Source organism: Echinicola marina (assembly GCF_020463795.1).
In the GTDB taxonomy this organism is placed as follows: domain Bacteria; phylum Bacteroidota; class Bacteroidia; order Cytophagales; family Cyclobacteriaceae; genus Echinicola; species Echinicola marina.
The window spans coordinates 930,074-1,391,446 of record NZ_CP080025.1 but is presented as its reverse complement, the minus strand read 5'-3'; the positions used below and the strand labels follow the sequence as shown (position 1 = coordinate 1,391,446).

The following is a 461,373-nucleotide window of genomic DNA, read 5'->3' as shown; positions in this document are numbered from 1 at the left end:
TTTGAAGAAGGTGAGAACTCCGAAGGAAGAGTTTTTACTTGAAACCGTATAAGTGATGAAAAAGGACAATATTATTTATTGGGTGAGCACGGCCATAGTGGCTTTGATGATGCTTTTCAGCGCATATAATTATTTTGCAGATCCCAATATGAAAGCAGGTTTTGAGGCCATGGGCTTTCCTGATTTCTTTAGGATAGAATTGGGAACGGCCAAGATCATTGGTGCTTTGGTACTGTTGATTCCAGGTATCCCCCAATTGTTCAAAACTGGTGCATATGTGGGCTTTGTCATTGTGTTTGTATCTGCATTTATCACACACTTGGCTTTGGGCGATGCTGTTTCTGCTTTGGTAATGCCATTGGTGTTTTTAGCCATCTTGTTGGTTTCTTTTCGCTTTCAACAAAAGCGCTTGGCCACAGCAAAAGCATAAAAACTTAGCGCAACTGTCTCATATTTTGATCAACTGTTTTGCTGGTATGCAAGCCAATCAAATGATCAATTTATGAGACAGTTTTTATTTTTATATATTGGGACATAATAGATGTTCACTACGTTTTGGTGAAAAGCACTATTTTTAGTTATGACAAAACGGTTTTTCTTTTTACTGCTAGTTGTTTATTCCATGTCTTGGCTGAAATCAACAGCGCAGGAGATCCCTCAAAGGTTCTATTATTTTTCTGAGGATATACTTGTCGGGTCTGGATTAGGACTGGATGTTGGTCTTCATTATGTTGGGGCATCTGAGCTCACACTGGAATTGGGGTATACTACTTATATTCTTCCGAGTAACAAGCCTGAGGACTTCCGGATTCATCCAATTATTGCTATAATTAGCTTTGGTCTAGGTAATCCTACTGATTGGATAAGGACTTACCGCGCAAGTATAGGGAAAATCATTAACCTAAATTCTGCCAAAACTATTCGGGCAAATTTATCAGCTGGCTTGAGCTATAATGATCACCGAATGGTAGCCAATTGGTCTGCGGTACCTTTGGGTGAGGGTACAAATGGAGCCAATTACATATATGAGAATGTGGATGAGTCAAGTATTGGTTTGGTATTGCTTCCAAAAGTGGAATTTGCTTTCTCAAAATATGTCGGCGCCTCGGTGGCAGTGAACAGTATGCTGTCATCAAAAAAATCAACTATTGGGCTATCTATAGGCTTAATGATTGGCTTGGTACGATCGAAAAAATTATAGATGGCCTATTTGCTTTAAGGAATGTGGATAAGTTTTTGTCATGCTTATTAAAAGATGCCATTGCCTAAATAAATAAGAATTAATTATATTCAGAGTGAAATTTTTCTTTTAACCTTTCAATATTTCCATTGATGAATGACAGCAATATTTTAGACTTGCCGGAGATTTATCCACAAATTGAAGCAAAATGTAAGGAAATAGGCTTTACCATGCCTTCTGATAAATATATAGGCACCTTGCTCAAAAGCCTCATGATCTCCAAGCCCAAAGGTCGTTTTTTAGAACTGGGTACAGGAATTGGACTTTCTCTATCATGGATGGTGGATGGCTTAAGCGAGGATGCTACTCTTATTACTGTGGATAATGATTTTTCATTAAGTGAAATTGCCCATGGGTATTTTGGTGCAGATGGGCGTGTGGATATTGTCTGCATGGATGGTTCTAAATGGATCAGAGAATATAAAGGCGCTCCCTTTGATTTGATTTTTGCAGATGCTTGGCCTGGAAAATACAGTGAATTGGAAGAAACCTTGGCTTTGGTAAGCACGGGTGGATTTTATGTGATTGATGACATGAATGTCCAGCCTAATTGGCCAGATGGCCATCAGGATAATGTGGATAAGTTGCTTGCTTATTTGGAGTCACGACAAGACTTTTCTATTTGTAAAATGAATTGGTCCACAGGTGTGGTGGTGGCGACTAAAAAATAGAACATAAAGGGTCAATATTCCATTGGCCCTTTTGTTTATAATGTTTTTCCATTAATGAGCCTATTCCTTATTTGCGGGGATTTCACTATTTCCACTTCCTTCTCTTCCTCCCACTTCAATCACCTCGTATACCACAAATCTACTGGCACCTCTCCAAGGCAGTTTTCCTAGGTATTCTTTATAGCGGAGTTCGACGAATTTACCACTGGCCCTTTCCAGTTTTTCAGAGACCTCTGTACCCATTCCGCTGAATCGAAATTCATTACTTTGAAGAGCGCCTGCAGTAGGACTTTGGAAGCCTTCCTGTACCAGTCTCCCCTCCCATGTTTTAAAAACAAAGCCTTTTTTCTCGTAATAATTGAGTGTGCCGCCTTTTACCCCTTCAGCAAAAACAAAGAAGAATCTCCAATACACAAATGCTGCGAAAATCAGTATGAGTGAAAAAATGGCAATTTTAACGTATTTGTTCATAATTCAAGGGCTTTTAAAATAGCTTAGCACAAACTGTAAAATAATGGCTTTTAATTTCTGATTATTCACTGAATAAAACAATAAATATTTTCTGTTTTGGACTAAGCAGGACTTTGATGGATTTGCAGTTTTAGTAAATGGTATTTTAAATAAGCTTTTTACCAATTATCCCCTCCTATTCAGGAACAGTGGATTTTGGAGTCCATTTCAATGAAAAATTATTAATTTGTTGTCCTTTAACATTATCAACCTATTCAATAAGCTCAAAATAGTATGAAAAACAGAAGAGAATTTCTTGTTAAATCGGCTTTAGGCGTAGCTGGTTTGGTTACGGCACCTAGCTGGTTACAAGGTGCACCTTCCATCATTAAGTCATATAATAAACCGAACTCTTTGATCAATGGCGTACAGATTGGCTGTATCACCTACTCTTTTCGCTCCATGCCTGACCAAAGTGCAGAAGCTACCCTGAAATATGTGACCGATTCCGGTATTAGCGCTATAGAATTAATGGGAGATCCTGCGGAGCATTTTGCAGGTAAGCCAGTATCCAGTATTGACAGAGGGAAAATCTATCGCCTTTCCAGAAAAGGAGAAGATCTGACCGCCAATGAAATAGCTGAGCTCAAAGAATTGAAAGCCGAAAATACTGCATATGAAAAGGCAGTGGCTGCATGGAAAGCTGGAGTGGATATGAGGAAGTTTGAGGACTTGCGAAAAATGTACAAAGCAGCAGGTGTCAGCATTTATGCATTCAAGCCCAATGCATTTGGCAAAAACAATACGGATGCGGATATTGCCTATGGCATGAAAGCAGCAAAAGCTTTGGGAGCAAGTCATGTAACCTTGGAACACCCTTCAGATGATGCCCATACCATGAGGTTAGGTAAATTGGGAGAAAAGTATAAGATGACTGTTGCATATCATGGCCATACCCAGGAAACGTTTAATTTTTGGGATACTGCTCTCGCCCAAAGCCCTAGAAATGGAATGAACCTAGATGCAGGGCATTATATTGCCGCAGGACATACTGATCTAGTTGCATTGATCAATAAACAGCATAAGCGGATCATGAGCATGCATACCAAAGACAGAAAGACAAAGGCAAATGGGCAGGATAACCTTATTTGGGGTCAAGGAGATACACCAATTCCGGAATTGCTCAATATGATGAGGGAAAATAAGTACAAGTTCCCTGCAACCATAGAATTGGAATATAAGATTCCTGAAGGATCTGATGCCGTGAAAGAGGTTCAGCGGTGCTTGGTATTTTGCGAGAAGGCACTTTCTTAATTGAACCCGAAATATGCATTAGCTTATCTATTACGGACTGAAAATGCTTTAAAATCAGACGCTTTGCTGCTGTTTTCGACTTCACCATAGCGGTGCTATGCCTCAGTCTCCAAACAGCCTGATTTTCTTGCATTTTCAGCCCTCATTACGATTGCTAATGCATAATCCGGGTTGAATGGATTTAACATTTAATTATATCCCAACCATCTCGGTTGGGATTTTTTTCTCACGGGGTTTGCCAAGGATCATTTTTTAATGTGGTATAAATGGCTCATCGATTTTTACTCCACCTTTGTGCGCTTTGTGTGGACGATTATTATTCTCGCAAAGTCCGCTAAGAATACGTGGTGCTCGCTAGAGAGACTTTTTGTTGCTAGAAATATTGACCACAGATGAAGAGGATTAACACAGATATTGGAATAAAACACCTCAGTCAAACATTTCATCTGTGTTAATCTGTGTGTATCGGTGGACGCTTATTTATTAACCACAGATAAAAAGGATAAATACAGATGGTTGTTTTAAAAGGTTAAAATTATGGGAGATTATTTTTACCTGATCATTCTTTTTACTTCTTGGTGCCTGAAGCATTGCAATAAATGGTCATTTACCAATCCTGTGGCCTGCATATGGGCATAGACGGTGGTACTGCCCAGAAATTTAAAGCCCCTTGCTTTTAAATCTTTGGATAGCTTGTCTGATTCTGTTGTGGTAGCTTTTGCCTCACCTATGCTTTTTAGTTGCCCATCTATAGGTTTTCCATTGACGAAATCCCAAATATAACTGGTAAAACTGCCCACTTTGGCTTGTATTTCCATGAATTGACGGGCATTGTTGATGGCTGCTTCAATTTTCATTTTGTTCCTGATGATACCCTTGTCCTGAAGCAGTTCCTGTACCATGCTTTCTGGAAAATCGGCAACTTTTTTATAATCAAAATCAGCAAAGGCCTTTTGGTAGCCTTCTCTCCTCTTGAGAATGGTGGCCCAGCTTAAGCCAGCTTGAGCACTTTCAAGTACCAAAAACTCGAAATGAACCTTGTCGCTATACACTGGAACTCCCCATTCCTCGTCATGATATTTGATATAATCCTCAAATCCCAAACACCATGGGCATCGGAATTTTTCTGTTTGGTTGATTTGGTATTGTGGCATTGGGTTTCAACTTAATATTTCCTACAATTAAAAATACAGAAAGATTAAGTTGATTGTATTCAAATGAAGGTAAATTTCTCATTTTCCAATAATATTGAAATAATGGTAACAGTGATCATGGCTGGGGGCAGTCCTCTTAAGATTTTTATGCAGGTACTGTGAATTGGTAACTTATTGGCCAAGTCCTAAAATTAAAATAAGCCCCAGCAGAATGCCGAGGCTTAAATCAGTCAACAATCATTCCGTCGTTAAACCAAAATAAGGGAATGATGGCTGTACATTATGAGTTTATTGAAAATCAGTCTTTTAGAAAGCAGGTAGGGCTCAGGGAATCCTACCTGCTTATTATATAAACTGTATGAATTGTCATTTAATCATTTACATGGCTATGCTCGTTCAGCCTGCGATAGATATGGCTGTATATACTTGTTACAGGCTCAAAAAACTGTTGATAAAGTTCATCTTTTTTCTTTTTTTCCAAGCCTTCTTCCAGGTTTTTCCACACACCATTAATTTGATCTAAACTGGCAAAGTCACTGAAAGCTTGCGTGACAAAGAAATGTGGATAACTCTCCCCTCCTCCTTGATATTGATACCAGTAAACTCTTTTATCACCCTCGACCTCAGCGATATGGTCGGAAAGGGTATTTATGTTTTCCAGAAAATGTGCATAACCGCTAGGTTTGACTTTGAAAAAGGTAGCCCAAATGACCGATATATCCCCGGTGGATGGTGCTTTACTTACCTCGGGCATGAACTTCGCCATATGGGTTCTGGATGTTTTAACATCGGGAGAGACCATCAGTTCTGCCAAATTGAAACATTCACCAGCAGCCTCATCTTTTTCATCAAAGGCAGCCCAGTTGGGTTTGATATAAGTAAAGACATAATTATCACCTTCACCATTCATGCGATAAAATACGCTCCACTCGATTTGTCCACCATTGGAGAGATAACATTCCTTCCAGGCCAATAGATGATCCTCAAATTTTTTTGCATGACCTTCCTTAATATCAAATTCTAAAATGACACGGATAAATTCCATGTTTTCTAGTTGTCTGGCCTGAGAGTGATTTGGTAGCAGACCAACCAAAAGAAAAATGCTCAATAAATATCTAAAATGCTTCATTTTGCTTTGGGTTTATCGGAAAGAATAATTGAAGCTGTGGCCGTTGGCTATAATCTTAAATTTACACCAATTGCTTTATCTGATGTTTGTAAATTTCTCTCAAATGCTTGTAAAATAGTCCCAAAACTCACTTCAATGGCTTTCCATATAAGTACTTGGGCTTATTCCGAAACTAGCGGTAAATACTTTGGAAAAATAGGATAGGCTACTAAAACCCGACGAATAGGCAATTTCACTAACGGTGCCGGATTTTGCCGCCAATAGGTGGGCACTCTTGGTAATTCTAGCAAGTCTGATGAGATTGTTTGGGGTTCTTCCTGTTTGTTCTTTGACTTTTCTGTAAAGATTGGATCGACTTTGGTTCACTAGGGCGGCCAATTCATCAATGTTAAAGTTTTCATCTTCATAGTGCTCCAGAATGGCATGGAAGACCTTTTCTACAAAACAGTCCTCTTCGGAGTCTGGAAATTGCTTTAGACTTATTTGTTTTTTTAGATGGACGTATTTTTGAACTGGAAGGGAATCTTCCAAAAATCCTAGATGGTGCCAACTGGTAAATAAATGGTTTTCGAGAATTTGAGGGTTAATGGAGCCAAATATGTATTCATCTGCCCCGTGAAACAAAGCCCATAATTTTTGACTGAAAAGGGCTGAACCACCATATGCAACGATTTTGATTTGGTGTCTGATGTCCATGGACCTGATGGTGCTCAAGATCAATTTGCTTTTCTCTGGACTCATATTAAGATCCAGTAGGATATAGTTTGGACGGCTTTTGTTTAATCTCTCTGGGATATTGTCATTTTCGGAAGCATAGCTGGCGCTATATCCGCTGTTCTTCAAGACTAAATATGGCTGTTGATTTGTCCCAATGATCAATAATGCTTTTTCTTTAAGCTTAAGGTGAGATGACGATTTCCATTTTTTGCCACCTTTCAAATGATGTATTTCAGTAGAATGGTTTTGACGGTTCTTTCCCAAAGCCCAAGCCAAACCGGCCATAATGAGCAAAATCAGAGCTGTTTTGCTCCAGGTTTTTTTAAGAAGAGACTGTTTGATGGAGAGGTCCCGAATAAGTTGGTAGGTTTCAGGTGAATTTGAGTAATACGCAAACTCAAAATTTGGATAAAAGGCATTGGGGAAACCGTCAAAATGTTGTGTTTCTTGGGATACGATTAGCAGCGGACTGCTGTCCCAGCCGAAATCAGTATGAAACTTTTTGTCATGTGCATGGGATTGCAATATGCCCATAAACATGAGCAAAAAGGCTAATAGTAAATGGGGAACATTGCCTACCTGCATTAATCTGTGTAAAAATAGACGTCTCAAAATTAGTTTGTGTGTGGATGTCGGTGTTTCATAAATATAAGCTATTATTACGAAATTATTATACGAAATGCGTTTTAAATATTGTGTAAATATTAAAAATATATTTATAATGCATTTTTAAAGTTTTTTAAATTTTATTGTTCTGAAAGTGTAAATGATTAAATCAATAATATATGAGCAAGAGGAACTTGTTCATTCTGTTTCCTTATGTTTAGATTTCTCTCCTATATTTGGGCATGAATAAGAATTTTCAAACTGAAAACCCCCAGTCAGAGCTTAGCACTTGCAAAAAGACCATAGCAAGTTTGGCCTTGGGAAGATTAATTTTGTTTTTTAGTATTGGGGCCGTAATGATCATTGGCTTGAGCGAAATACGCCTATTACTGCTGGCATTTTTTCCTTTGGCAGCGCTGTTTATTTATTTGATCAAATTATTTAATGACCAAAAGGACCGTCAAAGTTTTTTGAAGGCAGTCATAAAAATGAAGCGAGACCAAGTATTAAGGTGTAAGAGGGAATTGTCCACTTTTGATGCGGGGGAGCAGTTCAAAGATAAAAACCATGCTTTTTGTAATGACCTTGATCTTTTTGGACAGCACTCTTTATTTCAACTGTTAAACCACACAGTGGCGGACGGAGGAAAGGCTCTATTGGCAGGATGGTTGAAAGCTGAGGTGAATCCTGAGCAGGCAAAAGAAAGGTTTGGTGGTATAAAAGAGTTAAGCACCCACCAAAACTTTGTGAGGAATTTTGAAGCTATCGGCAAAGCCTTTATCAAGGAAGAAAAAAACAAGAAACCATTTTATAAATGGTTGAAAACGCCCAATGCTTGGAAACAGCTGTATTGGCTGCCTCTCATAGCAGGTCCGTTTATCGGTTTGTTTTTATTGATGGCTTGGCTGTTTTTTGACTTGCCCATGGCATATTTCAGTGGATGGATATTAATAGGCATGACATTTTTGGCGATGATTTTTAAGCCATTAATGGAAGCATATAAGATTATGCCTGATGAAGGAGACCTGAAGACCTTACGTTCATGGTCAGGTGAGTTGGAGCGACTTGACTTTGTGGATCCGTATTTGAAAAGACTTCAAGCACCTATTTTAGATCAACAATACCGCGCATCTGAAGCATTGAAGTCTCTGGAGCAGCAGAGCTTTGCTGTTCAGAACCGTACCAACCTGATGTATTTGATATTTAATTTATTTTTCTGGACGGACTTTTGGGTGCTTTGGAGACTGGAAAGGTGGAAAAAGAATTATGCCGGTCATATGCAGGAGTGGGAGGAGATTTTTGAGGAATGGCAAGTGGTGGTGTCCTTAGCGGCCTTTACCAATGAGGAGAAGATTACTTGTGAAGTGGATTGGTCAGAAAAACTGGAGATTGATGTAAAATCACTGGGCCACCCACTCTTGCCACAGGATGTCTGTGTTACCAATGATTTTAGTATGATGGAGGAGGAAAAGACGGTCTTGCTGACAGGATCCAATATGTCAGGGAAAACCACTTTTATGAGGACTTTGGGCACCAATATGGTCTTGGTCAACCTGGGCTTGAGTCCATTTGCAGCTTATTACCGCTCTGGACCTTTCCAACTGTTTACCAGTATGAGGAATACCGATAGTTTGGGAGAAAGTGTAAGTTCTTTTTATGCGGAATTGGCAAGAATAAAGGGCTTATTGGAGCAGGCAGAACAGCAGCAGCCGGTATTTTTCTTATTGGATGAAATATTGAAGGGAACCAATACCATTGATCGTGTCATGGGCAGTGAGGCTTTGATCAGGCAGTTGATGGAAAGTAAGAGCAAGGGAATCATTTCCACACATGATATAGAGCTTAGCAAATTGGAGGATAGTTTCGGGACATTGGTCAATTATAGTTTTCAAAGCGATATCAAAGACAATGAAATTTTATTTGATTATAAAATCAAAAAAGGGCCTTGTCCAAGCTTTAATGCCCATAAATTAATGGAATTAATGGGCATTAAGTTTAATTAAATAAGCAGAAAAAATAATTGTGGCATTAAGATTGGTTGTAATTGGTTATAAATCAATTGTTTCACTAAACACCATAGTTATGAGTTCTCTATTATATTTAATTGCGATCATATTAGTAATTGGGTGGATATTTGGCGCCTTCGTATATAGTGTCGGAGGATTGATACATATTTTGTTAGTATTGGCTATTATCGCCATCCTTTTCAGGTTAATTGGTGGGCGTGCTGTCTGACAAGTAAGTAAATATGAAAAAAACGCTATTCTTCACTAAGGATAGCGTTTTTTTGTTTTAATTTTGTCCGATCATTGTATAAAACCAAAGAAAAAGTGCAAGATAATTATCAGCAGAAAACACTGGGAATATTAGGTGGGGGGCAATTAGGCCGAATGGTCATCCAATCTGCCATCAATTATAACATAGACATTCATATTTTGGATCCGGATGCCAATGCACCTTGTAAGGATATTTGTCATGATTTTACCCAAGGAAAGCTGACGGATTATGATACCGTATATCGTTTTGGGCAGAAATGTGATATCCTGACCATTGAGATAGAAAATGTGAATACGGATGCTTTGGAGCAGCTGGCCAAGGAAGGTAAGAAGGTCTTCCCACAGCCACATATCATCAAGCTCATCCAAGATAAAAGGGAGCAAAAGCAATTTTATAAGGAAAAAAATATTCCAACAGCTGATTTTATCTTAACGGACAATAAAGAAGCTGTACTGGCCAATGCAGATTTTCTGCCAGCGGTGAATAAACTCGGCAAGGAAGGATATGATGGTCGAGGGGTTCAGGTGCTGAAGTCTGAAGCTGATTTAGAAAAGGCCTTTGAAGCACCTAGTCTCATGGAGAAGTTGGTGGATTTTGATAAGGAAATTGCCGTGATCGTTTCCAGGAATGAACATGGGGAGCTGGATGCTTTTCCTCCGGTGGAATGTGCCTTCCATCCTACCGCCAACTTGGTGGAGTTTCTTTTTGCTCCAGCGCAGATTTCAGAGGAGATCAGTAAAGCGTCTATCGAGATAGCCAAGGATGTCATTACCCAACTGGATATGATTGGAATTTTGGCTGTGGAGATGTTTGTGACCAAGGATGGAGAGATTTTGGTCAATGAAGTGGCTCCTAGACCACATAATTCAGGACACCATACCATAGAAGCCAATTTTACTTCGCAGTTTGAGCAGCATTTGCGCTCGGTGATGGGCATGCCATTGGGCAATTCCGAATTGAGGATGCCTGCGGCCATGGTGAACCTTCTAGGCGAAGATGGTTTTACGGGCGATGCTGTATTGGAGGGAATGGATGAAGCGATGAAAGAAAAAGGGGTGTATATTCACTTATATGGAAAGAAAATCACCAAACCTTTCCGAAAAATGGGACATGTGACTATTTTGGAAGAAAATGTAGCTGCTTTGAAGGCCAAAGCACTGAAAGTAAAAGATATCATTAAGATAAAAGCATAAATCATGAGCAAACAGGTAGGAATCATCATGGGGAGTAAATCTGACCTTCCCATCATGTCTGAAGCAGCTAAGGCATTGGAAGATTTGGGTGTGGGGTATGAGATCACCATTGTATCGGCCCACAGGACCCCACGCAGGATGATCGAATATGCAGAAGGCGCGCGCCAAAGAGGAATCAAAGTCATTATTGCAGGCGCTGGTGGAGCGGCTCATTTGCCGGGAATGGTTGCTTCATTGACTTCACTTCCAGTGGTGGGGGTGCCTATCAAGTCATCCAATAGTATCGATGGTTGGGACAGTATTTTGTCTATTTTGCAAATGCCAGGTGGAATTCCTGTGGCCACAGTGGCCTTGAATGGAGCAAAAAATGCCGGTATTTTAGCAGCTTCTATGGTAGGTGCATTTGACGCCAAGGTGGCTGAAACCTTGGATAATTACAAAAAAGAGCTGAAAGAAAAGGTGGAGGAAACTGCCCGTGAGGTGGAGCTGAAGGGTTGGAAGGATACATTCGAGGAATAGGCAGTACCAAAATCCATAAAATATATTGACGTCAGAAAGAGCTAATTGTCTTCCTTCTGGCGTCATTTTTCTTTAATCACAGCTATGATAGATTTTAAAAAGAATATCAAATTCAAAATCGGCTCAGAGGATTGGGAAATGCCTTTGGGAGTGCTTCTGTTATTATTAGGCATCACCCTGATTATGGTGATTGGAGGAGCTTATCTGGGATTTAAGTTTGGGAAAAATATCAATTAAGTATTAGCCAAAAAGGAAGGCGGTAGCCTCAGCTGTAAGGTTTTTGCCGGGAAATACGAAGAAATGTAGGGATGTTTTGTGATACTGTATTATTGATATTACCTGCTTTTTGGGAATCGATCATGTTCGTGTAAGAATAAATTTGCTCGTAGGATTGCATCTTTAATCCAAAAACAGTCCCCAGCCATCGTCATATTTATTGCTAGGGTCAAAACCTTTTACCCATTCAATAAAAAGCTGCTGGAAATCATTGATGGCATCCCGGAGTAATTGTAAATGTTCTTCCGGATGGGTGTCCACCATGGCCACTGAATAGGTCATGGAATTGAGGTGGCGTGCATGAACTTTCATAAAGACAGCATTTTCCATCTTTAGGATATAATCGTCCACTCCTTCCGCACCGGCAAATTTTCCACAGATTACGGAGGCATCTTCCAGCATAAAAGTGCCATACATTTCTTTGGACATTTCATCCAATGCACCCACCAGGGCTTCAGTAAGATGAAGGATATCATTGGCTTTTTGCATCAACGGATGTTTCTGGATGCGTTCCTGTTCTTTTCTGAAATCCTCCTCATCATCACTGTCCCAGTGCTCTTCATCATCAAAGTCATCCCACATGGTTATTCTATTAGGGTAATAAAAAAGCGATCATTTGATCGCTTAAATATAATCTTTTTGAAATATCCTTCCCTATTAGAATGGCAAAATATCTTCCCCGCTATCGTCATTGAAGGTACTTACTTCAGGAGCACCGGCATTGGCTGTGTCAGAGGTGGCTCCAGCAACTACCTTGTCTACTCTCCAAACTTTTACATCTGTATACCAGCGGCTATTGTACTCACGGCTTTCGATTTCAATGCCTGCCTTTACGGAATCGCCCTGTTGCATTCCAAATTGGTCAATTTTGTCTCCCCAAACGGTCAAACATACTTTCTTTGGATATTGTCCTTCTGTTTCAAGGATAAAATCCTGTTTTCTCCAGGTCCCGTTTCTTCCATTACCAGATTGCTCCGGCATGATTTGAATGATTTTTCCAGTAATTTCCATATCGTTATATTTATTTTATTTTTTTCCGAACCACGAAGGTACTCAATCACCACATCTATTAAAAAAGTCTACCTTTAATTTATCAAAGTTTTTTGGAAATAGCCAATCGGAATAAAAGAGCCTGATTTTGATGATAAAGGCCTTTTATACAGTTATGAATGCTTATAATTCCTTAGTTTAAAGCTGGTTTTTGGAATCTTATCTCTTGACGGTATCAGTTTATATCTTCCTAAAGAGGGAAGGAAATAAATCTTCATCAAGGGTATATTCTTAGTGATTGGTTATCTTTGGGCAATTGATTTTTATGCGGCCACCTAAGGAGAAAAAATACACGGAAGGAAAGATCCTCACTGCGCTTACACAGCTTGCCATTCCCATCATCTTGGCCAATGTGCTCCAAACTGCCTACCAGTTGATCGACACATTTTGGCTGGGACGTTTGGGGGCCAATGCCGTGGCGGCGGTGAGTTTGAGCTTTCCCATTCTCTTTCTGATCCTTTCGCTTGGTGGAGGTTTAACCTTGGCGGGTACGGTCTTGGTCTCTCAATATAAGGGGGCCAACGATCAGAAAATGGTGAATTTTGTCTCTTCACAAACCGTTCTGGTGGTCTTTATAGTGTCTTTATTATTGGCCGTTATAGGATTTACCATGGCGGGGCCTTTGATGAAGTTGATTGGAGCAGGGCCTGAAGTGCAAGCAGAGTCTGTGGCTTATTTCAAGGTTTCAGCCTTGGGTTTTGTGTTCCTCTTTATATTTTTTGTGTTTCAGTCGCTGATGCGGGGAATCGGCAATGTGCTTCTGCCAGTTTATGTCATTTTGGTTACTGTTTTGCTCAATTTGGTTTTGGATCCCTTATTCATTTATGGATATGGTCCATTGCCCGGCTATGGTGTGGCAGGTGCGGCAGTGGCCAGTGTATTTACCCAGGGGATTTCAGCTGCGGTGGGACTCTATATACTTTTGAAAGGAAACCACGGAATCAAGATCCATTTGTCAGAAATGAAATTCCACCTTTCTTGGACCAAGAAGTTGTTTGAGTTGGGTTTGCCATCCAGTATGGAGCAGTCTGCCCGGGCTTTGGGGATGGCCATGATGGTGGTATTGGTGACCAGCTTTGGTTCTGAGGTGGTAGCTGCTTATGGTATTGGTGCCAGGATCTTGAGTTTTGTGATTATTCCTGCTCTTGGCCTGGCCATTGCCACGACTACCTTGGTAGGGCAAAATATAGGCGCGAATAAGCTTCACCGCTCAGAAAAAACTGGTATTTTATCTGTGAAAATTGCTTTTTTTGGGTTGACGGGCATCGGTGCATTATTATTTATCTTTGCTGAAGACTTGGTGCGGTTTTTTGTGCCAAATGAACCTCAGGTCATCCAAGATGGAGCCATGTTTATAAAAATCATGGGACCGAGCTTTGGTTTTTTGGGTGTTCAGCAAGTGGTCAACGGCACCTTTAATGGAGCTGGATTTACCAAGGCCTCTATGTTTATATCCTTTCTGAACCTATGGATAATTCGTTTTCCAGTAGGCTATTTTTTGGCATACCATACAGACTTAAAACACGAGGGGATTTATTGGGCTTTTCCGATTTCCAACTGGATTTCTGCCATCGTGGCCTTTGTGTATTTCCGCATGGGGTATTGGAAAAAGCGACTGGGAAATAAATAATTGGGTTTTGTACAGAATAACCTTGCTGAGCAGCAGTTTAGCTTGATGCTTTTTCTGTAGTTGGGGACATTGACATAGCTGCTTAAAAAATAGTACATTTGTCCATGGCATTTTCCATCAAGGACTTTCTTTATCATGAGTTTCAATCGCAGGGATTGGATACCAGCAATGAGGCATTTATCCACGCCTTGGAAGTGGCATTGTTTTCAAAAAGGTCCTTGTTTTTGACAGGTAAAGCGGGTACGGGGAAAACCACTTTTTTACATACCCTTAGGAAGCTCAATCGCGAAAAAAACATGGCAGTAGTCGCCCCAACGGGCGTAGCCGCTATCAATGCGAAAGGCAAAACCATTCACTCATTCTTTAAGATTGATCCAAGGCAGATGTTCTTACCAGGAGATCCCAGGCTATCTCCAAAGGCCAAGGAAAAGGGCATGTCTATCTTTGAGCAATTTCAGTATCGCAAGAAGCACCGGGACCTGATCAATAGGCTGGATATTTTGGTTATCGATGAGGTTTCCATGGTGCGTGTGGAGATTTTGGATGTGATAGATCAGCTTTTGCGTGTGTATAGAAAGAAGATGCATTTGCCCTTTGGGGGTGTGCAGATGATATTTATCGGTGATCCTTTTCAGCTTCCACCAGTGGTGAGAAATGCTGATTGGGAGCATTTGGCACCATATTATTCTTCCCGCTTTTTCTTTAGTGCCCATGCTTTTCAGGAGCTTAATCCTATTCATATTGAGTTGGATAAAATATACAGGCAAAAAGATGAAGCCTTCAAGGAAATCCTCAATAGGGTTCGTGAAAGTGATCATACACAGGAAGACCTGAAGGTATTAAATGCTACTGCGAGCAAATACCGTTTTGACCTTTTGGACCAAGAGTATATCCTTATCGGCACGCATAATGCCACCATTGCGGAAATCAATACCAAGAAACTGGCTGAGCTTAAAAAGGAGCCAAGGAAATATCCTGCTGAATTAAAGGATGATTTTCCGATGAACATGGCCCCTTTTGATCCTGTGGATTTGACCTTGAAGATTGGTGCGCAAGTGATATTTATGCGTAATAATGCTGAGGCGAAATATTATAATGGGATGATAGGCAAGGTTTCTAAAATGGAGAAGGATGTGATCGAAGTGGAAGACCATAGGGGCTTTATCTATGAAGTCCGTAGGGAAACCTGGGAAAATGTGGAGTTTATCTATAATGAAAAAGAAGAGCATTTGGAGGCGAAGGTCATAGGAACCTTTACACAGTTTCCATTAAAGTTGGCCTGGGCGATTACTGTTCATAAAAGCCAAGGCCTGACCTTTGAAAGGGCCATTTTGGATATCAGCAGGTCTTTTGAAGCAGGTCAAGCCTATGTGGCACTTAGCAGGTGCACCAATTTGGAGGGGCTAGTACTTAAATCTCCGATAGGAGTCCAAAGTGTGAAGGTGAGCCCAGATAGTTTGGTTTTCAGTCGGCAGCGATTGGAAGCGGCCCAAGTAGAAAAAGAATTGGAACTGGCTAGGGCCCTACAACTTTTGAAACATGCCTTTAGGGCTTTCAGGCAAGGTGAATATGAACTGGCCCAAGAAATGTTTGATGAGGTACAGGCGGTACACGATGTGACTATTTATCCAAAATGGCAGCAGTTTTTAAAACTGAAAGAAGACTTAGAAAATCGTTATTATTGCAGAGAGTGATAGCGTAAAATTATTTTACCATTTCTAATTTATACGAATGAACAAGATCAGCATGACCAAATCCATTTTTATGGTTTTTTTATTAATGGGAATGATATTAGTGTCCTGTAATAAGGAAGATGAGCCTCCTGAAGCTCCATTGTCAAAGGTATTGGTCATTGGAAACAGTATCACTTACCATCCACCGGCACCAGATATTGGCTGGGATAATGGCAGCAAGTGCTGCTGATAAGGATTATTTTAGTGTTTTAAGTGATTCGCTAAATACCCTTAACCCTGACATAGAAGTTATGAGGGAAAATGTTTATCCATTTGAAAGGAATGATAGAAATAGCCAATTTAATTTGGAATCAAATAAGGAAATAATTTTAATTCAAAATGGAGTTGTTAGGAGTTGATTTTAAGTTTGTTTGAAATTTTTATGGTAAATTGATAGGGGACATTTTTGATAAATAGATTTCTATATGAAAGCTCTCGAGCGGTTTACCTTCATGCTTTTCCTGTTGACCATGTTCAACTATTCTGCTTATGCCCAAGAAGAAGCTGAAAAAGAAGACCTGTTAAAAAATAGGGTAGTTTTCTCTTTAGGCTATACCTGGATTCCCAAAGGGGCAAGTTTGGGTGAATCAGAAAGTGAAAGTGGTTTTTTTGTTCCCGCTGTGGGTTTTGACTATTTCAGGAAGATCCAAGAAAATTTTGAAATTGGACTAATGTGGGACTGGGAGTTGGACCATTATATTGTGACAGGCAGAGAGCTGGAAAGGGAAAGGGCCATGATCTTTGCATTTGTCCTTACTTATGGCATAACAGAGAGGTGGAAGGTCCTTACTGGAGGAGGTATAGAGCTGGAAAAGAGCGAAAACCTGGGGATATATCGACTGGGGACAGAGTATGCGTTTGAGATGCAGCGGAACTGGGAGTTTACCCCTACTCTTTTGTTTGATATGAAGAAAGGGTATGATACTTGGGCTATATCGCTTGGTTTTTGCAAGAAATTTTGAAAGAAACTGTTTTGACTAAGACAATTTGTGTTCAACAAGTAGATCTTTATTGTTTGATCATTAGTGAATATAGAGAAATCAAAAAGGTTATTTTATGAAACTGGCCGGTACTTTAGTCGGATGATATTGAACTTTTTAGGTTTTGATCTATTTTAATGAGTAGGAATAATTGAGATAACAAATACTATAAGCGAGTAAAACAATGGATAACAACCCTATAGGGCAAGAGTTGATAAAACATGCCATATTTAGATTAAATGAGAATAAAGCTAAAATTATCAGTTGCTTGGATTGGTTAACTGAAGAGGAAATCTGGCAGCGCCCCAATGAGGTTTCTAACAGCATTGGGAACTTAGTGCTTCATTTGGCAGGGAATTTAGGTCAATATATTGTTTCTTCCTTGGGCGGCCATGAAGACAAAAGAGATAGGGATGCCGAATTTTCAGCTTGTGGAGGAATGTCCAAAAGTGCCTTGATTCATCTTATGAATAAAGAAATTAAGGTGGCCTGTGAAACTTTAGAGACGATATCAGAAAAGGACTTAATAAGCAAATACAATGTTCAGGGATTCAGGTATACTGGTGTAGGCAATGTATTGCATGCCGTGGAGCATTTTTCATATCATACCGGACAAATTGCTTTTTGGACCAAGATAGTACGAGAGCAGGATTTGGGCTTTTATGCAGGAATAGACCTGAATAAAAAGAATGAAGGTAAGGAGTGATGTTCTTGTATTAAGATAACGCTTATTTATTCAAGATTCCACCGTTGTTGAGTAGATAGGCTATCCATCTGTGGTTGATAAATAGCGCATATCAAAGCTAAAATAGACTGTTTTTCCCCAGTTTTTCGGCTTGGTCCATTTTATATCTATGGCATTGAGAGACTAACTAGGCTGTGATTTTTAGTTTAAAGCTGAAAGAGTTTATTCCAGTTTAGTTATTGAGGAGGAATAATGAATTTTTGATAGTTTAAGATTCAATGTTGAACTTCAATTTTTTATAAGGTGGGATATGTTTTCATTTTACTAAAAACTAAATTATTATTACGTTGAATTAAACGTTTAGTAGAATTTATGAAAAGAATTTTCCCCATTGCCTTAGTTGCAATTTTTTTAGTTTCGTGCGCTACAGCCCCAATTATGGTAAAAGTACAAAGCTCTAAAAGCTCGACAATTGCTTTGGAGCAACTTAATTTAGCTTCGACAATGATTGGCCCACTCTTTCAACCCGATCTTCCATTGATTGATGCAGCATCATTTAATGGTAAAACCAATAAAATTGCGGATGTCATTATGGATGAAGAGGAAAGAATGATTGAAGAATTTAAGTACATTCTAACGAGTACCTTAAAAGGCCATCTTAGTTCTTCGGTCAAAACTATAGGGGAATTTGATGGAGCATCAATTGAACCATATCAAGTGGAAAAAGGATTGAAAGTAGATAATAAGAATTTTCCAGTTGTTTTTTTTAGTGAGGGTGATTTGAACATTGCGGATCTTGGTAAAGGAAAGAATGTGAATAAAATTTTTAAGAATGATGAAGGTATTAAAGATAGAGTAAGGGAGATAGCCCAAGCACTAGATATTAGTAATGTTGCCGTATCCTATAATAGGCTTGGAATAGTAGGGGTAGGAGCTTTTGGTTCATTTGGAATGATCAGTTTGGAATCTTATTTGTTTATATATGATTCTCAGGGAGACTTATTGATCAATATAAAAGGGTGGACCAAACCAGAGCAAATTAGTGGAAAAAACTCCAATGAATATGTCATTCAGTTGCATAAGTTTGAAGGTTTGGCAGATGAAATCTCTAGAAAATTGAATGAATATATTCAAAATAGCTAGGTCAGATAATGCGGTTTTTTATATTATGTTTAGCATTTGTTTTCATCATCACTATAGAAACTTCTGCTCAAATATCTCTTAATCTTCCTCCCAAGATAAAGTATTCCAAAGCTAAGTTAGGCTTGAAAAATTCGGGAAAATTATCTGTGAGCAATCTTATCATAGAGAAAGACAGTATCAGTTTTATTTCAGAAGACATGACCCGTTCACTATCTTTTTCAGAAGTTAATTATATAAGAGTTAAGGAAGGAAATAGTGTAGGAAAAGGAGCCTTGATAGGTGGGGGAACAATGTTGCTATTTTCACTTGCTTCTTTACCTAGAGATCATGGAGATCTGAATCAGGAGTCGAAAAGTGAGGTACTGTCCTTAACTTTATTTTCGGTTTGTGGGGCAGGAATAGGAGCGCTTGTTGGTTTGGCATTTCCCAAGGAGCGTAGTTATTATATACATATCCAGGAATAGGAAATCAGATTTTATAGCATTGAACGAGGAGAGGTGTTTAGGCTTCTCCTTTTTTTTGTTATTTTCATTCATAAAACTACCCAATCAATAATTATGACTGGAAAGACCCAATTTCACCCTTCTCATGATAAGCGAATTGATGCTTATATTAATAAGTTGCAGGATTTTGCTGAACCTATTCTTAGACATCTGAGGGCTTTGGTCCATCAGGCTTGTCCAGAGGTGGAGGAAACCATCAAATGGGGCATGCCTCATTTTACCTATAAAGGGGAGATTTTGTGCAGCATGGCCGGCTTTAAGGAACATTGTGTTTTTCTTTTTTGGAAGGGCGCATTGATGCAGGATCCAGTATTAAGGGAAAATGCTACTGGAGAAACAGCTATGGGCCATTTGGGTAAAATTACAGCGATGGAAGACTTACCAGAGGATGATCAAATGTTGGCCTATCTCTATGAGGCTGTTGAGCTCAATGAAAAAGGAATAAAGCTTCCCAAAAAAATATCCAAGAAGAAAGCTGACCTTGTCATGCCAGCGGATTTAAAATTGGCCTTGGAAGCCAATTCCAGAGCATTGGACACTTTTGAGAATTTTAGTTATTCTAACCAAAAAGATTATATCGAATGGTTGAACGAGGCCAAAACTGAAGCTACCCGTAAGCGCCGTTTGATGACTGCCATAATTTATATGGAAGAGGGAAAGCCAAGGAACTGGAAATACATGAAAAAGTGGAAGGAAAGCTAATCTTTTTAATAGGGCGGAAAAGGTGCTCTTTTACATCCTAAAGGTGATTTTTAGTAACTCCTTTAGCCTGACATTATCGGATTTTTTTGATTAATAACAATTAATTAATGGTTTTGGATAGTAGTAAGTCCCCTTAAAACACACTATTTAAATAGAAATAGATTTATAGTATGAATGGATTTTGTCACCAAGTGAACCAAGCATTTAATATAAGTGTGGCAAGAAGCTTTAAATAAATTTGAATTTTATCATTAATCTCTAAAACCTAAAAATGAAAAAATTGATTTTATCAGGTTGTCTATTGGCTTTTTCCTTGTCCGTGACGGCACAGGAAACCGCCAAAGGAATCATTTATGAGGACCTGAATGGAAACGGAAAGAAAGAGTCCCGGGAAAAGGGCCTAGCTAATGTAGCGATCTCAAACGGCGTGGAAGTAACACAAACAGATGAAAAAGGGCGGTATGAATTGCCCTTGGCCAATGACCAAATCGTATTTGTAATCAAGCCCGCGGGATATCTAGCACCTGTCAATGACAAAAATCTTCCCCAGTATTTTTATATTCACAAGCCTTCTGGTTCCCCAGAAACCAAATTTCCTGGGGTGCAGCCTACAGGAAAACTTCCAAGGAAACTTAATTTTGGTTTGATCCCAACTGAAGACAAAGCTGATTTTACCGCTTTAATCTTTGGGGATCCCCAGCCTTATACCATTGAAGAAGTCAACCATTTTGAAAATGGAGTGGTTTCAGAGGTAGAAGGAATCGAAGGAATCGATTTTGGACTGTCATTGGGAGATTTGGTTGGGAATGATTTGGACCTTTTTGATCCTTATATCGAGGCTACTTCCAAGGTAGGCGTCCCTTGGTACAATGTATTGGGAAATCATGACTTGAACTTCGATGTAAAGGAAGACCATCTTTCCGATGAAACTTTTGAAGCTCATTTTGGTCCGGCCAATTATGCTTTTAACCATGGCAAGGTACACTTTATTGTGCTGGATGATATACTTTACCCAGACCCTAGAGATGGCAAGAGCTATTGGGGAGGTTTCCGAAAAGACCAACTGGAATTTGTAAAGAATGACCTAAAGTATGTGCCGAAAGATCATTTGATTGTTTTGGCTTTTCACATTCCTTTGAGCGAGCCATCTGGGGACCCATTTAAGGATGAGGACAGACAGCAGCTGTTTGATTTGTTGAAAGATTATCCGCATACTCTTTCTCTATCTGCCCACACCCACTTGCAGCGGCAAGACTTCTTTTTCGAAAAAGATGGCTGGAACCAAAAAAATCCACATCACCACTATAATGTAGGGACTACTTCCGGGGATTGGTATTCAGGTACATTGAATGAAAAAGGCGTTCCAAAGTCCACCATGAGAGATGGTACGCCTAAAGGCTATGCTTTTATAGAGTTTACAGGTAATCAATATGATATCAGGTACAAGGTCGTGGATCAGGAAAAAGATTACCAAATGGCGATTTTTGCTCCTAAGGTATTAGAAAAAGACAAGCGGACTTCTTCAGGGATTTTTGTTAACTTCTTTATGGGTACAGCTGATGACCGAGTACGTTATCGCATAGACAATGGGGAGTGGAAAAAGATGCAATATTTGGAAGAATATGATCCTACTTATATGTTGGAGGTCTATCAATGGGACACCACGGAAGAGCTTTTGGATGGTAGAAGACCTTCCAATCCAGTGAAAAGTACCCATCTTTGGAAGGGTGGAATAGATCCAAAACTGGAAAAAGGTCCGCACACTATAGAGGTGGAAGCTACGGATATGTTTGGTAAAAAACATTATGGTAAAAAGGTTTACCATATTCGATAATTATTCTTGATTTCCTTTGGAGTCGAGGGGTGTATACCTCTCGGCTTTTTTAATTAATTGTTTATAATAATTGAAAATTTCACTAAACCGTTTTAACTTTTGAAAAAAATAGGCATTCCTGAATAGCTTTTAACGATACCAAAATGATGAACAGAAGATTAGCCTTAAAGCAGTTGGCTTTGGTGACAGGGGGACTTGCCCTGATTCCAGGTTGTGATTTCAGCGAAGAAAAGATACTGGCCACCTATGATGAGCTGCAAATTACCGAAGGACAGCAGCAGGTGTTAAAATCTCTAGTAAATACAATTATCCCAAAGACAGATTTAAAAGGCGCAGTGGAATTAGGCGTGCATGATTTTGTCCTGGTGATGGCCAATGATTGTCTGGGTCAAGAAGATCAGGAGCGCTTTGTTAAGGGATTAAAGGGCTTTGATGACCATATCAAAAGTAGTTATGGTACTCAGTTTTTAAAGATGGATCAAGGTAAAGCGGAAGCGGCTGTAGAGGAATTATTGAATGGAGAGCAGGGTGCTGATGCAGAAGCCTATCAATATTTTGTGAAGATGACCAAGAAATATACGATCCAAGGTTATATGGCTTCGGAGTATGTGATGACCGAATTGATGCCCTATACATTGGTTCCCGGTCCAAATTTTAATGGAAGTAAGAAAATAGTACCTGGCGAAAAAGTGAATATTAATGGCTAATCTGAATATAAAAAGTAAAGAAGAGAACACATACGGGGCTATAGTTATTGGTTCTGGAATGAGTGGAGGTTTTGCAGCGAAGGAATTATGCGATAAGGGTGTGAAGACTTTGGTCTTGGAAAGGGGCAGAAAAGTGGAACATAATAAAGATTATCCTACTACCCATATGATGCCTTGGGAGTTTGAACATAGAGGCCAGATTCCAGAGGATATTCAAAGAGAAAACCCCTCTATCAGTAGGTGCTATGCCTATCGGGAAGATGCGGCTCACTTTTTCGTAAAAGATACAGATCATCCCTATATTCAAGAAAAGCCCTTTGACTGGATTCGTGGTTACCAGACTGGCGGTAAATCCTTGCTTTGGGCGAGACAGGTACAGCGATGGAGTGATTTTGATTTTGAAGGACCGGCTAGGGATGGCTTTGCGGTGGATTGGCCGATCAGATATAAGGAATTGGAGCCATGGTACAGCTATGTGGAGAAGTTTGTTGGAGTTGCCGGTTTCCATGATGGAATTGCCCATTTACCAGATGGGGAGTTTTTGCCGGGAATAGAACTAACCGCGGGAGAAGAATATTTCAAGGCTCAAATGGCCGAGAAATATCCTGATCGTCATGTAATCAGTGGCCGCTGTGCCCATATTACCGGAAATGCCGAATATTATGCCAAACAAGGACGTGGTATCTGCCAGCACAGGGTACTGTGTCAAAGAGGCTGTCCATTTGGGGGCTATTTTAGCAGTAACTCGGCTACGTTGCCTTGGGCTGCCAGAACGGGGAATTTGACACTTCAGAATGACGCGGTGGTGCATTCCATTATTTATGATGAAGCTAAGCAAAAGGCCACAGGTGTGAGGGTGATAGATGCCAATACCAAAGAAATGAAGGAGTATTATGCTCCCATCATTTTTGTCAATGCCAGTGCATTGAATACAAATTTGATTTTGCTTAATTCCACTTCCAATCGTTTTCCTAATGGATTGGGCAATGATAATGGCCTGATGGGGAAATATATTGCTTTCCATAATTATAGAGGAGGAATTTCTGCTGAATATAATGGTTTACAAGAATATACTACAGAAGGCAAGCGTCCAACCAGCGGTTATATGCCAAGGTTTCGTAATGTGCATAAGCAAGAAACCAATTTCTTGAGGGGCTATGCAGCAGGACTTCATGGCAGTAGGTCCAAGGAAGTCAATTATGATGGGGCTGGAAGTAATTTGGTTTCCAATATGATGAACCCAAGTTATGGTCCATGGAAAATCGGCTCTCATATGATGGGGGAAACTATTCCCAAGGAAAGCAATTATGTGGCTTTGGATAGTGAACAGAAAGATGAGTGGGGTATGCCGATCATCAAGGTAAATGTGGATTATGACCAGAATGATGAGGATATGCTAAAGGATTACCGGGAGCAAATGGCGGAAATGTTTGATGCAGCGGGATTCAAGAATATCCGTACTTGGGATGATGGAAGAAGACCAGGGCTGGATATCCACGAAATGGGTGGTGTAAGAATGGGTAAGGACCCTAAGACTTCATTGGTGAACAAGCATAATCAGCTACATGCCTGTACCAATGTATATGTTACAGACGGAGCTTGTATGACTTCTACCAGTACCCAAAACCCTTCATTGACCTATATGGTGTTTGCGGCAAGGGCGGTAGACCATGCATTGAAAAATAAGGGATAAAATCCTTTCACAGAGAATTTTACCAAGGCTGTTCTATTTTGGACAGCCTTTTCTTATGTGAATTACTTAATTAATGTTAAGTCGAGTGTTAAAGAGTTTTAAATCCAAAAAATCCTGAAACTAAAGGTCTAGATTGTATCCATGTTGTTTTTACAAGGATGATCAGGACCATTTTACTTTTGCTCTTTTTTATTGCCAAGCCTTTATTGTTACAGGCTCAGGAGACTGTTGTGATTGAAGGGAAGGTAATTGATGCAAAGACAGGACAAGGTATTCCGGTAGTAAGGATCAGCAGCTCTTTGGAGCGGGTTTCTTCAGATGAAACTGGAAACTTTGTGATTAAAGCCAATGTTGGAGATCAATTATCTTTTGTTCATTTGACTTTCGAAACGGTTTATTATCCTGTTTCAGGAGATGATGTAGGTCTGGAGATTTCACTAACAGAGCGCATATTGGAACTTAGGGAATTTGAGGTCACTGATTTTCCCAGTGAGCAAGCTTTTAAGGAGGCGATGATGAATACAACTATTGATTATGCCTCCAAAAGAAAAATCATGGGGAATAATCTTCAGACCATCATGAAGATAAAAGATTTAGGGTATCAATATGACTTTTCAAGTTATAATACCTTGCTCAACAATGTTAATACTGGAGGAGGAATTACATTGTTTTCCAGCAATCCCTCTCATGGATTGTTGGGCGCTTTCAAGAAATTAATTAACGGAAAACCTAGAAGTCAGACTTTGGGAAGCGGACCAATAGAAGCGCTTGACACCAGGCCATTATGGAAGAACCCTTTAGAGGTGGACACCTTAAAATACAAGGAATGATCTGTCATCAAATAAATTAGCTTTCAAAAGTCCTTAAAATATCAGTGGAATAAGTTAAATTGCTGATTGTCAGTGTTTATTTGTGTTTTGGTGATTCATGACAATAAATTATGTCTACTAGCTATTTGATGATGAAAGATCCTGCTCACGATTTGTCCAATACTTTTGTAAGTCTCCTTCAGATTTTATCTGCTATGTTTGGAGGTTTATTTCTCTGGTTGAGCATTATGGTGTTTAACGGGCAGGAATTAATGAATTCCATGTTAGAAATGATTGATGAGCCCCATCATGTCAGCTCAGAGGAAGCATTTGTTATAGGGACGGTGTTTTTTGGATTGTTTTTGGCCTGTTTGGCAGCATTTTTTGTATTGAGGTATCTTAGAAAAGTGGTCAAAAAGGAGACTGGTAGCACAAACGGTGTTGGTATTTAAAAAACAAGCCCTTCTAATTGGAAGGGCTTAAAATAGTTAATGGTGATGATGTCCACCTGGGCCATGAACGTGACCGTGTTCGATCTCTTCGGGGTCAGCATCCCTTATTTCAACGATTTCTCCTTTAAAAAAAAGATCATAACCAGCCAATGGAGAGTTGAAATCCATGTGTACGCCTTTATAATCCACTTTTAGGATCTCACCTCTGAGTTGGTTGCCTTGATCATCCTGCATAGGGATCACTCGGCCGACTTTCAGCATGTCTTTGTTTTTCTTACCGTTTTCCTTGAAGTTGGCTTTGGGAATGATGGTTACCTTGCTCTCATCATAATCTCCATAGGCATTTTCAAAGTCAATAAATACTTCAAAGGTGTCCCCAATACTTTTGCCAGCAATAGCTTCTTCCAATGCTGGAAGGGTGTTCCCTGCTCCAAAAAGGAAAGGAAATGCTTGGTCTTTGGTGACCTTTTCTTTGAATTCCTTGCCATTTTCTCCATCGTCTATATGGAGTTCATAAGCCACACTGACTACTTTGTTCTTTTCTGCTATCATGGTTTTATTTATCTAAACCCTTGGGGGGTATTTATCTAAATTCGTTCTCAAAAATAAATAATTATTTCTACTGTGAAGGAGTTCAAAAAAGCTTTGTTAAATTCAAGGCTTAATTTAACCTTTTATAAGATGGAAATATTTCTTCAGAGTGAAACCTGGATCGCACTTTTGACATTGACTTTTCTGGAAATCGTATTGGGGGTGGATAATATTATTTTTATCTCCATAGTTTCCAATAAACTTCCTGAGGACCAACAACCAAAAGCCAGAAATATAGGTCTGCTATTGGCCATGTTTTTTAGGATTGGCCTGCTATTGGGAATATCCTTTATTATCCAGTTTACCGAGCCGTTATTTACCGTATTTGGCCATGGTTTTAGTGGTAGGGATTTGATCCTGGCCGGTGGAGGGATGTTCTTACTCTTCAAATCCACTATTGAGATTCACCATAAGATGGAAGGTGAAACCGAGGAAGTGAAAACAAAGACCGGAGCGAGTTTTGGGAGTGTTTTATTCCAAATCATATTGTTGGATATGATATTCTCCTTTGATAGTATTTTGACAGCTGTGGGCTTGGTGGACCATGTCAGCATTATGATTATTGCTGTAGTCATCTCCTTATTGATCATGATGGTGTTTGCAGGAAAAATCAGTGAGTTTATCAACAAACATCCGACTTTGCAGATATTGGCCTTGAGCTTTTTGATATTAATTGGGGTAATGCTGTTTGTGGAGGGATTCCATGTGGAAGTACCGAAGGGCTACATCTATTTTGCGGTATTTTTCTCCTTGGCAGTAGAGCTAGTCAATATGCGTATGCGTAAGAAAACGGCCAAGAAACCAGTAGAGCTGCATTCGAGGATGAAGGAAGCAGATGAAAAGTAAGTATTTAGCAAATAATAAAAGCCCTAGGAAATGTAATCCTAGGGCTTTTTAATGGAGTGATTGAATATTATTCTTTATTCAATTTATCCAAATATGCTTTACGGTAATTTGACCAAATTTCATAGATGGGATCACCTTTGGAGCTTAGCCCGCTGTGATGCCATGCTCCATTTTTAACAGCATAATCAAAACCTAAGGAAGCTCCTACCCTGCTATCATCCCTGCTAAAAAACTCGATGTTTTCCGTGTACTTGCCTTTTTCCGCATTATAAGTTCCACCGCCAGTACCGCTGAATTCTTTGGTTTCCGAATTGAAAGCTATCCACTGGAATCTTCCCCCGCCCAGTATTTTGATGGTTCTTCTGGCTCCAGGGGTCATGGTGTTGATTTCTCCATCCCTCTTTCTCCCAGTGATCACCCATGTACCATTAAGGTCATCATCTCTGTCAGATATTTTCTCCCAAATTTCAATCATGTTTTTGCCCTTTTTGGTGTAATAAAGCACCATTTTTTTATCCACAAAACTCTGGGTGTATTGGGTACTCGTGCCGATCTTTTTGGGATCAAGGGTGTTAAAATCAAAAGTTTCAACATAACTGTCCTCTCCTTCCGTCATATAGGTTCCACCGCCAGCTCCTAAAAAGTGGTTGTTGCTGATTTCCTTATTACCATAGGCGAAGTATCCATCTTGGTAGATTTTAATGCATTCCTTGTCTTTCACTGGATCTCCATTGATATGGGTGAGCTTCCAAGCACCTTCCAAGTCCTGGGCAAATACACAGATTGAAAAAAATAAAAGCGGGATAATCAATAGGGTTTTCATGGTATTTTGGTTTTAAACTAAGCTAATTTACAAAAATCAATAAGTCCGAGTAAAATCTTCCTTAATCTTTAATGTAATTTATTTAAACGGTGATTAATCAATGGTTTTCCATTTTAACTAAGTGGGAAATCATTTATCTTCGAATCTATGGGGAAATTTAGATTGGGGCAATCAAAAGAAGATGTAAAGGGCATGCTGCCTGAGGGAAATATAAAGGTGACCCAATTAGGGGCCAAGAAGCTTTGCGTGGTGAGATTGGGGGAAAAGGTATATGCATTTGAGCAGCTTTGTCCACATCGAGGAGCTGCGCTAAAGGATGGACATATTAATCGATTTGAAGAGGTTATTTGTCCTTTGCATTCCTATCGCTTTAATATGAACACAGGCCAGCTGACTTCTGGTGGCGGTTGCGGGGATTTGGAGGTTTATAAAACCAATTTGACGGAAGAGGGCCTGGAGATATTTGTTTGATGATCTTCCAAATGAGGAAGAAAGTGTTTTCACGCAAATCTCTCGAAGGTAGCGCGGATCCCGCAGATTGATTTATTGAAGGATCAGGCTTAGCGAACTTTTCGTTTTCTTTGTGCTTTTAGCGAGAAAAAAGTGTTTTCACGCAGAGCCCGCAAAGGTTACACGAAGCTCGCAGAGGGATTATTTCTTAGCGTACTTTGCGTTTCCTTTGAGCTCTTAGCGAGAAAAAAAGTATTTCACGTAAGACTAGCGAAAGTTGTGCGAAGTTAGCAGAGGGAATTTGTAAAACAGGACTTAGCGTTCTTTGCGTCCTCTTTGCGCTCTTAGCGAGAAAGGGAGGTTGTTTTCACGCAGAGCCCGCGAAGGAAGCGCGAAGTTCTCTAAGTGATTTTTAAAACAATGACTTGGTGTCCTTTGCGTCCTCTTTGCGCTCTTGGCGAGAAAGGGAGGTTGTTTTCACGCAAAGCCCGCAAAGGTTACACGAAGCTCGCAGAGGGATTATTTCTTAGCGTACTTTGCGTTTCCTTTGAGCTCTTAGCGAGAAAAAAAGTATTTCACGTAAGACTAGCGAAAGTTGCGTGAAGTTAGCAGAGGGATTTTGTAAAACAGGACTTAGCGTTCTTTGCGTGAGCCTAAAATCTATTGCTTCTCAAAGACTACAGCAGCCCAGTTGTCTTTTTCCTTTTGGCCCTTGAGTTTTAAGCCCAGAGATTCTGCTCTGTATTGAATATCGGGTACATCATTTTCATAAAAACCACTGAGCAATAGTTTGGCAGACGGTTTCATCAAGGAAACATAAACCTCCATTTCATCCAGAAGCACATTCTTGTTGATATTGGCCAATACAATGTCAAAAGGTCCAGAAGGGTTTACTTCACGAATAGTGCCATGTCCCATTTTTACATCATTAATACCATTGAGCTCGAAATTCTCATTGCCATTATCCACACACCAATTATCGATATCAAAGGCTTCTATATGGGAAGCTCCCAGCTTATGTGCCATGATGGCCAAGATGCCTGTTCCAGAACCAATATCAATGATACTTTTGCCCTCATGAGGAATCTCCAGCTGATGGGAAAGCATTAGGTAAGTAGTGGCATGATGTCCAGTGCCAAAGGACATTTTTGGATTGATGAGGATATCATGTTTTACCCCTTCCAATGGCGCATGAAAGGAAGCACGAACATAAACTTCCTTGCCAATGGAAATCGGGTCATAATGTTTTTCCCATTCTTCGTTCCAATTGACCTTGGGCATTTTTCCCTCTTCAACGATTATTTCTGCAGCCTCACGGTACTTTTCGATGACTTCATCATAGGCTGCTCGGTCAAAAAGATCTTCCTGAATATAAGCTTCAATGCCTTGGTCGGTCTCCAAAAATGAATCAAAGCCCACTTCTGCCAATTCTGCGATAAGAATTTCATTGTACTCCTCGGTACAGTTGATTTTAAACTCCAGGTAATCCATGATTTGAAAAGGGAAAAGTAAAAATTTGTCTAAAAAGGGAATAAAAGAGGCTGTCTCATAAGTCGAAAATACGTCATCACGAGTGAAGCGAAGTGATCTCGAAGTACTTACATTGTACATATAGGGAGATTGCTTCTCTTCGCTATCTCTACAATCGCAATGACGTGGATTTATGAGACAACCTGTTAGGTATATTTAGAATGACTTGATGATATCTACGAAGTCTCTTGATTTAAGAGAAGCACCACCGATCAAACCACCGTCTACATCAGCTTTAGAGAAGATCTCCACAGCATTATCAGGCTTACAGCTTCCTCCATAAAGGATAGAAGTCTCATCAGCGATTGCTTGGCCATATTTAGAGGCAAGGTGAGCTCTGATAGCTGCATGCATGTCCTGAGCCTGGTCAGAAGAGGCTGTTTTACCCGTTCCGATTGCCCAGATTGGTTCGTAAGCAATAACGATTTTTGAGAATTCCTCTTCAGTCAAACCGAAAAGACTGGCCGTAAGCTGCTCTTTTACATAATCCTCGTGGCTACCAGCTTCTCTGATCTCAAGCGGCTCTCCACAGCAGAAGATTGGCGTCAAATCATTGGCAAGGGCTTGCTTAACTTTAGCAGTAAGCTCTTCATTGCTTTCGTTGAAATATTCTCTACGCTCACTGTGACCGATGATCACATATTTAGCACCGAAAGAAGCTAAGATTTTAGCGGAAGTTTCACCAGTGTAAGCACCAGATTCCTTATCTGAGCAGTTTTGTCCACCTAGGAAGATGTTAGGAACTCCACCGATCAATTTTTTTACATTTGAAGCATGGACAAATGGAGGGTTCAAGACTACAGTCACATCGCTGATGCGTTCGTCCTGTACCATATTGACAATTTCAGAAGTTAGCTTTTGGCCTTCTTCCTGCGTTCCGTTCATTTTCCAGTTACCGGCGACGATTTTTTTGCGCATGATAATTTTGGTTAGGTTTGATATATTTGATGAGTAAATAACTTTTCCTGATTTTTGTAAGGCAGGAAAAGCAATTTCGATGCTAAAATTACATAAAATGTCCTTCCAAAGAAAAGATTATTCAAATGAGCAACAGAAAAAATCACTAAGCCCTTCGGAGGCCAAGGTAAAGATCGCTGCTTTTTGTGCTTATCAGGAAAGAAGCCAACAGGAAGTAAGGGATAAACTGTACAGCTATGGGCTCTTCAGTGAGGAAGTGGAGGACTTGATTTCTTTAATGATCACTGAGAATTTTTTGAATGAAGAGCGATTTGCCCAATCCTATGTCAGGGGAAAGTTCAACCTAAAAAAGTGGGGGAAAATTAAGATTGAGCAGGGCCTGAAGCAGCATCGAATCACTGTTAATTGCATAAAGTCAGGAATGAGGGAGATTGAACAAGACCAGTACTGGGAGACATTGTTGGGGCTTGCCCAAAAGAAATGGGAGACTACCCATGATACTGATTTGTTTAAGAAGAAGGTGAAAGTTCATCGGTATTTGTTGAGCCGGGGATTTGAGAATGACTTGGTTCAGGCAGCCTTGGAGGAGATTAGGAGCGGGAAATGAAATGATAGTTATAAACCAAAAGAGGACCACCATTTTAGCGGTGGCCCTTTATTTTTTAGTTGTCGACTAGTTTAAAGCAACGATCCCTAAATTTGAATATCCTTTTCAGAAGGAGTAGCCCAATCCTATCCGAAGCCAGTTACTTTTGTATCTCGAAAGTTGGAAACCATGTGCTGCTGCGGGGATCAGTTGGAGATTTTTTGTGATAAATATCCTGGCCTTAAGCTGAACTCGGGCAGTCTGGTCCACTATCATTCCTGTTTCCCTTATGGTTATACCTCCTGATTCCAGCTGGCTGATCAATTCGTGGGTGCTTTGTCGCAGATAGGACAACTCTCCCGATAAAATAAACCGCTTTGACTGAAAAATGTCGTAACCCAAGCCAAGGGTAAATACCTTCATATTATAATGATCCATTTCTTCAGGCTCCAAATAGAAAATACTGTTTCTGCCCTCAAAGTTATATAGCCCGTAGCTTATATCAGCATATAGGCGTTTCTTAAGGTATCTGGAATAACCGATATCAAAACCTTTGGCTGAAATATCTCCACCTGAATAATGACTTGATTCATATACAGAATAACCCAAATAAATCGTGTTATCATAGTTGGATTGGGCTTGAGTAGAGAAACCAATGATTAAGGTTAGAATTGTTAACAAATATTTTTTCATGGATTTTATAAGGTTTCCAGAGTGAAATAGGTTCTTACTTTTCCAAAAGCATAAATGGGATATTTGGTATTTCCATAATATCCATATCCCTGATTGGTTTCATTTACATTGTTGGCTATGGTAAAACACTTGTCAAAAGACAGGGCAGAAACCAGTTCTACACTGTTTCTTATGGCGACTTTTGCCTTTGCTTCTCCAGAAATTCCTTCTTTGGACGCCTTGACAGTTCCTTCTACATCAATATTTACAGAAGTTCTTGTACAGCCCCAAACTAAATACATATTATCTGCTTCTGGTTTCCAGGAAGAAATAATAAATGAGGTATTGGAGTTTTTCCACCTTTTGATCCTTGCTTGCTTTCTGGTTATTTTTAGTCGTGATACAGGCTAATTCAGCACAGGAAGATAAAATTGACCAAAATGATAAGAATAATACCCAACAGTAGGATTTTAGAGAACTGTTAGTAAATATTTTTGAAAAAACAAAAGTGTAATTTTTCATTAAATAAAAGATTAGGTTTTATATGATAAAATTTAAACTGCAAATATAGTTGGGTTGTGGTTGATAGAAAAAATAAATATTGGAATTATTCAATTTTTGTCTGTAATAGCTTGATAAAGAAATAGGTAGAATGCTTTAATTTTATTTTGTGTAAAAAAGGAACAGACTTATTTAATCGCGCTAGGCGTGAGGTCTCTTAATTTTTTAGCCTAAATAAATCCTCCTGTTCCTGAGGAACCACCTGCAGGACATTGGCTAGGACCAATCTCACCAAGGTCTTTGAGGCAATAAATCTTGGTAATCTGGCGATTTTGGAATATTCCTTTAGGGTAATGGACTCATGTTCATTGAGCGCCTGCATGAGTTTGGTTTCCTTATCTCCATAATTGAAGATAATATTCTTTTCATTTTTGCCCCTGCGAAGGATTTCCCACACTTCCCTGCTTGCTTGCACCGTGCGGTCTTCCACTCTTACATAGGATTTCTTTCGGCCGTCTTCATATAAAAAATGCGGCCTTTTGGGGCTTTTTTCAAACTGGTAAACCGCTACTCCCTTTTTTTCATTGATAGGAATGATCGATAGTTTATAATTTACCGTGGGTCGGATTTTTTCTTTAATGGCTTTTTCCAGCACATAAACATCTTCCTCAATATACCTTTGGCCACTTACGGTTTTATCATCATCCACTCCTATCATAAGGTAGCCACCATCGGTATTGGACAAAGCGATAATTTCTCTGACAATTTTCTCAGGGTGTGACGCCTTTTTTTTGAATTCAATATGTAAGCCTTCACCCTTTTGGGCCAGTCTTGTCACTTCCTGAAGTGTCATTTCTTTATTCTTTTAGTTGATCAAAAAGCTCAATCCAGCTCTTAAACCTGCTACATTGCTTACCGCATAATAATCCACCATGCCCTCCAAACGCAACCTGTATGAAAGGTTGAAGGTATACCCTGCACCAAAAGCAATATCGCTATCCTTGCCAATCAAGCCCCTCATTCTGATAAAGGCTGGTTCCAATGGGTAAAACCTACCACCTAAGCTGACTTGGTTAGGTCTATTATAGTTAAACTCATATCCACCGGAAAAGGATATATTATGCCAGTGAAAATAATTGGCTTCCACACCAATTTGGTACCTTCTGATGACTCCTGGTACATCTGTTTTGACCAGGTCCAATGCGCCAGATATCAAATAACTGCCTGCTGCTTGCTGTGCATGGGCTTCCTTGCCTGTCCACATAAATAGCGGGAAAGCCAATAGCATTAAAATCTTTTTCATGTGTAATAATCTGTCAATTGATGGTGGAAAAATAAGCTCCTGATTTTCAAATATCAGTTTTATCAGTCCATGCGTTTGAGCTCTTCCAGTCTTTTCTTTAATCCCTGCCATTCGTCCCTTAGTCGGGCTGCTTCCATGAAGTTGAGTTCTTTGGCTGCTTTTTCCATTTGTTTTTGGGTTTGTGGGATCAATTTTTCCAGCTTGTCCTTGCTCAAATATTGTACCACAGGATCTGCGGCATAGGCTTGGTCATCCGTAAAGTGATCATCATAGAACTTGGCATTCTTTTTACTGTCTGCCACTTTGGTTTGCCCCATGATTTTTTCTTTGGACTTGATGACTGTTTTTGGAGTGATGCCATGCTCCTCATTATATGCAATCTGAATTCCTCTCCTTCTTTTCGTCTCGTCTATGGCCCGCTGCATGGAGGCGGTAACCTTATCTGCATACATGATTACCCGACCATTTTCATTTCTGGCTGCTCTACCGATAGTCTGCACCAAACTCCTTTCATTTCTCAGGAACCCTTCCTTATCTGCATCCAAAATGGCCACGAGGGAAACTTCAGGTAAGTCCAACCCTTCTCTTAGTAGGTTAACCCCTACCAAAACATCAAAAATCCCCAAACGTAATTCCCTAAGGATTTCTACCCTGTCCAGAGATTTTACTTCGGAGTGTATATAACGACATTTGATGCCAGCTCTTTCCAAGAATTTATTGAGCTCCTCTGCCATTCTTTTGGTCAAGGTGGTCACCAAGACCCTGTCGCCCTGCTTAATGGTTTGGTCGATTTCCTCCAATAAGTCGTCAATCTGATTACCACTTGGCCTCACATCTATTAGAGGATCCAAAAGTCCCGTTGGACGGATAATCTGCTCCACTACTACCCCATCAGTTTGGTTCAGTTCATAATCTGCTGGAGTGGCACTGACATAGATGAGTTGATTGGTTAGGGATTCAAATTCATCAAATTTTAGGGGACGGTTATCCAATGCAGAAGGCAGTCTAAACCCAAAGTCCACCAAATTGACCTTTCTGGAGCGATCACCGCCCCACATGGCCCTGATCTGTGGGATGGTCACATGACTTTCATCTATGACCATCAAGAAGTCATCTGGGAAATAGTCCAAGAGGCAGAAAGGTCTTGCTCCTGCTGCTCTCCTATCAAAGTACCTGGAATAGTTTTCCACACCTGAACAATAGCCCAATTCCCTGATCATTTCCAGGTCAAATTCTGTTCTTTCTCTTAACCTGGTGGCTTCTTCCAGCCGCATATCCTTTTCAAAAAAGGAAATCTGGGCCATCAAATCATCTTGGATTTCTTTGATGGCGACATCTATGACATCCCTGCCTGTTACAAACAGGTTGGCAGGGAAAATCGTGATCAGCTTTTCGCTGGATAGTTTTTTGCCTGTAGCAGGATCAATCCGCTGAATGGCTTCTATTTCATCACCCCAGAAATAAATTCTGTAGGCAAAGTCTGCATAGGCCACAAAGATATCCACAGTATCACCCTTTACCCTGAAGGTACCATGTTTGAAGTCTGCATTGGCACGGCTGTAGAGGATGTCCACTAGCTTGAAAAGTAATTGGTTTCTTGGGATTCGGTCTCCTTCCTGAAGTTTAACTACATTCTTTCCAAATTCTTCTGGATTACCAATACCATAGATACAGGAAACAGATGCCACTACGATAACATCCCTACGCCCTGATAGCAGGGCTGAAGTGGCGCTAAGTCTTAATTTTTCTATTTCCTCATTGATCGAAAGATCCTTTTCGATATATACTCCACTGGTGGGTATAAATGCTTCTGGTTGATAATAATCATAGTAGGAAATAAAATACTCTACTGAATTTTCAGGAAAAAACTGCTTGAACTCGCCGTAAAGCTGTGCTGCCAAGGTTTTGTTGTGACAGAGTACTAAAGTAGGTTTTTGGACTTCCTGAATTACATTGGCAACTGTAAAGGTTTTTCCAGAGCCGGTCACCCCTAAAAGCACTTGAGAAGGTTCTCCCGCATTGATCCCCTCAGAGAGGTTTTTGATAGCGGCAGGTTGATCGCCTGTAGGACTGTAATCAGATATTATTTTGAAATCCATGGTTTTTCTTTAGTGTCCTTAACTAACGTTTTTTTGGAGGTTAAAAGTTTATTGAACTTTCATATTCCTTTTATATGCTTTCAACCTATCTAGGTTATAGTAAAGGTAATTTGTCCTCAAAATGATTACCAAAATGAATGGCAATACGCTTGGGTGGAAAGATTGCCAGCCTAATATCCAAAAGACGATGGCCGCATCTGCCATTATTAAGGCGAATAGCAAATATTTCTTTACCCATTCTGCTGGATGTTTTTGGCTAAGTCCATATACTAAAATCCCATGTAATGGAAATGCCCATAAAAGGTTCCAATTATACTTGGTAGCAGTGTGTTCCGTAAAGAACCAAAGGGATATTACTACTAATCCTAAAAAGCTGAGTACAAGAAACAGTCCCTGGTCCAGACCGATAAAGAGTCTTTTCTTTTTGAAACCAATATAGGTGAATACTATAAATACGATGGCTATCAGCCAAAAGAGAAAGTAGGGATTGAAGATACTGGCCTCCATATTTACTGGTGGCAGGTCCAAAACGGTTGATTGGCTTTTTACTAATGGTCTGGTAGGTCCATCACCTACAATTTCTGCCCGGCCAAATGCTGCTTCCATATAATCCGGCAAAAATTGCTTTTCCCTTTCACTGGTCGAAACATCTATTACACTCCCTAGGGCAAGGTCAATGCCCAAATCTCCCCAAGGTAATGGTAGGACATATTCATCTATCAGGTTCCTAAAAGTTTTTTCATCAGCATCAATAGGATCTTTCCATTCCAGTTGATCGCCCAGAACTACTTCCAGCATATCTCTGATCCTAGTAGCACAATTGTCATAGAAGAAATCATAGCGGTAGTAGCGGTTGTCAGGCTGGTAGTTGATTTGCAGGAATTCTACTGCTTTGGCAGCCTGCTGTGGATTGAGATCCAAAACTTGTTCTCTTACTGCTCTTCCTGAATAGGTGTAATGTTCAATAAATGACTGGTAAGTGCTTATACTAAGTTTATAGTCCAATTTTCCTTGAGCAAACTTCAAATAGAAATTCGGGGTGTCAAAGTCAAAGGTTCCATAGTTAAAAACCAGATCTCTGCCGTTTTTTTGATCCACAACCCTCACTGCACTGTGTCCAAAAATGCTGTAAAGTTCAGTTCCCGGATCACAGGTTAAAAGGCTGACTTGGTATTTCTGAGCTTTTAAAATGTTGGTAGTCAGTAGAATAATAGAAAAAAGTAGTCCTATTTTTTTCATTTTTTTTGATATATTATTAAATTAAAATGCATCGAATTTTTTGAAAGATGAACTTTTTAATTACACTTCATTTTTTTGGAGGCTTGACTTCGAAACGAAATTACAAGATAATATCCATAATTTTTATGTGTATGAGGATATTATCCCTAAATACCTATGCCCAGTCTGCAGGGGATTATAGAACGATTTCAAGTGGGGATTTTGATAATGTGTTGATATGGGAAGTTTATGATGGTAGTCAATGGGTATCAGCCATAACCAAGCCGGGTATAAATGCTGCTGTATATATCGAGGATGGTCATGAAGTTGTCTTGACACAAAATGAGGAAATCAGGTCTCTTTATCTTAATGCACAAACAGGAACAGGGAAAAAACTGAATCTTAATGATTTTGAATTAGATCTTTATGGAAGTTTAAATGCCTATTCAGGATTAGCCCCTGGAAGTTCCGGAGGGGCATGGAATACCATTGATTGGATTGGGAGTAGTGAGGATAGTAAATTGGTATTTAAGGGGGATTCAAGAGTAATCATTCCCAGTGGTGCTTGGAGTGCTTTTACGACCAGGAGTCGTTATACGGTTGTTTTTAATGCCAATCCTGGCGAAGTTCTGAGGGTGCAGGAATCAATAAAAGCGAATAGATTTGTGCTTAAATCCGGAAAGGTTCTTCAAGAGGGGATACCAGGCCTGGATTGTGCCAGTTTTTCTTTCAATAATGATCCAGCGCTGATAGGTCCTTATGGTGATTTGGTTATTGAAGATGGTGCAAGTTTGGAGTCTGACTGTTCTGAAGGCATTCTTTTCCGATCAGCAAGCGGATTGGTACCCGCATCATTATTGGACCTTGAAGAGGGTGGAAACTTGATTTTTAATGCAAATGATCCGGAGATAAATGCTGCTACTGTACATTTTGATGGAACCGTTTATTATGCCTCCAATTCGGGGATCCAGAATTTTGTCAGTACGAGTATGGTTGGAGCTATTTTACCTGAAACATATAATCATCTTGTTTTTCAAGGTAATGCCCAAAAAAACTTACCTACTATATTAGAAGTCGCCGGAAATGTGGAAAAAGTAGATGGCGGTAATATTGTGGATAACAATACGGATCTATTGATTAGCGGATCCGCTGATCAGGCAGTTACTGGTTTTGCACTTTCTGTATCAAATTTGGAAGTGAACAAATCTGCAGGAATGCTCTTATTGGATAATGACCTTGAAATCACTAACGATTTCAAAATGATTCAAGGAGCGATTGATTTTGATAATCATGATTTATATATCAATAGTAGTGGCTTAGGTTCCTACCAGTATTCTGATGGGAGTTGGCATAATCTTATTCGGCTCCACTATAGTCAAATTCCAATTATCTTAAATAGCACAAATGCTACTTTCCCTTTTGTGGATAAGTATGAGGGTGGCATAAGAAAAGTCCAATTGGAGGGTGTTCATACTGCTTTAAATTCAGTGCTTTCCATTACTTATCAACAGATTCCAGGAGTGGACCATCATGCAAACTTCTTGGATAATGATGGAACGAATATCCTTTATCAGCTGAATAGCTATTTTACTTTGAACACTGGGTCTAGCGATAATGTCGATTTGATTCTTAGGATTTCTGCTGACGACCTTATTGTGGATAATGTCAATGACATTCGGGTAGTCGGGGACCATATTGCTGCTGAAGGGGATCACTTGGCAGCAGAAGATGATGCGGGAGAATTCTTTGCCAGGCGGGAGGTGTCACTGAGCGAAATGGACGGGGGAAAATTCACTGTTGGAAGTTATGTCTCCGCCTCCATTCTTCCTTTAAATTGGCTGTCTTATTATGCCAGGAAAGATGGTGAAGATAATCTGCTTATTTGGACCGTAGATGAAGGGCAAGATATTGATAGCTATCGGATTTATCGTTCTATAATGGATGTGGATAAGTTTGAATTGATTGGAAAAATAGCCTTAGAAAACAGCCATGGGAATTTCAGTGCTTATACTTTTAGAGATCGTGTTTCGTCAGTTTATCCACAAGTGTACTATCAAATTGGTGCTGTGGATAAGTATGGTGAAATAAAGTTTTCTCCCGTATTTGGCCTTATTCGAGAAAGGGAATATATTCATCAGATCAAGATTTTTCCAAATCCCTATCGGTATGGAACTTTGCATATTGGAGTACCGGAAAATTTCTATTCAAAAAGGGTAAGAATACAAATTAAGGATATTCAAGGAATAAATGTTGGATCCTTTGAAGGTGAATATGGTAATATTCAATTATCTCTTAAGAGGAAATTACAGCAGCTTTTTCCTGGGATTTATATTTTATCCTTTTTTACAAAGGACGAAGTTTATACCAGCAAATGGATGAAAAAATAAAAGGCTGTGAATTCATGAATTCACAGCCTTTATGGTTTGTTTTAGATGTTGCTTTTTACTCTACAGTAACTGACTTAGCCAGGTTTCTAGGTTGGTCTACATTACAGCCCCGCATCACTGCAATATGGTAAGAAAGCTGCTGCAAAGGAATCACAGAAATCAAGGGGACAAAGGCTTCGTGAGCTCTAGGGATTTCAATGACATGATCGGCCATTTTTCTCACAGTTTCATCGCCTTCTGTCACTACGGCAATGATCTTCCCTTTCCTCGCTTTAACCTCTTGGATATTGCTGACCACTTTCTCATATGAGCTATCCTGTGTAGCAATGAAAACAACCGGCATTTCCTCATCGATCAGTGCAATGGGGCCATGCTTCATTTCAGCGGCAGGATAGCCTTCAGCGTGTATATAAGAGATCTCCTTAAGCTTCAATGCACCTTCTAAAGCAACAGGGAAATTATATCCCCTGCCTAAATAGAGGAAGTTACTGGCGTCCTTATACTGAGCAGATATTTTTTCAATTTGCTCATTAAGTTTCAAGGCCTTTTCTACTTTTGCTGGAATGGCTTCCAACTCACTTAAAAGCTGCATGTATTTGCTCTCGGGTAATGTACCCCTTTGGTAGCCGAGCATTAGGGCCATCATGGAAAGCACAGAGATCTGGGCCGTAAAAGCTTTTGTGGAGGCAACACCGATTTCTGGTCCCGCATGGGTATAAGACCCAGCGTGTGTTGCTCGTGCGATGGAAGATCCCACCACATTGCATACGCCAAAGATGGTTGCTCCCTTAGATTTGGCTAGCTCAATGGCCGCCAAGGTATCCGCTGTTTCACCAGACTGGGAAATGGCAATGACAAAATCCTTGCTGTTGATAACCGGGTTTCTGTACCTGAATTCCGAGGCATATTCTACCTCAACAGGTACCCTGGCGAATTCCTCAAAGAGGTATTCTGCCACCAAGCCTGCATGCCAGCTGGTCCCGCAAGCAGTGATGATGATCCGGTCGGCATTTTGGAACTTGTTCATATAGTCCCTTAATCCGCCTAAGACCAATCGGCCACCTTTGGCATCTAACCTTCCGCGCATACAATCCGCAATGGACCTGGGTTGTTCGCTGATCTCTTTAAGCATAAAGTGATCAAATCCACCTTTTTCGATAGACTCCAATTCCATCTCCAATTGGTTGATATAAGGGTGGGTCTCTACATTCTCAATGGTCTTGATCTGTAGTTTGGCATCCCGGATCACAGCGATTTCATAGTCGTCCAAGTAGACCACTTGGTTGGTGTATTCCACTATCGGGGTAGCATCAGAAGCTAAGAAGAATTCATCCTCTCCTACTCCAATGACCAATGGAGACCCCTTTCTGGCAGCTATGAGCGTATCAGGTTCATCCTTGTGAATCAAAACAATGGCATAGGCCCCTACGATTTTATGCAGGGCCAAGCGTACAGCCTCTTCAATGCTGCAGTTGTTGTTTTGATAAATGTCTTCAATAAAGTTGATGAAGACTTCTGAATCCGTTTCACTATGAAAGGTGTACCCCTTATTGATCAGGTCAGTTTTCAGCACATCATAGTTTTCGATGATTCCGTTATGGATCATGGCGAAATTTTCTGATGAGGAATAGTGAGGGTGAGCATTGGCATCGTTGGGTTCACCATGCGTTGCCCATCTCGTGTGACCTATCCCAATATGGGAATGGAGGTTGGTATTGTCCAAAAGGGAGTTTTCCAGTTCGGAAACTTTTCCCTTTTTTTTGTAGACATTCAGGCCGGCTTCGTTTAGTAAGGCCACACCGGCACTGTCATAGCCTCGATATTCGAGTCTTTTTAGGCCTTTTATGATGACAGGCAGGGCTTCCTGCTTGCCAACATAGGCTACAATTCCACACATAAAAGTTTTTGTTTATTAGGGTCGGAAATTTATTTTAAGCTATCTCATTTTGGTATAGAAAATTTTAAGTTTGATAGAGTTTTGGTTCAGTACATATTCTCTTAGAGAACGGATTTCATCTGGTTGATAGTATGGAGAACTTTGCGTACTGGGAGTTCTTGGATATAATAAAATATCGGTTCTTTCTAAGTCAGTTCTGAAAAGAGAATTTACATATGAGCTAATGCTGATTTCGTAATTGAACTTTTCAGAATTGAAGAGTAATGGATTGGCTCCTGCTGGTGTAAATGCAGGGATTACATTTCCATCTTCATCAGTGACGGTTTGATTGTATCCATCTGATTGAATGGATAAAAGCATTCCATCTACTTCCCTAGTTAGGATTTTGTTGGTCTCATCCGTGAAATAAGGGATGAAACTTGCAGGAGGAAGTTTGCCATCAGGGAAATTCTCAACTGGTCCTAATTCCAAAAGTGCCTGATTAAAAGTAACATTTTCCAAGGTATCAAGGAAATTTGAAAGCGGTTCCATGTCCAATTTCACCATTAATCCGAGAAGGTTTTTTCCACCAACTAGATTACCTACATCATAGGCCTTGTTTTTTTCTATAAGGGCTTCTGTAGGGGTTCCTGTTTTATCTGTCAGGATGCCATTAAAATGCCTGGATGCAGAAGTGTGGATTGTATATGAAGTGGAAACAGTATCCTCTTCATCCTCATGGTAATAGATTTTGATCCCAGTAGCTTCTCCAGCGGATACATTAATAGCAGTTTCCTCATCAGGATTTCCCTTTAGTGCAAAGCCTGGGAAGTAATTTCTAAATGAAAAAATATCATTAAAGATAGGATCATCATTTTGTAACTTAGTGAAAAGATCCATCGCAAAGGTTTCATCCATATTCATGGCTACCAATGTGTCGGAATTTTCCTTGAGCATAAAAGATCCAGAAGCAAAGGGACTTTCCTCGTAGGCTAAATGATTGAAATTATAATAGGAGGTATCCAGTATAGGCTCAGTGAGTTTATGGGCAGAAAAGCTTTTAAGGTTGTCCAGGTCCTCTGCGGTCAAAGAGGTAATATTTAAATTGAATCTGGCAGAATCAAAAATGGCATCCTCACTAGGCTTTGTAGCTGCTGCGCTGAATGTCATCCTACTGTAGCCAATGGATTCGGTTCGACCGAAATATTCACTATTATCACCCCCTGCTACTAATCGAAGTGGATTGGTGGTATTGATAGAATCCACATCCACCAAATAAGCAGAAAGGGGTATTTCTGCGTAGAAAACCCCTATCTGATTTATATCTGGGTCCAATATCAATCCAGCATCAGATGGATCGGTACAGGAACTATTTATCGTGGTAGAAACTAATAGGAAAGCAGCAAGCTTAGCCTGCCAAGTCCGTATAGATGTTGTAGTAACTTTCAAAAAGTTGTTCTTCTTCTTCTTCGTTGTTAATCTCACACTTTTTATCTTTAGAGCACTCTTCAATGATTTGATTCAGATTGTCAGAGATTTCATCGCCTTTGATCACAACATCAGCATATTCCATACCTATTTTAAGGAATCCTTCGTAGTCTTTAGACTTCAAAGGTGCCAAGATGCTGTCGTCAATGTCAACCATTTTTACTTTCTCCAACAAATCATCGCCAAATTTATGATTAAATCCGTTATTATAAATAGTAAAGACTGATTTTGTGTCTTTGAATAACGGTTCGTTTTTATACGTTGTTTTTAGGTAAAGGGGAATCAAACTGGTCATCCAGTCATTACAGTGAACGACGTCCGGCGCCCAACCTAATTTTTTAACGGTTTCAATTACTCCTTTACAGAAGAAAATGGCTCGTTCGTCATTGTCTTCATAGAATTTTTCTTGTTTGTCAAAGAAAACGCTTTTCCTCTGGAAATAGTCTTCATTGTCAATAAAATAAACTTGAAGCTTTGCGTTTGGAATGGAAGCCACCTTGATAATCAAGGGTTTTTCCTCCTCACCGACAGAAATGTTGATTCCTGAAAGCCTTACCACTTCATGCAACCTGTTCTTTCTTTCATTGATCAAACCAAATCTAGGAACAAGAATACGGATTTCCATTCCTTTCTCTTGCATGGCCTGTGGTAAAGCCCTGACAAAGTTGGCAACCTCAGAGGTTTGAAGAAATGGATTGATTTCACTTGCTACGTAGAGAATACGAAGTTTAGACATATCTTGTTTTTTTTATTGAGGGATAATACGGGACTACAAAGATACAAAAAAAATTACAAAAACCCATTGATATTGTCCAGAATAATTTACTTTTGCTCCTATTTTGCAAAGCAAAATCCAATGACAAGTGAAAATCATTAATACAAAATATCAGGCTCTAGATCAGCTGTTTAAGAGCAGGATTGAAGGAAAGACCATAGGCTTGATACCTACTATGGGGGCCTTGCATGAGGGACATCTGAATTTAGTGGAAAAGTCCAAATATCATTCGGATGTGACGGTGGTTTCGATTTTTGTCAACCCTACACAATTCAATAATCCGGAGGACCTTGAGAAATATCCAAGGACAGTGGAAGAGGATCTTAAGCTGCTGGAAGGCAAAGGGGTGGACTATGTGTTCCTTCCTGAAGTAAATGAAATGTATCCTCAGCCAGCCAAATTGAAAATGGACTTTGGTGCTTTGGAGACTATCCTAGAGGGGGCCTCAAGGCCAGGGCATTTCAATGGCGTAGGGATAGTCGTTTCGAAACTGTTCCACATCATCAATCCAGATTATGCCTATTTTGGACAAAAGGACTTGCAGCAGGTGGCCATAATCCGTCAAATGGTCAATGATCTGTCTTTTTCGGTGAATTTGGTGGTGGTGCCCACAGTAAGAGAAGAGGATGGTCTGGCCATGTCTTCCAGAAATAGAAGGTTGAATATAACGGAAAGAAAGAAGGCTTTAGTGCTCTATGAATCAATGGTTTTGGCTAAAAATGAACTTTTAGCAGGCAGGTCTTGGTTTGAGCTTAAAGACAAAATACAACATAAATTTAATCAGGTAGATGGGGTGAAGCTGGAATATTTTGAGCTAGTTGAGACGGAAACGCTCAATATGGTGGCTAATCAAGGTATTAAAGACTTTGGCCAGGAACAGAAATATTCGCTTTGCACCGCGGCTTTTGTTGGAGATGTAAGGTTAATCGACAACTTACCGATTTAATGTTTAAATTTGTGGCAAATTTATAGAATGATGCAAATTCAGTTATTGAAATCTAAGATTCACAGGGTTAAGATTACACAGGCAGAGCTCCATTATGTAGGGAGTATTACGATTGATGAGGATTTGATGGATGCGGCCAATATGATTGAGAATGAGAAGGTGCAGATCGTCAATATCAATAATGGTGAGCGCTTAGAAACTTATGTGATCAAAGGAGAAAGAGGCAGTGGCATGGTTTGTCTGAATGGACCAGCTGCCAGAAAAGCGCAGGTGGGAGATGTGGTGATTATTATTTCTTATGCGAGTATGGATTTTGAAGAAGCCAAAAAGTATAAGCCAATAGTGATATTTCCGGATGATGCTAACAAATTGATATAAGCTTGAAACTATCTCTAAAGCAGTGGATCCAAGTATTGGTCTCACTTTCAGTGGCGGTTTGGATCTTTTGGTTCTTGTATAAGGATATTAAAATGGAAAGCCTGTTGGATGCACTTCAGCAGGCTTCACTTTTTTGGATAGGGCTGTCTATCCTTGTGTCCACACTCGGTTTTTGGATCAGGGCTTGGCGTTGGAAGCTGTTGATCAATGCCGATTTGGATGAGAAAATACCTACATCGAGGAGCTTTTGGGCTTTGATGGTAGGGTATTTGGTCAATATGCTGATACCAAGGGCTGGAGAAGTGGCCAGGTGTGGGGTGCTGAAGAATACCAATGGCCTTCAAGTGAGCAAATTGCTGGGCACCGTGATATTGGAACGCTCAGTGGATTTGTTATTTATGATTTTGGTGATTGTCCTTGCTTTCAGTTTGGAGCGAGATGTATTTTTGGATTTAACAGCTGATTTGATTTCAGTTGATAACCTGAAAGGGATTTTATTGGATTACCTGCCATTACTGATTGGAGGAATTTTATTGCTGCTTATCATAATCTACTGGGTAAAGAGAAGGTACCGTGACCATGGCTTGGTGCAGAAGTTCCAGCATTTTATGCGGGAGTTTATTTCCGGCCTCAAAAGCGTTTCCAGAATGGAGCATAGAATGGGATTTTGGCTATCTTCAGTTATTATTTGGGTAATATACTTTCTGATGATGTATTTTATATCCTTGGGAATACCTTCAACTGCCAATTTGTCCCCCTCATCTGTTTTAGTGGTGATGGTGATGGGCAGTATTGGCATGATTGCTCCTGTTCAAGGTGGGATAGGTACTTTTCATGCACTTGTCGCCTTTATTTTGATGACATATGGTCTTAGTGAAGAAGAGGGCAAAATTTTTGCAGTTATTGTTCATAGTTCTCAGGTTTTGATAGTGGTAGTGGTAGGTGTCATCAGTTTATTGGCAGTGGCAAAAATTTCTTTGATATCAAAACCAGCAACAGATGAGTTGCGTATTAAATAGGTGTTTAAACAAACAAGAATATGTTATTAATCTTAATTGTAGTTGTATTTGGGATTTTAGGCTTTGTGGTAAGCAGTAAGCTTAAGAGTAAGTTTAAAAAATATTCCCAAACGGCCCTTCAATCGAACTTGTCGGGGAAGGAAATCGCTGAGCTGATGCTAGCAGACCACGGTATTCATAATGTATCTGTAAACTGTGTGGATGGGCAATTGACCGATCACTATAATCCACAGAATAGAACGGTGAATCTTAGCCCAGATGTATATTATGGTAGAAATGCTGCCGCTACTGCTGTAGCAGCCCATGAGTGTGGGCACGCAGTGCAGCATGCTCAGGCCTATGCTTGGTTAAACCTTAGGTCTGCCATGGTGCCTATGCAAAATGCTAGTGGCAAAATTTTGAATATTGTATTGATTGCTTCATTGTTTGGAGGGTTCTTGATTGGGTTACCGTATGAATTCATTGGAGTAATCGTGGTCGGAGCTTATGGTATTATGACCTTATTTACCTTTGTGACTTTACCGGTGGAATTTGATGCGAGTAAAAGGGCATTGGCTTGGGTACAGGAAAGGAATATCGTGACAAGCGCTGAATATAGCATGTCCAAAGATGCCCTGAAGTGGGCCGCGATGACTTATGTGGTAGCTGCTCTGGCTTCACTGGCCACGCTAGCTTATTATGCTTCTGTCTTTTTTGGGGGCAGGGATTAAACGAAAAATTATTCAATATTAGATATTTGAAAAGGGGGGCAAGCAATTGCCCCTTTTGTTTTTTTAGGCTATATTCCTCTATTCTATAAATAAACCCAAAACAAATGAATTTTACCCTCACAGAAGAACAAATAGCCGTTAGAGATGCTGCCAGGGATTTTGCCCGATCGGAACTTTTACCTGGAGTAATAGACCGTGATACCCATGCGACTTTTCCCAAAGAGCAAATCAAACAAATGGGACAATTGGGCTTTTTAGGGATGATGGTGGATCCCAAATACAATGGTGGAGGCATGGATAGCATTTCCTATGTCCTTGCCATGGAAGAAATATCAAAAATCGACGCTTCTGCTTCAGTAGCCATGTCCGTAAACAACAGTTTAGTTTGCTGGGGACTGGAGCACTATGGCAGTGAAGTCCAAAAAGAGAAATACCTTAAACCATTGGCCGCAGGGGAAAAACTGGGGGCTTTTTGCCTTTCGGAGCCAGAGGCAGGCTCGGATGCCACTTCCCAAAAGACCATAGCCGAGGAAAAAGGAGATCATTACCTGATCAATGGTACTAAAAATTGGATTACCAATGGAAGTACGGCAAGTATTTACTTGGTCATTGCACAAACAGATCCCGAGAAGAAACATAAGGGTATTTCCGCTTTTATAGTAGAGCAGGATATGGCGGGTTTTGAGGTGGGAAAAAAGGAAGATAAACTGGGTATTAGAGGTTCAGATACGCATTCTCTAATGTTCAATGATGTGAAGGTTCCCAAGGAAAACCGTATCGGTGAGGACGGTTTTGGTTTTTCCTTTGCGATGAAAACCTTGGATGGTGGACGGATAGGTATTGCTGCGCAGGCATTGGGAATTGCATCAGGGGCTTATGAGTTGGCACTTGCTTACGCCAAGGAGAGAAAAACCTTTGGCAAGCCTATAAGTCAGCACCAAGCGATCCAGTTTAAATTGGCAGACATGGCGACGGAGATTGAAGCAGCCAGACTTCTGGTGATGAAGGCTGCTTGGCTGAAGGACCAAGGACGAGACTATGGGCAGGCCAGTGCTATGGCCAAGCTGTATGCTTCAAAAGTGGCCATGGATGTGACAGTAGAAGCTGTTCAAATCCATGGCGGATATGGATTTGTCAAGGAATATCATGTAGAAAGGCTTATGAGGGATGCAAAAATTACTCAGATTTATGAAGGAACCAGTGAGATTCAAAAAATAGTTATATCCCGATCCTTATTAAGATAATAGGTGTTTAGTTAATAAAGTACAATGTTTGGCAAGAAAATGAGCGAAAATTTTATTGTTGTCAAATAATGTATTATTTTTATTATATAAATGTTAAAAAAATCATAATTTTACGCGTTACTCAAAAAATGCGTTTATCATGGAATATTACAATAAAGTCATAGAATCCGTTGGAGTACGGTATATGAGGGGAAATAATTTTAAGGTGGAAAGACCAGTTACGGTCACTGACTATATTGAACCTGATAATACTGTTATACTTTTACACCAAGGAGTATTAAAATTCGGAGAGGAACAGGAAGTAGTGAATGAAGGAGAAATCCTATTTATTCCTGCTGGAAGGGCCTCTAAGGTGACCTTTGGTGCGGCCACCAAAAGAGGTGAGACCAATAATGATAACTTTATAGAGAACAAGAAGAAACACCTTCAGAGTATTAGCTTTAAGGATATCAAGAAGATTGAAGAGGACTGTGTTACCCTTGTGACTTTTGAAGCCAAGGTTTTTGATGTAGTAAATTTCTTCAATTCATTGGGCATACCCCCTTTTATTATTCGCTTTAATGACCGTTTGGCATCTATCATAGAAGATGTGGTCAAGGAATCAGAGCAAAATACACCTGGTAAGGAGCGAGTGATCAAATTGCACACTGAGCTTTTGGTAGTGGAATTGGTCAGACATATTCTGAAGAATCGTCTATTTGTGGAGGAAATGTCTACCAACAGTACATATTTTAAAGATCCTCGATTGATCGATATGTTCAACTATATCAAGAAAAATATCGGTGGAGATCTTTCCAATAAGGTATTGGCGAAAGTGGCCAATGTATCAGAGGATTATGTAGGCCAATATTTCAAAATGCTTACCGGAATCAATCCTCAAGATTATATCGAATACCAAAGAATGGAAGCAGCTGTGGACCTATTGCGTACTACTAAGAAAAGTATCCGTGATATTGGTAAAGAAGTGGGTTATAAGGATACAGCCTATTTCTGTAGAAGATTTAAGATGATGTATGGTTTGCCTGCAGGCAAGATGAGAAGAAGAGAATCCCTAATTAACGTTCAGGGATAAATTATAGACATGAACATAATCAAGCACCTCGGTCAGCAGACCGGGGTTTTTTTCTATCCCATTACCTAGTACAATCAAATCGGCTCCCGCATTCCAGGCATTTTTGGCTTTTTCCACTGAATTGATTCCCCCTCCTACTATCAAAGGACAAGCTGTATGCTCCTTTACTTGTGCAATAATAGTTTTGTTTACCGGGCTGTTGGCCCCACTACCTGCGTCTAAAAAAAGGTATTTTAATCCTAAAAATTTACCTGCCAGGGCTGTGGCCACTGCCAAAGCCGGTTTGTTATTGGGGATAGGAATGGTCTGACTGATATAATTGACACTGGTGATTTCACCATTATTGACCAGCATATAGCCTGTTGGTAGAATTTCCAAATTGCTTTTGGCCAAAATAGGTGCAGCGGTTACCTGTTGACCAATTAAAAGTTCAGGGTTTCTTCCAGAAATAAGCGATAAGAACAGAATGCCATCCGCATCCTCATTAATCTGGATGACATTTCCAGGAAAGAGCACTACGGGTATTTCCGGGCAGGTGCTTTTTATGAAAGCAATGAGTTGGTGGATATTTTGTGCTGTAAGCAAGCTGCCTCCTACAAAGAAGAAATCGACAGCTTTACCGGCGGCCATATTGATCAATGCTTCAAAGGACCGTTTGTCCGCTATCTTTTCTGGATCTATCAGTAGGGCCACTGCTTTTTGGCCAGTCAGATGCAGTGCATTTAGTTTTGAGCTAATTTGATCAGGCTTTTTTCTTGGCATTAGCTGCTTTTTTTGATAATTCGTCCATCAATTTAGCCTGGCCAACAGAGAGCAATACCATAAAGAGCCTTTTGCCCATTGAGCTCATCACTGAGGATCTTTTCCTAGTGGCTTTTTTAAGGGTGTTTTTATCGATATTACCTTCACTATCCAGTTCTTTGATGAGCTTTTTAAGCTTTTTGTCCTTTTTTTTACTGAACATTCTGGAAACACCATAAGAAAGGACGCCTCCAGCCAGTATAGCACCTCCCAGCTTTACCCAAGTTTCTGACTCTTTTTTCAAGGTGCCGATTTGCTGTTCCAATTGCTTCTCTAGATCCGCAGCTTCTTGCTTAAGGTCTTTATTCGTCATGATCTTTTTTCTGGTTTTTGGTATAAACAAAAAATTTGTGCAAGCCTTCAAGTATGGAGTTCTGTATGGTTTTGGAGTCTTTTATTACATAAAGGACAATGAAGAGTCCCACATAAATAAGTCCCACATAGAAAAAACCAAGGGCATTGGAATAAGTGATCTCGGCAAAATAAAATGCTAAGGAAATGCTGGAGAATAGCAGGATGAGCACAGCTAAAATCACCATCATGCTCAATAGGGCAATTTTTGTGATCAATTGCGCTATATGTTCCTCAAAATCCTTTTTGACCATTTCTATCCTGACCTCAATTAACTTTTTGACGGTCTTGATAATCTCAGCGGCGTTTAGCATCATTTTAGATTTATAATTAAAAATTTGTTCTAGCGACTAATACACTACAATATACGTCAAAAACCTTGCACCGAAAACTAATATGTAGGGTCCTTTGCGGGAAAATCAACATAAAAGAAAGCCTTTTTATGTTATTTGATGTACAGTTTTTAAAGGGTTCTACTCATTATTGCCATAATATTCAATGATATAACTGATAGTCTTCTTGGTTTGAAATCATATGAATACGATAGTTTTCTAATTTATGAAAGTTTGGATTTTTTTCTGGATAGAAAGTGATGGCTCCTTTGGTTGTATGGGATTTAAAGAGAATAAGGATTTTTTGGGTTGTATAGTGTTGTATAGCAGTGGTTTAGTTGGGTTGTGGGTAAGTTGTGATCCATTGCGCCAAGAATTTTGAGCTAATATTCTTTCCAAAAAGAATGTCTCCAAAGGTCCTAAATGAGAGTAGATATTTAACTAATGGTGCATTTTTCCGTTTTATTATTAATGAAAAAGATTAATTTGGATTACTAAAAGTACCCACTTTTGGAAATGTCTCGATAGAAGTTTTTTAAACCTAAATGATTATGATGAACGGAGAAGCCAAAAAAAAAGAGATGACAGAAGAAGAAAGAATACGCCGAGCTTTTAAGGAGAAAGATTGGAGTGAAATAAAAAGCGCAAATTCATGGGTGATTTTTAAAGTCATGTCAGAGTTTGTGGAGGGTTTTGAAAAGTTAGCAAAGATAGGCCCTTGTGTGTCCATATTTGGTTCTGCGCGTACCCCCCAGGAAAATAAATATTATAAAATAGCCGAAGAGTTGGCGTCAAAATTGGTCAGACATGGCTATGGGGTAATTACTGGAGGTGGTCCTGGTATCATGGAAGCTGGAAATAAGGGAGCCCATGCGGAGAATGGTAAATCTGTGGGATTGAACATACAATTGCCTTTTGAGCAGTTCAACAATATTTATATTGACCAGGATAAATTGATCACATTTGATTATTTCTTTGTCAGAAAGGTTATGTTTGTAAAATACGCACAGGGATTTATCGTGCTTCCAGGAGGTTTTGGAACCATGGATGAACTATTTGAGGCGATGACATTGATCCAGACCAAAAAAACCGGCCGTTTTCCGATCATATTGGTCGGGAAGGAGTTCTGGGAGGGCTTGATAGATTGGATCAGAGGTGTGATGTTGGAAAAACACAAAAATATAAGTCCAGAAGATATGGATTTGTTCTCAGTGGTGGATACTGCTGAGGAAGCGGTCAAGTTGATCGACGAATTTTATAATAAATACCTATTATCTCCGAATTTCTAATTTTGAAAAATTATCATATTTACGTTTTGTACGGCCTTGTGGCCGTACTTTTTGGTTTAGTAGTTTTTTATAGGAACAAGCCTACAGAGCATGTTCCTTACCAGAAAAGTGCTGAAGCACAGATAGGTCCACAGCCCAGTTCTGCGGGACCTAGGGTAAAGATTTTTGATCTGCCAGAGAAACTGGATTTTGCGGGTGAAATGGTGCCATTAAAAGAAATGGATATCAAGGAGCGCCTGGAAAGGGAGATTTATGTCAATGTCTATTGGGAGTCCAATATGCTCTTGATGATGAAGCGGGCAGGAAAATTCTTGCCTACCATTGAAAAGATACTGGTGGAACATGGCATACCTGATGATTTCAAATATGTGGCCATGATAGAGTCAGGTCTGATGAATGTGGTTTCACCAGCGGGGGCAAGAGGGTTTTGGCAGTTTATGGAAGGAACAGCAAAGGACTATGGCCTTGAAGTGAACAAAGAAGTAGATGAGCGTTACCATTTTGAGAAGGCTACCGTAGCTGCCTGCAAATACCTTAAAAAGTCATATGCGAGATTTGGTAAATGGACCAATGTGGCGGCCAGCTATAATATGGGTCAGGCCGGGCTGAGCAGAAGAATTAATGACCAGCACCAACCCAACTACTATGACCTGTTGCTCAATGAAGAAACCAGTAGGTATATGTTTAGGATTTTGGCTTTTAAGATAGTGTTTGAAAATCCCAAGAAATACGGTTTTGAACTTAGTAAGGATGACTTGTATCGTCTTCCAGAACTGAGGACATTAGGAATAAAAAATAGCGTCAAAGATTTGGCGGACTGGGCCATCAAACATGGTAGCAATTATAAGGAGTTAAAAACCTATAACCCATGGTTAAGAAGAAGCGAATTGACTGTAAGAAAGGGGAATGAATATTTTGTGCAGCTTCCGGTAGAGTGATTTATAAATAATATAATCCCTATTTTTCATCATTGATTAGACTTGGATCCCAATGAAGTTCAAAAGCATATTAATTTTTCTGGGTATGGCCATAGTGGCGGTGGTTTTTGTTCTTCGGGGCATTCCCTATTTTGTAAACCTCTATTTGAATAGCCATGCCGATGAAATCGTGGGTGATCTGATCACGAGAACCAATGACTTTAGTGGGCATAAAGTTCAGTTTGGTAAAGTAAAGCTGGATTATGATTATCGGGGGACTTACTTGGAGTTGGATTCCGTAGCGATTTTTCCTGATGAGGATTTTCCAGAAAGCAGGGTCAAGATCCAATTATTAGCTGATAGGATCTTGTTATCGGGCTTCAGGTGGAGGGCGCTGTTATTGAACAATACGATCATATTGGATTCTGCTGAGCTAAGTAAGGTGAAGATTGAATCGCTTTCTCCTTCTTTGGATTCTTTGAACCTTAGAAAAAAGGCTAAAACTCAGCGAAAAAAAGGGAAAGACTACCAAGCCATTAAGATCAGCAATGTGCATTTGAGTGATTTTTCTATAGTAAACAAAGATGTGGATAGTGATTCCACCAGGTTTGAGATAGAAGGCTTAACAGTGACTGCGCAAAAATTCACCCTGACCAGTAAGGATCTGGAGGAAGCCAATGCCCTTTTTGACGTAGAGGGTATCGAAGGGAAGATTGCTCATTCTTCTATTCATTTTAATGAATATAGAAATGAGTTGAATGCGGAGAATTTAGTGTTTAGCAAAGAAAAGCGAAGCCTTTCCATTGAAAATGTTAACCTGGACAATAAGCTGTCGAAATATGAATACATACAGGGATTTACTAAGGAAACGGATTGGGTAGAAATCGAACAGGCAAGTCTGGAGCTGAACAATATGAACTACGATGCTTTTTTTAGAGAAGGCATTATAGAATCCGAAAAATTACTTGCAAAGGATTCAAAGATCGTGGTGTTCAGGGACAAGAGAATGCCTGATAATACTTTGCAGCGGCCTAAGATGATCCATAAAATCATAGGAGGCATTCCGAAGCCCATTCATGTGGATATGGTTCGTCTGGAAAACGGTTATGTGAAATATATAGAGCGTCCTGATAATGAATCACCCATAGCTGGGGAGATATTTTTTAACCAGATCAATGCAGAAATCATCAATATCACCAATATTCCTGATATGCTGGATATGCATAATGAGATGACACTTAAGGCCAATGCCAAAATTATGGACAAAGGGCTAGTAGATCTCAATGTGGTGTATTATTTGCAGGACAGTACGGGTGGATTTGCCATGGAGGGAAATGTTCAGGATCTGGAAGTCGCTGCTATCAATACCATGTTGCGGCCTGCTACACAGGTAGAAGTGAGAACTGGGAAAATTGATGATTTGGCTTTTAATATCAAAGGAGATGATATTGAAGGGTCTGGTGAGTTGGTCATGAAGTACCATGATCTGGCCATTGATATTCGTGGTAAATCATTTGGTAAGCCCCAGAATATTTTTCAAAAAATCGGTTCTTTTCTTACCAACAAATTGGTTATTCCCTCGGATAACCCCAATAAAAAAGGCGAGTTAAAGAAGGGGGATGTATATTTCAAGCGGGACCAGAGCAAATTTATTTTTAATTATTGGTGGAAGCTTGTTTTGAGTGGTATGCGCTCAACCTTGACAGGTGAGGATGAAGAAAAAATGAGAGAAAAGTCAAGTCAAAAAGAATAGTTTTTATTCTTGAAAACTAAATGTGTTTTATGAGGGTTTAAAAAAGATGGCAAGGGTATTCCGTTAATAATCCATATTTTTGTCAAATTGTAATTAAACCAAAAAGTCCTGATCCATTCATGGCCAATACAGTAGCAGCAGTAGAAGAGAAAATAGAGATTTATGGTGCAAGGGAGCATAATCTCAAAAACATAGATTTGTCCATTCCAAGGAACCAGTTGGTGGTCATTACTGGCCTAAGTGGTAGTGGTAAGAGTTCCTTGGCTTTTGATACCATATATGCAGAAGGCCAGAGGAGGTATATGGAAAGCTTTTCGGCATATGCTCGTTCTTTTTTGGGAGGCATGGAGCGGCCTGATGTGGATAAGATCAATGGACTCTCCCCGGTCATATCCATTGAGCAAAAGACTACTAGTAAAAACCCGAGGTCCACGGTGGGCACGGTAACGGAGATTTATGACTTTATGCGTCTGCTGTATGCCCGTTCAGGGGAAGCATATTCTTACCTTTCTGGAAAGAAGATGATCAGACAGACTGAAGATCAGATCATCGAGCAGATTCTGACGCATTTTGAAGGCAAGAAGCTTTATATTCTGGCACCTGTTGTAAAAGGGCGAAAAGGTCATTATAGGGAGCTTTTTGAGCAGATCCGTAAGATGGGCTTTTCTAAAGTCCGGGTAGATGGTGTGGTGATGGAAATGGTACCTAAGATGCAGGTAGACCGCTACAAAATCCATGATATTGAAATTGTGGTGGACAGGATTGTGGCCGAAGAAGACGATCGGTACCGAATTACCCAGTCGCTCAAGACCGCCCTTCAACATGGAAAAGGCATCATCATGTTGCGTGATGAATCAGGAGAAATACACCACTTTTCCAAGTACCTGATGGATCCGACTACAGGTCTTTCTTATGACGAACCTGCTCCCAACTCTTTTTCATTTAATAGTCCCTATGGAGCATGTCCAACTTGTAACGGATTAGGGAAAATCGATGAAATCACAGCTGAAAATATTATTCCAGACCCTAATTTAAGTATTTCCCGAGGTGGGATTGCTCCCTTGGGAGAGTACAGGGATATTTGGATTTTCAAAAAAATTGATGCTATTCTCAAGCATTACAAAGCCAGTCTTTCTACCCCTATTAAAGATTTAAAAGAAGAGGTGGTTCAGGTACTTCTTTATGGGGACAAGATGGAAGTAGAGGTAGATTCCGTAAAATATCCCGGTACAAAATGGAATACCACCTTTGAAGGGATAGTGAACTTTCTTGAAAAGCAGCAAGAAGGGGGCTCAGATAAAATCCAAAAATGGGTCAGTGATTTTACTACTACTAGGGTTTGTCCCGATTGTGAGGGCTACAGACTGAAAAAGGAGGCTTTGCACTTTATTATCGCAGGCAAGCATATCGGAGAGTTGGCCATGATGGATATCCGGCAGCTTGGAGAGTGGTTTGAAAATATTGATGATAAGCTGACTGAAAAGCAGCAGCTAATAGGTGCGGAAGTACTCAAAGAAATCCGCAAGCGGATAGGCTTTCTGTTGGATATTGGCTTGGATTATCTTTCCCTTAACAGACCGTTGAGGACACTTTCTGGTGGTGAAGCGCAGCGGATTCGCCTAGCTACCCAAATTGGTACGCAGCTGGTCGGCGTATTGTATATTTTGGACGAACCCAGTATTGGCCTGCACCAGAGGGACAATGTTAAACTCATCAAGGCCCTTCAAGACCTTAGGGACTTGGGAAACTCTGTATTGGTGGTGGAGCATGATAAAGACATGATGATGGATGCCGATTATGTGGTGGATATCGGTCCTGGTGCTGGTAGACATGGTGGGCATATAGTGGCAGAGGGTAAGCCTTGTGATTTTTTGAAGCAAAAAAGCCTTACAGCGAAGTATTTGAATGGTGAGATGGCCATAGAGGTTCCTAGGGAGCGAAGAAAAGGAAATGGCAAGACACTTAAGTTAAGTAAAGCGACCGGAAACAACTTGAAGAACGTGGACCTTAGCTTGCCATTGGGCAGCATGGTTTGTGTGACCGGTGTTTCTGGGAGTGGAAAAAGCTCCCTGATCCATGAGACCCTTTTTCCACTTTTGAACCAACACTTTTACCGTTCTAGAAAAGAGCCGCTGTCTTATGGAAGCATTGATGGTCTGGAGCATTTGGATAAGGTAATCGAGGTGGACCAATCCCCTATTGGCCGTACACCTAGGTCCAATCCGGCCACTTATACGGGGGTATTTACAGATATCAGGGCCTTGTTTACTGAACTCCCAGAAGCCAAGATCAGGGGCTATAAGCCGGGAAGGTTCAGCTTCAATGTAAAAGGCGGCCGCTGTGAGGACTGCGAAGGAGCGGGTATGAAACTGATAGAAATGGATTTCTTGCCGGATGTCCATATTCCATGTGAAACCTGTAAGGGCAAGCGTTATAACAGGGAAACCCTAGAAGTGAGGTTTAAGGGTAAATCTATTTCAGATGTTTTGGACATGACGGTGGAACAGGCCGTGGAGTTTTTTGATAAGCAGCCTAAGATCCTTCGAAAAATCCAAACCTTGAATGATGTGGGATTGGGATATATTACCCTTGGCCAGCATGCCACTACTCTGTCTGGAGGAGAGGCCCAAAGGGTGAAATTGGCCACTGAACTTTCAAAGAAAGATACCGGTAAGACATTTTATATTTTGGATGAGCCGACTACTGGGCTGCATTTCCAGGATATAGAGCATCTTTTGGAGGTGTTGAACAGATTGGTAGATAAGGGAAATACTGTTTTGATCATTGAGCATAATTTGGATGTAATCAAGGTTGCTGATCATATCATTGACCTTGGCCCTGAAGGTGGCAATAAGGGAGGTGAGATAGTCGTGCAGGGTACTCCTGAGCAGGTCGCAGTACATCCATCCAGCTATACCGCAAAATTCCTCAAGATGGAATTATAGTGAAGCTTGGGCTGGTAAGGCAAAACGGGGGAATCCCCTTTTAGCCTATGCTTGCTCCATTGATAAAAAATAGCTTCTGACATTCCAAGACTTCCTTATATTTGGGAAAGCATGGATAGAAGTCGTTTATATTGGATATTACAAATATTGGGTTGGTCATGCTTTGCAGTGATCAACCTCTTTTTTGTCTCTTTGATTAGGGGGATTACCTCTGTGCAGATCGGTGCTTACCTTTCTTTGGGTGCTTTTTATTTGGTTTCTACCCACTATTTTCGGCACATCATCATCACCAAGAAGTGGTTTGACTTTAGCTTCAGTAAGTTGATGTCCAATGCTTTGGTGTTTTTACTAGCCCTGAGTTTTGCCAATGTCATTGCCACCATTCTGATCAACTGGATCTTTGGGATTTTAAGGGTCCATGAGGATCTTAAGCCTATCGTGCTTTTGGTGAATATGTTCATAAGCTTCCTTTATTATATGCTGTGGACCATGATGTATTTCCTCTATCACTTTTTGGAGAACTATAATACCACCCTGAAATACCAAGCGAAAATCAATGAAATAAAGCTCAATCAACTGAGAAGTCAGCTGAACCCGCACTTTATCTTTAATGCTTTGAACAGTGTGAGGGCCTTGGTAGATGAAAATCCACCGAAATCCAAGGAGGCCATTACCCAGCTCAGTAATATTCTGCGTTATTCCTTGATAATGGATAAGAAAAGGATCATTGATTTTGGGGATGAGATCAAGATCGTTCGGGATTATCTGGATTTGGAAACTATCCGATTTGAAGAGCGGCTAAAGGTGAATTTTGATATTGAAGAGGAGGCCTATCACTATAAGATTCCTCCGATGATGCTGCAGACCATAGTTGAAAATGCCATTAAGCATGGTATTTCAAACCGGATGAAAGGTGGGCTGATTGAAATCAAATGTTCTATTGGTCTAGCAGGGGACCTTTATCTATTGGTCAAAAACAGTGGGCAGTTAAAGGGCGGTGTTGGCAGGAAAAATGATGGCAGTGGCCATGGGATTTCCAATACCATGCAGCGTCTTAGATTGATATATGGCAGCAAGGCCAGCTTTAAAATGAAAAACTTAGATGCTGAGTTTGTGCTGACAGAAATTAAAATTCCGAAACAAAGTATTAAATTAGATTAAACTTTTAAAACCATGCGTGCATTAGTAATCGATGATGAAAGACTGGCTAGGAAAGAGCTGATCAATTTGCTTTCTGGAATAAGTGATGTGGAGGTAATTGGAGAAGCCATGAATGTAGATGATGCCAAAGAGAAAATTGCTGAGTTAAATCCTGATGTGATTTTTTTGGATATTCAAATGCCCGAAAAGACTGGATTCGATTTATTGGCCGAACTGGAGGCTGTTCCCAAGGTGGTATTTACCACGGCATATGACGAGTTTGCGTTGAAGGCTTTTGAAGTGAATGCTTTGGATTATCTCTTGAAGCCTATAGATCCGGAAAGATTAACCGAAGCCATAGCCAAATTAAAAAGTCAGATAGACGCAGGAAATGGACATTCCGGTGAAAGGGCTGTGGAAAATGAAGATCCTAAATTGAGCCTTAAGGACCAGGTCTTCGTAAAGGATGGCGATAGGTGCTGGTTTGTCAAATTGGAAAATGTTCGTTTGTTTGAGTCTGACGGCAATTATATCAAGGTGTATTTTGATAATAATAAGCCAATGATTCACAAATCTTTGAATGCCTTGGATGAAAGGTTGGATGAGAAATCCTTTTTTAGGGCAAGCAGAAAACATATCATTAATTTAAGTTGGGTGGATGGTATAGAGCCATGGTTCAATGGAGGCTTAGTGGTGACCCTGAAAGGGGGAGATCGAATAGAAGTCAGCAGGCGTCAAGCTGCCCGATTCAAGGATATGATGAGCTTATGATTCAAAAATGCAGTTATTGAATTGTATTTGTGGATTAATATTTACATTTTCATTGTATAAGAATATTTTTGGGAGGATTTGTGGTAGATAATAAGGTAGCGAAAGGAATAAACATAACACATACAGGTAAGGAACCGCTAATAAAATATGAAAGAAGAAAGAATTTTGGTTGTTGAGGATGATCCGGATATTGCAGAAAATATTGAGGAGATTCTCGAACTTTTAGGATATGTAAATATCGACATTGCTAATTCTGCCAATCAAGCTATTAAGGTAATCAAGAAATACAGGCCTGATTTGGTATTTATGGATATCAAATTGAAGGGGGATAAAGATGGGATAGAATTGGGTGAGATTGTTCAGCAAATGGTTGATGCGCCCATTATCTATGTGACTTCTTACAGTGATCCTTCAATAATAGAAAGGGCGAAGCGTATACATCCTGCTGGGTTTATCGTTAAGCCGTTCAATACCAATGATATCCATGCGATAGTGGAGATTGTTTTATATAACCGAAGAACCAATGCTTTACATTCTGATGCCCCTAAGGCTAAGGCAGAAAGCCCATATTTGGTTACAGATGCGGTTTACATTAAGTCTGACAATGCCTACGAAAGAGTCAATTACGAAGACATTTATTACGTGGAGGCAAATGGGAATATGGTTTCGATCTTTACCAAAGATAAAAACTACACTATTAGAAAGTCCATGAAGGATATGGAAGACAAGCTGCCAAGTGAATTGTTCCTGAGGGTGCAGAAGTCTTATATTGTTCAGTTGGGACAAATAGAAAGTTTCAGCACCAAGGAAATCAACCTTAAGAGTGGGGCTATCGTGCAAGTAGGCCGGCAGTATTATAATAGCTTCTTAGCTAAGTTGAATACAATTACAGAAAGTTAATAAAGAACCCAAATCGAAATAATAATAAAGCCTCCAGACGGAGGCTTTATTATTATGATTAAATTATAATAATTCGTTGGCCAAGTTGGCCAATTCGGATCTTTCGCCTTTTTCCAGCTTAATATGTGCATATAAGGGATGGTCCTTTACCCTGTCGATCAGGTAGGTAAGGCCGTTACTTTGGCTGTCCAGGTAAGGGGTGTCGATTTGGTGTACATCGCCGGTAAATACAATTTTTGTATTTTCCCCAGCTCTGCTGATAATGGTCTTTACTTCGTGAGGAGTGAGGTTTTGTGCCTCGTCGACGATAAAGAAGATATTCGAAAGGGAACGCCCCCTGATATAGGCCAAGGGCTGAATCACCAGTTTTTCTTGATTGACCATTTCAGTTATTTTTTGAAATTCCTTGTCAGATTCCTTAAACTGGTTCTGTATGAATTTCAAATTATCCCAAAGCGGTTCCATGTATGGATTGAGTTTTGATTTGATATCCCCGGGTAGATAGCCGATGTCCTTATTACTTAGGGGAACAATGGGTCTTGCCAGAAAGATCTGTTTGAAGTCCCTACGTTGTTCCAGGGCTCCGGCAAGTGCCAATAAGGTTTTCCCCGTACCTGCTACTCCTTGTACCGATACCAGTTTAATATTAGGATTGGTTATGGCGTGGAGAGCAAAAGTCTGCTCAGCATTTCTGGGCTTTACATTATAGGCCATTTTTTTATCCACCCGCTCCATGGTATTGGACCCCCCATTATAATAGGCCAGAACGGAATTCTTGTCGCTGCGCAAGATGTAATAGGTATTGGTTTTTCTTTTTCGTGTGCCCAGTACATGTTTGGCCTCTACTGTATGGTTATCATATAATTGATTGATCACATCAGGGTCAATACCTTCAATGATAGCTTTTCCAGTATTTTCCAGTTCGGTGACATTTTTTATCTTGCCTGTTTCATAATCTTCAGCGTGGATATCGAGTGATTTGGCCTTTAATCTCAAATTGATATCCTTACTTACCAAAATGACTTTCCTACCATCTTCTTCTCGTTTAAGCACGAGAGCTGCATTGAGGATTTTATGGTCATTTTTTTCCTCACCAAAGACCTTATTGGCATTGATAGGCTCCCCTTTTAGTTTGTCAGAGGTCATCATTACCTTAAAGAACCCTTTGGTTTTTCCGTTGAGTGGGGTCCAGTGATGGATCATCTTGTCTTTAGACAATTTGTCCAACAATCTAATAAACTCTCTCGCCTCAAAATTTTTAGAATCATTGCCCTTTTTGAACTGATCCAATTCCTCCAAAACGGTGATGGGAATAACCACATCGTGTTCTGCAAAATTCATGATTGAATTGTGGGCATAGAGTATGACCGAAGTGTCCAAAACAAAGATTTTTCGGTTGTTCTCGGTTTTTTTAGCTCTTGGCATAGGCGAAGAAGGTTTGTGATTTATAGTCTCTAATAAGATAGATAATAATCTCTGGGATTGCCATTTTTATTAGTCAAAATTGATGGGAGATTATTGGTGTGATGTATAAGTTATTGTAGTTCAAAGGAATAAAAAGTAAAATGAGTGTTGGTGGACCAAAAAAAGGCTGAAACTCAAGTTTCAGCCTTTTTTTGGTTTTCAGTACTATCAAGAGAAGGCAAAAAAGACTAGCCAAACGATAATTAATACTGGAAGTAATATCGGTATGGAAAAGCGGATAATATAGCCAAAGAAGGAAGGCATTTTGATACCGCTTTGTTCTGCAATTGATTTTACCATAAAGTTGGGTCCATTACCAATATAAGTCATGGCACCAAAGAATACAGCAGCCAAAGATATTGCCATCAATTCAAAGGCTGAATCATGATAGCCGTCCATGGCGAATTGTCTGACCATTTCCACATTAGAAATGGAGGCTCCTTTTGAGGCCATGGCGGCAGCTAAGAAGTTTAAGTAAGTAGGTGCATTGTCCAAAAATCCTGAAAGCAGACCTGTTCCCCAATAGAGTGTATTGTGGGTAATCAATTCAGATCCTTCTGGAGATTTGGCAAAGTTGCCTACCAATTGCAGGGCAGGCATCATGGTACCAAAGATACCGATAAAAATATAAGCCACTTCCCTGATGGGCTCGAAATTGAATTCATTTCCTTTAATGGCCCTTTCGTCTGCAAATTTATAGGAAAAGAAGGCGACAGAGAACATGATGATTTCCCTGATAAAGGAGAATTTCATTCCATCGTAATGTATTGCCGGCACCCAATCCAATACATTTGGATCCAAGAAAACAGAGATGATGATGATCAAAAGCCATAAGAAGTTTTTGGAACCTATCAAGGACATTTTATTAGTATAGGCTACTTCTTCTATACTTTCGTTGTCATTGGCCCTGCCAAATTTACGGTCGATGAAGTAAAATGCCACTGAAAGGATCGTCAAAGCCAAGGCCCAAGCTGGCCAGTTATGTTCCAATGTCCAGAAGAATGGAATGCCTTTTAAGAAACCCAAGAAAAGAGGCGGGTCGCCAATAGGTGTCAGTGAGCCACCCACATTACTCACCATAAAAATAAAGAAGATAATATGGTAAGCTTGGATATTATGCTTGTTTAACCTGATAAAAGGTCTGATTAAAAGCATCGATGCACCAGTGGTACCGATCAGATTGGAGATAATGGCACCTATGATCAAGAGGGTCACATTGGCAAGCGGTGTAGACTTTTTATCCACTTTGATCAGAATTCCACCTGATGCTATATATAATGAGGCCAGTAATGCAATAAACTGCAAGTACTCGGCCAGGGCATGTATGGGCTGATGAACATCATGTAGCACAAAGAGATAATAGGCCACTACCAGTGTGGCCAGACCAATGGCCACCTTTGGATAGTTATGATGCCAAAAGTGCTCATAGAATAGCGGTCCAGTGGCGATCATCAATAATAAAACTACAAATGGAATTACTAACCAAATAGGAGCTTGTCCATGTCCTCCTTCTTCCTCCCCATGTTCTCCTGGTGTATCAGAGGCGTGCATGGAATCCGATGAATGGTCTTGATCTACTTGTTCATGGTCTTGCGCAACTTCTGTTTTATGGTTATTTTCAAGTGCCAAAACTGAGGGTATCCCCGTGTAAAATATGGCTCCCCAAATAATACCAAATGCAATAATAATATTCTTCATTAAAATGAAATTAAATTTTTTTCGTCTTTGTTTACGCTGATTTGTTTATCTATAGTTCAAAGAGTGGTTTGAAGGATTTTGTTATGATTCCCCTAAACTACTCATTTTGCCTAATTCCCACCAAACAAAAATAGTATGGTCGGGATAAATTAATTTTGTGTTAATATTTTTGATAGTGAAAAGATATCGACACTAAATCAGTTGATTAATAGCTATTTCAAAAGATTTTCTTGCGATGCCCGTCTTTTCGGGCTGCATTTTATGCGTTTTTTTTAAAGCCTTTAGAATTGTTTGGCTTACATCCTCAAAAATTGCCTTGTCGGTCACTTCAGCATGATCTGACATCAAATAGGCAAAAACCCTGGCCATTCCACAATTGGCAATGAAGTCAGGAATAACCGATACTTCTTGGTCCGTTGCCAAGCCTATGGGACCGAAAAAGATCTCTTTATCCGCAAAGGGAACATTGGCTCCGCAAGAAATCACTTCCAGTCCGGCTTTTGTCAAACGCCTCACTTGGTCAATATTAATTAATCTTGAAGCAGCCGCAGGAATAAATATTTCATGGGGGATATCCCAAATGTTTTTATTTATTTCCTTGAAAGGTATCAACCTCTCCGCTACCAATTTATTGCCTGACCTATGGGTGAATAATTTTCGGATTTCATCAAGGCTATAACCGGTTTCATTGATCAGGCCTCCTTCTTTGTCCATGATGCCCACTACTTTAACTCCTTCTACGGCTAGAAAACAGGCTGCTGCTGCTCCCACATTGCCCCAGCCTTGGATGATGGCTCTCTTACCTTTAATCTTTCCGCCCCAAAGTCGATAATAATGCTTGACGGCTTCAGCTACCCCAAAACCGGTGATCATGTCTGCTACCTTGTACTTTTTTGGACTGTCAGGTGTATAATGTGGGTCTTCCAGAATTTTGGAAACTCCTTGTCGCAATTGGCCAATTTTCTTGATCTTTTGGGGTTCAGTAGCATGAAAATGGCCATGAACTATACCTTCCTGGGGATGCCAAAGTCCGAAAGATTCGGTGATGGGAATGACCTCTTCGATTTCATCTATATTGAGATCTCCACCAGTGCCGTAATAGCTTTTGAGTATGGGCATTACTGCTTTATACCATCTGTTGAGCACCTCTCCCTTTCTTGGGTCGTTTGGATCAAAATTTATTCCCGATTTGGCCCCTCCTATGGGTGGTCCCGAAACCGTGAATTTTATTTCCATGGTTTTTGCCAAAGCTTCCACTTCCCTTCTGTCCAAGCCTTTTCTCATACGGGTCCCGCCCCCTGCCGCGCCTCCTCTCAGAGAGTTGATCACAGCCCATCCTTTAGCTTCTGTTTCACTATCATTCCATTCAAAAACTATTTCAGGCGGTTTATCCTCAAATTTTTTGAGCGGTTCAATCATACTCGGAATTTTAAGGTGGTACAAAAATATAAAAAAAACTTATTTATGCTATTTAACGACCCTATGTTTGACTGAAGTTTGGTATATGTAAGAAATCTGCTTGTTCTTTAGGCCTTGTTTTGATTTTTTGTAGATAAAAGTTGCTGTTCATGGTTGTTTTTTGGGTTGTATTGTTTCCTGATCAGACTGCGTCATATGTCCTATCCATTCAATTTAATGATTTTGCACAATGGATAAGCCCAAATTGGTGAAAAACTGATTTTAACTTTTGGAGAGCTCATTCCAAAACATTGGTGTTCATGAAGGGGATACAGTGGCTAGGTCAAGCTGTTAAGTCTGGAAGATAGAGGGTGCCCCCGCAGCTGTTTCTGCTGGCGCCTGTTACAGAAGCAAGGGAATTGGCTTCTTTTCTTAGTTTTAGGACGCCCAAGAAGGCAAAAATCAGCGCTTCCTTAAAATCTACGATTTCTCGATCCGGTACGATGGCTATTGCTTTGTCTCCTAATTTTTCTGATAGCACTTCAATGAAAAAGTGGTTATAGGCCCCTCCTCCTGTAATAAGTAATTTGCTCGGAGATTTTATTGAATGTTCCAACACTACTTTGCTGATCTGTTCTGCATAGTGTCTTACTAAGGTGGCCAGGGTATCTTCTACTTCCGCGTTTCTGTTTTCCAATAAAGGTAAAAAGCTGTTTTCTATATTTTCTCTTCCTAGAGATTTAGCGCCAATATTTTCATAATAAGGTAGGGAATTAAGTTGTTCCAGAAGTTCGGGGATTACTTTTCCTTTCTTTGCCAGTTTCCCTTTATCATCATAAGGGAGCCCCTTTTTTGCGGCAAAATGGTTCAGTAAGAGGTTGAACGGAGAGGTGTCAAAAGCCTTTCTCTGTCCTTTGCTTATCATGGAGATATTAGCAATTCCTCCTAGATTTAAGCAGAAGTCATATGCTTCGAAAAGGTAATGATCCCCTACTGGTGCCAATGGAGCGCCTTGGCCGCCTAGTAAAACATCCAAGGTTCTAAAATCATTGATCACGGGCAAACCGCATGTTTGCATTAAACTCCATCCGCAACCGATCTGTGTGGTCAATCTTTTTTGTGGTTGGTGAAAAACGGTATGCCCATGAGAGGCTACGGCGTCCGGCCTTAGCTGATAGCTTTTACAGAATTCTTTTATCTTTTCTCCCATCCATGTTCCAAATTCCCTGTCTAAAAGGCAGAGTTCCTCCCCGGAAAGCTGGTGTGCTTGATTAAGTTTTTTGCCTAAGTTCTCAGGGAATGGGACAGTAGTCGCTTCAATGATACTGAAGGACCATTTTTGCTCATAAACAAACCTACAATGAGCCATGTCGAGTCCATCGCCGGAGGTGCCGGACATCAGGCCGATTATATGGTAGATATTGGAAGTATCCATGGGAGGGTTAAAGTTTGTTAAAATCAGATATGTAAAGATAAATTTATACACTTGATTTCAAACTCGGATATTAAAATCATTAATTTAGGCGAAAATTTGGCCTGCTGTTTTTAAAATCAAAAGGTCACAAAAGATTGGTAGAACGGTTCGGTTCAAAATGGATTTTGATTGAGGAATTTAGTCATAGATATAGGGAATACCAGGATAAAAAGTGCCCTGTTTGATGGTCTGGAGATGATTGAGGAGCAAAGCCTGAATTATATAGATGAGCTGCTCCGATATACCGACGCTTGGGATTTTGACCATGTCATTGTCAGTTCGGTGCGTTGGTCCAGCCAAGAACTTGAATTGATGTTGCCCTTTGGCTTTTTGTTTTTGGACCAAGGGACGCTTTTGCCGGTGAAAAACCAATATCAAACCCCACATACTTTGGGGCTTGATAGGCTGGCAGCGGCTATTGGTGCTTACAGTAAAACAGGTAAAGGCCCGGTTTTGAGCATTGATTTGGGAACTTGTATTACTTATGATTTCATCGATGCGTATAAGGCCTATTTGGGCGGGGCAATATCCCCGGGGCTTCAGATGAGATTCAGGGCCATGCATGAACAAACGGCACGATTGCCGCTGGTTGATTATGATTTCGAGGAAGTTAAGCCTGGATTGATCGGGGGCAATACCCTAGATGGAATGAAAAGTGGTGTTTATTTTGGAATTAAACATGAAATAGAAGGTATCATCAAGCAATACCTTGGCAATCATCAGGATTTAAAGGTCTTTATTTGTGGTGGTGATGCAAAATTCTTTGAAAGCTTAACAAAAGACCACATATTTGTAATCCCCAATTTAGTCCTTCATGGTCTGAATAGAATATTAATTTACAATGTCAATAAAAACTAGACTGCATCTGTTAGGCGTCTTTTGCGCCTTTTTTATATTTAATCAAGCAAAAGGACAAATTGGTTCTTCTACCTACAGTTCCATTGGAGTTGGGGATATGAACAATTCTGGTCTTACCCAAAACCAAGCAATGGGCGGTTTGGGTATAAGTTATGGAGATGCTTGGTCTGTGAATCAAGTGAATCCTGCATTGTCTGTAAAGAACAATGTTTTCAACTTTCAAGCTGCATTTAACTATAAACGCTATCAAGCTAAAACTGAAGAAAGTAGTGCCACACTTGATGGAGGAGGTTTAAGTTATGTGGCTGTATCTTTACCCATCAGTCCCAGAAAATGGACTGTTGGGCTCGGATTGAACCAGGTGAGTGCCGTGGATTATGAGCACATTATCCAAAGTGATGTGGTTAATTCGGATTTTACGGCCCTAAATAGGATTAGAGGACGTGGAGGAATCAGTGAGGTGTATTTGAATACCGGTTTTGAATTAGTAAAAAACTTTAATGTTGGCTTTCAGGGGAGTTATGTTTTTGGTTCTACCATCGCCAGGGAGCAATTATCACTGGTGGATGATGAAGGTAGCTTGACTGGTTTGGTTACAGAACTTTATGATAGACAGACGATCAATGATTTTGCTCTCAAAGGCGGCTTGCATTATATGGCTCGCACAGGTGACCGCAGCAGGCTGAATTTTGGCGCGATCTATCAGTTGTATGGTGATCTAAAGACAAAACGCTATGCAAAAGTTGCTGAGGATGGTGAAGGCACTGATCCTGATGCAGACGGTGTACTGATTTACAATGATGAAATTGGAAGTATTTATTTACCTAATAAATTAGGTTATGGTATATCTTTCGAAAAAATTAATAAATTTGTCATTGGACTTGAAGCTCAACATCAGGATTTTAGGGATTATAGGTCCTTTGCCGATGACAATTCAGGTCTAGGAAAGTCTTTTAAAGTTGGTTTAGGCGGACAATTTGTTCCTGATATTTATTCTTTGGAGAGCGTGTTTATGCGTTCTACTTTCCGGGCAGGAATTGAGTTTGAGCAAACCCCATATCTTATTAACCAAAATAAGGTCAATGATATTGGCATCAATTTTGGAGCTTCTGTTCCTATGAGCAGCTTATCACTATTGAATATAGCTGTGAAAGTAGGACAGAGAGGTACAACAAGTAATGGATTGGTTCAAGAGAATTATTATAAATTCACCCTGGGCTTCTCCATCAATGATAATAGTTGGTTCTACAAAAAAGTATTTGAATAAACACAACGAGTATGAAAGCTAAATTTGCATTATTAGGGTTATTATCTTTTGTTGTGGTGGGCTTGGCCCATGCACAGGATGGTTGGAATTGGCCTTCAGATCCTCAAAAGGAGGCTAAAGCTAGGGAGTATAATGCTGCCTACAATGATTATTTGAAATCAGATCAATTTATTCAGGCGACCAAACCATTGCATTGGTTATTGGTAAATGCTCCAGACCTAAACGAAGCCATATATATCAATGGGGTGAAAGTTTATGATGGTGCTGCTGAAGCGGCTACAGATGAGGCTCAAAAAGCGATTTATCAAGATTCTGTCATGGCAATTTATGACATCAGAGCTGAAAAATACAATAATGAGGCTGAATGGATAGAAAATAAGGCTTATTACGGTTATAGATATTATAGAGGAAATAAGGATAAAGTAGCTGATGCGGCGTCTTATTTTGCCAAAGATATTGAACTTAATGGGGAGATCAACACCGTAGGGTTGGTGCCGGCTTATTTCGACCTTGTGTACAGAAACTATGCCTATAACCAAGCTTATACAGATGAGCAGGTCCTTGATATCTATGATAATCTCTATGCTCGTTTAGATAAAGCTGAAGCTGAAGGTGCTGATGCTTCTGGAGAGAAATCTACATTGGATCAAATTCTTGTGGCCATGGAAATCATCGATTGTGATTTTATCCAAGAGAAATTAGGTCCACAGTTGGAAGCAGATCCAAGCAATGTGGCATTGGCAAAAAGAATCTTCCAGTATTCTGTACAGTATAAGTGTACTTCTTCAGAGACTTTCTCTAAAGCCCTTGAAGTGGTGGATAATGACAGCCCTACATTCTCTACTTCCCAAGTAAGAGGTCTGAGATATATGCAGGATGGAAATTATGCCAAGGCAGAAGAAATGTTTACCAGAGCATTGGAGTTGGCTGAAAATAACAAGCAAAAAGCTGAGGTTACTTATGACTTGGCCAAGGCGCAAGCTCAATTGGGTAAAAAATCTGCTGCCAGACAGTCTGCAATGAGTGTGGCCGAACTTGATCCAGAAAAAACTTCTGATGCATGGTCATTTATCGGTAGCTTGTACATGGGTTCTTCCAATGACTGTAGAGGTGGTCAAAGTAGAGTAAAAGATTATTCGATCTTTATTGCTGCTTATGACGCTTTTGCTAAAGCAGGTGATAATAAAGGAATGGCCAATGCCAAGGCAAGATTCCCTTCTAAAGAGGAGTTGTTTACTGAAGGCTACCAAGTGGGCCAAACTTTGAATACCGGCTGCTGGATAGGTCAAACTGTATCCTTGAAAACCAGAGATTAATTCAAGAAATCATACTTCTTTTGTAAAATATAAAAAGGCGGTTTAAACAACCGCCTTTTTTCTTTCGTACCAAAAAGAATTAAAACAAGATTAATTTGATAAATTTGTGCCATGAGACGGAGTGTTTTGTTTCTTTTGATATCATTGCTTGGTTTTTCCTGCAGGGAAAGTGTAGACCTTAGGCAGCTCCAAAACTATGATGGACCGGTAAGGGTGACGACTGGAATGGAAGTTTATCGCAGTGATTCTGCCCGGGTAAAGGTCAAGGTGAATGCTGAGCAGCAGTTGGTTTTTGATAATGGAGATTCTGAATTCCCCAAGGGGATTTTAATCCATTTCTTTGATGATGAAGGGAAGCTTACTTCCACCATTCAGGCAGATAAAGGCTTCCAAAATCAAAGGGATAAAATTTACCGTGGTGAAGGAGATGTACGGGTGCATAATCTGGAAAATGGCACCAAGTTAAATTCAGAGGAACTCTTCTGGGATGAAAGAAATGGGAAGATTTATACTGAGAAGTTTGTAACAGTAACTAAGGAGGATGGTACGGTTATTCCGGCCAAAGGAATGGAGTCAGATGAAGCCTTGACTGATATTACTTTCTATGAAGTGACGGATGGTAGCATTCCGATTCCAGAAGAAAATACCGGGGGCAGGCCTTGATCAGGGGCTGTTCCTGAATGTGAGCAATTATCTATGAAATTAAAAGGGATTATTTTACTATCATTGTCGGCAGCATTGGTGATTATAGGGACTCATGTAACCATGACCCAAGGGATTACTTTTAGCTATCCTATTTTTATGTTTGCTGTGGCCATGTTATTTTGGTATAAATATATGAAGACCAAGATGGCTGAAAATGAGGGCCAAGAGGCTCATCATCAGCAAAAAAGAAAGAAAAAACGCCCATAATGGAATATCAATATTTGGCCTATGTCCTGATCACACTTTTGTTTTCAGCCTTGTTTTCAGGATTGGAAATCGCTTTTGTATCAGCCAATAAACTTCAGATAGAACTACAAAACAAACAAGGTGGTTTTACTGGGAAGGTGTTGGCTGGTTTTGTGAAAAACCCGGGGCAGTTTATTGGGACTACCCTACTAGGAAACACAGTCTCTTTGGTAGTCTACGGGATCTTTATGGCCTATCTCTTGGAGCCGAGCATTGAAAGGGCCTTACCTGAGGGCTTGAATCATGAGGCGTCTGTTTTGATCATACAGACTGTTATTTCTACGATCATTGTACTGATCACAGCGGAGTTTATTCCCAAGAGCATTTTTATGCTTAACCCTAATAATTTGTTGGGCTTTTTTGCATTGCCTTTTTTGGTAATTTATTATTTGCTATATCCGGTGGTTTGGCTGGTAGTTGGAATGTCCAGGTTTTTCATTACTAAGATTCTAAAATTAGAATACAGTGAGGATAAACCTGTGTTTAAGATCACTGATCTGAATACTTTTATCCAGAATAATCTGGAAACAGAGGGTGATGATGGTATGGATATAGATACCAAGATCTTTGACAATGCCGTGGAGTTCAAGACGGTAAAGGCGAGGGATTGTATGGTGCCGAGGACAGATATTGTGGCCGTGGATGTAGAGGACGATATCCAAGACCTTAAAAGCATCTTTATGAGCAGTGGTCATTCCAAAATCATAGTGTATAAGGAAAATATTGATGATGTGATCGGATATTGCCATCATTTGGAGCTGTTCAAAAAACCCAAAAGTATAGAAGACATCCTTACGCCTATCATTATTGTGCCAGAGACCGCTTTGGTGAATGAGCTATTGGTGCAGTTTATCTCAGAAAGGAAGAGTTTGGCTTTGGTTGTAGATGAATTTGGAGGTACGAGTGGAATTGTGAGTATGGAGGACATCATAGAGGAGATATTTGGAGAAATAGAGGATGAATATGACAATGATGACCTGATAGAGCAACAGGTGGGTGACTATGAGTATCTTTTGAGTGCCCGGCATGAGATAGATTATCTTAATGAAAAATACGATTGGAATTTGCCAGAAGGGGATTACGACACCTTATCGGGTTTTATACTTTCCATCACAGAAAATATCCCTAAAAAGGGCGAATCAGTGGTTTATGGGCCATTTACTTTTACGGTTGTTTCCAAGCAAGAACACCGAATCGATACGGTAAAATTAAAGATAAATGCATAAGAGAATTTAATAAGTAATTTATTGACAGCGATAATATTTTGAATTTACCGTTAGATGTAATTATTTTGCGACACTTCAAAAACTAGAAGAATGGCTTTAATAAAAGAAATTAGACAGAGAACAGGTCTTGCAATAGGTGTTATTGCATTTGGATTGATACTTTTCCTCGTGGGAGGAGACTTATTGGGTCCGAATTCCATGCTCCTCGGAGGTAGGGATACCACAGTGGGAGAAATCAACGGAGAGGAAATTTCCTATGATGAGTATTTGAATCAAGTGGAGCTATTTAAGCAAAACTATGTTCAAAACACGGGGAGAAATCCATCCGAGAATGAAATGTATAGTATCCGTGAGCAGGCATGGCAGGGAATGGTAGTGAAGAAAGTGTTTTCTGAGCAATACGAAGCCCTAGGAATGACCATTTCCGACGAGGAATTGGTGGACATGGTTCAAGGTAAGAACATTGTAGCTGAACTTCGTCAGCAATTGACCAATCCAGAGACAGGAGAGTTTGATAGACAACAATTGATCTCGTTCTTGCAATCATTGGAATCAGCTCCGGCTCAACAACGTGCCATGTGGGCGCAACAAGAGCAGACCTTTGCTGACTCTAGATTGCGTATCAAGTATGATAACCTTTTGGCCGCTTCATCTTATGCCAATAAGGAAGAAGGAGCCTTACAATACAAAATGCAATCAAGCATTGCTGATGTGGAGCATTTGTTTATTCCTTATTATGCGGTATCCGATTCTGCGATTACCATCAATGAATCTGATTTGAAGGCTTATTTGGAGGAAAACAAGGACAGGTTCCAGGCGGAGAAAACCAGAGATATTTCTTACGTTACTTTTAACCTTTACCCTAGCGGTGAGGATTCTGCAGCAGTAATTCAGGAAATCGACCAGTTGACTGCCGAATTAAGAGCGAGTGAAGATGACTCTGTTTTTGTGTTGAGAAATTCAGAGTTCAGTAATCCATTTAGAACTTTCCTACCTGGCCAGCCACTTCCTACTGATTTGACCTCAAATACTGAAGAGATTGAAGAAGGTGGAGTGTATGGTCCCTTCATTACCAACAGAAGTACTTATGTAACTTATAAAGTTTCTGATAAATTTGAGGGTACTCCTAGAATGAGGGCCAGTCATATTTTGCTGGGGACACAAGGTATGGATGATGCGGCAAAAGCTGAAGTGAAGGCACAAGCTGAGGAAGTGCTTGCTGAAGTAAAGGAATCAGGTAACTTCTTCGCAGCAGCACAGCAATACGGTCAAGACGCTACTGCCCAAAGAGGTGGTGACCTTGGTTGGTTTGCCAAAGCAGACTTCGTAGAGCCATTTGCTGAAGCTGTGTTTGATGCCAAGTCTACTGGCTTGATCAATGAAGTGGTAGAGACAGAATATGGTTATCATATTATCAGTGTTACGGAATTGCCTAAAACCGAGACGGTGAAATTAGCTGTTCTTGAGTTGGAATTAGGACCAAGTGATGCCACTAGAAATGAAATTTTCAGAGATGCAGATTACTTCGCGGCCAATACCGGTAATGCTGATGAGTTTAAAACCAATGCAGAGGAAGAAGGATATAGAGTGATGTCTGCAGGTGAACTGACCACCAATGCAAGAACGATCAATAACCTTACCGGAGCAAGAGAAGTGGTAAGATGGGCGTTTAATGATGCTTCTATCGGAAGTGTTTCCCAAGTGTTCGAATTGGAGAATGCTTATATAGTGGCTACCTTGAATGGTAAGACTGATGGAGAAGAGGTGACTTTGGCGCAAGTAAGGGCTGAAGTAACTGCTCAGGTTAGAAATGATAAGAAAGCTAAAGTGATCATGGATAAATTGGCAGGAAAAGAGAGCCTTGCTGCGATGAAGGAAGCCTTTCCTGAGTTTGCATCATTGGGTACTGCAGCTGATTTGAACCTAATGGACAATACCATTCCTGGAATTGGCTATGCACCAAAGGCAGTTGGAGCTATCTTCGGTTTGGAAGAAGGTGGTATTACCAAGCCTATCAAGGAAGATATTGGCGTGATTGTCGCTAAGCTGAACAGCAAAACTCCAGCGGGTGAAATTGCCGATTACAGCATGTACAAAAACCAATTGGAGGCAAGTGCTAAGCAAAGAACAACTTATATGATTATGATGGCTGCCCAAGAGTTGGCTGATGTGAAGGACTACAGGTACAAATTCTTTTAATTAGGATTTGCCTTTAATATCGAATCCCATTCTCTTTAAGAGGATGGGATTTTCTTGTTTAGGGGATTTAATTTTTCATCTATCATGTTAAAAGACTAAATTCGGGGTAATTATGAGAAAAGAATTTGATAAAAAGGCATTTAAGACGAAGCTGGAAGAGCAGAATTCCTTTCCAGCATTGTACATGTTTAAATTTATTGTGCCGAAGGGTAAGGAAGCTGAGGTGGCCAGTTTGTTGCCCAATAATGAAATCAGTTTAAAGGAATCTGCAAAGGGTACCTATGTCAGTGTAACCATAAAGGCGATGATGCCTGACAGTGATTCCATTTTGGGCATTTATGAAAAGGCTGCCAAAATTGAAGGAATAATATCACTTTAAAAAATATTTGTATGTGGGCAGAAGAAGACGATAAACTTAAAAAGACATTTGAATTTGGTGATTTTACAGAGGCCTTTGCATTTATGTGCAGGGTGGCATTTTTAGCAGAAGCTCATGGTCACCATCCCAATTGGAGCAATGTGTATAATAAAGTAGTCATTGAGTTGTGCACACATGATCAAGGAAATATTGTGACAGAAAAGGATAGAAAGCTGGCTGATGCCATCGATAATCTTCAAAAATGACAGAGACGAATAGACCTGACCTATATGTGGTTCCCACGCCTATAGGAAACTTGGAAGATATTACTTTGCGTGCCATCCAGGTGCTGAAAACTGCAGATGTCATCCTTGCAGAGGATACGCGTACTACAGGGAAATTATTGAAACACCTTGAGATCAAGAGGCCCTTGCAGAGCTACCATATTTTTAATGAACATAAGGCCGTGGAGAAGCTCATTGAGCGGATGGAAGCAGGGGAACAATTTGCCTTGGTCAGTGATGCGGGAACGCCGGCTATCAGTGATCCTGGGTTTTTATTGGTCAGGGCTGCCAGAGAAGCTGGGCTCTTGGTGAATTGTTTGCCCGGTCCTACTGCATTTGTTCCCGCCCTAGTCAATTCAGCCTTGCCTAATGACCGATTTGTTTTTGAAGGTTTTTTGCCGCATAAGAAAGGGCGTAAAACACGTATCGAGAATTTGTTAGAAGAACCAAGGACCATGATTTTCTATGAGTCACCACATCGGCTTTTGAAAACCCTTGGTCAGTTTAAAGAGGCCTTTGGTGAGGATAGGTTGGCCTGTGTCTCCAGAGAGCTTACCAAGGTGTTTGAAGAGAATATACGTGGTAGTTTGTCAGAGTTAATAACATATTATGAAAATAACCCCGTCAAAGGGGAAATTGTGATTACTGTTTCAGGTAAAAATTAGATGATGGAATTGAAAGAGCTTTTGGATAAAACCATTTTGATAGCCAAAGAGGCTGGAGCATTTATTAGAAAAGAAAGACAAAGTTTTGATTTAAATGAGGTGGAGCATAAGGGCTTCAATGACCTTGTTTCCTATGTAGACAAAGAGGCTGAAAAAATAGTGGTAAAAGGGCTTAAGGAGGCCTTGCCTGCTGCAGGTTTTATCACAGAAGAGGGTACGGTCAATAAGCAGGAAGAAGAGTATAACTGGATCGTGGACCCTTTGGATGGCACCACTAATTTTGTACATGGAATACCGGTCTTTTCGGTGAGTATCGCATTGATGCAAAAGGATGAAATCATTTTGGGTGTAGTATATGAAGTGAATAATAATGAATGTTTTTATGCTACTAAAGGAGGCGGTGCATTTTGTAATGATACCAAGATTCAGGTAAGTTCTGCTCCTACCCTAGCTGATAGTTTAATTGCTACTGGTTTTCCCTATTATCAGTTTGATAAGCTAGATGATTACCTGATGATTTTAAAAAGTATTATGCAGAAGTCCCATGGAATTAGGAGGCTGGGAAGTGCGGCAGTGGATTTATGTTATGTGGCATCAGGAAGAGTGGAAGGATTCTTTGAATATAACCTCAATTCTTATGATGTGGCTGGTGGTCTGATCATTGTGCAAGAGGCTGGCGGTAAGGTAAGTGATTTTGGAAATGGTATGAACTTTGTATTTGGAAGGGAGATTGTGGCCAGTAATGGGAATATTCATGATGAGTTACTTGAACAGGTAAATAAGTCCTGGTAAGTCTGTCTGATTCATTTGAATGATAATTTCGGGTTTTCGTCATTTCAAAAACGCATTGCATGTGTTTGGGGTGATTATTGCAGTAATAAATTTGGTAAATCGCTTGAAATTTTATAGTTTTCAGATGATTATACAAGTAGTAAATTCGACCAGTACAATCACCCATTGATTACCCGTTCTCTCACCAAGAAGGGTAATATTTCCACAGTCGTTAATATTTAATACTATACTTTATAATTATACTATTTGCATGACTTTAGGAATAATAGGCGGAACGAAACTTTCTATCAGCCTGGGAAACAAATACATTTCCAGGGGCTTGAATGTTGTGTTTGGCGTAAGGGAGGAATTTGAAGCGAATCAGATTGAATGGAAAATTCTTAAAATGCAAAAGGACAAGGTTTTTGGATATTGCGAGGCCATGCGAAAAGCCGATGTCATCCTGATATGTTGTGAAAATGAGTTTTTGCCTTTGGTGTGCCAGTGTTTAAATCAATTTGACAATACGGACAAGATCGTTTTGGATTGCACTAATGGGAATTATAATCCCCATTTTGCCTGCAATACCCGTTATATTCAGGAGAATTCCGGTTATGATCGGGTACTGAAAGGCTTTAATAATCTAGGCTTAGACTATCCGAAGTCAGACCCTTTAGAGCTGGTAAAGGAAACGTATTTCTGTGGGGATAATGAAAGTGATAAGTTTAAGGTGAAGAGGCTTATCGAATTGATAGGGTTCAAAGCTGTGGATGCAGGGAATCTTAATAATGCCCCTCTCCTAGAGGCTTTTTATCACCTTAGGAAGCAGATCAGTCATCAAAAAAATGAGAATATTGATTACCACTTTAAGTTAATGTCTGTCTAGTAACCTGCATTTTTTATTCTTTCCTTAGACAAAAGTCTTCAAGGCATTAAATTTGATGTAATTTTAGGTGAATTTTTAATATGCTGGGATCAGCATACATTACAGGATAAATCAAATATTAAATTTTGCCATGAAGAAGACCCTGATAGTAGTATTAGTCGTTTTTGCGCTCCTATTAGTGAGCTTAATCGCGCTCCCTATTGTTTTCAAGGATAAAATTGTGCAACGTATTGATCAAGAAATAGCCAATACGTTGGATGCAGATGTTTTTTATGACGCTGATCACTTTAGCCTAAGTGTTTTGAAACGATTCCCCAATATTTCGGCCACCATTGAAGAGTTTGGCATCGTTGGTCGTACGCCATTTGAAGGAGACACCTTGGCCCATGTCAAGAGCTTTCAGGTGGATCTGAATTTGTTTTCTGTGATTTTTGGTGATTATCCGGAACTCACCGGGATTCATTTGGATGGAGGACAGGTCTATGTGAAGGTTTTGGAAGATGGAAAGGCCAATTATGATATCATGAAAGAGAGTGAGGAGCCTGCTGCGCCTGAGGAACCTTCCAATTTCAAATTTGGAATTGACCTGATGAAGGTCAATGATCTCAACTTTGTGTATGATGACAGACAGCTCAAGTACTTTATGGCTTTGCAGGATTTTCAATTGGAAGGTGCAGGTGATTTCAGTGCTGATATTTACGGGATAGATGGTCGTATTGATACCAAAGTCTTACGAATAGACTACGAAGATGTCAATTATATCAGTGACAAGGTATTTACGGCTGATACAGAAATCCAAGTGGATATGACCCAAATGAAGTTTTCCTTTGGAGAAGGACAGTTTGGTTTAAATGACTTTTTGTTTGGGGTGAGTGGTTTTGTGGCCATGCCAGAAGATGATATTGATATGGATTTGACCTTTGAGGGAAAAGAAAACACTTTTAAGAGTGTGCTTTCCCTAGTGCCAGGGATATATACAGCATCATTCTCGGGATTGAACACCAGTGGGACCATGGATTTTGGAGGTTTTCTGAAAGGCACTTATAATGAAAATGAGTTTCCAAAGTTTAATATTGGCCTGAAGGTAAAGGAAGGTATGTTCCAGTATCCTGACCTGCCAAGACCAGTGAAGGATGTCAATATAGACCTGACTGTCAAAAATGAATCTGGAAAGCTGGATTATACCACGGTGGATATTCCCGCCTTTAACCTGACTTTCGGGTCCAATCCAATATCGGGAAGGTTATTATTGGAAAACTTGGTTACATATGATGTGGACGGTCAGTTAAAGGGCAAGCTTAACTTGGCAGAACTGACTTCTATCTTTCCAATAGAAGGAATGGAACTAAAGGGTATTATGGATGTAGATGCCACTGCAAAGGGACGATATGATAGTGTAGCCAATATCATTCCAGCGATTAATGCCAAAATGAACTTGAGTGATGGTTATGTGAAAAGTGAAGAGTATCCTGCTCCCATTGAGGATTTAAATATTAAAACCTCTATCGTCAATAATTCAGGGAAAATGGCTGACTTTTTAGTAGATATGTCCAATATTGGTTTTAAGTTAGAAGGAGAAGAGGTAAGCGGAAATATGAAAATCAGTGATTTGGACCAGCTTAATTGGGATGGTGCTGTTCATGGTGCTGTTGATTTGGGTAAGATCAGTAAGATTTTCCCTATGGAAGGGGTTATTATGGAAGGAAAAATCAAAGCTAATATTGATACCAAAGGAAGCTATGCGGATGTTGAAGCTGAACGGTACAATAACTTGGACACTAGAGGGAAGGTGGAGCTAAGTGACTTTTATTATACCGATAGTGATTTGCCGCAGGGGATTCGTATCCATCAGGCTATGGGAGATTTTAGTCCTCAGGCTGTTAATCTAAGCGACTTTGATGCAAGGCTGGGAGAAAGTCCAGTAAAAGCAACAGGCAGCCTTTCGAACTATATGGCTTATTTGTTTGAGGAGAATGAAGTGTTGAAGGGTAAGCTGGATATCAGCTCCAGTAAGTTCAATATCAACGAATGGATGACAGAGGGTGAAAGCACAACAGCCGACACTACTGAGTTGACCTTGATTGAACTGCCCAAGAACATCGATTTCAACATGACTGTGCAGGCGGATGAGGTCTTATATGATAATTTGGTATTTAATGATGCCAAAGGACAAATGACCTTAAAAGATGGTGTTTTGACCTTTAAGGATGCCGGTATGAAAACCCTAGGGGGGCAAATGACCCTTAACGGAGCTTATAATACCCAGAATATCAAAGACCCTAAGTTCAATATGGATTTTAAAGTGCTAGGCATCAGTATTCAGGAGGCTTTCAATGCTTTCAATACAGTCAAGGCCTTTGCACCAATTGCCCAGCACCTGACGGGTGATTTTACCAGTGGTTTTTCCCTTTCGGGTAATTTGGGCCAAGATATGATGCCAGTTCTTTCTTCTCTGGATGGGAATGGTTTGATCGAAGTGGCCCAAGCGGTTTTGGAAAACAGTAAGATCATTAGCGGCATTACTTCCTTGACCAAATTAAAGGATGGCAATACCATTCAGATCAAAGACCTGAAATTAAAAGCGGAGATCAAGGATGGAATGCTGGAAGTCAGCCCATTTGATATTAAGTTGTGGGATTATACTGCCAAGGTTCAGGGGAGTACTGGTTTTGATGGCAGTATTAATTACTTGGTAAATATGGAAATTCCAGCAGGGAAGTTGGGTAGTCAAGCGAACAATTTGCTGGCTTCAATTGCTGGAACAGAAGCAACTGGAGAGACCAAGATTCCTTTGGCCATCAATTTGGGAGGAAGCTATCAGCAGCCTAAGATCGGTTTGGCAGGAGGGGAAAGCATGGAAGCCATGATCACCAATGCCTTAAAGGCCAGGGCTTCTTCAGAAGGTAAAAAATTGCAGGAACAGTTGACAGAGCAGTTCAAGGCCCAAGAGGACAGTGCCAAGCAAGAGATGAAGCTAAAAGCGGATGCGGCACAAGACAGTGCCAAAAATGAGCTTAATAAAAAGGTAGAAGAGGCACAGGATAAAGCGGCAGATGAAGTGAAGGATTTGGTGAAGGGTTTATTTGGTAGATCGAAGAGCTCCAAGGACACCACCAAATCCAATTGACCATATTCAAGCCGGACTAAGGGAACTTGGTCCGGCTTTTTTCCGAAATAGGCATGGTTTGCATGTTGAAGGGAATAATTGATTCTGATGTTCACCTAAAAGTAGATGTTTGTTTTTTATTGAGTAAATACCCGGAAATCCCCCAATTATTTAGTATAAGAGTATAATCAATTCCAATATTGTATTTGTGGCATGTGCTTTGTGTTGTTATTGAATTACTAAACCAACGTCTAAACATTATGAAATCTTTACAAATGAAAAATTGGATTTTAGGATTAGCGGGGCTTTTGGCCTTCGCATCATGTGATTCAGAAGATGACCCAGCTATGGAAGGCAATGCAAAAGTAAGTGTATCCTTGATAGATGCACCAGCTGATTATGATGCCGTAATGATTGAGGTTTTGGGCGTAGAAATACTCACCAACGATGATGATGAAAATGATGAATCTGCTTGGATTACTTTCGATAATGAAATTTCGGAAGACCATCTTAACTTATTGTCATTAGTTGGTGGAAATGAAGCAGATTTGGGTACAGAGGAAATTCCTGCCGGTGAGATTACCCAGATAAGGTTACTTTTGGGAGATGATAACTATTTGGTAATTGACGAAGAAGAGTTTGAACTGACTACTCCAAGTGCCCAACAAAGTGGTCTTAAGTTACAGTTAAATCAAGAATTGCTGGCTGGTATCCAATACAAAATCGTAATCGATTTTGATGCCGCCAAGTCGATTGTAGAAGCAGGGAATTCTGGACAATATATCCTTAAACCTGTGTTAAGGGTGGTAGCCGAAGAATCTGCTAGTATTGAAGGTCAAGTGCTGCCTTTAGAGGCTGATCCTTTGGTGATCGGTATCCAAGGTGAAGATACGGTAAGGACCTATACTGATGATTTAGGTGCTTTTGCTCTGAGAGGATTGCAAGGAGGTGAGTACAAAGTTATCTTCCAACCTGTGGAGGGTTATGAAGCAGATACTCTTTATAATGTTCCAACTGTAGAGGGAGAGGTTACTATTCTAGATCCAGTAGAATTAGAATTAACACCTGTAGAAGAAGAAACTCCAACTGAAGGAGAAGAAGGTGGAGAATAAGCACAAATTTAATCGTGAAAATTAAAAGGGGCCCTTGGGCTCCTTTTTTTATGCCATTAAAATTTTGCGAAATTTCAGGGACAAATTGCCCTTTGAAATGGTTACTTTTGTGGAGAGACTGAATGGTAGGGCTATGTGTCTTACGTTTGCACCTTCAAATCACAAATCTTGGCCATGAGAAAAATCAGGTACATTTTTATTTTATTGCTCCCCTTTTTGCTGTTCACCAGTTCATGTTTGGAAGATGAGGCAAATAAGAAGAGATCCTTGGTAAATATCTATTTGATAGATGCTCCAGGCGATTTTGATCAGGTTTGGTTGGAAATTTTAAGAGTAGAAGTCTTTTTAGAAGAAGGGAATAATGAAGGGCAAGAAGGATGGGTTCCTTTTGACTATATTCCTTTAAGCAATATGGTTAATGTCAGTGCTTTGGTCGCTGAAAGCCAGCTTATACTTGGAAGAGGGGAGTTGCCATTTGGTAGGATTGGCCAGATTAAAATGGTTTTGGGTGATGAACATTATCTGATAAAAGAGGAGGAGCGGATTCCTCTGGCTTTGGCAGCAGATCTTGATTCGGAGATTATTTTGGATACACAATATGATTTAAGAGGGGGAAATTCTTATGATATTTACCTGGATATGGATTTAAGCAGGTCTATTAGAGCAGCCCCTAATGTGGAGGGAAATTATCTATTGAATCCTGTAATAAGAACTTTTGCGACAGGTAATGAAGCTTCAATCAGTGGCCGAGTCACCCCAATAGAGGCAAGGCCATTTGTGCATGCTATATTGGGCGAGGACACTTTGACTACCTTGACCAATGAGAGTGGGGATTTCTTTTTCAGGGGTTTGCAGACAGGAGATTATAAAATATACTTTAGACCGATAAGTCCTTACTTGGATAGCACTACCATTGTGCGTACCAAAATAGATTCCCTATCGGAAATGGAAACCATTTTGCTAAGGCAACCTTAATCAATCCTTTTACCAGTAACTGTTTTATTAGCATGGAGGAGAATGCAGGCTATATGCTTAGAGCCCTTGAACTGGCCGAATTAGGCAGGGGAAAAGTGAGTCCCAATCCCATGGTGGGCTGTGTAATTGTGCATAATAATAAAATCATTGGAGAGGGCTATCACCAGGAATATGGGGGGCCTCATGCTGAGCCCAATGCTATTAAAAGTGTGGATGATAAGGAGCTGCTGAAGGAATCAACTGTTTATGTCAGTCTGGAGCCCTGTGCACATTTTGGAAAAACACCGCCATGTGCCCATCTCCTAGTTGATAAACAAGTCAAAAAGGTAGTCATCGCTGCCTATGACTCTAATCCACTTGTGGGAGGAAAAGGTATCAAAGTTCTTGAAGAAGCAGGGATTGAAGTGGTCACGGGGGTTTTGGAGAAAGAAGCCAGGATACAGAATAAACGTTTTTTTACGGCTATAGAAAAAGAAAGGCCTTACGTCATTCTTAAATGGGCGCAGACCTTGGATGGCTTTATTGCCAGGAAAGACTACGACAGCAAGTGGATATCCAATGCCTATAGTCGACAGTTGGTGCATAAATGGAGGTCCGAAGAAGATGCCATCATGGTAGGCACTAAAACGGCGCAATATGACAATCCCAAGCTCAATGTCAGGGATTGGACAGGACGAGACCCATTGCGGATTGTACTGGATAAGCAACTTAGCCTAGATAGTAACCTTGCCCTTTTTGACCAAAGTATACCGACGATCTGCTATAATTTATTGAAAGATGAGGAGCAGGAAAACTTAAAGTATGTAAAGCTTGAGCGTGACTTTGAAATAAAAGACATTCTTGCAGACCTGCACCAAAGGAAAGTGCAAAGCATTATCATTGAAGGAGGTTCTCACCTTTTACAAAAATTCATTGAAAGTGAACTTTGGGACGAGGCTAGGGTGTTTACTGGCCAAAGTCAGTTTGAAACTGGCATTGCCGCACCAAAAATTTCCTTTCCTCCTCTAGCATCAGAGGATATCATGGGGGACCGATTGGAGATATTTAGGTCCAATAAATAATTATAAAATAAATATCAAGCGATAGAACAATGGCCGAATCCATCTTCCTTCCAGAAAACGCGAACAAAATTGAAAAATATGAGGCGATACTTCCTCAAATAGAAGCTTTGGTCAGTGGTGAAGAAGACCTTATTGCCAACTTGGCCAATATAAGTGCTGTACTAAAAGAAGTTTTTGGCTTTTTTTGGGTAGGTTTTTATTTGGTTAAAGGAGAACACTTGGTGTTGGGGCCATTCCAAGGACCAATTGCCTGTACCCGTATCGCCAAAGGAAAAGGGGTCTGCGGTACTGCTTGGACAGAAGGCAAAACCCAATTGGTGCCAGATGTAGATGCATTTCCGGGCCATATTGCCTGTAGTTCTGCTTCTAAGTCTGAGATTGTTTTGCCAGCTTTTAAGGATGGGGATGTGGCTTTGGTTTTGGATATTGACAGTGACCAATTGAATGATTTTGATGAAACAGATGCAGCGGAATTGGGGAAATTGATGAAGATCATCGAGCAGTGCTTATAGCTAATGCTCAACTTGACTTAGGAGCTTCCCACTTTGGGATAAACTTGGGCTTATATGCCGCCATTTTATCAAGAATTTCTTCAGGATCATCGCTGATGATCAACAAGTCCATTTGCTCCTGCTTAAGAAAACCTTCTTTAGCGGAAAAATCCAAAAAGTTGATCAATCGGTCATAATAACCTTGCACATTATAAAGGGCCAATGGCTTTTGTATATAACCAAGTTGGTTTAGAGTCATGATCTCAAAAAGTTCTTCCAAGGTACCTATTCCACCGGGCATGGCAATAAATCCATCTCCCCTTTCAGCCATCAGCCATTTTCTGTCCCGCATGGTTTCTACTATGGTCAATTCCGTTAAACCTTGATGCGCTACTTCCACATCCACCAATTTTTGGGGAATAATTCCATAAACATTCCTGCCCACGCTCAACATCTGATTCGCAATTATCCCCATTAGCCCCACTTTACCTGCCCCGTAAACCAAGTCTAATTTCCTATGGACCATTGCTTGTATGAGTGCAATTGCTCCCTGCTTATAAGCTGGGTTTTTGCCAGTATTTGAACCGCAATAAATTGTTATTTTTTTCATTCGAAATTATCAAATGGGTAAAACAATCTCTCTAATTACTGGAATTTTGCCCCCTTTCGCAAAGACCTAGGGTTAATTGGGTGCTAAGTTTTATATATGGCTTTAGCTTATGCCCTCATACTGCTTTAGGAGCAGGAAAAAATTCTTATTTTTGGGATATGAAAATCTGCTTTGCTACTAATAATCCAAAAAAAATTGAAGAGGTAAAAGCTGCCTTGGGAAATGATTTTACTGTAGTCTCCTTAAAAGAAATTGGCTGTCATGAGGAGCTGCCTGAGACCGGTGACACCCTGGATTACAATGCTTTTCAAAAAGCCCGTCATGTATTTGAGAACTACCAAGTGAGTTGCTTTGCAGATGACACAGGATTGGAGGTGGCAGCCTTAGATGATGCGCCGGGAGTTTATTCTGGCAGGTATGCAGGGGAGCCAAGAAGTGATGAAAGGAATGTGGACCTTCTTATGGAAAATATGAAAGGTCTAACCAATAGAAATGCCCAATTCAGAACAGTTATCGCTTTAATATTGGATGGTAAAGAATACAGTTTTGAGGGTGTGGCTAAGGGTGAGATTACTACAGAAAGATCTGGAGATCGAGGATTTGGCTATGATCCGGTATTTCGGCCTGAGGGGCATGAGCAGACATTTGCTGAACTCAGCATGCAAGAAAAGAATGCGATCAGTCATCGGGGAAGGGCAGTAAGGAAGCTGATTGACTTTTTAAATGGACTTAAATAATGCAATCAAATAAGTGAGATTTTGCTAATTTAAGATAATGAGAAAGCCCTATATAGTTGGTATTACAGGAGGAAGTGCTTCCGGAAAGACACTTTTTTTGAAGCAATTGCTGGCGACTTTTGAGCCGGAAGAAATCTGTCTTATTTCACAGGACAATTACTACAAACCCAAAAATGAGCAGCCAAAGGACGATCTTGGTGTGGAAAATTATGATTCTCCCCATTCCTTTGACTTTGTTCAGTATGCGGCAGACATAAGGGATATACAACAAGGCAAAAAGGTGTTCAAACAGGAATATACTTTCAACAATCCAAACGTTATTCCCAAAATGTTGACATTTAATCCAGCACCAGTGGTGGTAGTGGAAGGGATTTTTGTGTTGTATTCCCCGGAATTATCCAACTTATTGGACTTGAAAATCTTCATTGATGCCAAGGACTATATTAAACTCAAAAGAAGAATTGTTCGGGATAAAGTAGAGAGGGGCTGTGACTTGGATGATGTGCTATACCGCTATGAGAAGCATGTTATGCCCACTTATGAGAAATACATTGCTCCTTTTAAGCATGATGCAGACCTGATTATTCCAAATAACAATGATTTCGAAAGGGGGCTTGAAATGGTCAAGGTATTTTTAAAAGAGAAGATAGTACATCAACCTGATCTTTGATTTTTAGCATAAGTGCTTGGTAATAATTTCCTTTCTTTCGGCTAATAATGTGGTCCAATGCCAGTTTCGGAGGTTTGTTTTTTTGTTAATTGGCTGCCAAGTGGTTTTGCAGTGTGAGGAATATTTCTTTTCATTTGTGGTGATGCAGGATTGCTGTTTTGCAAATAGCAGTTTTTCTCCTTTATAAATTTTTGGCAAAGAGTTTGTGATAATGCTGGTGAAAACTAAACCAACTATTTATTACCATGAAGAAGTTTTTGATATTATCCTTAACTGCTTTTCTAATTTTGCAAAACAAGACCATGGCACAAGTCAGTGCTGGAGTTTACCAGCTTAGCTCCAATACTTTCATGGCCATAGGAACTGATCCAGAAAATAAGATCTTTGGTGAAGCAAGATTAGGCGTAGGGCATGATGTGGATATTGAAGGTACTTTTGGGTATAATTTTATCCAAAAGGATGAGGTGAACCTTTATAGTGGCTTTCACTTGGGAGCCGACGGTCACCATGATCATGACCATGATCACAACCATCTTTATTTGGGGATCCCTTTAGGTGTTTTGGTAAAACCCTTTCCTTCAACAAGGAATTTTGGGTTCTTGCTTGAGGCAAGTCCGATTTTTGCCAACCATTCAGAAAATTATCTGAGAGCAGGTATAGGGATGAAATATACCTTTAGGTAAAAAATAAATCCAAAAAGAAAGGCTTGGTAGAGAAATCCGCCAAGCCTTTTTGTTTAGATCAGGCCACTGAAACAGCCTTATCTAATTTATTTACTGACAAGCTATTTTATTTACTCTATTGGCATGTCTTCCTCCTTCAAAATCTGTGCTTAGGAAGGTTTCTACCATTTCTTGGGCCAGTTCATAAGCTACGAATCGGGCAGGAATGGAAATAACATTGGCATCATTATGTTGTCTGGAAAGAGCGGCAAGATCCTTGTTCCAACAAATAGCAGCACGAATGCCTTGGTGTTTGTTGGCAGTAATGGCTACACCATTTCCACTTCCGCAGACCACTATTCCCTGTACAAACTCCCCTCCTTCTATGGCATCACAAAGCGGATGAACATAGTCAGGATAATCTACAGAGGCATCTGAAAATGGGCCGAAGTCTTTTACTTCGTATCCTGCTTGTATCATATATTCCACCAGCTTTTGTTTATAGTCAAAGCCGGCATGATCTCCACCAATTGCTATTTTTTTGGACATGATTTTACTATTAATCGTTTTCTATTAATGCTTCTTCCTCTCTTTTTCTCTTTTCCAGTCGCTTGGCAATCATGATTCCAGCTTCATACAGCACCAAAATGGGCATGGCAATCAATAGCTGGCTGATCACATCCGGAGGAGTAATAACGGCTGAGAGAACCAATATAATTACTACGGCATGTCTCCTGTAAGATTTTAACATTCCTGAAGTAACCAATCCAGACATCGATAAGAAATAAATTACCACAGGCAGTTGGAACATCACCGCAGAAGCCAATACCAACATGACCAAAGTAGAGATATACGAGGTAATGTCGAATTCATTGGCAATGGAAGGATCCAGTCTATAGTTGGATAGGAAATTGATGGACAATGGGGACAATATATAATACCCAAAAGCCGCTCCCATAAAGAATAACAAGCTAACAAAGAAAACCGCTCCACGAGCTGCCTTTCTTTCCTTATCATAAAGCCCAGGGCTGATAAATCTCCAAATCTCCCAAAACACATAAGGGAAGGCCACTATAAGTCCCACGACCAAACTCGAAGTCATGTGCATGGAGAATTGGCCAGTCATCTGCCGGCTCTGCAAAATAAATGGGAGTTCGTCTATACATAATGCTGAAATCCCTAAGGCTTCAGACACTTTGCACAGCATTCTATAGGTAAAGAAATCTACCTTAGAAGGGCCTAGTATAATTTGCCCAAATACGATACTCTTGGAAAGGAAAGCAAGTACGGAGAAAATAAGTACTGCAGCTATGGATCGGACCAAATGCCAGCGCAATTGCTCCAAATGATCCAGAAACGACATTCCTTCTTCTTCTTCCTCTTCTTCTCTGTATTGATCTAATGCCACTTAATTCTAACTTTTCTTAGTACAATGGAAACTGAACCATCCAATCATTTACCTCTTTCTTGATCTCAGCAAGAACAGCTTCATCTTCATGGTTCATCAAAGCTTTATCGATAAGGTTGACTATTTTTACCATATCAGCTTCTTTGAGTCCTCGGGTTGTGATAGCGGCTGTACCTACCCTCATTCCTGATGTTACAAAAGGCGAACGGGTATCGAATGGCACCATGTTTTTGTTGATGGTGATATCCACCTTGCCTAAGGTCTCCTCAGCGATTTTACCAGAAAGATCTTTGTTTCTGAGGTCAATTAACATTAAGTGGTTATCTGTACCGCCAGAAATCAGTTTATAACCTTTTTCCACAAAAGCATCTGCCATCACGGAAGCATTTTTCTTCACCTGAAGTACATACTCCATGTATTCGTCAGAAAGCGCCTCTTGGAAAGCAACGGCTTTGGCAGCGATGATGTGTTCCAATGGACCACCTTGCATACCAGGGAATACAGCAGAATCCAATAATTGAGTCATTTTTCTCAATTCTCCTTTAGGATTCTTCAATCCGAATGGATTATCGAAATCTTCACGCATCATGATCAAACCACCTCTAGTACCTCTAAGGGTCTTGTGAGTGGTAGTGGTCACAATATGACAATGCTCCAATGGATCATTCAAAAGGCCTCTGGCTATCAAACCAGCAGGGTGAGAGATATCAGCCAATAATAAAGCACCAACCTCATCGGCAATTTCTCTGAATCGGGCATAATCCCAGTCACGGCTATAGGCGGAAGCACCGCAGATGATCAATTTTGGCTGAACTTCTCTGGCTTTTTCAGCTACTTTGTCCATATCGATCACACCAGTCTCTTCTTCTACGCCATAGAAGTTAGGCTTATAGTTTTTACCGGAGAAATTCACTGGAGAACCATGGGTAAGGTGACCACCATGAGAAAGATCAAAACCTAGAATACTATCACCAGGATTCAGGCAAGCCAAAAATACGGCTGCATTGGCTTGTGCACCAGAGTGAGGCTGGACATTGGCCCAAGTGGCGCCGAAAAGCTCCTTGGCACGGTCGATAGCAATCTGCTCGATATCATCCACCACTTCACAACCTCCATAGTAACGCTTCTTCGGAAGCCCTTCAGCATATTTGTTGGTCAATACACTTCCGGCAGCTTCCATCACCTGCTTGCTGGTGAAGTTTTCTGAGGCGATTAACTCAATGCCTCTTTTCTGACGATCTTCTTCTTTTTGGATTAGGTCAAATATTACCTGGTCTCTTTTCATGAGTATGCGCTTATTTTTACAGTCTTTTTCTGTCCAAAATAATTTGGGGTTTTCCATCAAATCCAATGGTTAAGCCGGAAATGGATGGATATATTTTTGGCTGCCCAAAATTAGTTCGAAACAATGTATTATCCAATTGATTAAGAAATTGCTTGTGCATAAATTATTAATGCCTAAAATTACTTTTCCCGAAATTTTGATTTTGCTTTTATTGAAGACGATGCTTATTTGTTTTTAAAAAGCACAAAGATGAAATAATTATGATTTTTGCGACCTTTAAAATGGCACTATATATTTGGCTTTTTGCAAAAGGAATATTGGCCTTTTCTGCTGACCAATAGAGTTTTATGTGTGTCTGAAATGTTGTCCGTATCCAAAAATTAAATATATTTCTTTAGGTTTCCTGTTCTTTTCCATTGATTAAAAGAACAGGAAACCTAGGCCATGTAGCCTTCTTCAAATTGTGCAAATTTCGTTATTGATTATAAGTGTTTATCTCAATTTGATTTTGTGTCCAGGGGAAAAGTGTTTAGAGGAAGGAACATGCGGAAGTTCTTCTTATTTTTGTATCTGTGGTTCAGATTGTTATTTCTGCGTAGGTACAGATTGTAAATGTTAATTTGCAATACGATGGTTATTAAAAATAATTTCATAAATCAACTTTCAATATTCATTCACTTAGACTTGTTCTTTCACTTATAGCTGGACTTTTAGCTGCTGCTTCTATTGGATTAATTAGTGGAAGTGTCTTGAATACAGAGGTAAAGTTTAATGTGTTTGGCATTAAATTTATAAGTCAACCTAATGAAATTGCTTATAATTTTATGTTTTTCTTTGTTCCCCTACTGCTTACTTTATTCCTTTTTATATTCTTTTCGGCATTAGAAACGGTCATAATGAAAGAGGCAAGATAAAACCAATCATAAACGCAAAGGCCAGTTTGAATAAACTTTGCATTTATCCTAACTTTGGGTTCAACAAGAGATTGCTATGATTGATTTTGAATTTGCCCCTAAGAGCTATTTCGACGGCACAGGCCCTTCAGCCTTGCTGGCCAAACTCTCCTATCCGGAAAGTCATTGGGGAGAAGAAATAAGTATTTATGCAGCGCCTTTGGATGGCAAAATTTATTATGAAGTCGTGGACTTTTATGGCAATGAGTTTGATCTCAGTCCAGAAAAATCCCAAAAGCCATTGACCTTGCAGGAATTTATTTTTCTGATAGAGACCTTGGAAGTGGTAGACAATAGTACAAAAGGGGATATGAACCTTACCCTGTCTGGTATTCCTGAAGCAAAAAGCAATGTATACCCTCAGCTAGAGGAATATTTTACGGAGAAGAGAAAGAATTTTGGAATGCTTTGATTATAGGTCCCAGATGGTATAAGCGCTGTTTTGATCTAGCTGGGCAATGTTTAGCCAATATTCATAAGTTTCAAATTCTATACAGTCAGTTAATTCAATGCCCTGAAAATTGATTTTCTTCACACTGTTCTGTGGCAAAAAACTTCGGAGGTCGTTTTGCTGATCTATTGATAACTGGGACAATTGAATGATACATTGATCTTCAATCAGCATGGGTACTACTTTTGTCATTATCTTGGCTTTTTATTATTTCAAATAAAGTGAATATTAAATAAAGTATTGATCAGTAATAAGTTATGTTTCTGTTAATAATCGGCCTCACTTCTTTAATTTTTAATTCATGACCAACATTCTCCTTGTTATTCTTTGTCTCATCATTGGCATACTACTTCAACAGCTAAAGGAACTACCGAAAGATGCTCCCAAGACACTGAATACTTACTTAATTTATATTGTTTTGCCGGCATTGGCTTTATTGCATATACCGGATACTGTACTGTCAGTTCGCTTATTATTGCCTGTGCTTACAGCATGGGTCAGTTTTGGGCTGTCCTGGCTGCTTTTTGGTAGTCTAGGAAAAAAGTTGGGTTGGAGCAAAGCCACTACAGGCTGCCTGATCATCGTTCCGGGGCTGGCCAATACCTCCTTTATAGGTTTTCCGATCATTGAAGCATTATATGGGAGTGAAGGACTCAAGATCGCCTTAATGGTCGATCAAGCGGGATCCTTTATCATTGTTAGTAGCATTGCGATTATTGTAGCTTCTATCTATGGTCACGAAAAGAAGCGCAAAAGAGATGTGACCAAAAAGATCCTGACATTTCCCCCTTTTATCTTTTTCCTAATTGCATTGGGAATGAATATATTCGACTTGCAGTTCTCCGGAACCATGCATGAGATTCTTCAGGCCTTTGCAGGGACCTTGACCCCGATAGCCTTGATTTCGGTGGGGCTTCAGGTTAAGATCAATGCCGAAACCCTTTCCCTAAAACCACTTTGGTATGGGTTGGGCTATAAACTATTGTTGATTCCCTGCCTGATTTTTTTTGTTTATCAGCTTGTGCTGCCCACCTATGGCATACTCTATAAGGTCAGTGTAATGGAAACCGCCATGGCTCCCATGATCACTGGTTCGATCATTGCCATCAACCATGAGCTCAATCCCAAACTGGCATCTCTATTGGTAGGGATAGGCATTCCTCTTTCTTTCATTACCCTATTGGGTTGGTACTATTTGGTGGGATAGAGAGAATAGATAAAAAGCATCCCACACAAAGGACGGTAAAGGTTATGCGAAGTTTGCAGAGGGATTTTTTAAAAACATGACTAGTTGTATTTAAACCTTAGCGAGAGAAAAGTATTTAGCGCCAAGAGTGTGGAGGGGTTTTTTATTAATTACTGTTTTGGGAGGTGCGCTCGTACAGACAGTCCTGTCAGTGAACTGTTTAAATTATCTACTAAGCTAAATATCTTCGATTTTATTACCAGCTTTGGAACCAAAGTCTAGGAAAATACATGCTTACCTCAAGCATAGATTATCATGGCTCTTAGATAAGCAAAACACGGGTTAAATACGGGTTTGCCCTGGGTTAAATATGGGTTAAATTGAAGCCGTTAAAAATGTTACATCAGTTAGATCTCCATAATCATTTGGCCCAGGGCAAGGATGGGTTTTTTAGCTATTCAATAAATAAGCCGCACCATCAAAACATGATGCGGCCCTGCTTATTTTCAAAACTCATTGAGTTGCCTTTAGGCTTTCCCAAGTACCCTTAGGTGTTTCACGTGAGAGACAAAAGCCAATCTCATTTTGGGATGTTCCAGATAAGGGATGTTATATTCCAAACAAGCTTGTTTGATGATCTTGCTTATCGCAGGATAATGGATATGGGAAATTTTAGGAAACAGATGGTGCTCTACTTGAAAGTTCAAGCCTCCCAATACCCAGGAAATCACCTTGTTATTGGTCGCAAAGTTGGCTGTGGTCTTCAACTGGTGAACGGCCCATTCATCTTCCAGTTTATTGGTCTGAATATTTGGTATGGGAAAAGAGGTTTCCTCTAAGCTATGTGCTAATTGAAAAACGACGGTCAACATCAGTCCCGCAAATAGGCCGTATACCGTAAAACCAACCAGCCAGGGTAAAAAGCCAAGTAAATAAATTGGTAATGCGATAAACAAAGCAGCATGCACCAGTTTAAATCCCCAAAAGGAGACATGGTCCATGATTTTCATTTTTTGAATGGGTATCGGCCCTACTTTTTTGGTCACATACTTCTTATAATCCGTAAAAAACACCCAGTATAAATACAGTAGGGAATAGGTCAGGATAAAATAATAATGCTGAAAACGGTGGATTTTATACCTTTTCTGTGCTGGACAAAGTCTCAAAAACGGCCTTGCATTCATATCGTCATCCACCCCTTCCACATTGGTATAGGAGTGATGCACTATATTATGTTTGGTCTTCCACATATAGACGTTGGCGCCGAGAAAATTGATGGACATGCCTGCTGCCTTATTTAGCCAAGCATATTTACTGAAACTTCCATGAGCCCCATCATGCATGACATTAAAACCTATAGAAGCTGTCAAAGCGCCTAATATTACACACTCGATCAATGCAATGGCCCAATGAGGTGTAAAGAAGAGTACGTGTACATAAAGCAGGATAAAGGCCAGTACAAGAATACTTGCTTTGATAAATAATTGAGAATTGCCTGTTTGGGAACAACCTATTTCTTTAAAGTAGGTGCTGATTCTTTTTTTCAATTCTAGGTGAAATGAAATATCTGGTCTTGAGAATTTTGGCGTAGCCATCATATAATAGTTGATATAGTAAAGAGGGGAAATTGAGCGGGACCTCAGGAGGGACAAGTCAAGACACCTTTTGTCAAAGATACCATAATTACAACGGATAAATAGGAATCAGATTGCCTTGTTACCAGTAATTGCTGGGGTTATCATCTTAGTCGAGAGATAAAACCTGTTTAGTTGCGTTAATTTCTGCTTTTAAAAGTAGTAATGCCGAGAGTAAGCCTAAAAGTTTTAACGAACTTTAAGAAAATTTTCCTCAATCGCAGCTATGGATTTGGCCAATCTTTGCTGCAAATTGCCTGAAATCTTCGCCACTGGCACGCCGGTACCCGACAACAAACGTTCATACCAATCATAGAAAAACTGCCTCATATCTGGTTCAGGGTGTTCACGCTGTGGGTCTGCTTCCCAGGGAATATCAATATCGGTCAAAAGGTATAAATCATAAGCCCTCTTTTTGATTTCTTCCAAAACCCAAGAGGCGGTCTTTCTATATTTGTGTTCACTCCAAACCTGAATTACATGAAGATCTGTATCACAAAAAAGCAAATCTTTTGCTTCTTGGGCTTTGGCATCTTCCATTTTCATCTGGCCTTGGGCGATCTCCAACAAATCTGCATACTGGTATTCTCTATTCAAGCTTTCTATATATCCCCTTGCAAATTCCTCCACCCAAGGCTCCTTATAGTGCTGCGCCAATGCATGGGATAGCGTACTCTTACCAGTGGATTCTGGGCCAATGATGACCACCTTTTTAGGCTTCCCTTGCATAGTTTTTTGCTGATTTGATCCAGGCAATCAGGCCGATAATTGCCAAAACTGTGAAAAACAAAAATTGAAATGAGGTTAAAATTAATCCTTTATAGAAGTATAATGGCACAGAAACCAAATCGGTGATGATCCATGCTATCCAGTTTTCCACTTTTTTCTTAGCCATCAAATACATTCCCACAAAGGCAGAAGAAGTGGTAAAAGCATCCCAATAAGGTACATCGCTATCCGTTAAATTGGAAAGCACATAATACAATATGCCATAGGACACCAATAATAGCAAAACAGAAAACACCCATCCTTTCCATTTTAGCCAAGTAACAGGAAGCACTTCCTTGCCTGCTTTGGGATGCGTCCAGACGTACCAGCCAAATATGGACATGGAAAAGTAATAGGCATTGATCCCCATATCTGCATATAGTTTCACTTGGAGACAAATCCACACATAGATCAAAGTACTGATGATGCCAGTGGGATAGACCCAGATATTTTCGCGCATGGAGAAATACACACTAGCAATACCAAAAAACACTGCGACACCTTCCAGCCAGGTCATTTGTTGCAAGCCAGCTACAAATCCATCTATGATCCATTGCCAATCCATGCCCGAAATAAGGGAAAAAATATTCAAAAGGAACAGGATTGCTGATTTATTGGCGAGAATCCTACCATATTTAAATAAAATAGGGCAAAACTTTAGCCCAATACCTCGCTTATTGTTTTTTGGAGGGCTGGGAGTACCTGCTCACCAAACCAAGGGTTTTTTGCCTGCCAGATATTGTTCCTTGGAGAGGGATGCGGTAGAGGAAAATAATCAGGCAAATACTTTTTATAATCCTTCACAATATCCGTTAAGTTCCGCTTTTCTTGTAAGTAATGGCCTTGGGCATAAGCTCCCACCAATATGGTCAAAGCCACATGTTTCATTTCACGTAAAAGCTTAGGATGCCAAAGAGGCGCGCATTCTGGCCTAGGCGGCAAATCTCCAGACCTACCCCTTCCTGGATAGCAAAACCCCATGGGTACCAAGGCGATCTTATCTGCATCATAAAAAACATCCCTTTCTACCCCCAGCCATTTCCTAAGATTGTCACCACTTTTATCATTCCAGGGAATGCCCGTTTCATGAACTATCTTTCCAGGTGCCTGACCAATGATCACTATTTTACTCTCGGGGCTTCCACTTAAAATCGGATTAGGCCCCAATGGCAAGGATTCCTTGCATAGTTCACAGGCTTTGATATCACAAATCAGGTCATCCATAAATATTCCAATTTTTCAAATCAATATTAATACCAAATAAAATATCACACTATAATTTCCACAAATTGACCATTAATATCACAAGTAAAAGCCTTCCAACCCTTGCTAAAGCGGCTTTTAAGGCCTTTTCTGTATTGGCATAATTGCTGAACAATAAAAGACAAGAGATTACAAAAAGATAATCCAAAACAAACTAATTAACCAATTTAAAATTTAACAACCATGAAAAGATTAGCTTTAGTATTAGCCCTAGGAACTTTCGCATTTGCAGGTGTTCAAGCTTCCACTATCAAAACGGACAATGAGTTTAATTTAGTGCAAATTGTCCAAGATAAGGAAGAAATCAAGGCTGAAGACCTTCCACAAGCTGTAAAGGATACCATTACAGAAAGTGAAGAAACTCAGGCATTGACCATCTCCAAAGCCTATAAAATGCTGAATGCAGATGGTACGGTAACCTATGAAGTTCAATTTGGAATGGAAGAGGACGCTGTAACCAAAAAATATGATGCAGAAGGCAATGAAATAATTGAAGAATAATCATTAACCACTAACAGCCAATTAAAAAGCAGCTACAATTTTAGCTGCTTTTTTTATACCCAACCGTTTAGTCCTGCCAAACCCTGCCGTCCTCTGTGATGTGCCAGGATTTATCGGATACCAAGGAAGGACTGGAAATCTTGAACCTAGTTTTACTGACCTCAAAATCAAAATGACGGTCTCGCAGCTCTCTTGGAAGGGATAATTTTTTCTCAGACTTGGCATAAGTTCCAGTGTTCTTATGAAAAGCCTTTTGAAGAAAATAGATTTTTCTCAGGTCATCCTTCACCTTTTCATCCTCGTTCAATTTGAATTCAGCTGTACCTTCACCTACTGTATTTTCGGAAAATTGTAAGTAAGCCCATTCTTCAGGCATATGCATGCTGATTTTTCCCTGTGGAGACCAGACCCAGTTGTATTCAGGAAAAGGTTTGCCTGTTTCAGGGTTGATTCTTTTAGTGTATACGCCGTCTTTTACCTCTAGCTGCCATTGTACTCTGGAAAAGTTGATGCGCATTTGTTGCCCGTCTTTAGGTGCAGAATAGCTAGGGCCTGCTTGAGAGAGTGCTTTCCATGGAATGGCGAGTTCTACGGTCCAGGATTCATCTTCATCTTCGGGATTGTTGAGGGTACCGTTCAGTAGAATTCCTTTTTCAAGTCCATTGATATTCCAGCCATTGATAGCCAAGGCTCCATCCCGATAAGGTTTGGTAAGCATCAAATCCCACTCTGTACCTAGGGCGTTGATCTCCAATTCGTAATAATTATGGGTATCTCCATTGATATCGATAAATAGTTCAATGTCATTTTCACTGAATATAACCGATTCCCTTTCTGTATAGGTCGCCCACAGGTGGGGTTCTTCCATCCAAAAAGCGATATATAAATGTTCATCATCCCAAAGCATTTTCATCTTGCTATCATATAATGGAGCTGGTTTATGCTCCCCTTCTATGTCAACAAATAATTCAGACCAGGCCGCGGCTTGCCAATCATCTTCATCCAAGTGACCATCCATCATCAACTTTTCAGCAGATCGGTAGGCGACATAATGTCTTCTGTCAGCTGCTTCCTGGGCAAAAAGAGGTATGCTTGACACGAAAGTCAATAGAAGGGGTAAAAGCTGCTTCATTGGTTAAATATTTTATAAATCGTTAAGTTCTTTGCTAAGATATTTAATTATGTTTTGCCGCCCACAGGTTTTGTCCAAATTGTGATGAGTGGGTAATGCTACTTTAGTTTTTTGGTTCATGTGATTTTATACTTAAATATCGCAAGATTTTTATTAGGGATCATTAATTTTGGACATGATGAACTGGGAACAGCTGCTCCGCGCTGGCAGGTCAGACCTAAAAAAGAAGACTGAGGCCAGCCCCGACCAATATAGAAGCGAATTTGAGAAGGATTATGATCGAATCATTTTTTCTGCCCCTTTTAGGAATTTGCAGGATAAGACACAAGTATTTCCATTGCCAGAGCTTGACTTTGTCCATACCCGACTTACGCATAGTTTGGAAGTATCTAGCGTGGGAAGGTCTTTGGGAAAATCTGTTGGTGAATACTTATTACAAAAATATCCTGAACTTGGATCAAAGGGGATAGCATCCAGTGATATTGGGGCCATTGTGGCTGCTGCAGCATTGACACATGATATTGGCAACCCTCCTTTTGGTCATTCTGGAGAGGATGCCATTTCTGATTTCTTCAAGTTTCATCCATGTGGCCAAATGTGGAGAACTCATTTGTATGAGGAGGAATGGGCCGATATGGTAAGTTTTGAAGGAAATGCGCAGGGCTTTAGGATGCTTTTGGAGAAAGATAATGGCTTTCAGCTTTCCTTTGCCACTTTGGCAGCATTTACAAAATATCCCAGGCCCGCAATGATCGAGCAGAAGGATGTAAGTAGAAGAAGCCAAAAGAAATATGGTTTCTTCGCGGACCAAATCAGTCAATACCATAATCTTGCAAAACTGTTAGGCATACCTGCTTCGGGCAAGGACACATGGTACAGGCACCCGCTGGCATTTTTGGTGGAGGCTGCGGATGATATCTGTTATAGCATTATCGACTTGGAAGATGGCTGTACCCTGGGCCTGGTGCAGCTAGATGAGGTGGTGACCTTATTGGCAGAGATCATTGGCGAGCGTTTCAATGAGGAAAAATTCAATGCTCTAAATTCCAAGTCTCAGAAATTGGCCATTTTGAGGGCCATGGCCATTGGTAGGCTGATAGAGGAATCGGTGGACTGCTTTAAAAAACATGAAGAGCAAATGCTCTCTGGTGAGTTTGACAGCGCATTAACAGATATGATCGATTCTGCGCATATCTTGGAAAAGATTAGCAGGCTCTCTATTAATAAAATTTACAGGTCACAACCTGTTTTGGAGAAAGAAGCGGCAGGTTTCCAGGTATTGGAAGGTTTGCTGGAAGTTTTCTCAAAAGCCCTGTACCATAAATATTACGATAGTGATAGGTTCTCTGGACAGGACAGAAGTATTTTGAGACTGTTGCCGGAAGAATTCAGGACTGACAAAGAGGCACTCATGCCCTATTTACTTTTGAGAAATCTGATTGATTTTATTTCTGGGATGACTGATAAATATGCCCTTTCACTTTACAGAAAAGTAAAAGGTATCTCATTACCAGGAGCTTAAAAAATAAGCCAGGGGATTGACTGCTGTCAATACACCCTGGCTATCTGCGGTTGATTTAACTCTAATTCTTTTTATAGCTATTTACGTGCCAAACTGTTTTATCTCCAAATAAAATATGATTTATGTGTTTATAACAGGCTAGTATTGGAATAAAGTTTAAAATTTTAGTGATTTTTTAAAATATATTATTCTGATCGCGGGGCTGTTATGAAAAGATAAGCCTAATTACAGTTGCCATAGTTCCATTTGATCTTTTTTAATCTTAAAAAAACATTTGCTCGAAGTTATTGGTCAAATCTCATTCCTCATACTCCATCGAAACTCTGCCACAAAGTCTTCTATAATTATTCTGATGAAATTAGAAAAAATTGAACTGGCTGTAGATTTCGCCTTCATAAATTGCGTATAATTTTGTCTCTTTTAATAGAAGATGGGGCTCAAATATCACGTGAGTTTAGCAGGAAGAATATGTCATGGATGGGCTATTGGGTAATTTTTGGACTTACTTGTCTCTTCAAAATACTAAAGCCTAATAATTGGTCCAAAGACTTATTTGTTATTTAAATGCTTCTTAAATCTACGACACAAAAACGGTCCAATTACGTATTGGATAATGGGAATGGGAAGGCTGCTCATCAAGCCAATGAAGCTGTTGTGCTCTTTTGTCAAATGCTGCAAGCTTAAGGGAAGGACCTTGGCTTTTCGTCAAAAAGCGAGTTTTTCTATTTTCTACATACATAAACCCTACTTTTCTATTAACTTTGTGCCTGCTTTTGAAAGGATTACAGGAATGCTGAATTGTTTCAGTCTACCGAAGTCCTTTGCAGCCAAATAATTGAATAAGAAGTAATCATAGAGATATCGTGAAAAAATATCAGGAGTTCAAACAAGTAGATTATCCAGGAATAGGAGAAAGTGTACTGAGTTACTGGCAGGAGAACAAGATTTTTGAAAAGTCTGTTGAGAACCGTGAAGGTGCCGAGACTTTTACATTCTTCGAAGGACCACCATCGGCAAATGGTACTCCGGGCATTCACCATGTAATGGCCAGAACTCTGAAAGATATTTTTTGTAGGTATAAAACCTTAAAGGGTTTTCAGGTAAAAAGAAAAGGTGGTTGGGATACCCATGGATTGCCTGTAGAGCTTCAGGTGGAGAAGGAACTGGGAATTACCAAAGAAGATATCGGTAAGAAAATCACGGTAGAGGAATACAATAAAAAATGCCGTGAGACGGTCATGCGCTTTAAAAATGAGTGGGATGATCTTACTGAAAAAATTGGCTACTGGGTAGATTTGGATGATCCATATATCACCTTTGACCCTAAATATATTGAATCACTATGGAGCTTGCTCAAGCGTCTATATGAGAAAGACCTTTTATACAAAGGTTATACTATTCAACCTTATTCACCAGCTGCAGGGACTGGACTTTCTTCGCACGAACTCAACCAGCCGGGTTGTTACAGGGATGTAAAAGACACTTCCATTACTGCCCAGTTTAAAGTGAAAGGCAGAGAAAATGAGTATATCATTGCTTGGACCACTACCCCTTGGACCTTGCCTTCCAACTCAGCATTGGCCATAGGTGAAAAACTGGACTATGTAAAAGTTAAGACCTTTAACCCTTATACCTATCAAGAGCAAACGGTAATCCTAGCTAAAGCCAGGGTGGGAGCCTTCTTCAATAAGAAAGCTGAAGGCTTAAAAATAGAAGACTATAAGCCAGGAGATAAATTGATTCCTTTTGAAATCATTGAAGAGTTCAAAGGGAAAGACATGTTGGGAATGGAATATGAGCCATTATTCCCAATTGAAGGGATAGCGCTTCCAAGTCCTGCATTTACCGTTATCTCTGCTGATTATGTGACCACAGAAGATGGTACTGGTATTGTACACCTTGCCAAAGCTTTTGGCGCGGATGACTTTAGAGCATTGGTTCAGGCTGGTGTTCCTGGTGTGTTTGTAAAAGATGAGCAGGGAAATGAGGTTCCTGTGGTAGATAAGCGCGGTAGATTCCTTCCTGTGATTGGAGAGTATTTACAAGCTAAAATGAAAGAGCATGAAATCACTGCCCATAAAGAGTATGGTGTGGATGATTTCTATGTGAAGAATTACCTTAAGGAAGATGAGGATGCAGCGGATTATAAAAACACCGATGTGATTATTTCCATCATCCTGAAAAATGAGAATAAGGCCTTTAAGGTAGAAAAATACGAGCACAGTTATCCACATTGTTGGAGAACTGATATGCCAGTGCTTTACTATCCTTTGGAAAGCTGGTTTATCAAAACCACTGCTTGCAAGGATCGTTTGGTAGAATTAAACAAAACCATCAACTGGAAGCCAGAAGCAACCGGTACAGGTCGTTTTGGCAACTGGTTGGAAAACTTGGTAGACTGGAACCTGAGCCGTTCCCGTTTCTGGGGTACCCCACTTCCAGTTTGGAGAAATGAGGATGCTACCGAAACCAAATGCATCGGTTCTATAGCAGAGTTGAATGAAGAAATCGAAAAGTCCATCGAAAAAGGCTTTATGACCGAATCACCTTTCAAGGGTGAAGAGGTGGACCTGCACAGACCTTATGTGGATGATGTCATCTTGGTAGATTCCAAGGGACAGAAAATGTTCCGTGAGCCAGATCTTATCGATGTTTGGTTTGACTCCGGAGCTATGCCTTATGCACAATGGCATTATCCATTTGAGAATGAAGAGATCTTCAAGGCCAATTATCCAGCTGATTATATTGCTGAGGGAGTGGACCAAACCAGAGGTTGGTTCTTTACGCTTCATGCCATTGCAGTGATGTTATTTGACAGCGTTGCTTTCAAAAATGTGATTGCCAATGGTCTTGTGCTGGACAAAAACGGCAACAAAATGTCCAAGCGATTGGGCAATGCTGTCGATCCATTTAAGACCTTAAAAGAATATGGACCAGATGCCTTGCGTTGGTATATGCTCTCCAATGCCAATCCTTGGGACAATTTGAAGTTTAATCTAGAAGGTGTTGCAGAAGTACAACGCAGGTTCTTCGGTACCCTTCAAAATACTTATAACTTTTTTGCGTTATATGCCAACCTTGATCACTTCACCTATGATGCCAGCAAGATGGTGCCTGTAAGTGAAAGACCTGAGTTGGATCGCTGGATCATTTCAAAGCTGCAGTCCCTAATTGGAGAAGTGGAAAACTCCATGGACAGTTACGATGCCACCAGAGCTACCAGGGCCATTATGAACTTTACCGTGGACCAATTGTCCAACTGGTATGTGAGATTGGCCAGAAAACGTTTCTGGAGGGGTGATATGAATGAGGACAAGCAGGCTGCTTATGAGACATTGTATGAATGCCTTACCACCATTTGTCAGTTGATGTCTTCTTTTGCTCCTTTCTACTCAGACTGGATGTATAAGAATTTGACAGATGGAGCCAAGGAAGCAGGCCAAGAAATAGCCGAGTCTGTTCACTTGACTGACTGGAATGCTGCTGATGAGGCTTTGATCAATAAGGACTTGGAGACCAGTATGCAGTTGGCACAGGACATTTCTTCTTTAGTGCACAGCTTGAGGAAAAAGGACAAACTGAAAGTGCGTCAGCCACTGCAGAAGATTTTGATCCCTATCCTCAGTGAAAAGACCAGAGAGCAAATCCAACACGTGGAGGAATTGATCAAATCCGAAGTGAATATCAAAGGAGTAGAATATATTGATGATGCTTCAGGTATTTTGGTAAAAAATGCAAAACCGAACTTCCCGCTATTAGGTAAGCGCTTTGGACCAAAAATGAAATTGGTAGCAGCAGCTATTAACCAGTGGGGTCAGGAAGAAATTGCCAATATCGAAAGAAACGGATCAGTTGAAATTGACCTGGATGGGGAGAAGGCAGTCCTTTCATTGGAGGAAGTACTGATTACTTCACAGGATATTCCAGGATGGTCAGTGGCCAGTGACAATGGAATCACTGTGGCCTTGGATGTTACTTTAACGGATGAGTTGAAGCAAGAGGGCATTGCCCGTGATTTGGTTAACAGGATCCAGAACCTTAGAAAAGATATGGGACTGGAGGTTCAGGACAAGATCACCATTAAAGTCGCCAAGTTGAATGAACAAGTAGATCAAGCATTGGTTAATTTCTCTGAATATATCCAATCCGAAACACAAGCCTTATCACTATCCGTGAATGGTGATGTGGCAGAGGGAACCGTATTGGATATGGATGATTTTGAACTTAAAGTAAAGGTGGAAAAAGTTTAAATGGCGCTCTTAGCACCATGCTTCTGCTGAAAATATAGCTATGAAATATTTAAAGTATTTTGGTATTACCTTACTGGTCATCATTATCGACCAAATAGTCAAGTTGGTCGTAGATGCCAATATGCAGATGGGATCGGTTGGTCAGATCAAAATTATTGGTGACTGGTTTAAGTTGCACTATACCACCAACCCAGGCATGGCCTTTGGAATGGAACTGGGCTCAGAGTATGGAAAACTGATCCTGACCAGTTTCCGCTTGGTAGCCATGGTAGGTATAGGCTATTATCTTTACCATCTTATCGAAAAGAAAGTACATACAGGCTATATTGTCTGCATTGCCATGATCTTGGGAGGAGCCATCGGAAACTTGGTGGATAGTGTGTTTTATGGTGTTTGGTTGAACAACGCCCCTGCCAATGCAAGTACACCATGGTTTCATGGTCAAGTGGTAGACATGTTCTATTTTGACATTTGGGAGGGATGGATCCCTGAATGGGTGCCGCTTTGGGGAGGAAATTATACTGCACTATGGCCAATATTCAATGTAGCAGATGCGTCCATCTTTATAGGCGTAGTTATCATTTTACTTTTCCAAAAGAAATTCTTTGCTGAACCGGATGAGGAAAAAAAGAAGGAAATCGAAGAGGATGAAATCCAGAAGCAGTTTATAGAAGAGAAATAATTGAAAGGCCCTGATCAATATCGGGGCCTTTTTTATGTGATATATTTCCCCTTACGTCATTTAATCCCATTTCATTTTGTAGAACATGCATTTTAGCAGTATTATTGTTTGAGATTAACCCTACCTGCCTTTTTACTATTTAATTCTTTAGTAATGCGTTACACCTTTCTAATCAGTCTGGCAATTATTGCATTTGGTTTGTTTTCATGTGAGCAGGAAGAACAACAAGCACCCAATATTGTATTTATTCTAGTGGATGATCTCGGCTGGGCCGATCTGGCCTGTTATGGCAGCGAATTTTACGAGACCCCAAACATTGATAAACTGGCTAGCCAAGGCATGAGATTTACATCAGCTTATGCTGCTTCACCAGTCTGCTCTCCTACAAGAGCCTCTATCATGACTGGAAAGTATCCAAGCAGGATTGATATTACTGATTGGATTCCAGGACAAGATCCTAAGGGACGAAAATTGTTGGGACCTCAGGACAGGAATGAATTGCCTTTGGAGGAGCTGACCATAGCAGAGCTTTTGAAAGCTGAAGGCTACAGGACATTCTTTGCGGGCAAGTGGCATTTGGGAGATAAAGGCTTCTTTCCGGAAGATCAGGGTTTTGATGTCAATATTGGCGGAAATCATAAGGGAAGTCCAGCGAGCTATTACTCTCCATACCATAATCCCCAATTGGAGGACGGTCCCGAGGGAGAGTACTTGACTGATAGGCTGGTAGATGAGTCCATTGCCTTTTTGAATGCTGCGAAGGAAGACCCTTTCTTGCTTTATTTATCATTTTATAATGTGCACACCCCAATTCAGGCCAACAAAAAACATGTGGATCATTTTAGGGAGAAAGCTATAAAAATGGAAGAAATAGGCGATCAAGGATATAGAAATGAGCATGATGGCCTCACCAAGCTTAGACAGGACAACTTCGAATATGCTTCTATGATTGCGGCGATGGATGAAAATGTGGGCAGGTTGATGAGTAAATTAGAAGAACTTGGGTTGGATGAAAACACCTTGGTGGTATTTACTTCTGACAATGGCGGACTATCCACCTTGCAAAATAACCGAAAAGCCCCTACCTCCAATGAACCATTGAGAGCGGGGAAGGGCTGGTGTTACGAGGGAGGAATTAGGGTTCCCTTGATCATAAAAGGCCCAGGCATACATGCAAACACTGAATCTGACGAACCTGTGATCAGTGTGGACTTTTATAGCACCATCGCTGAGGCTGTGAAAGTATCCAAAAACAAAATACCTGAAAATGATGGGACTTCCTTGATGCCACTGTTGAAAGGTGGTACATCACTTGATCGTGCAGCACTTTATTTCCATTATCCCCATTATCATGGAAGTGCATGGGAGCCGGGCGCAGCAGTTAGGAAAGGGGAATATGTGTATATAGAGTTTTATGATGATGAAAAAGAAGAGCTATATAATATTAAGGAAGATATAAGTGAAACTAATGACTTGTCTTCCAAAATGCCTGATAAAGTTAGAGAGCTGAAGGCCATATTGAATGCGTTTCATGCCAATACTGGGGCGCAGTTACCGAGTGATAATCCAGATTTTGATAAATCTATCCCCAGTCTTTGATGCTATTTCAATATAAAGCCCCTTGAAAACATGTTTTTGCTGTATTCTAGGGGCTTTATGTTGAAGGATTTAAGTTAAAATTTGCTTGACAGTTCTCCTTCGAGGTCCATTAGAAAGCTATCCAAGGCTCCTTGTCTCACATGGTGCATAACCACTATTTTGTACCATTTTGCCCCATATTCATAACTATCAGCCACTAGGTTATATTTTTTGGCGAGACGGTCAGAAATATAGCTTGCTTTCATGGTGATGATGTTCAGGTAAGGGTTCCTAAAATACTCCACTCCCATTCTTTCCAGCTTTTTGCAGATTCTTTCAGTACGGTCGCATAGGGAGGCCATTTTGTATTTGAGGCCTTCTGAGCCGTGGATTTTGAGGATCATCCACATGGATACAGCATTTGCGCCAGACCTAGAGCCACTGAGGGTATAGTCCTTACCAGGGATATATTGTGCCTCTTGGGTACAGACATGGTGTATGTAGCCTTTCCTGATCAAGAAAAGGCCTGTGCCATATGGCGTTTGCAGCATTTTATGTCCATCACTGGTAATGGAAGTAATATAAGGATTTTTGAAGGTGAAGGCGCTGTTTTCATTGGTAAAGGGATAAATAAAGCCTCCATAAGCTGCGTCCACATGGATTCTGAACTGTAGGTTAGTTGTGGTAAAGAAATCGCCCAATAGATCCACATCATCTACCGAGCCAAACATGGTGGTAGAAAGATTGGCTACAATAATGAAATATTTATACCCTGCAGCTTTAGCCTCTTCAATTTTTTGCTCAAGGGACTCTTGCTTGATTTGTCTTGTCTCCTCGTCCACTTCCAAGATGATATTATGAAGGTTCAATAAGTTAGCACCTTTAGGCATGGAATAATGGGAGTCTTGTGAATAGACAACGGCTATTTCCTCTGTTTTGGCGTCGAATTCATTTCGAAAGTAGTTTCTATAAACCCACATGGCCTGAATATTGGCCTCAGTCCCTCCAGTGGCGACATAACCATCTTGTTGACCTTTTTCGCCTGCAAAGATTTCTTCCGCCACCAAATTGATCAAGTCCCTTTCGATTCTTTGGGTGCCTTTAAAGAGGTCCAATACAGATTCTTCCTTCAAAGTATGAATGCCGATATGATTTGGATTATTGACCATGACGGACATAAATGGGGCATCCTTTAGAAAAGGAGCGTCGTGATAGAATTCTGTGGTGTCCAAATAGGTCCCTGGTACACCTAGAGCTGGGGTTTGTCCCCTATAGTCATGGTTTTCTGCCAAAGCATCAAATACGGCTTTTTTTACTTCCTCGTGCGATAGTTTTTTCCAATACATAATTATTATGTTTTGATTTGTCCTACTGCTTTTCTTTGGTAGAGGGCAGCATCTCAAATCCTGACTTTTTGGACCAAAAAAAGCCTAGCCGCTATTTCATAAGCAACTCAGTTCCTTCTATGCCAAACGCAGGAGTAGAGGTTAGAACAGTAAGATAAATAAAATGTGAAATAGGTGAAATCTGTCAATTCCAGATTTTCCAGGCAGCTTCTGCCTGAAGGTGGAGCATTTCCAGTCCATTTTTCACTGCTGCACTGCGGGCTTCGGTGGACCGCATTAGGAAGGTTTTTTCTGGATTGTATACCAGATCATATATTTTATGCTCTCTGCCTATTTGGCTAAGAGGGATATCAGGCATCTCCTCTGTATTGGGAAAAGTACCCAATGGTGTGGTATTGATGATGAGATGATATTCCTGAAGAAGTTTTTCATTCTTGATCAGGTCCTCATAAGAAATGGTGCCATTTTCTGCATTGGCAGTTCTTGAGACCATTTTGTATGGAATATTTAGGTTTTTTAGGGCTTGTTTTACTGCTTTGGAAGCTCCTCCTGTTCCCAGAACCAAGCCTTGAATACCCTTGCTATCTCCAAGCCAAATCTCAAGTGATTCCTTAAAACCGATATAATCTGTATTATAACCGATAAGCTTGCCATCCTTGATTTTGATACAGTTCACTGCCCCAATAGCTTTACAGCTTGGGTCTAGCTCATCCAAAAAAGGAATAACCTGTTCTTTGTAAGGGATGGTTACATTCAGCCCTTCCAAGTCAGGGTTGTTTTTGATCAAATCAGGAACTTTATCAATACTGTCCAATTCGTATAATTCGTACTGACAAGCACTGATGTTTTCCTTTTCAAATTTTTCAGTAAAATATTTCTTCGAAAAAGAATGCTTTAATGGATAACCGATAAGTCCGAATTTTCTCATTTTCCTTTTAAGTAATATGCTGTTCTTTCTAACCCTATCACTAAGATAATCCCGAAAAGAAACGCTAACAAACCGATAAAGAACTTGGGTTCATCCCCAGTTACAGCGAGGTAATGATGCGGCCAAATATTTTCGGTAATAAAGGGTTTCTGTTCCCCACTACTAGATATTCTATAGCTCAGGACTTCTTTCCAAGGCCAGATTTTATTGATCGACCCCAGCATAAAGCCAGAAAGTGCTGCAATGGTCAGTGAATGATAATTATTCAGTAACCATGAGATCAGCCTTGAGAAAGACAAGAGTCCTACAATGCATCCAGCGGAAAATATAGCCAAAGTAAGTACATCTTTCTGGTTTACAGCTTCTAAAATCACTTCGTATTTTCCGAGAATCAATAATAGAAAGCTTCCGGAGATACCGGGAAGGATCATGGCACAAATGGCAATGGCTCCTGCGATGAAAGTGAAATAAATGGCATCTGGTGAGCTCACCGGATTTAGCCCTGTGATCCAATAAGCCAGTCCTGCTCCTAATGGAATGGCCAAAAAGACGATAAAGTTCCATCGCTTGATATCCCTTAGAATCATAATGGAGCTGATGATGATCAATCCACAGAAAAAAGACCATAATGGAATGGGGTGCTCATCCATGAGGAAGGTGATCAGCTTGGAAAGCGTGAAGATACTGGTGAATATTCCCAGCAAGAGAGCTCCCAGGAAGGAGCCATTGATATGTTTCCAAAGCGCTTTGATCTGGAATTTGGATAAGAGCCGTAGGGCTTCCATGTCCACTGATTTAATGCTGTCCAGCAGGGTTTCATAGATGCCCGTAATCAAGGCTATGGTACCACCGGACACACCAGGGACAATATCTGCTGCTCCCATTCCCATTCCTTTGAGAAAAGTGAGAATATGATTTTTCAAATGCTTCATGGAGAACAAGGGGAAATAAAAACCAAAGCGACCGAGTTGCTGATCAGTCGCTTATGTTTTTTATATGTTTGCTAGGTCTAGAAAGTGGTCAAAAGTATCACCTCTTAATCCTAGCCTAATTGTTTCCAAAGGAATTACCTCATTAGGGGCAATATTTCCAAGGTTCACATTGCTGCCCAATAATTTGATAAACCAAACTTGTTGCGCTTTCTGAGGAGCTTCCCAAAGGATTTTTTCCTCAGGAATTTTAGTCAGGATCTCTTCTACCAAACCTTGTCTTACCTCTCCTGAATCACGGAACAGTCCCACATTACCTGCTTCTCTGGATTCACCGATGACTTTCCAAGCACCAGCATCCAGCTCTTTTTGCATCTGTTCGATCCATTTATAAGGAGGGATGATTTTTGCGGCATCTTTGGAACCTACTTCTGAAAGAACGGTAACATCCTTAGAAAGAATATTGATATATTCACATTTTTTCTGGTGGTCCAAAGTGATGGATCCATCAGAAACCTCCGCGTATGCCAAGTCAAACTTGTCCAAAACCTTTCGATAATCCTCAAACTGATCTCTGATCACAAAGGCTTCAAAAAGCGTACCTCCAAAATAAACTGGGATACCGGCGTCTTTGTATATCTGAAGTTTTTGTGTGAGGTTTTTAGTAACATAAGAAGTTGCCCAACCAAGCTTCACAATATCTACATAATCTCCACAGGAATCTATAAAATCTTCTACTTCTCTTAGGCTAAGACCTTTGTCCATGGCCATGGTGTATCCTGTCGTTCGTGGTTTTTCTGTACGTACGGGCACATTCTTCAGCACGTAATTCATTCTCTAATTTTTAAGGTAAATAGTATTCGGCTTATAATCCTTCTTTGTATTGAGCGATGATCTTATATATGGCTTTCTGATGTTTTACTTCTGGCATCAGTTCATATAACAGCTCATGTCGTTCAAAATCCAAAGTTAATGCATTTTCTAAATATGAAAAGGCTTCTTTGTATTTACCTGTTTTTATTAGATAAACTACTAGTCGATAATAGAGCTCTGATTCTTCCGGAAGCTCGTCCATTCCTTCTTTTAGGACATCAATGGCTTCTTCAAATCGATTTTGATCAAAATATATTATGGAGAGGTTAACGTAGGTCTCCATTAGCCCAGGTTCTAGGTTAATGGCTTCTTCATAAGCTTCTGAACTGGACTGTAGGTTGCCCAAGTGGTACTCAGCATCTGCCAGTCCTACCCAATAGTTGGCATTTACAGCTGATATTTTCAGGGCCTTTTTGAAATAATGGATGGCCTCGAAATATTTGTCTTTTTTGAGCATGCACATTCCTAGACCGAACCAGGCATCATCATATTCCGGATCCAATTTGGCGGATTTCTTGAAATATTTGAAAGCTTGGTCTACCTGATCCAGCTTTTCATAGGCAGCTGCCAAATAGCAGCAGTTTTCTGAATTGGCTCCCTCACAGTTGATGGTGTTCTGATAAGCCTCCAGCGCTTTTTCATATTGCTTGGTGTTCATCAGGGCATTGCCCATATTGAAATAGGCTGAGGCAAAGGACTCATCAATGATCAAAGCATAATCATAGGCTTCAATGGCTTCCTCAAAGCGGCCAAGACGGTTATATACGACCCCCAGATTGTACCATGCACCTGCACTGTAAGGATCCTGATCAATAAACTCTTGATAAAACTGTAGGATTTCATCAAATGAACCTTCTTCCTCAGTAATCATGGCCAGTTGGAATAAGGCATCCTCATGGTTGATTTTGAGTTTTACTGCTTCTTTATAATTGTAGATGGCCTTTTCGTTATTGTTTTCTGCACGGTAAAAATTGCCCAATGAATAATGGACTTCTGCTTTGTCTTCAGCCATTGGAAGAAAGTCTTCTAACAGCTGTATGGCCTCTTTGATACTTCCGTTAAGCAAAAGACCATTGGAAAGTGCCAAAATGACTTCCTCATTATTGGGAGAGAGGTTGTTAAGGTTTTCCAACATCTCCAAACCTTCTTCCAATTCATCGTTGAAGATCAGGCATTGTCCATGAAGCAACTTGATTTCCAAAGAAAAGGGAAATCGCTCCAGGGCTATCTGACTGGCTTTTAGGGCTCTTTTGAATTTTTGTGTATCAAAATAAAAACGGATGATGTCTTCCAGTTCCTCTTCATCAAAGAAGAGGTCCAAGTTGGCTTTTAGGGAGTTCTCAAACCGCTCTACCAATGCCCTTTCTTCTTCCCTATCGTGTTCAAAATCTCCAGTCATGTGCGTCGTTTTGAATTTAAATTTAAGATACCAATTTAATTGGTAGCACAAATAGCCAATGAAAATATTTTTTGACTTTTTAATACTTTGGCTTTATAATATTCGATCTAACGAATTTGAATTATTTTTCGTTCAATGCCCATTTAAAGGTTTCCTTTAGTTCGGAAAACTGAGGGTTTAGGACTGATTTGATTTTAGTGTTGTCAAATCTTATTTGTTGCTGCGCCAGTCGACTGGTTTGCTTGTTGACGATGCCCTTTTTGCCAAACAAGCCAGCAATTTTGCTCAATAGGCTGGCTAGGGGAATCATTGAATCCTTGATTGGAATATTGGGTGCTTTTTTTTCCATTACCGCGGCCATTTCTTTGAAAAACATTTGATAGGTCGTGGATTTGTTATTGAGGATGAAACGCTCTCCCCAATGTCCCTTTTGGAACAATTCCAAGCTGATTTTGGCTGCATCTCTGACATCGATATAATTGATGTCGCCCAAGGGGTAAAATGAGTTTTCCTTTTGGACATATTCGTATAGCCCAGTGCTGCTGCTTCTTTCGTTCATTTTGGCCAATAGGATGGAAGGATTGAGCACTATGGCCTCCAGCCCTTCCTGCACGCCACGCCAAACTTCCAATTCCGAATAATACTTGGAAATGGAATAAGGTGTGTTCCAGGGAGAGTCCACCCATTTATGGTCTTCACCGATGAGTCTTTGCTCTGGATCTCTCCCAATAGCCGCCACAGAACTGACATGGATGATCTTTTTAATACCTTGGTCCAGCATCACATTGACTACATTGGTCGTACCCTCATGATTGACTTTCAACAAGCTCTCTCTATCTTTATTGTCAAATGACACCAGGCCTGCTGAATGGATAATGAGGTCCATCCCTTCGAATGCTTCCTCTAGCGATTGAAAATCATTGATATCTCCATTATGCCAAATGATCTTTTCTGCAAGTGCTCCCAATTGATCCGTGTTGCTTTTCGGCCTTTTTAATCCATGGATTTCACCTTCTTCAAAGAATTCTTTGGCAAGGTAACTGCCAAATAGACCTGTGATGCCTGTGATTAATATTTTCATAATTGGTTATTGGCTATTTTAGAAGCACTTAGTTTTTCATAATACTTACTTGAGGGCAACTTTTCCAAACTGTCCAAGTAGCGGTGATTATGACAGTCAGTGCCTACAAATTTAACAGCATTTCGATCTATAAGTTTTTCTGCAAGAGTTTTGACCGGTTTGGAGTAATAACCGGTAAGTGAAAGAAGATTGATCTGGAAGGTCACCGCTTTGTCAATCAGGGAATCCAGTAATTGAGGGTCTTGGTGAAGGTAAAGGTAGCGTTCGGGATGGGCAAATATAGGTTTATATCCTTTCGTTTCTAGGGCAAATAAGGTCTCTTGGAGCATTCTGGGTTTATTGATAAATCCTGTTTCAATCAGGACATGGTTGTCACCGAAAGTAAGAAGGGGCTCCCCATTATTGATTTTTTCCATAAACACCTCGTCCAGATAATATTCAGCTGCAGCTTCAATTTCAATGTCTATAGCTTCCTTAATTAAGGCTTTCTGTAGTTTTTCAAGCCCTTCCGAGATGATTTCAGGCGTGTTTTTGTAAAATTCAGTCATCACGTGAGGTGTGGTGATGAGCTTTCTCAAACCAAAATTTTTGAGTCTTTTGACCATGGCTACTGATTCATCCAAAGTTTTGGCTCCATCATCTATTCCTGGGATAAGATGGGAGTGCATGTCCACTGCCATCCAGTCTAAAGATAAAGGTTCCATTTTTTTGTTTTTGAATAAATCGAGTAATCCCATATGCTTACAAACCTCCTCCAGTTTGTTGTTTAAATTTTTCTAATGTGGGTAACAACAAATCCTTTTCAGAAATTATCGGAGAGCCCACCATCCAGTCAATATCCAAAGATTCATCATTCCAGATAATGCCTCCTTCACTTTTCTTGCTGTAAAAACTGGAGCATTTATAGGAAAACACAGCATCTTCCAAAACCGAAAAGCCATGGGCAAAACCTTCTGGCACATATAATAAATTGTGCTGGGCACTGTCGAGAATTACGCCATGGTATTGGCCAAATGTAGGTGAATCTTTTCTGAGGTCCACGGCAACATCATAAACTTTCCCTGTGATGACCCTTACCAGCTTAGCTTGCGCAAATGGCGCATGCTGAAAATGTAGCCCCCTGACCGTTCCTGCAACTGAAAAAGATTGGTTGTCTTGTACCCAGCGGGTATTGATGCCTTTTTCGGCCAATAAATCTTCCCGGTAAGTCTCCAAGAAATACCCTCTGGCATCATTAAAGACCTTGGGATAAATTTCATATACATCCTGAATGGGTGTACTTCTAATTTCCATGTTTAAAATCGTCAATTAACTATAGCAAGTTGTAAATTTCCATTCTTTCTATTTAGTAGACTAATTTTATACAAAATAATTTAGAGATTTGCTGTGAATGGAAATGTGTTTTTCGTTGTTATATATCCCCTAAGTACGTAATGCGGAACTATTTTAAAGCCTATTTCTTTTAAATGGTTCGTGTAAATGTTAAATTATTATAGCTAAAATTGCAGCACAGAAATAAGCATTCTGAATGAGTAAATATACAAGAAAATTAAAAAAACTGATTGAAACCGCTCCCGTGGAGGAAACGGCCGTATTGGTGGCCTTGATCAGGCAAAATCAATCAGAACATGAGGTAGAAGAACATTTGGATGAGTTGGCCTTTTTGACAGAGACATTGGGTGCCAAGGAGGTTTATCGCTTTACACAGCGATTGGAGAAGCCAGATGTCAGGAGTTTTGTGGGATCGGGCAAGCTGGAGGAAATACAGGCTTATATTAAGCACTTCGAGGTGGACATGGTGATTTTTGATGATGACCTTTCTCCATCCCAAATGAGAAACCTGGAAAATGAGCTTAAGGTAAAGGTGTATGACCGTTCCTTGTTGATCTTGGATATATTCCTTAATAGGGCCCAAACTGCCCAAGCGAAAACCCAAGTGGAATTGGCAAGGTTCCAGTACTTATTGCCGAGACTGACCAGGATGTGGACACACTTGGAACGTCAGCGAGGGGGGACTGCTACTCGTGGCGGTGCCGGTGAGAAAGAGATCGAGACCGATAAGAGGATGATACGTAACCAGATTACACAACTCAAAGAAAAGTTGAAGAAAATCGAGAAACAAGGAGAGACCCAGCGAAAAGGCAGAAAGGGAATCGTTCGTGTAGCTTTGGTAGGATATACTAACGTGGGAAAAAGTACCCTGATGAACTTGGTCACGAAGTCTGAGGTTTTGGCGGAAAATAAACTCTTTGCCACAGTGGATTCCACTGTAAGAAAAGTCGTTTTGGATCAAATTCCATTTTTGCTTTCAGATACAGTAGGTTTTATCCGTAAGCTTCCTACTCACCTTATTGAATCCTTTAAATCTACCTTGATGGAAATCAAAGAGGCGGATGTATTGGTGCATGTAGTAGATATTTCCCATCCGAGTTTTGAAGATCATATTGCAGTGGTCAATCAAACGCTTAATGAACTGGGAGCTGGTGACAAGCCCGTTTTGCTGGTTTTCAACAAAGTGGATTTAGTTCCGAAAATGCCTTCAGAGGAAGAGTTGATGCATATGACTGAGCTGGAAGTGGAGGAAGCCAATTTCCTTGATCTGGACAAACTCAAGAAAGTTTATATGAAAAAGACGGGTATTGAACCGGTATTTATGGCAGCCCAAGACGGAAGTAATATTGAAGGATTCAGAAAGGCGCTGACCGAAGAGGTAAAACAACAACATTTGAGAATTTACCCTCACTATTTAGCTGCGGAGACCTACGATCTTTCGCAGTTTGAAAACCTTGAGGAAGAAGATGAGAACTAATGCCCTTGGGCATTAGTCTTTTCGTTTTTGGGCCAATAACTTTTTTGGAAATTTGACTTTTGGCTTAAATTCGTTTGGATTGTTCAAAATGGTATGAGAAAATTATTTCGATTTTTAGCTAAGATCATTATTTGGTTCTTTGTCCTGTCCATAGGTCTTACCGTGGTATATCGCTTTGTCCCGATTTATATTACTCCCCTGATGCTTATCAGGGTGTTTGAGCAGTCCCAAGATGAAAAAAGGGAAGTTAAGCTTGAGAAGACTTGGGTGCCCATGGAGGTGATTTCCAGGCATATGCCCCAAGCGGTAGTGGCTTCAGAAGATCAGAAGTTTTTAGAACATCATGGTTTTGATATGGAGGCCATAAAAGAAGCTTTGGAGGAAAATGAAGCCGGGAAGCGCCTTCGCGGAGGAAGCACCATTTCTAATCAAACGGCAAAAAATGTGTTTTTATGGCCTGGAAGAAATTACCTGAGAAAGGGCTTAGAGGCTTATTTTACGGTATTGATAGAATTGATTTGGTCCAAAGAGAGAATCCTGGAAGTCTACCTAAATGTCATAGAAATGGGAGATGGGATTTATGGTGTAGAAGCTGCCGCCCAAGCCTATTACCAGAAATCAGCAGCCGATCTCAGCAGAAATGAGGCTGCGATGATCGCAGCCGTTTTGCCCAATCCCTTACGTTGGTCCCCCGCTAGACCTACTGCCTATAACTATAAGCGACAAGCATGGATTTTAAGAAACATGAATAATTTGAATCCGGTTGGTTTTGGTAAATAGCAGGTTAGATTTAGACGCTAGAAGTAAGACATAAGATAGGTCTAAGGTCTTTATTCTTGAGTTTTACCCCTTATTTCATAGGGCTGTTGTGCTGTGGATAGACTGAGAAAAGAGCTAAAAGCTCAGATTTTACCGTCGCACAGCAAAGCTGTCGCGACAACCTAGATATAGGGCGTAAAATGTTGGATACAAAGTGAAGGTTAAAAGTCTTTTGTCTTATTTTCGATGTTTCCCTTTTCAATATCAAAATAGGCAACGTTAGCATCGATATTCTTGAGGATATTTTTGGTTCTTTCTGGTCTGGCGTCAGTAATAAAGAGTTGGCCAAATTCATGATTGGCGACTAGTTCCATCATTTTGGCAATTCGATAATCATCAAGTTTGTCAAAAATATCGTCCAGAAGAAGGATTGGTTTGGTTTCTGTTTCTTCCTTGAATACCTGAAACTGTGCTAATTTAAGTGCTATCAGAAAGGATTTTTGCTGTCCTTGTGAGCCGAATTTTTTTAAGGGATAGCTATCGATTTCAAACACAAAATCATCTTTGTGAACTCCAACATTCGTTCGTCTTAAGATCAAATCCTTTTGGAGACTATTATAATAATGACCCTCAAAATCGTCTTTAGCACATTGGCTTTCATAGCGAATCTCCACTGCTTCACGTTGGCCTGAAATTTCTGCATAATGATGCAGCAATAGGGGTTTGAAGCGCCGGATAAAGGCTTTGCGCTCCTCGTAAATCCGTTGGGATAAATTGATCAGTTCTAAATCATAAGGCTCCAGGATGTTCTTGTCCCAGCTGCTCTGCTCTGACAGCTGTTTGATCAGGGCATTTCTTTGCCTTAAAAAATGCTGGTAGCGAACCAATTTGACAAGGTAGTTTCTGTCCAGTTGGGAAAGCATGCTGTCAAAGAATTTTCTCCTTTCCTCACTCCCCTCCTTGATCAATGCCGTATCATCAGGAGCAATCAAGACCACTGGTAGCAATCCTATGTGCTCACTCATTTTGTCATAAGCCTTGCCATTATTAAGGATTTGCTTTTTCTTTTTTGCTTCCAATATACACTGGATTTCTATGGGTTTTCCGGCTTTTTCGAATGCCCCTTTCATGGAGAAAAAGCCTTGCTCATGCTGGATGTTTTGGGCGTCCACGGCATTGAAGGCGCTTTTTGTCAGGCAGAGGTAATGGATAGCGTCCAGTAGGTTGGTTTTGCCACTGCCATTGATACCCAGAAAACAATTGATTTCCTCAGAAAAAGTCACTTTCGCCTTTTGGTAGTTCTTGAACTGAATCAACTGAAGGCTTTTGAGGTGCATATATAGAGATGACTTGATTTGGTTGAATATACAAATGTAAGGAGAAGGCGGTTTTTTTAAAGGGAAACTTATGAATTGTATTTTTTATGTCCTGAAGATGAAAATAAGTTTGTGTCGTCTGGCACTTTTAGAGGAGGATTTGTATTGAAAAGCTTTTTAAATGTCAAAAATACACTAAATTTACATCTGATCTTACAGATCGTTAGATTTACATTGATAAACAAAATAACCCCATGAAGTATTTACAGAAGATATGCTTGAGCATTTTACTGACTTTGGTAATTTCCATTCCTCTATTCTCTCAGGAAGTAAGCTTTAACAATCCCATTGCTGAGCAACGTGCCGATCCTTGGGTATATAAAACAGGTGATGGTACTTATTTTTTGATTGCGACTGTACCTGAGTATGACCGCATTGTCATTCGAAAGGCCAAAACCATCAATGGCTTAAAAGATGCAGAAGAAAAAGTAGTTTGGCGGAAGCATGAAAAAGGTGTTATGGGCCATCATATTTGGGCGCCAGAATTGCACAAGATAGATGGCAAATGGTATATCTATTTTGCCGCAGGAGAAGCCGAGAATATCTGGAATATCAGGATGTGGGCCCTGTCCAATTCTTCTGAGGATCCTACAAAGGGTGAGTGGAAAGAAGAAGGAAAGATCATGACTGATATAGATTCATTTTCACTGGACGCTACCAGCTTTGAGCATAAAGGCAAACGCTATATGATTTGGGCACAAAATGTTCGTGGCGGTCAACATGGTACGGGCTTGGTGATGTCCGAAATGCAGGATCCTACTACTTTAAAAGGCCCTGAGGTGGTTTTGACTGAACCGGAGTTTGATTGGGAAAGAGTGAAATATAATGTCAATGAAGGCCCTGCAGTCATTAAAAGAAACGGAAAAATCTTTGTGACATATTCGGCAAGTGCCACCAATGATAATTATTGCATGGGGCTGCTATGGATTGACGAGGATGCCGATCTATTGAATATCAATAACTGGCACAAATCTCCCGGACCGGTATTTTATTCAAATGAAGATGTAGACAGGTATGGCCCGGGGCATAATTCCTTTACCACAGCGGAAGATGGAGAATCTGTAGTCATGATATACCATGCACGGGATTATAAAGAGATTCAGGGGCAGGAATTGCAAGACCCTAATAGGGCCACCAGAGCCAGGGTTATTGGCTGGACAGAAAGTGGTTTTCCCGATTTTATGCAAAAGAAGGGGGACTAGCCTGAATCTTAGGACACTTATAGGACTCATGTGATCAACACTTATATGCCTTTCAAGGGAGTGATATTGAAAACAGGCCCTAAATTCCCTATTTCCTTTTTCAGAATCGTAAAAGACTTTGCTAATCAATGAATACTTATTTATATTTGAGCCCCGAAAAATGCATATTTTATAAATAACGATATGGCGAAAAAGAGTTCGACAACCACTAAATCCAAAGTAAAATACTCCAAAGATACCTATGCTTATTGGTATGAGAGCATGTTGCTCATGAGGAGGTTTGAAGAAAAGGCTGGTCAATTGTACGGCCAACAAAAAATCAGAGGTTTTTGTCACTTATATATAGGACAGGAAGCTTGTGCTGCCGGTGCGATCACAGCCCTAGAAAAAGACGATAAGTGGATTACTGCTTACCGTGATCATGCTCATCCACTAGGATTGGGTACTGACCCAGGAGCAGTAATGGCCGAGCTATTTGGTAAGGCTACTGGTACTACCAAAGGTAAGGGCGGTTCTATGCACATCTTCGATAAAGAAAGAAACTTTATGGGAGGTCATGGTATCGTGGGTGCCCAAGTGCCTATGGGACTTGGAATCGGATTTGCCGAAAAATACAAAGGAACCAAGAACCTATGTATTTGTCATATGGGGGATGGTGCCGTTAGACAAGGTGCCGTTCATGAGGCTTTTAACTTGGCCATGCTTTATAAGACTCCGGTGATCTTTGTAATTGAAAACAATGGTTATGCCATGGGGACTTCTGTGAAGCGTTCTTCAAACGTAGATGATCTTTCTACCATTGGTGAATCTTATGATATGCCTTCTTTTGCTGTTGATGGCATGAATGTAGAAGCTGTCCATGAGGCCGTTTCTGAGGCAGCTGAAAGAGCAAGAAAAGGAGATGGCCCTACCCTATTGGAATTTAGAACTTATAGATATAAGGGGCATTCAATGTCCGATCCGCAGAAATACAGAACCCGTGAAGAAGTGGAATCATATAAGGCAAAGGATCCAGTTGAACAGGTTAAAAAGACCATCATTGATAATTCCATTTTGTCTGATGAGGAAATCAAAGAAATAGATGCAAGGGTGAAGAAGCAAGTGGCTGATGCTGTTAAATTTGCTGAAGAGTCGCCATGGCCTGACGGACAAAAAGCATTCGAAGATGTTTATATGCAAGAGGACTATCCTTTTGTAATGGAATAAACTATGGTATAAATAAAAAGTCAGCCTTCAGTATGAATTATTTGATTCATTTGGCTGACTTTTTTTATGATAGTTTGCGAATAAACTAAAACCGTTATATTTGCGACTGAAATTTTATAATAATGGTTAAGAAAGAGATAAAAAAGGGGGCAGCTCAAGAAGAACATAATGAGCTACTTGAAAACCCAGAAGCGATTGCTGAAAGTTTAGGTAGGGGAGAGGTTTTCTTGAAAAAGAATTCCCGATTGGTAGGAGGAATACTTATCGTAGGGATCATCGCGATCGCAGGCATTTTGTATTTCCAGTTTAACACTGCCAATAAAGACAAGAAAGCTCAAGGAGAGATGTTCCAGGCAGTTTATTATTTTGAGCAGGACAGCTTGGACTACGCACTTAACGGTGACGGGGTGAATGATGGTTTCTTGAAAATCATAGATGAGTACAGTGGTACCAATGCTGCTAATTTGGCACATTTCTATACCGGCTCTATCTACCTTCAAAATGGAGAGTTCCAAAAGGCCGTTGATCATTTGGAAGATTTTTCATCTGAAGATTTCTTTGTGCAGGCGAAAGCTTATGCACTATTGGGAGATGCTTATATCGAGTTGGACAATATTAACAGTGCGATCACTGCATACGAAAAAGCTGCTGCTTACAAAGAAAATAAGTTCTTTACACCTATTTACTTGAACAAATTGGCCATTGCTTACGAAGCAGCAGGCCAGCTTGAAAAGGCAATAAGTGCTTATGGGAAAATTGAAAACAATTACCCGGATTCATACGAATACACATTGGCACGAAAGCACAAGGCTCGTTTAGAGGGTCTTGCTTCGAATTAATGCCTATAGAATTACAGCATATTGAAGAGTAAGGCCCAAAAGGTCTTACTTTTTTTGTGTTTATACCAAAAGAAAACAGCTTAATAAAATAAAGATGGCAACTTCACTTAAAAACTTAAGCCAACATTCAGGCAAAAATATTCAAGACATCAGCGATAAAAGATTTGGGATCGTCGTTTCTGAATGGAACGAGGAGGTAACCGAGTCACTATACGAAGGCGCAATAGAGACTTTGAGATCTCATGGTGCCAAAAAAGAAAATATCTATAGAAAGAATGTTCCTGGTTCTTTTGAGCTGACACTGGGCGCACAGTGGTTGGCAGAGGTGGAGGAAATTGATGCGGTGATCTGCTTGGGCTGTGTGATCCAAGGAGAAACCAAGCATTTTGATTTCATCTGTGATGCGGTGGCCCATGGAATCACTAATGTTGGATTGAAGTTTAATAAACCCGTGATCTTTGGGGTCTTGACACCGAATACCCACCAGCAAGCCTTGGACAGGGCTGGCGGAAAGCATGGAAACAAAGGTGATGAGGCCGCTATTACGGCCATTAAAATGCTAGGTTTCTAAATTTACAAGAACAAAACAAACCATTAACATACATCAACAGATCCTATGAGAATCATGAAGTTTGGGGGGACCTCTGTAGGTAAACCCGAAAGAATGCATCAGGTAAAAGACCTGATTACCAGAACCAATGAAAGGAAAATTGTCGTTTTGTCAGCCCTTTCAGGTACAACTAATGCCTTGGTGGGTATTGGTGATGCACTGGCAGAGGGAAATAAGGATTTAGCAAAGGAGCGTATAGACGCTTTGCATGCACATTACTTGGAGTTTTATAAACAGCTCCTAGAAACGGAAGCTGGACAGAAAAAAGCAGAGAAAATCATTAAAGAGCATTTTGAGTTTTTAAATATTATCCTCAAAATTTCTTTTAATGAAGCCATCAACAGGGATATACTGGCCCAAGGTGAGCTTTTGTCCACCAAGCTATTCTACACCCTTTTAGAAGAGAAAGATATTCCGGCGATCTTCTTGCCTGCACTGGAGTTTATGAGTATAGATGAAAACCATGAACCTGAGCTCGGTAAGATCAGTGATAGGTTGAAAAGCATTCTTAAAAACTATGAAAAGGATGCAATTTTTGTGACGCAAGGATATATCTGTAAAAACCATAGAAATGAGGTGGACAACCTCAAAAGAGGAGGAAGTGATTATACGGCTTCTCTAATCGGTGCAGCTATTAAAGCTGATGTGGTAGAGATCTGGACAGATATCGATGGGATGCACAATAATGATCCTAGAGTGGTGGACAAAACTCGTCCTATTGCGCAACTATCATTTGATGAAGCTGCTGAATTGGCTTATTTCGGAGCTAAGATCCTTCATCCCGCTTCCATCTGGCCAGCTCAAAATTACAATATCCCAGTCAAATTATTGAATACCATGCAGCCTGAGGCAGCAGGTACCACGATTACTGCGGAAGAAACAGGAAAAGGTGTGAAGGCCATTGCAGCAAAAGATGGCATCATTGCAGTGAAAATCAAATCCAGCCGTATGCTGTTGGCCTATGGCTTTTTGAGAAAGGTGTTTGAAATTTTTGAAAAGTACAAAACGCCAATCGATATGATCACCACTTCGGAGGTAGCCGTATCTGTGACCATTGATGATGATAGCCACTTGAAGGATATTATCATGGAATTGGAGAAATTTGGAAATACGGAAGTAGACTATGGACAAACCATTATCTGTGTAGCGGGAAATATGATTGCTGAAAACACCGGCATGGTCAAAGAAGTAATGGATGCTTTGGTGGATTTTCCATTAAGAATGGTTTCCTATGGAGGTAGCAGAAACAATGTTTCTATCCTGATAGATACCAAATTCAAAAATGAAGCTTTGCAGCGACTCAATGATGAGTTGTTTCAGTGGTAAAATGAAAGCCATCCGCCCAAGCGGATGGCTTTTTTTGTACACTATTCGGACCCAGGGTTTTTTAGAGAACATGAAACCTTTGTACTTACCCAAATGACCAATTAGGACTACCGCTTCATTCCAGATTGTTTATCTTGCGACCAAATTGAAAAATCAAATCAACCCGTATGAACAAATTTAGCCTATTGCTATCTATAGTAGCCTTGGTATCTCCTGCCTTTGGCCAGGATAAGTACATTACTCAATTTGAAAGATCCAAGGGCACCCAAACGCCAGAATATGCTCAAATCATCGAATATTATCAGTTGCTTGCTGAAGATTTTGAGGACGTGCAGATCAAAACCATGGGGCCGACTGATTCGGGAAAGCCTTTGCATTTGGTGATTTATGATCCCAAGAAAGACTTTAGCCCTGAAAGGTGGAAGGCTGAAAACCGCTTGGTCATTTTTGTTAATAATGGCATTCATCCTGGTGAGCCAATGGGGATAGATGCTTCGATGATGTATTTGAGGGATATTTTACTAAAAAAGGAAAAATGGTCCAATAATATGGTGTTGGCCTTGGTTCCAGTTTATAATATTGGCGGCCATCTCAATAGAAATTCCACTACCCGCGTCAATCAGGAAGGTCCTGAAGAACATGGTTTTAGAGGGAATGCCCAAAACTATGATTTGAATAGGGATTTTATTAAAACGGATACAAAAAATTCAGCGAGTTTTCAGGAGATTTTTCATTGGCTTTCTCCTCATGTGTTTTTGGATAACCATACCAGTAATGGGGCGGACTACCAGCATGTGATGACCCTGATTGAGACACAACACAATATGTTGGGCGGTGAAGCAGGAAAATATATGCATGAAGTCCTCAGTCCCGGTTTGTATAAGGAGATGAAGCAAAGAGGTTTTCCATTGGTGCCCTATGTGAATGTCTGGGGAGATGTTCCTGAAAAAGGTTGGGACCAATTTAAGGATTCACCAAGATACAGTAGTGGCTATACCTCTCTTTTCCATACGATCAGCTATGTACCTGAGGCGCATATGCTCAAGACTTATAAGCAAAGAGTAGAAAGCATGTGCGCTCTTTTCCAATCCTATTTTACTATATTAGAAAAGGATGCTAAAAAAATAGTACAGGCAGTCGAGGCGGATAGAATGGCCGAAATGGAGCAAGACACTTTTGATTTTAACTATCAATTGCTGAAGGAAAACCCCAGAAAGATTGAATTTTTGGGATTCAAGTCGGGCTATAGAGCCAGTGAAATATCAGGTCAGGCCAGGTTGTACTATGATAGAAGCCAGCCATTTGAGACGGAAGTGGAGTATTATGACACTTTTGTACCAAGCAAAAAGATCCAAAAGCCAAAAGCTTATATTGTGCCTCAGGGATGGCAGAAAGTGATTGCAAACCTGAAACGTAATCAGGTGAACATGGAGGCATTGGAGTCAGACACTACCATGGCTGTCCAAGTGTATATGATAGAAGATTTTGGAACGCTCTCGAGTCCTTATGAAGGGCATTACCTGCATTCCAATATTAAGGTGAAGAAAGTAGAGAAAACCGTTAAACTAAGGGCAGGTGATTTGATTGTACCTATGGATCAGAAGGCCAACGGTTATATCATGGAGGTTTTAGAGCCAGAAGCAGAAGATAGCTTTTTTGCTTGGAACTATTTTGATACCATTATCCAGTCCAAGGAAGGTTACTCTGCCTATGTTTTTGAAGATTTAGCGGCTAAATTCTTAAAGGAAAACCCAGCGATTAGGGCTGCTTTGGAAAAGAAAAAATCCGAGGATGCCGCATTCGCCAATAATGGAGCGGCCCAATTAAGGTGGGTTTATGAACATTCTCCATGGAAAGAAGCAGCACATATGCAATACCCAATATTTCGATGGGAATAATATAATTATGAGTCAGCAAAGCTATTTAAGACGACTACAAGAAAAATGGCAATTGAAAAGCCTATGGCAAGTACTGCTAGTCCTGTTGGTATTTGCTTGTACCGGTTTTTCAGTAGTACTCATAAAGCGACCGATATTTGACTTGCTTGGATTGGATACTGAGTCAGGTGGAGTCTGGAAAACCATTTTGTATTTGCTTTTGGTTTTGCCGCTTTATCAAATCATGTTGTTGTTTTATGGCTTTCTGTTTGGCCAGTTTAATTTCTTTTGGGAAAAGGAGAAAAAAATATTCAAAAGAATAAGGAAGTTGTTCATCCAGAATAAACCTTAGAGCGTAGGTTAATGAGGAAATCGTCCTATGGATACTATTTTCTTTTGATCTACTGAACTTTATCAATTGTAAACCAAATCATGTACATTTGTAGCCGCAAATGTATAAGCACCCGACCAAATTATGGCAAAGAAGAAAAAAGCGCTGGAAGAACACGAAAAAAGAAAGCTCAATAAGAAGAACCTACGCAAACTGATAGGGATATTCAACTTTGTATTGCCTTATAAAGGCGTATTTATTACAGGCTTGTTTTTCCTATTGTTCTCCAGTTTGACCTTATTGGCATTTCCTTATGTTGCGGGTAAGTTGATTGATACGGCCCAAGGTAAGGAATGGATTTTTAATGATATCAATATCATTGCTTTGGTATTGATAGGGATTTTATTTGTGCAAAGTGTTTTTTCCTTTTTTAGGGTATGGTTATTTGCCCAGGTAAGTGAAAAATCAATGCGTGATATTCGTTTATCGCTGTATAGTAGATTGGTGAATTTGCCCATGAGTTTCTTTGATAAGCGAAGGACTGGGGAGCTGATCAGTAGGATTACTTCTGATGTAAGTTTATTACAAGACACTTTTTCCACTACCCTTGCAGAATTGTTCCGTCAGATAGTGACGCTGTTGGCAGGTACGGTTTTTCTTTTTATCACCACGCCAAGGTTGACTTTGTTTATGTTGGCCACTTTTCCTATTTTGGTCATTATAGCTATGGTCTTCGGGAAGTTTATCCGTAAGTTATCTAAAGAAACCCAGGATCAATTGGCCAATGCCAATGTGATTGTAGAAGAAACCTTACAGTCGATTACTACGGTAAAGTCCTTTGCAGGGGAGTCTTATGAGTCTGCCAGGTATGAAAAGGGATTGAACAAGGTGGTGAAGGTTGCCTTAAAAGCTGCAGGATTTAGAGGGGCGTTTATCTCTTTTATCATCTTTGCTTTGTTTGGAGGTATCGTGGCGGTAATGTGGTATGGTGCGATGATGGTAAGCACAGGAGCCATGAGTATCGGAGATCTGGTTTCATTTGTACTTTATACGACTTTCATTGGAGGTTCTATTGCAGGGCTTGGAGATATTTATGGTCAGGTTCAAAAGGCTATTGGGTCATCTGAGCGAGTGCTTGAAATCTTGGAGGAAGCCCCTGAGGAGTCTTTGGCAGATTATCAGGATGCTCGTATTACTGGGGATGTGGAATTCAATAATGTAAGTTTCAATTATCCTACCCGTCCAGACGCAGCGGTATTGAAAGACATTCAATTCTCGATCAGGTCAGGAGAAAAAATTGCCTTGGCAGGCCATTCAGGTGCGGGTAAGTCGACCATTATTCAGTTGTTGATGAAGTTTTATTCCATTCGTTTTGGAGAGATCAAAATTGATGGAAAATCCATAAAGGATTGGAACTTGAAACAATTGCGTTCAAATATTGGGATTGTACCCCAGGAGGTTCTGTTATTTGGTGGGAGTATTAGAGAGAATATTGCCTATGCAAAGCCAAATGCAAGTGAAGAAGAAATCATTAACGCTGCTAAAAAGGCAAATGCATGGCAGTTTATAGGAAAGTTTCCAGAGGGACTGGATACCCTTGTGGGTGAACGGGGAGTGAAGCTTTCAGGAGGCCAAAGGCAGAGGATAGCCATAGCAAGAGCCATATTAAAAGACCCATCTATTTTGATTTTGGATGAGGCGACCTCTTCATTGGATGCAGAGTCTGAGGCTTTGGTTCAGGCAGCTTTGGATGAACTGATGAAGAACAGGACGACCATTGTTATTGCGCATAGGTTGGCCACCATTAGGAAGGTGGACAGGATTTATGTGTTGAAGGATGGTGAAATAGTAGAGGAAGGAAACCATGAGGTCTTGGCTACTCAAGAGGGTGGTTTCTATGCCAATCTGGTCAAATTACAATTTGCAGATCAATAATATGAATTGTGGAAAATACAAAAGCCAGTAAGTAGGATGCTTACTGGCTTACCCATTTTTTAAATTTGCTTACTTTTTCCCGGCTGACGATTAGTTCGTCTTCAAAAGGTACTTTAGGGATGATTTTTAGTCTGCTGTTCAAATGTTTTTTTATGGTGCCTATCGCTTCTATACTTAAAATGATCCCTCTGTTGATCCTAAAAAACTGCTCAGGGTCAAGTTGGTCTTCCAGGTCCATCAATTTATAATTGATCAGGTATTGATTTCCGGAGCCCATTTCTATCAGATAGGTTTGGCCTTTGTCTGCAAGAAAGAATGCTACGTCGTTTTGGTTTTTATAAAAAAGTTGTTCGCCAGATTTCACCAAAAACCTTGATTTCTGGTGGTTAGCTCCTGTGGCACCCAATATTTGTTTACTAAAGTGCAGTTTGTTATCTGCCCGGTAAAGTGATTTGAATTTTTCAAAGGACTTTGCAAGGCGCTCATCAGAGGGGTTGTCATTGATAAAGTCCAGGCAATTCAAGGAGAAAGCTTTTTCAGTGACAAAAGGTTTGGAAGAAGTAAAAATCACTGGGATAAATTTATTCATCTTCTCAAATGCGTAGGGATGCAAATCGATCAATTCATAGCTACCCAAGATCAAGTCCACCCTATTTCCGGCCTCCAAATAATGGATAGCCTCTTCCCATGAAGGCAGTACCTCCATGGTTTTGGCTTCTACACATGACTGATGGATATGGTGGCTAAGCCTGTAGCCCTCTTCAGGTTTATGAATGACCAAACAATGGATGAAGTGATTTTTTGCTTCCATATATCGATTATGCCGATAAGTTTTTCGTTATAAAAAAGGAATCAATAGGCTTTTAGGCTGATGTCTAAGCTTTTTACATGATGTGTAAGGGCTCCAACAGAAATAAAATCCACGCCACACTCAGCGACTCCTTTTAGCGATTCTTCGGTAATTCCTCCAGAGGCTTCGGTGGCCATCTTGCCATCAATAAGGCTTACTGCTTCTTTCATGGCTTCATTGCTCATATTATCGAGCATGATGACATCCACCCCTCCTACTGCTAAAACCTCTTTTACTTCCTTAAGATTCCTAGTTTCCACTTCAATTTTCAGATCAAGCAGGTTTTCTTTTAAGTATTTTTGGGTAGCCTGTATAGCAGCAGCAATGCCTCCTGCAAAATCAATATGGTTATCCTTGAGCATGACCATATCGTAAAGAGCAAAACGATGGTTTTCTCCTCCCCCAATAGCTACGGCCCACTTTTCTAACATCCTGAAGTTAGGCGTTGTTTTCCTTGTGTCCAATAATTTGGCCTTTGTATGAGAAATTAATTGGGTGAGCTGATGGGTTTTGGTGGCAATACCGCTCATGCGTTGCATGCAGTTCAGTACAAGGCGTTCTGTGGTGAGGATGGAGGCTGCTTTTCCGGCCACTGTTAGGCCTATGTCTCCTTTATTGGCTATTTGGCCATCTTCCATCAAAAGTTTTACCTCCAGGTCAGTGTCATAAGAGTGAAAGATCATTTCAGCCAGTTTTAATCCGGCGATAATCCCATCTTCTTTGATGATTAACTGTGCCTTTCCCATTTGACCTTTGGGGATAGAGGCCAAGGTGGAGTGATCCCCCTCTCCAACATCTTCTTTAAAAGCGGATTGGATGAATGCCTCTAAATTTTCCTGAGTTAAGTAATTTTCTTTCACGGTGTAAAAATAAGAAAATTAAGGAAAGCAGCCTTTTTTAGCCCCAATCTTGATGATAAAAAGAAGCTCAGGATGGTTGGAGGAAATGTTTATTCCCTATTAAAGTCCATGGAATAAATCGAGATATTGTCATTTTTTTCCTTGCACTTGATCAAGACCCTGAAGTTGCCATGTGCACTTTGGTAGCTTCCTATATAGTATAGGATTTGTGAGCCTGATTTTCCTCTATGTACGATGGAGAAATCTTCAGCGGGAAATTTTTTAAAAAAGTCTTTAAGGATCAGTTCTGCTTGGTTTTTGGAATAGTCCCCTTCATTTCCATTAATATTGAGTTCAACACTATTCTCAAACATGTCAGACAAATCCCTGCTTGAACCTGCTTTTAAGGAAATGCTAATCGTCTTTTCATAGTCACTACTTTGCGCCCAGCTCAATTGGGTGCCGGCCAATATGACGATTATAAAAATACAAAAGGTATGCGTAATCAGATTTTTCATTATTGATCTTAGCTCAAATTCTAAGCCAAAATTTATGATTGGTTGGTGAACTGTTTGAAGTGAACAAAAAAAGGTAATTTTTGATAAAAATAGAAGAAAATGCTGTTTAAATCCTTTTAAAATCAGCGAATAGAAAAATGGCTTAAGCCAGAGGAATTTCCTATCATTGCATTTAAATCTTTATATTTGCCTTATGGATAAAAAAGTTTTATTAATGATTTTAGATGGTTGGGGCTTGGCTACCAACCCTGAAGTATCAGCTATAGACAAAGCGAATACACCGTTTATTGACAGCCTTTTTGAAAAGTACCCACATTCCAAATTAGAAGCTTCTGGTTTAGCTGTTGGTTTGCCTGAGGGGCAAATGGGAAATTCTGAAGTAGGCCATATGAATATCGGTGCGGGTAGAGTTGTCTATCAAGATCTGGTAAAAATCAATAAGGCAGTAGAAGAAGGTGATTTGAATGAAAATCCAGTGTTGAAAGAAGCTTTTGCTGTTGCAAAAGAAACGGGTAAAAAAGTTCACTTTATTGGCTTGGTTTCAGATGGAGGAGTTCATGCGCATGTAAAACACCTTTTGGGACTTTGTGATGCTGCCAAAGCCAATGGCGTTGAAGCTGCTTATATCCATGCTTTTACGGATGGTAGAGATACTGACCCGAAGAGTGGCCTAGGCTTTTTGGAGCAAGTACAGAATCACTGTGAAAATTCAGCCGGTAAGATTGCTTCAGTGATAGGGCGTTATTATGCCATGGACCGTGATAAGAGATGGGAAAGAGTGAAGTTGGCCTATGATGCCATGGTATTGGGCGAAGGAGAAAAGTCCAAGGATATTCTTTCATCCATCAGAAAATCCTATGCCAATGGGGTAACAGATGAGTTTATCCGGCCAATAGTTCATGTAAATGAAAAAGGAGAACCTATAGCGAGGATTGAAGAAGGAGATGTGGTGATCTGCTTTAATTTCCGTACAGACAGAGGTAGAGAAATCACGCAGGTGTTGACCCAGGAGAACTTTGAAGATTATAAAATGAAGAAATTGAATCTTCACTATGTAACCTTCACCAATTATGACGAGACCTTTAAAGGGGTCAATGTTATTTTTGAGAAGGACAACCTGAAAAATACCTTGGGAGAAGTGCTGGCAGCAAATGGAAAGAAACAAATCCGTATTGCTGAAACGGAAAAATATCCTCACGTAACTTTCTTTTTCTCTGGAGGTCGAGAGACTGAGTTTGATGGTGAATCGAGGATCCTTTGTAGCTCTCCAAAAGTAGCCACTTATGATCTGCAACCAGAGATGAGCGCACATGAAATTGCTAAGAAGATAAATACTGAGTTGGATAAGAAAGAGGCTGATTTTGTCTGTTTGAACTTTGCCAATGCAGATATGGTGGGGCATACTGGTGTATTTGATGCTGCTGTCAAGGCCTGTGAAGCCGTTGATGAGTGCACCAATTCCGTGATTAGTACTGCGCTTAAAAATGACTATTCGGTCATTGTGATTGCTGATCACGGTAACAGTGATCTGATGATCAATGAAGATGGTTCACCAAATACTGCACATACAACGAACTTAGTGCCTTGTATCATGGTTGATAAGAAAGATCGCCTGGAAGTAAAGGATGGTAAACTAGGGGATTTGGCTCCTACTATCCTAAAAATGATAGGTGTGGACATTCCTTCAGATATGACAGGAGATGTTTTGCTAAAATAATTGACCTTGAAAAAACGATTTTCTATACTATTGCTAAGTGGGCTGCTGCTCTCCTGTTCTGAAGGGGAAAAGCAGCCCTTGGCAAATCCTACCCAAATTGATAAATACTTTCCGCTTAAAGATTTTGTAGAGGAGCAGATTGATAGGCTTGACGGCCAGAAAATAGATAAAGTCAGCATGATCAATGGTGAGGAACAATTATCAGAAGTGGTGCTGGACAAAGAGGCTTGGCGTAAGGAATTGGATATTTTCATCCAATCTGACATCAATAAAGCGGCTAATGCGGCAGCCTATGAAACGGCGGAAGAAGGAAATATACTTGTGCATCGATTAAAAGATGGGGCCGAAGGTTCCATTAAGTTGATCGAGGTAAGTTATGTAGAAGGTACGGAGAGGGTAAGCAAGATCCATTTTGAGTCAGCAGAAGACAATTTCTTTTATCAATCTTCTGCAGAAGGTGTTTTGGAAATGAATGAGCTGGGTGAATTGGACCAATATGAAGTTGCTGGCACCCAAAAGGTCTGGTTTTTAAATCCCAATAAAATAAAGGTTAAAGGGGTAGTGAAAGATTAACCTCCTATAGAAGATCTGTTTGGTGTAGATATCTCGCTTATTACCCCCCATCATTAATTTTTTTTAGCTTTCATATAGTCCAACTAGATAATCGAAAGAAAGCGGAAGACTAACTCCTGCTAGCTAGTGGATACCATCAGGGATCGCCACTATTGTTAATGGTAACAGTAAACATAGACATATTATCGAAAACTTGTTTTTCTTACAATGATTCGATCTTAGATGTTATAAATCAGTGCTAGTAGAATTAAAACTGATTGATAATATTAAGTCTTTTCAGAAAGAAATCTTTAAATATTGAGTTTTGTCTATTAGAATAAATAGGGGTTTGGCATTTCAATGGAGCAATTTTAAATTTTGTTAAAATGTTATTGGCAGTTTAAACCTTAGATGGGTTAAATGGTCAAAGGGGTATAAACAAAACTTAATAACATGAAAAGAATAATGTTTTTATTGGCGATTTTGGTTGCCACAGTTTTACAATCAGAGGCGCAACAAAGGAGAGAGCGCGGTGACATGGATCCAGAAAAAATGGCAGAGAGAGTGGCTGGTCATATGGAAAAGGAACTAGAACTCAGTGAGGAGCAAAAGAAGGAAGTTTATGCACTTTTCTTGGAGTCTTCCAAAAAAAGAATGGAAATGAGGAATCAAGAAAAGGAAGAAAGAGAAGCAGCCCGCGAGCAAATGATAGCAGACAGGAAAGCTCAACAAGCAAAATTGAAGGAAATTTTATCTGAAGAGCAATTTGCCAAGTGGGAAGAGATGCAAAGGAAGATGCAAGAGCGGATGCGTGAGCGAGGAGGGGACAGACCTAAGCGCGGAGATGGTGCTTGATAAATAAAAAAATAATTTCTTGCGTCTATTGACAAATTTTGGTTCATTTATCAAAGAAGATCTTTTTAGATCTTCTTTTTTTATGTTTTGGCAAATGATTTGAGTAGATAAAGTTAAATTAGAAAGTGTACCCAAGTATAACATGAACGATCATGAATGAACATGCAATTATTATTTTTCAGGAAAATCCTGTGCCCGGAAAAGTAAAGACCCGACTGGGCGAGGTCATTGGTAGTGAAAAAGCGGTGGAAGTGTATGAATATTTGCTCCATCATACCCACGAATTGGTAAGGGATTATCCAGCGGATGTGTTTGTCTATTTTCTTGACAATGTAGATGAAGGCTATCTCTTGAATGACCAATATCACCTTGGTTTGCAAGGAAAAGGGCTTTTGGGAGAGCGGATGCAACGGGCATTTGTCGATGTCCTGAGCAAGGGATATGAGAAGGTACTGTTTATACGGGTGGCTGGCACCATGGAGCTTTCCAATGATATTTTGGATGAGGCTTTTGAGGCATTGAGCTATCAGGATTTGGTAGTTGGGCCGGCGCATGACGGGACTATTTATCTATTGGGGATGACAAAAGTACATGATAAGGTGTTTGATCACAACGATTGGAAATCAGATAGTCTTATTGTTGAACTGACTCAGGAAGCCAAAGATATGGGGCTGGAAATGCACAAACTTCCACAGCTCTATGAGGTAGAGCAATACGAAGACTTGAAAAGTTTGAAGGGGCTTTTGAATATTCATTAAGGATATAGCTTGGAGACAAAAGGTTCAAGGTGTGGTCTAAGGCTACACCTTTTTTGTTTGCCAAGGGTTTTGAGGTTTTAATTAGGTTTGCTTTAGCGGTGGCCACCTAATTTCCGCCAAATCCATGTTCTATAGGATGGGGTAGTATTCCAAAAAGAAAAAAAACTCCCTGCCGAGACAGGGAGTTTTCATCGAATTAACAAACTTGTTAAATAAAACTAAACTACTGCTATTCGCAGAATTCAGCGTCTTCTACGTTCTCAAAGAAAGAACGATCTTTTCTTGGTAAGTTAGATTTACCCATTAAGAATTCATCCACTTTTACAGCTGATTCTCTACCTTCAGAAATAGCCCATACTACTAGAGATTGTCCTCTACGCATATCACCTGCTAAGAAAACTTTCTGGTTGGTACTTTGATATTCTTTTGATTTAGGAAGTGAATTCTCCATTGCTTCTACACCGAATGCATCAAGTAGACCATTTTGTTTAGGGCCGGTGTAACCTATGGCCAACAAAGCTAGGTCACAAGGAACGGTTCTCTCAGTACCTTCAATTTCAAAGAACTGCATTCTACCGTTTTCCTCTTTCCATTCAATGTCCACCAAGGTAAGACCGGTAACTTGGCCTTGCTCGTCTTTCGTGAACTCTTTGGTCAATACCGACCAAACCCTATCAGCGCCTTCTTCATGAGAACTTGAAGTTTTAAGGGTCATTGGCCATTCTGGCCAAGGGTTCAAGTGAGCACGTTGCTTTGGTGGTTTAGGCAGCAATTCCAGCTGGGTAACGGAAGCAGCACCGTGACGGTTAGAAGTACCGATGCAGTCACTTCCTGTATCACCGCCACCTATGACGATGACATGCTTGCCCTTAGCAGAAATTGGGTTTGGAGTATCCCTTTCTCCACTAACTACTTTATTTTGTTCTCCAAGGAATTCCATGGCGAAGTGAACTCCCTTGGCTTCTCTACCTTTGATCTTAAGGTCTCTAGGTTCTTGAGCTCCAGTGGAAAGTACTACTGCATCAAAGTCCTTGAGGATACTTTCTGCTTTTGTAGTATCGATTTCAGTTCCGGTAGCAAAAATAACCCCTTCGTCTTCCATCAATTTGACACGGCGATCAATTACCCATTTCTCCATTTTGAAATCAGGGATACCATATCTAAGTAGACCACCTACTTTTTGGTCTTTTTCGAATAAGGTAACCTCATGACCTGCTTGGTTCAATTGGTCAGTAGCGGCAAGTCCCGCAGGACCGGCACCGATAACGGCTACTTTTTTACCAGTTCTGGTTTCTGGCGCTTTTGGAATCGCTAGGCCCAGTTCATAGGCTTTCTCTGCTATATTTTTCTCAATCAATTCAATGGCCACAGGGTCCTTGTTGATACCTAGCACACAGCTGGCCTCACAAGGAGCAGGGCAGATTCTACCCGTAAATTCAGGGAAGTTGTTGGTACCTCTAAGGATATCAAAAGCTTCTCCCCACTCTTTACGGTAAACTGCATCATTGAATTCAGGGATTACATTACCTAGTGGGCATCCTTGATGACAAAAAGGAATACCACAATCCATGCATCTTGCAGCTTGGTTGTTCAGTTTTTCAGGGGCAATCGGATGATGGATATCATTATAATCGCCAACCCTTTCTTTAGGGTCTCTATTATCTTCTAACTCTCTTTTATATTTAAGGAATCCGTCTTTCGCTCCCATCTTACACTAAAGTTTTTGATTGTTCTTCTTGTTTTAACGCTCTTTGCTTAAGTACAGCTTTGTAATCTCTAGGCATCACCTTGATGAATTGCTCCTTCTCGGTATCCCAGTTTTCAAGGAATTTAGCCGCCAAGCTACTGTTGGTGTACTTAAGGTGAAGTTCGAGTTCTTTTTTGATGATATCGAAATCTTCTTTTTCCAATGGATCCAGATCTACCATTTCCTGGTTGATATGTTTTACATTGTCCTTGAGTAAGTAGGCGATACCACCGCTCATACCTGCTGCAAAGTTTCTTCCGATTTCACCTAGGTTGATCACTTGTCCACCGGTCATGTATTCACAACCATGATCTCCGATACCTTCTACTACTGTTTTCACGCCTGAGTTTCTTACGCAGAAACGTTCTCCACCCTTACCGTTGATGTAAGCGTGTCCAGAGGTAGCTCCATAGAAGGCTACGTTACCGATGATGATGTTTTCTTCAGCTTTGAAGTTTGCATTTCTGCTTGGATAGATCACCAACTGACCACCTGAAAGACCTTTGCCAAAATAATCATTGGCTTCACCTTCCAACTCGAATGTTACTCCTTTGGTCAGGAATAAGCCGAAGCTTTGTCCTGCCGAACCCATAAACTTATAGTGGATAGTATCATCCGGTAAACCTGGACTTCCATAAATCTTGGAGATTTCATTGGAAAGCATGGCACCTACCGAACGGTCTATATTTTTAATCTGAAAATTCTCCTTAACGGAATTGGCTTGCTCAAGAGCAGGAAGGGCCGCCTTGATCAGCTTTCTGTCCAATACTTTCTTCAATTTGAAATCCTGGTCGATTTGTTTGTAGATACCTACGTGCTCAGGTACTTCTACCATGTGGAAGATTGGGCTTAGGTCTAGCTTATCCCACTTCCAATGGTTCAAGTGACCAGTAGATTTCAGTACATTAGACTGACCTACCATTTCGTTAACAGTTCTGAAACCTAGGGAAGCCATGATCTCTCTCAAGTCTTCAGCAAGGAATTTGAAGAAGTTAACCACATGGTCAGGGTTACCTGTAAATAGTTTTCTCAACTCAGGATTTTGAGTGGCAATACCTACTGGGCAGGTGTTTAAGTGACATTTTCTCATCATGATACATCCTTCCACAACCAAGGCTGCAGTAGAAATACCCCATTCTTCAGCACCTAATAGGGCCGCGATGGCCAAATCCTTACCAGTTCTTACCTGACCGTCAGTTTGAAGGGTTACTCGGCTTCTAAGGTTGTTTTTCACCAAAGTCTGATGAGCTTCAGCCAAACCAAGTTCCCAAGGTAAACCAGCGTGTCTGATGGAACTCAACGGAGAGGCTCCTGTACCACCATCAGCACCAGAAATTAAAATAACATCTGACTGTGCTTTGGCTACCCCGGCGGCTACTGTACCTACACCAGCTTGAGAAACCAGTTTTACATTAATACGGGCTTTTCTGTTGGCATTTTTAAGGTCATAGATCAGCTGAGCCAAATCCTCAATAGAGTAAATATCGTGATGAGGAGGAGGGGAGATCAAGCCTACTCCAGGAGTGGAGTGTCTTACACGACCGATCCAATCATCCACCTTATGACCTGGAAGCTGTCCACCTTCACCAGGTTTGGCTCCCTGTGCCATTTTAATTTGTAATTCTTCAGCATTGGTAAGGTAGTTACTGGTCACACCAAATCTACCAGAAGCAACCTGCTTAATAGCGGATCTTTCCCAATCTCCATTTTCTTTTCTTTCGAAACGGATTTCATCTTCTCCACCCTCACCACTATTGGATTTTGCACCAATACGGTTCATGGCAATGGCTAAGGTGGAGTGGGCTTCATGAGAAATAGAGCCAAAGGACATGGCGCCAGTAGCGAAACGCTTCATGATTGCCTCAGCGGGTTCTACTTCCTCCAATGGAATAGAAATTCTCTTTTTAAACTCAAATAATCCCCTGATGGTAAGAGCGTCTTTGGTTTGGTTATTTATCTTTTCAGCAAACTTTTTGTACAGCGAATAGTCATTGTTTGCGGTAGATTTTTGTAATAAATGGATAGTTTCTGGGTTGAAAAGGTGTTTTTCACCTCTTCTTTTCCACTGATAAACTCCACCTGTTTCCAATCTTGGACTTTCAGATCCATAAGCTGCATTATGTCTGGTAAGTACTTCCTCTGCCAGTTCGTCAAAGGAAACACCACTGATTCTACTGATGGTGCCTTTGAAACATCTTTCGATTACCTCTGGTCCTAAGCCAACAGCCTCGAAAATCTGGGCACTTTGGTAAGACTGCAAGGTACTGATACCCATTTTTGAAAGGACTTTTAACAAGCCTTTTCCAATGGCCTCTTGATAGTTTTCGAATAGTTCTTTCTCTTCAAACTTCTTGGAAAGTTGCTCGGTTTCATTGAGGTGAACAAGCGTTTCAAGGGCAAGATATGGATTGATCGCACTGGCACCATAACCCACTGCTGTGGCAAAGTGGTGGGTCTCTCTGATATCACCGGCTTCAGCGATTATACCTGCTTTGGTTCTCAGTTTCTTGTTTACCAAGTGGTGGTGAACACCACCAATGGCCAATAATGAAGGGATTGGAGCAACACCTTCATAAGTATTCCTATCAGAAATGATCAGGACATTATAACCATCGTTGATGGCATCAACGGCTTCTTGACAAAGTGTGTCCAAAGCCTCAAGCATTCTTCCAGGCTTATGGTCTGCTTTGAAATGGGCATATAGTGTCTTAGATCTGTATCCTTTACTTTCCAGGTTCTTGATTTTTTCCAAGTCCTCGTTCAACAGTACTGGCTGAGAGATATGAATCTGTCTGGTATGTTGCGGACTTTCTTCAAGGATATTATAGCCTTCACCGATCCTGGTGAATAGTGACATTACTAATCTTTCCCTGATTGGGTCGATTGGTGGGTTACTTACCTGGGCAAATAACTGCTTGAAATAATTGGAAATATGTTGGCTTTGCTTGGAAAGCACAGCAGGAGGCGTATCCGCACCCATTGAACCTAATGGTTCATAAGCTGTATCTCCCATTGGCGCCAAAATGGTATTGACATCTTCGGTGGTGTAACCGAAGACAGTTTGTCTTTCTTTGATGTTCTGGGTGTTATAGGGCTGAGAGAGCACCTTTGGAGCAGGCATCAGTCTTAGTTTCAGCCTTTCTTTTCTTACCCAAGTATCGTAAGGCTTGTTTTCGCAAACTTCAGCTTTAACCTCCTCATCAAACATTACTTTACCTTTTTCAAGGTCTGCCATGATCATTCTTCCTGGACTGATTCTACCTTTTTCGGTAACGGTAGCTTCTCTGATTGGCAAAGCTCCGGCTTCAGAAGAAAGTATCAATCTATCATCAGAAGTGGTGAAATAACGAAGTGGTCTCAAGCCGTTCCTATCCAAGGTCGCCCCTAGTGACTTACCGTCTGTGAACAGTAAAGCTGCAGGGCCGTCCCAGGGCTCCATCAATGCTGCATGGAACTTGTAAAATGCCTTTTTGGCTTTATCCATGGATTTATTGTCCTGCCAAGCTTCGGGTACCAACATCATCATTACGTGTGGTAAGGATCTTCCACTTAGGGTCAATAATTCTACCATCGCATCTAGGTTAGCTGAATCCGAATAAGTAGAATTGGTAATAGGCATTAATTTGTTTAATTCCTCCTCAGTGAACAGTTCAGACTTCATCAAGGATTCCTTCGAGCGCATTTTGTTCAGGTTACCTCTGATGGTGTTGATTTCACCATTGTGGGATAGGTATCTGAAAGGCTGCGCCAATCTCCAATTAGGGAAGGTATTGGTAGAGAACCTTGAGTGAACTAATGCAAGCGCAGAAGTTATTTTATTGTTTTGGAGATCTTTGTAGAAAGCCAGTACTTGATCTGTTCTCAACTGCCCTTTATAGATAAGGGTGTTTGAACTGAAACTGGCAAAATAAAATGATCTATTAACTCCTGGGACGGTTGAGTTGATCACTTTTGTGGCGTAGTTTCTAAGCACATAGAGCTTTCTCTCTAATTCCTTGCCAACTAGACCTTCTTTATGCTTGACAAAAAGCTGCTCAATATTTGGCATTACTTCCAAGGCGCCAGAGCCTGGTACAGTTTCATCTACAGGGACTTCTCTGTATCCAATAAGCTCAAAATCCATTTCCTCCAGGATTTTATTGAGCAGTATTTTTGATTTTTTATGTAGTTGCTTGTTCTTAGGAAAAAATGTCATGCCGACCCCATAGCTACCTTCTTCAGGTAGTTCAAAGCCTGCACGGTGAGTCACCTCCTTCATAAAATCATGTGGTACCTGAATCAAAATACCCGCTCCATCACCTGTTTTAGGATCACTGCCTCTTCCTCCTCTATGCTCCATATTGCTCAGCATAAAGAGCGCATCACTTATCGTCTCGTGGCTTTTGTTGCCCTTCACATTGACCACAGCGCCAATCCCACAGGCGTCATGCTCAAACTGTGAATGGTATAATCCTTCATTCATAGTTAGTGTTATTTAAATAGGTTTGTAAATTCGATTGAATAAATTACAAAGAATTTTTCTTTTTTTAAAATCTCGGCAACAAAAGAACGAAAAAAATACATTAATAACCAAATTTGCCTATGATTTTTACAATTATTAAAATAGAAATTTGAATACAGATATCGCTTACTATTTATAATTTCATGTAAGATTGTCTGAAATGGGTTAAAAATAATGTCGCTTTTATTGAAAATTACGTAAAATTACTCAAAGTAGGTTTGAAAAAATGAGTTTCTAATTGTTTTCTGATAAAAGGAAAATAATTGTGCTAATCCAATAAGAATTCAAGTTTATTGGCAAATTTTTGAAAAAATGTGAATAACATGGAAATATTATCTCCTACGTCATTTGTTTAAATTCTTGTCGACTAATAGTTTGGTTTCGTTATGGGTGGTCAATCCTCATTATGGGGTAAGTCTCCTGCTTCTTGAGGGTTCATGTAGACCTTTATTTTTTTTATTCTTTTGGCATCTACGGCCAGGATGGTAAACGTGAATTTATCAAATTGGATTTTAGATCCGTTCTTAGGTAATTTCCTGTTGAGTTCCAGTAATAAACCTCCAAGGGATTCACTGTCTCCTTTTACTTCGTCAAAGGATTGTGGGTCTAGTTCTAGTCTTTTGCAGAAATCATTTAAGGATACCTTGCCTTCAAAAACATGGGTATTGTCATCGATTTGTTTATAAAGTAGATTGTCAGCATCATCAAATTCGTCATTGATTTCTCCGATGATTTCTTCGATAAGGTCTTCAAGGGTGACAAGTCCCGATGTTCCGCCATATTCGTCCACAACAATTGCCATGTGGACCCTTTTGTTTTGGAAGTCTTTAAGCAGGGCGTCTACTTTTTTGTTTTCCGGCACAAATAGCCCTTTTCTGGTAAGTGTCTGCCACTGGAAATCGTCTTCTTTTTCTATATGGGCCAATAGGTCTTTGATATATAGTATACCTTCTATATTGTCTATGGTCTCTTTGTAAACGGGGATTCTGGAATAGCCGCTTTTATTGATTTTGTCCATAAGCTCATGGAAGTCCATTTCCACATCCACGGCAGTGATATCCATTCTGGAGCACATAACCTGTTTTACCGACAGGGTGCCAAAGTTAACAATGCCTTTGAAAATGTCTTTTTCGCCTTCAGTGGTATGTTCGGAGGTGATTTCCAGTGCTTGGTGCAATTCGTTTACAGAGAGGGTATAGCCTTTCTTTTCAATTCTTCTCTCAATGACATTACTTATGGTCATCAGAAAGGAAGATAGTGGGGCTAGGGCAATGGAAAAGAAATTTAGTGACTTGGCCATGAGCTTGGAAAAGCTCACCCGGGCATTGTTGGCATATACTTTTGGGACGATCTCACCAAAAAAGACAATGGCAAAGGTTACGCCTACTGTTTGTATAAGGATAATGACAATCCCGGTGGCGTCAGTGCCGAATAAGTTTAATGTGAAAAATGTCGTCAAAGTAACAATTCCTATATTAATGAGGTTGTTCAGTATCAATATAGTGCTTAGGAGCTTTTGTGGGGCTTCTATTAATTTGATGACTAAAGCTGAATTTTCTTCTGATTCATTGCTTAACTCACCCAGGTCATCATGGGACAAAGAAAAATAAGCTACTTCAGAGCCAGATACCAGTGCGGAAGCCATTAGCAGAAGTAGAAAAATGAGGCTGTTTATGATAATATAGCCAGCCGAAATCTGGTTAATTTCAGCCAGCATTGACAAACTCGGGTATGGATCGTCCATTAAATGATTCAAATATTGTTATGCAAAATTAATGATTTATCCATTAGGATTCTAATTTGATCTTAATTAGAAAGGAAGATCATCGTCTCCTTCATCTATATTGGCATTGGATGAGGGCATTGACGCAGTTTGTGGACTGTTGGAGCTGGCTTGGCTCATGGTGTTGGGGTTTGAGCTTGGCTGCCCACCGCTTCCTTCTGAATTTCTGGAGCCGAGCATAGTGAAGCTCAGTACCCTGATTTTTGTCCTTTTTCTGTTATTGCCTTGTTCATCCTGCCAAGTGTCGGATTTGATTTTTCCTTCTACGAAGATCTGACTACCTTTTCTTAAGTATTGCTCGGCAATTTTTGCCTGTCCATCCCAAAGTTCAAGATCATGCCATTCGGTGTTTTCCACCCGATTGCCATTTCTGTCCTTATAGGCTTCGGTTGTCGCTAGGGTCAGGTTGGCTACCACACTGCCGCTTTCCAAGTGTCTTACTTCTGGATCTTTTCCTAGGTTGCCTACTAAAATTACTTTGTTTACACCTGCCATAGTTCAGTTGATAATTAATAGTTGCTTAAATGTGTATAGTTAAAATTAAGGATTATTTTTTATCGTTCAAATATCGGACAATCAGTTTTGGCTTGCCCAAAGCTTCCAGCTCGTCTGGATCGTTGAGTAGAAAGCCATTGTCTTTTACCCATTTTTCCAAAGCTTTTTGATGGTTGTCTGGGATTTTGAATGAGACAAAGTTTGAAAAAATTTTTTGATGAGTCAGTATATGTTTATAAGTCTTTTCGCCTTCAAAATGTATGGTGGGGTTAAATGCTTGAAGTTCATGAAACAATTTTGAGGCTTCAGGGTCTATTTTTTCAGGTGATTGGAATTCTACCAAGGGGAAGTCCGTCAGGCCTTCCCAAATGTCTCTTGGCCCTCTGGTCTTGGTGACAATTTTTCCATTGCACTGTATATCATGGTATAAAAATGCCCTGGTGCTGACCTTTATCTTTTTGTTTTTTACCGGTAATTTTTCGACCAGGTTATTATTATAAGCGTAACATCCGGGCTGTAAGGGGCAACTATTGCAGTCGGCCTTTTTCGGTGTGCACTGTAATGCGCCAAATTCCATTATAGCTTGGTTGTATTCATCGGGCTGATTTGGGGAGATGGCTTTGTTGGCCAAAGACTGGAACTCCTTTTTCCCTTCTGTGCTACTGATGTCCGTGCTTATACCAAAATACCTGCTGAGTACGCGGAATACATTTCCGTCCAGCACCGCCACTTTTTCCCGATAAGCGAAGGAAGCGATGGCAGCAGCGGTGTATTGACCTATACCCTGCAATTTAAGTAAGCCTTTATAGCTGTCGGGGAAGCTGCCCTGATGATCTTCCACAACTTGTTTGGCGCATTTATGTAGGTTTCTCGCCCTGCTATAATAACCAAGGCCCTGCCAGAGCCTTAAAATTTCTTCCTGTGGACTGGCGGCCAAATCCTCGACAGTTGGATAATTTTCGATGAATTTTTGGAAATATGGCAAGCCCTGTGCTACCCTTGTTTGTTGAAGGATAATTTCTGAAAGCCAAATGATATATGGGTTTTGGGTGTTTCTCCAAGGAAGATCCCTTTTATTTTCTGGGTACCACTGGAGTAGTTTTTGGGCAAAATGGTTGAAATTCAAAACTTTTGAAATTTTTTATGGAATCTTTTCGTTGAACAAAAGACGCTAATTTTCTTCATTTTGTTTTTATATTGAAAAGCATCATTTAAATTTGCAGTCCCAAAATTAGTTGGTTAATAGATTGTTAAGCAATTTAATCAAATTAAAATTTAAATACAGTGACTAAAGCAGAGGTAATTACCAAGATTTCGGACAAGACAGGAATTCAGAAGGACGATGTGACTCAGACCATTGAAGCATTTTTCAAGGTGGTGAAGGATTCCATGTCTGAGGGAGAGAATATTTATGTGAGGGGATTCGGTAGCTTCATCAATAAGAAGCGCGCCAAGAAGATCGCCAGAAACATTTCTAAAAACACTGCTATCGTGATCGATGAGCACTATGTTCCGGCTTTCAAGCCATCAAAGGTCTTCATTGACAAAATCAAAAACAGCAAAAAAGTTAAGGAAGTAGCTTTCCAAGATTAATGTTTAGAAGTTTCTGATTTATGAAAAAGTCGCAAATCATTCTTGTCGTCGCTGTAATTGTCGCTGTTGGTGTCTTGTACTCCCTTCCCAGGGTAGTGGTGGACAGCTCAGAGGAAGGTCAAAATATGGCGCAGCAAGGTGATGCGACTTCTGAACCGGTTACCGAAGCCCATAATGCTAGCGTGGCCGATTCAGATAAATCAACAGTTAGTGGCCTGGCTGCCAAATTGAAAAAAGAAGAGAATAAAGAAAATTTTGTTATCTTTGCAGATTCAATCGCCACTATCTATGCTAATGCTGGGATGTATGACAGTGCAGCTTACTATTTGGGGCTTAGTGCTGAGAAATATCCGGATAGCAAATCTTTAGAGAAGGCGGGGGATGCTTATTATGAGGCCTTTGGCTTTGCGATGGACCAAGATAAAATGGTTTATCTTGCCGAACAGACCAGGTCATATCTCAATCAGGTTTTGGAAAAAAGCCCTGAGAGACTTGATCTAAAAACCAAAGTGGCCATGACACATGTGTCGTCCACTAACCCTATGCAGGGAATTATGATGCTTAGAGAGGTGCTTGAACAAGATCCTCAAAATGAAGAAGCCCTATTTAATATGGGGGTTTTATCCATGCAGTCTGGACAGTATAAGAAGGCAGTGGAGCGTTTTGAAGAGCTTATCAGTCACCATCCAGATAATGTACAAGGCCAGTTTTACCTTGGTGTGAGTTATTTCGAAGCTAAGCAGAAAAATAAAGCAAAAAAACAGTTTCAGCTGGTAAAAGACATGACAGAAGATCCTATGATCATCTCCAGTGTAGATAACTATCTGGGACAACTATAAAAGTATTGTTAAACTTAAATCCATAAGATTATGCCTTGCGGTAAAAAAAGAAAAAGACATAAGATCGCTACGCACAAGCGTAAGAAAAGACTTAGAAAAAACAGACATAAGAAGAAGTAATACACTTCTTCTTTTATAGTTTTTACACAAAAACGTTCATTAACATAAAGGAGACACGATTTGAGTACGGAATTAGTAATTGATTCTGCTCAAAACAGTAGTCGAATAGCCCTTTTGAAAAATAAAGGACTGGTAGAGCTTCACGCTGATGAGGAAAATAACCAGTTCAAAGTGGGGGATATGTACCTGGGCACGGTCCGCAAAATCGTCAATGGGCTCAATGCAGCTTTTATCGATGTGGGCTATGAAAAAGATGCATTTTTGCATTATCAGGACCTCGGACCAAAGGTGAAGAGTCTGATCAAATATACCAAACAGATCAGAAACAATCATTCCGAGCATCCCACGCTTAAAGGGTTTGAGCTAGAACCTGAGATAGAAAAGCTTGGAAAAATTTCCCAGGTCCTTTCTAAAAGCAATCAAATTTTAGTTCAGGTTGTAAAGGAGCCTATCTCTACGAAAGGCCCACGACTATCCTGTGAGCTCTCCTTAGCCGGTCGTTATTTGGTACTGGTTCCTTTTTCCAATTCAGTCAATGTGTCTAAAAAGATCCGTAAGGCTGAGGAAAGAAGAAGACTAGCCAGACTAATCACTTCCATCAAACCTGCCAATTTCGGTGTCATCATTAGAACAGTTGCCGAAGGACAGTCCGTTACAGAACTGGACAAGGACCTTAGGAACTTGGTGAACAGTTGGGAGGATGGGATGAAGAAGTTGATGAAAGCCAAAAGTAAAGACAAGGTGATAGGAGAAATGAGTATGGCCAGCTCTATAATAAGAGACCTGCTCAACGAATCATTCGATGCAATCACGGTAGAGGATGAATTAGTCTATGATCAGATTCGGTCTTATATCAGATCGATCGCCCCTGAAAAGGAAAAAATTGTTAAGCTTTACAACGGTAAAGCCAAGCTATTTGAAAGTTTTGGAATTGAAAAGCAGATCAAGAGTCTGTTTGGACAATCGGTAAGTCTTCCGCATGGCGGATATTTAATTATTGAACATACCGAGGCGCTTCATGTCATTGATGTGAACAGCGGTAATAAGTCCAACCAAGAAAGCGACCAGGAAACAACAGCATTAAAAACCAACCTGGTGGCTGTCAAAGAAATTGCCAGACAGCTTCGCCTCCGAGATATGGGAGGGATTATCGTCATTGACTTCATTGATATGAAGAAGGCCGAGAACAAGAGGGCCGTCTATGACGCGATGAAAGCTGAGATGAAGGATGATAGGTCCAAGAATACAGTATTGCCATTGACTAAGTTTGGGTTAATGCAGATAACCAGGCAAAGAGTAAGACCTGAAGTAAATATTGTGACCAAAGAGACCTGTCCTGCTTGTAATGGGACAGGAAAAATCCAAGCCTCTATTTTGGTGGCTGATAAGCTGGAAAGAGATCTTGAGTACACTGCTGTACATCAAAACTTGGCCAATATTAAAATTGGCTTGCACCCATACCTTCATGCTTATTTTACCCAAGGGATGATTTCCAGAAGGGTAAAGTGGTTTTTTAAATATTTCAAATGGGTAAAACTGATCAAAGATTCTTCATTACCGGTGACGGAGTATAAATTCCTGGATGAAACAGGAGAAGAAATTGAACTTACTATTAAAGAAGGGGCTGAATAGTCCCTTCTTTTTTTATGTCGCCATATTTTTTTCTGTAATTAATTTGATTCCCTTAAGGGTCAGTTCCCTGTCTACTTTATCAAATTCTCCCTTCAAAGTGCTTAGGATTTCGGAAAGTCCTCCTGTGGCAATTGTTTTTATTTCTAGATTTACCTCCTTTTTGATAGCCTCCAACATACCTTTTACAAGACCTGTGTAGCCAAATAGAATACCTGCTTGTATGGAATGGATGGTGTCTTTTCCAATGGCTGATTGAGGCACTTCTAATTTTACTTCTGGAAGTTTTGAAGTGTTTCTGAAAAGGGACTTAAGGGCTGTTTTTAGCCCCGGAACAATATTGACTCCCATGATTTTGCCATCCTTATCGATAACCGTAAAGGTGAGTGCCGTGCCAAAGTCGATGATTACACAGGTGGTTTGGAAATATTCATAGGCAGCGGCAGCATTGGCCATCAGGTCAGTGCCCATCTCTTGGGGTCTTGCAGTGGAAATTTTCAGTTTTGTATAACTTCTTTCGTTGATTAAATGTGGCGTTTTGTGGAAAAATGTTTCCGAAAACTGTACGAGTAAATCGCTTATTTCAGGCACTACGGAGCTGATACCCACAGCTTTCACGGAAGGAGCTCTCAAGCCGTTTTCGAGGAAATAAAACCGAATATTTTTTTCTAAATAACTTAATGTAAGGTCCCTCCTGGTTTCAAGGCGATATTCATGTGTCCATTTTTCTGTTTCCGGATCATAAAAGCCAAAAACTATATTGGAATTTCCAGCATCTATAGATAAGAACATTTTAATTGATGTGTCTAGGTTTGGCTAAGTTAATTATTTGCAGTTTGTTCAAGTTACTTAAAGCTAGCATGTCTCTTGACCAAATGGAAGGAAGTTCTTAGTTCTTTTTCTAATTTTTTCTATTTTCGAGACATGTATACGATCAGAGAAGGAAAAAAAGAAGATTTGCCAAGGATTTTTGAATTAATAGAAGAATTGGCATTGTATGAAAAAGCGCCAGAGGAAGTAACCAATACGGTAAAGATGATGGAGGAGGATGGTTTTGGGGCCAATCCTGTATATGGATTTTTTGTATTGGTCAAAAACAGTACGCAGGAAATAATAGGAACGGCTATTTATTATTATAGGTATAGTACTTGGAAAGGTAAGCGTTTGTATTTGGAAGATTATATTGTCACAGAAAGGGAGAGAGGGAAGGGAGCAGGAAAGTTGCTTTTCGAAAGGGTGATGAAAAAGTCGCTGGAGGAGAAATGTACGGGGATGATGTGGCAGGTGCTAGACTGGAATGATCCTGCCATTAATTTCTATAAAAAATATAAGGCGGATATTGAAGGTGGTTGGTTCAATTGCCATTTACAGTCGGAAGACATTGAGGAGATGTTAAGTTCTAAGTAAAGTAAAAAGCCCCAATTGGGGCTTTTTACTTTACTTCTTGTAGCAAGGAGCGGAATATGGCATACTTGTCTTTAAAGGATTTTTGGAAATCTTCCTGGTGTGCTTGTAGGAATTTAGTTTGGTATTCATAAACCTTTTCCAGGCTATCTGTAAAGTACTGCACTGAATAGTTTACTCCTCCATCATGCGGCTCATGCATCAGCTTGAAGAATTTGTTGTCATTAAAAATCCCGGTGGCCATAACAGATGGGATGTGTTCTTCCTTCATCCATTTTATCCACTGCTCTTCAACTTCTAGGTCGATATTTACAGTAATATTGTATAAAATCATATTTTTGCATTTTGTTTAAATTCAGGTCGTAAAGAGTAAACAATTTTATTTATGTTTACTTTGGTACAAAAATAGGAATAATCCCTAGAAAGCACTTTGAACTTAGTGTCAATTAAGAAAAAGTGCACATGATTGGTCGTCCGGTAAACATTTCAAATCAAAACTGGTTATTCTTGTAATGATGGTTAATGCAATTTTATTTGTGGTAATAGGCTTCTTGTTGATGGAGTTTTTCGGTTGGTTTATACACAAATACCTGATGCATGGTATTTTGTGGGAAATCCATCGAACCCACCATGAGCCCAGTAAAGGCCCCTTAGAGCTGAATGATATATTTTCTATATTGTTTGGTGGGGTTTCAATATTGTTGATGTGGAAAGGCTATGAATACCTAGACTATCGATTTTGGATAGGGGTGGGTATTAGTGTATATGGCTTTTGTTATTTTCTGTTGCATGATGTGTTGATTCATAGGAGGAACAAGTGGTTTAAAAGACCCGATAATGGTTTTTTTGCTGGCATCTTCAAAGCGCACCAGGCTCACCATGCAAACAATCAAAAAAGAGGGGCTGAAGCATTTGGTTTGTTTATTGTTCCGAAAAAGTATTTTAAAGTAGGGAAGAAATGAGTAGTTATTCTATTAAGGATCTGGAACATCTTTCGGGGATAAAAGCACATACCCTGAGGATCTGGGAGCAGCGTTATGATTTGTTGCACCCAAAGCGTACTGAGACCAATATTCGGTATTATGATGATGATGACTTAAAGCTTATTTTGAATGTAGCTTTATTGAATAATAATGGCCTGAAAATATCTAAAATAGCTAAAATGACTTCTGATGAAGTTCGTTTGAAGGTGGTGGAGCTAACCGAGGGAGTCTTGGCCCATGAGGATCAGATTTATGCCTTGACAGTAGCGATGATAGAGATAGATGAGGAGCGATTTGATAAGGTATTGTCGGTGAATAACAGGAGTATTGGTTTTGATGAAACCATGTTGAAAGTTATTTATCCATTTTTGGCTAAGATTGGTATATTATGGCAGGTGGGGTCCATTACACCGGCCCAAGAACATTTTATAAGCAATTTGATCAGGCAAAAATTAATTGTAGCCATTGACAGGTATGTATATCAGGGAGGAGGAAAGAAGTTCATGTTGTTTTTGCCAGAAGGAGAGTTACATGAAATCTCACTATTATTTGCAAGTTACCTGATCAAAAGAGAAGGTCATAAGGTGATTTACCTCGGGCAAAGCACGCCACAAGATGATCTTGCTGAAGTATACCGTTTTCATCAGCCTGATTATTTGATCACAGTTATTACGACATCTCCTGATATCCATAATTTACAGGATTATTTAGAGGCTTTGTCTAAGCAGTTTTCCGAGAGTAAGATTATTATATCTGGTTATCAGGCTTTGAGAGCCGAGTTTAAGTTTCCAAAGAATATATCCATAATGGAAAAAATTGAAGATATAAAAGTCTTTGTAGAAGAACTGAACAATATCCCTCAGGAGAAGTAAAAAGGAAGGTATATTCAAAAATGATTTAGCAGGCAATAGTCTGCTATTTTTTTGTCTTTTGAAACAAAATGTTTAATAAAAATGTAAAAATAATAAACAAAAGTTTGTAATTTGTTTAATGATAATTATATTTACTTAAACAAAAATACAAAGGCATGACAACTTTAGAATTCAGTTACTCGCTTAACCAATATTCCAAGACATTGAAGCCTTTTGCTCTTAGGCTGACCAAGGATTTGGATGATGCAAATGATTTGTTGCAGGACACAGTTCTGAAAGCATATACGAACAGGGATAAGTTTTCGGATGGTACCAATTTGAAAGCATGGCTTTATACCATTATGAAAAACACCTTTATCACCAATTATCAGAAAATGCTAAGAAGGGCGACTTTTGTAGATACTACTGATAATTTACACTATATTAATTCAGGAGATGTTTGCATAGAGAACAGGGCACAAGGTGGTTTTGCGCTGGAAGATATACATGCATGTATAGAAAACCTCGATGATGTTTATAAAGTGCCCTTTATGATGTATTTCAATGGCTATAAATATCAGGAAATAGCTGAGCAGTTAGGTTTACCCATAGGCACAGTTAAAAACAGGATTCATATCGCCAGAAAAATTCTAAAGGAGAATTTAAAGGTTTATAAACTTGACTAAGATGACAAATGATCAGGTAGTGGTCATAGGTGCGGGTTTTGCAGGGATAGCTGCTGCTACCAGACTGGCCAATCAGGGATATAGGGTTAGGCTCCTTGAAAAACATGATAGCCCGGGGGGAAGGGCGAGGAAGTTTGTGGCTGAAGGCTTTACTTTTGATATGGGGCCAAGTTGGTATTGGATGCCCGATGTATTTGAAAACTATTTTTCCCAATTTGGAAAGAAAGTATCCGATTACTATAAATTGGTAAGGCTGGATCCTTCGTATAAGGTGGTCTATGCTGAAAATGATGAGTTGAACATTCCTGCTAATTTTGAAGACTTAAAACTCCTTTTTGAGCGGGTAGAATCAGGAAGTGCCAGGAAGTTAGAGGAGTTTTTGTCTCAAGCGGCGCAGAAATACAAAGTTGGTATTCAAGAATGGGTATATAAGCCTGGTCAGTCTATATGGGAATTTGCCCAGCCAGGAATAATTAATGACTTGATAAAGTTGGATATATTCCATTCCATGAAAAAGCATGTTGCCAAGTTTTTTAAAACTGAAAAGCTGGTGAGACTAATGGAGTTCCCTGTTTTGTTTTTAGGGCAGACAGCCGAAAAAATTCCAGCCTTGTATAGTCTGATGAACTATGCAGATTTGGTTTTGGGAACTTGGTATCCAATGGGAGGTATGCATGAAATAGTGAAGGGTATGGTTGCCCTTGCAGAAGAAAAAGGAGTTGAATTCGTGTACGATGCTGATGTTTCCCATTTTCAAGTAGAGGACAATACCGTAACTTCAGTTTTTTTAAAGAATGGAAAGACCATCGCTGCAGATATCGTTATTGCCGGTGCCGATTATCATCATGTGGATTCGACATTTCTGCCACCAAAATATCGCAATTATTCTGAAAAATATTGGGACAAGCGTGTCTTGGCACCTTCCAGCCTGATTTTTTATTTGGGCATAGATAAAAAATTGTCAGGATTGAATCATCATAATTTGTTTTTTGACGAGGCATTGGAGCCCCACGCAAAGGCTATATACGAAAATCCTGATTGGCCGGAAAAACCATTGTTTTATGTTTGCGTGCCATCGGTTACAGATCCATCCGTAGCTCCTGAAGGGAAAGAAAATTTATTTGTATTAATTCCTCTGGCCCCAGGATTGGAAGATACAGAGGAGCATAAAGAGAAATACTATCACTTGATCATGGAGAGGCTGGAGAAGCTGACCAATCAATCTATCCGGGAATATGTGGTCTATAAGAGAGCCTACGCCCAGAGTAATTTCATTCAAGACTATAATGCTTTTAAAGGAAACGCCTATGGTCTGGCCAATACCTTAGGACAGACTGCTTTGCTAAAGCCCAGAATAAAAAACAAAAAACTGAATAACCTGTATTATACCGGACAGCTTACAGTGCCTGGGCCTGGAGTTCCTCCATCTCTCATATCCGGGCAGGTAGTGGCCCATGAGATTATCAAAAATCATTTTTCAAAAGCTCATCAAAATTAGACGTATGGATGCATTAAAATTATATCACGACACGACATTGGAGTGCAGTAAGTTGGTGACCAGTCGTTATAGCAGCTCTTTTAGTTTGGGGATTAGGGTGATGGATAAAAAGTTTCATATGCCTGTTTATGGGATCTACGGTTTTGTAAGGTTTGCAGATGAGATAGTGGATACTTTTCATCATAAAGACAAAGAATATCTTTTGGAAGAATTCAGGAAAGATACCTATGAGGCGATAGATCAACAGATCAGCTTAAACCCCATATTGCATGCCTTTCAGATGATTGTACATCAATATGGTATAGAGAAGGAGCTGATAGATGCTTTTTTGAACAGTATGGCCATGGATTTGGATTTCAGTACTTATAGTGACGATAGGTACAAGGAATATATTTACGGCTCAGCAGAGGTAGTTGGTTTAATGTGTTTGAAAGTATTTTGTGAAGGAAATGGATCCCTTTATGAAGAGTTGAGGTCTCCCGCCTGTAAATTAGGTTCTGCTTTTCAAAAGGTAAATTTCCTAAGGGATATCAAGAGTGATTATGAGGAGCGTGGAAGAGTGTATTTTCCAGGGGTTGATTATGGTTCTTTTGATAGTTCAATGAAAAAGCTGATTGAAGCGGATATAGAAAAGGATTTTGAGGAAGCTTATGAAGGGATAAAAGGATTACCGGTGGGGGCCAAAATCGGTGTGAAGATTGCCTATTTGTACTATCTTAATTTATTCAGGAAAATCAAAAAGTTAGAACCCAAAACCATTACGCTAAATAGAGTCAGGGTTCCCAATATAAAAAAGCTATCTCTTCTGATGAGCATTTATTTTGGTTCAAAATTAGGTTTCGAATAAGCGTTTTATGGAAAACTATCTCTATTTGATATTAGATATAGCCACTTTGCTGTTTCCTTTGCTTTGGAGTTTTGAATCCAAAGTGAGCTATTACAAAAAGTGGTTTGCGCTTTTTCCTGCAATTTTAATTACAAGTTTCGTGTTCCTACTCTGGGATGAATGGTTTACAGGTTTGGGAGTTTGGGGGTTCAATCCCAGGTATTTGACCGGTATATACCTAGGGAGTTTGCCTTTGGAGGAATGTCTGTTTTTCCTAATAGTGCCTTTTTCTACCATTTTTATATACGAGATACTGCAGTATTATCTGAAAAAGGACTATTTGGTATATCAGTCGAAGTTTCTAACAATTACTTTAATTGCAATTTTGGTGAATATTGGTCTATTCAATATTGATAAATGGTATACCAGTGTTAATTTTCTATTTGTAGCCAGTGTTCTGGTTTTGCATTATTATATTTTTGGCACAAGGATTTTAGGTAGGTTTTATCTTTTTTATTTGGTTCACCTTATCCCTTTTATACTTTTCAATGGCGCCTTGACAGGGGCTTTTACGCCAGAACCTGTGGTTTTTTATGACAATGCTGAAAACCTTAGTTTGAGGATTTTTACTATTCCTGTTGAGGACTTTGTGTATTCAATGGGGCTCATGTTAATGAATATCAGTATATACGAAAAAATAAAGATCCGTAAAACAATCGCCAGCTCTGCTGGTTAATATGATATGTTGGATTTAAAGGTTCATATTGATACAAATTCGGGCTTTTGCTTCGGTGTGGTATATGCCATCGAGATGGCAGAGGATATTCTTAATGAGGATGGGCATTTGTATTGCCTAGGAGATATCGTCCATAATGACGAAGAGGTAAAGCGTTTGGTCAATAAGGGGCTTAAGATTATTGATCATCGGCAACTTAAAAATTTAGAAGGTGAAAAAGTCTTGATTCGAGCTCACGGCGAGCCTCCTTCGACTTATGAATTGGCCATTAAGAACAATTTGACCCTGGTGGATGCAAGTTGTCCTGTTGTGCTAAAGCTACAAAACCGCATAAAGAATTCTTTTGATAAAAAGGACAAGATATATATTTATGGTAAGCATGGCCATGCAGAGGTGGAAGGCTTGCTTGGACAAACGGCCAATGAGGCCATTGTTTTTCAGGATATTGCTGAGTTGGATTTGGAAAATATGCCTGAGCGCATTACTCTCTTTAGTCAGACCACAAAGAATACTGATAAATTTTATGAGATAAACCGGATTCTAATGGATAGAGGGATTACAGTGCAAACCAATGATACTATTTGCAGGCAGGTATCCAATAGGGACAAGGAGTTGAGGATATTTGCAGCATCCTATGATAAAATCGTGTTTGTGAGCGGAAGCAAATCCAGTAATGGCAAGGCCCTGTATGAGGTATGTCGGCAGAAAAATCCCAATACCCATTTTGTGTCGCATCCTGATCAAATTGAAAAGAATTGGTTTTCCAAGGGGGATGCTGTGGGTGTATGTGGAGCTACTTCTACCCCGATGTGGTTGATGGAAGATGTGAGGAATACTTTACTTCGTTATTGAGTTTCCTTTTTTGTAGACAGTAGAGTACCTTAGTGATATGTCCAAGTCCGTTTCATCAAATCGTCCAGTAGTAGGCTCTTATGGTATTTTGATTGCCTTAGTTATCATTATCAGTTGGACTGTGTCTATTTATTTGTTGTTAAACTGGCAGCTTGATTATCAAAATCCGTTTACTTATCTGGCCGTTTTAATTCAAATGCATCTCTATACTGGCCTTTTTATCACCGCTCACGATGCGATGCATGGGAGCGTAGCTGCAGACAGAAAAATCAATGATGCGATAGGCTGGCTGGCTGCCATTTTGTTTTCATTTAATTTTTATTTTAGGCTGTTTCCCAAACACCATGAACATCATCGTTTTGTGGCCACAGAAGAGGATCCAGATTACCATTCTTCTCAGCAGTTTTGGAAGTGGTATTGGAGTTTTATCAAAACGTATCTGAGCATTAGTCAATTGGTTCTGATGGGAGTAGCTTTTCAGTTGTTGAAGGTCTATTTTCCTGTAGAAAATTTAGTTCTTTATTGGATGCTGCCGGCTATTTTTTCCACTTTTCAGTTGTTTTATTTTGGGACTTATTTGCCTCACAGGGGAGAGCATTATAATAAACATAGGTCTGGAACATTGCCTAAAAACCATTTATGGGCGTTTTTATCCTGTTATTTTTTTGGATATCATTACGAACATCATGATTCACCGGGTACACCTTGGTGGAGACTATGGAGAATGAAATAAGTAACCAATATGATTATTTGAGGTGGCAAAAGTCATCTTCCCACATTTTGAGTTATTTTTGGAAGATATATTATTTAAAGTTTTTCTTCAGATGTCGATTTTATTAAACAGGTTATTTGTCGTTGGGTGCTTTTTGATGGTGACAGGAGTGATAGATGTCCAAGCACAAAATGATTCAAGTTCCTTTTCAACGGAGAAGAGAGAAAGTAAATTTTTTAATACAGTAGACCATGTGCTAAACAGGCTGAGTACTGATACATGGTCTTTTATTCCCGCAGTGACTTATTCTCCTGAGACTAGCCTAGGGATTGGGGCAGGTGCGATAAAAGTTTTTAAGTCGAAGAAAATGGAAGAGCAAGGGTTAAGACCTTCTTCGATGCCCATTACTTTTATCTATACATTGAAGCAACAGGCCATTTTGGAATTGGACTTGGATTTATGGAAAAATTATAACAAAGATTATATCAATGCAAGATTAGAACTGACGGATTATCCCTTTAAGTTTTATGGTATAGGAAATGATATGTCGATAGATCATCAGGAAGATTATGCCACCAAATATGCCTATTTCCACTTGAACTATATGCGCAGAATCATGCCGAAAGTTTATGTCGGGCCCAGGCTGGAATTTCGGACAGACAATATATATGAAAAGCAGGAAAACGGGATGCTGGAAAGCGGAGAAGTACTGGGATCAGATGATCCTCGGGTTTCTGGTATGGGCTTGAAGTTGAATTATGATTCTAGAGATGATATTTTTCAGCCCAAGGGAGGTGCTTACCATCAATTTACCTGGATGACTTTTCAGCCTTTTTTGGGAAGTAAGTTCACTTATAACCGCTATGAATTAGATCTAAGAAAGTATATGCCAGTATGGGAAAACAAAATACTGGCTATGCAAGCTTGGTGGAGTTTTATTGACGGAGAAGCACCTTTTCAACAGATGTCCTTAATTGGAGGAAGCAAGCGGATGAGGGGCTATTTTGACGGCAGGTATAGGGAAAAAATGGCCATGGTATATCAGGCAGAGTTAAGGTTACCTGTATATGGTAACTTAGGACTGGTGCTTTTTGGTAATACGGGACAAGTAGCGAACAAGGTTGCCCAATATGCATTTGACCGTTTCCACTATGGAGCTGGATTTGGTGTCCGTTATAGAATGAATGATGAAGGAATAAATATTAGGATTGATTTTGCTTTTGGCGACCAAACGGCCTTTTATTTTGGATTAAATGAAGTGATTTGATGACGTTTGATTGGAGCTAAAAGTAAAAAAGACAGGATGATTCATCGTCCTGTCTTTTGCATTTTTTTCAGATTGTATCAGTCGAAAACATAAGTTAAGCTTAGGTGAGCCACAAAGTTTGTTTTGTCCAGCCCAGCCACAAAGTATTGATTAGGGTTGTTTTCCAAGTACCATTTATAATTTAGGGTGTTGACATATTGGAATTTACTGGAAAGGATAAAATTGTCTATTTTCCAGTCAGCCAATAATGATGGCACCAAGTCTATGTATTTCCTTCTCCAATCTTTGATTTCTTCAAAGCGCTTGTAATAAAAGTCGTTATTATAGACAACACGCTCCATTTGGAAACCTATTTTATTATAGTCTTTAACCCAGCTAAAGTCCAGGAAGATGACATTACTACCTGGCCCATATCCTGCCCCCATTACTTCTCCACGATTTGTATAACCATGTTTTACATAAGGATGTGTGTACCAGCTATTATGGGCTATGATGGCATCTCGGACTGTTTGCCCGGTTTGTGTCATTTCCGAGCTGATTTGAAAATAGGCCCCCTCCTGTTTTAGGGGAATCAAATTAGTGAAACCAAAGGTAAAGGCTCGGTTCAGATCTGGATTTACCAGAAAGTTTCTAAACTGGCTGCTATTTCCATTGGACCCATATTCGCCATAAAATTCAAATAGGCCACCATGGCTCATCCAGCGGAAAAAGCCTGAGCTTAATTGATTTCTCCTATCTCTATCTAGATTAACAATATTTTTAGGGCCTTTTTCCCCATTGAAAATTGGTAAGTAATCATCAAAGCTTCCCATGTCATTGTGATACATTTGAGAAACACTGCTATATCCTACTGATAGACCAGGTACCCATTTTGGTTGATAGGAGATGATAATTCCAGAGAGATATCTCCAGTCCTCGTCTCTTTTGGGGATATATAATGGGGTTTGCTGATTGATATAACCTGATTCGGGAGGTAAATACCCTGAATTTTCTAGTTTTCCAGAAAGTATTTGCCCCTCAAAATATCCAATTTGGGTGGGGATTGGTTTTTCAGTTTTGATAGAGGCATGTAAGAACCCGGTGGCATTATTACTCATGAGTAAGGCATTTCGCTTACTGGGGCCCCACCAAAGGTTTTCTGAGGAAATGCCAACAGAAAATCCTTTATAGGTGTATTTGATATTTGATTGTCCCAAAAATAATTTGGTATAACTTGCTGTCCCAAACCGTTCAGGGATGTCTGCAGTGTTAAGCCATTCATAATATACTCTCCAAGTGCTGCCCCAATGTTCAATAGGGAATCCTTGAAAATCAAGGTTCTGGGCTGTAATGAGCTCTGGTTGGAATTGGATACTAAGGCCTCCATATTCTGCATATACTCCAGCACTTAGTAGCATTTGGAGCCCTTTGTTTGGAATCAATGAACCATTGTTAGCGCCAAAGGAATAATTAGAATTGTATTGACTTTTAATGAGTACCGGCAATGCTTTGATCAATCCTTTACCATTAGCAAAGAGCTGATGATCATTAAAGCCGTAAAGGCTATTATTAAGGTTGCTTGAATTATTGGAGCCACCTTTTAAATCATCAATCTCCGGTTTTATAGGCCGCACACTGAATGAGTAGTTCTCATCAAAGCTTCCCATTAATTGCTGTCTTCTCAGGTAATCTTCCAGAAATGGAACATTGAGATTGGCCGTCTGGGCAAATATGAGCAAAGGGTTAGCTATCAATATGAATAAAATGATAGCCTTAATATTTGTATACAATATGGTTTTCGAAAAAGCGAACATATTATTTGATTGAAAGAGTACTTACTTCAATTTTAGAAATTGACCAACTTTCATCGCAGATATGTGAAGGGACATTGTCCTGTACAAGCTGGTCCCCACAAATAATAGAAAGACTTGGACCTACATGGCTGATTAATTTGCTGATTCTATATTTTGAGGTCCAGCCAGGGGTGTCTTTGTATTGACACAGACCAGGAAGGTCTGTGTCAATAGCCCCCGTTTTAGGATCGTAGTGTCTACCATATTGATCAGGATAGGACTGATATAGGCAATAGGTAGAAACACAAGGAGTATTAGAAAATGTTGTGTTTAAAATTTGTTTTCCGTCCACATTAAGGTACCAATAATCAGGGCCACCAACTCCTCCTGAATTACCATCCCAGCTATCATGAATCATAAGTTCAATTACGACACGAACAGTATTGTGCCCTGGTAAATTGCCTAGTTTTATGATGGTCTCTTCGTTGTTATAGTTTCCAAGAATACTATCATTTTCGAAAACGTGTATTCGTCCATTTTCAATATTTGTTAAACTTCCTACTTCTGAGAAATCATTGTCGTAAACCAATACCTCCCCAATTAACTGATCTTCCTGGCAGGAGTTCAGGAAGAATGATAGGAGGAGTAGCCCAAAAAGTAAATACCTGGACTTTAAACAAGCTTGTTGCATGTGGTAATTTAGATGGTTTTTTAAACTTATATACTTAATAAATACCTGATATAGTTAAAATTATATTTTGGTATTTAGTAGTGCCACAAATATAAGATAAAATAAAGGAAATTAAGGTTTTGCTCAATCTATGGAGAGGAGAAGATTGATATAATGTTCGTTTTTTAGTGAAGGCAAAGAATGTGTATATTCGCTTTCATAACATCAAGCATTGCCTTGTGTGCAAATAAATTCTGAAATATTATCATGCTGAATATAACCTTAGTGGCTGGGGCAAGGCCAAATTTTATGAAAGTTGCTCCTATAATCCATGCTATACGACATAGAAAGGAAGCGGGAGAGCCCATAGACTATAGGCTTGTCCATACCGGACAGCATTATGACCGTAAAATGTCTGGAGATTTTTTTGAGCAATTGGAGATTCCTAATCCAGATTCCAATTTAGGTGCAGGAGGCGGTTCGCAAGCAGAGCAGACTGCAGCAATTATGATTGGATTTGAAAAGGAATTGGGGGCAAACCGACCGGATGTGGTTTTGGTGGTAGGAGATGTAACCTCTACTTTGGCCTGCTCCATTACTTCAAAAAAGCTTCTCATACCGGTAGTACATGTTGAAGGAGGGATTAGGTCTGGAGATATGAGCATGCCAGAGGAGATCAATAGGATTGTAACAGATAGTATTACTGATCATTTTTTCACCACTTCTGAATTGGCAAATGAAAACCTACAAAAATCAGGAGTGGGGGAGGATAGGATCCATTTTGTGGGTAATACGATGATAGATACATTACTACATAAAATGGATCAGTTAACACCGCCTTCTGAAGCATATTTAAGGAATTTAGCTCCCAAGTCTTATTTTGTCTTGACCATGCACAGGCCTGCAAATGTGGATGAGGAGGGTAAACTGAAAGCGATGATGGAAGCATTAATTGCTGGAGCAGGAGACTATCCGATCATATTTCCTGTCCATCCAAGAACGGCTAAAGTGCTTCAAAAATTGGGGATAAAGCATGAAAGGCTTCATTACGCGGATCCGCTTTCCTATCTGGAGTTTAACTATCTTGTCAAAAATGCCAAAGCTGTTATTACTGATTCTGGAGGGATCACAGAGGAAGCTTCTGTAATGAATGTGCCTTGTTTGACTCTAAGGGACAATACCGAAAGACCTGAGACAATAGCATTGGGCACCAATGAACTGGTGGGAACAGATCCTTCCAATCTTCAGCCTTATTTAGATAGATTGAAGACAGGTGCTTGGAAGGAATATCAAGGAATCCCGCTTTGGGATGGTAAGACAGCTGTAAGAATCGTGGAAAAACTCCAGGAAATCTATGGCTAGTCGAGAAAATAGGTGCGTTTGACCCGGTCACTTATATTGGTAAGTAGTTCATAGGGGATGGTGCCTATGGCATTTGCTTGTTCTTTTAGAGATAGGCCATTTCCATAAATAATGACTTCATCCCCCTCTGCTGCATCAATATCCGTGATATCTACCATAGACATGTCCATACAGATATTGCCTATTATCGGAGCCATTTGTCCATTGATCATGACCTTGCCTACACCATTGCTAAACCGACGGTCATAACCATCTGCATAGCCAATGGCTATGGTGGCAATTTTACCATCTCTTTGCATCAAACCTTTTCTGCTATAGCCCACAGTTTGACCCTTTTTGAGGTGTTTTATTTGCGAGATGGTAGTTTTTAGAATGCTTACAGGCTGTAAGGCTGTTTCATGCAGACCATTTACTTCCACACCATATAGCCCTATTCCCAACCGTACCATATCAAATTGATGAGTCGGGTAGCGAAGTATACCTGCTGAGTTGAGTGCATGCATCATTGGTTTATAGCCTAAGTCTTCTTTTAGTGCCTCTCCCATAAGTTTGAAACGGTGAATTTGTTCCAGTGAAAAATCTTCATGGATACTTTCGTCCGCACCTACAAGATGGGTGTAAAGGCTTGCGATTCTCAACTCTGGATATGCGCTGATCAGATCTTTTAATGTTTCGAGGTCTTCTTGGTCAAAACCTAAACGGTGCATGCCAGTGTCCAAGTCCAAGTGGATGTTTAAAACAGCAGACTGGTTTTGGCAGAATCTTCCCAGTTGTTCAAAGAAAGAAAGGCTATATACAACGGGTTCCAGATTGTACTTAATCAGATTGCCAAATGATTCTGGGGCAGGATTGAGGACCATTATCGGTAATTTGATTTTGTCTTCTTTTAGAGAAACACCTTCGTCCGTATAGGCTACTGCTAAATAGTCTGCTTTGAGTTGTTCCAAATGATGGGCGATTTCAGTGGCTCCACCACCATAGGCAAAAGCTTTCACCATGACCATTATTTTAGTGGCCGGTTTGATCTGTTCCTTATAGAATGTAAAGTTCCTTCTCAAGGCATTCAGGTTAATTTCCAGGACAGTTCCATGAAGCTTGGCCTGTAGGGCGTTTACTACCTGTTCAAAAGCAAATGCCCGGGCTCCTTTGATAAGGATGAGGTCATTGTTGAATGCTATACTGGGTAAAGCAGAAAGTAATTCTGCGGTGTTCCCAAAAAACAGGCTTTCACATGGGGGATTGTGCTCTAGTTCTTTTATTTCCTTACCGACAGCAATAAGGAGGTCCAGCTTATTGTGTTGGATTAGCTCCCTGACTTTTTTGTAAACACTTGCTGACTTTCCGGCCTGTAATAGGTCTGATAGGATCAGTATTTTTCTTTTTTTTGGCCTTTGATTTTGTAAAAACTCCAAAGCAATATCCAATCCGGCCAAATCATTATTATAAGTATCATCTATCAATAAACATTGATGAAGTCCGGATTTTAGCGTAAGCCTCATTTCCACAGTGTTCAGTTGGGGCAGGCATGCTTGAATGTCTTTTTCTGTCATGCCTAATACAAGACCTGCAACTATGGCATGGCGCAGGTTCTCCAACGAGGCCTCATCAGTAAAACTAGTTTCAAAGGTATACAGGCCCATGTCAGGCTTGATCAACGTGATCTTACTAGTGGAATGATTTCTTTTCGTCGAAAGTGTATAGTCTGCTCCAGGTATTTCGGACCATGATATGAGTCTGTCCATGTCAAAGTGTTCAAGCATAGCATTGTGAACTGTTTTTTGGTCCTTTCGGTAAATGATATACTGAGCATCTTTGAAAAGCAATAACTTTTCCTTTAATTTTTCTCTTTGGTTCTGAAAACCCTCCGCATGGGCAGTGCCAATATTTGTGAAAATGCCCATACTTGGTTTGATCATTTTTTCCAGTTTGCTCATTTCACCTGGCCTGGAAATACCCGCTTCCAGGATTGCAGCTTGATGTTGCTGCTCAATCATAAAAATAGATAGAGGTACGCCAATTTGGCTGTTATAGCTTTTGGGGCTTTTGGCCACATGGAATTTTTGGGATAGCAGCTGTCCCAGCCATTCCTTAACAATGGTTTTGCCATTGCTTCCAGTAATTCCGATCACTGGCCTAGAGAATTGCACGCGATTATACTGGGCCAGTGCCTGCAGGGCTTCGGCGGTATTGGGGACCAAAAGGATATTGGCATGTTCTAGTTTGGAGAAGCTTGTTTTTTCTTGAACGACAAAATTGCGTACTCCTAGCCTATAGGCATCTTCAAGATAGTCTTGTCCGTTTACCTTGAAGCCTTTCAAGGCCACAAAGACAGTTTCTTTGCCACTAATGATCTTTCTAGAATCTGTCAATACCTCCTTGATGGTCAAGTCGTTTTTTTCTTGGATAAATTGACCATTAATAATAGAGGGAAGCGTTTGAGCTGTTATAGCTTTGATCATTTTGTTTGATGATTGAAGATGCCAAATATTTAGAAAAACCTATCTTAAAGTTAATAGAGCTTTGCTCCGTTTGGAACATTTAAATCGGAGGTGGCCAAGGTTATATATCCGTTTTCATCATGAAACCCTGTCACCAGTACTTCAGACATGATATTGGCTATTTGCTTTGGAGGGAAATTGCAAATACATATGACTTGCTTCCCAACTAAGCTTTCAGGATTATAATTTTCTGTAATTTGTGCAGAGGATTTTTTGATTCCAAGCTCTCCCAGGTCCACCATCAGCTTGTAGGCGGGTCTTTTTGCTTCTTGGAAAACTTCTGCTTTTGTAATGGTGCCAATTCTTATATCAACCTTTTGGAAATCAGAAAACTGAATCGTTTGCATCTTTTTGAATAATTTGTATATTTGAAAATCTTAAACCAATTAAGGGCAAGATAAAAATTATTAAAAGAAAATTTTATAATGTTTAATATAAGCCAAATTCTACCACAATCGTATAAGTCTGTAATAGCAGGTATAGCTGTTGCTGCTCTATATAATGTGGAGGTTGGTGCTCAAGAACTTAGGGATTGTGACAGAAGACCTGGTAGGTCAAGTGATGAATCGCTAAATTCGGTAGAAAGTGTAGAAAATTTTTCTTCTGAAGAGTATAAGCCTGAAAGGGTTTCCATTTCGAATAAGGCCAAGTCTTCTTCGGTAAAAGAAGTGAAAGAAAACCCCATATATAAAGCCTCAGGTGAAAAAGAGGTAGATCAGGAAGAAATGTCCACATTGTCTTTTAATTTGTTCATATATATTATGGATAGGTTTAAGGAGGATTAAAATTTGAACCCAATTAGTTTTACAATTAACAATAACCCAAGATAAGGAGGCAAATTTTGTCTCCTTATTTTTTTGTAGGTAATGGAAATTGGATGGTTAGACGGTAATAACAAACTCTTTTAGGTCTTCAAGCTTGATTTTTCCTTCATAAAATGCAGAACCGATTACGGCACCACGAAGACCAAGGTCTCTTAATCTTCTGAGGTCGGCTATATTTCGGACTCCACCGCTAGCGACTACATGAAGATCAGGGAATCTTTTTACCATTTCCTCATATAAGCTTAAGTTTGGTCCTTCCAAGACACCATCTCGGGTGATATCAGAACATTTGAGGTATTTAAGTCCCCTGTCATAAAAATATTGTACCTGATCGAAAAGGTCAATATTAGTGTTTTTTTGCCATCCAGCGATTTTGATTTTATAGTCTTTTGGGTCAGTATCAGCAGCCATATTGATTTTTTCCCTTCCGTATGACATCAGCCATTGGGCAAATTTTTCAGGGCTTTTTACTGCAGCAGTAGAGGCGGTGATGGTTTTTGCTCCATTTTCAAAAACCTTGATTACATCCCCATCTGTATATAAGCCACCAGTATAGTCAATTTTTAGGTTCGTATATCCAGCTATGATATTAAGTATGTGGTAATTTTTTGGTTCTCCTCTTCTGGCCCCATCTAGATCAACCAAGTGCAATCTTTCCAGCCCACTATTCTCAAATTTCTGAGCAATTTCAAGTGGATTATGAGAAATAACCTTCTCCGTGGTAAAGTCTCCTCTTTTCAAGCGGATACACTTCCCATTTATGATATAGATAGATGGAATGATCTCGAACATTTTGGGTTATTTAGGTCTTTTCGTTTACTGTAGACTCCTAGAGGATTAGGATACTGTTTCATGCCTTAAGCTACCTAATATAATAAAAAAACTGCTGTACTCAACAGTAATTGAACCTATTTTAATGTTCCGGGAGAGAAAAAATAGCCTAGTATTTTATTTTTCCTATCATTCCATCAGCTCCAGATATCCATATAGTTCCTTCATTTTTTGAAAGTTTAACGGCATGGGGTCCTTGGTCAGAAAATTTGGCCCAGTTATTTCCGCCGTCGGTGGAGTAATCACTTCCATTGGTGCCTACTGCGATCAACCATCCTTCTTTTGGGAAATAAGCTACTCCGGAACGGTAGCCAGATGGTCCCTTCCCGGTAGGTGATTTCCAAGTTTTACCATGGTCTATTGATAGTGCAATGTTTTTATTGCGATCGTCTGGTTTTTTGTAATCTCCTCCAACGGCTACTAAGGTCCCTTCTTTGATGAAGGACATGGAAAATATTCCTTGCGAAGCTTCTCCCTGTATGATAGGAACTGGGAAGTTTGTCCAGTCTACACCTGCATTTTCTGAATAATAAACTTGGCTTTTGGTTCCTCCAGAGGCAATCCAGATTTTATCATTGTCCGTTAGGATTCCTGAACCGCTTGCGGCAAAGCCGGCTTCACCTTTTGCTAGTTCAGGGGTGGTACTTAGCGTTATCCAGGACTTTCCGCCATTAAAGGTTTGCAGTACCATTAGTTTACCATTTACTGGGTCGCCATAAACAAAGCCTTTCTTGTCGTCATCAAAGGATAAGCCGTCCAAGAAAGCTTCTTTTGGACCTTCATAAGTTTTCTTCCAAGTTTTCCCAGCATTGCTGGTTCTGTAGATGACTGCAGGTTGTCCTGCGGATATTGCAATGGCTGTCTTTGCATTAAATGCTTCAATATCCCTGAAATCCACCGTGTCAAGTCCGTCTATTACACCATGTTCCCATGTTTTGCCGCCGTCAACAGTCAGCATCCATAGGCCATTGGATCCGGTCGCCCAAGCAATGTCTTCAGTAAGTGGGCATAAACCCCTGATTGAGCTTTTGGTTGGGGTATCGACTATTTCCCAGCCCAAAGGAGTGGTGATTTCATGGGCTTTAGGTGATTGGCATGAGCTGATAAGTGTACTGGCGATAATGCTTAAAAATAGGAGATAGAAAATATTTCTCATTTTTCTTGTAAAGAATGCGGTTTTGATTGTAATGAATAGCTATAATAACTCCAATGCCCATAGAAAAGTTTCTATGGGCATTGGTTTTTGGAGCTAGGATGGAAATTCAATCCATAAAGGATTCCCTAAGGTATTTGGCGGTGTAGTTGTCTTTCAATTCTTTGAGTACCTCAGGGGTTCCCTCAAAAGTGATATGTCCACCTCTTTTACCACCTTCTGGTCCCAGGTCGATCACCCAGTCTGCAGATTTAATCACTTCGGTATTATGTTCGATGATGATTACTGAGTGGCCTTCTTCGATCAGGGCATTGATGGAATGGAGCAACTTTTTGATATCATGGAAGTGGAGCCCTGTAGTAGGTTCATCAAAGATAAAAAGGATATGATCTTTGCTCTTACCTTGGCTTTTTCCAAGGAATGAGGCCAATTTTACCCGCTGTGCTTCTCCACCACTAAGGGTGTTAGAGGACTGTCCAAGGCCAATATAGCCCAATCCTACTTCTTGAAGAGGTTGGAGTCTGTTGATAATGGCGTTTTTCCCTTCGAAGAAAGTCATTGCCTCGTCAATGGTCATATCCAGGACATCGGCAATGTTCTTGTCCTTATAGGTGACATCCAGTATTTCATTTTTGAAACGCTTGCCCTTACAGGATTCGCAGGTCAGGAAGATATCTGCCATAAACTGCATTTCGATCTTTTGGGTTCCTTCTCCCTGGCAGGCTTCACATCTGCCGCCATCTACATTGAAGCTAAAAAAAGCAGGTTTATAGCCGCGCTGTTTGGAGATGCCCATTTCGGCAAAGAGGCTTCTTATGGCATCATATGCTTTGACATAGGTGACAGGATTGGAGCGAGAGGATTTTCCAATTGGATTTTGGTCCACAAATTCCACTTGGCCAATGGATTTATAGTCGCCACTTAGTTTATCAAATTTTCCTGTTTCATCGATGACTGTTCCCAAAGTCTTTCCCAGTGCAGGATAAAGGACTTTTTTGATCAAGGTGGATTTTCCTGAGCCGCTGACCCCTGTGATACAGGTAAGGGTGTTTAGTGGGATGGATACATTGATGTTTTTTAAGTTGTTTTCTCTGGCGCCATTGATGACGATTTTATCCTTCCACTTTCTGTTGCCAGTTTTGATATTGATTTTTTCTTCTCCCTTGAGGTATTTGGCTGTGTAAGTCTTTCCATGGACCAATAATTCCTGTAAGTCGCCTTGGAATACCAATTCTCCACCATTAACACCTGCATCTGGGCCAATGTCGATGATTTCATCAGCTGCTTTCATGATTTTTTCTTCATGCTCCACTACGATGACGGTATTGCCCAAGTCCCTCAAGGATTTTAGTACAGAGATGAGTCGATCAGTATCTCTAGGGTGCAAACCTATACTAGGTTCATCCAATATATACATGGATCCCACTAAGGCACTTCCGAGGGATGTGGCCAATTTGATTCTTTGGTATTCGCCCCCAGATAAGGTGGAAGTGAGTCGGTTTAAGGTGAGGTAACCCAATCCGACTTTGTCAATATACTCCAGTCGGTTCAAGATCTCTTTCAAAAGCCTGTTGGCGGTTTTTGTCTCAGAATCACTTAATTGGAGGTTTTGGAAAAAGTCCAATGCTTTTTCTATAGGCATTAAAACGATATCAGTGATAGAATGATCGTTGATTTTTACATAGGATGCATCCTTTCTGAGCCTAGTGCCTTTACAGTCAGGGCAGGTCGTGCGTCCTCTAAACCTGGACAGCATTACCCTATATTGGATTTTATGTGTTTTGCTTTGCAGGTGTTCGAAAAATGCATCAAGGCCTTTGAAATAACTGTTCCCTTTCCACAGAAGTGCTTTATGCTCTTTGTCTAATTCCTCATAAGGCCTGTGGATGGGGAAGTCGAATTGGATTCCATTTTTGATCAGGGGTTCTGCCCATTTTTTAGTGGTTTCTCCTCTCCATGGTGCAATGGCTCCCTCATAGATGGAAAGGGATTTGTCAGGAATGACCAAGTCCGGGTCTATGCCAAGTACAGAACCGAATCCCTCGCACTTTTTGCAGGCGCCATAAGGGTTGTTAAAGCTAAAGAAATTGACTGTGGGTAATTCGAATGACATGCCGTCCATTTCAAATTTATCACTGAATTTTTTCTTTGTTTTATGAGGGACTACCACAATACATTCACCATGACCTTCAAAGAACGCTGTCTGAACGCTATCTGCTATCCTGAATTGGTTATCCTCGTCTTCTTTTTGGATCATGGCCCGGTCGATGAGAATTTCAATCTGGCCATTGGGAGTTTTATCTTCTTCTAAAAGGTCTTCCACAAAATGAGCATCTCCATCTATCAAGATTCTGGTAAACCCCTTTTGTAATAGTACTTCCAACTCTTTCTTGATGCTTCTCCCCTCGCTGATCTGAAGTGGACAGCTGATCATCACCTTATCTCCTTCCTCAAAGCTGTGAATATAGTCCACCACATCAGTTACCGTATTGTGCTTGACTTCCTCTCCGCTGATAGGGGAAAAGGTTTTGCCAATTCGGCTGAATAATAATTTCAGGTAATCATAGATTTCCGTGGTAGTTCCTACTGTGGAGCGAGGGTTTTTGGTGGTGACTTTTTGCTGTATGGCAATGGCCGGAGAAACTCCTTTGATGTATTCCACATCTGGTTTTTCCATCCTGCCTAAAAATTGTCTAGCATAGGAACTAAGACTTTCCACATACATTCTTTGGCCTTCAGCAAATAGGGTATCAAATGCCAAGGAGGATTTTCCAGATCCAGAAAGGCCTGTGACTACCACCAATTTATTTCTGGGAATAGCCACACTTAAACTTTTAAGGTTGTTAACCTTAGCATTCTTAATAATTATATATTCTTTGGGGTCAAGATCTTCTATGGAAGTCTTATTCAAAGCAGTAGTCTCATTCATAGTTTACAAAGATACCAAGTGAACAGGTGAAATGGTAATTTGTTTAAAGTTGAATTAAGATGAAAAGTTCCTTAATGCATTTCATATACTTTATTTCAATTTAATAGGGCCTTAACTTTAACCTTTTTGATGAGGCTGGTATTGTAAATGATACCGTCAATGGGTAACTGCTGAAAATCATCGATCTCTTCTATGGATAGTATTTCATAATTTTTCTCCATTGCACTGGCATGTTTCTCGATTCTTGATTTTGCATTTTCGATTGCCTGGTTGAATCCTAGTTCATTTTTGGATTGGATTTCAGCGATATTGATAAAATATCCTCCGCTGCTTAGGTTGGCACCAATATTATTTTCCCGGAGTAGGCTACTGATTAAGTCCCTATCTGTTGCTTTGTTGAGTATTAGGCGATAACTTATTCCGTATTCAAAATCCACACCTTTGGTGTTATTGGATTTGTAATAGCTCTCGTTTATTTTTTTGACTTGAAAGTTTTCCATTTGCTTTCCAGACATCAGCTTTTCCAGGCTTTCTTGGCCTTCTTTGGAACCATTATAATTGATGTTCAAACAAGCTTTTGTAGCATCAAAATTGACTTCAGCAGCACCTATGACCTCAATGGTTTGATGTTGTTGGATTACTTCGGTAGTGCAGGAAAATATTGAGGTGCAGGTGATGATGAACAGGAGGGTGTTGATGAAGATGATTTTCATAATTACAAAGTGGTTAGATGAAAAATTATTGATTTTAAAAATATACTTATCAAGAAATGAGCCAGTTAGGTAGTTGTCTCGAAAATATTGATAGAACTGGCTTATTCTGATCACTTATGGTAATGATAATGGCAATTCAGGTGTCAAGCATTGATATTTCTAGGGAAATTCACCAACTTTAAGAAATATTTATCCATTGAAAGTTTTGCATTTCTTAACTTATTCAGATGAATATTTTGAAACGGGTGGCTATTTGAGTTTTGACAACATAAAAAAATCATTTATTTCATTGCTTTGTGTTTTTCATTTTGATACATTTGATAATAATAATTTCAAGTTTCCCACCTAAAATCCGCAATATGAAATAAACCTCTACGTTATTTAAACGTCAGAATTTATGAGTAAAAGGTTAGGACCTAAAGACAGTGAGTTAATCGCTCAGTATAGAAATGGAAGCGAAGCAGCTTTCGAAATGTTGGTAGATAAATATAAATCGCGCGTTTTTACCACGATTTATATGATAGTAAAGGATCAAGGATTAGCGGAGGATTTGTTACAGGATGTTTTTGTAAAAGTAATCCAGACCCTAAACTCAGACAGGTATAACGAAGAGGGGAAATTTCAGCCGTGGCTGATGCGCATCGCGCATAATTTAGCGATAGACTATTTCAGAAAGATGAAGCGGTATCCTTCCATTGTAATGGAAGATGGTTCCAGTTTATTCAATACATTAAAATTTGCCGAGGATAATGTCGAAGACCAGAAGGTCAAAGATGAGACCCATGAATTGGTAAGGGATTTAATCAACGAGTTGCCTGAAGCACAGAAACAAGTCTTGATCATGAGGCATTATATGGACTTGAGTTTTCAGGAAATTGCCGACCAAACAGGAGTGAGCATTAATACCGCTCTTGGGAGGATGAGGTATGCATTGATCAATATTAGGAAGAAACTAAAACAAATAAATGTTGCCTATGACAATATATTTTACCCCAAATGATCAGCTGATAAGGTATGTCTATCAGGAAATGAGTGAAGAAGAAAGTATAGCATTTGAGCAGCTTTTGCGTGAAGATGATGATCTCATGCAAGATTATCTAGGCTTTTTGAGTACCGTTGACCAGATCAATGGTTTGGTACTGGAGCCATCCGATAAGGTGGTGGCTTCCATTAAAGAAAAGGCCAGGACTTCTGGACTCCAAAAGGTTTGACAGTAAGAAATATCGGTAGAAGCCCTCTGGATAAACTTATCCAGAGGGCTTTTTTCTGGGAAGGAGATTCTTTAATGGCCTAGATTTCTATTATATTTGGAGGGATAAAGGAGATAAAAATATGTTGAAGAAAGAGCGATATAAGGCATTTACGGACCATTTTTCTACCCATATGCCAGTGGCGGAGACGGAGTTGGAATATGAAACTCCCTTCCAGCTTTTGATAGCGGTGGTGCTTAGTGCGCAGTGTACTGATAAACGTATCAATATGGTGACACCGGCGCTTTTTAGAGATTTCCCGACTCCTGAGCACTTGGCTTCTTCCACTTTCGATGAATTATTTCCTTATATCAAGTCTGTATCCTACCCGAACAATAAAACCAAGCATTTGCTGGGTTTGGGCAAAATGCTGGTGGAAGATTTCAACAGCGAAATTCCTTCAACTGTAAAAGAGTTGGTGAAACTTCCAGGGGTAGGAAGGAAGACCGCCAATGTAATCACTTCCGTTGTTTGGAATCAACCCAATATGGCAGTGGATACCCATGTTTTTAGGGTTTCCAAAAGATTGGGCTTGGTGCCCCAAAATGCCAAAACTCCCTTGGAAGTAGAAAAGCAATTGATCAAGCATATTCCAAAAGAACATATTCATATTGCCCATCATTGGTTGATCTTGCATGGCCGTTATGTGTGTTTGGCAAGGAAACCTAAATGTGAAGCGTGCGATATTACCCATTTCTGTAGGTATTACGAAAAGAACAAGGCCAAAATGGAAATGGAAAAAGAATTGCTGTCTGGGACCAAGAAATAGCTAATGTGCGGAATTAATCTAGCGCTAAATTTTCCTCTTAGAGGTCAGGAAGCCATACGGTTAATGATGGAGTCCACACGGCACCGTGGTCCTGATCAATCCTCCTGGAAGTCTATTAATGAGCAGTTGTTTATTGCAGGTAATAGATTAAAAACCGTTGATCTTGGCGATTGGGCCAATCAACCTATCAGTATTGCTGACCAGTATTTTTTGGTATGGAATGGCGCACTTTATAATGCTGAAGAGCTCAGGAATCACTTGCTTCAATCAGGAGCTACTTTTGAAAGCAGGTCGGACAGTGAGGTATTGCTGCGCTGGTTGATGCAAAAAGGGGAGCAGGGACTAGGAGATCTTGAGGGGATGTTTGCCTTGGTTTTTGTGGATAGCCGGAGGGAGCAAATAATTGTTGCTCGGGATAGTTATGGAAAAAAGCCACTTTATTATTATCACCATGGAAGCCAATGGCTCTTTTCTTCAGAAGCTGGGGCCCTGGTTTCCTCAGGTTTGATAGAATGCAGTATCGATGTAGAACAGTATTTACCTTATTTTTATTCCAGGCATGCTTTTCCGGGTAAGAGTTTTTATGAATCCGTGAAGCAACTTGAGCCTGGTGAGATGCTAAAATTGGATTTTGAGGGCAAAATTTTATCCTCCTATAAACGAAAGGAAAAGGTAAAAAAAATAGGAGTAGCCGATAAGGGCCAGTTTAAGAATTTGTTGACCGAGGCAGTTTTAAGGCATTTTCAGGCAGATGTCCCTGTAGGCGTATTGTTGAGCGGGGGGGCAGATAGCAGTTTGCTGCTCCATACCTGGGTGGAGGAAACTGGAATTCCACTGCATACTTTTACGCTTACATTTGAAGACCGGTACTTAAGGGCCTATCCTGATCCAAAATATGCAAAAAAGGTGGCGAAAAAATACAATGCTGCCCATCATGAAGTGGTGATTACCCCAGATTTAGTTTTGGAAAACTGGGGAAATTATTTGGGGGATCTGGATCAGCCAATCGGTGATAGTGCCAGTTTCATCAGCTGGATGATAGCCAAGGAAGCTAAAAAGTATGTGAAGATCTTGGTCAGCGGAGCTGGGGCCGATGAGCTGTTCAGCGGATACAGCAGACATGCTGCATTTAGGTATTTCCTTAAAAATAAAGCGACAATGCTTAAAGTAGCAAAGATGGGAAAGGTTTTGCCTCTTTTGGGCAGGAAGGGTCGTAAGATGGCCCATGCAGTGGATGCATCAGATGATGTGACTTTTTTGAATTTTAGTTCTTTGCAAAGGATACCTAAAAAACATATCGCAGCATTCTTAAAATATTATCCAGAGGATTTGCCCCCCTATAAGGCAGCACTTACCTGGGATAGGCAATATTATTTGGTCAATGATATCTTAAAGATTCATGATAATGCATTGATGTGTCATGGGATTGAAGGAAGGGCCCCTTATTTGGATAAGGGGCTAGTGGATTTGAGTTTATCCCTTGATGAAGAAGTGCATCTCCAATTGAGCAATAAGGAATGGATCAAAGGGCTTCTTGAGGATGCAGGGCTTAAGGAATTGGCCGTAAGGAAAAAGTTAGGATTAGGCTTGCCCATAAAAGAATGGCTGAAGTCCCATGAAGGTTTTCGCGAGAAAGTTTTTAAGGAAATCAGGGAATTTGAGGTTAAGGAAGGGCGAAACTTTCCTGAGGAAATGCTTAACTTAGCTAAGCAGCCAAGTTTATACATTAATGATAGCTTCCTTCAAATCTGGAACCTTTTTGTGCTTGCAGGTTGGTATAGGAAAAAAATAAAATGAGAATCATTTATATTCACCAGTATTTCGTAACTCCCGAAGAAGGTGGCGCAGTAAGATCATACCATCTTGCCAAAGGACTTGTGGAGACTGGTGTGGAAGTAGAAATGATCACAGCCCATTCATCGGGAGAATATGATTTCAAAATGGTGGAAGGGATCAAGGTCCATTATCTTCCGGTAGCCTATGACAATACCTTTGGCTTTGCTAAACGCTCAGTGGCCTTTTTTAGCTTTGTGAGGTTGGCCAAGCAGTTGTTGAAAAAGCTAAATAGACCAGATTTGCTGTACATTACCTCAACTCCTTTGACCACTGGACTGATTGGTTTGTGGGCAAAGCGCAGGCTGGCATTACCTTATATTTTTGAGGTTAGGGACCTTTGGCCGGAGGCACCTGTTCAGGTAGGAGCGGTGAAAAATCCCGTATTGAAAAAGGCTTTGTATAAACTGGAGAAGCGGATTTACCAGCATGCTTTAAAGATTGTTGCCCTTTCTCCCGGTATAAGAAATTATATTGAAAACATTGTTCCTGCTGGTGATATTAGTTTGATCCCCAATTTTTCGGATGTGAAGTTTTTTAAGCCCAGTTTCCAAAAAGATGAGGAATATCTTAAGGAATTGGACTGGAAAAAGGAAGCTTTGAGTTTTGCTTACACGGGAGCTATTGGGGATGTCAATGCGGTGGGTGAATTGTTGGATTTTGCTGAAGAGGCACAACTAAGAAATAAAAATTGGCAATTTGCCATAATGGGTAAAGGAAAAAGATTGGCAGCGCTTAAGATCATAGCAAAGGAGAAAAAGCTGAACAATCTTAAGTTTTTACCCTTTGGGGACAAGGTGGCCGTAAGAAAATTACTATCGGTTACGGATGTGTCCTTTATTTCCTTTGACCATCTTCCGGTGCTTAAAACTAACAGCCCCAATAAGTTTTTTGATGCCATAGCCATGGGAAATGCTATTATGGTGAATCATAAGGGATGGGTTTATAATTTGGTCAAGCGAAATAAGATAGGGGTAGTGTACGATTCCCAAAAAATGGATTTGGGAATCGCAAAAATGGAAGCTTTGGATGCAGACAGGAAGCGGCTCAAAGGAATGAAACACAGGGCAAGTGATCTGGCTGTGTTACACTTTTCGAAAGAGAAAGCCCTCAGCAGACTTCTATTTACACTTGATCCCAAGAAATACCCTTTACCCACTATTGACGAGGTTTATATGCTGATTGCATAAAGATTTTCTTAGCGTCCTTTTCAGTCATTAAGTCTTTAAGACCAATATTATTTTTTTCACTATAGGCATCGACTATATTCCAGCCTACCCACCGTCCGACCCTTCCGGGAGCGTCAGGACTGATCACATCGGTAGCAGGGGCTTCCCCAGTGTATTTTCTGATATTGAAAGGGTTGGTTTCATATATTGCCTCTTCTTCTATTAAGTGTGTCCAAATAAAATCTTCATTGGAATAGCAAGCTGCCAGTTCTGCAGGAGTATAGCCAATAATAAATTTTTCTGGTGTACATGGAAGCATGGATTTGGTAAAATGGTAGGCCTTTCCATAATAGATCATTTCTGCCAAGAGGGTGTTGTCTTGCAGATCTGTTTCATTGAATACAGAAGAAATGGCGGTGATGATCATGGGAACAAGGTGATCCTTATCATATCTTTTGGCAATATATTCAGGCATTTCTGGCGGTTGAAACCGATGGTCATTGGGCAAGAAGTAATCTAATCCTATCACCAGCATATCTTCATCCAGGTAAATGTCGGAAGTAAAGCCACTGACAAAGGTGTAGACTTTGGGAACTTTGAAGGATGGATAAAAGTATTTGATATGTTTGAAGGCAGTTTCCAAGTCTTGTTCTACCTGTCTGATACTGGGGAATTCTGCCGTTACTTCCTCATAAAGTTCTTGCATTAAGGTGTCATTGGGGATTTCGATAAGGGTGGAAATCAGTGCCTCTTTGCTTGGGTACAGGTCTTCTTGTAAGTATTTGGCAGAGAAATCAGGATGGGATTCCAAAAAATAGGAGATGTCTCCTTGACCCTTGGCTTCAAAAAGCAGGTCCTCTAATCGCTCTATTTTTAGGTCTACCTGAACAGCTTGAACTTCCTCGGAAATTTCGCAATTTTGACTTTCCTTTTTGCAAGAGAATAGGACAATTAGTAAAGCAAGAAATAGCAGAGGATTTTTTTTCATGGGAGGGATATTTTCTGGTATTTGAATAAAAGGTCGGGATTTTTTTTAATAGCGCTATATTTGTAAAGGTAAACTTAAGCACGGTATTTGTAGTTTTACAAAAATTCTGTTTAATAAATCACTCAGCTATGCATTTTGGAAAGCCCAAACATTTAAGTGTATCATATGGCCTGTTTTTATTTACAATGGCCATAGGCTTATTGTTGGGCTGTCGGGAGGAGCAAACTATTCCGCCAGATTTTAAACAATTTACCATTACCGAATTTATAAACCAAGACCCTAACTTTCGAATATTGTCGGAAGTATTGGAACAGACAGGTATGAAAGAGGAGCTGGATGGCGACAGGGAGTTTACTTTGTTGGCACCTACGAATAAAGCATTTGAAGAGATCGGGATTCAATCTGTAGATGACAGGACATCAGAAGAGTGGGAGCAAATTGTTCGTTATCATTTGGCCGAAGCATCAAAGAGCAGCGATTCGCTATTGAATAAGATACAGGAGACGATACTTCCAGGATATTTTTGGTTTGTTTCAGAAGAAGAGGGGCAGTTGATGGTGAATTCTGAAGTGAAGATATTGGTCAAGGATATTACTACCTCAAATGGTGCAATCCATGGCCTGGGGCAAGTTTTGGAACCAGTGACTTTGAATATAATGGAGGTTTCCAAAAGTTTGGGATTTACTGTTTTTGTGGAGGGACTTAGGAAAACTGGCTTTGATGAACTGTTGTCTGGAGAAGGGCAATATACCGTATTCATTCCAAGTGATGAAGCTTTTGCGACTTATTTTGAAAAACAGGGTGTTTCGCAAGAAGACTGGCTGTCTTCTACTAATTTGAAGGACTTTATGTCTCTGTTTGTTTTGGAGGGGAAGGTGGAATCGACTGATTTGGTTCCAGGTCCTTTGGAGACAATTGAAGGAGCTTTGATGTATTTTGGCAGGGACTTAGAAGATGGATTATGGATAAATGGCCAGGCGGCCATTATGAATAGGGATATCAATGCCGGAAACGGATTGATCAATCGCCTTGATATGGTTTATACCGCACCTAATAAGTCACTTTTGTTTTTACTATCAGAGAGTAGTACTTCCGCAGATTATTCAGAGTTTGAGGCCGCCATGATCTATTCAGGGCTTATTAATGATCTTGAGGGAGAGGATATTGGCCCACTTACTATTTTTGCACCCAATAATCAGGCCTTCAATGCTTGGTACCAAGAATTAGGTGTGTCAGGTTATTATCAAATAGATGAGACACTTTTAAAAACTACCTTGCAGTACCATGTGGCTTTGGGAAGGGTATTTACCCAGGACTTTAGGGATGGAGACCGGTTGTTTACCTGGCTTGAGGGCCATGAGTTGGAATTGAGCGCTGAAGGCCCTAGGGTAAATCAAGCGGCTTTGGTCAGTGATTATATAAATAAACATGCATTGAATGGGGTGTTTCATGGGGTATCAGTGGTTTTGGATCCAGAGGAGAATTAACCATGTTTTTTAAATGATGAAATACACTGTTTATTTTTATGGTATAATGGAAAATTTAGGAGTTAGATGAACTGGAAAAGTAAATGGAAATTGGGCAAGGCTTATTTGGGCTATCTAACATGGGCAAAGCTGACCAATATTTGTTTACTTTATGTGTCATTTTATTGGTCAAAGATCACCAGAAGTCCGAAGATTAAAGGTTTGCCAACAGCTATGTCCATAGAGCCCACTACAGGATGTAATCTTCGCTGTCCGGAATGTCCTTCAGGCTTGAGGAGTTTTACCAGGCCAAGGGGTATGTTGGAAAAAACTGCTTATCATAAAATCATTCAGGAGTCAGCTAGCCACCTAAGCTATTTGCATTTGTATTTTCAGGGAGAACCTTTTCTTCATCCTGATTTTTTGGATTTGGTGACTTATGCTGATAGGAAAAAGATATTTACGGCCACTTCCACCAATGCCCATTATTTAAATGAAAAAACGGTGGCTAAAGTGGTCCGTTCTGGATTAAAGCAGCTGATTGTTTCTGTAGATGGAGCTACACAATCTGTGTATGAGCGATACAGGATAGGAGGTGACCTGTCCAGGGTCAAGTCGGGTATTGAACTATTGATCCAAGAAAGAAAAGCGCAACAATCAAGTTATCCACAGGTGATTTTTCAGTTTTTGGTAACCGGAAAAAATGAACATGAGATTCCCCAGATACGGCAATTGGCCAAAGAACTAGAAGTGGATGAGCTACAGCTGAAAACAGCACAAATTTATGATTATGAAAATGGTTCTGAATTGATCCCATCAGCACTCAAGTTTTCCAGGTATCTTCCACTCAAAAACGGCAAGTGGAAGCTCAAGAAGGAGATTAAGAACAAATGCTGGAGAATGTGGCAAGGAGCTGTAGTGACTTGGGATGGGGACATTGTTCCTTGTTGTTTTGATAAGGATGCCAGCCATGTCATGGGGAATTTAATACGAGAAAGTCTAAGCCAAGTATGGAAGAACGCCCGCTATAAGGGATTTAGGCAACAGCTTCTTCAGGATAGAAGTCAAATAGAAATTTGTAAGAATTGCTCAGAATAGTAGGGGGGGTATTTTTGTAAAAATTGATTTTTTAGGATTTGTTTAATTAATGAGCATAATAGTTGATAGCGAAATCCACTTCATAATATTCCTAGATTGCTTCCTTATGGCCAGTAGCAGATATTATGGCCGATGTGGATTCATTTGTCAGGATAGTAATGGCCTAATTACTTCTTAAGAATAGGGCTCAATCGTTCGGAATAATTATCTTTACGATGGTTTTCAGTATTCTGCATAAAAGCTTTTGAAAACTATGGATAGCACTCAACTGTGAGTGAGGTGGCGAAGCTGTGTTTTGAGCACAGTAAACTTAAAGTAAACATGAGAATAGATAAGATGATAAAACTTTTAAAGTCAATTCCTCTGGGCTTGATGATGGCACTGGCCCTGCTTTTTGCCAGTGAATCAATGCTCCAAGCCCAGTCTGTTTCAGATATAGCCAATATTAAGGTGGATGAACTTTCGGATGACCAAATCAGGGAAATGGTAAAAAAGGCAGCTGATGCAGGGATCAGTCAAGCGGAGCTTTTGCAAATGGCCAAAGCCAGGGGAATGTCCACCATGGAATTAGAGAAGCTGGCCAAGAGAGTGGAGAAACTTGATGGGCCGAGCACCACTATGAAGTCCAGTTCAAGTACTGCCAGTAGGGAACCTAGGCGACAGATGGACTTAAATGAAATCTTGCAAGGGGTCCTAAGCAATCAAGAGGAAATAGAAGAGCTAGAAGAAATTCAGCCCTATTTTGGACTGGATTTATTTTATCAAAAAGAAAGGAAATTGACTTTTGAGCCCAGCCTAAATCAGGCGACACCAAAAAGTTATGTTTTGGGACCAGGAGATTTACTTTATGTGGATGTATATGGGGCTTCAGAACAGTATTATGAAGCCATCATCACTCCAGAAGGCAGTTTGATATTGGATAATGTTGGGCCAATAAGTGTGGCAGGTTTGTCTGTAGATGCCGCCAGCAAGGTGATTAAAAATCGGTTGTCCCAATATTATTCGGAAATGCAAGGTGAAAGCCCAAGTACCTTTGTTCAGGTTTCATTGGGCAATATCAGGAGCATAAAAGTTCATTTGGTAGGAGAACTAAGGTTGCCAGGGACTTTTAACCTGAGTGCTTTCAGTACGGTTTTTAATGCCCTTTATGCAGCTGGAGGTCCCAATATTAATGGCACCATGAGAAATATCAAGCTGATCAGGAATAATAAACAAATTGCGGTTATTGATGCCTATGATTTTTTGGTGGATGGAAAGGCCAATATGGGATTTCAGCTACAAGACCAAGATGTGATTTTGGTAGAACCCTATGAGTCCAGGGTGAAATTAGAAGGTGCGGTAAAGCGTCCCTTGATTTTCGAAGCGAAAGCAGGAGAAACCCTTGGTGATATTTTGAGGTATGCTGGAGGTTTTACCGATAATGCTTATACGGAGAGAGTAAGTGTGACGCGTTACACCGATAAGGAAAAAGCCGTTTCGGATGTATTTGCTGGACAATATGATATTTTTACAGTAAAAGGAGGAGATCAATATAAAGTAGGTGATGTCCTCGATCGGTATAAAAATCGCGTTCAAATAAAAGGAGCAGTATATCGACCGGGGAATTATGCCTTAACAGATGGCCTGAGCCTATCAAAGTTGATTGATCAGGCCGAAGGGCTAAAAGGAGAGGCTTATTTGAAACGGGCCAGCATTATCAGGACAGCCGATGACCTCAGTACCTCGGTCATCCAAGTGGACCTGAATCAGGTCACCAGCGGATCAGCTGATTTTCAGCTTGAACCTGATGATATCGTCAAGATAGCTTCCATTTATGACTTGAAAGATGAGTATTATTTGAAAGTTTCCGGAGAGGTAAGGAACCCGGGGATTTATCCTTTTTCTGAAGGTATGACAGTGGAGGATTTGATCATTAGTGCTGGTGGCTTTAATGAAGCGGCGTCTTTGGACGATCTGGAGATCGCCCGTAGATTACAGGGTGAGAATGAGGGTGAAATTGCTGAATTGATTTCTGCCAATGTGAATCAAGACCTAAGTATTAATGCTAATTCAACTGTGTTGAAGCCTTTTGATAATGTGATTGTAAGAAGGAAGCCCAATTTTGCCTTAGAAAAAGTAGTTATGGTGGATGGACAGGTCAATGCACCTGGTGAATTTGCACTTCGTGGGGCTGAGGAAAGAATTTCTGATGTTATAGAACGAGCTGGAGGTTTGACCCGCTTTGCTTATCCAAAGGGAGCCACATTAATCCGAAGAACTGAATTCTATAATACCGAGTCAGAAAGACTTAGGAAAGTAAAAAATATGGAAAAGCTTCTTGAAAGGTTAGATGCGGAAGCTACCGACCCTTCAGAGGCGCAATCCAACCAAAAACAAAGACTGGAACAGGAAACCGGAAAAGACAATCAACAGAATTCAAAGCGTGATTTGATCATCAAAACAAAAGAAGAAACCTTAAAAGATATCAGTCAGGTAGAAGGGCCTCAGACAGCCATCAAGATCAAAGAGACAGAAGCTATTGCCATTGATTTGGTCGCTATCATGGAAAATCCGGGCTCAAAGTATGATCTTATTTTGGAGGAAGGGGACATTATTAGCGTTCCAAAGCAACTCCAAACGGTGAGGATGCGGGGAGATGTGATCTATCCGACCACAGTGCGGTATGAAAACAACCGGAGCATGAAATATTATATTGATCGAGCAGGTGGCTTCGAAACCCGGGCTAAAAAGAAGAGAACCTATGTGGTATATGCTAATGGAGAAGTGGCTAGAACAAAAAGCTTTTTGTTTATGAAATCCTTTCCAAAGGTAGAGCCAGGGTCTGAGGTGATCGTTCCTTCTAAAGGGCCACGGGCGCCAATTCGACTGGGAGAAATTATTGGCTTGACATCCGGTTTAGCGACTTTGGTATTGGTGATCACTCAAATAAATCAATAATAAGTAAACTAATGGCAGACCAGCAACATATTATTGACGACAAAATTACTTTTGGAGAACTGGTTCAGAGAGGCAGGGATTGGTTGAAATTCTTTAAAAGCAAAGGAAGGTTTTTATTGATAGCTTTGGTGATTGGTGGTATACTTGGTCTTTTGGCTTCTTGGCTAAAGAAACCAAAATACACGGCCGAGACCACTTTTGTATTAGAGGAGTCTGATGGTGGAGGAATGGGAGGATTATCTGGTTTGGCCAGTTTGGCCGGGATAAATTTAGGTTCTTTAGGTTCAAGTAGTGGCTTGTTCCAAGGGGATAATATCATGGAGCTTTACCGATCAGATCATATGTTGATCAAGACCTTGCTCACCCCTGCTGGGGACATCGATGGACAGCCGTTGGTAGAGCGATACATTAGGTTTCACGAGTTGGATCATAAATGGGCGGATAAGGTGGATTTTGAGCAATTGGATTTTACGGTGGACAGGGAGCATTTTACTGTTCAGCAGGATAGTGTGATGAAGGCCATCGCCAAGATCATCAGGGAGCAGGAACTTAATGTGTCCAAGCCAGACAGGAAGCTGAGCATCATTAAGGTAACCCAGACTTCAAAAGATGAGCTGTTTGCCAAAGCCTATAATGACAAACTGGTGGAGAATGTCAATGAGTTTTATTTTGAAACCAAAACCAAAAAGACAGCTGAAAATGTGGCCATTCTCCAAAATCAGGCAGACAGTCTTAGGCGTGTCCTGGATGAGGGGCTATTGGAATTAGCAGGGATGAGGGATGACCGTCCTAATCCCAATCCGCTTATGCAGCGAGCTAGCGTTGAGGAAAAAAGCAAGCAGGTGGACGTACAAGTGGCTAGTAGTGCCTATACAGAAATTGTAAAAAACCTCGAGATTGCCAAGATCAATCATAGAAATAGTTCTCCATTAATTCAGATTATTGATAAACCGAGATTTCCACTTACAGAAACAAAACTTAAATGGTACATAGGGATATTCCTAGGAGGTATAGTTGCATTTTTTATAGCCCTTCTATACCTCTATATTTCTAGGCTCTATCAGGCCAATATTAAGGAATCAAAGGACTAAGTAGGAATTCATGCTAGAGCGGTTTACATCCCTTAGTTTTTCTCAACTGATAAGGCACAAGTCTATTCAGAACTTTATTTTTTTATTGTTCATCCAATCTTCCAATATCCTTATTTCATTGATGGTCATGCCACTGTTGATCCAGTCCATTGGGGTAGATCAATTTGGTTTGGTGAGTTTGGCCATTTCTGTAATATTAATAGCCAATGTTTTTGTAGGTTTTGGATATAATTTGAGTGGTCCTCGAGAAGTAGCCCTCAACCAAAAAGACCAGCAGGCTTTGTCGGATATTTTATCCAATGTGATCTTTAGCAAGTTGTTGTTAGCCACTGTGGCCACGCTATGTTTGGCTGTAGCTATATTGGGCTTTGATCTGTTTCCGGAATATCAGGTCATTTTGATTTATTCGTTGCTGATGCTTTTTTCGGAGGCCACCTTGCCGGTCTGGTTTTTTCAGGGTTTGGAAAAGATGAAGTTGGTTTCTGTGGCCAATGTTTTCAGTAAACTTCTTTATCTACTAGGAATTGTACTGTTCGTTCAAGCCCCTGAAGATGCTAAATGGGTGAATTTCTTTTTTGGAGGATCGGCACTATTGATTAATTTTTTTTTACTTGCCTATGTCCATATCGAGCTTGGGATAAGGCTTTATCATCCAAGCTTGGGAAGGATATTCAGGTCATATCGCAATAATATTTATCTCTTCCTATCAGCCTTGACATCTCATATTTCAACCAATGGAGGTATTGTGATTTTAAGTTTTTTTGCTTCAGCTCCCGTCTTGGGGATGTATAGTTTGGCAGAAAGGGTCAGCATGGTTTTACGGATGTTTCCCACCATAATCATCCAGGCCGTATTTCCTAATGCAAGTAAACTCTATCAGAATGATAGGGAATCATTTTATCGCTTTCTTAAAAAAATTTATAGGACAGCTCTTTTTTTGGCAATATTGATTACCATTTCCACTTATGTGATGGCTCCTGTTATCGTTAAAGTGCTTGCGAAGAGTCAAATGCAAGAATCTATTGCGTTCCTGAGGATATTGGCTTTTGTACCGCTTTTTGGCACCATTAATATCGCCAATATGGTGTTGATTTTGGTTATGGATCAAAAAAAGATCCTGTTCAATTCCTCTTGGATATTCTGTTTTTATATGATAATAACAGCATCAGTTCTTTCATATTTATTTAATGGAATAGGATTGGCATATTCCTTGTTATCAACCGAATTGGTTATATTTGCCGTTTGTTCAGTACTCATACATAAAAAGAAACCGGATATTTTTAATGAATTTTACAGGAGAGCCTTCGGTAGCCATTATTCTGGTTAATTGGAATAGCTATACCCACACAAGGAATTGTCTTATATCACTTAGGAAAGTCTCCTATGGTAATTATAAAATTATAGTGGTGGATAATGCATCATCTGATAAATCAGGGGATAGGCTAGAAAGTAAATTTGAGGAAATAGTACTGCTAAGGAATGAAAAAAATCTCGGGTTTACTGGTGGAAACAATACTGGGATTAATTTTGCACTGGAAAATGGCTTTGAGTACCTGATGCTCTTAAATAATGATACGGAAGTTTTGCCTGATTTTTTGAGCTTAATGATGGAAAGAATGAAAGCTGATAAAGAAATTGGTGCCATTCAGCCTAAATTTTATTTTCTAAATCAGAAAGAGCGAATATGGAATGCTGGGGGACGTTTTCACCCTTTTTTGGGGTTAACTCAAACGATAGGAAAGGATGAACCCAATAAGGCAAAATATGATCAATACAAAGAAGTAGATTGGATCACAGGTTGTTGTTTTCTTGTGCGGTCAGAGATTATTGAGAAAATTGGGGGGTTGACAGATAAGCTGTTTATCTATTATGAGGATGTGGATTGGTCATTTAAAATCAGGGAGTTGGGTTATAAACTGTACATAGAACCTTCTTCTATTGTTTATCATGAAGCAGGCATGTCCCATAAGAAGAAAGAAAAGGGTAAAGAAGGGTATTTAAACCCTATTGTCCATTATTTAAATGCAAGAAACCATATTTGGTTTTTGAGGAAATATATACCGTGGTATTATTCAGTTCCGGTAGGTCTTTATAGTTTGTTCAAGTATGCAGGATATTTTGCTTATTTTCTAGTGAGGGGAAGGTTTATAAAAATCAAATTTATGTTTCGAGGGCTTAAGGAAGGCCTCTTTTTAAAAGGTATATAACAAATGAAATCTATTGTAATTACAGGTGTCGCTGGATTGTTGGGGTCAAGACTAGCTGATTGGCTAATTGAGCATAAAACTGAGTACAAAGTAATAGGAATTGATAATTTAATGGGAGGATATCTCTCTAATGTCAATCCAAAAGTTGATTTTCACCAACTTGACTTAGCTACGGACGACTTGGAAAGTATTTTTTCCGAAAATGAAATAGAATATGTTTATCATTTTGCCGCCTATGCGGCCGAAGGCTTGAGTCCCTTTATTCGTAAATTTAACTATCAGAATAATTTAATTGCAACTGCCAATATTATCAACAATTGTATCAAATACAATGTGGGTAGGCTGGTATTTACCTCAAGTATGGCCACTTATGGAGTAGGGAATCCTCCTTTTGATGAGGATGACCAGCCAGCTCCTATAGATCCATACGGTATTGCAAAATATGCCTGCGAAATGGATATAAAGGTGGCAGGAGAGCAACATGGATTGGATTGGTGTATTATCCGGCCCCATAATGTATATGGAATCAACCAAAATATATGGGACCGATATAGAAACGTTTTGGGAATTTGGATGTATCAGAAGTTGAATAATGAACCGTTTTCGCTTTTTGGCACCGGAGAACAAAAAAGGGCTTTTTCATATATTGATGACATTCTACAGCCCTTGTGGATTGCAGCTAGCTCAACTGAAACATCAAAACAGATTATCAACTTAGGAGGAACGAAGGAATATTCTCTAAAAGAAGCTGCAGAAACCTTGGCTGAGGTGGTAGGAGGGCACTCCATAAAGCATTTTGAGGCCAGACATGAAGTGAAATTTGCATTTGCAACCTATAAAAAATCTCAGGATCTTTTAAATTATAGTGATCATATTCCCTTGAAAGATGGCTTATCTAGAATGTGGGACTGGGCACAAAAACAACCCCATAGAGATCGTTTTACATGGGAAAAGTATGAGTTGGATGAGGGAATGTATTCTTTCTGGAAGAAATAGGTCATTGATGTCTATAGGAAATATTAGTCGGAATGCTTGGATGGATTTGATCAGGTGCCCCAAACAGCTGGGAAGCTGATGTTAACTGGGCAATATTTGGTTTCTGAAAGCGGGAAAAATATCCCATAGTGAATCTATTCCTATTCTGGTCAGTAAAGAGAAAAGCCTATTCTTCATAATTTGGAGATTTGAAGAAATAGCAATAGGGAATTCCTTAGAAGCTGGGACTGTATTTGCTTGGGCTTTGGTGTATTTTTTATGGGTTTTTTAAATATTTTTTATGTTCGGATTTTCCTTAGGTTAATTAGAACCTATGCTTTGTTCTGGATGAAGTACTTTGATTACTTTACAAAGTGCAGGCAAAGTACTTTGGAGGGAGCATCATGGATTTACCTTATAGGCAGAAAGTCAAATGAGCGAGTGTTTTCTGATGATGAATTGGTAAAGGAATATAGATATAGACGAGGGTTTACAACGTACTTTATGTCAAAGAATTAATATAATCCCGTTTGAGAATAATAATTAATTAAGTGCTTTTTTTAGCGGTCATATTATATGTCGTTCCTTTAATGTCAATTACGATTGATAGGATTGTTTTTAAAGGGAAATGGGAGTGGGCTATTTTCTTTTTCATACTTTATTTGCCCTTTTATATATCTATATTAAGCATCGTCTATCAGGCAACTGGATCTGTCTTTCTTGTCAATTTATTTCAATATTTGAAGGAAGCAGTGCTGTTGCTCACATTGGGATCTTATGTTCTTTACCAGCGAAACGTCTTCGAGTATAGATTCAGGATCCAATTGATCGACAAGTTGTTTTTGAGCTTTTACGGTTTATGTTTTCTGTTTTTGATTTTGCCTGTAGGTGAAGCTGATTTCATTACAAAAGCCAAATACTTCAAAAATGTCCTGATTATGGGCCTTATGTTTTTCCTCGGGAGAAATACCTCGCTTGCTGACCGGGAATACCGTTCGGTATTTGTGATGTTAATGGGCATATTTATTTTGGCCTTTGGACTGAATATTTTCGAAAAAGTCGCCCATATCCATTTCCAAAACATTAGTGGCTATGCTCTTTATAATCAGGCCATCAATAATGTTGAACCTTCTGGAAATTATGGGCTTACTTGGACATTTGAGACTCAAACGACGGGGATGCGCTTGGCATCATTTTTCTCAGATCCATTGGATTTGGCCAGTTCTTGTTTATTAGGATTTTCAGTGGCTCTTATTGGATTTCTCACCTCAAAGAGAGAACAATCATGGTTTTTTATTTTAGTGATGCTATGTGCGATGGGAAGTTTGATGTTCACAGCTTCCAGATCTTCTTTCGCTTCCTTCTTTATCATGCTGTGTTTTATAGCTGTTATTTTCAGGCTTTACAATCTTATTAAGTTTGGGATAGGGCTTTTTGTCATTTTTGTAATTTATGTGATAGGTTACGCTTCAGATGAGTTTTACTATTTTGTATTGGATACTATTACGTTTGAAAATGCCTCTAGTGTAGGACACCTTCTTGCGTGGATAGAGGCCTTTAACCAAATGGTTATCGCCCCATTTGGATCAGGACTGGCCACAAGTGGAAATGCTACAGGCGTTACAGATGACTTAAGAATTGGCGGGGAAAACCAGTATTTGATATTTGGGGTTCAATTAGGCGTGTTGGGAATGTTACTGTACATAGCTATTCTGGTTGTTGGAATATGGGTATCCGTACGAGCATTTAGAAAAACAGATAATATTCATTTAGCACGAATTGCCTTTGTAGCGGCTACGGTAAAGGTAGGACTACTTTTACCGCTTTTTACAGCCAATGCTGAGCTATTTGCGTTCGTGTCTTGGGTGAGTTGGTGGATGGTGGGACTGAGTGTAAAAACTTATGGCAAATGTATATCCGATGGTAATCTACCCGTACTGACAAGTCAATAGTCAATATACCAAACAACAAAGTAAAACTTTGTATTATTAATCATTTAAACCCGGATTATGCATTAGCAATCGTAGTGAGGGCTGAAAATGCAAGAAAATCAGACTGTTTGGAGACTGAGGCATAGCACCGCTATGGTGAAGTCGAAAACAGCAGCAAAGCGACTGATTTTAAAGTATTTTCAGTCCGTAATAGATAAGCTAATGCATATTTCGGGTTAAATGGCGATTAGTTTAGAGGATAAGGGCTAATGAAAGGTCAGTTTGGATCGGAAGGAAGTTAGTCGTTATTGAAGAGAATAACATGTAATTTTATGTGTGGAATTTATATGACTAATATTCCCTATGAAAAAGAAAAAATTAGGGATAAGTTAGAAAAAATTAATTTTAGAGGTCCAGATAATTTAGGGATAGAAAAAATCAATAATATTTCTTTAGGACATCTTCGTCTTTCTATTATTGACCTGAATGTAAGATCGAACCAACCATATAATTTCAAAAATTATTATATAACCTACAATGGTGAAATTTATAATTTCAAATCTATTCGTGATGAGTTGATTACATTAGGATTTTCATTTGAAACATCAAGCGATACAGAGGTACTGATAAAAGGATACTCCGTTTGGGGGAAAGATTTATTAGACAAGTTGAATGGGATGTTTGCTTTTGCAATTTATGACATTGAAAGGGAAGAAATTTTTTGTGCTAGAGACAGATTGGGCGTTAAGCCATTTTATTACTATTGGGAAAATGGTGTTTTTGAAATATGTAGCCAATTGAGCCCTTTAATAGAAAAGAAGGCCAAAATTTCAGAAGAAGCCATTAGCATATATTTAGATTATGGGTACGTTCCAAGTCCATATTCTATTTTAGAAAACACCTATAAGCTTTCTCCGGGAAATTATATGATTATTGATCTGAAAAAGAAAACAAAAACTATTTCAAAATATTGGGACCTTAAATCAATAGAAACACGAGACATTTCTTATGAGCAGGCAAAGGAAGAGCTTCATGAACTTCTCAAAGATGCGATAAAAATTCGAATGCAGTCAGATGTCCCTCTTGGAGTGTTTTTATCCGGGGGAATAGATTCATCATTGGTTGCTGCAATTGCCTCTAAATTATCAGAAAAGCCTATTAATACTTTTACCATTGGATTTGAAGATCCTAAATACGATGAAAGTAAGATTGCCCAACAATTTGCTGAAATAATTGGTTCTGATCATAGAAATTCCATATGTAGAGTAGAAGATGTTTTAAATATGCTTCCGACCTTGATAAAGGCTTATGACGAACCTTTTTCGGATAATTCAGCATTACCTTCTTTATTGTTAAGTTCCGAAACGAAGCGATATGCAACCGTGGCACTTTCAGGAGATGGAGGGGATGAAAGTTTTTTAGGATACACACATTTTGATTTATTATATAAATTCAACCAAATTAAGATCATACCATTATTTGTCAGAAAAATATTAGGCAGATTTCCATGGCATAGGTTGTTTAAAAGAAGACCCGAAACCATTAAGGGAATGTTAGGAGCAAAAAGTTCTGATGATTTTTCATGGAATCTCTTTATGAGGAATGATTCCTTACAGAAAGAAAGAAAATTTCTTTGGGAAAAATATTATAACGGCTACAAAGTATGGGCAAAAAGTTCTATTCAAAGAATGGCAGATTTGAATATAAAACTATGGTTAGAAAATGATAGTAATGTAAAAGTGGACAGGGCAAGTATGGCATTTTCTCTGGAAGTGAGAAGTCCTTTTTTAGATTATCGTATTGTAGAATTTGCGAGAACTTTGCCGGTGAAATATAGGTATGATGGAAAAATAAGAAAGAAAATCATTAGAGATATATTGTCTAACTATATACCGGAAGAAGTGTTTGATCAACCTAAAAGAGGATTTATAGTCCCCATGGATAAATGGCTGACAAGCGAGTTAAGACAAGATGTCGTAGAGAAATTAAATGATGATTTTTTAAAAAAGATACCTAATTTGAATGTTGCGAAATTTAAAAATAAAATGAATTTACTTTTAGATGGAAAGTATGATTATTCACATCTTGTGTGGAGACTGTATGTTTTGGCGCTGTGGTATAAAGAATACGATTCCAGATCATAAATGGTACCAATTGTACAATCAGAAAGGTGATCCAGCGTGGATCTTGCCAAGAGAAGTTGATAAGATTTCTCGCAAAAATCGTCTCATTTGATAAAGGTTTCCATTAGACTTGTCCATAGAGAACTTGACTTAAGACAGACAAAGGTGATTAAATTAGGGTTATTCAGTAACTAATCGCCTATTTAGATTCAAGTACTATAGATGGTCAAGATGGATAAACAGACACAAGTTGAAAAGAAGTTTAAAATCAAAGGATAGGAAAAAAAGAATCCTTGTTGACATCTATTACCTCCATGTTGCACAGACAGGAATCCGAACATATACTGAGGCGCTGATCGAGAGTGTGCAAAGTGCTGTGGATCCACAGTTTGAGTACATAATAAGTCCCTCTTATGCTTCCATAAAATCAAGTACCTTCTTTAAAGGCAAAACCCCCAAATGGAAAAACCTGCTGTATCAGCTACTCTATTTTTTGCGAAAAGCAGTTGTGCTGCCGATTTTGACGCATTGGCACAGAAGTGATCTGGTATTTTCGCCCGATATACTTTCGCCTCTTTGGTCTAGGGGAGTGAAAGTATCTGTTATTCACGATGCGGCTTTTTGGGAAAATCCTGACCACTATAATTCCTACTGGCGCAGGTACTTCTTGGCATTGCTTGATTTTTCCCTTCATAGAAATGCCCAAGCGGTGACCATTACCGAATACTCCAAAAAACAGCTTCAAAAATACCTAGGTATCCCTAGACTGCCAGTCCACGTGGTCTATCCCGCTACCAATGTGGTCGCCAAACCGACCCTTACATCCGAAAGACCGCTTTCATCTCCTTACTTCCTCCATGTCGGGGTCATGGAAAAGCGAAAGAACCTGGTAACATTGGTCAGGGCGTATGGACATTTCCTAAAAGAAACCGACAAGACGGATATAAAGCTAGTATTGGTAGGGCAGCGGGGGCCCAGGAAGGAATTGGATGACTATGACAATGTCATTCAGGAAGTGGATCAGTTAGGGTTAGGGGATCAAGTGGTTTTTCCGGGTTTTGTAAGCAGGGAAGTATTGGAAAGCTATTATCAGCACGCCTTTGTCTATATTTTCCCATCTTTGAATGAAGGATTTGGGATGCCCGTGCTAGAGGCATTTTCTTACCAGCTACCTGTGATTATCTCCCAGCAGGGTGCCCTGATGGAGGTGGGGGGGGATGCAGTGATCTACCCTAAAGATCACACGATGGAGGCTTTTGCAGAGGTGATGGGGCGCGTGGTGGAAGACGTTCCGCTAAGGAAATCACTGATCGAAAAAGGGAATAAACGACTTATCCGATTTGGAGGCCAGCGGTTTTTAGATGATTTGGAGGAGTGTTTTTTAAGGATGCTGTAGCGTTGTCCCTTTGATAGAATGAGGAACAGTTACTTACATCTGTTACCAGGCTTTCAACCGAAGTTTTTCGCACTTAAATTGAATAAATAGTAGATAATGTTCGCTTCATCAGGTAGCATATAGAATGACAGAATTTCCATGAAACCTCAGGGGAAAAGCGTTACAATTAAGAAATTGTCTTAAGACTTGATACTATATAGTTATTTTCAGTCTCAATATAAATAGTAGAATATTATTTTCTCCACCACAACCATTCAACGTATTTCAGATGGCAAATTTTATCCAGCAATCCATTACAAAAATAACCGGACTGGACTTATCTGACCGGTTTAATAGAGACTGGGACAGCCTTTCCACCTTAGCCGTATTGCTGCGCATGACTGTGTGGTTTGTCCGTGGGAGTTTCCGCAGAATGTGGTTCAGGTCTTCCAAAGGAATGTTGCTGATCGGAAAGCGAGTTACCATCCGTCAAGCCCGATACCTTTCCGTTGGCAAGAATTTTATCGCTCAGGATAACTGCGAGATCAATTGTCTTTCCCAAAAAGGCATCATATTTGGAGATAAAGTTACAGTAGGTAACTATGCCATTATCCGTCCTACCAACCTCTATGGGGGAGAACCTGGTATCGGACTAAAAGTAGGGAATAACTCCAGTATAGGCCATTATGCATATATCGGCTGTTCTGGATATATTGAAATTGGTGATAACGTGATGATGTCACCCAGGGTAAGCATTTATTCCGAAAATCATAATTTTGACGACACCGAAAGCCCGATGATGGAACAGGGGGTGACCAGGTCCTTTGCCAAGATAGAAGATGATTGCTGGATTGCCAGTAATTCCATAATTTTGGCCGGAGTGACGGTGGGCAAAGGGTCAGTGGTAGCTGCCGGAAGTGTGGTGACCAAAGACGTACCGCCTTACTCTATTGTAGGTGGAAACCCTGCCCGCATCATCAAAAGTCGGAAAATAAATCCAACATCAACCAGCCAAGTCTAAAGCAAACGAAAAGAAAAATGATCAATTTTGAGCAACTGGAGAATAACTTAGAGGGACTAAGGGTCAGCTATTTGGCAGCCCATCCCTATCCACATCTGGTCATAGATGATTTTTGTGACAAAGCCCAGTTGGAAGCCGCTTATCAAGCCATTCCAGAACTGGACAATAAAAGTAGGGACTATGTTTTTGCAAATAATAAGTTTGAGAAGTCCAATTATAAGGAAATATGCCCCGAGTTGAGAGCCTTATATGAGGATCTAAGTTCCGAAAGGTTTAATAAGATTTTATCTTTTATTACGGCAAAAGAGGTGTTTGTCGATCCCAAAAATCACGGAGGAGGACTCCATCAGGGTAAAAAGAACAGCTTTTTGGACATGCACTTGGACTTTAACTACCATCCTATCCACAAAAATTGGTACCGGGAATTAAACCTGCTTCTTTACCTCAATAAAGACTGGAAGCCGGAATACAAAGGAGGGCTCAAAATCCGAGACCTTAGGACCGATGAGGAGAAGGAATTGGGTGTGCCTTTTAATCGGTTGATCATTCAACAGTGTGGACCTTATACCCTGCATGGTTACGATATGACCAATTTTCCCGATGGAAAATACCGAACGTCCATCGCTACCTATGCTTACCAAGAACACAAGATGTTTATAGAAAAACCAAGAACAACTGATTGGTTTCCCAAAGAAGATAGCTCCTATTTCAAAAAGCTATTTGCTCAAAATTACAATGCCCTCGTGCAGATAAAAAATAAACTTTTTGGAAGTGGCACCGCCAAAAATCAATAACAAAGCTTTGCATAAAATATTAATAATTCACAGTGCTGCCGATTTATACGGGGCAAGTAAAAGTCTTGTCAGATCTACGATGGCGGCTATGGAAGCAGGAATGCAGCCCATAGTAGTTTTGCCTTACGAGGGACCTTTAAAAGATTTAATCGAACAATTAAACGTGACAGTAATTATACTGGATCATGGAGTTCTAAGAAGGAAAAACCTTTCCCCTTCAGGTTTAGTTGCATTGACCGCACAACTCATTAGAGCTGGACGTAAGCTTCTTAAGTTGATTAAGGAGGAAAACATTAAGCTTATTTACACTAACTCCAACGCTAATGTTATTGGAGGTATTATCAGTAGGGTGTCTGGAGTAAAACACGTATGGCATATACGTGAAATCATTGAAAATCCTAAATGGTTTAAGTACATGCTCCATTATTTTATTAATTATACTGGTGATTTAATCATTGGAGTTTCGGGCCCTGTTTTGGAAAATATGAAGCCTAATGTTCAAGAAAATAAGCTGAAATTGGTTTACAATGGTATTGACTACCAGCCTTTCAAGGAAATTCATTCTGATCTTAAAGCTGAAATAGGTATTTCCCAAGACACCATTTTGATTGGAATGATTGCTAGGGTACATTTTTGGAAAGGACAGACCTACTTTTTGGATGTGGCAAAGCAGCTTGCTGATAAATATGATCATATTCATTTTGTGATGGTGGGAGATGCCTTTACGGGATATGAATATCTATACGATGAAATAAAATCCAAAATCAAAGTAAATGGACTCGAAGGTAAGGTAACGGATTTGGGTTACCGCATAGATATTCCAAATATCATGAGTGGCTTGGATATCTTTATGCTTCCTTCCATTCTTCCAGATCCCTTGCCAACCACTGTATTGGAAGCCATGGCTGCTGGAAAGCCAGTGGTGGCCACCAATCATGGTGGGGCAATGGAAATGGTATTGGATAGTGAAACCGGTTATTTGGTGCCTTGGGACAATGCTCCTAAAGCGGCAACAGCCTTTGAGCAATTAATCGAAGATGAAAACTTAAGAATCACTATGGGAAATGCTGGTCAACAAAGGGTGATCAAGGATTTTTCTATTGAAGCTTATATTCAAAATATGGGGAAAGTGTTTGAGGGTGTACTGGGCAGGAAGTCTTGAATAATAAATGGTAAGCTAAAAGCTGTTTAACTGCTATTTGCTTAGCGGATGATTTCGTATGACTAAACCGGGGTCATTAGTTACAAGCTAAGAAATAAGCAGCCTGAGCAGTTAAACAATCCCAAATCTTTATTGCTGAGAAGGAGGTTACTTTGCATTTGGCCTTTCGACCAGCGAGGAGACCTCAAAGATCAAGTGATCTTCACGGAAAGTTCCTATTACACGAATCTCAAATCCCAGTTTATCAGGTTTTCAGTCCAACAATTCAACAACGATCATACATGAGTAATAAACCTCTTAGAGTAGCCATTTTTGGTGCCAAAGGATATCCCTATGTTTATGGGGGCTATGATACCATGGTCAAGGAGTTAGGAGAACGTTTGGTGAAAAAGGGCGTAAAAGTAACGGTTTACTGTCATCGTTCTTTGTTTAAGGAGAGACCGAAGCAGGTCAATGGCATAGATTTGGTCTATATGCCGGCCATTGAGTCCAAGTCCTTTACCCAATTGACCCATTCCTTTTTCTCCATGATCCACGCCTGCTTTTCGAGTGCTGATGTGATTTTTGTGGTGAATAGTGGAAACGGGCCATTTGGCTTGATCTCAAAACTATTCAGAAAACCTACCGCCATCAATGTGGATGGTCTTGAGTGGCTTCGTCCCAAATGGAAGGGTTTAGGAGCCAAGTATTTTTACTGGGCTTCAAAAATGGCTACCAAATTCTATGATCAGATCATCAATGATTCTGATGAAATGCAAAAGGTCTATGAGGAGCTTTTTCAGGCTTCCTCTAAGGTGATAGCTTATGGTTCCAATCCAGGCTTAAAAGCAGATTCAAAATTAATTGAAAAATGGAATTTGGAGAAAGAGGATTACTACCTGATTGTAGGAAGACTGGTGCCTGATAATAATGCAGATTTGATCATTGAAGGTTTTATCCGATCCAATACTAGAAGAAGATTAGTCGTAGTGGGAGATGTTCCTTATCAGGACAGCTATGCAGAAAGGCTAAAGGATATTCCAGATGAGCGTTTGCTTTTCACGGGGTATGTGAAAGATCCACATGAGTTGGCAGCCTTGTATCAAAACTGTTATGGCTATTTTCATGGACATGAATATGGTGGAACCAATCCAGCAATGTTAAAGGCCCTAGGTTATGGTTGCGCAATTCTTGCCCTAGATACTAGGTTTAATCAGGAAATGCTCCAGAATGGAAAATTTGGCTGGTATTTCGAGAAGGATAAAACTGATGTAGGAAAAATTGTGGAAAGCGCAGAGGCCAATCCTGAAATGATGAAAAAATTAAGGGAAAATTCTCAGCAGGGATTAACCAAAAAATACAATTGGGATCATGTAACTGATCAATATATTGCAGTATTTCAGGACTTGGTTTACAAAAAGGGTAAATTCAGATTAAAACATTAGCCGTTACTTTACGTAGTTTTGATTAGAGGGTAATAGATTTAATCTTAATATCCGAAATTGCATCAGGAAAGGTTAAAAGTGAATTGAAATAATTGTTTTGACTAATGTAAATTACTTTAGTTTTTAGATTTCATATTCCGACCACTTGGGAAAAGGATTTAAGATTATTGGCATTATAGCGGATAATCAGATAAATTAAATAGATTACTTGGGAATACATTTAGAACTATTATATTTAAGTTATGTCATGGTCCAAAAGAAATATTTCCGTAAAGCATTCTGACTCTCCTTTAACAAGTAAGAGGGTAAAGGTAATGCTAAGCAATCCAGCAGATGCCTCAAAATTGGCTAGAGCAATTCGGGCAAAAAGGCATAATAAGAGTGAACCATTTACATTAAGCCAGCAATCTGAAACTCTCCTGAAAAAGTAGTTATACATTTAATGTTTTAAATGAATTTAGCCCTTTCAACTTTTGTACTTTTTATACTTCTTTTACCAGGGATCATTTTTAGAAGATTCTATTATTCTGAGGAGTTTTCTAAGGAGAATTTCAAGCAAAATTTTTTCGAAGTATTTGTTTCTGCCGAGTTTAATATTTCATTCAGCATGGTATTTTGGGGTAAAAGAATTTGGGTTTTATGTTGATTTGAATATTCTTACGAATCTTTTATCAAACTCACCAAACCCCAGCTCAATTGAAAATATAGAACAGCATGCGGTCAAGGTTTTTTTCTATAACTTTTCAATGCTCTTAATGGCAGCTGCCAGTGGACATTATTTTCAAAAATTAGTTAGGGTAAGAAAATGGGATAGAAAGTTTAAGCAATTAAGATTTCAAAATTCATGGCATTATATTTTAAAAGGGGAGTTTTTCGATTTTCCTAGGTCAGCATTTGATTTGGAGGTTGATACTGTTGAGAGGATAGAAATTGTTTATGTAGATGCAGTTGTAAAAATAGAAGAGGGATCTATCATTTATGATGGTATTCTGGTTGACTATGAATTGTCGAAGGATGGAGGTTTAGAGACTATTAGCCTAAAGGAGGTTCATCGAAGGTATTTGAAAGATGATAAAACTCAAGCTAGTTTTGACCATAAATATTATGAAATTCCTGGACACATTTTAATACTGAAATACTCAGAAATTATTAACCTTAATTTTTCCTATTATAAAGTTATTGAGGAAAATGGAAGCTATAATATAGAATTGGTCAAATAATGTGATAGTAAATGGCTTCTTAATTAATAGAAAATCAAGGAGAGAAGTTTCTTCTAACTCTTTAACTCTCCCTTGATTACATCACATTTCCCACAGCCACAGTCTAAGGCATTAGATTTTTTTGGTATGGCATATTGATAAATTTTCCAGCCAATGATACCAATAAACAATGCAAATACGATAATTTCCTGCCACATTTTTTTCTGCTGTTTACGGCTGAAGGCTAATTGCCTAAAGCCAGAAATTTATTAATCCACAACTTTTTCTTTATGATCAACTCAGAAATTGGTAAACAGCCCAAGCAGATACATAAGCCAGTGCAGTCATATAAACTGTCTGGATAATAGGCCATTTCCAGCCTTTTGTTTCTCTATAAACTACTGCCAAGGTACTCATACATTGCATGGCAAAGGCATAGAATACGATAAGGGAAAAGGCAGTGGCCAAGTTAAATACTTTCTCACCCGTTTGAGGATTGACTTCTGATTCCAATTTTTGCTGTATGGTCAATTCATCTTCCACATCAGTTCCTACGCTATATAGGGTGGCAATGGTAGAGACAAATACCTCTCTTGCTGCAAATGAAGTGATTAGGGCTATTCCAATTTTCCAATCATAACCCAATGGTTTAATGGTAGGTTCTATGAACTTGCCCATTATTCCTATATACGAGGATTCCAATTCTGCCGATGCCAATTGACTTTGGTAATCATCTTGAACTTCTTGGGGAGCAGTGTTTGCAGGTACCTCAATATTTGCAATGGCTTCTTCCCGTGCACTAGAGGGGCCATAGGAGGCAAGTACCCAAAGTATGACCGAAATGGTCAAAATAACTTTTCCGGCGGCAAAGACAAAAGTCTTGGATTTGGAATACATTGTAATCAGCACATCCTTCCATCTTGGCAGTCTATATAAAGGCATTTCTACCATTAAATAGCTTTTCTCTTTAAAGTTCAGAATGAGTTTTAGAATCCATGAAGTAAAGAGTACAGCCACAATTCCCAATAAATACATGCCCAATAAGGCAAGGGCCTGCATATTAAATGGGCCTATATATGATTCTGGCACTGCAATTCCTATCAGAATAACATAAACAGGTAGTCTTGCAGAGCAACTCATCAATGGCGTAACCATAATGGTAATCAGACGATCTTTCCAGTTGCCGATATTTCTGGTGGCCATGATTCCTGGGATGGCACAGGCGATGCCAGATATCAAAGGCACCACGCTTTTTCCGTTCAGACCAAAAGGACGCATGATCCTGTCCATCAGAAAAACTACCCTGGACATATATCCGGTGTCTTCTAAAATGCCCAAGAAGGCAAATAGCAGTGCGATTTGTGGTATAAATATGACCACTCCACCAATTCCTGGAATAATTCCTTCCGTAATCAGGTCGGTCAATACCCCGGCAGGAAGAAGTTTGGCAACGGCAGCGCTGAGTGAAGCAAAAAAGCCATCAATCAAATCCATGGGGACTGCTGACCAGGCAAATACTGCTTGAAATATGACTAATAGGATTCCTGTAAAAATGGCGTAACCTCCTATTTTGTGTAGGAATATACTGTCAAGTTTATCTGTTAATCGTTTTCTTCCCAAGTCAGTTTTCTGCAAAGCGGTTTCCAGAATGGACTGAATACCTTTGTAGCGCTGCTGGGTTTCTTCTAGCTGAGTCTTTTTGATATCAAATCCAGATAACTCTAATTGGTTTGTCAACCATTCTCTCTGTGTTTCATCCAAGAGTGGTTCATTTTCATGGAAACGAATCAGCTGATAGGCTTGGTAAGTGTTGTCCAGTTGGAATTTCTCTTGAATAGCTAAAGAAAGCTCTTTTGGTAATAGCTCTTGGATGTTTAAAAAAGGGCTGGGTTTTTCAAACATCTTTTGTTCAATCAAGTCAGAAATACCCTTGATCCCCTTATTGCTTCTGGCATTTGACTGGATGATAGGAACTCCTAAAGCCTGATAAAGGGCATGTGTTTTCACTTTTATACCTTGTTCCTCTGCCGCATCTTCCATGTTGAGAACGACCGCCATAGGCAGGCCGAGATCCATGATTTGGGTAACCAAGAAGAGCCCTCTTTCCATACTGGACATGTCCACTACTGCCAGGACAAAGTCAGGTTTGTTCTCTTTATCCAAGCCATTCAAGACCCTATGGACAATTACTTCATCCTCTGAATTGGGATAAATGCTGTAAGTTCCTGGGAGATCCAAAATGGTGGCCTCTCTTTGACCAAGTTTTATATGAGCAAATCGCTTGTCTACGGTCACACCAGGGTAATTGCCGACTTTTTGACGTAGTCCGGTTAGCCTATTGAAAATGGTGGTCTTGCCCACATTTGGGTTTCCTATAAGTGCAACCGTAAAGGTCGATTGCTGGGTAGAGGGGGCGGGTGTTAGTACTTCAGGCATAAAAGATCAATTTTCTAATTTCACATTGATAAGGCTTGCCTCGGATTTTCTAAGGGCAATGACTGTGTTTTCCAATTTGAAAGCCAAAGGGTCCTTAAGAGGTGCTTTTTGTAAAAGGGAAATACGTTTTCCTGGTAAAAACCCCATTTCCATTAAATGTAAGGTCAATTCACTAGGGGTGATACTATCGATCACAGCCATTTTTCCTTGCTCTATTTTATCCGCCGTACTCATATTGATGAAATTAGATTAAATCTAAATTGTTGCAAAATTAACGGAAAAAGATCAGAATTCGTTCTTATTTTACTGAAAACTTCCCCCTTTTTTGTTGAGTGGTTAATTAAAAAAGACTTCAGATTTATAAGGCTTTAGCTGAAAGGGGATTTATAGATTATGGGCGTAAAAGGATTTATTTAGTCCAATGAACTTTTCGTGATGAATAGTACTGGTAGGAAACAATTGTCTCATCTCATTTTCAGAAATTAGTCTGATTTCATCTATGTATTGTTGTGCTTGTTTTGAGTCCCACTTTTTAAAGCGACTTAATTTGGTTTTGGTGAGAATGACAAAGCCCAAGGATTTTGGGTAGAATTGAAAATAAGGGAGGGCATAATGAGGTTCCAAAAAGAAATACTTATTGGGTGTTTGCACAAAATGTTTCTTTCCAACTCGTCTTATTTCTTTGGCCATTAAAACTTGGTTGTCCCAAGTATAAAGATGTTCTATTACAGAGTTAGAAAAGACCAAATCGATAGAATTATCTTCAAATTCAGACAAGTTGGTCGCATCACCAGCCATGCTTTGGATATGGGGAGTCGAAACGGGTTCCTTGGACAAATTGAGGATAATGACATCAACATTTCCCGATTGGAGGATTTTTTGGTCTTTCCAAAAGTTTTCTGTGCCTCCTAAATCCAATATTTTTATTTTCTCGTAATTCTTAAAAGTGTCCCAAAAAAGCTGATTAAATAATTCAAACCTTGCTTTACGAAATTTCATTCCTAAGGATTCAGGGTGATTTGAGGATGCAAGTAAGGATTTTATTTTGGTTATCATGTTTGTGGGATGTTAAGCTGACAATGTAAAATTATTTTAACAGATATTTAATGCTGATTAAAAAAGATTTTTTTATAATTTTACAAGACTTTAATGAAAAATAAGACTATTTGATCAATAAAGAGCATAGGCAATTTTTTACAACGAGAAGAAATGGTATTTAAATTGCTTTAGCCTTGCGGAATTTATAAGTAGGAAAAATTTTTATGGCAAGACGGTTTTACAAATATTTCCCTTGGTTATTTGTTTTGGGTGATGGATTAGTGGTGGTGTTATCATTGATATTGACTCACTTGGTCGTTTCAAGTTACGTTTTTGTAGATAATATGAATACCGGACTTTATGGTGTTTATATATTGATTTGGTTGTTATTGATTATATATAGAAAAGACTATAAAGTAGGGAGGACCACAGATTATATTTTTACATTACAGAAATTATTTGGCTCTTTATTGTGGTTTTTTTCGATAATTTCCGTGTTATGGATTGCTTTTCAGGCTTATCATTTGAGCAGGCTGTTTCTGCTTGTTAATGCAGGTGCAATGCTGTCTCTTTTGAGTGTTTACAGGGTTTCAGTTCATATAGTACTTAAGCAGTATCGTTCCAGGGGTGGGAACTATAGAAATGCGGTGATTATAGGAAAGGGAGGTACAAGTTACAAACTGGCGAAAGTATTTCAGCATAGAAAAGATTTTGGTATCAATTTTCTGGGCTATTATGACGATATAAGCTCTTGTATGGAAACTAGGGGTAGCTTGGCTGATTTTTTCAGGGATGTAAAAGAAATGGATTTGGATTTGATTTATATCAATGAAAAACTAGAGATGTCCACTATGAAAAAGATCATCAACTATGCTGATGAACATTATATAAAGGTCAAGGTAATTCCTGGGGGGAATCTACAGTTGGAAAAGAAACTCTCTTTTTCCAAGTATGGTGATTTTTTTGTCATCAATATCAATGCTATACCGTTGGACAGTGCCTTGAATAGGGTAAGCAAAAGAGCTTTTGATATTCTTTTTTCATTATTTGTAACCGTTTTTATCCTTAGTTGGATGATTCCTTTAGTAGGTTTGTTGATAAAACTGGAGTCTAAAGGTCCCATCTTCTTTATACAGAAAAGAAATGGGGAGAATAATAGGGTTTTTAAATGTTTGAAATTTAGGTCGATGACCCCTAATGATTATGCAGATACTCATCAGGCTGTTAAGAATGACCCAAGGATTACTCGAATAGGCACTTTCTTAAGAAGTTCATCATTGGACGAAATGCCCCAATTCCTGAATGTGCTTATTGGCGATATGTCGATAGTAGGTCCAAGGCCACATACTGTTCCAATGAATGAAAATTTCCGTACTCAAATAGAAAAGTATAATGCCCGTCATAAGATAAAGCCGGGGATAACAGGTCTTGCGCAAGTAAAAGGGTATAGAGGAGAAATTATTAAGCCATACCAAATTAGATCGAGGGTTCGTCTGGATTATTTTTATATCCAAAATTGGACACTTTGGATGGACCTTGAAATCGTTTTTAAGACTATTCGTGAGCTTGGCTTTAACAGAGAGGATGTCTATTAGTATGGCAGAAGTTAAAGAGGCTACCTGCAGGCTTTGTGGAAATAAGGATGGCAATACAATATTTCCTGTGAAGGAGATGATGTTTGGCTGTCAGGAAATTTTTGATTACGTAGAATGTGGTAGGTGTAAATCAATTCAGATTGTTACTATTCCAGAAGATTTAGCTAGATATTATCCTGATAATTATTATTCATTGGGTGAAATTAACTATTCGAATAGCATTAAGAAGATTTTAAGACCATTAGGGGAACATTGTTTAAATGGACAAAACTAAACTTTCTTAAACATTATCATTATGGAGATTGGCTTGAAGAGCTTAATCTTCCTTTTAATAGTAAAATTGGAGATATTGGTTGTGGTAATGGACAACTGTTATATGAATGGTCTATGTCAGGGTACACTTCCTTAATAGGAATTGATCCATTTATTGCAAACAGTAAGCGGATAAATAGCCAATTAAGATTACTGAAAAAATCAATTTTCGATATCGATGAAAAGTTTGATTGTCTTATGATGCATCATTCCTTTGAACATATGGAGGATCCTGAGAAGGTGCTTGATAAGGCTTTTGAATTGTTGAATTCAGGAGGTCAACTGCTAATAAGAATTCCTTTGGCCGATAAGGAGGCTTGGAGAAAGTTTGGTGCAGATTGGGTTCAATTGGATGCGCCAAGACATATTTATCTCCATAGTGAATCATCAGTAAGGGATCTGGCAGAAAGCGCTGGATTTATTTTGAGAAAAACTGTATTTGATAGTACTCCTTTTCAATTTTGGGGTAGTGAATTAAGTAAAAAGGGTATTTCGTATCATAAGGCTAAATTGGATAAACTTTTTTCAAAAGGGCAATTGGATGAGTATAAAAAAATATCCCTCCAGTTAAACAAAGAGGGACAAGGAGATCAGGCCTGTTTTTATTTTGTAAAGGCTTAGATATTCAGTAGTGCCTCGATAAAGCTCATGTTTTCACCTTTCTTTTTGATTACCAGCATGGGGATCTTATAATTGATATGGACCAGTTTTTCCGTTACACTGCCGAGTAAAATTGCAGCCGAGTCACTTCTCCCTCTACTGCCAATTACCACCATGTCTGCTTCATGCCTTAATGCAGCGTCCATAATATGGTCAGCACTGGACTGATTCCCTTTTAAAATAAAATCGCATGGATGCTTTTCTATTTTATGTTTTTCCACCATTGCATTAAATTCCTTTTGGGCATTTTTGAGCATTATCTCGGCAAATTCCTCATATGTCTTACCAGTTTTGTGATAGCCAATGGGCACTTCATAAACGTGCAAGTACTGGATTGCGGCATTGTTATTTGATTTGATGAATTTTTCCACCTTCTCAAGTACTACCTCGGTATGCTTCGAGAAATCAATGGGAACGATGAACTTTTTGAATTCATTGTCTGACATGTCTTCGGTAAGGAATAGTACGGAATTAGGGGCCTTTTGCGCTATTCTTTTGGGTAATGCTCCACTTCCCTTGAGTTCCTTTTTGCGACCCATTATGATATAATCAATATTTTTGATTTTGGACCACCTCAGTAATTTTTCTATGGGATGGCCTTCTTCTGCGGTCACTTCTATTTTTACCTCAGTAGGTAAATTTAAGGATTTGACTTTGTTCAGGATCTCTTTCTCTATGCTCTCATCGATTGGAGCCAATAAATTAGGATAAGTGCTAGCGATATCTTCGGGAAGTGCTAAGTCTTCCGCTATATGCATAAAATAGATTTTTTCCAGATTTAAAAGTTGAATGACTTTATGGGTGTTTTCAAGTATAACTTGGTCCATCTGGGTAAGATCCAAGCCTATTAAAGCGGTATTTCGTTTTTCCATGAGTAAGGATTAATGGATTTGTAACAATTTAATAGATAGAATTCAGCTTAGAAAGCAATTGGGGATAATTGTAAGGATTAATATTCTGAGCGGATTAAATGTTAAATTTGAAAGATGATTTTAATCATTGATTAGGTGTAGTTGCCAATATGAACACTAATAAATTGCTTATGTGATGGCTAAATCAATGCAGAAATATTTCCTTGCCCTAGTTCCTGATGAAGGGATTCAGGAAGAGGCGGTACAGATTAAAGAAAAGGTCAAGGAAATGTATAATGCCAAACATGCCTTAAAGTCTCCAGCCCATGTGACTTTGAAAATGCCTTTTGTTTGGAATGAGCGAAAAGAGGAGAAGTTGTCGATGCTGCTTTCTGGCTTTTTTAGCGGCTATCAGTCATTTCCAATTGTATTTAAGGGCATAGGTAGGTTTGGGAGGAGGATCATGTATGCCAGGGTGAGTCATGGGCCTGAATTGCCTGTTTTGCAGGAAGAACTTAAGCGGTTTTGCAGGAGGGATTTAAAATTGAATGAAGAATTGAGTGATAAGGCTTATACACCGCATATGACTTTGGTGTATAGTGATCTAAAGGACAGGTTTTTTGATGAATGTTGGGGGTGGATTAAAGAGAAAGGTTTTTATGGAGAAATGCAGGTCAAGAAGGTCGCACTGCTTAAAAAGAAGGATTACCGCTGGACGGTGCTTAGGGAGTTTGAATTGAGCGGAGAGTCTAAAAGTGAGCGTTAAAACAAAAAGGGATCCCTGTATGGATCCCTTTTGTTATTCAAATGAAGGATTATTTCTTCACGTGGATTTTTTCTTTTACTCTTGCAGCCTTTCCTTGACGACCTCTTAGGTAGTAAAGTCTAGCTCTTCTTACTTTACCAGATCTCAATAGTTCGATTTTTTCGATGCTTGGACCTAGGATAGGGAAGATTCTTTCAACACCGATACCGCTAGAGATTTTTCTTACAGTGAAAGTTTCACCGTTGGAGTTTACATTCTTTCTCTGAATTACGGTACCTTGGAACTGCTGGATACGCTCTTTGTTACCCTCTTTAATTCTAACGTGAACGTTGATCGTATCTCCTGCCTTGAAAGAAGGGAACTTAGCTCTTACGTCTTTGTATTCCTCTTCTACAATTTTAAGTAGTTCGCTCATATCTTTATATTTATGTGCTTATCGCAAATTCGAATTGCAAAGGTATGCAATTATCTTTTTTATTCAATTAATTATCAATTATTTACGTTAATCGCCTTATTCGAAGTCTGTACCTTTCAGTAAGTCAGGCCTTCTTTCTTTAGTACGGCGAACCGATTCTTCAAACCTCCAGTTAGCGATCTTTTCATTATGTCCAGAGAGAAGAATCTCAGGTACTTTCATACCATCATATTCTGCTGGTCTGGTGTAGATCGGTGGGGCTAGCAGTCCATCCTGAAATGAATCTGAAAGGGCAGAGGTCTCATCATTGAGTACTCCAGGGATCAGGCGGATCACAGCATCTGCTACTATTGCAGCAGCTAGTTCTCCTCCTGAAAGGACAAAATCTCCAACACTAATTTCTTTGGTGATGTATTTTTGTCTGATCCTTTCATCCACCCCCTTATAATGACCGCAGAGGATCAAAAGGTTTCCTTTCAAGGATAGGGAGTTGGCCATTTGCTGATCAAGTGTTTCACCGTCAGGGGTCATATAGATGATTTCATCGTAGTCTGTTTGGCTTTTGAGTGTTTCTATGCACTTGGCCACTGGTTCTACCATCATCACCATTCCGGCACCACCGCCAAAAGCATAATCATCAACCTGTTTATGTTTATCAGTGGCATAATCCCTAAGGTTGTGGACATTGACTTTTGCCAGTCCCTTTTCTTCCGCTCTTTTTAAGATAGAATGGGAAAAAGGACCTTCTAAAAGCCCAGGGACCACTGTGATAATATCGATCTGCATGGACTAATCCTCCAAATATATTTCAAGTAAGCCTTCCGGCAAACGGCAGAAAACTTTTTTTGCTGCCTTGTCTACCTTGAGAATGACATCATCCTGAATGGGAATCAGTACTTCTTTCCCTTGGTAGTCTAACCCGATCAAATACTGGGTTTGAAGGTCATATATAACTTGCACATTTCCGATTACTCCTCGGGTCTCATCTTCTATTTCAAATCCTACCAGTTCGTGATAATAATATTGATCATCATTAAGCTTTGGTAGGTCTTTGAGCGGAAGGTAGAGTACAGAACCCACAAGGGTTTCTGCAGCATTTTTGTCGTCGTAGCCTTCAAATTTAGCTAAGACTCTGCCGTTTGGCTGAGAGACAAAATGCTCTAAGAAGTATGGTGCCAATCTGTTGTTTTTATCCAAAAAGACATGTTCGATGTCTTCGTAATCTTCAGGATAATCTACATCAAGGACTGCCGTTACTTCTCCTTGGAGTCCATGAACTTTCGCAATGTAACCGATTTGGAAACAGTTTTCTTTGTTCATGGAGAAATGCCTAATTAACCTTGAGTTTCTTCTTCGCTAGATTCAGAAGCATCTCCTTCAGCAGGAGCCTCTTCAGAAGCTTCAGCTTCTTCCGCTGCAGCAGCTGCTTTAGCTTCTTCTTCTCTTTTCTTGATCGCCTCTAGACGAGCTGTGTTTTTAGCTGTTTCAGCATCAAGGGCTTTTTGACGCGCATCAGCTTTTGCTTTAGCCAATTGGTCCATTTTGCCAGTGATAGCTGATTCTTTTTGCTCTTTCCAAGCGTCAAATTTCTTGTCAGCTTCTTCTTGGGAAATAGCACCTTTCAAAACACCAATCTGAAGGTGTTTTTTCAATAATACACCTCTGTAAGAAAGCATAGCTTTTACGGTGTCTGTAGGTTGTGCACCATTCAACAACCATTGTAGAGCGCGCTCATTGTTGATGTTGATAGAAGCAGGGTCAGTGTTCGGGTTATAAGATCCGATTTTTTCGATAAAGCGTCCATCACGTGGAGCTCTTGCATCAGCTACAACTACATCGTAGATGGCCATTCTTTTTCTACCTCTACGTGCTAATCTGATTTTTACTGCCATAGTATATTGATATTTAGTTAATTGATGGATCCCGTCCATCGTAAATTTGGAATGCAAAGATAGCGGATTTATCTTGAAAAGAACAAGTTAGGCTAGGAATATTTGCGGAATAGAAAAAATATGTTTTAAATTGCGGCTCGAAATAAAAGGGAGCTTTCTCCTTGATTTATTGCTTTGGTGGAAAATTCATCTATACAAAGCTGCAAACGTATTGTAAAATGGCCTCGTAGTTCAATGGATAGAATACCTGCCTGCCGGTAGGCAGGGAAGTTTCAAAGACTGTGATAATTTATGTATACAGTTTATGCAATTAAAAGCTTGGTCGATGGAAGGGTTTAATTGGCTTTACAGGAGATCTTGGAAGGAGATTGAGGGAGCATAATGCAGGTAGAACGAAATCAACAAAAGGGTATGTGCCCTGGAAGTTAATTTATAAAGAAGCAGCAGAATCCAGAGTGATTGCAAGAGAAAGGGAGAAATACTGGAAGTCTGGAATTGGCAAAGAAAAATTAAAAAATTTGTAATATCTATATGGCCTCGTAGTTCAATGGATAGAATAGAAGTTTCCTAAACTTTAGATCTAGGTTCGATTCCTAGCGAGGCTACTTCATTGAAAAACCGAGAAAAATCAATTTTTTTTCGGTTTTTATTTTTTGTAACTGACTGATTTACAGTGTAGATATAAAGGGCAATCTGGTTAACATACGGGGTTCGACATTTTTGGCCGTCAAACACCAGTTTTTGGGGAAATATCGAACCCACTACCTGTCTCTTCTCTTTTACCTCCAAAGTATCATATATGTTAACTAACTGACATACAGACTGTAAGGTCTGTTTTAACTTGGGTAAATGGTTCGACTTTTGTTCATTGAGGGTTGTCAGCTTATTTTCCAGCTTTTTGATCTTTTCCTGTGACTCTCTCTTTACTGCGGCAAAGTCATCGGCTTCCATACTTCCTTCGATAAGCAGGTTCCTGGCCTTGGATATCATCTTCTCGAGTCTTTCAATCTCCTCTATATACTGTTTTTTGGTTTTATGACTACTGGAAGTTAATTCACAGTAAACATCCCGAATACAGTCTTTATAGATATCGAGTATATTTTCCTGGGCTTTATATTTGAATAGTTCTTTCCTTACTGCTTTATTTGCGACTTCCGTTCGGAACCTTACGCCACAGGAAGACAAGCAATGGTAGTAATGATAATACCCGCCCTTCGAGCTTTTGGAGGCACTTCCGGTGAGAGGTCTGCCGCATTTATGGCAAACCAGAAATCCCCGGAGGGGGAACTTCTCGTGGGAAATGACCTTTACAGTCCGTTTGCGTTTTTTGCGTTTTCGTCCTTCCAGGACGTCTTGCACATCATTGAACAAGACTTCAGAAATTATACCTTCGTGCTTACCTTCCACCAGGTGCTCTTCTTCCTCTTTGAATGCCTTTATTTTGATCTTTCCGTAATAGATTGGATTTCTGATCATATACCAGAATTGTCCCCTGCTGATGGACAGTCCTTTTTTGTTGACCAGCTTACGGATCTGGTCAGCGGCCAGCTGATCTTCGGCTATTTTTTCAAAGGCCCATTTCACCAGGGACGCCTGGGGTTCTTTTTGAGCAATGATCTTATTGCCATATTCATCCCGGGTATTGATATATCCAATTGGTGCTGTCCCCATATATCGCCCTTCCTTTTTTGCCCGCCGCATTCCCTGTAAGGTGTTGAGCGCCCGTCGGTCATTCTCAACTTCCGGGGCAGCCAGATAAAAGGCCAGCATCATTTTTTGTTCCGGTATGCTCAGGTCGAGGGGCTGTTCGATGGCCTGGATGTCGATCCCCAGTTTGGTAAGTGTAGAAATCATCAGGTAAGCATCGCCGGTATTCCGGCTAAAGCGGTCCCACTTGGTAAAGAGGATCATGTTGGTACTGGTGCGCCGTTTTCTAATTTGGGCAAGAAGCTTTTGCCACTCGGGACGATCAAACGTCCGGGCTGAATAGTCTTCAAAGATGACACGTCCCACCTGAATATTTTGAAATTCGCAATACTTCCGCAACACCTCTTCCTGGTACCTTTGGGAGTATCCTTTGTCGGCCTGTTCATCTGTACTTACCCTAATATAAAGGTCTGCGATCTTCATCTACTTTAAATATCTGATAAACAACTAATTTAGTAATTTTATACATAAAATCCAAAGTTTTCTTTGATTCGTCTAAGTTGATTTTATGGCCATTTTCTTGCAATACTTTTTGTAGTTTTTCGGGTGTTACAGACCTGTTCATGACGGCTATTGTTTTGAATGAGGCTTCAAAATGCCATTATCCTCTGCGATTTATTCACACTGCCACCCGAAGGTATATGCCAAGCTCAGCATAAAAAAGGGGGCTTTACAGCTCCCCGTTATCGGCAAAGGAATAATATCCTTCCCGGGTTATGATCAGGTGGTCCAGTACGGATATATCCAAAAAACTTCCGGCTGCAGCCAGCTTATCGGTCAGGCTTTTATCCGGTTTGCTTTTCTTCAGGGAACCACTGGGGTGATTATGCGCTAAAATTATGGCGTTTGCAGCTGTTTTCAGGGCCACGGCAAAGATCACCCTTGGATCGGCCATTGTCCCGCTTCTTCCACCAACGCTCGCATTAAATATTCCCAGGACCTGGTTAGCGGAATTCAACAGGATCACTTTAAACTCTTCCACAAATTCAATTTGGTCTTTATCCCAGTTTTTCAACAGGAGCTTATAGGCATCTTTACTCGATCCTATTTTAGACCGTTCACTGGCTTTGACCTTATTGCGGTAGGTCAGTTTGACTTCGGCGGCTTTCCATTGATTTTTTGACGTTTCCATAATCTTCTTGATTTAAGTTAAACATGAATTATGGTGCCGCCACAGGCCCTTTGCGAGTAAGGCCATGAGGAAACGGAATAAATGCAGGGCGGAGCCGCCGGGCAAGTGTTTATGCCGTAGTCTCATGTGCCGCCTCCGAGCAAACGGGCCTAACTTTGTACCGTAATTGATGATGAGATTGGAAAGGATGCCCTTTAGCCTTATTGAGGATCGCGTTCTTTTATTTGACATCGCTTTTTCCCGATCAAAAAATGAGTCTTTTCTTTGCTTCTTTCCTGAGATTAAAATAGAAGGTCATCTTCATTAAAAGAGAAGAAAAGCCGGGGCAGGTTACGCCCCGGCCGGGCTTCAGTTTAACGCTTCCTCCCCATGTTTTACGAACTCCCCGCACAGGTTAAATGCCCGTTGTCCTTTGATCTGTGCGGTACCGCCCAGTAGAATGGATTTGGTTTTATCCTCCTCCGATTTAAAGGACCGCACATTTTGAAAATACCCGGTGACGGCGTTGTAAGCCCCAAACACGGTTCCCTTAGTAGTTGGCATTTGTTGAGCTTCGCTCATAAGGGCATAGGCAAAAGCGTCTTCACATTGATTTTTAAAGTTTGTTGAAAGGTCTTCTACCTCACCCCTGTGCAACTTGCCCAGTGTTTCCTTATTGGGTGCCAATGCCTGTTGAATGAGGCGTTTTACCTGTCTGTCGGTGATTTTCACTTTAGCCCACCGGTCAAAGGTTTGCTGCATGGCCTGTGCTGATTGGGTTACGATACCCATGAGCTTGTGTGCCTGCGCCAGTCGTTCTTTCGCCCCGGAAGTGTGCCGAATCCTGACCACCCGGGACAGTTTGCCCATGGCCGCATTCAGCGTGTTTTGACAAACGATCCGCACGGGCGTAAAGGCAGCCGTGATGCTGCCCGTTCCATCGTGGGAGGTGGTCAAAAAGATGTACTGGTCGATAAGGTCGTCCTTTCCTACCCTGATATTGCCGGGCAGTTTGGCGGTGATAAAGATCCGCTCCCCATTCCCGAGGGCTCCGGCGGTTTCATATTTTATCCCTTTGCCTTCCTTGACGATGGCATCGAAAAAGGCGAAGGCATCGGCATTCTGTACCACCTTGTAATCTTTGCCCACTACACCCAATACGGTATGGTTATCTTCCCGCATGGTGGCAAAGTGGGAATGAACGGGCAATGAAAGGTCCTGATGATTCAGACCCTCTTCTCCCACAGCCATTTGGGAGGTGGTGGTAAATAAGGGTGTTTTGATCACCTTATAATCCAGCCCGGCAAATTGGATGGCCTCTTTACTGGTGGGGTAATCTTCCACCACCTGTCCGAGCTTGTGCCATGCGGGCTTCTTCACGGAGAAAAAGCTGTGGCGTCCTGTGCTTTCGTTGAAATGAATGTTGTGTCCCATGATTTTTACATTTTAAGGGTTAAACTTGAATTCATTTCTCTCTGCCTGCTCAAAGAAAAAACTGCTGCAAAACACATTTTTTCAAAAGAAAACCGGCAAAAAGAAAGCACGATAAAAGGGGCGGGATCATGGGCCAAAGGAAACGGAATAAATGAGGGCCATGCGGGCAGGAAGGTGTTTATGCCGTCCCTTTTGCCCCCATTTGCAGCAATCCAGCAGTGCCGCCCCTATCTTCGCTGCGCTTTTTGCCGGTTTTTTGAAAAAAATTGGATGAAAGGTATTCGCTTTACCGATGGAATTTTGCCCCCTTAAGGAAGAAGACAATCCTGCAGCAAGGATAGCAGCGGCATCCCCCGGAGATCCGGGGATATAGCGGATAGCCTGACCCGTAGGGGCTGCCCTCTTAATCTCCCAATTTTGCAATACCGTGATCCAACTCTTCTATCAATTCATTCAGATTAAATTTTCTCAAGGGTTTGATCTCTTTGTCCATTGAAACTTTTAGAAAATCCTTCAACTCGGTCAAAAATGATTGTTCTTCCGACAAGAAGTCTTTTATGGCACCCGGGGAATATCTTTTTTTCATAAGCTGACGCAAGACCCTTATGGTACTCCCCGATGCTTTGAGTATAGCTTCTCCAAATTCTGTGGGGTTGGTGAAGCGAAAAATAAAAGGATCGAATCGGTATTTCTCAAAATAAGTGTTGAGCTCGTTTTCATCCATATTTAAAAGTTTATTTCCCCATGTCTTTGATTTCTCTACCATTTCATTTCCAAAAATCTTATTGTGCATTTTTTCTACCTCCTTTTTCATTTCCTCTACTCGCGTATCCTCATTGGTGAAGTGCAAAAGATTTTCCAACAAGTAGTCATTAGTTTTGGAATGATCAGCTGCCAATTCCAACCCTTTTATTAGACCTATTTTTATCTCTTCTTCAGAATGGCCCACCAGTCCATTATCACTAAAAAAATGGAAAAACAGCGTGATTTGGGGATATTGATAAATCGTGTATTTTCCTTTTAAAGCATTTTCCCAAAGTACCTTAACCCATTTTTGAAATTCCTTGTCATCCAGATCCCTGAATTGAAAACGCAGTAACTTTTCAAACCCTATTTCATGGGGCTTCTTTTTCGGGGGAATTCTTCCTTTAATTTCTTTTATAAGATCTTCTTTATCAAAGTACCCCGTCAGGATAAACTTAAAAATAGACGGATAGAAGTGATACCACCTGGCGTTTTGATGAATATATTTTTCGTAAAATTCAAAACTATAGTCTTTTTTCTCCTGTTCCCCCCCATTACTTTTATCATAGGCCTGTTTTCGAAAGCCATATTCAAAGCTGATTTTATCCAAGCCCCTTGTTTCTTTAAAGTCCTTTAACCCACCGTTTTTAAACTCAAATACAATTAAAGCGGCAAACAGCAAGATTTCCTGTTGGTAGTCTTTTTCCTGTATGGAAAGTACTTCCGGGGCTATTCTATCGAGAATATAGGTCCAGAACATCAATACCCTTAAGTTTTTTTCCTGGTATTCCTGCAAAAAATCCGTGATAAAGTTTTTATGCTCGTTAAGTAGTTTTTCAGAAGGGGTGTGGCCTTTTCTTGTTTGAGAAAGGATAGTAATTATTTCAGGTATATCCACTTCAAATCCCAACACCCTGGAAATTACCTTTTCTTTCTTCTTGTTGTATTCTTCTACCTCCGTTTGAGGTATTTCCGACTCATCGGCCATTATAATGGTTTTTAGATATTGGTGTTCCAAAAAGCGATTAATAAAGCCCAGGGATTCTGCGATGGGCAGTTTACACCGTTCCAGATCATCAAAGCAGATTACACATTTTTCCATAGGCATATGGTGTAATCCTAGCCCTTTAATGACTTCTCCCAAGCTTCGGCCAATATACTTTTCAGAGGCAACATCCAGACTATTCAAAATGGGATTAAACAATTTCTTTAAAAATTTTCCCGGCAGGCAATCCACAAAGGCAATAATAGTCTGTTGCTCCAGGTCTTTTATCGAATTGATACCGTTCAGGGAAACATATACAGGGATCAATTTATTTTTCTTCACCAAATCTGAGAGGTGATTTTTCCAAAAATGGGTTTTTCCACTTCCCCATTTGCCATTGATCAAAATTGCTCCGACCGGTCGTTCTTTTAAATATTCTGCGACAACATTACTTACGTTGCCAATTTCCAATTGATTATCCATAGTGTATGCAGGTATGCGGATCTTCTTTAAATTTTAATATTCAACCCTATCAATAATCTCCCGGAATCTGTAAAAGAATTGGTTGGATCATTCCCATGGGAATATTCCAGCCCAATACCAAGGTTACTTTTTCCGGTGGGATAGACGTTTATCCCAACCGACATCCAGTCCACGTCTCCCAGTTCGTATAGATCGTCCTTTAGTGAGAGGCGATAATTGTATTCAAAAGTGAGTTGAAGGTATTCTTTAGTTATAGCGGGGATAGGCCATAGTTCCATAAACAGGCGGTTGGACCAATAAGAGGATTCCCCTAAGGATTCCTTTGTTTCCGAATACCGTTCATATCCTGAATAAACAAAGTATCGGAATACCAGGCTACCGTTTTTTGCCCGCGCATTTCCCCCCGGCAAAAATGGCTGAGCACTGAAAAGGCTTAAATAAAGTTGGTAATTCATGGTATTTAAGTCATTGACCTTATCCCTTTTGTAATCCACTGATCCCTGGAACCAGGGGGCAAGATTCCACCCATCCGTCACAGGTGTTTTGTAAGGTACGGGGAAGAACTCCATGTTCACCCCGGCTGACAGGGCGTCCTTTTGGTTTTCCTCGCCAGTATTTTTGTGGTATTCCATTTTGGGATAAAACACAAGGGAGGTTTTATCGCTGAAGGAGGCATTTTTAAACACATCCCATTCGGAAACTTTAAGCCCCATATCAACGGTCCAAAAATTGACGTTGTTTTTGGTGTCCCGGTTAAAAAAGACACTCGCCGGCTTTTGCTCTTCTTTCGATGATCCGGAGTAGGTCTTACGAAGTCCAATATTGGCTTTTTCCAGCCACTCGATAGGACCTGTTTTATCCTCTTGCTGTTGTCCCATTACCGTAAAGGGCAACAGGAAAAAAAATAGATAAAGTCTTTTCATTTCTAAATTTTTGATTCTACCAGTTTGACAAGTTGATGCACCGTGAGACCCGACTTGGTCAATTCGGGTTTAGTTATGGTCTGTTGACTGTTATGGGATTTGATCACTCCCCGCAAGGCCATGGCCAGGTAGGTCATCGCCGCTCCCTGAATCTTCAGGGGTGGTCCTGAAAGAGTATAATCCCTTTGGATTAAAACGACGTCTATTCCAGCAATAGCCCCAATAATGGTGACGACGGTATTTTTAATATCGGCTGCCATATCATTCGAGTTTAATGTTTGTGTAAATTAAAAGTAATTAAAGCCAAATAAAATACCTTTTTTAAGGTATTTTATGGTTGTATTGGAATTAATAGATTTATGGATTGATACTCTTCATAAACGCTTGAAAATAAGCGAGGATAATTGCTTACTAAGGTGATTTTGAAAAAGAGATATTTAAATTAGAAAAAATAATGAATAAAACCAATACAAGTATGTATGAAAGTCTAGCTGCGCAATGCAGGCGAAGAGCCAATATTAAAAGTGATTTGTGAGGTCATGACTTTTTTATGCATTCGAGCTATCATGTTAAACTACGAATGAAACAGAAAAGAAAGTCATATTATAATCCCGATTGGCATAAGTTTGCTAAAACAGTTCGAATTCGGGATGGAAATAAATGTTTAAAATGTCACCGGCAAGAACCTATTGTATCGCTTCAGGTTCATCATAAAATATATAAACCAGGACTTAAGCCATGGGAATATCCCCTAAGCGACTGTATAACCTTATGTAAGGGATGCCATGCCAGAGAGCATGGTATTGTCGAACCAGATAGTGGCTGGATTCTTGTTTCCATTGAAGATTTAGGAGATCTTATTGGAACCTGTGAAAGAAAAGGATGTGGTAATGATATTAGATATGAACATGTTACTTACCATCCTAAATGTGGCTACAGGTCAGTAGGAAGTACATGTGTGGAACATTTAACCAGGGAAGATCAATTCAAAAGTAAAGAAGTAATTAAACTTTTTAATAAAATCAGCGACTTTCTTTCAAAAGCCTTTTGGGAAAGACGTTTAACAAGAAAAGAGAAAGGGTATATATGTACGACTCATGCCCATCATCAGATACGAATTTACGGGAAGCGCAATTACTATTCTTTCCAAATTGTTTTAAAACGGAAAGGAGAGAAATGGTTTGATTTCCAGAATATTATAAATACAAGAAACACGAACTTAGAAAGAGTCAAAGAACTTGGGTATATAGCACTTAAGGGACTGATATCTAGTGATAAGGAAGAAAAAGACTTACTAAGGGAAGTATATAGGCGCATTAAATAAAAAAAAGCAACATTGCTGGAGCAAACACACACTCCAATGACCTGAGGCCTTACTCACTACATTACAGCTTATTGCTTGTTATCATACGTTTTTGTTTTCATCGATATAATATCTATATGTTTTTTCAATTTTAACAGTTCTAAAAGGATAATTTGCCCTTAGTAATTTTTCAAATTCCTCATTGTGTTCCCATTCAGATTCTGAATAATACCAATTTACGTCAAAATATTTTTCTGTTGGATGCTGATAAACAATCATACCGATACACTTATTTATTTTTTGGTCATATTTATTAGCTTCAGTAAAATTGATAATTACATTTTGCCAATATTCACTACGCTCGTATTCCAATGGAATGAAAACAAATCCACATTGACTATTCAAACTTGTAATACGATATGGTAATGTAAACTCCTGTGTTTTTGATTTTTCAATTGCAAGTAAATAACGTTTCTTGAATTCTCGCAAGTCGGTCCTAGTAAGTTTAGCTAACTCCCTAATTATTGCATAATAATCTAGACTATCTGGCTCAATTCTTATCTTTTCTTTAAAATTATCAATGATAAATGAAATATCAAACTCATCTTTATCATGTACTAAATTTTTCAAATTTCCCACATATTTGGGATTTAACATTGAAGTATCTAATGTTTCTAGATAATGTCCCAAAACATATTGTTCAGGAAGATTATTTAGTTCCTTTTCATTATTTAAAAAAAGTAATTCCCTAAAATCTAGATATTCCTTAATCTCAAAAGGAGTTATTAAATATTTGCAAATCCAAAGATAATCTTCAATATGGAAAAGGTGAACATTTCCGATTTCTTTGCTTTTATAAAATTTTTGAAACCTAAGTGTTTCTGGGAATTGATGGTTTGGTGCATAAATAATTAGTTTAATGGGCTCTAATTTTCTTGCTTCACTTACATTCAAAATATGTCCCTTTTCATTTGGGATAGAAATTTCCTTATATATTTCGAAATATGAAATTGTATCTTTAATCTGCTTTACAGCTTTTCGAAGCACTTTGTTTTTAAACCAATTTTCAATATTTGAATTACCAGAATCATTTCTTTCTTTTATTTGAGAAATCAAAAGTAGGTTATCTAACCAAACCACATTATCAGCTAATTCAAGTTCTTGTCCTTTTTCGTCAAATTTAAACTTAGTTGAACTGTAAGTAAATTCCTTAAAAAAGAAACTAGAATTTAGTTCTGCTATATATTTCTCTGATTCTGTCATTTTTCAAATGTGTGGTAGCGGTTTGGAGTTAAGAAAGGTGAGGCTTTTCGAAGCTTAGTTTATATCCGGCCTTTGCAAAAAGCTACGAAGAACGAAGCTTGCAAAAAACCACTCTCCGCCTTATGTTTTCTTAGGTGCTATTGGTAAATCATTTTTCTTTTTAAAAAGCCGCCCGGAACCGCCCCGGGACCTTCCACTTAGTCATGGATGTGCTATCTAATTACACCACAGTTGACTTTTCAATACCCTGAAGGTAGTCGTTAAACTACCCGCCACCTCGACCTCCCCAAATTGTTGATAATGTGAAATTTGTGGAGAGCCAGGGAGTTGCTTCGTTATGAAGGTTGTCTTTGAGCCCCTTCAAGTATTTTTAGTGTCTCTGGGTTCATCCGTTCAAAATATTCATTTCTCCATTCGATACTTTTTGAATTAATATCCTCAGAACTTTCCTTCCCGTAAATATACTTTTTCGCATTTTCTACAATTCCAAAAAGTCTCATGTTTTCTATTCTGTAGAGTCCAACTATTTGAGGTAAACCACCTGTTCTTGGGTCTTTTATGTCTTTTAAAGTTTTTGATAAACAGTGGTATACTGCTCTACTTGTTCTATAGTTGTTGTGTTTTGGATTTTCCCACTTTTCCCAAATCTTATCGAACTCTGCCTTTCCTGAACCTCCACTATACACCTTCGTTGAAATCTTCGGCAATTCTACCTCCTTGTTTTTTAAGATTTTGTCCTTTCCAAAGGTTGTCCTAAAGAGTTTGAATTCTTTTTTGAATCGTGTTGCATGAAGAATTGTAAAAGTATTATTGGCCAAAAAGTCTTTTGGATAAGTGTCTAACGAAGATTTCATGAACTCAAACACTCTTTTATTTTTCGTTTCAACTCCATCATTTGGTCCAATTAAAATTTCATTGTCAATTTGTGGTATTATTTGTCCGAGAATAGTCGAAGGAAATAGCACATCACCACAAAATCCAAAGATTTCAGGATGTTTTGATGAACCAAAAACTTTTATTCCATAGTCAAACTTTTTTGCATTCCCCCAGGTATATCTGCTATCTGAAGCGATGTAGATAGATGAAGTCTCTTTTCCATCCTTTTTGTCATCAACACCTATCCATGAAATTATTAGGGTCATTTCGTTTGTTTTTAATGTTTGCCAACTCCCAATACCAAAACAAAAATGCACATTATCAACTACAAATTCCGGGATAACGACACTTTTACTCTAAAATAAACTGTTTTCATGGCTTTTAACCAGTTTTTCGATAATAATTCAAAAAAAGCCCCCGAAGGGACTTCTTATAGCCAAAAGTCAAAACACTTACATCCTGATTTTCCTTTTAGAGGGAGGTAAATTCTCCCCTCTCCGCCGCACCCCTTTAAACAGGGCCTCTGCAAAATCCTCCTCTCTAGCAGTACCGGAAAGCAGGGGATTGGCATCGGGATCGATCTTTAGACTTTGATCCCCTTTTTCCGGACCGTCTTTTTTTTTGGACTTTGGGCCTTTTTGTTTTCCACTCCTTTTTTCTTGCCTATATCCTGGTTCTTTTCCAGTTCTTCCCGGAGGTCTTTCAGGTTGATCCGTTTGCCACTGGGCTCATACAGGCTGACGGTCTTGTACTTCGGGTTGGCGGCCACCAGGAACTTCCCTTCTTTTCCGGCGATGCTGACCTGGTGGAGGTTTCCTTTTTTTAAGGAATAAAGCAGGCGGTCTTTTGGGTCCATGCCTTCCATTTCCACGATGGGTAGTTTCCCGAGAGCCTTTTCCAGCTCAAAGCCGTACTTGTCATGGTACTGCTGCATGGGGTGCAGCCCTTTGTCATTTTTTTCGGCAAGGTCCAGTTGCAACCAGGCATTGTAGCGCTCCCCGTCTTTGTTGAAAAGGGTTTTATAAACTGAGCGCCACTCCAACAGGTTAAAAGCTTCCTTTGCGGAGATGTTCTGGTTTTGATAGAAGGTCTGGGACTGGGTTTTCCCGTCGGGTTTGGTAAGCGTGGCATCAAAGGAATTGAAATAATACTGCCCGTTCTTTTCCGATTTGCGAAAGTTCAGGCTGTAGTCCATTTTCTTTTCCCCGATGGATGCGGAATGCTGCAGTTGAAAGGCTTCCTTTCCTTCCTTGATTTGGGTTTCCAGTTCTTTACCAAGTTCTTCGCCGAACCCGGCATACTTGATCCGGTCTTTTAATTCATTGATGTGTTTTTGCTCCATAGTTATTGATTTTTAAGGATTGATAATGGGTCTTGCCTTCAACAGGTGCTTCCCCTTGATGGACAGCACCGGGCTTCGGTCACCGTTTTCTTCAAATAGGCGTACCACCATTTTCTTGGCATCGGCAATGGTAAATTGGGTGAAGGCCACGACCATGCGATTTTCGCCTTTTCCGTCCATTCCTTTTGCCTTTTCATAATGCATGCATAAAGGTGTAAGGCCCACGTGGCGCTCGGCGGTCCGCTTGACCTGCTTGCGATCCTGGACAGTAAAGCGCCATTGCTGTATGGGATAGGCTATGCGGCTGCGGTTTTTCAATTCAAGCAGGAAAAACAATACCTCCTTATGGGAGTAGATCCCCGCAAGGCGCAACTTTATTTTCCCGTTTTTATCCGAGCGGTACAGAAAGCCTTTTTCCTGAAATACCTTCCCGCTCAACCTTTCCAGCTGTTCCGGGCTGATGTCCGTATTTTCGAACACAGCCACCGCCGCTTCCACCTGCTGTTGTTTTCCGATGTCAATGGTGAGCTTGTCCGGTTTGGGATTGTAGCGCACGGTAAAAGGATAGACCTTCCCCCGGTCGGTGACCACGTGAAGGTTACTTTCAGAAAATTCCCGTTTCCCGGCCTTTAGCTTCAATACATTGGCGGCATAGGCGTCTTTTTGTGCGAGGACATTCCCGTTCCCGCGATCGGCACTTTTTATCTTTCCCGGAAAGATCAGTACGGTAGTCTGGTCCCATCCTACTTCTACCGGGTAAGGGGCAAGCACCGCTTTGGGGTGGATCTGGGCGAAGGCCAGGCTGACAAAGCACAAGGCTATTAGCGATAATAAACACAGCTTTTTCATAATGATGTTTTTTAGGGTTGAGAAGTATTCTGATCGACTAAAAGAAGAGGGTGGCCGGCTTTCACTTTGACCTTAACGAGCTTGGCCTTTTTGGAAAACAGACCTTTGACGGTCTCCATTCCTGCGGAGGCCGCCTGCGCCTGCCAGGAAGGGTCATAGCTCATGGTCTGCATACCCTGCAGGGCATCGCCGGCCCCTTCTTTGGCGGACTTTCGGGCAATGGCTCCCGGTACCCGTATTCCGGGCAGGGCATCCATGTCGTAGACTTTGAGCTTTACCGGAAGGATGGTGTGCCCGTTGCGTATGGCTTCAACTTCCACGTTAAGTCGCTCCCCGTTGACCTTGCAGGTGCCGAATACCAGGGTACCTTCCGGGATGGTAATCCCATCAATAAAGACTTTTTCGGTAAGTTCCATTTTAAGGCTTGCCCCGGATACCAGTTCCTGGTCTTCATGGACAATGGCAGGGATAGCGGGCTTTACCGTCCCGACAGCACTTGCGGGAGATTCTTCGAGTCCATAGAAGCGGTTGTTTTCCGAAGGGGTCCTTTTTCTTTCCGAAAGGGGGATTTCGTTTTCCGAAACGGTATTTTTTGTCCTATTGACCGCAAAGGTTTTTCCCTGTCTTTGGTCGCGGTAGGCTTCCAGCTTTTGGCGTACCCTTTCGGGGTGTTGCACATCAAGGATCTTTTCGAGCATTCCGTCTATTTGCTGCAGTTCCGGGTCCTGGGCTGCAGGAGCGGACATACTTTGCATCATTTGCTCCAGGCGGTCCAGGTCGGCATCCAAAGAGGGGCGCTCCGGCCGGGATATCGGAACAGCCGATGCCCTTTGCACGGGTGGTGCCGGGTGGTCCACCACTTTTTGCAGGGAGGTTAACTTCTGCTGCACTTCGGCTTCCATGACCTCCAGGGAGAGATGGTCTTGCTGAGCAGCTTCTTCTTTGGGAAGATTTTCCTGTTGCTTTTCCCGGGGTTCAATTTCTTCCGCAAAGGGGTCCAGGCGCATTTGTTCCTTGCGCAGGGCCGCTTTCTTGTCCGCCTTTTGGTACATGCTCATCTTGTCGCCCAGGGCGGTATCCTCGCTGAGCTCCGCTTCGGGAAGGGTTATGTTCAGTCCCGGGCTGCTGCTTTCTTCGACGGGACGGTCGGGATTTCCGCCGCCCAGCGCCCAAAAGGCCAGGGTGACAAAGGGCAGGGTCAGTAGTGGCAGCACCAGCATAAAGCGGCGCTTTTTCCTGAATTTTTCATCGTTCATGGTGTATGATGGTTTTGGGGTTATACTTCGGTAAACTGTCGATCAGTAGGGGGTACTCTTTGACGGGAAAGTCCACGGTATCCTTTGGGGCTTTCCATGCCTTGTACAATAGGAAAAGAATGGCCATGATTCCCACAAGGCAAAAGATGCCCAGGTACCGCTTCAGGCGCTCCGGATCGCAACGGTTCAGGCGTTTCCCCAGGTACAGGGCGAGGTACCTGCTCCATACTTTCCATTTTAGGGTATTCATCGCTTCTCCACGTTCAGGTTTTCATTGCTAAGGGTTTCCCAGCGTTCGATCAAAAAGCCGTGGGGATTTCGGTCGCTGCGGTCCACGTGGCGCAGCCGCCCTTCCGTGACCAGTCTTCGGGTAACCACCGATGTGGGGCGTATGATGCGCTGCGTGCCGTAATAAGTAAAGCGGTAGGGATGAAAATCCGTGTCTATGGCAATGCTGTCCATGTGTATGGTCTGGTTGATGTTGGCCGATACCATACGAGTGTAGTACCCGCTTTCGCGTAAGTTATCGTAAGCAGCCTTTGCCGATCCGTCGGCCATATAAAGGCTTTTGCCTACCTGCTCTTTGATATGCCGGTCGTCGGGGGATAAGGTGAAGAAGTAATGGTGGAACATCTTTACATGGTCCCGGGCTTCCACGGGGATGTTGTCCCGCCGCTGTGCGGCGAAGGCTTCTAGTGCTTTTCCCTCAGCCAGGATATATATCCTTTGCTGTGTGGATTGCACCATCCGGAAGGCCTCAAAGCTGATAAGCCCGGCAATCAGGATCGAACCGGCCATAATGCCAAAGGCAAACAGGCGGATATGCTTAAAGGCGGTGTCTATGTTCTGAAGGTTTTTAAACATAAGCTAAAGGGTGGATTTGGCGATGGTGGCAGCTACTTTGGCAGAGGCCTGTGCTCCCTGCTTCGCTATAGAGCTGGACTTTCCGAGCAGGGCATCCCTTCCTCCGGGCTGCACGATAAAGGAAGCGACATTGGGCACGGTAAAGTAGCCAATAATGGCAATGACCATAAAGACCAGGTAGCCGATGGAAGACATAAAATCGGCGTCCATCTGCATCATGTTGAGCTGTATACGGGCGATGATGGCCCCAAAGATATTGGCGACGGGCAGCCAGAGGCTCACGTTGATATAGCGGGCGAACCACGCTTTTAAGGTGTGGTGAAAGCCATCGAATACCGACAGTCCAAAGACAATGGGCCCCAAAATGGACAGGACAATAAGCTGGAATGTCCTGAGCGTATTGATACAGAGGGCGGCGGCATAGAAGAGGATCTGCAAAAGCCAGGCAACCACCTGATGGACGATATTTCCGAGGTTGAGGGTAAAGATGGAAGTGGCCAGCCGTTCCATGGCACTGACATCTTCACTGTCTTCCGGGTAGGTGTACTCGTCCTGGGTGTGGCTTCCCGGCGGGCGGATGTTCATATCATGGGCATTGGTCTGGTCGATGTGGCGTTCAATGGCCTCATAGGTACTTCCTGTCATCTCTGCGGTAGCCTCCACGACGGGGTCCATCAGCCCGTTGACCAGGGCGAGCACCATGGGGAAAAGCATAATGGCCAGTCCGATGGCAAAGGGGCGCAATAATGGGTAAACATCGATGGGCTCTGCCCGGGCGATGTGCCCCCAGATGCGGGAGGCGATGTACCACATGGCGGCAAATCCCGCCAGGGCACGGGCCATGGTGATAAGGCGTGAGGCCAGGGGCACCATCTCATCATACATCCTGTCGAGCACCCGGCGCATGCTTTCAATATCCTGCGCCTGGGAAATGGCCGGGAGTGCCCCTAATACGAAAATCAAAAGAACGGTTTTTTTCATGGCGATACCATCTCTTTAAATCGTTGGGCCTGTTGTTCCCATTGGCGGCGTTGCTTTTCCAGGGTCTCTACCCGGGTATTGATGTCGCGGACGATCCCCAATACCTCCTTCATATTGTCATATACCCTGTCAATGGCTTCGATGCGCTCGTAGTCCGACATCCTGAGCTTTCCGGAACTAATGATCATGGCCAGTTCATCGAGGTTTTGCAGGCTTTGCTTAAAGAGTCGCTGATATACCCCGGAGAGGTACAGCAGCTCATCGGCAGAAAATTCCCCGCCTGCCGCAATGGATCTGTAGGTGCTTTGGTATTCCTGAAGGATATGCTGCTGGTAGCGGATAATATCGGCAATGCGATAGTATTTCCGCACTCCGGGGCTGGCGAGCCACAGCCCATCCAAAAAAGCTTCATGGAGCTTATAGTTTCCCTCGGCAATGCCTTTGACGGCGTTGTACCCGGTGGAGAGAATTCGGTATCCCTCATACATGTCGTTGAGGATGCTTTTCAGCTGCAGGAGCTTTTCAAAGTTCAGGGCCAGTTGGACGGCTTCCTGTGCCTGTGCCCGGGAGGCCCGGGGGATAAGCAAGGCCAGGGCCAGCGCAAGGGCTAACGTCCAGTGTTTAAGGTGTTTCATGGTAGAGGGATTTTATGGTGCTTGACGATCGTTGGCTATCGTCATCCTGCCGGGACAGGAAGGCGAGCTTTAAAGTATGGCGCTTCACCTGCAGGTACAGCCGGCGGATATCCTTATGCATTTGGTTTATAATTCGAAGCCTTTCGGCGTCTTCCATCCGGTAGAAAAAAGGCTTTACGGTATTTTCTGTTTGCGTCAGTATTTTAAGGGACTGCCTCAATACCTCCCGGTAATAGGTTTCCAGTGCCTGCCTTTGACCGGGCTTAAGGGATATCCCCCGAAAGAGTGTCCTTCCCCTTTCCACTTCATAGAGGATGTATTGCTGGTATTCCAGCACTTGTGACAATCCATGGTAGCGGGATACGACAGGGCTGATCCCGTCGAGGCGGGCGAAGAAATCCCGGTGCAGGGAAAACTCCCCATCAGTAATATCTTCAACCGTCTGCCATCCGGTTTTCACAATTTGGTAGCCTTCTTTAGCTACTTCCATATAGGACTGAAGGGCAATGACCTGCTGTATCAGGTATTCCTTTTGTGTCTTTTTTTGTTTGAACCACTCTTTCCAGTTCTGGCCATACGACGGCACAGCAAGGATCAGAAGGCCTAAGGCGAGGATGTAGTGTTTACTTTTCATAGAGCTTTTTTAGGGGTTGGACCTGCGTGCGGGAGCGGTTTTCGGCTATGGAGAGGTTGCCGCGGTTAAAGCTACGCAGGGCATTGAGGTTTTCCGTTACCCTTTGGTCGGTATCGTGGATGATACGCAGGCGCTCGGCATCGTTCATCTGCACGGTAAAGGCCGTCATTACATCCAGGAGGTAATCGAGGTTTTCCAGGCTTTGCTGAAGTATTTCCGAATAGGTTGCCGCCATGGCCTGCTTTTCTTCCGGGCTGAAGGCCTCATGGGCAGAGAGCACCGGCCATACCCTGTGGTATTCCTCCACCAGTTGGGCCTGTTTTTCGGCAATGTCTTTCACACGGCGGTATTGATCCAGGGCACTCTTTACTTTCCAGAGCTCTTCGAACAGCGCATCGTATTGCTGCCGTTGTTTGTCATTCCAGCCGGAGATCTCCTTCAGGGAGAGTTTGGAAAGGGTATTTTCCAACACCTTCTGTACATTTTGCAGCCATATCGTTTTGTTCTGCAGGCGCTGCACTTTCAGGTCGATGGCTTTGATGACTTTTTTGACCCCGGCTTTGATCACTTTGATGATCACCGCCAGAGGAATGGCCTCTGCCTGTTGGTGGGGCGCCACCGAAAACAGTAACGTCAGGGAAAGGGTCAGGATGGAGATGTATTTTTTGAGTTTCATATGCTAGTTGCTTTCCTGTGCCAGGGCCGCGATGGCTTTTTTACGGTCCCCGTATTTTCGGGTCAGCCGGTCGATCTGTATTTTTTCCTTCTCTTCGGTGGTATAGGCCAGGTATTCGGCTTTACTGACCTCGGTGCGGTACACCTTGGAGAGCTGCCCGCCCAGGGAGATAAAGACTTCCTTGTACAGCCTTCCCGGTTCATTGGCCTTGTTTATACTCAATGCCAGGGCCTTTTCCTTTTCGGTCAGGCCCAATAACTCCTGGATGCGGTCGAATTTGTTCTGGTACTTGGACTGATCCAAAAGGATCTTGCAGTCCGAGTTGTTGATGATCGCCTCTTTGACGACCGGTGAGGAAATAATGTCCTCCACCTCCTGGGTGACGACGATGGCCTCCCCATAGAATTTCCGGACGGTCTTAAACAAATATTTCAGGTACTCGGCCATCCCTTCCTTGGCGATGGCCTTCCAGGCCTCTTCCACGAGGATCATCTTGCGAACACCTTTGAGCTTTCGCATCTTGGCGATGAAGATCTCCATGATAATGATGGTCACCACCGGGAACAGGATGGGATGGTCCTTGATGTTGTCCAGCTCAAAGACAATAAAGCGCTGGTTTAAGAGGTCCAGGTTCTCTGTGGCATTCAAAAGGTAATCGAACTCACCGCCTTCATAGTAGGGCCGTAGTACATACATGAAATTCTCGATGTCAAAATCCCTGTCTTTCACCCCGTCGCGTTTTAAGACATCCCGGAATTCCAGTTCGAGGTATTCATAAAAGGAATTAAAGCCCGGCGTCACTTCCCTGGAATGCGACAGATACCCGTAATATCCCGTGATCGCATTGGAAAGAGCTACATATTCGGAGCGTTTGAAAGGCTCGTCATCCTTTTTCCAAAGGGCCAAAAGGAGGGTTTTCAGGCTTTCCTTTTTCTCGGTATCGGGCATTTTGCCGTCGGGCGTCACAAAGGGGTTAAAGCGGATGGGACTATCTTCCTCATAGGTAAAATAGTATCCGTCCACCAGGTCACACAGCCCCCGGTAGGAATGGCCGACATCCACCAGCACCACATGGGTGCCCTGCTCGTAATAGTGGCGCACCATGTGGTTGGTAAAGAAGGATTTTCCGCTGCCCGAAGGCCCGAGGATAAATTTGTTGCGGTTGGTGATGTACCCCTTTTTCATGGGCTCGTCGGAGATGTCCACATTGACCGGGTTTCCGGTGATGCGGTCCCCCAGCCGTATGCCCACGGGGCTTACCGATGAACGGTAGTTGGTTTCCAGGTTCAGAAAGCAGCTGGCCGGGCCGATGAAGGTATCGAAGGTCTCATTGACGGGGAAAGCGCCCTGGTTGCCGGGAAGGCCTGCCCAAAACAGCTGCGGGGCGCCTACGGTTTCCTGTCGTGGGGTCACATCCATTTTGGAGAGGGCCGCCGAAGCTTTGTTGCGTAGTTCGGCGAGCTCTTCCCTTTTAGCGGTCCACAACATTAGGTTAAAATGCGCTTTAACCGCTTTGCGCCCCTCGGATATCGCTTCATTTAAAAAGGCAGCCGTGGCATCTTTGGCGATGGCATTTTCCCGTGAATAGGCCGCCAGGCTTTCCAGCCTAAGGCGTTTGGCTTCCAGTTTTTTTATGGTTTTTTGGTGGTCCTCGATAAAGAGGTACTGGTTATAGATATGGTTACAGGGAAGCATGGCTCCTACGGGCACGGCATAGCCACAACGAAAGTCCGTTTTGTCGGTGGCGTATTTTTCCAGTCTTCCGTCGGGCAGGACACTTCCCGGCAAATCTTCCACATCCGCCAGGGAATACAGCTGGACATATTTATCCCCGATCTGCCACTCCGGTTTAAAGCGGATGTCCATCAGTCGGGGTTTTCCGGCGTTTTTCAGGAAAAGGTAGTTTTCCAATACCCCCGAACGGTGGGAGGTGCCGCATATATCCTCAGCGGAAAGAGGTATTAAGGACATCCCGCCGTCTTCAAGGATCTGGCGAAACTGCCCTAAGGTATCCTCAAAGTCCTCGCGGGCCTTTTCCGATACCGCTTCGGGCGGCACCAGGGAAGACCGCAAGAGGTTGGACACTGCCGAGGTGCCCATAGGTTTGTCCAGGGGGCGCTGGGTAATGAAGATATGGCAGCGGTGATCCAAAAAGGGACGTTCGTGGAAAAAGCGCTCACTGCTTTGCGAGAGAAAGGACTGGTCCAAAGTAAAGGTTGCCTGGTGCCCTTCCCGGGTAAACCGGTCCTGCTTATGAAAGATGCTGTTTACCGGCAAAATGCGGATGGCCTTTACCCAGGTGTGGTGCAGGGCCAGGTAATCTTCACCGGAAAGGGTAAAGATTTCCGGGAGGGTGATGGAAAAGCCCGCCGTGATGTCCCCCTGCCGGGAGATGATGCGATCCTTTTCCACTTTAAACAGGGGAAAGTTGTCCTTCAGGTCGATATGGCGGTCGCTAAAGATCATGTATGGTCTTTAAGGGTTAGGAAAGGTTTTCTGCTGCGGCAACGGACACTTTGGGGCACCTGCCGGTAGGCGGTGGCCTTCATCAGCCCGTGCTGCCCGTATTTACCGGAATAGTGAAAGACCCCGTAAAAGAGGGCCCCGCCCAAAACAAGGGCGCCCCCCAGGCAAAGGTATTTGGAGAGGCCCAGCATGTAGGCCACGGCAAAAAGGACCAGCAGTACCACCAGCCCCACGGCGAGGTAGGCGATATACTGGGCTTTGAGCCCTTTAAACACCAGGGGCGCATTGATCCCTTTGTTGATCGTGTAGGGATTCATAGTTTCTGTCCTTTGGCGTTTTGGGTTTTCTGCTGCCGCCGGTTTTGGGCGACGTGTTCCAGAAGACCGGTCTTCTCCAAGGGAGTGATGTTGGCTATCCTTTTTTCCTGCATGGGGTACCCCTTTTGGAAGTAATCGTCGGCCATCCCGTATTTACGGGCCATGCCCACCGGGTCCAGGTGCAGCTCGTGGGGGATCTCCACCATGACCACATCTTTGGGGACGTGGATCATCTCCTGTGAAGCGTAGAAGAGCTCCTGTCTTCGGGAACGGAAGAAAAACAAATAATTCTCCCCGTTTTCACTCATGACCATCTGGTCAAACTTCAGATTTTTCCACGGTTCCTTTTTATTGCGGAGCTCCTGGAGCTTTATGTCGATGGTATAGGTGTGCCCGGCGATGTCTATTTCGGGCAAGATTCCGGCTATGCGTTTTTCCAATGCATTCATACAAGAAAGGGTTATACTCCGAAGAAACTTTGCAGTACCGTGGCTACCACCACCAGGAATACACAACTGCCGAACCATGCGGCGGCGACCTTGCCGGTATCCGGCTCCCCGTTGTTCCATTTGTTAAAGACTTTCACCGCACCGATCAACCCGACTATCGCACCAATGGCATACATCAGGTTGGTACCGCTCTGGAAATAGCTGCGCACCTTGTTGGTCGCTTCATTGATCCCGGCATTGCCGTCCTGTCCGAATACGGAAAAGGCCAATAGCAGCAGTGCCAGGGTGGGCAGGAATTTGAGATACTTGTGTTTCATGATAAGAGGTTTAGGCGTTTTCGATGGTGTGGGAGAGAGCTTCCTCAGAGAGCGATATCCCGTTGGAGCGGGCCATCTGTAGGGTATGGTTCAGGATGGTCTTTTGAAAGGCCGGGACATGGCGTCCTTTAAAGTGTGCCAGCCGCTGGCGCAATTCTTCCAGCAGCTGCTCGGAGGACCGGCAGCGGGGCACTATGGCGGAGATGTCCAGGGTGAGCTTGCTGAGCTCGGTAAAGGCCCGGTCAAACTCTTCTTCGCTTAGCTGGATGACCGTAGATCTTTTTTTCTTTGGTTTTACGGTCCGCTTTGAAAAGCCCCCGGCCAGCTCACGGCGGTAATAGCGCAGGCCGACATAGGTGTAATACAGGGCAGCCATTGCGGCCAGGGCAAAGAGGAACTGTTCCCACGAAATGTGCTCGATCATAGTATTTTGGTAAAATGTTCGGGGACAAAAGTGTGGGAGACGGGCCACAATTGTTCACACTGCGACCCGAAGGTGGGTCCCGGTAAGGGTGTTTTTAGTCGAATTTTTCCCCTTTGCCGTCCAGATCGGTGTTGTCCATCCACTTTTCCAGGGCATGGGTAAGGCGCTTTAGAAAATGGGTGCGCCCGGATTTGCGGATGCGGATTTCCTGGAAGGTGCGGTAGTATTGCGACATGTCCTGCTGGAAGACTTTTTCCACGACCGTGGCAATATCCCGGATGGTCGCCTGGCCGTTGTTGAATACACCCGCCGCTTTCAAGGCATAGGTAAGCTCGATTAAGGCCACCTTGGGAGCCGTCCACTTCAGTCGGGCTTTTCCTGTGGCGGACTCCGGGTTTTTTAAGGTGCGGATTTGCTGGTGGAGATGTTCTTTCAGGCGGGTATAGGCCTTAAATCGGGAGAAGCGATAGCTTCCCAGGGTGGAAAACGGGGCATCCCGCTGGATGAAGGGTTTATCGGGAAGGAAAGGCACCTTCGGGGCATTGCGCCGGAAGAGGTATTCATCCAGGTCATTGCGGTCCAGCCTGAAGTAGGTGTACAAAAAGTGGTGGCGCTGAAAATAACTGCGGATAAAGGCGAGCTGCCTTTTAAAGTGCTGGGCGATCTCCTTGGGTTCTATCGGAATGGTGGAATGCATGTAATAGAGCTCCCCGTAATAGATCTGCTCCGATACAAATTGCGGTTTTACCTGCTTGAAAAAGTAAATTTCCTCGGGCGGGGTAAAATCATAGCCTGTAAACTTCTCTTTTAATTGATCCAGGGCTGTGTGCACACAGGAAAAACATTCCTGCGCTTCCCGCAAAGGCGGGTGCTGTGCCAGATGGACCTCGTGCAATTGGGATTTTAACCCCTGGTAGAGTTCATGACAAAGGTGTCTCATGACAAATAGTTGGTTTTGGAATGGCCGGGATATTCCGGTAGGTCACCGTTGTTTGCTTCATCCCGGGCCATGCCCGTGAAACATACGTTGAAGTGGAGCAAAACTACCTTTTCCGGGAGAAAGAACGGGGAATTGGGCGATGGGGGAATGTTCCAGTTACTAAAAATCGGTACTGAAATACCGTGTTCCCTGCCCGAAATAAAAGGGCGAAATGAAAAGTACCCGCGGTAAAACACCTGCGGGTACCTTGGCTCAGGGCTGGATAAATTCAATGGAAGCGGACATCTCCACCTGTGGCGGCTGGCCGGGAATATGCCGTATCTTACTCTGGCTTTCCATATCGGTTTGCTTGGTTCTGAAAGTCTGCGGGGGACCGAAAATCTCGATCTGTGTTCGCGCCACCAGCAATGCCGCCAGCTGGGCACCCCACATAAACAGGACCTTTTCCGGTACACCATCGAGGTATTCCATCTGCTGGTCGGTGACGGTAAACTTATTGGTCAGCCAGCTTTTGAAATCGCTGCACACCTGTTGGGCCTCTTCCAATAGCAGTTCGTCATTGAGGGCATAAAGCTCACCCATCACCTGGTTCATTCCTTCCGGATTCAGTTCACTCATAATGTCAAAAGTTTGGTTAACAATGCATTTAAAATCAACTATTTAACGATAAAACCTACGATGTTTTATATTTGTAGTTATATTCTTACATTAATGTGTGTCTCGGAAGGGTGTAAAAGGAGGATGGAAGAAAAGCAATCTTTTTTATCAGCGGCAAGGCCTGCCCATAGTGCTGTAGGCTATAATGATTTGTATTTCCGGCTGATCATCGGGGTGATGGGTGCCCTGTTTATCAGCCTCTATGGCACCATGGAGGGCTTTTGGGAACATTTTCTTATGCCCGCATTTTACGTGGAGTTCTTCTCTTCCCTTTTGATCACCTTGCTCATTATCGAGCTTATTTACCGCACCACCGTTTACCTGGACAAATACTACGACTGGCAACAACGGCCTATTATCCGTTTATGCCTGCAATTTTTCCTGGGGGTGATGGTGCCCGGGGTTATCGACTTTGCCCTTGCTGCCCTGTATTTTAAGGTTTACGGGTTGAACATTATTGAAGACACTTATTACGTGGCCTATGCCCTGCCGCTGATCATGGCAATGATCTTTATTTTCAACCTGTATTACGTCTGCCATTATTTCTTTTTAAGACTACGATCCGTTCAACGGGCGGGGAATGGGAAAAAGCAAACCATCCTGGTACAAAAAGGGACTAAAAACATTCCTTTGCCCGTAGCACAGATCAGTTACATAGAAAGGTCCAACCGTCATAACTTTTTAACGACCCTCAGCGGGGAGAGTTATTTGATTTCCTATTCGTTGGAAGAGTTGGAGGAACTGTTGGACCCACGGCTCTTTTTCAGGGTGAACCGGCAGGTTCTGGTGAATTTTTCCTCGTGCCGCCATTTTGAACTGGGTGAGCACGGCAAATTGCTCCTGTATATGAAACCCGCCACGGATACGCCCATCGTGGTGAGCCAAAAAAGAGCCAAACGGTTTAAGGAATGGATGGACAGATAAAAAGAAGGTCGCTCAATTGAGCAACCTTCTCCTGTTGAACCAAATGTTCAAGTAAAACCACCTTACCTGTTTTACTTAGCTATGATCCATTTGATTACTTCATTTTTACCTCTGTATGATATATGAACATGATAAACGCCCGGTTTAACATCCAGGTTTAAGAGATACTCTTTTTGATTCTCTTCGATCATGCCACGATGAACAAGAGCCCCTGTATTAGAGTAGACCTGAATAGTCATTTCAGGATGACTTCCATGTACCGACAATGTCGATAAACTTCGGGTTGGATTAGGTTGGAGCGTTAAGGTTATTTCATCCTTATCATCACCTTCACTATAGATAATATCTCCTACATCAACACCTGTGGAACCATGCGGAGACGGGGACTTCTTATAAGCAGGAGCGGTCAAACGACAGTTCATTATCATGTCGAGGAACTGTTCCGCATCAATATTCTCCAGTATGAGATCGGCTTCTGCTTCATAAACGCACTGCCAGTACTCGGCAATTTCCAGTTCTCTCCCTTCCGCCCACTGTTGCGCATCAATAAGCTTATTCAGCGCATAGTCATAATACTCACCAATACGGAAGGCATGGGACTGGGCAAGGTTATAATGGAATTCCATCAGGTAAGGATCAGATGCATCGGGAGCCTGATATTCCAACCGGAATTCCGCTTCATCAATGATATAATCAATTTCCATAGGAACAGACTGCTCGGATTCCGCCCTGTTCGGTTCTAGTACTTCAAATCTATAAGCATTGGAAAGCGCCAACATATAAAAGTCAAACGCCAAATCCATAACACGCTGTTCCTGGGTAGTTAGCAGTGGTAATTGAATGTTGTTGGGCTCGGAAGAACCGTATCGAGCCACTTCCTTCACATGGTTCATGGTGGTTCTCAGTATCTGCATAGCCGTCAGGTTGTCATCAGCATTCTCTATATCCTGGGATTCGATGAATCCGACTGCATAGATCAATGCCTCGTTAAGAATACGGTTTCCTCCTTCATCCGGTATGATAATCTCTGTTTCCAGTTCATCCGGAATTGTTGAGGGTGTCTCAATTTCCATATTCTCACAAGCAGTTGGATATGCAGCCGGTGTTCCCCAATCTCTGAGTCCAACAGGATTCCCATCTATTGTAATATCTACCGGCACTATGGTGCCTCCAGCCGGCATCAGATTATTTTTTACTTCAAGGTAATACTTGTCATTCTGTGCGTCATAATACAGTGAAGAAGCGGCATTTGAGGAAAAATCACCTTCTATGTAAGAGGTTCCTTCAAAAGTATTGTAGCCGTAATTAACGTTAAGACCTTCGGCACCTGCTAAAAATATATCAAGGGTATTGTCAAAGTTATTTTGCGAATGATTATTTAACCAACCAAAGGAATTGTTAAGATATAATCCCGTTCCGTTATCTGTATAGCTGCAACAGAATGACCAAAGATTAGTACCACTTGCTCTTGCACCGTCATTTGAATTATTATCAAAGGTAGAGTGCGATAGCTTTAATCCAGAGCCTTCCTGCCCTATAAAATCTATACCATTAGTGTTGTATTCAAAATTATTCTTGAACGAGATACACATACCATCTTTATCAAGAGCTAACCAGCCAGTACTATTATTTAGGAATGAACTATGGCGAATTTCTGTCCTTTTCCCTTGTGTCTTAAGTCCATAACTACAATTACTAAAAGTGCACCACCAAATGTTCAGGGGATTGCCGTATGTTGAAAGTATGGCAGATAAACCATTCTCTCCATATTCAAAATCACAATAACGTATATCCATCAAACTTTGGCCATAAATCCGAAGGCCATTGTGATAGCTATTATTCCCCACCCTTGTATATTTGGAATACCAGGTTTTAAAGGGAGCATGAACTCCAAGAAATTTACTTGGATTCAATTCTACTTTTACATTTTCAATCTTGACATAGTCCAGTGCAGAGGTGAAAAATGTATTGGAAGCAATTTCAAGCCTTTTATTATTTTTTCCATTACCGGTAAAGTGCATTTCATTATTTCCTTCACACACTATAAACTGATTGGCTGTGCCCATTGTCATACCTTGGTTAAACCGCACAAAACCATTACCGGATGGTGAGAAAACGGTATTTTGTTTCAAAATAAGTTTCCCTTGTATTTCCAAAATTGAATTACTTCGGTCAAGTATTATGTTTGCGCCAGGATGAAGAATTATATCCGCACCATTTTCTATTACTAAAATAGAATTGTCATGGATACGAAGCGTTCCCCCATTCTCCACAATTAACTTACTCCCTGATCTGAAATACATTTCCGCTGAATTTGACGCGCCCGAAGTACTATAGTTATTGTCACCTATATTGAACTCCCCTCCATTTTTTATTCTAACAACAATTGAGTCACAGAAGGCTTCATCTGTTTTTAAAACAAAATGTGAGTATTGTGACGGCAATACATTACTACCTTGATAACTAATGTCTCCATAGTTGTTGACATTTAAGCTGCCATTTGAGACAATATGAACATTTTTGATAAACTTTTCAAAAGGAAGCTTCAAATCATTTGGTCGTGCGAAATTGTAATACTCGCTTAATTGTTTGAATTTGGGATTTCCAGGATCATTCAGACCATATTGACTTGACTTTAACTCACTAAGGGTCCACGCAATATTTGCATCTGTAATTTCCACATGCATTTCATTTGGAGATACCTCGGGATTCAGAGTATCAATAGGCGCATAATATGAGTCAAAAGTTGTTAATCCCGTTGCAAGAGGACTAAGGTCAGAGATATTAATAAATAACTCATTGGTATCAATATCCAACGCTGATACACTTGCCATGAATGAATGGTGTGGAAAGTAGGCATTGGCAAGCCCGTCGCTTAATTCAGCAATATCTTTAGGTGTTGAAGTGTTACTGCCCGGAGCATTATCATATGGAAGGGTATGATGATCAGAAAAGACGGTATAATCAGAATTAGGATTTTGGTCTTGATGAATTTGAAGTAAAGTTACAAGAATCGCAGTCCATGTTCCAGCAATAATAGCACTCGTTTTTATTTTTGACCATGCTATAAAAGGACAAACAATACAAGCACCTAAAGCAGCCGCAAGTGCTGCTATGAAGGCTACGCCATGGGCAATTAAATTAAGAATAAATGCGGTGGTTCCTATCAACCATTGAGTAAATTGTAATCCAAAGGCAAGCAAATTCGCATTAAAATCTCGGCCACGTTCTAATTCAACCTGGTTTAAGGTTGTGCCTGTGGTATTCCCTATAGTGTATGCTTTAGCATATAATAAAGGAAATATTCCTCCTGAGGAAGGTGTTCCCAATACCGAGGCTATTGATAATACAGGTTTTACAACATCCGGAACAGCTACAGGCGCTTCTGCACTGATAACAAGCTCTAAAATGGGTTCGTTTTCATGTAGGAAGTGATTGTTGCCTAATGGATCATAAACTCCTTCGTACTGTCCCAATCCTCTTTCGCTACCATTAATAACAGCAACTCTCCTGCAATTTTGGGGCATTCCCATTGAGCTTAACAGGTTCTTAAAATTTTGCCTTTCGGCTGCTGCTGTAGGGTCTCTGTGATAGACCAGCATTTGTCTTGCCGCATCGCTGTTCAATACCCTATCATAGGTTTCTTTAGCTGGATCTCCCTTTCCCAAAGCATTCAGATCATCTCCCAAGGCATAAACGAATTCTTGCAAGCCTAGTGGAATATTGGCTCCTCTATGTGGGCCGTCAAAAGATAAATAGGTTCTTACATTGTGGCAGCAATTAAACATTTCTATTTTGCGGATTGCATATCTCCCAATCAATGATCCCATGCTTGCTGCTACAACAACAATCTCTTCCTGTGAACTATTTTGTTTTAATTCTTGATTAACCTTCTGAATGAGATTTATAAGAAGGTTGCCGTTTTTCTCGATCTGCCTTCGGTTGGACTTAATATCAAAGTAAATTACATCATACCCATTGGCAAGTAAGGAATCAATCATGACTGGAGCCTTTGCCAATTGTGGCAGATCTCCATATTTAAACTCACCTGTAGTAAAGCTTTGCCAATTATTTCCTCCACATCCACCTCCATCGCACTTATCATTATCTCTGCTTTCCGTTCTGGCTGATTCAAATCCTTCTACCAGTATTAATGGTTTCCTTAAGTATTCCTCAGATCCAGCTCCATCCCTGTAAAAGATATCCGCCCTACCTATTCCAATTCCTTCTTCTATGGATACATGACATTCGGGATAAAGATCCTGGGGCAGAAACCAGGTATCATCAGGTTCCCCTTGTTTAAGTTCTACCAAGGTAATTTTGGTTTTGGCTGAAAGACATTCCACAGGAATGCAGTTGTCATGGAGAATCATTTTCACTGTGTATGTACCAAAGTCCGGGTAGGTAATTGTGACAGTTTGACTGGGTAAGGATCTATAGCCATTCCCGTCTCCAAAGTCAATCTTAAAATTTGAAAGAGACGCTTGATTGGATATAAATAATTCCGGAGGAAAACTGAAGGTAACTTGGGTAGTGGACACATAGGACAAGTCGTTCAAGGCGCCTAAAACAAATAAAAAACGATTTTGAAAAGAACGATCTATTGTCTCTTGGACACTTCTATATGCAGTTGTGTCCATCACCATGTATTGATCCAGATCCGTAGAGTCTGTGTACACGGTATCTGAGAGATGTAATTCTGTATTTAAAAAATACTTTTCTGACACTGTGTCGAAGGCAATATAACTACTGTCCCAAGCCATTGAAGTAATTTCTTCATAATTTATCAGTAATGAACCCATTACAAAATCAGAAATGGGATTTAGATTGTTAGACTGCTCAAAAGAGACATCACTTAATTTAGTTCCATACATGGCGAGCTCCAGTCTATCTTTATATTCGTCAGGATGGAAATTAAATAGCCCAATGGAATTATATGAAGCATAATAGAATAGCTCATATAAATCTTCAAATTTCTTGTTATTCGCTTCGTAGCTGCCTGGACTTCCATCAAACTTCAAAGGGCTATAATTAGAGGGACCTGCAAGAAGTGATTGAGGATTTCTGTCTATCAAAATTCCGGAATCCACATAAGGCTCCAAATTGTCGTACCTGGAAATTAAATCTTCCATAAACTGGGTTTGTCCGAAAAGGGATGTTCCCAGCAGTAAACTAAAAAGTACATAGATGATTTTCATAGGTATGATTTAAGGTTAAAAAAATAATTGATTACTGAATTCGAATATTTAAAAGATAATAAGTTGTGTCAAATGCCTTTAAGTAAACAGAATCTTTGAAGTCATACTTCATGTTGTTTCTAAAAAAGGATGAGTGAATTGTGTAGTGGATATTCCCAGTCCTTTCTTTAATAACAGTATCATTAAATGGACCAAAAAAACTATTACTTTCCCCCCCGCCCCATGAAATATATAATTGATCTCTATTCTCAGGAAATTGATTTATTACATGCAACTTTACCCAGGCAAGGGGAGCATATTCAAGGTTTAAAATATGGGTTCTCCCTGCTAAAAATGTTATGTATGGACTGATGTGAAGTGGGTATTTTTTTGAGGCAAGTATCCTATATCTATCACAAGGATCTTCTGCTTCAAATGAAACAGAGAAATGTCCATTATTATCACTGTACATTGTATCTACAGAAACATATCCCCCACCACCAAGGATAACACCACTACTTATTTGTCGCTGTAATATAAGTTTTGTTGCTTCTCCACTACCAGGGTAACTATCAGTCCCTCTAGTCACGATTTTACCAGACACCTCAGTATATGTCCTATTTCCATTTGCCCACTTGCAGTTTGGTTCCTTTTCCTTTTTACATGAAATTCCAATCCAAATAAAGGATAATACATATATTAGATTTATCCATTTCATATTGAAAAAATTTAATTTAAAAATATTATTAAGTTAAATATTTGTATTAATTGAATGATAAGTCGTATCAAAACCAGGCAGATAAAACGAATCCCTTATATCTCTTTTGTTTTCATTTCTATAAAAGCTAATTGAGGGACTTGTAAATAGATTTCCCCCTCTGAGTTTTAGAATGGTATCATTGAAAGGTCCGTACAGTCTAGAAATATCTCCTCCCCCCCAATTAATATAGAGCTCATCTCCGAGAGACGGGTTTTGATTCACTACATGTAATTTGATCCATGCATATGGGACGTATTTAATTATTAAATTATTCTTTTTTCCTGTATTAATTAGCAATGGTTCAGGTGTAAAATGGAAATCATATTCGGAGAATAATTCAATTCTGTGTTGGGAGTAGTCATTTTTTGCTTTAAACTCAAACGAAAATTGGCCATTTTTGTCTGTAGATATAGTATCTATAGTCTTAAACCCTCCAACTAATATACCCGAGCTTTCGTACCTTTGAAGTAAGAGTTTTGATTTGAAATCGTTTCCAGGATAGTTATTTGTTCCTAAAGTAATTATCTTGCCTGATACTGAAGTATTAAGAATTTTTGAGTCATCTTTTTTGCAGGCTATTAAACTAAATATCAGGATACCGATGATAATATATTGTTTTGTTTTCATAGGTTTCTGTTTTATATTTCAATTTTACAGCAACTCCTTTTTTCTAAAAAACTAATTTTCGCAACAAAAAATTATCAGTTGCGATTTTTGCAAAAATCCATTTACTCCTATTAATTAAGTTTCCATACCATAACCCGGAATGGTCCTTAACTATTATCCAAAATTTTTCCTTTCTTGATGTGTTGAGCGAAGAAACTTTAAAGTCAGCAGAATTACTTCCCCCTATTTTCCTTACTAAATCATTTCTTTCATCCGATCTTAGTGGGGAGCTTTATAAAAATATTCTTACTAACTTACAGGCTAAAGTAAAACAATACTTTGTATTTGCAAAATTTTATTCTGATTTTTCTTTCAAAATCGACCGATCTCCCTTTGTTACTAGACGATTTGGTTATATGAACATTTAGCACCTTTGGCTGGACACTAAACAAAATGTTTAGCAAACATAAGGGCTATATGTTATTTGTGAAATAAAGCTTCACCTTAAGTCATATGGCTAAGCCATGTAAATTCACATTAATTCCAGAAATTCTTTTAAGTGCTCCCTGTTCATTTTGCCAAAGCCAAGCCGAAGGGTATTGCCAGGGTATCCACTTGCGTAAAACACAGAAGGGTTCTGAAGAAAAAAGCCCTTGGTGCTGATACTCCCCATAAGCTTTTCCAGGTCCAGGAAACGGGAGAACTCCAACCAAAAAGCCAGGCCTGATTCGGGCAAGTGATAGTACATGCCCTCTTTGGCTGATAAAACACCATGCAGCTCATCTCTCCTTTTCCGGTATCTTCTTTTGAGCTTCTCGGCATACAACCGAATGACTCCGGTTTTTACCAGTTCATTGACCGATTGCTCCAATATCACATTCCTTTGATTTTGTAGAATACTGCGGACCTTTGAGATTACCGGCTTTGGAGCAACCAAAATATCCATCAGGTACAGGGAGGGCATCATTTTACTTAGTGAGGTCATATAAATTAACTTCCCGGAAGGATATTCTGCCCTTAATGGAATAGGAACTTCCCTGCTATAGATAAACTCATGGTCGTAATCGCATTCGAGGATATAAAAACCTTCTATATAGGATAGTGATGTTAGGGTCTTTCTCCGGTCATGTGAAAGAAACGTGGTAGTGGGGTACTGGCAGCGGGAGTTTATCAGTACCGCATCAACCCTCCTTTGGGAGCATAGCTGTTCCAGATGTTCGGTTTTCATGCCTTTCCCATCTACTTTAACAAAAAGGCAATTCATTCCGGCTTGTCTTAAAATTTCCAATGCTCTCGGATCTCCCGGCTCTTCCAGCACTATGGTGCCACCATTGGGAAAGAGGGAATAGATTATCAAAAACAAAAGTGTATAGTGACCATGGGAGAAGTAGAATTCCTCCCTTGTACAGCTGATACCCCTTTCTTGTACCAGGAATTGATGAAGGGTACTTTCAAATGGGGGATATCCCTGCGACTGGATTAGATGTTTATCGTGTTTGCGGCCTGTCCAAAAATACCTGCGGTAGGACTGCGCAAGGTCTCTTACCGGACTAAGAGAAATATCCGGGAAGTCCTCGCTTAAGCTCACAGCCTTGCTGGGCTTCTCAAAGTGGCCCGGGCCGCTGCTTTTGCTGCCTACATAGAAGCCCACTCTTTCTACTACATAGAGGTAGCCTTGTGCCGTAAGCCGTTCATAGGCTTTCATAACGGTCTTTCGGTGAACCGATAGAAATATAGCCAACTCCCTGCCCGAGGGCATAGGAAAATCTTCCTTTAATATTCCCTTTTGTATCTGACGCTTTATAAATTCCTCAATCTGCAGGGAATATTTTTCGTGGTCATGTAATCTGAGCTGATGGAAAAGTTTGGGTACCATACTACGGATGTTTTTCAAGCATCCTGGCGAATGGTTTAAACTAAGATGTGTGAGGAAGAGTTGCCGGAGCTTGAGTTTTCTGTTTTATGAAACTGCAAATGTAGTAGAATATGCACTTTCCCTGATCCAAACGATTTTCTGGCCTACCAGAAAAAGTGATAACTGGCCTACTGTGATTTTTAATCACACTTGAAAATCAGGATTTTATAAATTTTCACCATGCCGTTTTATCATGGTTTTAAGAAAAACCTAAAAATCTGATTTTGAAACCACCAGTCTTTACAGGCAATCTCTGCTGGCCTACCGGAAAAAGTGCAAACTGGCTCCCTCCCGGTATTATTTTTCTTACGAAATTAGCTCTAAAGTTTTTAAAAAGGTCATTTAAAAATATTGTTGCGCGACGATCAGGAGATGCTGAAAACCTGTGAATAGAGTAGGCGTAATTTTTTAAATTTTAGGATTATGAAACGATTGAAATTTGTTTTAACAGCCCTGATCTTAGTTATGGGTTTGGGGCTTACTGTGGCTTTAACTGTTCCTCATAATGAAAAAGCAGTTGAAGTGCAACAGGATCTTTATTGGTACGAGTGGAATGGTACTACCCTGGGAAACCAAATAGGCACAAGTGCTGTGTCTAAGAATTTCGCTATGAGCGAAACGGGGTGTCCAACAATCACTGAGCCTGATTGTGCCAGGGGATATACTGAACCCCAAACTCCCAATGCTCCTCCTATTGATACACATCAGGATTTCCTGAGTGAAGAGTAAAATTATCATAGGTGAATAGGGAGTTACAAAAGGTTAACTCCCTATCTTTTTACATATATTAAATATCTATATTTCAGAAATTACCAGGCAATCTATCATTCGCTCTTCCTTGACGATATCCAGTCCATACGACCTGAGTTCTTTTCGTAATTTCTCCAAGTCAAGTGAATTCTTCACCTTTGGCAGTATACTATCTATTAGTTCTGCGCTGAATTTTATAGTAATATTCCCGTTAAATTCTACTTCATTTACTACCGCTATGCCGGATGTACTTCTTACCCAATATGCAATCCTATCGGCAAAACGTTCAAAGGGCATATTTTGCATGTAGCGGTAATCCGATGGTAATTTTTTATCGGAAGTGCCTTGGATAAACAGGCTGTCCACCGATGGCATTTCCTCACTGCTTCGCAACTTCTGAATATCCCCGGTGTTGACCAATACATAACAGTCTATTAGTCGTTTTTCTCTGCTGGCTTCTACATTGAAGTACCGCATTAAATCCTGTTGCATAAAGCTATTCAAATCCTCCGCCCTGGATTCGGGGATGGCGAGGTCGTAAGAATACATATTCTTACTGATCCATTGATCCAGTAAACTCTTATCCTCTGGAGGCCGGTACTTAAATTCATCTTCAACGTTTAACACATAGGCATTCTTAGGGAACCTGTCAATTTCCTGTGGCGTAAAGAAAGCATCCCTAAAAAAACTTGCTATGGAGCCGGATTCCCTTGATATTCTGATTTTTCCATTTTGCCTGTTCCTGGTCCAGTTATTTTTAGGGCCTTTAATAAAATCGTACTTTGCCAGGTAAGAGTAGTACTCTGCTGATTTTACCGTATTTTCATAATCTTCCCGGGTCGTTGTATATAGGGAGTCGGATTTTGATATGTACGAGAGTTGACTAAAATCGAGTTCTTCCCCCTCTAAAAACTTTTGGATGTTTTTCCTGCTTGCATTTGAGCCCCCCGTAATGAAGCGGACAATCCGGTTTTCATCGATCCATACATGCCAGGGATAAAAATTCTGAGGAAAGGCCTTTGATAATTTACCTCCCCCAGTTACCATGGGAACATCAGGTATTCTGAAATTACTTCTTTTAGCAATCCATTTTTCAGATTTCTCTTTATCCTCATTGTTTACCATAATAAACTGTAACTGGTCAGAGAATTCCTTTTGCAATGAATCTATTTTGGGAAACGCCCGGATGCAGGCTTTACATCCATGATTCCAAAAATCCAATATGACTAGTTTTCCCTCAAAGTCAGATATTTTAAATGAAGGTGCATCATAATTGATTACATTTTCAATAGTAAAGTCGGGTACTTTATCTCCGACACGAAGTTGTTGGCCTATATTTGTCTGAACCCAACAAAATAGTATTGCTAGGGTAATTAGTATTTTCTTCATTTTTATTTCCTTTTAATAGCCAGTGTTTTGGATAAGGTTAGGATTCTGCTCTAATTCATCCTGCGGAATGGGGAACAAGGTTTTATACGGTTCCCAATTCGGTTTTAAAGGACCCAATACCTCACCGGCCTTCCCCAGTCTCTTTAAATCAAACCACCTGTGTCCCCATTCCGCAAAAAACTCCAACTGCTTTTCCCTTTCAATCAGGTCGGCGAGTTCTTCACGGTCAGTAGTCGTAGCAGGTATAAGATCCGCACGCTCCCGGATAGCATTCAAATCTTCCCTGGATAGAGCTATTTGATCCAGTCTAAGCAGCGCTTCTGACCGGATGAGATAAATTTCTGCTAATCGTAAAAGGGTATTTCTTTCCGAAATCGGCGAGGATGATGATTGAACCTTATATTTATAGGGAAAATAAAAATCTGTTCCATCAACAGTATTGAATGATAGCCAGCTGTCTCTTCTCAAATCACCAGGGGCAAAACCATTGAGCAATGTCTCCGTAATCACGTACCGGGGAACCATAGTCGGTGAAGAAGGAACAAAAGCCCCTCCTTCAGGGATATTTTGTCCAAAATCATCGGAGGAAGGAATTTGCCAAATTGCTTCTCTACTCTCCACTATAAAAACATCATCCAGATCTGGTTCCAGTAAAAACTTCCCGGATTCGATCACTTCTGTAGCTTCTGTCGCTGCCTCTGTCCATTTTTCAGTATACAAATATGCCCGGGCTAAAAGTGAGGATACCACATATCGATCAGGCCTCATCTTTTCTGCCTCGCCTCTATCCTTTGGTAGCATATCCTTAGATGTAAGGAGATCTGAAACAATCAGGTCATATATTTCTCCTACCGAAGATGTGTTAGGTTGTAAGGCGTTTGCCTCGTAATTCGTTTGAATAACTAAAGGAGCCGGTCCAAATATATTAGCCAAATAAAAGTAATAAAACGCCCGTATTACTTTCATCTCTGCAATTAATGGATTTTTGAATTCTGTCGTTAGTTCCTTCGAGTTCTCCAAGCCTTCTATGACTGCATTGATATGATAAATGATCCGGTATGATGAATTCCAGAAGTTATTTCTAACCGTGGTATTCTCTGCGTCCAGGTTGTTTTCATAAAAAGGTTCGGCAGTGGTGTTTGGGCTGGCAATCGCCAGTTCGTCTGAGGTTAATCCTATATAAACACTCATTCCTCCCCTTGCCAGGTGTAAATTCCCCTGGCTTATGGTATTATATACTCCATATACCGCAGAAAGGGCCGTCAATTCATTTTCAAATACTTCCATGGCCTGTATCTGATTTTCGGGAAGGGGGACATCGATAAACTCTTTGCATGCTCCCAACAATAAAAATGGAAACAGCGATATTATTATGGTACTTTTTATATATGGTTTCATAATATTTTACTTTAGGCTATCCATGGATACATTAAATTGAATTCCCAGGGTGATCATTCGCATAGGAGGCATTCTCTGTATATCCTGGGTCTCAGGGTCTCCATAGTAGTTAGTGAAGGTCAACAGGTTTTGGGCCTGGGCATATACCCGGGCATTCGAAAACGGAGTTTCCCGGAAATATTTTTGCGGAAACAAGTAGGAAAGCGATACGTTCTTCAGCCGGATAAAGGAAGCATCGCTATAGATCTTATCTGAACGTACCATGTAAGAGCTCGCGTTATTGGCATCACTTGCTCCTGCACCTCTGGTTAACTTTTGTATTTCTGTAATATCCCCTGGCTGCTTCCACCGTTCATTGATAATCGTAGGTTGATTGATAGCCGACCCGGGTCTGTAAGTATTAAAATACCGGAAATAATTCACTCCCGTTTGTTTTCGGAATTCCAACAAGAAATCGATTTGCAGGTTTCTAAAATGTAAACTGTTGGAGATCCCCCCGTAAAATTTGGGATCAGTATTTCCCAAAGGTTGGTAATCCCCTGTACTTAAGCTCCCGTCATTGTTTACATCGACAAATTCATATACTCCTGTTTCAGGATTCACTCCAATGTATTGATATCCTTTTATCAAGTTTAAGGAATGGCCTATCTCAAACCGGCTGGAATAGGGAGAAGTTTCCAAGTTCGGAAACGCTAAAAGCTTATTTTTCGGTGCCGTAAGATTAAGGGACGTAGACCAGCTAAAACCTGGGGTTTCTATATTTTTGCTCTCCACTATAAATTCAAAACCCCTGTTTTCGATAAGGGCATTGAGGTTGTCCACCAATCGGTTAAATCCCGTGATATAGGGCAAAGGATAATTAACCAATTGGTTACTGCTCCTGTTGCGATACCATGTTGCGGAGAAGAATACCTGGTCACTAAATAATCCCAACTCCAATGTAGCTTCAATTTTGCTATTCTTTTCCCATTGATAATCAGGATTAAATAATTTTGTAGGATAAAGACCTGCATTCCCATTAACCGTATTATAGGTTGAGCCCCACGTATCTAAGTATAAGTAATCCCCGATCTGATCATTCCCGGTGATCCCGTAACTTCCTCTGATCTTACCAAAGCTTACCACGGGACTGAGTTTTTTACCAAAAGGCTCATTCGAAAATAACCAGGCTCCGCCTACGGCTCCAAAATTGGAAAAGCGGTTGTTGGGTCCAAAGCGACTGCTGCCGTCACGCCTGCCGGTCAGGTTCAATATATATTTATTTTCCCAGTTGTAGTTTATCCGTGCAAAAGCAGCAGTGTATTTGTATTGAGAATTGCTATTCTGGGCACTAACGGTACCGGCCGCTTGAATGGAATGCAATAATAAATCACTATTGTAATTCCTTCCGGTAAGCGAGGTGGCATCGGAATCATTGGATTGCCAGGTAGCTCCCAATAAGACATTTAATTCTCCATGTGAAATGGATTTATATAGTTCAACCTGGGGTTCAGCAATCCAACTACGGAGAGCATTATTGGCAAAAGAAGCGGAAGGAAGCAACCCTCTGGACGGGTCTAAAGAAGTGGATGGCCTGGTTGTTATTTCGTCAACATAGGTAGTGTTATAGCCTAAACTGGTCCGAAAGGACAAAAAGGGAGCTATTTTATATTCTAAATTGAGATTACTTATTAAGTTTTCTGTTTTCCCTTCATAAGTCTGGAACAGGTAGGACAATGGATTAACAATTCCCATATTGGCAAAGGGAACTCCCTTTTCACTCCAATTTAGATCACCGTTATCATCCAGTAAGGCAGGGAAGTTAGGGGGAAGGTTTAGGTACCGGGTAAGATCACTCTGCACAATATTATTGATCAGTGAGGCGTAATTCACTGATAACCGGGCATTAAGCCTGTCATCCGATGACCGGTGCGTCAAAGAGAAGTTGGCTGCAGCCCTTTTATTGGAAAAATCCCCCGGGTAAACGGTTGTCTCCTTTCGATAGGTTCCTCCCAAAAGAAATTGGGTTCTATCACTTCCCCCTGAAATACTTGCTTGTATATTGTTTACTCTTGCTGTACCGCCAATAAGCTCCTTTCTCCAATCTGTAAAACGGGTCGTATCCCAAATAAGCAGGTCGGGGGCTGTAGAATTCGTAGGCTCAACCCCGTCATTAGCAAATGCCTCTTTTCGCATTTCGATGTATTGAGAAGTATTAAGCATATTTACTGTTCTCCCTGCCCGGGCAGCACCGGTATACACATTAATATTTACATTGGTTGCTCCACTTTTCCCTTTTTTTGTGGTAATGAGTATAACTCCATTGGCTCCCCTGCTTCCATAAATAGCTGTGGCATCGGCATCTTTTAATACTTCTATGCTCTCTATATATGAAGGGTTGATCAAGCTTAACGGGCTAAATCCTCCTGAAGAAATCTGGCTCGGGTTATTGGCTGCTGATGCCAGTTGATTGAAGTTATCATTGCCCGGGCCAAAGGGTACACCGTCCACAATAAAAAGAGGTGAATTATTTGAAATCCCGTCATCTATGGTATTTCTGCCTCTTATTTCTACATTGAATTGAGCTCCCGAAACACCACTGGACTCACTAATGACTAACCCAGGTATTCTTCCCTGCAGGGTTCCTAACGGATTCAAAACAGGTTGCTTTTCTATTTCCCTGGCAGTAATTCTCCCTATTGAGCCGGTATTTAATCTCCGGGTGGTCGTACCATAAGCTATGACCACCGCTTCGTCCAATTCAGAGACTTTTTCCTTAAGGGGCACTACCATATTTTCCGAAAAGTTTCTGACCTCTATTTCTATCTTCTCAAAACCAATCATGGAAATAATAAGGATGTCTCCCTTTTGGACATTATTTAATATAAACTCTCCATTTTCATCAGTAACGGTTCCCCAGTTAGAACCTTTAACCTGGATCGTGGCCCCGGGAAGGGGGTATCCATCTGGGTCAAGAACAACCCCTCTTACCTGCTCCATCGATATTTCCAGTTGGGTGGGGACGGGTCTTTTTCCTGGGGAAAAGTCTTTTTTGGGATCGTGTTTGATAACAATTTCGTTTCCCAGGGACTGGTACCCAAATGGGAGATTAAGAAAAACATCGTCCAGTACCTTTCGTAATGCCCGGTTAGTGGCTATAACATTCACTTTTTCCCGGCTAGCGGCCACCTTATCGCTGTACACGAAAGTCACCTCTGCCCTGGTAGAAATCTCATCCAGGGCATCTTTCAGCAATTGGTTTTTGATCTCAATAGAAACCTCCTTATCGAGGGCAGACTGTCCCTTTACCTCCCCGGCCAACAGTGTGGCCGCAGTACAACAAATTATTCCGGTGATAAAAAGGGACCATTTCATAATGTAAAGGAGCCTTGGCCCCAACCTGGGGACCTTCGATTGGATAGATAGCAGAAAGCAGGGGGCATCACCCGAAAACAGGTGGGTACTCCCCATACTGCCTGCATGGAGAAGTAGAGTTTTTTTCATATTTTTAATACCGTTAAGTGTCAGGGCTTAAAGCGAAGTTTTCCAGACGCCCGCTTTTAGGCCCGCATTTGATTATGCACTCTCGCTTTTGCTTACCGGCCAAGGTTTTCAAAAGCGGGAGTTGTTTTTTAGAAAATGGCCCCGCCCACCAACTGCCTGAAATAGATTGTTTGATTTGGATTTAGATGAAACATAGATTTAGCGGCAGGCAGGAGCCACTTCTTTTAGAGAATCTAACCACGGCAAAGCCACGGCCTTTTCTTGATTATACAGATCTGTGGTTTGTTAAACCGATATGAAGAAAGTTACCGTTAACCTCCTTAGTCTATTTGGGTTTTATTCGATATGTATTTTCACCGGCTCCATACCATCCGGCATTCATAACCAGACTTATTTTTTCCAGCATGACAAGAAGTTCATCTTCGGTATTCATGGTGCCATAATACTCCCGGTTGACCATGCTTGAGTCCAACTGAATTTTTACACCGTACTGACGCTCCATATCCTGAACTACTTCTTCCAGTCTGGCCGCCTCGTACCGGAAGATACCGTTGCGCCGGGAGAGGTACTTACGGGCATCCGTAACCATTTCTTTTCGAATGGACCGGTTTTCTTTTTCGAAAACTGCCTGTTCATTGGGATGAAGGATGGTCGGCGATTTGTTCTTTTCCCCGGCAGGTTTTAACGACACAGCCCCTTCCAGAAGGGTGACCGTCACATCTTCATCCCCTTCATAAGCTGTCAGGTTAAAGGACGTGCCGAGGACTTTGGTTTCTAGCTGCCCTGAGAGGATAATAAAGGGATGCTGCTTATCAGGTTGCACCTCGAAAAAGGCTTCTCCTTTTAGATTCACCTCCCTTACCGGCCCTCTGAACTCCATAGGGTACTCCAAAACACTTCCTGGGCTTAGCCATACTTGGGTGCCATCCGGTAGGGCTATCGTTTTTCGCTCTGCTTTACTTGTAAGCATTGTTTCCATTTTAACCGGTGCCAGGATATTCAGAAGTTCATAGCGGAAGAAATACCCGATGCCCAGCAACAGTACCAGGGAGGCAGCGATGGATAGTATCGTTTTTCTCAAAACTCCGTTTTTAGATGCAGGAGTTTTTTCCCTTGTAAATGATGGACGACTAATCCGGTTATGCACACGCTCCAGGGCCTGGGAAGTATTGTACCCCCTTATTTGGTCCAGCCATTGGTCCCGTAGCGTTGAATCCTGTAGCTGCTCAAATAATTCCTTGTTCTGCGGGGATCGGTCTATCCAATCCCTAAGTTCTACTTGCTCGGATAATTCAAGTCTTTGGTTCCCGGCTTGTTTTTTAAGCAGGTAGATTACCCTTGCGATATGGGCAGGATCGTTTTCCATATTCTTCCGTTGCGCGATTTTTCCTTGCTTTTACTTCTATCACGACACGGAAAGAGAATAGTACCTATTGGGGCTATAAAAATTTTAAAAAAATTACTCGAAGGTTTGAGTCAGCAAATGGGCATAAGGGTAGATCATCAGCAGCATGAACTGATCCTGGGATATTTTTTTGCGCAAGATGGCCAATCCCCTGAGCTTATGATTTTTTACCGTTTGTACAGACAGCGACATTTCCTGGGCGATCTCCGGTAGGGAAAGCCCTTCTATATAGGATTTGCGGATAACCGTTCCACATTGGGTAGGAAGGGACTCAATGGCCTGATGGATCTCACGGATCACTTCAGCCCGGATCATGTTGGTCAGGTGGCTTTTTGTATAACCCTCAGCGGTATCTAAAAAGTGGGTGTTCCGCTCTGCAGAACGTGCCGTAGTCTTGATAAAATCCAAACAGGCATTCTTGGTGGACTTGTATAAAAAAGAGCGAAGATGATCCCTGGAAGAAAATTCCATCTTCTTTTGCCAGAGCTTTACAAACAGGTTTTCCACTACATCCTCAGCATCGGTCTTGCTTTGCAATATCCTTTCAGCATAGAAGCACAATCCGGGATAAAACTCTTCAAACACCAGGTCAAATGATTGCCGATAGGCAAATGAATATTTTGAGGCATTATGGTTAGTTTTATCCAGAGGCATGTAGTATTAAGCAACTTTCTACTGTATTGAAACAGCTATGTATAAGAGAGTTAGTTTCCTAAATATAATGATATTTTTAAAAATATAGTAATACTCCTGGAAGAGCTCTTAAGAAATGCCTGAAACTGCATATCTCACCTTCCTTATGACAGGATCGGTATGGTTTTCAGCTTTATTTACCGGATTCTTTAGCGAAGAGCAGTTTGTTTAAGCCGGGAGTATTGTGGATTCTTTCTATTTCCAGATCAATGATCTCCTGAACATCCAGTTTAATGTCCTTATAGTTATCCACTATCTCCGGCGTTGACACATCCCGCACCTTGGGGAGGGGCTGGTAATTCCCTGCTTCCAGGGCCAGGGATTCATGATCGTTGATGATCTCATTGTGAAAGGCTTTCAGTTCCATTTTTTGATCCGGGGTATCGGCCACCATACCGACAAACTCCCCGGAGGAAAGGGATGAGATCGTAGAGGGAGGTACCGCCTGGTCCAGCTGCCTGGATTTCGTGATGGACGTATCGCTTCTGTTAATGGAGATTGTTTTCCGGTCCTGCAGTATCTTCCCGAACCTCTCGGAGAGTTGTTTGGCTGTTTCTCCCAAAACCTGGCCACTGATAAAATTCCCTACCGTGTTCATGATCACTTCTGCCTGTTCCCGCCCATAGTCTTTTCTAAGCTGACTGTAATCCTGAACGCCCAGACAGGTGGCTACCTTATTGCTTCGGGCCGTGGCAATAAGATTATCCATCCCGTTGAAATAAATGGTGGGAAATTCATCAAATATTAAACTGGATTTTAATTTGTCCTTTTGGTTGACCAGTTTGGTGATCCTTGATATATAAAGAGAAAGTACAGCTCCATAGACCTGCTGCTTTTGCGGGTTGTTACCCATGCATACGATCTTTGGTTCCCCGGGATCATTGATATCCAGGGTAAAATCGCTTTCAGAGAGCACATAGTAAAGCTGTGGTGAGGATAGGCGGGCCATGGTGATTTTGGCACTGGCAATCTGGCCTTCCAATTGGTCGGTAGCTCCTTTTTGATATGCCGAAACAAAAGGGTTGATCAGCACCTCGATCTCCGGCTCGGTCCGGAGTACGGGAAAAAGTTGATCGTATTCCACTTGCATCAATTCGATGACATGAGGAAGTGTACAGTATTTCCCGTGCCTGTGTTTTTTCAAAAACCAGATTACTGCCGTTAGAAAGTTGATCGGGGATTCTACAAAAAAGTCCCCCTGCTTTTTTATCCAGTCACGGTTCAGTCCCATCATTATAGTACGGGCGGCTTCGCTGGCATCGGTGATGTCCAGCATGGTTTCCGGTTCTAAAGGATTACAGCGATGGGTATGGGAAAGGCTGTCAAAATTGATGGTATAAAAGGATGGTTTTACGTTATAGGCATGCTGGTTCTTCAGTAAGGTATTGTAAGCGATAATCGACAGGTCATCATACTTAAAATCATATACAAACATGGAGAATCCCTTGGCAATATGTTGGGTGATCACGTGACGGATCACAAAATAACTTTTCCCGGAACCCGGTGTACCGGCAACCAATAAGGCCCTGAAGGGATTAATGATATTGACCCAGGATTTGCGGATCTTTCCTTTCAGGTTATAGCGGGCAGGCAGGTTTACCGAGTATTCGTTTTCTAAAAGCCGCTCTTCCTGCGGGAATGTTTCATTCAAATGATTGAATACGCTCTTTGCCATCTTTACCTTCAGCAGTCTGCTCAGCAATGCTCCCCCTGATAGCACCAGTAAGAACCCAACAGAAGTAACCCCAATGTAGAGCACCGCAACTTCTTCTCCTTCAAAATTCAGATAGAATATGCCATCACTCGCCCAGTACATCATCAATCCAAAGGTCAATGGCCATAATGCCTGGGATAATTTGAGGCCTTCGCTTTTCTTTCCTTTTGCACCGACCAGGGAAATCAGCAATAGTCCCAGGGCAAACCCCTTGGATATAAAGCCATGATCAAAAAGGCCTGTTTTGCGTAAACCCTTAATCAACCGAAAGGTAATTTCATGGGTTAGTCCCCAGGCTTCAAAAGCCGAAAAGCAATAGTAATAGAAATGGAGACATAACATTCCTATGCTAAGCTTGCGGGTAAGGTCAATAATTTTCCTTAGACCTTCGGTACTTTCACCGGTCTGCATGTTTTACAACTGTTTCTTTTTCCGTTTTTTCTTCTTTTTCTTTTGGCTCAACTCATACGGGGTGGGTTCGTAACCCGAAGTTTGCGAGCCGGTTGAAGGTGATAAGCTTCGTATCTCCCGTGATTGCTGCTTTTCAGCTTGAGTTTCATTCGTAGATTTAACCATCAGGGCATTTAGGATGCCGTTGGCAGAAAATTCCTTGCCCAGGCTGCTTCCATTAAAGACACAGCGATGAATATGGTCGGTAAATGTGATCCCATATATTCTTCCTTCGCCATTTTTGCGAACAGTAAGTTGGACTCCCTTTTTTCGAAGTTCTGCCTGTAAATTTTCGAGGGAAGAAGATCTTGTTAAGGCATGGCTGACGGTTGATTGCAGCTGGCCCCTGTACGGTTTTCTTGTCGTCCTGTTTAGTTCGAATTTCTTTTCCAGTTTCTTATAGGTAGGTTTGGAATAAATGGAGCTGGCTTTGATAGGAACTCCTTTTCGGTTACCGTCAGCATCTGAAATGCAGTAGATCAATCCTTTCTTTTGGTACATTTTGCTGTCTTCTTCTCCCCGGTAGGCAGTTACATTGAATTGTCGCAATATGGCGTTCAACTCTGCAAGGGATGTGAACTTATAGTGGCGAACCACTTCTCCCACGATATTGGATATCGCCGCCTTCGTTTCGGTTTTACCGTATTCAGCTTTATCCAGGGGCTGCAGAAGGTTGACACGCTTTCGCTGTTGTTCTTCAGCTTTGACCAGCCCATACCTTTGTTCAATATCTTTTCTGGCCTTCTCGGATTGGATGCGCCCCAAATTGTGCGTCTCGATCCTTTGCCCGTTCTCCCGGATATTAGTAGTTACCAGATGAATATGTGGGTGGGCTGCATCGAAATGCCGGTACACCAGATAGGGCTGCTCTCCAAATCCAATACCTTTCATGTAGTCCTCTGCGATCTTCCAAAGTAGGGTTTCATCCATTTTGTCCCTGGGAGAGAAGTTCAGGGAGATATGAAGTGCATTTGTTTTGGTTCTGGTATTTGCTTCTATGATTTCCTGAAACCTCATCAGCTTTTTTTGGAAATCAAGCTCTTTATCCTGGCTGAGATACCCCCGTGCTCCGAGGAATTTGGCCTGCCCCTTCTCTACCTTGCTTTCATTATAGTGAAGCACTCCCCGGATCGTTTTCCCTGTGGTGATCCTGGCAACCATATTACAGCTTGGACAGTTGGGAGACCATCACCATCAGTTGCTCCGTTTTCTGGCCGACCTTTTTATATAGAGGCAAGATCTTCCGGGCAAAATACCTTTTCTCTGTCGGGTCGGGATGACCGTTGAAATAATGCGTGATCTGGTTGATGTTGACCCCTATGGAGCGGAGCTCTCCCTTTACCTTTACAATTTCAGATTTCAGTTCGTCCAGGGAAGCATTCCTTTTTTTTATGGTCAACTCTTGTTTGAAAAGAATGGTCCTCACCAGCTCACTGAGGTTCCGGCAATGGGCCGATTGGGCCAGGAGTTTTTTCAGCTTCTGGACTTCTCCCGGCAATAACCTTACTGTCAGCCAATAGGGTTTTTCCGGGGACTGATTTTTTTCCATACATCCGGGGATTTAAAATTCGACTTCGGAGAATTTTACCCCTTTCGCCACTCCGGCAGCGAAAGGGCAAGATGGGATTGTGGCACAATCCTACATCTTGCTCATTGCCAAAACGCAATGCCATCCTTTGGAAAAGCGGGTGCTTCGCCTTTCCAAAAGGAGATAATAATGTTGGAATGCGAAGGCTAATTTTCCAGGTTCCACACCCATTCGTCTGCGGCCATTACCCAATCTCTTATCGGTGCTCCGGTTTCGTTTTTCCAGTCCATGCCCTGGTAATAAAAATAGAATACCTCGGCTTCGGCCTCAGGGATATGAAGGTAGTTGAAATAGGATTTTACTTCTTCTAATTTCGGCGGTACTTGTCTTGAAAATGATAAATTGTGAGCATCTTGTGTCATGTCGGATTTCATTTTGATGATGCTCAAAATTGTGGAAGTGACCGTTGGAATAGTCACACTGAAACCCGAAGGGGGATGAGTTTTTTTTAGAAATTTTCTTTAAATGTGGTGGGTAAAAAAGCAAGAGTGTTTCGCTATGGAGCTAAGAGAAATAGTGGAATATTCTTGCTGCGCGTCCCTAAAATCGGGTGAAAGGAATGAGGAACTTGAGTTTTTTATTAGATTTTCCAAAAAAACTATATTGAATACGTTTGATCATAAATTAATTTGTCATGATGAGCTCAGCAGAAAGAATCTATCAAGAATTGATTAGGGAACCAGCTTCTATATGGTATATATCCGATGAATTTGGTTCAAAAATAATGGTCAAGACCTATGAGACAAGCATAAAATAAATATTGTAATAGAGAGACTAAGTTAAAGACATCTCTAACCTCTCTTTCCATTTCTTCCAATCAGGCATTATTTTCTCCTGTAAATCGTAGAAAGCTTTGGTGTGGTTGTGGTGTACGATATGGCAGAGTTCATGAATAATGACATATTCAATACTTCCTTTAGGTGCTTTGATTAATTCCGGGTTTAAGATCACTTTGCCTTTGGGAGTACAGCTTCCCCATCTTGTCGGCATATGGAGGATTTGCAAGGTAGGCTCCTCAATTTTATACTTTTTGAAAAGGGGTAATAAAGATCGTAGTGTGGCCTTGAAATGGCTGGTTGCTTTCTCTCTATACCACTCCTTTAATAGTTTTTCAGGGCTTTGGCTTTCTCTTTTGAAAACGATTAAACGCCCTCTGTATAGCTTCACTTCATTGGTTTGAGCCGGTTCTATTCTCAATCGGTACTGTCTGCCTAAGTAAAGATGTGTTTCCCCGTTTACATATTGCCGGGGTGGAGTTAAGGGATGATAGGATAAAAACTCATTTTGCTGTTTGAGTATCCAGGGAGCTTTCTTTTTAAGCTTTTCTTTCAGGTTGTCTTCAGATGTCTCTACAGGAGCAATTACTTTCACTGAGCAATCAGGGTAAACACGAATGCCCAGGGTCTTTCTTTCCTGATAAGTCAACTCATAGCTTATTTCTTTGGAGCCAAAAGAGAGTTTTTTGTACAGTATATCCTTAGACATATTTCAGTTTTGCTACTTTTAATCCTTCTTCTACAAGTTGATCAATCAAATCTAGGGGCAGGCTCAAGCCTTCCTTGCCTTTCAGGTCAAATAGGTAATCATCAATATCAATTCGGATTTTTCCTTCTATATCTGATTTATTGGGCCAGTCGATAATTAGCCTCCCATTTTCAAATACGCTATCTCTTATGACATCATCGATACCCTCAGCAACATGTGCAGCTTGCTCTTTATCGGATATATGTTCCTTGAAAATTTCACCGATGAGGTTATAAATGGCAATGGCGTTGTCTTTGCCTACAAGGTTCTCCGGTACATTTGTTTTTTGTCCATTGTGAAATGTCTCTTCATATTCCTGAGCTTTTCTGAGATATTCTACTTCCGAGATCCTCTGTTGGTGATAGTCTTCTATCGTATCCCGGATCAACCTTGAAAGCTTCTTATAGTAGACCGGATCTTCGTTCATTTTTACATTGATCGCCTTAATTGTCCGGCTGGCAATATGATCCGCCTTGGCTGCTTTGCTGGTAAGTTTTTCTACTTCTTGTTCCCGTTGTTCTTTGTCAAAAATATTAACCAGTTCCGTAATTTTCAGTACTTCTCCTTCGGTAGTGATGTGCTTGTCAATTAATTTCTGTACCTGTGGTTCGTACTCTTTGTATTCCAGGTCATCAAAATACCTTCGCTTAACAGATATTCTCAAGGCAAGGAAGAACTTGGCGTCTTGCTTGTATTTGTTGATCTGCTTTTCAGGAGTTTGAGTAACAAACTCAAAACTCGATAAAGCTAATTTTAATAAGCGGGCAAAGACAGAAACCTTTTCATAGAATTGGTGTCTAATGGCTTCATCCTGCAATAGTTCTTCGTAAGCCGGTTCATCGTATTTGTTCTTGATTTCCTTAAAGATGTCCCATACTTCTGAATGTGCCTGTGGAAGTTTTTTTATTTCCTCACTAATGTTGGTAAATGTTCCTTCCAGGTCGGCACTTTCAAAATCCATATCACCTGAATAGGTTTTTAATGCTTCATCGAGGTTGGCCAGGTTGCCATAATAGTCAACGATCAATCCATGTTCTTTTCCGGGAGCCAAGCGATTAACACGAGCAATGGCCTGTAAAAGGGTATGCTCTTTCAATTGGCGTGTGAGATATAGGACGTAGTTATTAGGAGCATCAAACCCGGTTAATAATTTGTCTACCACGATAATGATTTCAGGATGGTTTTGTTTTTTAAAAGCATTGATCAGTGATTTTTCATAGTTTTCTGCCTTACCATATTTATCCAACATGGCTTTCCAGAATTTTAAAACTACGTCTTCACTTTCCTCAAATGCATCGTCATGATTTTCCCGAACATCAGGAGGGGAGATCAATACTTCACAACTGACCTTGCCGATTTCCTTTAAGTATTCCCTGTAGCGAATGGCTGTAGTTTTATTTGGAGCTACCAATTGCCCTTTGGCTTTTAGTGTGCCAAATGAAATGCCCTGGACATGTTGCTCATAGTGATCGGATATGTCCCAGGCACGGGCATAGATGATTTGATCTGCTTTGTTGAGTTGATTGGTGGAACTGAATTTGCGTTTCAGGGCTGCTTTACCATAAGGTGTTAGTGGCTCGGAAACCCTGTCAAAGTAGTTATCTAAAGGCTTTTCATTGACTTCAATCAGGTTGTGACGACCTTCATATAACAGTGGGACCACTGCACCGTCTTCCACTGCATCAGTAATGGAATATACATCGATCAAGCCTCCAAACTTATTGGCTGTACTCTTTTCCTTTTTCATCAGTGGAGTACCTGTGAATGCAATGAAGCAGGCATTTGGGAATACCTTTTGCATTTTGATGTTGAAGTTTCCGTATTGGCTTCTGTGGCCTTCATCCACCAATACAAATATGTCTGGTGAGTCAAAAGACTCTTTACTGCGGTTAACGGCTGCCTCAAACTTGTGAATGAGAGTAGTAATCACGGAATCGGCTGAACTGGATAACAACTCCACGAGGTGTTTTCCGGTTTGTGCATTATCAACGGGGAGTTGACATTTTTTGAAAGTTTCCGTGATTTGATCGTCCAGGTCGATTCGGTCGGTTACCAATACGATTTTTGGGTTCTTAATATCCTGGTGTGTGGCGATAAGCTGAGCTAACATCACCATTGTGAGGGATTTTCCACTTCCTTGTGTATGCCAGATAACACCCCCTTCTCTTCGTCCTGATGTATCTTTTCGAGATACCTTTTGCAGGGTGTTTTTTACAGCAAAGTATTGCTGATAGCGTGTTACTTTCTTGATGCCATCATCATACAACGTAAAGTTGTACATAATATCCAGCAGCCTTTGAGGCTGGCAAAGGCTGTATAGCAACCTGTCTTGTTCGGTAGTGGTTTGGTTTTCTTTTTCTAGGTTCTCAAAGAAGTCCCACACGTTCTTAAATCGTTCTTTGAAGAGTACTGTTCGCTCATTCTCCGATAAAGGTCTGTTTTTGAGCTCCTGAAGTTTGTCCTGCCAGGCTGTTTCTTCCGCTTTTTTATGGAACAATTCTTTCCAGATGCTCCAAAACTCTTTTCCCGTAGCTGTAGTAGCATAGCGAGCTTCATTGCAGGCCAATCCCATGACCAGGTTGGAATACTGGTATAATACACGAATACCATCTTCCTGTTGATTGCGAAGGTGTTGTTCGATGGCCTTATCTACAGGTTCCTTGATTTTCGGACTTTTACATTCTATCACCACCACTGGAATGCCATTGATAAAAAGTACAATGTCCGGGCGGTAATGGCTATCCGTTGCACTTTCATTTCGTCCTGAACGTGTTACACTGTATTCTTCGGTGATATGGTAGGTATTATTCTCCGGGTTTCTCCAGTCAATGTAGTGGAAGGAAAAACTCTTCTTATCTCCTAATACTGATTGCTCAAAGCTTTTACCCAACGTGGTGAGTTCATAAAAAGTTTTGTTGGCTGCCATAAATCCGTCTTGTACAGGAAGATCCCGCAAAGCCAGTATGGCACTGTTTACATTGACTTCTGAGAAGGTAAATTCTTTTTGTTTGTATTCTATTTTATTTATGGATTGCAACTGCTCTTTGAGGATCGTTTCCAACAACACGTTAGATGTTCTTCCTCCTCTGGCCTCCAATGCCTGCTCAGGGGAGAGGTATTTCCATCCCAAATTCATGAGCAGCTTCAGTGCCGGAAGCTGTGAGATATGATCTTCTTTGAATGAGGGTATATTCATAACTTTTTCAATATTATTTGACTATTCCAATTCCCTAAGTTTATTTCTGAGTCCTTCAGAAACTTTATGGTTCTCCTTTCTTGCTTTGATATTGCCCTCATTCCATAACCTATTTTGTATTAGATATAGAAAAATTAGAATAACAGGAACCATTATTGCACTTGCTGTATTATAGCGATTTGCTTGATTGGTAATTGGGTTTTGTTCTAATGGAAGCACAAAGAATAATGCGGCAAAAACACATGGAATTACCCAAAGCAAATGCCACCACGTCTTCCTTTGCCATTTTCTCACATCAGCATCCTTTTCTTTTTCAATTTGGTCTTCGATTTCAACTCGTAGTTTCTTTTTTAGGATCTCTGCTTTCTCTTTTTCCCTTTGGGCTTTTGCATTTGCTTCCCCCGCCTCAAAATTAATTTTCTCTTGACTGCTTGCTGCATCTACTGTTTTTTCCAGACTATTCACCCTCTTACTCACCTTTTCAAGTGCCTTTTCGTACTGCTGGACATCAGATTCTAAAATTGATTTTATAGCTTCTAATTTTTGGTTTTCCTTTGCCCTCGTATTCGCGGTTTCTGTTGTCAAAGCCAATTCCTTCTGGGTATTCTCCAGTTGTTCTTGAAAGAATCTAAATTCCCTGTTGAGCTCAGATTCAATAAATTCACCTTGATTAAAATCTTCTTTCTGAGACTCTTTATGATACTTTTCAAGGAAAATATCTTGAGAGATTATATTGTAGACTACTCTTTCATCGTCAATACCTTGCGATTTAAGGTAGTTTACAATTTTTAGGACATCTCTTGATTTTGAAGAATCCTTATGAAATCCTTTTGAAGTAACCGCCTTTATGAAGGCTTTCTTATAATCTTTGGTTTGGATCGGTAAAATCCTTACCAGCTTGTTAAGGAGAAAAGAAGGTTTGAAAAAGACGGGGAAACTTTTGACATCATTATCATCCTTTATCTGGGACTTATCAAACTGGATTAGCAGGTCGTCTAAGGTCACGCCAAAGTATTTGATAGAATTGAGTGACACTTCTTCACCTTTCATTTCCTTGAGGCGGCTTTCCAATAGTAATTCGCGAAGAGTTATATCGTGCAGTGCCTGCTTCTCGCTTTTTTCTATTGGATGAAAAGGAATTTTTTTTGAATCATAGAATTCTTTTTTGATTTCATTTTTGCGGTTAATGTATTTGTAGAATTCTTGAACTTTCGCATTGATGTAGTCCTCACCGAGATGTTCAATTCTTTTGGCATTCCGTGCTATTTCGATGGTTTTATATTTGAGCGTTGTTTGGGATAAGCCAATGGCTTCAGACGGATGAATCGTACCCTCTCTGTTTTCCAAAAGACCTTCGTAGAACTTTTTCGAAAACCCATCAAGGTTTTCGCTTTTCAACATTGCTTTGATGGAGCTATCGGTTAGCTTATCATCTAAGAGATCGAAATCAGCCTTCTTTTTCCCAAGTTCTTTATAGGTAATATCTGAATAGCGCAGTTTGACCTTAATATGCTCTTTATTTTCTCTTACCAACTGGATAAGTGCTTTGCAAGCTTCATTTTCCGGGTGGGAGTGGAGGTCTAGCAATGAGTACAAAACATTCGTATCGAGGTAGAGTGTCCAATCTACAATTTCGTGGTTGATAGTATCTTGAGCTACATCCGCTTGAAAACCAAGTGAAGAAAATGAAAGGGTCTTCTGTGCCAAGTCGTTAAGAAAATTTAGGTCTTCCGTTGAGGCAAAATCAGGGAATCTTTCAATTACATATTTGAATAGGGTTTGAAGTTCTGGGGCATCAATATTCTTCATTGTAATTGAAAGAACGCTTTCGTAGTAGCTGTTCCCATCTCCATTTTTTATATGAGGATGTAACGTTTTGATGGCATCCTCTCCATATTCATAAAAAGAGTTATACAGATACTCTAAAAAGGTGTCCCATAGTAATTTTACTTGATCACCTTTTAAATCATGACCAAGATCATCTTTTATAAAGTTCTTGAAATTTTGATATCGACTTTTCTCCTGATCTCTTGCTTCTACGTCTTGAGTATCAATTGTCTCTTTCTCTTCTGCTGATAAGGAAAGTATCTTCTTCTCTTCAACGATTCGTTCTTCCTTTAGAAGGAAATTGACTACTTCATCCAATTCAGGTTGGTATGGCTCAAAGCTGAATTGCTCATTAATATATCCAGCTAAGTCTTTACGTTCACAGGAAGATATCTCATTAAGAGTTCTAATGACTACGGAAATAAATGTGTCCCTTCTGGTATCGGAAGCAGCAACCGACAAAGCGGAGAGTATTTTTATATGGTTTTTAAAATCTTTCATAACTTATCAGTTCAAAGTTTTAACTCGAATCACCCCTGTTAAAAGCTTTTGCATTAAGCCCTTTTTCTGCTCCTTGAGGATCTTTTCCAACAACACGTTAGATGTTCTTCCTCCTCTGTCCTCCAATGCCTGCTCAGGGGAGAGGTATTTTCATCCCAAATTCATGAGTAGCTTTAGTGCCGGAAGCTGTGAGATATGATCTTCTTTGAATAAGGGTATATTCATAATTACTTTGTATTTTGATAGCCAAAGGCTCTTAATATCAATTTTTGAAACTTGGTTTTCAGTTTAGGAATAAAGTTGCCTGACAAACCAATAATCGCTCCTAACCCTATAATCAGACTCAGGTCGTTTACAACCAGTTTTTTATCTTCAGGTAGTAGTTGAAGAACTTTATATGCTCCGTAAAGAACACCAACAATAAAAAGGTTGTAGGCCACTATTGAAAAAACATTAATTCGCTTCTTAAAGCGAGATTCGAACTCTAATAAACGAGAGACTTCGTCTGTATCTCTTGGTAGTTTAAACTGGATAATAATATCAAATGCTCGGTAATAAACGATGCGTATAAAATCGTTGTTGAATGATTCTTTTGTATCACTCATAGCATTGTACGCTTCATTTAATTGGTCATTGGAGATTTTAGATTTATCCAGTAAAAACAGGAATGCCAAAACCAAGGACTGATTATTGGCTTTGCTTTGATAATTTCCAGTCAATAAATTTTCAAAAGTGGTAGTGGTTTTACCCTTTGCTCTGTTACGGATAACACCTAAAAGCCAGTCTTTATCACAATCAAATTTTAACACCCCAATTACCAATGTGAAAATCAGGAAGTCGTCATGTACAAATGGTGCAGCAGAGTTCTCGGAAACTTTCCGCTTTGAGATTTTGGTGTACTGTGTATTAAAATCTGCCTTTGCATTCTTTTTTATTGCTTGTATAGAAGAGTAGTAGATAGCATCCGTTTCAGAAACCTCATTGGGCTGAGTTGTCAAGGTTTCATCAGATACCAAAGCAAACAGAGCCTTTTGCTTTGGCTGATCCGATAGGCTGCTTAAATAACTATGTTTCTCTTCTATAAAAACCATTTTTTTCTCTTTAAGGTGTAGTTCAGTTTATCAGCATCCCATTCCGGTATGTTTCTCATTTTTCCCAGGAGCCTGGAAATAAGATTAGAATACAACATGGTTGCTGGTTCTTCTCTTGGCAAAAAGCTTCTCCAGGACAAGTATGTGAATGAGTAAATCTGCTGTGTGATATAGTTCAAATCATAGAACATTAAGTCCTTTAATTCCGAATCGTCATGATTCCCTTGGGGTGTTCTAAGTTTAATTTGTATAGGAGTGCTCATACCGTGCTTGGCTGTTTTCAGCTCTCTTGCACCAAGCATCTGAACCAAGCTTGTTTCATCATCAATAAATACGTTGCTTCCTCGTTGAGGAATGAATTTTCCAATTAACTGATTAGAACCATACTTTTTTTCTCCCTGCTGATTCGTATCAAATAATATGCTCGGATGGCTTTTGCTAATTGTTACAAATGCAAACTTGATGTTGAATTGACTAATGTCTTTTACCAATTGACTAATAACATCAAACTCAACATTCTTTATGGGTTTGAAAATGTGAAAAATCAAACGTACCGTATCACCCTCTTGCCAAGCGTATTCGTCAGAAAGTCGGGTAATGGAACTCTTCAAACTTTTAAGTAATTCTTCAAAATAGCTTTCATACGGCACATCTTTCACCTTATCACCTAAAAGGTATTGACCATCGCTAGACATGAAGGTTGTAATACCCACAACACGGCTGCTCTCAGCTCCTTTATACATTCCGCTTCTCAACCAACTGTGCCCAATGCCAATTACTATCTCTCTATCAACTGAGCGTTGAGCAGGCAACACCCAAGGCGTACCACCAAGCTTTGCATAAATTTGTAATGCCAATGGATTAAGAATGTACTCGGAATAACTTGAAAGCGTTGTTGAACGAACAAATTGCACCGGTATTTCTAGCGAAAGTAATTTTGCTTTTATTTTATAATAAGGATTATCCCGATCTGATAAATTTCTGAACCTATCAGGAATTTCAATAATAGCCAAATGAGGCTTTTCATCATCATAATTGCTTATCACTCCCAAGTAATCTTCCAGTTGATAATCTGAGGTTTCCTGAATGATATAATTGACCTCTTGTAACTCATATTTCTTTAAAAGTCCTTTTTGGAAATATCTTGAATCAGGCAACCCGTCTTTTAAATGAGAAAGGAACTTAGTGAAATCCCCTCTTTTTGCTCGATGACAAATACTTAATACGAGAGGGTTTTTAATGTCAAAACTAATGCTGTCGTATGGGCCATAATTGGATAAGCCCATATCAGCATTCATATTATTTTTCTTAGTGCCGGCATGATCGTAAATAAACGTAGGCGTTTGCAAGTTCATGCTCTTTTGCACCTGCATAGGTATACTATCTACTTTGAAGCAGAAGCCATCCTTATTTTGAAATAGAATCGGATTGCCTTTATCAGAGAATAGATGTTTGGCAATATTGCTTATTTCACTGAACTGATTGACCGGGTTCTGTTTCTTGATACGTTCTTGACTAACGGCTGCCAAAATTTGATCGCACTTTTGCTCACCGGTAGCAAAATTCAAATAAGTCTGAATGTTACGTTTGGTTTTTCGTATAAAAAGCTCTTGTAAAGGAAAGCTCTTTTCACCCTCACTGGTAGATACACTTGCGGTATCTCCATTGATGGATTGCAGCGTTCCTACAAAGTCTTCATTGGGAGCCAGTACATTATCTAATCCTGGAAGTGTTTCGGCATGCAGCACTTCAAAGTCTGTTAAGTCAAACCCTTCTTGATTGAGCTCCTGACATGAAATGTTAAACACCCAGTTTCTTCGGATATTAACCACAAAGGCAAATCCTTTGGCATTGTTGATATTCGTTTCTCGAAGCTGAACTTCAATAAGCTTTTTGAAAGCAATTTTATGTTTAAGTTTTTCGGGCAGATAGCTTAAAATTAAATCATCCTTTTCTTGTCGAGAGTAAAAACGGAAAGGATAAAAATCTACCGGAATAAACCCTTGAAAACGGTCTTTAAAGGTTCTGAAAAAGATGTGTTTTGCCAATGATGCGGTAACCTTGGCATCATCATATACCGAACGTCTTTCAACTTTTCCGGTAAGTTGGTTTTCTTCATCTTCCTTATTGGATATAACAATTAAATTACCATCCCTAAAAAACGAATATGAAGCATTATACACCTGCCTCAACTCTTGCAAACGTTCATCAGAATAGGGTTCTGTGATTACCTGGTAATCTGTAAAATCAAATTGTAGGGGAAAGTAATTTAACTGCATATTATTTGTCTTTATGTTTTTGGCTGATCTTAATAAACTCATCTCTCGGAATACAGCAATCAATTACTTGCTTACCACTTCCGCAAAAGCATGGGTCAGTCATGCTCAAATACGATTTCTTGACTATAAACTCTTCGGCCTCACCTTCATCAAAATCCACAGCTTCACCTTCTGAGGCTCTGAATATCTTATCCATAGTAGCCTTCATTTTAGAAAGTGTTTCTTCCGATATGTTCCTGTTCATATTGCTGCTATTTGGATAATCGAAATACTCTTTCCATAATCCATAAGTCAGGGAATCTTCAATAATTGGAGGTTCATTGACATACTTCTTTTTGGCTTCTTCACCTTCTTTTTCCAGATACTCCACTATTTGCTTGAAGTCCTTTTTTAGCTCTGTGCCTATAATGAATTGCTGATCTTCTCTGATAAGAAGAGGAGCTAGCTGTTTGTGTATTTTATCATTGGAGGTAAATACATTGCAAAAAGGCAGGTAGTACAGGTATTCCAAATCGACACGATTAGTAGGGCGTGTACCTATAAGTTCACTTTGTAGCCCAAGGTGAAAAAGGAGGTCCACTTTGAGGCAATGAGCTGTGTAGGGTGCAAAGGCCGTAATCAGTGGACGATTTGCTGCTATCCATCGTGAAAATATGCTCATGCCATCAATTTCTCCTTCTCCATAATTGTCAATCATGTAGGCAAGGAGGCGGTCTTGTAAACTGTGGTCGGACAAGACGGAGTTTACTTTCTCATGTAGCTGATCAAATGATTTTAACCTTTCATGCTCAGTGGCCTGGAGAATTTTCTGTAGGTTTTTGAGAAGGTTTTCATGTGTGGTTAAGGTTCTCCATAACTGGGAAAGGTCATGATCAGCATCTGTGAACTTCCCATCCTTCCACTTATAAATAGCTTTTTCTTCTGCCGTTTCCCTGACTACCATTCCTTTTCTATGGGCGTCAGGTTGTACAACCTTTTCTATGTCCAGGGTGGGTCTTCCATCCATTTCCACCGGTTCACCGGATAATTCCCCCTTTACCAATGTCCTGTAGTAAGCATTGACTACACTGTACATTGGGAACAACTTGGTTGCAAAGTCTTTAACCCTAATATCAGATGGTGTTTTGCCTTCTTGCGTTTCCTTTTTCAGATCACCAAGGATCTCCATCACCAATACAGGAGCTACATTGTGCTTGTAATAGCTACTAAGCCTCATCAGCTCCGGAAAGCTGAGAGATTGGAAAGTGGATTTGTCTATGGTGATTGTAATGTTCATTTTAAGTTGTCTGTATTTGCTTTAAATCATATGTGCTATGCATTATTAATTACTTCCGCTATTTCCTCAGCAATTTCGTTGACAGTGAAATTGGCAGTGTTCCTTGCTAGTTTATCAGCCAAGGAGGGCGAGTAGTCAATTACTTCCTGCTTGGTGATATTATGCCATATTGGTAATAAAACTTGTTCTCCACCAATAACCCGAGTAATGATGCCATCCAATTCATAGTTAGTCCAACCTTTCTTAATGAAGTTTTTGGATAGAACCACTATTCCGAATTTGCTCTTGGCCAATCCTTTATCAATTTTCTGTCGCAAACTGTCTCCAATTCTCAATTCAAACTCGTCATACCAAACAGAAAGCCCCGCATTTCTTAAAGCAACAGCTAATGGTCTTACAATCTCTTCTTTGTCTTCTGAAGCATGGGAAATGAAAACATCATGCTCTCTGTAATCATGCTCTTGATGGTCAAATGGTGATTCACCTCTTCCCTGAACTAATGAAGGTACTGACGAAAGAGGAGCGTCCTGATACGTGGGTAAAGCAGAGGGGAGAACCTGTACACTTGCATTAGTACTGCCTTTGAGTCCTTGCATATCGACTGTGACATACCAATGACCAGAACTTGGGACACCCAATACAACAGGGGATTTAGTAACTAGACCGCCAGCGTAGCGATGAGACCTACCATTCTTGTAGTTACTGTAATTCGAACTATCCATCAATCTTACATTTGCTGCATTACCAGACAAAGTGACTTTTACTCTCTGTCCACGGTTTAACTGTTTTAAGTCCCAAACAAGGTATTTCATGTCAGTTTTCTTTTATGTTTACCCTTATCTCACCCGTCAATAGCTTTTGAATTAAGCCTTTCTTTTGCTCTTTTAAGATGTCCAATTGCTGTTGGTATATTGTTAGTTCTTTCTTGGCTTCAGAAAGTACTGCTGCTATTGCTTTCTGCTCATTGATTGAATTTGGAACTTCTACCATAATAATCTTGAAGTCCTTGAATTTGCAGTTAAGAGTGTCATCAACAAGTCCTTGAGAGTTTCTGAAAAACTTGTGTACCATTTTTCTTTGCTTAAACAAAAAAGAGAAAAACAGAACATCCGCATTATTTTTTGGGGTTACTATGGTATAGGCCGGACTTACTATGCCTTCTAATTCAGATATGGCGCTTCTGCCTTGCCACATCCTCATAGTATTGTATCCAATATCTCCAGGACAAATTCTTTTGTATTTTTCTTTATCCGAATTGGAGGTGTCTTTTTTATTCGATCCGTTTTGGGGGTAAACTCCCGATTCACCAACCGATAGTAAAGGAAGTTCAGTAAAACCTGTTTCTTTTCTTTCTGTAAAAAAATGCCCTAATGGTTTATTGATCCAAGAATCATTATAACCTTCAAGTCTAAGTTTTCCTGTTAATAATTGCTGTGCTAGCCCTTTGTTCCTTTTGGATAACACATCAATTATTTGTTCATACTTAAGAATCACACTATCCCAGGTTGAAAGAATCAATGCTATTTTTTTCTGCTCTTTCAGGTTTGGGAGAATGTGCTTGAATTTATACCACCAATGTGGTTTAAAAATCATTTTTTCAACATGAACACCGATACTTGAGTGAAAACATGTTTGTTGAAAATATTGACTATGAGAATAGTATTTTATAAAGTTTAGATCAAAATCAGGATTGACCTTTAAGACTAAATATTCATTAGATACTATAGAACCGTCTAGTTCTTTAGGTACAACACCACATGCACCATGAACAATTTGTCGTCTGGAAATTAAAAAATCATTCTCTTTTATAAAGAATTGACTTTTAACTGATATTTGATCACCCCTTAGCCTTTCTCTTTTTTGTACGCCTCCTCGGCTTCTCTTAACAGTGACTAAGTCATAAAGGACATCATCTTCAACTTTAGCTTTTCTGTTCAATTCATTGAAGACCTTATTCATCGTAAGTAAATTCCACCCAGAAGGGATTTTCGAAGGTAACTTTGGAATGCCTGGTTTTACGCTGTCCGGAATTTTCATAATTAAAAACCTAGCTCGTTTAGATATTTATTCATCTTTGACTCAACTTCAGTCAGGTCTTTTTTTAAGTATTCTATTTGCCTTTGAGTCTCGGCAACATTCACCGGCTCTTCTTCTTCATATGTATCCACATATCTAGGTATGTTAAGGTTGTAATCATTTTTCCTTATTTCCTTAAGTGTTGCTCTGTACGCATATTTCCTAATCAACTCTAATCCCACTTCAGTATTTAGAGGGAGTGAAGTTGACTGTTGAAAAGATTCATATGTTTCTACAATTCTCTGAATATCTTCATCTCTTAGTTTATTTTGACTTTTCGAGTCATCATAATCTTGGCTGGCATCAATAAATAACACATCTGTGTTTTCATTTTTTGCTCTATTGAAGATTAGGATTATTGCAGGAATCCCAGTTCCATAAAAGAGGTGAGAAGGTAGCCCAATCACTGCTTCTAATAAATTTTCTTCAATCAACTGTTGTCTGATTTTACCCTCACTACTTCCTCTAAATAATGCTCCATGAGGCAGTATTACTCCTACACGACCATTGTCGTGGTAGGTGGACTCAATCATGTGAGAGATGAAGGCATAGTCACCTTTACTTTTGGGCGGAATTCCTCTGTGGAATCGGTTGAATTGGTCAGAAATAGCATTCTCTGCACCCCATTTATCTAGCGAGAACGGAGGATTTGCCCCAACTATGTTTCCCTTAAGCAAACTATCTCCCTCAAGAAGCTTTGGATTATTGAGTGTATCTCCCCATTCAATGGTAGCGTCATCTATCTCATGCAGAAACATATTCATGCGAGCGAGTGCCCAGGTGCTTCCGTTGATTTCCTGTCCGTAGAGAGAGAAGTTTTTGCTGCCTACCTGTTTTGCAAGTTTGATCAATAAAGAACCCGAACCGCAGGCGGGGTCTATGATACGGTCGCCCGGCTGTGGGTTGAGTAGCTTAGCCAATAGCTTTGATACCTGAGCAGGGGTGTAAAATTCTCCCGCTTTCTTTCCGGCATCACTGGCAAACTTTTCAATCAGGTACTCATAAGCATCACCTATCACATCATTATCCTCCAGGTGGGAGGGCTGTAAATCCAGCGCAGAGAAATCCACCAAGAGGTTTTTAAGCCTTCTGTTTCGGTCTTTTGTTTGACCAAGATTGGCTTCTGAATTGAAATCTATGTTTCGGAATACACGTTCTAATTTGCTGCGGTTAGCATCTTCCATGCTTTCAAGAGCCGTGTTGATCAGCTCGCCTACATTTGCCGCATTACGGTTTTCAAACAGGTAGTCGAAGGTGCAGGTATCCGGCAGTTGGAAACGTTCGTTTCTCAATGCTCGCTGGACCCGTATTTCATCACCATTGTACTTTTCTGCATAGAAGTTCTTTTTGTCCTTCCATACATCCGAAACATACTTTACGAAAAGCGTGGTGAGGATGTAGTCCTTGTATTGAGAAGGATCAATAACACCTCTAAAGGTGTCGCATGCTTTCCAGACAATGTTGTTGATCTCACCTTGGGTAATCGATTTTTTACTCATGCTATTCGTTTATTATTATGAATATTGAGGAATATGACTCTAAATTTTCATTGATGAATACTTCCTTGTGTTCAAGAATCCTATTATCTGGAATTTGAACACCAAGTTTTCGCAATTCCGTAGCTTCCTTTTTGGGAACCTGAAAACCTCTATTACTCTTGTGATGGGCTGAGCCATCTAAGTTTACTGCATAGATTTCCTTTTTGCTATTATTGGGGTAGATGTGATAATGTCCTTTTACAGGGATGTTTTTATCTTTAGGATGATAAGTATATCTGTTCTGAGTTTTCTGGAATTTCTGATACGCTTTATGTTCAATAATTAATTCCAAATCACTTGCAAGGAACACTACTTCAATAGCATAGGAAATTTTAATTCTTGCCAATTTTTGAAATCTTTTTATAAACTCGCTGTATGTCTGCATGAAGTTAGTTTCTTGAAATTAAATTCTTAATGACTGCCTGATATACCTTTTGCTTTTCGGAAATGATCTTATTGGATATTTCCATGTCTTTGTAATGTAGCTGCTTAATCGCAATAGCCTTTTGCTGAAGCTCCAATGAAGGCAGCTTAACCGTTAATGCTTCCAATTCGGATTTCCGAATGGAAGGGATGGAGCTGCCAGCACCCAGGGTTTGAAAATATGCTTGCATTTGGGGCATATTAAATAAGGTGGTAAGGAACTCTGGTATTACCCTTGATCGGTCTGTTTTGATGACAAAGAAGATAGAGGAGGCAATGGCAGGGCCAAAGGCTTTGTCATATGTCCATGCGAAGTTTCTCATTCCTTTTCCAACCATAATAATGTCGCCATCTTTCAGAAGGTGAGATTCATTCTTTTGGTCGATCTGAATGAAAGTGTCTATCTGCCCAGTCTGATTTCCCCTATCATCAAAATGCTTTGCCTGTAAATAGACAGCATTTCCCTCATCTGAGGGCTTGGTATATAAACCAAATTGTAGTTGGGCAATATCACTGAGTTTTATCTTCATTTAGTTTGTAGGGTCATTCAAATTTTAAACAAAGGTAAGGAAAAGATAATTATAATAAAATAAAAAATATTGTAGAAATTTTCAAATTTCATTCATTTGGGATTAAAAACATAATTTCAAATATTAAGTTTCCCTCAATACAATACCTAAATCTTGTTGGAAATTTAAAACAATAAGAATAGTCTCAGTCAAACTTGAAAGTAGTTTTTAACAGAAAAATATTTTTGTAGTTTGGTAAAGATTATCTACGTCAGACAAAAATTGTGAAAAAATGGGTCTGTCTATTGCGACGGCGTTAGACTGGCAATTATAGGGATCAACGGATCACTTTCCAAAACCAAATTATTCTTTAATTTTTACTCACAAAGCCCAACTCAACAACCTCAAATCCTCCGCCAAATGGTTCGAGTTCAGTCCAGCCAGCCCCTTAAAACAGGATTAAAGGATATTATTTGAGCTTGAGGTGTTTTGGAAGGACCTCAATATTCCGGCGATTTTCCCCGGCCTGGAAATTTTACGAAAGCAGGCAATGCTTAGATCAAATTTTTAGACTTAAACATATTATACAGCCCCTCCATCAACCTCAAATCCCGTAGAAAAAGGTTCGACATTTGTTCAATAGAGCTACTTAAGGAAACGGACGAATGAGTCTGTTTCCTTTTTTTCTACACCAAAGTATTTTAAAATACAGCGTGTTGTGCTAAAATAAATAGCGGTTCGATAATTATCGAATGATACCCTCTTTTTCTGCTTCTATTATACAACACCTGTCTTAAAGACTATTTTAACACATATTTTACGGTTCAATTTCCGCTAAAGGATTTCCGTATCTATCTCCTCTCTGGTTTGGCCACGGACTTTTGCAACCAGATAAAGAAAGCTTAAAATGACTGTGGCCTCGTCTTCATCTACCTGGATGCTATTTTTAGCCAGGATTGCAATGGCATGCTTTGTCGACACCTTCTTATCGCCAAAGCTCTTTGTGTCTTTATATACTGAGTTCATCTTTTTTAAATTTAATCATGTATAAGGGTTGGGCAGACAAGGCTGCGAACTGATTGTTTTCGATGGTTAAAATCTTTGAAAGAATATTGTTTAATACCAAAGAATCGAGGTCGCGGGTTTTGGTGTTTATATTTCCCGGCATTATCAGGTTTATGATTTTTCTCTGGTCACCGATGTCAAAGTCTCTGTATCTACTGAAAATATTTAAATATGACTCATCTTCCATGTAACTGTATTTGTCATACAAATGAAGCCTAACATTAATCCTGTCCAGATCCTCTTTCAGGCCTTTTGAAGCAAGGTTGTATTCCTTTTTGAGTTCACTGAAATCCTCAAATTCTATTTTGTCATTGATGTACAGTTTCCTGGCTTTTGTCATCAATATCTCCTGTTCGTCTATTTTATCCAGCAGCAGCCTTCTCTCTCGTAAATACTCAGATTGCTGCTCGGATACATTTACATCCTTAAGAATAAGTTTGAGCAACTCCATAGCCCCTTGTTTAAGCACCAGTTTTTCCAGCTTTTCGTTATATAAGCTGTTTACCCGGTCAGCATTGAATCTCGCTTTGCACTTCCCACCAAGGCAATGATAGTATGGATAACTGTTGCTACTGCCTTTTGAAACACTGCCGGTTAATTTCCGACCGCATAGTGGGCAGGTCAAGTACCCTCGTAACGGAAATATTTTTTTTAGTTCATTTGTTTTTCCTTTCGGCCTCGTTTTGCGTTTGATGGAAGCCTGGACTTCATTGAATAATTCCTCAGATATCAAAGGCTTATGGAGCGCTTTAACAAATTCCATTTCTTCACTTCCTCTTGGAGGAACAGTAACAATGCCACAGTATGCAGGGTTACGGATAAGTTTCCAGAAGTTGGATTTTCCACATTTCAATCCTTTTGTACAGGCCATTCTCCTGACTTCCTCAATAGTAAAAGATCGCTTTGCCAATTGCTGAAAGGACCATATGATAAGATCTGCTTCGGGGTGCTTTGGAGCGATGAATTTTTTTCCATCGGGAGAGATCTGGTTGATATACCCCAAAGGGGCCTTCCCAGGATATCTGCCGGCCTGTCTTGCCCGGCGCATACCATTTGATGTATTCAAAGCCCTTCGGTTATTTTCAGCTTCGGGAATCGATAAATAAACCGCAAGCATGACCGAACTCTCAGGAATATCAAAATCAATAGGTTGGTCAATAGCCACCGCCTGTGTATTGAGATTTCGCAGGATGCCGATCATCTCATAGGCATATTCTATGTTGCGGCTGAACCGGTCCCATTTGACAAATAAAATGTTCTCGGGTTTCTTACCTTTATTCCCCTTGATCGCAGCTATGAGTTTTTTCCATTCAGGACGATTAAAACTTTTCGCTGAAAAATCTTCGCGATAAATGCCCATGACTGTGATATTGTGGAAACCGCAACCTGCGTTCCGGGAAGAACAGGGGAAAGCGGGTCAGGTTGATTTGCTGGCGGTCGGCTTCCACCTGCGCAAAGTCGGTATTAAAGGTCAGGTTCATCCGCAAGGTGGGTGTAATAAGGTAGTTGATATCCCCACCGGCATTCCATTGCCCCTCTTCCTGGCCGGGTGTAAATTCCCCACCGCCAATAGTATAAGGCTTTATTTCAACAAAATCCTTGCTGAGGATGCTGTCCAGGCCGGCCAATGTCCCCGCCCTGTTCAGCAGTTCCAGCTCCGAATCCCTTGACCAGCCCTGCCAAAGCAGTTGCTCACGCTTTCTGCGGATATTCCGCTCGAAGTTGATGCCCCATATCTGCTCCTGTGCATCAGTGGGGAATTTTAAAGTGGAAAAAGGGATGGCTATTTCTGCAAACCAGCCTTCATCGGTAATAGTGGTTTTGGCATCCCAAACGCCATTCCAGAATTTATTAAAAGATTCACCGTTATTGAGAACCTGCGCATCCGCTCTTGCCGCATTGGGATTGATAGCAAACAGGAATCCGTTGCGGTCGTCATTGTAGGTATCAATGATCACCTCAAAATTGTCTTCTCCTCCCCAGTCAAAGTCTCTTTTCATCTCGCGGGCTATTATCTTTTGAGGATTCCTGTCATATCCCCAAAACCCGATGTACAGGGTTTTGGCAGTATATAGAATCGCAACTTCTGTTCTTTCGGTAGCCGGTTCACCAATGTTCAATTCCCGCTGTGTGAAATTTTTGATATGTACGGCTCGCTTCCATACTGCTTCATCCGGCTTGCCATCAAGCTGAATTTCTTCCTGAACGTACTCTGCGTAAATCGTATCCGGTTTACTTGTTTGGGCTTTGCAAGTAGCATAGCAAATGGCCCAAACCAGAAACGTGATAAAGAAACGGCCCATACAAACGGAAGTTAGTTGATAGGCATTCCCTCTGTCATTTCTTCATTGGGCTGCAAGAGGATGTGATCCCCGGCATCAAGCGCGCCAAACACCTCAACCGTACTTTCGTTTTTCATGCCTGTTTTTACTTCTACCCATTTCAGCTTACCCTCTACCACCTTTCCCACAGCTTTTCTACGGAGGGTGGTCAATACAGCACTTTGAGGTACCCATATACTTCCACCGGTTCGCTGAATATGTAATTGTATTTCTGCAAAAAGCCCTGCATTCAACTCACCTTTTTGATTGTGCACGATAAATTCCCACATCTCTGTGCGGGTGTCCGGATCGATGCTTCTGGCTCTCCGGTAAAAATCTGCATTGAACAATGTCGCGGGAAATGGCTCTACTTTAAATGTCACAGCGTTCTCCGCCACAGAACTTCCGGTCAAGGCTTCCGGCACCGGTACCTTTAACCGCAATTTTTGATTGTTTTCGATCACCAACAAAGGGACACCATTATTTCCTCCGACAAGATTTCCCGGATCGGTATTCCTTTGGGTGATCACTCCGTTGAAAGGTGCCCGGATGGTAAGATAATCCAGCAATTGTTGCTTTGCCGTGGCGGTATAATCTGCTGCCACCAGCCGGGTGCTGTCAGCCATAGCTTTGTTCTTTGCTTTGATCAGGTCGGATTCTGAAACCGTACCAGGCTTTCCGGAGGCTTTCACCAACCGCTCAAAGACATCTTTGCTACTCAAATAATCTGCTCTGGCAGACTCTACCTCGCTACGGGCTTCAGCATAAGCTGCCTTTACTTCCGGTGCTTCTATTTTTATCAGGACTGCTCCTTTTTTTACTTTATCACCAATATCCACCAGCACCTCGCTTACATATCCCTGCACCCTGGCATTCAGCCCGGCCTTTTCAAAAGCATGCAACTCTGCCGGGAGTGTCAGGGCCTGTGGGGCATTTTCGTAACTCACTGTTATTATTTCCGCTTTTTTTGCCGGCCCACCTTTGCTTTCCATGTTGCTGTTTTCAGCTTTATTCGAACAGCCAGAAACAATGGCCATATATAAAATTGGTAGGATGTATTTTCTCATTATGTTTAAACTTTACTGTTTTTTCTGGTTTCATGTAAATTTTACTACTGTCCAAAATAGGCGCTCTGCTCATCGTCCGGATCGAGTGATATGCTCTTATAGTGTTTTCTTCCCGTAAGTTGCCAGTAAACGGAAGGCAGGATGAACACGGTGGCAAACACGGAAAACAGCAACCCGCCAATCACGGCTATCCCCAGTGGGGCGGTTTGCTCGCCTCCCTCGCCCAGTCCAAGCGCCATAGGAGTCATACCAGCTATCATGGCAATGCTGGTCATGAGTATGGGTCTCAACCGATCCTTTATTCCTTCCAGGTGTGGGTTTTGTCTTTGATCTTTCCGATATTGCTCGGCTATGGTGACAAATAAAATGGCATTGGCCACCGCCACCCCTATGGCCATGATACTGCCCATGAAAGATTGAATATTGAGCGTGTTCCCACTTATCCAGATAAGAAGGAAGGATCCGGCTATGACGGCAGGAACAGTAGATAGCACTGCGAAGGAAAGCCGGAACGACTGAAAGCTGGCTGCCAGTAGCAGAAATATTACAGCTACTGCCAGCAAAAGGCCGGTGCTCAGTTCATCAAAGGTTTGGGTGAGAGGTTCTGCGAGTCCTCTGAATTTAACACTCATCCCGGCAGGTGGTTCACCCATTGCATTCACCTCATTACGTAGGGTTTTAATGGCGCTTCCCAGGTCTTTGTTATGCAGGTTTCCTGTGATGGTGATGAACCGTTGCTGGTTAAGGCGGTCGTATTCCCCAATCACGGTAGCCGGTTTCCATTTGCTCACGTCACCCACATAGACGGTTTTTCCATTTTCCGATTTAAGCGGCACCTTTTCGATATCACCGGGTTGATCTACCATATATTGTGGAAACTCTACCTGCACTTGATAAGCATTACCCGATCCGGCATCCAGCCAGTAATTGGGCTGGGTGAAACGGCTGGAAGAAGTGGAGGCCGTTACCGACCGGCTGATGTCTTCAATGGTAAGGCCCAACTGGCCGGCACGTACACGGTCGTACTCCAGGTCAATGGAAGGATAGTTCAACGGAATGCCAAACTGTACATCCCGCATAAAAGATAACCCTTCTATTCTGTTCTTTATTTCTTCAGCAAATTTTCGTGATTCAACAAGGTTTTTACCCTGCACGGCAATTTCCACCGATGTATTGGCCCCCTGGCTCATCACCTGGTCTACCAGGTCAGCAGGTTCGAAAGAGAGGCGCATTTCAGGTATGGTTTCCGCTATGCTTTTCCTGAGGGTTTCTTTGAGGACGTCCAAGTCTTGTCCTGTTTCTTTCAGCTTGATCTTGACAACTGCCTCATGCGGACCACTTGTCCATAGAAAAATAGTATTGACCGGGTAGCTCGGAGGCTGGATGCCGACAAATGCTGAAGTGATCTCTACATTTTCTCTACCCACCACCTCGTCTACTACCTCCAGGAATTTTTTTGTTTTCTCTTCAGTGTTTTCGATACGGGTGCCATCGGGCATCCTTAACCGGACTTGCAACTGTCCGGAGTTTACTTTTGGAAATATCTCTGTGCCGGTAGACTGCCAAACGGACGCAAGCATAGCAATAATGACTACCAGGTAAATACCGATGGCCCATCCGCCCATGTTTGTGATACCTTTTGTATATCCTGTTACCCGGTTTCTAAACCGTTGAAACTTTCCATCTTCGTTTTTAGGAACATGATCTTTCAAAAACCAATTGGAAAGAATGGGTACCATGGTTTGAGAAAGCAGAAAAGAGGCGATCATGGCAAAACCTACCGCCAGCGTAAGCGGTAAGAACATGGCCCGGGGCGTGCCGCTCATAAAAAAGGACGGGACAAATACGGCAAGGATGCTGATCAGGATGAGGAGTTTGGGCAAGGCAATTTCTTTGCAGGCATCCAGAATGGCCCGGGCCTTCGTCTTGCCCATTTCCTGATGCCGGTGGATATTTTCAATCGTCACAGTCGATTCATCTACGAGAATACCTATCGCCAGTGCCAGTCCGCCTAATGTCATGATATTGATTGTCTGTCCGGTCAGATAGAGGCACACTACTGCCGATAATATGGCAAGCGGTATGGTGAGAACCACAATGAGTGCACTGCGCCTGTCACCCAGGAACAGCAATACCATTAAGCCGGTAAGCACTGCTCCCAATACCCCTTCAAAGGACAGGGTTTTCAGGGAGTTGATCACGTAACCCGACTGATCAAATTCATAACTTACTTTGATGTCATCCGGCACAGCCGCCTGCATTTCCGGCAGGCTTGCCTTTATGCGCTTGACGACATCCCAAGTGGAGGCGCTCGCCCGTTTGGTTACAGGAATATACACCGAACGGCTGCCATTGATCAGAGCATAGCCTGATGCTACATCAGATCCATTTTGTACTTCGGCCACATCCCTTACATATACTGCTGGACCGGACCCTTTCTTCAAGGGAATATTGGCCAGTTCCTGAATATCACTAACCACCGTATTCTGATTTGCGATCAAGAGTTTGTCCGCTGTCCGGATGTTGCCCGAGGGAGATATGGTGTTGCCTTTGGCAATGGCCATAACCAGTTCTTCCGGGCTGATGTTGTAACTACGCAGCTTGGAAGGGTCTGCCTTGATGAGCACCGTACGCTGGTTTCCGCCAAAGGGAGGAGGAGCTGACACGCCCGGGATAGAAGCAAATTTGGGGCGTACTTTAAAAAGCGCCAGATCTTGTATTTCACCCAAGGACCGGGTTTCACTGCTAAAAACCAATTGGCCTACCGGTGCGCCTCCTCCGTCAAAACGGGTAATAAAAGGGGGTACGGTACCCGGAGGCATAAATGCCCTGGACCGGTTGACCTGGGCCACTACTTCCGCCAGGGCCTGAGACATATCGGTTCCTTCATGAAAGGTGAGCTTCATCAGGGATACACCCTGGATTGTTTTGCTTTCCACCTCCTTAATCCCATTAATGTAAAGGAAATGATATTCGTAGTAGGAGGTCATAAAACCCTCTATTTGGTTGGGAGCCAAACCTCCATACGTTTGAGCCACATATATAGTGGGTGTACCCAGCTTCGGGAATATATCGATCGACATGTTCCGGATAGCCAGCACAGCAAAAAACACGATAGCCAAAAGAGCTACCATAACCGTTAAAGGTTTCCTTAAAGCAGATATTATTAGTTTGATCATCTCTACAATTGGTTTAAAAAGATTTCCAGGTTACCATTTATGGCGGCTACATACAGTAATGCTTTCCAGGCTTCCCAATAGGATCTTCGAAGTTCGATTTCTGCTGTTACCAGCTCATTCCGGGCTTCAATCAGCTCCGTAAAGGTTATCAGCCCTGCCTGGTACTGGGATTGTATGGCTTCATACGCATAACGGGCATCCTGGAATTGTACAGGTGTTTCCCCGGCAATGGCCAGTGCAGTGATTAATGTGTTATCAGCAACGGACTTTTGCTTGTTGAGGGCCAGGCGAACTTCTTCCAGTTTCTGTTTATCGGCTTCAGCTTCCAGTTCCTTTGCTTTCCACTGGGTTTGATAGCGGCTGATCTGGGTCAGCGGTATGGCAAGTTGTACACCAATGCCATAATTGAACCGGTTGATATTAAATCCGTCAGACGGGTTATCGACAAAGGTGGTGCCGTTGTTGCTGAGCTGCACACCGGAACCACGACCATAAGCAGTACCCAATACACTTAGGGTGGGCAGCCAGCTTAGTTTCTCCGCTTTATATTGGAATTGTGATGTTTTCCACTCGGCTATAGCCAACTGTTCTCTCGGATGGATCATTTCTGTATCTCCTAATAACTGTGGTAATATTCTAAAAAAGGTCGAATCCACCAGGTTTTCAGGTAAATCAGCCGCAACCAATTCCGACAGTGTTGCTTTATATTCATGAAGGATATTTTGTTGTTGCAGGATCTTAATTTTCGTCTTGGATAGTTCGGTATGAAAACGTGCCGTATCCACCCCCGAAACCAATCCGGAAGTAGCCAGGCTTACGGCTTGTTCGTAATTTGCTTCGGCTCTTTTCCGATCGCTTTCCAGTACATCCAGGATTTGAAGGGCGAGGAGGTAATCCAGGTAGGTGCTAGATAATTGCACGTTATGTTCCAATAGCGTAAGGCTTTTCATGGCCACCCCGGCCTCATAGGTGCTTTCGGCTGCTTTTATCTCATTGCCTCTGCGTCCGAAGGTGTAAGGCTCCCATTTCATGAGCAAACCGGCAGCCGAACCCCAGACCATATTGTTGAGATTCTCAGTAGATGGGGGACCGCTCACCGGTAAAATGTATTCAGGATAGAACATCCCGGTGAGGTTGTTATAAGTCGAATAGTTGGCCTGGGCAGAAGCATTAATATCGGGTATAATTGTACGCCTGGTGGATTTGACCCTTTCTCCGGATGCCTCCTTTTGTGCCTCTGCGGCAAGAATTGCGGGGTAGTTTTTTGTGGCTGTTTCCAGTAGCTGTTTTATAGGAACCTGGGTCTGGGAATGTACATTCGTCCAGGCAAAGGTAATGATGGCTACTAGCAGGGGGATCTTGAATATTCGAACCATTTTTCAATTTTGTCATTAATTATCACAAACCTATGATGCGATTCTGTAGAAATATGGGAATGGAGAGGGAAGATGGAAGTTGGGAGAAGGAAGCTGGAAGAAAGGAGAGATGGGCGGTTCATCATCATCATTGTAGTTTTTTCCGATAAGCGATATCCCTGTTATCTTTTATGTTTTAAGTTAAAAACTTCCCCCTTCAATCTCCCTTCTTCCTTACAATATAAAATAATACAGGATGCCGCATATTATACTGACCAGGATTGTTTTCAGCATGTCCCATTTCAGGATGAAATAAACAAATGCAGCAATAAGTCCGATTACCAGTGAAGGGATGTTAATTGTAGACCACTCAGGCATCATCCACCTTATCCCCAGGGAATGGCTTTCGTTTACTTTTCCAAAAAGTGTATGGATAGCGAACCACACGCCAAGGTTGAGCACGACTCCTACAACAGCAGCCGTAATTCCGGACAAGGCAGTAGTGACGTTTTTATTGCCTCTTAAATACTCAATATAGGGAGCTCCGGTAAATATAAACAGGAAGCAAGGCACAAAAGTAGTCCAGGTTACCAGTAAGGAAGCTAAGATTCCGGCCAGAAGTGGATCCATCGTACCAGATAAACGATAAGCTCCCATAAACCCGACAAATTGCACAACCTGAATGAGCGGCCCGGGGGTGGATTCTGCCATGCCCAATCCGTCAAGCATTTCCCCACTTTTGAGCCAGCCGTAATCCTCCACAGCTTTCTGGGCTATATAAGCCAACACTGCATAGGCACCACCAAAGGTGACCACAGCCGTTTTGCTGAAAAACAGGCCTTCCGAAAAGAAAATATTTTCTGTTCCTATCCACAGGGCGATCAGTACTAACGGCAGTGCCCATAAGGTTATGAACAGCAAAACTGTTTTGACTGTTTTCTTTATTGAAGGCTTAACGGGCTGAATATAACTGTCAATGAAATAATTATTCTCCTGATCCGATTTGGCCTCATGTCCTTTTATTACATGAAATTTTTCTTCCCAAATTCTGCCACCAATAAAACCGGTCAGCCCTGCCACAATAATGATGTAAGGAAAATCCACCTCGAAGAAAAATATGGCCACAAATGCCAGTGCAGCCATTATTATCATCACTTCATTTTTTAGCGCCCTTTTACCTATTTTGATGACCGCACCAATAACGATGGCCAGCACTGCTGGCTTTATACCAAAAAATATGGCTTCAACGATTCCTACGTCCCTGTAGGCTGCATAAAGAATACTCAGGATTAGAATGGAGATGAATCCCGGCAGGATAAACAGTAATCCGGCAACCAATCCTCCTTTGGTCTTGTGCAATAGCCAACCGATGTAAGTGGCCAGTTGTTGTGCTTCAGGGCCCGGCAACAACATGCAATAATTCAATGCATGTAAGAAACGGTTCTCGCTGATCCATTTTTTTTCTTCTACCAATATTTTGTGCATCACGGCAATTTGACCGGCCGGGCCTCCAAAACTGTAGATGGCAACTTTAACCCACACTTTTAGGGCTTCTTTATAGGAGACCTGTTTATCGATCATATATTATCTATATATGCTGAATATACTGGTGGTAACAGAGGAGAGGTCATGTGGTCTTAGTTCTATATTCCAACAAAAATTATCCGTGTAATTTTTTAGCTGTTACAAACCGTTCTGCCACATTGTCCCAATTGATAATTTCCAATACAGTGTCGACAAATTCTGCCCTCTTGTTTTTGTATTTCAGGTAATAAGCATGTTCCCATACATCAATGACCAACAGGGGAACCACACCCCACTGCGTGAGCTTCTGGTGGTTTTCGCATTGCAGTAAAGTGAGGGATTGTGAGTAGGGCTGATAGCCCAATATTCCCCAGCCACTCCCTTCTACAGATTTGGAAATTTTGGAGATGTATGCTTTCAGGTTATCAAAAGAGCCAAAGTCTTTCTCTATCTGTTTCAGTAATTCCGCTTTGGGCTGTGTTTTTTTATTGGTCAGATTAGACCAGAATATGGAATGCAGGACATGACTTGAAAAATGATAGGCCAGCTTACGAGTCCACATATCTACTTGATCCATCTCGCCTGATTGAAGGTGTTTTTTGATGTTTTCCAGGTCTTTATTCGCCCCTTTTACTGCTCCTCCATGATGGAATTCATAATGCAGGTGCAGGGTTTCTTCATCCATGTGTGGTTCTAAGAATGTCTTGTTATATGGAAGCGATTTTTGGATGAAATTACCATTGCTGTCCACCAGTTTATCCATGCCATTTTCTGTTACATTCTGTGAAAAAACGTTGTTGATGGGAAGGATGCTCGCTCCACCCAATATTGCCGAATTCCTGAGAAAATCCTTTCTGTTCATCATTGAGGTCATTTTATTTTAGATAATACACGTATTTATAAAGGTAAAGTAAATCATCAAATCTGTAGAAATTTGGGAAGATCGTCTGGTTACCCGAAATCCACTTCAAAAATGTGCAACCCTTCTTCTTCACGGTAATGAAGCTCCCACCCACTTGTATCGGCTATCTTGCGGGCAATTGCCAACCCTAGCCCCCAGGTATCGGGATTACCCGATTGTTTGTAAAAACGGCTGAATAATTTGTCTTTTTCTAATACCGTCCCTGTTTCTTGTTTTTCATGCCCTGTATTGGCAATCATGAACTTTCTCTCTTTTGTTTGAATGTTCACCGTGCCATTTTCCCTGTTATGCAGAAATGCATTTTTAAGCAGGTTCTGTACCAGTATCTCGGCAAGCATCGTATTACCCTGCACGATCAAATTATTTTGTATTTCCGTTTTCACCGATATATTCAGGGCAGCTTTCTGTTCTTCATAATATTCCATTGATCGGCTGATTATTGTGTTTATATCAACCTGTTCTGAAAGGAGAAACTGCCGGTTTTCGATTTTAGATAAGAGCAGCAGGGTTTTGTTCAATTTTTTTAAGCGCTGTGTGGAGCCGATAATGCCTTCCACAATTTCCGCCTGCTCTTGTGTGAGTTCTGCCTGTCCGATAAGCCCTTCCAACCTAGACTGGATAACAGACAGGGGTGTTTGCATTTCATGGGAAGCATTTTCGATAAATTGCTTCTGGCTTTCAAACACTTCCATATTTTTCCGGGTCAGCTCATTCACAGCTTCATTCAGCATCCGGAACTCATCAATATGTGTAGATGGCAGTGCAGGAAATTCTTGTTTATCAAATCGAAAGAGCCGGAGTTTTTCGAGTATTTCGAAAAACGGGCCCCATATTTTCCGGGAGATAACGCGCTGGGATACATAAAAAGAAAGCAACAGGGCCAGGAACAAAGATCCCAGCGTGATAGCAATGGTTCCGATCATTTCAGCCGCTTCCAGGTGAGGTTTTATGATTTCCAGCCGGTAATGTTTGCCATGTAGTCTCACAAAAGTGTTCAGCATGCGGTACTCATCGAACTCGTCATCAACAGGCTCATAAATGAGGGTATCGGTATAACTTTCGTATCTTTCCTGAAAAGCAGCTTCTCCAACAAGATAAAAAGTGAAATCGTCCAGCGGATTGTCCTCTTTAAACGGTGCTTCAGGGTTTTGTTCAAGGTAAGCCAGTAGGTTGACTTTACGGTTGTACAACACTTCATCTACATTTTGAAGTACGTTCCAGCTTAGCACCAGGTAAAACAATATGGAAAAAATTCCGAAAAGCATCAGGAAATAAAGCAATTGAATGCGGGAGGTGTAAGTAAGCAGCTTCATAATGCCTGGATTTGATAACCTACCCCATAGATGTTGTTGATTTCTAGCTGTGCCCCGGCATCTTTCAGCTTTCTTTTGAGGTTCCTGATCTGAGAGAACAGAAAATCAAAACTTTGGGCCTCATCCACATAGTCGCCCCAAATATATTCGGCCAGCGATACTTTGGAGATCACCCGCTTATGATTATTGATCAGGTGTGTAAGAATAGCATACTCCTTTTTTGTAAATGAAATAAGATTTTCAAGGTCGTTTACCCCGACCAGATACTGGTCCGGTTCTATAACCAGGTTTGCAAAGCGGACAAGTTTGTTGGTTTTGAATTGTTTTCTGCGGATGATGGCTTTTATCCGGGCATTGAGTTCCGAAAAATAGAACGGCTTGGTGAGGTAGTCATCAGCCCCAAGTCCCAAGCCTTTCAATTTGTCATCCAGCGAGTTTCGTGCTGAGAGGATGATCACCCCGTCCGTCTTTCCATTCTTATGAAGTGTTTCCAGCAGATCAAATCCGCTACCATCAGGAAGGTTAATGTCCAGTATTATGCAATCATATTCATAAAGGGAAATACGCTCCATAGCAGACTGAAGCCCTGTTACAGAATCATAAATAAACCCTTCTTCGGAAGCAAACTCTTCCAGGCTTTTTAACAATTGCGGCTCATCTTCGACAATTAACAACTTCATGCATTCAAAATAACAATTTAAATCTGTAGAAAAACGGGATTGCTGCGTTAACCATTCTATTACATCTGCTTCTTAGATTTAAAATTGCATGTAGTCCTTTTTTAGGCTCAAATCCTAGAGAAAGTCCGATATTTGCTCAATTGAAAAGATTTCATAATCAACACCAACTCAGCAACCTCAAATCCTCCACCAAATGGTTCAAGTTCAGTCCAGTCAGCTCCTTAAAACAGGATTAAAGGATATTATTTGAGCTTGAGGTATTTTGGCAAAACCACAATATTCCAGCACTTCTCTCTGGCTAGAGAATTTTATGAAAGCAAACTATGCTTAAATCAAATTTTTAGATTTAAGCATAGCATAAAGCCCCTCTAACAATCGTAAATCCCGTAGAAAAAGGTTCGACATTTGTTCAATAGAGGCTACAACTTTAGTTATACAGTTTTAAGGTTCAATGTTGTAAGGTTTACGGCTTGAACCTTTTTTATTGGGCGTACGGAAATCACGTGTAAATTCCCCTTTTCTAACAGGTCTAAATTAGACAACAATTATGCACTTCTTTTCTCTTTAAATTCTATGAGTGGACAGGTGCCCAAACTGGAACGTGTTTGGTTTTCAGCGTTGGCCAATTCGGTTGATTCTTTTTTGTAACTCAGTTAGTCGTTTTATAAGTTTTTCAAATGTCAATGGTTCTCCGTAAATCATAAATTTGGTCATTTCGGTATAGTCTTTTTCGTATTCGTTGATTATAGGTTCATCTGGAATGATTTTTATTTTGTCCGGTGTATGGCTACTGTAATCAAGCCCCCGTAATGGGTTAAACTTTTCCCTGTGTGAAACGATGTGGTCGTATAAACCTTTGTTTTTCAAGGCTTCAATTCCGTGAGAGGTGTCCATTAGTTTTTCCAAATCGTACAAATGCCGTGAAAGTCGGTTTATCCTGATTTTCTCTGCGGGCTGTGAGAATTCTTCGTGAAGCAAAAATATCTTTTCCAGAAATGTCCTTTGTGGTAAAACAGTAGGAATGGAAAATGATCCCGTTGATAATTTCATGCCAGGAAACTGTTCACTTATCACGGAATTTATTTCCCTGTTTTCGGTGGGTTCCATAAGGGAACGAGAACTCACTTCAATCAATACCCTTTGGGGTAGGTAATTGGAAGTGTCAACTACCGAATTATAGTGTATCTCAATGGTTTGTGGATCTTTATCCGAAGCTTTTATCGGATAGGCAAACAGTTTACATTCATCGATTGCTTTCCACTCAGTGAGTTTTTGAGTTATATCTTCCAAAAATTGGATTGAGATAAATTCGCAAGATAGTTTTCTCAATTTCCGTATTTGGGTTTTGCTGATGTCACCTTCAAAGCCAAAAAACCTTCGGTCTATCGCCAGGTCAATATCTTCTGAAAACCGTTCAATCAAATTCCAACCTTTGCTTAATGAAGTACCTCCTTTAAAAACAATGTTTTCACTATATGGCAAAGTGAACGAAGCGTTGAGACAAAGTGTTACCCACCAATCTTTTTCGATGGCCACGGCGGGAAGTCCTGTCCGTTCCGTTGCTTGATTGAGGATGGTTGTCCTTCGTTCTTTTGATAAGTTGAGCCAATGGGTGTTCATTCGATGGTTTGCATTAGAATGTTATAAATCCAAGCCGGGGCAAGCTTGGAATCGTGAATAATGTTTTTAGGGTCTTCTTTTTTGATGATAGACTGTACTTTTTCAATTATGGCCTGGTCAAGGTTATCCTTACCAATGCTTTTGAGGGCTTGAATGACTAAAGTGCTTATTTCGCCTTTTGTTGATAGGTTTTTCGGGCTTGCTTTTTTGAAAGAGATGATACGTTTACCTACTTTGATGGTCCTGGCCGCTCCATCCGTGAGATAAACCACTTTTAAAGGGACTTGAGTTGATAAGCCCAATTTGTTTAATGCCTGGACACCTGTGGGAACAATCCTCGCTTTATCTCTTCGGGCAATGGCTTGGGCAATATCTTCGGTGGAAGGGTAGAGGATGCCCAGTTCTTTATCCACTTTTGGGTATAGGTAAATACCGTGTGCCAAGTGCACAAGCACTTGTTTCTCTTTGAGGCGAAGCAAGGCTTTCTTGACACTTTCAGGATTGCCATAGTCTAAGAAGTCGTCCACAAAGACAATACTGCCCTTTGGGTAGCTTTTAAGTGTTTCAGCTATTTTTGATTCTACTTTTGGCCGTTCCATAATCGATGTTTTCGTCCCAAAAATAGTAAAAATATGGGACGAAGTAAAATCCCTTATGAATTGGTCGACTTAGGTCGTTACACACTAAATCAAATTTTTAAATTTAAGCATAGCATAAAGCCCCTCTAACAATAGTAAATCTCGAAGAAAAAGGTTCGACATTTGTTCAATAGAGGCTACTAAAAACCCGCTTTACATCAAGTAGAGCGGGTTTTTCATTTTAAGGGGACACTTTGGGGGACGCTTTGCAAGAATCCCTTCATAAAATAGAGTTAATACAGTACTTTAAATTATTCCGGACAGGTTCCCCATTTAGGTTTGTTTTCTTCAGTCAAAGGTGCATAAATTGAAAAGTCCGAAGGTTCCGATGTTATGTTTGTAACACACCATCTTGAAATGTCTTGGTTAAATGGAGTATCGTAAAACATCCCTCTCATATTTGTAACCCTACCTACATCCCAGTTTCCAATCGGTTGGTTAAATGAGGCCTGCCAAAAAATCCCTTCCATATCATTAACCTTACTTACATCCCAGCCTTCAATTGGTTGGTTGAATTGTGTAAAAGTAAACATCGCATTCATGTCTAAAACGTTTCCTACATCCCAATCGCCAATGGGTTGATTAAAGTTAGATTGATAAAACATGCCTCTCATATTTTCAACGTTACTAACATCCCAATTTTCAATTGGTTGATTGAACTCCGTACCTGCAAACATTCCGCTCATATCCGATACACTACTAACATCCCAATTTCCAATGGGTTGATTAAAGTCATTTATTACAAATTCACCATTCCCCGTACTCAAAAGAAAAAAATCCTTCAAATCTGTCACTAAAGAAGTACAAAGTGTTGTCATATCTGCTTCTTCATCCCTCCTTTGTCTTATTAACTGATTGTTCACAACTTCATATTCCACACCATTCACAACGCCTTTATCCCCAACGTTACAATCCTCACATTTTATGGTTACCCCATTGGCGTCAAGGTAAATATTAGGTTGATCTGGGTCCGGGTCTTCAGGGCTTTCACAGGAAAACATTAAAATTCCAAAGGTTACAAACAGGGAAAAAATCTTTAATGAGGTTTTCATGGTGATTTATTTTGTTTTTCTTACAACTAAATGTATGGATTTTTTACAACTACAAAATAAATTCCGCCTTACTTTACTTAGTTAGGGTATGTATACGGTTTTATCCAACTAAGTAGGGTCTAAATGTAAATTCCCCTTTTCTAACAGATCTAAATTAGACAACAATTATGCACTTCTTTTCTCTTTAAATTCTATGAGTGGACAGGTGCCCAAACTGGAACGTGTTTGGTTTTCAGCGTTGGCCAATTCGGTTGATTCTTTTTTGTAACTTAGTTAGTCGTTTTATAAGTTTTTCAAATGTCAATGGTTCTCCGTAAATCATAAATTTGGTCATTTCGGTATAGTCTTTTTCGTATTCGTTGATTATAGGTTCATCTGGAATGATTTTTATTTTGTCCGGTGTATGGCTACTGTAATCAAGCCCCCGTAATGGGTTAAACTTTTCCCTGTGTGAAACGATGTGGTCGTATAAACCTTTGTTTTTCAAGGCTTCAATTCCGTGAGAGGTGTCCATTAGTTTTTCCAAATCGTACAAATGCCGTGAAAGTCGGTTTATCCTGATTTTCTCTGCGGGCTGTGAGAATTCTTCGTGAAGCAAAAATATCTTTTCCAGAAATGTCCTTTGTGGTAAAACAGTAGGAATGGAAAATGATCCCGTTGATAATTTCATGCCAGGAAACTGTTCACTTATCACGGAATTTATTTCCCTGTTTTCGGTGGGTTCCATAAGGGAACGAGAACTCACTTCAATCAATACCCTTTGGGGTAGGTAATTGGAAGTGTCAACTACCGAATTATAGTGTATCTCAATGGTTTGTGGATCTTTATCCGAAGCTTTTATCGGATAGGCAAACAGTTTACATTCATCGATTGCTTTCCACTCAGTGAGTTTTTGAGTTATATCTTCCAAAAATTGGATTGAGATAAATTCGCAAGATAGTTTTCTCAATTTCCGTATTTGGGTTTTGCTGATGTCACCTTCAAAGCCAAAAAACCTTCGGTCTATCGCCAGGTCAATATCTTCTGAAAACCGTTCAATCAAATTCCAACCTTTGCTTAATGAAGTACCTCCTTTAAAAACAATGTTTTCACTATATGGCAAAGTGAACGAAGCGTTGAGACAAAGTGTTACCCACCAATCTTTTTCGATGGCCACGGCGGGAAGTCCTGTCCGTTCCGTTGCTTGATTGAGGATGGTTGTCCTTCGTTCTTTTGATAAGTTGAGCCAATGGGTGTTCATTCGATGGTTTGCATTAGAATGTTATAAATCCAAGCCGGGGCAAGCTTGGAATCGTGAATAATGTTTTTAGGGTCTTCTTTTTTGATGATAGACTGTACTTTTTCAATTATGGCCTGGTCAAGGTTATCCTTACCAATGCTTTTGAGGGCTTGAATGACTAAAGTGCTTATTTCGCCTTTTGTTGATAGGTTTTTCGGGCTTGCTTTTTTGAAAGAGATGATACGTTTACCTACTTTGATGGTCCTGGCCGCTCCATCCGTGAGATAAACCACTTTTAAAGGGACTTGAGTTGATAAGCCCAATTTGTTTAATGCCTGGACGCCTGTGGGAACAATCCTCGCTTTATCTCTTCGGGCAATGGCTTGGGCAATATCTTCGGTGGAAGGGTAGAGGATGCCCAGTTCTTTATCCACTTTTGGGTATAGGTAAATACCGTGTGCCAAGTGCACAAGCACTTGTTTCTCTTTGAGGCGAAGCAAGGCTTTCTTGACACTTTCAGGATTGCCACAGTCTAAGAAGTCGTCCACAAAGACAATACTGCCCTTTGGGTAGCTTTTAAGTGTTTCAGCTATTTTTGATTCTACTTTTGGCCGTTCTATAATCGATGTTTTCGTCCCAAAAATAGTAAAAATATGGGACGAAGTAAAATCCCTTATGAATTGGTCGACTTAGGTCGTTACACACTAAATCAAATTTTTAGATTTAGGCATAGCATAAAGCCCCTCTAACAATCGTAAATCCCGTAGAAAAAGGTTCGACATTTGTTCAATAGGGGCTACAAAAGCTTTCTCTTTATTTTAAGTAGAAAGCTTTTTTGTTTTTACTAAATGTACAATCATAAGGTAATGATTGTACATTTAGTTATTTTATTGATTCAACTTTCTATCACGGATAAAATATTCCCAGCAGGGTCTTTGAACCAGGCGATGGACGGGCCGTTTTCACTTCTTGAAATGCCCATTTCGTCCGTACGGATATTGCCTGAGTATTGTTCAAATTTAATCCCTTTGACCATCAATGCTTCTACGGCCGCTTCTATATCAGGTACAGGAAAGTTCAATACCGTGAAGCTTGCTGCTTTAAAATCATCCTTTGGATAGATGATAATGGGATTGTTGCCCTTGGTGTGAATTTCCAAAATACCCATAGGGTGATCAGTGACTTTTAATCCTAATATTTCTCCATAAAACCATCGGGCCTTTTCCAAATTGTCGACTGCGAAACTGCTAAATGCTTGACTGGATATCATCATGACTGAAAGTGCTTTTCTCCAATTTACTAAATTACAGCCGCAAAAGCAGGTCTTTATAAATTGTATAGGGGTGGACGATATGTTTTTCGGATCATATATGAAAAAAGGGATGACTTGTTCTTGTCATCCCTTTTTGGTACAAATGAGTGATATTCTTTTTGAATTTACTTCTTTTTCTTTGCGTCTTTCATAGGATTGCTGCCAGATGCAGCTCCTCTAGGTGCACTTTCTCTTTTGAATAATTCAAATCGAGACGGTACGTTTCTCTTAGGGAAATAATTGTTTGATTCGTCAATGTCAGCAGTTTCTCGGTAAGGGTCCAAAACAATGGATTCCACTTCTTTCTCTTTAGGGAATACTTTTGTGACCACTGTTTCATTATGTCGCCAGATGTAAGCCGGAATTCGTTCTATTTCCGAGCTTCCGTCTGCATAGTTAAACTGTACAATCAGAGGCATGACCAGGCCTCCTACATTTCTGAAGGTAAGTTCATAATAATTCAAGCCGCTGTTAAAAAGCTTTCTTTCCTTTTCGTTTAGACTGGCCACAAATTCCTTATGGGCTTTTTCTTCACTGGGGCTTACTGTAAACTGGTCGTATGTAGTGTAGAAATCTCTGGTCTTGGGGTCTTTCTCCAGTACGGTCTCTTGGACGTCCTTTTCATTGGCAGTTCTTGAAATATAACTTTCATATTTCTTATGTTCTGCAGCTGCAGCCTTTTTCTTCTCAGCAGGAGTCCTATTGTCCAATTGATACCAATGTACATTCTCAATGGCAATATCTACTGGCTCAGTACCAAAGAACCAGCCTCTCCAAAACCAGTCAAGGTCTACAGCTGAAGCGTCTTCCATGGTCCTAAAGAAATCATCAGGAGTTGGATGCTTGAATTTCCATCTTTGTGCATATTCTTTGAAAGCAAAGTCAAATAGCTCTCTGCCCATAACTGTTTCCCTTAGGATATTCAGGGCAGTAGCTGGCTTAGCATAGGCATTGGCTCCAAACTGGATAATGTTTTCAGAATTGGTCATGATAGGCTCCAAATATTGCTTCTCACCTTTCATGTAATCCACGATTTTGTGGGCCGGGCCTCTTCTGGATGGGTAGTTTCTGTCCCATTCTTGCTCAGCCATAAACTGCATAAAGGTGTTTAAGCCTTCGTCCATCCATGTCCATTGACGTTCGTCGGAATTGACAATCATCGGGAAGAAATTATGCCCCACTTCGTGGATGATCACGGAGATCATACCGTTTTTAATGGCTTCAGAATAAGTACCATCTTCATCCGGTCTACCATAGTTAAAGCAGATCATGGGGTATTCCATCCCATTGGAAGCTTCTACAGAAATGGCAGTTGGATAGGGATAATCAAAGGTTTTTGCTGAATAGGATTTCAAGGTATGGGCGACTACTCTGGTCGAATATTGCTCCCAAAGTGGGTTGGCTTCCTTGGCATAGTAAGACATGGCCATTACATCCTTGTTGCCCACGTTTACGGCCATGGCATCCCAAATGAATTTTCTGGAAGAGGTCCAGGCAAAATCCCTTACGTTTTCTGCTTCGAATATCCAGGTTTTGGTATCAGAGGCCTTTCCTTTTTCAAGCTTTTCAGCTTCCTTTTGGGTACGGATGATAACAGGGTCGCCATAGGTCGATTTTGCCTTGTTCCATCTGTCGAGTTCTGTTTCATTTAACACTTCTTCGGGATTTTGTAGCACACCAGTGGCACCGACCATATGGTCTGAGGGGACGGTGATACTTACCTTATAATCACCAAAGGTCAAAGCAAATTCTCCACGACCGTAGAACTGTTTGTTTTGCCAGCCTTCAAAATCTGAATAAACGGCCATTCTAGGGAACCATTCGGCCATGGTATAGAGATAGTTCCCATCTTCCTCAAAGTATTCATAGCCAGGTCTGCCTCCAATAAAGCTAGTCCTGTCATGAATATTAAAACTCCAGTCGACGGTAAATTGAACCTGCTCACCAGCCTTAAGAGGTTCTGAGAGATCTACTCTCATCATGGTTTCATTGATCGCAACCGGGATGTCATTTCCTTGGGCGTCTTTTACGCTGTGGATTTTGTAGCCAAGATCAAGGTCATGCCATAGGATAGATTCCAATTGACGCAATGACATCCTTTCGTGAATGCTACTCGTACTTGCTTTTTGGCTTTCGGCATCCTTTGCTCTTTGGTTTTGGTCCAGCTGTATCCAAAGGTAGCTCAGCTGATCAGGTGAATTATTAATATAAGTTACCGTTTCAGTCCCTTTGATGCTTTGGTTTTCATCATCAAGGACTACCTTAATATCATAGTTGGCCTGCTGCTGCCAGTACAAATGCCCCGGGGCTCCCGAAGCTGTGCGGTATACATTTGGAGATCGGAGCATTGGTCCTAGCTGCTCAAAACGCTCCGCATGGTTTTGCTCGCTGTGCTGGGCATTGGCAGTGCCTATGCATAGTAGGCTTAATGCGATGGAGTAAATTAATTTTTTCATATCTCTCTATTGAGTTTTTATGAATAAGAAACATGACTGTTCTTACTGATTGATCAGTGAACTCTTATTATAGGTTGTATTTGGGTTGTGCTAATTACCAATATATTGCGTCCAATACCATCATAATGGCCATGCCAAATACCACAGAGGAAATGACCAATGCCCATTCTTTTCTATTGGCACTCAAGATACCAATGGCAATAGACGAAATTAAGATGAAAATTCCTACTATGATGAGCTGTCCTACCTCCAAGCCGAGGTTAAAGGCTAAGAGAGGTTCCCAGATCGAACTTTCCCTTCCAAGCAATGATTTGAGGTAGTTGGAAAAGCCTAAGCCGTGGATCAAGCCAAAGAATAGTGCAAAGAAATAATTGGCCTGAATCCCAGATCCACTTGAAGGTCTAGGCCTCAGGATATTAAAAAAGGCAGTGACGGCGATTGTAACAGGGATAAGGAATTCTATTAAGTTGGCTTTTACAGTAAAGATATTTAAGGTGGCAAGCGCAAGAGTAATCGAATGACCTATGGTAAATGCAGTTACCAAGATCAAGATTTTTTTCCAATCCCTTAACAGGTAGATAGCGCAAAGTGCAATAATAAATAAGATGTGGTCAAAACCTTTTAGGTCAAGGATATGGTCCATGCCTAATTTAAAATACGCTTGAAACTGATTCATGTAATTTTTCGTTTTTCCATCAGATTGAAAAGATTCCGGTTAAAGCATGTATTTTTGTAAAACACAAGCTTTTGAAACTTCTCAATGAGGACTTGGCTTAGTTTAAGTTGGGTATGAAAAACAGCGGTGTAATATTAATGTTTAATTTGGACAAATAGTAAAAATCAATAACTAAATGTTATATAATTATATAGTCATATGGATGCTTGGATGGATGGTGAATCTTCATCCTTTTTATATCAGTGTGACGGATATTAACTATAATGCTGAGGCCAAAAGTTTGGAAATAGCCCAAAAGATTTTTTGGGATGACCTAGAGCAGGCACTTAGTAAAAAATATGATGAGGACCTCGATTTTTTACATCCCCAAGACCCCGAAAGATTGAGTGACTTTGTCAAAGCGTATTTGTTGGAGAATAATGTTTACGAGATCAATGGTAAGGTAGTCAAGCTTGAATATTTGGGGTATGAGGTAGAAGAGGATGCTGCCTGGTTTTATCTGGAAGCCAAAAATGTGTCTTTTCCCAAGAAGGTCAAAATTAGTAATAAAGTGCTGATCAGTGACTTTCCCGAACAGCAAAACATGGTCAATTTTTACCTCAATGACAAACCCAAGACTTTGATTTTATATAAGGACCATGAAGTTGATGACTTGGACTTTGATTAATAATTAGTTTTTAGCAAGGTAATTAAGGATTCCTGTAATGATTTTATTGGTTTTTAGGTCATAGGGAGGATAAAGGATGTTGAGCGGAGTTTTGCCTTTGCGTTGTTTCAGCACTGATTTTTCATTGCTAAAGGCCATAAATCCAGCATGGCCATGAGCTTTTCCGATACCACTTTCCTTGGTGCCGCCAAATGGAAGGTTGTTTTGTAAATACTGAATGCCGCAGTCGTTGATTGCCATAGAGCCAGCACTTATATTTTGAAGTAATTGATCAATGCAACTTTTGTCTTCGGAAAAAACATATAGCGCCAAAGGCTTGGGTTTTTGGACTAAGTAATTGATCACATCCTCCGTTTTGCTGTAGGTAATTATAGGCAATATGGGCCCAAAGATTTCCTCTTTCATGAGTAGCATTTCTTCCGTCATGCCCGAAATAATAGTTGGTTCCATATAGTTATCTTCCTTTCTTATTTCACCTCCAAAATTAATTGCAGCTCCTTTTGTTTGGGCATCTACCAATAGGTGCTGTAGACGGTTCAAGTGTTTTTGGCCAATGATCCTCCCATAATCTTTATTGGAAGAGATGCTGTTTTTTCTTGCAGGGTACATTTTTTTGATTTGTTGGATCAGGCTTGTGATGAGCTGTTCTTTTTGGGATTCATGGACAAATAAAAAGTCAGGTGCAATGCAGGTTTGACCACAGTTGATCCACTTTCCTGCTGCGACTTTTGGTACAGCATCTTTCACATCATAGCTTTTGTCGATGATTACCGGGGATTTTCCTCCGAGCTCTAAAGTGATGCTGGAGAGGTGTTTGGCAGCTGCCGTCATTACCATTTTTCCCACCCCTGGGCTGCCTGTGAAGAATATATGGTCAAAAGGAAAGGATAATAGCTGTCTGGCCATTTCTGCATCTCCTTCAAAGACGGCCACTTCCTCTTTTTCAAAACATTCCAAACACATTCGTCGGATCAATGCCGATGTATGAGGAGTAAGTTCGGAAGGCTTCAGGCAGACCGTGCAGCCTGCGGCAAGCGCAGAAATGAGTGGCCCTACACTTAAATTGAAAGGAAAATTCCAAGGAGCGATGATTAACGCCTGTCCCTTTGGTTCAAAATGGATATAAGATTTACTGCCCATAAAATATATTGGACTGGGGACTTTTTTGGGTTTCATCCAGTCAGCTAGATTTTTAATGGCATGCTTGATTTCCATAAGGACATAGGCAGTCTCTGTGATCGCTACCTCAGCTGCTGGTTTTTTAAAATCGGCATAGATGGCTTTTGAAATTTCTTCCTGATTTTTCTTGATCCATTCAAGCAGTTTTTTCAAGGATTTGATGCGCTCTTGACAGGAGCTTTTTCGCTGTTTAATTGCCCTGATTTTTTGAATTGCAAAGGTGTTTGATAGGTCCTCAGAAATGTTCATGCTCGCCATTTTTCTCCTTTTTGCTGGTTTATTACAAGATAGGAAAAATATCTTTTGAGCTTAATATGTCTCATCTTCAAGCGGTTAAATAGGAAGTCTTCTAGTGAATTTAACTACTTTTTGTACACATAAAAACGCAATTTAGTTTATAAAAAATGACTTTTATTTAAAAATAAAACACATTTTCCTTTGTAGGAAAAGACAATTGATGTACTTTTATAGCAAAATAGTGTATTTGAACAGCGTAAAATAGTCTATAAGTGTCTATAAAGATTGTTTTTGGCTGGATTAGGTAAGAATAAACAGTAGGCTTATGAACAAAAACTTTTACAAGGAAATTACACGCATCAAGTTTTTTGATTTGGCAAAAACAAGAAGAGAAAAAATCTTTCTGCTTTTGGATCTAGCAATGGATAGTTTTTCGATGGGCAGAATTTTAGGTACTGGTGATCAGGTAGATAGCTCTTTCCTGCGCTCCCCAGTTAATATCCAGGATACTGGTTTAAATTTTCAATATATCAATTTAACAAGTGGGGCATTAGCTTCACTTTAATAGAAAGACAGTCATGAAATCATTCACTAAGTATTTCTTATTTAGCTTTTTCTGTCTAATTGGAATATTCAACATTGGTTATGTTCAAGCCCAATCAAATGCTGATCTGAGAGATTGTGGATATGGATGTACCTCCAACAATTATTCGATTGCTGGAGTGTTTTTGAGCGATGTGAATGGAGTTCCAATTACGGATGCGAACAAAACGTGTACAACAGGAGAGCCAATTAATGGCGTTTATGTTTCAATTGGGATTTTATCCAATCAAAAAGCTAGTAACTATTTTGGTCGGTTATATGCTGATTTGGTCATCGGAGCCGATTCCATTTACTTGGATGTCCCTTTAGGGGATATGCCTTCAAGTAAAAATGAGGTAAGTAATAGAGTAATTTATGGTCCGATTAGTTGGGAGTGTGGCCAAGAGCTAACCCTGAGTCTTCCTCTAATTGTTTGGAAAACAAGTGATAATGCTCCAGATGAACCGATTGATTGCGGTGATTATTCTCAATCGCAATGTGAGCAGCCAGCCAGTATAGTAGTCGCCGCTCCTTTGGCCGTTCAGTTTGATGCGCAAAGTTGTTTGCCTGGCGAAAGTGATTTTTCAGTACAGTTTACCTCCACCACCAATGGAGGAATTTCGCCGTATACGATTAGCTGGAATTTTGGCGATGGTACAAATTCTTCCGCATTAAATCCTTTGCATACTTTTCCAGGTGCAGGGAGCTACAATGTGGCATTAACAGTTACTGATAATGAAGGAACCCAAAGCACCTATAATGAAACAATAAATGTATACGCTCCAATTACGGCTGATATTACCGCAGATGATATTAGTTGTTCTGGGGCCAGTGATGGAATTATTACCATTTCGAACCAGGCTGGGGGAGATGGTAACTATTCGTATGCTATATCTCCTAGTACTGGAACACTTAATGGATCTACTTACTCTGGTCTAGCTGCAGGAAGTTATACTGTTACCATCACCGATTCTAGAGGATGTTCAGTTGATCTTAATACAACGGTAAATGTTGGAGACGATACTGCTCCGGTAGTGACTGCTCCTGCTGGATTGGACATTGAAGCTTGTGGGGTGAATGATTTGGTGGGAAGTGGGGAAACCGCTTTGGCTTATAGTGATACAGAGGTACTTATTTCTCTTCAGGATTTTATCGATGAGGGAGGAAGCATTATAGAAGAAAATATAGCGAGTATTACCTATCAGGACAGTTTCTCAGGAACTTGTCCGATTGTTGTTACTAGGACTTTTACGGTTACTGATAATTGTGGTCTTTCTGACACAGAAATTCAGCTTATCAATATCAATGATACTACTGATCCCATCTTTAGTTCAGGACCAAATGATCCGGAAGTAAGAACTATAGCAGCTGGTGGAACTGAATATGTGGCTTCAGCTGGAGAATTCGATGCCGTTGCTTCAGATAATTGTAGTACAGTAGAGTTGAGTTATACCATTAATGGCAATACTCCAGTAGTGGCCAGTTCATTAGATGGCGTTGCTTTTGGATTGGGAGATACCAATGTTTCTTGGATTGCAACAGATGAGTGCGGAAATACTGCCAATTATGATTTTGTGGTAACGGTTTATGCGCCAGCTATCAATATTGAAAAGACAGTAGATCTTTCAAGTATTTCTTCTCCGGGTACTTTGACTTATACCATTACAGTAAGCAACACAGGTAACCAGAGCTTGACTGGAGTGAGCGTAGCGGATGACTTTGCAGGTGGTGCAAGCTTCGTAGGCGGTGATACTGATAATGACAATCAGTTGGATATTTCTGAATCATGGGAATACAGTGCTACTTATGAGGTTACTCAGGATGATATTGATGCCGGCACGGATTTAGTAAATACTGCGGTAGTAAGCAGTAATGAAACAGATGATGCGAGTGCTGATGCCACTACGACAATTGATCAAAACCCGGTTATTGCCATTGAGAAAGTAGTGGATGTAGCTGAAATCAGTGAGCCAACTACTCTTAACTATACCATTACAGTAACCAATACAGGTAATGTAAGCCTTACAAATGTTAGCGTGTCGGATGCTTTTGCAAATGGAGCCAGCTATGTAAGCGGAGATGGAGATGGCGATGATGAATTGGATTTGAATGAAGAGTGGATCTATAGCGCAAGTTATAATGCTACTCAAGCAAATATAGATGCAGGTGCTGCTCTTGTTAACATAGCCGTTGTGAGCAGTTCCGAAGCAGCCGATGCACAAGATGATGCGACTACTACCATTGCTCAAAATCCAAGTATTGCAATCTCTAAGGTAGTGGACAAAGCAAGTATCAGCGAACCTACTACTTTGAACTACACGATTACTGTAACCAATACTGGTAATATAAGCTTGACAGGCGTAAGTGTAGCAGATGCTTTTGCAGGCGGAGCAACTTATGTAAGCGGTGATGCAGATAATGATGGCAAATTAGATCTCGCAGAATCTTGGGTATACAATGCCTCCTACAATGCAAGTCAGGCAGATATAGACGCAGGTAATGATTTGGTAAATATAGCAGTTGTAAGCAGCAATGAAGCTGCAGATGCTCAGGATGATGTTACCACTACTATCGATCAAAATGCAGGCATAGCCATTGTTAAAGTAGTAGATGCTTCAAGTATTGCTGCGCCAACTACCTTGAACTATACGATTACGGTAACCAATACTGGTAATGTGAGCTTGACCGGAGTAAGTGTAGCAGATGTTTTTGCAGGTGGTGCGACTTATGTAAGTGGAGATATTGATGGTGATGGTGAGTTGGATTTGGCAGAATCTTGGGAATATAGTGCAAGTTATACTGCCGATCAGGCAGATATCAATGCAGGTGCTGACTTGGTGAATATAGCGGTTGTAAGTAGCAATGAGACAGCAGATGTTCAAGATGATGCGACAACAGAAATCAATCAAGGTCCTGGTGTTGCCATCAATAAAACAGTGGATGAAGGAAATATCAGTGCTCCAACCACTTTGAACTATACTATTACTATTAGGAATACAGGTAATGTAAGCTTGACCGGCGTAAGTGTGGCCGATGCCTTTGCAGGTGGCGCAACTTATGTAAGTGGAGATGATGGTGATAATGAACTGGATTTGGATGAAATCTGGATCTACTCTGCATCTTATGCAGCGACTCAAGCGGATATAGATGCTGGAACAGCTCTAGTAAATACTGCTGTGGTAAGTACGAATGAAACGCCAGATGCACAAGATGATGCGACGACCACGATCACGCAGACTCCAGGCATTGCGATCGAGAAAGTAGTGGATGAAGGAAATATCAGTTCACCAACCACCTTGAACTATACTATTACTGTTACGAATGACGGTAATATAAGCTTGACCAATGTAAGTGTGGCGGATGCCTTTGCAGGTGGAGCAGATTATGAGAGTGGTGATGCAGATAATGACGGCGAGTTGGATCTTAATGAAGAATGGGTTTATAGCGCATCCTATAATGCCACCCAAGCGGATATAGATGGAGGTGCAGATTTGGTGAATATTGCGATTGCTAGTAGTGATGAGTCTGGAAATGCACAGGATGAGGCAACTACTACTATTGAGCAGACTCCAAGCATTGCAATAGAAAAAGTGGTAGATGTAGCAGACATCAGCGAGCCAACGACCTTGAACTATACGATTACCGTAACGAACACTGGAAATATAAGCTTGACTGGAGTAGCCGTGGCTGATGCCTTTGCAGGCGGAGCAATATTGGTAAGCGGTGATGATGATACCGATGGCGAGTTGGATCTAGGTGAAGAATGGATCTACAGTGCCTCTTATGCAGCTACCCAAGCAGATATCGATGCAGGAACAGCTCTTGTTAACACAGCTATAGTAAGCAGCAATGAGGCGGCTGACGCACAGGATGATGCGGTGACCACGATCACGCAGACTCCAGGGATAGCGATCGAGAAAGTAGTGGATGTAGCAGACATCAGCGAGCCAACGACCTTGAACTATACGATCACTGTAACAAATACCGGCAATATAAGCTTGACTGGAGTAGCCGTGGCTGATGCCTTTGCAGGCGGAGCAATATTGGTAAGTGGTGATGATGATACCGATGGCGAGTTGGATCTAGTTGAAGAATGGATCTACAGTGCCTCTTATGCAGCTACCCAAGCAGATATCGATGCAGGAACTGATCTGGTAAACATAGCAGTTGTAAGCAGCAATGAGACTGTAGATGCACAGGATGATGCGACGACTACGATCACGCAGACGCCAAGCATTGCGATCGAGAAAGTAGTGGATGTAGCAGACATCAGTGAGCCAACGACCTTGAACTATACGATTACCGTAACGAACACTGGAAATGTAAGCTTGACTGGAGTAAGCGTGGCTGATGCCTTTGCAGGGGGGGCTACCTTGGTAAGCGGTGATGATGATACTGACGGCGAGTTGGATCTAGTTGAAGAATGGACCTACAGTGCCTCTTATGCAGCTACCCAAGCAGATATCGATGCAGGAACAGCTCTTGTTAACACAGCTATAGTAAGCAGCAATGAGGCGGCTGATGCCCAGGATGATGCAGTGACTACCATCACGCAGACTCCGGGTATTGCGATCGAGAAAGTAGTAGATGTAGCAGACATCAGCGAGCCAACTACCTTGAACTATACAATTACGGTAACGAACACTGGAAATATAAGCTTGACTGGTGTAAGTGTTTCAGATGCCTTTGCAGGTGGAGCGACATTGGTAAGTGGTGATGATGATACCGATGGTGAATTGGATCTTACTGAGTCTTGGATTTACAGTGCAAGTTATGATGCTACGCAGTCTGATATAGATGGTGGAGCAGATTTGGTGAATACTGCAATAGCAAGCAGCAATGAATCAAGTAATGCACAGGATGACGCCGTGACCACGATCACGCAGACTCCGGGTATTTTGATCGAGAAAGTAGTAGATGCAGCAGACATCAGCGAGCCAACTATCCTCAACTATACGATTACCGTAACGAATACTGGAAATATAAGCTTAACTGGTGTAAGTGTTTCAGATGCCTTTGCAGGTGGAGCGACATTTGAGAGCGGTGATGCTGATAATGACGGTGAGTTGGATTTGACAGAATCTTGGATCTACAGTGCATCTTATGCAGCCACTCAAGCCGATATTGATGCTGGTACTGATTTGGTCAACACGGCTATAGTAAGCAGCAATGAGTCAGGAAACGCACAGGATGATGCCGTGACTACCATCACTCAGACTCCGGGTATTGCGATCGAGAAAGTAGTAGATGTAGCAGACATCAGTGAGCCAACTATCTTGAACTATACAATTACAGTAACAAATACTGGAAATATAAGCTTGACGGGAGTAAGTGTAGCGGATGCCTTTGCGGGTGGAGCGACATTTGAGAGCGGCGATGCTGATAATGACGGCGAGTTGGATTTGACCGAATCTTGGATCTACAGTGCATCTTATGCAGCCACTCAAGCAGATATCGATGCCGGTTCTGATTTGGTTAACACGGCGATTGTAAGCAGCAATGAGGCGGCTGATGCCCAGGATGATGCAGTGACTACCATCACTCAGACTCCAGGTATTGCGATCGAGAAAGTGGTGGATGCAACTAGCATTGGAGCTCCAACTACCTTGAACTATACGATTACCGTAACGAACACTGGTAATGTGAGCCTGACCGGAGTAAGCGTAGCGGATGCCTTTGCAGGTGGAGCAAGCTTGGTAAGCGGTGATACAGACAATGACGGTGAATTGGATTTGACAGAAATTTGGGAATACAGTGCTACTTATGAAGCTATCCAATCTGATATTGATGCTGGTTCCGATTTGGTAAATACAGCAATAGTAAGCAGTAATGAGGCAGCAGATGCTCAGGATGATGCGGTTACTTCAATTAGCCAAGGTCCTGGTATTGCCATTGTGAAAGTAGTTGACCAAGTGAATATCAGTGAGCCAACTACCTTAAATTATACCATTACTGTTAGAAATACCGGAAACGTAAGCTTGACAGGTGTAAGTGTAGCGGATGCCTTTGCAGGTGGAGCAAGCTTAGTAAGTGGTGATGATGATAATGATGGTGAGCTAGACTTGACTGAGATTTGGGAATACGGCGCGGATTATGACGCTACTCAGTCTGACATCGATGCAGGTGTTGCCTTGGTCAACACAGCAGTTGTAAGCAGCAATGAGACTGCCGATGCTCAGGATGACGCAACCACGACCATTACTCAGATTCCAGGTATTGCAATTGAGAAAGTAGTGGATGTATCAGACATCAGCGAGCCAACTACCTTGAACTATACTATTACAGTGACCAACACGGGTAATGTAAGCTTGACAGGCGTAAGTGTAGCGGATGTCTTTGCAGGAGGAGCGAGTTTGGTAAGTGGAGATGAAGATAATGATGGCGAATTGGATCTTGCCGAATCTTGGATTTACAATGCATCCTACGATGCTAGCCAAGGGGATATAGATGGTGGAGCTGATTTGATCAACATTGCAATAGTAAGTAGCAATGAATCAGATAATGCTCAAGATGATGCGACTACTACTATTACTCAGACCCCAGGTATTGCAATTGAGAAAGTGGTGGATGTTGCAGCTATAGATGCACCTACGACCTTGAACTATACGATCACCGTAACGAATACCGGCAATGTAAGCTTGACGGGAGTAAGCGTAGCCGATGCCTTTGCGAGCGGAGCTACCTTGGTAAGTGGCGATGAGGATACTGATGGCGAGTTGGATTTGACCGAGGAATGGGTTTACAGCGCAAGTTATGCAGCGACTCAGTCAGATATCGATGCAGGCTCAGATTTGGTGAATGTAGCGATTGTAAGCAGCAATGAGACAGCAGATGTGCAGGATGATGCGACTACTACTATTACTCAGATTCCTGGCATAGCGATAGAAAAAGTAGTGGATGCAACTGATATCAGTGCACCGACTACCTTGAACTATACCATTACGGTGACAAATACCGGCAATGTAAGCTTGACCGGAGTGAGTGTGGCCGATGCCTTTGCCGGCGGAGCTACCTTAGAGAGTGGTGATGCAGACAATGATGGCGAGTTGGACTTGACAGAAACTTGGATTTACAGTGCTTCTTATGCGGCAACTCAGTCAGATATCGATGCCGGTGTAGACTTGGTGAATGTAGCGATTGTAAGCAGCAATGAGACAGCAGATGCGCAGGATGATGCGGTAACGACGATTACGCAGACGCCAGGTATAGCGATAGATAAAGTAGTAGATGTAGCTGACATCAGTGCACCTACGACCTTGAACTATACGATCACCGTAACGAATACCGGCAATGTAAGCTTGACCGGAGTAAGTGTAGCCGATGCCTTTGCCGGCGGAGCTACCTTGGTAAGTGGTGATGCAGACAATGATGGCGAGTTGGATTTGACCGAGGAATGGGTTTACAGTGCAAGTTATGCAGCGACTCAGTCAGATATCGATGCCGGTGTAGACTTGGTGAATGTAGCAGTTGTAAGCAGTAACGAGACTGCAGATGCGCAGGATGATGCGGTAACAACGGTTACGCAGACGCCAGGTATAGCGATAGAAAAAGTAGTGAATGCAACTGATATCAGTGCACCGACTACCTTGAACTATACGATCACTGTAACGAATACCGGTAATGTAAGCTTGACGGGAGTAAGTGTAGCAGATGCCTTTGCGGGTGGAGCTACTTATGTAAGTGGCGATGCAGATACTGATGGCGAGTTGGATCTGACCGAAGAATGGGTTTACAGCGCGGATTATGACGCTACTCAGTCTGACATCGATGCAGGTGTTGCCTTGGTCAACACAGGAGTTGTAAGCAGCAATGAGACTGCCGATGCTCAGGATGACGCAATCACGACCATTACTCAGATTCCAGGTATTGCAATTGAGAAAGTAGTGGATGTATCAGACATCAGCGAGCCAACTACCTTGAACTATACGATTACAGTGACCAACACGGGTAATATAAGCTTAACAGGTGTAAGTGTAGCCGATGCCTTTGCAGGTGGAGTTACTTATGTAAGTGGCGATGCAGATAATGACGGCGAGTTGGATCTGACCGAGGAATGGGTTTACAGCGCAAGTTATGCAGCGACTCAGGTAGATATTGATGCCGGCTTAGACTTGTTGAACGTAGCGGTTGTTAGCAGCAACGAGGCTGCAGACGCACAGGATGATGCGGTAACGACGATTACTCAGACGCCAGCCTTCACTGTAAATAAAATTGTTGACCTGGGTAATATTAACGCTCCAACAACCCTCGCTTATACTATTGAAATTGTTAATACTGGTAATATCAGTCTAAACGATATTAACCCTGTTGATATAATGCCAAATGGTAAAGCGGGAGATTTGTCTAGTCCAACTGAAAGCATCAACACAAATGATGTCTTGGAAGTAGGAGAGAAATGGACATATGCTGCTAGTTATGTTGCCACCCAAGCAGATATTGATAAAGGAATGCCTTTAGTGAATACTGTGACCATAACAGTGAATGAGGTGTCAGGTTCTGTTAGTGATGATGCATTGACAAGCATTACTCAATCTGCAGGCATAGCGATAGATAAAGTAGTAGATGCTACTGAAATCAGTGCACCTACGACCTTGAACTATACCATTACGGTGACAAATACCGGAAATGTTAGCTTGACTGGAGTGAGTGTGGTCGATGCCTTTGCCGGCGGAGCTACCTTAGAGAGTGGTGATGCAGACAATGATGGCGAGTTGGATTTGACCGAGGAATGGGTTTACAGTGCAAGTTATGCAGCGACTCAGTCAGATATCGATGCCGGTGTAGACTTGGTGAATGTAGCAGTTGTAAGCAGTAACGAGACAGCAGATGCGCAGGATGATGCGGTAACAACGATTACGCAGACGCCAGGTATAGCGATAGATAAAGTAGTGGATGCAACTGATATCAGTGCACCGACTACCTTGAACTATACGATCACTGTAACGAATACCGGTAATGTTAGCCTGACGGGAGTAAGTGTAGCAGATGACTTTGCGGGAGGAGCAACACTTGAAAGTGGCGATGCAGATAATGATGGAGAGTTGGATCTAACAGAATCTTGGATCTACAGTGCCTCTTATGCAGCGACTCAAGGAGATATCGATGCAGGTTTAGACTTAGTTAATACTGCAATAGTAAGCAGCAATGAGACTGGATCTGCCCAGGATGATGCGGTAACAACAATTACACAGACGCCAGGCATAGCAATCGAGAAAGTAGTAGATGCAGCTGATATCAGTGCGCCGACGACCTTGAACTATACGATTACGGTGACAAATACTGGTAATATAAGCTTGACCGGAGTAAGTGTAGCAGATGCCTTTGCTGGTGGAGCTACTTATGTAAGTGGTGATGCAGATAATGACACCGAGTTGGATCTGACCGAGGAATGGGTTTACAGCGCAAGTTATGCAGCGACTCAGGTAGATATTGATGCTGGCTCAGACTTGTTGAACGTAGCGGTTGTAAGCAGCAACGAGACAGCAGATGCGCAGGATGATGCTGTTACCATGATTACTCAGTCGGCATCAATCGATTTGATCAAATCTGTAGATAAGGAGTCCTACAGTGCACTTGGTGAAGTGATTACTTATACTTTGACAGTGACCAACACTGGAAACGTGAGTCTTAGTGATGTGATTGTTACAGACCCATTAACTGGCTTGGATGAGAATATAGGTAGTTTGATGCCGAGTGAAGAAAGACAGGTAATCACAACTTATGCGATCACACAAGAAGATTTGGATGCAGGAATGTTGACAAATATCGCCTCTGCGTCTGGTGATTCACCAGGTGGAGAACAAGAAGGTGATAGTGATGAGGTGTCCATTGATGGCGATCAAATACCTGGTATCCATTTGGATAAGGTAGCGATTAGTGAAAGCTTCGATGAAGTTGGTGATGTGTTGGATTATGAAATCCATGTAACTAATACTGGTAATGTTACCTTGTCCAATATATTCATTGTGGATCCGCTTACTGGCTTAGTACATAATGTGGAAAGTCTAGCACCAGGTGATGTAGAAACGGCTCTTACCAGTTATACCGTGACCCAGGAAGATCTAGATAGAGGTTTTGTAAATAACCATGCTTCTGTAATCGGTAAAGGTCCAAGGGATAGTGATCATGAGTTTGGTGATGAGGAGGACGTTCCTGCTGAATTGAGTGCGGGAATTAGCCTAGAAAAGATTGCAGATAAGGAAAGCTTCAGCGTAACCGGCGAAGTAATCACTTATACCTTGACAGTGACCAATACTGGAAATGTAACGCTGAACAATGTTATAGTTAGCGATCCATTGACAGGATTTGAAGAAACGGTGGCAAGCTTGTCCCCAGGTCAAACAGCATCCTTCAATACACCTTATACTGTAACTCAGAGTGATTTGGATAATGGAGGTGTTACCAATGTAGCAAATGCTTCTGCCAATGATCCACAAGGTAATGTGATTGAAGATGATGCAAGCGAAGAATCTGGTGCTTCCTTCAATAGGATCATAGCTAACGATGATAACTTCGGGACCTTCAATAGACCTAATTCTAGAACCTTTGGAAATATCCTATTGAACGATAGGTTGAATGGCCAGCCAGTGAGTCCTGATGAAGTAGACTTTGAGTTTGTTGATTTGGATGGTATCATAGGATTGGAGATCGCAGCTGATGGAACATTGTCCATACTTCCAGGTGTAGAAGCCAGAGAATATACCTTGAGATATGAGTTGAGAGAAAAACTCAATCCAAGCAATATGGACGATGCATTAGTAACCTTCAGAATAGTTGCCAACGAGGTGTTGCCAATGAACGACGAAGTGACTACTAATCAGAACCAGGAAGTTAATATTGATGTCTTGGACAATGATGCTACTGATTTTGTTGAGCTGGATAACTCAAGTGTAACAGTGGTCGATGGACCGGCAAATGGTTCAGTAACAGTGAATTCAGATGGAACAGTTACTTATGTTCCTGATACGAACTTCAGTGGTACAGATACTTTCACTTACCAAGTGTGTGATGTAAGTATCCCTGATCCAATCTGCGGCACAGCAGAGGTAACCGTTGAGGTGAGACCACTGTCAATGAGCATTGAAAAAACAGTGGATGTAACCAGCGCAACAGTGGGTGAAATGGTAACCTATACCATTAACCTAACCAATAATAGCACATTTACAGTAGAGGACATCATATTGTCAGATCTGCTACCGGCTGAATTAATGATAGTGTCTTCTACAATGGAGCCAGTGGCTGGAGAAACGACAGTATGGTCAGTGCCTAGCCTAGGTGTTGGCGAGTCCATCTCCTTCGACATCCAAGTAATGACACTTACAGAAGGTACCGCTGTCAATGTGGCAACTGCAACTGCAGGAGATTATTCAGTAAGTGATGAAGCGGATCCTGTGGTGATCGAGTTGGCGGACATTGACTTGAGCATTACGAAGTCCTCCATGGATGCTGAGATTTACGAGGGTGACCAATTCGACTATCAGATCATCGTTCGTAATGAGGGCATGGCTGATGCAAGCGATGTTCTGGTATCAGATCGACTTCCTTCAAATGTAAGCTTCGTGGATGCGACTTATGTGAGCAGTACTGATGAGATAGTTCCGCAAATGGATGTCAACGGGCAAAATGTGACTTGGAGCATACCATCCTTCCCAGTGGGAGGAGAACTTACCATCACACTGACAGTGAGAGCTGAGGCACCTGGAAATGTGATCAATGAAGTGACGGTTGATGCCGCTGAAAATGAAATTGATCCTGATGACAATACAGCGATAGATCAAAATGTTATCGAACCATTCTTCATCCCGAATGTGATCACACCAGGAGATGTCGATAATAAAAATGATCAGTTTGTGATCAAAGGTCTGGATAAATTTGAGCAAAACGAGATCGTGATCTTCAACAGATGGGGAGACCACGTTTACGAAGCGAAAGATTACCAGCAAGATTGGACAGCAGAAGGCCTTAATGCAGGTTCCTACTTCTATGTACTGACAGTAACTGACAGACAAGGAGAGCAACATATCTTTAAAGGTTGGATCCAAGTGATTAAGGATGGAAGTGAATTAGATAACTAAAAGCTGATAAAAAGATGAAAAGTATTTTTAAAATTTTCATAATGTCCCTAGTGGTAGCCTTCGCGGCTACCCAGGGTACTTTTGGCCAACAGCTTCCGCAGTTCAGCCAATACATATTCAATGGACTGCATGTGAACCCGGGTTATGCCGGTTATAAGGGAGTACCCTATATTCAATCAACTTACAGAAGCCAATGGGTGAATTTCCCTGGCGCTCCAAAAACCTTTACCATTACGGCAGATTTAAGTGCCAATGAAGGGAGTATGGGCTTTGGGGCTTCTATCATGTCTGATAAAATCGGTCCATCACAGACCTCTTCAGGCATGTTGACTTATGCTTACAGAATCCAGACAGGACACGAATCCTTTCTTGGACTGGGGGTAAGTGCTGGGGTATCTGAATATGTGATTGATGGTACCATGTTGGATCCTAATGATTTTGGAGATCATAATATTCCTGAAGGAAGGGTAAATGTCTTTACGCCCAATATCAATACGGGGATTTTCTTCAATACAGCCCGGTTTTATACAGGTATTAGTGTGTACAATTTGGTAGGAAAGAAGGCATTGGAGAAAGAAGACATTGCCTTGGCTTACCATAACTTTCATTACTATTTCACAGCTGGAGCCATGCTTCCGATTTCTGATGAGGTACAATTCAAGCCCTCTATTTTGATCAAGGAAGAAAAGGGAAGTCCTACCAATTATGATATTAACGGCATGTTTCTTTTCATGCAGACTGTTTGGCTAGGGGGATCTTTCCGCTCCAATATGGGCAATGGCAATGAGGCCATGCAAGAAGGTTTATCCAAGAGGAATTCCATTGCGGCAATTATTGAGATTTTTGCTACAAATAATTTGAGGATTGGGTATGCATATGATCATAGTACCAATGTGCTGAGTAATTTAAGAAACAATTCACATGAGATTTCTGTGGGTTACTATATTACTCCAAAAAATATTAGAATGAAAAACCCAAGATGGTTCTAGATATGAAAAGGATTTTTATACTTCTGTTTGTAGGAGCATTAATTGGTTCCAGCCACTTACCGGCATTTGGCCAAAATGCACTCCTACGCTATGCTGATAAACAGTATAAGTTGTTTAACTATGAGGAAGCCGCTTCTGTGTATGAACAGGCTTTTGATAAAAAGGGTAAGTATGTCGCAGCACAAATGGCCGCAAAAAGCTATCAAAAGCTGAACGATTATGAAAATGCTTACAAATGGTGGAAGACCACTGTTGGATTTGAGGAAGCCAGTACTCAGGATTATGTGAGTTTTGCTGCTGCAGCCAATCAGCTTGGAAAGATGGATGAATTGGTAGTAGCACTGGATTCCCTGCCCAAAGACGGGAAATTGGACAAAATCCACTTGGATTCCATGATGAGTTGGTATAATAAACCGGTAGCCTTAGAGGCGATTGGAGTAGATTCCTTGAACTCCTCATCAGCAGATTTTGGGATGGTGATGGACACGAAGGGCAACAAATACTTTGCCTCAGACAGGGGGGCTGAAGGTAGTTCTGCAAAAGCGGCATTGAGATTTGATGTCTCCAATAAACTTGATGAAGATCATTATGCTTGGACGGGTCGAGATTTCTTGACAGTTTATAAAATCAATAAAGATGGCCAAGTGGCAACTATGAATTCCCCCGTACCTGATAGTTACCATTTTGCTGATCCGTTCTTTCTGGAAGAGCAGGCTGTGGCTTTTTATACAGTAACCCGTGAGGTGAAAAGCGTGGATGGTAAAAAGGTGAAAACTCGGAAAATGATCAATCCTGAAATGGATTATGGTCAAGAGCAGGATGAGTTTGTGGATTATCATCCAGAAATTTATTTCAGCAAAATTGGAGAAAATGGAGAGTTTGCTGATTACAGTGCTTTCCCTTTGAACGATGCCTTGAAGTATTCACTTATCAATCCATTCCTGGATGAGTCTAGTAATAAGCTGTACTTTGCTTCTGATATGGAAGGTGGATATGGTGGATTTGATATTTATGTTGTTGAATATGACAAAGATTTTAATTTTGGAGAACCTCAAAATTTAGGAGAAACCATCAATACCAGTGGTGATGAAAGGGATCCATTCCTTTTTGGGAAGCATTTTTACTTTTCTTCCAATGGTCATTTTGGACTAGGAGGGCTGGATATTTTCACTGCAGATTTTGAGAATGGTAGTTTCTCTAAGGTGAAAAACATGGGTATTCCATACAATTCGCCACAGGATGATTTTGCCATGACTTTGTCTGAGGAAGGTAGTCAATATCTATCATCAAACAGAACTGGCGGGATGGGTTTTGATGATATTTATCTTATCAAAGATATGTACAGGAGATTTTTGGCTAAGGTCGAAGACTGTAATGGAGACTTGATTACAGATGGGTTTGTTGCAGAGTTCATTGAAAAGGATATAGATAAGGCTATTGATCTGGAAAGGGATGTAGAAGGGGAAATCAAAGCCAATATTGCTCCTGAAGCAAATTATGAATTGAAGATTAGTAAAAAAGGTTATTTCCCTGTGCATGATGAAAACATCAGTTCTGTAGGAATGGAAGGGACTTTACTGGAAAGGGAATATACCATGATCCCTATTCCTTATAAGACTACTGTGTTTGTGGATTTGGTATATTATGACCTGGATAAATCGATAATCAGAAATGATGCCCAGCCAGTATTGGATAAGTTGGCTTCGTTGATGAATGAGCACGATTATCTTGACCTAATAGTGAGGTCACATACTGATGCCAGAGCTTCAGATGAGTATAATGAAAAGTTGAGTAATACTAGGGCCGATGCAGTGGCTGCTTATTTGGGGCAAAAAGGAATTGCTTCTACCAGGGTGCATGAGGAATGGTTTGGCGAAAAGGAACTGGCCAATGATTGTGGTGATGGAGTGCCTTGTCCTGAGCGTTCTCACCAATTGAACCGTAGAAGTGAGTTGGTGCTAATGGCATTTGCAGATGAGAACATGGAGTATGAATTGCCTGAGGATTTATTGGATCTTTGTTCTAAGCCAAATTTGGGTATTCAGATGAATGTACCTACGGTCTATTTTGATTTTGACAAAGCAGAATTGAGGTCCGAGGGAGTGAAGCAATTGGAGCGTCTATTGTTGTTGATGAAGGAGAGAGAAGGAGTCCAGTTGGCTTTGGAAGGTCATACGGATGTAAGAGGTTCTGAAGCGTATAATGAAGGACTATCGGAGAAAAGGGCACAAGTGGTAAAGGATTTCCTTATCAAAAGAGGTATTGAAGAGGGGAGAATCTCCTATCAATGGTTTGGCAAGAGCCGCCCTGTTCATGGTTGTGAAGATGGTGATTGTACTGAGGCAGAACATCAGTTGAACAGAAGGACAGAAATCAAGTTGATGCTCAATGAAAAGAACATCAACGCATCCAATGAAGCAATTCAGGAAGAGAAGGTGGCTTATCTTAAAAAAAAAGGTTTGATCAGTGAAGTTAGTGGAACAGTAGTGGTGACTGGAGTATTTTCCTCCAGCACCAACGCCACTAATCATTCTTTGACTTCCAGATTGAACGGCTTTGCTGATGCGGGCTTTTTCATGGATGATGCCAGCGGGCTATATTATTGTTATGCTGTAAAAAGTGTCGATGATGCAAATATAGCTAAACAGTTGGCTCAAGTGAAGAAAGCAGGTTATGATGGAGCTTGGGTCATGAGTTTTTGATGAATAGATAATCAATCAAGATAAAAAAAGCAGGTGATCATAATTGATCACCTGCTTTTTTTATTGTCCAGAAATTAGTTGAATATCAAGGGATTTTAGGACAATTTATTGATTGGTTTCCCGACCGAGCTTTAAGGATTTAATGGACATTGGATGCCAGATTGTTCCTATTGGTTGGTGCTTATTATCTTTCAGTTAATAGTCTTTCTTCTTGTACTTCCTCATATGGAATGGAAGCTAGCAGATCAAGCTTTTCCTGTTTAACTCTTTCAAAGGCCAATTTATTTTGTTCAGAGATAGGTTCAGAAGGTGGGATATCCTCTTTTAACCAATCCACTTGTTTACCGTGCTTCCAAAACCTAAAGCAAAGGTGAGGGCCAGTTGCTAAGCCTGTACTTCCTACATAGCCAATGACCTGTCCTTGTTTAACCCTTACTCCATTTCTTATACCACTGGCGATTTTGGACATATGAAGGTATTGGGTGGTGTATGTACCGTTATGTTTTACTTTGACATAATTTCCGTTGCCTCCGGTATAACTTGCAGCGATGATAGTTCCATCTCCTACTGCCCTGATTTCCGTTCCTCTTGGGGCGGCATAATCAGTTCCCAAATGAGCTTTATACCTTTTTTGTACTGGGTGGTATCTTCTCAGGTTATATCGGGAGCTGATACGGGTAAATTTAACTGGATCTCTTAAAAACGCTTTTTTGAAGCTATTTCCCTTTTCATCAAAGAATGAAACCTGTCCATTTTGTTCAAAAGGAATGGCATGATAGGGCTGGCCCATATGTTCAAAATAGGCTGCCTGAATATCATCTACTCCTACTACTTCTCCCTCAACAACTCTTTCGTTATAAACTACTTTGTATTTGTCACCCTTTTGAAGGCGCTGGAAATCTACACTCCAGCCATAAAGGTCAGCAAATTGGTCAATCAAATCCGGGGTGATGCCTTGCTGTGTCATGTTCACATACAGCGAAGAGGTGATTTGTCCCGCTACCTCTCTTTTCCTTAATTCTACTGGTTTTGCTTCTTTATATATATCCTTCCCATCCAGTTTGTACACCACAAATTCCGCCGCATTGGGTTCATAGATAAAGAATTCTGCTGTGGAGCTGCTGTCTTTGGCTGTCAGGACTGTGTACTTTTTGTTGAAGGCGATTTTCCTGACATCAAAAATGTCTTTGGACTTTTTCGCTATTTGATCAATGATTTGGTAGGGGACATTAAAGGGGGCCAATATGGTTGAGAGTGTCTGATTCCTTCCTACTACACCTTCTACGACTGCAAGATCATCTACATCGATACCATAGAGCAAGTTTTTCTCTTCTACGATTGCTGTTTCTACAGGCGTTTGAGTTTCTGCTACCACTATTTCACTTTCCGGCTCAAGATTGGATTGGTAGTATCCCATTCCTGCCGCCGCCAGTAGCACTACTCCTGCTACTGCGATCCATTTTTTCTTCATTCCCTATTTTTGGTTTTGGCGATTAAATAATACGGTAATTAGTTTAAATTCCGGTCAATTTCCAAGTGTTTATGCCTTTTTTTGAGCCACTTACCAGTAGCTTGGTACTCATTACTTAGATTAGTGGATTTTCTTTGATAAATTCCTAAAATCCGAGCCACAAAGCTCGCTATTTTTTGAACTTTGCCGAAAAAAAGATGATAAAAATATGTGATACTCTTTGTCATAATAGTAAACTGTGATTCGAATTATTATCTTTGGCGATCAATATTGAATAAAACAATAAAAATATGCTAAGAACACATACTTGTGGAGAGTTACGCTTAGAGGATGTGGGCAAGGAAGTGACACTTTCTGGTTGGGTACAACGGGTCCGAAATAAAGGTGGATTGGTATGGGTAGATTTGAGAGACCGGTACGGTGTTACACAATTGATTTTTGAAGAAGGGTCAAGTGATCAGGAGCTATTAGACAAAGCTGCTTCTTTGGGAAGGGAATTTGTTATTCAGGCCAAAGGAGAAGTGATTGAAAGAACTTCTAAAAACAATAAGATTCCTACTGGAGATATTGAATTGAAGGTAGCAACTTTGGAAGTATTGAATGCTGCCAAAGTTCCTCCTTTTGTCATTGAGGATGAGACTGACGGGGGAGAGGAATTGAGAATGAAATACCGTTACTTGGATTTGAGAAGAAGGGTGGTTCGTGAAAAACTTCAGCTGAGGCATCATATGATGCAGGAGACCAGAAAGTTCATGGATGCCGAAGATTTTATGGAAGTAGAAACTCCTGTGTTGATCAAATCTACGCCTGAGGGTGCAAGGGACTTTTTGGTGCCTAGCAGGATCAACCAAGGTGAATTTTATGCCTTGCCACAGTCTCCTCAGACTTTTAAACAACTGTTAATGGTCAGTGGATTTGACCGCTATTTCCAAATAGTAAAGTGTTTTAGAGATGAAGATCTAAGGGCTGACAGGCAGCCAGAGTTTACTCAGATTGACTGTGAAATGTCCTTTGTGGATCAGGAAGATATCTTGCAGACCTTTGAAGGTCTGGTGAAGCATTTGTTCTCTACGGTGAAGAAGGTAGAATTACCGGAAGTGGAGAGGATGACCTTTGCCGATGCCATGAAATATTATGGAAATGATAAGCCTGACCTAAGGTTCGACATGAAATTTGTTGAGCTGAATGAATTGGCTCAAAACAAAGGCTTCAATGTATTTGATGCTGCTGAGTTGGTGGTTGGTATTTGTGCATCAGGTGCTGCCAGCTATACCAGAAAGCAGGTGGATGCCTTGACTGAGTGGGTGAAGCGTCCACAGATCGGAGCCAAAGGGTTGGTCTATGTGAAATGCAATGAAGATGGCTCCTTTAAGTCTTCAGTGGATAAATTCTATGGTCAAGAAGACCTGAAAGCTTGGGCTGATAAAATGGGAGCACATCCTGGTGACCTGATGTTGATCCTTTCTGGGGATAAGAATGCTACTAGGAAGCAATTGTCAGAACTGAGGTTGAAAATGGGCTCAGACCTTGGATTGAGAGATAGGAATGTCTTCAAACCGCTTTGGGTATTGGACTTCCCATTATTGGAGTGGGATGAGGAAACTGAAAGATACCATGCCATGCACCATCCATTCACCTCTCCAAAGAAAGAAGATATTGCACTATTGGAGTCTGATCCAGGAGCTGTGAGGGCCAATGCCTATGACTTGGTGATCAATGGTGTTGAGATCGGTGGAGGGTCTATAAGAATCCATGACCGTGAAACCCAAAAAACCATGTTTAAGCATCTTGGTTTTACAGATGAGGAAGCCCAAGCTCAGTTCGGGTTCCTAATGGAGGCATTTGAATATGGTGCTCCGCCACATGGTGGGATTGCCTTTGGCTTTGATAGACTTTGTGCGATATTCGGAGGTAGTGACTCTATCCGTGATTATATTGCCTTCCCTAAAAATAATTCAGGAAGGGATGTAATGATAGATTCGCCTAGTGCCATTGCAGATGATCAATTGAAGGAATTGAGCATACAGTTGGACTTGAAGAAGTAATTTCAAATAGATAAAAAATATATACTGAGAGCAGGTATCGTAATGGTACCTGCTTTTTTATTGGTCTTTGGTCTTGGTAGGACTGTGTACCAAGTGACTCCTAATGCCCATAACGATAAGCAGCTGGGCCAGGATATAGGTGCCCATGATCAATACTCCGCTATTGTTTATAGGTTGAAAGAACAGGTCCAAGGCGATAATACTATCAGAGACCAAAAAGAGTATGGCACCCAAAAAGACTTGTACGAAGCTTTGTGTATTGGTCCTTTTGAACCTCTCCCGGGCAGTACTTGCCATCATGACCATGGCCAAGATATAGAAGATAACAGGTGTTTTGAGTTGGTGAAGGTTATCATTGATAAGAAAGTAAATGATGGAGGCGACTATGTAAATAGGTAGGTTAAAAAAGAATATTTTCAGAAAGTTGATCTGTCTGAGGTTTATCTGATGGTTTTGGATAAGTTTAAAGGCTATGATATAGCAAACCTGTGCGATAAAGAAGGCGCCCAGTCCATACAAAAACATTTGAGGAAACAGGAGCAAGACATCACCAATCAAGGATAAAATCAAAGCTGTCCCTACTGATTTTCTCAGTAAAGTGTTTTTTATGACGGAGGTAGTGCTTAAAAAATAAGCGCATAAGGAGATCATCAATAAAGGCTTGGAAAGGAATCTTAAGTCGTCTTGTTGCTGAATAATCAAGGAGATATCAGCCAATCCTGCAAATAGGTAAAGATAAAGCCAGCCAATTGCTTTCGTTTGCATATAATTTACTCTGGTTAGAAGCTATAGAAGTACTATTGCACCCTGTCGGGGCTAATAAGTATAAGATTTTAAGTGATTATTCAGGGATGTCATGCCATGATTTACATGTGGGTTTGAAGATAAGAAAATTTTAGCACAGTGTTCAAGAGGTAAAAAGTAGTAATAAGTGCATTAAAAATGTATTTAAACCATATTTAATGGGATGTTTGCTTTAGTTTGATTTTGTTCGATTATGCTTAATTTAAACTTTCAGTAAATTGGTTATTTGTGCTGTTTGATTTTGTATTGAGTATTTTTAGTGTTTATATTTAGAATATTCTTTTATAGAACGTTTTGGTAATGTTAAGTAGACTATATATTTAGTGGTTTATATTTAATGAATAATAAAAATAAAACGTTGAAATGTCCTATTATTTTATGCGTAATTAGTCTGAATTTTAAAAACAGTTTTTATCAATTACAAAGTAAATTATGAAGCAATTGTTACAAGTAAAGATGCTGCTGCTATTTGGCATGTTCTTATTAGGAGCAGGTGTAATTCAAGCGCAGGTAACGAGCAGTAGTATTCGGGGAAATGTCGTAGATGAGGCCGGAGAGCTGCTTATCGGAGCTACAGTTAAAGCTACCCATGAGCCTTCTGGTTCGGTTTATGGAGCTGTAACCAGTGTTGATGGGCGGTTTAATCTCGCTAACTTAAGAGTGGGAGGCCCTTATACTTTGGAGGTTAGTTATATCGGCTTTCAAACCATACAACTGACCAATATTAATTTGAGTTTGGGGCAACCCTATTCGGTGGATATTATCCTGTTGGATGATGAAGCTGAGCTAGAGATGGTAGTAGTTACTTCCAATAGTCTGGATGATTTTAATGCTTCTAGGACAGGAGCCGCCACCAATGTGGGGCAAAAGGCTATCACTGATTTGCCCCAAATAAACCGTAGTGTTTTGGACTTTACCAGACTTACACCACAAGCGTCTGGAAATTCCTTTGCGGGCAGAGATGCGAGGTACAATAACCTGCAAATCGACGGTGCCAATTTTAACAATGGTTTTGGCTTGAGTAGCAGTCCCCTTCCTGGAGGGAGTTCCCAGCCGATTTCCTTGGATGCTGTGGAAGAAATCACTGTGAATATTGCGCCTTTTGATGTTACCCAAAGTGGCTTTACAGGCGCAGGTATCAATGCTGTAACTAAAAGTGGTACCAATACTTTCAAAGGGTCAGCGTATTATTTTTTAAAGAACCAAGATTTGCAAGGTAGACAAATCGGCAGTAATGAATTAGAAAAGGTAGATGCAGCAAGCAGAAACTTTGGCTTTAGACTTGGTGGACCTATCATCAAGAACAAATTATTCTTCTTTGTCAATGCAGAAAGAGAAGTTCAGACAGGAGCCAATGCCTCAGGAGCCAACCTTTGGCGAGCATCTACGGATGGAGTGGCCGACCCAGAAAATAATATTGCCCGACCGACCGTAGATGATCTGGAATCAGTTAGAAATCATTTGATCAATCAATGGGGGTATGATCCGGGAAGGTATGAGGGCTACGCCAATGAAGCAGAGCAAAGCAGTACCAAGTTTTTGGCCAGGGTCGACTGGAATATTAATGATAAACACAAGCTAGCGGTTAGGTATAATCAAGTAGTGGGAGAGGCTCCTCAGGTTGCGAATGCTACATCAGGTCCAAGGCCAAGGGCTCCTTTTCCAAATGGTGCCAGGGTCAGTCAAAATGCTATCACTTTTGAAAATGGAAATTATGGATTTGAAAATTCGGTGAAATCTATCACAGCAGAATTGAATAGTTATTTTTCCGCTAAACTTAGTAATCAGTTTTTGGCCACCTATTCAAGAATTCAAGATACTAGAACTACTCCGGGACCGGAATTCCCATTTGTTGACATCTGGGATGGTGGAGGATTTATTGAAGACGAAGATGGGAATATGGTGAAAAATGTAGGTTCTATGAACTACATTAGTTTTGGTACTGAGTTGTTCTCCTATAATAATGATGTGGTTAACGATAATTATTCCTTTATCAACAACCTCACTTATGTGGAAGGTAGTCATACTTTTACTGCTGGAGCTGCTTTTGAAATCCAAAAATTCGGAAACAGTTATGTAAGGATGGGTACTTCCTACTATCGCTATGCCTCCGTCGAGGATTTCTTGACTACTGGCACAGTAAACGAAGTAGCGCCAACCTTGTTTGGTTTGACCTATCCTTATGAAGGAAGGGATACTTATTCGAGGATTAATTTTGGTCTTGCTTCATTATATGCCCAAGATAAATTCTCAGTGAATGAAAACTTGGATTTGACCTTTGGTTTGAGAGCTGAATTGCCCATTTATCTTAATGATTTGACGGCCAATCAATCCATTGATGAGATTACCCTATTAAACAAATATGGCATGCCTACGCATTATAGTTCAGGTGAATGGCCAAAATCGAAAGTGATGGTTTCTCCTCGTTTTGGATTTAACTGGGACGTGAATGGTGATAGAACTTTTACTTTAAGAGGTGGTACAGGTGTATTCTCTGGTAGGGTGCCCTTCGTATGGTTGACCAATATGCCAACCAATGCTGGTGTGATACAAAATAATATTGAGCCAGGTGACTATGATGATGTAGAAGGCTGGATTGACAATGTCTCTTTTCAGACTGACAAATATTATTATGTAAACAATGTGCCGGAAGGTGCTGAAGATGTATTTATTTCTTCACCTTCTGAAGGTGCTCCCGGCTCTTTTGCCCTTGTGGACAGAGAGTTCAAAATGCCCATGGTTTGGAGATCAAGTTTAGGTGCTGATTATGTCATTCCCAATACACCTTTAATTGCAACTGCGGATTTACTTTATACCCGTGATATCAATGGGGTGTTCCAATATGGTGCAAATAGAACACGCTCTACCAATACCATGAATTATGGGGCTAGTGGAGTGATTGGTGACTATGGAGATGATAGGGAGTTCTTTGTTCCAGGACAAAGTAATGCTTATAATCCAGTAATGGGAGGCAATAATGCTACTATTCTTACCAATACAGATGTGAAAGGACATAGTTTTAGTGCTACATTTGGGTTGACCATGCCAGATTATAAAGGGCTGTCAGCTTCTGTATACTATACTTATTCAAGTGCTAAGGAAGTGTCTGCCAATTCAGGATCCAATGCTAGTTCGGCATGGGGAGCAAGTCCAGTTATTAATAGTCCTAATGACCAGATGCTGAATATTTCCGATTTTGCAACTCCTCATCGCGTAGTAGCCAGTGTGAACTATAAAGTGGAATATGCAAACGCCTTGGCCACTACTATAGGCTTATATTACAGCGGAGCCAACCAAGGTAGGTTCTCTTATACATACGGTGACGATATCAATAATGATGGGATCAACGCCGACTTGATTTATCTTCCTAGAGATACGGATGATCTTCCTTTGGTGGATGGGGATTTTTCAGTGGCAGAACAGAAGGCTGCTTTGGACGCATTTATTGAGGAGAATGGTTTGGATAAATATAGAGGTGAGTATTTGCCAAGAAATGCATTCCTGTTGCCTTGGTTGAATAGATGGGATGTAAGGGTGCTACAAGACATCTTTACGGATATTGGAGATAACAGAAGTACCCTTCAGTTAAGTGTGGATATTGTTAATGTGGGTAACCTATTGAATAGTGATTGGGGGGTACAGGACCAGCTCAATGGTGCTGAAAACCTTCTGCAGCTGGCCAATGATACACCTACAAGTGGTGTACCTGCCTTGAATGTACAAACGGTATCTGATGAATTGGTGGCCACTCCGTTCCGAAATGTAAGTAATCTATCGACTACTTGGGGAATGCAAGTTGGTTTGCGATTGATATTCTAAGCAAGTAAGAGAGGATGCGTATTCAAGATTGCTTTGAATGATATTTAATAAATTCAATACGAAAGTATCCCAAGTAATTGGGGTACTTTTTCTTTTTTAAAGGGTTTTCAGAATGATAGCTGCAACATCTTTTTAATTTTGCAGCTATGCATATTAAATATCGTCTTATCCAAAAGAAGGATAATCAAGCTGTAAAGGAATTGATCCAGAACGTTTTTGTGGAATTCGATGCGCCTCGCGAAGGGACTGTTTTTGCAGATCCTGAGATGGAGGATTTGCATGGATTGTTTGAACGAACTCCCCAATCGGTGTTTTGGTTGGCTGAGGCTGATGGGGAAGTCTTGGGCTGCTGTGGGATTTTTCCAACTGAGGGGCTACCTATAAAGGTGGCTGAATTGGTGAAGTTTTACCTTTCGCCCCAGTCAAGAGGTAAAGGGATAGGAAAGGAATTATTGAAAAAATGTACGCAAAGTGCCCGAGAACTAGGTTATCAATCACTTTATATCGAAAGTATACCGGAATTTGAAAATGCTATCGGCCTCTATGAAAAGCAAGGTTTTAAACGCTTGGAACAGCCAATCGGTGATTCAGGACATTATACCTGCAGCATATGGATGCTAAAAGAATTATAGGTTTGTAATTGATTGACTTTTGCGCTGAATCAATACTATGGATTTTGTCCGATCAATTTGAATTGGAAAAACTCTAAATGCTCTTCGGAGATGCTTGGTTCAAAAGGAGTGAGGTAATATTGGCTGTTGAACCAGAAAAATCCTGAGTATAATTGATCTTTGTTTTTTCCTAGGTAATATTCCTTGAGCAATTCCATTTGTTTTATTTTTTAAACTACTTTATGTTTAATGTTTATACCATGCCAGTATTTCTAAAATCTAAAAATGATCTCTCACTGATTTAACAAATCTACCTTGTGGTAGGCAGGTTTTCACGTAAGGGTTTTATTTATTTCTGTGGAAATCCGAGGAATCTCCCGATAGTCGGGACAGGTTGTGAGAAACTGGTAAAAAGCGCGTAATCATATAATATTCCCTCAATTTAGATCAATTATGAGAAAAATATTTGTATTTGCACTGTTTTGGACCTTGTCAGGCTTTGCCATGGGGCAGGACAAAGCGGATCAGGCTATGGAGAAATTGGCCTTTCTGGAAGGGGAGTGGTCTGGGATAGCAAAAAGCCGACAGGGAGCTGGACAACTTGTTGAGTTGAAGCAATATGAAGATGTGAGTTTTAGGCTAGACGGAAATATGCTTTTGATTGAGGGGAAAGGCTATGTGGAGGGAATCTTGAAATTCAATGCCGTTGCTGTAATCACTTATAATCAGTGGCAGGAAAAATATGAAATGATGGCTTGGAGAGGGAATGGTCAGCGTGTAGATGCATATTTTAAAGAGCTTGGCAAAGATAATTTTGAGTGGGGCTTTGATATTCCACAGGGTGGAAAAATGAAATATGTGCTCAGTATTAATGATTCAGGCCAATGGCATGAGGTAGGAGAGTATTCCCCTAATGGTGAAAAGTGGTATCCAAGTTTTGAAATGACCTTGGATAAAAAATAGAGGTACAATAAAAAGGCCCTAATTAAATGATAACTAGGGCCTGAATGATCTTATTGGGAGTATCTCATAAACTGTGTAAGTCCACAAATCGGGCTTACCAGTAAAAGGATAGACCTCGAAAATATCAGTGTGATTGGTACAATCGCACTGATATTTTGAGGAGCCTGCGGCAGGCACTATACCGATCAGTGTGTGAATAAATGTTTAACTTTAAACGCACATTGATTGAAGATGAAAAAAGAAGACCTTTTAAACGACGATTTCCTAAAGCAGTTCAAGAACGGAGAAGAACTGCAAACTTTTTTAGGTGAGCTCCAAAAGCGGGCAGTGGAAAAGATGCTAGAAGGAGAACTGGACAGCCATCTTGGATACCGAAAAAACGAACAGTCAGACAATCCCAACTCACGCAACGGACACACTTCCAAAAAGATAAAGAGCAGTTTTGGGGAGTCACATATCAATGTCCCCAGGGACAGGGACGGCAGTTTTGAGCCGGCACTGGTACCCAAAAGGAAAAGCATGGCAGAAGGTGTGGAGAACGTGATCATCTCCATGTATGCCAAAGGGATGTCCAACCATGACATAGGGGAACAGATCAGAGAGCTCTATGACATCAACGTATCGGCATCTACCATATCCAGGGTTACCGATGCGGTGTCCGAGGATATTGTGGCCTGGCGGAACCGTCCGCTCGACCCGGTCTATCTGATCGTATGGATGGACGGGATATCCTTCAAGGTACGGGAGAACTCCAAGGTGGTCAACAAGACCGTTTACATTGCGGTAGGGCTAAAGACCAACGGATTAAAAGAGGTCCTGGGGCTCTGGCTGGGAAAAAACGAATCAGCGGCCTTTTGGATGGGCGTACTCACCGATATGAAGGCACGGGGTGTCGAGGACATCCTGATCACGGCCACCGATAACCTTAACGGCTTTACCGATACGATCAAGGCCTCCTTCCCCGAATCGGTCACCCAGATATGTGTAGTACACCAGATCAGGAACGCCTGTAGATATGTGGTATGGAAAGACAAAAAGGCCTTCACCAAGGATATGAAAGAGGTCTATACCGCTCCAAATAAGGAAGCTGCCGGGGCCGCCCTGGAAGATTTTGCCGAAAAATGGGAAAGCAAATACTCATATGCCATTAAAAGCTGGAGGGACAACTGGGATGAACTGACCGTTTTCTTTGACTATCCCGTGGAAATAAGGAAGATCATTTATACCACCAACCTGATAGAAAACCTCAATGGAAAGGTCAGAAAATACACCAAAAACAAGCTGTCCTTCCCAACTGATGAGGCAGTTATCAAATCGGTATTCCTTGCCCTGCGCGAAGCCACCAAAAAATGGACAATGCCGATCAGGGACTGGGGAATAATCCTTAATAGTTTTCTGCTTATATTTGGAAAAAGGGTCAGGCTAAACTAAACCTGACCCCACTAATTGAAATTTTAGTTTACACACTTTTTGGGATAGTGTCATCTTATTCTTTATGCTGCAATACTTCTGTGTTATTTAGCTAATGTCAATTGCCAGTTCCAGGCATCTTTTAAGGCATCTTCCAAATTGTATTCAGGCGTCCAGCCTAGCACTTTGCTCACTTTGTCCGTATTGGCCCATACTTTTTCAATATCTCCGGCTCTTCTTGTTCCCAGTTCATAATTAAGAGGTTTTCCACTCACTTTCTCAAAGGCCTTGATCACTTCCATTACCGTATTGCCATTTCCAGTACCTACATTGAATAAGTCAAAATAGGTATCTTCTTTATCAGCTAGGTATTGGATGGATTTTACGTGGGCATCTGCCAAGTCCATTACGTGGATATAGTCTCTGATACAGGTGCCATCAGGTGTGTCATAATCATCTCCAAAGACAGTGATTTTTTCTCTGATGCCTGCTCCGGTTTGTGTAACAAATGGTATTAAGTTGGCAGGAACACCGATAGGCAATTCACCGATTAGTGAACTGGGATGTGCTCCAATTGGGTTGAAATACCTAAGTGCCACGATCCTAGCTTCAGCACCACTTTTGACATGGTCCATGAGGATGTCTTCACAGATTTTTTTGGTGTTACCATAAGGGCTTTCCGCATCTTTTCTCGGGGTGGTTTCCTTTACAGGTAACTCATCCGGCTGGCCATAAACGGTGCATGAAGAAGAGAAAACAATGTCTTTTACTTTGAACTCCTTCATGGTTTCCAATAATACAATCAAGGAGTTGATATTATTGCTGTAGTATTTCAGGGGGATCTGGGTGCTTTCTCCTACTGCTTTGGAAGCAGCAAAATGGATGACACCGGCAATATTATTTTCTTTGAAAATATTTCTGACCATTTCCCTATCGTTGCAATCGCCTTCATAACATTTTACTGGTCGATTGAGGATCTTTTCAAGGCCATTAAGTACTGTTTTTTCGGAATTGGAAAAATTGTCAATGATAATAGGTTCAAATCCGGCATTTACCAAAGCTACAGCAGTATGGGATCCTATATATCCTGCTCCGCCTGTGATTAAAATTTGTTGCATGAACTGTTTGTTTTAATAGGTTTAAAGGGGCTTTGTTTGATGTAGGAACAAATATAAAGCAATCCAATATGGCATAAAATTTTTAAGGCTTTTTAATACTTGAAAACTAATTATTTGCGAGGAAGTTAATATCTTAGGTAGAACAGCTGATGGAGTAGAACTGTACCTGCCAGCGCATACTGGAAGAATATAACCCAAGAACGAACAATGCCATGATGAATTTTGATGCGAATGAAAATCAAAGCATGATCGCCCAAATGATCAGGGACTTTGGTGCTAAGGAAATAAGCCCTTTCAGAAAAGAATGGGATGATAAACAGCAATTTCCTTTGCAACTTTTTAAAAAACTAGGTGAACTGGGCTTGATGGGGGTATTGATTCCTACTAAGTATGGAGGGAGTGGGTTTGGATATTATGAATACGTCACGGCTATTTTGGAACTGGCCAAGTTGGATCCAGGAATAGGCTTGTCCATGGCTGCGCATAATTCTCTTTGCTGTGGGCATATCATGCTTTTTGGCACAGATGAACAAAAGGAAAAATATTTACCTAAGTTAGCTTCCTGCGAACACCTAGGGGCTTGGGGGCTTACAGAACCCAATACGGGCTCTGATGCAGCCAATATGAAAACTACAGCAGTAAAGGAGGGTGACTATTATATAATCAATGGGGCAAAGAATTTTATCACCCATGGCGTTTCTGGAGATGTAGCGGTGGTGATTGCCCGAACTGGCAATGTGGGGGACTCGCATGGGATGACAGCCTTTGTTTTGGAAAGGGGGATGGCTGGATTTAAAGGTGGAAGAAAAGAGGACAAGCTGGGAATGCGTACCTCTGAAACTGCAGAATTGATTTTTCAAGACTGCAAGGTGCACAAAAGTCAGATGTTAGGAGAGGAAGGGGAAGGCTTTATTCAGTCGATGAAGGTATTGGATGGAGGGAGAATATCTATTGCAGCACTTTCGCTTGGGATTGCAGAGGGGGCTTTGGAAGCAGCTATTCAGTATTCAAAAGAGCGACATCAGTTTAACAAGCCCATCAGTTCATACCAGGGTATATCTTTTAAATTGGCAGATATGGCCACAAAATTAGAGGCCGCCAAGCTGTTGACCTTTAAAGCTGCAGATTTAAAAAATAGGGGGGAATATGTGACTTTGGCCAGTGCAAAGGCGAAGTACTATGCGTCAGAAGTAGCTGTGGAGCTGGCCAATGAAGCCGTACAGATTTTTGGGGGCTATGGTTTTACCAAGGATTATCCTGTGGAAAAATACTATAGGGATGCCAAACTATGCACCATAGGTGAAGGAACCTCTGAGATTCAAAAAATGGTTATTTCCAGAGAAATCCTGAAATAAATTTCTAAACTATCGGATGGCAATGGCTGAGTTTTAAAAGAATGTTTTGTTTTACCGAACTATCTTTCTACATTTGCAGCACGAAAGGAGGTGTAAAATTATGATCGTAGTAAACGTAAAAGAGAACGAATCTATCGAAAAAGCGCTTAAGCGTTTCAAGAAAAAGTTTGACAGAACTGGAGCAATCCGTGAGTTGAGATCTCGTCAACATTTCGAAAAACCATCTGTAAAAAGAAGAACAGAGGTAATCAAAGCCGCCTACAAACAAAGAATGCAGGACGAAGAAGGGAAATAATTTATTACTTCCATTCTAGAAAATAAATGAGCATATTAGTGTAATTAAATTACGCTGATATGCTTTTTTCGTTTATAAACTATCTTGAACATGAGAAACGGGCCAGTGCGCATACAGTCTTGGCTTACCAAAAAGATCTGGAACAGTTCAAGGATTTTTTAAAACTGTCCTTTGAGATGGAGCGTTTGGAAGGAGCGTCACATGCCGAAATCCGTGCTTGGGTAGTGGACTTGGTAGAGCAAGGATTGTCAGCGACTACCATTAACAGGAAAATAGCCACCCTAAGATCTTATTATAAATTTTTGTTGCGATCTGGAGAGTTGACCAAAGATCCCACCTATAAAATTAAAGCACTGAAAACCCCGAAAAGATTACCTGAATTTGTGCAGGAAAATGTGATGGTAGAGGTACTGAACGAGATAGTTTATGAAGAAGGGTTTGAGGGGCAGCGGGATAAGATGGTGATGGAGTTTTTGTACCTTACAGGGGTGAGGTTGTCGGAATTATTGACCATCAAGTGGCAAGATCTTGATATTGAGGGTCAAACAGTGAGGGTGTTGGGAAAGCGCAAAAAAGAAAGAATAATTCCTCTTACAAATGAGTTGGTTAAGAATATAATTTCGTTCAGGAAAGTATTTAAAGAAACATTTTCAAATGTAAACGAGAGTGATTATTTTATCGTTATAAATACAAGAAAGCAAGCGTACCCAATGAAGATTTACCGAATAGTGAGGAAATATTTAGACCTTTTTGCGCAGACGTCCAAGCGTAGTCCTCACCTTCTGAGACATACCTTTGCGACCCATTTGCTAAATAAGGGAGCGGACCTCAACGCAGTTAAAGATCTCTTGGGACATGCCAGCCTGGCTGCCACGCAAGTTTATACACACAATTCTATGGAAAAACTGAAGGCTGTGTTTGAGCAAGCACATCCTAAAGCCTAAATAAAAGTTTAACTTTTAAACTGTTAAAATTATGAAATTACAAATGCATTCAATCCATTTCGACGCTGATCAGAAGTTGATAGACTTTATCCAAAAGAAAGCGGATAAGCTAGATACTTTTTATGACAGGATTATTGACGGCGAGGTATTTATGAGGCTCGATAAGAATGAGAAAAACGAGAACAAAATCGTTGAGATTAAATTGAATGTGCCCGGGAAACAGTTGTTTGCAAAGCATCAGAAGGATTCTTTTGAAGCAGCTGCTGATGAAGCGATTGAGGGGCTGAGGAGACAGATTAAGAAATTCAAAGAAAAATTGGTTTTAGCGAGACAATAAAAATATAACCCACAATTTAAATAATGCATCGACAAACCCGCTCAAGTGAGCGGGTTTTGTTTTTTCTTTATCGTTTTTCGACCCAATAGAACTTTTTTGTGCCCTTTTCCCTCCAATCATCCTGAGTGCCTTCCAGGATTGACAAAAGAATGTCAGGAATATACTTTGCGTTCCAATTGGTAGAGGCAACATCAATTTTATAGTCTGTGGCTTTTAGATTTTGCATGGTCTCTTCATCGCATACCAAATAGTCAAATTCGGCCAAATGGTCTTGGTATGAAGCTTTTGGCAGATTGACCAATGAATATTCGGTTCCTAGGCCGATCCTGATTTTGCTGGATGTATGAAGATTTCCTATAAAAGCAATTTTACTTCCTTCAGGAAGGCCTATACTTTGAATGTGTTTAGCTGTTTGCACCCCTTGGTCAGGAAGGGAAATGACCTTGGTGAATAAGGGCAAGCTGAAAAATAACAATAAAATGGCTGTGGTCAGCACGGTGGCTGGTTGCCAAGATCTTTTAAATGCTAAGTACAAGGAAAATAATATAACAGAGGACACCATTAAGCCGAAGGCAGTTAGAATGCTAAGTGTACCCAGTCCTAAATTGAGATAGAGGGAAGTGAGAATGATGACCAAATTCAATATTAAGAATACTGCTGATGTCCATCTAATGCTCTTGTTTTTTAGCCCATTTGGGTTTTGAGCGATTAGCCAGGCCAACGCCACTGCGCTTAAAGGTAGAACAGGAAGCAAGTACCTTTCGTAGAAGACCGAAACCATGCTGGTCATCAAAATCATTGAAATACTCCAAGTAGCTACAAAACCAAAAAAGGCTTTATTGGTGTCTACGATCTTTGATAGGTTCTTTTTCACTGAGCTGATACCTGGAACTATCCATGGAAAAAACATAGCAAAGTAAAGGACTACAGCTAAACAGAAGTTGGTTCCTATTAGCAACAGTTTACTTCCTACTCGGATGCCAACCTGATCTTCCATGAAGGAACTGAGGTAAGTGGGGCCGAATTTGATGTACATGGCCCAAAACCAGAACAAACCAATGATCAGCATGGTAAGGACGGACGGAAGATGCGCCATTTTTTTCCAAGAGATCCTTTGCCAAGGATTTACCAATAAGTAAATAATGGCAATGCCTCCCAAAGCAGCTGCTGGTAGTCCCTTAACCTCAAATGCTATCCCTATTCCTAAGTAGAACATCCATAAATATTTTTTGCCAGCATTATTACCATATTTAATCAGACCAGTAGCTCCCAAAGCAGATAGGGTCATAAAAAGGGCCAAGAGAATATCAGGAATCGATCTGGTGCTGCTAAATATGATCAGACCGTGACTAGCGGCAATACAAATGGCTATATGGCTAATGTTTTTTTGGTGGAAGATCAAATGGGCGATACGATGGACCAAGAAGACGATGGCTGCTCCACTGAGCAGAAAGAAAATTCTAGAAGAAAAGGCAGAGATCCCGAATAATTTGAAGCCCGCCAAAGCAGTCCAATAGGTCAATATGGGCTTCTTAAACCTTAATTCACCACTGCCCAAATAAGTGGTAAGGTAGTCGCCATTTTGCATCATCTTGATGGCTGCATCAGTATAATACATTTCATCGGGATAATGCAGGTGGAATTGTAAGGCAAATGGGGCAACCAAAAGAATGAACAGTAGAATAATTGGCCAAGCGCGGTTTTGAATCGAAGAGGAAAAATTATCTATCATTAATTTCATGCGTAGGAATAATCAGAATGCTGCTATTTGGATTCATGTTGCGAAGTTACAATGTTTCAAAAAGAAGTTGGGGCTTAGCCCGCTTAATTTTTGCTAATTAGGGCATGGGGATTTTGACAAAGAGCTTGATTTTTAACTGCTAAACCATGAAATAATTGCTATATTAATACAGTAAAAGGTGATACATGTGTGTTAATATGTATTTTGATGCTTGAGTGTGTTGTTTTGGACTACTAATGACTTTTTTAGGTGAGATCTTATTCATTTCTATTGGTTTTGGTCATTTTGATAGTGTCCGTCGCAAAGGTGCTGTTCACCGCTACCACTTCTTTGAGTTTATTTTCTGAGGAAGCGCAGCATTGGTTATGGTCACAGAATTTGGACTGGAATTATTATTCAAAGCCGCTGATGGTGGCGGTATATAATTTTATTCTTACAGGCATATTTGGAAATACGAATGTTGCGGTTCGTTTAAGTGCTGTTTTGTTTTCCGCAGGTACTGCTTGGCTAGTTTTTAAACTGGGCGGTAAGATGTTTAGGGATTCAAGTCTTGGCTTTTGGGCAGCGATTATGTTATTGGTCATGCCCTTTTTTCATTTGGCATCTTTCTTTCATACCACTGATTCTTCATTGCTGTTTTTTTGGGCATTGACCTACTATTGGCTTTGGATGGCTACAGAGACAAGAGAAACCAAGTATTGGGTATTTGCAGGAATGGCAAGTGCCATGGGAATGCTTTCCAAAAACACCATGGTATTGGTCATTCCCATAATCTTTATGTATTTATTGCTGGTGGATGTCAAGCAACTTAAGGAAAAAGGAGTTTATATCTTTTGTTTGGTGTTTTCATTGTCCTTTATTCCCATCATCATATGGAATCTTGAGAATGACTTTGTGACCTTCAAGCATGTGGGGGCTCTTGGAGGTGTGCTTGGTGAAAATAGGTCTTTTGATATCATAGCCTCACTGAGATATATCTCTGAATATGCAGGGGGGCAAGTGGCCATTGTCTCTGCTCTTTTCTTTCCTTTTTTATTGATGTCTTTTCGAAGGTTGCTGAAGTATAGAGAGAGGCAGTTGATATACATTTTGCTTCCAGCTGTACTGGTTTGGTGTTTGTTCTTGGGAATTTCTGTTTCGAAAAGAGTAGAGGTGAACTGGCCTGTCTTTGCCTATGTCAATCTGAGTATTGCCATGGTGTATGTGGTGTCACGCGCTGCGGATTATTGGAAAAAGTATGCTTTTTATTCTACAGCAATTTCCGGATTCATGATCATTTTGATCATGAATCCGGCCTCATTGGATGGCTTTGGATATAAAAAGGTGTTAAAGCCAGCAAAAGACCCTCTTGGTAGGTTGGCCGGGTATGCAGAGATGGGACAACGGTTAGGTTTTTTGATTGATTCTTTGGGATTGGAAAAGTTTTTTGTTTTCAGTGATAGTTATCATTTGGCTTCTGAAATGGCATTTTATGTCCCCGGAAACCCACAGACATATACCATTAATCTGGGAAGAAGGAAAAACCAATTTGATCTTTGGCCAGGGATTGAACAGTTTGAAAACAGGGCTTATGACGGAGTTTATCTTCAGCGGGGGACTGAAGACCGCAGGGAGCTCCTCACTGGTTTTGAGAAGAGACTTTTAAAAGAATATTTTTATGTGATTTACCGGGGAGATACTGTGAGGACATTTAGCATAGAGGTGTACAGAAATCTGCATCATGTGGAGGAAAGGGAAATAGAGCGATATTGACTTGTAAGTGATGACTGAGGGTTGTTCTAAGGTGTTGTTTATCTTTTTGTTATATAACTTGAAGTGTTGGGGTATCTATGTTAATACGTTAGTACTTTCATGCTTAATTTTTAACTAATCCATGAATTTCGCGTAACTGCAAATTGATTTTAAGGACCTAATTTTGGAATAAGCAATAGGCAAACAGTCTTGGAGATAAGTATGAAAAACGGAGCAGATGGGCTGTTGTTAAAACAAAGAATCATAATCCATTATATGAAAAAAAAGTCCATACCCTACACATATATATTTTATTATTTTTTCATTGTTTTTTTGATAGGAGCCATTTTTTTGAGCAGGCCCAAGGGAGCAGTTGAGCTCTTGATCAATCAACATCACTTTTTATGGGCCGATATATTTTTTTCTACGGTTACCCATTTGGGAGATGGCCTGGTGTTTTTGGCTGTTTTTCCTGTGCTATTGATGTATAGGTATAGTTTTGCGCTGCTTTGCAGTTTAAATGCTGCCATCCACATGTTAATAGCTTTACTGATGAAAAAGCTGATTTTTCCACATGCCCCTAGGCCTTTGGAGTATTTTAAGGATGTCGATTTGGTCCAAGTGGCAGGAGTGACCATGCACCATTGGCATTCTTTTCCTTCCGGTCATACAGCTACGGCTTTTGCTTTGACGAGCATGGTTTCCATGGTTTTCCCTAAGCGGCATTTTTTTCAGGTTTTAATGTTGCTAATCGCTGTTTTAGTGGGCTTCAGCAGGGTGTATTTGATGCAGCATTTTATGGGAGATGTGTTGGTAGGTTCTTTTTTAGGTTTGAGTTCAGCGTTGCTTTCAAGGTGTTTGGTCGTGAGATACTTTAATTCTAAAGTATTTAAGAGTGGTCTGTTGCCCAAACGGAAAATTGAACTGTCAAAGTTGGCGACTTTATCAGCGAAAAGATAATTTGTTAATTTATGCTGTCGGGCAGAAGTTTGAGTATAATGCTGGTAGGCGATTCGAAGAGATCTTTTTTCGAATAGACCAGTTCGTAATTTAGCCCGAGTTGGTCAAGTTCTGGTAAATACTGGAGTCGTGTAATCAGGTAGCCACTGGCTGCATTTGGATCGTCCAAGGAGCGAAGGTCAACCAATGGTTTTTGGACATAAAATAAAAATGCTGGATTATAGTTGTTAAAATAATAGAGATTCTCAGTCTTTATCTCTGCTATAGGTGCTTTCCCAATGGGACTTTGTCGATCAATTATGGGAAAGGCAAGCCAAAAGAAGACCAAAGAAACAAGCATAAAGCTAGCCGCCATTGCATAGATCATGGATGATATATTGGACTTTCTATAAGCTAGGACAATGATGGGTATAGTTAGGTAGCTTATCATAAATAACCAGGGCATGATGTTGGGGACTTCCAATCCTGCTTCCGTAGATAAACCAAAGTAAATGCCAAAGGGGAGCGTTAAGATCAGTAGAGATAATAATGTGCCAGGTACCAACATGCTTTTTATTTGGCCTTTTTGGAGAACCTGGTAAAGGTAGTTTCCGATTATTAGGGCCAGAAATGGATATGAGGGTAAGGTATAATTGGGGAGTTTGGTGCCAGCAAGCATAAAGAACAGAATGATGGTCCCACTGCAGACCAGGGCAAATGTGGTGCCTTTATTTGTGCGGTATTTTAGGGTGTGAAGGATGCTTTGTGGAAGAAAAAATGCAAAGGGTAACATCCCTGCAAATACAAAAAAGCAGGTTTTCCAAAATCCTCCGCCGTGACCTTCCATGGGGGAAGAAAAGCGGCCTATATTATGTTTGAAGAAAAACTCTTCCAACCAGAGACCTTTTGTCTCCAAGGCCACCAAAATGTACCATGGAAGAGCTATCAATAAGAAAAGCGCCAAGCCAACTGGGTGAAATATTCTTTTTAGCCTTTTTCCATTCAATTGCTGCATGAGCAGTGAATAAGCAAGAAGGGCCATGCAGGGCAAAAACACTCCAATTGGTCCTTTGCTCAATACTGCCAGGGCAAAGCAGGTATAGGTTCCCATCATATGTCCTATGGAGCGAAAGCCGGATTTTGACCATTCAAAGAAAAGCATCATTCCGGATACCATAAAGAAAATCAAGAATGGATCGGGTACGGCCATATGGAACTGTATATACCAATGTAGAGATGAGCTGAGAACTAGCAAACTTATGCATGCAACTTGGTAACCAAGGTTTTTCTTTACAAAGTGGTAGCTGATCCATGTACATAGGAAACCAAATAAGGCAGGGAAAAAGCGGGCAGCAAATTCATTTATTCCAAATAGCTTATAGGCTATTATGAAGGAGTAATAATGCAAAGGAGGTTTGTCAAAACGGTATTCACCATTAAAGGTGGGAACGATCCATTCCTGGTTTTGCCACATTTCCAGTGCAGCAGTGGCATTTTTTGCTTCATCAAGGGCGTATATGCTCAGTCCTCCCAAGTTGGAAAAGTGAATAAAGAAAGCTATTGATAACAATAGTGTGCCGTACAGTTTATGCTGATTAAATGCTGGTTCCATAAGTCAAAAATAACCTTAAGACCGGCACGGATTATGAAGAAAGGATTATCAAAAGGTTAGGTTTTGGAGGGGCTTCTTGGTGAGAGGTCAAAAAAGGGTTAATTTTGGCCAAATTTTATATGGTATGTCTAAATTACAGCTCTCTCTAGTCGTTACTGTTTTTAACGAAGAAGAGAATATTAAGCCGCTTTTGGAAGCAATTTATACCTCCCTGGAGGGAATAGAATATGAATTGATATTGGTGGATGATGGCTCTACGGATAAAACGGTGGCCGAATCCAAGAAATATGCCAATGAGCGCACTAGAGTATTGATTTTTAATAAGAACTATGGACAGACCACCGCCTTGGCTGCGGGAATTGATTATGCTGAAGGTGAGTATATCTCTACCATGGATGGTGATTTGCAAAATGACCCTTCAGATATCCCAATGATGTTGCAAAAGGCCATTGATGAAGATTGGGATGTGGTGGCCGGAGTGAGGGCAAACCGCCAGGATGGTTTTGTGCTCCGGAAAATCCCAAGCAAGATGGCCAACTGGATGATCAGGAATACCACCGGTGTTCATTTGAAAGATTATGGATGCAGTCTTCGGGTTTATAAAGCTCATATTGCCCAAGATATGGGACTCTATGGGGAATTGCACCGTTTTATTCCGGTTTTGGCCAAGCAAGAGGGAGCTAGGATGACAGAGGTGGATGTGAAACACCATCCAAGGATCCATGGCACCTCAAAATATGGCTTGAACAGGACATTTAAGGTAATGGCTGATTTGATCTTGATGCTTTTCTTCCAAAAGTACCTACAGCGGCCTATTCACCTTTTTGGTACTATTGGATTGTTATCGTTTTTTATTGGGGTCATCATTAATATTTATTTATTGGCCTTGAAAATAATCGGGGAAGATATTTGGGGCAGGCCCATTTTATTGGTGGGCTTGATCTTGGTTTTGGGAGGCTTGCAGCTTATCACCACTGGGATAGTAGCTGAGATTATTATCAGGACCTATTTCGAATCCCAGGATAAAAATACCTATAAGGTAAAAGAGGAATTCCGAGGTGAATAAGAAAAACATCAAGCTGCTCCTAAAAGTACTCCTTACGGGAGTAGCAATTTACCTTGTCATTCGGAAGATAGACACCCAAGCTACTTGGCAAGTACTTAAGGATATTGACATAGGCTATTTGTTACTGGCTATTTTATTTTTTACCCTATCAAAAGTGATTTCTTCTTTTCGCCTTAATTTTTATTTCAGGGATTTGGAAGTAGGATTATCTGAAAAGGTAAACTTGAAATTATATTGGAAGGGAATGTTTTACAATCTTTTCCTACCTGGTGGTATCGGTGGAGATGGATATAAGGTTTACTTGCTCAATAAATATTTTAATGGCCCAGTTAAAAAACTTTTGGCAGCCGTACTACTGGATCGGATCAGTGGATTGGCCGCTTTGGTGTTTTTACTATTGGGGATTTGGTTTTTCTTGGAAAAGGACGGTATAGATCTTCCTATATGGGACCTGAATGTACTTGCAGGAGTAGCTTTAGTTTTGACTCCGCTTGTTTTTGGGATAGTTTATTGGTGGTGGTTTAGGTCATTCAGGTCATCCATGTTGATAAGTTCCGTGTACTCTTTATTGGTGCAGTCTTCGCAGCTTGTATGTGCTTATTTTATCCTATTGGCCTTGGGAATTCACGAACAAATACTGGATTACCAGTTTGTATTTCTACTGTCTTCCATTGTAGCTGTGCTGCCTTTGACCATTGGGGGAGTGGGGGCAAGGGAGCTGGTGTTTATTTTTAGTCACAGTTATATGGGAATAGATAAAAATGCGGCAGTAGCATTCAGCTTGATATTTTTCCTGATTACAGCCTTGGTTTCTCTAGTTGGGGCTTTTATGAAGGTAGATATTGAGGATGAGTTGGCCGGTTCCGTAGAACACTAAAAATTATTTCATAGCAGTTGGTAGCCCAAGCCGATGATTATTCCTCCCATGATGATAAGCGGAGAGGGGATTTTGGTAAACTGTAAAAGGAGATAGGTGATCACAATGGCCGATATATTGAATGTATTGGCTGGCATGGGCTCAAAAAGCAAGTAGGCAGCGGCTATTAACATTCCACAGCTGACCGCATTGATCCCTTCCAAGGCCGCTCTTACAGGCCTATATTTTTTTAGCTCATCCCAGAATTTAATGACAAAGAAGATCAAAAACGTGCCAGGCAGAAAGATGCCTGCTGCTGCAATCAGTCCTCCGGTGATGGCTCCAGTGATGCCCATGTCCCGCATGGACAGTGCCCCGATATAAGAGCTGATGCTGAAAGTAGGACCTGGCACACCCTGTGAGATGGCATAGCCTGTAAGGAACTCTTCGGAGGTGAGATAGCCTTTGAACTCCACAAATTCTGTATAAAGATAAGGAACCAAAACCTGGCCGCCTCCGAATATGAGGCTACCATTCCGATAGAAGTTTTCGAATAACCTGATAGGGAGAATTCGGGTAAAGTGCCCCAGTATTGCGGCCAGGATCAATACTCCAGCCCAAAGTAGGAAGTTGGCCCATTTTACATTGATGCCACGCTTTTCCTCTATTTTTGGCTGCTTATGGTATTTTAGTGAGGTGAATACACCGCCAATGACCAGCATTATCGGAAAGATGTATGGAGAGTTATAGAAAAAAGCTACGAAAGCTGAGAGCATCATCAAGACAGTAGCTTCGGGAGTTTTGACCATTTTACCGATGGTTTTCTGGGCAGCATAAATAATAAAGCCAATAGCCATAGGCTGAATGAATTTTGCAAAATCCAGTGATCCGGAAGTTTGGGTTTGGAGAAAATCCACCAAGATGGCAGCAGAAGTCATGATGAGTGTGGCAGGAAGTATCCATACCAGCAAGGAAAGATAGGCCAAATTGGGTCCGCCTACCCTGTATCCGATGGCAGAGACAGTTTGAGTGGAGGTCGGACCTGGGAGTATTTGACATAAGGCATGTAATTCCCAAAGTTCTTCCTCGGAAATGTAGCGGCGCTTTTTGACCATAATGTCTAAGATCATAGCCAAAAATGCCTGAGGTCCCCCAAAGGCTGTTACTGACAATAAAATGACATCCTTTAAATAGAGGTAATATTTGACTCTCCTGATGGTCACCAGAACTATTTACGTAAGCCCAGTTCCCTTAATCTTTCTTCGAGGAATTCCCCGGCAGTGGCATCAGCGAATGCCTTTGGGTTTTCAGCATCCACACAGGATGCCAGACAGGTGAGGTCCATATCAGATCTTGGGTGCATGAAAAATGGAATGGAATACCTGCTACTATTCATTTTTTCTTTCGGTGGATTGACCACGCGGTGAATGGTAGATTTTAATTTTTTGTTGGTTAACCTTTCCAACATGTCTCCCACATTGACCACCAGCTGTTCGGGAAGCGCAGTGATGGGGATCCAATGTCCATCTTTTCTAAGGACCTGAAGGCCATCAGCACTGGCGCCCATCAAAAGGGTGATCAGGTTGATGTCTCCATGTTCAGCGGCCCTAACTGCATCTGAAGGAACCTCTTCTGGATTTTGGATGGGGAAGTAGTGGATAGGTCTAAGTATGGAATTGCCATGTAAGACCTTGTCTTCAAAATAATCTTCCGGAAGCTCTAAGTGAAGGGCTATGGCTCTCAGCATGGCCTTTCCTGCATTTTCTATGGTTGCAAAAACCTGGAGTGCCACTTCTTGGAAGGCAGGGATTTCTGTAGGCCATACATTTGGCGGGTAGTCCTTTTTGAGCGGGTCATTATCAGGAATATGGCTTAGGTCTTGTCCAACATGGTAAAATTCCTTTAAATCACCCGTGTTTCTCCCCTTTGCATGTTCCTTGCCTTTTCCCGTATATCCTCGCTGATACCCGATTTCAGGTCGCTCATATTGACTTTTGGTGCTGTCATCTAGTGCAAAGAAATCCTTTATACTTTTGTAGAGTTTATCTTGTAATTCATCTGTCAGTCCGTGGTTTTTGATAGCGACAAAACCAATGTTTTGATAAGCATCGCCCAGTTTTTTTACAAATTCTGCTTTTCTATGGGCATTACCATTTGTAAAATCAGCAAGGTCCAATGATGGGATTTCGTTATAAAGGATATCACTCATAGCTATTTTATTTATGTCGCAAGGTAAATATTTTATGGGAAATTTAAATATCTTTAGACATAGCCAAAGTCGTTCATATGAAGAAAATCAGCCCGATTGCCATAATATTTATAATGATATTTGTCATGGTTTCCTGCGAAACCAAAACCAATAAAAAGGTAGAAGAGGCACCACTTGAGCAAGAAGAGCCCATTGAGGAGGAAAGCACCGTTAAGTTTCAGTATCTGATGCAGGATAAAGCTTACCCTGATGCTATGTTGGAATTATATAGTCCCTTGGAAAATGAGGTATTTAAGGAAGGAGGGGTGCCTTTTGAGTTTAATATCAAAAATTACCCTTTTGAGGAAGGAAGAAATGGATTCCAATTGAATATGATTATAAATGGTAATGACCCAGTAGGCTATAATATGCCCATATTTAAAAAAGACTTGAACCGGGGTACGTATAAGGTGCTGGCATATTTAGTGGATGATGAAGGCCTGGCCCTTAAGGAGTATGGGAATTATGTCGATAGGGATTTTGTGGTGGGTGAATCTAGTCCTTTTCCGGAAAATGAAGATCCAGTGATAGGACTTAATTTGCCCCATAATGGTCAGGTGTTCGAAAAGGATAGCCCAGTTTTGGTTGACTTTATATTGGTGGGAGGCGACTTGAAAGAGGATGGTATGCGTATTAAGATCAGCATATTTGACAAGGAATATATGGTCAATGATCTAGGGCAAGTAAAGATCAATGGTCTTCCTGTTGGTAAGCATAAACTGGAACTGGTACTGATTGATGCCAATGACAAGGAGATTCCAGGAATCTTTTCTAAAAGCACCAAGGAAATTATAGTGAAAAACTGATGATGATTACATTAAGTTTCTGAGCACTTCCAGGGATTTTACTTCCGTAAAAGTCTCAAGGTGGATACTGTAATATTTTATTAGATCATCCAATAATTGTTTTCGGACCACTCCAGGGATTTTGATTTCCTTATTGAAAGGAGCTTGAAGGATTTGATTAAAGTGCTGCTTTTGCATTACTGCATAAGTAGCTTCGTTTATAGCTGGATGTACTTGTTCAAAGAACTCAGCGGCATTATTGGGAGAGAAGCCTAAAAATCTGGAGGTTTCCAATAAAAAAGCGATGGGGTAATTGCCGAGATTTATTTCCTCCTGATCCAATAGGATGATCGCTTGATAGATAAAATCAAACAGGTATTCGTTTTGATAGTTTTCATATATGGACTTGCCAAGGATTTCTGCAATAAACAGGGCTGTTCCTGATCGATAATAATCGAAGGGGATTTTTTGAAAAGGGATGGTTAGTTTTACTTCTGAAATCCGGTTCAAGGAAGCATTTTCTTTGTCGTAGACCACCAAGTCCAGTAAGGTTAGGGGCTGGAAAAATGCCATTTTAGACTTTGACTTAGGACTTCGTACTCCATTGACTATATAGCTTTTCAGGCCAAGGTCCCTGGTGAAAATTTTGGCGATAATGGAAGTCTCCTTGTACTTGATATAGTGGATGACGATACCTTGAGTCTTTTTTATCATGGCCTTATGGAGAAAATGGGATGAGCTGACAGGTTATTTTTTGTCTTCATAGAAACATTTTCTGCACCTGGCCTCATAACTGTCTTTTTCTCCCAGTACTACCTTTTGTTTGGCATCTGATAGCCTGAAACTGTAAGAAGCCAAGTCACCGCATTTCATGCATATTGCATGTACCTTGGTGACGTATTCGGCCATGGCCAAGAGCTGCGGCATGGGCTCAAATGGTTTGCCTTCAAAGTCCATGTCCAAGCCCGCCAAGATGACTCTTTTTCCTGTCAAGGCGAGCTTATTGGCTACTTGTGCAAGGTTTTCATCGAAAAATTGGGCTTCATCGATTCCAACTACTTCACAATCTCCCGCCAAAAGCATGATGTCGTCTGCAAACTGTACAGGTGTGGACCGGATTTCATTTTCATTATGGGAGACCACATTGGTGTCATGGTATCGGGTATCCATGGCCGGTTTGAAAATCTCGACCTTTTGTCTGGCTATAAGGGCCCTGTTGAGCCTTCTGATCAGCTCTTCTGTTTTTCCGGAAAACATGGAGCCACAGATAACCTCAATATGGCCAATTTTATCCTTGGGATGTTTGTTCCCTATCGAAGGTTCTATAAACATTTTTCCGTTGGTCTTTATCTGAATATACTAAATGCGTTGCGCTTGGGATGGAAATTATTCACTATAATCCATATGCGGGAATTTGTACCGCTCATCCACTTTAATGTGGATACTGCCTTGATTGATCTTTGTCTGGCAAGTTAAGCGTTGATTTTCTTTTAGCCTGCCCAATTTTCGAAAATATTCTTCCCGATCACTCAAAGCAGAAAGATTTTCCTGACCTTCAATGACTATCATCAGGCAAGTAGTGCAACGACCCTTTTTACCACAAGCGTGCATCCAATCTATAGCATTTTCATGGATAATTTCAATAACTTTGCTATCAGGTGCTTTTGTGTAAATCTCCTTGTGGTATAGGTTTTCAATTACTATTTTAGGCATCATTCTTCTACTTCAATTATGAAAATCCTTACTAATGAACGATAAAATTAACCTCAATTATTTAGAAAACTATGCTCAGGCTTTTTCGAACAAAGTATGTTCGGAATATTTCGGTACCAAAAAGTACATGTCTGGACAGGAAATTATCCAGCTTACGCCCAACTCCCAGGTTAATTTCATGATCATTAAGACCCTTTTTGAGAAGTGGCAGGAAGAATTGGAGAAGCTGAAGAGCAATCCTTTTTTTGATTATAGAGACATGGCGGTGGCTTCTGCGCTGAAAGAGTTTATGGATGTTCTGTCAAGGGCGATCAAAGTCGAGCGGGCTCATTTTGAACCAATGATGGAGGTAGCGGTGATCGATACGGTTTTATTGGCTTTGGACCCTATGGTTTATCTTTGGGGGGAAATAGAGAAAGCAACCTCCCCGCATCCAGCTGAGCATCTGAAGGCGAGTAAAAAGTATATCAAATGGCATGGGAATTTACTTACGGAATTGTTGGAGAGAGGAGGACAAGCTGATGCAGATACCCTTAAAAATGAATTGAGCAAAGCCTATGAAAAGCTACAGGCTGAACTGACGCCTGCCAAAGAGCTATTGGCCAGTTTGTCTCAGGTCTTGCCGATTGCTTGGGATGAACTTTTACCCGCTGTCGAGGAATTGACAGCACAAAGTGCGGTGGATGCAGAGGAGATTGTGCCCGGAAAGCAGGACAAAGGTGAGGAAGATGCCTTGGCCCAAGAGGTACAAGATGAAGAACAAGAGGAATTGCCTATCTCTGAGAGAAAGGAAGTTACAGTGGGGGCTGCAGAAGGAAATATAGACCCCGCATTGGCTTGGGCAAAGTTTGAATCTGAACAAAGCGGCCTATTGAAGGGGCCTATAGATAGTTTGGAAGATGGTGTGGCCATCAACCAGCGGTTTATGTTTACCAAGAAGTTATTTGATGGCAATCCAGATCTGATGGGACATGCCTTCAAATCCATCGACCAATGCGATAGTTTCGTAGAAGCCATCGATTTGGTCAATGCAAGGTATTTGACAGAATTGAGCTGGGACAAAGAATCAGAAGAGGTTCATGAGTTTTTGCACTTGATTTACAGAAAGTTTGACGAAAAGTAATCCCTAACAAATCCAGTAATCTGTAAATAAGGTTTATTACGAAATGGTGCAGGCCAAGGTGGATGGTTTTGCCTGTTTTCAACACAAAAGGATTTATGAAATCACTGAGATTGGTATTGCTTCTGCTCTTGGCCAATGTTTTTGGACTAAGTGCCCAAGATAAAGCAGAAAAGGCCCTAGAAAAACCCAATTATGTTTTAATTGTAGCAGATGATCTGGGTTATGGAGACTTGGGCTTTACAGGAAGTAGCCAAATTAAAACCCCGAATATTGATAAGTTGGCCAGTACAGGGGTGTTTTTTCCAGAGGGATATGTTTCTTCAGCAGTATGTAGTCCTTCCCGCGCTGGATTACTTACAGGCAGGAACCAAGTCACATTCGGTTATGATAATAATTTAGGAGGCGTACAGCCTGGTTTCGACCCCGACTTTCATGGTCTTCCTGTGGAGGTAGCCACAGTGGCGGATCATCTTCATAATTTGGGCTATGTGAATGGGATCGTGGGGAAGTGGCATTTAGGCTATGAAGATCAATTTTATCCATTGAACCGTGGATTCGATGAATTTTGGGGATATAGAGGCGGGGGACATGATTATTTTACAGCTTCCGCTGATGGAAAAGGTTATCAGAGTCCCATTGAATGTAACTATAAGACACCTCAGAAAATCACCTATATTACAGATGATAAGGGAGATGAATGCGTTGATTTTATTCATAGGCATAAGGGGGAACCGTTTTTTTTATATGCCTCGTTTAATGCACCACATGCACCACTACAGGCCACAGAGGCAGATTTGGAGCTTTATAAGCATATTAAGGATGAAAGAAGGAGAACCTATGCAGCCATGGTTCACAGACTTGATCTCAACATAGGTAGAATAGTACAAGCTTTGGAAGCAGCTGGTCTGAGGGAAAATACCATGATTGTATTTATCAGTGACAATGGAGGCCCTGCAGAAACCAACGCTTCTATTAATGCACCTTTTAATGGCAAAAAGGGGACATTGATGGAGGGAGGGATAAGGGTGCCTTTTATCATCAACTGGCCATCACAGCTTCCTGCTGGTAAGGTTTACAAGGAGCAGGTGTCTTCTCTTGACCTTACTCCGACATTTATCGCTTTGGCTGGTGGGGAATTAAGAGAAGAAGATAAATTTGATGGTCTAAACCTGATGCCTTTTTTGAATGGGGAAAAACAAGGACGGCCGCATGATGAAATCAAGTGGAGGTTTACCATCAGTGCGGCTATTCGTGAGGGAAAATGGAAGTTGATCAGGATTCCTGATAGGTTGCCTATGTTATATGATCTTGAAAATGATATCTCTGAGCAGCATGATGTGGCCTTGCAAAATCTTGATATTACCAAAAGATTATTGAAAAAACTGGGGACTTGGGATGTACAGCTACCACATCCATTGTTTTTGGAAGCACCTGTCTGGAGAATAAGACAAGTTGAACAGTATGATAAAACCTACCGGCTGACTCAACCAGTAGTGGATTAATAAAAAAGCCGAGGAATTATTCAAATCCTCGGCTTTTTTTTAATTCATCCTTCCTAGCAATTGGATTCTGTGAGAATCCAATTTGATGAATATAAATAACAGGATGGTGAAGGACCAAAGAGAAGAACCTCCATAGCTGAAGAAAGGAAGAGGAATGCCGACCACGGGAAAGAGTCCGATGGTCATGGATATATTGATCATAAAGTGGAAAAGCAATACTGAGACCACACAATAGCCATATACCCTTGAAAATCGGGTCTTCTGTCTTTCTGCCAGAAACACCAAACGTATCAATAAGGCGACGAACAGGCCGACTACCACCAAACTACCGATCCAGCCAAATTCCTCTCCCAAGGTACAGAAGATAAAGTCTGTATGTTGTTCTGGAACAAAGTCAAATTTAGTCTGTGTCCCCTCCAAATAGCCCTTGCCCCAAAAGCCACCAGAGCCAATGGCAATTTTGGATTGGGTGACATTCCAGCCTACACCCAACGGATCAATGTCAGGATTAAATAATACCATGATCCTGTTCTGTTGGTGAGTAGGTAATTTGGAAACCACTAAATCCAAACTGTAACTATACGCAATAATTGCCACGCCAATCAATGAAAAAGTCAAGGTCCTTTTCCAGGTCTTTTTGCCAGAGAGGATCATTGTTAAGGTGATAACCGAGACCGCAGCCACAATATAGATATTGTTTTCTATGGCAAGGGAAAGCAATGAAATGGCTATAAATATCAGTGCCAATACATAATATTTCTGCGGCATTCCTTCCCTGTACAGCATGATAAAAAAGGAAGTATAGACCATGGCAGTCCCTGTATCAGGCTGGAGCATGATCAAACTAATGGGTAATAAAATGATCAAAATCGCTTGGAACTGGTATTTAGGAAGACTCAGGTCAAAGGAAGGTTTTTCTATGAACTTGGCAAGAGCCAAAGCAGTGGCAAATTTGGCGAATTCCCCTGGCTGAAGTCTAAAGGGACCCAGTTCAAACCAGGCTCGTTGCCCGTTGATTTCCTTACCGATAAAGGGAGTAAGCAATAGGATGAGCAGGAAAAAACCGAACAATATCAAACTGAGATTATCAAAAAGCCGGTAATCAGCTACCATGATGATGGTGATCAGCAGGACAGCTGTACCTATCCATACCAATTGTTTTCCGGAATTGATACTGAAGTCAAATATACTTTTGGCCGCTTGTTCGTCGTAAACAGCAGCATAGATATTGATCCAGCCAATCATTACCAAGGCTAAATATATTAATATGGTTAGCCAATCAATTTTGTTGATATATAAATCGTCTTGTCTCACTTTAGTCTCCAAAATCGCCGACCAAAACATAGTCTTCCAAAGCCGGTCTTTCTATATGTCCTCTTAAATATTTCTCTATCATCAAGCTGGCCGTACTTGCAGCAGCACGTCCGCCCCAGCCAGCATTTTCCACATATACAGCAATGGCAATTTGTGGATTTTCCTTGGGCGCAAAAGCAACGAATACCGAATGGTCCTCACCATGGGGGTTTTGGGCCGTACCGGTTTTACCGGCTATGGTGATGTCACTGATGATAGCCCTCATGGCAGTGCCATAAAGTGCTTCAGCCATGGCGTCCTGAACCATGTCAAAGTGATGAGGAGACACGCCTACTTCATGTTTGATCTGATATTCTTCAGGTATTTTTTCAGGGTCTCCATCCACAGATTTAATCAAATGGGGAGTATAGTAATATCCTTTATTGGCAAAGATGGCGGCAAGGTTGGCCATCTGAACTGGGGTTACTTGCATTTCTCCCTGACCTATGGATAGGGAATATATGGTAGAGTATTTCCATCTGTTTTTACCATACATTCGATCATATAGTAAGCTTGAGGGGACACTGCCACTTTTTTCTGATGGTAAATCAATGCCCAATCTGTTTCCAAGCCCGAATTTTTCAACCGCTTCATGCCATTTATCCAATCCTATTTGGGTATCAGTGTAGGTATTAGAAGATACATCTTGGTTGATCATCAATCGGTAAGCCTGGTAGTAATAGGGATTACAGGAGTTTCGGATGGCGCCAAATAAATTTACAGGACTTGGGTGGTTATGGCAAGCAACCAAGGCTTTGTTGCAGGCAAAAGTGGTATTGGGTGTAATGATACCCCACTGTAGTCCGATAAGGGATTGTACGATTTTAAAGATAGATCCAGGGGGATACATGGCCATGATGGGCCTATTGAACAATGGCATCGTGGAGTCATTGAGTAACTTACCATAATTCTTTCCATATGCGGCTCCAGCCAATAGATTAGGATTATATACTGGTGCAGAAATGATGGAAAGTATTTCACCTGTTTTAGGTTCGATGGCTACTACTGAGCCTTTTTTGCCTTCCATTAGTTTCTCACCATACTTCTGTAATTCCAGGTCTATGGTCGATTGAAGATTTTCACCAGGAATAGAGGCGGTATCCAGTTGGCCATTTTTAAAGGAGCCTTTATCAACTCCTCGTACATTGACCATTTTATACTTTGCTCCTTTTTTGCCTCTTAGGATTTTTTCATAATAAGATTCAATGCCGGAATGTCCAATATAATCTCCTTGATTATAATAATTGGCAGAATCTCTTTCCAATTGCTTGGGCTGGATTTCAGCAATATAGCCTAATGCACTGGCGCCTACAGAATCAGGGTATGCCCGAACTGACCGTGTCATGATAAATAGGCCGGGGTAGTCGATCAGGTAGTCCTGAATTCTGGCAAATTCCGTGTTGGAGATTTGTTTGATCAGAGGGGAAGGTTTTACATAGGAGTATTTCCTAGCTTTCTGATAGCGCTCTATAAGTTGATCTTTTTCAATTTGGAACAGTTTGCAGAATTTGGCCGTGTCTTCAATGTTGAATTCTTTTGGGATGACCATCAGGTCAAAGACAGGATTATTATAAACAAGCAACTCTCCATGGCGGTCATAGACCAATCCTCTATAGGGATAATCGACTATTCTTTGGACCGCATTCCTTTCTGCACGCCTCAGGAAACTGTCATCCAGTACTTGGATGACAAAAAGCTTAGTTAATAAAACTATGCCGACAATAATAATGACCACAGTGATGACACTGTGCCGGTTCTCATTCATTTATAAACTTCTACTTTTTTTATAAAACAAGACTTGAACAATAATACCTATTACAAAGGTAAACGCCGTACTGGCTAAAGTCTTATATATCATTGGAATATACAAGTTAGTGCCGACATTATCAATGAAGAAGAATGTAAGATGATGCAGCAATATCAATGGCAGGGAATAAGTAAGGAACCATCCCATTCCCATGTTCAGCAGATTGGGAGGCGTGTTGGAGTCATAGCCTCCAGTTGGAGTGATTAACTGAATCCAAGGTCTTCTCAAAAAGGCCATCATCACTGCACTACCTGTATGAAGCCCCATACTATCATAGAATATATCAATGCCAAAGCCCAGTAAAAAAGCGAGAAGCATCATAGGGATGGTTTTGATCTCAATGGGCAATAGGAGCAGGTATATCACATAGAGAAAACAAAAAGCCATGCCAAAAAGCACCAGGTTTTTCAATACCAGAATCTGTATCAAAAAGTATAGGGCAAGTCCTATGATGGATGTAAATATGGTTTTACTGTTCATTGATGCTTGTGGAAATTTCTTGGAGTGAATCCAATTCAGCCTCCATATTGTTTTCTACCAGGTATACATAGGTCAGTTTATTGAAACTGGTGGCCAATTTAATGGTAATGTCCAAATAATTGGTTTCTGTTCCCTTGTTGACTTCCTCGATGGTGCCGACCAAAAGTCCCTCAGGGAAAACGGCATTATAGCCTGATGTTACCACCGTGTCACCTTTGCTGACTTCTACGTGTCTTGGGACATATTTTAGCTTGGCAAATTGAGGGTCTCTACCATCCCATTGGGTGGAGCCAATTTCATTTTTGGTTTTGATTTTAGACGATATCAGTAAGTCCGTGTGCAAAAGTGATATGACAGATGCAAAGTTTTTGGATACCCCTTTAACCCTTCCGACGATTCCTTCACCATTAAATACGCCCATGCCCTCTTTAATGCCATCCTTAGCGCCCTTGTTTAGGGTGATTTGATTGGTTTGAAGATTGATGGAATTATTGATGACCTTTGCAGATCGAAATTCATAATTGGAACTGAGTACACTGTCCAACTCAAAGGTAGCACTGTCCTTTTTTGGGGTGTAGCTGGCCAACTTGGCCATTAGTTCTGCATTTTTAGCTGCTAAGTCTTCATTGGTGCTTCCCAAGGTGAAATAGGAGGTGAAACCATCTTTGGCGTTTAGAAAGCTGCCTGTAAAACTGTTGGAGCTGTTGAAGAAAACAGCTCCTTGTGGTGAATTATAACTTACGATTAGCCAAATTGCTATTGCCTCTAAAATGATAAATAGCAAAAAGGCCCTTATGCTATATAGGAATAATAATATGCGTTGCATGCAATCATCAGGTCATCAGGACGGTTCTGAAACTATTTATATTTTTCAGGGCAGTACCTGTTCCTCTTACTACTGCTCTTAAAGGATCTTCAGCGATATGAATAGGGAGTTTGGTCTTCTGATGAAGTCTCTTGTCCAGTCCCTTTAACAATGCGCCACCCCCCGTAAGGTGGATGCCATTATCATAAATATCCGCAGAGAGTTCCGGTGGAGCGATTTCCAATGCCTTCAATACGGCTTCTTCAATTTTGGAAACTGATTTATCCAAAGCAAAGGCGATTTCCGAATAGGAAACCTTGATGACCTTTGGAATGCCTGTCATCAGGTCACGGCCCCTGATTTCATAATCTTCAGGAGCATCGTCCAATTCAGTCAAGGCAGAACCAATGGCTATTTTTACCTTTTCAGCTGACCTTTCACCGATGAGTAGGTTATGCTGCCTTCTCATATAGTCCAAGATGTCCTTGGTGAAAGTATCACCGGCAACTCTTATGGACTGGTCAGCAACTATACCTGAAAGGGCTATCAAGGCAATTTCCGTAGTACCACCCCCGATATCAACGATCATGGAGCCCATAGGCTTTTCTATGTCTATGCCGATACCGATAGCCGCGGCGATTGGTTCGTAAACCATATACACCTCCTTGGCACCGGCATGCTCTGCAGAATCCCTTACCGCTCTTTTCTCTACCTCGGTGATTCCTGAAGGAATACAGATTACCATTCGGTGAGATTGGGGAAACATGCCTTTTTTATGTCCAGGAATCATTTTGATCAATCCCCTGATCATTTGCTCTGCAGCGTAGAAATCCGCTATCACACCATCCTTTAATGGACGGATCGTTTTGATATTTTCATGCGTTTTTTCATGCATGTTCATCGCTTCACGACCTACCGCCAAAATCCTGTTGCTGGATTTGTCTATGGCAATGATCGAGGGTTCGTCCACTACGATCTTTTCTTTATGTATAATAAGGGTATTGGCAGTACCTAAATCTATAGCTATATCACTTGAGAAAAAGTCGAATAATCCCATCCTGGTCTTTTCTTAATAAATTACGTTTGAGTTGATCGTTTAAAGTTAGCATTAACAATGCTTAAATAAAACGAGGGACAACAAAATTATTACCTTAATTTGGATTTATAATCTTGAGCACAATTTTTTTTCAAATCACTTGCAGTGAGAAAGAAAACACCTTTATAATAAAAGACATTTTCTGTACTGAAATGCGCGTTTTCTGGTGATTATTTGAATTTCAATATACGGCTCGGGCTGATGAAGCAAAAAGCAGTCCAAAATGATCACAATATGGCTATTTGGGATTTAAAATCCCGAATAGGATTGTGGAGGATTTCAAATCCTCCCTATTTAAAGTTCAGGATTGCTTTTTCTGTTCGATAGCGCTGTCCCCTTTGCTTTTATTCAGGCATTCCTACTTATTTCAGTGTACAATGTCCTTAATGTGGCTTCATCCTTATTTAAGGGAAAACAGAATAATATTCGGATCACTCATGGATCACTCTCGGATCACCTTCGGATCAAGCTCGGAAAATACCGAGTTAATTCCGAAGATAATTTGGGAGAAATGCTAGTTTAAGCCAAAGAAATATAAGCGGAGCAACCGATCTGTCCTAGGGATATTACTGAGAGGATGAAGGGTCGTTGTAGTTTCTTAATATTATGGACAGGCCTTTGCCTTTGGTGAGGTAGGTATGAAAAGATACCAAGTGGACCGCCAGAGGCTTGTTATAAAGAAAGAGACTTAGCTATTCGGGATTACAAATCCCGAATCTAAATGATGAGGATTTCAAATCCTCTTTATCTCTAGTTCAGGATTGCAAATCCTGAACAGCAAACAATTAAACTATAATGGAGCGAGTTCTATGGGACATTTTCTGATTCCATAGAATTCACCACAACTACTCAGCAAGTATTCTTCTTCTTTTTCGACAATCCCTGCTTTTACAGGATTTTGATGAATATAGCGGATTTTGGTGTCAAGGAAATATTGGGAAGTGATTTCTTCACCATGATAGCCCTCTTTCCAGAACCAGATACCATTGTCCTTTTTCAATAGCCATAATAACCAGTTTTTTCTGCTTTCATGAGGGTTTTCTTCAATGGCTTTGATAATGCTTTTTGCCGTGTATTTTTTCAAATCCCTTATAATATCACTTAACGGTTCCTTTTTACTTCCAACTATAAGATGGCAATGGTTGGTCATGATGACATAGGCATAAACCAATAATCCCTTATGTTTTTGACAATGTTTTATACTCTCAATAAGAAGGTTTGTATATACTTTGCGCGAAAAAACATCTACCCACTGCTTGACTGTAAATGTCACAAAGTAAATTCCATATTGATCTCTGATTTTATACGTAAAAGCCATACCTAAAAAGTGTTAGCTGAAAAATATAAACAATCTTAAATTAAGTAAATTATAGCTTAGTAACTATAAGTTGGTAGGGATTTTGGGGTTATTTGGGATTTGCAATCCCGAATCTAGATGATGAGGATTTCAAATCCTCCCTATTTATAGTTCAGGATTACAAATCCTGAACAGCAGGTATTCCAGTGAAGCAATAGGTTTTGTGAATTACTGTCTTAGATATTTCAAGATGAAAGTTATTCCTTTCTCAATGCAATTGCTTCCACTGTGTACCCTTTAGCACGAAGATGAGAGATCAAACCTGTGTTATAGAGCAAGTGATATGCTCCTACAGCAACTAAACAATCATATTTAGAGATTTTATCTACAATGGTTGGTAGCCACAGTCGGTTTCTTTCTTTTACACTAAGTCTAGAGATTAGCGACTTTTCCTGTGGATCTGCTTCTTCCAGTTTATATTTAAAAGTCATTTTCTTGTAAGTTTTTATTATATGAACTAACCCTTGAGTGTCCACAGTATCTTCTAAATCTAATGCAGAAAGGCTGCCTAATTTGGCAAGTTCTATCATTGGCTTGATTACTTCTCGTGCTCTCGCAGTATCATTTATACCTATAGCATGATATTCTATTTTGTCCATACGATATGTTGGCTTACCCTGATGCTGAAAAATTGAAAATAATTCTCTATCCATGCTAGGTAACTCTTTACTCTCAGTAGATGTCATTAATGTGGAGAGGATTCCGCTACACATATCAAATACATTCATCTCCTCTGCCACTTCGTTATCAACAATTCCTTCTCCTACACGGGCAATAAAAAAAGAATCAAGTATATTGAATTCCTCAGGTGTAAGAATATCCAATGCTTTGATGTTATTTTCGGGGAGTGGAGTAGTATCAATATTTTCGCCATAAAGCTCTGTCAGCAAATAATCTGAATTTTCAATTGCATACTTAATTTCTGGGAAATTATATAACCAATTAGCACTTACTAAATGGTGTATTCCAAGTAGATATGATGTTTGATTTATGTCTTTTCCAGTTATTTTCCACAAAATAGTAGGAGGAATGTCTTCATTTTTAGGTTTGCTGTTCTGTCCAAATACCTGTAAGGAAAGGGGGAGAAGTAAAATGGTTATTATTATTCGAAATTTCATATAAAAATATCAATCAAGTTGTAGGATAAAAGTAGTGATTTATTATCTAAATCACTTAGATTGAATATATGAGGTAAACACTTTCGAAGCAAGCCCAAGAGGCAGCGCAGGATTTTTTTAATAATTCGAGGCAAACCTCGAGGTGTTTGTCATTTCTTGCAGAGAATAAAGTTTCAATATGATATACAATGGGTGACTCTTTGTAAATATTGATAAACGAATCTTAGTTTATCAGTTGTAAATTTTTTCTACAACAAGATTTAGATTCGGGATTACAAATCCTGAATAGCAAAAACAGCAACAAAAAAACTCCCCGACTTTTCAGCCGGGGAGTTCTATTATATATCAGAATTGATTTTCTAATTAGTGTTTGAAGTGTCTTACTCCTGTCATTACCATGGCCATGCCTGCTTGATCGCAGAAGTCGATACTGTCTTGGTCTTTGATAGATCCTCCTGGTTGAACTACTGCTGCTACACCTTCTTTTGAGGCGATTTCCACACAGTCAGGGAATGGGAAGAAGGCATCTGAAGCCATTACAGCACCTTTCAATTCAAAACCAAATGACTTGGCCTTTTCGATGGCTTGCTTCAATGCATCTACTCTTGAAGTCTGTCCAACACCACTGGCAAACAACTGATCTTGGTTGCTCAATACGATGGTATTGGATTTGGTGTGCTTACAAACTTTGGCAGCAAATACCAACGCCTCTTTCTGCTCTTCAGTTGGAGCTAACTTAGTAGCTACTTTGAAGTCTTCTTTGGTTTCCATGAACAAGTCCTTGTCCTGCTCAATGATACCGTTCAACAAAGTCTTGATTTGCTTGGTACCACCTACTTTGGTTTTTTGAAGTAGAAGGATTCTGTTTTTCTTGCCTTTCAACACTTCCAATGCATCTTCATCAAATGCAGGGGCAATCAATACTTCAAAGAATAGGCTGTGCATTTCTTCAGCAGCTGCCTTGTCCACAGTCTGGTTGGTAATCAACACACCTCCAAATGCAGAAAGGGTATCTGCTTCAAATGCTTTAAGGTAAGCTTCTTTTACGCTAGCTCCCTTGGCCACACCACAGGCATTATTATGCTTAAGGATAGCGAAAGCTGTTTCTCCGTCAAATTCAGCCATCAATGCCACGGCTGCATCAATGTCCACCAAGTTATTATAAGAAAGTTCTTTTCCGTTCAATTGCTCGAAAAGATCTTCCAACTTACCATAGAAATGGGCTTTTTGGTGAGGGTTTTCACCGTATCTCAATGCTTTGGCAGTGGTTTCACTGATTTTCAAAGCAGGGATTTCTTCAGTTTGGTTAAAGTAATTGAAGATATGGGTATCATAGTTAGAGGATACTTGGAAGGCCTGGGCCGCAAAGTATCTTCTGTCTTCAATGGTAGTTCCACCTTCATTCTTTTTCAATCTTTCCTCCAATTCACCGTACTGGTCACGGGAAGCGATGATGGTTACATCCTTGAAGTTTTTGGCTGCTGCTCTGATCAAAGAAATACCTCCGATATCGATTTTCTCGATGATATCCTGCTCAGGAGCTCCAGAAGCTACAGTTTCCTCAAATGGATAAAGGTCTACGATCACCAAATCAATTTCAGGAATGTCAAATTCCTGGGCTTGGGAAAGATCTCCTTGATCTTCTCTTCTGTGAAGGATTCCACCAAATACTTTTGGGTGCAAGGTCTTTACCCTACCTCCAAAGATGGAAGGATATCCAGTAAGATCTTCTACAGCAGTTACTTCTGCACCTTGCTCCTCAATGAACTTTTGCGTGCCTCCAGTAGAGTATATTTTTACTCCCTGCTCTTTTAGTAGGGCAATGATAGGTTCAAGATTGTCTTTATAAAAGACAGAAATAAGGGCAGATTGAATTTTCTTAACAGCCATTTTTGAAAGGATTGTATGAAATAGGTTTGCTTATTTATTTTAAACTGCAAAGGTAGGAAAATCAGCCGATTAAAGCAGACTTTCGATTACTTTTGGGAAATATTTGTATTCTAATGCATGTACTTTGTTGGCAATGTCCTCTGGGCTATCGGATTCTTCCACAGCTACTGCTTTCTGGAAGATGACCCGGCCATCGTCATATTTTTCATTGACAAAGTGGATGGTAATGCCAGTTTCTTGATCACCATTTTCCTTTACTGCTTCATGTACGCGCATGCCATACATGCCTTTTCCTCCATGTTTTGGAAGCAAAGCAGGATGAATATTGATCATTCTGTCAGGGAAGTTCTGGATAAGTCCGTCAGGGATTTTTAACAGGAATCCCGCCAAAACGACAAAATCCACTTCCATTTCCTCAAAGGTCTTTTCCAAAATTCCAGCTTCCATTTCAGACTTGGTAAAGGAAAAACTGGGGATATTATGGTTTTTTGCCCTTTCCAATACATAAGCATCTTTCTTATTAGACGCGATGCAAATTATTTGGGCCAAGTCGGAGCCTTTGAAATGCTTGATGATCTCCTCGGCATTGCTGCCATTTCCGGAGGCTAGGATGGCGATTTTTTTCAAGTGATTACCTGTTTAGATGATCCTAAATGATTGAGGCTACAAAAATAGGGATAAATTTTTAGCCCATAAGCATTTTTGGCCCTAGAAAGGATCTGGTTGGGTTCTCTCTATAGAAAAGCCATGCTGATGACCCCCGTGAGCATTAGTAATTTGGATAATCGGCTTAACTGAGTGAAATGACTTTTTCGGTCGGCATAGTAGATTTTGTACATAAAAAGGAAAAACAATATCCCCAAGCCACCAAAGTATATATACAAAAGCGGATTGTTGACTTTGTAAGCTACGACAAGAATGGCCGTTATAAATATGGCAGCAATAATGAATATGATGTTTTTGGTGGCCCTAAAGCCTAGTACTATGGGCAGGGTTTTACAACCATGCTTTCGGTCACCTTCTCTGTCTTCAATATCCTTGATGATCTCTCGGATCAGGTTGATGAAAAAGGCAAAAATGGCATAAGTCAGGACAAGTAGTTCCGAGCGCTGATAATAAAAGCCGATGATCCAAATGGCCAGCCCAGTCAGTGAAGCCACGGCCAGGTTGCCTACAAAAGGTAATCTTTTCAGAGAATTAGAATAAAGCCAAAGGACAAATGCAGCGATAAAATGTATAAGGCCTATTTTTAGGCCTACCAGACAGGCAAGGCCTATTCCTGCAAAATTCAATACCGTATGGAGGAACATAACCATTCTTCTGCGCATTCCCTTACCTATGATGACTTCATTGGGTTTGTTGATATAGTCGATTTTAACATCATAATAATCATTGATTAGGTAACCGGCCGCAGCGATGGTAATAGTGGAAAGGATGAGTAAATAGAGCTTGTAATCCCCTATTACTGATTGGCCATTCATTTGTTTTTCGACCAAAAAGTAAGCGGTCATGATTTGGGCGAAAGCCATCATCAGCAAATTATCAGACCTGATAATTTTGAAAAAGGCAGAAAAGGAAAATGCTTTTGATGATGAGGACATATTCATGGTTCAAAAATAGGCGAATCTATGGTTATTCAGTTGCTAAGCCCTTAAAATATTGGACTAACTTGAATCAGATATGCCTGTTAGTTGGCGTCGATGATATCCTGAGAAATTTGCTTGTATATTTCTGCCAATTGCTCATTATAATTTAAAAATTGGTGGTGCAGGTCAAGGGTATTTAGGTCTCCTCTAACTGCGGGACCTGTCTGTGCAGATTTAGCGCCTATTTGCAATGTTTTGCTGATTTGTTCGATGATCAGAGGTTGGAGCATTTCAAAATCAAGCCCTTGTCGGTTCATAATTTCCTCAGAGATCCTGATCATATGGTTGGTGAAGTTGCTGGCAAAAACAGCTGCCACATGCAGGGCCCTTCGGTCTTTGGATTTGACTTGATAGAAGTTTGATTGAAGGCTTTTGGCTAGTTTTTTAAGTATTTGTAGTGTTTGCTGGTCATCCGATTCCACCAGGAAAGGGACGTCTTCAAAATCCAATGAACGGGATTTGCTGAAGCTTTGCAGTGGATAGAATATGCCTGTATAAGTGGCCGAGCTATAGGCTAGAATATTCAGGTCCATACTTCCGGAGGTATGCAAAAGGGTGCTGTTTTCTGGCAATATGATGGCATCTGCTACTTGTCCAATGGCATGATCGCTGATCGCCATAATATAAATCTCTGCTTTACTTTCAGAAAAATCCAAGTCGGTTTTAGGTTCAGCTGTATAGAGGTTTTTGGTGATTTTTTCCGCACGGTGAAAATCCCTACTGTACACCTCAGTGATGGAATGTCCTGCATTTTCCAAGGCTGGAGCCAAATGCCAGGCCACATTTCCTGTTCCGATAACTGCAATAGAATATTTCTCCATAGGAGTTGAAAGACGAAAATTTAATGATTTAGTTTCCTAAGATACAGTTTTAGATGGTTTTGATATAAAGGGAGATAAAAAAAGTCTGCAGCAGGCTGCAGACTTTCAACATATTCATCAAGAAGGCTTATTCCAAGCCTTTGTCCCTCATTTTTACAAACTCATCATATCTTCTGTAAATGGCTACACCAAAGCCAATCAGCATGATGATGGTACCGATCCACAGTACATTGATATGTGGTTTGACCAATGCTTTCATTACCACATAATCTTTTTGGTAGGTATTGACTTTAAAGGAAAATTTATTGGTTTCGGGTGAAATATTGTCCACCTGTACTTTTATTCCCAAGTCATTATTGATGCTAGGGATTTTGCCCACTGAATTACCACGGATCAAGAAGATAGGTTCCAAAGGAATATTCATATCGTGGTCATGAACGGTAAGCTTGGCTTTGACGGCCACATCTCCTTCTTCAAGATCGACGCCTTCTACTTCGTTCAGAACTTCCCCCCCTTCAAATGTGGTCACATAGTCCCCCAAATGGAATTGTTCTCCTGGAGAGGCCTCGTATGTGTTTCCTTCACTCCATTCTGGATCTTCATAGCTATTGATCGCAGAAACATGCGTATAAAGGTCCTTTTGCAGAAAATGCTTGGAATCTGGGGAAGATATCAAGCCCATGGTTGGGTTCGGCTGGGACATAGGGAAGAGGGTAAACTGCAGCTTTTGATCTTGATAATATTCAATTTCGAAATAGCTATTTTCCTCTAGTACAATATTTACCTTATCACCCTTTTTATGGTAGGTTTTTCCATCTATGGTGATATCCTCCAAGGCAATAGCTTCGTTGATATTATCAGTGGACTCCAGTTTATTGACACTTACATAGCCTGGTACACCTTCCAGTTTTTTGTTTCTGCCCCTATAGACCACTTCATAGTCCTTCATTTGAAGTGGCTTGTTGATCCAAAGCAGTACGTTTTCCTTATTCAGTTCGTCTTCCCAGTCCTTTTTGTAGGTCAATCCGGACATATTGATGGAGATCACATCTGAATATCCCGATGAGAACATGACGCCTATTAGGATTAAACCAAGACCTATATGTGCCAGAGAGCCTCCTGCCAATTTAAAGGTGGACTTTTTGAGTAGTCCGGCCAGTATTGTAGCGTTGGCAACAATGGTGAAAGTGCCTGCCAAGACAATGACCATATAAGCTATATTGAAAACCTTGGCCACAGTAATGATCACAGCAGCTAAAAGCAGAGAAATGATATATGGCGTGGCCAAGGCATTTTTCAGTGCCTTTTTGTCCATTTTCTTCCACCAGAAAAACTGCCCAACGGCTGTCAATAGAGCCAAGACTACACCAAACCATAATTGGAACTTGGTATAGAAAGTAACGGGATCTGCAGGAGGAGCCATATTGGAAATCCCACCAAAGGCTTCCACAATGGCATTGAATACCGGAATGGAAGTTGGAAGGATAATCTGGAATGCCATAAGCCCAAGTGTGGTGGCCCCAATGAATATCCAAAACTCCCTGGAATATACGGATGCTTCTTTTTCTGAAGTCGGGATTTTGTTCCATGACCTTGCAGAGAAATAAATGGCCACAAACATGAAAAAGAAAAGGTAAATCAGTAATTGACCCGATAGCCCTAAATCAGTAAAGGAGTGCACAGAAGTATCTCCTAACACACCGGACCTTACCAAGAAGGTAGCATATAAAACCAGGATAAATTGAAGCGTGACTAAAACTATTGAAGTTTTAAGGGCTGTGCTACTTTTCTTAAAGGTGATCATGGTGTGGATAGCGGCCACAATGATGAGCCAAGGAACAAATGAGGCATTTTCCACAGGATCCCAGTTCCAGTAGCCGCCGAAGTTAAGCGTGACATAAGCCCAATAGGCTCCCATGATAATTCCCATACCCAGAATCAGCGCTGAGAATATGGTCCAAGGTAAGGCAGGTCTGATCCATTCCTTGAATCTTCCTGTCCACAGACCTGCCATCAAATAGGCAAAAGGAACTAATGTAGAAGCATAGCCCAAAAATAGTGTTGGAGGGTGGATAACCATCCAAATGTTTTGTAATAAAGGATTCAGTCCTGTTCCATCTTCCGGGACAAAATCTGGATTGACTTCAAATATGGGCGCATTGGCCACTTCCCTCAATAGAATAAAAGGGGAACTTCCAATTTTCAAATCTCCGATCACCACACCCAAAATCATGGAAACAAGGAATGCCTGAACCAAAGAGAATACCACCATAACCGGGCCTTCCCAAGACTTATTGGTATGAATTAAAACTAAGCCTAGAATTACATCCCAGAATATCCAAAGGATAAAAGAGCCCTCTTGGCCTTCCCAGAAACTGGAAATCATATAATGGACAGGGAGTGACTTGGAAGCGTGGGAATAGGCATAAAAGTATTCAAACCTGAACGTGTAGATGATATAGAAAAGTACGGCTGCTATAGAGACCGCAGAAATGGCATGAATATAGAAGAATACCCTACTGAATTTTCTCCAGCTTGCTTTTTCTATTTCGGAAACGACGGTGTATTGATAATAGGAGTAGGCCGTGACAAGGGAGCTAACAAAAGCCAAGATCACCATGAAATGGCCGAGGTTACCTATAAAGGTATTGATCATAATTATAGAGGAAATCGATGGTGCAAAATTTGACGAAGGATTACATTGAAGCCGTTTTAAGCTCTGTTTCCTGGTATTTGGATGGGCACTTCATCAGTATTTTATCTGCAACAAACATGTTTTCATTTTTATATGCTCCGATGACCACCACTTGTTCAGAACGTATAAAGTCTGAAGGAACGGGTTCGTTATAATAAACTTGCTGTACTGTACCGTCATTGTCTATCATGGTAAAGGTAAAAGAGGTTTTGTCCTCACTTACTTCCAAGCCAGTGACAGTACCCATGCTGTCTTTGGTCAATTGACCCACCACATGTATGGGTGCATCATCTCCACTGTTGGCCATTTCTTTGGCGGTGGAAAAACTTTCGTATGAACTGGCATCCCCAATGGAGGAGATAATGATCATAATGGCCACTGCAATAATACCCAGTCCTAATATATGTCCCTTTTTCATGGTTTGATTTTGTTAACTAAAAACCTTACGCAAATCGGATGCTTGGGGTTTAGCTGTTAAATTCCTTTTCCAGACGTGAGAGTTTTTTGTCGGTTCCTATTAAGTAAACCAATATACCACCCATAACAATTCCAATTATACCGACCAAAACATAGATTTTTCCGTTTTCGCGCATTTGGTCTGCCATGTCCACGCTGTAATTTTGATAATCTTCAGTTTTGATTTCTTTTTTTTCCTGTCCCATCACCTGTAGGCTGATGAAAAGTAGGAAAACCACTAAGCACTTTTGCATTTATTGTTGATTGATAATTTTATCTTCTAATTTTCTTTCTAATCTTTTTGCCCTTATTCTAAGGTTTGAAAGCCAGACCCCCAATAATGTCCAGGCAATTACTGCGGGGTAAAAAACCATGCGCAGTTTGCTGTCCATATCATAGGCGTTGAAGCCAGGGTTTCCCCCATTTCCCGGATGAAGGCTGTCAGTGAGGCGCGGCAAAATAAAAATAAGCGGGATGAAGGCCGCAAAAGCAAAAATATTATATACTGCACCGATTCGGGCCCTTTGGTGGACATCAGTAAGTGAATTCCTTAAGATGAGGTAGGCAAAATACATCAGTAGCCCAATGGCAGCCGCATTTTGCTTGGGGTCTCCACTCCAATAATCTCCCCATGTGAACTTGGCCCATAGCATTCCAGTAACGATACCCAATACCCCAAATAGTATGGCGGCATTGGTGAATTCCAAGGCTACATCATCATCCTGCAGCTTGCCGGACCTGAGGTATTTTACACTATATACCACTGCCACCATCAGCATGAGAATCATCCCAAACCACATGGTCACGTGAAAATAAAGTGCGCGGATTGTTTCGTTGAGAATGGGTAATCTAGGTACTTCAAATAGAAGACCGGCGACAATCGTGTATGCTAATAGTATGATCGCCAATACTTTCCACCAGTGTGCTCGCATTTTGATAAATTTGCTATACAAGTGCAAAAGTAAGGTATAAGTTCCTCATTTTCGACCTTTTCCTCAAAAAGTTGTATAAGTGGAGATTTACAGGCCTACAAAATGCTTTAGCTTCTCCAGAGGTAAGGAAAGAGGATGTAGGCAGTCGCACCGATTATGGCGTTGATGGCCAGAAGGGTGATGAGTTTGTCCAAGCTAATGCCTCTGTCAAGACCGTCTATTGCATTTTTTGAGATTCTTATGGCCATTAGCAGTATGGGGATGATAATAGGGAAGCTGAGTATGGCCATCAAAGTGGCATTGTTGCTGGCTTTGGAAGCAATTCCTGACACCATGGTAAGACAAGCAGAAAAACCTATGGCTCCTAATAGAAGATTCAAGATGAACATGGGCTGATCCTGGACTGGATTGCCCAAGATGATACTGAAGACAGTATAACCTAGTAGGGCCAATATTAAAGTGAGCAGTGTATTATAAATAATCTTGGAAAGAATGATTGATTCGGGGGAAGCAATCATATAATAATAAAGCTGTCTGCCTTGGTGTTCTTGGACAAAGCTTTTGGCGACAGCATTGACTGAGGAGAATAATATAACGATCCAATAAAGTGCATTCCAAGTAGGGATGGAAAGGTTGCCCTGCTTGGCACCGACACTCAGGTAAGTGATGAATACTGCGCTGACCACATATAATAGGATACCGTTGAGTGCGAATTTTTGTCTCCACTCCAAGGTGATTTCCTTTTTGATCAATACAATTATTTCATTCCACATAGCGGCACAAATATAGGAAAGATTGGTTTAGCTGAATAAGATGCTGTCAAGTTGTTTTTTTCTAATAGGGGCTGAAAGAGAAAATGCCTTTTCAGAAAATCCTGAAAAGGCATTTAGCATGATGGATAGATGAGAATTAATCAATCCATTCAAAGCCTAGATAAGGAACCAGTACCTCAGGCATCTTAATGCCTTTTTCCGTTTGGTTGTTTTCCAGAATGGATGCCACAATTCTCGGTAAAGCCAATGCACTGCCATTTAAAGTGTGTGCCAAAACCGTTTTTTTGTTCTCGTCCTTGAACCTTAGTTTTAGCCTGTTGGCCTGATAGGTTTCAAAATTACTTACTGAACTTACTTCAAGCCACATTCCCTGAGCGGCTGAGTAAACTTCCATATCATACGTAAGGGCAGAAGTAAAGCCAGTATCTCCTCCACAAAGTCTTAAGACGCGGTATTGAAGACCTAGTTTTTTTAAGAGTCCTTGAACGTAAAGGCTCATGTCTTCCAAGGCTTCATATGATTTGTCCGGGTGACTAATCTGTACAATTTCCACCTTGTCAAATTGGTGCAATCTGTTCAGTCCTCTCACGTGGGCACCCCAGCTGCCCGCTTCCCTTCTAAAACATGGCGTAAAGGCAGTATTTTTTATAGGGAGATCAGATTCCTTGACCATCACATCCCTGTACATATTTGTCACAGGGACTTCAGCTGTTGGGATCAGGAAAAGGTTGTCTGCAGTAGCATGGTACATTTGACCTTCTTTGTCAGGTAACTGCCCAGTGCCATAGCCGCTGTCCTCATTGATAAGGATGGGCGGTTGAACTTCATTATAGCCCTGTTTGATGGCTTCATCCAGGAAGAAGTTGACCAAAGCTCTTTGGAGTCTGGCTCCTTTTCCTTTGTAAACAGGGAATCCGGCACCAGTGATTTTATTGCCAAGTTCAAAATCTATGATGTCGTACTTTTTGATTAAGTCCCAGTGGGCTTGCTTACCTTCGTACAGGCTTGGTGTTTCTCCATGCTCCAATATAACTTCATTGTCCTCTTCGGATTTTCCTGCAGGAACAGCGCTATGGGGGATATTGGGGATATTATATAAAAGCGTGCGAAGTGCCTCTTCTGTTTCATTATAGCTTTCTTCCAAGGATTTTATTTGCCCCTTGATTTCAGCGGTCCTTGCTTTGACCTCATTGGCTTCCTCTTTTTTACCTTCTTTCATGAGCATTCCTATTTTTTTTGAAATGCTATTCGATTCGGCTTGGAGCTGGTCTCTCTCCAGTTGAGTTTCTTTTCTTTTTTTATCTAAATCCAGGACTTCTTGCAGTTTTTGTGCTGCTTCTGGGAAAAAACGTTTGTTCAGTCCTTCCACGGCCTGGTCAAAATTGTCACGGATAAAATTTACTTGTAGCATGAGTATCGCTTAGCTTTATTTAGAACAGCAAAGATAATGATTTCATATAGAGCAGGAGGCTTGCCAGGACAAAAAAATGGGCATTTTGTATTTTGATGGTTGCTATATGTACCAAAGTCCAAAATATACCGTTTGAATAGAGTGAAGGGCTTAAAGGTCTTTTAAAAGTTCTTGGGAATAAAATAATTAAGCCGTATAAATGGGCTTCAAATGCTTAAATAGGCAAGAAATAATCGGATTATATAATATACTAGAAGAAAAAATTTGCGTATTACAGATGCTTACTGTAATATTGTAATATCAAAAAGTTCATGATCCACGCCCTGTGGATCCATCTAATTCACAGATATCTTTTTATACCAATCAATTAAATAGTCACAGTACTCATTTCAATTAATCACATCAAGTACATCTTATACGTTTTTTATGTATAATATTGAAGAACTAAAAATCAGATTGCTATCTGAATTAAAAGAGATAGCAGAAGAACTTGGAGTTAAGAATTTCAAGTCTCTAAAAAAGGATGATCTCATTTATGCCATCTTAGATCAGCAAGCTATCACCCCAGAGAAAGCCCTTCCAAAGAAAAAGCCTTCCAAAGCTGAAACTGAGAAAGTCCAAACTGAAGAAAGTAAAGCTCCTGAAGTAGAAGAGAAAAAGGAAAGCAAGCCTAAGTTTAAGCGACAAAATGTTTCCGAAGTTAAGCAAGAGACTGCCGCGACTGAGAAGGCAGAGAAAGCTGCTCCGAAGAGAGAGAAAGTAGAGGAAAAGGCTGCTGACTCAAGTGCAAAGCCGAAGCCTAAGGCAAAAGAGGAAGTGAGTAGTCCAGCGCCAAAACCTCAAGCTAAGAAAGAAGAAACGCCCGTTAAAACTGAGGAAGAAAATAGGCCTAGAAGCTTTCGGCCAAGAAGAAAAGCAGTGGTGGACGAGGAAGCGCAACGTGTGGCGGTAGAGCGTCCAGCGGATGCTGATGCTGATATTCCGAAAAGAAGAAACATTAAAAACCAGGAAGAAGGAGCTGTTGTGCCTTCCAATGGGAATAAGAAAAAATATGCCGTAGCCGTCAAAGAATTTGATGGTATAATTGAAAATGAGGGTGTTTTGGAGATCATGTCTGATGGATATGGTTTCTTGAGGTCATTGGATTATAATTATTTAGCATCTCCTGATGATATTTATGTGTCTCCATCCCAAATCAAACTTTTTGGGCTAAAGACTGGAGATAATATCAAAGGACAGATCAGGCCTCCAAAAGAGGGGGAGAAATATTTTGCCCTATTGAAGGTGAGTTCTGTCAATGGTAAGACCACAGAGGAAATTAGGGATAGGATTCCATTTGAATACCTTACACCATTGTTTCCTGAGGAGCGTTTGAAATTGACTACTAAGGCGGATAATTTCTCTACAAGGATTGTAGATCTTTTTGCACCTATCGGTAAAGGTCAAAGAGGAATGATCGTGGCACAGCCTAAGACAGGTAAGACGGTGTTGTTACAGAAGATTGCCAATGCCATCGCAGAAAATCATCCTGAGTGTCATTTGATGATTCTTTTGATCGATGAACGTCCTGAAGAGGTGACTGATATGGCCAGATCTGTAAAGGCAGAGGTGATTTCTTCTACCTTTGATGAGCAGGCTGAGCGCCATGTAAAGGTTTCGGCCATGGTTTTGGAAAAGGCCAAAAGAATGGTGGAGTGTGGACATGATGTGGTTATCCTTTTGGATTCTATTACCAGATTGGCTAGGGCTTATAATACTGTAGTACCATCATCAGGAAAGATTCTTTCCGGTGGTGTGGATGCCAACGCACTACATAAGCCTAAGCGTTTCTTTGGTGCTGCCAGAAATGTGGAGAATGGTGGCTCATTGACCATTATCGCGACGGCCTTGGTAGAAACCGGTTCTAAAATGGATGAGGTAATCTTTGAGGAATTCAAAGGTACTGGTAATATGGAATTGAGCTTGGACAGAAAGCTTTCCAACAGAAGGATCTATCCAGCGATCGATGTTCCTGGTTCTGGTACAAGGAGAGAGGATCTATTGATGGAGAAAGAAGAGATGCAAAGGGTTTGGATCCTGAGAAAGCTGATGTCGGATATGACTTCACAGGAAGCTATGGAGTTCTTGCTTCAAAGAATGAAAGGAACAAGAGACAATGCAGAATTTCTGATCAGCATGAACGGATAAATTCTTTTTTAAATAGATTGAATGAAGCCTCATCCTTATGCAAGGATGAGGCTTTTGCTGTATTAGGAACTTAATTTTTTGCAGGTTTTTATCAATAATACGCTTTTTAAAATAATATTTTGTATAATTTTTATATTTGTTAACTTTATTTTAATTATGTATATAATTATAGTGTTTATAGTAATTATATACGGGGCTTTTCTGCGTTTGAATGACGTTTTTTGTGAAGGGGGAGTAAGCATTGTGCAATAAGTTTTGATCCGCACAATTCTTCTTGGGAATAGCTTGGTCAATTTTGGGAAATATTTCCTGATGGTAAAAGAAGGGCAGTGCATGTTTTATCCACACTAGAAGATGCATGAAATTACAAAGTAAAATTTTTCACAGGCCTTGTATCTGGCTGTTTATGATGGTGCTCTCCCTCTTATATGGAGGGAAAGGAAATCTATGTTTTGCTGAAGGTTCTGGAGATTGGGGGACGGCTACTAATCGAAGAAGCTGGCTATGGGTGCCAGAGCATAGAACCAGTTCTACAGGGAATGGGCATTATATAACTCGAGGTTATATGATGATGCCATCTAGTGCCACGGATTATAACCCTGAACATAGGCTATTTGTTTATGTGAAGTCAGGAGAAACTGTTTACTGGGGGTTTCGGAAAGTTAGGTCCTTTTATTTTTCTTCAAGTAGTTGGTATACATATTATAATAATGATGATGATATCAGGGTTCGCTGGTATTATGATGGATCAGATGAAGGTTTTTTTCCTAATGGTACTAGTGGAGGAGAGCGAAGCTTAATAGATGATCATCAATATAATGCACATGCCAACGGTGGATTACAAGGGAGGCCAGCAAATGCAACTGCTGCTGCTAATGGTCCAAATGAAATTATAGGTTCTGGTGGTTATGATGCTTATTCATTTACCAACAATACGGGGGCTGATAGGGCTTTTTGGGTTGAGATTTCGAGTTCAAATGGGAATCCATTAACGGATGGGCTTCCTATAAGTTTTTGGGACATTACTGTTGCTAATTCTGCTGATGAAGTCCAACCTGGCAGGGTTTATTCTAAATATTGGAGTATAATAAGCGATTTACCTGAAAGTGCTGGGGTGGCCAATGATAAAGCTTTGCATGATGATTTTGGGTTTTATGTACCTGTAGATGATACTTTTGAGGGGGGTGGAAGTGAATATTTTGTTAAACATGCCAGGTTTTCAAGTTCTAATTCAGGTTTTGTGAATTTTTTTGCTAATCAGGATGGTCCAAGGAATGATCAGGATAGTCATGTGGATAATCGAAAATCCATTCAAGGTACTTCTTCAAACTACCAATACCCTCTTTTTATTAATGATCCGGATCATGAGTTTTGGCCTACAACTGAGGTGCCTACAGCTTCCATGAATATAACCTATGAAGAAAGGGTTCCTTCTGGGAGTGGTGGCCATGCTTGGGTGGATATTGATATAAGCCTGCCAGGGATAGTGGATGTATTGATTGATTTGGATGGTAATGGCGTTTATGATGATGGGGTAGATATTGTTCTCAGTGAGAGTTATGATGCTCCCGGGGAATACCAGGTTTATTGGGATGGAAAGGATGCTAATGGAAATGTGATTGTTAGCGGTTCGACAATTGAGGTTTTCGCAGCAGTAATTTTTTCACCGGTACATTTTCCGGTTTATGATATGGAGCAAAGTTTGGGGATTACTATTACGAATGTAAGGCCTGGAAGTATTGAGGACAATGCAATTTACTGGGATGATTCTTTGATTCCAAGGGATGAGGAAAGTGGCTTTGTTGACTTAGATGACGATGGGGATGTAAGCGCAATTTCTAATGTCCTAAATGTTACAGGAGAAGCAGGTACGTCCCATATTTGGTATGCGGACGGTGATAATGGGTTTAGTCAAAATAATACCATTAATACATGGGCTGCGTCCTATTATGCAGAAGTTAATGAGGAAGATGGTTATCGTTACCTTACTTTTCAAGGAAATGTGCTTGATGATGAGGATGGGTTGGAGGATAATTTAGTAAGTGGGAGTCCGACATTAGCCAGCGGTTTGTATGCGTTGATTGTGGATGAATCCAATCTGGTAGTAGCCTCTGCACCGGTTTTGGTGGACGGGACCTATACCATTGATCGCGTTCCTGATGGAGTATATAAGGTAATACTCTCTACTGAAGATGCTATGGAAGGAGAGACAAGTCCTGTTCCGTCATTGCCTGAAAATTGGGAAAATTCGGGAGAGCAACTGGGGACAGGTGTGGGAGAGAACCTCAAAGGACAAGATGGTGTGATAGAGGCATTTGATTTGAACAATACCTCGGTGGTCAATGCGAATTTTGGGTTAAGGGTTACGGCTGTTTTGCCGGTGATCTGGGGAGAGTGGAAGGTAGACTTTTTAAAGGATGAGAGAAGTTCATCGATCAAATGGACTGTCAGTAAAGAATGGGAAAGCAGTCATTATGAAATAGAGAGGTCAGTTGATGGGATTGAGGAGTTTGAGAAAGTTGGTGAAGTTGATGCTGTGGGTTGGGCAGATGAGTCTATTCACTATGAATTTATGGATGAGCATTTACCTATCAGCGGATCTTTGCTGTATTATAGAGTTAAGCAGGTCGATTTGGATGGGAAGTTTTCTTATAGTGAGTTGCGGTCGTTAAAGATTCCTGGCATTTCGGCCAGGTCTAGATTTTGGGAAGTTTATCCCAATCCTATAACTGGTAATGAATTATCTGTAGTGGCTAAAGGAATAGATTTTGGAACAAATGAGCACTTAAGGTTTAGGTTGTTGGGTGTGTCCAGTGTTTCGTCCTATGTGGATGTTTTGGGTGAGGAGATGTTAAGTATAGCCTTAAAGGGATTGTTAGCTGATATGGGTAATGGTTTTTATTTGCTTGAAATTCAATGGGATAATAAGAAAGAGATTTTAAAACTGATTAAGCGATAAATAATCTGAAGTAATAAATAGTTTGTTTTTTGTAAAAGCCCTCATACGATGTGTATGAGGGCTTTTTTTATGTGTAATAAAATTGAAATGTAAAAAATAATATGTAAAAAACATAAAAGTGTAAATAAAAAATTAATTTTACTTTTATAAATAATATTAAATACTAATATTTGTATAGGAAAAACATAAAAGTGTAAATAAATATTTTTAGGTATGAATAGAAAATTGTCCATATTGATGCAAATAGCCTTTTTGCTAGCATTTGGGGGCAATGTATTCGGGCAAACTTTTACCTATAGTCCAAGTAATACCAATTGCGATGGTACTTGGGGAGATGCAGATTGTTGGGATGTCAGTGCTACATCAGGATGTACTGCCAATTCCGCTCCACCACCCACCAACCCTTCGGCTTCAAATTGTGAAGTGAATATTGTGATCAATGATGATTTGACTTATGATACAGGAGGTGAGTATTGGCTTTTTGGAGGATCTTTTAATCAAATATCAGTGGGTAATGGAGCAGTTTTTACAATTGTGGGTAATGTGGAGATAAATTCGCAGGATGTAGTCACTTTTTATACAGAAAACCAAGGAGAAATTGATATTCAAGGGGAATTAATGTTGACTTTGGGGACGAATGCCAATGCAACAATTTTTAGGGTAGATGGTGATGGTGATTCTTATGTTTATACTCAATTAATAGATTTAAGAGGTAGAGCTATTGTTGAGGTAATGGAAGACGGTTCTCTTATTTCTAGTGGACCTACCGAATATAATGGTAATAGTTCCCAAGTGGATGTTTATGGGTTTTTTAGAACTACCAAGGTTGATATTCAAGGAGGTAGTAATCACCAATTGAATTCCTATGGAACTGCAGAAATCATTGTCGAGACTGATATTGTTTTGGGAGGAACTTCAGATATTACGTTTAATGGAGATAGTGAGGTGGATGTAGGGAATGATATTGTGGTAAAAGGATCTGCAGAAGTAATAGCGAGTGAAAACGCTCAAGTTTATGTATGTGGGAAATATCCTGATCCTAATACAGGGTCGGGTACAGAAGAGCAAAATACCGGAAAATTTCATCCTAGTTGCCGACTTCTTCCGGTTCAATCTTTAGAGATTTCTGGAGAATATGATGAGGATGAGCGTAAAGTTAAGTTGGATTGGTCGACAGCGAAGGAGAATGATAACAGTCATTTTGAAGTAGAGCGTTCTTTTGATGGAATTGATCATTTCGAAAAGATAGGCACCATCCAGGGAATAGGCTGGTCTGATAAGATGACTTATTATGAGTTTGAAGATCAGGATCTTTTGGTAACAGCGAAGAAAGCTTATTATAGAGTTAAGCAGGTGAGTTTAAATGCCAAAGAAACGTTCAGTGATGTAATTGCTATTGATTTTCCGAATATCAAAACCACCAAAAATGTATGGCGGGCTTACCCTAATCCTAGTCGGGGTGAGCAGGTAAAAGTCGCCTTGCTCAATGATGAACTGTATACAGGTGGAGAGGTGAGCTTTAGGGTTTTTGATAGTATGAATTCTTCTGAATTGGTTAAAGTGAGCAATGCCCAAGCGCTTAATCCTAAGGTGGCAGAAGTTTTAAGCCAATTCTCTTCAGGTTTGGTGGTGGTGGAGATGATGTGGGATAATCATGTAGCGTATATTAAGGTGATTTTATAATCTGATTATCCGCAATGATGCCAGTAACCTTAAATCCTTTGCTTAAGTGGTGGGGAGTTTGAAGACTGAAGACCGAAGGAGTTGATATTTTAATTAAAACGAACATTTCGATTCGCTTTTAACTTTTACTGGTGCAATTGCGGATATACATATTTTATAAAAAGGTATCTCACGGATTTCACAGATTAGCACGGAAAAATACCGTTAACTCTGTGAAAACCGGAGTAATCTGTGGGAAACAAACTTATTTTGTATGAAACATGTATTAAATATTATCTGCTATTCGAGTAAGAGAAAATTGATAGATTATTTAGGTTAAAATTCAGGTTGCTTTTATTGTTTTTTTTAATCCTCTCTGGGTGTGGTTCCCCGGAGAGGATTTTTTTGTGAACTGCATTTTTTTAGGGCTGAACATTTTTTATTTACACTTCAAAAAGCTAAATTATATATTTATAATACAGAAAAATATATGTAAAAATACATTTCGGTTTTTGATTCGTTGATCATGAAAAATCTACCTTTCATATTTTTAGTGATTTTTCTGGCGCTTTTCTATCAAGGGAAGGTGTATGGGCAGAGTTGTAACTGCCATCCGGTTAATGACTTGACGATTACTATTTCAGATAGTGATAATGGAAGTCATGATGCTGCTGGAAAAACAAATGTATGTATTGAGGGTGCTGGTACCTTTTCAGGAACAATCACCAATTTATCTGTAGGTGCAATAATTTGTATTGATGAAGAGGTTACTTATGAATTTAGTAGTGCAATAACAGATAATTCAGATCCAGACTGGGGCCAGATTTGGCCCGGTACATGGACGATAAATAATTATGGTAAGTTTATTGGGAATACAGTGATTACTATTCAAGATGGTCAAGTATTTAATAATTATAGTTATGGGGATTATGAAGGTTATGGTGATGTGGATGCAGATTTGTTAGTGGAAGCTGGATTTTATATCCGGCCGGGAGGAGAGGGTCGTGATGATAACGATCAAATAAATATAGTGGGTGAATTTAATAACTATGGTTCCATAAATGTTTCAGGTGATATAATAAATGATGGGGAATTCATTTCTGGTGAAGGTGCCATAACCAACGTAGGTAATGAGTTTCATAATGAATCGGGTTTCACGGAAACCTATTCTATTTTGGTGTATGGGGAAATCACAAATACTGGCACTATCAATTTAGGAGGGGTTATGGAGTCTGTAATTGGTGGTTTTGCAAATCAAAGGAACTCCGATAGTGGGACTGTTGTTACGATAAATTCTTGTGCATTAATTAGGACAGCAGGAGTGATAAACGGTAACGGAGGTGTTTATTCTCAGTCAGATGAGGTCAATAATTTGGTGCTTTATTCTTATTCCGAGGAAGAAGATAGATATGATGAATATTTTGAGGGTGAGCCTGAAGAGTTCGTTTTAAATGGTGAACTTTTAAGTGAAGGAGATGCTTGTTTCAGTATTCTTCCGGTAGAGTGGAATGATTTTCTAGTGGAGCTTTTAATTGATGCCAAGGAAGTGAAAATACATTGGTCCACATCCAAGGAATGGGAAAACAGCCATTTTGAAATCGAGCGATCTATAGATGGTGTAGGTAAATACCAGGTGATAGGAAGAGTTGATGCTGTGGGATGGTCGGATTTGATTTCTTATTATTCTTATAAGGATACGGAATTGCCTATTTATGCGGAAAGACTCTATTACCGCATCAGGCAAATGGATTTGGATGGAAGTTATTCCTACAGTAAGACTTTGTTGGTCGAGATGCCTGAGATCAATTATAAGTACGGGGTATGGAAGGCATTTCCAAATCCCACAAAAGGCGAAATATTAAATCTGATATTGGCCAAAAAAGAGCAATACGATGGTGAAGTAATCAACTTTAGGATTTTTAATACTTTAAATGCCTCAGATTATAAGAAAGTAAATTCTTTGGTGGAACTGAATCAAAATATAGCAGAAACTGTCCGTGATTTTTCTAATGGATTGGTGGTGATCGAACTGCGTTGGGGAGAAAATGTAGAGTATATAAAAGTAATTAACAGGTAAATAAAGCGCTATATTGTCGAAATGAACGGTAAAAAACAGGAAAAACTATTTTTACTTGTTTCAGTTTTTATATTTTTGTTTGTGGATAGGGCTATTAGTTTTTAAGCTTGGCTCTAATCAAAGATAGCCTTCCCAATAAATTATTTGTCACTCTATTATTATGTGCGCGGCCCTGATTCTATGCTTTTTAGAAATTGGAAACAAATAACTGAACTAAAATGTGTTTCTTGTTCATTTTTTTGTAGGACTTCTGTTTTAAGGGGGCTTTTGGTATTCATGCTCTTTCTTCTGGTACCAGCCATAAATGTCGCTGCCCGTTGTAATACTTACGTGATAGCAGGTGATGCTTATACCGTGAATGTGGACTTAGAGATGGTAGAGGTGGTTATCAATGATGATAAATGTTTTACAGAAGGAGGGTATAATTATGACATTATAATAGACTATAATGTCACTTTTACCGGTGGTAGTCCAGTTTTGTATACCTTACAGGGCTATGCAGGATGTAATGATCTTTATTTCAATTTGCCAAATGAAGGTGGCAGTGGAAGGCTGGTTTCAAGTGGGAATGCTTGGGCCAATTGTGCCGTGGCGCCTTCCCTTGCAAATGTGGGCTGCAGTAGTATAGATTTGGTCATAGAGGGGCCTGGGATATCTTCCCGGTCAGTTACTTTAGATTGTGATGCCCCGTTGGATGCCGAGGAATGTTTCGAAACATTTTATGCTCCAGATGGTACGGGGATTTTATATGTTTATTACTGCGATGGTGTGTTTACGATGCCACAGGATTATGATGATGTGGAGGTTTTGATCGTGGCCGGTGGCGGTGGCGGTGGGCTTGGGGAAAGCGCTGGCGGCGGTGGCGGTGGGGAGGTGCACTATCAGGCTTCCATGATGCTTAATCCTGGTTCGAGCTATCAAGTGGCTGTAGGGAATGGGGGCAAAGGAGCGCTTTTGTCATCGGAGGCAGGCCATAATGGTGGAAATTCAAGTTTTAATAATTGGGTGGCCAAGGGTGGCGGCGGTGGCGGCACTTCTTCCAGCAATTCCGATATTGCTAAAGGAAAAGTCGGCGGGAATGGTGGTGGCGGTGCTGCAGATTCAGGATTGAGTTTTGATGGAGGAAGTGGAAATGGCAATGCTCCCAGTCATAGCCATGCAGGCGGAAATGGACATCAAAGTGGTTCAAGTAATAACCGTGCAGGCGGTGGTGGCGGCGGAGCAGGTGGCATGGGGAACAGTGGGGGAAATGGCCATAACCCCGGTGATGGTGGGCCTGGCAGGCAAATTGATATGTTTTCTGGCTTTCCAGAAGTAACGATTGGAAACCTGTTTGCCGCTGGTGGTGGTGCTACAGGAAGGCAGAATAATGGGGATAAGCGGTATTCTGTAGGAGGTTCTGGCATTGGTGGTGATGGCAATTCCAATGGGGAAGGCGGTTCAGGAAAGGAAAATACTGGTTCAGGTGGAGGTGCTGGATTGACCAAAGGAGGGAAAGGGGCCGATGGTGTTGTAGTGGTCAAACTTGGAGCAAAGATTTTACCGGTAGTTTGGGGAGAGATAAATGCGGAATTATTGACTGATCAAAGTGGGATACAGCTTAATTGGACCCTGTTGGAGGAGCTGGCTGTGGATCACTATGTAATAGAACGTTCGATCGATGGTGTTCAGGATTTTAGCGAAATAGGGAAAGTAAGTGTTCAAGATGGAGCGCGTTTATCGTACCAGTTTAAAGATATTGAATTGCCTCATCTAGGGGAAAGAGTATATTATAGGTTAAGACAGGTGGATGTTTCTGGCAAACATTCCTACAGCAAAACGGTATCTGTATTATTGCCTTCAGTGAAGAGGACCGAGGGTTTTTGGAAGGTCTTTCCCAATCCTGCAAATGGTCAGGAGGTTAGCTTGGTGTGTAAAAGGAAAATTGATGAGGTACAAGCATTTAAGCTCATTGTTTATCATTCTTTTCATCAATCTGAAGAAATAGTTGCAGACTCTATTGATCAATTAAATAGCCAATTAAGATATGTATTGGGAAGCATGGCATCTGGAATTGTGGTCTTGGAAATTCGTTGGGAAAATAGAAAGGAATATATAAAGCTGATGCTTTGAATGGCCAAGGACTGCTGATTTGTTTTTATGTTTTAAGCATTATTCTGTTCTATTTTAATTTCCGCATTTCCAGAGATAAGAAATTGTCTTCCAGAGGTAATTTCTTCACATAAGATTCTTGTGCGTCTAGGTTGGACTTTTTTAAATTGGCGGCCTTTGATCTCAAATATGGTTCCTATGCTTACTTCATTCAGGTAGGTAGGGTTAAAATCTGTATTTTTTTGGTCATATTTTCTTAATTCCTTGCTCAGCCAGAAATCAGCTCCAGTGCTAGCTTTGGGGTTGAGCATATGCCTTTTTAGTGGGAGTAGAATATCCTTGGGGAAAATCAAGTCAGATAATAAAGGGTCCAAGAGTAGTTGAAATTGTCGCTTCCATTCTACCCCATGTGGTTTGATTTTGATGCCAAAAAGTTTAAAAGTTCGGTAATGGGCCACTTCGTGGATATAGGTGATGAGGAATTGATAGGGATTAAGGTCGTGGTTGATGGTTATTTTTTGGATTTTCTGGTCTGTCCTGTACCTGAAGTCACCAAGTTTGGTTTGTCTGGACCTGCTGATATAAAAGTGGAAGGGGTCTTCTGCCCAAAGGTCCCAGCAGTACTGCACAGCATTTTCTGGTACTTTTTTTTTGAATATGCTTAAGATTTCCAGTTTTGTATTGTTTTCCATCCGAAGGCTAATTAAATAAAAAAAGAGCACTGATTGCTCAGTGCTCCCATGAAATTTCAATAAAGCTTAATTAACCATTGAGGTCTTCAAGAGGTTCCTCTGTAGTTTCCTCTAATGAATCAATTAATTCTTCCACGGATTCATCCAATTCTTCAACTGGTTCTTCAATGGTTTCTTCAACCTCTTCAGGCTGAACTTCGATGATCTCCTCAGATTGTTGAACATCTTTTTTGCCACATGATGCGGTCAATGCCAGACCGGAAATGGCAAACATCACGAATAGTTTTTTCATGTGTTGAATTATATTAAAATAAGCTCGCAAATGTACATCTACGAAACAATATTTTTATCAAAAGCATGAAAAATATTTTTACTTTTTCTTATACGTAATTTTTATTGGAACTCCCTGGAAATCAAAATGTTCTCTCAGTCTGTTTTCTAGGTACCTGGTGTAAGGGGCCTTCAGGTATTGAGGAAGATTACAGAAGAAAGCAAATACCGGATTTTTGGTCGGCAGCTGAGTGATATATTTGATTTTTATATACTTTCCTTTGTAGGCTGGCGGTGGATAACGCTCGATTTCAGGAAGGATCTTATCATTCAGTTTAGAGGTGGATATTTTCCTGGTTTTATTGTCATAAACTTCCACGGCCAGTTCGATAGCTTGGAAAATTCTTTGCTTGGTGATCATGGAGGTAAAGATGATGGGAATCCACTTGTTTTCTCCCAATTTCTCCATCATGTTTTCCTTGAACTTGTCCATAGTCTTGTGGTCTTTTTCAATTAAGTCCCATTTATTGACCATGATCATGATGCCTTTATTGTTTTTGATACCTAGGGAAATCAAATTGACATCCTGTGCTTCCAGGCCTCTGGTAGCATCCACCATCACGATGATGACATCAGAGTCTTCCAAGGTACGCAGGGAGCGCATTACCGAATAGAATTCGATATCTTCTTTTACTCGGGATTTTTTTCTGATCCCAGCAGTATCTGTGATGATAAAGTTTTTACCATATAGTGTGTAATGCGTGTGGATCGCGTCTCTGGTAGTCCCCGCTTCATTGGTGACGATAGATCTTTCAGATCCCAATAGTGCATTGAGGAATGAGGATTTGCCAACGTTTGGCCTGCCAAGAATGGCTATTTTGGGAATGCCAAGGTCAGGGTTTTCTTCGCCATTATCTTCGAAATGAGTAATCAGTTCATCCAATAAATCACCAGTTCCACTACCACTTACGGCTGCAATAGGGAATATTTTTTCATTGCCAATACCCAGTTCATAAAACTCATTGGCCATGAACATCCTTTCTTGCGTGTCTGCTTTGTTGGCCACTAAATAAATAGGCTTTTTGGCTGATCTCAGTTCATTGGCAAATTCCTTGTCCAGATCTGTTAGGCCATCAATACAGTCCACCACGAACAAGATGACACTGGCTTCATCCAAAGCAAGATTTACCTGCTTTCGGATCTCGGCTTCATAGACATCGTCCGATCCGGTAACATATCCTCCTGTATCAATTACAGAGAAAAACTTACCTCCCCACTGTGCATGACCATAATGTCGATCGCGGGTGACTCCGCTCACATTATCTTCAATGGCTTTCCGTTCTTCTATCAGTCGATTGAAAAAAGTAGATTTCCCTACATTTGGCCTTCCTACTATTGCTACGATATTAGACATCTTTTCTATTTCCTTTATATTATTGGTCGTAACCAAATTTTCTTAATTTATTTTTATTTTTTCTCCAGTCATCCTCTACCTTCACATGAGTTTCAAGGAATACTTTTTTGCCAAAAAACTCTTCCAGGGCCTCTCGGGCGAGCGTGCCCACTCTTTTGAGTGCTTTGCCTTTTTCGCCAATGATGATACCTTTTTGGCTGGATCTTTCTACGAAGATCAGCGCCCTTATTTTGATGATTTTGTCATCCTCTTTGAATTCGTCAATGACTACTTCGGAGCTGTAAGGAATCTCCTTTTTGTAATTGGTAAATATTTTTTCCCTGATGATTTCAGAGGCAAAAAAACGTTCTGGTTTATCCGTTAGTTCCCCCTTGTCATAATAAGGAGGGTGGATGGGCAGTCGATCAAGGATTTCCTGAAGAACTCTTTCAATATTAAAATTTTCGGTAGCTGAAATAGGTATAACTGTATCTGCTTTGATCCTTGCGGTCCAATATTCGGTGACTTCTTCCAGTTTGTTCTCTTTGGAAAGGTCTATTTTGTTGATGACCAATAATACAGGAACTCCTGAAACATTGATTTTTTCAATTACTTCCTGGATTTCCTCTTCAGTTTCATACAGGTCCGTTACAAAAACGATCACATCGGCATCCTCCAGAGAGAGGTTGACAAAGCTCATCATGCTTTTGTGCAATTCGTATTTTGGCTTCAGCATACCTGGAGTGTCCGAAAAAACAATCTGGTAGTTTTCGTCATTCATTAATCCCAGTATACGGTGTCTGGTGGTCTGTGCTTTGGAAGAAATAATAGAAAGCCGCTCACCCACAAGGATATTCATTAATGTAGATTTACCTACATTGGGTTTTCCAATGATATTTACGAAACCAGCTTTGTGTGTTTTTTCGGTCATATGAATAATTTTTTACAAAGGTACTTGATTTTTCATAATATCTACTTACCTTTGTATCACAATAAAGGAAACAGGGAGTCAGAAATGCTTGCTTCACCTTTAAAATCTGAAAAAGATATAAAATATTTAAGATATATCGCGGGATGGAGCAGTTGGTAGCTCGTCGGGCTCATAACCCGAAGGTCACTGGTTCGAGTCCAGTTCCCGCTACTACGAAGGATGCCAATTGGTATCCTTTTTTTGTTTTAGGATTTTTTTAATAGTTGGCCTAAATAGAGAATTGGGATCAGTTCTAAAAGTTAGGAATCAGGCAATATTTCTGGGGTGGATAATTTGAAACTTAAATTTTGTCTACCCTTGTCAGATCAAGTGTAGTTTAAGTAATCAACCAGCCTAGACAATCAATTGCGTAAAAGGATGAACACAGATGTATTATAAATAAGCATCTCCGTGTTCATCCTTATCTATCAGTGGTTAATAAATAGCGCATATCAAAGTTAAAATAGACTGTTTTTCTCCAGCTTTTCGGCTTGGTCCGAGAATCGACAAAATTTCCGGAGAAAATATTAAAATGCTGCTTTTAAAGATTTCAAATCTAAATTATAATCGTTCAATGCTAGCCTAATCGAAAAAAAACTAAAACATCTGGGTTATTGTATGTTCGTCGGTGGACAATTATTGTTGACCATTGATAATAAGGTGATGGCCACTGATATTTGGTTTTAGGCTTGAGTTTGTAAGGTTTTACCTGCCTTCATCTGTAGGGTTAAATATGTACTGTCGAACTGCCTAAAGGACGGTATTGAAGATGGTTGATCCCCAATTTTTCCTCATGATCAATGTAAATAGGGGAAAATATATGAATTGTGAATAACAATAGGTATTAACTATTAAAATAATTTAAAATTTCTTGCATCAAGAAAATCGTTTTTGATACCTTTGTTTCAATTTAAAATTAATCTAAATAAAATAAATAAAGGAAAGCCATGTAGCTGCCACTACATGACTTTCTAGATAAACTACTTCTTAATTCTCCAATTAAAAAGCTATGCAATATAAGAAAATATTGTTGACGGGATGGCTATTTGCTATATTCTATAGTATTGCCTTTTCGCAAGGAACAGCGACAATCACAGGGATAGTAATTGACTCTTCCGGCCATCCACTGCCAGGTGTGTTGATCAAGGAAAGCACTATCTCCAAGGGGACGGTGACCAATGCCGCTGGTGAATTTGTTATTTCTGGTCAAACCAATTATACCTATACCTTCACTTTTAGTTTTTTAGGGTTTGAACCCCATGAAGAAACCGTTAGGGTAGGTGATTCCAATCCTCAATTGAGGATTGTTCTTAGGGAATCACAACAGGATTTGGCAGAATTCACTGTAACCGGAAAATCGATCATACAGGAAATCGAAGAAAAGGCCTTCAATGTGGACGTGATCGATGCTAAGAAACTCTATAATACGAACCTTGATTTGGGACATGCGCTTGATCGGGTATCCGGTATCAGGGTGAGGGAATCTGGTGGAGTAGGTTCGAATATGAACCTTTCGCTTAATGGCTTTACAGGTAGACAGGTCAAAATCTTTATCGATGGGATACCTATGGAAAATTTCGGTTCATCCTTCCAGCTGAACAATATTCCTATCAACTTGGCGGAAAGAATTGAAGTATATAAAGGAGTGGTTCCTGTCAGTCTTGGGGCGGATGCCCTTGGCGGTGCCATTAATATTATCACCCGGAAATCCGGCAAAAGCTTTCTGGATGCTTCTTACTCTTATGGCTCGTTTAATACGCACCGGACGGCGGTAAATGCGGCGTATGTAGCTCCTTCAGGGTTTACACTTGAAATGAACGCTTTCCAAAATTTCTCGGACAATGACTACAAGGTTAAGGTGGATGTGGCCGACATTAATACAGGACAATATTATCCTCAGCAAACCGTAAGGCGTTTTAACGACCAATACCACAATGAAACACTGATCACCCAGATTGGTGTGCAAAATAAGCCCTATGCCGATCGCTTATTGTTTGGCATTACCTTGGGCAAAATGTACAAAGAAATTCAGACCGGGGCCAGACTGGTAAGCGTTTTTGGAGATTGGCACCGGAAAGGGGATATCATTATGCCTACTCTCAAGTACCGGAAGGAGAACCTCTTTACCAAAGGCCTTAATGTGACCTTTAATGCCAACTATAATCTTGGAACTGAACAGAATATTGATACGGTACACAGAAGGTATAATTGGTTTCAGCAATATAGGGAATACGATACTCCAGGTGGAGAAAGAAGTTATAGCATGTACAAGTACAAAAATAATAATGCCGTAGGGTCATTTGCAGCGGATTATATTATTAATGAGGTACATAGCCTTTCGCTTAGCAATACCTTGAATACTTTTAATAGACAGGGAAGCGATCCTCTGTTTCCCGATCAAGACAGGTATCAACAACCACGGGAAACGGTCAAAAATGTTTTGGGACTGGGCTATCGTTATCAGCCTAATACCGATATGAGTATCTCGGTCTTTGGGAAACAATATCATCAATCGAATTATTTTGCCAAGGCTTATAATCCTACAGGGAATTACGGGGATGTCGCCTATACCAATACCCGGGAGAATTTTAATTATGCAGGATATGGGCTGGCAGCCACCTATTTCATTAACCCGAATGTCCAATTAAAAGCATCTGCAGAGAAGACTTACCGCCTTCCTGATCCCCAAGAACTCTTTGGTGATATGGTTAACCTTGAGGGAAATATAAGCCTAAGACCGGAAAGTAGCTATAACTATAATTTGGGTGTATTCTATAATAAAGTATGGACACCTGAACAGCGTTTGGAGGTGGATGCAAATCTGCTCTTCAGAGATGCTAAGGATTTTATCCGGGCGCGATTGAATACCAATCAATCCATGCAGGTGATGGATAACCTCTTTAATGTTACCAATGCAGGTTTTGAAGTAGACATGAGGTATTTCCATAGCAGCAACTTCACTGTGGGAGCCAATCTTACCTATCAAAACCTAAGAAACAATACGCGGTTTGATGAGGGGCAAACAGTGGAAAGTGTAGTGTACAGGGATCGAATTCCCAATATGCCCTATCTCTTTGGTAATGCCAATGCTTCTTATACCATCAAGGATGTCCTGTCCAAAGACAACCACATCGTGATTGGCTATAATTTGCTCTATGTTCATGGCTTCTACTTGTATTGGCCAAGCTTGGGCAGTGACAAGCTTGATGTGCCCAAGCAGGTCAGCCATGACCTGAATGCCACCTATACTTTTGGAAAAAACAATCGCTTCCAGTTTACTGCTGAGTGTAGAAATCTATTGGATAGTCAATTATACGATAATTTCAGCTTGCAAAAGCCTGGGCGAAATTTCAGTGGAAAAATCAGATATTTTATTTATTAATTACCAAAAATCATGAGAAATCAATTAAACAATTGGCTAGTAGCAGGTGCGCTGGCTTCATTTTCTTTGCTAGGCTGTACTGACGATGAGGTGGTAGATGGCCCTGCAGGAAATGTTTCAGAAAGTTTTGTTATTGCTTCAACTCCTACTGCTTCGGATGGGGTGGCTGATTACCTCCTGACTACAACATCGCTTACTTCAGGTACCATTAGCACAGTTGCAAATGGTATTGAGCAGGACGGAACCTATCGTTATTATATCACTATCAATGATAAGTTCTTTAGCCTATTATATGGGCAGGGGAATCCAGGAGCCGTGACCACCTATGAGCTGAACAATCAGGGGAAATTAACAAAGCAGTCCAATTTCCAGTCCGAAACTGTTCAGGCTTTTGCAGAGGTCGACGATGATCTCCTAATGATGAAAATTCCTCGCTCTGGTGCTGAAGATGCTACTTGGTACCAGATGGATACAGAACTGCTTCAGATTACGGATGATGGTCTGACCAATATCGTTGATGTGGCTAATAATGGAGAAAGGGCACACTTTACTTGGCTGACTCAAGTGGGAGACAAGGTGTTTGCCCCGTATATGAGTATTAAGGGCTGCTGTGACGATACCTTTGGTACCAATTACCCGGACAGTGCCTGGATAGCTGTCTATGACTACCCAAGTATGGAGCTGGAAAAAGTGATCAAAGACAATAGGACAAGTTATATCGGCAGGTATTTCACCGAAGGACTGACTGTTGTAGAAAATGGGGATGTGTATGCTTTCTCTTCTGGTGTGGCGACGACCAACGGAGAAGGGAGTTCTACACTTCCTTCTGCCTTCCTGAGAATCAAGGCCGGTGAAACTGAATTTGACGAAAGTTACTATTTCAATATCGAAGCCGTGGCAGACGGTTACCATGTTACCGATAAAACGTATCTGGGTGATGGTAAATTTGTAGTCCATATGCACAATGAAAAAGGTGCTTATACTACAGGAGCAAGACTTGGTATAGTAAATGTCCATGAAAAATCCTTCAAGTGGGTGAGCGGAACACCAGCAGTAGAAAAGGTGCTAAGGGTAACCACTAACAATTACTCCTTGATGGATGGCAATACAGCTTATATTGGGTATACCACAGAAGAAGGCAGCTGGGTGTATGAAGTAGATGCAGAAACAGCCGTGGCCACTCAGGGGCTTAAAGTAGAAGGCGGTACCATTACTGCTATCAGCAAATTGAATGTAGCTGAATAATTGACATTTATATAGCCGTCGGCAAAGGAACAGCTCATTGCCGGTGGCTTTTTTTGATCATCACCTGTTTATCCAAAAGTCATGAAACCAATGAATTCCAATAAAAGCACAAAGAAAAACCGCTCATTTTTTTATCGAATATCTGCGTGGCTACATCTTTGGTTAGGTTTAGTGTCAGGAATCGTAGTGGTTATCGTCAGCTTGACTGCTGCATTATTGACCTTCGAGGAAGAAATTCGGCTGATATTTGAAGCCGAGCATGAGAAGGTCTCTAAAATAGAAGGCCAAAAACTCTTGCCTCCTTCCGAACTTGCAGTAAGGGTAAAAGAAAAATATGGTTGGCCTTCAGTTTATGGGGTTATGTACCGGGGAGAGGGTAGAAGTGCAATGGTCCCTTACTATGAGGACAGGTCAAACTATCAGCAAGCTCTGATCAATCCTTACACGGGTGAGGTATTGCATAATAGAAAGTTAAATGATGATTTTTTCAGGTTCATGTTGATGGGGCATTACCAGTTGTGGTTACCCAGACCAATAGGAAAACCAGTAGTTGCATATAGCACACTGATCTTTGTCATTACCTTGGTCACTGGTTTGGTTCTTTGGTGGCCAAAAAAATGGACCAAAGCAACCAAAAATGCCAGTTTTAAGATAAAATGGCCGGCAAGCCCCAAAAGGTTCAACTATGACTTGCACAATGTAGTTGGCTTTTATTCCCTGCTGATCGCCTTGGTATTGGCCCTTACCGGTATGGTTTATGGCATGAAATGGTTTAGGAGCAGTTCCTACTGGGTAGCTTCTGGAGGTAAAACTGAGGTGTTTGAACGAATGCATTCAGATACAACCTTGGTGGCAGTAGAAGGCCAAGTGGATGAAGATGTACTTATGAATAATTTGCTGGAAAGTGGTTTTGATCCTGATGAAAGTCGTTTTAGTATTTTCTATCCTAGAGGAGCATCTGGTACTTGGAATTTACAGGTAAACTCCAGCCTTATCAATACCTTTAGAAGCCGCAACTACCATTTTGAGCAGGGGAGCTTGGATCTGCTTAAAGTAGATCCGGAATTTTCTGAAGCTAATGGTGGAGACCAATTGATGAAACTGAACTATGACCTTCACCTAGGCTTGATTGGTGGTATTTGGACCAAGATCATCGCCTTTTTGGTATCTATCGTTTCGGCTAGTTTGCCAGTTACAGGATTTATTATTTGGTGGGGAAAGGAAAAGAAGAAACGGAAAAGCAAGGTAAAGGCCAGGAAAAAAGTACAAGTAAATAGAAAAATGGCGGTTCCCGCTTGATAAGTTTTATAAATGTAAGTAGTTGATGACTAGGTGGGTTCGGTATTTATGTTTTTTGATTTTCAATGTATTGGGGGGAGGGTATGACCTTTTACGTTTTTATTTTAAGCATATAGCGTTGACCAAAACGGGGAGTGTATTAGGATGTACATAATGATTTTTATAGTGTGGTAATTTTTGAAGTTGATTAATAGCGTTATTGTTGGACTTTCGTTTATACCATTTCCCAAGTTTTTGGATTTGAAACCATGAAAACTGGAATTATTAAAAAGTGTACGGTGCAAATTTGTAAATAAATGGTTAAAAAAACGGTACGAAATTACATTATTTGTAAATGAAATTCAGTGTTATATTGTTTTGATTTAGTGTCATGTATTTTCTTTACAAAAAGAGGTTTTTAGATGACATAATATTGTGTTTTTTGTTAAGCTGATGAATAATTGTTGAATTTTACAATTGGTCAGGTTGGATAAGTGGTTGGGAATGCTTTTAGAAAATTGATGTTTTATTCTATAAAATATGGGGACGGATTTTTTATTGGCCTTTGTGTTGCTACATGAGCTTCCTAGGTTATTTGGTTTTTTTGGTGTATTCCTTATTGGGATTAATGCTTTTTTATTGGTTTTTGCCATCATTAAGTCAGAAAGCATTAAGACCAACAAGGTTTGTTATGGGCTAGCGATCCTTTGTCTGCTCGTTCAGGTGAATATGCTAGGGTCAAGTTTGGGATTTTCTCAATTGAGTGGAGCTAATAAATACCTTGAAGTTTTGTTAGGGGCGGTGCTTTTACATTTTATTCTGGGAGTTTATGAGCAGCTTAGCAAATGTCCTGTGCTTTTATCCCTTAATTATGGATTTGTGGTTTTTTTGACACTTGCGTCCTTACTGATGGGGGGAGAAGGTCCGAGTACAGTAAGTTTTAATGTAGGTCCTGAGCACTTTGTTTTCGATATTATATATTTCGGATTTTATGTTCAGATAACGGTGGCATTAATTTATTCATTGACCGGTATTTTAAGAGGGGATGGGTTCCATTCATTTTGGAAAATTTCGGTCATTTTGAATTTGGGAATAGGTTTGTTTCTGTGGTTATACCTTTTTATGGATTCATTGGCTGCTGAGATTTCTTTTTTTTCGCTCAAAGCATTTTCCTTCGCGATACTAGGCTTTACAGGTCTATGGGCGATGTTTGAAAAAAGCAGAATAAAGATGAAAATGAGTTCTGATAGAGATGTCTTTTTGGAGAAATTTAAGGTTCCTGTCCTTTTGATATCCAGTTGGGGGGGAGTTTTGAACTTGAATTCAAAAGCCAGGTTGTTTCTTGGTACGGGAAATGGGAAGTCCATTCCTCAGCTTATTGATATTGTATCATGTTTTGAAGAGAAGAGAAGATTTGAGGATAAATGTATGCAGCTATTGTTTGGAAGTACTTGTAGGAAATTTTCCTTTGAGGGAAAAAAGCTGGGGGGAAAAATAGGACGAATATGGGCAGAAGGGCAGTTGTTGGGCATTGAGGGGAGCGAAGATGAGCAGCTATTATTGTTTTTGGAGGATGATGTGGCTTTAATTTCCGAAAAGCCCAAAGTGGATGATTTTGATGAGGTTTATCAAATAATTTCCAGTGTTTCTAGTGAAGCGATGTGGCAGTATGACGTGCAAATGGACAAGTTGCTATTTGGTGATGGATTTAAAAACCTGTTTGGTATAGATCTGGGAAAGCAGGAAGTTGGTAAGGATTATATACGGTCCAGAATTCATCCGGATGATTGTGAAAGGGTTTTTAAAAATCTGGAGGAAATCACATTGGATTTGGAAAGGACGGCGTGGGAACATGAATACAGGTTTCTTAAGGAAAATGGAGAGTTTGCCCGAGTAAAAAGTAGGGGGTATGTTCTCCGAGATGCAGACGGGCGTCCTGTCAAATTTTGTGGAGCCATGCAGGATGTTACTTTTATCTATCAATATTTGAAGAAGATAAATGCTCAGAAAGCCTATTTTAGAGAGATTATCCAGATGCAATCCCATGATGTGAGGGAGCCACTTACCAGAATTATGGCTGTGGCTAATTTTATTTTGGAAAATGGATATTCTGAGTTAGAAGAAAAGGAGGCATTAAGGATCATTGCCAATAGTTGTCAGGAATTGGATGGGATGATTCACCAAGTGATAGAGAAGGTAGAGCGGGCACAGATCGACACAAAATTTATTGAGTTGAATAAGGGAAAAGATAGTCTAAAAAATATTGGGGATATGGTCAAGTAGTGAAATTATGGCTTTACTTTTTATTAGGTCCTTGTAGGGCAGTAGAAACGGATTAATTTTTTTATAATATTATATCCTGATTATTTGATTTTAGTGCAGGGTTATTTAATTTTCAAGCATTATACACTTAAATAAAGCAATGCTCAGCTTATCTGAAAAAGAAATAGAAACTATTGCAAAATATTTGCTAAAAGGAAAGGTTTGTTATTACCAAGAAGACAAGAAACTGATCCATCACCTGCCTGATGAGGAGGAAAATTTTAATGAAGATCTGACTGAAGAAGAGGAGGATTTACTTGATGAGATCGACGCAGATCCGATGAATTATGCCGAATTTATTAAGATGGAGCCTGCCCAGGAGTCTCTGATCATGGACCAGTTTACGGAGCAGTTTGTGGAAGATAGGTCCTTTCAGGAGGACTTATATGATGCCTTGACCAAGAGCAAAGCGATGGAGAGATTTACCTTTTTAATAGAGGAGTCCAAAGCCTATAAGGATAAATGGCTGGAGTACCGTCGCATGAAATACAAGGATTGGGTGATGGAGCAGATCGATAGTTATAATGTACAAGAATAAATAAAGGGCCTCGGCCCTTTATTTTTTTACAATTAAGACCGGAAGATTTTTTTCATGTGAGATCAATTGTTCCGTGACGCTGCCGATTAAGAGGTCTCCTTCGTCATTTCTTCCTTTATTTCCAACAATGATAAGGCTAGAGGAAGTCTGTACGGCAAAATTATAGATCAGTTTGCCTATGTTTTGCTCATTGTCTTTGATGATGGATAAGGCGGTGCTGAAGCCATGCTTTTTTTGTAGTTTTTTGTATTTTGATAGGGCTTCCGCCTCCATATCGGCACTGATTTGTTGGTAGTTTTTGATATAGGGAAAATATTGGCGGCCAATCTTAAGGATGCTGACGGGGTGAATATTGCTATGGGCGATTTCTTGGAATTTTTTAGCAATAGGAATGATTTTATCCGAGTAAGTGCTGAAGTCAATAGCAATGGTGACATTTTCAAATATTGGCTGGCCGATTTCAGGGACAAACAAGGTGTTACAGTGTGAAAGCCTGACCAGTTTAGCACTTAAAATGCCCGACCCAATATAGCTTGTCTTTTTCCCATAAATAATAAGACTATAGTCTTGGCGGTCTATATAATCAGAAAAATCTTCTACGTCTGGATTGGAATGGATATGGCAATTTATCTGTGGGCCATTCTCGATGTGGAAATGTTCTTGGGTACTTTCTATTAATTCACTTTCTATTATTTGATCTAGTGATTTTCCCAGTTTGGGGATTAGGGCACTGATATCATCAGGAAGTTCTTCTAATTCCATCAGGTGCAGGATACTGAGGTGTTGAAAAGGGATCAGGTCGTGCAGCTTTTTGAGATAAGTGAGGAGTACCCCATCCATTTCTGTCAGGTCCAGGCAAACAGCTATATTTTTTATGTTTTTCATTTTTCTTGTCTTTTTTGAAGGGTTTTTTGGATGACCTGGTTCAGGTTCTTTTCGTAGGATTTTTTGTTAAGTTCTTCTTTGAGAGCCTGGTTACGGGCGTACTCTTTTTGTAATCCCTTATGGAGGCTATAGACCATTATCAGTAAAACTATCAGGAAAGGCAGGCCTGTGGTTATTGCGGCTGTTTGTAAAGCGGTGAGTCCGCCTCCTACCAGCAATACCGCAGCCACTCCACCTTCTGAAAGTGCCCAGAATATCCTTTGGCCTACGGGGGCATCCAGCTTTCCGCCTGCTGTAATACTGTCAATTACCAAGGATCCGGAATCTGATGAGGTGACAAAAAAGCTGATGACCAACAGGACGCCCACCATGGACCCGATTGTTTTGAGCGGGAACTGATTAAGGTAGACGAATAGCGCAGTGGCTTCATCGGCAATGATGTTTTTGGCTAATTCATGCCCTTCATTTTGAAGATCCAGAAATATGGCACCTCCACCCATGGCCGTAAGCCAAAGAAAGGTGAGTAATGCAGGGACCAATAAAACACCAAAGATAAATTCCCGAATGGTCCTTCCCCTAGAAACCCGGGCAATGAACATGCCGACGAAAGGAGACCAAGATACCCACCATGCCCAATAGAATATTGTCCAGTCTCCCTGCCAGCCATTGTCCCTGTATGCTTCTGTCCAGGTGGACACAGTAATGATTTCATTGATATAATTGCCGAGGTTTTGTACCAATGATCTGAAAATGAAAAGGGAGGGGCCTACGATCAAAATGAAAATCAGTAAAATCCCTGCAATCCTGACATTCCACTCGCTGAGGAGTTTTACGCCCTTGTCAATACCCGAAAATACACTGATGGTGGCAATTCCGGTAATTCCTGCGATGAGCAGTACTTGAGTAGTGGTGCTATTGGGAATGTCGAATAAAAATGAAAGCCCGCCATTGACTTGTTTTACGCCTAGTCCCAAGGAAGTGGCCAGGCCAAATAAGGTGGCCAAAACAGCCATAACGTCAATAACATCTCCAATCCAGCTATGAATTCTCTCCCCAAGTATGGGGTAAAAGACGGATCTAATCGTCAGAGGTAACTTCCTGTTATAGGTAAAGAAGGCAAGCGAAAGGGCAACAATGGCATAAATTGCCCAAGCATGAAAGCCCCAGTGAAGAAAAGTGAGGTTCATTGCCCGTGTCGCAGATTCTATGGTGTAGCCTTGTCCATAGGGAGGGCTGGCATAGTGGGAGACAGGTTCGGCTACTCCCCAAAATAAAAGCCCGATGCCCATGCCCGCGCTGAAAAGCATGGCAAACCAAGAAGAAGTGGAGAATTCTGTTTCTGCGTTTTTACCGCCTAGTTTTACGCTGCCATATTTGCTAAAACCCAAATAAAAGCAAAATACGATAAAGGCATTGATGGATATTATGAAAAGCCATCCGGTTTTATCCGTTATGAAATGTTGGATGTTGTTGAATACCTGTTCCATGGGTTTTCCCACTGATAAGGTAATCACGATAAAAATGATGATCAGTATGGAGGCGGGCCAAAATACGGGTGCATGGACGTCAAAATATTTTTTATTCATAGTGCTATATATTTAGAAATAATAACCCAAATTGATGTTTAGCCGGGTGTTCCAGCCCGGTTTTGGGTCGATAGGGTTTGTTTCAGAAATGGGCAAATCATATTGTATTCCTCTTCCGGTTCCAAGTGCGTGGCCGCCAAATGAGTCACTGATCCATGGATGGTTATATCCTGAGGCAATGTCTACATAGGTATATATTTTCCCTGCGGTAATTAAGGCGCCCAAGACGTTTTGTTGGGTTTTTCTAAAAGGGAAAAGTTCATTGCCTAAATTTATTTTTCCAGGTTTGTGTATATATGTATAGTCATTATAAATTTGGATATTGGAGATAGGGCCCCAATTAGTCGGGATATCATAGGCCAAGCCTATAAGGTATAAAGAAGCTTCTGAGGCCACATCATAAGTGCCAAATCCATAGGCACCCATTTGGAGACTTGATAGTAAGGTGCCATCATCATTTTTAACTTTGTTGTATTTATAGTATATGATCTCCGTTTTTAAATTCCAACGGTTTTGCTGCCACTCAGCATGGATAGCTCCTGCAATTTGATTCCCTTTGTTGGCAGTACTTTGATTATAAATTTCCATCCACTGGGTGGATGTGCCTAGCTGAGTGTTTCCTAGCTGATAAGTAGCTCTTAGATTAAGTTGGTTTCTCTCAATATTACTTTCTCCCGGAATGGGAACCACATCGTATGAATACCTAGCACTGGAATATGCGCCAAAATCAGGGTCATTGGTGCCTCTGGGTTCGGATAAGGGGAAATAGGCAAAATTAAATGTCCATTTGTCAGGTGTATAACTAAGGTTAAAGCCCATTTGGTGGTCATCTTCCAGTCCCAAATAATATGGGGCTTGAAACCACCAGCTGTGCGAGGCGTAGGTCAGCAATCCAAATGGAACCTGTGAAATTCCCATTTGTAAATTCCATTCGGGATTGAAGCGGTAGCCTATCCAGCCATATTTGATAAAGTGGGTGTTGAAGGTGGGATAAAAGCGATATTCAAAAGAAAATTGCAATCCATCAGCATAAGAATCTACATTGATCCTCCATGTATCCCATGTCCACTCGTTTCTGGAAGCTGTTCCGAGAGGAAAGGTCTGTCCCTCATAAAAACTGTAAATGGCGTTTAGCCTGAGTGCTCCGCCGATTTTTAGCCAAGAGGTGTCCCTGTTTATTTCTTTAGCTGCCCAATTGCCCCTTTCAAGGCTTGTTTTACTGGTTCCATAGTCTTTTTGAAAAACTAATTGAATACTTTTATTTTCTTTAATGCTGTCGGATTTGTATAATGTACTACCCAAGGTGGAGGTACAGATGAATACAAAAAATAAGGCACATTGCTGAATCAGGCGCTTCCAAGGAATAAAAGTTTTTACATTCATTTTACGTGGTTTAGAAATTTAATACAGAAACAAGTGAGGGGCCTGTTGACCGGTAATTAATCTTTTAAACCATATCAGTGACAATAAATTACCTATAATAGTGCTAAAAAAAAATAATAAGGTGATAATAATGGACTAAACAGGGTTTTGTAACCCAGTACTGAATAGTTTTGCAAGCTTTTCAATTCGGAATGTTAGCCGCTCTATGATGGTGTTTAAGCTTATGTTATTTGTGTAGCAAAATATCTTAGGCTGCTTATTTTTGAATGGCTTAATGCTAAATTTGCATAAGGACAATAGGTCAAGGTTTTTGGGATAGAAACATTAAAGAATCACTGATGAGACAGTTTTTGATGATATTTTACCTGCTAATGATTTCTTACAATGCTCTTTATGCGCAAGCAGAAGGAGGATGGTCATGGGGAGGAGAAATGGATCCTTTGCAGCGTAAGTTTAGGGTACAGCATTATTCTCTGGAAATTGAAATATTGCCTAGGATCGAAGGGATCAATGCGAGCATGGAGATGTTATTTGATGCAGATGAGGATTTAGATACTTTGCGCTTGGACCTAGTGGATAATTTTGAGGTGCTCAAGGTGGAAACTATAGGGCAGGAGCTTGATTTTAGTCACCAAAATGATCTGCTTGATGTCTTTCTGAAGGCACCCAGCAATAAGGTGAAAGTTTTTTATAGGGGTAGGCCCCCGGTTGCTGAAAACCCACCATGGTCAGGAGGCTTTACTTGGAGTAATGATGGCAGTGGAAACAGCTGGGTAGGGCTATCTTGTCAAAATGAAGGGGCAAAGGTTTTCATGCCCTGTCTGGATCATCCTTCTAGCAAGGCCAGTCAAGGTGTTGACCTATATTTTAAAGTCCCTTTTCCTTATTTTGTGGCTTCCAATGGCATTTTGTTAAATCAAGAAACTAGTCTAGGGTATAATTATTTTCACTGGGCATCGGCTTATCCCATCCATAATTACGGGATCAATTTTACCATGGGAAGGTTTGTGGAAAATGCAAAGGAATATACCTCGCTTTATGGTAGAAGTATTCCGATGAAGGTGTATTTACTGGAGGAGCATAGAAATATGGCGGATAAGTTGATGGGGGTTTTGGAAAGAAGTGTCCAGACCCAAGAGAAATATTTCGGGGAATATCCTTTTGCAGATGATAAGATAGCAGTTGTTGAGACTCCATATCTGGGTATGGAGCACCAAACCATCAATGCCTATGGTAATGAATTTAATTTTGTGACTGTAGGAGGAAATGATTTTGATCCCTTGCTTCATCATGAGTTAGGGCATGAATGGTGGGGCAATAAAATGTCGGTGAGAGACTGGGGGGATTTTTGGATTCACGAAGGTTTTTGTTCCTATGGGGATTTACTTTATTATCTAGCACAGGAGGGGCAAGTGGCTTACCAAGAAAGGGCCAGGCTTTTGGCAAGTGGTATCAAAAATGAGCAGCCGCTTGTATTGGGTAAAAATATCAATTCTGATGAGGCTTATCAAGGGGATATTTACACTAAAGGCGCTTTTATTCTCCACAGTTTGAGGTTTGTATTGGGTGATGAGTTGTTTTTTCCATTGATCAAAGGCTTTATCGAAAGGGAAGAGTTTACCTATGAAAATCAGGTGAGCACCAGTGATTTTATTGATTTTGTAGCCAATTATTCCGGGAAAGATTTACGCGGTTTCTTTGATATATACCTGTATAGTACCGAGTACCCCGAGGTAAAGATCAATCAAAAGGGAAAGAACAGGTATGATGTGTCTTTGTCCAATATTGATTTTGCACTCCCCATTGAAATAAAAACTTCTGAAGGGGTGGAAAAGGTGGTGCTTTCAAAAAGTCCTGTAAGATTGAAAAGCGATACACCAATTGAAGTGGATCCCAATGGATGGTACTTGTTGGAAAAGTGATTGAAATAAATGGAAAATTCCCCAATGCTAACCTTAGCAGGTACCGCATTGGGGAATTTAGCTAGTTTAGCTAGCGGCTTCTTCCACGGCTTTCCATACCCTAAAGACATTCTTGTAGCAGATTTTTTCGATGTCTTCTCTGCTATATCCTCTTTTTAGCAGTTCCGCAATGAGGTTGGGGTACATAGAAACGTCTTTTAGCCCATTGGGCAGAGAGTCTCCCACGCCATCAAAGTCAGAGCCAAAACCTACGTGTTCTATGCCGATTAAACTTACAATATGATCAATATGGTCTGCCACCAAGCTTACATCGGGAAATACATTATGCTCTGCAAGGTACTTTTTGATATATACTTGGGCTGTAGAATCGCTTCTGCTCAGTTCATTTTGTGCCAGCCAGTTGACAATATGTTCTCTGACAGAGGCCGTTCTTTCGTTATAATCACCATCGATGAAGCTGCCGCCGAAATTGATCATGATGACACCATTGTTTTTTCCTAGTGCTTTGACCATATCGTCATTCATGTTTCTTTCAAATCCAGGTGTGAATTTTCTGGAGGAGCTGTGTGATGCGATGACGGGGACATTGGTCAGCTCCATTACATCATAAAAGGTATCATCCGAAACATGGGAAATGTCCACCATGATGCCTACCTTATTCATTTCCTTGACCACCTGTTTACCAAATTCAGAAAGTCCGCCATGGGTTCTGGTAGTGTCGTAGGAGGAATCGCCAATGAGATTGTCCTTGCCATGGGTAAGCGTAATATACCTGATGCCTTTTTCATGAAAATAGGCGACATTGGAAAGGTTGTTTTCTATTCCTGCCCCATTTTCCATTCCCATGGGCAAAGAGACTTTTCCTGCTTTGAAATTGTTTTCAATATCATCAGGACTATAGGCCATGGCAAATTTTTCCGGCCAAGTCTCGGCCAATCTTTTGGTCATTAAAATAAGTGAGTCCGCCAGAATTTTTGCCCCTCCAGTTTGCTGGTACCTAGAAGGTAAATAAATGGACATAAAAGGGGCATCTAAGCCTCCTTGCTTTGCCCTGGGGAAATCGAAATTGCCCCCATCTGTTCTAGTGGAAACATCGAGGATTTCTCGTTGTAGGGTAAAGCCACCTACTTTCATTCTGTAGGGTAAATCCACATGGCCATCCACCATGATGGTTTCATGGGCAATGGTCTTGGCATATTCGAGCCTTTCCTCATCCGAAACCGTGGTATAATCAATTTTTTCCTGGTTTGAGTTGCAGGAAGAAACCGAAAGACCAAGCAAAAATGCGCTAATGGTAAGATAGTTTTTCATATATGGAAGTTTAAATTTATTAAAAGGATGGTGTCAATTGGTGGGGAATTATTGCTTTAGGTTAATTTATGTTCCTTGGGACGTGGCTGTAACAGTGTTTTGAAGTTAAAATTACAGGGATTTTGGGTAGGTATAAAATGTTAAATGCCGCACGGCCAATACTAAGATTAAATATGCTAAGTCATTTCGGATATAGCAAGTGATTTTCATGGATTGCTTAAAATTCTGAGGAGAAAGTGTGGGAGGAAGGTTTTTCTAAGTTGTTAGAGGTGTTAATTTGTTCCATGATAAAGTATTTTATGCAATAAGCATGTTAGTAGGTGATTATTTTCACTAAGTTTATTTTAGTATTTTTAATGTTATAACCAATAAAGTTCAATGTGACCATGAAAAAAACGAACAATTTTCTGATTATGATGATGCTATCTCCAGTTCTGTTTTGGAACTGTGGAGGAGAAAGTAAAAAAGTGGCTGAGGAAGAAACCCTGGTGGAAGTTGAGGAGGAGAAGGTAGAGCCTAGCCTGACGCTTTTATGGGAGACTCCCGAAGAACTTACTACATGCGAATCGGTTTTGGTCGATGAGGATACAGGAATCATTTATGTGTCCAATATTGCAGGTGATCCGAGGGAAAAAGATGGTGTTGGCTTTATCTCCATTATCAATAAGAATGGGGAGATTGAAGAGAAGGAATGGGTGGCCGGAATAGATGCTCCAAAAGGCATGGGCATCCTTGAGGGTAAGTTATATGTGACCAATATTGATGAGTTGGTAGAAATTGATATTGAAAAGGCAGAAATAGCGCATCGCTATGCCGTGGAGGGAGCCGGTTTTCTGAATGATGTCGATGTTTATGGAGGGAAGGTTTACTTTTCAGATATGGAGACAGGTAAAATCCATGTTTTGGAAGCGGGTGAAATCAGTGAGTATGCAGCAGAGCAAAAGAGTGTTAATGGTTTACGGCTTGATGACGATGGTATTTTATACAGTTTGGATGGAGCTGGGCTCAAAAAGTATAGTGAAGGAGGTGCTGTAGAAGTGCTTAATAGCGAAGTCACAGGTGGTGATGGTCTGATTGTTTTGGGGGACAATGATTTTCTTGCCAGCAGATGGATTGGAGAAATATGGATAGTCCAAGACGGGTCGGCTACAAAATTGTTAGATACAAAGGATGCTGGGGCCAATACTGCAGATATTGGTTATCTTGAGAAGGAGCAAATAGTGTTGGTTCCAACATTTATGAAAAATAAGGTGACTGCTTATAAGTTAAGTTATTGATCCCGAACACTAAAAGAAAATAAGGGGGGAGTGAATTAATTTTCACTTCCCCTTTATTTTTAGTATTTGCTGTATATAAGTCGGATTTTATAGTGGTTAAGGGTGTGAAAAACAGAGAATTATACCTACGAGATCTTTAATGGATAAATTTTAGTATATAATAAATAAAGTTTGATAAAATATTTGAATAGTTATAACTATATAATGTGAAAATTCGAATGTAAGTTTATGGTGTTTGTAATAAAATTTTGATTTATGATTTTTGTGAGTTGATTTACTTAAAAAATGAATTGTGTTTAAGTAATTGATTACCTGTTTTTTGAATTTATTTTTTCTGATCATGAATGATGGGTGTTTGTAAAATAAAATTTTTATAAATGTATTGATACGATTGATTGTTTTGTTTGGCTTGTGTCAGTAGTTGTTATAATTAAAGTTATATATAATGTTTGAATAGGTCAAAAGTCTTTTTATAATGGTTTTAATTTTTTAAATTGATGATATACAGTGAGTTATGTTATGCTTGCTGAGTAATTTAGGGTGAAGCTTGCTTTTCTTCCTAAAATATTAAACCAAAATAAACAACCGCATATGAAAAAAAGTGTACTATTAGCCCTCTTGCTGGGATTGGTTGTGCAATTTGTTTTTGCACAATCTGGTTCAGTAAAAGGAACGGTTACTTCAGCTGAAAGTGGAGAGCCGATTCCCGGCGTAAGTATTCTGGTGAAAGGCACCTCTAAGGGGGCCATCACAGATTTGGATGGTATGTATTCTTTGGAGATACCATCAGGAGGAGAAGTACTGATCTTCTCATTTATAGGTATGACTTCACAAGAAATTGTTATAGGTGACCAGACTGTTATTGATGTAGTGATGGAATCCGATGCAAGGGAATTGTCCGAAGTTGTCGTTACTGCAATGGGTATTACGAGGGAGAAGGCATCCTTAGGTTATTCAGTTCAGCAGGTGGATTCAGAAGAGCTTAATAAGTCTCAGCAGACAGATGTGTTGAGTTCTCTTTCAGGTCGTGTTTCTGGTGTTCAGTTAAACTCTTCGACCAATATGGGAGGATCGAAGCGGATTACCATTCGTGGTGCCAGTTCATTTTTTGGCGAAAACCAGCCATTGATTGTGATTGACGGTTTGCCTGTCAATAACTCTAACTTCAATGATGAGAATATGCAGGAAGGTAGCGGAGGGTATGATTATGGTAATATGTTGAATGACCTTAATCCCAACGATATCGAAAGTATTTCAGTTCTTAAGGGGACTGCAGCAGCACTTTATGGCTCCCGTGCAGCAAATGGTGTTTTGGTGATCACCACCAAAAGAGGTGTGCCCGGTAAAGAGGCCTTTAGCGTGGATGTAAGTTCATCAGTAAACTTTGAGAGTGTTTATTTAATGCCAGATCTTCAAACGAAATATGGTGGTGGAGCCGTCATAAGTGATGAGGATGGTGGTGTTGATGGTTTTGAAGTAGCCAATATTAACGGTACGGATTATAAGATAGTTCAGTATGGGATTGATGAAAGCTGGGGCCCAAGGTATAATCCGGATGTGTCTGTTTTGCATTGGGATGCATTCAGTGAAGATTATCCTGAGGATTATCTAAATCCACGGCCTTGGGTGAGTCCTGAAAATGATGTCCGTGACTTTTTTGAGACTGGTGTGTCCTATGTGAATTCTGTGGCAGTCTCCAGTTCCAATAGCAATTCAGCCGTCCGCTTTGGTTATTCAAATACCAAAACCACGGGTACTTTGCCTGGTTCAAATATGCTCAAGAATAATTTTTCCCTGAGTGGCAAGACCAAAATATTGGATAAACTGAGTGCCAATTCCACTTTGAATTTTGTGAGGACCAGCACCAAGGGAAGGCCGCTATTGGGGTATCCCGCTTCAGATCAGCCATATGGAAATACGCTGGGGCAGACACTTTTTCAGTGGACACAAAGGCAGATTGATTTTGGGCGCTCAAAAAAATACCTCAATAATGATGGGACACAGCGCTCTTGGAATAGAAATGCGTGGGATGATCCTACCCCTCATTACTCAGATAACCATTACTGGGCCGCCTATGAAAACTTTTCAGATGATGAAAGAGATAGGTTCTATGGTAATTTAGGCTTGACCTATGAGATAATGGAAGGCTTGAATTTAAGTGGACGTGTGAGTGGTGATTTGTATTCGTTTTATAACAGGGAAAGAGTCGCTGTAGGCTCCCAAGCGCAGCCTTATTATTACGAAGCGGTAAGGAACAATTATGAATATAATTATGAGCTGACATTAGGTTATGATAAGAGGATCAATGAGAAATTTCATATCAACGCCTTGATTGGGGGGAATCAAATGAGACAAAGGCTCCATCTAAATAGAGGTGAGACATCAGGTGGACTTGTAGTGGCCAAAGTCTATAATTTGTTGAATTCTGCTGGGGCAGTTTTGGTAAATGATCAAACAACCAGGAAAGGGATTAACAGTATTTTTGCTACAGCCAGTTTGGGCTTTATGGATATGTTGTATTTGGATTTGACGGCAAGAAATGACTGGTCTACCACCCTTCCAGAGGGCAATAATTCTTATTTCTATCCTTCAGGTTCAGTGAGTTTTTTGTTTTCTGAGAGATTGAACCTGTCATGGTTGAGTTATGGTAAGTTGCGTTTAGGGGCTGCCAGGGTATCCAAAGATACTGACCCTTACAGGGTGATCAATACCTACCAGTTTAATGAGGATGGTACTTTCCAAAGTTTGCCCAGGGTTTTTACACCCGAAGAATTTTTGAACAGCAATTTGAAGCCAGAAAATACAGATACATGGGAAATAGGCTTGGAAGCCAGTGTTCTGAATGACAGGCTTGGTTTTGATGTGACTTATTTCAAAAATGTCACTACTGATCAAATCATTCCATTGGAAGTTTCCAGATCGACAGGGTATAAGGCGAAGTTTATCAATGCCGGTGAGATTGTCAATAAAGGTATAGAGGTGATGCTGCGCGGTACGCCGGTTCGGACCAGCGATTTTAGCTGGGATATTACGGTGAACTATACCAAGGTAGATAATGAAGTGAAGAGTATTATTGAGGGGATTGAGGCCATGGATATAGGTGTGGCACCTTTTAGTGGGGTGACCTTGAGGGCTTCTGTTGGAGAAAGATATGGGCAGCTTTGGGGCTATGATTTCTTGTATGATGATGATGGTAATAGAGTAGTTCAAGACAATGGTTATTGGGCTAGGACCCCCAATTTGGTACCACTTGGGTCTGTTATGCCTGACTATAATATGGGGATCCGAAATTATTTTACTTATGGTGGTTTTGATTTAAGTGTGCTGCTTGATATTCAACGGGGCGGTAAATTCTATTCTGTTTCCCATATGTGGGGGCATTATTCAGGCGTATGGGAGCCTACTGCAGGTGTAAATGACCAAGGCAATGAAATTCGTTCCCCAGTTGCTGAAGGAGGTGGTATTAAGTTAGACGGTGTGACCGGTGATGTTGAATTTAATGAGGATGGTACTTATACTGTGTCAAATACGGCTCCCAATGAAACCTATGTAGAGGGACAGGCTTGGGCGGCAAGACATTATCATGGCTTTGGAATGCCAAGTGCACAAAGCGTGTTTGATGCTGATTATATCAAAGTCAGGGAATTGGCCTTGGGGTATAATTTCGATATGAGTTCTGTGCCTTTGGTCAGGTCATTAAGACTTTCGGCATATGGAAGGAATCTCTGGACCTTTGGTTTGGATTATAAAGGATTAGATCCTGAAATCGCCGTCAATGGTTCTGGAAATATTCAAGGTATTGAGGGGGCCTTTATGCCTACCTCAAGGACATATGGATTTAAGTTGGATATCGGACTATAAACACTTAAAGTATTATGAAAAGCTTAAAATCAATAATATATATATTAGGTATAACGACCTTGGTCGTTGCATGTAGCTTGGATTATGAAAATAATCCCAATGAGGTGACAGATCCACCAGCATCAGGTTTGCTAAACGATGCGACCAAAAAGATGATGGATGATTTTTATGATGAATGGTTTCAAGGTAGGTTTACTTTGGTGACGGTGCAGTTCTGGACACAGACTGCCTATGCAGATGAAGACAGGTATGTGTACAGGGAGTCCCAAAGAGAGACATGGGAAGATTTCTATGCCAACTTAGAGGATCTCAGAAAAGTGATTCAACTCAATACTGATGAGGAAACTCGGGTGGAAAATAGCCAGTATGGTTCTAATGCCAATCAAATAGCGGTGGCCAGGATTTTAATGTCTTGGACCTTTAATGTGATGGCAGATACTTGGGGAGATATTCCATATTATTCATTCGGATCTGATGATCCTGATTTTCAGGCATTGCAAATGGCAGATGTGGAAGCGGAGATTTTAGCGCCGGTTTATGCGACTCAGGATAAGATCTATGCTGATATATTGAATGAGCTGGATGAGGCAGAAGCGATGATTGATGTCAATGATGATGGTGTGTCTGCAGATGTTATATATGGAGGGGACATGGCCAAATGGAAGAAATTTGCCAATTCTCTTAGGTTAAGGGTCGCCTTGAAAATAAGAGGAATAAATCCAACTTTGGCAAATACACATATTGCAGATGCGATTTCCAGAGGGGTGTTTGCCTCTGTGGAAGATAATGCTAGTTTCATTTATGAGGCGGCAGATGTAAATGCAGGGCCCTTTTATCGGGCTTTCAATGTGAGTAATCGAACCGACTTTGCAGTTTCCCATCCCTTCTGTCAGTTGCTGCTGGGTAATAATTTGTTTGATCATGATCTTAATGATATTACGTCTAATCCATTTCTTGGAATACGTGATCCAAGGATTGAGCAGTATGCTGGTGTAAACAGGGATGGTGTTTATGTGGGGATGCCGGTCAATGAGAGTTCTACTCAGTCTCAGCTTTTTGTTTGGGAGAGTTTTCCAGGGGATAAGATCATCAATACACCTGATTTTACACAATCTCTGATGGAGTTTGCCGAGGTTTCTTTTATTCTCAGCGAGTTAAATGGTTGGGATCAGACCCATTATGAAAATGGTGTTAGGGCCTCCATGCAAAAATGGGGAGTGGAACCGGATGCAGTGGCGGCTTATATTGCTGCATTGCCTCCCGCTAGCGAAGAGACGGTATTGACTCAAAAGTACATTGCCCTATATATGGATGCCCATACTGCTTGGCAAGAATATAGGCGTACGGGTTATCCCAAGACCCTGATCATGCCAGGTACTGAATTCAGTGTGATACCTGAGCCTGGTGCTAAGTTTGATTATACATTCACATCATTGGTGGAAGGACTGACTGATTTGCCTTTTAGGTTACAATATCCAGATTTTGAGCGAACCTTAAATGGGGATAACAGAGGGCAAGCTGTAAGTAGGTTAACCAATGGCGATGCGCTGAATTCAAAACTATGGTGGGATATTGATTGAGTGATTTAAAAAAATAGGAGATTTATTTATAGCCATCCGCGACGGCGGATGGCTATATTAATGAAAACCTGTTATTAGTAAGATATGGTTTTAGATGGCTTACTTAAAAGTTTTCTGAATAAAAAGGGCTTTTAGAAGTGTTCTATAGATCTAAGCGCAAAATCAATTATGCCCTTGGTTTAAATATTGGATTTTAATACCGTGAATTTGAATTATTCTAGAATAATGAAAAATAGAGAATTCAAATAATTTGATAGGTATCCATGTAAAAACTTTGAATACCATTACTTTTTTGGGAGATTTTGCTAATCAAAAGGCTTTATTTTTTACGAATTTGTAAGTGTTTAAATAAAATGTGTAGATTTTAAAAAATCGTCAAAAACAAAATAAAATTCTGAATTTGATGGGTGGTAATATGGGCTTAGAATGAAACTTTTAATTGATTAGTCAGTACAAAATTATAAACTGGAAACTTTGGAATTAAAATTTAGTTTTTATGTTCAAAGTGTAATTAAATTAGGTGAAATTGAAATATGTGCTCTAAATATATGGTGATAAGTGAGTTTTTATGTTGGTTTGGTCTGTTGCAATAGTCATATGGTATATTGAAATAGGTCAATTTTTTTTGAAAAAATATTTACTCACTTAAATAGCTGAAAACCAGATGGTTGATGATTAGTTTCCTAGTGTTATTTTTATGTTAAAAATTCTTAAAGTTTTTTTTTTTGATGAGGCTGTATACTTTGCATCAAAATCAAATCAACCGCATATGAAGAAAAGTGTACAATTAGCCCTCTTGCTATGTATGTTTTTGCAATATTCTTTTGCACAGACATCATCAGTAAAAGGGACGGTTACTTCAGCAGATAATGGAGAGCCGATCCCAGGTGTAAGTATTCTCGTGAAAGGTACCTCCAAGGGTACGGTCACGGATTTGGATGGTAAATACATGTTAGATTTACCAGAAAATGGAGAAGTATTGATCTTCTCATTTATAGGAATGACTACTCAGAACGTAGCTATCGAGGGCAGATCGATCGTTGATGTGGCCATGGCTTCTGATGCTGAGGAACTTTCTGAAGTGGTGGTAACTGCCTTGGGTATCCAGAGGGAGGAAAGGTCACTTGGTTATTCTGTACAGGAAGTAAAAGGTGATGAAATTGCCAAAGCTAAAGAATCAAGTTTTATAAGTTCTCTATCAGGTAAAGTTGCTGGTCTTAGTGTTAAGAAAAGTAACTCCCTAGGTGGATCTGTTAATGCAGTTATTAGAGGTTCAAACTCATTTACTGGTAATAACCAAGCATTGTTTGTTGTAGACGGCGTGCCGATCAGTAACTCTAATATCAATACAACAGACCAAGCTATTGGTAGTGGAGGTTATGATTATGGTAATGCTGCTTCAGATATTGACCCAGAGACTATCGAGTCTATTTCCGTTTTGAAAGGTGCTACTGCAGCTGCTCTTTACGGTTCTGATGCGGTAAATGGTGTAATCATGATTACTACCAAAAAAGGAGCTGGTAAAAAGAAAGGTATGGGAGTTTCTTTAAGTCACTCTACCAATTTCAGTGTGGTGGATAAAAGCACTTTCCCTAAATACCAAAATAAATATGGTCAGGGATATGGGCCTTATTATGGTGAGACCGGTGGGTTTTATGATACCGATGTAAATGGTGATGGAACATTGGATCTTGAAGTTCCTGCTGGTGAAGATGCTTCTTTTGGAGCTGCTTTTGATGAAGACCTATTGGTTTATGGATGGGAGTCTTTCTATCCTGAGCTAGATACCTATATGACGCCAAGCCCTTGGGTGGCTGCTAAGAATGGTCCTGATTATATTTTCCAAACAGGTGTAGGAAATATCACCAATGTCGGATTATCCGGTAGTAATGAAAAAGGATCTGTTCGTTTTGGATATACAAACGATGATCGTTCTGGTGTCCTCCCAAACAGTAATGTGAAGAGAAACGTGGTGGATATGCACGCTTCATATAATTTGAGTGACCGTCTTACTATCGATGGTAAAGCAACTTATACCAGAGTAGAAGGTAAAGGGCGATATGGTACGGGTTATGATGGTAAAAACGTACTTCAAGGCTTGCGCCAATGGTTCGGTACCAACGTTGATCTTAAAGCACAGGAAATGGCCTATAAGCAAACAGGTAAGAATATTACTTGGAATCCTCACGGCTTTGGTGATACTTCCCCTTATTTCTTTGATAACCCTTACTGGACTTTGTATGAGAATTATCAGAATGATAAGCGTAATAGGTTCTTCGGTAAGTTCCAGGCTACTTATGAAATTACTGATTGGTTGAAGGCCATGGGTAGAGTAGGTATTGATTCTTATTCTGATCTTCAGGAAGAGCGCATGGCGGTAGGAAGTTTGGATCAGTCAAGCTACACTAAGTACCAAAGAACATTTGAGCAGTATAACAGTGACTTTATCCTGTCATTTGATAAAAACCTTAATGAGTCATTGTCTTTGACAGGTCTATTAGGTTTTAATGTAAGGAATACAAAGGTTATTTGGACGAGAGCAAGTACAAATGGTGGTTTGGTGAACCCTGGTATTTACTCTTTGGGTAACTCTGTGAATGCGCTAGAGCCACCAACAGAACATGATTCTCACCACAGAAAATATGGTTATTATGGACAAGTAACCCTAGGTTATATGGATTACTTGTATTTGGATGCTACAGGTAGGATTGATCAGTCATCTACTTTGCCTGAAGGAAATAATAGTTACTTCTACCCATCTGTGGCTGGTAGCTTTGTGTTCAGTGAATTGATGGAAAGTTCTGTATTGAGCTTTGGTAAATTAAGAATGGGTTATGCCAGTGTACGTGGAGATGCGGCACCTTATAGTGTGTTGAATACTTTTAGCGCAGCTACTCCATTTGACGGTGTGCCATTGTTCTACACGCCTGATACCTATAATAATCCAGCCTTATTGCCAGAGAAAACCAATGAAATGGAAGTTGGTTTGGAAGTAAACTTCTTGAACAATAGAGTGGGTGCAGATCTATCTTTCTATCAGAAGAATACCATTGATCAGATAGTTCCAGCGGAAATTTCTTCGGCTACAGGTTTTAATTACAAGTATGTTAATGCTGGTGAAATGGAGAACAAGGGTATTGAGGCCAGCGTATTTGGTGTACCAGTTCAAACACAGGATTTCACTTGGAGAGTTAATGTAAACTGGGCAAGAAATAGAAACAAGGTTGTTTCACTTTATGAAGGAGGAGAGAATCTATTGATTTATTCTGCTTGGTCTACTGCCATTAATGCCAGAAAAGGACAGCCTTATGGTACAATTACCGGTACTGACTATGTTTATGATGAAGCAACCGGTCAAAAAGTAGTTGGGGCTGATGGTAAATATTTGAGAACTGAGTCTACCAATGAAATCATTGGGAATATCCAACCTGATTGGATTGGTGGTATCAATAACACCTTTAGCTATAAAGGCTTGTCTTTCAGTTTCTTGATTGATATGCAAAAAGGTGGTGATATCATAAGCTACGATATGGGCTTTGGTAACGCTACTGGACTTTATGCTGAAACTGCGGCCTTGAATGATTTGGGTAACCCGATGAGGGATCCAGTTACTAATGACGAAACTTCTGGAGGGATTATTCTTCCAGGTGTTAAAGCTGACGGCACTCCAAATGATATCCGTGCAAGTGCAGGAGATTATTATACGCCACTTGGATATTATGGTGGTTCTAGTGAGACTGGTACTTATGCTGCTGATGCCGCCTTGGTTTACGATGCTTCTTTTGTGAAACTGAGAGAGGTTAGCTTAATGTATGACCTTCCAACTAGCTTGTTCAGCAACTTGTTCATCGAAAAAGTATCTGTTGGTGGTTTTGGTCGTAACCTATGGATCATCCACAAAAACCTGCCTTACTCTGATCCAGAGGCAAGTGCAAGTTCCGGTAACTATCAAGGTATCCAAAATGGAGCTTTGCCAGCTACCAGAGAATTCGGTTTCAACGTAAATGTTCAATTCTAAACTGAATCACAATGAAAAAGTCATTATTAATATTAGGTATAGCAGTAGCGGGACTATTTTCTTCTTGTGATGAAAATCTCTCCGACCTGAATATGGATCCTAAGAATCCTATTGAGGTAAAACCTGAAGTTTTATTTACATATGGCCAGTATGATCTTGTTAACCAAATGGTTAATATTGATTATAACCAGAATCTAGATAGGTTATGGGCCAATTATTTAACACAGACCACTTATATCCAAGAGTCTGCTTATGATGCAGCCAATAGAGATGTGGGAGGTAGTCTTTGGGATAATATTTATGCTGAAACATTGTATGAATTAAAGCAAGCCAAAGAGCTGTTGCTTAGCGAAGAGGTGGCAGACCCCAATTTGGTTCCAGTAAGAAATAACCAACTGGCCATGGTAAGGGTGCTTGAAGTTTATGCATATCAGTATTTGGTGGATAACTTTGGTAGTATTCCTTATACAGAAGCATTGGATATTGACAATGTGACTCCTATATATGATGAGGGAGAATATGTATATGGTGCTATTATAGATAGCTTGGACGTAGCTATCAATGATTTTGATGATAGTGCTGCCGGTTTTAGTAGTTCGTCAGATATACTGTACGGAGGAGATATCGCAGCTTGGAAAAAGTTTGCCAATTCTATCAAATTAAAAATTGGCATGCGTCTAGCTGATGTAAATCCATCTCTAGCTGGTACTTTGGTATCTGAAGCTGTTGAGGCGGGTGTTTTTGAGTCCAACACGGATAATGCAGTTTATGCATTCAGTGCTTCACAGCCCTATACAAATCCTATTTATGACTATTTTGAAGTAGATAGTAGGGATACAGACTTTGTGATCACTCAGTTTTTCATCGATATGCTGGAGGGCGTGAATGACCCAAGAATGAATGTGTATTTTGATGATAATATTGAAGATGGGTATGTAGGAGGCGAGTACGGTGCATCTGGAAATTCTTATTTGAGATTGACTCATATCAATCCTTCATTGGTAGAGGCTACTTTCCCAGGTACAATCTTGGACTATTCTTACGTTTCTTTCTTGATGGCAGAAGCGGTAGAAAGGGATTTCATTACGGGAAGTGCTGCTGAGTATTATGAAAATGGTATCCGTGCATCTTTTGAAGCTTGGGGCTTATCAGATACAGAGGCTACATTGTATATTGCCCAGCCTTCAGTTAATTATTTAACGGCAGCTGGTGATTATAAAGAGAAAATTGGAACACAAAAGTACATCGCCCTTTACAATCAAGGACACGAGGCTTGGACTGAAGCGAGAAGATTGGATGTTCCTCAGTTGTTGACAGCCGTTTCCAATGGAGTTGAGAATCCTAAGAGATTAATATTTCCTACTAATGAGCCTTTGATCAATACTACCAACTATAATGCTGCTAGTGATGCTCTAGGTGGAGATAAAACAACATCTGCTATCTTCTGGGATTTGAATTAATTAGAAAACTGCTTTTAGTAGTAATAGATTTATGAAAAAATGCTGCATGGTTTCATGCAGCATTTTTTTTGATATTAGGGGATTTGAATTAAGTTTTTCCTGTATTTCTTTTTCTAAAGCTGATAATTTGCTCTAGTTTTCGTATTGATAATAGAAATAGTCATTGAAATTTGATTATTCATGGTAAATTTGTGTTAAGGATATTAAGTAGGTATTAATTTATGAGCAATTTGAATTAATGGTTAACTTGTGAAGCCTTTGGGAACATCTTAGATTTAAGTACGTTTTCATTAATATCCACCCATTGTATGATCTGTTTTGGTTGGAGAGCAATAGCGATGAGTAGAAATAATAGATCATATTTGTAACATACCCTTAAGCATTATTTTATGAAGGATAGAGAAGCGATAGATTACGAATTGGAGAAAAACATGGAAGTTATCAGTCAACTGGATGCCATGGTTGGTGAGACAGTAGATACAGTGTTGGTTAATCCAGATGAATGCTGGCAACCTACGGATTTTCTTCCTGATATGACCAAACCAGATGCTTTGGACCAGGTGAAGCTGTTACAAGAGCGTGCTGCAGGAATACCTGATACTATTATTACTTCCCTTATTGGGAATATGATTACGGAAGAGGCCCTTCCTAGTTACCAGACTTATTTTAATCTGCTGGAAGGAATTAATCCTGAAGGTAGCCTTTTGAGTGAAAGAGGCTGGGTAAGGTGGTCTAAGGCTTGGACTGCAGAGGAGAATAGGCATGGTGATTTATTGAACAAATACCTTTATTTATCCGGAAGAGCGGATATGAAAAAGGTGGAGCAGACGATTCACCGTTTGATTTATAATGGCTTCGATCCAAAGTCAGAAAAAGACCCTTATCAGGCGATGATTTATACCTCTTTCCAAGAGAGAGCAACCAAAGTGAGCCATGTAAATACGGGGAAATTAGCAGAGAAGGCTGGTGATACTGTTTTGTCAAGGATCTGTAAAACCATTGCTGGTGATGAGGCGAGACATGAGAAGGCTTATAAGACCTTTATGGCCAGGATTTTTGAAATTGATCCAAATGGTGCCATGCTTGCTTTTGAAAAAATGATGAGAAAGCAAATCGTAATGCCAGCTGTTTTGATGGCTAAGGGAGGTAATAATCCTACCTTATTTGATCAGTTTTCGGCTATTACACAGAAAATCGGTGTTTATACTGGCTGGGACTATGCCCGTATCATAGAACATTTGGTGAAATTGTGGAAAATAGAATCGGTTACCGGTTTGGAGGGAGCGGCAGCCAAAGCGCAAGAGTATTTGGCGGGTTTGAGCGATAGGTATATGAGATTAGCTGACAGGATGAAAGCTCCTGATGAGATCAGTTTAGCTTGGTTAAAGTAATACGATTAATATTATAGAAGAATTTAGGGGCGTTTTGCCCCTTTTTGTTTTAAGGGCTCACAGTTTTTTGTCATTTGAATGTTGTTTTGGAATAAGATAATATTTTTAACGCGCTGTTTTGTAGAATATAGCCTTTTGAACTGTTGTATGTGCAGCCGCTTGTTTTTTCTTCCCAAAAAGCACCGAAAATTTAGGTAATGGAGAAGAAAACAAGAGGCCTTAAAAAGTCAAGTTTAAAGTGGCCTCTTTAGATTTCGTTAAACACTTAAAATATAGTAGAAAAAGTTGCTTAATCACCCTTCTCAAATGTAGCACTTATACAGTTTCAAAAAAATACCCCATTTGGGGTATTTTTTCATGTTTTTTCCAGAAATAGGTGAATAGTATTGGTTTATAAGTTTTCTTTTTGGGTAATTACTTGAAAAATATAGGGTTATTTTTCTCCCGCTAAGGCAATTTTTAGTTGAAAATAAGAATATCGGTCTCCAAAGTGCTCTTTTAGGGGTTTGAGATAGCTACTTTCTTGTCTTCTAAATGCAAGTTTAATATTTAGGATATCGTCTTTGGATATAAATTCCTCCGCATCAATTTTACCATGTTTTACTAATTTGGCTAAATGGCTTTCAATGGTATTATAGGTCATTTCTCTTTTTTGGGCAATTTGGAAAAGGTTAAGACCTTCCTGATAGTGTTTTAAGGTGACTCTTTCCGTATCTGAAATTCCCAGATTTCCTCCTGATCGACTTTTTTTGTTGGGATTAAGCTTTTTCCGAGGTTTTAACTGATGTTTTTTGATATAATTTGAAATTAATGCGATGAAATCATTTCCATAGGTATCAGCTTTTTTCTGTCCAACTCCTGATATGTTCAGCATGCTTTCCGTATCAATAGGAAAGTAGGTGGCCATTTCGACTAAAGTGGCATCCGAAAAAATAACATAGGGTGGAACATCTTCTTTTTGGGCCAGCTGAAAGCGTAGGGATTTTAGTGCTTCATAGAGATCTGTTTCATGGGCTACTTTGGTGTTTGTTCTTTTGAGCTCATCATCCATAGTGAGTAAAATTTTAGCTTTTGATTTAAGCTTTGACCAAGCCAAGGTAGTGAGCTTCAGTGTTGGAAATTGCTGGCCAGCCTCGGCAATATAGCCTTCCTGGATTAATTTAGCTCCCAGTTTTTTCCAGAAATCTTCGGTTTGTTCCTTTCCTATTCCATAGACGCTTAATTTTTTGTGCTCTTCTTGGATTTTAGCAGATTTGGAGCCTTTTAAGATCAGTATGGCATATCCCATGCCAAAGGATTCATTGAGCCTTGCCAAGGTCGAGAGTAGCATTTGAGAGGGGATGGTCATGTCCTGTTGATTGCCTTTGTTGAAACAGATATCACAATTGCCACAATCTTCTTTTTCATCTTCACCGAAATAAGCCATCAAGTATTTCCTTCTGCAGGTATTTAACTGGCAAAAGGTTTTCATTCTGGTAAGCTTGCCCAATATGATCTCCGAATATTCCGGATTATCAGGTGTTTCTATCATCCTTTGAAGGGTGAGGTAATCTCCGTAGCTATAAAACATTAAGGCTTCGCTTGGTAAGCCATCTCTTCCTGCTCTTCCAGTTTCCTGGTAATACCCCTCTATGTTTTGAGGCATATTCATATGGACCACAAAGCGCACATTTGACTTGTCTATTCCCATGCCAAATGCTATTGTTGCGACCACTATCTTTACTTCATCTTTGATGAACTTTTCCTGATTGGCCGCCCTTATTTCTCTGTTTAAGCCTGCATGGTAGGGCAGGACAGATAGTCCCGCCGCTTGTAATTTTTCAGCAGTATCTTCTACGCTTTTTCTGGAGAGACAATAAATGATCCCAGAGTTTTTCTGATGGTATTCCAGGAAGTCAAGGAGTTTGTCAAAGGAATTTCTCTTAGGAGCGACGCTGTAAGTGATATTTGGACGATCAAAGCTGGAAATAAACCATTTTGGGAACTTTAGGCCCAATTTGTCGGCAATGTCCTTTCTGGTTTGTTTATCGGCAGTAGCGGTAAGCGCTATAAAAGGTACAGCAGGAAATGACTGTCGAAATTGACCAATCTGTAGGTAATCAGGCCTGAAATCATGCCCCCATTGGGAGACACAGTGAGCCTCATCCACTGCTACCAAAGAAAGTTTGATGTCCTTTAATAGTTCAGCTAATGGCGCAGCTCCTCCAAAGAGTCTTTCTGGCGCGACATAAAGCAATTTTAATTTGCCGGACTGAATTTCCTGCGAAATATAACGTTGTTCGCTGGTGCTTTGGGTAGAATTGAGGTAGGCGGAAGGAATACCGTTGGCATTCAAAGCGTCCACTTGGTCCTTCATCAGTGCGATCAATGGTGAAATGACCAGTGTCAATCCTTCATTAACCATGGCGGGTACTTGGTAGCAAATGGATTTACCACCACCAGTAGGCATAAGAACAATGGTGTCTTGGCCACTTAGTATACTTTTGATAATGGCTTCTTGCTGTCCTCTAAAAGTGTCATAGCCGTAAAAATTCTTTAATACTTCTTGTGGACTCATTTTAATCTTGCTTTGGGGAAATATTAAGCTAAATTAATTAAGATTTTGGCCCCATAAAATATTATCGCTTGAGCAATTTGATTTTTTGAGACTTGTCCTGCCAGTTGATTTCCAAAATATGCAGGCCTGAGCCTACTTTATTGATTAGCCCATCGAGGTTAATATTAGACCTGTAAGGGTATTCTTTTGAAAGTACTTTGCTGATTTGATTGGAGGAATAAATGGTTATTGTTATTGGTGTGCCTGCAGGGATTTCTTGATGGAGAGAAGCCAAAGAAAGGTGATCCCCATTGGTTGGGTTAGGATAGGCTAACCAGCCGGTGTCTTTGTGGCTGGATTGGGGTTTAATGGCAATGACAGGGCTAAAGGAGTAGGTTCCGTCCAGATTAAATTGTTTGATACGGTAATAGAGAATGGGAGCATTGGAAAGCAGCAATGTCTCATCAAATTGATAGTTACTAATTTGATCCGACCAGCCTACTGCCTTGACACTTCCTACTGTTTTAAAGTTATCGATATTATCAATGGACCGCTCAATCTCAAAATGGCTGTTTTCCCATTCCTTAATTGTGGACCATTGGATTTGGCTTTTATTGGTGGAGGTATTCCACTGCCCGGAAATATTATTCCAGATAACAGGGAGTAATCGGCAGTTTTCCTCCAAAAAATTCCCTTCATTCTCTTTCTGTTTTGTAATATCTGTAGGAAAAGTGGAACAAGTGTACAGAATGGCGTCATCTGCCTCTATAAAAGCTCCGGATCCATTAGTGTCAATTACTCCACCTACATCAATAGTACTCTTTCCATCCGCATCCGAGTCAATTTCTCCATCATGGACATCTCCATTAAATATAATACTAGAGTTTCCATTCATATCCAAGATTCCTCCTGGTTCTGAAGCCCAAACTTCAGAATCTTCTTCGACATAAAAAGTAAAATGGGTATTGCCATTGATACTAATCGATTTAGTATAAAAATTTCCATCAACATCAATTACAGCTGTATATTGTTCATCATTGGATGGAGTGTGTATTGTTGTGGTGCCGGATACATCAAAGGCAGAATAATCATCAATTGCTAAATGAGACTTGCCGCCCATAAGTAGGGAACCTACATTGACATAATTTGATATTTCGTTATGTGTATCAAGGGAAGATGAACTGATGTGAAAGGATGCATCATTATACATATCGAAATTTCCACTAACATTGTAGGATGAATTTAGACCAAGGAATTGAACATAAATGTTCGAATAGGTATTCATAGTTGAACTTACAGCTACATTGATTGTTGAGTTGTTGCCCCCAAGTGAAATATTAGCTAAAGTGTTTTTTCCATAATTTAAACTTCCATTTATATCGATTGAAGTATTCTCGCCTTCTAGTATTATATCCAGATCAGAATTGTCATTTATTTTAATATTTCCGGTTACTGTAAATATACTTCCTTCTGTTACAGTTAGAGTTGAAAAATTTCCTCCTAATGTTAATCCACTGCTAAGAGTTAGATTTCCATCGATAACAATCTTTGTTTCACATAAGCTTGAAGTTAATGATGTGGGAGGATAGGTGGCAGAGGTAGTACAGTTCGTCGAAGTTACTGTCCAACAATCTCCATCGTTCCACTGTCCGCTACAGTTTTCATTAGAAGCGGTGTAAGTATAAGTCTGGGCATAGCTATTCACCGCGTTGAAAAAAGTCAAGGCAAGGGCGATCTGAATCGTATAAAGAAGTGTGGCTTTATACATAATATTATGTGGTGATTAGCTATATAAAGGTAATGGGAAAAATAATATTTTGCAAATAGTGGAAACTAATGATTTATGTTTTGATTTGTATTGAGTTATTTGGAATTGAACTGGTAAAAAATGTATTTGGTAAAAAGTATTGGGAGCAATTGATTAGTAACCAGATATATGTGATAAAAAAAGCAAGCTCTTGAGCTTGCTTTACTTATTACTGTATTCAAATAGTTTTCTTTTTTCTTCTTTGGATAGACTATCGTAGCCTTTGTCAGCTATCTTATCCAAAATCTTATCAATTTCCTCTTGGGAAGTTGAGTTATTGGATTTTGATGGGTTTTTCTTTAATGGTTCACTTTTATAGGGTGGGTATTTTTTCCTGTAGCTTACTTTAACATTTGGACGGTTTGAAAACAAGTTCTCGAAGAAACGACCTATGGTCTGTACAGGTTTTCCCAAATCTGTCCCTTTTCTTAATAAGGTGATATAGAAATATCCCAGCGCTGCTCCTCCTAAGTGGGCCAATTCTCCACCAGCATTAGCTCCGGTACTATTGGCAAAGGCCACCACCACATAGAATATGGCAATGTACTTGATCCTGACTGGGCCCAGTAGCAGGAGGTGGAAGGTTGTATCAGGGCTCAATGTAGCTGCACCAACCACTATGGCGTATACACCAGCACTTGCTCCCAGCATCAAAGCATGATTTGCCTGTGTACTGAAATAAGGTGCAAAATTGTAAATTATTACATAAAATAAAGCTCCGGCTATGCCTCCAAGGATATATAAATTGGCCAGCTTTCTACTGCCCAAATATTCGTGGATCAATAGTCCAAACCAGTATAGGAAGAGCATATTGAAAAGGATGTGGAAAATCCCCTCATGCAAAAACATATACGTTATAATTGACCAGGGTTGGGTGATGAATTTGCCCACATCTGCCGGCATCATCAAATAGGATAATATACTTCTGTACAATTCTTCTCCTCCACCAATGGTCAAAAATACCCTGAGTACCAGAAGAACTAAAAATACAAGAATATTAATGGCCAGTATTTTATACAGGCTGTTATCCTTTTGGTTAAATGCGTTTTTCAAATAATACCAGAATCCTCCGTACATGATCAGTAAAAGCTAGTCCTGTTTTTTTTCCAGAAAGTTACCAAAATCGCTCCTATTATTAAACCACTTAAATGCGCAAAATGTGCCACATTGTCCATGGGGTTATTGACGATAATATTATATACGGTATATAGCCCGTAGAAGAGTACCAAATACTTGGCTTTTATCGGCATTGGCGGGAATAGTAGGAAAAGTTGCGTATTGGGAAAGAGCATACCAAAGGCCACCAAAATCCCAAATAAGGCCCCTGATGCACCCACCATAGGTACATTGGTTTTACTTTGCCTTACGTAATCCATGTATTTCTCGGCTGTAGCAATATATTCTTTGTTTTTTGGGTCCCTGCTGTAGGCGTCAATAAAGTCATATACGGCCGGTTTGAACATTTGCCTGTTTTCAGTAATGAACTTGTTAAAGTTTTCTGGATCAGGGTCATTATAGAATGATTCTATTTTGCTGTCCACTTGGTTGATTTGGAAGGCAGTATAACCGGAATATAAAACACCGGAGCCAATTCCGCAGACCATCCACAGGATGAGAATTTTCTTTGGGCCGAGAAATTGTTCCAACAGTGGGCCAAATATAAACAGGCCGAACATATTGCTGAACAAATGCCAAAAATCAGCATGCATGAACATATAGGTCAAAAACTGAAATGGCATAAAATGATCGCTATTGATATAATAGAGTGCAAATAAGGATTGCAGCTGGGGCAAAAAATAAGCGGCAATTACAAATATGCCTATATTGATCAATAGGAGGTTTTTGACAATAGGTGTGAGTGATCTAAACATAAATTATTTTTCAAAAAAACTACGTATCTTACTTAAATCAAGTTTGACAAAGGTTTTGTTCCCTGAAAGACCATAATTTGGATTTTGACAGGCAAATAATTGTCCAACGATGGTTTCCATTTCTTGGTGATTTAATTTGGTTCCCTTCTTTATGGAAGACTTTTTGGCCAAGGATCGGGCCAAGTTTTCCCGATTGTCTAGGGAAAGTTCTGATTTGAAATGTTTGAACTGCTCCAATAGTCCTTCAAACAGTGCTTTTTCATTATTGATCTGGATATCTGCAGGGACCCCTTTTATCAGCAAAGTTTGCTTCCCAAACTCCTCTACGATAAAGCCCAGACTATTCATTTCTTCCTGTAAGTCCATCACCAAGGCAAAGTCTGTAGGGCTAAGGGAAATGCTTTGTGGAAAAAGACACTGTTGCGATGCACCACCATTGTTTTGCAACTGTTTCAAATAGCGCTCATAGAGGATTCTTTCATGACTGGCTTGCTGGTCCAATAGGAGCAGACCGGCTCCCAATTGGGCAACTATATAACTTAATTCCACCTGAAAGGTCGTTCCAGTATTGGTTTCAACGGGTGGGACCACCGGTATGTTTTCTTCTCTTTTCTCTTCTTCTTCCTCATTGGCCCTGCTGGAAAAGGTCATCAATTCTGTTGATGGATGGACGTTGTTTTGGTCAAAAGCTTCTTTTCTGATTGACTCCGAATGATCCTTGGTTCCTTCAAATAGTTTTTCCCATCCTGAAGTGTCTTGTTTTTTAAAGGAAGGTGAGCTATATGTTTTGTAACTGTTTTCTCTGCTGAGTTCTTCCTTCCTTACCTCATCATGGTTCCAGTTCTCTGTGAAGTTGACATCCATGCTGAAATCCAAAGTGGGCACCACATTATGGGCTCCCAATGCTTGCTTGACACCGGCTTTGACTACAGAATAGATGGTCCTTTCATCATCAAATTTGATTTCCGTCTTGGTCGGATGGACGTTGATGTCTATATGGGAGGGATCGATTTCCAGGAAAAGTACATAAAAGGGGTGTTGGTCAGCGGCCATCAATCCCTCATAGGCGTTGCTCACGGCATGGTTGAGGTAATGGCTTTTGATATACCTGTTATTGACAAAGAAATATTGTTCTCCTCTGGATTTTTTGGCGTTTTCAGGTTTGCCTACATAGCCCTTGATTTTTACATGCGGTGTGTCTTCCTCACAGGAAACCAGTTGGCCTTGGTAGTTTTTACCAAAAACACCAACAATTCTTTGGCTGAGTTTTCCGGGACTTAGCTTGAAAAGCTCAATATCGTTATTGATCAGGCTGAAGCTGATTTCCGGATAGGATAAGGCGACCCGTTGAAACTCTTCTACGATATGCTTTAGCTCTACGGGGTTGGATTTCAGGAAGTTTCTTCTTGCAGGAACATTGAAAAACAAGTTTTTAACTGCAATAGAAGTCCCTTGGGGTGTGACTACTGGTTCCTGCTTCTTTACTTCAGACCCTTCAATGCAGATGAGGGATCCCAGTTCATCCTCTTCCGTTTTTGTTTTTAATTCCACTTGGGCAACGGCCGCGATGGAGGCCATGGCTTCCCCCCTGAAACCAAAGGTACGAATGGCAAAAAGGTCCTCTGAATTCCTGATTTTGGAAGTGGCATGACGTTCAAAGCTCATTCTGGCATCGGTAAGGCTCATGCCCTTACCGTTGTCAATGACTTGCATCAATGTTTTTCCAGCTTCTTTAATGATTACTTTTATATCTGTGGCACCCGCATCTATAGCGTTTTCCAACATTTCTTTGAGGGCAGAAGACGGGCGCTGTACCACTTCTCCTGCAGCTATTTGATTGGCAATAGCATCAGGAAGCAGTTGTATAATATCACTCATTTGCGCTTACTTTTTAACCTGAAGAAGAAGACCAAGGCAGCGATTCCCAATCCAATATACAACAAGATATAGAGCATTTCAGCACCAAAATAGAGGTAGCCGGTAATTGTCCCTACCAATACCAATAAAATGATCATGCGTAGCATGCCTGTGCTGGAAAAAATGTTGGCAGGCTTGTTCCTGATAGGTCCTCCTTGGGTAAAGGCCCCCCTGATGGAGCTTTCTCTGTCATTTCTATAAGCTTCTTCAATTTCCTTGTCACTTGGTAAAATCCCATCGGCTTCCAATTGCTTTTTGATTCGAGAGGTCCGCTGCTCAATTTCTTCTTTGACAGGGTCATAATGTCTGGCCTTGATATCAAAGCGCATAGGTTGGGCCGTACGGAATATAGAAGGGAATTTCATGGCGTCAAATGATTCGGTTATACCTTTAATACGTTAATAGATATAAGGTAAGTTCTGCTTATCACTATTTTGATAGACAGAAGCATGAATTTTATGTATGTTTGATGATTACTCTGAAATGAATCAAAGTAGTACTTACAAAGTTATTTTAAATTTTAAGCAATAAAAATTAAACATCCGCATGAATAGAAAAGTTTGGGTCCTCATTTTGCTCGTCTTTGCACAAGTTCCTTCTATAGGGGCATTCTCTGAAAGAGAGGCGGACGATCCATTTACAACTTTTGATATTCAATCCCAAAACCAATGGGTAGACAGTGTTTTTAACAGCCATACTTTTGAGGAAAGGTTGGGGCAGCTTTTTATGGTGGCAGCCTATTCCAATAAAGGAGAGCCACATAAACAGGCAATTGCCAAACTGGTCAAAGAACAGCAGATTGGAGGGCTTATATTTTTTCAAGGGGGGCCAGTGAGGCAGGCCAATTTGACCAATTATTACCAGTCTATTGCCCAGACACCTTTGTTTATTGCCATGGATGCTGAATGGGGAGTAAGTATGCGTCTGGACAGTGTTTTGCAGTTTCCTAAGCAAATGACCTTGGGGGCTATTAGGGATGACAGGTTGGTTTATAGAATGGGGGAGGAAATTGCCCATCAATTTAAGGAAATGGGTATGCATATCAATTTTGCTCCTGTGGTAGACGTAAATGCCAATCCTGATAATCCTGTGATCGGTTACCGGGCTTTTGGTGAGCAAAAGCAAAATGTGGCTGATAAATCCGTCGCTTATATGAAAGGGCTGCAGGAAAATGGTGTGATCGCGAACGCCAAACATTTTCCTGGGCATGGTGATACGAATTCTGATTCACACTATACTACTCCAGTGATCAATAATTCCAGTGACTATATCAATGATATCGATCTTTACCCTTACAGAAGACTGATAGATGAGGATCTGATGAGCGTGATGGTTGCTCATTTACATATTCCGAGTTTAGGAACCAAGGTGGGGATGCCTACTACTTTGAGCAAGAAGGTGGTTTCTGGATTGTTGAAAGAGGAAATGGGTTTCAAAGGTTTGGTCTTTACCGATGCCTTAAATATGAAAGGAGTGAGCAACCTTCACAAGCCTGGCGAGGTTGATCTGTTGGCGTTATTGGCAGGTAATGATATTTTGCTTTATGCCGAAGATGTGCCCAAGTCAAAGCAATTGATATTGGAAGCAGTGGCAGAAGGCAGGATTAGCCAAGAAGAGATCGATGCTAGGGTAAAGAAAATCCTTAGGGCCAAATATTGGGCTGGACTGGACAAGTCCAAAAAGATCGATACAGGTCAATTAGTGGAAAGAATCAGTAATTATAAAAGTAATGCTTTAATTGAAGATTTGTATGCCGCTTCGATGACCCTTGCTACGAATAAAGGAGACTTCCTTCCCATCAAAAATCAGGATTTGTTGAAGATGGCCAGTATCACCCTGGGGAATGGTGGACAAACTTTTCAGAAGTACTTGGACAAGTATGGGGGTTTTGAACATTTCAGATTGCCTAGAAATAGTAGTTCGGCCTCTTATAGTGCCCTTGAAGAAAACCTGAAAGATTTTAATACCATTGTGGTGGGGGTGATGAATGTAAGCAATAGTCCCAGGAGGAATTTTGGAATCAAGGAAAGTGACATGTTTTTCATCAAAAAGCTGAGTGAGCATTACAATGTGGTTACGGTACTTTTTGGGAATGCCTATGCTGCTAAGTATATGGATGATTTGCCCAATGTACTGATAGCATATGAGGAAAATGACTATACTGAAATGCTAGCTCCGCAGATTCTTTTTGGAGCAAGGGCTGTGGATGGTATGTTGCCTGCCACGGTCAGTGACAAACTGAAAGCAGGGGCTTCTGTTTCATATGAAGCCTTAGACCGATTGGCTTATAGCAGTCCTGAATCTGTTGGAATGGACAGCAAGGTGTTGAATAAAATCGACAATATTGTAGATCGTGCCATAGCCAGGAAATCTACTCCGGGAGCCTGTGTGTTGGTGGCGAAGGATGGAAAGGTGGTCTTTGAAAAGGCTTATGGGCACTTGGACTATAACCATTCTGCAGAAGTAACCACTGAAACGATTTATGACTTGGCTTCCATTACCAAAGTAATGGCAACCACGCAGTCCGTTATGTTTTTGAGCAGCCGTGGGTTATTGGATTTGGATCAGCCACTTAGTTTGTACCTTCCGGAATTAAAAGGAAGCAATAAGGCAGATATGAATATCAAGGACGTTTTGATGCATGAGGCTGGGTTACAGCCATGGATACCTTTTTACAGCAAGACAATGAGTGGGGGTAAATGGAATCCTGATTTTTACAGTGCTACCAAAAAACCTGGTTTTGGGATTAAAGTAGCAAAAGACATGTATGCCATGGATGCAATGCCTGATACTTTAATGAAATGGGTGGTTGAGTCTGATTTGAGGAGAATACCGTATGGTAAGAAAAAATATGATTATAAGTATTCTGATTTAGGAATGTACCTTTTGCAAAGGTTGGTAGAGGGAATGATCCATCAGCCGATGAATGAGTTTTTGGAGCAGAATTTTTATCAACCGTTAGGTTTAAATACACTGACTTATCTGCCACTGGAGAAATTCGATACGGATAGGATAGCGCCTACAGAAAACGATCGATTATTCAGGAAACAGTTGGTCAGAGGTTATGTACATGACCCTGGGGCTGCGATGATGGGAGGTGTAGCAGGACATGCAGGGCTATTTGGGACAGCCCATGATTTGGCAGTGATGATGCAGATGCTGCTGCAGGGAGGGGAATATGGAAAGGTAAACTTATTGGATGCCAATACCGTTAAGGTCTTTACGCAGCGTCAGTCAACTCAAAGCAGGAGAGCTTTGGGTTGGGATAGACCAGATCCTGAACCTGGAAAGGGAGCCTCAGCGGGAAAATTGGCCTCCAAGACAAGTTTTGGACATACTGGTTTTACGGGGACAGCAGTTTGGGCGGATCCAGAAGAAGACTTGATCTATGTCTTTCTTTCGAATAGGGTTAATCCAGATGCTTCCAATAATTCTTTGTTGAAGTATGACGTCAGGACGGATATCCATGATATTATTTATCAGTCTATGATGTTTTCAGTAAAAAATTATGCCCTAAATGAACAAAACTGAAAAGCTTAAGGTTATAGCTTTTGAAATTAGAAAAATGCTTTTTTAATCCAGAAATAATGAAAATCGGAATTGTCTGCTATCCTACCTTTGGTGGGAGTGGCGTAGTCGCCACGGAATTAGGAATAGCCCTAGCTAAAGAGGGGCATCAGGTACATTTTATTACCTACAGGCAACCCACCCGGCTAGATTTTTTCAGTGAGAATTTATTTTATCATGAAGTAGATATAAAAAGTTACCCTTTATTTGAGCATGCTCCTTATGAACTGGCATTGGCTAGTAAAATGGTGAATGTGGTTGCTTTCGAAGGCCTGGATTTGCTTCATGTACATTATGCGATTCCCCATGCTTCTGCGGCATATATGGCAAAGCAGATACTAAAAAGTCAAGGAATTGAGATACCAGTGGTGACGACTTTGCATGGTACCGATATAACCTTGGTCGGTAAGGATCCAAGTTATGCGCCCGTGGTGACCTTTAGCATTAATGAATCCGATGGTGTCACAGCCGTTTCAGAAGACCTAAAAAAATCTACCTACGAGCATTTTGATATCAAAAATGAAATAGAAGTTATCCCCAACTTTATAGACTTGGACCGATTCAAAAAGCAGAAAAAAGAGCATTTTAAAAAGGCAATATGCCCGAATGATGAAAAGCTGTTAGTGCATACTTCCAATTTCAGAAAAGTCAAGAGGGTAGAGGATGTGATCAAGGTGTTTTATGAAGTCAGGAAGGTTGTGCCCTCCAAATTGTTGTTGGTGGGGGACGGTCCAGAACGGGATAGAATGGAAAGAATCTGTAGGGAGTTGGGGACCTGTGAAGATACCCGCTTCTTGGGCAAACTAGATGCGGTGGAAGAGGTGCTTTCGGTGGCCGATCTCTTCTTGATTCCTTCGGAAAAAGAAAGTTTTGGTTTGGCAGCTTTGGAGGCGATGGCCTGTGAGGTGCCAGTGCTTTCGTCCAATGCGGGAGGCATTCCAGAGTTAAATATTGATGGGCAAACTGGTTTTGCTTGTGAAGTGGGGGATATAGAAGATATGACGGCAAAGGCACTTCATATTCTTTCTGATGATAATTTAGATGCTTTTAAAAAGAGGGCCTTGGCGCGTGCAAAAGAATTTGATGTCTCGAATATTCTTCCGCGTTATGAGAATTTCTATAAAAAGACAATTGAGAAAACCCTTTCTGTTTCGAAATAATTGATTTATATCATTATTTCTTATGAACAGTCGCTCCTTTTGAATTCAATCCATTAAATTTGCGGAGTATTTGCCTTGGATATTTAATGAGAGTGAGATCAATTTCTTGTTTGTGAGTGTGTTACAGGGTGTTTTAAATTAAATAATTTGATAAAAGGATGAAAAAAATTGGAAGACTGGATAAACCTGACAATAATGGGTCGGCTCAAATGTTCCAAAATCCTGTTCTGGAAAAAATGTCTAGGACTCATATTAGTATTCCAATTGTCATGTTTATGGTGATTGGTTCGGTGTCATTCTATTATGGCGTGACCACTACTGAGATACCGTTGCTTGTTGGACTGGGGATGGTAATAGTGGGCTTGCTGGCATTTACATTGGTAGAGTATTTAATGCATAAATACTTCTTTCATATGGTTCCAGATACTAAGCTGAAAGATAAGCTACAATATTCCGTACATGGTGTTCACCATGATTATCCAAAGGATAAAGACAGGTTGGCCATGCCGCCATTCATCAGTGGCTTATATGCTTGCATATTTTATTTTGTTTTTACCTTTATTATGGGGGATTATGCACTTTATTTTCTGCCAGGATTTTTAATTGGTTATGCCCTTTATTTGGGGGTGCATTATATAGTACATGCCTTCCAGCCGCCTAAGAATTTCTTAAAGATATTATGGGTCAATCATGCCATTCACCATTATAAAGATCCAGATGTTGCTTTTGGTGTGAGTTCTCCTTTGTGGGATATCTTGCTGGGGACCATGCCAAAAAAAGATTAAAATATTCCAAAAACCTTCTTTTGTATAAAGGAGGTTTTTTTGTGTTTAAAAAAAAAACAACTTTTTAAGACAGTAGCCTGTATAAATGAGTAAGAACTTTTAATATGAGGATTAGTATAATAGGTTTAGGTTGGTTGGGAAAGCCGCTGGCAATGTACCTTAAGGCCAAAGGCTTTGAGGTAAGAGGGAGTGTTACTTCTGAAGAAAAGTGTGCTAAGTTGAAAAGTGATGGATTGGACTGTTGTTTGTTGAAAATGAGCCCTCATCCAGAAGGAAAAGATTTCAACAAGCTTTTTGATACTGATGTTTTGATCATCAATATACCTCCCAGAAGAAGAGCGCAGTCAGATACATTTCATCCTGAGCAGGTCAAATACCTAAAGGCTTTGATAAATCAGGCCAATGTCAAGCGCGTTATATATATAAGTGCGACTTCTGTTTATCCCGAACTCAATAAGGAAGTGGGAGAGGAAGAGATTTTGACCAAGGAAAACACCTCCAATCCCGCATTGTTTGATGCAGAGCAGCTTTTATGGAGAGGGAAAACTTATGATCTCACGGTTATTCGTTTTGGAGGTTTGTTGGGAATGGAAAGGGTTCCCGGTAGGTATTTTTCCAATAAGGAAAATGTGGCAGGTGATCTTCCGGTAAATTACATTCATCAGACGGATGCTGTTAGGCTGATTGATTTTATAATTGTAAATGGTATGTGGAATGAAACATTTAATGGGGTAAGTCCAATGCACCCGAGCAAGAGAGAGATTTATGAAAAGAACTTTAAAGATTTTCGTATTGCTCCACCTAAGAGTTACCGAGATACTTCAGATAAGTCTTGGAAACAAGTTACTTCTTCAAAAATACAATCAAGCGGCTTTAAATTTGTTTATAATAATCCTTTGTTGTTTGATTATTCACCTTTTTAAAGAATAATTTAAAAAATGTTAATTTATTCGTGAGGCTGATGGTCAAAGTGGTTTTTCTTTTTGCCATAACTCCTTTCAAATTCAAAGTAAATCCAAATGATAATTAAGTGTCGGGGTGTTTTGATAGATTTATATTTGGTAGAAAATATTTAACAAGTCTGATTATCAAGAATATTCGCGAAACCGTATAAACGGTTTTATTAAAAAAACATAAGTATCTATATTTGTGCATCGAAATAAATAAAAAATGGACAAATTTTCATACATCTCCAATGCCCATGTAGCTTATATAGATGAGTTATATGAGGATTATAAAAAGGACCCAGAATCAATCGAACCAAGTTGGAAAACATTTTTTGATGGCTTTGATTTTGCCATCACCAAATTTGGAGAGGACGAAAATGGAGGCGCAGTAGCCTCTTCCCCAAGTGCCAAAGCCGCCAGTGGTAGTTTAGCTACCAGGGGTACTATTATGGATATGGAGCAATTGCCAAAGGAAATTAAGGTAAGGGCGTTGATCCATGCTTATCGTTCTAGGGCCCACCTTAGATCAAAGACCAATCCAGTAAGAGAAAGAAGGGATAGAAAAGCCTTGATTGACCTAGAGGATTTTGGTTTGGGCCAAGCGGATTTGAACACGGAATTCCAAGCTGGGAATGAAATCGGTATTGGAAATGCAAAATTGAGTAAGATCATTGAATCCTTGAAGACCATTTATGAAGGGGCGATGGGATTTGAATACTTGTATATCAGGAATCCAGAGATGCTGGATTGGTTGAAGCAGAAGATCGAAAAGGAAGCCCTTTCTTTTAACCCTCCTTCTGAGGAGAAAAAGAGAATTCTATCCAAGCTAAATGAAGCGGTAGTTTTTGAAAATTTTCTTCACACCAAATATTTGGGTCAAAAACGATTTTCCCTTGAAGGAGGTGAAAGCACCATTCCATTCTTGGATGCGGTGATCAACAAAGCGGCTGATCTGGGAGCAGAAGAAGTAATGATAGGTATGGCCCATAGGGGACGATTAAACGTTTTGGCCAATATCATGGGCAAGACCTATGAGCAGATATTCTCCGAATTTGAAGGTACGGCCAAGCCGGATCTTACCATGGGGGATGGAGATGTGAAATACCATATGGGGTTTTCGAGTGAGATCATGACTCCTTCCAATAAGAAAATGAACCTTAAGTTGGCGCCTAATCCTTCTCACTTGGAGGCTGTAAATCCGGTTGTGGAAGGTTTTGTCAGAGCTAAGATTGATCACCAATATGAAGGTAATAAGGATAAGGTGATTCCTATCCTGATACATGGTGATGCAGCAGTAGCAGGTCAGGGGATTGTTTATGAAGTGACCCAAATGGCCAACCTTAAAGGTTATAATACTGGTGGTACCATTCATTTTGTAATCAATAACCAAGTAGGTTTTACTACTGATTTTGATGATGCCAGAAGTTCTATTTACTGTACTGATGTTGCCAAAATAATTGATGCGCCAGTGATTCACGTAAATGGTGATGATCCAGAGGCGGTGGTATTTGCGGCTAAATTGGCGGCTGAATTCAGACAAAAATACAATCAGGATATCTTCATTGATATGGTGTGTTATAGAAGACATGGCCATAATGAATCTGATGAACCAAAGTTTACCCAGCCAGATCTTTATAATTTGATTTCCAAGCACCCTAACCCTAGGGAGATTTATAATAAGGAATTATTGGAAAGAGGGGATGTGGATGCGAAGCTGGCCAAGCAAATGGATAAGGAATTCCGCCAGTTGCTTCAGGACAGATTGAATATGGTCAAGGAAAAGCCACTTCCATATAATTTCTCTCCATTCGAGCAGGCATGGAAAGAATTAAGAAAATCTACTCCTGAGGACTTTGAGAAGTCCCCTGAGACCAGTATTACCGAAGAGCAAATCAATACGGTAGCTGAGGCATTGACTACGCTGCCAAAGGGTTTCAAGCCCATCAAGCAGATAGAAGCCCAGATGAAACAGAGAAAAGATATGTTCTTCAATTCCAAAAGCCTAAACTGGGCAGCAGCGGAATTGTTGGCTTATGGATCTTTGTTGTTGGAAGGTAAAACGGTAAGGTTGACAGGCCAGGATTGTAGAAGGGGGACCTTCTCCCACAGACATGCGGTATTGCATGATGCTACGACAAATAAATCTTTTAATTCTTTGAAAGAAATGAAGGAAAATAAAGGGCAATTCCATATATACAATTCACTATTGTCCGAATATGCGGTACTTGGATTTGAGTATGGCTATGCCATGGCTAATCCCGATTCCCTCACCATTTGGGAAGCTCAATTCGGTGACTTTGCCAATGGTGCACAAACTATGATTGACCAGTTTATCAGTTCTGGTGAATCCAAATGGCAAAAAATGAACGGCATTGTGATGCTACTACCTCATGGTTATGAAGGACAGGGGCCTGAACACTCCAATGCACGTCCAGAGAGATTTTTGCAGCTTTCTGCAGAGTACAATATGGTAGTGGCCAATATTACGGAGCCTTCGAATTTCTTCCACTTGCTCAGAAGGCAATTGGCTTGGGAATTCAGAAAGCCATGCGTGGTGATGTCGCCTAAATCACTGTTGAGAAATCCAAAGGTAGTTTCTCCAGTGGAGGAGTTTGTCAATGGCGGTTTCAGAGAGGTGCTGACAGATACCACGGTAAATGCCAAAGATGTTACTAGGGTGGTATTGTGTTCTGGTAAAATCTATTATGATCTTATCGATGCCAGAGAAAAGGAAAAAGTAAAAGATGTGGCCATCGTAAGGGTGGAACAATTGCATCCACTACCTAAAAATCAGATTCTTGATGCTGTGAAGTCATTCAGTAAGCAGAAGGAAGTCGTTTGGGTACAGGAAGAGCCTGAAAATATGGGGTATTGGACCTATATGATGCGGGCCTTGTTCAGGGATTTTCCAATGGATGTGATCGCCAGAAAAGCCAGTGCTTCACCGGCAACGGGATACCACAAAGTCCATGTGGAGGAACAAAATACGATTGTTAATAAAGCATTAAGAATAAAATAAATCTCCCTGGCTGCAAAAGTGAGAGCTTTTGGAATGCTTAGGGCTTAATTTAATTATCAAAAATTAACCTTGAACCGAAAGGGGTTTGGGGGGTAAATAAAAAAGCCATGAGTTTAGAAATCAAAGTCCCTGCAGTTGGGGAGTCAATTACCGAAGTAACCATCGGTCAGTGGTTCAAAAATAGCGGAGAGTATGTGGAGATGGATGAGGTAATCTGCGAATTGGAATCTGATAAAGCCACTTTTGAATTAACTGCTGAGCAAGCAGGTGTTTTGACCACCAAGGCAGAAGAAGGTGATACCTTGGAGATTGGCGAAGTGATTTGCGAAATAGATACAAATGCCTCTGCAGGAGATGCAGCTCCGGCTTCTGCGGAAAGCCCTGCAAAGGAAAGTCCTGCGGCTACTAGTGCAAGCGGCAGTGCTTCAGGAAAGACAGGTGAAATAAAAGAAATGGTTGTTCCTACTGTAGGTGAATCCATCACAGAGGTTACTTTGGCATCTTGGTTAAAAGAAGATGGAGATTTTGTGGAATTGGACGAAATCATTGCGGAGGTAGACTCAGATAAGGCTACTTTTGAATTGCCGGCTGAAGCCCAAGGAATCCTAAGGCATGTTGCTGCAGAAGGCGATACTTTGGAAATCGGTGGATTGATCTGTAAGATCGAAGTAGTAGAAGGTGAAGCTCCATCAGAAGCATCTGCTTCTTCAAGCGAAGCTCCAGCTTCTTCGGGTGATGCGACTTATGCCACTGGGCACGCATCTCCTGCTGCAGCAAAGATTCTTGCTGAAAAAGGCATCGACCCTAAAGATGTGAAAGGTACAGGTAAAGATGGCAGGGTGACCAAAGAGGATGCTGAGAAAGCACAAAAGTCTGCTCCAAAACCAGCTGCTCCTCAAAAGCCAAAAGCTGAAGCAAAAGAAGCTGCTCCTGAAACACCAAAAGTAGCAGGCGAAAGAAATGTGAGAAGGGAGAAAATGACTTCCCTGAGAAAGACCATTTCTAAGCGATTGGTTGCTGCCAAAAATGAAACAGCCATGTTGACCACCTTCAATGAGGTGAACATGAAGCCTATCATGGATTTGAGAAAGCAGTATAAGGAAATGTTCAAGGAGAAGCACAATGTGAACCTTGGGTTTATGTCCTTCTTTACCAAAGCGGTTTGTGTGGCATTACAGGAATGGCCAGCGGTGAATGCACAAATCGATGGAAATGAAATTCTTTATAACGATTTCTGTGATGTGTCCATTGCAGTTTCTGCGCCAAAAGGTTTGGTTGTTCCAGTGATCAGAAATGCTGAGCAACTTTCTTTTGACCAAATAGAGAAAGAGGTAGTGAGATTGGCAACCAAAGCCAGAGATGGTAAATTGACCATTGAGGAGATGACAGGAGGTACCTTCACCATTACCAATGGTGGTATCTTTGGTTCTATGATGTCGACACCGATTATTAACCAGCCTCAATCTGCTATTTTGGGGATGCACAATATTGTAGAAAGACCAATGGCGGTAAACGGCGAGGTGAAAATCCTTCCAATGATGTATATAGCACTTTCTTATGACCACAGAATCATCGACGGTCGTGAATCAGTTAGCTTCTTGGTAAGAGTGAAACAACTCCTTGAAGATCCAGCGAGATTATTACTTGGAGTATAGTGGATGAAAAAGTATAAAGTACGAAGTATTTAGTACAAAGACGAAGTGCTTTATCAATCAATGTTTTATTTCTAGATTGTAGGTAAAAGATTCGTTAAATTGATGAGGTAGGTAGATTGTTTTTATGCTTACCTCATTAACCTATTTTTAATTTAACTTACTTTTATTATGCACAGGTATAAGAAACTTCAAGTTTGGAAAAAATCCATTGATTTAGCTGTTGACATTTATAGTGTTACCGAAAACCTCCCAACGCAGGAAAAATATGGTTTGATAAGTCAAATTAATAAGGCTGCCGTTTCCATAGCTTCTAACATAGCTGAAGGGGCTGGAAGAAATACAAAGGGAGAGTTTGATCAATTCTTAGGATATTCTTTGGGATCTGCTTTTGAATTGGATACACAGTTAATAATTTCCAGCAGACTCCAATATATTGATGATCGAAGGTTTATGAAGATATCCGAAGATTTGGAAGCTATACATAACATGATCTATGGGCTAAAACAAAGTTTAAAAAGATAATTAAATATACTTGGTACATTGTACACCATACTTTGTACTATTTTCAAAACAACCAATCATGAAATACGACTTAATCGTTATTGGATCAGGGCCTGGAGGATATGTGGCTGCTATCAGAGGAGCGCAACTCGGCATGAAAACAGCTATAATTGAAAAATATCCTACTTTGGGAGGTACCTGCTTGAATGTGGGTTGTATTCCTTCCAAGGCATTGTTGGATTCCAGTGAGCATTATCATAATGCCGCGCATACTTTCAAGACCCATGGTATTGACCTGAAAGACCTCAAGGTCAATTTGGGACAAATGATCGCCAGAAAGGATGATGTGGTCAAGCAAAATGTAGATGGTATCCAGTACTTGATGAAGAAAAATAAAATTGATGTTCATCAAGGTGTGGGGTCTTTCGTGGACAAGAATACCATCAAGGTGACCAAAGATGATGGGAAGTCTGAGGAGATTACTGGTAAGAATATCATCATAGCCACTGGGTCTAAGCCGGCCTCTTTACCATTTATTGAGATTGATAAGAAGAGAATCATTACTTCCACTGAGGCATTGAAAATGAAGGAAATCCCTAAACACCTCATCGTAATCGGTGGTGGGGTAATCGGGATGGAATTAGGTTCAGTATATGCCCGTATGGGAGCTAAGGTGTCTGTGGTAGAATATATGGATTCCCTTATTCCTTCTATGGACAAAACCATGGGTAAAGAACTTCAGAAATCTTTAAAGAAAATAGGTTTTGAATTCTACTTGAAGCACAAAGTTACTGAGGTTAAAAATTCCGGTAAGGAAGTTACAGTAAAGGCTGAAGACAAGAAAGGCGAGACGGTAGAGGTAAAAGGAGACTATGTATTGGTGTCCATTGGTAGAAGGCCATACACAGACGGACTGAATGCCGAAGCTGCAGGTGTGAAGATCAATGAGAGAGGCCAGGTAGAAGTAGACGAGCACCTTAAAACTAATGTGGATAATATATATGCTATTGGGGATGTGGTGAAGGGTGCCATGTTAGCTCATAAGGCTGAAGAAGAAGGTGTATTGGTGGTTGAGCAACTGGCAGGACAAAAACCTCATATTAACTATAACCTGATTCCAGGAGTGGTATATACTTGGCCAGAAGTGGCTGCGGTAGGTTATACAGAAGAGCAGTTGAAGGAAAAAGGAATCAAATACAAAGCAGGTAAATTCCCTTTTATGGCTTCAGGTCGTGCAAGAGCATCCATGGATACTGATGGCCTAGTAAAAGTATTGGCTGATGCGAATACTGATGAAATCCTAGGCGTTCATATGATCGGACCAAGGACAGCTGATATGATTGCTGAGGCAGTAGTGGCCATGGAATACAGGGCTTCTGCTGAGGATATTGCAAGAATGTCCCATGCTCACCCGACTTATACAGAAGCATTCAAGGAAGCATGTTTGGCAGCTACTGAAAATAGGGCACTACACGTCTAGCTGTATACTCAAAATTATTTAAAAAGCAGTTTCTTTTCAGGAACTGCTTTTTTATTGCCTTTTTTGAGAAATGTACAAACTAATGGCCTTTTGGATGATTTTAATTCTAAGTTGGTTTTTTTTGCATGAAATTGCATGTTGGCTTAATTTATCCTAATTTATTCCTTAAGCACTTGTAAGCAAGTCATTCGTGCTTCAATTCAAGGATACTGACTATTCTATGTGCTGGATAATTTTAAATTATAGGAAAGGTTTTTTCAGTTTGACCCTGCATCTTTCAATAATTTACTTAATTTTGCACCAATTTAGCCATAAGTAAAAAACTTATCCAAACCTCTCTATAGCATGCCTAAAGACAATAGCATTAAACATGTACTGATCATTGGAAGTGGTCCAATCGTAATTGGCCAAGCCTGTGAGTTCGATTATTCCGGATCTCAAGCAGCGAGATCATTAAGGGAAGAGGGTATCACTGTGACCCTTATCAACTCCAATCCGGCGACAATTATGACTGACCCGGTTACCGCAGACAATGTTTACCTGCTTCCATTGGAGAAAAAATCACTTGTAAAAATTCTGACTGAGCATCCGGATATTGACTGTGTGCTTCCTACTATGGGGGGGCAAACAGCCCTAAACTTAGCCATCGAGGCCGACCAAGCCGGCATATGGAAAAAGTTTGATGTAAGGATGATCGGTGTTGATATCGATGCCATCGAAACTGCAGAAAACCGTGAAAAATTCAAGGCTTTAATGGAGGAGCTTAATGTAGGGGTTTGTGTTGGTAAGACAGCAACGTCCTTCCTGCAGGGTAAAGAAATTGCTCAGGAAATTGGTTTTCCATTAGTCATTAGACCTTCATACACCCTTGGTGGTACTGGTGGTGGTTTCGTAGAAAAAGAAGAAGATTTTGAGAAGGCCCTAATGAGCGGGCTTAAAGCTTCTCCAACGCACGAGGTACTGGTTGAACAGAGTATCTTGGGGTGGAAAGAATATGAGCTAGAAGTACTTCGTGATAGTCTAGGTAATATGATTGTTATCTGTTCTATTGAAAACTTTGACCCAATGGGGGTACACACCGGTGATTCTATCACAGTAGCTCCTGCCATGACCTTGCCTGATCCAGTTTATCAGGAAATGAGAAACTTGGCCATCAAGATGATGAATGGAATTGGTAATTTTGCTGGTGGTTGTAACGTTCAGTTCTCTGTAAGCCCTGATAACCAGACAATCATTGGGATTGAGATTAACCCAAGGGTTTCACGTTCTTCAGCACTGGCTTCCAAGGCCACTGGTTATCCTATTGCCAAGGTGGCAGCCAAGCTAGCTGTTGGATATAATTTGGACGAATTGCCTAACTCCATTACCGGAACGACTTCTGCCTTCTTTGAACCTGCAATTGACTATGTGATCGTTAAGATTCCTAGATGGAACTTTGATAAGTTCAAAGGTTCTGACCGTAGATTGGGCCTTTCCATGAAAGCGGTAGGTGAAGTAATGGGTATTGGTAGGAATTTCCAAGAGGCCTTGCAGAAAGCTTGTCAGTCTTTGGAAATCAAGAGAAATGGTCTTGGTGCAGATGGCAAAGAACTGAAAAATCAAGAACAGATTTTGTATAGTTTGGAACATCCTAGCTGGAATCGACTTTTCCATATTTATGATGCCTTTAAATTGGGTATTTCCTTTAGAACGATCCAAGATTTAACCAAAATCGATAAGTGGTTCTTGAAGCAAATCGAGGAATTGGTACACTTGGATATCACCTTGGACAAGTATACCTTGGATACTATTCCTAAGGACTTGATGGTGATGGCTAAGCACAAAGGTTATGCAGACCGTCAGATTGCCCACCTTCTGGGGTGCTTGGAGAGTGAAGTCTTCAAGAAGCGTAGGGACGAAATGGGTATCAAGCGTGTGTATAAATTGGTAGATACCTGTGCGGCTGAATTTGAAGCGCAGACGCCATACTATTACTCTTCTTTTGGTGAGGAAAATGAATCTATCTCAAGTGACAAAAAGAAGGTCATTGTATTAGGATCTGGTCCAAACCGAGTTGGTCAGGGGATTGAGTTCGATTATTCTTGCGTTCATGGTGTTTTGGCGGCAAAGGAGTGTGGTTATGAAACCATCATGATCAATTGTAATCCTGAAACTGTTTCCACTGACTTTGATATTGCAGATAAGCTTTATTTTGAACCGGTGTTCTGGGAACATATCTATGAAATCATTCTTCATGAAAAGCCTGAAGGTGTAATCGTTCAGTTAGGTGGTCAGACAGCCCTGAAACTGGCTGAGAAGCTGGAGAAATACGGGGTGAAAATTTTGGGTACTAGCTTTGAGGCTTTGGACCTTGCAGAAGACCGTGGTGAATTCTCTAGCTTGCTGAAAGAAAATGATGTGCCTTATCCAGAGTTTGGCACTATCCATAATACTGATGAAGCCCTGGAGCTTTGTAAAACTATTGGATTCCCACTATTGGTAAGACCTTCGTATGTATTGGGAGGCCAAGGGATGAAGATCGTGATCAATGAGAAGGAGCTTGAGCAGCATGTCGTGGAAGTTTTGAAGGATATTCCTGATAATGAAATCCTTTTGGATCACTTCCTTGAGGGAGCAATAGAAGCAGAAGCGGATGCGATATGCGATGGAGAGAATGTATATATCATTGGTATCATGCAGCATATAGAGCCAGCGGGAATTCACTCTGGAGACTCTTATGCGGTATTGCCTCCATATAACTTGGGCGATTTGGTGATCAGGCAGATAGAAACCTATACAGAGAAAATTGCTCTCGCTTTGAAAACTGTTGGGTTGATCAATATTCAGTTTGCGATCAAAGACGATAAGGTATATGTGATTGAGGCTAACCCAAGAGCGTCTAGGACGGTTCCGTTTATTTGTAAGGCATATCAAGAACCTTATGTAAATTATGCCGTAAAAGTGATGTTGGGTGCCAATAAAGTGACCGACTTTAAATTCAATCCTACCAAGAAAGGATATGCGATCAAAGAGCCGGTATTCTCTTTCCATAAGTTCCCAAATGTCAATAAAGAGTTAGGACCAGAGATGAAGTCTACGGGAGAGGCCATCTATTTTATCGATGATTTAATGGATGATTACTTCTTGAAGATCTACTCTGAGAGAAACCTATATCTAAGTAGATAATTTGTAATTAAATACATTTCGCTTTGAAGTATATCATATTAATTCTTTGTATCGGTTGGTTGTTTGGGCAGCTTTTCCGCTACTTCTTAAGGTCCAAATTGGGGCAATTTGCTCAGCAGGTAAAAGCAGCTGCGAGGGAAGAGCAAAGGACTCAGCAACGGGCCGCCAAGAGTGATGGAGAAATCCATGTGGACTATGTGCCCAAAGAATATGAGAAAAGAAGTAAGAAAGATATTCGAGGTGGTGAATATGTAGATTATGAAGAAGTAAAGGATTGATGTTTTATAATTCCTTTGAAATTAAATACGATAAGAGGAGCCCTCAAGCAGGGGCTCCTTTTTATTTTTTTTCTTTCCAGACCTGAAAATAGGTTGAATTATGCCTTGATTTGCTTAAATTATATACTTGTTGATTATTAGTAACCCTCATAAATAACCAGAAGTGTATATGAAAAAAATCTACTTAATTACTTTATTATTCACCCTAATTATTGCTGTTCAAAAGGCTTATTCACAAGGCTGTGTGGCGATTCGTGGTTTTTCAACCTGTAATGGGCAAGTGGGCTCCGAATCTTTCTTACCAAAAGGGGAGTGGCTGATCAATGGGAATTTCAGGTATTTTCATTCCTTCAGGCACTTTAGGGGCCATGAAGAAGAGACCTATAGGGTAGAAGAAGGAACAGAAGTGATCAATGATTCCTATTTCTTTGATGCTTCAGTTTCTTATGGTTTTAGTGACAGGTGGTATGGCTCGTTGATTCTGCCACTGGTTTATCATGAGCGGTCTTCCATGTATGAACACGGAGGAAATCCTCCAAATGGATTGGGAGATCGTCATAAAACCTATGCAAGTGGGCTGGGTGATATTAGGTTGAGCGCTGCTTACTGGGTGTTGAATCCTGATAAGAATTCCAGAGGCAATTTCTCTGTGGGTCTGGGAATAAAGTTGCCCACAGGAGATTATGGTGCGACCAGTACTTTTTATAACCAAGGGGACAACAGGGACCAAACATTGGAGTTGACAGTAGACCAGTCCATTCAGCCTGGTGATGGGGGATTTGGAGGAACCTTGGAGCTTCAGGGTTATAGAATGCTTTCGCACAGTTTTATGTTGAATGGAAGCTTTTTTTATCTGGCTAATCCCAGAGAAACCAATGGGGAATCTTCTAGAAATAGGGGGACTGAATTTTCTGTTCCTGATCAGTATGCTATCCGTTTGGGGCTGACCTATGTCAGTGCAGTACCGGGATTAAGTTTTTATTTGGGTGGAAGGCATGAATGTATTCCGGTTTATGATTTGATTGGAGGAAGTGATGGGTTCAGGAGGCCTGGTTATGCATTATCCATTGAGCCGGGAATCAATTATGCCAAAAGCAAGTTTTCGGTCAATGTGAATGTACCAATAGCTTTGGAAAGGAACAGGACAAGAAGTTATTTGGATATTCAGAATTCCACGCCTGATCAATATAGGCATGGTGATGCCGCTTTTGCTGATTATCTTATTAATCTTGGTTTTGCTTGGAGGATCAGCAAAAAGATGCCTACTCCATTTCACAGTATGTAAGCGAATTTGATGAAAAATGGAGGGAAGTTATTTCCCTCCATTTGCTTTAAGATCATTTATGCAATTCTGATCCAGGACTGGTATATCATTATTTACGGCATTGTAGAGAACGTTGGTTTCCACAGCCCAGTACATCAGGCAATGACTATTGTCGCAATGATGATCATGTTCTTCGTCTTCATGTTCAATAAGCATATTGGAGCCTAGGTTTACCAATCCCATTAAATGTCCCAATTCGTGTTCCAATACAGTACTTTCCAGTTTTTCCTTACTGGGTTTTCCCACACGGCCGGAGTTTTCTAATATTCTTTGTCCCATTAATGTGAGGGAAGTGTTTCTGTGGGATATACCTAAGCTAAACTCTGTTTCGGTGTCCTCGTCAAAATATCCGTCTAAAACTAAAATATACAGTCCTAGCTCGCTTCCGGAATTATAACTGCTTCTATTATTGTCTTCTATTGCTCTTATTTCATCAAGGGAATAGTCTTCCTGACCTACGGCTGGAATGGATTTCATGCGTACATTAATGCCGTCAGGCTTATTCACCAAGTCTTCCATCCAGTTGACAATGGTCCCTATTGAAGCTTGGTTTGGCTGAAAACCTTCCATGTACTGGATTTCAAGGTCAATGCTAGAAAATTTATTTGCGGAAAGAATTTCATTGGAAGAAGCTCCCACACCTCTTTTGGCAGCCTTGATGCTTTCCATTCTTTCATCCACTTCCCTGTCTGTAAAGCAGGAGGTAGAGAGAAAAGCAACAAAGATGAATAAGAAGAAATGGGTGCTAAGAAAGTTTCTGTTCACTATTTGTTTTGTAAGATGATGGGTGTAAATATCAGTGTATTAATTGATTAAGCTGCAAATATACCTACTTTTTCTATTTAAAAGAATTTCCTATTTCGGGAATGGGAGGTTTTTGTTCCAAACTTTTTTTGGCCAGGATGATCAAAATTATAGAAAGTACAAACAAAATGGCAGCAATAATGGATAGCACATAAGCTTCTTCTTGGAAATTCTTCCAGGCAAAGATGCCTAAGGAAGTCAGTGTAACGGTAAACATGAAAAACATGGGAATGAGTACAAAGGTAGCGTTGACATTGATATTGATCAGCCAAACTGCAATGGCCAAAAGGGCCAATGCCGCGAGGAGCTGATTAGCAGAACCGAATATCGGCCATAACGTGGTAAAACCACCTGAGCGAATCAGTAAAATGGACAAAACAACTACTATGCCAGTGCTCAAGTACCTGTTCCCTGATAATTGTTTTCCCACAGGGTTTTCTGCTCCCTCAAAATATTCCTGCAGGGTGAACCTTGCCAAGCGGGTACATGTATCCAATGTTGTTAGGGCGAAAGCAGATACTGTAAGGGCTACGAAACTAACAGCCATCTGTTCGGGGATCCCTAAAGTGGCCATCATGGATCCTAGACCATCAGAGAACATAGTTACAGGCCCTTTTAAACTCAAACTACTGGCGTATTCTTCTCTACTGAGGATAATGACTGCGGCCACTGAAATGATAGCCAAAAATGATTCAATTAGCATTCCTCCAAAGCCAACTACTTTGGCATCTCCTTCTTTGTCTATCTGTTTGGACGTAGTTCCAGAGGCCACCAAGGAATGAAAACCACTTATAGCTCCACAGGCAATCGTGACGAACAGAACTGGAAATAAATAGCCCAAATTTTCGGAAGTGATATTTACCTGGGTATCCATTTTGATTTCTGGATTTGCATAGAATATACCTATAGTGGCAAAAATGATCAATCCATATAGTAAGAAACTATTAAGGTAATCTCTGGGCTGTAACAATAGAGAAACTGGTGTAACCGAGGCAATGAAGGCATAGGCCAATAAAATATAGAGCCACAGTTCATAATTCAAGGCAAATGGGATTTGCATACCGAGGTAAACAAAATAATACATCAATGCCACGCCGATAATAGATATAATGATAAAAAGGCTTTTTTTATCTGCGACAAATTTGTTAACTGTTCCAAACACCACCGCAAGGCCTATAAAGAGTATAGAGGCAGAAGCTACTCCGGGGTTGTTGATAAAAGTCTTGGCAATGATGTCTGCGAATACGGCTATGACCAAAATCAAAGTGGAAAAGCTAAAAATCATAAACAGCTGTTTGCCTTTATAGCCAATATTGTTTTTGATAATGGTCCCTATGGATTTGCCCTGGTTTCTCATGGAAGCGATCATGCTTCCCAAATCATGGACTGCCCCGAAAAAAATCCCGCCTACCAAGATCCAAATGATAGCAGGAATCCATCCAAAAGTTACCGCAATGATAGGGCCTACTATAGGTCCCGCACCTGCTATGGAAGCAAAATGGTGACCCAATACAACAATAGGTTTACTTGGGACATAGTCGACCCCATCCTTATATTGATGTGAAGGAGTTTGGTTTTTATCATTGATGTTGAATTTCTCGAACACGTATTTACCATAAAGTAAATATGCTCCTAAAAGTATAATTCCTGACAACAATAGGATAGCGGGTAGCGTCATCATGTATTTTTGGATTTATTGTTTCTTCTATCTATATTATAACGAAAGCAAGGTTGAATGGAGTCCTTCATTTGGCTTTTTATATAATTAACAAATGTAATGAATCCCTGCTTTCCTTCTACATACCTCGAGAACAAGTGGCTGAAAATCTTTGACTGCACCAGCGATAAAAATAATGACCCAATAGCCTTGTTTATTCCTTGATCCACTAAATGCTATTAAGATGAATGACAAGATTGTATTTGTTTCTATTTCAATAGGGCTGCTCTTGTGTGCCCATTTGATAATCTGGTTGTCTTTTGCCTCTTTGTTGAAGAAGTTTTATAAACCCCAGTCAGAATCAGGTAAAAAGGCGGTCCAAGGTTTGTCCAATTCCCTAAAGTGGGGGCTCTTTTTTTTGCTTTTTCCATTATTGGAGCCCCGGTTTTCTCCGGAAGATTGGAGCTATATCAGTCAATTTAAGATTTTTCAGGTGTTGTTTTATTTCAATTTTGCATGGGTGCTTATTGCGCTTACCACAGTGATGAAATATTATTTTTTAGAGCATCATTCATTTAGCAAATCAGACAATTTAAAGGAACGCAGGATGCATACCCAGGTTAGTTTTATCCAGAAAATCATAGTTGTACTTGTCGTCCTTGTAGCGTTTTCTTTGGTGATGATGACATTTGAGGCCGCTAGAAAGGCTGGACAGGGTATTTTAGCTTCTGCAGGAGTGGCAGGGATCATCATTGGTTTGGCAGCCCAAAAATCGATCGCCAACCTATTGGCGGGATTTCAAATTGCATTTACACAGCCTATTCGTATTGATGATGTAGTGGTGGTAGAAGGCGAATGGGGGAAGATTGAAGAAATTAATTTGACCTATGTGGTGGTTTGTATTTGGGATCAGCGGCGTTTGGTGTTGCCTATTTATTATTTTCTGGAGAAGCCTTTTCAAAATTGGACTAGGACTACGGCAGATATTTGGGGGACAGTATTTTTGTATGTAGATCATACTATCCCCGTCCAGAATTTGAAAAATAAGCTTAAAGAAATTTTGGATAGCACAGATTTGTGGGACGGAAAGGTTCAAGTACTCCAAGTTACTGAGATGAAGTCTACTGAGTTGGAGCTGAGGTGTTTGATGAGTGCTAGGGACAGCCCTTCTGCTTTTGACTTGCGCTGTTTGGTACGGGAACAGATGGTGCAGTATATTCAGGATGAATATCCGGAGTCTTTGCCTAAAACCCGGATTTTGATGGACAAATTGGAGGAGGCCGCATCAATGCGAAATGGCCACCCTGAATGAGAAAGCAACATTTCATTTTATTTAACGGATAATACCTATAAATTTGTAGTCCCTGAAAAGAAATTTTCAGCCTTAAAATACAACATATGGCTTGGTTTAAGAGAAAAGACGCAGGAATTAAAACTTCTACAAAAGAGAAGAAAGACGCCCCAGATGGGCTTTGGTTTAAGACACCAAAGGGAAATATCATTCACACACGCGAATTAAAGAACAATGCATTTGTGTGTCCTGATGATGATTACCATGTGAAAATCGGGTCGAAGGAATATTTCGAAATTTTATTTGATGATAATAAGTTTCAGGAGTTGGATACAGAAATGACCTCAGGTGATCCCTTGAATTTTGTGGATAGCAAACCCTATACTTCTAGAATCGAGGCGACCATCAACAAGACTGGCTTAAAAGATGCTGTTCGTTCAGGAGTAGGAAAGGTCAATGGCCAGGACATCGTGATTGCCTGTATGGATTTCAGTTTTATCGGTGGTTCTATGGGCTCAGTAGTAGGCGAAAAAATTGCCAGGTCAATTGATCATTCCCTCAAGCACAAAATCCCATTTTTGATGATTTCTAAATCCGGTGGGGCTAGAATGATGGAGGCCGGTTTTAGTTTGATGCAGATGGCAAAAACTTCTGCCAAGCTGGCTTTATTGGACGAAGCAAAAATCCCTTATATTTCTTTGGTGACAGATCCTACTACAGGTGGTGTAACGGCTTCCTATGCCATGTTGGGCGATTTTAATATTGCCGAACCGGGAGCTTTGATTGGCTTTGCAGGTCCAAGAGTGATTCGTGAAACAATCGGTAAAGATCTTCCAAAGGGATTCCAAAGTTCAGAATTTGTTTTGGAACACGGCTTCTTGGATTTTATCGTCGACAGAAGGCAGCTTAAAACAAGGATTTCTACTTTGCTTAAACTATTGAGCAATTAATCGGTTGTGTAGGTAAATTAAAGTTAAAATTTACCTGAACGGTCAACGATTTTAGGGAATATTAAATATATTTGTGTGCCTCAAATGAGGTGCTTGATATACTGAAAGAGAACTAGAAAAAGCATTATTAAATGAGTTCAGTAATTATTACATCAATTGTAGCATTTACCTTGATTATTTTGCTACTTGTTTTCATTCTGCTGTTTGCCCAGTCCAAGCTGGTTGCTTCAGGAGATGTGAAAATCATCATTAACGGAGATGAAGCCAATCCGGTGACTACTTCTGCCGGTTCTTCCCTTTTGGCTACTTTGGGTAACCAAAAAATCTTCTTGCCTTCTGCCTGTGGTGGAGGTGGTACATGTGCCATGTGTAAGTGTACTGTTGAAGAAGGTGGTGGAGAGGTGCTTCCTACTGAAGTGGGCCATCTTAGCCGTTCAGAGCAACAAAGCAACGTAAGGCTTTCTTGCCAGGTGAAAGTTAAACAGGATATGAAGATTCGCATCCCGGAAGAAATCTTCGGTATTAAGAAGTGGGATTGCGAAGTAATATCAAATTACAATGTGTCTACCTTTATCAAAGAATTCAAAGTGAAATTGCCAGAAGGTGAAGTTTTGGATTTCGAATCAGGTGGATATATCCAGATTGATGTTCCTGAGATTACTGTAAACTTCAAGGATATTGATATCACGCCACATCCTGAGTTGGGTCACCCTGCAGATGTGTACCAAAGTGATTGGGATAAATTTGGCCTTTGGAGCTTGGTGATGAAAAATGATGAGGAGCTATTTAGGGCTTACTCCATGGCTAACCACCCTGCTGAAGGTAATATTGTGATGTTGACCATTCGTATCGCTACTCCTCCATGGGATAGGGCGAATAATAAGTGGATGGACGTTAATCCTGGGGTATGTTCTTCTTACGTGTTCTCTCGTAAGCCAGGAGATAAAGTAACTATCTCAGGTCCTTATGGTGAATTCCATATCAACCCAACTCAAAGAGAAATGATCTATATCGGTGGTGGTGCCGGTATGGCTCCATTGAGGTCTCATATCTTCCACTTGTTCCACACAGAAAAATCAGACAGAAAAGTTTCTTATTGGTATGGTGGTCGTTCTAAGAAAGAATTGTTCTATGTTCCTCATTTCAGGGATATAGAAAAAGACTTCCCAAATTTTAAATTCTATATTGGTTTATCTGAACCACTTCCAGAAGATAATTGGAAAATCAAAAAGTCTTTGGACGATGCAGAAGGAGATGGATATGTAGGCTTTATTCACCAAGTGCTCTATGATAATTATCTGAAAGATCACCCAGAGCCAGATGAAATAGAATTTTACCTTTGTGGACCTCCATTGATGAACTCAGCAGTATTGAAGCTGTTGGATGATATGGGTGTTCCAAAAGAAAATATCAGATTTGACGACTTCGGTGGTTAAGTTAAAAAAGTCCTGCGTCAGCAGGACTTTTTTATTTGCTATTAGTTTTTGATTATTTTTACAAGCTGAGCTTCTATAATTTATGGAGTAGCTGCTAAAGAATCACCTATGGACCTTAAGATTTTATTTGACCCAATCCCAGATCGCATTATTCAAAAGCCCTATGCGCACAATTCATTTTTCAAACATATCCATTATTATGGGGAGCTTTTTCCAGATTTAAATGGTATTCAGATAGCCATAATAGGGTTGGAAGATGCGAGAGGCTGTAGGGATGAAGATAGTTTTGATGAAGCTGCAAATGAGGTGCGTCTAAAGCTTTATAGCCTTAAGCGTGGCCTATCACATTATAAAATAGCTGATCTTGGAAATTTAAGAGCGGGGATAGACCTAAAGGAAACATATATTAGGATTCAAAGTGTGGGGGAAGAGCTGATGAAAAGGCAGATACTTCCTATATACATTGGAGGAACCCATGATTTGGATTATGGCCAGTATCTTTCCTATGAGGGGATGAAAAAACTGGTGAGTATGCTTACTGTGGATGCCAAGATTGATATGGAAGATGAAGGGATGCCATTTGAGATACACTCACAAGATATTATTTTGCATCAGCCAAATTTCCTGTTTAATTATACCCAATTGGCTTACCAAAGTTTTTTGACTGATAGAGATTTGGTGAATGTCATGGAAAAATTGTATTTTGATCATGTTCGCTTAGGGCAGCTAAGGGATAATTTCAAGGAAATTGAGCCTTTGATCAGGAATGCTGATTTGGTGAGTTTTGATATTTGCGCCATTCAGTCTGCTGATGCTCCAGGGGCTTCGGATGCTCAACCCTTTGGTCTGACAGCAGAGGAAGCTTGTCAGATATGCTGGTTCGCCGGGATGAATGAAAAATTGAGTTCACTGGGGCTTTATGGTTATCAGCCTTGTTATGATGATCAACGCTTTAAAACTGCTTCAGTGATGGCGACCATGGTTTGGTATTTTATAGAAGGATTTTACCATAGGAAGGATAGTCTTTCTTTTAAGAGTAATGACTATACTAAATATACCGTTTCTTTGGATTCTAAACCTTCTGTAATATTATTCTATAAGAGTAATTTAAGTGGTAAATGGTGGATGGAAGTACCCCAAACTGGTAAAGAAAAGTTTGAAAGGGATACTATTATTCCTTGTAGTTACCAGGATTATCAAACCGCTCAACGTGGGGAAATTCCAGAGCGATGGATCAATGCTCAATTGAAATTGTATTGAGCATGAAATCATATACCAAGCAGCAGTTGGCGCTGCGAAATGGACAGGACAAACCGGAGATTTGGGTGGCCTATAAAGGCCGTATTTATGATGTTAGCAGTTCCAGGTTGTGGAGAAATGGTAAACATTATGAGCATTGGGCAGGGCAGGACCTGACAGATGAGCTGCCTGACGCGCCTCATACTGAAAATGTATTTGATAAATTTGAGACTATTGGTCAGTTAGTTTAATGGCATGATATTAATTGCGGACAGTGGATCAAGTAAGACCGATTGGCGAGGGATTGACCATGAGGGTAATATTTCTCAATTCAGAGGGGTGGGATTTAATCCCTATTACCAAACTGCTGTGGAAATGGCTGCCGAGCTTGAAGATGAGTTTTTACTAAAACTGAAAGAAGAAGTAGAATACATCTATTATTATGGAGCAGGCTGCACCTCTGATCAAAATAAATCAATGGTTTCCCATGCCTTGCAAAATATTTTTGAGAAGGCGGTAATCACTGTTGATCATGACTTGATGGCTGCTGCTAGAGCTACCTGTGGTCATGAGGCTGGCATAGCTTGTATATTGGGAACGGGATCTAATAGTGGAGACTATGATGGGGAATTTATAGTTGATTCCAGGCCTTCTCCTGGTTTTATTTTGGGTGATGAAGGCGGGGGAGCCTATGTCGGTAAAAGATTCCTTATGGATTTTATACATGACGAATTGCCTAGAGAAATCAGAGAAAAATCTTTAGAGCACTTCGATTTAACGATACAGGGAATTCTGGAAAGTGTTTATCAAAAGCCATTTCCAGGAAGGTATATGGCTAGTTTTTGTCGTTTTTTGACTGAGAATATTCGTGATCCATATTGCTACCTTTTATACTATAATAGTTTTCAGGATTTTTTGAAAAAGCATGTAATGAAATATAGGGATTTCGAAAGAAAGAAAGTGAATTTCGTAGGTTCGGTAGCTTTTTATAATAGTGATGTGCTAAGAAAAGCAGCTGGAGATCTAGGGATAAACGTAAATTTAATTTTAGAAAGCCCTATTGCGGGCTTGACCTTATATCATAAGAACGAAAAATGAGAACGACCGAAAGTAGCTCCAACTATGATAATTTGGAGTCCATGAGTGTTGAAGAGTTGATAGCTAATATTAACAGGGAAGACCAAACTGTGCCCCAGGCGGTCCAAAAAGTCCTTCCTGAAATAGGAAAGCTAATAGAACAAATAGTGACCAAAATGAAAGAAGGGGGACGTTTGTTTTATATAGGAGCTGGTACCAGTGGGAGATTAGGTATCCTGGATGCATCCGAGTGTCCACCTACCTATGGAGTATCCCATGATATGGTAATAGGGATTATCGCTGGTGGGGATACAGCCATCCGTAAAGCAGTGGAAAATGCTGAGGATGATCCTGTTCAGGCTTGGCAGGACTTGAAGGCCAATGGTATCAATGAGCTGGACACGGTAATAGGTATTGCCGCTTCCGGAACTACACCCTATGTGATCGGTGGGGTCAAGGCAGCAAGGGAAAGTGGGTTGCTTACAGGGTGTATTACCTGTAATGCTGGATCTCCTTTGGCAGAGGCGGTGGAGTATCCTGTAGAGGTAGTGGTAGGTCCTGAGTTTGTAACCGGAAGCACTCGGATGAAGGCTGGAACGGCCCAAAAATTGGTGCTCAATATGATCTCTACTACTGTAATGATCAAATTGGGTAAGGTAAAGGGAAATAAAATGGTCAATATGCAATTGTCCAATGAGAAGCTGGTAGAAAGAGGAACCAGAATGGTAATGGAGGCCACTGGTTTGGAGGCAGAGCCAGCTAAAGAAAGACTGTTGAAATTTGGTTCGGTGAAAGCGGCTTTGGAGGATTGGGAAAATAGTCAACCATAAAAAGGATGTCTCAGTTTTTTATTTTGACTTAAGGGAAAAATCTCTTTATAAACTTATTATTGAGAAAAAGAGATCCTGTCCCGTTAGTCAACGGGACAGGATCTTTCGTTAGAATTACACGATCAACCTGTAAATTAGACAGTCTCTTTTTGCTTATGGCAAGAAATAGACCAGAGCCAGTCTAAAGACCGCCTGTCCGTTTCTTTGTGCTTGGTACTTAATTTCTGGATTAAAGGCTAAATTGTCTGCAAATTTTAAAACACCACCAGCACCGATGTTAGCGCCTGCTCTGCTAACTTTTTGATCAGGGGCACCAAACACTTCATAAGTCCACCAGTTATTGGTAAATCCCAATAAACCATACCATTGGAGAAGGTCTTGCGTAAAGTAATAACGCGCGTCAAGGTTTAATGTGCTGGCCTTGCCAAATTCTGGAAAATAAATAGTGAAGTTAGGAGCTGCAGAAATTTGATCAGTGATCAAATACTCTCCGCCAAAATTCAAGCCGAAAGCTTCTGAGTCAAAGCCAAAATCGCCACCAAATTGTAATCTAACATCTCCTGCGGTTTGTGCCTGTGCAAACGATACGGTCAACGCAAATAGGCCTAGTAATAATAGTTTTTTCATAGTTATATAATAAAAGTTTTGGAGTATTAAACGCAAAAATTGAACCAAGGATGCTTAAAGAAGGCCTAAAATTTTGTTTCCCATAAGATTGTTAGTGGAAAATTAAAGCAAAATAGTATGGAGTCAGCTTAAATACTGGCTACTTCATTTTTATTGGCCAACTGACCACAAGCAGCATCGATATCCTGACCTCTTGATTTTCTGACTTTGGCCACAATGCCTTGGGATTCCAAGATGTGTACATACATGTCTACTGCTTCCTGTGAAGCTTGGCGGAATTCGCCTTCATCAATGGGGTTATACTGAATGATATTTACTTTGGAAGGGATGTACTTGCAAAATTTTGCCAAAGCCCTTGCATGCTCTTCGTCATCGTTGACACCATCCCAGATCACATACTCATAAGTGACCTTACTTTTTGTTTTATGATACCAATATTTCAATGCCTCAGCCAGATCTTCCAAGGGGCTCTTGTCATTGATGGGCATTAATCTGCTTCGGGTTTCATTGATAGCGGAGTGTAAAGAAATGGCCAGGTTGAACTTTACCTCGTCATCAGCCATTTTTTTGATCATCTTAGGGATGCCCACAGTAGATAGTGTAATTCTTCTAGGTGCCATCCCCAACCCTTCAGGAGAAGTGATCTTGTCTATAGCTTCAATCACATTGGCATAGTTCAGCAAAGGTTCTCCCATGCCCATAAAAACAATATTGGTAAGTGGACGCTGGAAATAGGTGTCTGCTTCTTCTTTGATTGCTACTACCTGATCATAAATTTCATCAGGATTAAGGTTTCTCATGCGTTTTAGCCTTGCTGTTGCGCAGAAATTACAGTCCAAGCTACAGCCTACTTGTGAAGAAACGCAGGCAGTGATCCTTTTGCTAGTAGGAATGAGTACAGACTCAACGATCTTATCATCAAATAATTTGACAGCATTTTTGATGGTCCCATCATTAGAATGCTGCATCAGGTCAACCTTTACATGGTTGATCGTAAAGTTTTCTTTCAGCATTTCCCGGGTGGTAAGGGAGATATTGGTCATATCATCGAAATTTTTCAATGATTTATTCCAAAGCCATTCATAAACCTGCTTGGCCCTGAATTTTTTGTCCCCAACAGATAGGAAAAATTCCTGAAGTTCCTCCAGGCTTAATTGCCTAATATCCTTTTTATCACCCTTGTTCATAATGCAAAGGTATGAAAATGTAAGGATTATCCAGTATGCTGTGGAAAGTCTTGTCATTTGTTAGGGACAAATGGTTTTGAGACTTATAAAACGATAGGATATTTTGTGATTACTGGATCAAGTCTGCCGTATTTATCTTCTTACTTTACATTTTATCTGCCAAAAAGTCCTAAAAATAAAGGTTTTGACTTTGTTTTCAGTCAATATTTCCGATTTGGCTCATGATTTTTATTTGGTGTTTGTTTTGATTGAAGTAGATCACGGGGCATGGCTCCATAGATGAATAAGTAATAAAAAGAATAGATATATAATGGATTTCAAGCAATTTACCATCAAATCACAAGAGGCTGTCCAAAAGGCAGCAGAGCTGTGTATGGCTGAGCAACAGCAAGCCATTGAACCGGCTCATTTGTTAAAGGGTATCCTATCTGAGGATGAGAGTGTGGTGGATTTCGTTTTCAAAAAGCTAGGTGTAAACCAAAAAATGGTGACCCAGAAATTGGAAGAAATCATCAGTTCCTATCCAAAGGTCAGTGGACAGCAGCCCTATCTCTCCAATGCAGGCAATCAGGTATTGGCCAAAGCAAAGGACTACTTGAAAACTTTTGGAGATGAGTTTGTCGCTATTGAACATTTGCTTTTAGGGATACTATCTACAGGGGATAAGACCAGCCAGTTGCTCAAAGACCAAGGAGTGACAGAAAAGGCACTTATTGAAGCAATTAAAGAATTGAGACAAGGAAATAAAGTGACCGATCAAAACGCTGAGGCCAAATACAGATCCTTGGAGAAGTATTCCAAAAATCTAAATGAACTGGCCAAAAAGGGAAAAATAGACCCTGTAATTGGTAGGGATGAGGAGATCAGGCGTGTACTTCAGATTTTGGCCAGAAGAACCAAAAACAACCCGATCCTATTGGGAGAACCTGGCGTGGGTAAAACTGCGATTGTAGAAGGTCTGGCACAAAGGATTGTTAGTGGAGACGTTCCTGAGAATCTAAAATCAAAGACCCTTATTTCTCTTGATATGGGTTTATTGGTTGCGGGTGCCAAATATAAGGGTGAGTTTGAGGAAAGACTCAAGGCTGTCATCAAAGAGGTAACTGATTCAGATGGTCAGATAATCCTTTTCATAGATGAGATTCATACCTTGATAGGGGCTGGTGGAGGTGGTGAAGGAGCCATGGATGCTGCCAACCTATTGAAACCAGCCTTGGCACGGGGAGAACTGCATGCCATCGGTGCTACTACTTTGAAAGAGTACCAGAAGTATGTAGAGAAAGATAAGGCCTTGGAGAGAAGGTTCCAAGCTGTAATGGTGGATGAACCTGATACCGCTGATGCCATTTCCATCCTAAGGGGGATTAAGGATAAGTATGAGCTGCACCATGGTGTACGTATTAAGGATGATGCGGTGATCTCTGCTGTAGAGTTATCCCAACGTTATATTTCAGACCGCTTTTTGCCAGATAAAGCCATTGACTTGATGGATGAGGCTGCGGCAAAACTAAGGATGGAAATTGATTCTCTTCCCCAAGAATTGGATGAGCTGAATCGTAGGATCATGCAATTGGAGATAGAGCGTGAAGCGATCAGAAGGGAAAAAAATAAGGATAAGGAAACTGTTCTGAGCAAGGAGATTGCAGAGCTTTCTGAAAAGAGACAATCGGTGAAAGCCAAATGGGAAAGTGAAAAGGCTGTGATTACTGGAATCCGTAGAGAAAAAGAGAATATTGATAAGTTCAAGTTAGAGGCGGACCAAGCCGAACGTGCCGGGGATTTTGGTAAAGTAGCAGAGATACGCTATGGTAAGATCACGGATAGTGAGAAAAAGCTAGAATCCTTTAATCAGCAATTGCATGATATGCAGAAAGGTTCTCCATTGCTGAAAGAAGAAGTGGATGCGGAGGATGTTGCAGCGGTAGTGGCTAAATGGACAGGGATTCCATTGTCCAGAATGTTGGAAAGTGAAAGGGAGAAATTACTTCATTTGGAAGATGAGTTGAGCAAGAGGATAGCAGGGCAAAAAGAGGCAATAGCAGCCTTGTCGGATGCGGTTAGAAGAAGCCGCGCAGGGCTTCAGGATCCCAAACGCCCAATAGGCTCCTTTATCTTTATGGGGACTACCGGTGTGGGTAAGACAGAGCTGGCGAAAGCCTTGGCAGAATACCTCTTCAATGACGAAAATGCCATGGTGAGAATCGATATGTCCGAGTACCAAGAAAGACATGCGGTCAGTAGGTTGGTGGGGGCACCTCCAGGCTATGTGGGTTATGATGAAGGAGGGCAGTTGACAGAAGCAGTGAGGAGAAAGCCCTACTCTGTAATCCTTCTAGATGAGATAGAAAAGGCCCATCCTGATGTATTCAATATATTGCTTCAGGTATTGGATGATGGAAGGTTGACCGATAATAAAGGAAGGTTAGCTAATTTCAAAAACACCATTATCATCTTGACCACTAATATTGGATCTACACTGATACAAGAACGTTTTTCTGGAATGGAAGAATGGAATAAAGATCAGGTCATTGATGAAACCAAGGCAGAAGTGTTTGAGCTGTTGAAGAAATCGGTAAGGCCTGAGTTTTTGAACAGGATTGATGAAACGATCATGTTTGAGCCATTGAACAGGGAAATAACCCGTAAGATCGTGGATATCCAGTGGAAGGAAATCCAGCAAAGGTTGGCAGATGCAGGAATTGAGATAGATGCGACCAGAGAGGTTTTGGATTACTTGGGTGAAGTTGGTTTTGATCCCCAATTTGGCGCAAGGCCTTTGAAGAGAACCATGCAGCGATTGGTGCTTAATGAGCTGTCCAAGGAAATACTAAGCGGTTATATCAAAAATGATTCTGCTGTTTTGGTTGATCTGGATGCTGACAAGCAGGTTTACTTTAAAAATGTAGAAAATGTTGAGATAGAATAAGGAGTTTGATCCTTATGGAGTAAGGTCCGGATGAATAAGTTTCGTCCGGCTTTTTTACTTTAAAAACTCCCCAAGTAATTGGCTTGGGGAGTTGGTAATCTAGGTTAGTTTTGGGGATTTGTTATTCTTCTGTAATAGGTGCTTCCTGTTCTTTTTTCAGTCTCAGCATAAAATCGCTCAATACATTCATGTAGTTAATAAATGCCTCATAAGGACTTTCGTAAGGACTGAAATAAGCGTGTATATCTCCGTCAGAGAAGAATTTGGTACACATATAATAGAAATGGTCACTGGTTTGAAGGTATTTCCAGTCCTTTTGTATTTCAGGATCCTTAGATTTTTTTACCATATGTTCCAGTTCGTAAAGCCTGTCAAATGCTTCATCTTGCAGATCATTTCCAAGCCAAGCTGTGAGGTCTCGCTCTTCATCTGCCCAAGAAATTGGTACGGGTACATGGATTTTTCCAACTGGAGGGGCCTCTTTTACCACCTCTGAAGGAGTAGAAAAAGTGAAGTTGGATTGAGAAAGTACCGCTTCTGGCAAATGACGCATAAATTCAAAAATGCCGCTTTCTGCCCATTGATGTTCCCCAAAAGTTTCATAATCCATAAAGAGGTTGATTACCTCTTCCTCTTGCGGTATTTGGTTGATCCAATTGACAAACTTGTCAGTTGTCAATGGCCAATCTGCCCAGGCTTTTTCTCCAAATCGGAAAGCAATATCGTCACTCAAGCGGAAGTTCTTAAGTAGTACTTTTAATTTGGGCTCAATGGCATTGCAATAGACATAGTTAGGGCTTTTCCAGCCAAGGATGTGCTTGGCTCCTTCGGTAAGGATGGCTTCATAGCCCAATTCGGCAACCATTTCACCAATGGTGTCGGAGTAAATTAACTCTGTATTTCTGAAGACTTTTGGCGTGTAACCATTAAAGAGCTTTTTTATTTTGTCCTGTTGTTTACGGACCATATCGTGAAATTCCTCTTTGCTTTTTAAAGCCGCCAAGGCGTGGGCATAAGTCTCGTTAAGCAGCTCGGCATGACCAGTGGCCACGAGTTTCTGGAAACTTTCAAGCACTTCAGGAGCATATTCTTCCATCTGGTCCATAAATACACCAGAGAGGGAAAAACTCACTTTGAATTTTCCATCATACTTATGGATGAGCTCTAATAAAAGCTGGTTCATGGGGAGGTAGCATTTTTCTGCCACCTTGCGCATGATGCTTCTGTTGGCAAAATCATCCCAGTAGTAATGGTCTTCGCCGATGTCAAAAAAGCGATAGGGTTTTAATCTGTACGGTTGGTGTACCTGAAAGTAAAAGCAAATGGTTCTCATGGATTGGTTACGGTTAAGGTTTGATCATAAAGGGCGAAGATTTTTTCAGCAACGTGTTCCCATTTCATTTTTTTGAGCTCTTCTGTACCACAGCTGCGGAACATATTGGAGATCCCTTGGTAATGCAATAAAGCGAATATGGCATCTGCCATCGCATCAATGTCCCAGAAGTCGATCTTAATGGCATTGGTCAATACTTCTGCAACGCCCGATTGTTTTGAAATGATAACGGGGGTGTTGTGCCGGACTGCTTCTAAAGGTGAAATTCCAAATGGTTCAGATACGGATGGCATGACATAGACATCACTGATGGCAAACATTTGGTCCACCTCTTTGCCTTTTAGGAATCCTGTGAAATGGAACTTGGTGCCAATCCGTAGTTCGGCCACCCTGTCGATCATTCGATTGAGCAGGTCTCCAGAGCCTGCCATGACAAATCTGACATTATCATCCTTTTTAAGCACTTTATTGGCTGCTTCAATGAAGTATTCGGGACCTTTTTGGAAGGTGATTCTGCCCAAGAAGGTGACGATTTTTTCTGGGACTTTTTTCCGGGCATTGCTTTTAATGATGCTGACATCCAATACGGCATTGTGGATGACTTCCACCTTGCTTTCAGGAATGCCATATTTGGTGACGATGGTTCTTTTAGTCAGGTGGCTGACTGCGATGATTTTGTCAGCAGCTTCCATCCCTGATTTTTCTATTTCATAAACCCTTTCGTTGACATTTTCTCCTGACCGATCAAATTCAGTGGCATGTACATGGACTACCAATGGTTTGCCGCTGATTTCCTTGGCTGCTATACCGGCAGGGAACGAGAGCCAATCGTGGGCGTGAATGATATCGTGTTCTTTGTTTTTGGCTATCTGCGCTGCTGTAAGGGCATAGCGGGAAACCTCCATGATCAAGTCTTTGCCGTATTTTCCGCTAAAGGTAAATTTATTGGAAAAAATACTTTCATCTACATCAGTCCCATCGTGTAGGGATTTATCTGTGAACCTGGCATATTCTTCCAGTCCTAAATAGGGTATCAGGAAGGAACTGACTTCTAGGTAGGTCAGGTTTTTCCATATTTCTTTAAATCGTTTTTCACGATAATCTATTTCGACATCGCTGGCGCTTACAAAATCAGCAAGTGGATCTTCGTCTCCCCATAATTTGGGTACGACAAAAATAATCTCATGATTAAATTTGGACATCCCTTTCAGTAATCCATAGCAGGCTGTGCCGAGTCCACCCGATATATGTGGTGGAAATTCCCATCCAAACATTAATACTTTCATAAAAAATAATTTTAGTATTGTTTAATTAAATACATTATACGCAGTAGTTCTCCTACACTCCAGGCCTGCGATATGGCTCCCTTTGGTCGATGTGGTGGGTCGCCATCGTATATTTCGGCAATGGTGCCTACACCGTATTGGGACATGGTGTCATCAAAACCCTTGATTAGTTTTTCGATCATGTTTTTTCCAGCTTTGCGGTGGATTTTCAGGTATCCTTCTACAAAGTGTCCCAATAGCCATGGCCATACAGTACCTTGGTGATAAGCATTGTCTCTTTGGTACTGGTTTCCCTGGTAATATCCCTTATAGGATGGGTCATTGGGGGCTAATGTCCGTAGTCCACGTGTGGTCAAAAGATTGAGTTTGATGACTTCCAGTACTTCAGCTTTTTGTGTGTCCTTCAAGGGACTGAAAGGAAGTGAAGTGGCAAAGACCATGTTTGGTCTTATTGACCAATCTTTTGTGCCGTTATTGATTACGTCAGCGAGGTAGCCTTTATCCTCTAACCAGAATTCATCTAAAAATGATTCCTTTACTTTTTGGGCCAGGTTTTCAATCTCCTTGTCTCCGGTTAGTTCATGATAATAACAAAGGGCATTGTACCAGAGGCTGTTGATCTCTACAGGGCAGCCTATTCTTGGGGTGACAGGTCCGTCTGAGGTGACTGCGTCCATCCAGGTCAGGGCTATTCCCTTTTGCCCGCCATGTAGCAGTCCATTGTCTTGGACCTTAATGTTGAATTCCGTGCCTTGGATTAGTCCTTCTATAATACCTTTCAGTACAGTAAGGTAGTTTTTTGTGATGGTTTCACGATCGCCGGTATATTGTTCATACTGCTGCCAGGCCCAGAAATACCAAAGAGGTGCGTCGAGTGTGTTCATATTAGTGGTGACACCGCTGCCGACATTGGGGAAAAGTGCGCCCTTTACATCCTTGGACATGGTCTTCATGACCTCGAGGAAAGTTCCGGAATCTCCTTGAGTTAGGGTGAGCCCGGGTAGTGCGATAAAAGTATCGCGGCCCCACCACCCAAACCAAGGGTAGCCAGCTATAACTCTCGTCTCGCCACCTCTGCGGGAAATGAATTGGCCAGCTGAGTTTTTTAGGCAGTTTTCAAAATTGTCCCTAGGGGTTCGTCGTTTGAGTTCTCTGTCGAAAGCTTCCTCCAATAATGTGGGGTCGGCTTCCTCTAGTCCAGCTGAGAATATAACAGCTTCTCCTTTTTTGATATTGAATTCAAAAAAACCAGGGAGGTATAAGTCTTCTTTAAACTCATAGCCTCTTTCTTTTTCCCGGATATACTCTATATCATAATACCAGTCCGGTGCAGGGACAAATTCATTTTCCTTTGAAATTTGCAGGGAAAGTGGAGAGTATGCTTCATAAAGTTTGAATTGTACCCCACTGTCTACTTTTAGGTATTTTTTGTTGACATAGGTGTTGGCTTTGGAGAGGGAATGATAACCTCTAAAAGCCAAGAAAGGGCTAAGTCGCAAAGTGGTGGGAGAGTGGGCGTCCAACAATGTGTACTTGATCATCATTCTGTCCACGGTGGTATCCAAGATGATTTCCTTTTGCAAAACAACACCGCCTACTCGGTAAGTAAGTTTGGGGATAGGCTCTGAGCTATAGTCTTCTAGGTATTTGTGCCCCCTAGGGGAGTAAATGCCCGGGTACTTGCTGATGCCCAGGTTGAAACTAGCACCATGTTGGATGACGGTTTCATGGATGGTCGATAGTAGTACATGGAGCTGGCTGTCGATTTGTGGCTGGGGGGCAACCAATAATCCGTGATACTTCCTTGTGTTACATCCGATGATTGTTGTGCTAGTATAGCAGCCTGAACGATTGGACCTGATGGTCTCTTTTTCTAAGGAATAATTAAGGTTGATTAATTCCGTTTTGTCGAAATGGATGTAGCTCATGGAGTATTGTTTAGTGGTTTTAGTGGACCCCTCTAAAATACTCCAATAGTGTTAAAAGTAAAAAGTTTGGGCAAAAAATAAAGGTCATTATTTAATGACCTTTTTACCTTTATCTTATCATTGAGTTAATATGCTCCTTTTGTATCTCTTCAAAATTTTTCAGAGACTCTTCAAATTTTGCCATATACATCTGGATGTTTTTCAGATCTACCGGTTTTACCTTTGGAAAGGTAGGCGATGGTTTGAATAATGTAAACATTGGGATCAAATTTTGATTATACTAAAACGAAAGACAAATAATATGCCATAATAGTTTCTTCATTTTAGCTTAAAATTAAAAACCCCTCATTTTTGAGGGGTTTTGGGTGGAAGATCGGGTTCGAACCGACGACCTCTGGTGCCACAAACCAGCGCTCTAACCAGCTGAGCTACAACCACCGTTTTATATCTTTTAATCAGGTCTTCTCCCTGATTGGATTGCAAAGGTAATACACGGTTTTTTGCAAAACAATAGGCTGGGAAAATTATTTTCTGGAAAATTTCAGCCTTTTCCCTGTTTTCTCTTCATGAAATGTCCCGTTTTCGTACGCTAAGTGTCCGGAAACAATTGTGTGTGAGACTTTTGATTTGAAAGTATGGCCCTCAAAGGGTGCCCAGCCACATTTGGAAAGAATATTGTCTTTTTTGACCTCCCATGGATCGTTAAGATCTACCAATACCAAATCGGCAAAATAGCCTGGTCTGATATAGCCTCTTTTTTCTATTTCGAAAAGGATGGCTACATTATGGCTGGTTTTCTGTACAATCTGTTCCAAGCTGATTTTTCCTTGATGATACATTTCTAGAAGTGCTACTAAGTTATGTTGTACCAATGGACCTCCCGATGGGGCTTTGGTATATACATTGTCTTTTTCTTCCAAAGTATGAGGGGCGTGGTCAGTAGCTATGACATCAATTCGATCATCCAATACTCCCTTTAAAATCTCATCGCGGTCCTCGACAGTTTTTACTGCTGGATTCCATTTGATTAAGGTGCCTTTTTCATCATAATCAGCTTCTGTAAACCAAAGGTGGTGCACACATGCTTCTGCAGTGATTCTTTTTTCCTTTAAGGGAATGGTATTATCAAAAAGCGAAACTTCTTTGGCCGTACTGATATGGAGAATATGTAGTTTGGTGCCATGTTTCCTGGCTAAGTCTACAACGCGTTTGGAAGCATCATAGCAGGCTTCTGCGGAACGGATCTTAGGATGGTATTTGACGGGAATATCCTCTCCATACTCTTCAAGGTATTTGTCCATATTGGCCTTGATGATATCATCATTCTCACTGTGGGTGGCAATGAGCATTTTACATTTTTCGAAAATGTTTTCAAGGGTTTCTTGGTTATCTACTAGCATATTTCCAGTGGAAGAACCTTGGAATACTTTGATACCGCATATTTCTTCTGGATCGGCTTTCAATATTTCATCCAAATTATCATTGGTGGCACCGAGGTAAAAGGAGTAATTGGCCAGTGATTTTTCTGAAGCGATTTTATATTTTTCCTCGAGGAGCTCCAAAGTGGTAGATTGGGGTACCGTGTTGGGCATTTCCATAAAAGAAGTGATGCCTCCTGCGACTGCCGCTTTGGCTTCAGTGTAGATTTCAGCCTTATGGGTGAGTCCTGGTTCTCTAAAGTGAACTTGGTCATCAATCAAGCCAGGTAATAAGTATTTTCCTTCGGCATCTATAGTGATGTCCGCTTCAAATTCCTTTAGGTCTCCCCCTACGGAATATATCAATCCATCTTTGATGAAGACATCTCCACGGGTAATCTTACCTTCATTTACTATATTTGCATCTGTGATTAAAATACTCTTCGTCATTACTGTTTTGATTGGAGTGAATCGGGGTATTTATTTCCCTAAATATAATTTGAAGCTAAAATTAATAAATCATGTCTGATAGCCCGCAGTCTTTTGAGAATTTTAAAATAAACAAACAGCTTTTGGAAGCTGTAAGGGAGGCTGGCTATACCAAGCCAACGCCCATTCAGGAAAAGGCCATTCCGCTGGCTTTGGCTGGACAGGATATATTGGGAATAGCCCAAACGGGAACGGGTAAGACTGCGGCCTATGTTTTGCCTATCTTGATGAAGGTAAAATATGCCCAAGGGATGCATCCCCGTGCTTTGATTTTAGCGCCAACCAGAGAGCTGGTCATGCAGATAGAACAGGCCATTATCGAATTGGGGAAATACACAGATTTAAGGTATGTCTGTCTATATGGCGGTATTGGTCCGACAGCCCAGATAGAGAAGATCGAGGAAGGTGTGGATATTGTGGTGGCTACTCCGGGAAGGTTTATGGATATCTATAGCAAAGGAAAAATCTTTGTCAGAGAGATCAAGACCATGGTACTGGATGAGGCGGATAAGATGATGGATATGGGTTTTATGCCTCAGATTAGGGCGATTTTGGAGGTGATTCCTGTGAAGCGCCAAAATCTGCTTTTCTCGGCTACTTTTTCAGATCGGGTGGAAAAGATTTCCGAAGAGTTTCTTGAGTTTCCTGAAAGAATTGAAATTGCTCTTCAAGCTACTACTGCAGACACAGTTGCTCAGACCAAATATCTGGTGCCTAACCTAAAAACCAAGATCAATCTTTTGGACCATTTGTTACAAAATGAAGAGATCAAAAGGGTGATTGTGTTTACCAAGTCTAGGAAAAATGCGGAGGCAGTTTATCAGTATTTGGAAAGGAAGAAGCATGGTGAAATCAGGGTGATCCATGCCAATAAAGGTCAGAACACCAGAATCAACTCTGTGGAGGACTTCAAGTCTGGTGATGTAAGAATTTTGGTGGCCACAGATGTGGCTTCTCGAGGTTTGGATATCAGTATGGTAAGCCATGTGGTGAATTTTGATGTGCCGCTGATTTATGAAGATTATGTGCATAGGGTAGGTCGTACAGGAAGGGCCGAGCAGGAAGGAGAAGCCTTTACCTTTGTCAATCCAGCAGAAGAATATCATTTTGATAAGATTGAAGAAATCATCCGGATGGAGGTTCCGGTGTCTGAAATTCCTTCTGAGGTGAAAATTACCGAAACGCCTTTTGCAGAGAAGCAGGCCTACGCTAGGGAGATTGACAGCCAAATGAAAAAGGAGAACCCGGACTTCAAAGGGGCCTTCCATGAGAAAAAGCCAAGAGGAAATAAAAACCCGCACTATAATCCCGAGAAGAAAAAGGTTCGTGGCAATAAAAACAGCAAGGCCAAGAAGAATAGGAATCAGATGAAAAAGAAAAGCAAGGGTAAAAGATAAAATAAGTATCAAGTAGCTAGATGTGAGTACATAGAGAAGTTATTCACATTTAATATTAAGAGCAAAAGCCGCTGGATTCTAAATCCAGCGGCTTTTGCTTTTTGACCTTAGGCATTTAGCCTTCAGCTTTTATTTATCTTTCTCCACGGTCATTGCTGCCATCTACAGGAGTTCTGTTTTCCCTGTTGGCCAAATCCCAAGCAGTATAGAAAATCAATTTTGCTCTTTTTTCCATCAGCTTGAATTCGATCTTGTCCACAGTGTCAGAAGGCTGGTGGTAGTCATCATGTACACCGTTGAAAAAGAACGCGACTGGAATATTATGTTTGGCGAAGTTATAATGGTCAGAACGGTAGTAGAACCTATTCGGATCATCTGGAGCGTCATACTTATAATCCAAGATCAGGTTAGTATGCGTGATATTATTGTATTCAAGGATTTTTTTTAGATGTGAGGATAGCATTTCCGACCCGATCACATAGACATAATCTTGGTTTTCGGCATCTTGGTATTCGTAACCGATCCTACCTACCATATCGATGTTCAAGTTGTTGACTGTGTTTTCCAATGGGAAAACAGGATTGTCTGTATAGTATTCAGAACCTAATAATCCTTTTTCTTCACCAGTAACGTTCAAAAAAAGTACAGATCTCCTTGGCTTGTGGCCTTCTTTTGCTGCGGTAGCAAAAGCCTGTGCAATTTCCATTACGGAAACAGTACCAGATCCGTCATCATCAGCACCGTTATTGATTTCACCTTTGCTGTTAATGCCTACGTGGTCATAGTGGGATGAAACAACCAAGATTTCCTCTTTCTTATCGGTTCCTTCCAAGAAAGCCATTACGTTTTCAGTGTCTACGATCTCTTTGGCTTTTTCTACCTTGTACCTAGCTTTTTGACTTTCAATTGATGCAGGATTGCTTTTAGCGGCTTCTTTCAATTCTTCTATGGACTTGCCAAAAAGGCTGGCCATTTTTTCAGAACTGACCATAAATACTGGTTTTTGATCGGTTGGTTTGTCAAAACCTATCCTTCCGCTATTGCTCAGGCTCTTGTATCTATTGGCTATTCGGTCAAAGTTGGCTTGTCCTTCCATGGTCACCACTACCACACCAGCAGCACCCGCATCCATGATCTTGTTGATTTGGTCTCCAGCACGCTGACCGATAGACCAAAGACCAACTAGTTTGTCTTTAACATCTACTTTGGCCAAGTTTTCGTCGCTCGCAAGACCTAAGTAAACCAAATCGGTTTTGGATCTTTTTTTCATATTCCCATCACCGATAAATACGAAATCCTCGTTATTGACTAGGTTTTGTTTACCTATCCTTAGTTCCACCTCTTTCCACTTGACCGATACTAGGTTGAATTTCTGAAAGTAACTTCCGTCAACGGGGCCTTCCAGTCCATTTTCCTGATAAAATTTTGCAAGAAACTCTGCGGCAAGTTTTTGACCTTTTTTGCCGGTCTCACGTCCTTCTAGTTCATCAGATGCCAAATAAGTCAAATACTCCTTCAAATCGGAGTCCTTGATAGTGGAGGCGTATTTTTCCACCATAGATGTTTGTTGTGCACTGACCTGCAGGGAAAGCAAAACTCCCAAAGCGCTGGCCACGAAATAGTTCCTCTTCATTCTCTATATTTGAGTTATCACTGAAATTTGCCCCCTAAACTAGGCAATATTTTGTAAAAGTGTAAAACTGTTGCTTAATATAAGCTTGTTTATGGGAGAAAACTTGAAAAAGAAAATCATTATCAATCAATAATTTATACCTTTGCAGATCAGTATAAAATAAGGAATATTACCCGAGTATAATACGCGAATCTGGATTATGAAAATTGATTTGAACCCCTCTGTAAAGTTTGAAAATCGCCATAATGGACCTTCTTCTCAGGAGGTTACCGAAATGCTAGGCAAAATAGGTGTTTCGTCCATTGATGAGCTGATTGACCAAACTATCCCCAAAGCGATTCAGCTGGAGAAACCATTGAATTTACCAACAGCCAAGTCTGAAGCGGCCTTTTTAAAGGATTTCAGGAAATTGGCTTCAAAAAATAAAATCTACAAATCATTTATAGGTTTGGGGTATTATGATACCATTGTGCCGGGAGTAATCCTAAGAAATGTATTAGAGAACCCAGGATGGTATACTGCCTATACTCCTTACCAAGCGGAAATTGCCCAAGGACGTTTGGAGGCATTGGTTAACTTCCAGACCATGGTGATGGACCTTACCGGTATGGAGTTGGCAAATGCTTCGCTTTTGGACGAAGGAACTGCAGCTGCAGAGGCAATGAACATGCTTTTTGCTGCCAGGCCCAGAGAAAAGAAAAAGGCGTCCAAATTTTTTGTGGATGAAAAAGTGTTCTTACAAACCAGGGAAATTCTTAAAACCCGTGCCCTTCCTGTTGGAGTTGAGTTAGTACAAGGGCCTTTGAGTGAACTTGATTTAACAGATCCAGCGCTGTATGGCGTTATGCTCCAATACCCTAATGCGGATGGCGAAGTAATTGACTATAAGTCTTTGGTTCAAAGTGCAATTGAAAATAAAGTTTCTACTGCCTTTGCCGCAGATTTGTTGTCATTGACCCTTTTGACACCTCCTGGTGAAATGGGAGCAGATGTGGTAGTAGGAACTACCCAGCGTTTTGGTGTGCCAATGGGATTTGGAGGGCCGCATGCCGCTTATTTTGCCACGAAAGAGGTTTACAAAAGACAGGTTCCAGGAAGAATTATTGGTATATCTTTGGATAAGGATGGCAATAAGGCCTACAGGATGGCGCTTCAGACCAGAGAACAACATATTAAAAGAGAAAGAGCGACTTCAAATATCTGTACTGCACAAGTTTTATTGGCAGTAATGGCGGGTATGTATGGAGTGTATCATGGGCCTAAGGGTTTGAAAGATATTGCAGCTAAGATTCACGGCTTAGCCAAGCTTACTGCTAAAGGCTTGGAAAAACTTGGATTCGTGCAAGAAAACAAGGATTATTTCGATACGCTCAAGATAAAAGTGGATGATGTTCAGCAGTCAAAAATCACTGCTTTTGCATTGTCCCACGAGATGAACTTCCGTTATGAGCCAGGTTATGTTTTCTTGGCTTTCGATGAAGCTAAGACCTTGGAAGATGTGGAAAGCATCATTGAAGTGTTTGCCAGAACGACGCATATGAGTGCGGAAGAGGTGGACTTGGGGCCTTTGGCGGAAGACCTGGCTTTTGAAGTTGCTGAAGGACTGGAAAGAACTTCAAGTTATATGGATCATATGATTTTCAATGCTTTCCATTCTGAGCATGAAATGTTGAGATATATCAAGCGATTGGAAAATAGGGATCTTTCTTTGGTTCACTCAATGATCTCGCTCGGTTCATGTACTATGAAGCTGAATGCGACAGCGGAAATGATTCCGGTTACTTGGCCAGAATTTGGTCAATTACACCCATTTGCCCCTCAAGATCAAGCAGCGGGATATTATGAGTTGTTCCAAGATCTGAGGAACTGGTTGACAGAAATTACCGGGTTTGCAGAGACTTCACTGCAACCTAATTCTGGTGCGCAAGGTGAATTTGCAGGGTTGATGGTAATCAGAGCTTATCATGAAAGCAGGGGGGAAAGCCATAGAAATATTGCTTTGATTCCTTCTTCTGCACACGGTACCAATCCTGCTTCTGCGGTTATGGCCGGCATGAAAGTGGTTATCGTGAAGTGCGATGAGCTGGGAAATATTGATATAGAGGATCTTAAGGCAAAAGCTGATAAGCATAAAGATAATTTATCTTCTTTCTTGGTGACTTATCCATCGACTCATGGGGTATTTGAGGAGGCTATCCGTGAAATGTGCCAAATTATCCATGATAATGGAGGTCAGGTATATATGGATGGAGCCAATATGAATGCACAGGTAGGCTTGACCAGTCCAGGGAATATTGGAGCGGATGTTTGTCACCTTAACTTACACAAAACCTTCTGTATTCCTCATGGAGGAGGAGGACCAGGTATGGGCCCAATCTGTGTGGCCAAACATTTGGAGCCATTCTTGCCAAGTAACCCAATCGTGAAGACAGGTGGCCAGCAGGCGATCACGGCAATTTCTGCGGCTCCTTTTGGAAGTGCCAGTATTTTGCCGATCTCTTACGCCTATATTGCTATGATGGGAAGAGATGGGTTAAAGCATGCTACACAGACAGCCATCCTAAATGCGAATTATATTAAGGCCCGATTGAGTGAGTATTTCCCTATTTTATATACGGGTTCCCAAGGGCGTGCAGCGCACGAAATGATCGTTGATTTCAGGGAATTCAAAGCGGTGGATGTTGAAGTGGAAGATATTGCCAAGCGATTGATCGATTATGGTTTCCATTCACCAACAGTTTCTTTCCCAGTGGCTGGAACTTTGATGATCGAGCCAACTGAGTCTGAAACCAAAGCAGAGCTGGATAGGTTCTGTGATGCTTTGATCAGTATCCGTGAGGAAATCAGGGCCATCGAAGAGGGAAAGATGGATAAAGTGAATAACCTTTTGAAAAATGCTCCTCATACAGCCAATATGGTGATGAGTGAAACATGGGAATTCCCTTATTCAAGAGAGCAGGCAGTTTATCCTTTGGAATATGTGAGAAACAGTAAGTTCTGGCCTACTGTAAGAAGGATAGATTCAGCTTATGGAGACAGAAACTTAGTATGTAGCTGTATTCCTACTGAGGAATATGAACAAGAAGAGGTGGTATCTTAAATGCTTAGATATTTATAAACAAAAAGCTCCGGTGAAAACCGGAGCTTTTTGTTTTACTTGATTTTTTTTGCCACTGATTCAGCCATGATTTGGTTGCCTGTTTTGTTTGGGTGGATCCCGTCAGGGAAAAGATCACCATGTTTTTTGAGCGGCTTATATAAGTTGATCTTTTTTACCCCGGTAGTTTTAATGATTTTCCTAAGCATGGGTTCCATTTCTTTCATGGCTATGGCGTTGATGCCAAAATTGTCTTTGAAAACGGGGACAGGCATGCAAACATAAATAGCTCCATCTTCTTCCATGCTGGATTTGAAAGTATTGATCATAGCGATATAATCATCGACAAATTCCTCTTTGTACCTCCAGTTTTGCGGCTTTGAATCATTGGTGCCTAGTTTGATCACTATGATGTTCGCGTTGAAGTCCTGTACTTCTTGAAACTGCGGTTCATTCCAATATGGGTAATCCCCCTTTTTTAATAAGGTTCTACCACTTACTCCAAAGTTTTTTACTAGATAATCTTTTCCCAATATGTCTTGCATTAAAAGTGGCCAGCTGTCAGGGTGTTCTCTGCCGGGACCTTGGGTGATACTGTTTCCTACACAGGCTACTTTTATTTGATTTTGCCCCACTGAGAGTGCGTTAAAGCTTAAAAGGCATAGGATGGTAAAAAGAAATTTCTTCATGCTTAAGGGTTATTTATAGTTACTGTAAATTTGAAAGTGTTAAATATAACATATGATTCCGATTAAACGCTTGGGGTTGTATATTTACTCTTGTGTCTATACTTAGAATAAAGAAATATTATAGTTATTTTCAGTGGTTATCCCTGGATGTGGTAGTTGGTGCCTGTGCAGGTCTTTTCTTTTTTCAACATATGCTGGATTTGGACTTCACTCCCATAGTATATGTCTTGATGGGTTTGGCAGTTTGGGGAATTTATACCTTTGATCATTTAATGGATGCTAAAAACATAGAAGGCAAAGCCAGTTCTGCGAGGCACCTTTTTCATCAGGTTCATTATAACAAGTTAATTATTTGGTTGATACTGGTAGTCATTATCGGCTTGTACCTGGCTTTTAACTATATTAATTTTTCAAGACTAATCTCTTTTGGATTGCTTTTGGGTAGTATGATCATAGGGAATATACTGGTGATCAAATTCTTTGGGACAAAGATGGCTTTTCTTAAAGAGCTTTCTACGGCGGCTTTTTATACGGCAGGAATTACCCTGGCACCTTTGATCAGGTTTGTAAATGATGGATTGCCCAATTACTTTTGGTTTTTTGCTTTTGGTTATTTTTTGATGGCTTGGTTTAATCTCATTTTATTGGCCTTTATGGATAAGAATAGCGATCAGAGAGATCAAATGGGGTCCATTGTAAATGCTTTTGGGGTCAAGGCCACTTATAAGCTTTTGAATGCGATTGTATGGATTGGACTTTTATATAATTTGAGTTTATTTTTCTTTCTAAGCTCTCATTACTATATCTATATAGTTATCCTTTTAATTATGTTCTTAATTCATGCATTGGCCTTTTTGCAGTACCATAAAGGTAAAGAATCGGTGAGAAGGAAAGTTGATGCAGCTTATATGCTTCCTTTGATATTATTGTTCATTGGTTGATTGTGCTTATTTATGCAGGATTAGGCGGAAAAGTTGGGAAACTCAGGATGCTTTAGCTTTGATATGCTCTATTTATTGACCATATAAACCCCAAAATTGATTTACAGTTTGATCAAAAAAACATGGCTATCGGTAATTATGAAAGGTATATTTGTTGAATGGATATTAACCTTTACGATAGGGTAGTGTTTTTTTACGATCGCTTGGCTGCTTTGGTCCTTGGTAGGGATTATATAGAAAGTAAACAGGCTTTTTTGGATCAAGTTTCAGCTGGTGATAAGGTACTTTATATAGGTGGGGGAACGGGTACCAACCTGTCAGAAATCTTATCTAAACTTGGCAGTAATGGGAAGGTTTTCTTTGTGGATGCTTCACAGAATATGATCAGTAAAGCAGCAAATAATGTTCCGCAGATTTTTAGAGATAGGGTGGTTTTTTTGAAGCAAAATGATTTTCGTGAATTGCCGAAGCATCGATTTGATGTAATTCTCACACAGTTTTTATTGGATTTGTTGCCGGACAGTGAAATTGAGGTTTTATTCAAGGAAATTGATCTACGAAGTGACCATGAAACCAATTGGATTTTTACAGACTTTATTGATCATCCTAAGAGAAAGATTATGCAGTATTTGATGATTTTATTTTTTAGGTTGCTGACTAAAAACCCTAGAAAAGACCTTCCTGATTATTTTATCTATTTTAATAAATATGGATGGGAAGTCAGTAGTAAAAGGGGTTTTAAAGGTGATTGGATTCAGGCATGGCTTTGTAAACTAAAGAATTAACTTGTTTTAACTTTTAAGTTTTTGAGATAAATGAAATATTCAATACATTATTGCTTGAAAAGAAATAATTGATTTTTATGTTATGAAAAAGGTCTTTTTACTGGCAATTATGGGATTATTCTTGTTTTCCGAGGATTTATTGGCCCAAGATGAAAGTGGCTTAAAATCAAAAAGTGACTTGCCTATTATTTTTGATTTTGAACCATTGAAAACGGACAGTCTTGACCTTTCTATGGATGACATTGATCTAAATATTCCGATAATGTCAAAGAATTTTTCTGGAAAGAATCAGGTGGAATATATTGATCCCAATATGCGGATTCTTAACCTTTCTAAATCATTTAAGGGAAGTATTAAGGTGATTGAAGTACCAAAAGACTATTACTCAAGAATGCCCATTGTCAAGCTGAAGGATAGCTATGGAGATGATGCTATTCTTTTGCCACGGAAATGATATTGGTGATGATATCATCGAAGAATGAACCACTGTAAGGGCCAAACCAGTTCATGTCGCGGACTTCGTGATAATGTCTTTCGTAATATTTGTCAGGAACGATATAGCCCATATACCCACCGTTAAACGATGTTATTATAAGGTTTAGTCCCTTTTCTTCTGCCATCTTCTCCCATTTTTCGTAAAATACTCCTGATATTTCACCGCTACTTGAAATCATGATAGTATTTCCTATTTGTAAAACGTCGAAATGACTATTGGTGTCTCCAAACAAGTTGTTGAACACCCATGGCCTAAGTTTGATGTTGTCGGAAATCCTGTAAGTGGCTTCGGGTAATGAAGGAATCAGTGTGGTTAATTTAATGTTTTTGGATACAATGGTATCAATATTCATGGAAGGTGTTTCCATGAGGCTGTCTAGCTGATGGGCGTAAGTTTTGATATCTTTCGGCTTGTTGCCCGGTGGTAATGGGCTGTGGCTTCCCACAGTACCAGCGGCGAAAAGAGCAAAGTCATAATCATCCATCATGTATTCAGTGAGATAATAAGGATAATCACCTGAGAGGCCCATAAATTTACTGCTCAGGCAGGTAGCATGGGCTGTATAAGTAAAGAACGTTCCTTTTTTTCCATTACTTTTTGTGAATACCAACTGTCGGATAAAAGGGTCTATGGGGTCTTCTTTGACAAATCTATTGGTAACAAAATCTGGGGCGCTGTGTTTTTGATAAGTGATGCTGACGTTTTCCTGGCTATCAAGGGATTGTTTGATGCCCTCAATGGATTTTTGAGTCAGCAAGTTGATGATTTTCTGATCATAGCCCCCAAAGGCAATTTTACCCATTAAGCCTGGAATATAACCTCCCATTCCGCTGTGGGTATGGGTGGCAGTAAAATAAACTTGGTCTATAGGAAGGTTTGCAGCCTTAATGCCCTCATTAATACTCTTTGCCAAGAAGGGGTGAACAATCAGTAGCTCATAATTGAGGTAGGCAATGTTTTGATGTCCATTGCCCAAAACCAAAGCCTTAACATAGCTGCTGTCCTGAACAAACTTATACTTGCCACGAGGTTTATAGCCTACTAGACTAGCAGGTTCTTTAGGGGTGGCATTTACTTTTGCCCAGCCGGCTAACCAAGATTGTCCAGTGGAACTTTTAAAATCAAGATTTTCAATGGCATTTAAGGTTTCTTGATAGTACTCCTGTTCCTTAGGAGCACTCCTGTCTACTTCAGTAAGGAGTAGACCTGCTAGAAAAAGTAAAAGGCCTGTTGTCCAGGCCAGTGTTTTTAAGAGTTTTTGCAGCATATAAGTCTTGACTATGATCAATACTCAAAGGTACCGTGTTCACTTTTGATCGTGACTTTTTTGCCTTCATGAGGCTCAACTCGTCCAATGATTTGTGCATCTACACCATGGAACTCCGCGATGTCAATGATCTCCTCGGCATATTTTTCTTCCAAATAAACCTCCATTCGGTGGCCCATATTGAAAACCTTGTACATTTCTTTCCAATCTGTGCCACTCTCTTCCTGGATGATTTTAAACAAAGGAGGAGTTTCGAAAAGGTTGTCTTTGACCACGTGCACATTGTCCACGAAGTGAAGCACCTTGGTTTGTGCACCACCACTGCAGTGAACCAAACCATGGATTTGTGGACGTAAATATTTCAACGCCTCTACCATGATAGGGGCATAAGTTCTTGTTGGAGAAAGTACCAACTGACCGACATTTACAGAGGTGCCAGGAGCAGGGTCAGTAAGGTTGTATTTACCCGTATATAATAAGTCTTCTGGAACTGATGGATCGAAGCTCTCTGGATATTTTGTTTTCAATACCTTGTTAAAAACGTCATGTCTGGCAGAAGTAAGGCCATTACTTCCCATGCCGCCGTTATAGGCAGTTTCATATTTGGCCTGGCCATGAGAGGCAATACCAACTATCACATCGCCAGCTTTGATATTGTCATTGGAGATAACCTCATCCCTGCGCATTCTGGCAGTAACAGTGCTGTCTACAATTACCGTTCTTACAAGATCTCCCACATCAGCTGTTTCACCTCCTGTAAGTACAGCATTGACACCATTATCTCGAAGCATCTGTAGGACTTCTTCGGTACCATTGATGATGGCGGAAATTACTTCACCAGGGATAAGGTTTTTGTTTCTACCAATGGTGGAGGAGACCAATATATTGTTGATGGCGCCCACACAAAGTAGATCGTCAATATTCATAATGATGGCGTCCTGGGCGATACCTTTCCACACACTCAAGTCCCCTGTCTCTTTCCAGTATAAATAAGCAAGTGAGGATTTGGTTCCCGCACCATCCGCATGCATGACATTACAGTAATTAGGATCATTGCCTAAAGTGTCTTCCACAATTTTGCAAAATGCCTTTGGGTAAAGTCCTTTGTCAAGTTTGGAAATGGCCTGGTGCACATCCTCCTTTGAGGCTGATACGCCTCTTTGCATATATCTTTCGTCCATCAGAATAATGACTTGGTTAATATTGCCGTAAAGTTAAGGATTTTAAGAAGGATTGAGAAAATATATGTTTGAATGTTGCAAAGCTGTGACTATTTAAACAAAATAAAATTGGGAAATAAAAAATCCCAGGTGTTTAGCCCGGGATCCCTTTTTAATTTTCCTCAATTTCTGTGACCTTGAATTCAGTTCTTCGGTTGATTTGATGTTCTTCTTCAGTCTGTGCATTTTCAATGATCAGCCTGTCTTCACCATAACCTTTGGCTACCAATCTGTCTTTGTCAATTCCTTGGGAAACAATATAGTTGACCGCAGATTCTGCTCTACGTTGGGAAAGATCCCTATTGTATTCGTCACTGGCTCTTGCATCGGTGTGTGAACTTAGCTCAATCTTGATTTCAGGATTGTCCTGTAGGATTTTAACCAATTTGTCCAATTCTAAAGCTGCATCAGGTCGGATGTCTGCTTTGTCCAAATCATAATAAATGTTTTCTAAGACAATGGCTTTTTCAAGTTCCAATTTTTCCAATACAACGGTGGTGTCCAAAACAATATTGGTGACGTCTTGGATCAAGTCTTCTTGCGCTGGCGTTTTTCCAATAGTAGAATAACTGATGCTTTTGGTGAAATAGCCGTTTTTGGAGGCAATCATGGTGAAATTAGCATTAGGCTCCAATTGGAAACGGAGTTTTCCATCATCATTGGAGAAGTCCCCCCCAATGGATTTTTTTGCACCATCATAGAGGGCTACCCTTGTCCTTGGAAGCGTGACAGGTTCTTCGTCAGGGATGTTTTGCAAGGTTTTTACATTTAAGAATACATTGACCACCTTTGGTTTTGGGGTTTTATCCTCAAAGTAATAAATATCATCATCACCAATCCCACCTTCTCTGTTGGAGGTGAGGAAACCTTCTTTAGGAAAGTTGGTGAAGAAGATCCCAAAGTCATCTCCTACGGAGTTAATGTTCTTGCCTAGGTTCTTAATAGTCCTATTGCCGTCAATGGTTTCAGCAACAAAGAGGTCCAATTTCCCAAATCCTGGATGGCCATCAGAGGCGAAGAAAAATTTATCACCCACTGGTCTGGGGAACATTTCATTTCCCGCAGTATTGATTTCTGGTCCCAAATTTTGAGCATTGCCAAAGTCACCATTGGCTAACTTGGTGGCTTTATAAAGATCAGTTCCTCCATAGCCTCCGGGTCTATTGGAAGCAAAGTATAAAACTTCTCCATCGGAGCTAAACGCCGGTGTTGAATTCCAGTAGGTTTCTTCCTCGTTTACTGGCATCCAAATAGGATCAGTAAAGCTAGCTCCTCTAAAGTAGGAGACAAAAAGGCTTACATCAGGAAGATCGTTTTTATTGGTGCTATTTCCTCTGGCATAAATGATCGTATTACCATCAGGGCTGATGGTGATGGCGCCTTGGTTCAAGCCTTCTTCGTTTCTGAATTCCGGAAGGGCCTGCACATTTTGGACGTCTACCTTTATTCCGTCAGCTCGGGCCCTATAGAGTTTGGTGTAGCCTTGTCCAGTTGCTGGGTAGGCTCCACTTGCTCCTCGAGAGCTGGTGAAGTAAAGGAAGTTTTCACTCACTACTGGCGCATAGTCAATTCCTGATGTGTTCAGCAGTTCGTAGTTTTGAAGCTCGTGATATGGCCAATAATCTGTGATATTTTCAATTTGGGCAATGTTTTGCGATCCTCTATCCGCTAGGGCAAGCAATGAGTCACTGCTGGTGTATTCTTTGGCTTCTTTATAGGCAGCGGCAGCGGCTTCATAGTCCCCCTGGTCATGGAGGCTTTTGGCCTTTTTCATATAGTTTTCAAAAGAGCCTTCTCCTTCCAAGAGTTTGTCATAATAGGGGAGAGCATCCTCAATACGGTTGGAAAGCCTGAAGCTTTCTGCTACATAGTAGTTGGCATCTGCATCTTCAGGATTGTCCGCCAAAATTCTCGAAAAAGTGCCAATTGCCAATTGATATTCCCCAGCGGCAAACTGGCTTTTGCCTTTTTGTGGTAGGCTAGTACATGCTCCCAGGGCAAGACCAATTAAAAAGAAACACAGAAAACAATTTTTCATCATAAAGTCAAGCTTGCATAAAGTGTATATCCTCTAATATATAACTTTTAAAATAATTAGTTGTTAAAATATCTGTTTAACCAGCTTTCACTGGCAGGAATCAACCATTTGTTCTGTAGGTCTTCTTTTTTCTGGATGATTGGGTTGAAGACTTTGGAATTGCTGGTCAATGCACCTGACTGGATATGGCTTTTGATTTCCCCCAAGCTGCTAATGGTTATATCATCTTGATATACGAAAGAAATCTTGCCTTGGTCGAGCAGGTTGACCTTGAGCACTTGGTCCAATTCCCTTAAAGTTTTTACCGAGCTGTCAATAGAGCATCCGCTGGCGCCGAGTTTTGATTCGTCCACTGATAGGATGATGAATTGATCGTACTTAATGTCAAAAGAGGTGGGCATCAAATTGCCATGTGTATTCCATTGGTTGCAGAACGCCGTTAATCTGGATTCTACAAGTTGGATTTCCTCTAGTGTGAACTTTCTGTTGGCTTGGTAAACCCATACCCTTGCGGTGTCGGGCATCTCTTCAAATGGCAAATACATATTACTAAATTCTTCTTTGAAATATAAATCTTATCAATTGGGCATGAAAAACCCTTCTTACCTAAAACGGCAAAAAGGGGCAGAATGATTCTTTGATCATCAAGTTTTTGGTCAATATGATCCTATTTTATCTTTTCTTCCAATAAAATAATAAAGCAAGGAGCCAATGAATGGAAGTAGGATAATGACAATGACCCAAAGGAGCTTGGTGTTTTCTTCTGAAAATCTTGATTTTAAGACATCTACCAAGGCCCAAACCATAAATGCAAGTGGAAGGAGGCTGAATAAAATGAATAATAGTTTGAACATTTTGGTTAACGTTATAGCGGCTAGATTTTATTATTTCGGCCAATGATCAGGTATAAAATTGACCCGATAAAAGGAACAAGAATGATGACGATGACCCATATTATTTTTGTGTCACTGGAGGCAAATCGAGCTTGAATGACATCTACCAATGCCCAGATAAACAAAACGAGTGGGACGATGGTGAATAAAAAACCAAAAATTCCTAAAGAAAAGAAAGCGTCCATATTTTAATTTTTATGAGTTGACGGTTTTGTCTCGTCGTTCTATGGTCAAATATGAAGTTATACCAATTTAAAGGAAAAGAATGATAAAAAGTTAATATAATTCAGGGACTTAAGAAAGTCCCTGATCTTTTGCGATTAACTCGGCCAAGTCAAATACCTTAACCTCATTTTCTTTTTCTTTGTTTTTGACACCGTCAGACATCATGGTTAGGCAGAAAGGACATCCCACTGCAATTGCTGAGGCCCCAGTTTTTAGAGCTTCTTCTGTTCTTTCGATATTAATGTCTTTTTTGCCTTCTTCAGGCTCCTTGAACATTTGAGCGCCACCGGCACCACAGCAAAGCCCCTTGGTGCGGCATCGCTTCATTTCTACTAGTTCGATGTCTAGGGCTTTGATTACTTCCCTAGGGGCTTCGTAAACATTATTGGCCCTGCCGAGGTAGCAGGAATCATGGAAAGTGATTTTCTTTCCTTTAAAATCACCGCCGCCTTTCAATACTA

At 40.6% G+C, this 461,373-nt stretch carries 387 protein-coding genes and 3 tRNA genes (2 of these 390 only partly in view); 190 read left to right on the top strand and 200 right to left on the bottom strand.

The annotated features are described in order from the left end of the window. The 4 genes from KZP23_RS05845 to KZP23_RS05830 all read left to right on the top strand — a co-directional run. Nucleotides 1–52, top strand: the 3' portion of a protein-coding gene (locus KZP23_RS05845) for an NAD(P)H-dependent oxidoreductase (RefSeq protein WP_226335161.1). Its footprint begins 581 nt before the window's first position; only the last 52 of its 633 coding nucleotides appear in the window; its start codon lies off the left edge, out of view; it ends in the stop codon at nucleotides 50–52. A 3-nt stretch (nucleotides 53–55) separates the two neighbouring features. Further along, nucleotides 56–430 carry a DoxX family protein gene (locus KZP23_RS05840; RefSeq protein WP_226335160.1) on the top strand — a complete coding sequence of 125 codons (375 nt, stop codon included), beginning with the start codon at nucleotides 56–58 and terminating at the stop codon, nucleotides 428–430. 150 nt (nucleotides 431–580) lie between these two features. Next, entirely contained in the window at nucleotides 581–1,201 is a 621-nt protein-coding gene (locus KZP23_RS05835; RefSeq protein WP_226335159.1) for a hypothetical protein, read from the top strand. A gap of 131 nt (nucleotides 1,202–1,332) precedes the next feature. After that, complete coding sequence (locus KZP23_RS05830; protein ID WP_226335158.1) at nucleotides 1,333–1,911, top strand: O-methyltransferase; 579 nt, start codon at nucleotides 1,333–1,335, stop codon at nucleotides 1,909–1,911. A 60-nt stretch (nucleotides 1,912–1,971) separates the two neighbouring features. Here the strand turns inward: KZP23_RS05830 and KZP23_RS05825 are convergent, their stop codons facing one another. Beyond that, entirely contained in the window at nucleotides 1,972–2,382 is a 411-nt protein-coding gene (locus KZP23_RS05825; RefSeq protein ID WP_226335157.1) for a hypothetical protein, read from the bottom strand. A 273-nt stretch (nucleotides 2,383–2,655) separates the two neighbouring features. Here KZP23_RS05825 and KZP23_RS05820 point away from each other — a divergent pair, with 273 nt between their 5' ends. Continuing rightward, complete coding sequence (locus KZP23_RS05820) at nucleotides 2,656–3,675, top strand: sugar phosphate isomerase/epimerase family protein (protein ID WP_226335156.1); 1,020 nt, start codon at nucleotides 2,656–2,658, stop codon at nucleotides 3,673–3,675. 551 nt (nucleotides 3,676–4,226) lie between these two features. Here the strand turns inward: KZP23_RS05820 and KZP23_RS05815 are convergent. The 3 genes from KZP23_RS05815 to KZP23_RS05805 all read right to left on the bottom strand — a co-directional run bounded on the left by KZP23_RS05815 (nucleotide 4,227) and on the right by KZP23_RS05805 (nucleotide 7,215). Continuing rightward, on the bottom strand, nucleotides 4,227–4,829 hold the full coding sequence (locus tag KZP23_RS05815) for a DNA-3-methyladenine glycosylase I (RefSeq protein ID WP_226335155.1): 603 nt from the start codon (nucleotides 4,827–4,829) through the stop codon (nucleotides 4,227–4,229). A gap of 370 nt (nucleotides 4,830–5,199) precedes the next feature. Then, nucleotides 5,200–5,958, bottom strand: a complete 759-nt coding sequence (locus KZP23_RS05810) for a hypothetical protein (RefSeq protein WP_226335154.1) — start codon at nucleotides 5,956–5,958, stop codon at nucleotides 5,200–5,202. A 132-nt stretch (nucleotides 5,959–6,090) separates the two neighbouring features. Continuing rightward, on the bottom strand, nucleotides 6,091–7,215 hold the full coding sequence (locus KZP23_RS05805) for a response regulator transcription factor (RefSeq protein WP_226335153.1): 1,125 nt from the start codon (nucleotides 7,213–7,215) through the stop codon (nucleotides 6,091–6,093). Between the two features lie 308 nt (nucleotides 7,216–7,523). Here KZP23_RS05805 and KZP23_RS05800 point away from each other — a divergent pair, with 308 nt between their 5' ends. The 5 genes from KZP23_RS05800 (at nucleotide 7,524) to KZP23_RS05780 (ending at nucleotide 11,507) form a co-directional block, all read left to right on the top strand. Beyond that, nucleotides 7,524–9,284, top strand: coding sequence for a MutS-related protein (locus KZP23_RS05800; protein WP_226335152.1), 1,761 nt, complete (start codon nucleotides 7,524–7,526; stop codon nucleotides 9,282–9,284). Between the two features lie 79 nt (nucleotides 9,285–9,363). Beyond that, on the top strand, nucleotides 9,364–9,516 hold the full coding sequence (locus KZP23_RS05795) for a lmo0937 family membrane protein (RefSeq protein ID WP_226336491.1): 153 nt from the start codon (nucleotides 9,364–9,366) through the stop codon (nucleotides 9,514–9,516). 95 nt (nucleotides 9,517–9,611) lie between these two features. Further along, nucleotides 9,612–10,751, top strand: coding sequence for a 5-(carboxyamino)imidazole ribonucleotide synthase (locus KZP23_RS05790; protein ID WP_226335151.1), 1,140 nt, complete (start codon nucleotides 9,612–9,614; stop codon nucleotides 10,749–10,751). 3 nt (nucleotides 10,752–10,754) lie between these two features. Next, nucleotides 10,755–11,270, top strand: a complete 516-nt coding sequence (gene purE / locus KZP23_RS05785; protein ID WP_226335150.1) for a 5-(carboxyamino)imidazole ribonucleotide mutase — start codon at nucleotides 10,755–10,757, stop codon at nucleotides 11,268–11,270. Nucleotides 11,271–11,354: 84 nt separating this feature from the next. Continuing rightward, the gene (locus tag KZP23_RS05780; protein WP_226335149.1) at nucleotides 11,355–11,507 is read left to right on the top strand and encodes a hypothetical protein; all 153 of its coding nucleotides are present in this window, start codon (nucleotides 11,355–11,357) and stop codon (nucleotides 11,505–11,507) included. 162 nt (nucleotides 11,508–11,669) lie between these two features. Here KZP23_RS05780 and KZP23_RS05775 read toward each other — a convergent pair whose 3' ends face one another. Then, entirely contained in the window at nucleotides 11,670–12,128 is a 459-nt protein-coding gene (locus KZP23_RS05775) for a hypothetical protein (RefSeq protein ID WP_226335148.1), read from the bottom strand. 75 nt (nucleotides 12,129–12,203) lie between these two features. Continuing rightward, nucleotides 12,204–12,557 (bottom strand): DUF3127 domain-containing protein, encoded by a 354-nt coding sequence (locus KZP23_RS05770; protein ID WP_226335147.1) that lies wholly within the window; start codon nucleotides 12,555–12,557, stop codon nucleotides 12,204–12,206. 304 nt (nucleotides 12,558–12,861) lie between these two features. On the opposite strand from KZP23_RS05770, the gene KZP23_RS05765 reads away from it, so the two are divergent. The 14 genes from KZP23_RS05765 to KZP23_RS05700 all read left to right on the top strand — a co-directional run bounded on the left by KZP23_RS05765 (nucleotide 12,862) and on the right by KZP23_RS05700 (nucleotide 25,467). After that, nucleotides 12,862–14,226 carry an MATE family efflux transporter gene (locus KZP23_RS05765; protein WP_226335146.1) on the top strand — a complete coding sequence of 455 codons (1,365 nt, stop codon included), beginning with the start codon at nucleotides 12,862–12,864 and terminating at the stop codon, nucleotides 14,224–14,226. A 104-nt stretch (nucleotides 14,227–14,330) separates the two neighbouring features. Continuing rightward, on the top strand, nucleotides 14,331–15,920 hold the full coding sequence (locus KZP23_RS05760; protein ID WP_226335145.1) for an ATP-dependent DNA helicase: 1,590 nt from the start codon (nucleotides 14,331–14,333) through the stop codon (nucleotides 15,918–15,920). A 37-nt stretch (nucleotides 15,921–15,957) separates the two neighbouring features. Then, nucleotides 15,958–16,149 carry a hypothetical protein gene (locus KZP23_RS05755; RefSeq protein ID WP_226335144.1) on the top strand — a complete coding sequence of 64 codons (192 nt, stop codon included), beginning with the start codon at nucleotides 15,958–15,960 and terminating at the stop codon, nucleotides 16,147–16,149. Then, on the top strand, nucleotides 16,130–16,318 hold the full coding sequence (locus KZP23_RS05750) for a hypothetical protein (RefSeq protein WP_226335143.1): 189 nt from the start codon (nucleotides 16,130–16,132) through the stop codon (nucleotides 16,316–16,318). The genes KZP23_RS05755 and KZP23_RS05750 overlap by 20 nt, the downstream gene beginning before the upstream one ends. Nucleotides 16,319–16,384: 66 nt before the next feature. Beyond that, nucleotides 16,385–16,921, top strand: a complete 537-nt coding sequence (locus KZP23_RS05745; protein WP_226335142.1) for a hypothetical protein — start codon at nucleotides 16,385–16,387, stop codon at nucleotides 16,919–16,921. Between the two features lie 202 nt (nucleotides 16,922–17,123). After that, nucleotides 17,124–17,645: a DinB family protein gene (locus KZP23_RS05740; RefSeq protein ID WP_226335141.1), complete on the top strand. Its 522-nt coding sequence runs from the start codon at nucleotides 17,124–17,126 to the stop codon at nucleotides 17,643–17,645. Between the two features lie 351 nt (nucleotides 17,646–17,996). Then, on the top strand, nucleotides 17,997–18,767 hold the full coding sequence (locus KZP23_RS05735) for a hypothetical protein (RefSeq protein WP_226335140.1): 771 nt from the start codon (nucleotides 17,997–17,999) through the stop codon (nucleotides 18,765–18,767). Between the two features lie 122 nt (nucleotides 18,768–18,889). Next, the gene (locus tag KZP23_RS05730) at nucleotides 18,890–19,231 is read left to right on the top strand and encodes a hypothetical protein (protein ID WP_226335139.1); all 342 of its coding nucleotides are present in this window, start codon (nucleotides 18,890–18,892) and stop codon (nucleotides 19,229–19,231) included. Between the two features lie 93 nt (nucleotides 19,232–19,324). Then, entirely contained in the window at nucleotides 19,325–19,972 is a 648-nt protein-coding gene (locus KZP23_RS05725; RefSeq protein ID WP_226335138.1) for a YdeI/OmpD-associated family protein, read from the top strand. A 271-nt stretch (nucleotides 19,973–20,243) separates the two neighbouring features. After that, nucleotides 20,244–21,806, top strand: coding sequence for a calcineurin-like phosphoesterase C-terminal domain-containing protein (locus tag KZP23_RS05720; RefSeq protein WP_226335137.1), 1,563 nt, complete (start codon nucleotides 20,244–20,246; stop codon nucleotides 21,804–21,806). A 143-nt stretch (nucleotides 21,807–21,949) separates the two neighbouring features. After that, nucleotides 21,950–22,513 (top strand): gluconate 2-dehydrogenase subunit 3 family protein, encoded by a 564-nt coding sequence (locus KZP23_RS05715; protein WP_226335136.1) that lies wholly within the window; start codon nucleotides 21,950–21,952, stop codon nucleotides 22,511–22,513. Further along, nucleotides 22,506–24,206 (top strand): GMC family oxidoreductase, encoded by a 1,701-nt coding sequence (locus tag KZP23_RS05710; protein ID WP_226335135.1) that lies wholly within the window; start codon nucleotides 22,506–22,508, stop codon nucleotides 24,204–24,206. The genes KZP23_RS05715 and KZP23_RS05710 overlap by 8 nt, the downstream gene beginning before the upstream one ends. Before the next feature lie 158 nt (nucleotides 24,207–24,364). Continuing rightward, nucleotides 24,365–25,036 (top strand): peptidase associated/transthyretin-like domain-containing protein, encoded by a 672-nt coding sequence (locus KZP23_RS05705; protein ID WP_226335134.1) that lies wholly within the window; start codon nucleotides 24,365–24,367, stop codon nucleotides 25,034–25,036. Between the two features lie 110 nt (nucleotides 25,037–25,146). Further along, complete coding sequence (locus KZP23_RS05700) at nucleotides 25,147–25,467, top strand: hypothetical protein (RefSeq protein WP_226335133.1); 321 nt, start codon at nucleotides 25,147–25,149, stop codon at nucleotides 25,465–25,467. 36 nt (nucleotides 25,468–25,503) lie between these two features. Here KZP23_RS05700 and KZP23_RS05695 read toward each other — a convergent pair whose 3' ends face one another. Further along, nucleotides 25,504–26,019: an FKBP-type peptidyl-prolyl cis-trans isomerase gene (locus KZP23_RS05695; protein ID WP_226335132.1), complete on the bottom strand. Its 516-nt coding sequence runs from the start codon at nucleotides 26,017–26,019 to the stop codon at nucleotides 25,504–25,506. A gap of 129 nt (nucleotides 26,020–26,148) precedes the next feature. On the opposite strand from KZP23_RS05695, the gene KZP23_RS05690 reads away from it, so the two are divergent. After that, nucleotides 26,149–26,904: a TerC family protein gene (locus tag KZP23_RS05690; RefSeq protein ID WP_226335131.1), complete on the top strand. Its 756-nt coding sequence runs from the start codon at nucleotides 26,149–26,151 to the stop codon at nucleotides 26,902–26,904. 67 nt (nucleotides 26,905–26,971) lie between these two features. Here the strand turns inward: KZP23_RS05690 and KZP23_RS05685 are convergent, their stop codons facing one another. Next, a complete protein-coding gene (locus KZP23_RS05685) occupies nucleotides 26,972–27,727 on the bottom strand; it encodes a hypothetical protein (RefSeq protein ID WP_226335130.1) in 756 nt (251 codons plus the stop codon). A gap of 147 nt (nucleotides 27,728–27,874) precedes the next feature. Here KZP23_RS05685 and KZP23_RS05680 point away from each other — a divergent pair, with 147 nt between their 5' ends. Continuing rightward, nucleotides 27,875–28,198, top strand: a complete 324-nt coding sequence (locus KZP23_RS05680; RefSeq protein WP_226335129.1) for a Rieske (2Fe-2S) protein — start codon at nucleotides 27,875–27,877, stop codon at nucleotides 28,196–28,198. Between the two features lie 639 nt (nucleotides 28,199–28,837). Here KZP23_RS05680 and prmA read toward each other — a convergent pair. Together prmA and tpiA are read right to left on the bottom strand one after the other, a co-directional pair. Next, the gene (prmA, locus tag KZP23_RS05675; RefSeq protein ID WP_226335128.1) at nucleotides 28,838–29,668 is read right to left on the bottom strand and encodes a 50S ribosomal protein L11 methyltransferase; all 831 of its coding nucleotides are present in this window, start codon (nucleotides 29,666–29,668) and stop codon (nucleotides 28,838–28,840) included. Nucleotides 29,669–29,863: 195 nt separating this feature from the next. Continuing rightward, complete coding sequence (gene tpiA, locus KZP23_RS05670) at nucleotides 29,864–30,625, bottom strand: triose-phosphate isomerase (protein WP_226335127.1); 762 nt, start codon at nucleotides 30,623–30,625, stop codon at nucleotides 29,864–29,866. A gap of 97 nt (nucleotides 30,626–30,722) precedes the next feature. On the opposite strand from tpiA, the gene KZP23_RS05665 reads away from it, so the two are divergent. Further along, complete coding sequence (locus KZP23_RS05665; RefSeq protein ID WP_226335126.1) at nucleotides 30,723–31,232, top strand: regulatory protein RecX; 510 nt, start codon at nucleotides 30,723–30,725, stop codon at nucleotides 31,230–31,232. A gap of 105 nt (nucleotides 31,233–31,337) precedes the next feature. Here KZP23_RS05665 and KZP23_RS05660 read toward each other — a convergent pair whose 3' ends face one another. The 6 genes from KZP23_RS05660 to KZP23_RS05635 all read right to left on the bottom strand — a co-directional run bounded on the left by KZP23_RS05660 (nucleotide 31,338) and on the right by KZP23_RS05635 (nucleotide 37,025). After that, nucleotides 31,338–31,904, bottom strand: coding sequence for a hypothetical protein (locus KZP23_RS05660; protein WP_226335125.1), 567 nt, complete (start codon nucleotides 31,902–31,904; stop codon nucleotides 31,338–31,340). A 5-nt stretch (nucleotides 31,905–31,909) separates the two neighbouring features. Next, entirely contained in the window at nucleotides 31,910–32,185 is a 276-nt protein-coding gene (locus KZP23_RS05655; protein ID WP_226335124.1) for a hypothetical protein, read from the bottom strand. A 416-nt stretch (nucleotides 32,186–32,601) separates the two neighbouring features. Next, nucleotides 32,602–33,237 (bottom strand): AlbA family DNA-binding domain-containing protein, encoded by a 636-nt coding sequence (locus KZP23_RS05650; RefSeq protein ID WP_226335123.1) that lies wholly within the window; start codon nucleotides 33,235–33,237, stop codon nucleotides 32,602–32,604. Between the two features lie 12 nt (nucleotides 33,238–33,249). Then, entirely contained in the window at nucleotides 33,250–33,687 is a 438-nt protein-coding gene (locus KZP23_RS05645) for a hypothetical protein (protein ID WP_226335122.1), read from the bottom strand. Nucleotides 33,688–33,749: 62 nt separating this feature from the next. Then, nucleotides 33,750–35,786: an excinuclease ABC subunit UvrB gene (uvrB, locus tag KZP23_RS05640; RefSeq protein WP_226335121.1), complete on the bottom strand. Its 2,037-nt coding sequence runs from the start codon at nucleotides 35,784–35,786 to the stop codon at nucleotides 33,750–33,752. Between the two features lie 48 nt (nucleotides 35,787–35,834). Then, the gene (locus tag KZP23_RS05635; RefSeq protein WP_226335120.1) at nucleotides 35,835–37,025 is read right to left on the bottom strand and encodes an Lnb N-terminal periplasmic domain-containing protein; all 1,191 of its coding nucleotides are present in this window, start codon (nucleotides 37,023–37,025) and stop codon (nucleotides 35,835–35,837) included. A gap of 131 nt (nucleotides 37,026–37,156) precedes the next feature. Between KZP23_RS05635 and KZP23_RS05630 the strand changes: the two genes are divergently transcribed. Further along, the gene (locus KZP23_RS05630; RefSeq protein ID WP_226335119.1) at nucleotides 37,157–39,391 is read left to right on the top strand and encodes a T9SS type A sorting domain-containing protein; all 2,235 of its coding nucleotides are present in this window, start codon (nucleotides 37,157–37,159) and stop codon (nucleotides 39,389–39,391) included. Between the two features lie 55 nt (nucleotides 39,392–39,446). On the opposite strand, the gene glmS is transcribed toward KZP23_RS05630, so the two are convergent. The 3 genes from glmS to KZP23_RS05615 are packed head-to-tail and all read right to left on the bottom strand — an operon-like array spanning nucleotide 39,447 to nucleotide 43,491. Then, nucleotides 39,447–41,288 carry a glutamine--fructose-6-phosphate transaminase (isomerizing) gene (glmS, locus tag KZP23_RS05625; protein WP_226333912.1) on the bottom strand — a complete coding sequence of 614 codons (1,842 nt, stop codon included), beginning with the start codon at nucleotides 41,286–41,288 and terminating at the stop codon, nucleotides 39,447–39,449. 39 nt (nucleotides 41,289–41,327) lie between these two features. After that, nucleotides 41,328–42,752 carry a DUF4270 family protein gene (locus tag KZP23_RS05620; protein ID WP_226335118.1) on the bottom strand — a complete coding sequence of 475 codons (1,425 nt, stop codon included), beginning with the start codon at nucleotides 42,750–42,752 and terminating at the stop codon, nucleotides 41,328–41,330. Next, a complete protein-coding gene (locus KZP23_RS05615) occupies nucleotides 42,676–43,491 on the bottom strand; it encodes a glycogen/starch synthase (RefSeq protein ID WP_226335117.1) in 816 nt (271 codons plus the stop codon). Before KZP23_RS05615 ends, KZP23_RS05620 begins: the two co-directional genes overlap by 77 nt. Nucleotides 43,492–43,618: 127 nt before the next feature. Here KZP23_RS05615 and panC point away from each other — a divergent pair, with 127 nt between their 5' ends. From panC to KZP23_RS05585, 6 genes are all read left to right on the top strand, one after another. Further along, nucleotides 43,619–44,476, top strand: a complete 858-nt coding sequence (panC, locus tag KZP23_RS05610; RefSeq protein ID WP_226335116.1) for a pantoate--beta-alanine ligase — start codon at nucleotides 43,619–43,621, stop codon at nucleotides 44,474–44,476. Between the two features lie 30 nt (nucleotides 44,477–44,506). Continuing rightward, nucleotides 44,507–44,854, top strand: coding sequence for an aspartate 1-decarboxylase (panD, locus tag KZP23_RS05605; protein WP_186757425.1), 348 nt, complete (start codon nucleotides 44,507–44,509; stop codon nucleotides 44,852–44,854). A 2-nt stretch (nucleotides 44,855–44,856) separates the two neighbouring features. Next, on the top strand, nucleotides 44,857–45,873 hold the full coding sequence (locus KZP23_RS05600) for a lysylphosphatidylglycerol synthase transmembrane domain-containing protein (RefSeq protein WP_226335115.1): 1,017 nt from the start codon (nucleotides 44,857–44,859) through the stop codon (nucleotides 45,871–45,873). Between the two features lie 20 nt (nucleotides 45,874–45,893). After that, on the top strand, nucleotides 45,894–46,583 hold the full coding sequence (locus KZP23_RS05595) for a zinc metallopeptidase (protein WP_226335114.1): 690 nt from the start codon (nucleotides 45,894–45,896) through the stop codon (nucleotides 46,581–46,583). Between the two features lie 104 nt (nucleotides 46,584–46,687). Then, nucleotides 46,688–47,827 carry an acyl-CoA dehydrogenase gene (locus KZP23_RS05590; protein ID WP_226335113.1) on the top strand — a complete coding sequence of 380 codons (1,140 nt, stop codon included), beginning with the start codon at nucleotides 46,688–46,690 and terminating at the stop codon, nucleotides 47,825–47,827. A gap of 139 nt (nucleotides 47,828–47,966) precedes the next feature. Further along, on the top strand, nucleotides 47,967–48,899 hold the full coding sequence (locus KZP23_RS05585; protein WP_226335112.1) for an AraC family transcriptional regulator: 933 nt from the start codon (nucleotides 47,967–47,969) through the stop codon (nucleotides 48,897–48,899). On the opposite strand, the gene KZP23_RS05580 is transcribed toward KZP23_RS05585, so the two are convergent. From KZP23_RS05580 to KZP23_RS05570, 3 genes are read right to left on the bottom strand one after another with little or no spacing between them, the layout of a single operon-like run. Continuing rightward, nucleotides 48,879–49,661, bottom strand: a complete 783-nt coding sequence (locus tag KZP23_RS05580) for a geranylgeranylglyceryl/heptaprenylglyceryl phosphate synthase (RefSeq protein WP_226335111.1) — start codon at nucleotides 49,659–49,661, stop codon at nucleotides 48,879–48,881. The genes KZP23_RS05585 and KZP23_RS05580 overlap by 21 nt on opposite strands. After that, nucleotides 49,642–50,013, bottom strand: a complete 372-nt coding sequence (locus tag KZP23_RS05575) for a hypothetical protein (protein WP_226335110.1) — start codon at nucleotides 50,011–50,013, stop codon at nucleotides 49,642–49,644. The genes KZP23_RS05580 and KZP23_RS05575 overlap by 20 nt, the downstream gene beginning before the upstream one ends. Next, nucleotides 50,003–50,368 (bottom strand): phage holin family protein, encoded by a 366-nt coding sequence (locus tag KZP23_RS05570; protein WP_226335109.1) that lies wholly within the window; start codon nucleotides 50,366–50,368, stop codon nucleotides 50,003–50,005. Before KZP23_RS05570 ends, KZP23_RS05575 begins: the two co-directional genes overlap by 11 nt. Nucleotides 50,369–50,937: 569 nt before the next feature. Between KZP23_RS05570 and KZP23_RS05565 the strand changes: the two genes are divergently transcribed. The 7 genes from KZP23_RS05565 to KZP23_RS05535 all read left to right on the top strand — a co-directional run bounded on the left by KZP23_RS05565 (nucleotide 50,938) and on the right by KZP23_RS05535 (nucleotide 60,098). Then, on the top strand, nucleotides 50,938–51,672 hold the full coding sequence (locus tag KZP23_RS05565; protein ID WP_226336490.1) for an LOG family protein: 735 nt from the start codon (nucleotides 50,938–50,940) through the stop codon (nucleotides 51,670–51,672). Nucleotides 51,673–51,674: 2 nt separating this feature from the next. Then, nucleotides 51,675–52,610, top strand: coding sequence for a lytic transglycosylase domain-containing protein (locus tag KZP23_RS05560; RefSeq protein ID WP_226335108.1), 936 nt, complete (start codon nucleotides 51,675–51,677; stop codon nucleotides 52,608–52,610). A gap of 52 nt (nucleotides 52,611–52,662) precedes the next feature. Further along, entirely contained in the window at nucleotides 52,663–54,342 is a 1,680-nt protein-coding gene (locus KZP23_RS05555; protein ID WP_226335107.1) for an AsmA family protein, read from the top strand. Between the two features lie 119 nt (nucleotides 54,343–54,461). Then, a complete protein-coding gene (uvrA, locus tag KZP23_RS05550; protein WP_226335106.1) occupies nucleotides 54,462–57,287 on the top strand; it encodes an excinuclease ABC subunit UvrA in 2,826 nt (941 codons plus the stop codon). 111 nt (nucleotides 57,288–57,398) lie between these two features. After that, on the top strand, nucleotides 57,399–58,448 hold the full coding sequence (locus KZP23_RS05545) for a sensor histidine kinase (protein WP_226335105.1): 1,050 nt from the start codon (nucleotides 57,399–57,401) through the stop codon (nucleotides 58,446–58,448). 12 nt (nucleotides 58,449–58,460) lie between these two features. After that, complete coding sequence (locus tag KZP23_RS05540) at nucleotides 58,461–59,198, top strand: LytR/AlgR family response regulator transcription factor (RefSeq protein ID WP_226335104.1); 738 nt, start codon at nucleotides 58,461–58,463, stop codon at nucleotides 59,196–59,198. 147 nt (nucleotides 59,199–59,345) lie between these two features. Continuing rightward, nucleotides 59,346–60,098: a LytR/AlgR family response regulator transcription factor gene (locus KZP23_RS05535; protein ID WP_226335103.1), complete on the top strand. Its 753-nt coding sequence runs from the start codon at nucleotides 59,346–59,348 to the stop codon at nucleotides 60,096–60,098. A gap of 63 nt (nucleotides 60,099–60,161) precedes the next feature. On the opposite strand, the gene KZP23_RS05530 is transcribed toward KZP23_RS05535, so the two are convergent. The 4 genes from KZP23_RS05530 to KZP23_RS05515 form a co-directional block, all read right to left on the bottom strand. After that, the gene (locus KZP23_RS05530; RefSeq protein ID WP_226335102.1) at nucleotides 60,162–61,523 is read right to left on the bottom strand and encodes a PhoH family protein; all 1,362 of its coding nucleotides are present in this window, start codon (nucleotides 61,521–61,523) and stop codon (nucleotides 60,162–60,164) included. A gap of 207 nt (nucleotides 61,524–61,730) precedes the next feature. Further along, complete coding sequence (locus KZP23_RS05525; RefSeq protein WP_226335101.1) at nucleotides 61,731–63,260, bottom strand: sodium:proton antiporter; 1,530 nt, start codon at nucleotides 63,258–63,260, stop codon at nucleotides 61,731–61,733. A 192-nt stretch (nucleotides 63,261–63,452) separates the two neighbouring features. Then, a complete protein-coding gene (locus KZP23_RS05520) occupies nucleotides 63,453–64,679 on the bottom strand; it encodes a Glu/Leu/Phe/Val dehydrogenase dimerization domain-containing protein (protein WP_226335100.1) in 1,227 nt (408 codons plus the stop codon). Between the two features lie 322 nt (nucleotides 64,680–65,001). Continuing rightward, on the bottom strand, nucleotides 65,002–66,093 hold the full coding sequence (locus KZP23_RS05515) for an anhydro-N-acetylmuramic acid kinase (protein WP_226335099.1): 1,092 nt from the start codon (nucleotides 66,091–66,093) through the stop codon (nucleotides 65,002–65,004). Between the two features lie 168 nt (nucleotides 66,094–66,261). Here KZP23_RS05515 and KZP23_RS05510 point away from each other — a divergent pair, with 168 nt between their 5' ends. The 17 genes from KZP23_RS05510 to KZP23_RS05430 all read left to right on the top strand — a co-directional run bounded on the left by KZP23_RS05510 (nucleotide 66,262) and on the right by KZP23_RS05430 (nucleotide 83,679). After that, complete coding sequence (locus KZP23_RS05510; RefSeq protein WP_226335098.1) at nucleotides 66,262–66,990, top strand: type III pantothenate kinase; 729 nt, start codon at nucleotides 66,262–66,264, stop codon at nucleotides 66,988–66,990. Then, nucleotides 66,974–68,257, top strand: a complete 1,284-nt coding sequence (locus tag KZP23_RS05505) for a hypothetical protein (RefSeq protein WP_226335097.1) — start codon at nucleotides 66,974–66,976, stop codon at nucleotides 68,255–68,257. The genes KZP23_RS05510 and KZP23_RS05505 overlap by 17 nt, the downstream gene beginning before the upstream one ends. 11 nt (nucleotides 68,258–68,268) lie before the next feature. Further along, nucleotides 68,269–69,573, top strand: a complete 1,305-nt coding sequence (locus KZP23_RS05500) for a tetratricopeptide repeat protein (protein ID WP_226335096.1) — start codon at nucleotides 68,269–68,271, stop codon at nucleotides 69,571–69,573. A gap of 111 nt (nucleotides 69,574–69,684) precedes the next feature. Beyond that, nucleotides 69,685–70,236: an LPS export ABC transporter periplasmic protein LptC gene (gene lptC, locus KZP23_RS05495; protein WP_226335095.1), complete on the top strand. Its 552-nt coding sequence runs from the start codon at nucleotides 69,685–69,687 to the stop codon at nucleotides 70,234–70,236. A gap of 33 nt (nucleotides 70,237–70,269) precedes the next feature. Further along, entirely contained in the window at nucleotides 70,270–70,485 is a 216-nt protein-coding gene (locus KZP23_RS05490) for a hypothetical protein (RefSeq protein ID WP_226335094.1), read from the top strand. Beyond that, a complete protein-coding gene (locus KZP23_RS05485; protein ID WP_226335093.1) occupies nucleotides 70,485–71,750 on the top strand; it encodes a hemolysin family protein in 1,266 nt (421 codons plus the stop codon). Before KZP23_RS05490 ends, KZP23_RS05485 begins: the two co-directional genes overlap by 1 nt. 90 nt (nucleotides 71,751–71,840) lie before the next feature. Beyond that, on the top strand, nucleotides 71,841–73,949 hold the full coding sequence (locus KZP23_RS05480; protein WP_226335092.1) for a peptidylprolyl isomerase: 2,109 nt from the start codon (nucleotides 71,841–71,843) through the stop codon (nucleotides 73,947–73,949). A 112-nt stretch (nucleotides 73,950–74,061) separates the two neighbouring features. Continuing rightward, a complete protein-coding gene (locus KZP23_RS05475) occupies nucleotides 74,062–74,328 on the top strand; it encodes a DUF493 family protein (protein WP_226335091.1) in 267 nt (88 codons plus the stop codon). 11 nt (nucleotides 74,329–74,339) lie between these two features. Further along, nucleotides 74,340–74,573, top strand: coding sequence for a 4a-hydroxytetrahydrobiopterin dehydratase (locus KZP23_RS05470; RefSeq protein ID WP_226335090.1), 234 nt, complete (start codon nucleotides 74,340–74,342; stop codon nucleotides 74,571–74,573). Further along, nucleotides 74,570–75,256 (top strand): 16S rRNA (cytidine(1402)-2'-O)-methyltransferase, encoded by a 687-nt coding sequence (rsmI, locus tag KZP23_RS05465; protein WP_226335089.1) that lies wholly within the window; start codon nucleotides 74,570–74,572, stop codon nucleotides 75,254–75,256. Before KZP23_RS05470 ends, rsmI begins: the two co-directional genes overlap by 4 nt. A 3-nt stretch (nucleotides 75,257–75,259) precedes the next feature. After that, complete coding sequence (locus KZP23_RS05460) at nucleotides 75,260–76,048, top strand: inositol monophosphatase family protein (RefSeq protein ID WP_226336489.1); 789 nt, start codon at nucleotides 75,260–75,262, stop codon at nucleotides 76,046–76,048. 250 nt (nucleotides 76,049–76,298) lie between these two features. Further along, on the top strand, nucleotides 76,299–76,913 hold the full coding sequence (locus tag KZP23_RS05455) for an NADPH-dependent F420 reductase (protein WP_226335088.1): 615 nt from the start codon (nucleotides 76,299–76,301) through the stop codon (nucleotides 76,911–76,913). Between the two features lie 130 nt (nucleotides 76,914–77,043). After that, the gene (locus KZP23_RS05450; protein WP_226335087.1) at nucleotides 77,044–80,040 is read left to right on the top strand and encodes an AsmA-like C-terminal region-containing protein; all 2,997 of its coding nucleotides are present in this window, start codon (nucleotides 77,044–77,046) and stop codon (nucleotides 80,038–80,040) included. A gap of 254 nt (nucleotides 80,041–80,294) precedes the next feature. Then, nucleotides 80,295–81,131, top strand: coding sequence for a DUF4382 domain-containing protein (locus KZP23_RS05445; RefSeq protein WP_226335086.1), 837 nt, complete (start codon nucleotides 80,295–80,297; stop codon nucleotides 81,129–81,131). 174 nt (nucleotides 81,132–81,305) lie between these two features. After that, complete coding sequence (locus KZP23_RS05440) at nucleotides 81,306–82,106, top strand: DUF4382 domain-containing protein (protein WP_226336488.1); 801 nt, start codon at nucleotides 81,306–81,308, stop codon at nucleotides 82,104–82,106. A gap of 32 nt (nucleotides 82,107–82,138) precedes the next feature. After that, on the top strand, nucleotides 82,139–83,167 hold the full coding sequence (gene ribD / locus KZP23_RS05435; protein WP_226335085.1) for a bifunctional diaminohydroxyphosphoribosylaminopyrimidine deaminase/5-amino-6-(5-phosphoribosylamino)uracil reductase RibD: 1,029 nt from the start codon (nucleotides 82,139–82,141) through the stop codon (nucleotides 83,165–83,167). A 29-nt stretch (nucleotides 83,168–83,196) separates the two neighbouring features. After that, complete coding sequence (locus tag KZP23_RS05430) at nucleotides 83,197–83,679, top strand: GAF domain-containing protein (RefSeq protein WP_226335084.1); 483 nt, start codon at nucleotides 83,197–83,199, stop codon at nucleotides 83,677–83,679. A 7-nt stretch (nucleotides 83,680–83,686) separates the two neighbouring features. Here KZP23_RS05430 and KZP23_RS05425 read toward each other — a convergent pair whose 3' ends face one another. Then, entirely contained in the window at nucleotides 83,687–84,268 is a 582-nt protein-coding gene (locus KZP23_RS05425; RefSeq protein WP_226335083.1) for an LOG family protein, read from the bottom strand. 158 nt (nucleotides 84,269–84,426) lie between these two features. Here KZP23_RS05425 and KZP23_RS05420 point away from each other — a divergent pair, with 158 nt between their 5' ends. From KZP23_RS05420 to KZP23_RS05410, 3 genes are all read left to right on the top strand, one after another. After that, nucleotides 84,427–85,005, top strand: a complete 579-nt coding sequence (locus KZP23_RS05420; protein ID WP_226335082.1) for a non-canonical purine NTP diphosphatase — start codon at nucleotides 84,427–84,429, stop codon at nucleotides 85,003–85,005. A gap of 37 nt (nucleotides 85,006–85,042) precedes the next feature. Further along, the gene (locus KZP23_RS05415) at nucleotides 85,043–85,675 is read left to right on the top strand and encodes a uridine kinase family protein (RefSeq protein ID WP_226335081.1); all 633 of its coding nucleotides are present in this window, start codon (nucleotides 85,043–85,045) and stop codon (nucleotides 85,673–85,675) included. A gap of 245 nt (nucleotides 85,676–85,920) precedes the next feature. After that, nucleotides 85,921–86,358, top strand: coding sequence for an outer membrane insertion C- signal (locus tag KZP23_RS05410; RefSeq protein WP_226335080.1), 438 nt, complete (start codon nucleotides 85,921–85,923; stop codon nucleotides 86,356–86,358). Between the two features lie 90 nt (nucleotides 86,359–86,448). Here the strand turns inward: KZP23_RS05410 and rpiB are convergent, their stop codons facing one another. From rpiB to KZP23_RS05395, 3 genes are read right to left on the bottom strand one after another with little or no spacing between them, the layout of a single operon-like run. Then, a complete protein-coding gene (gene rpiB / locus KZP23_RS05405; RefSeq protein WP_226335079.1) occupies nucleotides 86,449–86,886 on the bottom strand; it encodes a ribose 5-phosphate isomerase B in 438 nt (145 codons plus the stop codon). A 10-nt stretch (nucleotides 86,887–86,896) separates the two neighbouring features. After that, nucleotides 86,897–87,745: a twin-arginine translocase subunit TatC gene (gene tatC / locus KZP23_RS05400; RefSeq protein WP_226335078.1), complete on the bottom strand. Its 849-nt coding sequence runs from the start codon at nucleotides 87,743–87,745 to the stop codon at nucleotides 86,897–86,899. Nucleotides 87,746–87,761: 16 nt separating this feature from the next. Next, complete coding sequence (locus KZP23_RS05395) at nucleotides 87,762–89,030, bottom strand: serine hydroxymethyltransferase (RefSeq protein ID WP_226335077.1); 1,269 nt, start codon at nucleotides 89,028–89,030, stop codon at nucleotides 87,762–87,764. Nucleotides 89,031–90,020: 990 nt separating this feature from the next. Between KZP23_RS05395 and KZP23_RS05390 the strand changes: the two genes are divergently transcribed. Beyond that, on the top strand, nucleotides 90,021–90,395 hold the full coding sequence (locus tag KZP23_RS05390; protein ID WP_226335076.1) for a UDP-glucuronosyltransferase: 375 nt from the start codon (nucleotides 90,021–90,023) through the stop codon (nucleotides 90,393–90,395). Here KZP23_RS05390 and KZP23_RS05385 read toward each other — a convergent pair whose 3' ends face one another. Beyond that, nucleotides 90,396–90,626 (bottom strand): hypothetical protein, encoded by a 231-nt coding sequence (locus tag KZP23_RS05385; RefSeq protein WP_226335075.1) that lies wholly within the window; start codon nucleotides 90,624–90,626, stop codon nucleotides 90,396–90,398. A 109-nt stretch (nucleotides 90,627–90,735) separates the two neighbouring features. On the opposite strand from KZP23_RS05385, the gene KZP23_RS05380 reads away from it, so the two are divergent. Then, nucleotides 90,736–91,641 (top strand): AEC family transporter, encoded by a 906-nt coding sequence (locus KZP23_RS05380; protein ID WP_226335074.1) that lies wholly within the window; start codon nucleotides 90,736–90,738, stop codon nucleotides 91,639–91,641. Nucleotides 91,642–92,147: 506 nt separating this feature from the next. On the opposite strand, the gene KZP23_RS05375 is transcribed toward KZP23_RS05380, so the two are convergent. The 4 genes from KZP23_RS05375 to KZP23_RS05360 all read right to left on the bottom strand — a co-directional run bounded on the left by KZP23_RS05375 (nucleotide 92,148) and on the right by KZP23_RS05360 (nucleotide 95,246). Further along, nucleotides 92,148–93,215 (bottom strand): fatty acid desaturase family protein, encoded by a 1,068-nt coding sequence (locus tag KZP23_RS05375; RefSeq protein WP_226336487.1) that lies wholly within the window; start codon nucleotides 93,213–93,215, stop codon nucleotides 92,148–92,150. 228 nt (nucleotides 93,216–93,443) lie between these two features. Continuing rightward, nucleotides 93,444–93,983 (bottom strand): AAA family ATPase, encoded by a 540-nt coding sequence (locus KZP23_RS05370; RefSeq protein WP_226335073.1) that lies wholly within the window; start codon nucleotides 93,981–93,983, stop codon nucleotides 93,444–93,446. After that, the gene (gene pnuC, locus KZP23_RS05365) at nucleotides 93,967–94,587 is read right to left on the bottom strand and encodes a nicotinamide riboside transporter PnuC (protein ID WP_226336486.1); all 621 of its coding nucleotides are present in this window, start codon (nucleotides 94,585–94,587) and stop codon (nucleotides 93,967–93,969) included. The genes KZP23_RS05370 and pnuC overlap by 17 nt, the downstream gene beginning before the upstream one ends. Before the next feature lie 92 nt (nucleotides 94,588–94,679). Next, nucleotides 94,680–95,246, bottom strand: a complete 567-nt coding sequence (locus KZP23_RS05360; RefSeq protein ID WP_226335072.1) for a uracil-DNA glycosylase family protein — start codon at nucleotides 95,244–95,246, stop codon at nucleotides 94,680–94,682. Between the two features lie 222 nt (nucleotides 95,247–95,468). Here KZP23_RS05360 and KZP23_RS05355 point away from each other — a divergent pair, with 222 nt between their 5' ends. Then, nucleotides 95,469–95,786 (top strand): hypothetical protein, encoded by a 318-nt coding sequence (locus KZP23_RS05355; RefSeq protein WP_226335071.1) that lies wholly within the window; start codon nucleotides 95,469–95,471, stop codon nucleotides 95,784–95,786. A 67-nt stretch (nucleotides 95,787–95,853) separates the two neighbouring features. Here KZP23_RS05355 and KZP23_RS05350 read toward each other — a convergent pair whose 3' ends face one another. After that, nucleotides 95,854–96,918, bottom strand: a complete 1,065-nt coding sequence (locus KZP23_RS05350; protein ID WP_226335070.1) for a carbohydrate-binding family 9-like protein — start codon at nucleotides 96,916–96,918, stop codon at nucleotides 95,854–95,856. A gap of 175 nt (nucleotides 96,919–97,093) precedes the next feature. Here KZP23_RS05350 and KZP23_RS05345 point away from each other — a divergent pair, with 175 nt between their 5' ends. The 4 genes from KZP23_RS05345 to KZP23_RS05330 all read left to right on the top strand — a co-directional run bounded on the left by KZP23_RS05345 (nucleotide 97,094) and on the right by KZP23_RS05330 (nucleotide 104,971). Further along, a complete protein-coding gene (locus tag KZP23_RS05345) occupies nucleotides 97,094–98,440 on the top strand; it encodes a deoxyguanosinetriphosphate triphosphohydrolase (protein ID WP_226335069.1) in 1,347 nt (448 codons plus the stop codon). Nucleotides 98,441–99,303: 863 nt separating this feature from the next. Further along, nucleotides 99,304–102,690 (top strand): isoleucine--tRNA ligase, encoded by a 3,387-nt coding sequence (gene ileS / locus KZP23_RS05340; protein WP_226335068.1) that lies wholly within the window; start codon nucleotides 99,304–99,306, stop codon nucleotides 102,688–102,690. Between the two features lie 40 nt (nucleotides 102,691–102,730). After that, on the top strand, nucleotides 102,731–103,372 hold the full coding sequence (locus KZP23_RS05335) for a lipoprotein signal peptidase (RefSeq protein WP_226335067.1): 642 nt from the start codon (nucleotides 102,731–102,733) through the stop codon (nucleotides 103,370–103,372). Nucleotides 103,373–103,525: 153 nt separating this feature from the next. Next, complete coding sequence (locus KZP23_RS05330) at nucleotides 103,526–104,971, top strand: sulfatase (protein WP_226335066.1); 1,446 nt, start codon at nucleotides 103,526–103,528, stop codon at nucleotides 104,969–104,971. Between the two features lie 74 nt (nucleotides 104,972–105,045). Here the strand turns inward: KZP23_RS05330 and KZP23_RS05325 are convergent, their stop codons facing one another. From KZP23_RS05325 to rfbC, 8 genes are all read right to left on the bottom strand, one after another. Further along, nucleotides 105,046–106,296, bottom strand: a complete 1,251-nt coding sequence (locus KZP23_RS05325) for a pyridoxal phosphate-dependent decarboxylase family protein (RefSeq protein ID WP_226335065.1) — start codon at nucleotides 106,294–106,296, stop codon at nucleotides 105,046–105,048. 184 nt (nucleotides 106,297–106,480) lie between these two features. Then, a complete protein-coding gene (locus KZP23_RS05320) occupies nucleotides 106,481–107,224 on the bottom strand; it encodes a shikimate dehydrogenase family protein (protein WP_226335064.1) in 744 nt (247 codons plus the stop codon). Further along, the gene (locus KZP23_RS05315; protein WP_226335063.1) at nucleotides 107,221–108,156 is read right to left on the bottom strand and encodes a DUF368 domain-containing protein; all 936 of its coding nucleotides are present in this window, start codon (nucleotides 108,154–108,156) and stop codon (nucleotides 107,221–107,223) included. The genes KZP23_RS05320 and KZP23_RS05315 overlap by 4 nt, the downstream gene beginning before the upstream one ends. A 60-nt stretch (nucleotides 108,157–108,216) precedes the next feature. Further along, nucleotides 108,217–108,987 (bottom strand): phosphosulfolactate synthase, encoded by a 771-nt coding sequence (locus tag KZP23_RS05310; protein ID WP_226335062.1) that lies wholly within the window; start codon nucleotides 108,985–108,987, stop codon nucleotides 108,217–108,219. Nucleotides 108,988–109,018: 31 nt separating this feature from the next. Then, the gene (locus tag KZP23_RS05305) at nucleotides 109,019–110,425 is read right to left on the bottom strand and encodes a tetratricopeptide repeat protein (protein ID WP_226335061.1); all 1,407 of its coding nucleotides are present in this window, start codon (nucleotides 110,423–110,425) and stop codon (nucleotides 109,019–109,021) included. A 121-nt stretch (nucleotides 110,426–110,546) separates the two neighbouring features. Continuing rightward, complete coding sequence (locus KZP23_RS05300) at nucleotides 110,547–111,506, bottom strand: SDR family NAD(P)-dependent oxidoreductase (protein ID WP_226335060.1); 960 nt, start codon at nucleotides 111,504–111,506, stop codon at nucleotides 110,547–110,549. Then, the gene (locus KZP23_RS05295; protein WP_226335059.1) at nucleotides 111,503–112,243 is read right to left on the bottom strand and encodes a tyrosine-protein phosphatase; all 741 of its coding nucleotides are present in this window, start codon (nucleotides 112,241–112,243) and stop codon (nucleotides 111,503–111,505) included. The genes KZP23_RS05300 and KZP23_RS05295 overlap by 4 nt, the downstream gene beginning before the upstream one ends. Nucleotides 112,244–112,247: 4 nt before the next feature. After that, nucleotides 112,248–112,799, bottom strand: a complete 552-nt coding sequence (rfbC, locus tag KZP23_RS05290) for a dTDP-4-dehydrorhamnose 3,5-epimerase (protein ID WP_226335058.1) — start codon at nucleotides 112,797–112,799, stop codon at nucleotides 112,248–112,250. A 235-nt stretch (nucleotides 112,800–113,034) separates the two neighbouring features. Between rfbC and hflX the strand changes: the two genes are divergently transcribed. Together hflX and mtgA are read left to right on the top strand one after the other, a co-directional pair. Next, nucleotides 113,035–114,315 (top strand): GTPase HflX, encoded by a 1,281-nt coding sequence (gene hflX / locus KZP23_RS05285; protein ID WP_226335057.1) that lies wholly within the window; start codon nucleotides 113,035–113,037, stop codon nucleotides 114,313–114,315. 93 nt (nucleotides 114,316–114,408) lie between these two features. Continuing rightward, nucleotides 114,409–115,095 carry a monofunctional biosynthetic peptidoglycan transglycosylase gene (gene mtgA / locus KZP23_RS05280; protein ID WP_226335056.1) on the top strand — a complete coding sequence of 229 codons (687 nt, stop codon included), beginning with the start codon at nucleotides 114,409–114,411 and terminating at the stop codon, nucleotides 115,093–115,095. A 200-nt stretch (nucleotides 115,096–115,295) separates the two neighbouring features. On the opposite strand, the gene recF is transcribed toward mtgA, so the two are convergent. Further along, entirely contained in the window at nucleotides 115,296–116,411 is a 1,116-nt protein-coding gene (gene recF / locus KZP23_RS05275; RefSeq protein WP_226335055.1) for a DNA replication/repair protein RecF, read from the bottom strand. Between the two features lie 233 nt (nucleotides 116,412–116,644). On the opposite strand from recF, the gene KZP23_RS05270 reads away from it, so the two are divergent. From KZP23_RS05270 to KZP23_RS05235, 8 genes are all read left to right on the top strand, one after another. Further along, entirely contained in the window at nucleotides 116,645–117,652 is a 1,008-nt protein-coding gene (locus KZP23_RS05270) for a glycoside hydrolase family 43 protein (protein ID WP_226335054.1), read from the top strand. Nucleotides 117,653–117,835: 183 nt separating this feature from the next. Next, complete coding sequence (gene pdhA / locus KZP23_RS05265; protein WP_226335053.1) at nucleotides 117,836–118,858, top strand: pyruvate dehydrogenase (acetyl-transferring) E1 component subunit alpha; 1,023 nt, start codon at nucleotides 117,836–117,838, stop codon at nucleotides 118,856–118,858. 122 nt (nucleotides 118,859–118,980) lie between these two features. Beyond that, entirely contained in the window at nucleotides 118,981–119,697 is a 717-nt protein-coding gene (locus KZP23_RS05260) for a tetratricopeptide repeat protein (protein ID WP_226335052.1), read from the top strand. A gap of 94 nt (nucleotides 119,698–119,791) precedes the next feature. Continuing rightward, nucleotides 119,792–120,268, top strand: a complete 477-nt coding sequence (gene ribH, locus KZP23_RS05255; protein ID WP_186757346.1) for a 6,7-dimethyl-8-ribityllumazine synthase — start codon at nucleotides 119,792–119,794, stop codon at nucleotides 120,266–120,268. A 45-nt stretch (nucleotides 120,269–120,313) separates the two neighbouring features. Further along, nucleotides 120,314–121,633, top strand: coding sequence for an aspartate kinase (locus KZP23_RS05250; protein ID WP_226335051.1), 1,320 nt, complete (start codon nucleotides 120,314–120,316; stop codon nucleotides 121,631–121,633). Between the two features lie 167 nt (nucleotides 121,634–121,800). After that, nucleotides 121,801–123,531: a M14 family metallopeptidase gene (locus tag KZP23_RS05245; protein ID WP_226335050.1), complete on the top strand. Its 1,731-nt coding sequence runs from the start codon at nucleotides 121,801–121,803 to the stop codon at nucleotides 123,529–123,531. Between the two features lie 7 nt (nucleotides 123,532–123,538). Continuing rightward, nucleotides 123,539–123,862, top strand: a complete 324-nt coding sequence (locus tag KZP23_RS05240; RefSeq protein WP_186757349.1) for a DUF6787 family protein — start codon at nucleotides 123,539–123,541, stop codon at nucleotides 123,860–123,862. A gap of 123 nt (nucleotides 123,863–123,985) precedes the next feature. Continuing rightward, the gene (locus tag KZP23_RS05235) at nucleotides 123,986–125,776 is read left to right on the top strand and encodes an ABC transporter ATP-binding protein (RefSeq protein ID WP_226335049.1); all 1,791 of its coding nucleotides are present in this window, start codon (nucleotides 123,986–123,988) and stop codon (nucleotides 125,774–125,776) included. A gap of 40 nt (nucleotides 125,777–125,816) precedes the next feature. On the opposite strand, the gene KZP23_RS05230 is transcribed toward KZP23_RS05235, so the two are convergent. From KZP23_RS05230 to KZP23_RS05220, 3 genes are all read right to left on the bottom strand, one after another. Continuing rightward, nucleotides 125,817–126,587, bottom strand: coding sequence for a LytR/AlgR family response regulator transcription factor (locus KZP23_RS05230; RefSeq protein ID WP_226335048.1), 771 nt, complete (start codon nucleotides 126,585–126,587; stop codon nucleotides 125,817–125,819). Between the two features lie 41 nt (nucleotides 126,588–126,628). Beyond that, nucleotides 126,629–127,486, bottom strand: coding sequence for a carboxylating nicotinate-nucleotide diphosphorylase (nadC, locus tag KZP23_RS05225; RefSeq protein WP_226335047.1), 858 nt, complete (start codon nucleotides 127,484–127,486; stop codon nucleotides 126,629–126,631). An 89-nt stretch (nucleotides 127,487–127,575) separates the two neighbouring features. Next, nucleotides 127,576–127,983: a DUF4783 domain-containing protein gene (locus KZP23_RS05220; protein ID WP_226335046.1), complete on the bottom strand. Its 408-nt coding sequence runs from the start codon at nucleotides 127,981–127,983 to the stop codon at nucleotides 127,576–127,578. 193 nt (nucleotides 127,984–128,176) lie between these two features. Between KZP23_RS05220 and gpmI the strand changes: the two genes are divergently transcribed. The 4 genes from gpmI (at nucleotide 128,177) to KZP23_RS05200 (ending at nucleotide 131,865) form a co-directional block, all read left to right on the top strand. Beyond that, nucleotides 128,177–129,700 (top strand): 2,3-bisphosphoglycerate-independent phosphoglycerate mutase, encoded by a 1,524-nt coding sequence (gpmI, locus tag KZP23_RS05215; RefSeq protein ID WP_226335045.1) that lies wholly within the window; start codon nucleotides 128,177–128,179, stop codon nucleotides 129,698–129,700. A 6-nt stretch (nucleotides 129,701–129,706) separates the two neighbouring features. After that, the gene (locus tag KZP23_RS05210) at nucleotides 129,707–130,273 is read left to right on the top strand and encodes a hypothetical protein (RefSeq protein ID WP_226335044.1); all 567 of its coding nucleotides are present in this window, start codon (nucleotides 129,707–129,709) and stop codon (nucleotides 130,271–130,273) included. Between the two features lie 432 nt (nucleotides 130,274–130,705). Further along, the gene (locus KZP23_RS05205) at nucleotides 130,706–131,107 is read left to right on the top strand and encodes a DUF4890 domain-containing protein (protein ID WP_226335043.1); all 402 of its coding nucleotides are present in this window, start codon (nucleotides 130,706–130,708) and stop codon (nucleotides 131,105–131,107) included. Nucleotides 131,108–131,259: 152 nt separating this feature from the next. Beyond that, nucleotides 131,260–131,865: a TIGR04282 family arsenosugar biosynthesis glycosyltransferase gene (locus KZP23_RS05200; protein WP_226335042.1), complete on the top strand. Its 606-nt coding sequence runs from the start codon at nucleotides 131,260–131,262 to the stop codon at nucleotides 131,863–131,865. Between the two features lie 229 nt (nucleotides 131,866–132,094). Here KZP23_RS05200 and KZP23_RS05195 read toward each other — a convergent pair whose 3' ends face one another. From KZP23_RS05195 to mutY, 5 genes are all read right to left on the bottom strand, one after another. Next, entirely contained in the window at nucleotides 132,095–133,573 is a 1,479-nt protein-coding gene (locus KZP23_RS05195; protein ID WP_226335041.1) for a glutamate synthase subunit beta, read from the bottom strand. Nucleotide 133,574: 1 nt separating this feature from the next. After that, nucleotides 133,575–138,074, bottom strand: a complete 4,500-nt coding sequence (gltB, locus tag KZP23_RS05190) for a glutamate synthase large subunit (protein ID WP_226335040.1) — start codon at nucleotides 138,072–138,074, stop codon at nucleotides 133,575–133,577. Nucleotides 138,075–138,507: 433 nt separating this feature from the next. Further along, nucleotides 138,508–139,857, bottom strand: a complete 1,350-nt coding sequence (gene gldE, locus KZP23_RS05185) for a gliding motility-associated protein GldE (RefSeq protein ID WP_226335039.1) — start codon at nucleotides 139,855–139,857, stop codon at nucleotides 138,508–138,510. Between the two features lie 66 nt (nucleotides 139,858–139,923). Continuing rightward, nucleotides 139,924–140,391, bottom strand: coding sequence for a single-stranded DNA-binding protein (locus KZP23_RS05180; protein WP_226335038.1), 468 nt, complete (start codon nucleotides 140,389–140,391; stop codon nucleotides 139,924–139,926). Nucleotides 140,392–140,443: 52 nt separating this feature from the next. Beyond that, entirely contained in the window at nucleotides 140,444–141,517 is a 1,074-nt protein-coding gene (mutY, locus tag KZP23_RS05175) for an A/G-specific adenine glycosylase (protein ID WP_226335037.1), read from the bottom strand. A 158-nt stretch (nucleotides 141,518–141,675) separates the two neighbouring features. Here mutY and KZP23_RS05170 point away from each other — a divergent pair, with 158 nt between their 5' ends. The 3 genes from KZP23_RS05170 to KZP23_RS05160 all read left to right on the top strand — a co-directional run bounded on the left by KZP23_RS05170 (nucleotide 141,676) and on the right by KZP23_RS05160 (nucleotide 144,575). Beyond that, entirely contained in the window at nucleotides 141,676–141,984 is a 309-nt protein-coding gene (locus KZP23_RS05170) for an HU family DNA-binding protein (RefSeq protein ID WP_112784269.1), read from the top strand. A 20-nt stretch (nucleotides 141,985–142,004) separates the two neighbouring features. After that, nucleotides 142,005–142,823, top strand: coding sequence for a tetratricopeptide repeat protein (locus KZP23_RS05165; protein WP_226335036.1), 819 nt, complete (start codon nucleotides 142,005–142,007; stop codon nucleotides 142,821–142,823). Nucleotides 142,824–143,003: 180 nt separating this feature from the next. After that, nucleotides 143,004–144,575 carry an Rne/Rng family ribonuclease gene (locus KZP23_RS05160; RefSeq protein ID WP_226335035.1) on the top strand — a complete coding sequence of 524 codons (1,572 nt, stop codon included), beginning with the start codon at nucleotides 143,004–143,006 and terminating at the stop codon, nucleotides 144,573–144,575. A 12-nt stretch (nucleotides 144,576–144,587) separates the two neighbouring features. Here KZP23_RS05160 and KZP23_RS05155 read toward each other — a convergent pair whose 3' ends face one another. Beyond that, on the bottom strand, nucleotides 144,588–145,364 hold the full coding sequence (locus tag KZP23_RS05155; RefSeq protein WP_226335034.1) for a type III pantothenate kinase: 777 nt from the start codon (nucleotides 145,362–145,364) through the stop codon (nucleotides 144,588–144,590). A gap of 132 nt (nucleotides 145,365–145,496) precedes the next feature. Between KZP23_RS05155 and KZP23_RS05150 the strand changes: the two genes are divergently transcribed. Next, the gene (locus KZP23_RS05150; RefSeq protein WP_226335033.1) at nucleotides 145,497–145,979 is read left to right on the top strand and encodes a GNAT family N-acetyltransferase; all 483 of its coding nucleotides are present in this window, start codon (nucleotides 145,497–145,499) and stop codon (nucleotides 145,977–145,979) included. Between the two features lie 25 nt (nucleotides 145,980–146,004). Here the strand turns inward: KZP23_RS05150 and KZP23_RS05145 are convergent, their stop codons facing one another. Next, nucleotides 146,005–146,310, bottom strand: coding sequence for a DUF4286 family protein (locus KZP23_RS05145; protein WP_226335032.1), 306 nt, complete (start codon nucleotides 146,308–146,310; stop codon nucleotides 146,005–146,007). Nucleotides 146,311–146,491: 181 nt separating this feature from the next. Here KZP23_RS05145 and KZP23_RS05140 point away from each other — a divergent pair, with 181 nt between their 5' ends. The 9 genes from KZP23_RS05140 (at nucleotide 146,492) to KZP23_RS05100 (ending at nucleotide 154,387) form a co-directional block, all read left to right on the top strand. After that, nucleotides 146,492–146,938 (top strand): sterol desaturase family protein, encoded by a 447-nt coding sequence (locus KZP23_RS05140; RefSeq protein ID WP_226336485.1) that lies wholly within the window; start codon nucleotides 146,492–146,494, stop codon nucleotides 146,936–146,938. Then, a complete protein-coding gene (locus KZP23_RS05135) occupies nucleotides 146,935–147,831 on the top strand; it encodes a MerR family transcriptional regulator (protein ID WP_226335031.1) in 897 nt (298 codons plus the stop codon). Before KZP23_RS05140 ends, KZP23_RS05135 begins: the two co-directional genes overlap by 4 nt. A 155-nt stretch (nucleotides 147,832–147,986) precedes the next feature. After that, entirely contained in the window at nucleotides 147,987–148,496 is a 510-nt protein-coding gene (locus KZP23_RS05130) for an RNA polymerase sigma factor (RefSeq protein WP_226335030.1), read from the top strand. A 1-nt stretch (nucleotide 148,497) separates the two neighbouring features. Continuing rightward, a complete protein-coding gene (locus KZP23_RS05125) occupies nucleotides 148,498–149,994 on the top strand; it encodes a phytoene desaturase family protein (RefSeq protein ID WP_226335029.1) in 1,497 nt (498 codons plus the stop codon). 4 nt (nucleotides 149,995–149,998) lie between these two features. Further along, nucleotides 149,999–150,841 carry a phytoene/squalene synthase family protein gene (locus KZP23_RS05120; protein WP_226335028.1) on the top strand — a complete coding sequence of 281 codons (843 nt, stop codon included), beginning with the start codon at nucleotides 149,999–150,001 and terminating at the stop codon, nucleotides 150,839–150,841. A 7-nt stretch (nucleotides 150,842–150,848) separates the two neighbouring features. Then, entirely contained in the window at nucleotides 150,849–151,556 is a 708-nt protein-coding gene (locus KZP23_RS05115) for a lycopene cyclase domain-containing protein (protein WP_226335027.1), read from the top strand. A 6-nt stretch (nucleotides 151,557–151,562) separates the two neighbouring features. After that, nucleotides 151,563–152,408: a 4-hydroxy-3-methylbut-2-enyl diphosphate reductase gene (locus KZP23_RS05110; RefSeq protein WP_226335026.1), complete on the top strand. Its 846-nt coding sequence runs from the start codon at nucleotides 151,563–151,565 to the stop codon at nucleotides 152,406–152,408. Between the two features lie 37 nt (nucleotides 152,409–152,445). Continuing rightward, a complete protein-coding gene (locus tag KZP23_RS05105) occupies nucleotides 152,446–153,141 on the top strand; it encodes a fatty acid desaturase (RefSeq protein ID WP_226335025.1) in 696 nt (231 codons plus the stop codon). A 91-nt stretch (nucleotides 153,142–153,232) separates the two neighbouring features. After that, entirely contained in the window at nucleotides 153,233–154,387 is a 1,155-nt protein-coding gene (locus KZP23_RS05100) for a BamA/TamA family outer membrane protein (protein WP_226335024.1), read from the top strand. Nucleotides 154,388–154,464: 77 nt separating this feature from the next. Here the strand turns inward: KZP23_RS05100 and KZP23_RS05095 are convergent, their stop codons facing one another. Next, nucleotides 154,465–156,105 (bottom strand): capsule assembly Wzi family protein, encoded by a 1,641-nt coding sequence (locus KZP23_RS05095; RefSeq protein WP_226335023.1) that lies wholly within the window; start codon nucleotides 156,103–156,105, stop codon nucleotides 154,465–154,467. Between the two features lie 76 nt (nucleotides 156,106–156,181). Beyond that, nucleotides 156,182–156,850 (bottom strand): hypothetical protein, encoded by a 669-nt coding sequence (locus tag KZP23_RS05090; RefSeq protein ID WP_226335022.1) that lies wholly within the window; start codon nucleotides 156,848–156,850, stop codon nucleotides 156,182–156,184. Between the two features lie 246 nt (nucleotides 156,851–157,096). Here KZP23_RS05090 and wecB point away from each other — a divergent pair, with 246 nt between their 5' ends. Then, complete coding sequence (gene wecB / locus KZP23_RS05085) at nucleotides 157,097–158,191, top strand: non-hydrolyzing UDP-N-acetylglucosamine 2-epimerase (protein ID WP_226335021.1); 1,095 nt, start codon at nucleotides 157,097–157,099, stop codon at nucleotides 158,189–158,191. Here wecB and KZP23_RS05080 read toward each other — a convergent pair. Both KZP23_RS05080 and KZP23_RS05075 read right to left on the bottom strand, forming a co-directional pair. Beyond that, a complete protein-coding gene (locus KZP23_RS05080; protein ID WP_226335020.1) occupies nucleotides 158,188–160,650 on the bottom strand; it encodes a bifunctional UDP-N-acetylmuramoyl-tripeptide:D-alanyl-D-alanine ligase/alanine racemase in 2,463 nt (820 codons plus the stop codon). The genes wecB and KZP23_RS05080 overlap by 4 nt on opposite strands. A gap of 50 nt (nucleotides 160,651–160,700) precedes the next feature. Then, nucleotides 160,701–161,036 carry a tRNA-binding protein gene (locus KZP23_RS05075; protein ID WP_226335019.1) on the bottom strand — a complete coding sequence of 112 codons (336 nt, stop codon included), beginning with the start codon at nucleotides 161,034–161,036 and terminating at the stop codon, nucleotides 160,701–160,703. A gap of 78 nt (nucleotides 161,037–161,114) precedes the next feature. Here KZP23_RS05075 and KZP23_RS05070 point away from each other — a divergent pair, with 78 nt between their 5' ends. Continuing rightward, nucleotides 161,115–161,474, top strand: coding sequence for a hypothetical protein (locus tag KZP23_RS05070; protein WP_226335018.1), 360 nt, complete (start codon nucleotides 161,115–161,117; stop codon nucleotides 161,472–161,474). A gap of 96 nt (nucleotides 161,475–161,570) precedes the next feature. On the opposite strand, the gene KZP23_RS05065 is transcribed toward KZP23_RS05070, so the two are convergent. The 4 genes from KZP23_RS05065 to KZP23_RS05050 all read right to left on the bottom strand — a co-directional run bounded on the left by KZP23_RS05065 (nucleotide 161,571) and on the right by KZP23_RS05050 (nucleotide 167,139). Next, nucleotides 161,571–162,305, bottom strand: coding sequence for a 1-(5-phosphoribosyl)-5-[(5-phosphoribosylamino)methylideneamino]imidazole-4-carboxamide isomerase (locus KZP23_RS05065; RefSeq protein ID WP_226335017.1), 735 nt, complete (start codon nucleotides 162,303–162,305; stop codon nucleotides 161,571–161,573). Nucleotides 162,306–162,453: 148 nt separating this feature from the next. Continuing rightward, nucleotides 162,454–163,500 carry a WD40/YVTN/BNR-like repeat-containing protein gene (locus KZP23_RS05060; protein WP_226335016.1) on the bottom strand — a complete coding sequence of 349 codons (1,047 nt, stop codon included), beginning with the start codon at nucleotides 163,498–163,500 and terminating at the stop codon, nucleotides 162,454–162,456. A gap of 106 nt (nucleotides 163,501–163,606) precedes the next feature. Then, nucleotides 163,607–166,426: an excinuclease ABC subunit UvrA gene (gene uvrA / locus KZP23_RS05055; protein ID WP_226335015.1), complete on the bottom strand. Its 2,820-nt coding sequence runs from the start codon at nucleotides 166,424–166,426 to the stop codon at nucleotides 163,607–163,609. Between the two features lie 95 nt (nucleotides 166,427–166,521). Beyond that, entirely contained in the window at nucleotides 166,522–167,139 is a 618-nt protein-coding gene (locus KZP23_RS05050; RefSeq protein ID WP_226335014.1) for an RNA-binding protein, read from the bottom strand. A 397-nt stretch (nucleotides 167,140–167,536) separates the two neighbouring features. Between KZP23_RS05050 and KZP23_RS05045 the strand changes: the two genes are divergently transcribed. The 5 genes from KZP23_RS05045 (at nucleotide 167,537) to KZP23_RS05025 (ending at nucleotide 172,181) form a co-directional block, all read left to right on the top strand. Beyond that, nucleotides 167,537–168,139 carry an RNA polymerase sigma factor gene (locus KZP23_RS05045; RefSeq protein WP_226335013.1) on the top strand — a complete coding sequence of 201 codons (603 nt, stop codon included), beginning with the start codon at nucleotides 167,537–167,539 and terminating at the stop codon, nucleotides 168,137–168,139. Continuing rightward, the gene (locus KZP23_RS05040) at nucleotides 168,114–168,350 is read left to right on the top strand and encodes a hypothetical protein (RefSeq protein WP_226335012.1); all 237 of its coding nucleotides are present in this window, start codon (nucleotides 168,114–168,116) and stop codon (nucleotides 168,348–168,350) included. The genes KZP23_RS05045 and KZP23_RS05040 overlap by 26 nt, the downstream gene beginning before the upstream one ends. A gap of 121 nt (nucleotides 168,351–168,471) precedes the next feature. Beyond that, nucleotides 168,472–169,158 (top strand): endonuclease III, encoded by a 687-nt coding sequence (gene nth, locus KZP23_RS05035; protein WP_226335011.1) that lies wholly within the window; start codon nucleotides 168,472–168,474, stop codon nucleotides 169,156–169,158. A gap of 3 nt (nucleotides 169,159–169,161) precedes the next feature. Further along, nucleotides 169,162–170,955, top strand: a complete 1,794-nt coding sequence (asnB, locus tag KZP23_RS05030; protein ID WP_226335010.1) for an asparagine synthase (glutamine-hydrolyzing) — start codon at nucleotides 169,162–169,164, stop codon at nucleotides 170,953–170,955. Then, the gene (locus KZP23_RS05025; RefSeq protein WP_226335009.1) at nucleotides 170,952–172,181 is read left to right on the top strand and encodes a glycosyltransferase family 4 protein; all 1,230 of its coding nucleotides are present in this window, start codon (nucleotides 170,952–170,954) and stop codon (nucleotides 172,179–172,181) included. The genes asnB (KZP23_RS05030) and KZP23_RS05025 overlap by 4 nt, the downstream gene beginning before the upstream one ends. Here KZP23_RS05025 and gldB read toward each other — a convergent pair. Then, a complete protein-coding gene (gene gldB / locus KZP23_RS05020; RefSeq protein WP_226335008.1) occupies nucleotides 172,150–173,148 on the bottom strand; it encodes a gliding motility lipoprotein GldB in 999 nt (332 codons plus the stop codon). The two genes, KZP23_RS05025 and gldB, sit on opposite strands and share 32 nt — an antisense overlap. A gap of 128 nt (nucleotides 173,149–173,276) precedes the next feature. Here gldB and KZP23_RS05015 point away from each other — a divergent pair, with 128 nt between their 5' ends. The 15 genes from KZP23_RS05015 to KZP23_RS04945 all read left to right on the top strand — a co-directional run bounded on the left by KZP23_RS05015 (nucleotide 173,277) and on the right by KZP23_RS04945 (nucleotide 193,972). Further along, nucleotides 173,277–174,635 (top strand): fasciclin domain-containing protein, encoded by a 1,359-nt coding sequence (locus KZP23_RS05015; RefSeq protein ID WP_226335007.1) that lies wholly within the window; start codon nucleotides 173,277–173,279, stop codon nucleotides 174,633–174,635. A gap of 66 nt (nucleotides 174,636–174,701) precedes the next feature. Next, nucleotides 174,702–175,712 (top strand): radical SAM/SPASM domain-containing protein, encoded by a 1,011-nt coding sequence (locus KZP23_RS05010; protein WP_226335006.1) that lies wholly within the window; start codon nucleotides 174,702–174,704, stop codon nucleotides 175,710–175,712. A gap of 336 nt (nucleotides 175,713–176,048) precedes the next feature. Beyond that, on the top strand, nucleotides 176,049–178,649 hold the full coding sequence (locus KZP23_RS05005; protein ID WP_449506049.1) for an SLBB domain-containing protein: 2,601 nt from the start codon (nucleotides 176,049–176,051) through the stop codon (nucleotides 178,647–178,649). 11 nt (nucleotides 178,650–178,660) lie between these two features. Then, nucleotides 178,661–179,740, top strand: coding sequence for a GumC domain-containing protein (locus tag KZP23_RS05000; RefSeq protein ID WP_226335004.1), 1,080 nt, complete (start codon nucleotides 178,661–178,663; stop codon nucleotides 179,738–179,740). A gap of 10 nt (nucleotides 179,741–179,750) precedes the next feature. Beyond that, nucleotides 179,751–181,067, top strand: coding sequence for an oligosaccharide flippase family protein (locus KZP23_RS04995; protein ID WP_226335003.1), 1,317 nt, complete (start codon nucleotides 179,751–179,753; stop codon nucleotides 181,065–181,067). Beyond that, nucleotides 181,024–181,947 carry a glycosyltransferase family 2 protein gene (locus KZP23_RS04990; protein ID WP_226335002.1) on the top strand — a complete coding sequence of 308 codons (924 nt, stop codon included), beginning with the start codon at nucleotides 181,024–181,026 and terminating at the stop codon, nucleotides 181,945–181,947. The genes KZP23_RS04995 and KZP23_RS04990 overlap by 44 nt, the downstream gene beginning before the upstream one ends. A gap of 3 nt (nucleotides 181,948–181,950) precedes the next feature. Next, entirely contained in the window at nucleotides 181,951–182,943 is a 993-nt protein-coding gene (locus tag KZP23_RS04985) for an NAD-dependent epimerase/dehydratase family protein (RefSeq protein WP_226335001.1), read from the top strand. A 569-nt stretch (nucleotides 182,944–183,512) separates the two neighbouring features. After that, nucleotides 183,513–184,874 (top strand): O-antigen ligase family protein, encoded by a 1,362-nt coding sequence (locus KZP23_RS04980; protein WP_226335000.1) that lies wholly within the window; start codon nucleotides 183,513–183,515, stop codon nucleotides 184,872–184,874. A 311-nt stretch (nucleotides 184,875–185,185) separates the two neighbouring features. Then, nucleotides 185,186–186,997: an asparagine synthase (glutamine-hydrolyzing) gene (gene asnB / locus KZP23_RS04975; RefSeq protein ID WP_226334999.1), complete on the top strand. Its 1,812-nt coding sequence runs from the start codon at nucleotides 185,186–185,188 to the stop codon at nucleotides 186,995–186,997. A gap of 229 nt (nucleotides 186,998–187,226) precedes the next feature. After that, nucleotides 187,227–188,372, top strand: coding sequence for a glycosyltransferase family 4 protein (locus tag KZP23_RS04970; protein WP_226334998.1), 1,146 nt, complete (start codon nucleotides 187,227–187,229; stop codon nucleotides 188,370–188,372). Nucleotides 188,373–188,640: 268 nt separating this feature from the next. Further along, nucleotides 188,641–189,372: an acyltransferase gene (locus KZP23_RS04965; RefSeq protein WP_226334997.1), complete on the top strand. Its 732-nt coding sequence runs from the start codon at nucleotides 188,641–188,643 to the stop codon at nucleotides 189,370–189,372. A gap of 17 nt (nucleotides 189,373–189,389) precedes the next feature. Beyond that, the gene (locus KZP23_RS04960) at nucleotides 189,390–190,166 is read left to right on the top strand and encodes a 2OG-Fe(II) oxygenase (protein ID WP_226334996.1); all 777 of its coding nucleotides are present in this window, start codon (nucleotides 189,390–189,392) and stop codon (nucleotides 190,164–190,166) included. A gap of 7 nt (nucleotides 190,167–190,173) precedes the next feature. Next, nucleotides 190,174–191,328 (top strand): glycosyltransferase family 4 protein, encoded by a 1,155-nt coding sequence (locus KZP23_RS04955; RefSeq protein WP_226334995.1) that lies wholly within the window; start codon nucleotides 190,174–190,176, stop codon nucleotides 191,326–191,328. Nucleotides 191,329–191,609: 281 nt separating this feature from the next. Continuing rightward, a complete protein-coding gene (locus KZP23_RS04950; RefSeq protein ID WP_226334994.1) occupies nucleotides 191,610–192,752 on the top strand; it encodes a glycosyltransferase in 1,143 nt (380 codons plus the stop codon). A gap of 473 nt (nucleotides 192,753–193,225) precedes the next feature. Next, complete coding sequence (locus KZP23_RS04945; protein WP_226334993.1) at nucleotides 193,226–193,972, top strand: hypothetical protein; 747 nt, start codon at nucleotides 193,226–193,228, stop codon at nucleotides 193,970–193,972. A 273-nt stretch (nucleotides 193,973–194,245) separates the two neighbouring features. Here the strand turns inward: KZP23_RS04945 and feoB are convergent, their stop codons facing one another. The 3 genes from feoB to KZP23_RS04930 all read right to left on the bottom strand — a co-directional run bounded on the left by feoB (nucleotide 194,246) and on the right by KZP23_RS04930 (nucleotide 197,386). Further along, nucleotides 194,246–196,387 carry a ferrous iron transport protein B gene (gene feoB, locus KZP23_RS04940; protein WP_226334992.1) on the bottom strand — a complete coding sequence of 714 codons (2,142 nt, stop codon included), beginning with the start codon at nucleotides 196,385–196,387 and terminating at the stop codon, nucleotides 194,246–194,248. A 6-nt stretch (nucleotides 196,388–196,393) separates the two neighbouring features. Continuing rightward, on the bottom strand, nucleotides 196,394–196,621 hold the full coding sequence (locus KZP23_RS04935) for a FeoA family protein (RefSeq protein ID WP_226334991.1): 228 nt from the start codon (nucleotides 196,619–196,621) through the stop codon (nucleotides 196,394–196,396). 150 nt (nucleotides 196,622–196,771) lie between these two features. Then, complete coding sequence (locus KZP23_RS04930; RefSeq protein WP_226334990.1) at nucleotides 196,772–197,386, bottom strand: methyltransferase domain-containing protein; 615 nt, start codon at nucleotides 197,384–197,386, stop codon at nucleotides 196,772–196,774. Nucleotides 197,387–197,649: 263 nt separating this feature from the next. On the opposite strand from KZP23_RS04930, the gene KZP23_RS04925 reads away from it, so the two are divergent. From KZP23_RS04925 to KZP23_RS04915, 3 genes are read left to right on the top strand one after another with little or no spacing between them, the layout of a single operon-like run. Beyond that, nucleotides 197,650–199,020: an exopolysaccharide biosynthesis polyprenyl glycosylphosphotransferase gene (locus tag KZP23_RS04925; protein WP_226334989.1), complete on the top strand. Its 1,371-nt coding sequence runs from the start codon at nucleotides 197,650–197,652 to the stop codon at nucleotides 199,018–199,020. 1 nt (nucleotide 199,021) lies between these two features. After that, nucleotides 199,022–199,294, top strand: a complete 273-nt coding sequence (locus KZP23_RS04920; RefSeq protein ID WP_226334988.1) for a hypothetical protein — start codon at nucleotides 199,022–199,024, stop codon at nucleotides 199,292–199,294. Beyond that, nucleotides 199,273–199,953, top strand: coding sequence for a class I SAM-dependent methyltransferase (locus KZP23_RS04915; RefSeq protein ID WP_226334987.1), 681 nt, complete (start codon nucleotides 199,273–199,275; stop codon nucleotides 199,951–199,953). The genes KZP23_RS04920 and KZP23_RS04915 overlap by 22 nt, the downstream gene beginning before the upstream one ends. Here KZP23_RS04915 and KZP23_RS04910 read toward each other — a convergent pair. Continuing rightward, nucleotides 199,950–200,864: a universal stress protein gene (locus KZP23_RS04910; RefSeq protein ID WP_226334986.1), complete on the bottom strand. Its 915-nt coding sequence runs from the start codon at nucleotides 200,862–200,864 to the stop codon at nucleotides 199,950–199,952. The genes KZP23_RS04915 and KZP23_RS04910 overlap by 4 nt on opposite strands. Nucleotides 200,865–201,051: 187 nt before the next feature. On the opposite strand from KZP23_RS04910, the gene KZP23_RS04905 reads away from it, so the two are divergent. Continuing rightward, nucleotides 201,052–201,609 (top strand): 2'-5' RNA ligase family protein, encoded by a 558-nt coding sequence (locus tag KZP23_RS04905; protein ID WP_226334985.1) that lies wholly within the window; start codon nucleotides 201,052–201,054, stop codon nucleotides 201,607–201,609. A 49-nt stretch (nucleotides 201,610–201,658) separates the two neighbouring features. On the opposite strand, the gene rplS is transcribed toward KZP23_RS04905, so the two are convergent. From rplS to KZP23_RS04885, 4 genes are all read right to left on the bottom strand, one after another. Beyond that, complete coding sequence (gene rplS, locus KZP23_RS04900) at nucleotides 201,659–202,024, bottom strand: 50S ribosomal protein L19 (protein WP_186757013.1); 366 nt, start codon at nucleotides 202,022–202,024, stop codon at nucleotides 201,659–201,661. 96 nt (nucleotides 202,025–202,120) lie between these two features. Continuing rightward, nucleotides 202,121–202,810: a tRNA (guanosine(37)-N1)-methyltransferase TrmD gene (gene trmD / locus KZP23_RS04895; RefSeq protein WP_226334984.1), complete on the bottom strand. Its 690-nt coding sequence runs from the start codon at nucleotides 202,808–202,810 to the stop codon at nucleotides 202,121–202,123. Nucleotides 202,811–202,813: 3 nt separating this feature from the next. Beyond that, nucleotides 202,814–203,344, bottom strand: a complete 531-nt coding sequence (rimM, locus tag KZP23_RS04890) for a ribosome maturation factor RimM (protein ID WP_226334983.1) — start codon at nucleotides 203,342–203,344, stop codon at nucleotides 202,814–202,816. Between the two features lie 14 nt (nucleotides 203,345–203,358). Then, a complete protein-coding gene (locus KZP23_RS04885) occupies nucleotides 203,359–203,916 on the bottom strand; it encodes a 30S ribosomal protein S16 (RefSeq protein WP_186757010.1) in 558 nt (185 codons plus the stop codon). 368 nt (nucleotides 203,917–204,284) lie between these two features. Here KZP23_RS04885 and KZP23_RS04880 point away from each other — a divergent pair, with 368 nt between their 5' ends. Both KZP23_RS04880 and KZP23_RS04875 read left to right on the top strand, forming a co-directional pair. Next, a complete protein-coding gene (locus KZP23_RS04880; RefSeq protein ID WP_262904782.1) occupies nucleotides 204,285–204,440 on the top strand; it encodes a GIY-YIG nuclease family protein in 156 nt (51 codons plus the stop codon). A 9-nt stretch (nucleotides 204,441–204,449) separates the two neighbouring features. Next, nucleotides 204,450–204,521 (top strand) — tRNA-Arg (locus tag KZP23_RS04875). On the opposite strand, the gene KZP23_RS04870 is transcribed toward KZP23_RS04875, so the two are convergent. The 4 genes from KZP23_RS04870 to KZP23_RS04855 form a co-directional block, all read right to left on the bottom strand. Then, the gene (locus KZP23_RS04870; RefSeq protein ID WP_226336483.1) at nucleotides 204,484–206,046 is read right to left on the bottom strand and encodes a recombinase family protein; all 1,563 of its coding nucleotides are present in this window, start codon (nucleotides 206,044–206,046) and stop codon (nucleotides 204,484–204,486) included. The two genes, KZP23_RS04875 and KZP23_RS04870, sit on opposite strands and share 38 nt — an antisense overlap. Further along, nucleotides 206,021–206,188, bottom strand: coding sequence for a hypothetical protein (locus KZP23_RS04865; RefSeq protein ID WP_015265179.1), 168 nt, complete (start codon nucleotides 206,186–206,188; stop codon nucleotides 206,021–206,023). The genes KZP23_RS04870 and KZP23_RS04865 overlap by 26 nt, the downstream gene beginning before the upstream one ends. 105 nt (nucleotides 206,189–206,293) lie before the next feature. Further along, the gene (locus tag KZP23_RS04860) at nucleotides 206,294–206,755 is read right to left on the bottom strand and encodes a JAB domain-containing protein (protein ID WP_226334982.1); all 462 of its coding nucleotides are present in this window, start codon (nucleotides 206,753–206,755) and stop codon (nucleotides 206,294–206,296) included. A gap of 348 nt (nucleotides 206,756–207,103) precedes the next feature. Then, nucleotides 207,104–208,168, bottom strand: coding sequence for a DUF932 domain-containing protein (locus tag KZP23_RS04855; RefSeq protein WP_226334981.1), 1,065 nt, complete (start codon nucleotides 208,166–208,168; stop codon nucleotides 207,104–207,106). Here KZP23_RS04855 and KZP23_RS04850 point away from each other — a divergent pair. Further along, nucleotides 208,151–208,480 (top strand): hypothetical protein, encoded by a 330-nt coding sequence (locus KZP23_RS04850; protein WP_226334980.1) that lies wholly within the window; start codon nucleotides 208,151–208,153, stop codon nucleotides 208,478–208,480. The two genes, KZP23_RS04855 and KZP23_RS04850, sit on opposite strands and share 18 nt — an antisense overlap. 91 nt (nucleotides 208,481–208,571) lie before the next feature. On the opposite strand, the gene KZP23_RS04845 is transcribed toward KZP23_RS04850, so the two are convergent. Genes KZP23_RS04845 through KZP23_RS04835 form a run of 3 tightly spaced genes read right to left on the bottom strand, consistent with a single transcriptional unit; the run spans nucleotide 208,572 to nucleotide 211,563 of the window. Then, entirely contained in the window at nucleotides 208,572–210,380 is a 1,809-nt protein-coding gene (locus KZP23_RS04845; protein ID WP_226334979.1) for a P-loop NTPase fold protein, read from the bottom strand. A 26-nt stretch (nucleotides 210,381–210,406) separates the two neighbouring features. Next, complete coding sequence (locus tag KZP23_RS04840) at nucleotides 210,407–211,303, bottom strand: hypothetical protein (protein WP_226334978.1); 897 nt, start codon at nucleotides 211,301–211,303, stop codon at nucleotides 210,407–210,409. Nucleotides 211,304–211,305: 2 nt separating this feature from the next. Continuing rightward, nucleotides 211,306–211,563: a hypothetical protein gene (locus KZP23_RS04835; protein WP_226334977.1), complete on the bottom strand. Its 258-nt coding sequence runs from the start codon at nucleotides 211,561–211,563 to the stop codon at nucleotides 211,306–211,308. Between the two features lie 320 nt (nucleotides 211,564–211,883). On the opposite strand from KZP23_RS04835, the gene KZP23_RS04830 reads away from it, so the two are divergent. Beyond that, the gene (locus KZP23_RS04830) at nucleotides 211,884–212,627 is read left to right on the top strand and encodes an HNH endonuclease (protein WP_226334976.1); all 744 of its coding nucleotides are present in this window, start codon (nucleotides 211,884–211,886) and stop codon (nucleotides 212,625–212,627) included. Nucleotides 212,628–212,708: 81 nt separating this feature from the next. On the opposite strand, the gene KZP23_RS04825 is transcribed toward KZP23_RS04830, so the two are convergent. The 18 genes from KZP23_RS04825 to KZP23_RS04740 form a co-directional block, all read right to left on the bottom strand. Further along, nucleotides 212,709–213,869: a hypothetical protein gene (locus tag KZP23_RS04825; RefSeq protein WP_226334975.1), complete on the bottom strand. Its 1,161-nt coding sequence runs from the start codon at nucleotides 213,867–213,869 to the stop codon at nucleotides 212,709–212,711. Nucleotides 213,870–214,204: 335 nt separating this feature from the next. Beyond that, nucleotides 214,205–215,011, bottom strand: coding sequence for a hypothetical protein (locus KZP23_RS04820; protein ID WP_226334974.1), 807 nt, complete (start codon nucleotides 215,009–215,011; stop codon nucleotides 214,205–214,207). Nucleotides 215,012–215,328: 317 nt separating this feature from the next. Next, entirely contained in the window at nucleotides 215,329–216,087 is a 759-nt protein-coding gene (locus KZP23_RS04815; protein WP_226334973.1) for a hypothetical protein, read from the bottom strand. A 12-nt stretch (nucleotides 216,088–216,099) separates the two neighbouring features. Further along, nucleotides 216,100–216,936: a conjugative transposon protein TraN gene (gene traN, locus KZP23_RS04810; RefSeq protein ID WP_226334972.1), complete on the bottom strand. Its 837-nt coding sequence runs from the start codon at nucleotides 216,934–216,936 to the stop codon at nucleotides 216,100–216,102. Between the two features lie 11 nt (nucleotides 216,937–216,947). Further along, nucleotides 216,948–218,192, bottom strand: coding sequence for a conjugative transposon protein TraM (gene traM / locus KZP23_RS04805; protein ID WP_226334971.1), 1,245 nt, complete (start codon nucleotides 218,190–218,192; stop codon nucleotides 216,948–216,950). Beyond that, nucleotides 218,182–218,442, bottom strand: coding sequence for a hypothetical protein (locus KZP23_RS04800; protein ID WP_226334970.1), 261 nt, complete (start codon nucleotides 218,440–218,442; stop codon nucleotides 218,182–218,184). Before KZP23_RS04800 ends, traM begins: the two co-directional genes overlap by 11 nt. Then, nucleotides 218,439–219,056, bottom strand: a complete 618-nt coding sequence (gene traK / locus KZP23_RS04795; RefSeq protein ID WP_226334969.1) for a conjugative transposon protein TraK — start codon at nucleotides 219,054–219,056, stop codon at nucleotides 218,439–218,441. Before traK ends, KZP23_RS04800 begins: the two co-directional genes overlap by 4 nt. Nucleotides 219,057–219,059: 3 nt before the next feature. Further along, nucleotides 219,060–220,037 (bottom strand): conjugative transposon protein TraJ, encoded by a 978-nt coding sequence (traJ, locus tag KZP23_RS04790; protein ID WP_226334968.1) that lies wholly within the window; start codon nucleotides 220,035–220,037, stop codon nucleotides 219,060–219,062. Next, on the bottom strand, nucleotides 220,034–220,672 hold the full coding sequence (locus KZP23_RS04785; RefSeq protein ID WP_226334967.1) for a TerB family tellurite resistance protein: 639 nt from the start codon (nucleotides 220,670–220,672) through the stop codon (nucleotides 220,034–220,036). The genes traJ and KZP23_RS04785 overlap by 4 nt, the downstream gene beginning before the upstream one ends. After that, the gene (locus tag KZP23_RS04780) at nucleotides 220,659–221,306 is read right to left on the bottom strand and encodes a hypothetical protein (RefSeq protein WP_226334966.1); all 648 of its coding nucleotides are present in this window, start codon (nucleotides 221,304–221,306) and stop codon (nucleotides 220,659–220,661) included. Before KZP23_RS04780 ends, KZP23_RS04785 begins: the two co-directional genes overlap by 14 nt. Next, nucleotides 221,296–221,982 carry a conjugal transfer protein TraI gene (locus KZP23_RS04775; RefSeq protein ID WP_226334965.1) on the bottom strand — a complete coding sequence of 229 codons (687 nt, stop codon included), beginning with the start codon at nucleotides 221,980–221,982 and terminating at the stop codon, nucleotides 221,296–221,298. The genes KZP23_RS04780 and KZP23_RS04775 overlap by 11 nt, the downstream gene beginning before the upstream one ends. 3 nt (nucleotides 221,983–221,985) lie before the next feature. Then, on the bottom strand, nucleotides 221,986–224,448 hold the full coding sequence (locus KZP23_RS04770) for a TraG family conjugative transposon ATPase (RefSeq protein WP_226334964.1): 2,463 nt from the start codon (nucleotides 224,446–224,448) through the stop codon (nucleotides 221,986–221,988). Then, complete coding sequence (locus tag KZP23_RS04765) at nucleotides 224,445–224,765, bottom strand: DUF4133 domain-containing protein (RefSeq protein ID WP_226334963.1); 321 nt, start codon at nucleotides 224,763–224,765, stop codon at nucleotides 224,445–224,447. Before KZP23_RS04765 ends, KZP23_RS04770 begins: the two co-directional genes overlap by 4 nt. Further along, nucleotides 224,762–225,214: a hypothetical protein gene (locus KZP23_RS04760; RefSeq protein ID WP_226334962.1), complete on the bottom strand. Its 453-nt coding sequence runs from the start codon at nucleotides 225,212–225,214 to the stop codon at nucleotides 224,762–224,764. The genes KZP23_RS04765 and KZP23_RS04760 overlap by 4 nt, the downstream gene beginning before the upstream one ends. Nucleotides 225,215–225,225: 11 nt before the next feature. Beyond that, the gene (locus KZP23_RS04755; RefSeq protein ID WP_015265198.1) at nucleotides 225,226–225,531 is read right to left on the bottom strand and encodes a DUF4134 domain-containing protein; all 306 of its coding nucleotides are present in this window, start codon (nucleotides 225,529–225,531) and stop codon (nucleotides 225,226–225,228) included. 10 nt (nucleotides 225,532–225,541) lie between these two features. Beyond that, nucleotides 225,542–225,955, bottom strand: a complete 414-nt coding sequence (locus tag KZP23_RS04750) for a hypothetical protein (protein WP_015265199.1) — start codon at nucleotides 225,953–225,955, stop codon at nucleotides 225,542–225,544. Between the two features lie 94 nt (nucleotides 225,956–226,049). Then, nucleotides 226,050–226,895: an RteC domain-containing protein gene (locus KZP23_RS04745; RefSeq protein WP_226334961.1), complete on the bottom strand. Its 846-nt coding sequence runs from the start codon at nucleotides 226,893–226,895 to the stop codon at nucleotides 226,050–226,052. 252 nt (nucleotides 226,896–227,147) lie between these two features. Beyond that, the gene (locus KZP23_RS04740; RefSeq protein WP_226334960.1) at nucleotides 227,148–227,513 is read right to left on the bottom strand and encodes a hypothetical protein; all 366 of its coding nucleotides are present in this window, start codon (nucleotides 227,511–227,513) and stop codon (nucleotides 227,148–227,150) included. A gap of 123 nt (nucleotides 227,514–227,636) precedes the next feature. Between KZP23_RS04740 and KZP23_RS04735 the strand changes: the two genes are divergently transcribed. Then, nucleotides 227,637–228,476: a LytR/AlgR family response regulator transcription factor gene (locus tag KZP23_RS04735; protein ID WP_226334959.1), complete on the top strand. Its 840-nt coding sequence runs from the start codon at nucleotides 227,637–227,639 to the stop codon at nucleotides 228,474–228,476. A gap of 71 nt (nucleotides 228,477–228,547) precedes the next feature. Here the strand turns inward: KZP23_RS04735 and KZP23_RS04730 are convergent, their stop codons facing one another. From KZP23_RS04730 to KZP23_RS04715, 4 genes are all read right to left on the bottom strand, one after another. Beyond that, complete coding sequence (locus KZP23_RS04730) at nucleotides 228,548–233,674, bottom strand: T9SS type A sorting domain-containing protein (protein WP_226334958.1); 5,127 nt, start codon at nucleotides 233,672–233,674, stop codon at nucleotides 228,548–228,550. A gap of 31 nt (nucleotides 233,675–233,705) precedes the next feature. Further along, nucleotides 233,706–234,371: a hypothetical protein gene (locus tag KZP23_RS04725; protein ID WP_226334957.1), complete on the bottom strand. Its 666-nt coding sequence runs from the start codon at nucleotides 234,369–234,371 to the stop codon at nucleotides 233,706–233,708. A 33-nt stretch (nucleotides 234,372–234,404) separates the two neighbouring features. After that, nucleotides 234,405–235,040 carry a hypothetical protein gene (locus tag KZP23_RS04720; RefSeq protein WP_226334956.1) on the bottom strand — a complete coding sequence of 212 codons (636 nt, stop codon included), beginning with the start codon at nucleotides 235,038–235,040 and terminating at the stop codon, nucleotides 234,405–234,407. 511 nt (nucleotides 235,041–235,551) lie between these two features. Then, the gene (locus KZP23_RS04715) at nucleotides 235,552–236,895 is read right to left on the bottom strand and encodes an aminotransferase-like domain-containing protein (protein ID WP_226334955.1); all 1,344 of its coding nucleotides are present in this window, start codon (nucleotides 236,893–236,895) and stop codon (nucleotides 235,552–235,554) included. 462 nt (nucleotides 236,896–237,357) lie between these two features. Between KZP23_RS04715 and KZP23_RS04710 the strand changes: the two genes are divergently transcribed. Continuing rightward, entirely contained in the window at nucleotides 237,358–237,663 is a 306-nt protein-coding gene (locus tag KZP23_RS04710; RefSeq protein ID WP_226334954.1) for a hypothetical protein, read from the top strand. Nucleotides 237,664–237,729: 66 nt separating this feature from the next. Here the strand turns inward: KZP23_RS04710 and KZP23_RS04705 are convergent, their stop codons facing one another. From KZP23_RS04705 to KZP23_RS04520, 38 genes are all read right to left on the bottom strand, one after another. Then, nucleotides 237,730–239,073, bottom strand: coding sequence for a TlpA family protein disulfide reductase (locus tag KZP23_RS04705; protein WP_226334953.1), 1,344 nt, complete (start codon nucleotides 239,071–239,073; stop codon nucleotides 237,730–237,732). Nucleotides 239,074–239,085: 12 nt separating this feature from the next. After that, entirely contained in the window at nucleotides 239,086–240,471 is a 1,386-nt protein-coding gene (locus tag KZP23_RS04700; RefSeq protein ID WP_226334952.1) for a RagB/SusD family nutrient uptake outer membrane protein, read from the bottom strand. Nucleotides 240,472–240,477: 6 nt separating this feature from the next. Beyond that, a complete protein-coding gene (locus tag KZP23_RS04695) occupies nucleotides 240,478–243,954 on the bottom strand; it encodes a SusC/RagA family TonB-linked outer membrane protein (RefSeq protein WP_226334951.1) in 3,477 nt (1,158 codons plus the stop codon). 325 nt (nucleotides 243,955–244,279) lie between these two features. Then, nucleotides 244,280–245,320: a FecR family protein gene (locus KZP23_RS04690; protein ID WP_226334950.1), complete on the bottom strand. Its 1,041-nt coding sequence runs from the start codon at nucleotides 245,318–245,320 to the stop codon at nucleotides 244,280–244,282. A gap of 93 nt (nucleotides 245,321–245,413) precedes the next feature. Beyond that, the gene (locus KZP23_RS04685) at nucleotides 245,414–246,013 is read right to left on the bottom strand and encodes an RNA polymerase sigma-70 factor (RefSeq protein WP_226334949.1); all 600 of its coding nucleotides are present in this window, start codon (nucleotides 246,011–246,013) and stop codon (nucleotides 245,414–245,416) included. A 172-nt stretch (nucleotides 246,014–246,185) separates the two neighbouring features. Continuing rightward, a complete protein-coding gene (gene mobC / locus KZP23_RS04680) occupies nucleotides 246,186–248,177 on the bottom strand; it encodes a conjugal transfer protein MobC (RefSeq protein ID WP_226334948.1) in 1,992 nt (663 codons plus the stop codon). 3 nt (nucleotides 248,178–248,180) lie between these two features. Next, nucleotides 248,181–249,377, bottom strand: a complete 1,197-nt coding sequence (locus tag KZP23_RS04675; RefSeq protein ID WP_226334947.1) for a relaxase/mobilization nuclease domain-containing protein — start codon at nucleotides 249,375–249,377, stop codon at nucleotides 248,181–248,183. Nucleotide 249,378: 1 nt separating this feature from the next. Then, complete coding sequence (locus KZP23_RS04670; RefSeq protein WP_226334946.1) at nucleotides 249,379–249,765, bottom strand: plasmid mobilization protein; 387 nt, start codon at nucleotides 249,763–249,765, stop codon at nucleotides 249,379–249,381. Between the two features lie 185 nt (nucleotides 249,766–249,950). Next, on the bottom strand, nucleotides 249,951–250,166 hold the full coding sequence (locus KZP23_RS04665) for a hypothetical protein (protein ID WP_226334945.1): 216 nt from the start codon (nucleotides 250,164–250,166) through the stop codon (nucleotides 249,951–249,953). A 412-nt stretch (nucleotides 250,167–250,578) separates the two neighbouring features. Beyond that, nucleotides 250,579–251,289, bottom strand: coding sequence for a M48 family metallopeptidase (locus tag KZP23_RS04660; protein ID WP_137402974.1), 711 nt, complete (start codon nucleotides 251,287–251,289; stop codon nucleotides 250,579–250,581). Beyond that, complete coding sequence (locus tag KZP23_RS04655; RefSeq protein ID WP_137402975.1) at nucleotides 251,282–254,524, bottom strand: type I restriction endonuclease subunit R; 3,243 nt, start codon at nucleotides 254,522–254,524, stop codon at nucleotides 251,282–251,284. The genes KZP23_RS04660 and KZP23_RS04655 overlap by 8 nt, the downstream gene beginning before the upstream one ends. Before the next feature lie 21 nt (nucleotides 254,525–254,545). Next, nucleotides 254,546–256,852, bottom strand: a complete 2,307-nt coding sequence (locus KZP23_RS04650) for a hypothetical protein (protein WP_137402976.1) — start codon at nucleotides 256,850–256,852, stop codon at nucleotides 254,546–254,548. A 227-nt stretch (nucleotides 256,853–257,079) separates the two neighbouring features. After that, the gene (locus KZP23_RS04645; RefSeq protein ID WP_137402977.1) at nucleotides 257,080–257,943 is read right to left on the bottom strand and encodes a hypothetical protein; all 864 of its coding nucleotides are present in this window, start codon (nucleotides 257,941–257,943) and stop codon (nucleotides 257,080–257,082) included. Next, complete coding sequence (locus KZP23_RS04640; protein WP_226334944.1) at nucleotides 257,931–260,126, bottom strand: Piwi domain-containing protein; 2,196 nt, start codon at nucleotides 260,124–260,126, stop codon at nucleotides 257,931–257,933. Before KZP23_RS04640 ends, KZP23_RS04645 begins: the two co-directional genes overlap by 13 nt. Nucleotides 260,127–260,223: 97 nt before the next feature. Next, complete coding sequence (locus KZP23_RS04635) at nucleotides 260,224–261,498, bottom strand: SEC-C domain-containing protein (protein ID WP_137402979.1); 1,275 nt, start codon at nucleotides 261,496–261,498, stop codon at nucleotides 260,224–260,226. Between the two features lie 35 nt (nucleotides 261,499–261,533). Further along, nucleotides 261,534–262,310, bottom strand: coding sequence for a DUF1883 domain-containing protein (locus tag KZP23_RS04630; protein WP_137402980.1), 777 nt, complete (start codon nucleotides 262,308–262,310; stop codon nucleotides 261,534–261,536). A 1-nt stretch (nucleotide 262,311) separates the two neighbouring features. After that, nucleotides 262,312–263,535: a restriction endonuclease subunit S gene (locus KZP23_RS04625; RefSeq protein WP_137402981.1), complete on the bottom strand. Its 1,224-nt coding sequence runs from the start codon at nucleotides 263,533–263,535 to the stop codon at nucleotides 262,312–262,314. Between the two features lie 2 nt (nucleotides 263,536–263,537). Beyond that, nucleotides 263,538–265,073 carry a type I restriction-modification system subunit M gene (locus KZP23_RS04620; RefSeq protein WP_137402982.1) on the bottom strand — a complete coding sequence of 512 codons (1,536 nt, stop codon included), beginning with the start codon at nucleotides 265,071–265,073 and terminating at the stop codon, nucleotides 263,538–263,540. A gap of 1 nt (nucleotide 265,074) precedes the next feature. Next, nucleotides 265,075–265,497, bottom strand: a complete 423-nt coding sequence (locus tag KZP23_RS04615; protein WP_137402983.1) for a hypothetical protein — start codon at nucleotides 265,495–265,497, stop codon at nucleotides 265,075–265,077. A 4-nt stretch (nucleotides 265,498–265,501) separates the two neighbouring features. Then, on the bottom strand, nucleotides 265,502–266,065 hold the full coding sequence (locus tag KZP23_RS04610) for a restriction endonuclease subunit S (RefSeq protein WP_137402984.1): 564 nt from the start codon (nucleotides 266,063–266,065) through the stop codon (nucleotides 265,502–265,504). An 813-nt stretch (nucleotides 266,066–266,878) separates the two neighbouring features. Then, complete coding sequence (locus tag KZP23_RS04605) at nucleotides 266,879–267,070, bottom strand: hypothetical protein (RefSeq protein ID WP_137402985.1); 192 nt, start codon at nucleotides 267,068–267,070, stop codon at nucleotides 266,879–266,881. Further along, complete coding sequence (locus KZP23_RS04600) at nucleotides 267,054–268,469, bottom strand: recombinase family protein (RefSeq protein ID WP_226334943.1); 1,416 nt, start codon at nucleotides 268,467–268,469, stop codon at nucleotides 267,054–267,056. The genes KZP23_RS04605 and KZP23_RS04600 overlap by 17 nt, the downstream gene beginning before the upstream one ends. After that, entirely contained in the window at nucleotides 268,429–269,412 is a 984-nt protein-coding gene (locus KZP23_RS04595) for a carbohydrate binding family 9 domain-containing protein (protein ID WP_137402986.1), read from the bottom strand. Before KZP23_RS04595 ends, KZP23_RS04600 begins: the two co-directional genes overlap by 41 nt. 11 nt (nucleotides 269,413–269,423) lie before the next feature. Beyond that, on the bottom strand, nucleotides 269,424–270,497 hold the full coding sequence (locus KZP23_RS04590; RefSeq protein WP_137402987.1) for an efflux RND transporter periplasmic adaptor subunit: 1,074 nt from the start codon (nucleotides 270,495–270,497) through the stop codon (nucleotides 269,424–269,426). Between the two features lie 44 nt (nucleotides 270,498–270,541). Then, the gene (locus tag KZP23_RS04585) at nucleotides 270,542–273,676 is read right to left on the bottom strand and encodes an efflux RND transporter permease subunit (RefSeq protein ID WP_137402988.1); all 3,135 of its coding nucleotides are present in this window, start codon (nucleotides 273,674–273,676) and stop codon (nucleotides 270,542–270,544) included. A 2-nt stretch (nucleotides 273,677–273,678) separates the two neighbouring features. Beyond that, on the bottom strand, nucleotides 273,679–275,052 hold the full coding sequence (locus KZP23_RS04580) for a TolC family protein (protein WP_137402989.1): 1,374 nt from the start codon (nucleotides 275,050–275,052) through the stop codon (nucleotides 273,679–273,681). 213 nt (nucleotides 275,053–275,265) lie between these two features. After that, nucleotides 275,266–276,612, bottom strand: a complete 1,347-nt coding sequence (chrA, locus tag KZP23_RS04575; protein ID WP_137402990.1) for a chromate efflux transporter — start codon at nucleotides 276,610–276,612, stop codon at nucleotides 275,266–275,268. A 79-nt stretch (nucleotides 276,613–276,691) separates the two neighbouring features. Continuing rightward, on the bottom strand, nucleotides 276,692–277,420 hold the full coding sequence (locus KZP23_RS04570) for a superoxide dismutase (RefSeq protein WP_226334942.1): 729 nt from the start codon (nucleotides 277,418–277,420) through the stop codon (nucleotides 276,692–276,694). A gap of 86 nt (nucleotides 277,421–277,506) precedes the next feature. Beyond that, nucleotides 277,507–278,790 (bottom strand): sensor histidine kinase, encoded by a 1,284-nt coding sequence (locus KZP23_RS04565; protein ID WP_226334941.1) that lies wholly within the window; start codon nucleotides 278,788–278,790, stop codon nucleotides 277,507–277,509. Next, nucleotides 278,787–279,470, bottom strand: coding sequence for a response regulator transcription factor (locus KZP23_RS04560; RefSeq protein WP_137402992.1), 684 nt, complete (start codon nucleotides 279,468–279,470; stop codon nucleotides 278,787–278,789). Before KZP23_RS04560 ends, KZP23_RS04565 begins: the two co-directional genes overlap by 4 nt. A 612-nt stretch (nucleotides 279,471–280,082) precedes the next feature. Next, nucleotides 280,083–281,090: a nucleotidyl transferase AbiEii/AbiGii toxin family protein gene (locus KZP23_RS04555; RefSeq protein ID WP_226334940.1), complete on the bottom strand. Its 1,008-nt coding sequence runs from the start codon at nucleotides 281,088–281,090 to the stop codon at nucleotides 280,083–280,085. Next, nucleotides 281,087–281,689 (bottom strand): DUF6088 family protein, encoded by a 603-nt coding sequence (locus KZP23_RS04550; RefSeq protein WP_226334939.1) that lies wholly within the window; start codon nucleotides 281,687–281,689, stop codon nucleotides 281,087–281,089. The genes KZP23_RS04555 and KZP23_RS04550 overlap by 4 nt, the downstream gene beginning before the upstream one ends. Nucleotides 281,690–281,979: 290 nt before the next feature. Next, nucleotides 281,980–282,780, bottom strand: a complete 801-nt coding sequence (locus KZP23_RS04545) for a BspA family leucine-rich repeat surface protein (protein WP_226334938.1) — start codon at nucleotides 282,778–282,780, stop codon at nucleotides 281,980–281,982. 232 nt (nucleotides 282,781–283,012) lie between these two features. After that, nucleotides 283,013–284,020, bottom strand: a complete 1,008-nt coding sequence (locus KZP23_RS04540; RefSeq protein WP_226334937.1) for a nucleotidyl transferase AbiEii/AbiGii toxin family protein — start codon at nucleotides 284,018–284,020, stop codon at nucleotides 283,013–283,015. Continuing rightward, the gene (locus KZP23_RS04535; protein ID WP_226336482.1) at nucleotides 284,017–284,592 is read right to left on the bottom strand and encodes a DUF6088 family protein; all 576 of its coding nucleotides are present in this window, start codon (nucleotides 284,590–284,592) and stop codon (nucleotides 284,017–284,019) included. The genes KZP23_RS04540 and KZP23_RS04535 overlap by 4 nt, the downstream gene beginning before the upstream one ends. Before the next feature lie 302 nt (nucleotides 284,593–284,894). Continuing rightward, on the bottom strand, nucleotides 284,895–285,272 hold the full coding sequence (locus tag KZP23_RS04530) for a VOC family protein (RefSeq protein ID WP_226334936.1): 378 nt from the start codon (nucleotides 285,270–285,272) through the stop codon (nucleotides 284,895–284,897). Nucleotides 285,273–285,436: 164 nt separating this feature from the next. Then, complete coding sequence (locus KZP23_RS04525) at nucleotides 285,437–287,767, bottom strand: M1 family metallopeptidase (RefSeq protein ID WP_226334935.1); 2,331 nt, start codon at nucleotides 287,765–287,767, stop codon at nucleotides 285,437–285,439. 94 nt (nucleotides 287,768–287,861) lie between these two features. Then, nucleotides 287,862–288,443 (bottom strand): HupE/UreJ family protein, encoded by a 582-nt coding sequence (locus KZP23_RS04520; RefSeq protein ID WP_226334934.1) that lies wholly within the window; start codon nucleotides 288,441–288,443, stop codon nucleotides 287,862–287,864. 175 nt (nucleotides 288,444–288,618) lie between these two features. Here KZP23_RS04520 and KZP23_RS04515 point away from each other — a divergent pair, with 175 nt between their 5' ends. Then, nucleotides 288,619–289,110, top strand: coding sequence for a DUF6702 family protein (locus tag KZP23_RS04515; protein ID WP_226334933.1), 492 nt, complete (start codon nucleotides 288,619–288,621; stop codon nucleotides 289,108–289,110). A 3-nt stretch (nucleotides 289,111–289,113) separates the two neighbouring features. Here the strand turns inward: KZP23_RS04515 and KZP23_RS04510 are convergent, their stop codons facing one another. Next, entirely contained in the window at nucleotides 289,114–290,589 is a 1,476-nt protein-coding gene (locus tag KZP23_RS04510) for an aldehyde dehydrogenase family protein (RefSeq protein WP_226336481.1), read from the bottom strand. Between the two features lie 262 nt (nucleotides 290,590–290,851). Here KZP23_RS04510 and KZP23_RS04505 point away from each other — a divergent pair, with 262 nt between their 5' ends. The 4 genes from KZP23_RS04505 to KZP23_RS04490 are packed head-to-tail and all read left to right on the top strand — an operon-like array spanning nucleotide 290,852 to nucleotide 306,873. Continuing rightward, nucleotides 290,852–291,091 (top strand): hypothetical protein, encoded by a 240-nt coding sequence (locus KZP23_RS04505; protein WP_226334932.1) that lies wholly within the window; start codon nucleotides 290,852–290,854, stop codon nucleotides 291,089–291,091. A 13-nt stretch (nucleotides 291,092–291,104) separates the two neighbouring features. Further along, entirely contained in the window at nucleotides 291,105–303,182 is a 12,078-nt protein-coding gene (locus tag KZP23_RS04500) for a DUF7507 domain-containing protein (protein WP_226334931.1), read from the top strand. Nucleotides 303,183–303,196: 14 nt separating this feature from the next. Then, nucleotides 303,197–304,171, top strand: a complete 975-nt coding sequence (locus KZP23_RS04495) for a PorP/SprF family type IX secretion system membrane protein (RefSeq protein WP_226334930.1) — start codon at nucleotides 303,197–303,199, stop codon at nucleotides 304,169–304,171. Nucleotides 304,172–304,173: 2 nt separating this feature from the next. After that, nucleotides 304,174–306,873 (top strand): OmpA family protein, encoded by a 2,700-nt coding sequence (locus tag KZP23_RS04490; RefSeq protein ID WP_226334929.1) that lies wholly within the window; start codon nucleotides 304,174–304,176, stop codon nucleotides 306,871–306,873. A gap of 184 nt (nucleotides 306,874–307,057) precedes the next feature. Here the strand turns inward: KZP23_RS04490 and KZP23_RS04485 are convergent, their stop codons facing one another. Further along, a complete protein-coding gene (locus KZP23_RS04485; RefSeq protein ID WP_226334928.1) occupies nucleotides 307,058–308,344 on the bottom strand; it encodes a M23 family metallopeptidase in 1,287 nt (428 codons plus the stop codon). A gap of 290 nt (nucleotides 308,345–308,634) precedes the next feature. Here KZP23_RS04485 and aspS point away from each other — a divergent pair, with 290 nt between their 5' ends. Next, nucleotides 308,635–310,389, top strand: coding sequence for an aspartate--tRNA ligase (gene aspS, locus KZP23_RS04480; RefSeq protein ID WP_226334927.1), 1,755 nt, complete (start codon nucleotides 308,635–308,637; stop codon nucleotides 310,387–310,389). A gap of 57 nt (nucleotides 310,390–310,446) precedes the next feature. Here aspS and KZP23_RS04475 read toward each other — a convergent pair whose 3' ends face one another. Beyond that, on the bottom strand, nucleotides 310,447–311,154 hold the full coding sequence (locus KZP23_RS04475) for a lysoplasmalogenase (RefSeq protein ID WP_226334926.1): 708 nt from the start codon (nucleotides 311,152–311,154) through the stop codon (nucleotides 310,447–310,449). Between the two features lie 471 nt (nucleotides 311,155–311,625). Here KZP23_RS04475 and KZP23_RS04470 point away from each other — a divergent pair, with 471 nt between their 5' ends. After that, a complete protein-coding gene (locus tag KZP23_RS04470) occupies nucleotides 311,626–315,012 on the top strand; it encodes a TonB-dependent receptor (protein WP_226334925.1) in 3,387 nt (1,128 codons plus the stop codon). A gap of 146 nt (nucleotides 315,013–315,158) precedes the next feature. Next, nucleotides 315,159–315,644 carry a GNAT family N-acetyltransferase gene (locus tag KZP23_RS04465; protein WP_226334924.1) on the top strand — a complete coding sequence of 162 codons (486 nt, stop codon included), beginning with the start codon at nucleotides 315,159–315,161 and terminating at the stop codon, nucleotides 315,642–315,644. A gap of 35 nt (nucleotides 315,645–315,679) precedes the next feature. On the opposite strand, the gene KZP23_RS04460 is transcribed toward KZP23_RS04465, so the two are convergent. Then, the gene (locus tag KZP23_RS04460) at nucleotides 315,680–315,841 is read right to left on the bottom strand and encodes a hypothetical protein (RefSeq protein ID WP_226334923.1); all 162 of its coding nucleotides are present in this window, start codon (nucleotides 315,839–315,841) and stop codon (nucleotides 315,680–315,682) included. Nucleotides 315,842–316,076: 235 nt separating this feature from the next. Between KZP23_RS04460 and KZP23_RS04455 the strand changes: the two genes are divergently transcribed. Further along, entirely contained in the window at nucleotides 316,077–316,586 is a 510-nt protein-coding gene (locus tag KZP23_RS04455; protein WP_226334922.1) for a hypothetical protein, read from the top strand. A 231-nt stretch (nucleotides 316,587–316,817) separates the two neighbouring features. Continuing rightward, on the top strand, nucleotides 316,818–318,017 hold the full coding sequence (locus KZP23_RS04450; protein ID WP_137404701.1) for an IS256 family transposase: 1,200 nt from the start codon (nucleotides 316,818–316,820) through the stop codon (nucleotides 318,015–318,017). 83 nt (nucleotides 318,018–318,100) lie between these two features. Here the strand turns inward: KZP23_RS04450 and galE are convergent, their stop codons facing one another. Further along, nucleotides 318,101–319,114 (bottom strand): UDP-glucose 4-epimerase GalE, encoded by a 1,014-nt coding sequence (gene galE, locus KZP23_RS04445; protein WP_226334921.1) that lies wholly within the window; start codon nucleotides 319,112–319,114, stop codon nucleotides 318,101–318,103. Between the two features lie 215 nt (nucleotides 319,115–319,329). Between galE and KZP23_RS04440 the strand changes: the two genes are divergently transcribed. The 4 genes from KZP23_RS04440 (at nucleotide 319,330) to hpf (ending at nucleotide 322,045) form a co-directional block, all read left to right on the top strand. Next, nucleotides 319,330–320,469: an acyl-CoA dehydrogenase family protein gene (locus KZP23_RS04440; RefSeq protein ID WP_226336480.1), complete on the top strand. Its 1,140-nt coding sequence runs from the start codon at nucleotides 319,330–319,332 to the stop codon at nucleotides 320,467–320,469. 100 nt (nucleotides 320,470–320,569) lie between these two features. Beyond that, complete coding sequence (rpsU, locus tag KZP23_RS04435) at nucleotides 320,570–320,764, top strand: 30S ribosomal protein S21 (protein WP_186753475.1); 195 nt, start codon at nucleotides 320,570–320,572, stop codon at nucleotides 320,762–320,764. 59 nt (nucleotides 320,765–320,823) lie between these two features. After that, the gene (locus KZP23_RS04430; RefSeq protein ID WP_226334920.1) at nucleotides 320,824–321,708 is read left to right on the top strand and encodes a tyrosine-type recombinase/integrase; all 885 of its coding nucleotides are present in this window, start codon (nucleotides 320,824–320,826) and stop codon (nucleotides 321,706–321,708) included. 31 nt (nucleotides 321,709–321,739) lie between these two features. Continuing rightward, nucleotides 321,740–322,045, top strand: coding sequence for a ribosome hibernation-promoting factor, HPF/YfiA family (hpf, locus tag KZP23_RS04425; protein ID WP_226334919.1), 306 nt, complete (start codon nucleotides 321,740–321,742; stop codon nucleotides 322,043–322,045). A 67-nt stretch (nucleotides 322,046–322,112) separates the two neighbouring features. On the opposite strand, the gene KZP23_RS04420 is transcribed toward hpf, so the two are convergent. After that, nucleotides 322,113–323,786: an ArnT family glycosyltransferase gene (locus KZP23_RS04420; protein ID WP_226334918.1), complete on the bottom strand. Its 1,674-nt coding sequence runs from the start codon at nucleotides 323,784–323,786 to the stop codon at nucleotides 322,113–322,115. A gap of 249 nt (nucleotides 323,787–324,035) precedes the next feature. Between KZP23_RS04420 and KZP23_RS04415 the strand changes: the two genes are divergently transcribed. Together KZP23_RS04415 and KZP23_RS04410 are read left to right on the top strand one after the other, a co-directional pair. Beyond that, nucleotides 324,036–325,538: an ArnT family glycosyltransferase gene (locus KZP23_RS04415; RefSeq protein WP_226334917.1), complete on the top strand. Its 1,503-nt coding sequence runs from the start codon at nucleotides 324,036–324,038 to the stop codon at nucleotides 325,536–325,538. 201 nt (nucleotides 325,539–325,739) lie between these two features. Beyond that, entirely contained in the window at nucleotides 325,740–326,477 is a 738-nt protein-coding gene (locus KZP23_RS04410) for a phosphatase PAP2 family protein (RefSeq protein ID WP_226334916.1), read from the top strand. 4 nt (nucleotides 326,478–326,481) lie between these two features. Here the strand turns inward: KZP23_RS04410 and KZP23_RS04405 are convergent, their stop codons facing one another. Beyond that, the gene (locus KZP23_RS04405) at nucleotides 326,482–328,068 is read right to left on the bottom strand and encodes an ArnT family glycosyltransferase (protein ID WP_226334915.1); all 1,587 of its coding nucleotides are present in this window, start codon (nucleotides 328,066–328,068) and stop codon (nucleotides 326,482–326,484) included. A 124-nt stretch (nucleotides 328,069–328,192) separates the two neighbouring features. Here KZP23_RS04405 and KZP23_RS04400 point away from each other — a divergent pair, with 124 nt between their 5' ends. Next, the gene (locus KZP23_RS04400; RefSeq protein WP_226334914.1) at nucleotides 328,193–329,134 is read left to right on the top strand and encodes a glycosyltransferase family 2 protein; all 942 of its coding nucleotides are present in this window, start codon (nucleotides 328,193–328,195) and stop codon (nucleotides 329,132–329,134) included. Beyond that, nucleotides 329,127–330,011: a lysylphosphatidylglycerol synthase transmembrane domain-containing protein gene (locus KZP23_RS04395; protein ID WP_226334913.1), complete on the top strand. Its 885-nt coding sequence runs from the start codon at nucleotides 329,127–329,129 to the stop codon at nucleotides 330,009–330,011. The genes KZP23_RS04400 and KZP23_RS04395 overlap by 8 nt, the downstream gene beginning before the upstream one ends. Before the next feature lie 8 nt (nucleotides 330,012–330,019). Here the strand turns inward: KZP23_RS04395 and chrA (KZP23_RS04390) are convergent, their stop codons facing one another. Together chrA (KZP23_RS04390) and KZP23_RS04385 are read right to left on the bottom strand one after the other, a co-directional pair. After that, a complete protein-coding gene (gene chrA, locus KZP23_RS04390) occupies nucleotides 330,020–331,213 on the bottom strand; it encodes a chromate efflux transporter (protein WP_226334912.1) in 1,194 nt (397 codons plus the stop codon). Nucleotides 331,214–331,218: 5 nt separating this feature from the next. After that, complete coding sequence (locus tag KZP23_RS04385; RefSeq protein WP_226334911.1) at nucleotides 331,219–332,199, bottom strand: isopenicillin N synthase family dioxygenase; 981 nt, start codon at nucleotides 332,197–332,199, stop codon at nucleotides 331,219–331,221. A 77-nt stretch (nucleotides 332,200–332,276) separates the two neighbouring features. On the opposite strand from KZP23_RS04385, the gene KZP23_RS04380 reads away from it, so the two are divergent. Further along, nucleotides 332,277–333,044: a hypothetical protein gene (locus KZP23_RS04380; protein ID WP_226334910.1), complete on the top strand. Its 768-nt coding sequence runs from the start codon at nucleotides 332,277–332,279 to the stop codon at nucleotides 333,042–333,044. Between the two features lie 6 nt (nucleotides 333,045–333,050). Here KZP23_RS04380 and recO read toward each other — a convergent pair whose 3' ends face one another. Genes recO through KZP23_RS04365 form a run of 3 tightly spaced genes read right to left on the bottom strand, consistent with a single transcriptional unit; the run spans nucleotide 333,051 to nucleotide 334,739 of the window. Beyond that, complete coding sequence (recO, locus tag KZP23_RS04375; protein WP_226334909.1) at nucleotides 333,051–333,737, bottom strand: DNA repair protein RecO; 687 nt, start codon at nucleotides 333,735–333,737, stop codon at nucleotides 333,051–333,053. A 33-nt stretch (nucleotides 333,738–333,770) separates the two neighbouring features. Beyond that, complete coding sequence (locus KZP23_RS04370) at nucleotides 333,771–334,355, bottom strand: thymidine kinase (RefSeq protein ID WP_226334908.1); 585 nt, start codon at nucleotides 334,353–334,355, stop codon at nucleotides 333,771–333,773. Nucleotides 334,356–334,409: 54 nt separating this feature from the next. Beyond that, nucleotides 334,410–334,739 (bottom strand): 2Fe-2S iron-sulfur cluster-binding protein, encoded by a 330-nt coding sequence (locus KZP23_RS04365; RefSeq protein WP_317198047.1) that lies wholly within the window; start codon nucleotides 334,737–334,739, stop codon nucleotides 334,410–334,412. A 31-nt stretch (nucleotides 334,740–334,770) separates the two neighbouring features. Between KZP23_RS04365 and KZP23_RS04360 the strand changes: the two genes are divergently transcribed. Both KZP23_RS04360 and KZP23_RS04355 read left to right on the top strand, forming a co-directional pair. Next, nucleotides 334,771–335,859 carry a hypothetical protein gene (locus KZP23_RS04360; protein WP_226334907.1) on the top strand — a complete coding sequence of 363 codons (1,089 nt, stop codon included), beginning with the start codon at nucleotides 334,771–334,773 and terminating at the stop codon, nucleotides 335,857–335,859. 95 nt (nucleotides 335,860–335,954) lie between these two features. Beyond that, nucleotides 335,955–337,361 carry a sulfatase-like hydrolase/transferase gene (locus KZP23_RS04355; protein ID WP_226334906.1) on the top strand — a complete coding sequence of 469 codons (1,407 nt, stop codon included), beginning with the start codon at nucleotides 335,955–335,957 and terminating at the stop codon, nucleotides 337,359–337,361. A gap of 39 nt (nucleotides 337,362–337,400) precedes the next feature. Here the strand turns inward: KZP23_RS04355 and rodA are convergent, their stop codons facing one another. The 17 genes from rodA to serS form a co-directional block, all read right to left on the bottom strand. Continuing rightward, a complete protein-coding gene (gene rodA / locus KZP23_RS04350; RefSeq protein ID WP_226336478.1) occupies nucleotides 337,401–338,675 on the bottom strand; it encodes a rod shape-determining protein RodA in 1,275 nt (424 codons plus the stop codon). Between the two features lies 1 nt (nucleotide 338,676). After that, nucleotides 338,677–340,479, bottom strand: a complete 1,803-nt coding sequence (gene mrdA, locus KZP23_RS04345; protein WP_226334905.1) for a penicillin-binding protein 2 — start codon at nucleotides 340,477–340,479, stop codon at nucleotides 338,677–338,679. After that, complete coding sequence (locus KZP23_RS04340; protein WP_226334904.1) at nucleotides 340,480–341,001, bottom strand: rod shape-determining protein MreD; 522 nt, start codon at nucleotides 340,999–341,001, stop codon at nucleotides 340,480–340,482. It abuts the gene before it with no gap. Then, a complete protein-coding gene (gene mreC, locus KZP23_RS04335; protein ID WP_226334903.1) occupies nucleotides 340,991–341,827 on the bottom strand; it encodes a rod shape-determining protein MreC in 837 nt (278 codons plus the stop codon). The genes KZP23_RS04340 and mreC overlap by 11 nt, the downstream gene beginning before the upstream one ends. A gap of 7 nt (nucleotides 341,828–341,834) precedes the next feature. Beyond that, on the bottom strand, nucleotides 341,835–342,863 hold the full coding sequence (locus KZP23_RS04330; protein ID WP_186753510.1) for a rod shape-determining protein: 1,029 nt from the start codon (nucleotides 342,861–342,863) through the stop codon (nucleotides 341,835–341,837). A gap of 829 nt (nucleotides 342,864–343,692) precedes the next feature. Next, a complete protein-coding gene (locus KZP23_RS04325; protein ID WP_226334902.1) occupies nucleotides 343,693–344,220 on the bottom strand; it encodes an REP-associated tyrosine transposase in 528 nt (175 codons plus the stop codon). A 236-nt stretch (nucleotides 344,221–344,456) separates the two neighbouring features. Continuing rightward, nucleotides 344,457–345,377 (bottom strand): TraB/GumN family protein, encoded by a 921-nt coding sequence (locus KZP23_RS04320; protein ID WP_226334901.1) that lies wholly within the window; start codon nucleotides 345,375–345,377, stop codon nucleotides 344,457–344,459. Nucleotides 345,378–345,740: 363 nt separating this feature from the next. Then, nucleotides 345,741–347,267 (bottom strand): bifunctional phosphoribosylaminoimidazolecarboxamide formyltransferase/IMP cyclohydrolase, encoded by a 1,527-nt coding sequence (purH, locus tag KZP23_RS04315; protein ID WP_226334900.1) that lies wholly within the window; start codon nucleotides 347,265–347,267, stop codon nucleotides 345,741–345,743. A gap of 69 nt (nucleotides 347,268–347,336) precedes the next feature. After that, nucleotides 347,337–347,894 carry a phosphoribosylglycinamide formyltransferase gene (gene purN / locus KZP23_RS04310; protein ID WP_226334899.1) on the bottom strand — a complete coding sequence of 186 codons (558 nt, stop codon included), beginning with the start codon at nucleotides 347,892–347,894 and terminating at the stop codon, nucleotides 347,337–347,339. A gap of 107 nt (nucleotides 347,895–348,001) precedes the next feature. Further along, nucleotides 348,002–348,874 carry a geranylgeranylglycerol-phosphate geranylgeranyltransferase gene (locus KZP23_RS04305; RefSeq protein WP_226334898.1) on the bottom strand — a complete coding sequence of 291 codons (873 nt, stop codon included), beginning with the start codon at nucleotides 348,872–348,874 and terminating at the stop codon, nucleotides 348,002–348,004. A gap of 80 nt (nucleotides 348,875–348,954) precedes the next feature. Then, on the bottom strand, nucleotides 348,955–349,734 hold the full coding sequence (locus tag KZP23_RS04300; protein ID WP_226334897.1) for a Rossmann-like and DUF2520 domain-containing protein: 780 nt from the start codon (nucleotides 349,732–349,734) through the stop codon (nucleotides 348,955–348,957). A gap of 127 nt (nucleotides 349,735–349,861) precedes the next feature. Next, nucleotides 349,862–352,390 carry a heme lyase CcmF/NrfE family subunit gene (locus KZP23_RS04295; RefSeq protein ID WP_226334896.1) on the bottom strand — a complete coding sequence of 843 codons (2,529 nt, stop codon included), beginning with the start codon at nucleotides 352,388–352,390 and terminating at the stop codon, nucleotides 349,862–349,864. A 40-nt stretch (nucleotides 352,391–352,430) separates the two neighbouring features. Then, nucleotides 352,431–352,847, bottom strand: coding sequence for a cytochrome c maturation protein CcmE domain-containing protein (locus KZP23_RS04290; protein WP_226334895.1), 417 nt, complete (start codon nucleotides 352,845–352,847; stop codon nucleotides 352,431–352,433). A 49-nt stretch (nucleotides 352,848–352,896) separates the two neighbouring features. Next, a complete protein-coding gene (locus KZP23_RS04285; RefSeq protein WP_226334894.1) occupies nucleotides 352,897–353,139 on the bottom strand; it encodes a CcmD family protein in 243 nt (80 codons plus the stop codon). Beyond that, nucleotides 353,140–353,844, bottom strand: coding sequence for a cytochrome c biogenesis protein CcsA (gene ccsA / locus KZP23_RS04280; protein WP_317198044.1), 705 nt, complete (start codon nucleotides 353,842–353,844; stop codon nucleotides 353,140–353,142). 80 nt (nucleotides 353,845–353,924) lie between these two features. Continuing rightward, a complete protein-coding gene (locus KZP23_RS04275; RefSeq protein WP_226334892.1) occupies nucleotides 353,925–354,590 on the bottom strand; it encodes a heme exporter protein CcmB in 666 nt (221 codons plus the stop codon). 136 nt (nucleotides 354,591–354,726) lie between these two features. Further along, on the bottom strand, nucleotides 354,727–356,001 hold the full coding sequence (serS, locus tag KZP23_RS04270) for a serine--tRNA ligase (RefSeq protein WP_226334891.1): 1,275 nt from the start codon (nucleotides 355,999–356,001) through the stop codon (nucleotides 354,727–354,729). Nucleotides 356,002–356,427: 426 nt separating this feature from the next. Here serS and rho point away from each other — a divergent pair, with 426 nt between their 5' ends. From rho to KZP23_RS04245, 5 genes are all read left to right on the top strand, one after another. Next, complete coding sequence (gene rho, locus KZP23_RS04265) at nucleotides 356,428–358,188, top strand: transcription termination factor Rho (RefSeq protein WP_226334890.1); 1,761 nt, start codon at nucleotides 356,428–356,430, stop codon at nucleotides 358,186–358,188. Between the two features lie 358 nt (nucleotides 358,189–358,546). Continuing rightward, on the top strand, nucleotides 358,547–361,147 hold the full coding sequence (locus KZP23_RS04260; RefSeq protein ID WP_226334889.1) for a fibronectin type III domain-containing protein: 2,601 nt from the start codon (nucleotides 358,547–358,549) through the stop codon (nucleotides 361,145–361,147). 213 nt (nucleotides 361,148–361,360) lie between these two features. Continuing rightward, nucleotides 361,361–362,830, top strand: coding sequence for a hypothetical protein (locus KZP23_RS04255; protein ID WP_226334888.1), 1,470 nt, complete (start codon nucleotides 361,361–361,363; stop codon nucleotides 362,828–362,830). Between the two features lie 505 nt (nucleotides 362,831–363,335). Next, on the top strand, nucleotides 363,336–364,886 hold the full coding sequence (locus KZP23_RS04250) for a hypothetical protein (protein WP_226334887.1): 1,551 nt from the start codon (nucleotides 363,336–363,338) through the stop codon (nucleotides 364,884–364,886). 276 nt (nucleotides 364,887–365,162) lie between these two features. Beyond that, nucleotides 365,163–366,998 (top strand): glycine-rich domain-containing protein, encoded by a 1,836-nt coding sequence (locus KZP23_RS04245; RefSeq protein WP_226334886.1) that lies wholly within the window; start codon nucleotides 365,163–365,165, stop codon nucleotides 366,996–366,998. A 32-nt stretch (nucleotides 366,999–367,030) separates the two neighbouring features. On the opposite strand, the gene KZP23_RS04240 is transcribed toward KZP23_RS04245, so the two are convergent. The 4 genes from KZP23_RS04240 to era all read right to left on the bottom strand — a co-directional run bounded on the left by KZP23_RS04240 (nucleotide 367,031) and on the right by era (nucleotide 370,263). Continuing rightward, nucleotides 367,031–367,669, bottom strand: a complete 639-nt coding sequence (locus KZP23_RS04240; protein WP_226334885.1) for a SprT-like domain-containing protein — start codon at nucleotides 367,667–367,669, stop codon at nucleotides 367,031–367,033. Nucleotides 367,670–367,739: 70 nt separating this feature from the next. Further along, nucleotides 367,740–367,961: a hypothetical protein gene (locus KZP23_RS04235; protein ID WP_226334884.1), complete on the bottom strand. Its 222-nt coding sequence runs from the start codon at nucleotides 367,959–367,961 to the stop codon at nucleotides 367,740–367,742. 78 nt (nucleotides 367,962–368,039) lie between these two features. Beyond that, nucleotides 368,040–369,353, bottom strand: coding sequence for a ribosome biogenesis GTPase Der (der, locus tag KZP23_RS04230; RefSeq protein WP_226334883.1), 1,314 nt, complete (start codon nucleotides 369,351–369,353; stop codon nucleotides 368,040–368,042). Nucleotides 369,354–369,372: 19 nt separating this feature from the next. Continuing rightward, nucleotides 369,373–370,263, bottom strand: a complete 891-nt coding sequence (gene era, locus KZP23_RS04225) for a GTPase Era (RefSeq protein ID WP_226334882.1) — start codon at nucleotides 370,261–370,263, stop codon at nucleotides 369,373–369,375. Nucleotides 370,264–370,400: 137 nt separating this feature from the next. Between era and KZP23_RS04220 the strand changes: the two genes are divergently transcribed. The 6 genes from KZP23_RS04220 (at nucleotide 370,401) to KZP23_RS04195 (ending at nucleotide 379,067) form a co-directional block, all read left to right on the top strand. Beyond that, nucleotides 370,401–370,473: transfer RNA gene (locus KZP23_RS04220), tRNA-Met, on the top strand. Nucleotides 370,474–371,311: 838 nt separating this feature from the next. Next, nucleotides 371,312–373,684: a TonB-dependent receptor gene (locus KZP23_RS04215; protein WP_226334881.1), complete on the top strand. Its 2,373-nt coding sequence runs from the start codon at nucleotides 371,312–371,314 to the stop codon at nucleotides 373,682–373,684. 12 nt (nucleotides 373,685–373,696) lie between these two features. Continuing rightward, complete coding sequence (locus KZP23_RS04210; protein WP_226334880.1) at nucleotides 373,697–374,929, top strand: DUF4374 domain-containing protein; 1,233 nt, start codon at nucleotides 373,697–373,699, stop codon at nucleotides 374,927–374,929. A gap of 81 nt (nucleotides 374,930–375,010) precedes the next feature. Continuing rightward, the gene (locus KZP23_RS04205; RefSeq protein ID WP_226334879.1) at nucleotides 375,011–376,228 is read left to right on the top strand and encodes a PepSY-associated TM helix domain-containing protein; all 1,218 of its coding nucleotides are present in this window, start codon (nucleotides 375,011–375,013) and stop codon (nucleotides 376,226–376,228) included. Between the two features lie 519 nt (nucleotides 376,229–376,747). Continuing rightward, a complete protein-coding gene (locus KZP23_RS04200; protein WP_226334878.1) occupies nucleotides 376,748–378,490 on the top strand; it encodes a PAS domain-containing protein in 1,743 nt (580 codons plus the stop codon). A 139-nt stretch (nucleotides 378,491–378,629) separates the two neighbouring features. Then, nucleotides 378,630–379,067: a UPF0158 family protein gene (locus KZP23_RS04195; RefSeq protein ID WP_226334877.1), complete on the top strand. Its 438-nt coding sequence runs from the start codon at nucleotides 378,630–378,632 to the stop codon at nucleotides 379,065–379,067. 18 nt (nucleotides 379,068–379,085) lie between these two features. On the opposite strand, the gene KZP23_RS04190 is transcribed toward KZP23_RS04195, so the two are convergent. From KZP23_RS04190 to KZP23_RS04180, 3 genes are read right to left on the bottom strand one after another with little or no spacing between them, the layout of a single operon-like run. Then, nucleotides 379,086–379,952 carry a universal stress protein gene (locus KZP23_RS04190; protein ID WP_226334876.1) on the bottom strand — a complete coding sequence of 289 codons (867 nt, stop codon included), beginning with the start codon at nucleotides 379,950–379,952 and terminating at the stop codon, nucleotides 379,086–379,088. Beyond that, nucleotides 379,949–381,538, bottom strand: a complete 1,590-nt coding sequence (locus KZP23_RS04185; protein ID WP_226334875.1) for a BCCT family transporter — start codon at nucleotides 381,536–381,538, stop codon at nucleotides 379,949–379,951. The genes KZP23_RS04190 and KZP23_RS04185 overlap by 4 nt, the downstream gene beginning before the upstream one ends. A 12-nt stretch (nucleotides 381,539–381,550) precedes the next feature. Continuing rightward, a complete protein-coding gene (locus KZP23_RS04180) occupies nucleotides 381,551–382,921 on the bottom strand; it encodes a porin (protein ID WP_226334874.1) in 1,371 nt (456 codons plus the stop codon). Between the two features lie 338 nt (nucleotides 382,922–383,259). Here KZP23_RS04180 and KZP23_RS04175 point away from each other — a divergent pair, with 338 nt between their 5' ends. Then, nucleotides 383,260–384,843: a M1 family metallopeptidase gene (locus tag KZP23_RS04175; protein ID WP_226334873.1), complete on the top strand. Its 1,584-nt coding sequence runs from the start codon at nucleotides 383,260–383,262 to the stop codon at nucleotides 384,841–384,843. Between the two features lie 66 nt (nucleotides 384,844–384,909). Here the strand turns inward: KZP23_RS04175 and KZP23_RS04170 are convergent, their stop codons facing one another. Continuing rightward, nucleotides 384,910–386,154 (bottom strand): dipeptidase, encoded by a 1,245-nt coding sequence (locus KZP23_RS04170; protein ID WP_226334872.1) that lies wholly within the window; start codon nucleotides 386,152–386,154, stop codon nucleotides 384,910–384,912. A 386-nt stretch (nucleotides 386,155–386,540) separates the two neighbouring features. Between KZP23_RS04170 and KZP23_RS04165 the strand changes: the two genes are divergently transcribed. The 6 genes from KZP23_RS04165 (at nucleotide 386,541) to KZP23_RS04140 (ending at nucleotide 399,741) form a co-directional block, all read left to right on the top strand. Next, nucleotides 386,541–387,431 (top strand): SMP-30/gluconolactonase/LRE family protein, encoded by an 891-nt coding sequence (locus tag KZP23_RS04165; RefSeq protein WP_226334871.1) that lies wholly within the window; start codon nucleotides 386,541–386,543, stop codon nucleotides 387,429–387,431. A 591-nt stretch (nucleotides 387,432–388,022) separates the two neighbouring features. Continuing rightward, nucleotides 388,023–391,292, top strand: coding sequence for a SusC/RagA family TonB-linked outer membrane protein (locus tag KZP23_RS04160; RefSeq protein ID WP_226334870.1), 3,270 nt, complete (start codon nucleotides 388,023–388,025; stop codon nucleotides 391,290–391,292). A 14-nt stretch (nucleotides 391,293–391,306) separates the two neighbouring features. Then, entirely contained in the window at nucleotides 391,307–392,872 is a 1,566-nt protein-coding gene (locus KZP23_RS04155) for a SusD/RagB family nutrient-binding outer membrane lipoprotein (RefSeq protein ID WP_226334869.1), read from the top strand. Nucleotides 392,873–393,641: 769 nt separating this feature from the next. Further along, the gene (locus tag KZP23_RS04150) at nucleotides 393,642–396,890 is read left to right on the top strand and encodes a SusC/RagA family TonB-linked outer membrane protein (protein ID WP_226334868.1); all 3,249 of its coding nucleotides are present in this window, start codon (nucleotides 393,642–393,644) and stop codon (nucleotides 396,888–396,890) included. Between the two features lie 11 nt (nucleotides 396,891–396,901). Beyond that, a complete protein-coding gene (locus KZP23_RS04145; protein ID WP_226334867.1) occupies nucleotides 396,902–398,350 on the top strand; it encodes a SusD/RagB family nutrient-binding outer membrane lipoprotein in 1,449 nt (482 codons plus the stop codon). Nucleotides 398,351–398,739: 389 nt separating this feature from the next. Continuing rightward, a complete protein-coding gene (locus KZP23_RS04140) occupies nucleotides 398,740–399,741 on the top strand; it encodes an acyl-ACP desaturase (protein ID WP_226334866.1) in 1,002 nt (333 codons plus the stop codon). A gap of 433 nt (nucleotides 399,742–400,174) precedes the next feature. On the opposite strand, the gene recQ is transcribed toward KZP23_RS04140, so the two are convergent. The 6 genes from recQ to KZP23_RS04110 all read right to left on the bottom strand — a co-directional run bounded on the left by recQ (nucleotide 400,175) and on the right by KZP23_RS04110 (nucleotide 408,237). Then, a complete protein-coding gene (gene recQ / locus KZP23_RS04135) occupies nucleotides 400,175–402,298 on the bottom strand; it encodes a DNA helicase RecQ (protein WP_226334865.1) in 2,124 nt (707 codons plus the stop codon). 61 nt (nucleotides 402,299–402,359) lie between these two features. Continuing rightward, a complete protein-coding gene (locus tag KZP23_RS04130) occupies nucleotides 402,360–404,045 on the bottom strand; it encodes a hypothetical protein (protein WP_226334864.1) in 1,686 nt (561 codons plus the stop codon). 201 nt (nucleotides 404,046–404,246) lie between these two features. Next, the gene (locus KZP23_RS04125; RefSeq protein ID WP_226334863.1) at nucleotides 404,247–405,161 is read right to left on the bottom strand and encodes a rhomboid family protein; all 915 of its coding nucleotides are present in this window, start codon (nucleotides 405,159–405,161) and stop codon (nucleotides 404,247–404,249) included. Nucleotides 405,162–405,163: 2 nt separating this feature from the next. After that, entirely contained in the window at nucleotides 405,164–405,955 is a 792-nt protein-coding gene (locus KZP23_RS04120; protein ID WP_226334862.1) for a rhomboid family intramembrane serine protease, read from the bottom strand. A gap of 3 nt (nucleotides 405,956–405,958) precedes the next feature. Beyond that, complete coding sequence (mutL, locus tag KZP23_RS04115; RefSeq protein WP_226334861.1) at nucleotides 405,959–407,833, bottom strand: DNA mismatch repair endonuclease MutL; 1,875 nt, start codon at nucleotides 407,831–407,833, stop codon at nucleotides 405,959–405,961. Continuing rightward, nucleotides 407,830–408,237 (bottom strand): hypothetical protein, encoded by a 408-nt coding sequence (locus KZP23_RS04110; protein ID WP_226334860.1) that lies wholly within the window; start codon nucleotides 408,235–408,237, stop codon nucleotides 407,830–407,832. Before KZP23_RS04110 ends, mutL begins: the two co-directional genes overlap by 4 nt. Nucleotides 408,238–408,418: 181 nt before the next feature. On the opposite strand from KZP23_RS04110, the gene KZP23_RS04105 reads away from it, so the two are divergent. From KZP23_RS04105 to KZP23_RS04055, 11 genes are all read left to right on the top strand, one after another. Beyond that, nucleotides 408,419–411,403, top strand: coding sequence for a glycoside hydrolase family 3 N-terminal domain-containing protein (locus KZP23_RS04105; RefSeq protein ID WP_226334859.1), 2,985 nt, complete (start codon nucleotides 408,419–408,421; stop codon nucleotides 411,401–411,403). A gap of 56 nt (nucleotides 411,404–411,459) precedes the next feature. Further along, nucleotides 411,460–412,599, top strand: coding sequence for an N-acetyl-alpha-D-glucosaminyl L-malate synthase BshA (gene bshA / locus KZP23_RS04100; RefSeq protein WP_226334858.1), 1,140 nt, complete (start codon nucleotides 411,460–411,462; stop codon nucleotides 412,597–412,599). 158 nt (nucleotides 412,600–412,757) lie between these two features. After that, the gene (locus KZP23_RS04095) at nucleotides 412,758–413,384 is read left to right on the top strand and encodes a sterol desaturase family protein (RefSeq protein WP_226334857.1); all 627 of its coding nucleotides are present in this window, start codon (nucleotides 412,758–412,760) and stop codon (nucleotides 413,382–413,384) included. Nucleotides 413,385–413,488: 104 nt separating this feature from the next. Then, nucleotides 413,489–414,307 (top strand): NAD(P)-binding domain-containing protein, encoded by an 819-nt coding sequence (locus KZP23_RS04090; RefSeq protein ID WP_226334856.1) that lies wholly within the window; start codon nucleotides 413,489–413,491, stop codon nucleotides 414,305–414,307. A gap of 247 nt (nucleotides 414,308–414,554) precedes the next feature. Continuing rightward, on the top strand, nucleotides 414,555–417,350 hold the full coding sequence (locus KZP23_RS04085; protein WP_226334855.1) for a 2-oxoglutarate dehydrogenase E1 component: 2,796 nt from the start codon (nucleotides 414,555–414,557) through the stop codon (nucleotides 417,348–417,350). A 107-nt stretch (nucleotides 417,351–417,457) separates the two neighbouring features. Then, nucleotides 417,458–419,005 carry a 2-oxoglutarate dehydrogenase complex dihydrolipoyllysine-residue succinyltransferase gene (gene odhB / locus KZP23_RS04080; RefSeq protein ID WP_226334854.1) on the top strand — a complete coding sequence of 516 codons (1,548 nt, stop codon included), beginning with the start codon at nucleotides 417,458–417,460 and terminating at the stop codon, nucleotides 419,003–419,005. 168 nt (nucleotides 419,006–419,173) lie between these two features. After that, entirely contained in the window at nucleotides 419,174–419,527 is a 354-nt protein-coding gene (locus KZP23_RS04075) for a four helix bundle protein (RefSeq protein WP_226334853.1), read from the top strand. Nucleotides 419,528–419,585: 58 nt separating this feature from the next. Beyond that, on the top strand, nucleotides 419,586–420,986 hold the full coding sequence (gene lpdA, locus KZP23_RS04070) for a dihydrolipoyl dehydrogenase (RefSeq protein WP_226334852.1): 1,401 nt from the start codon (nucleotides 419,586–419,588) through the stop codon (nucleotides 420,984–420,986). Nucleotides 420,987–421,331: 345 nt separating this feature from the next. Beyond that, nucleotides 421,332–424,151, top strand: coding sequence for a carbamoyl-phosphate synthase large subunit (carB, locus tag KZP23_RS04065; protein ID WP_226334851.1), 2,820 nt, complete (start codon nucleotides 421,332–421,334; stop codon nucleotides 424,149–424,151). Nucleotides 424,152–424,174: 23 nt separating this feature from the next. Then, a complete protein-coding gene (locus KZP23_RS04060) occupies nucleotides 424,175–424,429 on the top strand; it encodes a DUF4834 family protein (protein ID WP_226334850.1) in 255 nt (84 codons plus the stop codon). Between the two features lie 169 nt (nucleotides 424,430–424,598). Continuing rightward, on the top strand, nucleotides 424,599–425,714 hold the full coding sequence (locus KZP23_RS04055; RefSeq protein ID WP_226334849.1) for a transporter: 1,116 nt from the start codon (nucleotides 424,599–424,601) through the stop codon (nucleotides 425,712–425,714). Between the two features lie 27 nt (nucleotides 425,715–425,741). Here the strand turns inward: KZP23_RS04055 and KZP23_RS04050 are convergent, their stop codons facing one another. Both KZP23_RS04050 and KZP23_RS04045 read right to left on the bottom strand, forming a co-directional pair. Beyond that, entirely contained in the window at nucleotides 425,742–426,518 is a 777-nt protein-coding gene (locus KZP23_RS04050; RefSeq protein ID WP_226334848.1) for a hypothetical protein, read from the bottom strand. 73 nt (nucleotides 426,519–426,591) lie between these two features. Continuing rightward, the gene (locus KZP23_RS04045) at nucleotides 426,592–428,235 is read right to left on the bottom strand and encodes a carbon starvation CstA family protein (protein WP_226336477.1); all 1,644 of its coding nucleotides are present in this window, start codon (nucleotides 428,233–428,235) and stop codon (nucleotides 426,592–426,594) included. Nucleotides 428,236–428,458: 223 nt separating this feature from the next. Between KZP23_RS04045 and KZP23_RS04040 the strand changes: the two genes are divergently transcribed. From KZP23_RS04040 to murQ, 7 genes are all read left to right on the top strand, one after another. Next, entirely contained in the window at nucleotides 428,459–429,526 is a 1,068-nt protein-coding gene (locus tag KZP23_RS04040) for a mechanosensitive ion channel family protein (RefSeq protein WP_226334847.1), read from the top strand. 86 nt (nucleotides 429,527–429,612) lie between these two features. After that, nucleotides 429,613–430,455, top strand: a complete 843-nt coding sequence (accD, locus tag KZP23_RS04035) for an acetyl-CoA carboxylase, carboxyltransferase subunit beta (protein WP_226334846.1) — start codon at nucleotides 429,613–429,615, stop codon at nucleotides 430,453–430,455. Nucleotides 430,456–430,586: 131 nt separating this feature from the next. Further along, a complete protein-coding gene (gene nqrF, locus KZP23_RS04030) occupies nucleotides 430,587–431,891 on the top strand; it encodes an NADH:ubiquinone reductase (Na(+)-transporting) subunit F (protein ID WP_226334845.1) in 1,305 nt (434 codons plus the stop codon). Between the two features lie 108 nt (nucleotides 431,892–431,999). Beyond that, on the top strand, nucleotides 432,000–433,151 hold the full coding sequence (locus KZP23_RS04025) for a formimidoylglutamase (protein WP_226334844.1): 1,152 nt from the start codon (nucleotides 432,000–432,002) through the stop codon (nucleotides 433,149–433,151). 2 nt (nucleotides 433,152–433,153) lie between these two features. Beyond that, the gene (locus tag KZP23_RS04020) at nucleotides 433,154–433,381 is read left to right on the top strand and encodes a cytochrome b5 domain-containing protein (RefSeq protein ID WP_226334843.1); all 228 of its coding nucleotides are present in this window, start codon (nucleotides 433,154–433,156) and stop codon (nucleotides 433,379–433,381) included. Nucleotides 433,382–433,385: 4 nt separating this feature from the next. Continuing rightward, a complete protein-coding gene (locus KZP23_RS04015) occupies nucleotides 433,386–434,228 on the top strand; it encodes an N-acetylglucosamine kinase (protein ID WP_226334842.1) in 843 nt (280 codons plus the stop codon). Continuing rightward, a complete protein-coding gene (gene murQ / locus KZP23_RS04010) occupies nucleotides 434,225–435,037 on the top strand; it encodes an N-acetylmuramic acid 6-phosphate etherase (protein WP_226334841.1) in 813 nt (270 codons plus the stop codon). The genes KZP23_RS04015 and murQ overlap by 4 nt, the downstream gene beginning before the upstream one ends. A 153-nt stretch (nucleotides 435,038–435,190) precedes the next feature. Here murQ and KZP23_RS04005 read toward each other — a convergent pair whose 3' ends face one another. Continuing rightward, entirely contained in the window at nucleotides 435,191–435,664 is a 474-nt protein-coding gene (locus KZP23_RS04005) for a hypothetical protein (protein ID WP_226334840.1), read from the bottom strand. 128 nt (nucleotides 435,665–435,792) lie between these two features. After that, on the bottom strand, nucleotides 435,793–436,851 hold the full coding sequence (gene rlmN / locus KZP23_RS04000) for a 23S rRNA (adenine(2503)-C(2))-methyltransferase RlmN (protein WP_226334839.1): 1,059 nt from the start codon (nucleotides 436,849–436,851) through the stop codon (nucleotides 435,793–435,795). A 310-nt stretch (nucleotides 436,852–437,161) separates the two neighbouring features. On the opposite strand from rlmN, the gene clpB reads away from it, so the two are divergent. Beyond that, nucleotides 437,162–439,777 (top strand): ATP-dependent chaperone ClpB, encoded by a 2,616-nt coding sequence (gene clpB / locus KZP23_RS03995; protein ID WP_226334838.1) that lies wholly within the window; start codon nucleotides 437,162–437,164, stop codon nucleotides 439,775–439,777. 121 nt (nucleotides 439,778–439,898) lie between these two features. Here clpB and KZP23_RS03990 read toward each other — a convergent pair whose 3' ends face one another. The 5 genes from KZP23_RS03990 to KZP23_RS03970 form a co-directional block, all read right to left on the bottom strand. Next, complete coding sequence (locus tag KZP23_RS03990; protein ID WP_226334837.1) at nucleotides 439,899–441,110, bottom strand: glycoside hydrolase family 57 protein; 1,212 nt, start codon at nucleotides 441,108–441,110, stop codon at nucleotides 439,899–439,901. Further along, nucleotides 441,107–442,396: a glycosyltransferase family 4 protein gene (locus tag KZP23_RS03985; RefSeq protein ID WP_226334836.1), complete on the bottom strand. Its 1,290-nt coding sequence runs from the start codon at nucleotides 442,394–442,396 to the stop codon at nucleotides 441,107–441,109. The genes KZP23_RS03990 and KZP23_RS03985 overlap by 4 nt, the downstream gene beginning before the upstream one ends. Nucleotides 442,397–442,407: 11 nt before the next feature. Further along, nucleotides 442,408–444,324 (bottom strand): amylo-alpha-1,6-glucosidase, encoded by a 1,917-nt coding sequence (locus KZP23_RS03980; protein ID WP_226334835.1) that lies wholly within the window; start codon nucleotides 444,322–444,324, stop codon nucleotides 442,408–442,410. A 363-nt stretch (nucleotides 444,325–444,687) separates the two neighbouring features. After that, nucleotides 444,688–444,763 (bottom strand) — tRNA-His (locus KZP23_RS03975). A gap of 85 nt (nucleotides 444,764–444,848) precedes the next feature. Beyond that, entirely contained in the window at nucleotides 444,849–446,192 is a 1,344-nt protein-coding gene (locus KZP23_RS03970; RefSeq protein WP_226334834.1) for a dihydroorotase, read from the bottom strand. A 71-nt stretch (nucleotides 446,193–446,263) separates the two neighbouring features. Between KZP23_RS03970 and KZP23_RS03965 the strand changes: the two genes are divergently transcribed. Then, nucleotides 446,264–447,628 (top strand): DEAD/DEAH box helicase, encoded by a 1,365-nt coding sequence (locus tag KZP23_RS03965; RefSeq protein ID WP_226334833.1) that lies wholly within the window; start codon nucleotides 446,264–446,266, stop codon nucleotides 447,626–447,628. Between the two features lie 133 nt (nucleotides 447,629–447,761). On the opposite strand, the gene KZP23_RS03960 is transcribed toward KZP23_RS03965, so the two are convergent. Further along, on the bottom strand, nucleotides 447,762–449,261 hold the full coding sequence (locus tag KZP23_RS03960) for a M28 family peptidase (protein ID WP_226334832.1): 1,500 nt from the start codon (nucleotides 449,259–449,261) through the stop codon (nucleotides 447,762–447,764). Between the two features lie 199 nt (nucleotides 449,262–449,460). On the opposite strand from KZP23_RS03960, the gene gcvP reads away from it, so the two are divergent. Further along, a complete protein-coding gene (gene gcvP / locus KZP23_RS03955; protein WP_226334831.1) occupies nucleotides 449,461–452,361 on the top strand; it encodes an aminomethyl-transferring glycine dehydrogenase in 2,901 nt (966 codons plus the stop codon). 53 nt (nucleotides 452,362–452,414) lie between these two features. Here the strand turns inward: gcvP and KZP23_RS03950 are convergent, their stop codons facing one another. After that, a complete protein-coding gene (locus tag KZP23_RS03950; RefSeq protein ID WP_226334830.1) occupies nucleotides 452,415–453,047 on the bottom strand; it encodes a GDSL-type esterase/lipase family protein in 633 nt (210 codons plus the stop codon). 92 nt (nucleotides 453,048–453,139) lie between these two features. Between KZP23_RS03950 and KZP23_RS03945 the strand changes: the two genes are divergently transcribed. From KZP23_RS03945 to KZP23_RS03935, 3 genes are all read left to right on the top strand, one after another. Continuing rightward, nucleotides 453,140–453,988 carry a hypothetical protein gene (locus tag KZP23_RS03945; RefSeq protein WP_226334829.1) on the top strand — a complete coding sequence of 283 codons (849 nt, stop codon included), beginning with the start codon at nucleotides 453,140–453,142 and terminating at the stop codon, nucleotides 453,986–453,988. A 158-nt stretch (nucleotides 453,989–454,146) separates the two neighbouring features. Then, complete coding sequence (locus KZP23_RS03940; RefSeq protein WP_226334828.1) at nucleotides 454,147–454,773, top strand: class I SAM-dependent methyltransferase; 627 nt, start codon at nucleotides 454,147–454,149, stop codon at nucleotides 454,771–454,773. Nucleotides 454,774–454,855: 82 nt separating this feature from the next. Next, complete coding sequence (locus tag KZP23_RS03935) at nucleotides 454,856–455,227, top strand: hypothetical protein (RefSeq protein ID WP_226334827.1); 372 nt, start codon at nucleotides 454,856–454,858, stop codon at nucleotides 455,225–455,227. Here KZP23_RS03935 and KZP23_RS03930 read toward each other — a convergent pair. The 7 genes from KZP23_RS03930 to KZP23_RS03900 form a co-directional block, all read right to left on the bottom strand. Continuing rightward, nucleotides 455,205–456,536: a neutral/alkaline non-lysosomal ceramidase N-terminal domain-containing protein gene (locus tag KZP23_RS03930; protein WP_226334826.1), complete on the bottom strand. Its 1,332-nt coding sequence runs from the start codon at nucleotides 456,534–456,536 to the stop codon at nucleotides 455,205–455,207. The two genes, KZP23_RS03935 and KZP23_RS03930, sit on opposite strands and share 23 nt — an antisense overlap. Nucleotides 456,537–456,553: 17 nt before the next feature. Continuing rightward, complete coding sequence (locus KZP23_RS03925) at nucleotides 456,554–457,717, bottom strand: AIR synthase related protein (RefSeq protein WP_226334825.1); 1,164 nt, start codon at nucleotides 457,715–457,717, stop codon at nucleotides 456,554–456,556. A 151-nt stretch (nucleotides 457,718–457,868) separates the two neighbouring features. Further along, nucleotides 457,869–459,797 (bottom strand): OmpA family protein, encoded by a 1,929-nt coding sequence (locus KZP23_RS03920; RefSeq protein ID WP_226334824.1) that lies wholly within the window; start codon nucleotides 459,795–459,797, stop codon nucleotides 457,869–457,871. A 53-nt stretch (nucleotides 459,798–459,850) separates the two neighbouring features. Then, complete coding sequence (locus KZP23_RS03915; protein WP_226334823.1) at nucleotides 459,851–460,339, bottom strand: hypothetical protein; 489 nt, start codon at nucleotides 460,337–460,339, stop codon at nucleotides 459,851–459,853. Nucleotides 460,340–460,450: 111 nt separating this feature from the next. Further along, complete coding sequence (locus KZP23_RS03910) at nucleotides 460,451–460,600, bottom strand: PLD nuclease N-terminal domain-containing protein (protein ID WP_226336476.1); 150 nt, start codon at nucleotides 460,598–460,600, stop codon at nucleotides 460,451–460,453. A 68-nt stretch (nucleotides 460,601–460,668) separates the two neighbouring features. Then, complete coding sequence (locus KZP23_RS03905) at nucleotides 460,669–460,872, bottom strand: PLDc N-terminal domain-containing protein (protein WP_226334822.1); 204 nt, start codon at nucleotides 460,870–460,872, stop codon at nucleotides 460,669–460,671. A 109-nt stretch (nucleotides 460,873–460,981) separates the two neighbouring features. Continuing rightward, nucleotides 460,982–461,373, bottom strand: partial view of a (Fe-S)-binding protein gene (locus tag KZP23_RS03900; protein WP_226334821.1) — the 3' end only. It continues 403 nt past the right edge of the window; the window shows 392 of its 795 coding nt (coding positions 404–795); its start codon lies off the right edge, out of view — the gene reads right to left on this strand; its stop codon occupies nucleotides 460,982–460,984.

Excerpts from the sequence above, each read along its gene's own strand:
- KZP23_RS05650 (WP_226335123.1), bottom strand. The coding sequence starts at position 33,237 with ATGACACTTCAGGAAGTGACAAGACTGGCCCAAAAGGGTGAAGGCTTA.
- KZP23_RS04490 (WP_226334929.1), top strand. The coding sequence starts at position 304,174 with ATGAAAAGGATTTTTATACTTCTGTTTGTAGGAGCATTAATTGGTTCC.
- KZP23_RS05810 (WP_226335154.1), bottom strand. The coding sequence starts at position 5,958 with ATGAAGCATTTTAGATATTTATTGAGCATTTTTCTTTTGGTTGGTCTG.
- recF (WP_226335055.1), bottom strand. The coding sequence starts at position 116,411 with ATGCACCTCAAAAGCCTTCAGTTGATTCAGTTCAAGAACTACCAAAAG.
- KZP23_RS03925 (WP_226334825.1), bottom strand. The coding sequence starts at position 457,717 with ATGGACGAAAGATATATGCAAAGAGGCGTATCAGCCTCAAAGGAGGAT.
- KZP23_RS04410 (WP_226334916.1), top strand. The coding sequence starts at position 325,740 with ATGAAAAACGGAGCAGATGGGCTGTTGTTAAAACAAAGAATCATAATC.
- KZP23_RS05345 (WP_226335069.1), top strand. The coding sequence starts at position 97,094 with ATGATGAACTGGGAACAGCTGCTCCGCGCTGGCAGGTCAGACCTAAAA.
- KZP23_RS05720 (WP_226335137.1), top strand. The coding sequence starts at position 20,244 with ATGAAAAAATTGATTTTATCAGGTTGTCTATTGGCTTTTTCCTTGTCC.
- KZP23_RS04595 (WP_137402986.1), bottom strand. The coding sequence starts at position 269,412 with ATGGGCCGTTTCTTTATCACGTTTCTGGTTTGGGCCATTTGCTATGCT.
- KZP23_RS04820 (WP_226334974.1), bottom strand. The coding sequence starts at position 215,011 with ATGACCCTAATAATTTCATGGATAGGTGTTGATGACAAAAAGGATGGA.
- mtgA (WP_226335056.1), top strand. The coding sequence starts at position 114,409 with ATGAGAAAATTATTTCGATTTTTAGCTAAGATCATTATTTGGTTCTTT.
- KZP23_RS03970 (WP_226334834.1), bottom strand. The coding sequence starts at position 446,192 with ATGACGAAGAGTATTTTAATCACAGATGCAAATATAGTAAATGAAGGT.
- KZP23_RS04185 (WP_226334875.1), bottom strand. The coding sequence starts at position 381,538 with ATGAATAAAAAATATTTTGACGTCCATGCACCCGTATTTTGGCCCGCC.
- accD (WP_226334846.1), top strand. The coding sequence starts at position 429,613 with ATGGCTTGGTTTAAGAGAAAAGACGCAGGAATTAAAACTTCTACAAAA.
- KZP23_RS04925 (WP_226334989.1), top strand. The coding sequence starts at position 197,650 with ATGGCAAGACGGTTTTACAAATATTTCCCTTGGTTATTTGTTTTGGGT.
- KZP23_RS04340 (WP_226334904.1), bottom strand. The coding sequence starts at position 341,001 with ATGAACAGTAAAACCATATTTACATCCATCATAGGACTTGCCCTATAC.
- KZP23_RS05815 (WP_226335155.1), bottom strand. The coding sequence starts at position 4,829 with ATGCCACAATACCAAATCAACCAAACAGAAAAATTCCGATGCCCATGG.
- KZP23_RS05410 (WP_226335080.1), top strand. The coding sequence starts at position 85,921 with ATGAAGAAGTTTTTGATATTATCCTTAACTGCTTTTCTAATTTTGCAA.
- KZP23_RS05050 (WP_226335014.1), bottom strand. The coding sequence starts at position 167,139 with ATGAAAATCATCTTCATCAACACCCTCCTGTTCATCATCACCTGCACC.
- recQ (WP_226334865.1), bottom strand. The coding sequence starts at position 402,298 with ATGAGTCCACAAGAAGTATTAAAGAATTTTTACGGCTATGACACTTTT.
- KZP23_RS04665 (WP_226334945.1), bottom strand. The coding sequence starts at position 250,166 with ATGACACAAGATGCTCACAATTTATCATTTTCAAGACAAGTACCGCCG.
- rimM (WP_226334983.1), bottom strand. The coding sequence starts at position 203,344 with ATGAACAAAGAAAACTGTTTCCAAATCGGTTACATTGCGAAAGTTCAT.
- KZP23_RS05260 (WP_226335052.1), top strand. The coding sequence starts at position 118,981 with ATGGTTAAGAAAGAGATAAAAAAGGGGGCAGCTCAAGAAGAACATAAT.
- KZP23_RS05760 (WP_226335145.1), top strand. The coding sequence starts at position 14,331 with ATGGCATTTTCCATCAAGGACTTTCTTTATCATGAGTTTCAATCGCAG.
- KZP23_RS04905 (WP_226334985.1), top strand. The coding sequence starts at position 201,052 with ATGCAGAAATATTTCCTTGCCCTAGTTCCTGATGAAGGGATTCAGGAA.
- KZP23_RS04205 (WP_226334879.1), top strand. The coding sequence starts at position 375,011 with ATGAAACCAATGAATTCCAATAAAAGCACAAAGAAAAACCGCTCATTT.
- purE (WP_226335150.1), top strand. The coding sequence starts at position 10,755 with ATGAGCAAACAGGTAGGAATCATCATGGGGAGTAAATCTGACCTTCCC.
- KZP23_RS04695 (WP_226334951.1), bottom strand. The coding sequence starts at position 243,954 with ATGAAAAAAACTCTACTTCTCCATGCAGGCAGTATGGGGAGTACCCAC.
- KZP23_RS04255 (WP_226334888.1), top strand. The coding sequence starts at position 361,361 with ATGAATAGAAAATTGTCCATATTGATGCAAATAGCCTTTTTGCTAGCA.
- mrdA (WP_226334905.1), bottom strand. The coding sequence starts at position 340,479 with ATGAATGAGAACCGGCACAGTGTCATCACTGTGGTCATTATTATTGTC.
- KZP23_RS05450 (WP_226335087.1), top strand. The coding sequence starts at position 77,044 with ATGAAGAAGACCCTGATAGTAGTATTAGTCGTTTTTGCGCTCCTATTA.
- aspS (WP_226334927.1), top strand. The coding sequence starts at position 308,635 with ATGCTAAGAACACATACTTGTGGAGAGTTACGCTTAGAGGATGTGGGC.
- KZP23_RS05575 (WP_226335110.1), bottom strand. The coding sequence starts at position 50,013 with ATGACGAATAAAGACCTTAAGCAAGAAGCTGCGGATCTAGAGAAGCAA.
- KZP23_RS04355 (WP_226334906.1), top strand. The coding sequence starts at position 335,955 with ATGAAATCACTGAGATTGGTATTGCTTCTGCTCTTGGCCAATGTTTTT.
- KZP23_RS04450 (WP_137404701.1), top strand. The coding sequence starts at position 316,818 with ATGAAAAAAGAAGACCTTTTAAACGACGATTTCCTAAAGCAGTTCAAG.
- KZP23_RS04855 (WP_226334981.1), bottom strand. The coding sequence starts at position 208,168 with ATGGGACACAACATTCATTTCAACGAAAGCACAGGACGCCACAGCTTT.
- KZP23_RS05700 (WP_226335133.1), top strand. The coding sequence starts at position 25,147 with ATGTCTACTAGCTATTTGATGATGAAAGATCCTGCTCACGATTTGTCC.
- KZP23_RS05325 (WP_226335065.1), bottom strand. The coding sequence starts at position 106,296 with ATGTATTGGAAAAAACTATCGCACGAGGAAGTAAAAAAAGCCGTATTT.
- KZP23_RS05840 (WP_226335160.1), top strand. The coding sequence starts at position 56 with ATGAAAAAGGACAATATTATTTATTGGGTGAGCACGGCCATAGTGGCT.
- KZP23_RS04770 (WP_226334964.1), bottom strand. The coding sequence starts at position 224,448 with ATGATCTTTAGCGACCGCCATATCGACCTGAAGGACAACTTTCCCCTG.
- KZP23_RS04210 (WP_226334880.1), top strand. The coding sequence starts at position 373,697 with ATGAGAAATCAATTAAACAATTGGCTAGTAGCAGGTGCGCTGGCTTCA.
- KZP23_RS05320 (WP_226335064.1), bottom strand. The coding sequence starts at position 107,224 with ATGAGAAAATTCGGACTTATCGGTTATCCATTAAAGCATTCTTTTTCG.
- KZP23_RS05745 (WP_226335142.1), top strand. The coding sequence starts at position 16,385 with ATGAAAGCTCTCGAGCGGTTTACCTTCATGCTTTTCCTGTTGACCATG.
- KZP23_RS05800 (WP_226335152.1), top strand. The coding sequence starts at position 7,524 with ATGAATAAGAATTTTCAAACTGAAAACCCCCAGTCAGAGCTTAGCACT.
- KZP23_RS05065 (WP_226335017.1), bottom strand. The coding sequence starts at position 162,305 with ATGTTCGAGATCATTCCATCTATCTATATCATAAATGGGAAGTGTATC.
- mobC (WP_226334948.1), bottom strand. The coding sequence starts at position 248,177 with ATGCAGACCGGTGAAAGTACCGAAGGTCTAAGGAAAATTATTGACCTT.
- KZP23_RS04655 (WP_137402975.1), bottom strand. The coding sequence starts at position 254,524 with ATGAATATACCCTCATTCAAAGAAGATCATATCTCACAGCTTCCGGCA.
- KZP23_RS04630 (WP_137402980.1), bottom strand. The coding sequence starts at position 262,310 with ATGAAATACCTTGTTTGGGACTTAAAACAGTTAAACCGTGGACAGAGA.
- KZP23_RS05075 (WP_226335019.1), bottom strand. The coding sequence starts at position 161,036 with ATGCAAACGATTCAGTTTTCTGATTTCCAAAAGGTTGATATAAGAATT.
- KZP23_RS04780 (WP_226334966.1), bottom strand. The coding sequence starts at position 221,306 with ATGAAAAGTAAACACTACATCCTCGCCTTAGGCCTTCTGATCCTTGCT.
- KZP23_RS05830 (WP_226335158.1), top strand. The coding sequence starts at position 1,333 with ATGAATGACAGCAATATTTTAGACTTGCCGGAGATTTATCCACAAATT.
- KZP23_RS05295 (WP_226335059.1), bottom strand. The coding sequence starts at position 112,243 with ATGGGATTACTCGATTTATTCAAAAACAAAAAAATGGAACCTTTATCT.
- KZP23_RS04125 (WP_226334863.1), bottom strand. The coding sequence starts at position 405,161 with ATGTACGGAGGATTCTGGTATTATTTGAAAAACGCATTTAACCAAAAG.
- KZP23_RS05590 (WP_226335113.1), top strand. The coding sequence starts at position 46,688 with ATGAATTTTACCCTCACAGAAGAACAAATAGCCGTTAGAGATGCTGCC.
- KZP23_RS04635 (WP_137402979.1), bottom strand. The coding sequence starts at position 261,498 with ATGAACATTACAATCACCATAGACAAATCCACTTTCCAATCTCTCAGC.
- KZP23_RS05240 (WP_186757349.1), top strand. The coding sequence starts at position 123,539 with ATGAGTCAGCAAAGCTATTTAAGACGACTACAAGAAAAATGGCAATTG.
- KZP23_RS04760 (WP_226334962.1), bottom strand. The coding sequence starts at position 225,214 with ATGAATGCATTGGAAAAACGCATAGCCGGAATCTTGCCCGAAATAGAC.
- KZP23_RS05755 (WP_226335144.1), top strand. The coding sequence starts at position 15,958 with ATGAACAAGATCAGCATGACCAAATCCATTTTTATGGTTTTTTTATTA.
- KZP23_RS04200 (WP_226334878.1), top strand. The coding sequence starts at position 376,748 with ATGGGGACGGATTTTTTATTGGCCTTTGTGTTGCTACATGAGCTTCCT.
- KZP23_RS04085 (WP_226334855.1), top strand. The coding sequence starts at position 414,555 with ATGGACAAATTTTCATACATCTCCAATGCCCATGTAGCTTATATAGAT.
- KZP23_RS04745 (WP_226334961.1), bottom strand. The coding sequence starts at position 226,895 with ATGAGACACCTTTGTCATGAACTCTACCAGGGGTTAAAATCCCAATTG.
- KZP23_RS04165 (WP_226334871.1), top strand. The coding sequence starts at position 386,541 with ATGAAAAAAACGAACAATTTTCTGATTATGATGATGCTATCTCCAGTT.
- traJ (WP_226334968.1), bottom strand. The coding sequence starts at position 220,037 with ATGAAAAAAACCGTTCTTTTGATTTTCGTATTAGGGGCACTCCCGGCC.
- rplS (WP_186757013.1), bottom strand. The coding sequence starts at position 202,024 with ATGAGCGAACTACTTAAAATTGTAGAAGAGGAATACAAAGACGTAAGA.
- odhB (WP_226334854.1), top strand. The coding sequence starts at position 417,458 with ATGAGTTTAGAAATCAAAGTCCCTGCAGTTGGGGAGTCAATTACCGAA.
- KZP23_RS04235 (WP_226334884.1), bottom strand. The coding sequence starts at position 367,961 with ATGAAAAAACTATTCGTGATGTTTGCCATTTCCGGTCTGGCATTGACC.
- KZP23_RS05360 (WP_226335072.1), bottom strand. The coding sequence starts at position 95,246 with ATGGATGACCTGATTTGTGATATCAAAGCCTGTGAACTATGCAAGGAA.
- KZP23_RS04485 (WP_226334928.1), bottom strand. The coding sequence starts at position 308,344 with ATGAAGAAAAAATGGATCGCAGTAGCAGGAGTAGTGCTACTGGCGGCG.
- asnB (WP_226334999.1), top strand. The coding sequence starts at position 185,186 with ATGTGTGGAATTTATATGACTAATATTCCCTATGAAAAAGAAAAAATT.
- KZP23_RS04250 (WP_226334887.1), top strand. The coding sequence starts at position 363,336 with ATGAAAAATCTACCTTTCATATTTTTAGTGATTTTTCTGGCGCTTTTC.
- KZP23_RS04360 (WP_226334907.1), top strand. The coding sequence starts at position 334,771 with ATGAACGATAAAATTAACCTCAATTATTTAGAAAACTATGCTCAGGCT.
- KZP23_RS04015 (WP_226334842.1), top strand. The coding sequence starts at position 433,386 with ATGATATTAATTGCGGACAGTGGATCAAGTAAGACCGATTGGCGAGGG.
- KZP23_RS05040 (WP_226335012.1), top strand. The coding sequence starts at position 168,114 with ATGACAATATATTTTACCCCAAATGATCAGCTGATAAGGTATGTCTAT.
- mutL (WP_226334861.1), bottom strand. The coding sequence starts at position 407,833 with ATGAGTGATATTATACAACTGCTTCCTGATGCTATTGCCAATCAAATA.
- KZP23_RS04555 (WP_226334940.1), bottom strand. The coding sequence starts at position 281,090 with ATGAACACCCATTGGCTCAACTTATCAAAAGAACGAAGGACAACCATC.
- KZP23_RS04755 (WP_015265198.1), bottom strand. The coding sequence starts at position 225,531 with ATGAAACACAAGTATCTCAAATTCCTGCCCACCCTGGCACTGCTGCTA.
- uvrA (WP_226335015.1), bottom strand. The coding sequence starts at position 166,426 with ATGAATGAGACTACTGCTTTGAATAAGACTTCCATAGAAGATCTTGAC.
- KZP23_RS05115 (WP_226335027.1), top strand. The coding sequence starts at position 150,849 with ATGGAAAACTATCTCTATTTGATATTAGATATAGCCACTTTGCTGTTT.
- KZP23_RS05580 (WP_226335111.1), bottom strand. The coding sequence starts at position 49,661 with ATGCCAAGAAAAAAGCCTGATCAAATTAGCTCAAAACTAAATGCACTG.
- KZP23_RS05775 (WP_226335148.1), bottom strand. The coding sequence starts at position 12,128 with ATGTGGGATGACTTTGATGATGAAGAGCACTGGGACAGTGATGATGAG.
- KZP23_RS04845 (WP_226334979.1), bottom strand. The coding sequence starts at position 210,380 with ATGGATAATCAATTGGAAATTGGCAACGTAAGTAATGTTGTCGCAGAA.
- KZP23_RS05725 (WP_226335138.1), top strand. The coding sequence starts at position 19,325 with ATGACTGGAAAGACCCAATTTCACCCTTCTCATGATAAGCGAATTGAT.
- KZP23_RS04275 (WP_226334892.1), bottom strand. The coding sequence starts at position 354,590 with ATGTGGAATGAAATAATTGTATTGATCAAAAAGGAAATCACCTTGGAG.
- KZP23_RS04985 (WP_226335001.1), top strand. The coding sequence starts at position 181,951 with ATGAAATCTATTGTAATTACAGGTGTCGCTGGATTGTTGGGGTCAAGA.
- KZP23_RS04885 (WP_186757010.1), bottom strand. The coding sequence starts at position 203,916 with ATGGCAGTAAAAATCAGATTAGCACGTAGAGGTAGAAAAAGAATGGCC.
- KZP23_RS04305 (WP_226334898.1), bottom strand. The coding sequence starts at position 348,874 with ATGAATATGTCCTCATCATCAAAAGCATTTTCCTTTTCTGCCTTTTTC.
- KZP23_RS05165 (WP_226335036.1), top strand. The coding sequence starts at position 142,005 with ATGAAAAAGTCGCAAATCATTCTTGTCGTCGCTGTAATTGTCGCTGTT.
- KZP23_RS04685 (WP_226334949.1), bottom strand. The coding sequence starts at position 246,013 with ATGCCTCTGGATAAAACTAACCATAATGCCTCAAAATATTCATTTGCC.
- KZP23_RS05330 (WP_226335066.1), top strand. The coding sequence starts at position 103,526 with ATGCGTTACACCTTTCTAATCAGTCTGGCAATTATTGCATTTGGTTTG.
- KZP23_RS03990 (WP_226334837.1), bottom strand. The coding sequence starts at position 441,110 with ATGAGAACCATTTGCTTTTACTTTCAGGTACACCAACCGTACAGATTA.
- KZP23_RS05770 (WP_226335147.1), bottom strand. The coding sequence starts at position 12,557 with ATGGAAATTACTGGAAAAATCATTCAAATCATGCCGGAGCAATCTGGT.
- KZP23_RS05100 (WP_226335024.1), top strand. The coding sequence starts at position 153,233 with ATGTCGATTTTATTAAACAGGTTATTTGTCGTTGGGTGCTTTTTGATG.
- KZP23_RS05045 (WP_226335013.1), top strand. The coding sequence starts at position 167,537 with ATGAGTAAAAGGTTAGGACCTAAAGACAGTGAGTTAATCGCTCAGTAT.
- KZP23_RS05270 (WP_226335054.1), top strand. The coding sequence starts at position 116,645 with ATGAAGTATTTACAGAAGATATGCTTGAGCATTTTACTGACTTTGGTA.
- KZP23_RS03915 (WP_226334823.1), bottom strand. The coding sequence starts at position 460,339 with ATGTATTTGCCATTTGAAGAGATGCCCGACACCGCAAGGGTATGGGTT.
- ribH (WP_186757346.1), top strand. The coding sequence starts at position 119,792 with ATGGCAACTTCACTTAAAAACTTAAGCCAACATTCAGGCAAAAATATT.
- KZP23_RS04830 (WP_226334976.1), top strand. The coding sequence starts at position 211,884 with ATGAAACAGAAAAGAAAGTCATATTATAATCCCGATTGGCATAAGTTT.
- KZP23_RS05180 (WP_226335038.1), bottom strand. The coding sequence starts at position 140,391 with ATGGCAGGTGTAAACAAAGTAATTTTAGTAGGCAACCTAGGAAAAGAT.
- KZP23_RS05520 (WP_226335100.1), bottom strand. The coding sequence starts at position 64,679 with ATGATTGAACCGCTCAAAAAATTTGAGGATAAACCGCCTGAAATAGTT.
- KZP23_RS03905 (WP_226334822.1), bottom strand. The coding sequence starts at position 460,872 with ATGGACGCTTTCTTTTCTTTAGGAATTTTTGGTTTTTTATTCACCATC.
- KZP23_RS05425 (WP_226335083.1), bottom strand. The coding sequence starts at position 84,268 with ATGAAAAAAATAACAATTTATTGCGGTTCAAATACTGGCAAAAACCCA.
- KZP23_RS04090 (WP_226334856.1), top strand. The coding sequence starts at position 413,489 with ATGAGGATTAGTATAATAGGTTTAGGTTGGTTGGGAAAGCCGCTGGCA.
- panD (WP_186757425.1), top strand. The coding sequence starts at position 44,507 with ATGCAAATTCAGTTATTGAAATCTAAGATTCACAGGGTTAAGATTACA.
- KZP23_RS05385 (WP_226335075.1), bottom strand. The coding sequence starts at position 90,626 with ATGACAAAAGTAGTACCCATGCTGATTGAAGATCAATGTATCATTCAA.
- KZP23_RS04300 (WP_226334897.1), bottom strand. The coding sequence starts at position 349,734 with ATGGAGAAATATTCTATTGCAGTTATCGGAACAGGAAATGTGGCCTGG.
- KZP23_RS05445 (WP_226335086.1), top strand. The coding sequence starts at position 80,295 with ATGAAAAATTGGATTTTAGGATTAGCGGGGCTTTTGGCCTTCGCATCA.
- KZP23_RS05250 (WP_226335051.1), top strand. The coding sequence starts at position 120,314 with ATGAGAATCATGAAGTTTGGGGGGACCTCTGTAGGTAAACCCGAAAGA.
- KZP23_RS05645 (WP_226335122.1), bottom strand. The coding sequence starts at position 33,687 with ATGAAAAAGATTTTAATGCTATTGGCTTTCCCGCTATTTATGTGGACA.
- KZP23_RS04950 (WP_226334994.1), top strand. The coding sequence starts at position 191,610 with ATGAGTAATAAACCTCTTAGAGTAGCCATTTTTGGTGCCAAAGGATAT.
- KZP23_RS05380 (WP_226335074.1), top strand. The coding sequence starts at position 90,736 with ATGACCAACATTCTCCTTGTTATTCTTTGTCTCATCATTGGCATACTA.
- KZP23_RS04195 (WP_226334877.1), top strand. The coding sequence starts at position 378,630 with ATGCTCAGCTTATCTGAAAAAGAAATAGAAACTATTGCAAAATATTTG.
- KZP23_RS04965 (WP_226334997.1), top strand. The coding sequence starts at position 188,641 with ATGGCAAATTTTATCCAGCAATCCATTACAAAAATAACCGGACTGGAC.
- rsmI (WP_226335089.1), top strand. The coding sequence starts at position 74,570 with ATGACAGAGACGAATAGACCTGACCTATATGTGGTTCCCACGCCTATA.
- KZP23_RS05505 (WP_226335097.1), top strand. The coding sequence starts at position 66,974 with ATGTCAATAAAAACTAGACTGCATCTGTTAGGCGTCTTTTGCGCCTTT.
- KZP23_RS04980 (WP_226335000.1), top strand. The coding sequence starts at position 183,513 with ATGTCAATTACGATTGATAGGATTGTTTTTAAAGGGAAATGGGAGTGG.
- KZP23_RS04775 (WP_226334965.1), bottom strand. The coding sequence starts at position 221,982 with ATGAAACTCAAAAAATACATCTCCATCCTGACCCTTTCCCTGACGTTA.
- KZP23_RS05415 (WP_226335081.1), top strand. The coding sequence starts at position 85,043 with ATGAGAAAGCCCTATATAGTTGGTATTACAGGAGGAAGTGCTTCCGGA.
- KZP23_RS04170 (WP_226334872.1), bottom strand. The coding sequence starts at position 386,154 with ATGAAAAACTATCTTACCATTAGCGCATTTTTGCTTGGTCTTTCGGTT.
- lptC (WP_226335095.1), top strand. The coding sequence starts at position 69,685 with ATGAGACGGAGTGTTTTGTTTCTTTTGATATCATTGCTTGGTTTTTCC.
- KZP23_RS05490 (WP_226335094.1), top strand. The coding sequence starts at position 70,270 with ATGAAATTAAAAGGGATTATTTTACTATCATTGTCGGCAGCATTGGTG.
- uvrB (WP_226335121.1), bottom strand. The coding sequence starts at position 35,786 with ATGGATTTCAAAATAATATCTGATTACAGTCCTACAGGCGATCAACCT.
- KZP23_RS04025 (WP_226334844.1), top strand. The coding sequence starts at position 432,000 with ATGGACCTTAAGATTTTATTTGACCCAATCCCAGATCGCATTATTCAA.
- prmA (WP_226335128.1), bottom strand. The coding sequence starts at position 29,668 with ATGGATTACCTGGAGTTTAAAATCAACTGTACCGAGGAGTACAATGAA.
- KZP23_RS04145 (WP_226334867.1), top strand. The coding sequence starts at position 396,902 with ATGAAAAAGTCATTATTAATATTAGGTATAGCAGTAGCGGGACTATTT.
- der (WP_226334883.1), bottom strand. The coding sequence starts at position 369,353 with ATGTCTAATATCGTAGCAATAGTAGGAAGGCCAAATGTAGGGAAATCT.
- KZP23_RS04520 (WP_226334934.1), bottom strand. The coding sequence starts at position 288,443 with ATGAATCAGTTTCAAGCGTATTTTAAATTAGGCATGGACCATATCCTT.
- KZP23_RS05110 (WP_226335026.1), top strand. The coding sequence starts at position 151,563 with ATGTTGGATTTAAAGGTTCATATTGATACAAATTCGGGCTTTTGCTTC.
- KZP23_RS05120 (WP_226335028.1), top strand. The coding sequence starts at position 149,999 with ATGGATGCATTAAAATTATATCACGACACGACATTGGAGTGCAGTAAG.
- KZP23_RS03910 (WP_226336476.1), bottom strand. The coding sequence starts at position 460,600 with ATGGTTTGGGCCTTGGTAGATGTCTTAAAATCAAGATTTTCAGAAGAA.
- tpiA (WP_226335127.1), bottom strand. The coding sequence starts at position 30,625 with ATGCGCAAAAAAATCGTCGCCGGTAACTGGAAAATGAACGGAACGCAG.
- KZP23_RS05005 (WP_449506049.1), top strand. The coding sequence starts at position 176,049 with ATGATAAAACTTTTAAAGTCAATTCCTCTGGGCTTGATGATGGCACTG.
- nqrF (WP_226334845.1), top strand. The coding sequence starts at position 430,587 with ATGAGTTCAGTAATTATTACATCAATTGTAGCATTTACCTTGATTATT.
- traK (WP_226334969.1), bottom strand. The coding sequence starts at position 219,056 with ATGTTTAAAAACCTTCAGAACATAGACACCGCCTTTAAGCATATCCGC.
- rlmN (WP_226334839.1), bottom strand. The coding sequence starts at position 436,851 with ATGAACAAGGGTGATAAAAAGGATATTAGGCAATTAAGCCTGGAGGAA.
- KZP23_RS05685 (WP_226335130.1), bottom strand. The coding sequence starts at position 27,727 with ATGAAAACCCTATTGATTATCCCGCTTTTATTTTTTTCAATCTGTGTA.
- KZP23_RS04455 (WP_226334922.1), top strand. The coding sequence starts at position 316,077 with ATGAGAAAAATATTTGTATTTGCACTGTTTTGGACCTTGTCAGGCTTT.
- KZP23_RS04930 (WP_226334990.1), bottom strand. The coding sequence starts at position 197,386 with ATGAAATTTCGTAAAGCAAGGTTTGAATTATTTAATCAGCTTTTTTGG.
- KZP23_RS04835 (WP_226334977.1), bottom strand. The coding sequence starts at position 211,563 with ATGGCAGCCGATATTAAAAATACCGTCGTCACCATTATTGGGGCTATT.
- KZP23_RS04560 (WP_137402992.1), bottom strand. The coding sequence starts at position 279,470 with ATGAAGTTGTTAATTGTCGAAGATGAGCCGCAATTGTTAAAAAGCCTG.
- KZP23_RS04405 (WP_226334915.1), bottom strand. The coding sequence starts at position 328,068 with ATGGAACCAGCATTTAATCAGCATAAACTGTACGGCACACTATTGTTA.
- KZP23_RS03940 (WP_226334828.1), top strand. The coding sequence starts at position 454,147 with ATGGATATTAACCTTTACGATAGGGTAGTGTTTTTTTACGATCGCTTG.
- KZP23_RS04995 (WP_226335003.1), top strand. The coding sequence starts at position 179,751 with ATGCTAGAGCGGTTTACATCCCTTAGTTTTTCTCAACTGATAAGGCAC.
- KZP23_RS05060 (WP_226335016.1), bottom strand. The coding sequence starts at position 163,500 with ATGAGAAATATTTTCTATCTCCTATTTTTAAGCATTATCGCCAGTACA.
- KZP23_RS05655 (WP_226335124.1), bottom strand. The coding sequence starts at position 32,185 with ATGTATTTAGTTTGGGGCTGTACAAGAACTTCTGTAAATATTGATGTA.
- KZP23_RS04330 (WP_186753510.1), bottom strand. The coding sequence starts at position 342,863 with ATGGGATTATTCGACTTTTTCTCAAGTGATATAGCTATAGATTTAGGT.
- KZP23_RS04785 (WP_226334967.1), bottom strand. The coding sequence starts at position 220,672 with ATGAAACACCTTAAACACTGGACGTTAGCCCTTGCGCTGGCCCTGGCC.
- KZP23_RS05230 (WP_226335048.1), bottom strand. The coding sequence starts at position 126,587 with ATGGAAGCAAAAAATCACTTCATCCATTGTTTGGTCATTCATAAACCT.
- KZP23_RS05140 (WP_226336485.1), top strand. The coding sequence starts at position 146,492 with ATGGTTAATGCAATTTTATTTGTGGTAATAGGCTTCTTGTTGATGGAG.
- KZP23_RS04500 (WP_226334931.1), top strand. The coding sequence starts at position 291,105 with ATGAAATCATTCACTAAGTATTTCTTATTTAGCTTTTTCTGTCTAATT.
- lpdA (WP_226334852.1), top strand. The coding sequence starts at position 419,586 with ATGAAATACGACTTAATCGTTATTGGATCAGGGCCTGGAGGATATGTG.
- KZP23_RS04735 (WP_226334959.1), top strand. The coding sequence starts at position 227,637 with ATGGAAGAAAAGCAATCTTTTTTATCAGCGGCAAGGCCTGCCCATAGT.
- KZP23_RS04825 (WP_226334975.1), bottom strand. The coding sequence starts at position 213,869 with ATGACAGAATCAGAGAAATATATAGCAGAACTAAATTCTAGTTTCTTT.
- KZP23_RS05585 (WP_226335112.1), top strand. The coding sequence starts at position 47,967 with ATGGAATATTACAATAAAGTCATAGAATCCGTTGGAGTACGGTATATG.
- feoB (WP_226334992.1), bottom strand. The coding sequence starts at position 196,387 with ATGCCTGAAGTACTAACACCCGCCCCCTCTACCCAGCAATCGACCTTT.
- KZP23_RS05000 (WP_226335004.1), top strand. The coding sequence starts at position 178,661 with ATGGCAGACCAGCAACATATTATTGACGACAAAATTACTTTTGGAGAA.
- KZP23_RS05155 (WP_226335034.1), bottom strand. The coding sequence starts at position 145,364 with ATGTTCTTATCTATAGATGCTGGAAATTCCAATATAGTTTTTGGCTTT.
- KZP23_RS05025 (WP_226335009.1), top strand. The coding sequence starts at position 170,952 with ATGAGAATCATTTATATTCACCAGTATTTCGTAACTCCCGAAGAAGGT.
- KZP23_RS04570 (WP_226334942.1), bottom strand. The coding sequence starts at position 277,420 with ATGATGAACAGAAAGGATTTTCTCAGGAATTCGGCAATATTGGGTGGA.
- KZP23_RS04765 (WP_226334963.1), bottom strand. The coding sequence starts at position 224,765 with ATGAATCCCTACACGATCAACAAAGGGATCAATGCGCCCCTGGTGTTT.
- KZP23_RS04110 (WP_226334860.1), bottom strand. The coding sequence starts at position 408,237 with ATGAAATTCCCTTCTATATTCCGTACGGCCCAACCTATGCGCTTTGAT.
- KZP23_RS04400 (WP_226334914.1), top strand. The coding sequence starts at position 328,193 with ATGTCTAAATTACAGCTCTCTCTAGTCGTTACTGTTTTTAACGAAGAA.
- recO (WP_226334909.1), bottom strand. The coding sequence starts at position 333,737 with ATGATAAAAAAGACTCAAGGTATCGTCATCCACTATATCAAGTACAAG.
- KZP23_RS05245 (WP_226335050.1), top strand. The coding sequence starts at position 121,801 with ATGAACAAATTTAGCCTATTGCTATCTATAGTAGCCTTGGTATCTCCT.
- KZP23_RS04040 (WP_226334847.1), top strand. The coding sequence starts at position 428,459 with ATGAATGACAAGATTGTATTTGTTTCTATTTCAATAGGGCTGCTCTTG.
- KZP23_RS05220 (WP_226335046.1), bottom strand. The coding sequence starts at position 127,983 with ATGAAAAATCTGATTACGCATACCTTTTGTATTTTTATAATCGTCATA.
- KZP23_RS04495 (WP_226334930.1), top strand. The coding sequence starts at position 303,197 with ATGAAAAGTATTTTTAAAATTTTCATAATGTCCCTAGTGGTAGCCTTC.
- KZP23_RS05595 (WP_226335114.1), top strand. The coding sequence starts at position 45,894 with ATGTTATTAATCTTAATTGTAGTTGTATTTGGGATTTTAGGCTTTGTG.
- KZP23_RS04690 (WP_226334950.1), bottom strand. The coding sequence starts at position 245,320 with ATGGAAAACGATCCTGCCCATATCGCAAGGGTAATCTACCTGCTTAAA.
- KZP23_RS04215 (WP_226334881.1), top strand. The coding sequence starts at position 371,312 with ATGCAATATAAGAAAATATTGTTGACGGGATGGCTATTTGCTATATTC.
- KZP23_RS04005 (WP_226334840.1), bottom strand. The coding sequence starts at position 435,664 with ATGAAAAAACTATTATTACTAGGCCTATTTGCGTTGACCGTATCGTTT.
- KZP23_RS05315 (WP_226335063.1), bottom strand. The coding sequence starts at position 108,156 with ATGAAGCATTTGAAAAATCATATTCTCACTTTTCTCAAAGGAATGGGA.
- galE (WP_226334921.1), bottom strand. The coding sequence starts at position 319,114 with ATGCAACAAATTTTAATCACAGGCGGAGCAGGATATATAGGATCCCAT.
- KZP23_RS05395 (WP_226335077.1), bottom strand. The coding sequence starts at position 89,030 with ATGAAAAGAGACCAGGTAATATTTGACCTAATCCAAAAAGAAGAAGAT.
- KZP23_RS05010 (WP_226335006.1), top strand. The coding sequence starts at position 174,702 with ATGAACTGGAAAAGTAAATGGAAATTGGGCAAGGCTTATTTGGGCTAT.
- KZP23_RS05750 (WP_226335143.1), top strand. The coding sequence starts at position 16,130 with ATGGCAGCAAGTGCTGCTGATAAGGATTATTTTAGTGTTTTAAGTGAT.
- KZP23_RS05135 (WP_226335031.1), top strand. The coding sequence starts at position 146,935 with ATGAGTAGTTATTCTATTAAGGATCTGGAACATCTTTCGGGGATAAAA.
- KZP23_RS04545 (WP_226334938.1), bottom strand. The coding sequence starts at position 282,780 with ATGAAAACCTCATTAAAGATTTTTTCCCTGTTTGTAACCTTTGGAATT.
- KZP23_RS04960 (WP_226334996.1), top strand. The coding sequence starts at position 189,390 with ATGATCAATTTTGAGCAACTGGAGAATAACTTAGAGGGACTAAGGGTC.
- KZP23_RS05795 (WP_226336491.1), top strand. The coding sequence starts at position 9,364 with ATGAGTTCTCTATTATATTTAATTGCGATCATATTAGTAATTGGGTGG.
- rpsU (WP_186753475.1), top strand. The coding sequence starts at position 320,570 with ATGATCGTAGTAAACGTAAAAGAGAACGAATCTATCGAAAAAGCGCTT.
- KZP23_RS03985 (WP_226334836.1), bottom strand. The coding sequence starts at position 442,396 with ATGAAAGTATTAATGTTTGGATGGGAATTTCCACCACATATATCGGGT.
- KZP23_RS04440 (WP_226336480.1), top strand. The coding sequence starts at position 319,330 with ATGAATTTTGATGCGAATGAAAATCAAAGCATGATCGCCCAAATGATC.
- gpmI (WP_226335045.1), top strand. The coding sequence starts at position 128,177 with ATGGATAAAAAAGTTTTATTAATGATTTTAGATGGTTGGGGCTTGGCT.
- KZP23_RS05150 (WP_226335033.1), top strand. The coding sequence starts at position 145,497 with ATGTATACGATCAGAGAAGGAAAAAAAGAAGATTTGCCAAGGATTTTT.
- KZP23_RS05370 (WP_226335073.1), bottom strand. The coding sequence starts at position 93,983 with ATGCAAGGGAAGCCTAAAAAGGTGGTCATCATTGGCCCAGAATCCACT.
- glmS (WP_226333912.1), bottom strand. The coding sequence starts at position 41,288 with ATGTGTGGAATTGTAGCCTATGTTGGCAAGCAGGAAGCCCTGCCTGTC.
- gltB (WP_226335040.1), bottom strand. The coding sequence starts at position 138,074 with ATGAATGAAGGATTATACCATTCACAGTTTGAGCATGACGCCTGTGGG.
- KZP23_RS04920 (WP_226334988.1), top strand. The coding sequence starts at position 199,022 with ATGGCAGAAGTTAAAGAGGCTACCTGCAGGCTTTGTGGAAATAAGGAT.
- KZP23_RS05765 (WP_226335146.1), top strand. The coding sequence starts at position 12,862 with ATGCGGCCACCTAAGGAGAAAAAATACACGGAAGGAAAGATCCTCACT.
- KZP23_RS05430 (WP_226335084.1), top strand. The coding sequence starts at position 83,197 with ATGGCCGAATCCATCTTCCTTCCAGAAAACGCGAACAAAATTGAAAAA.
- KZP23_RS04045 (WP_226336477.1), bottom strand. The coding sequence starts at position 428,235 with ATGACGCTACCCGCTATCCTATTGTTGTCAGGAATTATACTTTTAGGA.
- KZP23_RS04150 (WP_226334868.1), top strand. The coding sequence starts at position 393,642 with ATGAAGAAAAGTGTACAATTAGCCCTCTTGCTATGTATGTTTTTGCAA.
- KZP23_RS05680 (WP_226335129.1), top strand. The coding sequence starts at position 27,875 with ATGGGGAAATTTAGATTGGGGCAATCAAAAGAAGATGTAAAGGGCATG.
- KZP23_RS04105 (WP_226334859.1), top strand. The coding sequence starts at position 408,419 with ATGAATAGAAAAGTTTGGGTCCTCATTTTGCTCGTCTTTGCACAAGTT.
- KZP23_RS05535 (WP_226335103.1), top strand. The coding sequence starts at position 59,346 with ATGAAAGAAGAAAGAATTTTGGTTGTTGAGGATGATCCGGATATTGCA.
- carB (WP_226334851.1), top strand. The coding sequence starts at position 421,332 with ATGCCTAAAGACAATAGCATTAAACATGTACTGATCATTGGAAGTGGT.
- KZP23_RS04675 (WP_226334947.1), bottom strand. The coding sequence starts at position 249,377 with ATGGTTGCCAGGATCACCACAGGGAAAACGATCCGGGGAGTGCTTCAC.
- KZP23_RS05305 (WP_226335061.1), bottom strand. The coding sequence starts at position 110,425 with ATGACTGGAGATTTTGAACACGATAGGGAAGAAGAAAGGGCATTGGTA.
- KZP23_RS04055 (WP_226334849.1), top strand. The coding sequence starts at position 424,599 with ATGAAAAAAATCTACTTAATTACTTTATTATTCACCCTAATTATTGCT.
- KZP23_RS04870 (WP_226336483.1), bottom strand. The coding sequence starts at position 206,046 with ATGAAGATCGCAGACCTTTATATTAGGGTAAGTACAGATGAACAGGCC.
- KZP23_RS05715 (WP_226335136.1), top strand. The coding sequence starts at position 21,950 with ATGATGAACAGAAGATTAGCCTTAAAGCAGTTGGCTTTGGTGACAGGG.
- KZP23_RS05205 (WP_226335043.1), top strand. The coding sequence starts at position 130,706 with ATGAAAAGAATAATGTTTTTATTGGCGATTTTGGTTGCCACAGTTTTA.
- KZP23_RS04540 (WP_226334937.1), bottom strand. The coding sequence starts at position 284,020 with ATGAACACCCATTGGCTCAACTTATCAAAAGAACGAAGGACAACCATC.
- KZP23_RS04935 (WP_226334991.1), bottom strand. The coding sequence starts at position 196,621 with ATGAGTACGGCGGATAAAATAGAGCAAGGAAAAATGGCTGTGATCGAT.
- KZP23_RS04420 (WP_226334918.1), bottom strand. The coding sequence starts at position 323,786 with ATGAAATTAATGATAGATAATTTTTCCTCTTCGATTCAAAACCGCGCT.
- KZP23_RS05820 (WP_226335156.1), top strand. The coding sequence starts at position 2,656 with ATGAAAAACAGAAGAGAATTTCTTGTTAAATCGGCTTTAGGCGTAGCT.
- KZP23_RS05835 (WP_226335159.1), top strand. The coding sequence starts at position 581 with ATGACAAAACGGTTTTTCTTTTTACTGCTAGTTGTTTATTCCATGTCT.
- KZP23_RS04240 (WP_226334885.1), bottom strand. The coding sequence starts at position 367,669 with ATGGAAAACAATACAAAACTGGAAATCTTAAGCATATTCAAAAAAAAA.
- KZP23_RS05525 (WP_226335101.1), bottom strand. The coding sequence starts at position 63,260 with ATGAAGAATATTATTATTGCATTTGGTATTATTTGGGGAGCCATATTT.
- KZP23_RS05660 (WP_226335125.1), bottom strand. The coding sequence starts at position 31,904 with ATGAAAAAATATTTGTTAACAATTCTAACCTTAATCATTGGTTTCTCT.
- KZP23_RS04320 (WP_226334901.1), bottom strand. The coding sequence starts at position 345,377 with ATGAAATTTCGAATAATAATAACCATTTTACTTCTCCCCCTTTCCTTA.
- KZP23_RS05420 (WP_226335082.1), top strand. The coding sequence starts at position 84,427 with ATGAAAATCTGCTTTGCTACTAATAATCCAAAAAAAATTGAAGAGGTA.
- KZP23_RS04465 (WP_226334924.1), top strand. The coding sequence starts at position 315,159 with ATGCATATTAAATATCGTCTTATCCAAAAGAAGGATAATCAAGCTGTA.
- KZP23_RS05195 (WP_226335041.1), bottom strand. The coding sequence starts at position 133,573 with ATGGGAGCGAAAGACGGATTCCTTAAATATAAAAGAGAGTTAGAAGAT.
- KZP23_RS05090 (WP_226335022.1), bottom strand. The coding sequence starts at position 156,850 with ATGCAACAAGCTTGTTTAAAGTCCAGGTATTTACTTTTTGGGCTACTC.
- KZP23_RS05310 (WP_226335062.1), bottom strand. The coding sequence starts at position 108,987 with ATGAATTACGTGCTGAAGAATGTGCCCGTACGTACAGAAAAACCACGA.
- KZP23_RS05530 (WP_226335102.1), bottom strand. The coding sequence starts at position 61,523 with ATGCCAAGAGCTAAAAAAACCGAGAACAACCGAAAAATCTTTGTTTTG.
- mreC (WP_226334903.1), bottom strand. The coding sequence starts at position 341,827 with ATGCAACGCATATTATTATTCCTATATAGCATAAGGGCCTTTTTGCTA.
- KZP23_RS04705 (WP_226334953.1), bottom strand. The coding sequence starts at position 239,073 with ATGAAGAAAATACTAATTACCCTAGCAATACTATTTTGTTGGGTTCAG.
- KZP23_RS05355 (WP_226335071.1), top strand. The coding sequence starts at position 95,469 with ATGAAAAGATTAGCTTTAGTATTAGCCCTAGGAACTTTCGCATTTGCA.
- KZP23_RS05145 (WP_226335032.1), bottom strand. The coding sequence starts at position 146,310 with ATGATTTTATACAATATTACTGTAAATATCGACCTAGAAGTTGAAGAG.
- KZP23_RS05350 (WP_226335070.1), bottom strand. The coding sequence starts at position 96,918 with ATGAAGCAGCTTTTACCCCTTCTATTGACTTTCGTGTCAAGCATACCT.
- KZP23_RS05200 (WP_226335042.1), top strand. The coding sequence starts at position 131,260 with ATGAATGAACATGCAATTATTATTTTTCAGGAAAATCCTGTGCCCGGA.
- rpiB (WP_226335079.1), bottom strand. The coding sequence starts at position 86,886 with ATGTCCAAAAAAATAGCAATTGGTGGAGATCATGCCGGCTTTGACTAT.
- KZP23_RS04095 (WP_226334857.1), top strand. The coding sequence starts at position 412,758 with ATGAAAAAAATTGGAAGACTGGATAAACCTGACAATAATGGGTCGGCT.
- KZP23_RS05780 (WP_226335149.1), top strand. The coding sequence starts at position 11,355 with ATGATAGATTTTAAAAAGAATATCAAATTCAAAATCGGCTCAGAGGAT.
- KZP23_RS05015 (WP_226335007.1), top strand. The coding sequence starts at position 173,277 with ATGCATTTTGGAAAGCCCAAACATTTAAGTGTATCATATGGCCTGTTT.
- KZP23_RS04475 (WP_226334926.1), bottom strand. The coding sequence starts at position 311,154 with ATGCAAACGAAAGCAATTGGCTGGCTTTATCTTTACCTATTTGCAGGA.
- clpB (WP_226334838.1), top strand. The coding sequence starts at position 437,162 with ATGGATTTCAAGCAATTTACCATCAAATCACAAGAGGCTGTCCAAAAG.
- KZP23_RS04750 (WP_015265199.1), bottom strand. The coding sequence starts at position 225,955 with ATGATCGAGCACATTTCGTGGGAACAGTTCCTCTTTGCCCTGGCCGCA.
- KZP23_RS05335 (WP_226335067.1), top strand. The coding sequence starts at position 102,731 with ATGAAATATTTAAAGTATTTTGGTATTACCTTACTGGTCATCATTATC.
- traN (WP_226334972.1), bottom strand. The coding sequence starts at position 216,936 with ATGAAAAAGCTGTGTTTATTATCGCTAATAGCCTTGTGCTTTGTCAGC.
- KZP23_RS05545 (WP_226335105.1), top strand. The coding sequence starts at position 57,399 with ATGGATAGAAGTCGTTTATATTGGATATTACAAATATTGGGTTGGTCA.
- KZP23_RS04385 (WP_226334911.1), bottom strand. The coding sequence starts at position 332,199 with ATGAGTGATATCCTTTATAACGAAATCCCATCATTGGACCTTGCTGAT.
- KZP23_RS04650 (WP_137402976.1), bottom strand. The coding sequence starts at position 256,852 with ATGAAAGATTTTAAAAACCATATAAAAATACTCTCCGCTTTGTCGGTT.
- KZP23_RS05500 (WP_226335096.1), top strand. The coding sequence starts at position 68,269 with ATGAAAGCTAAATTTGCATTATTAGGGTTATTATCTTTTGTTGTGGTG.
- KZP23_RS05105 (WP_226335025.1), top strand. The coding sequence starts at position 152,446 with ATGTCCAAGTCCGTTTCATCAAATCGTCCAGTAGTAGGCTCTTATGGT.
- KZP23_RS04295 (WP_226334896.1), bottom strand. The coding sequence starts at position 352,390 with ATGATCAATACCTTTATAGGTAACCTCGGCCATTTCATGGTGATCTTG.
- KZP23_RS05125 (WP_226335029.1), top strand. The coding sequence starts at position 148,498 with ATGACAAATGATCAGGTAGTGGTCATAGGTGCGGGTTTTGCAGGGATA.
- rho (WP_226334890.1), top strand. The coding sequence starts at position 356,428 with ATGTATAATATTGAAGAACTAAAAATCAGATTGCTATCTGAATTAAAA.
- KZP23_RS04800 (WP_226334970.1), bottom strand. The coding sequence starts at position 218,442 with ATGAATACCCTAAAATGGAAAGTATGGAGCAGGTACCTCGCCCTGTAC.
- KZP23_RS05805 (WP_226335153.1), bottom strand. The coding sequence starts at position 7,215 with ATGTTTATGGGCATATTGCAATCCCATGCACATGACAAAAAGTTTCAT.
- KZP23_RS05440 (WP_226336488.1), top strand. The coding sequence starts at position 81,306 with ATGAGAAAAATCAGGTACATTTTTATTTTATTGCTCCCCTTTTTGCTG.
- KZP23_RS04610 (WP_137402984.1), bottom strand. The coding sequence starts at position 266,065 with ATGAAGATAAAACTCAGTGATATTGCCCAACTACAATTTGGTTTATAT.
- KZP23_RS03920 (WP_226334824.1), bottom strand. The coding sequence starts at position 459,797 with ATGATGAAAAATTGTTTTCTGTGTTTCTTTTTAATTGGTCTTGCCCTG.
- uvrA (WP_226335106.1), top strand. The coding sequence starts at position 54,462 with ATGGCCAATACAGTAGCAGCAGTAGAAGAGAAAATAGAGATTTATGGT.
- purH (WP_226334900.1), bottom strand. The coding sequence starts at position 347,267 with ATGGCTGTTAAGAAAATTCAATCTGCCCTTATTTCTGTCTTTTATAAA.
- KZP23_RS04245 (WP_226334886.1), top strand. The coding sequence starts at position 365,163 with ATGCTCTTTCTTCTGGTACCAGCCATAAATGTCGCTGCCCGTTGTAAT.
- KZP23_RS04620 (WP_137402982.1), bottom strand. The coding sequence starts at position 265,073 with ATGAGTAAAAAATCGATTACCCAAGGTGAGATCAACAACATTGTCTGG.
- KZP23_RS04430 (WP_226334920.1), top strand. The coding sequence starts at position 320,824 with ATGCTTTTTTCGTTTATAAACTATCTTGAACATGAGAAACGGGCCAGT.
- KZP23_RS04645 (WP_137402977.1), bottom strand. The coding sequence starts at position 257,943 with ATGGTTTTTATAGAAGAGAAACATAGTTATTTAAGCAGCCTATCGGAT.
- KZP23_RS05485 (WP_226335093.1), top strand. The coding sequence starts at position 70,485 with ATGGAATATCAATATTTGGCCTATGTCCTGATCACACTTTTGTTTTCA.
- KZP23_RS04580 (WP_137402989.1), bottom strand. The coding sequence starts at position 275,052 with ATGGTTCGAATATTCAAGATCCCCCTGCTAGTAGCCATCATTACCTTT.
- hpf (WP_226334919.1), top strand. The coding sequence starts at position 321,740 with ATGAAATTACAAATGCATTCAATCCATTTCGACGCTGATCAGAAGTTG.
- KZP23_RS04120 (WP_226334862.1), bottom strand. The coding sequence starts at position 405,955 with ATGTTTAGATCACTCACACCTATTGTCAAAAACCTCCTATTGATCAAT.
- KZP23_RS04460 (WP_226334923.1), bottom strand. The coding sequence starts at position 315,841 with ATGGAATTGCTCAAGGAATATTACCTAGGAAAAAACAAAGATCAATTA.
- KZP23_RS04715 (WP_226334955.1), bottom strand. The coding sequence starts at position 236,895 with ATGGTACCCAAACTTTTCCATCAGCTCAGATTACATGACCACGAAAAA.
- KZP23_RS03935 (WP_226334827.1), top strand. The coding sequence starts at position 454,856 with ATGAAAAAGGTCTTTTTACTGGCAATTATGGGATTATTCTTGTTTTCC.
- KZP23_RS04325 (WP_226334902.1), bottom strand. The coding sequence starts at position 344,220 with ATGGCTTTTACGTATAAAATCAGAGATCAATATGGAATTTACTTTGTG.
- KZP23_RS04860 (WP_226334982.1), bottom strand. The coding sequence starts at position 206,755 with ATGGAAACGTCAAAAAATCAATGGAAAGCCGCCGAAGTCAAACTGACC.
- KZP23_RS05130 (WP_226335030.1), top strand. The coding sequence starts at position 147,987 with ATGACAACTTTAGAATTCAGTTACTCGCTTAACCAATATTCCAAGACA.
- KZP23_RS04525 (WP_226334935.1), bottom strand. The coding sequence starts at position 287,767 with ATGAAAAAATTAATTTACTCCATCGCATTAAGCCTACTATGCATAGGC.
- KZP23_RS04840 (WP_226334978.1), bottom strand. The coding sequence starts at position 211,303 with ATGAAAAGACTTTATCTATTTTTTTTCCTGTTGCCCTTTACGGTAATG.
- KZP23_RS05555 (WP_226335107.1), top strand. The coding sequence starts at position 52,663 with ATGAAGTTCAAAAGCATATTAATTTTTCTGGGTATGGCCATAGTGGCG.
- KZP23_RS05455 (WP_226335088.1), top strand. The coding sequence starts at position 76,299 with ATGACTTTAGGAATAATAGGCGGAACGAAACTTTCTATCAGCCTGGGA.
- KZP23_RS04020 (WP_226334843.1), top strand. The coding sequence starts at position 433,154 with ATGAAATCATATACCAAGCAGCAGTTGGCGCTGCGAAATGGACAGGAC.
- KZP23_RS04290 (WP_226334895.1), bottom strand. The coding sequence starts at position 352,847 with ATGAAAAAGGGACATATATTAGGACTGGGTATTATTGCAGTGGCCATT.
- KZP23_RS04140 (WP_226334866.1), top strand. The coding sequence starts at position 398,740 with ATGAAGGATAGAGAAGCGATAGATTACGAATTGGAGAAAAACATGGAA.
- KZP23_RS04660 (WP_137402974.1), bottom strand. The coding sequence starts at position 251,289 with ATGTCTAAGGATATACTGTACAAAAAACTCTCTTTTGGCTCCAAAGAA.
- KZP23_RS04530 (WP_226334936.1), bottom strand. The coding sequence starts at position 285,272 with ATGATGATATCCAGTCAAGCATTTAGCAGTTTCGCAGTCGACAATTTG.
- KZP23_RS04910 (WP_226334986.1), bottom strand. The coding sequence starts at position 200,864 with ATGGAAAAACGAAATACCGCTTTAATAGGCTTGGATCTTACCCAGATG.
- traM (WP_226334971.1), bottom strand. The coding sequence starts at position 218,192 with ATGAACGATGAAAAATTCAGGAAAAAGCGCCGCTTTATGCTGGTGCTG.
- hflX (WP_226335057.1), top strand. The coding sequence starts at position 113,035 with ATGAGTAAATATACAAGAAAATTAAAAAAACTGATTGAAACCGCTCCC.
- KZP23_RS04865 (WP_015265179.1), bottom strand. The coding sequence starts at position 206,188 with ATGAACAGGTCTGTAACACCCGAAAAACTACAAAAAGTATTGCAAGAA.
- KZP23_RS05740 (WP_226335141.1), top strand. The coding sequence starts at position 17,124 with ATGGATAACAACCCTATAGGGCAAGAGTTGATAAAACATGCCATATTT.
- KZP23_RS04155 (WP_226334869.1), top strand. The coding sequence starts at position 391,307 with ATGAAAAGCTTAAAATCAATAATATATATATTAGGTATAACGACCTTG.
- KZP23_RS05480 (WP_226335092.1), top strand. The coding sequence starts at position 71,841 with ATGGCTTTAATAAAAGAAATTAGACAGAGAACAGGTCTTGCAATAGGT.
- KZP23_RS05070 (WP_226335018.1), top strand. The coding sequence starts at position 161,115 with ATGTTTAATATAAGCCAAATTCTACCACAATCGTATAAGTCTGTAATA.
- KZP23_RS04470 (WP_226334925.1), top strand. The coding sequence starts at position 311,626 with ATGAAGCAATTGTTACAAGTAAAGATGCTGCTGCTATTTGGCATGTTC.
- KZP23_RS05690 (WP_226335131.1), top strand. The coding sequence starts at position 26,149 with ATGGAAATATTTCTTCAGAGTGAAACCTGGATCGCACTTTTGACATTG.
- KZP23_RS04850 (WP_226334980.1), top strand. The coding sequence starts at position 208,151 with ATGAATGTTGTGTCCCATGATTTTTACATTTTAAGGGTTAAACTTGAA.
- nth (WP_226335011.1), top strand. The coding sequence starts at position 168,472 with ATGTTGAAGAAAGAGCGATATAAGGCATTTACGGACCATTTTTCTACC.
- KZP23_RS04615 (WP_137402983.1), bottom strand. The coding sequence starts at position 265,497 with ATGCAGACATACAGCGAGTTTATAAAAAGATTTCAAAAATTGGCAAGA.
- KZP23_RS05570 (WP_226335109.1), bottom strand. The coding sequence starts at position 50,368 with ATGATGCTAAACGCCGCTGAGATTATCAAGACCGTCAAAAAGTTAATT.
- ribD (WP_226335085.1), top strand. The coding sequence starts at position 82,139 with ATGGAGGAGAATGCAGGCTATATGCTTAGAGCCCTTGAACTGGCCGAA.
- era (WP_226334882.1), bottom strand. The coding sequence starts at position 370,263 with ATGACCGAAAAAACACACAAAGCTGGTTTCGTAAATATCATTGGAAAA.
- serS (WP_226334891.1), bottom strand. The coding sequence starts at position 356,001 with ATGCTACAAGTAAATTTTATCCGTGACAATTTTGACCAGGCCGTGGAA.
- KZP23_RS05735 (WP_226335140.1), top strand. The coding sequence starts at position 17,997 with ATGAAAAGAATTTTCCCCATTGCCTTAGTTGCAATTTTTTTAGTTTCG.
- KZP23_RS05665 (WP_226335126.1), top strand. The coding sequence starts at position 30,723 with ATGTCCTTCCAAAGAAAAGATTATTCAAATGAGCAACAGAAAAAATCA.
- murQ (WP_226334841.1), top strand. The coding sequence starts at position 434,225 with ATGAGAACGACCGAAAGTAGCTCCAACTATGATAATTTGGAGTCCATG.
- KZP23_RS05300 (WP_226335060.1), bottom strand. The coding sequence starts at position 111,506 with ATGAAAATATTAATCACAGGCATCACAGGTCTATTTGGCAGTTACCTT.
- KZP23_RS05705 (WP_226335134.1), top strand. The coding sequence starts at position 24,365 with ATGATCAGGACCATTTTACTTTTGCTCTTTTTTATTGCCAAGCCTTTA.
- KZP23_RS05695 (WP_226335132.1), bottom strand. The coding sequence starts at position 26,019 with ATGATAGCAGAAAAGAACAAAGTAGTCAGTGTGGCTTATGAACTCCAT.
- asnB (WP_226335010.1), top strand. The coding sequence starts at position 169,162 with ATGTGCGGAATTAATCTAGCGCTAAATTTTCCTCTTAGAGGTCAGGAA.
- KZP23_RS04625 (WP_137402981.1), bottom strand. The coding sequence starts at position 263,535 with ATGAAAATTCCGGACAGCGTAAAACCAGGCATTCCAAAGTTACCTTCG.
- KZP23_RS04725 (WP_226334957.1), bottom strand. The coding sequence starts at position 234,371 with ATGAAATGGATAAATCTAATATATGTATTATCCTTTATTTGGATTGGA.
- rfbC (WP_226335058.1), bottom strand. The coding sequence starts at position 112,799 with ATGGAAATTAGAAGTACACCCATTCAGGATGTATATGAAATTTATCCC.
- KZP23_RS03930 (WP_226334826.1), bottom strand. The coding sequence starts at position 456,536 with ATGCTGCAAAAACTCTTAAAAACACTGGCCTGGACAACAGGCCTTTTA.
- KZP23_RS05635 (WP_226335120.1), bottom strand. The coding sequence starts at position 37,025 with ATGAAAAAAATAGGACTACTTTTTTCTATTATTCTACTGACTACCAAC.
- KZP23_RS04190 (WP_226334876.1), bottom strand. The coding sequence starts at position 379,952 with ATGAAAAACATAAAAAATATAGCTGTTTGCCTGGACCTGACAGAAATG.
- KZP23_RS05565 (WP_226336490.1), top strand. The coding sequence starts at position 50,938 with ATGAACGGAGAAGCCAAAAAAAAAGAGATGACAGAAGAAGAAAGAATA.
- KZP23_RS03950 (WP_226334830.1), bottom strand. The coding sequence starts at position 453,047 with ATGAAGAAATTTCTTTTTACCATCCTATGCCTTTTAAGCTTTAACGCA.
- KZP23_RS05515 (WP_226335099.1), bottom strand. The coding sequence starts at position 66,093 with ATGGATACTTCCAATATCTACCATATAATCGGCCTGATGTCCGGCACC.
- KZP23_RS04180 (WP_226334874.1), bottom strand. The coding sequence starts at position 382,921 with ATGAATGTAAAAACTTTTATTCCTTGGAAGCGCCTGATTCAGCAATGT.
- KZP23_RS05475 (WP_226335091.1), top strand. The coding sequence starts at position 74,062 with ATGAGAAAAGAATTTGATAAAAAGGCATTTAAGACGAAGCTGGAAGAG.
- KZP23_RS04720 (WP_226334956.1), bottom strand. The coding sequence starts at position 235,040 with ATGAAAACAAAACAATATATTATCATCGGTATCCTGATATTTAGTTTA.
- KZP23_RS04505 (WP_226334932.1), top strand. The coding sequence starts at position 290,852 with ATGAACAAAAACTTTTACAAGGAAATTACACGCATCAAGTTTTTTGAT.
- KZP23_RS05710 (WP_226335135.1), top strand. The coding sequence starts at position 22,506 with ATGGCTAATCTGAATATAAAAAGTAAAGAAGAGAACACATACGGGGCT.
- KZP23_RS04990 (WP_226335002.1), top strand. The coding sequence starts at position 181,024 with ATGAATTTTACAGGAGAGCCTTCGGTAGCCATTATTCTGGTTAATTGG.
- KZP23_RS04130 (WP_226334864.1), bottom strand. The coding sequence starts at position 404,045 with ATGTATAAAGCCACACTTCTTTATACGATTCAGATCGCCCTTGCCTTG.
- bshA (WP_226334858.1), top strand. The coding sequence starts at position 411,460 with ATGAAAATCGGAATTGTCTGCTATCCTACCTTTGGTGGGAGTGGCGTA.
- KZP23_RS04815 (WP_226334973.1), bottom strand. The coding sequence starts at position 216,087 with ATGGAGCAAAAACACATCAATGAATTAAAAGACCGGATCAAGTATGCC.
- KZP23_RS05630 (WP_226335119.1), top strand. The coding sequence starts at position 37,157 with ATGAGGATATTATCCCTAAATACCTATGCCCAGTCTGCAGGGGATTAT.
- KZP23_RS04740 (WP_226334960.1), bottom strand. The coding sequence starts at position 227,513 with ATGAGTGAACTGAATCCGGAAGGAATGAACCAGGTGATGGGTGAGCTT.
- pdhA (WP_226335053.1), top strand. The coding sequence starts at position 117,836 with ATGGCGAAAAAGAGTTCGACAACCACTAAATCCAAAGTAAAATACTCC.
- KZP23_RS04370 (WP_226334908.1), bottom strand. The coding sequence starts at position 334,355 with ATGTTTATAGAACCTTCGATAGGGAACAAACATCCCAAGGATAAAATT.
- KZP23_RS04700 (WP_226334952.1), bottom strand. The coding sequence starts at position 240,471 with ATGAAACCATATATAAAAAGTACCATAATAATATCGCTGTTTCCATTT.
- KZP23_RS04600 (WP_226334943.1), bottom strand. The coding sequence starts at position 268,469 with ATGGGCATTTATCGCGAAGATTTTTCAGCGAAAAGTTTTAATCGTCCT.
- KZP23_RS04175 (WP_226334873.1), top strand. The coding sequence starts at position 383,260 with ATGAGACAGTTTTTGATGATATTTTACCTGCTAATGATTTCTTACAAT.
- KZP23_RS04585 (WP_137402988.1), bottom strand. The coding sequence starts at position 273,676 with ATGATCAAACTAATAATATCTGCTTTAAGGAAACCTTTAACGGTTATG.
- gldE (WP_226335039.1), bottom strand. The coding sequence starts at position 139,857 with ATGGACGATCCATACCCGAGTTTGTCAATGCTGGCTGAAATTAACCAG.
- KZP23_RS03960 (WP_226334832.1), bottom strand. The coding sequence starts at position 449,261 with ATGAAGAGGAACTATTTCGTGGCCAGCGCTTTGGGAGTTTTGCTTTCC.
- KZP23_RS04710 (WP_226334954.1), top strand. The coding sequence starts at position 237,358 with ATGAAACGATTGAAATTTGTTTTAACAGCCCTGATCTTAGTTATGGGT.
- KZP23_RS03965 (WP_226334833.1), top strand. The coding sequence starts at position 446,264 with ATGTCTGATAGCCCGCAGTCTTTTGAGAATTTTAAAATAAACAAACAG.
- KZP23_RS05390 (WP_226335076.1), top strand. The coding sequence starts at position 90,021 with ATGATTGATTTTGAATTTGCCCCTAAGAGCTATTTCGACGGCACAGGC.
- KZP23_RS04160 (WP_226334870.1), top strand. The coding sequence starts at position 388,023 with ATGAAAAAAAGTGTACTATTAGCCCTCTTGCTGGGATTGGTTGTGCAA.
- KZP23_RS04380 (WP_226334910.1), top strand. The coding sequence starts at position 332,277 with ATGAAGAAAATCAGCCCGATTGCCATAATATTTATAATGATATTTGTC.
- KZP23_RS05825 (WP_226335157.1), bottom strand. The coding sequence starts at position 2,382 with ATGAACAAATACGTTAAAATTGCCATTTTTTCACTCATACTGATTTTC.
- trmD (WP_226334984.1), bottom strand. The coding sequence starts at position 202,810 with ATGCAGATCGATATTATCACAGTGGTCCCTGGGCTTTTAGAAGGTCCT.
- KZP23_RS04605 (WP_137402985.1), bottom strand. The coding sequence starts at position 267,070 with ATGAACTCAGTATATAAAGACACAAAGAGCTTTGGCGATAAGAAGGTG.
- KZP23_RS03980 (WP_226334835.1), bottom strand. The coding sequence starts at position 444,324 with ATGAGCTACATCCATTTCGACAAAACGGAATTAATCAACCTTAATTAT.
- KZP23_RS04590 (WP_137402987.1), bottom strand. The coding sequence starts at position 270,497 with ATGAGAAAATACATCCTACCAATTTTATATATGGCCATTGTTTCTGGC.
- KZP23_RS04365 (WP_317198047.1), bottom strand. The coding sequence starts at position 334,739 with ATGATGCCTAAAATAGTAATTGAAAACCTATACCACAAGGAGATTTAC.
- KZP23_RS05470 (WP_226335090.1), top strand. The coding sequence starts at position 74,340 with ATGTGGGCAGAAGAAGACGATAAACTTAAAAAGACATTTGAATTTGGT.
- KZP23_RS04260 (WP_226334889.1), top strand. The coding sequence starts at position 358,547 with ATGAAATTACAAAGTAAAATTTTTCACAGGCCTTGTATCTGGCTGTTT.
- KZP23_RS05615 (WP_226335117.1), bottom strand. The coding sequence starts at position 43,491 with ATGTCTAAACTTCGTATTCTCTACGTAGCAAGTGAAATCAATCCATTT.
- chrA (WP_137402990.1), bottom strand. The coding sequence starts at position 276,612 with ATGATCGATAAACAGGTCTCCTATAAAGAAGCCCTAAAAGTGTGGGTT.
- pnuC (WP_226336486.1), bottom strand. The coding sequence starts at position 94,587 with ATGGATTGGCAATGGATCATAGATGGATTTGTAGCTGGCTTGCAACAA.
- KZP23_RS05235 (WP_226335049.1), top strand. The coding sequence starts at position 123,986 with ATGGCAAAGAAGAAAAAAGCGCTGGAAGAACACGAAAAAAGAAAGCTC.
- KZP23_RS04075 (WP_226334853.1), top strand. The coding sequence starts at position 419,174 with ATGCACAGGTATAAGAAACTTCAAGTTTGGAAAAAATCCATTGATTTA.
- KZP23_RS05375 (WP_226336487.1), bottom strand. The coding sequence starts at position 93,215 with ATGGCTACGCCAAAATTCTCAAGACCAGATATTTCATTTCACCTAGAA.
- KZP23_RS04550 (WP_226334939.1), bottom strand. The coding sequence starts at position 281,689 with ATGGAACGGCCAAAAGTAGAATCAAAAATAGCTGAAACACTTAAAAGC.
- wecB (WP_226335021.1), top strand. The coding sequence starts at position 157,097 with ATGCTGAATATAACCTTAGTGGCTGGGGCAAGGCCAAATTTTATGAAA.
- KZP23_RS04670 (WP_226334946.1), bottom strand. The coding sequence starts at position 249,765 with ATGGAAAAAAATCAGTCCCCGGAAAAACCCTATTGGCTGACAGTAAGG.
- KZP23_RS05080 (WP_226335020.1), bottom strand. The coding sequence starts at position 160,650 with ATGATCAAAGCTATAACAGCTCAAACGCTTCCCTCTATTATTAATGGT.
- gldB (WP_226335008.1), bottom strand. The coding sequence starts at position 173,148 with ATGAAAAAAAATCCTCTGCTATTTCTTGCTTTACTAATTGTCCTATTC.
- KZP23_RS04565 (WP_226334941.1), bottom strand. The coding sequence starts at position 278,790 with ATGAAGCTGCTTACTTACACCTCCCGCATTCAATTGCTTTATTTCCTG.
- gcvP (WP_226334831.1), top strand. The coding sequence starts at position 449,461 with ATGAAAATTGATTTGAACCCCTCTGTAAAGTTTGAAAATCGCCATAAT.
- KZP23_RS05540 (WP_226335104.1), top strand. The coding sequence starts at position 58,461 with ATGCGTGCATTAGTAATCGATGATGAAAGACTGGCTAGGAAAGAGCTG.
- KZP23_RS04285 (WP_226334894.1), bottom strand. The coding sequence starts at position 353,139 with ATGCAAAAGTGCTTAGTGGTTTTCCTACTTTTCATCAGCCTACAGGTG.
- KZP23_RS04515 (WP_226334933.1), top strand. The coding sequence starts at position 288,619 with ATGTTATATAATTATATAGTCATATGGATGCTTGGATGGATGGTGAAT.
- KZP23_RS05460 (WP_226336489.1), top strand. The coding sequence starts at position 75,260 with ATGGAATTGAAAGAGCTTTTGGATAAAACCATTTTGATAGCCAAAGAG.
- KZP23_RS04730 (WP_226334958.1), bottom strand. The coding sequence starts at position 233,674 with ATGAAAATCATCTATGTACTTTTTAGTTTACTGCTGGGAACATCCCTT.